The sequence below is a fragment of the Paenibacillus sophorae genome (genome assembly GCF_018966525.1).
Taxonomy (GTDB): Bacteria; Bacillota; Bacilli; order Paenibacillales; family Paenibacillaceae; genus Paenibacillus_AQ; species Paenibacillus_AQ sophorae.
Genome location: NZ_CP076607.1, coordinates 1496862 through 1958234, shown reverse-complemented (window position 1 = coordinate 1958234; position 461373 = coordinate 1496862). Strand labels below are relative to the sequence as shown.

Genomic DNA, 461373 nt, shown 5'->3' with positions numbered 1-461373 from the left:
CTTCATGAGGCCCAGGCTCAGCAAGCCGCCGCCAAATACGGAGGCCAGCACAGGACAAGACCGCCGCTGAACGCGGAGAGGCTTTTGCTTGCCGCAAGCTAAAGCCCCCTCCAGGTACCGCATCGTCCTTTGACAAGCTGTTTGGATAGTATTAAAACGGCAAGAGTAAAATAACTCCGTCAAAGGAGGTAAAGACCATGATGCATAAAAGATTGGCAGCTTTTCTTCTCGCTTCTCTCCTCTCTTTATATGCCCCGCCCCAGATCTTTGCATCAGAATCAGTTAACGCCCCCCAAGAGGACATTCAATTACAGTGCGACGTCCTGAGGGACGCGTTTATCTGGTCTTTGTTCGACCCAATCGGCAAAGTCCTTGCTGGGTACGATGATGACAGACAGTTCATGGTCGACAAATTGGTTGAGATCAAAAGATTGGAACAAGGCCAATATTACTGGGAGGCTACTTTAAAAGTAACGACCTTTGAAGGAGCACATAACCCTCCCTATCACAACTACACTATTACATTTACAAATCTGTTTTCAAAACAACCTAAAGCGGTGAATGTTCAGCGAACGGAACGAACCACGTACCTGCAATAGGCATATTATGTGTTAGTTGCAAAGGGAGGTGGTGATACTATGAGTATTCAAATGGGAGGTCCTCAACAAAAAGTAATATATCAAGCAGACAGCAATCTAATGCAGAACTTAAAATCCATTAGAAGCCATTTGCACAATATATGCAGACAACATACAAATCAATATGTCAGGATTGAAACAATCGACGGTCAAGTGGTCACGGGGAGAATCGTGAATTGTGAGAGGGGCTTCTTGCATTTGGCAGTTCCAAGGCATGGGGGAAATCGTGCTTTCTATAATCCGTATGATGAAGCTATTCTAACCCTTGTTCTTTATGAACTGCTTGTCATCACTTTGTTGTACACATAACCTCTAGTAAGAGCCTACACGGTCAAGTAGGCTCTTACTTTTTAAGCACGTACATCTTAGAATGTCTTCAGAACAATTACCAACAGAATGTAAAGCACTAAGATCACAGTAGCAGAGGTGTATCCTGCATAACCACTCATCGCTATCCCTCCTTCATTTTCTACACTAATATATGCCTTATCTATATCAGCGGAAGTGCTTTCGCCTATTGGTTCTGTCCTTTTGCTTAGGCATAAAAAAACGCACCCGCTAGAATTTCATCGAATTAACCATGAGGGTTATCCGATGCCTATTCTATGGGTGCTCTTGATATGGAAGTAAGACATGCTCTACGTTCAATATTAGCTATAATGGGAGATGAACTGATGCAATTGGCTGGACACCTCTTGTACGCCGCGGCGGAGCTCATTACCGGTCAAGGTAAAGCGGATAAAGCTCTCGTCCGTACCTATCGCTTCTGCCAAGAATCCTCCCAGTCCGCGAGCTCTGCGGTCAATCTGGATATACATCTCCAGATCGTCGCCCTGCGGAAAGAACATCACTTCAAGCTCATCCAGAGCGCCGCGAAACTCGCGGGTCGGCACATACTCGAACTCCTGTACGAAAGGCAAGCCTGCGCCAAGACGGGGAGCATACTCATTGGTCACCTCACGCAGCCTGAAGCCCAGCTTATCCAGCGCGCCGAATATCACCTGCATGTTATCGCTCGGCAGTACCTCTAGATAATCATGGTCGCTTGGGTCCAGCGCCATCTTGATATCCAGCCCCGTCATCAGCCATACCGGTGTATGGCGGTACGATACGGGTGTACGCTCAGGGACGGTAAGTTCAAATGGAATTTCCCGAACTTCCTCTGCCTGCAGCAAGAATCCCTCCGTAATGAGGATCCGTGCTATTTCTGCTTCGCGGGTTACCTTTTTATCATTTTCTTCTTTCTCGTACTGAGTCTTTACATAAATGTAAATCGCGTCAATTTGCTGCTCCACCTGGCCTCCGCGAATGGATACTACCCCGCGCAGCGTACCGCCAGCCACTACTTGCGCCTCCTCCAGCCGAGTGTCTACTTTAGCCGACCCGATGCCGACGCTTGCCAATACCTTTTTGAACATAGACATGTACCCGTTCCACCTCCGCAATAATACATCCTTGTAATCACTTACATGCTATGCATTACGCAGTATCCGGTGGATTCGTTTCAACTAGAAACAATTAATAAGGAGAACTCTGCTCACCTTTAATCACATTATCTGTGTCAATCAACAAATTGATTATTGAACTATTTATGCAACCATGCTAATATACATCTAAACATAACTAGTTATAATCAAACATAACAAAACATAACAAACCTACTTTTTATATAAAGGGGGGGATAGTCCAAAGGATGCCACATCTTCAAGCTGCATGCGAGTGATTCTGAAAACTATGAATTTATAAGGAGTGAAAAGAATTGTTTATTAAACAAAAAAAACTAATTAGTACTTTTATTATCTCTCTATTAATGCTCTGCTTTTTTGCAAGTACCGCTTTTGCTGCTGACCCTACTTTAACCTTTAATGGTGCAAACCTATGTACAATAAGTGGCGACACAGCAACACCTGGTATATCATTAATTAACAATACGAGTGTGCCTTCCGGTTTACAACATATTGAACTTCAATTTAATCATAATGTCGCCGCTAATTTATCCACCAATCAGAATTACATACATCTTAAAAATACAACCACCCAATCCATGATATCGATAAGTGTATATAGACTGGGAGATGGCTCCCCCTTTAGTATTGAAAAACGAAACCTCTTTTTTGATGCAAATCTTGTAAGTGGTAACAGTTATCAAATCATAATGGACCCAGGCTTGGTAGCCTATAATGGCTATACACTAGGTTCCACTCAAACCGTTGATTTTACCGTTCAGTAACAAGAATAAGCCATTTATATTTCTTGAAATCGCCCCTTCCGCCAAATCGGCGGAGGGGCGATTCGCTTTTCGCAAGCAAAAGTCTCCTTAAGGTACCGAGTCGTTCTCTGACCCCAAAAAAACTTGCCGTTACAATCTTTCATTTAATATTACATATCCCTTATATTGGATAAATAGATCATTTCAGGGGGTTTAATATGCTGCAATTATTTCTTGTTCAACTGAAACAACGTAAGCCTATCATTACATTATTACTAGTATTAGCATGTCTAATATCAACTGTTCCCCAATTCTTCCTGCCGGATTTATATGACACCATTTCTGGTCAAGTCCCCGCAATAAGACATTTTTATCTAATTCCACTATCATCTTTCACACATTCGCCGGAAATTTTAATTAATCACTTCATTGGGAACATACTGGTGTTTCTTCTATTTGGAAGCATTACTGAATTATTGATCGGATCCTCCCGGTTCGCTTTTATATCCGTTCTTACATTCATCTCGACTACTCTCATTAATATTTGGCATTCAACAGATGGTGTCGCAGGCCACGGGGCTTCAGGAATATGCTGGGGTTACTTTGTATTTTTCGCTTTCTTTGTAATTATCTTTTATGAGACCAAGGGAAAATTTATTTTTAAAGATATCTTTTTAATTACTCTACTTGTGTTAATGAGTTTCTATTTATGGGGAATTCCTCTGTTGGAGGTTGTCGTCCTGGGCCATAACTTCTTTGAAAACTTTGGCCAGGTTCTGCATTTAATTTCCATGATCGTAGTGGTACCTTTTGTTTTACTCTGGCGCAAAAGCATAGAACACCGTGTTTTACAAATATTGAATGGCGAGGAGATTTATCAAAAAAACGTTCTAAAAAACTTACCTTCGTTGTTGCTTGTTGGTATATTGTTGATCAACGTTTATGGCACTATTGAGACTGTCAGGTTTACAAATAAGTATTCGGCTCCCCTTATTAGTCATATCAATCCACCGAAAGGCACCTCCGTTACAGATATGCCAGAACGTATCATCATCAACTTTAAGTACCCCGTATTAATACATTCGGAAAAATTAATCACCACTTCCATTAACTACGAAACACAAGAACCACCTTCGTTCAGAACAGCATGGATAGATGAGCAAACAATGGAAATCCGCTTTTCTCGGAGGTTTCAAGAGAAGGAGAACCTTATGCTTGGCTACTTAATGACAATAAACACGAAAGAGGGAATTCAATTCAAAGATGTGACCCGAATCGAGTATAAATAAAACTTGCCGTTACTTATGATACGGTTCACCGCGCTGGCGGGCATCTTCTTATTGTGTGGCTATTTACGCATCCCATCAACACGAAATAGCACTTAGCAGGAACCTCTCCTTGCCTAAGGAGAACGGTTCCTATCTTATATTCTTCAACAGGGATTTCATCCACGATTGCGCGTCCCCCCTCCGTATAGGATCTCATCGTATCACAGATACTTTTTCTCACGTCTCTTTGAAAAAATATTTATGCTACAATGGACATACAAACATCCGTTCTACAAATTCAGGAAGGTGCCGTCAAATGAGCGTAACGTTAACCAAAAAATCGATCAAACAATGGTGCGGCCCTTATGCTTATCAAAAAGGCGAACGGTTATGCCGCGCGAATAAGATCCATTTTACACGATTCGATCCCGAAACCAATGAATATTCGGCCGAAGTGAATGGCTCCAGCCATCATGAAATTCAGCTTGCGTTTGACTGGAACGGCAAACCGAATGCACAGTGCACCTGCCCCGACCTGGGCTCATTCGAACCCTTTTGCCACCATATTGCCGCTGTTCTGATCCGTATATATGAGCTGCAGCTAACCGGAGATTCAGCCGCTCCACCGATTGCTGCCAATGAGCAGCCCGGAGAAACTCCCGATCATGTGGAAAATGTCCACCTCGCCGAGCGTATTCTCGGACTGTTCGACGATAAGCCCATACGCCCTATCCACAATCGAACGCTCGTGGAAACGAGAACGCCTCTTGACGTGGAGTTCATTCTTAAGCTCTTGGCCTATAACAAAAGCACCACCCTGTTCGGCATCGAGCTTAAAGTTGGCCCCAAAGCCTTATATATCGTGCAAAATATCGCCTCCTTCCTGGATCAGCTTGTACGGGGGGAGCGCTACCCTTTCTCGCCGAGGTTCAACTACGATCCCGAGCTCCACAGCTTTGCGAAAGAAAACGAGGCCGTCCTTCGAGCTTTAATCGAAATGGTACGAGATCGCGCCGCCTATCGCGAAACCGACCGCTTGCACGCCGCCTATGTCTCGGGCAGAAGCAGCGACCGCATGCTGCTGATTCCGCCACAGGCATGGGCAGGCCTGCTTCCTCTGCTGACACAGGCGCCGAAGGTCACCCTTATGGATGGGAACCTCAAATATGACGGCATTTGCTTATCTGATGAACCCCTGCCTCTTCGCTTCGAGTTCGATGAAGCGGGTTCAGGGGACTACTCTTTGCGGGTCCACGGCCTTGAGCAATTGACGGTTATGGAGCCTTATGGAGCGGCCTTCCTTCAGGGTAAGCTGCTTACGCTTCCGGCGAAACAAGGCAGACGACTTGCAGAACTAAAGGCGATTCTCGAAGAATCGAATACGGACGACATTCCGATTCATAGCGGTCAAATGGAGTCTTTTATTGAAAAAGCCGTACCCGGCTTCATGAAACTGGGCAGCGTCAGCATCGCCCCGGCCATTGCCGAGCAGGTTACGCAATCCCCGCTTCTAGCCAAGCTGTATCTGGACCGGGTGAAGGATCGTCTTCTGGCCGCCGTGGAATTTCAATACAATGAGGTCGTCATTAATCCCCTGGAGGATAGCCGGAAGCAGCAGGACTCCCCTCGTATTCTCATCCGGGACCTTGAGCGGGAGCGGCGGATCATCGAAGTGATCGAACAAAGTTCGTTCACGAAGACAGAGGCCGGATACTTCATGAGCGACGAAGAAGCGGAGTTCGACTTCCTGTATACGGTTGTTCCGCAGCTGGAGAAGCTGATGAAGGTGTACGCAACGACGGCTGTGAAGCTCCGGCTGCACAAATTAGATACACTGCCGAAGGTCAGTGTGCAGGTATCCGCAGCCGAGCAAATGAATTGGCTCGAATTCCGCTTGGACATGGGCTGGATTCCGGAAACGGAAATCCGCAGCCTTGTGAAATCCTTGGAGGAAAAGCGGAGATATTACCGCCTGCCGAACGGTTCCTTACTGCCGCTGGACAGCGCCGAGCTTCAAGAGCTATCGAAGTTCCTTAAGGACACGGGGCTTCTCTATTCGGATATAGCGGGAGCGAAGATTCGTGTCCCCCTGGCCCGCGGCATTCATTTGATCGATCATGAATTCAATGCCTTGAAGCTCGACAGGCCGGTTCGCCAGCTCCTCGATAACCTGCGAAATCCGGACAATCTCGACTTCGAGGTCCCGGCTCCTCTTACGACTGTGCTGCGTGATTATCAAAGAATTGGCTACCAATGGCTGAAGACTCTCGCCCATTACGGGTTCGGCGGCATTTTGGCGGATGACATGGGGCTGGGAAAGACCTTGCAGAGCATCGCCTTTATCGCTTCCTCTGTGCCAGAGATTCGGCGGCGGCGCATCCCTGCTCTCGTCATCTCGCCGGGGTCGCTGGTCTACAATTGGCGTAATGAGCTGCGGAAGTTCGCGCCGAACATCCGCGTGCTGATTGCGGACGGCAGCCAAACCGAGCGAGCGGAGAAAATGCAAAGGCTGGCGGAGGCCGACGTCGTCCTCACGTCGTACCCGCTCTTGCTGCGAGATGTGGAGCTCTATGCCAAGCAACCGTTCCACACCCTCATTCTGGATGAGGCGCAAGCCTTCAAAAACCATGCGACGCAGACGGCTCAGGCGGTCAAATCGATCCAAGCCGGTTACCGGTTTGCCTTGACCGGAACTCCTGTCGAGAACCGCATCGAAGAGCTGTGGTCGATCTTTAGCGTCGTCTTCCCGGCATTGTTCCAGGATCGGAAGGCATTCGGAAACTTAACGCGCAAAGAGGTGTCCAAACGGGCGCGGCCTTTCATGCTGCGCAGATGGAAGAGCGAGGTGCTTCAAGACCTGCCGGACAAAATGGAGTCGATCAAGCCAACCGAGCTTCTGCCGGAACAGAAGAAATTGTATGCCGCTTATTTGGCCAAGCTGCAGCAGGAAACCTTAAAGCATCTAAGCGTAGATGGTTATCACAAGAGCCGGATCAAAATCCTGGCCGGTCTCACCCGGCTTCGGCAAATTTGCTGTCATCCCGCCCTTTTTATCGAAGGATACAAAGGAGGCTCCGCGAAGCTTGCGCAGCTGATGGAGATCGTAGAAGAGTGCCTGGCCAACCGGAAACGCATGCTGATCTTCTCTCAATTCACGGAGATGCTCGGCCTCATCGGCCACGCGCTGAGCGATCAAGGCATTCCATTTTTTTATTTGGACGGGTCTACACGGGCCCGCGAGCGCGTTGAGCTGTGCGACCGGTTTAACGATGGCGAAATGGACGTCTTCCTTATTTCCTTGAAGGCAGGAGGAACCGGTCTGAATTTGACAGGAGCGGATACCGTTGTCCTGTATGATCTGTGGTGGAACCCTGCAGTGGAGCAGCAAGCCGCCGACCGCGCCCATCGTATGGGGCAAAAAAACGTCGTCCAAGTCATCCGCCTGATCACCCAAGGCACGATGGAGGAAAAAATGTACGAACTCCAGCACAAAAAGAAACATCTGATTGACGAAGTGTTGGGACTCGATCAGGAGGCGGTGCCCACGCTTACCGAACAAGAGCTTCGCGAGCTCTTGATGATTTAAATTTCAAGGGAATATGCGGCGGGTGCGTATTCGCGCGTATAACCCGGAATACGAGCATCAATTCCTGCTTTAGTTTTCAGCATATCACTTATGAATACACCAACCCTAGCGCTGCATGAATCCATGGAACTTCATGAAGCGCTTAACTTTAAAACGCTCTGTCTGCCAAGTCTAAACTTATGCAAGGAATCGTGTTTGACCAGGAAGCCATCGACATTCATGAGATGATTACCGGCTACATGATGCAGCGAGGCTTATATCATCCCTACAATATTAACGAGCAAGTTCAGCTGGATCTGCAAAACATTCAGACCGCTCTGAATATTCCGTCCTGAATGCACCAACTGCTCCCTTTAAGCCAATGGGAGCAGTCGGGCCTTATCCGCGGGATCAAACCATCCAAATTTACATCTTTCTTCATTCTAACGCTCAGGCTGAAGGCTTAGGGCGAGTGTGCAATAAACGATTATGAGGTACGCTTTAACGGACGTTTCGTACGGGTTTTGTTAATGGATCGGGCCCGCCGCAGCCTCTTTCTGGCCGGTTTCAGGGCTTTACTCTTCGCTGTACGCCGACGCTTGAGCAGTTTTACCCGCTTACGGGAACGGTATTTCGCACGAATCAATCTGAACTTTTTCAGTCTCAGTCTTAATCTTCGCCGCAGCCGCAATCTCCTTCTCAGTCTCAATCTTCTCCGTAGCCGTACCAATCTGCGGCGTTTCCGTCTGTGCGGTTTTACGGGAACAATCTGCGGTACTTCCTGCTGCGGGACAGAGATTTCAAGAACCGGGGGATCGGGAACCTGAATTTCCGGAGCGGGCGGTTCCGGCGGAGCAATCGACTGTTCTTCCTGCGGCGGAGGCGGCGGGTCTAGCGGGATGATGACCGGCTCCGGCACGGAGACAGGAGCTGGTATAAATCCCTGGGACCAGGGGGTCATGGCAAGATATTTCTGGTAGAGCGGCGCCGCGGGCGAATCTTCATTCCACCATTTGCTGTTTCCGGCGAAATGAACAATTTTATTCTCCAAATCGAGCTCGGGGTGAGCGAATGTATTAAACCGCTGATCCAATTGCAAATAATATAAGCTGTACACCGCATTCAGAATATCCTGGTCAGGCATGGTCATCGACGGAAAAGTGCGCATGAAACCGAGCATTTCTGCATACCAGGTCTGTCTGCTTCGGATATTGTCCAAATGAAACAGAATGACCCCCGAGTTAAAATAAAGCTCCGCGTTAAGCCCCAGCGAAATAAAGTACTCCATCAAGTTCTCGCCCTGATCAAGCACGGCGCCCAAATACCGATCTCCCAGGTCAATGCTCCACAATTCATTAATATCCATATTGACCAGAATGTCGCAGTCCAGATAAATAACCCTGTCAGCCTGAATAATCTGCGGAAGCAGCAAACGGTACATACTTGCCATTGTCCAATAGTCGATTTTATTCACGCCGGCCGCAACTTCAAGAAAATCTCCGGGAACGGTAACAGGATAAAAAAAGATGTTGTGATGAAACGCCTCCACCAACTGAGTGAGCCTTAACTTGTTCTCTTCGCTTAGTGAATCATCATGGACAATGTGGACATTGAGCGTTTGCTGAGTATTGGAGAAAATGGATGCAAGAACAACACCCGCATGCTCTGTGTAGCTTCCGTCCCTATCGTTGATTGTCAAAACCAGCTCAATCATTTTTCCAGGTTCACCTGCCTTAAAGTATACTTTTGCATAGTCACATGATGCATTTGACCCTTTAAGTGTATGTTAAACCCAGAAACTAGTTTGGACTATTCCCCAAGAGGTGCCCGATTTATTTTTATTCATTCTGTGAACCGGCATTAAAGCTTGCAGCTGTTGCCCTGTTTTCCTCCTTCTCCTCTGGCCACATCTGTCGTCTGAGAAGAATTCCCGCTGCACCGACCAGCGCGATCACGAGGCCGAAGCCGGCGAAGATCCGCCGAGGCCCTGCCAGATCGACCAGCGCACCGCCCAGCAGCGGAGCGGCAATCATTACGGCGCTCAGCACCATGCTCTGAATGCCGAACACCCTGCCCGTCATATGGGGAGGCGTTATTTTTTGCAGGCAGTAATTAAAGGCGATCATGAACATCCCGTTACCGGCACCCATCAGCAGACCCAGCAGCAGCACGGGAAGGGGAGAAACACCGGGCGGAAGCAGGCCCAGCCCTCCGATGGCCGCGCCGATCAGCACATAGCCTCCGCCCAGTCTGGACCCATAGCCTGCGCCGCGCCCTACCCGGTTCATGGCCGCAATCGTCAGCACCGCTCCCGCCCCCGCAGCCGACACCAGCCAGCCGAGCAAATATTCCCTATCCGGGGCAAGGGTGTGGAACAGACTGGCGAACTGGAAATCGACCATCTGGATCGACAGGGCGCCCAGCAGGCCGAACAGCATCGTATTGCGCAGCAGCCTACTGCGAAGAATAAAGCCCCAGCCTTCCTTCCACATTTCCCGAGCCGAAAGCGGCTTCCCGCCGGGAGCTTGCTCCTCTGCGTCCATGGCAGCTTGGTCCCCTGCTTTCATCCGTTCATCCATATCCGCACCTGTGCTCTCATTTGCATCAGCGTTCTTTATGGATAGCAGCAGCACATACGAAGACAGCCGCATGCAGGCATTCAGCGCAATGCACCAGGCGGGCGAAAGAACCGCCAGGGCGACTCCGCCCAGCAGGGGACCGGCGATTTTGGAGCCCTGCGTCACGAAACCGTTGAGGGATGCGGCCTGAAGCAGCTGGTCCTCGCGGACGATGCTCCGGGTGAGCGACTGCTGGGCCGGGACATTCAGCGCCGAGACGGCCGACCGCATCGCAAGCAGCGGCAGCAGCCAGAGCATGCCCGGTGCGAGCAGCACCGCAGCGGTAAGCACGGCGGTAAACAGATCGCATAGGCGCATCAGCTTCAGCTTGTTCAGCCGGTCGGCGGCCACTCCCGCCAAGGAGCCCAACACGATTCCCGGCAGCGCCAGGCTGACGGGAATGAGCGCCAGCAGCAGCGGACCGGCCTGCCAGCGGTAGGCGACCAGCACCTGAATCGCCAGCGAGTCGAACCAGCTGCCAAATTCTGCCGCCGCGTATGCCGTATATACGCGTATAAAGATTTTGTTGCCAAGCAGGCCGCGACCAGCCCGCACCTCCATTTTAGTTAAAGGGGCTTCGATACTCATTTTAATATTCCTCCATCCGGCTGTACCCGCCTTTCAATACGCCGAGTATACCGCCGGTTTATCAGAGAAATATCAGAGAGCGGACCGCTCCCCAGCCCGCCTGCACGACATCGCCGTCAGGGCATTTCAGCTTCCCCATCACACTTTAAAAAAGCGTCCAGCGCTGCTTCGATCCGTACCATATTTCCGGGAAGCCCGCAGTGCGCCTGCTCTTCCGTGAATAACGCCTCGTATTTGCGCCGCACCGCTTCCCCGCCCTTGAACACAAACTGCCGACAAAAATGCGTGATCCGGTAAAGTCCAAACAACCGTATAGGCACGAATCCGGATAGATCCAGTACGCCGAGTCCTTCATCCAGCAGCGATTCGCCCATACGTCTTTCATTATTCCTCAGCATCCAAAGCCCTTTGACGATGGTATAGCTACCTATTTCCCGCAAAAAAGGCTTCGCCTTAAGCAGGTCTTCAATCGATTCCGCCATTCTTTGCATATCCCCGTCCGGAGTCCCCATCATCAGGTGGACGAGCATCTCAGCGATGGACACGGGTGTGTCGAAATTTTCGTAGCCCGGTTCCGCAATGACCCGCCGGGTCAGCTTCAGCCGTTCCAGCGCCTTCTCCGGCGCTCCCGTCAGCGCGTACAATTCCAGAATGTTAAGGATTTCCATTTCGCGGTGCTGGGACGGAGGCAGAAGTCCTGCCGCAAGCACTTGCTCGCAATAGTCCAAAGCGTCCTGCGGCTCCCCCGCGAACATAAAGATCAGCAGCAACCAGTATGCGCGCTCGAAACCGGGCGTATCTCCCCCGCTGAGCAGCCACTCCAGATCGCCCTGCACAAAACGCACGTAAACAGAATAAAACGGGTCCAGCTCATAACCCAAAATATCCTGCTGACGGGCAAGCGCCAGCATTGATTTCCCCTGCCCGTACTGATGATATTTGACGAATACCTCCCGCATCTTCTCCCGCAGTTCCCCGTCTTGGGCGGACGGGCTGGCGTCAATGCCCGGCGCCTGCTCCCGCACGGTCAGGCAGTATCCGAATCCCCGGACCGTACGGATAGTCAGGCCTTCAAACGGACCGAGCTTCTTGCGAAGCCGGTAGATATGATCGTCCACCGTGCGTTCCACCGGATATTCGAGCGGCCATACGCTGTCCAGAAGCTGCTCCCGGCTGAAGGCCCGCCCCCGGTTGCGGTACAGGAACCTTAGCAGGGCGAACTCTTTGGCGAACAATTCGACCGTTATTCCATTAGCGGATACCGTATACCCGTTTTCGTTCAATTCTAGAACCATGCCGATCCTCCTACTCCCTGCCGGAACTCTTCCCGCTATTATAACAGGCCCTTACCGGGGGACTCCAGCCAAGAAGAAACGCCTGACGGCCTCCTTGAAGGACGCAACAAAAAGATGACTCCTGATAAATTCAGGAGCCACCTTTGGTCAGCATGACTTTATTTATTTCGATTGTCCAAATTGGAGTACAGTTCAAATCTGGCAGTGAGAGGTATTCATATTAGCGCAGCGTCTTCAGCGCGCCGCTCCAGGCGAGCACTTGATCCAGCATGCCGTTTACGTTCGTGAGATGAAAATCGGACGGCTTGAATACCTGTCCGTTCTCAAAATCGGTGAAGAGAGATAAAGCCACATGGATGCGAACGTCCGCTACAGAAAGTTCACCCAAAATGCCGCGCAGGTGCTCAGCCGCACGGGCGCCGCCTACAGAGCCGTAGCTTACAATCCCCGCTGCTTTATTGTTCCATGCCTCACGTGCATAATCGAGGGCGTTCTTCAGCGCGCCCGTAATGCTGTGATTGTACTCCTGGACGATAAAGACGAAGCCGTCCAAGGATGCCAGCTTTTCATTCCAGGCGGTCGCTTGCGCGGCAGCATCGGCTTCGCCAAGCAATGGAAGCTTGTAGTCGGCGATATCAACAATTTCATAATTGGCGTCGCCGCGCTGGTCGGCGATACGCTTTACCCATTCGCCTACTTGCGGACTTAAACGGCCTTGACGCGTACTTCCCAGAATAATTCCAATATTCAACTTAGACATAAGAGTTCCTCCTCAGGAAATGAATGTATTTTGTAAAACATAGTCAATTTATTTTCTGTCAACCAAGAGCATATCGAGGTCCATCGCTTCAGCGATCCTCTTATTCCCGGCGTCACCCGGATGAAGGTGATCACCTGAATCAAACACCGGCAAAAAACGTGAAGGGTGATCGGGATCTCTCGATAAGGCATCGAGATCGAATACGGCATCGAACTCTCCGCTCCGAATCCATTCGTTTACCTGCTGGCGCAGCTTTTCCTTGACCTCCGTATAATACATTTGGAACGGCGGCAGCGTTCCGCCAATGATTCGGACATTGCGGGCATGAGCGCGTGCAATGAGTTGACGGTAGCCCGCAATAAGCGCATCAGCCGCAGGTAAAGATTCAGTCGGGGCGAAGGCCATGCCTGGCATGCCGATATCGTTGCTCCCTATAATCACAATCACGGTCTTCACATTCGGCTGATTCAGTACATCGCGGTCGAAACGGGCCAATACATTGATTCCCTTTACGTTGTTGAGCAAGCGCCCCCCCGATATTCCCGCATTGAGGACAGATACGTTTTGTGGTACAAGGCGATTGGCCAAGAAGTTCGGCCAACGCGTATTGGCATCGACGGTGGCTGAAGCCCCATCGGTAAGAGAGTCCCCTATCGCCACAACGGTGCCCGCATTCATCGGCGCATCAACGAATATTCTTTTTAAGTACATACTTGCGACAGTAGTGGTATCTGCATCAATGTCTATGTCTGATATATGGTTCCCATTTGCTATATAAGTCGTCTGGCGGGCATCCCAATGGAAGGTTGTTGGCTCTGTTTCTTCGGACAAAAATACACTGATACTCACACTACTGAGCGGATCGATATCCAGTTCGACCGGATCGCTTAAAATCGTTGCTCCAATAGGAATCGCAATGGATCTTTTTCCGCTGAAGGCGAGCTTTCGGTTCGATCCTTGGACAATTTTCGAACCCGTTCCTGTCAGAGCGATAGCTGCCTCGCCGATGACCAGCGGCCGCTTGCCATATTCGTTGGACAGTTCAACCCTTACCCGCTGGCCACCAAGACTGATACGCGCAACCTGACGAATCGTCTGGTTGTTCAGCTTTTCAGGAAGATTCGTTAAGAATGGAAATTCGTCGCCCCAGATGGGCTCCGGACTTGCATACCAGCTTGCAATCCAATCCTCGCCTGCGTGTTTGCTCATATGTTTCACCTCCTCTGCAGTAACATATCAATCAGCGGGCGGTCTGACCGCCATCCAGCGTGAAGGTTTGCCCTGCTGCAAAGCTTGCTGCGGGAGAGGACAAGAAAACGACCATTTCCGCAATCTCTTCAGGTTGGGCCATTCGCGCCGCAGGGACATTTGCCAATACAACTTTCCGGGTTTCGGGATCATCCAGCCAGTTCTTAATCATAGGGGTTTCAGTGAGTCCGGGCGCTACCCCATTTACGCGAATCCCTTGCGAAGCATACTCGATGCCCGCCGCTTTGGTCAGTCCTACCACGCCATGTTTCGCAGCCACGTAAGGAGCCATGAACGGATCTGCGATGAGTCCCGCAATTGACGCCGTATTTACAATCGTACCGCCGCCTGATTTCAACATCATTTCAATCTCATATTTCATCATCAGGAATACACCCTTAAGATCGACTGCAATCGTTCTGTCAAAATCACTCTCATCCATCTCAATAAAAGGTTTGGACGGCGGCAGGACTCCGGCGTTATTAAATGCGTGATCCAGGCGGCCGAACCGATTGACCGTTTGTTCAACCAAAGCCGCGGCTTGCTCCTTATTCGATACATCTGTTTTGTAAAAAACAGCCTCTCCCCCTGCTTCTTTAATCAGCTTGACCGTTTCATTGCTTCTTTCATCTACATCACCGATGGCTATCACTGCCCCGCGTTTCGCAAATGCAAGCGCCGCGGCGCGTCCGATTCCGGTTGCGGCTCCTGTAATGAGCACCACTTTGTTCTCAAAATCCCGTAAAGTTGTCATGCCTGAATCCTCCTTGAAAAAAATTATTTTACTCCGTCAACGATGATCAATACTCTTCCGCTAACTTTTCCGTCTTCAAATTTTTGATGGACTTCCGCCAGTTCGCTAAGTTTTGTTTTTTCCGTAATAACAGGCTTCATTACCCCCGCATCGAGTAATTCAGCGATTTGAGTTAATTGCTCCGCATCGGGGTGAGAGTTTAATCGAACGGCTTTTACTCCCAGTTCTTTCGCCATGTTCTCATCCGCGGGAGATACGGCGGATATGAACGTTCCACCTTCATTTAGCAGCTGCAGAAGGTTGTTTATTTCCTTCTTACCGGCAGGTGAAAGATTGAAGATCACGTCTACCTTGCTTTTCAATGCTTCAACAACGGATTGTTTTTTATAATCAATGATTTCATCGATGCCCAGCTGTTCAAGCATGGAAAAGCTTTTTTCAGACGCCGTACCAATGACGTAAGCACCTTTCCACTTCGCCAATTGCACGGCTAACGTTCCCACACCCCCTGCGGCGGCCGTAATAAGCACCCGCTGACCGGACTGCAGATTGCCGTAGTCGAATAAGGCTTGCCAGGCAGTTAACGCTACGCTTGGTACTGCGGCCGATTCGTGCAAGTCAAATGTCTTGGGTGCATGAGCGATATGAACAGCTTTGCTGACGACGTACTCTGCGGCGGCACCATTCCTTGTCACATCAAGATAAGCGAAAACATTGTCTCCTTCCCGAAACGTTGTAACGGAGTCGCCTACTTTCACAACAGTGCCTGAGACATTTACAGAGGGCGTAAAAGGTAGCTCGATCGGTAGAAACGCCTGAAATGCCCCCGAACGCAATTTTGCATCGAACGGATTAAATGAGGTGGCGGCAACTTTAATCAGCACTTCATCCTCGGTTACTTCCGGAACGGGTGCATCCTCATACCGGATAACATCCGCTCCTCCATATTGGTGAAATCTCGCTGCTTTCATGAATGGATTTGTCGTCATAATAACAACCTCTTTCTTATAGTGGATTTGTACTCACCGATTCGAGATCATTCTCAATTAAATATTCAATACCGCATCCAGCGAATATGCCCCTGCACCGATCAAAGCAATTCCGATGGCTACCGCGATCAAGACAGCGTTATATTCATAGCCATTGGCGGTTACCCACAATCCGTTCTTGCCATGCACCTTAACGATGGCGCCGAGCATGGTCAGCGTAATAAACAAGGCGGCAAGCGGAGTGAATAGTCCGAGAGCAAAAAGAACACCTCCGAGCAGCTCGAGCAGTCCCGCCAGCACTGCCATGAATACGCCCGGTTTAATCCCGATTGAATCCATCCAGCCCCCCGTTCCTTTCGGGCCATAACCACCGAACCAGCCAAACAGCTTTTGAGCGCCATGCCCGATGAACAACAGTCCCACTACCAAACGAACCAACAGTAATCCCAATGCTACCATTTAAATCATCTCCTAATTGTTTTGGTTTAAAAAATCTTTATTCAAAGATATTTGACAAAAATCGATAGAAATCACTTTCTTTTAGGGTAAAGAGGATAACTCACCTTGGAAGGAACCTTGATGAAAATCAGACGCAGCGCGTCTTGATCAGACGAGTTCATTATTTCTACCTCCGTATCGGCTTCCACGGCTTTAATGATGAAATCTTTATGCCGAAAAGGCACAGGCTCCTTCGATGCTCCTGACTCTCCCCATGTTCCTTTCCCGCGAATGGCTAAAGCCGTTAAAGTATAGCCAGCAGGTACTTTTTGTACATACCGGGCACCACCGCCTATTTCAACATCCCACATTTCGCTGTCTGTGACCAATTGAACGGGAGCGCCGGGACCAATAACCGTCTTTACGGTAAATCCAGCTTCGCTCGTTTCCTGCGGAAAATCTTCATGCGCATACTGCCGGTAAGTTGGCGTTCTCCGAAACGCTTCCGTCAAATCCGGCTCGAACCATATTTGAAAAAGCTCCGAATCTGCACTAAGCCTTTCTTGATGACTTACGCCCGAGCCTGTTTGCATGACCTGGGCCCCGCCTGCGCCCACTGTGCTGTCCGTACCTAAGGTATCCCCGTGAAAGGCATTGCCCTCCACTACATATGTCAAAATCTCAAAACCTTGATGGGGGTGCAGACCGATCTTGGCTTCGGTGCTTGAAGTGGCCCATGCCCAATAAAATAAGGGGCCCACCCGATTGATCACCGATCCTTCGCCCGAAAAGCCAATCGGCTTTTGTTCTTTGATTTTCCCGCCGTCAAATTCGCCCTTTCCCTGCAAAGCAGGGGTATACACCATCGTTTGCATAATGCACAGCCTCCTAATTGGATTTTTAAACTATAGAAGCGGTTAGCCTAAACCTTTCGCCTGTTTCCCCAATTTCTTAAGCAGTACAATCGCTTCCTGCTGTTCATCCTGGGAAATCCCCTCCATTAGTGAATGGATTTTATCGGCATGTTCGGGAAAGATCCGATTAAACAAATCATTTCCGGCGTCCGTGATTTCAGCATAGATCACTCTCCGGTCTTCATGGGATGGCACGCGTCTTAACAGATTTTTCTTCTCCAGCTTGTCGATATTGTAGGTAATACTTCCGCTTGTGATTAAAATCTTTTCTCCAATCTGCTGCATGGGAATTTTCCCCTTGGCATACAGCACTTCGAGAATCGCAAATTCGGAAGGTGACAATCCGTACTGCCTGACATCCCTTATAGCTTGATCCGAAATCGCTCTGTAAGCCTTGGATAGAACAACAAACAGCTTAAGGGAAGTCGCTTGAGCGTCGTCCAATTGATTGGGCATTGAATCACCTCCTGCATATATCTTTGACCCAAACATCTTCGTTTATAATTTCTTTAATCCAAATGTCTTTGATTTAAGATAAATATACAGCGTGAATCCTTTATTGTCAACATATAATTCAAAAAAAACAGCCAGGCGGGAAGTCCCTCCTGACTGCTCTTAACTGCCTGAACCTTCGGCCTTGCCCGCCTGCTTACTAACCGGCCATATTGTTAATCGAATCCTGTTCGGAGAAGACGGAAATGTGATCGACTTTACCGGCAGACTTCGGAATCACGAATTTCAATTGGTACTGGGCGCCCGCCTTGTAAATATAGATGCTGTCGTTCCCGCTGGTTTTTATGTCGTCCGGCTTGCCGAGCGTGGCTTGAATCTGCTCCAGTGTCAGCTGCTGCAGCTCGGCGGCGCTGGAACGGACATCGAAAATCAGACTGCCCTTGTTGAACCCGATCACCGCATGCTTGGCATTGTAAGTGGCGTAGATGCCTTTGCCCGCGCTTTCTTCCTTGTCCGGCTCACCCCAAGCCTTCTTCACATCGTCAATGAGATCCGTATGCGCGGCGAACGGAATACCCGGCGCTTTGCCCTGCTTGGCCAGCTCAAGCAGCTCTGTGAGCTGCGCGGCCGAAGGCGTGGCGGAACCGCTCGGACTGCCCGTTGGGGCAACATCACTGGCCGCCGGAGAAGTGGCGGAAGTCGCTGGGGCTGACGATGCGTCAGCCGAAGGCGGTACAGACGGCAAGACGGCCGCCGATGGCGACGGGGACGCTTCTCCGCCTCCGGAACTGCATGCGGCAAGACCCAGCATTCCCGTGAGTATAACGCCTGCCGTCATCATTTTTATATACTTGTTCATATGTGTCATCTCCCTGCTGATCTTGACAGTCTTGGATCTATTCCTCTCCTTAACAGACGAAATACATACGGAAAGGTTGCAGCATTGAGAGCGCCTGTCCTCTTGGTTCATATCCGCATTACCTCCATCTCAAAAATAGAATTTGCCGGCGGCATAAAGGAAAAGCCGCCCTGAGCGTGGAATTATTAAGACGATACTTTTACAGTTTGTTTTGACAATAGGAGGTGCTTGAAATCGCGAATCTATTTAGCGGACTGCTGGGCAATTATTCCGAGGTTTCCATTCCCGAACTGAGCAGTCAGTACGGAATTTACCTGATGCCGGATGAGAAGATCCAGATGGGATTCCGTCTCGTGCGGGATACGTTTATCATTACAGACGAACGGCTGATTTTTATCGACCATCAGGGCGTGACCGGCAAAAAGACCCGGGTTGCTTCCATCTCCCTCGAATCGATTTACGAAGTTACGATGGAAACGGGCGGCACCGGCTTTGATGACAGCGAAATCACTATCCACTTCATTCAATCGCCGTACTTCAAAACCAATAACCCGCAAATCGGCTCGTACAAATTCGAGTTCGGCAAAAAATTCAACGTCCAGCCGATCTACGTCGCGCTGCTCACGCTGGCGCATCAGAACCACAAGCGTCTGAACGCATAATCCGGACTTTTCCTCGAAAAAGAAATGCTGACGAACGCCGCTCCTGATGGGGCGGCATTTTATTTTGAGCCAGGCCCCGGTTCCCATAACCTTTCTACCCTCACCAGCTTCTGCCCCGCAAATTCCAACTTATAAATATCCGGCTTGGTCGTCGACAACAAGAAATCGAATCCGTACGCTTCATCGTAATAGTGCATGATGATCGACATGATATTGCCGTGGGTTCCAATTGCAATTTTGCTCCCCGCATGTTCCCGCAGCAGCCGCTTAATAATCGGGATGGCGCGCTCTTCGGCTTCCTTGTTGCTTTCGCCCTCTTCAAGTTTATAACCTTCGTCTTCAAAAAGAACGGCGGATCGCAGCGAGCAATTCTTCATCCCCAAATTCCCTGCCTATAGTTCCAAACGCTCTTTCCCGCAGCCCTTCATATAAAATAATCTCCTTCCCGGCCTCTTCCGCCAATGGCTGCATGGTAGCAACCGCCCGCGCGTAAGGGCTGGATACAAAATGCCCAATCTCTTCGTTCTTCAAAATCTCCTTCACTCTTCGCGCATCGGCTGCTCCTTGATCTGATAGACCACGGTTTCGTTCCTGTCCGTGCAGATACGGGGAAACGGCATGTCTAATCATGTATAGGCTGGTATTCATCCTCTTGAACTCCCCTTTATGGCCACTATTTTTCCAAAACATTCCTTAATACCATTCGGCAATCCGGCTTCATATCCTTCATTTCCCTTCCCCCTGTAAAAATCAGGATTTACACCGTACCAAAAAGATGATACCATTCAAGTAAACTCATAGTTTACTTTTAGAACTGGAGGTTTAACACTGTTGGACCGTACAACGCGCAAAGAGGCCATCGCCTCGCTTCATCAAGAGAATATTCTCCGTGCGGCAGAGGAACTGTTCGCGGAAAAAGGCTTTGCGGCGACGACGATGGATGACATCGCCAAAAGCGCCGAATACAGCAAACGCACGGTATACATTCAGTTTCCAAGCAAGGAGGAGATTCACGGCCGGATCGTACTAAAAGGATTTATACAGCTTAAAGAGCATATTCTGCGCAGTCTGGATGGCGAGACGGACTTTTTTTACAAGTATCGTGCCCTATGCGACAGTCTGATTACGTTCTATGAGTCCTCTCCCTACCTTTTCGCCGGCATTGTCGATTTCCAGACCCAACCGTTGGACAGCCGGGATTTGCCGGAGGTGAAGAGAGACATTTTCAATGTCGGGGAAGAGATTAACGCCATTCTTGAGGTTATAATCCTTCAGGGAATCGCGGAAGGAGCCGTTAACCCGGACACGCGGATCAAGGAAGCCATTCTGATCTATTGGAGCAGCCTGTCCTCGCTCATTATGGTGGCGCACCGCAAAAGCAGCTATATCTCCGAGACGATGGGCGCAACAACGAATGGGCTGCTGGAATACGGCTGCAATCTGCTGCTGCGCATGATCGCAAAGGAGGTTCAAGATGCCAACGAAACGGCTGCTGGCCATTAAAGGCGGCCCCAGGCCGGACGGAATGACGGCCAAGATGCTGCAAATTGCCGTACAGGCGGCTGCGAAAGCGGGCTGGGAAACAGACATCTGCGATTTATATAAGATGGACATATCCGCCTGCAAAGGTTGCCCGGATTGCCGGGCAAACGGAGTATGCCCTCCCAGCGGCGAGCTTGCCGATTTATGGGTAAAGCTGGCTTTCAGCGACTTGGTTATTCTGTCCGCGCCTACGTATTACGCCAATGTGCCGGGCCAGGTCAAGCTCCTATTCGACAGGCTGGCAGTCAAGGCGATGGACCGCAGCGGCGCTGGGCTTGCTCCGAAACCGACGCTGTCCAAAAGCCAGCAGTACCTGCTGATGACCGCGTGCAATACGCCGTTTCCGCTGAACCGGCTGCTGCGCCAAAGCTCATCCTGCCTCGCCGCCATGAACGAATTCTTCCGCATCTCGGGCATGACCTGCAGAGGCAAGATCGTCTGTCCGGGCGCCAAGAAGCTGACGGAAGTTCCGGCCAGGCTGGCTTCGCAGATCGAAAGCTTTTTCTAATATGATACAGCCTTTAAACTTAGGGAGGTTAAACTGTGAAGAAGAAACTGCTGATAACCGCTGCTCTTATTCTGCTCGTGGGGGCAGGCTGGGGGCTTACTTATCTGTATCAGGTCAACAGCTATCAAGACAAGATTAAGAATCTCACCATATCCAATATCCCCTTCTCCCGTCTTGCCGACGGTACTTACGTGGGAGAATACGATGTGCGCTTTATCGACGCCAAAGTTCAGGTTAGCGTGCAGAACGGCAAAGTGACCAAGATCGACCTGCTGAAGCATAAGAACGGGCATGGCGCTCCCGCCGAAGTCATTCTTAAAGAAATCGTCGCCAAACAGTCGCTGGATGTGGATGCCGTCAGCGGCGCGAGCAATTCCAGCAAGGTCTTGAAAAAGGCGGTGGAGATAGCGCTGGTTCAAGGCGAGAAATAATCCTTTCAAGATTTCTCTAGCCAAGCAGACATACCCGCCTCCTAACAAAAGAAGCTGCCTTCAGCCTAATAACGGCGGGGCAGCTTCTTTGTATCAGTAGCAGCTCAATTTTTACCCCTTCTTCTCCAGCTCCTCAATCCTTCGGCGCAGCCGCTTAATCTCCTCCAGCAGCGCCATGTTCTCATCGTCACTCTCCGGTGTTTCCGCCTGGATGAGCCGCGTCAGCCGCAGCTGCAGTAAGCCAAGCTCATCCTCTGCGGCCCGCTCTTGTTCCGTCATCGTATGCTCCCGGTCTTTGGACAGATACTCCTCATAGGTACCGGGGAACTGCCTCGGGAAGCGCCCGCGCTCCAGCACGACCAGCCGGTTCGCGATATTAGACAGCAAATACCGGTCATGCGTTACGAGCAGCAGCGCGCCGGGATAAGACTTCAAGGCTTCCTCAATAACTTCCCTTGTATCAATATCTAGGTAGTTGGTCGGTTCGTCCAGCACCAGCAGATTCGCCCTGCCGAAGTAGAGCCGCAAGAAAGCGACGCGGCATTTCTCGCCGAGGCTTAAGCTGCCGATTAGCTTGAAGGCATCTTCCCGCGTGAATAAAAAACAGCCCAAAATCGTTCTTGCCTCCGTCACCGTCATTTCCGGGAGCTGAAGCAGACTGTCCAGAATGGTAGAGGAAAGATCGAGCTGCTCCAGCTCCTGGGCAAAATATCCGACCGTGGTCTGCGGGTGAAGAGCGACCGTCCCGCCGGTTGGCGCGCAGATTCCCGCCAGAAGCTTCAGCAGCGTCGACTTGCCGGACCCGTTCGCCCCGATAACGCCGATCCGGTCGAACCGGCGGACCGAAAGGCTGAAGTCCTTCAGCAGAGGACTCCCGCCCGGGTACGCAAACTCCGCATGCTCCGTCCTCAGCAGGGTCCCGGCGGCGAATTCCCCTCCCGTAAGCTGCATGTTCAGCTTGGCGCTCTCCCGGGGCTCCGCCGTGCGCTCCCGGTTCAGCCGATCCAGCGCCGATTCCTTCGCATGCAGCCGGGAGACGTTCTTCTTCGATTTCGACCGCAGAAAATCGTTCTGAGCGGCGGCGCGGTGCGCCTGCTGGAACCATTCCGCATAACGCCGGATGGCCTCCTCCAGCTTTTTCTTTTCCAGCTCCTGTCTTCTATACCGCGCCTCCAGTTCCCTGGCTTCCACAGCCTTCTGCTTGCGGTACTGTGTGTACCCTCCGGCATATCGTCTGCAGCCATCCGGCCTTAGCTCCAGCACGGAGGTCGCCGTGCGGTCGATAAAGCGGCGGTCATGCGAGATGTACAGCACGGTGCCGGAATAGCCGGACACCCACTCCTCCAGCCATTCCATCGTGTCCGCGTCAAGATGGTTGGTCGGCTCATCCAGCAGCAGCAATCGCGGCTGCCGGGCCAGCAGCCGGGAGAGCTGCGCCCGCGTCTTCTGCCCGCCGCTCAAAGACTGGTAAGGCAGATCCCAAACCTCCTGCGGAAGATTCAGCTGCCGCAACGCTTTTTCCGCCTTCGCCTCCCAGCCGTAGCCGTCCAGCCGAAGATAGTCCTCATAGGCTTCGCCGTAATCATCCAGCAAGGCCTTCTCCGCTCCGCAGCCGCTTTGGAGTCTGCCGCCCAGCCGTTCCAGCCGGACCTTAAGCTGTGCCGCCTCGGCGTTCCCTTCCAGCACCAGCCGGCGGGCGGTCATTTCTTCCCCTGGCTCAAGCTGCTGATCCAGCAGCCCCCATTCCTTGACGGGCAGGCCGCGGAACACCATCCCCGACTCAAAAGGCACAGCGCCCAACAGCCCCTTCAGCAGCGTCGTCTTGCCCGCTCCGTTGCGCCCGAAGAGCGCCATCCGCTCTCCCTCGGCCAGTTCAAACGATAGATTCCGGAACAGGGGATTCCCGTTCCATTCCTTGGATATCTCTTTCACATGCAGTATCGGCATTGTCCATCCCTCCGAGTTCATACAAAAATAAAAACCGCAGCTGCCGCTGCGGTCAAAAATATCGTATGAAAGGAAGAAGGATGGCGCGGTTCGTTGCAGCCGATGGCAGGCCTGCTGCTAAGCGGCAGCAGCCATGAACAGGTTCATTGCCGGGCGGAATGCAGCCATTAACAGAGTTAATCACGGCAGATTCCATTTAAGCCCGGGTCGGGGTTTACCCGTACAATCCATACAGCCGGGCTATCCCTGGCAAGCTGTTCTTTGGCCTTTTTGAACGAAGCGTTTACCGATCCCTTGGATCTTCCCGAAGAAATACGTATTCCTGACCGTCCGCCCAATATTGGGCGCACCGCGGCTTGTGCATATCGCTAGTCACAAGTTGGCTGGTCTTATAAGGAAACGTATTAGTTCTTCATCGTAGGGAAGATCCTCCATCAATTGTCCGAATTTGAAATCTATATTAATTATAGGGCAGCGAAGTCCCGGCTGGCAAGACCGGGGGCTTCGGGCAGGAGAGTTTACAGCTCCAGATCTTTAAGGACGGCCCGTTTCTCCGCCGCTTCAAAAATCGTCTCGATCAACCGCAGCACACGATGGACCTCCTCATTCTTGACCAGAGGCTCGCTCTTGCCTTCGATCACGGAGACAAAGTTGTCATAGAAGCTCTGCTTCGTGCTCAGAGCCTTCTCGATCGGCAGGCGCAAAGTGGATTCCTCCGAGGGCGGCGCCATCGTCTTCGTAAGTCCTTGTCCCGCTTGGATCGGCTTCGGCTCGACCTTGGCGACATCCGGATTGTTCACCACGATCTCCCCGCTGAGATCCCAGTCGCGGATAATGGCGGTTCCTTCCGTGCCTTTGACATACCAGCGGGGCAGCTTGATGAAGTTGGTCGTTCCGACCTCGATTACGGCGGTCAGGCCGTCCTTGAACCGGATAAAGCTGGTGAATCCGTCATCCACCTCGGTGCCGAGAATAGTGCTTAATTCGGCGGTAACGCTGTCGATTCTGCTGCCGGTGAGCAGCAGGAGCTGATCAAGCAGATGGACGCCCCAATCCAGCAGCATGCCGCCGCCGTACGCCTTGAGCTGGCGCCAGTCGCCGGGAATACCGTTGGCCCCCTGCACGCGGGACTCCAGATGGAACACCTCACCGATCTTTTTCTTCTCGATCAGGTCCTGGATAATAAGGAAGTCTTCGTCCCAGCGCCGGTTCTGGTGCACCATGAAGACGCGATCCGATTCTTTCGATACTTCCAGAATATCACGCAGGTCCGCGCTGTCTACGGTAACCGGCTTCTCGCAAATAACATGCTTGCCGGCCGTAAGCGCCCGGATCGCGATTTCCTTATGTACATCGTTAGGCGTCGCAATCAGCACAACATCTACCGTTTCATCGGATAACACCGCTTCCAGACTGTCATAAGTCTTAAAGCCCTTGGCTGCCGCGAGTTCCTTCCGGTAATCGACCACATCATAAACACCGGTTACCGCCAGCCGCTCGCTCGGTTCGATCAACTGCACATGATAGCTGCCCATTCCCCCGAAACCGACGATGACAAGACTGTACTTGTTCTGTTCCATAGTTTATCCTTTCCTTTCCGCGTGTGCTGCTGCAAGTAGGCGCAGGTTCAATTTTCATTCCCCTACATTCTACACCGTTTTCATTCATACAGGAATAGCGCTTGTCCGTAAAAAAATACGGATAGCGTTTAGTTTCCCGTCCTTTTAAACTATAAAGAACGATACCAGATTACATAGTGGAAGGGCGTAGGCGTAAATGAACACTATATTATTTGTCACCGATCTATATTACCCAGCCAAAGGGCGAAATTATTATGAAGAAGATTTGTTTCTGACTTCACGGCTAAGAGAAGCATTCGCGCTCACAATTTGCCATCCGCAGGACATTCATGCTTTTGAGAAAAATTATGATCTCATCGTGATCCGAAACGCCGGACCGGTTGCAAATTTCAAGGACGAGTATCTGTCTTTTCGTGAAAGAGTTGCTGCGAACCCATACAAAACCTATAATTCATTTGACGGCAAGGGCGATATGAACGGGAAGGACTATCTGCTACAGCTTACGAAGGAAGGATATCCCGTCATACCAACCATAGATGATGTGAAGTGGATTGAGAAATTGCCGGATGCCGAAGCTTACATCTCCAAACCGAAGGACGGAGCCGACTCCATAGGTCTGGAGCGTGTACCCTCAAATGAGTTAACATCCAAACTTAGTGCCGGTGAAGACCGGAATATCCTGATTCAGCCGTTCATTGATTTTGAATACGAAGTATCGTTTTATTTTATTGACCATGAGTTTCAATACGCGCTGTATGCGCCGGACAAACAGAAGAGATGGATGTTATCGGAGTATGTTCCGACTGCAGAGGATTGGAAATTTGCGAATCGGTTCATCGAGTGGAATAACCTGGCTTGGGGAATCCAGCGCGTCGATGCATGCCGGACCAAACAAGGAGAGCTTCTGCTGGTCGAACTTGAAGATTTGAATCCCTATCTCTCCCTGCTGGAATTACAACCGGACATTCGTCAAATGTTCATTGAAAATCTCAAGCATTCGCTGCGAAAAGCTCTTCAGGCCTGATTCTTTAATCATGAACGACTTTCGTTCCGGCAGCGAAATCGTGAATCGCCCTTTTATCTTTCCGAGCAACCACCATAATAAGGCTGATAAGCAGGGCAATTCCGAGGGTAAGGCCATACAGCAGCGCGCATAGCCCGTTCCGTAGTAACATCGCTCCGATACCGGGCGAAGTTCCGTCCAGTTTTTGGATACGGATTTTACATATTCTTTTACCGATCGTCTGGCCATTCCAGAACACCGGTACTAGCACGGTATAACAGATCATCAAGAAATCAATCACAAGTCGTCCCGAATCATCCCCTTCGTCTCCTCCCGCTATTAGGAAGTAGACAATCGATACCGGAAGCGAGAAGCAGAGACCATCCAAAAGTTGGGCTCCAAATCTAATCCAAAAGCCTGCGTTCCTTGCGTTCAAATAAAAACTCCTCTCTAATGCCTAAATAAAATCAATTTTTCGGAAATAATAGTACCATAGAACCATCCTTGGCGGCAGTAAAACTTATTACGAATCACATTCAAAAAAGCCGGTCCGGCATTTCGGATCGGCTTTTATTGCCCACCTATGGAATTCTATGCTTATTGAATCGTAACGGTGCTGCTCGACCCGGTCCACTTGATCTGTACACCGAACAACAGCGGAACGCTGCTCAGCGGGATCATCAGGGTCCCGTTCTCATTGCGCGACGCTAGCATGGAAACCTTCGCCCCGTTCACGGTGGCGTAGTCGGCCAGCGGCTTGTGCGACGCCGTGCGGCTGCCCATTGTGATCGTCAGCGCTCCTTCGGAATCCAGCCCCAGCTTTGCCCCGAGCACGGATGCGGTCTCTCTCAGCGGAACATACACGCGGGAATTCTCCAGGATGAAGGGCTGGCTCAGCTTCGTCGCCCCGCCGTTAACAACTATTGTTCCGGCAAATGTATTCGTCCCCAGAACATAGCCGAATTTCCGCGCAATGCTTTCCATGTCAAGCGCCGAGGAGGTGATGACCACTGTCGTATTTCTCTTCACCTGCGGAAACAGCCAATGGATGTCGTCGTTATGCATCCGGATGCATCCGGCGCTTACATACTTGCCGATCGAAGACTCTCTGTTGTTGCCGTGAATCGCGTAAGTCGTTCCTCTTGTGCCGTACGCATCCAGCCCGAGCCAGCGGTCGCCAAGCGGATTGGCGGGATCCCCGCCTGGAATATGATCTTTGTAATAAGGCCGGTTTTTAATTTTATTGAAAATCTTGAAGCGGCCTTCCGGTGTCAAGCTCTTCTCCTTGCCGGTAGCCACCGGGAATACCTTAACCAGCTTGCCGCCATCGAAAAAGGCCAGCTTGTTGACCTTTTTGTTTATCACGAGCATTTGTGTGCCAGACGCATCCGCTTCTCCCGCGAACATGCCGGTGCACAGCAGAACAAGCGCAAGCATCAGACTGAGCGTTGTCCGCCAGCCCCTTCCCCTATGAACCTCTCCCATGTTATTTTTCACTAATGTTCCCCTCCAGCCTAAGACTGCTAAATTTGTATCTCTTTATTTAATTAACGGATTCCGGAGGGAAATGTTGCCACTTTTGCGCAAAAAAAATTCCGGCCCCCATCGGAGACCGGATTGCCCGTTATCTATGTGTCAGCCCTTAATAATTCTCAGCATGCGGCCCGTACCTTTTTGAAACTCATAGGGGACCTGTACCTCTTCCGCCGTGCAGCCGTCTTCCCGAATGTGATTCAGCAGGTCATCCATCTGCGCGTACCGTTCACCCGACAGACCGACCAGCGGATAAATACGCAGTTCGTTTCGGGTTACACGCAGCAGCTCCCGCAGCGACTTCAGGTGAAAGTCATAATCCAGCCGGTCGCCGTACATGAACAAAAAATGCGCGGACAGCGTCAGATCGAACCGGCTGTCTTCAAACGGCAGTACCGGAAGTACCGCCGGAACATAACGATCAGGGTAAACTTCCATGTCGGAGGTGCACTCCCGCAGAGCGCGGCTTCTATGAGCCCTTAACTCCTCGATGGAGGCGAAATAGTCCCACTTGAATCCGGCCTGCGCTTTTTCTAATTGGTCCATCGCATGCCCGATATCCTCCAGCCCTTTCTCTTTAAGGGCCCGGGCAGCATAGCCGTAGGCGATATCGGCCGACACCGCCTGCGCTCCAAGGGCATTCGCCCGCGCCGTGAACGCGCATGCGCCGCCCGGACAATCCAGAACGGTCTTTCCGTTCAATTCCCCTTCGGACAGGCCGAACATCGCCATGTACTCCTCAAAGGTTCTTCCGATAAACACAATGCGGCTTAAATCCAGTCTGTTCTCTTCTAGGCTCATTCTCGTCTCTTCCTTTCTCAGCTCATCTCGTCTATAGCGGCGGCTGCCGCTTGTTTAACTTTACCATATGAATGCTATTGAGGCAGCCGAATTCTTATTAATTCTGCGAAATATTCAGCCCCAATTTTCAAAATATTGTCATTAAAATCATAGGCCGGGTTATGAAGCGGGATATTGCCCTTACCGTCCGATGCGCCACCGTTTCCAATAAAAACGAAGCATCCCGGAATATTTTGCAAAAATGCGGAAAAGTCTTCTGAAACCATCACTTGCTGTACGTTGGCATCGACCTTGGCCTCCCCCGCAACATTCAAAGCCGCTTTTACAGCGACATCGACGCACTCCTTCCAGTTCACTGTCGGCGCAAATTCATGGGTATATTCAAACTGGCATTCCGCGCCATGCATGCTGCATATTCCCTCGATTATGGCCTGCATTCTTTCTTCCAGCATCTGTTGAACCTCGGGCGTGTAGCTGCGGGTGTCCCCCTTGATCTCTACATGCGTCGGAATCGCATTCCGGATGCCGTCCGTATGGATCTCGGTACAGGATATTACAGCCGGAACATTCGGGTCCAAATTACGGGAAATGATCGTTTGCAGAGCGAGAATAATCTCGGAGGCGATCACCAAGGGGTCTATGCTCATATGCGGCCGGGCGGCATGGGAACCTTGCCCTTTGATCCGAATGACAAAATTATCCTCACAGGCCATAATTCCACCCGCACGGGTTGCTATCGTCCCTTCAGGCATGCCGGGCATATTATGCATCCCGTAAATTTCATCCATCGGAAACTGCTCCAGCAGCCCTTCCCCGATCATGGCAAGCGCGCCTTTTCCCGGCTCCTCGGCTGGTTGAAAAACAAACCTGACGGTGCCATTGAAATTTTTTCTTTCGGTCAACAATTTAGCCGCGCCCAGCAGGGCGGCCATATGACCATCATGACCGCAGGCATGCATTTTGCCCTTATTTCGGGAAGCATAGGGGCGCTCCCCTTCCTCTGTAAAGTTAAGCGCGTCCATGTCCGCCCTGATTCCAATCATCCCCGTACCGCTTCCGACCTTAAGGCTGGCAACGACTCCCGTGCCGCCAATGCCGGTATGAACCTCGAGCCCCATCGCAGTTAAAGCCTTGGCGATATATTCGGACGTCATTTTCTCTTCAAAAGCCGTCTCAGGAAACCTATGTAGATCATGTCTCCATTCGATGAGTTGTTGTTCGAAGCTTGCCTTATCCAAGCGCTTCCCCTTCTTTCGCAAAATGTAAAAATGAACGAGACATGTCCGGTCCGGTTAAAAAGAAGGATACTTGCCGTTCCATACGATATCCCTGTACCCCTCCGGGTCCGTATCACCTTCTGTGCTTATGATGAGAACTCTCGATTTCTCGTTCAATTGAAGTCGTTCCCCCACTTCCCGCAGCGCTTGTTCTTCCTGAATCAGACTCAGAACTCCCAATCCGACGGCGCCGGATTCACCGGAAATGATCTGAGGATCGCCGGGTAAAGGATTTCCGAGCATTCTCATGGCCTTGGCCGAAACAGCATCCGGACAGGAAATATACATATCCGCATAATCCCTTAAAATCCCCCAGGCTACCGTGCTGGGCTCCCCGCAGGCCAATCCCGCCATAATCGTCGGCAGATCGCCTGTTACCGCATGGGGCTTTCCGTCATTTTCCGTGGCGGATTTATAGATGCATGCCGCTTCACTGGGCTCGACAATGATCGTTGCCGGACGGTCGTCGCCGAATTCCGCTACGTAATAGCCAAGCACGCTTGCCGCAAATGAACCGACGCCCGCCTGAAGAAATACATGGGTCGGAGCATTCTGTCCATCCGCCTTTATTTGCTCCATCGTCTCATTAATCAGCGTGCTGTATCCTTGCATAATCCAGGTAGGGATCTCCTCATAGCCTTCCCATGCGCTGTCCTGAATCAAGACTCCGTTATGCTCGGCAGCATACCGATTGGCCAACCTTACGGTGTCATCATAATTCAGTTCAGTTATTGAGGCTTCCGCCCCTTCCTTTCTTATATTATATAGTCTGGCTGCCGATGAGCCTTTGGGCATGAATACTACGGATTTCTGTCCCAGCCGATTGGCCGCCCAGGCAATCCCCCTGCCGTGATTTCCGTCAGTAGCTGTAACGAAAGTAAGCTCCCCTAGCCGCTCTTTAATCTCCGGCATTTGCAGCTTCTCGAATGTAATCTCCGAGATATCCATATTGAGCCGCTTCGCCAGATATTTTCCGACCGCATAAGAGCCTCCCAGCACTTTAAAAGCGTTAAGTCCAAATCTGTACGATTCGTCCTTGATCCATATAGCGCCCACGTTCAGCTTGCGAGATAAAGCTTTCAGGCTGTGCAGAGGCGTTGGCTCATATTCGGGAAAGCTTTTGTGGAACCTTTTTACTTGTTCTGTCGCTTGACGGTCCATAGACCGCACCTGCGTTTTATCGGGGTTCGCCTTTCGAGCCTGTTCGTTTGCAATATAATGAAAAGCCGCAATATCCATCATCAGAGCTCCTCTCACGCTTATTTTGCATGTAATATATCACATGTTACATTCTATCCGCGAGGCGATATTAAGATTGGAAGAAGGAATGGTACAGGCCAAAGCTAACATTCAGCCGGTGATTATCCAATTGGAACAACAGCTTCCGGCGCCGCTTCGCCGCATTGGAAACGGACGGGTTCACAAATATTTTCTGGAAGATGGATGAATAATTTACATGGAGCCAAAGCATAATAATTTTCGGTTATCAATTAATTCCACAAGGAGGATACAACATTGAATACGAACATTTCCAATCAAATCAACCAAGGTGAGCAGCTTGTTCAACGGCTTATCAACGAAACACAGCAATCCAGCCAAATGTATCAACAACTTCTGCAGCAAGAAGAACAAAACGCAAGACAGCTCGAGGAACTGGCCAACCGTGAGCGTAGAGCTGCTCAATCGATTCAGACCGTTCTGCAAGGCCACCAAACAGCCATTCAACAATTGCAGCAAATTTCCCAAGTGTTCCGTCAAGTGGAGCAGCAATCGGCTCAAATCGGCACATTTGGCTCGGCTTACAACCAACCAGTGTTCCAAAACCCTGCGTCCCGCTCTTTTGGTTCTCCAATAGGGTCTTCTTCGATCGGATCTGCGCCTATCGGGACATCTTTCACCGGATATTCGTCTTTCGGCTCCCCAATCGGAGGATCTTCCATCGGATCTTCGCAGATCGGATCTTCGCAGATCGGGTCATCCTTCACCGGGTCATCTTCCTTTGGCACAGGCCTTCAGGCACCGGGACAATTCTCCACAAACCAAAACCGGAACTTCCAGTAATCGAATCGCAGCCGGCCTAAAGGCCAGGCATCTAACAGGGACTGTCCTCTCGGCTAAACAGCCGGGGCGGTCCCTGTTTTTTTCACTTTATCAGCTTATGCGACTGACCGCCGCTGCCGCAGCCCTGGCAATTAGGATTGGTAACTTCTTCATCCCCCGGTATAATGGGTAGCGTATACAATCATTTCCGATTAGACCGACTGACGGGAGAGGGGACAGCGCTAATGACAACAGGGATTCGTGTAGAACAAATCGGCGCAATAGACGAAGGATTGGAACGGGAGCTGGCCGGGCTGCTGACCGTTGTGGTGGAGGACGGAGCATCCGTCGGTTTTCTGCCACCGCTTTCCGAAGCGGAAGCTGTAGAGTATTGGCGGGGCGTACCGGGTGAGGGCGTTATATTATGGGCCGCTTGGGATGAAGGCGGAATTGCCGGAAGCGTGCAGCTCCATCTTGCCCTGAAGCCGAACGGACTGCACCGCGCGGAGATTGCCAAGCTGATGGTCCATCCTGAGCGCCGCCGCCGGGGCATTGCCCGCCTGCTGATGGAAACGGCAGAAGCGTACGCGTCAGCGGATGGCCGAGCGCTACTTGTGCTTGATACCCGCGAAGGCGATCCGTCCAACCTGCTGTATCAATCGCTCGGCTACGTGGAAGCCGGCAGAATTCCGGGTTATGCCCGGTCGGCGGATGGGGAACTGCATGAGACGGTGTTTTATTACAAGAAGCTCTGATTGCCCGTTTACCATGCAGCACCAAGGCATTTTACCGCTGTCTTTAGGCTGGAATGCCGATTGCTTTAATTTTGAAACATGTTACAATCTAAGGTACAATTACTGTTGATTAGCAACTATATTAAGGAAGGTGATATCATGTCCATTCAGCAACTCCACTCCGCCGAGGATCTGGAGCAGTATATTGCAAAGCCCGGAAAAAAGCTGCTGTTCAAGCACAGTACGACCTGTCCGATCAGCGCAAAAGCGTATGAAGAGTTCCAGTCCTATTTGAAAGACAATGATACCGACGCCGCCATCGTGCTCGTCATCGAGGACCGTCCGGTGTCCAACAAAATCGCCGAAGATTTCGGCATCAAGCATGAGTCTCCGCAAATCTTCCTGCTTGAGGATGGCGATGTGCGCTGGAATACCTCTCACTGGAAAATTACACAATCGAGCATTAAAGAGGCTGTAAGTCAATGAGTTCCCAAGTGATCGTCTACTCCACCGAGGGCTGCGGCGATTGCAGCCGGGTGAAACAAATGCTTCAGAGTGAGGGCGTCCCGTTCGAGGTCAGGGATATTATGGCAAGCGAGGATTATCAGCAGGAAGTAGAACGTCTCGGCTTCATGGGCATTCCGGTTACCGTAGCGGGCGGCAGAGCGGTCAAGGGATTTAACCACGGCGAACTAAGGGAACTGATTGCCGGGGCAGGAATGAAGAAATAAGTTTGAGCGTTCTTCCAAATAATCAAGAGGCTGTCCCAAAAGCGGATATTCCTATGGACAAGAGCGCCTTCTCTATTCAGAATGGCAAAGCAAAGTTAAGCAGCTGGCAGGTCTTTCGGTTATCGAAAGGCTTGCCGGCTTTCGTTGTAGAAATTAGGACAATTTCTCCAGCATTAGGTTGGGGAACGAGATCGGGTTGAGTGTGACTTAGTTCAGCATTCTTGCAAAACAGCTAAAATGCAGCTTTTTTTAATCCAAAGCGTTTATTCACCGGGAAATCCTGCAATTATACAGGGATTTGAGGCTGTTCTGATTGAATTTGAGGCGGAACGGGAAAAAGAGTGTATTTTTGCAGGCACGTTATAGAACAGGTCTTCTCAGGCGACCCAAAGATGCACTATCTCAGGTTTTTGCACTGTCCCGCTTCAACTCGGGTGGGAATGCATCGGGATGTTCTCCGTCCATCATTTCGTAAGCGATTTCCCCGGGTCAGCCTAAATAAAAGGGCGCCCCAGCAGCCATTTCTATGGCTTATGGAACGCCCCTTCGTTTGCCGTCTTAAGGGATGGTTTCGCCCTTTATTTTGAAGAATCCCAAATGGATTTCAAGCCGTATACATGCAAAGAGATGATTTCAATGCTTCCTTCTTGAACATACAGCTCCAGGTTCTGATGCTCGGGGCCTGGAAAAACCTGATCCGTCAGTGCAACACGCCCGTCGCCCGCAAACACTTCAACAGAGGAATGATCGGCAAAAATCCGAAGCTTGAGGATATCGCCGGAGGGCTTCAGGTCCGCTCCGTGCTCGCAGGAGAAATCAGGATGAAAGTCCGATATGCCGGCATTTCTGCGGTCAATGAACACATAGCTGCGGCTCGCATCATAACCGATAACCGTTCCCTGCCCGGCGGAGCCATGAATCCGAAAGCCGAACGCTGACGCGCCCGTAAGCTTGATTTCCGCTTCAATTTCCAGCGCACTTCCATGAATATCTTGCAAAAGATTGCCGTCCCCAGCATTAATCACCGCATGATTGATCCGAAATTCCTTTTCTCTCAGTGCCTCAAGCTCCTTTACCGGCATCTGGCGCAGCCGAACGCCGTCTTCGCACACCGCAAGCCCAAGCTCCCTTGGCAGTGTCATCGCTCCTCTCCACGCTTCCGTCGGCAGCAGATTGGCGTATTTCCAGTTGTTCATCCAGCCGATGAACAGCCTCCGTCCATCCTGCGCGGGGACGTCCGACCAGGTCACCCCAGCATAATTGTCCCTGCCGTGATCCAGCCACAGTACGGTATCCGGCGGGTTGTCGCTCACAAAGGAGACGCCGTCGTATTCGCCTACAAAATACTGGGTCCGCGAACCTTCTGCCAGTTCATCACTCGGGCCGATGCTGACGATAAGCACCCATTTGGATTCACCGCTGCCCCCGTCAACAGGGAGCCTGAACAGATCAGGGCACTCCCAGACCCCGTCATGCGAGCCTTCCGACGCGCCGAATTCGCTTCCGAAAGACCAATGAATCAGATCAGGCGAATGATAGAACAAAATGCGCTGTCCGGCGGCGAGCACCATCGCCCACCGTTCCCGCTCACTGTCCCAGAACACTTTCGGATCACGGTAATCCACGTGCCGCTCATCCTCCAGAACCGGATTGCCTTCATACATCGTCCAGGTTCGGCCCTTGTCTGAGCTGTAAGCGAGGCTCTGACTCTGGCGCGGCACCCCGCTTGGAGTCTGCGTATCATGATGGGTAAATACCGCCACCAGGCCGGAGCCTCCATTAAAAAAACCTGTGGTATCATGCCAGTCCACAACCGCGCTTCCCGAGAAGATCGCCCCGTTATGATCAGGCCAGAGCGCAATGGGGAGCTCTTCCCAGTAGACCAGGTCTTTGCTTACCGCATGACCCCAGTGCATGGGACCCCACACCGTGCTGTGGGGATGATGTTGATAGAACAGGTGATATTCTCCCTCATACCATACCAATCCGTTGGGATCGTTCAACCAATTAGCCTCCGGCGAATAATGAAATTGTGGTCGGAACGTTTCACTGTATGATTTTGTAGACACTCCTGCATCTCCTTTTTCTCTGTATTAATGGGATGGGTAAGCCGGGCCCATCTCCCATACGTCCATATCGATTTGCTCCGCCGGGCCGCCCGACCACAGCAGCAGGCCAAGCGCATCCAGCCGCGACGGATAGGCTCTGGTGGTCAGACTCTTAAGCCCATTGGCGTAGCATTCGATCAGCGACCGGTCGACAAAAATATGCAGCCGCAAGGTTTCCTCGCCAATCGGAAGATCGCCTCCCTGAATTCCCCGTGTCCGTTCCCTCGCGTCGAGCGTCGTGTTTGTCCGGTCAACCTCAAGCCGCTGCTCCAGGCGGTTAAACCGGATGACCGTCTCTTCCGCTCCATCCAGCGAGCGGCGAAGGGAAATGCCGACCTGTTCAGCCTGACACGAATTGAAGCGCAGTATAATTTCCAGCATGTCTCCGCTGACCCCAGCCAATTGCCGGTTGATGTCCTCCAGACTGCTCCCGGCCACGGACAAGAGCCGTCTTCCCCGGAGCAGCGCGGTTTCTTCCACCGGCTCTACGCCAAGCCGTCCATCGGTCCGCAGGAACAGCGATACCGGCATTCCCGCGCCGTGCGCCCAGCCGCAATCATAATCGATTTCCGGCGTCCGTTCGCCCTGCGCAATCGTAAACACGAGCGAGCGTCCGGTCCGCGGATCGACCATGCCGCTGGGTCCCGTGAAATGAAAATCGCCGACGTCAATCAATCCCGGCTCCTCATGATCTGGTTGAAATTTGCAGGTTTCAGGGTCCCAAACTCCAATCCAATAGTTGACCTCAACCTTAGCGCCTTCTCCCCAGGGACTGATGAGCAGGACATGCTTGCCTGATCTCGTACCTTCTTTCCCTTCAAGCGGGAGCGGAAGCAGGACCGGCAGCTCCCAGGCTTTCCCGAGATAAGGGTATTTGCCATAGTCGCTAATATACAAAGGACCCCGGTACTCCCAGTCCAGCATATCGGAGGAGGTATACACCAGAGCCGTCCCGCCCTCTTCCTGCCCGCCCGCGCCCGTTCCGACAAGCATATAATAGATTCCGTCTTCTTTCCAGACAAAAGGATCGCGGAATTCTCCGAACAAGCCCGTTCCCCGCTCCTGCCTAATAATTGGGATTGGATGCTTTATCCAGCTCTTTAAATCGTTATCGCCGTCTTCAGAAAATGAGCTTCTCGCAAGACCAATCGACTGATTGGGAGTCTCATCATTATTTCCAATGGTATAGAACAGCACCGGCAGCCCTTCATGATCATAGGAGGCGCTTCCCGACCAGATTCCGTCCGGGTCAAGCCCGGACTCCGGGCTGAGCGCAGCGGGCAAGTCCCGCCAGTGAACGAGATCCGGGCTAACCGCATGTCCCCAGTGAATATAATGGTAGAACGGGCCCTGGGGATTCTGCTGGTAGAACAAGTGATACTGGCCCTCAAAATAAAGCGGGGCGTGAGGCTCATTCATCCAGTGTCCCGGCGGATTCATATGATACTGCGGACGGTGGCGGTCGGCGGCGAAATACTGCCTGGGAATTTCCATAGCCTTGCGGTCGATAGACGGAATAACGCCGCCATGGCCCCGGAGATCCTGCTCATACCGCTGCTGAATTTCGGCTTCCGTCAGCGCCCGGTCATAAATGGCCAACTCGTCCATCCAGCCGTCAAAGTTGTTCATTACGAAAGCTTCGGCCAAAATCACTCCGTCATTATTGCGCCCGATGAGCAAATCGGCGCTGCCGGGCGTTATCTTCAAGGGTTGATTGAGAGTGGTCTCCGTCGTTTTCCGCCCGTTGAGATACAGCGATATCCGCCCTTCGCTCCCCGCGAAGACGGCGCACACAAAAGACCACCTATGCAAAGGAACCGGCTCGGTAGACCATGTCTCCAGCCATTCGCCGCCCGTTCCCGCCTGGAGCGACCAGGCCCCGTGCTTGAACAAGCCCAAAATATAGCCTTCCTTCCCCTCCCGGTTATGCTGGTTCACAATGGCCGCCAGACGATTCTCCGCCCCGTAATCATACGTCCTCGGAGCAACCCACGCCGTTATGGTCAGATTCTCCGAAGGCTGAGCGGCTAAGGGGGCAGGACGGCGGATGAACGTGGAGTAGCCGTCAAAAGACAAGGCTTTCCCCTTTACCCCCGCAGCCCAGACCGGATCTCTCGGAGCCTGGAAACGTCCTTTGCTAAGTGCGAATTGTACAGTATCGATTTTGCCGGATACGGAGTCTGCCGCTTGATTTCCGCGGCCTTCGTCAAAAGTCCAGTACGCGATCGGCTCGTTCAACATGTTCTCTCCATTCTTTCCGCGTTTTTAACAGGAGACAAGCCAGTGCATTCTGACATTCCGGCTTGCCCTAAGGTGCGGCTTTCTTTACGAAGCTGTTATTTCTGAGCTTGCATGTAGCGGTCGTAGCCGTCCTGATAGACCTTCATCAGATCCTCGATACCCATTTTTTTCAGATCGGCGGTGTATTTATCCCACTCTTCATCCACGCCGCCGTCCATCAGCCACTGGGCGCGCATCTTGTTCGTGTAGGTTTGGATTTCCGGTTTCAAGCGGTCGATCGTCTGCAATTCTTGATCCGTGAAGAAAATAAGCGGAAAATGCTCTTTCTCCATCTGCGGAACGAAAATATTCTTGATATCGTCCATCCGCTGTTTCGCGCGCGGTTCCGGAGCAACTACCTTCTCAAAATCCTCGCCGGTAATGACACCCGCTCCTCCCAAAGCGACCGTCCGCCGGAATTCGCCCGGGTTCTCGATATCTTTCTTCTGAACGAGCAGTCCATTTGCGTCTTTCTCGAACCATGTGCCGATCGGGCCCCAATGGACCTCTGCCGCCGTGACCGAATCATACAGCTTGTCGAGCCACTCGGCGGTCACTTCCGGATTCTTGTTCGCTTCCGTAATCACGGTGCCGCCTCTGCCTATCGCCGAACCGTTATTCCATTTCACTACCAAGTCTTTAAACGGCGGCACGATGGGATAGTGATCATCCCGCTCCCCGCCGACAACGTCGGTATGGTCCCACCAGAGGAAGGAGCCCAGCGTTTCATCTTGCGTCTTGCCTTTTGCCAAGTATTGCGCGTCGTTATGGGTGAAGGATTCGATATCCACTAGACCTTCTTCAAACCAGGTGTGAAAATATTTTACTGCCTCTTTGTAGCCCGGCTGCAGAGCAGCGTAGTATACCTTTCCGTCCTTGACGTTCAGATGCTCGGAGTAGGTGTTATTGCCCGGCTGATATGTTTTGTCGGGTTCGCCGAACGCGCCGAACAGATAGCCGATATCCCCGGTCCAATAGGCGTTGATGAAGGAGAGCGGAATTTCGTCTTTCTTGCCGTTCTTGTTCGGATCTCTATCTTCAAACGCTTTCAAAACGTTGTGGTATTCTTCCAAAGTCTTCGGCATTTCAAGTCCAAGATTCTTCAGCCAGTCTGAATTAATATACAAAAAGTCCGGATTAGCCCCGATATCCTCCTGCCCGCTTCCCAGTTCCTCGCCTACCGGCAGCGAGTAAATGTTGCCGTCGGGAGCCGTAACGAGCGCTTTGATATCCGGGCGTTTTTCAAAAAGGGCCTTCAGGTTGGGCATATGCTTGTCGATCAGATCGTTAAGCGGAATAATGGTGCCGTCCTGGCCGTAATGCAGCAGTTCCGTGTCCGTAAAGGCGGCTCCGTAGAACATATCCGGCAAATCGCCGCTTGCCAGCAGCAGATTCTTCTTCTGGTCGTAATCCGTATCGACGATCGTCGTCCAGTCCACATGGACATTGGTCTCCGACTCCATCCGCTTCGCCAGTTCAAAATCGTTGAAATCGCTCGGCGCGAGCGCGGGACGCTTCGCCACGGCCTTCAGCGTCAGTTTCTCCTTAAGCGGGAAACCTGTGGTGTCACCGCTGCTTGCATCACCCGATGCGGCATTCGTTGCCGCCGGAGTATTGTTTGAAGCGTTGCTGCCGCTGCATGCCGTAAGTACGACGGAAGCGAACAGGAGCGCACTAAGAACTATGGACATTTTTCTATTCATTGCAAATCAAACCTCCCTTATGATGACTTGCCCTATACAGACGCTTGCCACCCTTACAATCGCCAGGCCCCCACCTCCTTTCAGCGCATTCGCAGAACAGCCCCGGCTTCACCTCATCCCTTGACTGAACCGATCATGACGCCTTTGACAAAATAGCGTTGAAGCAGCGGATACAGCGTTAGCAATGGGAGCGCCGCTACGATAATAACTCCGAATTTAATCAGCTCAGTCACCTTTTGCTGGGCTACGAGTGTCGTAATGTCCGTCAGCATATCCCCGGAAGGCTGGTTCTGGATCAGGATGTTCCTCAGAATGAGCTGCAGCGGATACAGGTGGGAGTCATTCACATAAATCAGGGCGTCAAAGAATCCATTCCATTGGCGGACCACGGCGAGCAGCACAAGCACAGCGATGATGGGTTTGGACAGCGGCACGACAACGCTCCAGATGTAGCGCAGATTGGTACACCCGTCGATGGCAGCGGCCTCCCGTAGTTCATCCGGCAAGCTCTGGAAGAACGTCCTGGCGATAATAATGGCGAATGCGTCCACCGCCCCGGGAAGCACAACCGCCCAGATGGTATTGATCATATGAAGATCTTTGACAAGCAGATAGGTCGGGATAATTCCGCCGTTAAAAAAGAGGGTGACGACAAAAATCATCATGAAGACGTTCCGGCCGTAAAGATCTTTGCGCGACAGCGGATAAGCCGCCATAACAGTCAGAACCGAACTGATGACAGCCGCGAGCGCTGCGTAGAATAAGGAGTTCCGGTAACCAATCCAAATGGTGTTATCGCTGAAAATCCGCCGGTAGCCGTCAAAGGTAATCGACTTGGGCCACAGCCATACATTGCCCGCGTAAATTTGGTTCGGATCGCTTATGGAAGCGATTACGATAAAATAAAGCGGATATAAAATCATCAGCGTAAATCCGCCCAGCACGATGAAATTCACCACATCGAAAGCAATATCGCTTTTCAGCTTTCTTTTCACTCGAAACATGCTCAATCTCCCCCTTTCTAAAACAATCCGTTCCCGCTTATTTTTTTGGCTGCCCGGTTTACGATAAGCAGGAGCACCAGATTGATGGCCGCGTTAAACAGTCCGATCGCCGCCGAGAAGCTGTACTGCGCGCGCTGAATACCGATTTTGTATACATAGGTCGAAATGATCTCCGACGCGTCGATATTCAGGTCGGTTTGCAGCAGAAAGGCTTTTTCAAACCCAACGTTCATCAGGTTGCCTACGGCCAGAATAAACAGCACGGTAATGGTGGGAAGTATGCCGGTCAAATCGATATGGCGGATTCGCTGCCATTTGTTTGCTCCGTCCACGACGGCGGCTTCATGAAGATGCGGGTCGATACCGGCCAGAGCGGCCAAATAAATGATGGTGGCGAACCCCGTTTCCTGCCAAACCGTACTCATAATATAAACCGGGCGGAACCAGCCGGCTTCGGACATGAACAGCACCGGTTCCCCTCCGAACGCTCCGATGATATGATTGATCAGCCCGCTGTTCGGCGACAGAAACACAATAATCATGCCGGCCAGCACTACGGTCGAAATAAAATAAGGGGCATAGATTACGGTTTGAACGAACTTCTTCAGCTTCTCCCTGGCCAATTGATTCAGCAGAATGGCGATAATTACAGGAATGGGAAATGAGATCACCAGGTTCAAAAGGCTAAGCAGAACGGTGTTCTTGATGATCGTCCAGAAGTTATAGGATTCAAAAAACTCCCGGAAATACTGAAATCCCACCCAGGGACTTCCCCATATTCCGGCGCGCGGCGTAAAGTCTTTAAAAGCGATCTGCACGCCGTACATGGGGACATACCGAAAAATAATAAAGTAGGCTACAGGCAGAATAAGCAGCAAATACAGTTCCCAATTTTTTCGGGCAGCTTTCAGCTTTCTCATATTTGACTCCCCCTGGCAATTCGATGTACGTAGTCGTTAATGCAACATGTTATACAAGGTTTGTGCATCGTCTGCGCTATTCGTCTTCCGGCCGATCTTTGACAGCGGTATCATTTCAGGCCGCATAAAGAGTGTGAATGTCGCCGCGCCCGCCCCGGGTATCCCAATAGTTATGCCGACTGAATCTCTGCATGTGTAAAGGTCTCATCTCCTCCTCCGTCCTGTTAGATCATCTATGGGTTGGATCTCATGCCGCCTTTTTTGAAACGTTTCCAATTAACACCAGAAGAAACGGCTGTGCCGCCCTTCCTAACTTATGCTCCCGAAGCCAACGATATGAGCATCTCTTGCAGGTGTTCGTTTCTTGCACTTTTGATTGTAAAAAAATCAGGTCGTCTCCCCCGCCCTATATTGTACAGGGATACGGTAGACTTCACGATCCAAGCTTTCCCCTTCCACTTTCTTAAGCAGCAGCCTTACGGCCGTTCTCGCCATCTCCTCCACAGGCTGACGGATCGTGGATAGCAGAGGATGGAAAAAGGGATGGTCCTGGATGCCGTCGTAGCCGATTACCTTCACATCGTCCGGAACGCGAATCCCGGCCTGCTTGGCTTTCTCGATATATTTGGCCGCAGTCATATCCGTAATGGCGAATACGCCGTCAATGTCTTGATGCTGCTGCAGGAACGTGCTGTAGTACATATCCTCATCCCGAAGCGGATCGGGTTCTTCGTACACGGCGTAGGGAATGCCAAGGGCCTGCGCTTCATGCACGAAGCCGTCCCTTCGAAGTACGGTCTCGCTGTATACGGAAGGCACATTGCCAAGGAAAGCGGGTTTCTTCACACCGGCCTTGACCAGCTCTCTGAGCGCAATTCGCCCTCCCTCGAAATTGTCTGAGGTCACGCAGGTAATCTGCTTGTTGAAATGCCGGTCGATGCTGATTATCGGGATATCCGTGCTCACGCTGTTCTCAATATCGTTATAGGTGATCCCGACAATTCCCGCCACCTTGTTCTGCTTCAGCATATCGAAGTAATACAATTCCTTCTCGGGCTTGCCCCCGCTGTTGCATAGCATCAGCTTGAATCCGCCCTGGTCGAGCTCATCTTCAATAAAGTAGGCAAGCTCGGAAAAAAACGGGTGCCAAATGCTTGGCAGCATCAGGGCCACCATCTTCGATTTCTGCATCTTAAAGTTACGCGCGACCTCATCCGGCACATAATTCAACTGCTCGATAGCGGCCTTGACCTTATCGCGGGTTGCCGGTTTAACCGCCCCGGCATTATTAATGACTCTGGAAACGGTACCGACGGCGACACCTGCCAAATTAGCAACATCTTTAATACTGGCCATAAGCTTCCTCCGCTTAAACTTCTTTGATAACCGTATCGTAACACAGTTTTGGAAACGTTTCAATAAAAAAATATAAAGCGTTTTCATTAAATATCCTCATGAATTTTTTTCAATTTTATTGATTGACAGGTCGCAAATTCAGGTTTATATTTTAGTTAAGCGTTTACGTTATCTGGCGTAAGTCATTAAGATTTATAGAAAGCGCTTAACTAAAGCTGCCAGCCGTATTGGAGGGGAAGCGTATGAATCCCACAATTAAAGATGTAGCTAAAAGGGCAAACGTTTCCATCGCCACGGTTTCCCGGGTACTGAACAATTTGGGCGGATATTCAGACAAAACGAAGCAGAAGGTTAATGAGGTCATTCGAGAGCTTGGTTACCAGCCTAACGCGATCGCACGCGGCTTAATCAATAAGCGTACGCATACGATCGGCGTATTGTTTCCGAATGTTTCGAGCGCTTTCTCCTCGGATATTTTGCAGGGAGTTGAAGATTACGCCCATGGCCGAAATTACAGTATTGTGGTCTGCAACACCGACGATGACGGCAAACGCACCCTGAAGTATCTGCAGCTTTTGCGGGAAAAGCAAGTTGACGGAATTATTTTCTCCAGCAGTGTGTTAAAGGAGGAGTACTATGAAGCAATCCAAGCTATGAACGTCCCGGTCGTTCTCGTCTCTTCCGAATCAAATTACGCCACAGTTCCTTACGTGAAGGTCGATGACTGCTTGGCCGCATGCGACGCGGTAGAATACCTCATCGGCAAAGGGCATCGTAAAATCGCAATGATCAGCGGTGGAAAAGAGGATGTATTAGCTGGATCTCCTCGTGTGGACGGATATTTAAGAGCGCTTCAGAAGCACCAAATTCCTTTTGACAGCCGATATCTCGTTTATGGCGATTTCAGATTTGAAAGCGGATGCATTCAGTTTGAAGCCCTACTGCAGACGGTTCCCGATGTAACGGCCGTGTTCGCTGCCAGTGACGAAATGGCAATTGGCGTACTTTCGGCCGCCTATAAACTCGGAATCAGGATTCCCGATGATATTTCGGTCATTGGGTTTGACGGAGTTCAGCTGTCCAACATGGTCGTTCCTCCGTTGACAACGGTTAGCCAGCCGCTTCAAGAAATGGGCAAAATCGCCGCCGAAACACTGATCCGTAGTATCGAAACAGGTGAAACGGCGGAAGGAATCATTGTCTCTCATTCAATTGTAGAAAGACAGACGGTAAGAACGCTTACCTGAGTCTTTTTATCAATATAACGTAAACGTTTAACTGAAAATGCAAGCGTTTGCCTTCCTTTGATTATGATATTAGAAGTGGAAACGGCCACTGCGCAGCTCAAAAGGTTAAACGCTTACGTCACCGCACTCTACTATAAAATTTTAGTTTAGGGGGATTTGACATGAAAAAAGGAATGACAACCGTACTTGCAGGAATGCTCGCTATATCACTACTGGGCGCCTGCGGCAACAGCTCTTCGGATAACAGCGCAAACGGCGGCAGTTCCTCTGGCAAGGTCGAAATTGAATTCTTCCAGAACAAAGCCGAAGCGAAGACTTCCTTTGACAAACTCGTTGCCAAATTCAATGAAGCTAATCCGAATATCGTCGTTAAACAGGTGAACCCGCCCGATGCCGAAACCCTGCTGAAGACACGCGCCGCGAAGAAGGATATTCCGGATGTTGTCGGCATCGGAGCAACCGATACGTTCAAGAGCCTTGCAACCGGCAGCTTGTTCGAGGATCTCTCCAATGATCCCGTTGTGAAAAATGTTCAGCCGGCCTATGCCGACATGCTGAAGAACTATACCGCCAACAGTCAATTGAACGGCGTTCCGTTCGCCGCCAACGCCAACGGTGTTATCTACAACAAAGCTATGTTTACAGAGGTGGGCGCAGAGGTTCCAAAGACCTGGGATGAGTTCATCGCGGTTGCCGAGAAATTCAAAGCAGCAGGCAAGAACGCATTCTACCTGACGCTCAAGGATTCCTGGACTACCCTGCCGGCGTTTAATGCGCTGAGCAGCAGCATCGTCGGCATCGACTTCTACACTCAGCGCCATGCCGGCTCCGCCAAATTCACGGGTACCATTAATGAAGTCGTACAAAAGCAGCTCCAATTGACCGAATATGCACAGAAAGATATTTACGGCAAAACCTACAACGACGGCAACGTGGCTTTCGCCAAGGGCGAAGCAGCAATGTATTTGCAGGGTGTATGGGCCATTCCTGAAATCCAGAAAGCCAACCCTTCGATCGATTTGGGCGTATTCGTACTTCCCGCAACCAATGATCCGTCCAAGAATAAGCTCGTAACCGGTGTGGATACGCTGCTGGCCATTTCCAAAACGACTAAGCACAAAGAAGAAGCGAAGAAGTTTATCGACTTCATGATGCAACCGGAAAATGTTAAGCAATATATCACGGAGCAAAAAGCGTTCCCGACTATTACGGGTGTAACTCAAGACGATAAAACCGTTGAAGGTTTGAAAGAAGCATTCACCGCCGGCAATCTGGTGGACTTCTCCGACCATTACATCCCTGCAGCCATGAAGATCGATACGCTTCTGCAAGAATTCCTGCAAAAGAAAGACGTCGACGCTTTTGTAAGCAAGCTGGACACGGAATGGGACAAAGTTGCCGACCGCAAATAAAGCATAATCACATGAACCGCGGGTACACTCTCAAGTTATATCCTAAGGTTCCAACGGAAATTCTGATAAAAGCTTAAGGCTGCTGGAGGAGAAGATCTCTTCTCTCTCCGGCACTTCTTTAAGGAGGACGGAACAATGGCTAAACGCCGGATCGCATATTATTTGATGACCATACCCGCGCTGTTCCTGTTTTTTGCTTTTCATACCTTCCCCGCCCTTCAAGGCATTTTTTACTCCTTTACCAACTGGGACGGTTTCAGTGACGGATATGCTTTTGTCGGTTTCAAGAACTTCATCAACGTGTTCAAAGACGAGAACGTGCTTAATTCCTACTTTTTTACATTCAAGTACGCCATTGCGGCCACCATTCTTATCAATGTCATCAGTCTCCTGATTGCGCTGGGACTGAACGCCAAGATCAAAGCCAAGAATTTCTTCCGAGGCGTATACTTTCTGCCGAACGTGCTCGGCGTCCTGATTGTCGGCTACATTTTTAATTACCTGTTCTCCAATGCCTTTACGGTATGGGGCGCAAAGCTCGGAAGCGACTTCCTGTCGCAGAATATTCTCGGAAATCCCGACTGGGCATGGGTGGGTATCGTTATTGTCGGCGTCTGGCAGGGCATCGCTTATAACACAATCCTCTATCTTGCCGGCCTGCAGACGATTCCTGCGGATCTGTATGAAGCCTCCAGTCTGGATGGGGCCAGCAAATGGAAAGAATTCTGGAGCATTACCTTCCCGATGCTTGCATCCTTCTTCACCATCAATATGGTTCTGGCCATGAAGGGCGGACTTATGATCTTTGACCAGATCGTCGCTTTGACCGGAGGCGGACCGGGACGCTCCACTCAGTCGATCGCTCTGCTGATTTATCAAGGCGGATTCACAGGCGGAGAATTTGCGTATCAATCGGCGAACGCCGTCATCTATTTTATCGTTATCGTAGCGATTTCTCTGTTTCAGATTAAAGTTCTACAAAGACGGGAGATGGACCTGTAATGAGAAAAAATACCAACTGGCTGGCGACCACACTCATTGCGCTCGGTTCTATCCTGATTCTGTTCCCGCTCTACATGGCTGTCAGCATCGCGCTCAAGAATCCCGAAGAGATGGCACAGTCCATTTTTTCACTGCCGACCGGGCTGCATTTTGAGAATTTCAGCAACGCCATTAAAGCGACCGATTTCTTCCATGCTCTTCAGAACAGCGCAGTCATCACGGTTATTTCGGTTGGATTTATCCTGCTGACCAACTCGCTCGTCTCCTATGCCATAGCAAGAAATATGAACCGGAGATTCTTTAAGCTCCTGTATCTGTATTTCGTCAGCGCCATGTTCATTCCGTTTCAGATCATCATGCTGCCTGTTGTAAAGGTAACGACCGATCTCTCCATGAACAATATTCCCGGTCTCATTCTCCTGTACATCGTATACGGTCTTCCGTTCAACGTGTTCGTCTATGTCGGATATATCCGTTCTATCCCGCTTGAGCTGGAAGAAGCCGCGACGGTCGACGGCACATCGACCTGGGGAACTTTCTGGAAGATTATTTTCCCGCTGCTCGGTCCGATCAGCGCAACGGTCATTATTTTGTCCAGTTTGTCAACCTGGAACGATTTCCTGCTCCCGCTCATTCTGCTTGCCGATCCAAGCCAATATACGCTGCCGCTTGTGCAGTACGTATTCCAGGGGCAATTCAGCACCGACTTCAATCTGGCTTTCGCCTCCTACCTGCTGGCGCTGCTGCCGATGATCGTCGTTTACCTGTCCGCGCAAAAATGGATCATCAGCGGTATTACGCAGGGTGCGATTAAATAAGCAAATACGCTATGGCCATTCATGCAATGGAAGGTCAGGCTTGCAATACGAGAAGAGAGACTGTTCTGCCCAAATCAGCCCAAACAAACAGTCCCATGATCCGCTTTGTGATGTGGATCATGGGACTGTTTTTGAGTTTTATTGTTTTAAGGCTGCCTCAATCAGTTGGCTGTCTTGTTCAACAGATTGGCGATGGTCTGCGCCGCTTCCGCGCGGGTAGCCGTCTGTACCGGAGCAAAGCGGCCGTCCGCCTGACCGGCCATGAGTCCGGTACCGATGACGGATTGCACGGCTGGGAGCGCCCATGCCGCAATATACCCGCGATCCCGGAACGTCAGACCCTGGCCGCTCGCCGCATCGCCTCCACCCGCCCGCTCGAATGCTTTTGCCAGCATGACCGCCATTTCCTGCCGTGTAATGGCTTCGCTTGGCGCGAACCTGCCGGCGCCGCGTCCGGCAATGATTCCGGCTTCATAAGCTGCGGCAACAGCGGATGAATACCAAGCGCCCGCCCTTACATCTTGGAATGGGGCAGGGCCCGTGCTCTGCAAATGGAGCGCTCTAGCCAGCAGCGCGGCGAACTGGGCGCGTGTAACCTTGGCCGACGGAACAAAAGTGTTATCCGTCATTCCGCTAATCACATTCTTCTCCGATAAGGAATAGATGGCGCCATATGCCCAGTGGCTGGAGGTGACATCCGAATAGGACTTGTCGTAAGCAGGCAAGGTAAAACTGTTCAAATGGCTTACATCTGCGCTTACCGTATCCCCCGCGTTGTTCGCTTTGTCGATATAAATCATGGTCCAATACTTTAATGAAGGCAGATCAATCGTGAGACGGGTTCCATTCCATGTGTACTTCAGTTCCGTAGACATGCCATGATTGGAATCCGGGGTGGCGGCATAGACCTTCAGATTCGGCGCATCCTTTTCCGTTAATCCGATATCATAAGTCACTTTAAGGTTATTCTGCAGGACCGGCTCATTTGCGGTGTTTCTCCAGTTATCATCATTGTTCAGCAGATTGATAAGATGCAGCACATCGTAGCGTTCAAACCCGGTATTCGAACGATTCTTCCGTACGGTGGTCCAGATGGTATCCTGGGTCCCATTGCTGCTGGTTGCAAGGCTGCTGCCGCTTGCTTCCACGCCTACCGATGCGTTAGGATCGGCCTTGCTGTCAAACAGCAGATTCTCATAAGCGGCGTTGAACTTGTAGTACTCCTTCATGGATTCCTTCGTGGACTCCAGCATCTTCTTGCTTCGGTTCGGATAGTATTCATGGGCAAGCATATTTGGACCTTCCTCGAAATTCTCGGCGGTGCCGATCTCGATATGCGAAGCTCCCAGAGCCGCGAGTCCGGCGTCCATCAGGCGCAGTGACGGTTCATTGAAGTAACCTAACGTCAGACCTCTGATGTTGATGCTGCCGTTCCCGCTCTCCTCGTCCATTTTGAGTGTTACCTTGTGTTTCCCTGCGTCAAGATGCGGAACGATAAAATACCCGTCCTGGCTGTAGGAGCTGCTGTTATTCGTTGGGGAAAAATAGATTCGGGCAGGCCCCCCGCTCAAATCAGTTGCTCTTTTCCCGTCAATATACACGGCCCGGCTTGTCCCCGTTCCTCCATTGGAATACGTGTAGATCAAGGAAGTTTCCCCCGATTGCGGGACATCCACATCGAACGATACGGTGTCATTCAAATGTCCGAAGTCCAATATTGTATCTTTATCCAGGACCAAAGGCGGCACCGCTTTCGCCTCGGAACCGTTGTATTGAACGCCGGTCGCCTCCTTGTAATTCATATAGCCGGCGATAACCATCGCCTTGCCGCCGTCGGCTTCGCGAGTCTCACCCACAACCTGCTGAAGATCCTTGTACTTGTCCTGATCCTGCCAGATTTCGCTATAATCGAAGTCGGTCTTCGTATTCGGATTCGGCACCGCACTGTAGCCTTTATTGCCTCCTACCATATTTAAGGTTACGTGACTTTTGTTCGCATTGTTCGCCTTAAGAGCGTCTTTGGCCGCATTGATGATTTTATCAAAATCCTTCGAGTAGTAACGCTTCGTTCCGTCGTAGCCAAGCAAATAATCATTGTCGTTGGCACCCCACTGGTCCAGATGAATGCCGTCAAAGCCATAATCGTTGATGGCCCGGACATACTGCTTCGTGATGTAAGACTGCCATTCCGGATTTCCGGGGTCCTGCAGGTAAAGCGCCGTCGGATGCGGCTTCACCCCGTCGAAATTAAAGCCGACCTGATCCTTTTCCGGGGTTCTGGTTTCGGTCGCTGTTTTGTTATACAGTCCCCACTCCGGCTTGACGCCGAAGTCCTGATAATTCTCGCGCGCGGCATAGTTCATTTCGTAAGCCATTGCCGCAGAGCCGTACTTTTGCGCGGCCGACACGGATTGCTTGATGGTCAGTGGGAACAGGAGCCGCCCGAGCAGATCGGTATAGCTCGAATTCTCATCCACCGGTGCTGTAATGAAGCGTCCGTTTGTATCAAGCAGCGGCTTTCCGTTCTCGTCGGTCTTCGAGTAGACGGATACGTCATGCCGCCACATCCAATCATAGAACTGGTAGGCATTGATATAATACTCCTGGGAGAGCTCTTTAAGTTTCGCATCACTCTCTGCTGCCGTCTCCTTCGGAAAATCGGCCACATAGCCGTATCTCAGAAAATGAGTCCAATCACTGGAAACGTCGATCGCTGCGGTCACATAATCATCAGCCGCCGCTCCCTCAATCCAAGCCTTGGCCATATAGCCCTTAAAATCGCCGGCCGGCGGATTCCAATCGATTTTCAGCTCGGCGCTTCCGTCTTTTTGCACTGTCAAATCCTTTTCGCCTTCCGCCACCAAGGTGTTCAATTGATAAATTTGCAGGTGAAGCTTGCCGCTCCAGGCGGCGGATTGATCCAGCGTCAGAATCAGTTCGGCGGATTGACCCGGAGCAAATCGGGCTTTGGAAGGGACCATCTGCGTTATTCTATGTTCTGGCGGTGTGTCCCCGGCTGCAGCCGAAGCCATCCCGACTCGGCCGTAGCCGACTGTAGAGGTCTGGACCAGCATGAGCAGCATACAGAAATACGCTATTGCCTTTTTCGTTCTCACAAGCCATCTCCCTCGTCAGTAGTTTAATTATGTAAAACAAACATGCCTGCCAAAGCGGCTTTATACGCTATAAACATTTGCAATTGATAGAACGACCAGTTATGCAGATTTTTAGCGTTTTTACGACTTGTTCTTGTCGTATGGCGAATATTCGTCAACTTCTCGATCTTGATGACCGATACGTGTTCTTCGATCGCCATATTCACGATCTTTCGGCTGATTTTGTGATTTTGATCTTTGATGTAGCGATGCTCTTTGTTTACTTGCTTGCGGATGGCGGATAGCTTTTTGAGCTTACCCATCTTCCTCCGTCGTTCTTTCTATTTGCGGCGAACGAATTTATTTTGTCTGCCGTTGCCAACGAACTTGGTTTTGCCTGTTGAGGTTACAAGGGCTGCAGGGACTTTTAATCCGAGGTCAATCCCCATCGTTACGTCGCCAGCCGCTGGTTCGGTCTGGGCTTCTATACTGATCTGAACGTACCACTTGCCTGACTTTTCGACAACTTTCAGGAGCCCAAGTTTCCCGCTTGACAGCAAGCCTTGTTCTCGTTCGGTGATACAAGCTGAAACAGTCTGCCGCTGTACATTTCCGTCCACCATGCCGGGAAATGAGACGGTATCCCGTCCAAGCGAATAGTTTTGATTGTTCACATAGTAGGCTCTTCGCTTTAAGATCGGGCGTTTCCCTTGCTTTTTCGTCTTTTTATAAAGGCTTCGCGCATCTCGAATCGCCTGATTTCTAACCGCCGAGGGAAGATTAGCCTTTACATCCTTGGAGGTTAGCTTTGGAAATACGCTCAATGATTCCGCTTGTTCGGTTAGCCGATTGACCGTTTGGATATATTCGTTTCCCATCTCCTTTAATAAAGAAGCATCGCTTGGAAATATGCGTATTTGAACGGTCACGGCTTGCATGGGTTCACCCCCTTGTCTTTTGCTCTTCGACATAGCGCTCTATCGTTTCGCTAGATATGTTCCCTGCGGTACTGACCAAATAAGAACGTGTCCAAAGGCTTTGCAAATGCTTTAAGTGTTTGAACTCTTGACGCAAGTCCCGTGAAGTCGCTCCTTTCAATTTTGCCATAATGTCCGCTGGAGAGTCGGTTGGCAGCACATTCAAAACTAGGTGTACATGATCAGGCATAACTTCCATTGCGACAATGAGCCAATCGTTTTTTAAACAAAGCTCTTGTACAAGCTCTTTAAATCGGGCTTCTACTTGTTTGGCTAATACTTTTCTTCGATAACGCGGACAAAACACAAAATGGTAGTTGATTAACGATACGGTTGTTGCGGTTCTTCTATACTCTTGTCCCATAGCCCTATGGTATCAGTTTAAATAACTAACCGCAACAGATCCTTGTAGATATAGGACAATTAAGCTGTCTAAAGACAGCCCTTGTCCTAAGCCTATTCATCCTATGCCTAAAGGCTAGGGCTTTCTCAGCAAAATTCTGTAAATGAATCTCTAATCCTATTTTGCTCTTCTTCGTTATTCATCCAAACTACCTACTCAGATCTTTGGAGTTGACAAAAATAGTTATCCGGCTTACTATTTAAGTAAGCGTTTACTTTGTGTGATCGACGCCTTTTCACTCCTTCTATGCAAGCGTTTAGTGGTGCACGGGAATTTGGGATTTAATTTTTAACATTTTAACGTAAACGTTTACTTTTTTATTGTCATATCCAATTTTCCAACACTCAATTACTCAGTAAAAGGAGAATGATAATGGAACGCAAATGGTGGAAGGAAAGCGTAGTCTATCAAATTTATCCCCGCAGCTTTAAAGACAGTAACGGCGATGGGATCGGCGATCTGCAGGGAATCATCTCCAAGCTGGATTATCTGAAAACGCTCGGTGTAGATGTCGTATGGCTCTGCCCGGTGTACAAATCGCCCAATGATGACAACGGATACGATATCAGCAATTATCAGGACATTATGGATGAATTCGGCACGATTGCCGATTGGGAAGTTCTCCTTCAGGGCCTGCATGACCGGGGCATGAAGCTGATTATGGATCTCGTGGTGAACCATTCCTCCGACGAGCATGCCTGGTTCGCGGAATCCCGCAAATCCAAGGACAATCCGTACCGCGATTACTATATTTGGCGTCCGGGCAAAGACGGTCATGAACCGAACGACTGGGGCTCCTTCTTCAGCGGCTCGGCCTGGAAATACGACGAAGGGACAGACGAATACTTCCTGCATCTGTTCTCTACGAAGCAGCCCGATCTGAACTGGGAGAACGAAAAGGTACGCCGGGAAGTGTACGACATGATGACCTGGTGGCTTGAAAAAGGCATCGACGGTTTCCGTATGGATGTCATCAATCTGATCTCCAAAGTGCCCGGACTGCCCAGCGTGTCGGAAGAAGCCGGGGAGGGCCGCTCCTTACACTTCGGCGGCAAATATTTCGTCAACGGTCCGCGCGTACACGAATACTTGCAGGAAATGAACCGTGAAGTCTTGTCCAAGTACGACATTATGACTGTCGGAGAAGCGGTTGAAGTTACGCCGGAGGACGCGGCTTTATATGTAGGCGAAGACCGGGGCGAGCTGAACATGGTATTCCATTTCGAGCTGATGGGCGTCGATTCGGGCCCCGGCGGCAAATGGGACTGCAAGCCCTGGAGCCTGAAAGATATTAAAGATATTATCTCCAAATGGCAGATTCACCTTAACGGCAAGGGATGGAACAGTCTGTATTTGAACAATCACGATCAGCCGCGGATGCTCTCCAGATTCGGCAACGATACGGTTTACCATAAAGAGTCGGGCAAAATGCTGGCAACCCTGCTGCATACACTTCAGGGGACCCCCTATATTTACCAAGGTGAAGAAATCGGGATGACGAACGTAAAATTCGCTTCGATCAGCGAATACAAGGATATTGAAATTATAAATATGCATGAGGAATACCTGGCTGCGGGACATACGGAAGAGGCCATCATGAACTCGGTTTACATCAAGGGCCGCGACAACGGCCGCACGCCGATGCAGTGGAGCAGCGAGCCGCAGGCCGGATTCACCACGGGCACGCCTTGGCTGGCGGTAAATCCGAACTATATGGAAATCAACGTGGAGCAGGCTCTGGCCGATCCCGATTCCATCTTCCATTATTACAGACAGCTTATTGAGCTGCGCAAACAGCATGACATTATCGTGTACGGGGATTATACAATTTTAGACAAGGAGAATGAACAGGTATTTGCTTATCTGCGCACGCTCGGCAGCGAAAGGCTGCTCGTGATTCTGAATTTCTTCGGCGAGCCCGTAACCTTCGGGGTTCCAGAGGAGATTGAAACTCACGGAGCTAAACTGCTCATCAGCAACTACGAAGCGGAAAAAGACACGGATCTCCGCAGCCTGAAGCTTCGCCCTTACGAAGCCAGGGTATATAAATTTACGGTTTAAGCCTAACAATAGACATGGGGCTGTCCCGCAAAGTCATCGAAGATGACCGAGGGACAGCCCCGCTCATTATTCAACCCTCTGCCTTCCCGCCCTTGTTTAACCCACTTTCGAGTCCGCATATTCAGCCGTTTCCCCATCTGGCAGCATAATGGAAATATTTACTCCCCGTTAATTCTCCGCAATCAATATAGAGCTATACTCATAGGGTTTACGGCATGGATGTGGAATATTATATTAAGCAGGAATAACGAAGACGGAGGTATGCAGACGTGGCTAAAATATTGAATTTCGCGCACCGCGGCGCTTCAGCGGTATGCCCGGAAAATACGATGGCGGCTTTCCGCCACAGCCTTACTCTTGGAGCGACGGGCATTGAGACTGATGTGCAAATGACCCGGGACGGGGAGCTTGTTCTCATACACGACGAGGAACTAAGCCGCACAACGAACGGCAGCGGCTATGTGAAGGACAAGACACTGGCAGAGCTGGAGGCGCTCGACGCAGGCGCCTGGTTCGGAGACGGCAGCTTCAAAGGCGAGAAAATTCCCCAGCTGGAGGATCTGCTCGAACTGCTGCTGGATCGGGACACGGTCCTCAATATTGAGCTTAAGAACGGAGTCTTTCTCTATCCCGGAATGGAGGAAAAAGTAATTGCCGCCGTCAGGGCTTACGGCATGAGCAGCCGGGTCGTCATCTCCAGTTTCAATCATTATTCACTCGCTTACTTCAAGAAGCTGGCCCCGGATCTGGAGATCGGTATTCTTTACATGGAAGGCCTGTACCGCCCGTGGGAATATGCCGCCACCGTGGGGGCAAAGGCGCTGCATGCGTATCATTTGGCGGTGCTGCCGGAATTTGTGCGGGACGCGGCGCAGAGCGGTGTCGTCTATCATCCGTTTACGGTCAACGATCCGAAACGGATGGAGTTCCTGATTGATGCTGGCGTTGCCGGCATTATTACGGATGTACCTGATGTTCTCGCAGGACTGCTGGCTCGCAAAGGCCTGTAAATCGAAAGTCCGGTCCTCCCACCAGCAAACGGACCGGACTTTCTGCCACATCAATCCCCGCAATGCCAGGCTCGTAGCCGTAGTTCTACTAACAGCGTAGCGGTGCTGAACATTTCCAGCCGAGAATCCGATGTTAAATTAGAGGCGCATCTGCATGCACCGACTAAATAAGCGGCTTTCGCCTAGGCATACGACCGCAACGATAAAGGAGAATTCAATTTCAATGGCAGCAAAAAACAAACCGGCATTCCTGCTACTCCTCATTCTGATTATGGCTGCATCCTGCATCCTTCCCCTCCCCGCCGCGCATTCGGCTGCGGCTTCGCCCAAAAATATCGTCCTGGTGGACAAGAACGGCAGCTCGTTCATCCCGCTTCGTGTTCTGAATGAATTGGATGGCACTAGCGCATCATGGGACGCTTCCCTGAAACGGATTGACATTGCGCAAGGGAATGTATCCCTGACCTTGTTCGCAGGCCAAAACGGAGCTTATGTAAACGAAAAACCGGTCTCGCTCACCGCACTCCCCTTCAGCGACAGCGGAACCGTCTATGCACCGCTGGCCACAGTTAGCGACGCGCTTAAGCTGAAGCTTCAGTGGAACAAGGAGACAGCCTCGGTCACGATTACGGATGCGCAGGGCAAATCCTTCCGGCTTCCCGTATTGACCGGGGCCATGATCCGTCCCGAATCATCCGCCGCGGCGTCTTCACGCCAAACGTTCAAAGTAGGCGGCAGGTCCTTCACCGTTCAGATCGTAACCGTCTCTCTGCTGCATCCGAAGGTCCGGCTGGATGTCGTGCTCGCGGGCGGAAGCGTAGGCAAGGTGGAAGAGCTCCGAAACATGGCGAAGCGCAGCCATGCCATCGCCGCTATTAATGGCACGTTCTTCAACGCTTATACGTCAGCAAGCTATAAAGCCCCTTACGGTTATATCGCCGCCGGCGGCAAGCTGTTGAAGGATAGCCCAGCCGACCGCCGCGCGGTATTTGCCTACGACAGCAACCACTTAGCCGAGCTGGTTCCTGGCGGAAATTTCATGCCCCGCTTTCAGGCAGGTGAATTCGAAGGTGGACTGCAGGCCGGTCCCCGGCTGGTAACAGACGGAAAAGTATCCCTTAATGTCACGGCTGAAGGCTTCCGCGATCCCAAAATTTTAACAGGCGGCGGAGCGCGCAGCGCTCTGGGCCTTACACGAGATCACAAGCTGCTGCTGGTGACCTCCGGCGGCGCGACAATTCCCCAGATGGCCCAGATTATGAAACAGGCGGGAGCCTGGCAGGCGATGAATCTGGATGGCGGCGCTTCAAGCGGTCTTTATTTTAACGGCGGCTATCTGACTACCCCCGGACGCCTAATCAGCAATGCGATCGTCGTCAAATCTCAATGATCGCAAGAATCGGATTTGAACATCCAAGCGCCCTTCATCCTGCTGCAGCAGGATGAAGGGCGCTTTTAGTCAGAATAAGGAATAGATTCCCGGGAATAATACAGCAGTCAAAAGCTGTGCCTTGGAGGGAGCATCTATGAAGCTGAAGTTTCTGTCAAAACGTAAACCCGATTTCAGGCCGGTACAAAACAGCACACTCCCCTTCCATCCGCTGGAGGCCTCTCTGGATGCCAATCTGGCGGAAATCAAGCGGCGCATCGGGCACAGCGCCGATGTCGTGTTCCGTTCATTATCCAACCCGTCCTCCGATTCTCCCGCTATGAATTTCATTTATATTGACGGACTGGTCAATTCGGACTTGGTTTCCCAAGCCGTGATCCAGCCTCTGACGGATAATCCGCTTTTGAAGGAACAGCGGCCGGAGGAAGCTTTTCTTCTGATCAAGGAGCAGATTCTGCCAGTGGGCGGACTCCAAGAATGTAAAACGGTGGAAAGTCTGCTCGGTATGCTGTTCGAAGGAAATGCAATTATCATGCTCGACGGATCCAAGGTCGCGCTGGCGGCCGGCACTTCCTTCTGGGAGAAGCGGAGCGTCAATGAACCGACCTCACAGGGGGTAATCCGCGGTCCCAAAGAAGGCTTCACCGAGAGCCTGCGAACAGGCACCTCCATGCTGCGCCGGAGACTGAAAACCGCCGATCTTCGGGTCGAACAATATAAAATAGGAAGACGCACCCAGACGGGCGTCGCCCTGGTCTATCTCCACGGCATCGCAAGCGAGCAGGTGCTTGCCGAGATTCGTCAACGTCTGGATGCCATTGACACGGACAGCATTCTGGAGAGCAATTACATCGAGGAGTTGATTCAGGACGGCCATCTGACTCCTTTTCCGACAATAATGAGTACAGAGCGGCCCGATGCCATGGCGGGCGGCATTCTGGAAGGGCAGGTCGGCATCATTATTGACGGAACACCTTTTGCACTCCTGGCTCCCGCTACGTTCTTCAGCTTTTTTCAATCCAGCGAAGATTATTACCAGCGGTTTGACATTTCTTCATTCCTGCGCCTGATTCGCTATTCCGCCTTCTTCGTGTCCATGCTTCTGCCTGCGCTGTATATCGCCATCACGACCTTCCACCAGGAGATGCTGCCGACTACACTGCTGATCAGCTTGGCCGCCCAGCGTGAAGGCGTACCCTTTCCAGCTTTTATTGAAGCATTGCTCATGGAACTGACATTCGACGTTCTGCGCGAAGCCGGGGTAAGAATGCCGCGGGCCATCGGACCCGCAATCTCCATCGTGGGCGCACTCGTGCTGGGGCAGGCCGCCGTTCAGGCGGGCCTTGTATCCGCCGCCATGGTCATTGTCGTGTCCTTCACGGCGATTTCAAATTTTGTCATCCCGTCAATGGCTATCTCCAACTCCACCCGGCTTATCCGCTTCATGATGATGCTGTTTGCCGGTACCTTGGGCATGCTCGGGATCATGTCCTTTTTGATGGTGCTTCTAATCCATATGGCCAGCCTCCAGTCATTCGGGGTTCCGTATTTATCCCCCATTGCTCCGATGAATCCGAGTTATCTGAAAGATATTGTTATCCGTGTACCTCTGCGGAACATGAAGATGCGACCAAGCACATACGGAAGCAAAGAAGCGCCAAGGCAGAACTTGCTTCCGAAAGAGCAGCAAGCATCCGGCAGCCAATCCGAAGGGCAGGGGAGTAAGAATTCCTGAAGCGGACTTCTGCTATTAAGGCCGATGAAGAGGCCGGATGCCAAAAGAAAGGAGTGTAGACATGAGCGAAAGCGCACAAACAGGCGATAACATGCGTCATCAAGCGGGGCGGATGTTCCTGCTTATCGTCTCCCTCCTGTCGCTCCTGATCAGCGGCTGCTGGGATGATAGAGAGCTGAACGAGCTTGGCATTGTATCGGGTTCCGCATACGATTGGAAGGATAATCAATGGCAAGCCACCTACCAGGTTATCAACCCTTCATCCGGTGCTAACAACACGGGAGGCACTGGCGGAGGAAATACAAGTTCGCCTCCCTTTTTGATCTATACGGCAAGGGGGAATACGATTATGCAAGCCGTCGAACGCACCAATCTGACCAGCACGCGCGAGTTGTTCTTCTCCCAATCCCGAATCACGGTGCTGGGCGAGGCGCTCGCGAAAAGAGGAATTGGAGAGCTGATCGATCTGTTACTGCGCAAAGCCGATGCCCGCCAAACGGTGTATGTGTTCATTACCGAAGGAGAGGCGGGACGCATACTTAGCCAGTTGATGCAGCTCAACAGAAATCAGGGCGCAGGCGTTCAGCTCATGATTGAACAGGAGGCCAGATTGACTTCCTATTACCCCGGAATACAGATGTTCGAGCTGGCCAGGCAATTGAGCTCTGAATCGGCTAGCGCGGCAGTTCCGGAAATTCTGCTCTCCGGCAATAAGTTAATGGATCGAACGAGTGACATAACCCAGACCGATCTTCCATCCCGGATCGCATTTGGCAGATTGGCCGTTCTGAAAGGAGACCGTTTCGTCGGATGGCTGTCACAGGCCGAAGCGTACGGATTATCCTTCATGACGGACAAGATCAAAATGTCGAACATCTCATTTCCCTCAAAGCCCGAAAAGAGCGACAAAGACGATGCATCGATTACACTGCTGCATTCATCCACCACTGTCCGTCCGATGTGGGAGAACGATCATTACGTCATGGATATTGATATTAAAGCGGGGGGTACATTGAACGAAATCGGCAGCAGCTTGAAGCTGGAAAAGGAATCCACCATCCGCCAACTTGAGAGCAGCACAGAGAGAAATATTCTTGAGATCGTGGAAGCCTCCTGGCGTTCGGTCAAAAAATTGAATGCCGATGTGACCGGCTTTGCCGTATCCATCCATCGCCATCACCCCAAGCAATGGAAGCGGATAAAACAGGAGGACAATTGGGATACCGTATTTCAAAACATTCAAATCCGCCCTCATGTCAAGGTGAAAATCAAACGAATCGGCCTTAACAGCAACTCCTATAATTCATTGGAGAAGTAATAAGGCCGATGTTAGGAGAGCGGTTTGCGGTCATTGTAACTCCACGCCGCCGTATTTTTCCCGGGGTGGGGGCTGCAGGAAGGGGAAGCGGCCTATACGGCTGCTGTTCGGCTGTATACCCGGTAAGGGCCGCCTACGTTAACGTTTCGGGCAATAGCCATGTTTCCCAGCCTGACGGCGGAGCGATTATCAGATGGTCAGGAGGTTAGATCCTTGTCACAGTCAAAAAAACATGCCACGAGCCTGGAAATGACGTTTATTGTCATTTTGTTTGAAATCGGCAGTACCCCAATGTTTGTGCTCGGGAGTAAGGCCAAGCAGGATGCCTGGCTGGCAATGAGCGTCGGAGCCGCAGCCGGTTTCGCTCTCCTTCTTCTCTTCCTGTGGATTCAGCGCCGCCTGCCGGAAATGGAATTGGCCGGAATGCTCCGTTTCGGCTTCGGACGCATCGCCGGCGGATTAATCAGTGCAATATACTGCTGCTATTTTGCTTACGAGTCCATGCGGAACCTGCGGGATTTTGGCGAGCTTACCGCGATAATCCTTCTACCAGCGACTCCTATGTCCATCACGATGCTGGTGTTTCTGATGATTGGGGTCTATGCAATCTGGAAAGGTGTGAAGACGATCTTTCGGCTTCCGGAGATTCTGCTTCCGGGTTTGATCCTCTGTTACTTCGTGCTGATCATTATGTTTCTACTAATGAAGATCGCCGATTTCAGGCGGCTGATGCCTGTGGCGGAGAACGGGCTTCGGCCCATTCTGAATACGGCGCTGCCCGACATCGTCTCCTTTCCGTTCGGTCAAATCATAGTCTTTCTGCTTCTGTGGTCACTTTGGAACCGGCCTGGTGTTCCGGCAAAGCAAACGATTTGGGCTTATATCGGAGTTAGTCTGTTTCTAATATTCATGGAAGCAACAAATATAGCCGTTCTTGGCCCGGACTTGACACACAGCTCCGTCCTTCCTTTGCTTAAAGCGGTCCGAACGCTGTCCGGTTTGAGGTTTATCGAACGGCTGGATATCCTGGTCACATTTATGATATTTATCGGGCTCATGATCAAAATGTTAATATTCTTCTATTGCTCTGTGAGAATGGCTTCGCTCCTGACGAACAAATCCGAAAAGATATGGGTGATTGCCGTTGGAGCGGTTATCTATGCGGCGTCCTTCATCGAGAGAGATTATACGCAGCATATTGCCATCGGCCTCGGACCTTCCCTAAAGATCGATGTCATATTCCAGGTCGCTATCCCGCTGGTTCTGGCGCTGGCAGTAGCACTGCGCGGACACAAAGGCTTCATTCCTCCGGGTCAATGAGATATGATAATAGCGGTACGTAAGCCGCCATCATATCGCATGAAGGAGAATTTCATGGAAACCATTTTGATCATAGAGGATGATGCCAAACTTGCCGTATTGCTGCAAACCTACCTGTCGAAATACGGCTTCCGCACAGCTATTGTGGAAGATTTCAGCTCGGTGCTGGATGCCTTTCTGGATAGCGGAGCGGATCTCGTGCTGCTGGATGTCAATCTCCCCAAATACGACGGATATTATTGGTGCCGCCAGATCCGCAGCCGGTCGCTCTGCCCGATCCTGTTCATCTCCGCCAGAGACAGCGGAATGGATCAGGTGATGGCGCTGGAGAACGGAGCGGACGACTACATCACGAAGCCGTTTCATTACGAGGTCGTTCTCGCCAAGATCCGCAGCCAGCTGCGCCGGGTCTACGGTTCTTACGCGCATCAGCCGGAAGAACGGACCGTACGCTCGGGCTCGCTGACTCTCTATCCCGAACGCTTTGCCATTCAGCATGGAGAGCTTACGGCGGAACTGACTCAGAAGGAGTCCGTCCTGCTGGAAGCCCTGATGCTGAAGGAAGGCCGCGTAGTCAGCCGCGAGCGGCTGCTCGACTTGATGTGGGAAGACCAGCATTTCATCGATGACAACACACTGAATGTCTACATAACGAGGGTGCGCAAAAAGCTTAAGGAACTGAATGCGGACGATGCTGTGGAAACGGTAAGGGGAGCGGGGTACCGGCTGAACATCGCCGAAGCGCCATGAAGCTGTTTCTAAAGGTGCAGCTTCCGCTGCTGCTGTTCTATGCGGTCCAGATGCTGCTCGTTCCGCTTCTCTACTGGCTCACGGGCGAAGGGCGCCCCTTCTCTATTATGCTGTACGGCGCGGCGCTCAGCGGAGCGGTGCTTGCCGTGTATCTCGGATTCCGCTACCTGCGTCATCGAAGACTGTACATAAAGCTTAACGATCCGGAAGCCTCCTTGAACAGCGCCTTCGAGCCGCTTGGAGACGCTCCCCTTCCGGAAGCCGTCGACAAGCTTCTGGAAACCTACGGCCGCCATTACCGGGATCAGCTCGGCGAGGAGGCCCGCCGCGTGGACAGCCATATCACGTTCATGAACCGCTGGGTTCATCAAATGAAGACCCCCTTGTCCATTATTCAGTTGACAGCCGAGGAATTGGACGATGCGGCGGCGGACAGTATCCGCGAGGAAGTCGACCGCCTGCGCAAAGGGCTGGAAATGGTGCTGTACACTTCCCGGCTGGACCGGTTCGAGGATGATTTCAGCATCGTGCCGGTATCTCTGCGGAAGGCGGTCAGCGAGACGGTGGCCGAGAACCGGCGGCTCTTCATCCGCCGGGGCGTGCAGGCGGATATCCGGATTGGCGAGGAGCTCAAGGTGTATACCGACGCCAAGTGGCTGAGGTTTATGCTCGTCCAGATTCTAACTAACGCCGTGAATTATTCAGCCGGCTCCGGAAAGACCGTCACCGCCGCAGCTTTCCAGCGAGGCCGCGAGGTCATTCTGGAAATTCGCGACGAAGGCATCGGAATCGCCCCTGAGGATTTGAAGCGGGTCTTTAATCCTTATTTCACGGGCGAACGCGGACGGGAGTACCGCGAATCGACCGGTATGGGCCTTTATCTTGTCCACGAAATATGCAAGCGGATAGGACACCGGGTGGAGCTTTCCTCGCAGCACGGCGAAGGCACGGCGGTCCGGCTAATTTTTGATTCGGGGATTCCGGCGGATACGAACATAACATTAACCGGACTGTAAGGAAACCGTAAGGTAAATCCATGGCAGCCATCGGGCGTTGTACGGTACAGTGAGAGTGTAACAGGATACTTGCGGGGATAATGCAAACGCCCCAACCCTGGAAAGGAAGGTCTCTCATGAATGTATTGGAAGTCACCGCCCTCAGCAAAGTCTATCCGGGCAAAATCAGCACCCGCGCCCTTACCGATATCCATCTCGGCATCGAGAGCGGAGAATTCGTCGGCATTATGGGTCCGTCGGGCAGCGGCAAAACGACACTGCTCAACATGGTCTCCACCATTGACAGGCCCAGCTCCGGCGAAGTGAAGATCAACGGCAGCAACCCTTTTCTCATGAACAAAAAGGAGCTGGCCCTGTTCCGCCGAAGGCAGCTCGGCTTCGTCTTCCAGGATTTCAATCTGCTCGAAACGCTCACCGTCGGCGAGAATATCGTGCTTCCGCTGACGCTCGACAAGCGCAGGCTCTCCGAGATGAAGACGCTGCTGGAGCAGGCTGCCGACCGCCTGGGTATTACGGATATTCTCGATAAACGGGTCTACGAAATCTCCGGCGGACAGCGCCAGCGGACGGCGATTGCCCGGGCGATTATCTCATCCCCTTCCCTTATCCTGGCCGACGAACCAACAGGTTCACTGGACTCCAACTCCTCGAGGCTCGTGATGGAATCGCTGGAGAATATCAACCGAAGTACGGGAGCCACACTGATGCTGGTCACGCATGATCCGCTCGCCGCCAGCTACTGCAGCCGGATCATCTTTATCAAGGACGGTAAGCTTGCGGCAGAGATCCGCCGGGGCGAGAGCCGCCAGGCCTTTTTCCAAAAAATCATCGACACGCTGTCGTTCTGGGGAGGGAACAGCCATGAGCTTTCCTCAGTTCGCGTTTAACAACATCCGCCGGAACGCCCGGTCTTATATCGCTTTTTTTCTAAGCAGCGCCTTTATGGTCATGGTCTTCTTCGCTTACGCGGTATTCATGTTCCATCCGGACGTGACCTCGATTGAGCTGGGGGAAAACTCGGCCGCTGGCATGAAGATCGCCTCTTACATCGTGTTCATCTTCGCCTTCTTCTTCGTGCTGTACTCCATAAGCGCTTTTCTGAAATCCCGCAATCTCGAGTTCGGCATCCTGACGATTCTGGGCGCTCGGCCGGGACAGATCAATAAGCTGATCTTCATGGAAAATATGCTGATTGGGCTGTTCTCCATCCTGACGGGCATGGCCGGAGGTCTGCTGCTGTCCAAGATGTTTCTGCTGCTCAGCACCAAGATGATCGGCATTGCCAATCTGCCCTTATACTGGCCGGTAAAAGCAATAGTAGTAACCGCAGCCGCGTTCCTCGGCCTGTTCATCGTCATCTCGGCGTTCACCCTGCTGTTTATCCGGAAGAACCGGGTGCTGGAGCTGCTGAAAGGCACGAGCAAGCCGAAAAAGGAACCCAAGGCCTCCCTGCTGCTGTCCGCGCTGTGCATCGCGCTGCTTGCCGCCGGATATTGGGCGATTCGCCAGCCGCTGGACCCTAAATGGCTGCTTACCGCAGCGGTAACAGGCATTGCCGGTACTTACTTTTTCTACACCCAGTTGTCCGTTCTTACGATTAGTCTGCTTAAGCTCAGCCGCAGACGGCTGTGGCGCGGAACCAACCTGCTCTGGATTTCGGAGATGGCTTACAAGCTGAAGGACAATGCCCGCATGCTGTTTCTTGTGACCGTGGTTACGTCGCTCGCCTGCATGGCTTCGAGCTTTCTGCTCTCGATAAACAATGCGAACAAGGACGCGTATGTGAACAGCCCGTTTGCCTTTACCTATACCACCTCCCATTTGTCCGCCGCAGCTGCAGAGAAAGACACGCAATTGATCCGCGACCGCCTTCAGGCGGAAGGCTTAAAGTACACGGAAAATAAAGTCGGGCTGCTGCACGGTACCATTGTGAAAGAAGGCAAGTTCATTCCTTTCAATATCCTGCCCCTGGACCGTTACAACGAGCTGGCGCCGCAGATGGGCAGGGAAGCTGAAGCCGGGCTGTCCGGCAGCGAGATTCTGCTGATCCATTCGAACGATTTCAACATTAAAGATTATGCCAAAGATAACCGCGTAAAGCTGCTGGAGTATCCGGGCCAGACCTTTATTGTGAAAAAGACGCTGGAGCTGCCGACTTCGCCCTTCGGACAATATGCCGCTCCTCTGCTGGTCATATCAGGCGACATGTATAACCAGCTGGCCGTCAAAGGGTCAGCGTTGACAATGTTCCTGTACAAAGTGCCCGCATTGGACGGACAGCTTCCAGCCGCAGGAAGCCGGACCGCGCTCCTCTCCACCGAACTGGCGGACACATACAGAGATCGCGACAATCAATCCCACGGCTTGGGCGGGTATCTGAGCGCCAGGGATTACCTGTATCTAACGACGAAACAGGGAGCTTCGATGCTTGGCTTTATCGGCATATTCATCGCCCTGATCTTCTCCGTCTCGTCGGCGAGCTTTCTCTACTTCCGCCTGCACTCCGAGCTGGCCGCCGACCAAAGAATGTACCGTGCGCTGTCCAAGATCGGACTCAGTCCCGGCGAGATGTCCGGCTCGGCAACCAGGCAGATCGCTCTGCTTTTTTACATCCCCATTCTGGTCGCCTGGGTTCAGACTCTGGTTGTGCTCCGGCCCGTCATGGTTCAAATTCAGGTCTACGAAATCACGGTCCCGGTCCTGATGACGATTGGCGCTTTCCTGGCGGTGCAGACGCTGTATTTCGCCGTTGTAAGATCACGTTATGTACACAGTCTGAAGAGAACAATGGTTTAGAACCAGGGTACCCCCGCGCTGGAGAAGCTTTTCTTGATCGCGGGGGTTTTTGTTAAAATTTAAGTTTCCTTAGGGAAACTTTTTTGTTGCTAGGACAAATTTGGTCGCGTATACTAATATTATGGAACAGCTCAACAGTCGGGTGTATAGGCTAGAAGAAAGGATGATTGTTATGACCGAAACCGGTATTCCGTTATCCGAAGCCGTCAAAGGAAGCGTACTTGAAATCAAAGGCATGAGCATACAGGGCGTAATGAGAAGAAGACTGCTGGATCTCGGCTTTGTCCCCGGCAACACGGTAGAAGTGGTGCGCCGCAGTCCTTTGGGCGACCCTACCGCATTCCGAATAAGCAATACAATGATTGCACTGCGCAGAGAAGAAAGTTCACTCATTTACGGAGAACCGATTGGAGGGGAAACGGAATGAAATCTTATACTGTAGCCTTTGCCGGCAACCCGAATACGGGAAAAAGCACACTGTTCAATCTGCTGACCGGAATGCGGCAGCACACCGGGAACTGGGCCGGCAAGACGGTCATTACCGCCGAAGGAACGTTTACACATAACGGCAAGGAATACCGCGCCGTCGATCTTCCGGGCACCTACTCCCTGTACTCCAACTCGGCCGATGAAGAGGCGGCCCGCGATTACATCATTTTTGAGAAACCGGACGTGACGCTTGTCGTGCTGGACGCCACCTCGCTGGAGCGGAACCTGAATCTAGCCCTGCAGGTGCTGGAAATTACCGGCCGCGCCGTGATTTGCATTAACCTGATCGACGAGGCGCGCAGGCTTGGCATCGACATCGACCTGAAGGCCATATCGAAGCGCCTTGGCGTACCGGTAACCGCCATTTCCGCCAGAAACAGAACCGGAATCCAGGAGCTGCTGAATCAGGTGGAACGGGTCGCGGACGGCACATTCGCCGCAGAACCCTTGCGGATTCAGTACAGTGAGGAAATTGAACGCGGCATCGCCGAGCTCCTCCCCCTCGTGGAGCAGGCTGTAGGCGGCGATTACCCCGCCAGGTGGATTGCGCTGCGGCTGCTGGACGGAGATGAGAGCCTGCTGGCTTCCCTCCGCAAGGCAAGCTTAGGAATACGGGATAGCGTCCCGAAGGAGGTGTCCGGCCATGGAGCAACAGCATGTCATTAAAGGAAGCAGCGCGCTGGATTCCCTGATTGCTGAAGCCGAAAAGCTGACCAGCGGCGGCATTCGTGACGACATTGTCGGCGGCATCTACGGCGTCTCTGCAAGCATCTGCCGGGAGGCTGTCACCTACCGCGACCGCAGCAAATTGAAGAGCACGCATAAGCTTGATCAGATCGTAACCTCAAAAATCTGGGGCTTCCCGATCATGCTCGCCATACTCGGCGCCGTATTCTGGATTACGATCGCCGGGGCGAACTATCCATCCGGCTGGCTGGCCTCCCTGTTCGGCTTCATTGAAGGCTATCTGACCGCCGGATTCCAGGCGGTTAATGCCCCGGCCTGGCTGCACGGCGTGCTTGTGCTCGGCTTATACCGGGGAACGTCCTGGGTCATCAGCGTCATGCTGCCGCCGATGGCGATCTTCTTTCCCGTCTTCGCCCTGCTCGAGAACTTCGGTTATCTCCCGCGCGTCGCCTTCAACATGGACCGCCTGTTCAAGAAGTCGGGCGGCCACGGCAAGCAGGCCCTGACCATGTCGATGGGCTTCGGCTGCAACGCTGCCGCCATCCTCTCCACGCGGATCATCGAGTCGCCGCGCGAACGGATGCTGGCGATTCTGACCAATAATTTCGTCCCGTGCAACGGCCGGTGGCCGACGCTGATCCTGCTGGCGTCCCTGTTCATGGCGGGAGCCGCAACGACTGGAGCGCTGAAATCGCTGACCACCGCTGGTATCCTTATGGGGCTTGTGCTATTGGGCATCGTGGTCACGCTGACCGTCTCCTGGATCATGTCCAAGACGGCGCTGCGCGGCGTGCCCACGCATTACACCCTGGAGCTGCCTCCATACCGGAAGCCGCAGGTCTGGAAGACGATCCTGGTTTCTTCCAAGGATAAGTCCCTGAACGTGCTGACGCGGGCCATCGTGATCGCCGCGCCAGCCGGAATCGCCACCTGGATACTGGGTAATATTGTCATCGGAGGAGACAGCATTCTGAATCATATGGCGTCTTTCTTCGATCCCTTCGCGCATCTGCTCGGACTGGACGGCTATATCATTATGGCGTTTATCCTCGGCCTGCCCGCGAACGAAATAGTGCTGCCGATCCTGATGATGGGCTACATGTCGTCGGGAGCCATGGTCGATGTCGACAGCCTCGGAAATATCAAGGATATCTTTCTCCAGCACGGCTGGACGTGGCTGACGGCGCTTAACATGATGCTGTTCTCACTGCTGCATTATCCGTGCGGCACGACGCTGGTTAACATCTACAAGGAAACGAAAAGCATAAAATGGGCCGTGCTGTCGGCCGTCATCCCGCTCGGCATCGCCATTGCCGTAACCTTCGCGGTGGCGCAGGCGGCATACGCCTTCGGCTGGGTGTAAGGCGGGCGGAAGGAATTCTCCTCTCTGAAACACGACCCGCAGAACGCCAAGGGCCGCTCCCCTGCATATCCATTGCAGCCGGGAAACGGCCCTTTCTCCGTTGTTATTGAATGCAGTCGATAATCAAACCCGCGGTTTCCTCAATGGATTTATCAGACACATCGATTACCTTGCAGCCGATCCGCCTCATCAGTTCCTCGGCGTAAGTGAACTCCTCCACAATGCGGTGAGCCGCCGCGTAGTCCGCGTCAGCATGCAGCCCCAGCGATCTCAGCCGTTCGGCACGGATCTTGAGAATCGCTTCCAGCTCCATCGTCAGCCCGAAAATACGGCGGCTCGGGATCTGAAACAGCTCCTGCGGAGCCCTGACCTCCGGCGTCAATGGATAGTTCGCCACCTTGTAGCCCTTATGGGCCAGGTATATGCTAAGCGGGGTCTTTGAGGTGCGGGAGACTCCGATCAGCACGATCTCGGCAAGGCCGATTCCCCGCGAATCCCGTCCGTCATCATATTTCACGGCAAATTCCACGGCCTCGACCCGGCGAAAATACGCTTCATTCATCCTGCTTTCCAGTCCGGGCCGGGCAAGGGGCTGATTATGGAAGGTCATCGAGATCGCCGAAATGACGGGGCCCATAATATCCACGGCCCTTATGCCGTGAGCAGCAGCCTCACTAATCATCATTTCGCTTAACTCCGGCTGCGCAAAGGTATAGACAATAAACGTGCGCCGCTCGGCGGCTTCACGCACCGCCTCGCGGATTTCCCTCCCGCCGGAAATATGGCTGAAGCGTTTGATCCGGGCGGGCAGGGCCTCAAACTGGCGCAAGGCCGCGCTTACAACGGCATCGGCCGTTTCCCCCACGGCGTCCGAGCAAATGACGATCCAGCGGCCGTGTTCTGCCTCTTCCCCTTCGGTATCTATCATACTCCGGCTGCTCCGATTTTCCATTTCGCCCCCCTCTTCCTGACGCCCTGCGCCCCGTTTAAACGACCTGCTTCTCGGCCGGAATCTGCGGTTTCTCCGCTCTGTCAAGCAGAGCAGCCTGCGCCGCCGCTATGCGCGCGAACGGAATCCGGTACGGGGAGCAGCTGACATATTCAAGCCCCGTGCGGTGGCAAAAAGAAATCGATTCCCGGTCGCCGCCGTGTTCGCCGCATATTCCCGTCTTCAGGAACGACTTCACCGCCTTGCCCCGGGTTACGGCCCACTGGATCAATTGACCGACGCCGTCCTGATCCAGCACTTGGAACGGATTGGCCTTGAGGATATTCCCGTCCAGATAGGAATTCAGGAATTTTCCTTCCGCATCGTCGCGGCTGTATCCGAAAGTCATCTGGGTCAAATCGTTCGTGCCGAAGGAGAAAAAATCGGCATGCTGCGCGATAGTATCCGCCAGCAGCGCGGCTCTGGGCACTTCAATCATCGTCCCCACCCGGTACCCGAGCCCTCTGAACTCCTCGCTGAGCACCTGGCCCCCGATTTCGTCGACCAACGCTCTCATGCGTTTAAGCTCATCCGGATGCCCGACGAGAGGAATCATGATTTCAGGACGCACATCCACTCCCCTGCGGAGCGCCGATTGAGCGGCCTTAAAGATCGCCTCGATCTGCATTTCATAAATTTCCGGAAATAAAATGCCCAGTCTGACGCCCCTGAGGCCAAGCATCGGATTGACCTCCCGCAGGTCATTTACTTTGGAGATCATAATCTTCAGCTTCCGGACTTCTTCTCCGTCCTCCCCGGTCTCCTCAAGCTTGCGGCATTGCTCCCTTAGCTGATCCAGGTTCGGCAAAAACTCATGCAGCGGCGGGTCCAGCAGCCGGACCGTCACCGGCAGGCCGTCCATTGCCCCGAACATATCTTCAAAATCGGCTTGCTGCATCGGCAGCAGCCGGTCCAGATAGAGCATCCTTTCCTCTCTGCCGCCCGCGAGAATCATCGCCTGGACAATAGGAAGGCGGCTGCCCGAGAAAAACATATGCTCCGTCCGGCACAACCCGATCCCCTCCGCGCCGAATTCCCGCGCCTTCAGGGCGTCATGCGGCGTATCGGCGTTCGCATAGATGCGAAGCTTGCGGATCTCATCCGCATAGTCCAGCAGCTTAAGCAGCTCCGGTGTAATTTCCGGATCGCTGAGCGACAGACCTCCCTGGAATACCCGCCCGCCGGAAGCGTCCAGCGAAATTTCTTCGCCTTCCGCCAGTGTAAGCTCCCCTATGCTTACGCTGCGGTCTTCGTAGTCGATGCTCAGCGCCTCGCAGCCGCAGATGCACGGCTTGCCCATGCCTCTCGCCACGACTGCGGCATGGCTGGTCATGCCGCCCCGGCTCGTCAGCACGCCTTCCGCCGCCAAAATGCCGTGAATATCGTCCGGCGAGGTCTCCGTACTGACCAGCACAACCTTGCGGCCGTCCTTGGTCCACCGCTCGGCGGTATCTGCATCCAGCGCAATCAAGCCGACGGCCGCTCCGGGAGAGGCCGGCAGACCTTTCGCAATCGGCGCAAGCTCCGGCGGGATGGCGATGGAGCGGTGCAGCAGCTGATCCAGATGTCCCGGCTCGATCCGGCTGACGGCTTCTTCTTTGGAGAGGATGCCCTCCTCCACCAAGTCCACGGCGATCTTGATGGAGGCCTGCGCCGTCCGTTTGCCGCCTCGGGTCTGCAGCAGGTACAGGCTGCCGTTCTCGACGGTGAACTCGATATCCTGCATATCCCGGTAATGATTTTCCAGAAGTCCGGCAGCACCCGAGAGCTGTTCATAGACGACCGGCAGTTCTTTGCGCAGCTCGCTGACAGGCTTAGGCGTACGCACTCCGGCTACAACGTCTTCGCCTTGGGCGTCTGCCAGATATTCACCGTATAATTCCCGTTCTCCAGTGGAGGGATTGCGGGTAAACAATACGCCGGTTCCGCTGCCGGAGCCGAGATTGCCGAATACCATCGCCTGGATATTGACCGCCGTTCCCTGCTCATCCGGGATCCCGTACACTTTCCGGTATACCTTGGCTCTCATGTTGTTCCAACTGCGGAATACAGCTTCCACCGCCAGCTTCAATTGAACGCGCACATCCTGCGGAAACGGCTTTCCGGTGCGGTCTTCCACAATCCATTTGTATTTGGCGATGAGTTCTTTCCACTCGCCGGCGCTGATCTCCTGATCGCAGGCACGCCCGTGTTCTTTCCTGGATTGCTCCAGCAGCCGTTCGAAATAAATCGAGTGGATACCCAGCACGACGTCGCCGAACATTTGAATAAATCGCCGGTAGCAATCCAAAGCGAATCTTTCGTTGCCTGTCTGCTCCGCAAGCCCCTTGACCGTATCGTCGTTGAGCCCGAGGTTCAGAATCGTATCCATCATGCCCGGCATGGAGGTTACCGACCCCGAACGCACGGATACGAGCAGCGGCCGGCTTACGCCTCCGAATTCCGCGGATTTCCCCGCCTCCAGACCACGCAGCGCATGATGAATCTCCTGCATCAGTCCTTCGGGGAGCTTTCCTCCGGCTGCGTAATAAGCCTGGCAAGCTTCCGTGGTTACCGTAAAACCCGGGGGGATCGGAAGACCAAGAGCCGTCATTTCCGCTAGATTCGCTCCTTTTCCTCCAAGCAGGTTCTTCATCTCCGCATTTCCTTCTTCAAACCTGTACACGCGTTTCAGCATTTGAACAATCCCTCCATTAATGAAAGTATGGTACAAAAATGCCCGACAGACTAAGAAATTGGAGTAGCGCTTAATTAAGGTTGTAGCATAAATGCCGATTATTGGCAATATATATGACGTACTATTTAGATAATTAATTTATTTATGTCGTAATTATTAAAGGCTCCGCGCGATTTCCGCAAGCTTCCTCATCCCCTCGCGTAAGACATCTTCCGGGGTAAACGAATAGCTGAGGCGAATCCACGACTTCATTTCTCCCTGCGGATCGCAGATCTCGCCGGGCACGAACGCAATCGATTGCTCCATGCTTTTACGAAACAGCGTTTCGGGCGGAATATGCTCCGGCAGGTTCACCCAGAGGTTCAGACCGCCCTGAGGAGCCGTCCACCTCCATCCGGTCCCCGCAAGCTCACGCTCTGCTATCTCCTTGTGCACCTGCAGGGCAATGCGGAGCTTGGCCAGATGCCCCTGAAGCCGCGGCGAAGTGAAGTAGTGCAGAAAGATTTTCTGGTTCAGCAGCGGCGTCCCGTTATCCGCCATGAACTTCGCTGCGATCAGCTTGTCCATCAATGGAAACCGGCAGATGACGGCGCAAATGCGAAGGCCCGGCGCCACGTATTTGCTGAAGCTGCCGAGGTACACAACCCAGCCTTCCGTGTCGTAGGAAAAAATCGGCGGCGGCGGTTCGGCGGCAAAATACATATCGCGAAAAGGATCGTCCTCGACGATCAGGCAGCGGTAACGCTCGGCCAGTTCGACAAGCCGTTTGCGCTGCCATACGGGAACGGTATATCCGGTCGGATTATGGTGCGTGGGATTGATGTAGAAGAGCCGGGGTCTGTACTGCTCCATCAACTTCCCGATTTCGTCCAAATTGTAGCCGTCTGGCGTAATATCTACAGCAAGCAAACGCGCCCCCCGCTGGCGGAAAATATCCAGCGCCGCACCGTAGGTCGGCCGCTCCACCATCACGCAGTCCATCGGCATAAGCATGATGCTTGCAATCAGATTGATCGCCTGCTGGGCGCCCGAAGTAATTAGCAGTTCCTCCGGCTCGACCTGAAGCAATCTGCTCACACGGAAATGACCGCTTAAGAATTCACGCAGCTCATAATCGCCCTCTACGCTGGAGTAGGTGCCCATCACCTTCGGGTACCTGTCGAACACCTCTTTGACATAGTCGGACAAATACAGATTCGGCAGCAAATTGGGGTCGATCAGCGCTTGGGAGAACTGGTATTTGACCGGCATGCGCTGAATGTCCGAGAGCCGATTGCAGATCCGGTATCCCAAGTCCGTCCCCGCTTTATCGCATCCCCCGGGCGCCGCCGCAGGCGCCACATAATAGCCGGACTTGTCCCTGACATAGACCTTGCCATCCTCTTTCAGCCGCTGGTAGGCTTTGAAGACGGTCAGCCGGTGAATCCGGAGCTCCTCCGCCAGCAGCCGGACCGACGGCAGCTTGTCATGCACTCTCCACTCGCCGCGTTCGATCCGGGCGGTCATATATTCATAGACCTGCCGGAACAGCGGATGCTGCTCGTTGCCGGATATCTTATTCATTGTTCCATCCCTTCCCGTATAATCCCTGTGCCATTCATTGTATCTCATTTCCCGCCCATCTGTTCTGTCCTGTTTCATCTGTTCTGTCTCCGGCCCGATATGATGGGATGAAAATACATAAGCGATAAAGGAGCATTGAACATGATTATTTTGGCTTACAGCCTCGTATGTCTGATCTTCGGCACGACCTTTCTGGCGATTAAAATCGGCGTGGACGCCGGAGCCCCTCCCTTTTTCTCTGCAGGACTGCGGTTTTTCGCCGCAGGAGCGGCGCTGCTGCTGTGGATGTCGTGGAAACGGAAAGCTTCCTTCTCCCTGCTGCTGCGTAAAGAAACGGCGCTGACGGGACTCGGGCTGACCTTCGGCACATTCGCCGCGCTGTATTGGGCCGAGCAGTACGTCTCCTCCGGTCTTGCCGCCGTACTCTCCGCCACCGGACCGATCATGATTCTGCTGCTTCAGACGTTCCTGCTTCGGCAAAAAGCTTCCTCCCTGTCTCTGGCCGGCTGTCTCATCGGCTTTACGGGTGTGCTTCTGCTGGTCCTGCCCAGTCTGTCTCTCAGCGCCTCCCCGCTCTGGCTTGCCGGCTGCGCCGTCATTCTGATCGGGGAATGGGCCTACGCTTCGGGCACCCTGTATACCCGGACCGTCACCGCCCGTCTTCCGGATGTTCATCCTATCGCGCTGAATGCGGCGCAAATGATTTATGGCGGCGCGCTGATGCTCCTGCTCTCCCTCTTCGCGGAGCGGCCAAGCATCAGCTTTCTTCTCTCCTGGAGGGCTTCAGGCTCCTTTCTCTATCTGACGGTCATCGGTTCCATGGTCGGCCACAGCCTGTACTACTGGCTCGTTGCCAAGACGAACCCTGTCTTCCCGTCCACGTGGCTTTACATCTCGCCGCCGATCGCGGTCGGTGTGGGCATCTTTTTTTATGACGAGACGGTTTCATGGATGACCCTGCTGGGTGTAATAACTATCATAGGCGGGACCATGCTTGTCAATGCGAAAGCCTTGAAGCAGCTGCTCGCCAGATTCGCCCCCGGTTCGGCTCTTAACAGACGGTCCGCAGGGATATCTGCTTTTGGAGATGGCTTCCGTATGCATCAAAAGATTAATAATGAGGATTAATCACAGTTATATACCTCATTTTTCACAATAAATCTAAAATAGTACGTATTATATATTGCAATAAGGATTAATATTATGTATTATATAAGCAACGAAAGGGATTATTCTTCCAACATGACGCATTTGGGAAAGGGGGCATCAACTCTGGCGGCCCTTTTCTTGAGAAGGATCGCTTTCTTGCATCAAGAAAGTGGAGGGATTTGCAATCGAACTAACTTCCCGGCAACTACAAATTATCGACATTGTTAAAAAGAACGCTCCAATCACCGGCGAGCAGATTGCCGAAGCTTTGCGGCTTAGCCGCCCGACCATCCGCGCAGACCTGTCACTGCTGGTCATGCTCGACTACATCGACGCCAAGCCGAAGGTCGGCTATTTCCCGGGAGGGAAATCTTCCAGAGGTCTTGGCAGCGGCTATCTGTTGCAGGAAACGAAGGTCAAGGATATTCAAAGCGTGCCTATTATTATCCGGGAGACCACAACGATTCACGATGCGGTCGTTACCCTGTTCCTCCAGGATGTCGGCACACTCATCATTTGCGACGAAGATGGCAAGCTAACCGGGGTCGCCTCCCGCAAGGATTTCCTGAAAGTCACCCTTGGCAATCCCGGAACTGCATCCATACCGGTCAGCATGGTTATGACACGGCAGCCCAAGCTCATTACGGTCGGACCCGACGACACGGTGCTGGACGCCGCGCACAAAATGATTTTTCACGAGGTAGACAGTTTGCCGGTAGTGGTTCCCTGCGAGGGAGAAGAAGCCATTGGAAAGCTGGACGTGGTAGGGCGGCTGACCAAGACTTCCATCGTAAAGCTTCTCCTCGATACCGAAGCCAAAGGATAACGGAGGAATCAAAAAGAGCATGGATGAGCCTTCACATTTCATTACGATATGCTCAGATTCTTTAGGGGATACGGCGGAAGCTGTCGTTCAGGCCGTCTTACACCAATTCGAGAATCAGCGTGTCACAATCAAACGGTACGGAAATGTAAGACATGAAGATGAGCTGCGAAAGCTGCTAGAGGAAGCCGCCAAGCATAACGGCTTTGTCGCCTATACCCTGGTGCAGCCGGAGCTGCGGGAGACGATCCGCGAGGAAGCGGTCCGGCTGGACCTGCGCATCGTGGACATTATGGGGCCGATGATGCAGGCGTTCATCGATATTTTCAACGATGAGCCCCGGCAAAGGCCAGGCCTGCTGCATCAACTCGATGAGAATTATTTCCGGCGGATCGAGGCGATTGAATTCACCGTCGCCTCCGACGACGGCCGGGATCTTGGTGCCATGCTAAAAGCGGATATTGTGCTGCTAGGCATGTCGCGCACCTCGAAGACGCCGCTTGGCATCTTTCTTGCCCATCGCGGCAAGAAAGTGGTCAATTATCCGATCGTGCCGGAGATCAGCCCGCCGGGCCAGTTGTTCAAGCTTCCACCCCAGCGGATGATCGGACTGACGATGGAGCCGGAGCATATGCTGAAGATCCGGTCGGAGCGTCTTAAGGTGCTGGGACTTCCAGTCGACTCCCAGTATGCGAGCCTGGAACGGATCAAGGAAGAGATCAAGTACGCCGAAGCGCTCTTCGAGCGGCTCGGCTGCCCGGTCATCGACATTACTGACAAGGCGATCGAAGAAACTGCCGGACTTATTATGGGTTACATTTAAAAATCACCCCATAAAGTGAAGTGGAAGCTACGATGTAAATTCCGAGTACTTTATGGGGCCCCCGGGGATTAAAGCCCCACAAAGTGAAGCTAAAAAAAGAAATACAATATATGGATGGAGGGAATTAACTATGGAACGCGAATTGGCTCTTGAGATTGTACGGGTGACGGAACTGGGTGCTTTGGCTTCAGCAAGCTGGATTGGCCGCGGGGATAAGGATGCCGCCGATGATGCGGCGACAACGGCTATTCGTTCCATGTTCGATTCCGTCTCCATCGACGGGACCGTAGTCATTGGCGAAGGCGAAATGGACGACGCCCCCATGCTGTATATCGGCGAGAAAGTCGGCAACAAGCGCGGCCCGCTCGTCGATGTGGCCGTCGATCCGCTGGAAGGCACGGAGGTCGTCGCCGCCGGGCTGCAGAACGCCCAATCGGTCATCGCCATTGCCGATAAAGGCAGCCTGCTGCACGCGCCGGACATCTACATGGAGAAGCTGGCCTGCGGTCCCGAGCTGGTCGGCAAGCTCAGCATTGAAGACCCCGTTGAAATTACGCTGACCAAAGCTGCCCACCATCTTGGCAAGTCACTGTCCGAGATGACCGTCATGGTGCTGGACCGCGAGCGGCATGCGAAGATGATTAACACCCTCCGCCAAGCAGGAGTACGCATCAAGCTGCTCAGCCACGGCGATGTGGCGGGAGCAATCGCAGCCGCTCTGCCGGACAGCGATGTCGACCTGTACCTCGGCTCCGGCGGCGCTCCGGAAGGCGTGCTTGCCGCAGCGGCGCTGAAATGCCTCGGCGGCGAAATGCAGGGCCAACTGCTGCCGCAAGGTCCGTTCGAGCTGCAGCGCTGCATGCGGATGGGCATTGCCAATCCGACGCGCGTGCTGTACATGGACGACATGGTTGGAACGGGCGATGTGATTTTTGCCGCCACCGGGGTAACCTCCGGTGATTTCCTGAATGGCGTCCGCTTCATCGGCAAAGAACGCGCAGAGACGCATTCCGTCATCATGCGGGCGCAAAGCCGGACGATCCGCTACATCCGCAGCATCCATTTCCTTCCGGGCAAGGAAATCCCGCAAGGAGCTGCGGGAAAGAAGGTTGCTTCCCTGTAAATCACTCTTTCTATATTGCAACAAGCGAAGACCGTGCTGCTCTGAGTGAGGGCACGGTCTTCTTCATGCGCAGCCGTCTGCTTGCGTACCGAATTAAACGCCAAGCAGCTCAAATTTATAGCATATTGCGGATTCGACTTGTTCGAAGCCCTCCTGAAAATACAATGCCTTCGCCCGTTCATTTTCCGCGTTGACGCACAGAATGGTTCCCGGATAGCCCTTTTCCTTGGCAAATTGCAGGGCGGCTCGCAGCATAATTCTCCCCAGCCCTTTCCCCTGGTATTCCGGAAGGAGAGCGAGCGGCCCGATATTCATGATCGGCGAGCCTTCATACTCGTCTGCGCTTCCCCTGACAATGCCCACAGGCTTGTCCCCGTCATAAAGGATCATCATTCCGCCGTCAATAAAATCTTCCTCGGCAGCCATCTTCAGCACCATCTCAGGCGTAACGGGCGTTTCGCTTCCCTGAAGCTTGGCGAATCCCGCATTCCGGATTCCGCTCCAAATTTCAGCATCGCTTTCCGGACGAAAAGGACGGATTGCATATCCTTCCGGCATACTGAATGCCGCCGTCTCCCGGCATCCGTTTACCAGCAGGCAGGCATATCGCTCCACTACAAAATGCAGCTCCTCCATAGCCCGCATCAGCTCCGTGTTGACCGACGGCACAAAAACAAATAACTTGTCCAGTCCCTCCGCGTGCTTCATCACAGCCGCTAACAGCATTTTATATGCATTCATGTCTTCCATTTCCGAATGGAATATTCTGAATCGGGCCTTTCGTCCTCTTCGGTTGTAATCATCCACCATAAGCGAAACGGCCGCTGTCAGCTCTCCCTCCCGGTTAACTGCAATGTAGGTGGGATTGTCTGAACCGGGCTGAAAGCCATTCAAATCTTCGTCGTACAGAAACGACTCATCGATTTCACTTCTGTGTTTCTTGCAGTAGGCAATGAACTCCACCAGCCGGTCAGGCTGTAATGCTTCAATTCTCAACTTCATCTTCCCCTTATGTATCATTCGCAGACAAGAGCGGCTCTTCAAGCCCTTTCGGGCTTGAGAGACCGCTCTTCGTTTTTAGGCCTATCTCCACTTTTTCTCTCTGATAATGCCTCTTCACACTTATTATACATAGATATGTCTTCTTCCACACGGGCCGGTTCGGCTGTGAAGCCGTCATACCCGCCTTTAATCAGCGATTTCTTTATGCGGGACCGGCAGATTATCGTGCGGACGCTGCTTGCGTTCCTTGTTCATGCCGGTATCGGTAGGAAGCCTGCCGGAAACGTCCCGCGCTTTACCAGGTGCAGTCACATCCAAATCTTCCCGGACACTTGCCGGATTCGAGTTCATCGTATCCAGCCCGGTGTCATGCTTGCCTTCAAGGCCCGAGCCATTGAATACACCATCAACAGAACCCGCTATCGATCCGCCTTGCCTGTCGTTCACCGGGTTATCGGTTACCGAGGCGTCGGTCATCGTGCTGCGAGGCATCGTATCACCCGCCCCATAATAGTGGCTGTTAAGCGAGTTGTGCGTCCGGAACGTTTCATATACAACACTTTCCTGCGAAGTGTCCGCATCGACCATGACCAGAATGTGGCCTTCATCAACATAACGGTTATAGCTTTCCGCTTCGTCTTCCGGTATGCCAAGGCCGACCAAGCCTCCAACAAGCCCGCCTGTCCCGGCGCCAACCACTGCTCCGGCCAGCGTTGCCGCAATCGGACCGGCTGCAATGATCGGCCCAATGCCCGGGATTGCCAGCGCGCCAATGCCGGCGAGCAGTCCGGTTACTCCGCCGAGCAGGCCGCCCGTCGCCGCTCCGGAAGCCATTCCTTCGGGAGCCTTCGTTCCCGTCTCTTCACTGACTGCATTCATATCTTCTTTATTTCTCGCAATAACGGAGATATCCTCTGTCCGAAAACCGCGACTCTTTAATTCCCCGATCGCCCGAGACGCGTCGTACTCGTTCATAAAGACGCCCACAATCCTCTTGTTCATAGCGATTACCTCCCAAAGTAATTTAAAATTTTAGATTACCTTGCACATAGCTTACTTAACCAAATCAATTTAGTATAAACGGAGAATCGACGGTCGCTAAGATGAATCCTCAAAAATAATTTCTAAACGGAAAATTAACTAAGATCTGATAAAAATTCGTCACAAAATCCATTACAAGTCATAGTTGCGTTATTATATATTACGTAATATGTGAAATAATTTTCGGATTATTGAATCTTTTGGAACACTCACTTCTTTTTCCTTACAAACGATAACAAAAGGACTATACTTCATGCTAAAGGTGTAAATAAAAGCAACACAAACCAAGGAGGAAAAACCATGAACATGCGGCTTAAGGTTTTAAAGAAACATCTGCTGTTTTGTTGCAGCGAGCACTGTAATAACCAGGACGTTGAAGAAGTTATGCAGGCTTTCAAGGAAGAGCTTGTCGAACAGGGGATCAATAAGACGGTTAAGATCAACAAGACCAGCTGTCTTGGCCTTTGCGGCAACGGCCCGTTTCTCATTGTCTATCCGGACGGAATATGGTACTACAATGTGACCACTGATGATGTTCAGCGGATCGTTAAGGAGCATCTGGTCGAGGGCAATCCTGTGGACGAGTTGGTCATGCTGAAAATGGAGGCTTAAGCTTTCCGCTCCTGAATACAAGAATAGGTTTCATAAATCGTTCGCCGGCTCCGTTTGGAAAGCCGGTTTTTATTTTTACATAATATGCTCATTCCAAAAAGCACCCGCACACCTCCCGTCACCTGAATTCGGCGACCGGCTTGGTTGACGGGTGCTTTCACTTTCAGACCTGATTCGTCGCGTTAACTTCAATTTATCAATTTACGTTTGTCTTTGAGGTATAATGAAAAGATAAAGCGATTGACCGCTATACCTTAATTTTAAAACAAGGGGCGCAAAAATATGGCCATCTTTCATTACAACGCGGAGCAGCCATTCGGGGTCTCTCCGGATCTGCATCTCCTATTCTGGGGCCGTGAGCAATGCGCTCCCGGACATACCTTCGGTCCCGGCTTTAGAGAATACTACAAAATCCATTTCGTCCATAAAGGGACCGGCAAGGTTATGGCGGGAGGACAATCCCATATCCTGTACCCGGGCCAGGCCTTTCTGACTTATCCCCGGGTCGTTGCCTCCTACGCCGCCGATGAGAGCGACCCTTGGAACTACTCCTGGATCGCCTTCACGGGAGAAAGGGTGAAGCCGCTTCTCTCCAGAACAACCCTGTCGCCGGAATCCCCCGTATTTCCTATGGACGGCGAGGTGATGAACGGACTTTATGACAGGCTGACGGAGGCCGCCGGAACCAGCGGCGCGCTCGACCTGCCGCTAACGGCGATCTTTTACGAATTCCTGGCGGCTCTACTTCGTACCGTCCCTGCGGCTGCCGCAGCTTCCGCTTTGCAAGGACGCAAGAACGAGCATGTGGAGAAGTGCCTGCATTTTATAGAGTCCCATTACTGCGAGAATATCACTATGGAAATGATGTCCGAAATGCTGCAGCTTAACCGCAAATATGTATCCGCGCTCTTCAAACAGGTTGTCGGCATGCCTCCACGCCAGTACTTGCTGGGCTACCGCATGGCCAAGGCCTGCGAGCTGCTCACCCGGACGGACTGCACCATCGGAGAAATTGCCCGTTCCATCGGTTATGATGACGCGCTCCTGTTCTCACGGATGTTCAAAAAGGTTCAGGGCTGCTCTCCCAAGAGCTACCGGGAAGGGCATGCAAATCTGACATTATGATATATATTCCTCCCTTGCTGACATTCGTTTGCCTCTCCGTTTCCGCTACAATGAAAGCGTAACAATAACAGCTCGCCCGTCAGGGTGAACGCCAATTCATTACAGGAGGGCAATCTACTATGTACACGGCCAATACGGACAGATACGAGAATATGGTTTATAACCGCTGCGGACGCAGCGGCGTGCGCCTGCCGGCGATTTCGCTCGGCCTATGGCATAACTTCGGGGGTATCGACGCGCTCGAGAACGGAAGAGCTATGATCCGAAGAGCGTTCGATCTGGGCATTACGCATTTCGATCTTGCGAATAATTACGGACCGCCCCCAGGCTCCGCCGAGGAGAACTTCGGCGCCATCCTGAAAAAAGATTTCCTTCCTTACCGGGACGAAATGATCATTTCCAGCAAGGCCGGTTTTTATATGTGGCCGGGTCCATACGGAGAATGGGGCTCCAAAAAATATCTCGTCGCCAGCCTTGATCAGAGCTTGAAACGGATGGGCCTGGATTATGTCGATATTTTCTATCACCACCGTCCCGATCCTGATACTCCGCTTGAGGAAACGATGGCCGCACTGGATCTGATCGTCCGCCAAGGCAAGGCGCTGTACGTAGGCATTTCCAATTACCGCGCCGAAGAGGCCCGGGAAGCGTTGCAGATTCTTCGGAGACTCGGCACCCCTTGCCTGATCCATCAGCCGAATTACTCCATGCTGTCCCGCTGGATCGAGGATGGACTTCAAGACGTGCTTGAGGAGGAAGGCGTGGGTACGATCGCTTTTTCGCCCCTTCAAAAAGGCATCCTGACGGACCGCTACCTGAACGGCATCGCGCCGGATTCCCGCGCGGCCGGACCGAGCGCATTCCTGTCCGAGAAGGAACTGACGGAAGATGTGCTGGGCAAGGTCCGCCGCCTTAACGAAGTGGCGGCGGCACGCGGACAGAAAATGTCCCAGCTGGCCTTGTCCTGGGTGCTTCGCGGAGGCAAGGTGACCTCGGCGCTGATCGGTGCAAGCAAGGTCAGCCAGATCGAGGATGCCGCCGCCGCCCTGAGGGCGCCCGAGCTCAGCGCGGAAGAGCTGGAGAAGATTGAGGGAATATTGCGGGGATAGATTGGCCCGAATAGCGGAAATAGCAGAACGGCCATGTATCTTGCGGCAGCCTTCGGGCGGCGGCGGATGCATGGCCGTCTTTTTAAAATATGAATATATTAATTGTTAATTTTCAACACAAAAATACTATTTTACAATAAATTTTTAATTTTGTTTACTGGCACTGCAAAATTAATATTTGCAGCATTCTCGACGCCATTTGTAATTATGCCTATTAAATCACCATTTGTATTTATGACTGCACCACCACTACTGCCAAAGTAAACTGGAGCTGTTATTTGAATAAGATTTTTCTCAAATATTGTTCTATTTTGATTACTAATAATTCCTGTAGAGATTGTATTCATTAGCCCTAAAGGTGCGCTAATTGTTATTATCTCTTGTCCTGATTTTATTTTGGATGAATCACCTAATGAAATGTAGTCTAAGTTAGTCGAACTTACCTTCAATATGGCAATATCATACTCATCATTTTTATTTACTAAAATAGCTGTTAAGGTACTACTATCTGATAGAGTTACTTCGATTTTGTCAGCTTTTTGAATTACATGTAAACTGGTAACTACAAAACCTTTAGGTGATATAATAACTCCACTTCCATTGTCTAATTTATTCCCTTTTTGGTCGTAAGTTTTTACCATGACCATTTTTTTTCCGAGTAAATCTACATCCTCTAGTATATCCTTTTTGAATATATATAATATGTTGTTGGTAGAGTCGAAAATAGATTTAGGGAACATTATCTTAATAGTAGATGTTGCTATAAACAGTCTCCCATTAATCACCTTAGACAAGTCAGGTAAAACAGTTGTTTTTTCATTTAAGATAAGTACATCAGAATTGGCGGTTAGCTTTAATTTAATTTTTTCTTGTATAAAAAATATTTTGTTTTTATTGTCCCAATTGGTTTTATAATTTAAACATTTAAATATATCACTAGCTTTCAAATACACTTGGCCATCAATCTTAATATCACTGTGGGTACAGATTTCACCATCACTAAGCAATACAGCTACATTTGACTTCGTAGAGTGTAAATGACCTTCATGGGCTAAAGAAATTGTTTCAAATGATATAGAAACCAAGAAAAAAAAGGCGAATAAAACAATATACCTTTTCACAAAGATATCCCCCCTTTACTATTTTGATAATGCTTTTTCAGTAATTTTAATTGAACCACTATCAGTTGGATTCTCTATATATGTAATATCACGAGTGTTTGAATTATAGATCCATAAATCACCTTGAGGAGTTACTTCCGTATGAATGTAAGAGGATCCTCCGAGGTCTTTTAAATTTAAGGTGTAATTATCCAAAATATTTTTGTGATCACTCTTATCAAACTTAATAAACAGTGCAATGAGAAAAAACATACATCCAATCTGAATTAATAAAAGTATGATAATAATCAATGGTAACTTATTATCGGAGTTTAGATTTAACATCGCTAACATCTCCTTGTTGTAATAACGCCCCAAATTAATGGGGCGTTACCTTTAAAATTTAATTGGTATCCAATGACCACGAAGTAAAATTTGATTGAGCATCCTGATAGCTTCCAGTCCATGTCGCGTGTAAGTCCCCAGAAATGTTTCCGTACTGGTAAGTTGTGTAATTTCCATAAGTTTTATAGCCTGTTGTATAGTAGGTTCTGGAGTTATACGTTGAAGTTTCCGGTGGTCCGGTCCAAGTTGTCGTGGAGCTATAAGTTTTTGTCGCAGATGCAGACAAGGAACCTTGAACATTTGCACCAGCACCTGAAGGCATGCCTGCTTGAGCAGAATAGCTGCTAGACACAGTAAAAGAATAGTTATAGCCTAGTTGGACAGTTTGTCCTTTGGCAACAGAGATTACAAAATTAGCTGCCGTCGGATTATTCGTTGAAACAACTTGCTTTGAAGTAAAATAAGTTGAACCGGTATCGTACCAATGATAGTTTGCGACCGATAAATCGGCCGAACTAAGGATGTTTAGAGGAACCTCCGATTCAGTAACAACATCCTCAATATAAATATTATATTCTGGCTGGTTCGGATGTAATTCAATTGCCTGATCTAATATTTGTTCAACTTGAATAGTATTAACTTTACCTTTTGCTTTTTCTTTTATTTCCACATGAAAACGCTTGCTGTTTTTAGTAATTTCAAGGGAGTCGGAACTTACAACATCTTTTGGTGCAGCAAATGCTGATGCTGAAAATAAGGAAAAAAGCAGGACAACAAGAACAGAAATCCTTAAATAATTCCTCATAACTATACTATCCCTCCCAAATTTATATATGATAGCTGGCCAGCTTATCATAAGAGTTTAAATATGCCAACATCTGAGATTAAATGGGGAGTCTACCTCTTGCAAAAGCAAGAAGTAGAGGCTACCGGAACCAATACCAGCCGACCGACCAAAGTTACCTGGTATTGATTCTTAAAATTTCATCTTTTTAATTTCTTTTAATATGTTTAGTATAACATCAAATATTTGGTAATGTACATAGGAGATTCTGTCGGTTAGAGTCGATAAATGCCTAAATTTGCACTGAGGCAGTTTGACCGGTACTGTGATCAAGGAATTACCTTCAACTCTGGATTGTGCTCATCACCTTCCGCTTACAAGTTTTGGACAAACCTTTTAAGCATGAAAAAGACACTGATTTCAACGGGAGCTCCCTTAGTAATTTTTTTACCTTCAGTATAATTTTTCCATTAAAGAGAACCGCCGCCAGCAGTGTCCTTAGCGAGATACACTTTATGAGTTTTAATATGTGTTAAAGTAAACATGGACTTCATAGCTGCTATAATTCTTCAAAAGAAGTTTAAGTTGGACATAAGTTTCTTCTTGTATACAGAAACATCTCCACGCCGAAACGCATGCACAGACGCACTTCACTCCTCCTCCCGCTTCCGGAATTCTCGCGGCGTCTGTCCTGTCGCCTTCTTGAACACGCGGCTGAAATACTTCTCGTCTTCATAACCGACCAGTTCGGCAATCCGCGAAAGGCGCATCTCCGAGTTTTGCAGCAGTTCCTTAGCCTTGTCGATCCGCAAATTCGTTAAATAGTCGGACAGATTTTCACCTGTAACCTGCTTGAACTTGCGCGAGACGTTCTCCCGGCTGAGGAAGAAGCGATCGGCAATATGCTGCAGCGTAATCTCCTGCTGGTAATTCTTGTCCAGGTAATCCCGGATTTCCCGCATCATTCGGCTGTCAGAGCTGCGGGAAAGTTTGCTTTCGCCGACCATTGCTAACAGATACGCCTTAAGCCCTTCCCTCCAGCGTTCGATGGAGAAATTGCCGCTCTCATCCATACCGGCCGGGAAAGACGGTCCATCACTTAAAGCCTCCTCGCTGCCAGCCCATTCCTGTCTCCACTTGGTCAGCACATGCTTAAGCCGGTCCTCCCAAGCTTTAAGGCCGCTCATGGTCAGCGTTCCCGTTCCGGCAATCGAGTCGGTCCACTCCTCAAGACTTCGGACGATTTTCTCCGTATCCCCCGACAGCAGCGAGAGCCCAAGCTTCTCCAGCAGCCCAGCGTTCTTAACCCCTCCGTCCGGCGCCGCTTCGGGCCGATCCTTCCGGTACAAATGAATGCGGTTTCCAGTCTCTAGAAGATTACGCTTCGCGAGTCCCTCCCTCGCCTGCGAAAAAGCAACGCACAGCCGTTCCGGAAAGGGAAGGACCGTGCTTAGCCCGATATCGAGCGGAATGCCGTACGCCCGTTTTACCGACTCATTAATCTCTAGCAGCAGGCTCTCCGCCTCATCCACACCGTCCCAGAACAGCACGGCCACATCCGCGCCTTCATGCCAATAACGAAACGCAAAGCCCTGCTTCCGCGGGCTCACGATTTCATTGCAGACATTGGCCAGAACGAAAGATGTCAGCTGAATATCCCCCTGGAACCTTTGCAGCAGCTGTCCTCCCGAGGACTGAAGTGAAATGACGGCTGTCCGGCAGTGCTTGGCGTTCCTCGGAAGCCCGAGTTCCTCGAACAGCGCCTCTTCCAGGTCCTGAAAGGAGATGGTGCCGTTAACCAGATCCGAAAGCGTCTTATCCCAATACAACGGACGGAGAACGTTGAGTTGGATATTTTGACGAAAGGTCCGTTCCCGCTCCAGCTTCTCCTCCTTCCATTTCTGAAAGGCGCGTTCGGCGGCGGCGATCAGCTGCTTGCTGTTCAGCGGCTTAAGCAGATAATCGATTCCCCCGTAAACGATAGCCGGCTTGACGTAGTCAAAATCCTGATAGCCGCTGATTACGATGGTCTTCGTATAAGGAGAGTAGCGGTGCAGCCATTCCAGCAGCTCGGCGCCGTCCATGAGCGGCATCCGCATATCCGTAAACACGACCGCCGGCTGCTGCTCCAGAATGATTTTCATCGCTTCCTGGCCATTCGTGGCTTCGTATATATCGCGAACGTCGTATTTTTCCCATGGTACAAAATAGCGGATGGCTTCGCGCACATGTTTTTCATCGTCTACAATCAGTACTTTCATTCCGCTCTCTCTTCCTTCCTGCCGGCCGTATCATCCAGGGGTATAATTAAGACGACTTCCACTCCGTATTCGCCGGCTTGAATCAGGAGCTGCGACCTTTCGCTGATCTGAAGCCGAAGTCTCGCGAGCACGTTGCGGAGTCCGATCCCATCCTCCCCGCTGTGCTCCGTCCGTTCAAGACATTCCCTCACTTTTTTCAGGCGCACGTCCGGAATGCCCTTGCCGTTATCCCGGACCATGATGATCAGCCGGCCATTCGCATCCAGCTTGCCTGAAATGGTGATCACTCCATCTTTAATCCCGTCGCGGAAACCGTGCTTGAATATGTTCTCGACCAATGGCTGCAGGATCATTTTCGGCACGAAAATGCCGCTTGCTCTTTCCTCAATATCGACATCCATCCGCAAATTCTCCTCGCCGAAGCGCTCCCTTTGCAGAGCTGCATAATTTTGCACATGCTCAATTTCGTCTTGAAGCGTCACCTGATTCCCATCCGTCGTCATGGAATACCGCATCATGCTGCCCAAGGAATAAATGAGATCATATATTTTCGGAGCGTTATACCTCAGGGACAGAGTGGCGATCGACTGCAGCGCGTTGTACAGAAAATGGGGATTGACCTGGGCCTGCAGCATCTTCAGTTGGCTGGTCTTATTGGCGATTTCCAGCCGATATTCCTGAAGGATCAAGTCGTTGATCGTACGAGTCATATCGGTAATCTTGCGGGCCAGCACCCCGAACTCATCCTCGCGCACCAAATCGACGGAAGCGTCAAGCTGTCCGATTTGCACCTTCTGTGTATAAGAAATCAGCTTCTTGATCGGTCTTGTAAAGCCGATGGAGATCAAGATGCCCGCAATTCCCGCGATAATCAGAAAAAGCACGCCGATTCCAGTGTTGATGCGGCTAATGGTACGTGCGTCTCTGTACAGGTCCTCATAGGGCACCAGCTTAATAATATTGCCTTTAAAAATAGCCGAGTCAATATGCCTATACATAATAATACCCTTAAACTCCTTATTATTCCATGAAAAATGGCCGCTGCTTGCTCCCTGCGGAAGCTTGCTCCAGCCTGCTTCAATCGGCTTGCCGATCCATTTGCCGCCCGAAGCATACAGGACCTTTCCCTGCTCATCCACAATATAGAGACGCTCGGTGTCCGAGTTGTACATCGACTTGGCTATTGCTTCCAGCTCAGTCAGACGGAAGTCGAGCGACAGATCGGCAATAACTTCGTGGCTGGGCGTCCGGTAGATTGGATAATGAGCGCTGAACACCGGCGTCGCTCCCGCTTTGAAGTTCGGAAATCCCGACTTCATGCCGTATTGATGATCCATATGCGTCGCTTCCACGAAAGGCCGGACCGAGCCGCCCTGATTAGGAAGAGGCGTATACCGGGGATTGTACTCCCTGCGGAACTGCCCCTGCAGCAGCGTGTTGGATTGTTTGTTAGCCCTTACATAAAGATGGATCTGAAAAATATTCCGGTCGGACAGGAAGAGATTGTACAATTGGGTGGACACGATGTTGCGGTTATCCGGCTGAACGGTCCCTTTTGGAAGCGCATTCGGATTCTTGACTGATAGAATGGAGGTATAGAACGAGCTCTGTACATTGATCCCGCTGTATATGCTCAGCGCACGCTGGTCGATTCCCTGAAAATAATTATCCAGGTTGGCCGCCCCGAGCGCCAGCAGCTTGCGGTTCTGGCCTACGGACTGCTCAGTTACCGATTGCTTCGTGTACAGATACGAGAATATGACCGAGACGCCCGCCGGAATGACGGCGGCCAGCAGCACAAGCGCCATCAGCCGGTTGCGGATGCTGTGTTTGAACATGTGTCTTATTCCCCCTTGGCTCTTCCGCCTTGCCTGCCCAAGCAGCAATATAATCCACCTTAACCGTCATCAAATTGAGTGTTGACGGCTCTCCGGTCTACCTATAATGAAGGTGTAAGGCAATGATACTACGTAAAAAGGAGATCCGCCATGAGAAAAGCGCTGGGCATTCAAAAGGGCTGGGAACAGTCCGTAAATAGGAAATCCGCTGTGAGACACGCTCTGGGTATTCAAAAAGGCTGGGGGCAGCAGATTGTATTTTTAGGTCCATGTCTGATTTTCTTTCTGACGATTGTGATCACCCCTTTCATTCTTGGATTTTACTACTCTTCGACCAACTGGAACGGGCTGGACCTCGACAAAGCGGTATGGACAGGCTCGGCCAACTGGAGCCGCATTCTGCATGACGACAACTTCTGGCACTCGCTGTACTTCACGCTTCGCTTCACCGTCGTTTCTGTTGTAATCGCTAACATTTTAGCGCTTCTGCTGGCCTTTGTGCTGATGGCGTCGCTTAAGACCAAGAAAGTGCTTCGGACCGTCTTCTTTATGCCCAATGTCATCGGCGGCATCCTGCTCGGCTACATTTGGCAGTTCATCTTCACCAAAGGCTTCGCCACGATCGGCGACCTGACGAACATTCCCTTTTTCACCCTTCCATGGCTTGGAACGCCAAATACCGGTTTCTGGGGACTCGTAATCGTATTCGTGTGGCAGACCGCAGGTTATATGATGGTCATCTACATCGCGTCTCTCGCCGGCATTCCGAAGGATTTGATCGAGGCAGCCAAGATTGACGGCGCGCGCCCTTATCAGCTTTTTAAAAGCGTTTACGTGCCCCTTATCATGCCGGCGATCACGATTTGCCTGTTCCTTACGACCTCCAATGCGTTCAAAATGTTCGACCTTAACCTGTCGCTGACCAAAGGCGGACCGGGAACCTCGACGCAGTCGCTGGCTTATAACATTTATTCGGAAGCGCTGATTAATAACCGTTACGGGCTGGGAACCGCCAAAGCGCTGCTGTTCTTCGCCGCCGTTTCGATCATAACGGTTACGCAGGTTATCATTACCAAGCGCAAGGAGGTATCCGCATAATGAACGTTAGCACATACAAGTCCAAAACCTTCATTCTCGAAATTTTCGCTGTCCTGCTCGCGGTCCTGTTTCTAGCGCCCTTCTATCTGGTGCTGACGAACTCGGTGAAGACCCTGAAGGAAATTTTGCTGGACGCCGCCTCGTTCCCCCAGCTTTTTCACTGGAGCAACTACAGTAGTGTGTGGAAAGCGATCGATTTCCCGCAAGCGTTTATGAACTCCCTGCAAATTACGGTGCTCAGCGTAGTATTCATTGTCCTGTTCAGCTCGATGGCCGCCTACCAAATCGTAAGAAGACCTTCGAAGTTCAATTCTTTTGTCTTTCTGCTGCTGGTCTCGGCTATGATCATTCCTTTTCAATCGCTGATGCTCCAGCTTGTAAGGGTTACCAGTCTGCTTGAGCTGCGCGGAGAATTGTATGGGATCGTCGCCTGTTATCTCGGTTTCGGCATGCCGCTGTCGGTCTTCCTCTTCCATGGCTTCATCAAAACCGTACCCCTTGAGCTGGAAGAAGCAGCCCGGGTGGACGGCTCCAATCCGTACGGCGTCTTTTTCCGGATCGTCTTTCCGCTGCTGATGCCGATCATCGTCACCGTTGTTATCCTGAACACGCTGTGGATTTGGAACGACTACCTTCTGCCCGTTCTGATTATCGGAGGCAACAAGGATTTAACCACACTGCCTCTTGCCGTCACCAAATTTTTCGGTCAATATACTAAGAAATGGGATCTCGCCCTGGCAGGTCTGGTTATGGCTATCACCCCGATCCTGCTGTTCTTCCTCAGTCTGCAAAGGTATATCGTAGAGGGGGTAACCGCCGGTTCCGTTAAAGGCTGACATGCCAACAACAATATCCACCTTTTCAGACAAAATATTAAGTGTTGGCCCGCGTCACATTGCATTACGATCATAATGTAAACACTTACAAAACACGGGGAGGCAGTAAAATGAAGAAACGGTTCGCATTTCTAATCGCAATCGTTTGCGTCCTTATTATTGGGGGTTGCGGCAACGGGGGCAACAATAATTCCGCCGCCGAGGGCACGAACAGCGGCACATCAGGGACCGCGGCTCCTGCGGCATCGGAAGCGCCCAAAAAAGATGTAACAATCAAAGTGTTCCAGTTCAAAGTAGAGATCGCCGAGCAAATCAATGCGCTTGCCGAAGAATATCAGAAAGAGACCGGAGTCAAGGTTGAAGTGGAAACCCATGGCGGCGGCGAAGACTACGGCGCGCTGCTGAAAGCTGAAATCGCTTCCGGTTCCGAGCCTGAAATCTTCAACAACGGCGGTTTCGCTGCACTCGTCCCTTACATGGACCGGGCAACCGACCTGTCGGACCAGCCTTGGGTAAGCAGCTTGATTGAAACCTCCAAGATTCCTACAACCGTGGACGGCAAACTGTACGGCCTGCCAATGAACGTGGAAGGCTATGGTCTGATCTACAACAAGGACCTGTTCACTAAAGCAGGCATCACCGAAGAACCGAAGACGCTGCCGCAGCTTAAAGAAGCCGTTGACAAGCTGAAAGCCGCCGGAATCACCCCTTTTGAAGCTACCAATGAATGGTGGTCGCTGGGTATTCACCTTGTGAATGTGGCGATGGCCAACCAGCCCGATCCGGCCGCGTACATCGAGGATTTGAAAGCGGGCAAACAAACGATCAAGGGCAATGAAGTATTCAAGCAATGGCTGGATCTTGTGGATGTTATCTTTAACAACGCCCAAGACAATAAAGTGACTACCGACTATGCAACCCAAGTCGCCGATTTCGCTTCAGGCAAAGCGGCCATGATGCTCCAAGGCAACTGGACGCAAGGCGATATCGACAAGATTGATCCTGCACTGAAGCTTGGTCTGCTGCCGCTTCCGATTAACGACAAGGAAGGTCACATCTACGTCGGCGTGCCGAACAACTGGATAGTGAACAGCAAATCGGCCCACCCGGAAGAAGCCAAAGCGTTTCTTAACTGGATGGTCACCTCGGAAACCGGCAAGAAATATTTGACCAAAGATTTCAAATTCATTCCGGCCCTGTCCGACATTCCGACCACCGCTGAAGATATCGGCCAAGTCGCCGTAGCCGTACAAGATCAATCTAAGACAGCTCTGAGCTGGAACTGGGATAGATTCCCGGATGGCGTAACTCAAGGCTTCGGTGCAGCAATGCAGGAATATATGGGCGGCCAGATCAATCGCGATCAGCTGCTTGATAAGCTGGATAAAGCCGTTCAAGACATCGTAAAACAATAATAAGACCTGTAGGCCTCATCATTAAAAATGGCGAGCCTCCTTGCAGCAGCCGTTCAGGATAAAGATCTGAACAGCCGGCTAAGGAGGCTCGCTTTATAATATGCCGGCTTATCCTGTTTTGCTTAGGCCGGCTTGGGGCTGTACGCATTTTTCGTGTTTCGCAGAAATATGCGAACTCTTCATCCGCGGCTCTTTCTTCCGTATACACCATACAGCGTAATCGCGGACATCACCATCAGGATTACGGAATACACCAGAGTTAACGCCTGAGTGTCGGCCAGCGCCTGCGCATCGGTGCTATTTTTGATTACAACACCCAGGGGCTGGTATAACGGATGATACAGAAATACTGTAAGATCGTAATCTGCAAGAATGCCATTGAAATTGAGAGCCAGGACAGCCAAGGTAGAGGGAAGAATAATCGGCAGCAGCACCCTTCTGAACGAATAGAAGGAACGGGCTCCCAAATTCTTGGCGGCGTCTTCCAGATTGCTGTCAATACTGAAAAAAGATGCCTTCACCATCCTGAGCGTAAATGGAATATGAACGATTACATAGGCGATAAGCAGCAGCCAGAGCGTACCCAGCAGCACAGCATTGCCCAAAATCGGCTTGGGTGTGTCAAAGGTGACAATCAGGCCGATGGCAATCAGCGTAGAGGGCAGCATCCAGGGAATCAGCAATGAATACTCCAGCACACGGCTCCATATATTCCCATACTTATGCAAGATTCGCGATGCCATCAATGACAGCACGACTACGGCCAACGAAGCCGCCGCCGCATAGCAGATGCTGACCAGATACGGCTTGAACGCGGCCATATTTGAAAATACGGTGATGTAATTGTCCAGCGTAAATACGCCGGGAGACAGCGTGGCAGTAGTAATACTCCGAGCATCTGTAAATGAAAACAAAATAATGAGCAAAACAGGGATGGTATAGACGACAAACAGGATATACGCGGCGATGTGAACCAGTATGCTGCCAAGTCTGTTGTTTATTTTTTGTTTCACCAGCGTGGACTTTACTTTGGATACCGACATGAAGTTCCCGTTTTTCTCAAACCGGATCATCAGAGTCAGAAGCAGCAGCGTGGCCACTCCAAGAATAAGAGCCAGAAGAGCCGCCAAATCCTTGGAGGTTACGCTTCTCGCAAAGGTAAGAATCATGGGCGTAATGGTCTGGAATTCCGTCCCTCCCAAAATCAGCGGCGCCGATGTCGCCCCGAGTCCGGTAAGAAAAAGCAAAATGGTCAGCGCAAAAATCGTCGGCTTCAGCACCGGCAACACTACACGCCTAAGTATATAAAAGGTGGAGGCTCCCATATTTTTCGCCGCTTCAACGGTTTGAAAATCCAGCTTTCGGAGCGCATTGGTCAAGAAGATGACATGATTGGATGTGCAGGCAAATGTCATGACAAACAGTACCGCCCCATACCCGTGAAACCAATTGACATCAAAACCGGGGAACAGAAAGGACAGAAGCTTGGTTATGAAGCCGGATTCCCCGTATACAAATTTATACCCGGACACAAGTACGACACCGCTGTAAACCAGCGTAGTGAAATAGCCGAGCTTTAGAACTTTAGCACCCTTAATGTCAAAATACTCCGTAACCAGAACCAAAAAAATGCCGGCTGCATTGACCGTAACGATTAGTGATCCGGCAAGGATGAAGCTGTTATACAAGCTGTTCATCGCCCGTTCGGACGATATTAATTTATGCACCGCATCCAGCGAGAACTTGCCGCCTCCAAAGAAAATCTCGTAATACACGTTAAGATTGGGATAAATCAGAAAAGTGACGATAAACCAGCCAAGAAAAGCAAACATGAGACAGGCCGTAAGATTGACAGACGATAAGGCGGATCTGAGTTTAGGCATATTCATTGATAGTCCTCCTTTCGTCTAATACTGCAAAATATCTTTGACATTGATATTAACCTCAACTTCGTCTCCTACCACGCGGAAGTTAAGGCTGTTTGCGGTTTCCACACATTTGAGCGTTCCGTAACCGGCGGTCTCAATCGTATATTTGGTGTATACTCCGTAGAATTCCTGCTCCACAATTCTTCCTTTAAGCGCAACTGCAGTTTCACTATCCGGAAAAGGCTGCAGGCTGACTTTTTCATTACGGATATAAACTTTCTTGTTCGGATCTACCCAAGGCTTTAACGGCCCTTCGGTAATAACGGGGTCCAAAAGATTGCTGCTCCCAATAAAGTTGCAGACGAACTCGGTCGCCGAATGGTTATAAATCTCCTGCGGCGTCCCTACCTGCTCGGCAGCGCCCTGATGAAACACTGCGATCCGGTCCGAAAGAGTCAGCGCTTCCTCCTGGTCATGAGTAACATAAATCGTGGTGATGCCAAATTTCTTCTGCAGACTCTTCAGTTCGTTGCGCAGTTGCACCCGAAGCTTGGCGTCCAGATTGGACAAAGGCTCGTCCAATACCAGAATGCTGGGTTTAAGCACAAGCGCTCTGGCAATGGCTACCCGCTGCTGTTGTCCGCCGGACAATTCGGACACTTTCTTGAAGAGCTGCTCCTCGCTTAAATCGACTTTTTGCGCAATATCGCGGACTTCTATATCCAGACGGGAGGAGGGGATTTTCTTGACACGCAGCCCGAAGGCGATATTCTCGTATACGTTCAAAGTCGGAAACAGCGCATAGCTCTGAAATACCATGCTGATTCCTCTCTTTTCAATCGGAACATTCGTAATGTCCTGACTTCCCAGCAAAATTTGCCCGCTTGTAGGCTTGATAAATCCGACCAGACTGCGTAGAATCGTTGTCTTTCCGCAGCCGGACGGTCCTAGAAACGTAAAAAATTCGCCTTCTCTAATATGCAGATTCAGCTTTGGAATTACCGAAACGTTACCGAGTTGAATATGAATGTCTTTAAATGTGATCATATAGGCTCCTGCACTTTTGTATTGGTCTTACGTAAACGCAAACTGCGCATCGAATGCTCAAATGCGCAGTTTGCCGAAACTTTGTTTTTGCCGTTATTTTAACACTTGCAGCTCGATTTTCTCGGCCCAGTTGTCAATATTCTCGGCTATAAACGCCCAATCCAGCGTTTGCGTCTTTATGGAGGCATACAGTTTTTTCATATCTTCACTAGCCTGCTCTGCAGCTTTAGTGTTGGCCGGCATCGAGTTAAACTCTTTGGCGAATTCACCCTGCGTTTCGGCGCTTCCCAACCAGTTGATGAAGCGTTCGGCGGTCGCCCGCTTCTTCGTCCCTTTTACAATTGCCGTCTGCTCAACAATGACCGGAACACCGATCTCCGGTGAAGCAATGCCCGACTTAACGCCATATTGCTTCTCTTTGGATGCCAATACCCCTGATACCAAGGCTCCAATGGGCGTTTGGCCGCTGGCCAGCTTGGAGTAGAAGTCTTCGCCTTCCACAGCGGGAACACCATTGTCATAGAACTTCTTGATCTCAGCCCAGCCTTCATCCGAAATACCGTATTCACCGCTTGGGTCCTGGTATCGCGTCAGAATCCCCGATACAACGATCCGCGGAGTAACCTGGCCAAGCAAGGTAGGCGCTTCGTACAAACCGTGGTATTCAGCTTTGTTCCACAGATCAGTCCAATCCTTAGGCGCCGTCTCCGAAGTGAATTTCTCGGGATTATAGGCCAGCAGAATTGCCTGCTTCACCAAACTGTGGTAGTAGCCGTCGGGATCATTCAGCCCCTCTTCGATCTCTCCCGCCCACTCCGGAGTGAAGGGCTCCAGCACATCGTTCTTCGTCAGAATTTCGTACAGCATGGAATTCAATCCAAATACTACGTCGGCGATAGGATTGTTCTTCTCAGCGATCAGGCGATTGGTCAGATCGGCGCCGCCCGCGCCCACAATCTCAATTTCGAATCCGGCCGCTTTTGCCTTCTCAATCAGCCATTCGCCTCTGCCGTCCGAATTGGAATTGGTGTAGACGATCAATTTCTCATTGGCGGCTTCCGGGCTGCTCTGCGCCCCGCTTTGCCCGCCGGTCTCTGCCGGAGCCGGAGAAGCGGCTTCTCCATTCGCCGCTTCACTGGCGGGAGAATTTCCGTTCCCGCAGGCCGCCAGCAACAAACAAAACATAAAGATCAACAACAGGTTAACCGATTTTTTCATAATCCTTATATTCCCCTTTTCTTTCATTGATTTTACTTTGCAGCCAGGATTTCCACCGTAACAGTTACGGGAAAATGATCGGAAGGGTACTTTCTGTCAAAGCTGTCAACAACCGTCCGCAGAGACAAGACATCGGCATGCCGACTAGTCAGGATATAGTCGATCTGCTTCAGTTCATTCCAAGGCATGCTGTAATCAAAATTTGAAAAAGTGCCTGCCGGGCCATAGGGAGCCGTTCTTGAGATCAACCTCGCGTCCCGCAGATTTTCGCATAATTTTTGGTAACAGCGTTCTTCCCGGCCAGCATTAAAGTCGCCTGTTACGATTACCGGAACATCTGAAGCATACGAGCGAATCCAGTCGACAATCAGTTTCGCCCCTTGGAATCTGGCTTCTTCACTGATATGGTCCAGATGGGTATTGATAAATACGATGATCTGCCCGGTTCTAAGGTCGCGTAATTTCGCCCAGGTGCATATGCGGGGGCAATCTGCTCCCCATGATTTAGAGGGCTTGCCAGGAAACAAAGAAAGCCAGAACGTTCCTCCATCTTCCTTCTCAAAAATATCCTTTCGAAAAAAAATCGGACAATGTTCGCCGTCCCCTCCTCCGTCACGCCCCTCCCCCTCATAATGGTATCCGGAGAGACGGGTCAATTCGGTTAGCTGATTTCCACAGACCTCCTGCAGGCCGATGATGTCCCAAGAATAATAATTGAGCATCTCCAGAAGATTCGTCTTGCGGTATTCCCAGCCGTTCACTCCATCCCCGGCATTATCAAAGCGGATATTAAACGAAGCCATACGGTAACGGGCCGGATATTGAGTAGGGATCTGCTCTGATATATCTTTCTCCTCCTTCTTTGTCGAACTTACCACCTAATTTATTTTGGGCTCAGAATATTATTTAAATTGTCGATATTTGTTTTTTAAAGATTAATTCATTGATTTACTCCACAAAAAAGAAGCCTCCCATAAGTTCTTCGAACTCATGAGAGGCTTCATAGATACATATTTTATGGGCATTAGCCGCCCACAGGAGCTTACTAGGCTTGCGGCAAATCCCATTTTCCTTCAATGATGCTTTCGCTTAAAGGCCGCCGGCCGTTCGGCTTCTCAAGGCTGCGGAAATTTTCGTCCAGGGCATCGGCCTCCCCCTGGTATCCAATCGGTATCAGCAGATGCACAACATAATCGTCCGGAACATTCAGGGCTGTGCGGGCCTTCTCCTGATCGAAACTGGCAATGGCGCGGGTGGACAAGCCTAATAGCGAGGCTTGAAGCGCTATCGCCTGCCAGGCGGCGCCGGTGTCAAGCGCATGGAAGGGGTTAGGCTGGCCATCTTCCCACAGCTTGTAGGAAGCAAGACCAATAATGGCGGGGGCCTGATCCGCCCATACCCGGTTGCTTGGGAAGATCAATTCCCGGAAGGTTTGCAGTTGCTCCTCTGTCTTGGCCAGGATAAAACGCCAGGGCTGTCCGTTTCTGGCGGATGGAGCCCAGCGCGCGGCCTCCAGCACAGTCAGCAGATCCTCCTCGCTAACGCTGCGGTCAGAGAACGAGCGGGGCGACCAGCGGTTTACAAACAAGGGATTAATTGAATGATCGGCATTGCGATTGGCCTGTACTTCCTCGGAAAACTTCTCAGTCGGATTAAACGTTTGTTGACTCATTATGGCATCAACCTCTCTCATAGAATAATTTCCTTTATTATTAGTGACCAGCAGCTTCGAGCTTCTTGATAGCTGTTTCTTCGTCTTCCACCACACCGAAATCGATCAGCAGTTGTTCCAGTTCGTCCATTTCGATCGGAGTCGGAATGTTCAGCATTTCGTTGTGCAGGATTTTGTCAGCCAGTTGCTTGTATTCGTTGGCTTGGTTATGCTCAGGGTTGTATTGAGTAACCGTCATTCTTCTCAGCTCGGCATGTTGTACGACGTTGTCGCGAGGTACGAAGTGGATCATTTGCGTGTTCAGACGACGCGCAAGTTCCATGATCAGCTCGTCTTCACGGTCGGTGTTACGGCTGTTACAGATCAGGCCGCCCAGACGAACACTGCCGCTTTGGGCATACTTCAGGATACCGCGTGCGATGTTGTTGGCTGCGTACATAGCCATCATTTCACCGGAACATACGATGTAAATCTCTTGCGCTTTGTTCTCACGGATCGGCATTGCGAAACCGCCGCATACAACGTCACCGAGTACGTCGTAGGAGATGAAGTCCATACCTTCGTATGCGCCTTGCTCTTCAAGGAAGTTGATGGAAGTGATGATACCGCGGCCTGCGCAGCCTACGCCTGGTTCCGGACCGCCGGACTCTACGCAGAGGATGCCGCCAAAGCCGGTTGCTACTACGTCTTCGAGTTCGAGGTCTTCGACCGAACCCAATTCAGCAGCCAGGTGGAGTACCGTTTGTTGAGCTTTCGTGTTCAGGATCAGACGAGTGGAGTCGGCTTTAGGGTCACAGCCTACGATCATGATTTTTTGGCCAAAAGTGGTTGCCAGCTGAGCCAAAGTGTTCTGGGAAGTCGTAGATTTACCGATACCGCCTTTACCGTAAAATGCGATTTGTCTTGGTTTCTTACTCATGATTAATTATCCCTTCGATATATTCATATTTTCAAAATAGGAACCGAACTTCACACTTTCAAGTATAGCTTCCTGTATTCCGCCTTTGCGGACCAGGGGCAGTACGCCTGCTTTGTTTAGCACCGCGCGGGGCGCGTCGCCGATACCGGAGCTGAGGAGAATCCGGCAATCGCTGAGGATGGAGATGATCTCTTGAAGCGTTTCGCCTTTGTCTCCGTTGCAATCGGCTGTGCCGTGGCAGTATGCCTGTATCTTCCGGATACCGATGAGTTTCACTTCGGCGCCGTCGGTATCAAAAATCATGAATTCCGTCGCATGGCCAAAGTGCTGGTTGACCTTGTCCCCGCCTCTGGAAGCAACCGCGACTCTTGTCTTCTTGTTCTCGTCAAGAATGGTTCGGCGGTTCTCCTTCGCGATAAGGCGCTGACGGATTTTGCCGTCGAGCTCCTGCTGGAACTGTTCTCTAGCGTCGAGGTCGATAACAGGATCGGCTTCCATCGTCTCCAGTTGGAAATCCTGGTTACGGTCCTGGCCGAGCAGCCCAACCGCATCGGCGCGGCATTGGCGGCAATGGCGCATCAGCTTGGTTCCGCCCTCGCTCAGCTGCTCTTGCAACTGGTTCAGTTCTTTTGGACGAGGAGCCTTGCGTCCGTCTTTCTCATACTGGCTGCCAGGAGCGATAATCAGCGGCGTTACATTGTGAAGCGTCGCGCCGAGCTCCTTGACTTTCTTTGATACTTCAACCAGATGCTTGTCGTTGATCCCTGGAATCAGAATCGAGTTGACTTTGACGAGAATGCCTCGCTTAGCCAGTTCCTCCACTCCTTGAAGCTGACGGCTGATCAGCAGAGCGGCGGCTTCTCTTCCTTCGTAACGCACTCCTTCATCAAATACCCAAGGATAAATCTCTTTACCGACATCAGGGTCGATGGCGTTGATCGTGATCGTTACATGTCCGATCCCAAGCTCAGTGATCCGATCGATGTGCCGGTATAGCGTAAGACCGTTAGTACTTAGACAGGTCATCACATCGGGCACATGCTTCTTGACTCTCTCAAATGTATCGAAAGTCTTGTCCGCATTTGCAAGCGGATCGCCTGGGCCGGCTATGCCGACCACCGACAGCTGCATGAGCTGTGCTGCCACACCTTTTACTTTCCGCTCCGCTTGTTCCGGAGTGAGCACCTCACTGACAACCCCAGGTCTGCTTTCGTTCACGCAGTCGAATTTACGGTTGCAGTAGTTGCATTGGATGTTGCAGGCGGGAGCAACCGGGATATGCATCCTGGCAAAAAACCGATGGGCTTCCTCGCTGTAGCAAGGGTGGCGACTGATATCGTCCTCTGCTGCACTTGATAAACACGATGTCGTCTGCGGCTTCATTTTTCCCACCTCCTTAAAATAACGACGAAAAAGGCATTCTCCTAAGGAAAATGCCTCCATTCGCATGGTCGGTATATCTCTAATTCCCATCTTAAACAGATAATCCCTATATGTCAACTATGTATTTATCAGAGCGTGCGTTAAAGCCATAAAATACGCCAGAAAAAAAAGCCCTGTATTCGAAAATACAGAACCTTTACGAGGACATCGCTTTTAAGTGAAAACATATTCGCCTTCACCAATCCGAATAGTTTTCCCTTTTAGCTCTACAGAATCCGTTTCAAAAATCACCTGTTTGAATTGGTTCTCGTCCCCTTTTACGAAGTCAAAAAACTTGTCGCCAATCTTAAGGGTGACGGGTTTGTCTTCTGACTCTAGGACGGTCAGTCCGAATAACTTTCCCCAATGCTCAGCGGCAGCTGCTGGATCGGAGACATGGAATACCGCTCTTTTGATTTCGGCATTACCGGCTGGATGAGGGCTAATGATGCCGGATGACGTTAACCGGTCCAATCTTTCCTCATCTGACCCTTTCCATTGAATAATAAACGGATAGACCAGTCCGCCAAAATCACCGTCAATGGTCATCATCCGCCACTCAATTAATCTGCCCTTGTTATCCAGACGCTTGCCATCCATTATAGGAGACAAGCTTAAGCCTGCCGCTTCCAAAGAAGCGGCCATTTCTTCAATATCATCGGTCCGAATAACGACTCTGCTCAAAACTTCATGCTCTGGCAATGTGTCAACCGCATCTTTTACCACACGGTTATGTTCCGTTGCCTTCGCTAATTCAAGATTCTCAATGCCCAGAAACTCGATATAGGTTAACCCAAAATAGCTTAAGCTGTTATAGGTTCCCCATTCCGTATGCGAGCCTCCCTTGAAGGCAACTAAACCATGTTCTCTAAAGATTTCAACCGGTTGGTCCAAATTATTGACATAATGAACAAGATGATCCCAATGTTTGCTAGCCATTGTCTATTTCGCCCCTAACTCGGTTGTTCGCTTTACGGCTGCCAGGACGCTTCTTTGCAGACCGGCCGCAAAATCACTGTTGTTCAGCTCGTATAAGCCATGAATGCCTACACCGCCAGGCGAGTTATTAATGTCAAGCAGTTGTCTTGGATGCAGACCGGTCTGCTTCAGCATGACGACAGCTCCAGTGACATTTTCCAGCGCAACGTTCCACGCTTGTTCCCGCGGCAATCCGGCGAGCACACCGGCATCCGCAAGCGATTCAATAAAATAATAAATGTAATTCGGTCCAGCCACACCATATCCGGTAAAGATATCAATGAGTGATTCGTCCAAATATTGGACTTTTCCGAATCCGTGCAAGAAGCCGTCTACTTGGTCTTGAGTGGCGTAGGCATTCAAGGCAACTCCGCTATAGCCGTAACCCGTATCGGTCAACGTATTTGGAATGACCCTGATAATGGGACGTTCTTCTCCAAAAAAGCCGGCCAGCTTATCCATCGTCACACCCGCCACAATCGAAACGATTGCGGCGGTTGGTGCTGCGAATTGTTGTACAGCTTGTCCTAATGCAGCCAAATTGTCCTGCGGCCGGACAGCAATCACAATCAAGTCTGCTTCGGCCAAAAATTTCTCCTGAGAGCTGTCCGTATTCACTCCATAAGTTTGGCTTAAAAACTGAAGACGTGCCTCATTGATATCCATTACGCTAATTCGATCCGCGGATATCGTTTGATTGGTTACAACGGCGCGGATAATGGCCTCAGCCATTTGTCCGCCGCCGATAAAGTGAATCTGTTTTTCGATCAACCCATCCACTTCCTTACTTAATTGGTTTTCCACGCTTCAGGCAGGATAAATCCGTCGTATTTCTCTATTCCGGTGATATATTCTTCAAACTCCGGCGACTCATAGGCGGCTTTCAAGTCTTTGGCCCATTGGGTATTTTCATCTTTCTTGTTGATGGATACAATGATTCTGTGCTGCATTGGCGTATTTTCTATTTTCAATGCGTCTGTAATCTTTTTGCCGGCGTTTGCAATGTAGTTTCCATTAACGACTCCATAATCCACATCTTCCAGCGATACCAGGATTTGCGCCGGGTCCAGAATTTTAATATCAATTTTATACTTGTCCGGCTCCATGCTGTTAATGTTAAAGTCCTCCACACCTGCTCCTTCTTTAATCTTTACCCATCCAAGTTCTTCCAGAATCCGAAGCGCACGTTCCTGGTTAACCGGATCATTGGGGACAGCAACGGTAGTGCCGTCTTTTACATCATCGAGTGTAGTGTGCTTAACGGAGTATAGACCTTGCGGCGCACCCGGCACATAGGCGATTCCAACCATATCCGCACCAATTTCTTTGTTAATCGCCTCCATATACGCCGTACTTTGGAATATGCTTGCGTCAATGGAGCCTTCCTTCATGGCTGGGTTTACCTGCATGTTTTGAGAGAAGGTTTTAATATCAACCTTGTAGCCTTTTTCCTCTAAAATCGGCAGAATCGATTGTCGAAATTGCTCTTCATACGTCCCAACACCAAATCCAACGGTAATCTCTTTCTTTTCTTCCGGCGCAGCCCCTGAGTTCGAGCCCTTATTCGCATTTTGGCCGCAAGCCGACAACAATGCTACAACCCCAACTAAAATAACGAGCATTAACTTTTTCATACTCTTGTCTCCTTTTCAAAAACAGATTTTTTTAGCTGTTTCAGAGCTTCATCGGTTACGTTAAGCGGGATTGCGCAATTTGGAGCGAGAATAAATGGCTGGTCCTTCATCAGGTCCAAAGCTTCCACGGCCTGCTGCTGAATTTGAGCAATGTCATTTACCGCAAACAAAGCATGATCGACGCCGCCTACCTTGGTTGCCGTTAAAGCCGCATCCAGGTCCGGATTTCCTTCAGCCTTCGTGTCCCAGCTGATCCCGTCGATCCGGTAATCGTTAAATCTTTCAGGCTGGGAATAGGTTCCGCAAGTATGCAGGACATTTTTCCCGTAGCTCGCAGCCTCAAGTACAATGGAATCATAAGGTCTGGAAAATTCATTAAACATCGCTTCACTGAACAACCCCGGATGGGCTGTACCCGTCACCGCATAAAACAGTCCGTCCGATCCCGCTTGCTGCAGCTCTTTTACATAATCAGCCAAGGTTAATGAAATCACATGCAACGCATGATGCGCCGCCGCTCTGTGCTCGGTGAACAACGATTCCAAGGTGACAGGATTCTCAATGCCAAACACCGTTTTGGTCACATAAGCAGATCGGCCCACAATAAAGAGCAGTACAGTTAATGGTGAAAAGACGGTTTGAATTAAAGGGGTATCCGGCAGCCCCTGACGAATTTTTCGTACCGCTTCTAGTTGCTCCAATAACGGCGCTGAATCTGCGGCTTTTTTCACTTCAAGATCCCAAAGATTAGCTGCGGTTGGAACAGCCGTCGTTTCCTGCCTCGGGAATACCGTTTGGTAGTCCTGAAAGTCATACTTATTTCCCCAAGCTTCCGCCAGATAGGTGGCTCTAGGATTAATTTTGACCCAATCCCAATCATATTTCTTTGTAAAAGTAATCGTCGTTTCTGCCAAATCTTCTGCATTTTGTTCTTTGTCGATGAAATGACGCCATCCGCTGACAATCGGACGATCCGCCCTTTCACCGGATAATAATGCGTTAAATCGGTCTTGTTTGCTCCATTCACTCACTTGTCGTCTTCCTCCCCTTTACGTTAATTCCTAATAACGGCGAATCTTTCTCGCCAAAGTGTTGCCTAATGATTGAATACCTTGAACGAAAATAATAAGGATAATTACAGTGGCAACTACTACAACAGTGTCAAATCGCTGGTATCCATATACGATAGCCAAGTCTCCGACTCCGCCGCCGCCAACCGTTCCAGCCATAGCGGTCGCACCAATTAACCCAATGGTCGCAGTCGTCAAGGATAGAACTAACGATCCTACAGCCTCGGGTAATAAAAAGTACCAAACGACTTGAAACGGTGTAGCCCCCATCGCCTCTGCCGCTTCAAGAATTCCCGGATTGACTTCAAGCAAGGAATTCTCTACCAGGCGCCCGATATAAGGTGCGATATAAATAATAAGCGGCACGATCGCTGCGCTTGTCCCAATCGAAGTCTGAACAATCAACCGGGTAAACGGAATAATGGCGACGAGCAATATGATAAATGGCAGGGAGCGGACAACGTTGATCACTGGATTGATAATGGTATACAGTATCTTGCTCTCCAAAACACCGCCAGGACGGGTAACCACAAGTAATATCCCGATAGGTATTCCGATTAAAGACCCCACGAACAAGGACATCCCCACCATATAAAGGGTATCCATGATCGCCTGCATAAATTGATCAGTTGTAACTGTAGTTGACATCATGCTTTTCCACCTCCTCTACACCGACTCCGCTGCTTTTTAAGAAAGACAAGGCTTTATCAACCTCGGCAGTCTCCCCTTTTAACTGAACAATCACTTTTCCCAATGTCGTTTCTTCAATCTCGGTCATATTGGCAAATAGAATATTGACTTGCACAGCATATGAACGAATCATTTTATACATAATGGGTTCCGAAGCGCATTGGCCGACAAATTCCAATTTGTAAATGCCGCTTCCGGGTTCTTTTTTTATCGATTTTTGCACGCTGTTTGTAATACTATTTTGAATAACGGTTTTCACAAAATTTTGCGTGGTCGGATGCTTTGGATGTCCGAATACCTCCAGAACGCTTCCTTGCTCAATAATCCGTCCTTCTTCCATGACCGCCACCTTGTTGCAAATCTCCTGAATGACTGACATTTCATGGGTGATGATCATAACCGTAATATTGTATTCCGCATTTATTTTTTTCAAAAGCTGTAAAATGGAGCGCGTCGTCTGTGGGTCCAGCGCTGACGTCGCTTCATCACAAAGGAGAATGGAGGGGTTCGAGGCAAGCGCTCTTGCAATCCCGACACGCTGCTTCTGTCCGCCTGACAATTCACTCGGATAGCTGCCAGCTTTGTCGCCTAATCCAACAAACTCCAGCAGTTCCAGAACACGCTGGCGAATTTCATTTTTATTCTTTTTCAACAAAATGAGGGGAATGGCCACATTATCAAATACTTTTTTCGATTCCAACAGGTTAAAATGTTGAAAGATCATGCCGATATTTTTTTTGGCGGCACGCAGATCTTTAACGCTGTATTCACCTAAATCATGCCCATCGACAAAAACCTGTCCTTTCGTTGGTCTTTCCAAATAATTGACTAAACGAATCAATGTACTCTTTCCCGCGCCGCTATAGCCGATAACCCCAAATATATCGCCTTTCTCAACCTTTAAATTAATTCCCTTTAAGGCTTCGTTCGAGATCCCTTTGCGAGTGTACGTCTTAGAAACATCCTTTAATTCAATCATATACATTCCTCTCATTTCATTTTCGGATTTAGGACTAACCTTTCTCCTTCAGCTTCACCAGCGCTTGCTCAGCCAATAATGCGAAATAATGGGCAGCTGGCAATAATGCGGCCTCATCTACATCGAAACGCGGATGATGCAGCGCATAAGCGGGACCAGCTCCGATATTTACAAAAGCGCCCGGTATCTTCTGCAAGTACAATGAGAAGTCTTCACCTCCCATTTGCGGCGGGATATCATGCACCTCATAACCAGCCTGTTTGGCGATCTCTTTGGTAAAATCAGCCCAGTAGCCGTCGTTTATGGTTGCGGGCGGGCCTGGATACCAATGCAGCTTGGCCTCCGCTCCGGCTGCCGCGGCAATTCCTTCTATGATTTGAGTCATTTTGTCTGGGATTGTCCGACGAATCTCTTCATTATGAGTTCTAACGGTGCCCTCCAATTCAACCAGCTCCGGCAGCACATTCCAGGTGAACCCTCCATTGATTCGGGTTACACTCAGCACAACCGGCTCTCCTGCCTTGTTCCGGCGGCTTACAATCGTTTGGAGAGCGGTAATGATTTGAGCCGCGGTTACGATGGCATCCACACCATTCTCCGGAGTTGCGGCATGGGCCCCGATGCCCTTTACCGTAATTTCAAACCGGTCAACACCTGCTGTTAAGGCGCCGGTCCTCGTTCCAAACGATCCTGTGGGCAAGTCTGGCGAGTTATGAAGGCCAAATATGGCAGCTACACCTTCAAGCCCTCCCGACGCCAGAACACTTTCAGCCCCGTGACCGGTTTCTTCCGCCGGCTGAAACAATACTCTAACCCTTCCGGGCAGCTCAGCTTCACGGGCTTTTAGCAAGTATGCGGCACCTAAAATGACAGCCGTGTGAAAATCATGACCGCATGCATGCATTTTCCCCGGAACCTCTGACGCAAAAGGCAATCCGGTCTGTTCTTCAATCGGGAGTGCATCGATATCACAGCGAATGGCTACGATTGGCCCTGTTCCTTGTCCGATTTCGGCGATAAGTCCCGTTTTCAAAGGGAGGTTCAATATACGAATATTGGCATCCGTCAGCCATTTCCGCAGTTTTTCTGTCGTTTTAAACTCTTCATAAGATAGTTCAGGCTCCTGGTGAAGGTTTCTGCGAACGTCAATTAATTGACTGCCTAAAGCTTGTTCAATCTCATCCGGCTGCTTAGTAGACATGGACTTCCTCCCTTTTATTTCGTTATTATTTTTTCAGAAGCTGGAAAAAGGACGGTGAGAGCTTGATCGAAATCACTGATAATATCATCAGCATCCTCTAACCCTACCGAAACGCGAATTAATCCATCCGTAATCCCAAATTTCATTCTCTCTTCCTGTGGAATGGAAGCATGAGTCATTGAAGCCGGATGCTGGACTAGGGTTTCCGGATCGCCCAAGCTGAATGAAATCATCGCTAATTTCAGCGAGTTTATTAATTTTTTTCCTTCGATTAAGCCTCCCTTTACTTCAAAAGAAACAATCCCTCCCATACCCTTCATTTGTTCTTTGGCCAGCTCATGTTGAGGATGAGACTTTAAACCTGGATAAAAGACTTTATCAATGAAAGGATGAGACTCGAGATATTCGGCAATTTTCTGGGCATTGCTGCAATGTCTTTCTACCCGTAAGGCCATGGTCTTCATTCCTCTTAAAATCAAGAATGCGTCCCAAGCATTCAAATTTTGTCCCAAATCACCCATCAGTTTCTTTCTCATAAACTGGATGGTGTCTTTTTTTCCAACAATAAATCCTGCCAAGACATCCCCGTGACCATTAATATATTTAGTAGCGCTATGCACCACAACATCGGCCCCAAGCTCCAAAGGCTTCTGCAAGCAAGGGCTCATAAAGGTGTTATCGACAATGACGGGGAGCTGATACGATTTGCAGACTTCCGAGATTTTCCCAATATCAAGAATTGTCAATCTGGGGTTAGAGGGAGTTTCAATATAAACTGCTTTTGTATTTGGCTTGATAGCTTTAATCATTGAATCCAGATCCGTACAATCAACAAAATCAAATTGTATGCCAAATCGGGGCGCCAAAGAAGTCAGGAAACTATAGGTGCCTCCATAAACATCCTTGGTCACCAGAACATGATCGCCATGCTTCAAGAAGCCGAGAAGAGCAATGGAGATGGCCGCCATTCCGCTGGAAACACCCAAAGCATCTTCTCCGCCTTCCAACGCGGCTATCTTTTTTTCCAATGTGCGGGATGTAGGATTTCCGTATCTGCCGTAATAAACGCCTTCTTCCTCGCCTGCTACAACGGCCGCCGCTGTTTCCGCATCTGGGAAAGCATAAGCGACAGCAGGTATGATGCTTTGAGAGATGGCGCCCGTGTGAGGGTCCGGAAACTGGCTTTCATGAATAATCTTCGTGTCCATACTCCAATCTGTCTTCATTAAAACTCAATCCTCTCTGTTTGCTTGAATTCCTTGTATTCTCTCCAATGCGGCGGATAGACTGCTTAATATATGATCCTGCATCGCTTTTTCCGCGCCGTCTTCATTTCTGTCGGCTATCATTTGCAAGATAAAGTTATGTTCTTCATCCGCCTGCGTGTTCCAATCGCCATGCAGAGAAACAAACCGGCAATAGCGAAGCGCGTGATCTCTTAGATGATTCAAGATTTTCACAAAGGTCTTGAGATCACTCATTTCAGATAAATAATCATGGAATTCAAAGCCATATGAAACAAAATCCTGACTCTTGCCAGACTGAAAGGACTGTTTAATATTTTCAATCATAGCCGTTAAATTTTGGATATCTCTATCCGTGGCATTTTTGGCCGCACTCTTGGCAATATACCCTTCCAGCATGCTGCGGATCAGGAATATTTCTTTAACCTCTTCCACTGTTACTGAAGCCACTCTCAACCTGCCATTCGGCTGCCGAACGAGAAACTCCTCGTTCTCCAACCTTTGAATAGCCTCTCTTAATGGAGTGCGGCTTACTCCGAGCAGAGCTGCCAAACTTTCTTCATGTACAATTTCGTCAGGCTTTAATTCGCTATCGATAATTTTTTGTTTTAACGCAAAATAAGTATTATCCTTGGATAACCTGCGTGTTCGCATAACAGAACTGTTCATATATCCATCTCCTAGTCAATAATCTGCTAGTTCCCACCACAGAAGTATAATTGTATAATTGTATACAATTATTAAAATAGTCTCTCCGGGTCCAATTTCCCTTAGTTTGTGGTTGCAAATTAAACCTTACGTCTGGTAGCTCATCTCTTGTAGAATTAGCTATATAATACATACAGAAATCGCGCTTGTCTACAGTTTTGTGTCATTTTTAATCACATTACCATGTTTGTTGTCGAAAAAAGCAGAAATATTATTAAAAACATCACTGCATAATGTTATGTTTCGTAACATTTGATTTACATAGAAAATCAATTGGAGACAAATCAAAACTACTGATTTACTAATAACATGTGATGAATTGGTTAGCTGGAGGACTGCCAGCTGCTTGTTGGAGCCTTACTTTATGTATATTAAACCATAACTATTGGAATAGTACAATTTAATTATAATGAGGCCTCCCAGGGAATTCTGGGAGGCCTCGAAAATATAAAGATGTGGTCAAACGGTGTTTCCTGTTACCGAAACTCTTGATGCATAAGGCTTAACAGCCTGTATTACATCATGCCGCCCATATTTTCCGCACTTTTATTTGACTTTTTTGGTATTGGTTTGGATTCCTTTTTCACCGTTTCATTGGGCTTTTCGATATCATATATCGGACTGACTTTTGTTCGCTTTGAGTGATTTCGTGATTTTTTCTGTGATTTATTATCCCCCTTACGAATGACAATTACAGCAGGGCAAATGCAACTGAAACATCCTGATTACCAGTATACCGATGCAGATATTCTTCTGTCTATCGAGATTGGGGAATCTGGTTATGTCTCAATCCTCACAATATCCCGCATCCAAATCCAATCCCAGTCATCCTCTGACCAGCGAGCTTAATCCTCCGGAGCTGCCGATCCACGCCCAACACGATGTCTTTAGCGATCCGGTCGGTATATGGGTCCCATAGTTTAAGCGTAACCGGTACCTTGTCGCGCTAGAGTAATACAGTGCTTTGTCAATCTCCTCCAGTTGTTGCTCATCCAAGATGGGTTTCTCACGGCGTTGGCTTTCCTTCAGTTCTCGCTCCATCCCCGAGCGGTGTTCGGGTAGAATTAACTTGCTCTCCCACAATCCGCCTTCCAGTTTCTTCACACTCATTCTCCTTATCTTCTCCGGGTCCGCTTCTGCCTGCCCGGCTCCTCCCTCTCCCACGCTTCAAGAATCACAACAGTTTCGGGCGCTGCGCCGGGCTACCACTTGACGTATCGTTCGTCAACCAGTTCCTGCAACGTCGCCCGGATCTGCTCTGGCCGACGACTGGACCTGCGCTGCAGCTGCCACATTGGAGGCATAACACCGAAATGATGGCGGTAAGCATGCATAATTCGCAGCAGTTTGCGCGCGTTATCCGACAGCATGGCTCGTACCTACAGGCTGCCAGGCAAGTATGTTGGCCACCAAAAATACACGCGGCGCGCCGGTGACAAGGCATGTTGCCCGGATGCTGCCGTCTTTGATACCTTTGACCTCGATCTTCCGCTGTGTAATCTTTCCGGACCGGTCCATATATACGATCTCGATGGTTTGACCAACAGTCATCTTCACATTGTCCGCCTCCAAAATAGGGACATTTGTTTGTATTATATGAGAACATTCGTTCTTTATTCAATAAAAAAATCCCGCCATGTTTATTCGAGGCCACTGAAAAAGTCAATTTAATAAGAATCATCGAAAAAACGAGCCTCTAGAATTGCTTCTAAGGCTCGTTTCGCGTTCAGGGAATCATATTTGACCCCCTAAAGTTTTGGTTTTATTGAAGAAGCGATAGTTTTTCAGTGGCCTCTGTTTATTCAGGCGGGTTAATATTACTTGGCATACAAAAACTTTCTTGCCATTCATTTTTATTTACTCACATTTATTGTTTTAGAAGTTTGATCAAACACTACATTAATATCATATACTGAAACAACCGGTTTTAATGGTATTTCTATGCGATTATTAACTAGCAATATTTTTGTGTCAAGATTTATCTTCTCATTATTATAGTAGAAAAAATTATCCCCAACTTTAAACTGCAAGATAGGTGTAGTGTTACTTGCAAAATCATTACTATAAATCTTTAAAGTTTTTGTCTGAGCATTATAAGACATTGCTTTCGGATTCACCAAAAATGGTAAGCAATTCAGAAGTCCTAGAAGGTCAACATAAGTTCGATTATTTATTACTTGTCCAGTGAATGACTTTTCTTCTAATACTGTAGATTTAATCTTTACAGTTCCAATAGATGAAGCGCTGACTGAAATGCTTAGAGACAACATTGAGATTACTAGGATAGTAAGAATGAAAATTTTGGATTTTAAACGCATATTGTCCACTCCTTCATTTTTTTATAATAATTAGACGGTGTAAACAAGAAAAAGTTGTGATTTTTTAAAAAAAATTATCTAGAGAAGAGGAGAGCCCTCTTCTCTAGATACCAACTAATTAATAAATTTTGTATTGTTCGTCTCGATCCGTACCGCTATAAACTGTTTTGATAAAATCGATTGCTCCCCCATGACTCCAAGTACTTTCCGATACTCCACTTACCGCACCTGGATATACTGTGCCGGTTCCATCATTGGTAAGCCACCGGTAATTTCCCCAGTTGGCATACGAACCATAAGATACATGGAATTTACCTGTTGTAGTACTAGGCATTGCGATTGCCGTTACGCGCTTAACAGATTTATTCAACGAGTTATAACCATTGAATTTCACAACATAAATCGTACTGTAGTTTATTTGATAAGTAATCGTAAGTACTGAATCATAAGTATGATAGTACACTTTGTAACCAGTGATAGTTTGTCCCCCGGAATAAGGATTGGCAAAATCATAATAATATTCCGCATAATCATCGCCAGTAGAAGGAGTAGTAATATCATGTGCTGCTCGAGCATGGAAAAGCGCGAACCATCCATTTCCTTGAGTTCCCTTATATGTCCCAAATCCTACTTCCGCTATACCAACACCGCTTTGATCGATACCAGAGTACAAATAAGCAGCTTCTTGATATGTTGTTGCTGTATTAACATCATAGTTAGGAAGTGTAACATCATCGGCTACAGCCCCAGTATAGCTCAAACTTGTGGTACTTGCCGGCGAAATTAATCGATGAAAGGCGCCAGTAGTCGATCCTGCTGGAGCAGGGTAACTATCCGGTAAAATAGACAAAGCGTTAACATCTGTACTTTCTATTTCAGTCTTTTTCCCTTTTTTCTCATCTTTCCCAAATCGAGAAATTACATTTCCTTTCTCAGAACTATCAGCTTCAACCAATTGCCCATTTTCATCAAATGTCATTAAAACAATCTCTGCTTTTTTTAGCTTTTCGACTTTATCTTTCGTTTTTTCGTCGTTAACCTCTTTCTGTAGAAGCTCAGAGTTTAGATCAGTTACAGGACTAAGATTATTCTCTGTCAGTTCTTGGTTTACAACTTCTAGCCTGTGTTTTTCAAACTCATCAATTGTTTTTGGACTTGCATAAGCTGAAGCCGACATAAAAATCAGTGCTGATACCAAAACCCCTGTAAAAGCTAATTTTGTCTTTCTCAAAATAATTTCCCCTTATAATTTATTTTGAATGCTGGCCAGCAATCCAATCAATAGATACAACAATCCAATCTGACTACTACTTTCTCACTATCTTTTCTAGTACTTCCAAATACCAGTGCCTAGAATGTACTACAAAAGTAATAAATTTGTAAATCGCGAATTATGTCGTTTATTGATTTTTTTGAGACAAGAATCTATTTTTGCCACAAAATGTACATCAATGTTTTTATTTGCCATTCTATAATTTTTTATGTATTATTTTAAATAAATGTGTGGCATTAGGAGGAAGAATATTCTTATGGTAAGGCACTCTTTTCAAAAAATAGTTCTTATTTTAGTGGCTGTCATATTATCTCTTTTTTATGGAGAAATCACTTATACCAATGCATCTCATTCTCGAACTATTGTTATAGCAATGCTTGATTCAGGTATTGATCCAACGCACCCCGAACTTGCTAAAAATTTAATAAAAGATTTAGATGGAAATCCAGTAGGTTGGAGTATGCTCGAAGATGATTCATCATTTATTGATAAATATGGTCACGGCACACATTTGGCTGGTATTATCGCACAATTATCTAAAGAAAATGTGAAAATACTCCCCATTCGTGTACTTGATGAAAAGGGAACCGGATCAAAATCAGACCTTATTAAAGGTTTCCATAAGGCTATTGAACAGAAAGTCGACATTATACTTTCAAGTTTGGGAACAAAATCTTATGACAAAGAACTTTCGGCGGTTGTTTCCGAGGCATGGAAGAAAGGTATCTTAATTATTGCAGCAGCAGGAAATGATGGAAGTGATCAAATTGTATACCCAGCAGGAAATCTCTATGCTTTAGGAGTAGGGGCCGTAGTAAATGATAATTCTTTACTATCAAAATGGAAATCAAACTCAGTATTTGAAGTGTACAATCGATCTAACTCGGGAATTCATGTAAGTGTAATGGGACCCGGCAGTAAAATTTGGTCGACTACACCTCAATACTCTGTATATTTAAATAATCATGGAGTTGAATCAGGTCATGCAGAATTGGGAGGTACTTCTCAAGCAGCAGCATATGTAGCAGGAGTAGCATCAAATTATTGGGCAACACATCCCCGTATAACTAACCAGGAGCTATACCAAATTATTGAGCAAAATGCGCTGTCTTCGGAAATTGGTTGGAAAAAATACGGATATGGACTCGTTCCAATTGAACTTAAAACACTTGATTTTTTAAAGCAACCCGGCTGTATATATGGACAAGTACTAAATCCTGAAGAAGTACCTATGGCAGGAATAAGTGTTATTGTTGATAATAAATTTATTAAATATTCGAATTCAGGTGGTTTTTTTCGTTTTTATGTCCCATCCGGGAAACATACAATCAAAATAGTTGGCGGAAAGGAAAAAAATATTGAGGTCCCATCTCATTCCGACGTATTACTTAAATTAACACAATAATTTTGTTGTTTCACATTTTGGCCGACAGCAAGCTACTGCCAGAGATCGGAAAATCCTCGGAGAAGACACTTTGAGATTCCGCTGCGGCAAGATATAGGAAAAAGCTGATATCTGAAATAAGAAAAAATCCTAATGACCTTAAAGGTTACTAGTAACTTGACCACATCAAATTTGAGGATAAAGATGCTTTAATTTACCTCTAGCCTGCTTGGGGATGGCCCCTTGGTTTTCATCCGAAAGTAGGAGTACTAGACAGCGGCGGCGAATGCCAGGGGATGTAGAATCAGCATGGAGAAGTTGTTCAATCCGTTTGCGTTCCTTCGGTTCGAGTCGAACCTCGTATTTTTTGTTCATCTGCAAGCCCTCCATATTTTTCTTATAGGATTAGCTTAAAACTATATAAGTTGAACGAAAGAAGATAGCAATCAAAGCCGAACGCATAGGCGGTCAATAATTACATGAGGATGCTTCATGATTTCATCCATAAACTGCCCGACACGCAGACGGATTTCGGAAACGTTGGAATAGAACACATTGTTGATCACACTGGACTTGAGCCATTTCCAGAGTCCTTCTACGATATTTAACTGCGGGCTGTATGGTGGCAAAAACACGAGCTGAAGCCGATTTTTCTGCTCTTCCAGAAACGGCTGAAGCAGCTTGGCATGATAAATCCGGGCATTATCTAACACAAGAACCAGTTTCCCCGTTGGATAAGCCGCGAGGACCTTCTGAAGAAAGGCAAGAAAAGTTTCGGCGGTATATTCTTCGTCTTCTTGCCAAACGATTCGTCCCGTCTCATAGTCAACCGTCGCGAGTAGCTTGACCCCGCGATGCTTGCCTGTGGTTGGAATGATTCGTTGCTTCCCGCGAAGAAACCAGGTTTTCTGAATCACTTGATAATCCCGAATCATGGACTCATCCTCGAACAGCAAGTGATCGATTTCATCATTCAGTATCTTTTTTTCAAATCGGGAAAGGTCGTTTCGATAAACTGGCGTTGCTTTTCGGGATCTGCTGCCGCGAGCGTGTAGGTTGGTTTCGTATAGCTGAGCCCTAATCGTTCCATTACCTTGGAGATGCCTCGGAGCGAGTAGCGGTGGCCCCATTCTCGTTCCACATACGTGGCAATGAGCTCAAGCGTCCAATTGTGCTTGGCTGTAAAGCCGACCTCGTGGGGGACCGAATAGGCGACGGTCTGTTTCAACTGATCCTGCTGTTCCTTAGTCAACCGAGTAGGAGCACCCGATGAGTGTTTAAGTTTCAAGGCTGCCAATCCACCGTTTTCGTACGTATGAATGTAACTGCTCACCGTCATTCGGTTTCGATTCAGAATGTCAGCGATCGCCGTCATAGATGTGCCTTTCAAATACAAATAGATGGCTTGATAACGTTCATACATGCGCCGCTCTTTGGCTTGTTTCATGGCTTCTGTTACTTTTTCCAGTTCGGTATGCTTATCCATGACGTTCCCCACTTGTCCTTTTCTTGATCTGTTTCTTATTCGACAAATGGTTCATTTTTCCCTTGCCAGGGTTTGCTAAGAACTTTGATTCAACTTATATAGAACCAAAAACGGTCAAGGTAATAGGACTTTCATTTTAATTAAGTTTAGAAATGTGTATGCTTTACTCTCCACTGCTCGAGCTTAATAAAAAGCCAGAAAGAGTAAATTCCGAGCGTGATAACAGAAAGCAGCCACCATTTAACCCAGTTACCGAAAAGCTGAACAGCTGTCCCATCAAATCGAAGCCTTCTTTCATTGATAACGGTGTGTTCGACCTTCCATCTATAAAGGACAACCTGCGCCCAAGGATAGCAGATGCCGAAGGTAATAAGTGTTACAATGATTCCCAAGATACACCAGCCTATGTACTATGGTAAGCGCGTTGGTCACGATGATGCAAAGACCACCCTTAAGGTATACACTCACGTCACCAACAAGATGCGGCGAAACGATGCGGACAAGCTCAAAATACACTTCGCTAACATCTTGAATCCAATAAATCCGCAAGAAAAGTGATTTTTATGTGATTTTACCCAAAAGAAAAACCCTTGAAATGCCCAGATCACCAGGCAAATCAAGGGTTTTGGTATAACATTTACATCATGCCGCCCATACCGCCCATGCCACCCATGTCAGGCGCGCCGGCTTTTTCAGGCTCTGGCTTGTCGGCGATAACGGCTTCGGTGGTCAGGAACAGGCCGGCTACGGATGCAGCATGCTGCAGCGCGTAGCGGGTTACCTTCGCAGGGTCGACGATACCGGCTTCGATCATGTTGACCCATTCGTCGGTAGCGGCGTTGTAGCCTACGCCGATTTCTTCTTTCTTCAGACGCTCAACGATAACGGAGCCTTCTTGACCCGCGTTCGCGGCGATCGTGCGGATCGGCTCTTCCAGGGAGCGGAGCACGATGTTCACGCCAGTCTTTTCGTCGCCTGTCGCTTCAACAGCGGCTACGGCGCCGTATACGTTGATCAGGGCTGTACCGCCACCGGATACGATACCTTCTTCAACCGCAGCGCGGGTAGCGTTCAGGGCGTCTTCAATGCGCAGCTTGCGCTCTTTCAGCTCGGTTTCGGTAGCAGCGCCGACTTTTACTACGGCTACGCCGCCGGACAGCTTCGCCAGACGCTCTTGCAGCTTCTCCTTGTCGAACTCGGAAGTGGTTTCTTCCAGTTGGGAACGGATTTGGCTGACGCGGGCTTGAATGTCTTCCTTCGCGCCGCTTCCGTCAACGATTGTCGTGTTCTCTTTCGTTACGCGCACTTGACGAGCGTTACCCAGCTGCTCGACAGTTGTGCTCTTCAGGTCAAGACCGAGCTTCTCGGTGATGACTTGGCCGCCGGTCAGAGCGGCAATATCCTGCAGCATCGCTTCGCGGCGGTCGCCAAAGCCAGGAGCTTTAACGGCAACGGCGTTGAACGTTCCGCGCAGTTTATTCACGATCAGCATCGCTTGAGCTTCGCCTTCGATGTCTTCGGCGATGATAACAAGCGGTCTGGCTTGTTGTACGATTTTTTCAAGCAGCGGCAGGATTTCTTGCGTACTGCTGATCTTTTTATCGGTGATGAGGATGTAAGGGTTATCCAGCACAGCTTCCATTTTGTCCGTATCGGTAATCATGTACGGGGAGATGTAGCCGCGGTCGAACTGCATGCCTTCCACCACTTCAAGCTCGGTCAGGAAGCCGCGGGATTCTTCAACGGTGATTACACCGTCTTTGCCCACTTTTTCCATAGCTTCGGCGATCAGTTGGCCTACTTCTTCGTCGGCTGCGGAGATAGCCGCAACTTGGGCGATGGATTGTTTGTTTTCAATCGGTTTGGAGATCTTTTGCAGTTCTTCCACTGCGGCGCGAACCGCTTTGTCGATACCTTTGCGCAGACCGATTGGGCTGGCGCCGGCAGTTACGTTCTTCAGACCTTCGCGGATCAGCGCTTGAGCCAGAACAGTGGCAGTCGTCGTACCGTCACCGGCCACGTCGTTCGTTTTGGTAGCGACTTCTTTAACCAGTTGAGCGCCCATGTTCTCGAACGCGTCTTCCAGCTCGATTTCCTTGGCGATTGTTACGCCGTCGTTCGTAATCAGCGGGCTGCCGAATTTCTTCTCCAGCACCACGTTGCGGCCTTTAGGTCCGAGTGTTACCTTTACCGCGTTTGCCAAAGCGTCTACCCCGCGCAGCATCGCGCGGCGGGCGTCTTCACTGAACTTGATATCTTTTGCCATTATCAAAATACCTCCCTATGAATTGTAAGTATCGGTATTGAATTCTTATGAACGCCTACGGGAATTAACCCAGAATCGCGTGAATGTCGCTTTCTTTCATAATCAAATATTCTTTGCCTTCATACTTGATTTCGGTTCCCGCATACTTCGAGAAAATCACGCGGTCGCCTTCCTTTACTTCCAGCGGTACGCGAACTCCGTCTTTCAGAGCGCCGCTGCCTACGGCCACGATTTTGCCTTCCTGCGGCTTCTCCTTGGCAGAGTCCGGAAGCACGATACCGAACGAAGTCGTTTCCTCCTGCTCGATCGGTTCCACCAGTACGCGTTCACCTAAAGGTTTGATCATGAAAAATAGCCTCCTTTGAAAATTATGTTGTTGTACTTGAACACAAGTTTGAAGAATGACGTTCCCGAAAAGCTCGTTCCGGCGCATTCATGGAATATGAGAGTCGGCTGTCCGGCTCAGCATATCCTTTCGCTCTGTTAGCACTCAACAGTCAGTAGTGCTAACAACAATTTTTATATTACTCAACTTGACTGCGGATTTCAAGTCCTTTTGCTCTTTTTTCTAGACGAATTTGGAAAAAAGCTGATCTGCCCGGGTTGTCCAAGCCATACCCTCTTTCATTCTATCCATAGCCAGTAAAAATATGCCTGCTTCCCTCGGCAAACCGCGTATCGGACTGTCCGGCGCATACACCCTCAGGCGTGATCGCCTGCAGTGTACCGGGCTTCCAGCGCCGCATCGGCGGCGAGCTGCTTGCGGTAAACAAACGCGGACAGGAATACACTGAATTCGTAGAGAACCAGCAAAGGTATAGTCACCAAAAAATCCGATATAAAATCGGGCGGCGTGATAACCACCGCAATGAAGATCAGCGCGAAATAGGCGTAGCGCCGTACCTTGCGAAGCCGGAGCGGATTCAGAATCCGAAGTCTGGTCAGGAACATGACGATCAGGGGCAGCTCGAACAGCAGCGCCATCGGCAGCACCAGGCTGAACATGAAATTGAAATACTGCGCAATGCCGTACGTCTCCTCAAGTCCCATATCGCGCGTAACCGAGACGGTGAAGGAAAGAGCCATCGGAAATACGATATAGTAAGCGAAAAGGAGACCCAGCACGAACAGAAGCAGCGCGTACGGCACGTACCGCAGGGCGGTGCTCCGTTCCACCGGCCGCAGGCCGGGACTGACGAATGCCCAGAGCTGATAGATGATGAACGGCAAGGTTACGATTAGCGATACGGCCATGGCAATCTTCATGTACATGCCGATGCCGTCCCAGAACGAGAAGGCGTGCAGCACAAAGCCCCGGGCCGTATCGGCTGCGATCAAGTATTCGTAAACCGGCTTCGCGCAGAACAGTCCGCCCGCCAGTCCGATGACGAACACAACGAGTATGTATATGATTCTTTTGCGCAGCTCCGTAAGATGTTCGACTACCGTCATGGCTCCGGATTGCAAAGGCATGTTCCTCCCCCTTCCCGCCGTGTAAGCAGCATTCCCGGCTTGCGCCCGTTGCTGTAAACTTGCCTGTATGTCATACCCGGATAGTGTGCAGCAGGAGTACTCCCTAAAAAAAGAGGCGCCCCGTAAAGTCCGGGGACTTAAGGGCGCCTCCGCTTGTAGTCTTATCAATTCAAGCTTGCGGATGTTATTCCGGCAAACGCTTCTCCAGGGAAACGGGAGCATTCTGCGCAGCCGCAGATGCAGGAGCTTCGTTCTTGTCCGCCGGCTCGGTGTCGGCAATAATATCACGGGTCCCTTCCTTAAATTCACGGAAGGTTCTTCCGACAGCACGGCCCAACTCGGGCAGCTTATTCGGACCAAAGAGCAGCAAAGCCAGAATGACGAGCAGTATGATCCCCGGCGCCCCAATACCGTTAAACATGTTCATTCCTCCTTGTCGCATGTTCCGTTCATGACACCGTTTTCGACATAACTATAATACCATAATTTATATCACACATGCATCTGTTATCTGTGTCGAAAGTCAAACGGAGACAATTATCTGAAAAGGAAAATTAGGTAAAAGCAAGGACTGCCGCAGATCGTTACTGCCGATATTGTCCGGTCACCATCAGCAACGCCTCTGGCAGTTGATCCATAATGGCGGCCAGATGTTCATGCACGCCCTTCGGAGTGCCCGGGAGATTGACGATCAGCGTCCGGCCGCGAATGCCGCAGATGCCGCGGAACAGCATAGCCGTGCGGTTCTTATGCATCACCGCGCTGCGCATCGCCTCCGGCATCCCCGGTACTTCCCGTTCAATGACCCGGCGCGTCGCTTCCGGCGTAACGTCACGAATCGCCAGTTCGGTCCCGCCTGTCGTCAGCACCAGATCGGCCTGGAAATAATCGGTCAATTCGATGAGCGCCGCAATGATTTCATCCAGTTCGTCGGGTACAATCCGGTACTCGACGATCTCCCCTCCGAGTTCCTCCTCAACCAGTTCGCGGATGACCTGGGCGCTCGTATCCTCCCGCTCGCCCCGGGCCCCCTTGTCGCTGGCCGTCAGGATTGCTGTCTTCCACGCCATAGGTTTCTCCTTCCTCTCTACCCTCGTTATGTAATGATACGCAAAACTACGCTTCTTCGCGGACATAATCGCCGTTCTTACCGCCGGTCTTGGACGCAAGCAGCGTCGGACCGATCACCATGTCTTTCTGCAGCGCCTTGCACATGTCATACACCGTCAGCGCCGCTGCGGAAACAGCGGTCAACGCCTCCATCTCCACCCCTGTCTTGCCGGTGGTCTTAACTGTCGCTTCTATATAAAGTTCATCTGTGTTGTTGTCCGTAAAGTGAATGTCGATGCCCGTCAAAGACAGCGGATGGCACATTGGTATCCAGTCGGCCGTCTTCTTGGCAGCCATGATCCCCGCGACCTGGGCCACGGCAAGCACATCGCCTTTGCCGATTGAGCCGGCCTTGATGGCGCTCAGCGTTTCCGGCGCCATCCGCACCATGCTCTGTGCGGTTGCAGTACGCTTGGTCACTTCTTTGTCGCTTACATCGACCATGCGGGCTCTTCCCTGCCCGTTGAAATGAGTCATCTCCATCATCGTCAATCCCCTTTCTTTCGGCAGTTCAGCATTCCTTCCTCGGTAATCAGCATGTCCATATAAGCGTCATGGACATCCATCGGCACCTCTGGCAGCACCTGCGCGCCATATGCGAGGCCGATCCAGACCGTGTTCTCCGGTGTTCCTGACGCGGAGACCCGGAAGCGGGCCCACAGCCGGTCATAATAACCCCGGCCGTAACCCAGCCTTCCTCCCCTGGCATCGAAAGCCAGGCCCGGGACGAAGACAACCAACGGGCCGGCTTCTTCCCCAATTGCCGGAGAAGTCTCCGCCGGCTCGGGAATGCCGTATGCTCCCTGGGCCAGCTCGTTCCACGACTCCACCCTGTGCAGCGACAGCTCCCCGGTATCGGCATGGACACGGGGGAGAATAACCTTGCGCTCGTTAGCCCAGCACCACTCGATCAGAGGGCGCGTATCCAGCTCGGAGCGGAACGGAACGTAGACCATAAGCGATTTCACACCGGTTTCCTCCAGCCACTCCAATGCATGTCGGCACACGAGTGAGGACCACTCCCCCCTCCGCAGCGGATTTATTTCGTCGCGGACAGCGGCAGCGCGGCTGCGCAGCTCGCGCTTGGAGGCGACAAGCTGCAAATCCCCGTCTGTCACTCTTCTGCCTCCTTTATAATTCTTGCTCTTATCCTTGGCTAACCAAGATATATAAATTTCCGCTGAAAGTCCGTACCCTCACACGGCAAGCAGCGGAATAAATGTCTGACATTGCAAGGTAATTCATTACCTTCAGTTTACCACTCTTACTTCAATTTCGCCAAGATAACCCCGGAACCCTTCGACCTCGCGCAAAAAAGTCTTTTCATGTAAACTATATTTAGGAATAAAGGTCCATAAGCGGCGCTGACCCAGCGCCGATGGCGGCTTAAGGGTGGAGGATTCATCAACATGCTTCTTCAAGCAACAGGTATTACGAAATTATACGGCATCCAGCCCGTGCTGGAAGGCATCAACCTGCAGGTAAACGAGCGGGAACGGGTCGGGCTCGTCGGCGTCAACGGAGCCGGCAAGTCGACCCTGCTGAAAATACTGGCCGGTGAGCTGTCCCATGACGGCGGTCATATTCATAAATCCAAGGAAACGACAGTGGGGTATCTGGCCCAGAACAGCGGGCTGCAATCGGAGCGGACCATTCACGAGGAAATGCTGTCCGTATTCGCTCCGCTCATCGAAGCCGAAGCGGAACTTCGGCAGTTGGAGAAACAGATCGCCGATCCGGCCACTGCGGAGGACGAGAAGCGTTACGGGGAGCTGCTGGAACGTTACGCCTTCCGGTCAGACTGGTTCAAGGACCACGGCGGGTATGAAATGAACACGCGGATACGCAGCGTTCTGCACGGTATGGGCTTTGGGGATTTCCCTCCCGACACGTCAATTTCAACCTTGAGCGGCGGGCAGAAGACCCGCCTGGCGCTTGCACGCATCCTGCTTCAGGCTCCGGATCTTCTGATGCTGGACGAACCGACCAACCATCTGGACATTGAGACGCTGACCTGGCTGGAGGATTATTTGCGGGGATATTCCGGAGGCATACTGGTCGTATCCCATGACCGCTATTTTCTTGACAGACTCGTCACGACCATCGTGGAAATCGAGCGGCATCAATCGCACCGGTACACGGGAAATTACAGCCGCTACGTGGATCTCAAGGCCGCCGAGTATGAGGGCAGACTCAAACAGTACGAGAAGCAGCAGGGCGAAATCGCCAAAATGGAGGAGTTCGTGCAGCGCAATATCGTGCGGGCGTCCACTACCAAGCGGGCGCAGAGCCGGCGCAAGGCGCTGGAAAAAATGGACCGGATCGAACGGCCGCTCGGCGAGCTGAAAAAGGCGAATTTTTCCTTCGAGCCCGATTTCCACTCCGGCAGAGAAGTGCTGCAGGTCAGGGAAGTCGCTGTGGCCTTCGGGGAGAACGCGCCTTTGTTCAAAAATGCCTCCTTCGAGCTGCGCCGAGGAGATACGGCCGCCCTGATCGGTCCTAACGGCATCGGCAAGTCGACGCTGCTGCAATGTCTGACCGGCACCCGGGAGCCTTCCGCGGGAAGCGTAAACTGGGGAGCAAAGGTCAAGATCGGCTACTACGACCAGGAGCAGACCCGGCTGAATCCGCAGAATACCGTACTTGAGGAGCTGTGGAGCGAATATCCGATGCTGGAGGAGGCGCGAATCCGGACAATTCTCGGCAACTTTCTGTTCAGCGGCGAGGATGTGCAGAAGAAAATCGCCGCGCTCAGCGGGGGCGAAAAAGCGCGCGTGTCGCTCTCCAAGCTGATGCTGCGGGGAGCAAATATGCTTATCCTCGACGAACCGACCAACCATCTTGACCTGATCAGCCGCGAGGTGCTCGAATCGGCGCTGATCGATTTTGAAGGCACGCTGCTCTTCATCTCCCATGACCGCTATTTTCTGAATAAGATGGCGGAACGCGTGCTGGAACTTCATCCGGACGGGATCGACCAGTACCTTGGAAATTACGACGACTATATCGCGAAAAAAGGAGAACTGGAGGATCTGGCAAGCGAAGCCGCAGGGAGCGCACCCTCTTCTCCTCCGACCAGCCTTGAAAGGGATTTATCCGCTCCCGAAAAAGGAGGCGCCTCTTCGTACGAGGCCGACAAACAGGCCAAGCGCGAGGAACGGAGCCGCCAGCGGCGGCTGGCCGAACTGGAAGACGCCATAGCTGGACTGGAGGAAGAGATAGCAGTAATTGAAACGGAGATGACGAAGCCGGAGGTCTATCAGGACTATATGGTGCTGCAGGAGCATGAGCGGGATTTAAACGAAAAGAAACAGCGGCTTGCCGGATTTTTTAGTGAATGGGAAGTTCTTGCTGACGAATAATGGAAGAAAAAAGCCTAACATTCTTTTAACAATTTAGGATTTGGTCACACGCCATTATCCACAAGGTTGTCCCCAGATTTCGTGCATAACTGTTATTAAAAAAAGACCCATCGGGTCTTTTTTTGCGCGTCAAACCGCCGTTTGTTGTGTCAAGCCTTTTTTATCCACCAGATTATCCACATTATCCACACTTTTTACACCCGCTTGTGAAAAACTTACCCGCTGTTCCGGGCATTAAAAAAACAGGCTTAAATGCTGCTTTTACACGATTTTTACACAGAACGGGCAGAATATGTGGATAACCTTGTCCACAGCTTGACAAAAAACGTCCCTCTATGCCTTGCCTGCAAAAAAACGCATCACCCCACACGCTTAAGCGGCGGAAAAGATGCGCTTGCGGTTCATTGAATGGCTTGCAGAGAACATCATTCGTCAAGCTACGGATGATAAGTGTGCACGGTGCTCTGACGGGCCAGCACATGAACCACTCTCAACTAATTTACTTATGCCTGGCGGCTAGGCGATTGGTTTATCATCTGCAGCAGCTGATCGTCACTGACGGTTTTCTGGCGGTCGGCCAGCAGCTTGAAGGATTCGTACAGCTCCTCCAGCTCGGCCGGCTGCAGGTTGATGCCATATTGTGCGGCCCGGTCCTTCAGCGCGTGCCGGCCGGAATGCTTGCCCAGGATGATCATGCTGCGCGGAATGCCAAGGCGCTCCGGATCCATGATTTCGTAGGTGCTGCGGTCTTTGAGCAGTCCATCCTGATGAATGCCCGATTCGTGCTGGAACGCGTTCCGACCCACGACCGGCTTGTTGTAGGCGAGCGGAAAATGCATCATGCATCATCTCGCTTACCAGGCGCGAAGTCTCGTAGAGCTTGTTCAGAGCCAGACCGGTCTTGGCATTCAGCGCCTCGCCCCGGGTTTCCAGCGCCATCGCCAGCTCCTCCAATGCACAGTTGCCCGTCCGTTCGCCGATCCCATTAACGGTAACTTCGATCTGTGTCGCGCCGCCATCAATCGCGGCAAGGCTGTTGGCTACCGCCAGGCCCAGATCGTTATGGCAGTGAGCGCTGTAGCTGACCTTGTCGCCGCCCCTTGCGCCCTGCCGCACCCGCCGGAACATCTCGCCGTATTCATAAGGCAGAGCGTAGCCGACCGTATCCGGCAGATTGATGATCGTCGCTCCCTCCTCAATAACGGCTTCAACCATTTCAATCAGATCGTCGATGCCCGTGCGCGCGGCATCCATTGCCGTAAACTCCACCGTATCGCAGAACTTGCGGGCATAAGCGGTCATTTCCCGGGCAGTCGCCACTACCTCGGCCCGGCTCTTGCGCAGCTGATGGCGCAGATGAATGTCGGATGAGGAAATAAACAGATGGATGCGCCGGCACTCGGCGTCCCGGGTCGCCTGAACAGCCGCATCAATATCGCCTCTGACGGCCCTGGCGAAGCCACAGATTTCCACGTTCCGGATTTGGCGGGAAATCGTCTGGACCGCCGCAAAGTCTCCGGGGCTGGATACCGGGAATCCCGGTTCCAGCACATCCACCCCAAGCTCGGCAAGCTTGCCTGCGAGCACGATTTTCTGCTCCGGCGTTAAGCTTGCTCCCGGCGCCTGTTCCCCGTCTCTGAGCGTTGTATCGAAAATGTTTATCTTCCTATTCGGCTGCACTGTCATTGTAAATTCCTCCCGATTTAAAGTTTAGGGTGTTGTCTTCATCTATCGGAGAATGCAAAAACCCGCCGTCTCCTTCAAAGAGACGGCGGGTTTCCCCTCCGCGGTACCACTCTTCTTGACGCGCGCGTGCGGAAATCTTCATTTCCCTCGGCAGCGTCCAGCTCATCTTCCCCGAAGCACGCTCCATTTCAGGCGGCGCCCTGCAGGGAATGTCCGGTAACGGGGACGATCCGTAAGCCGCGTACCCCGCTGCTTGGCGCGCTGCTTGGATATACCGGATCGGCCGTTCCCCGGTTCCAAATTCAGCGCGGCTGCAAGCCGCGGTCTTTCGCCGCTTCCGCTCCCGGGCGAGATTCAAAGGGGGATGACCGCTGCGTCGCACCAACCCGCAGCTCTCTGCTGTGCCATCCTTCCTTCTACTGCTCCCGTTCAACGCGTTATACTGTCTTTCTTGTAAACAAAAAAAGCCCGCCGTCTCATCAAGAGACGACAGGCTGTGCCTTCGCGGTACCACTCTTGTTGATATATCGTTCAGACGCATAGGCGGCCTCTTCGACATATCCACTTTGCTGTCATGCGGTCCGTTAAAGAATAGATCTTCTTCCCTTTCCGAATGACCGTCCTTTCACGGAGACGATCCGTAACGGCGTACTTTCCACCAGCCGTGCACTGCCGGTTGACGCATGTTCTCCATAGCTGGACATGCATCTCTTCCGCTGTTCCGCTCCCGGACGAGTTCAGGATTCCTTCGGCTGCGTCGCACCGACCCGCAGCTCTCTTTATCCCGGAATAACCTTACTATTTCCGATCATCACGTTTATCATTATGATTGCCACGATTATACGCGCGGACAATCGTTGCTGTCAATAGCCCTTTACCGACCAATCTTCCAGGGAAAAGCCGGGATCGGCCACCATATCCAGCGGCGTTCCACCGTCATGGCTCCATTTCACATAAGCGGCTGCGCCGATCATCGCGGCGTTATCCGTGCAGTACACGGCCGGAGGAATGATCAGCTCAATGCCTTCGCTTTCACAGCGGGCCGCCAGCGCTTCGCGCAGCCCCCGGTTCGCGGCCACGCCGCCGCACAGCAGAAGCTGCCGCGCTTCCGTGGCGCGGACGGCGCGGACGGCTTTTTCCACCAGCACCTCGACGACCGATTCCTGAAAGCCGCGGGCGATAGCCGCCACATCGGGCTCAAGCCCTTTCATCCGGCTCTGGTTCACCAGATTCAGCACCGCCGACTTTAGGCCGCTGAGGCTGAAATCGTAGGAATCCGGCTCCAGCCATACCCTCGGCAGCGCCGCCGCTTCCGCCGCTTCATGCGCCAGCTTGTCCACATGCGGACCTCCGGGATAAGGGAAACCAAGCGCCCGGGCCACCTTGTCGTAGGCTTCGCCAACTGCGTCGTCCCGCGTGCGTCCGATAATCCGGAAGCTCCCTTCCGCTTCCAGACTGACCAGCTCCGTATGTCCCCCGGAAGCTACCAGCGCCAGGCACGGATACTTCAGCTCTTGCACCAGCCGGCCCGCATAAATATGTCCTGCGATATGATGCGTCCCGATTAGCGGCTTGTTCCAGGCCAGCGCGAGTGCTTTGGCGGCCACAACGCCGACCAGCAGAGCTCCAACCAGTCCCGGTCCCTGCGTTACCGCCACCGCGTCCAGCATATCCGGAGTGACCTCGGCCCGGGCAAGCGCCTCTTCAACAATAAGCGTAATGACCTCCACATGCTTGCGGGAGGCCACTTCAGGCACCACACCGCCGAAAGCGCGGTGAGTTTCGATCTGGCTGGAGATGATGTTCGACAGCACCTCCCAGCCGTCTCTTACGACAGCCGCCGACGTCTCGTCGCAGCTTGTCTCGATGGCCAATATATAGACAGGCTTTAGAGCGCCCGTTTCGTCCTTCATTCCAGTCCCACTCTTCCTTCCATAACGCCGTAATCCAGATAAGACGGCAGATCCGCCCACATAATCAGCGCATCCTCGCGGTTGTCGGAATAATATCCCTTACGCAGGCCGGCGGGCCGAAAGCCTTTTTTGCGGTACAAATTCTGGGCGACATCGTTGGATACCCGCACTTCCAGCGTGATCGATTTCATCCCGAGATAGGCGGCCGTCTTCATCAGCTCATCCAGCAGCCTTTCGCCCCATTTGCGCCCCCGGTACGCCTCCAGCAGCGCAATATTCGTCACATGCGCCTCGTCCACAATCGCCCACATTCCCGCGTAGCCGATAATGCGGCCATCAAACTCCATAACCATGTATTTGGCAAAATGATTATGTGTAAGCTCATTGCGGAAGGCCTCTCCTGTCCAGGGCATCGTAAAGGCTTCATGTTCGATCACGAGAATATCGGGGATATCTTCCACTTTCATGAGCCGAAAACCAAGACCTTCTTCCCGCCCTTTTGCCGGTTCAGCTTCCGTCATCTCGATTTCATGCCTCCTTTGCCGGCTTTGAGCAGATTCGCTTCCGCTTCCGCAAGCTGCGTATAATTGGGAATCAGGCCGTGTACATCGTCGATATCTCCGGACGCATGACGCGCTTCCCCAAGAAATCCGACCCAGCGGCCTTCCAACTCATAAGGCAAAACGCGCAGCTCGGAAGCGCCCTCCAGCGGCCCCAGTAATTCTCCACTTCCGTGAACCGCCGTCTCGCCGACAAACCAGAGCCGACGGGGACACTCCCCAATCGCCTTCGCCGTATCCAAGCGCTCCGCAAGAGACTGCACCCAATCCGCCATCAGGCGTATCCGGTCCGGCGCCAGACGCTGCGGCGCACTCCCGCCGTCCACGGCGAACAGAGCCGTGTATGCCTGCCCGCGCCGCGCATCGAGCAGTGGAACAATCCAGTCCGGTCCGAAGCCGTCGGAGGACCGTTCTTGCCCGGCGGCGGCTTCGTCCGGGCTTCCTGCGCCGGCGTTCCAGCCGCCCCAGGCCAGCGCCTGCAGCGTGGACACGCCGACGACGGGCAGCTTCCAGCCCCACGCCAGCGACTTGGCCGCCGTGATGGCAATCCGCGTTCCCGTATAGGAACCGGGCCCTACGCCGACGGAAATGCCGTCCAGCATTTCGCTTCCGCCTGAAGCCTGCAGCGCCTCGCCGATAATCGGCAGAAGATGCACGGAATGGTTGCGTTCTCCCGACGCATTAATTTCATGCAGCACCCTGCCGCCCTCGGTCACCGCCACGCCAAGCGTTGCCGTCGCCGTATCCAGCGCCAAAAACCGCTTGCGCGGCTGTTCATTTGCATTCGTCATGCTTGCTATAACCCCACTTCTGTATCAGACCGCGGCAGACGCCCTCATAAGGCTCTCCGGCTGCGGTTACTGTAATCACGCGTTCCTCCGGCCCGGTCGTCTCCAGGCGGATATGCAGATGCCGCTCGGGCATCAGGTCCGAAAGTATACTGCTCCATTCCACCAGGCAAACTCCCTGTCCGTAGAAATATTCGTCCAAACCAAGCTCGTCCGCCTCCGTGACGGACAGACGGTACACATCCATATGGTAAAGCGGAATACGGCCCGCGTATTCCTTAATAATTGTGAACGTAGGACTGCTGACAATGCCCTGGACTCCCAAATGCCGGGCAAAGCTCTGCGAGAACGCCGTCTTGCCTGCGCCCAAATCGCCGTCGAGTCCGATCACCCAGCCCGGCGCGGCCGCGGCGGCCAGTTCCTCCGCCAATGCTTCGGTCTCCCGCAGGCTGCGGGAATGTAAGGTAAATACCGCTTCCGGATTATTTTCCAACTGCAACAACCATCCTTTGACAGAGCGGCGTATCCGCAGCTATCGTCCGAAATTTTGAATATTTTTTATTATATCGGTCCCACAGCCTTACCGCAACACACCCGGCCCCCGCCTCTCACTGCGCCGAAGAAATGCTCTCCCGTTCACTCCGCTTTACCGGGCGCTTCGCGGGCTTGGAATGGGAGAATAAACTGTGCAGGATCATACCCATAATAATGACGGCAATTCCGGTCCAAGAAACCAGCGACGGAGCGGGAGCGGACAGGATAAGCATCTCTCCGAGCAAAGCAAACAGAACCTCCAGCGACTGTGTGGCCTCCACCGCCGCAAGTCCCGTCATACTGTGTCTGACCATATCGGTGGCCCGGAAGAACAGCACCGTCGCCACGATGCCCGATGAGAGCGCGATGATCAGGGATTGGACCATTTGGCTTCCGGAAGGAAGTCCGGAGTCCGCCCAGCCAAACAGCGCGACCAGCAGCCAGAACGGCATACTGGCCAGCGTCATTCCAAGAATCCGCTGAAATACGTCGAGCCGGCCGCCGCAGAGCTCCATTGTCTTGCGGTTGCCGAGCGGATAGGCGAAGGAAGCAATAAGGACGGGCACGATGCCAAGCAGCACCTGCGAGACCGACAGCTTCTGGGCATGTTCCATCTGCAGCAGCGCGACGCCCGCTAGAATGATCAGGGACAGACCGAGCCCGCGAAGCGGAATTTTGCCCCTTTCAGCAACGGTTCCTTGAGGCCCTTGCATCCGGGTTACGAACAGCGGCGCCAGCAGGGAGCCGGAAATAATCGTAATCTGCCACGTTCCGGCCGTAAGCCAGCCTGGGGCGTAAGCCGCCGCAAAGGTAATCGGGGCGTAGAACAGACCGAAACCGACCGTGCCCCACAGCAGCCAGGCCCAAGGCCTATCCGCCATCTCGCGAAGAAGCGGCTTTAGCCTGCGGCGTCCAGCCACTAGGGCCAACAAAAAGGGCAGCGTGAACAAATACCGCAGCGAGGAGCTCCAGGCCCAGCTTCCTCCGGACAACTCCATCCGGCGGTTTAATACGAAGGTGATGGCAAAAAACAGCGCCGAACAGACGCCAAGCAGCAACGGTCTCAAATCATCAGCTCATTTCTTTATGTCTTGTTTGTTCAGTCAGGACAATATAGTTTATCAAAATTATAACAGCATCGACTTCTATGTCCATACCAAAAAGACGCCTCCACCCTGCTTCCGCAGAGGATATGAAGGCGTCATTTTACGTTGCCAGGAGCTGATTTATTCGCTGCTGTCCCGTTGATTTTTGCTGTCACAATCTTTATTCCAAAGGCTGGTCAATCCTAACGTTTCTGCTCTTCCAGCCGGTCCACGCCAACCGTATGCACATCAGTCGGCCGCGAGCCGACCTGAACCGTCGCCATGCCGTTTGCCGCATCCACATGCTCAATCCATACGGGTTTGCCGTCAAGATGTACAGCGATGTTATCTTTGGAAGCGAAAATATCCTGCGCCCGTTGTACGTCCATTCCTTTATTCCTCCCTTGTAAGCTGATCCGGATCCAGATTGTCCGTGCCCGGAATAATTTCCTCTTCCCGCCGCGAGGCTGTAAGCTCTTCCCAGTCCACGGCTGTTGCCGGTATTTCCGGTCCGCCCTCATTTTCCTGCCAACCGTTGTCCATCAGCATTTCCCCCTGCCATCGCCGCGCCAAGAATTACCGTAATCGGACGGTGTTATGTTCCCCAGCCGCGCACAAATCTATGCGAAGGACAGGCGTAACCGAAATTCTTCAAGGTGTAAAATAACACCCGGCGCCCATACTAAGCCAAAGCGGAATTTTTCAGTGAGGACTTATGACTTTAGAAAACGAGGTGTTATTCGATGCATACCGTTTGGAAAGGCGCAATAAGCTTCGGACTTGTGCATGTGCCGGTCAAAATGTTCTCGGCCACCGAAGATAAAGATGTATCGCTGCGTTATATTCACAAAGCATGCGGCAGCCCCTTGTCCTATGTGCGTAAATGCCCTGTCTGCGACAAGGAAGTGGCCTGGGAGGAAATCGGCAAGGGCTATGAGTATGAAAAAGGGAAATTCGTCATCTTCGACAAGGACGAGCTTGACGCGCTGACGGAAGAAAGCACCAAGAATATTACGATTCTTGACTTTGTGGATTTGAAGGATATTGATCCGATTTATTTTCAAAAAACGTATTATCTGTCCCCCGATCAGGCCGGGGCGGGCGCATATCGGCTGCTAATGGAGGCGATGCGCCAGACGGGGAAAATCGGCGTCGCCAAAATATCGATCCGCTCCAAAAGCAGCCTTGCTGCTATTCGGGTGCTGGAGAACTGCCTCTCCATTGAAACCATGTTCTATCCGGACGAGATCCGGCCCATTTCCCAGGTTCCAAGCCTGCCGGAAGCCGGAGCGGTGAACGACAAGGAGCTGGATATGGCCAAGCTGCTCATTTCTCAGCTGTCGACTCCATTCGAACCGGAGAAATATACCGATGATTACCGGAAACGGATGCTTGATCTGATCGCAAGCAAAGTGGCCGGTGAAGAAATCCGCATTGCTCCGGCGCGGCAGGAAACCAATGTCATCGACTTAATGGCTGCGCTTCAGGCCAGCATCGAGGCGGTGCAGCATATTCCGTCTGATCCAGGAACCCCGGCGGCAGCGGCGGCCAAGCCGCGTAAAACAGCGGGCGGACGAAAAAAAGCCGCAGCGAAGGCTTCCGGCGAGTCCGCAGCGGGCGCGGAGACAGACGGAAGCGCCGCTGGAAATGGCGAAGCAGCTCCGCTTACCTCTCCCGCTTCCGCAATTACACCCAAGCCTAAACGCCGCAGCGCGAAGAACAAGCAGACGGTATCGTAGGATCGCCTGATGAAATTTCAGCCCATCATTCCGTTTGAGCCGATCATTGCAGACCGTCTGCCCGCGGGAGAACAGTGGATTGCCCAGATCAAATGGGACGGCGTCCGCATGGTCTCCTATTATGACGGAAATTCCACCGAGCTGATCAACAGGCGGGGAAATAACCGCACGAGACAGTATCCGGAACTGGCCGATGCCGGCCTCTACTGTAAAGCCGGTTCCGCTATTTTGGACGGTGAAGTCATCGCCCTCAGCGGAGGAAAGCCGTCCTTTCATGAGGTCATGCGCCGGGACAGTCTGAAGAAAGATTCAGCCATTGCTTCCATGGTGCGGCAGATTCCAGTTCTGTACATGGTGTTCGACATTGTATATTGCAACGGAGAATGGCTTCTTGACCGGCCGTTATCCGAACGCCAGCATTTGCTAGAAGAAATGCTCCTGCCTCACCCTCATGTGCAGGCCGTGCCTAGCTACAGCGATCCCGAAGCGCTCTTTTCCACCGCCCGGGCTAACGGGCTTGAGGGTATTGTCTGCAAGGAGCTTACGAGTCTCTATACACCGGGCGGAAAAGACAAACGCTGGCTCAAGCGCAAAATCATTTTCGATCTCAATGCCGTCGCTGGAGGCGTCACGTTTCGGGACGGCATCGTTAATGCTCTGCTGCTCGGCTTGTATGACGCTGACGAACGGCTGCATTATATCGGACATGCGGGAACAGGGAGGCTGACCGTGAAGGATTGGCGGGATTTAACCGCTCTCGCGCGCAGCCTTGCCATAGACGATATGCCGTTTGCTTCACTGCCGCAACGGGTCAAGGGCGCGTTCTGGATTAAGCCGGAGCTGGTGTTCAAGATCCATTTTGTTGAATGGAACATCTCCGGTACACTTCGCCAGCCCAGTATTCAGGCAAGAGTCGATGTTTCTCCCGGAGAGTGCCGGCTGCCGGAACGTTTAGCGGGAGTCTGACCCCTTCGCCCATCATTATTTTCTTGGAGGAATGCTGTTATGCCAGCCGCCGTCAAAGGCTCCATCACCATCGAAGGGCAGGAAGTCTCCGTTACCAATCCGGATAAGCCGCTGTGGCCCGAGCAGGGAATAACCAAACGCATCTATCTGGAGAAGCTTGCCGCCCTGTCACCGTACTTGCTGCGCTATCTTAATAAACGGCTGCTTACAGTCATACGCTACCCGCACGGAGTTTCCGGCAAGTCCTTTTACCAGAAAAACGCGCCGGACCCGCTGCCGCCCTATATCCGTACCTTTATGCATGACAGCATTAACTATATTACGCTGGACGGGCTGCCCGGACTGCTCTGGCTCGGCAATTCTGCCGCTCTGGAATTCCACCCCTCGCTTCATTACGCTGGCAGCAGCCTGCCGTGTGAGTGGATGATTGATATTGATCCTTCCCGGGAGGTTGAGCCTCGCATCATGGAGGCGGCGGCCATTGTCGGAGACGTGCTGAAATCGCTCGGACTGGCTTCGGTGCCGAAGACTTCGGGAGCAACAGGCGTGCAGATTATCGTCCCGATCCGATCCGGAGTTACCTTTGACGAGCTTAGGAAGGTCGGACATTTTGTTGGCAAGTATGTAACCGAGAAGCATTCAGGGCTGTTCACGCTGGAGCGGCTCAAAAAACAGCGCGGCGACAAAATCTATTTCGATTACCTCCAGCATTACCGCGGCAAGACGCTGGCCGCCCCCTATACGCCCCGCGCCCGGCCGCTGGCTACCGTGTCCACTCCGCTGACCTGGGACGAGGTCGCAAATAATGTTTCGCCGGAGGATTTTCATCTGCTAAATATCGAGGAACGTCTTCGTTCTAAGGGCGACCTGATCGCGCAGCTGCCTCCCCAGCCGGTAGAGCTTGTTATCGCCGGTCTCAAATAGGCGGTTGTTCCGGGTGACGCAAACGACAAAACCTCCGCTCTACGCAGGCTGCGAAGCGGAGGTTTTGGGTATGCGATAAACTTTAGTGAATCGATTTCTTTTTGAAGCGCCCGCCTTTGACATCGTGGATATTGCCGACAGCAACAAAAGCATCGGAATCCCAATCTTCGACGATCGCCTTCATCTTGGCTTCTTCCAGCCGGGTAATGACAACGAAGATTACCTTCTTGTTATCGCCCGAGAAGCCGCCTTCCCCCTCCAGGTAGGTCACACCCCGGCCAAGACGCTCTGTCAGCGCTTCGCCGATATCGCGGTACTTGTCGCTGATGATCCAGACCGATTTCGACTGGTCCAGACCTTCGAGGGTAACATCGATCATTTTAAAGGCGATGTAGTATGCAATCAATGAGAACATTGCGTTGTTCCAACCGAAGACAAATCCGGCTCCCGTTAAAATAAACAGATTGAAGAACATGACGACCTCGCCTACCGAGAAAGGCAGTCTTTTCGCGATAAGAATCGCCACAATTTCCGTACCATCCAGCGATCCGCCGTAGCGTACCACGAGTCCGACGCCGACGCCGAGAATAACACCGCCAAATACCGCCGCCAGCAGGGGCTCCACGGTAATCGGCTGCACGGGATGCAGCATCTGGGTGCCGATCGACATCACGACGACCGCAAACAGCGTGGACAGTGCGAAGGTTTTGCCGATCTGCTTGTAGCCGACAATAAGAAAAGGAAGATTAAGAAGTGTCAGTAAAATACCGAGGGGAATGTGAAAAATATGCGACAGCATAATGGATATGCCTGTAATGCCGCCATCGACCATCTGGTTTGGAACGAGGAAAATCTCCAGCGCCACGGCCATCATGCTTGCCCCGATCAGCATCATTACGACCCGCTGCGCCAGTTTGGCTGTCTTGATCGTCCCGGTCTTCCGGGGTTTATTAGGTTCTTCTTTAACTAAAGCTTGTGGACTCGTACCCATTAAACTCCCCCTATCCTTATCGAAATTTGTATCTAAGTTCTTATATTATATCATATTGTTATATACGATAATGAATGATCAGTTTGAATGCACCTGTCAAAAAATATCTCCTGTTAGATTTCCTCTCACAGAAGCGGCGACAGCAGGCTGCAAATCTCTTCTGTTGCGCGCGCAAGCTCCCCCCGTTGGCGGAAGACATAGGGGTCAACCGTCTCGCTGTCTTCCAGATCGCGCCGGAACTGATTGGCCAGTTCTTCGATACGCTGCGGCTGAAGCAGCACCGCCGACAGCTCGAAATCGGTATAGAAGCTGCGCATATCCATATTAACGCTGCCTACGGAAGCCAGCAGACCGTCGGCAATCCACACTTTAGCATGCATAAAGCCTTTGCGGTAGCGGTAAAATTTCACGCCGGCATCCAGCAAATTGTCCAAATAGGACAGCGAGGCGTTATATACCAATGCGCTGTCAGGCTTGGATGGGATAATAATCCGTACATCGGCTCCGCGCAGCACTGCATTTTTGAGCGCTCTCAGAATCGCCGGATCGGGAATAAAATAAGGTGACGCGATCCAAATCCGGCTCTCCGCCGCGCAAATCGCAGCAAAAATCATAGCCTGATTGGCGTCGATTTCGCCGTCCGGGCCGCTGCCTATAATTTGCACTCCCTCTGTACCTTCACAGCCATGAACAGGGAACAGACGCGGATGGCTCAGACGTTCTCCGGAAACCAGCTGCCAGTCCTTCAGAAAAACATGCTGCATATAATAGACCGCGTCACCCTCTAGACGCAGATGGGTATCGCGCCAAAATCCCATTTTTGGATCTTTGCCCAAATACTCGTCCCCGATATTGATTCCGCCCGTAAAGCCGACGAGACCGTCCACAATCAGGATTTTACGATGATTGCGGTAGTTGAACCGCCCACCGAACAGGGAAGCAAGGGACGGCAGGAAGAAATGCGTCTCGACCCCGGCGCTCGCCAATGGGCGCAGAAAACGCCGGCCCAGCTTGCGGCTGCCGAGTCCATCGCACAGCAAGCGGACTTTTACACCCTGCCGGGCTTTGCGGATCATGACATCCTGGAATCTCTCCCCGGTGGCGTCATTGCGAAAAATATAAACCTCCAGATGAATATGCTCTGACGCTGATTCCATCGCTTCCAGCATGGATTCATAGGCTTCGCCCGCATTAACCAGAATCCGGCTGGCATTTCTGCCCGTGACCAGACTTTCCGACAGCCCGTCCAATAGGCGCAGCAGCTCCTTGTGGCTGCTTAATTCCGGATTCCCGGTGTCCTCCATGCGGGTTATGAGCTGGCTCCGCTCGGCGGCATAATCATGCAGCACCCGGCGAGTTCCTGCTGCATGGGCTTTAAGCTTACGGCTTTGTCTGTAATCCCTGCCCAAGAAGTAATAGATCAGCAGACCGAGCGGCGGGCAGCAAAAAAGCAGAAACAACCAGGCGACAGCTCTTTGGGGACGGCGATATTCCAGAACCAGGATCACAATGATTTGAAGAATAAATAAGCATAGCGCCGCAGCGAATATTTTCATGCCGTATTAAGTCTCCTTTGCTATCGTCCGCCGTTTTCAGGCAGGGCTGTGTAAGCTTCATAAGTACAAGATTTACCTAACTCTGCCGCTTTATTCAATCAACAAGCATGTCATGATCCCGCCCAGACACGAATACATAGAGTAATAGGAAAAAAGAGAACCATTATAAGTATTCAGACGCGGCTAGCGATCCGGAACAGAAAGGAGACCCTATGAAAAACCAATCGGACAAGATTACCCTGCTCGTCGTCAGGGATGCCGGGAATCCGGTTAGAAAGATCCAAATTTCCAAACCGATGGCCGTGGCCCTGCCGGCCGCAGCCGTACTGTCTCTGTCGAGTCTGATCAGTTCCATGCATTATTATGCCTCCCGCTCCATACAGGAGCTAGAGGCGGAAGCCGCCGCGCTGTCCTCGCAGAATGTTCGGCTGGAACAGGCGGTCGCCGATAAGGAAAAAGCGCTGCAGGTCGTGCAGAACGAAGCCTTGGGGCTTGTGGGAGAAGCGAAAGAAATCAAGGATCAGTTGAAAAGCGCTGACTCGCTGCAGCGGGAATTGCAAAGCTTCGTCAGCAAACCCAAGGGAGCATCTTCTTCCGAGGCGAAATCCGCGTCCCCTTCAGCGATCACCATCCGCATCGGAGCTTTTCACACCGTCATCGAGCATACGCCCGCTTTACAGGTAGAGGGAGAATATATCGCCTCGTACGGCGGCAACCGCGAGGAGGTTTCGGCCGTCCGGGAGACAAAGGATGAGCTTACGGAAATTGGCAGCATGCTCGAAGAGATGGTCCGCAGCCTTTCAGGTACGGTGCTGGAAGCCAAAAAAGCGGATACCGCGCGGCTCCAGAGAGAGGATTTTCTGTGGCCCACTTCATCCCGTATGATTTCCTCAAGCTTCGGCTACCGTACAGATCCCTTCAAAGGAAGCCCCGCTTTTCACGCCGGGATCGACATCGCGGCTCAAGAAGGCGATGTGGTATTTGCCGCTCAAGGCGGCGAAGTCTTTGCCGCGGAACAGTCCGCAGCGCGGGGCAATTATATTGTGATCGACCATGCGAACGGGCTGCAGACATTATATATGCATCTCAACAGCCTGGATGTGTCCGCCGGCGACAATGTTGCCAAAGGCCAAAAAATTGGACGGGTCGGCAGCACCGGACGGAGCACCGCCCCCCATCTGCACTTTCAGGTGGTCAAACAGAATAAGAACGTCAACCCTTTATCTTATGTCAAACAAGATTAAAGCAAGCTATTGCGATTGCGCGGAGGAAAACCGTTGGGATACTTGGAGGAGAGCAGATGCTTAACAGCTCGGTTGAATATAAAAAACCGCCCGCTCTTTGGAGGAGCGAACGGTTCGAACGCAGCAGGGAAGCGGGCCAGGCCCGTTTCCCTATTTATTTTCCGGTCAGCCGGCAACGTCTCTGCGGCTGAACACAATCCAGGACAGCAGCAGAAACACGACATAATAAGCGGCAAGCACCGCAACAGAGAACCCCAGCGTTGCCCCTCCCGGCCCCGTATCCGAGACTAGGTAACTGCTTAGATCCATATGGCTAAATAACAAATAATTCGCCCATTCGTAACGGTCGGGATTGAAGATGGTGATAAAAATATTTTTGACAAATATAATGAACAGCGAAAGGCCGATCGCAAGCCCGCTTGCGCGGAATACGCTGGAAACCATAAAAGCAAGCGCAGCGGTCAGGAACAGCTCCACATACCGGCATAAGACGAACATCGCGCTGTACGTTTCCGGACTCCATCCGCTCCGAGAAAGGGCATCACGTCCGGAAGGAAGCAGAATCAGCGAGGCAGCGTAAGCACAAACTACCAACAGTACAGTCGTAAACACGCTGAACAGCACCATGGAAATGTACTTCGACAGCAGAACTTTCGAGCGGCTCCAGGGCCGGATCAGCAGCAGCTTAATCGTTCCCCAGGAGAATTCCCCCGCCACGGCGTCCGACGCGATAACCACGGTAAATATCGTATTCAGATAAAAGATAACACTCACCGTAATCTGAAAGCCGTCCCACATTCCAGGCCGGCTCTCAGCCGAGCTGCTAACATACATGAGCACAGGCATCAAGACACTGAAAACGGCCAGTAGAAGCAGCATGATCCAGGTACGGGCCCGGCTGTATATTTTTATATTCTCATTATGTACAAGTGCACTAAACTTACTCAATGCCCTCACCTCCCGTCATTTCCAGGAATTGATCCTCAAGTGAGACTACGACCTCTTTGATGCCGTATACCTTGACGCCGCCGCTCACAAGCTTCGCGTTCAGGTCTGGAATATCCTCTCGAACCGTCTGCACGACAAGTCCTCCCACATCCTTCACCGTCCCGCCGATCAGCGCCTGAGCGGTCTGGACATCATCCACGTCGAATACAAACTCCCTGCCCTGCGCCTGAGTACCTTCCGCGCTCTTCAGCTGGCGGACATCGATCAGCTTCCCGTTCTGAATGATTGCCACACTGTCACACATAAGCTCCATTTCGGACAGCAGATGGCTGGAGACGAACACGGTCGTTCCTTCCTCCCGGCACAACCGGCGCAGGTAATCCCGGAGCTCCCGTATTCCTTGAGGATCAAGCCCGTTGGTCGGCTCGTCGAGGATTAACAGCTTCGGCCTATGAAGCAGCGCCTGGGCCACTCCGAGACGCTGGCGCATGCCTAGCGAATAGCTCTTCACCTTGTCGTTGATACGGCTGCCCAGCCCGACAAGCTCGATGACTTCCTGAATACGCTGTTTGTTCACGCCGCTGACCATGCGCGCATACTGCTTCAGATTCTGGTATCCGGTCAAAAACTTGTACATCTCCGGATTCTCTACAATGGCCCCCACCTGGGCAACCGCTTCTTCAAAATTAGTCTTGATGCTTCTGCCGCCGATCACAATATCGCCCCGGCTAATCGAGATCAGTCCAACCATCATCCGAATGGTTGTCGTCTTCCCCGCGCCGTTCGGTCCTAGAAAGCCGAAGACCTGTCCTGCCGGAATATCGAGCGTCAAATCGCCAACCAGCGTTTTTGAACCGATTCTTTTGGTTACACCAAGAAGCCTGGCAACCGGTTCGGTTACTGCCGCATTTACTGTCATTATTGTCCCATCCTTTCCTTACGAACCTTCGGTAAGCAAGCCTATATAAAATGTTAGACGCATCTTTCAGCAAAAAACCTGCAAAAAAATCAAAATAATGTCTAACGCTGCGCAAAACTGTTAATAAACAGGCAAAAAGAAACGCTCCATACAAAAACAGCTCGGCAGGTATTTCCCCCGAAGCTGTTTAAATAGTGAATTTCGTGTTTGAAATGACAGCTCATTTTTCAACAATGAAGTCCTTAAATGTGTTCACATCAAATGTATCACCCTGTATAAGCCAATGCCCATCAACATTAAAAAGTGTCAGTATACCGTCTATAGGAATACGTTTAGTTTCCTTGCCTTCCTGATCCAGAAATAAAAGGTTCAACTTATAGTTTAATAAGATAATATTTTCCTTCTTCTCTCTGAGATCACATTGCAGGTCTACCGGCTTTAAAGAAACCTTCTGTTTATCAGCGACTTTCAAAGGCAAGATGGTATAACGAGTGCTCGACGCCTTTTCGTAAAAATGTTCCGTTAAATACGGTTTAATCGCTTCATTTCGTTTATGCACTGATTCAGCGGACAAAATATCCTCGGAAGCCTTAATTTCATACTCAACCTTTTTGTATGCCTCCGCTGCTTTAACAGCATCGTTTACTTCTGCGGCAGCTTTGACTTCATTCGAAGGATTACTGCTTTCATTTGCTGGAGCCGCGCTTTCCAGCCCAGTATTGGACGCCGATTGATTGCAACCTGTAATTAGCGCAAGTGCAAGAAAAATTGTGCCTAACATCCATCGGAATTGTCGCATAGTCGTCACCTGTTTATCTAAAATGGAAATATCTGATCTGATATTACCATATTTTGCTACACAAATCCATTTGAAGACTGTATTTTATGTGCTCATTAAGTGAACGCCAATTTATTTTTCAAGATATTTCAAAAAAAGCGGCAGACTCGAAGCTTCGCTTCGGCCTGCCGCTCTGTATTTAGATTATGTTGCCCGGTGACTTAACCGCCTACCCGCGCCAGTTCGCGCATATTCGCTTCGAACGCAGCCATCATAGCAGCTTCGCCGGTCAGACCAGTTTCTTCCACCTTGCGGATTTGGTCCATCATCCGTTTGTAATCCTTCGGAATGACACGGACGAATTTCGGCAGATTGTCCTGCCAGCTATCCAGCACACGCTGTCCGAGCGCACTGTTCGTCAGCTCCGTATGACGGACGATCAAGCCGTGCAGCTCTTCGATTTCTTCCTGTTCCTCAACGCGCTCCAGCAGCACCATTTCCAGGTTGCAGCGGTTGATGAACGTATTGTCCGGATCGAATACATAGGCGATGCCGCCCGACATTCCCGCCGCGAAATTGCGTCCGGTTCCGCCCAGGACGACGACGCGTCCGCCGGTCATGTATTCGCAGCCGTGGTCGCCCACGCCTTCGACGACAACCTTGGCGCCGGAGTTGCGGACTGCGAAGCGTTCGCCGGCAATGCCGCTGATGTAGGCTTCGCCGCTGGTCGCTCCGTAGAATCCCGTGTTGCCGACAATGATGTTCTCCTCGGCGGCAAACGTCGCTTTCGGAGACGGCTTAACGATCAGCTTGCCTCCGGAGAGTCCTTTGCCGATGTAGTCATTTGTGTCGCCCTCAACCGTAATCGTAATACCCTTCGGCATGAAAGCTCCAAGACTTTGGCCGGCAGAGCCGGTGAAGTGCAGGCGGATCGTATCCTCCGGCAGTCCGGCGGCGCCGTATTTGCGCGTCACTTCGCTGCCGAGAATCGTGCCGACGGCGCGATTGACGTTCGTAATCGGCAGGGATGCCTCCACAGCCGTTCCATTTTCAATCGTCGCTGCAGCAAGCGGAAGCAACTTGGATACATCCAGCGTCTCTTCCAGCCCGTGATTCTGCTTCTTGCTGTTGAACCGCGTGCTGCCTTCAGGCAGCTGCGGCGTGTGCAGCAATCCGCTGAGGTCGACGCCTTTCTTCTTCCAATGATACGAAGCCTGAACAGCGTCCAGACAGTCGGTGCGTCCGACCATTTCTTCAATGGTGCGGAAGCCCAGGCTGGCCATAATTTCGCGCAGATCCTGCGCGACGAATGTCATAAAGTTAACGACATGCTGCGGATCGCCGGCAAAGTTCTTACGCAGATCCGGATTCTGTGTTGCTACGCCAACCGGACAAGTGTCCATTTGGCAGACACGCATCATGATGCAGCCCACAGCCACCAGCGGCGCTGTAGCGAATCCGAATTCTTCGGCGCCCAGCAGCGCAGCCACAGCCAAGTCGCGGCCGCTCAGCATTTTGCCGTCGGTTTCCAGCACGACCCGGTCGCGCAGATTGTTCAGCATCAAAGTCTGATGCGTCTCGGCAAGACCCAGCTCCCACGGAAGGCCGGCATGGCGGATGGAGTTCATCGGCGACGCGCCGGTGCCCCCGTCGTATCCGCTGATCAGAATAATGTCGGCACGGCCCTTGGCCACACCTGCAGCGATCGTTCCAACACCAACCTCGGATACGAGCTTCACATTGATATTCGCACGCGGATTGGCATTCTTCAGGTCATAGATCAGCTCCGCCAAATCCTCGATGGAGTAAATGTCATGGTGAGGAGGAGGCGAAATCAGACCCACGCCCGCCGTGGAACCGCGGACCTCGGCAACCCAAGGATATACCTTGCGTCCCGGAAGCTGTCCGCCTTCGCCCGGCTTCGCGCCCTGGGCCATCTTGATTTGAATTTCATCGGCGTTCACCAGATAATTCGACGTTACGCCGAACCGTCCGGAGGCGACCTGCTTGATCGCGCTGCGGCGGGAATCCCCGTTGGCATCCGGGATAAAGCGCGCCGGATCCTCTCCGCCTTCGCCTGTATTGCTCTTGCCGCCGATTCGGTTCATCGCAATCGCCAGCGCCTCATGCGCTTCCTTACTGATCGAGCCAAAAGACATGGCGCCGGTCTTGAAGCGTTTCATGATCGATTCCACCGGTTCCACTTCTTCCAGCGGAATAGGCTCGCCTACCTGCTTGAACTCAAGCAGGGAACGAAGCGTCTGATGCTTCTTGCTCTCGCCCTGAACAAGCGCCGAATATTCCTTGTACATATTGTAATCGCCGCTGCGGACGGAATGCTGGAGCAGATGGATCGTCTGCGGGTTGAACAGATGATCCTCCCCGTCGCTGCGCCATTGATATTCGCCGCCGGAATCCAGCACCTTGTCTTTGCCGTCCTTGTCGGAGAAGGCGCGGTTATGATGCGCAAGCGTCTCGGTGACCACTTCCTCCAGGCCGATGCCGCCGATGCGGGAAGGAGTCCAAGTGAAGTAGCGGTCCACGAAATCGGACTTCAGGCCGACTGCTTCAAAGATTTGGGCGCCGCGGTAAGACTGGATCGTGGAGATGCCCATCTTGGACAGGATCTTGACCACGCTCTTCGTTGCGGCTTTGATATAGTTCTTGACGGCCTTCTCGTGCGATACGCCTCTCAGCAGGCCTTGGGAAATCATGTCGTCCAGGCTCTCGAACGCTAAGTAAGGATTCACGGCGCTGACGCCGTAGCCGAGCAGAAGCGCGTAATGATGCACTTCGCGCGGTTCGCCGGATTCCAGCAGAATCGTAACCTTCGTCCGTGTGCCTTGGCGGATCAGATGGTGATGCAGGCTCGATACGGCAAGCAGTGCCGGAATAGCCGCATTCTCACGATCTACTCCACGGTCGGACAAAATAAGAATATTGTGGCCTTTCTCGATCACGCGGTCAGCCGCTTCGTTCAGACGGTCAAGTGCGGTCCGCAGTCCCTCGGCTCCCAATCCTGCCGGAAACAGAGTCGGAATGGTCATCGACTTGAAGCCTGTACGGCGCACATGACGGATCTTGGCGAAATCTTCATTGGACAGAATCGGCGTTTCCAGCGCAATCTGTCTACAGCTTTCCGGTTCCGGTTTCAGCAGGTTGCGCTCCGGCCCGATCGTCGTTGTCGTCGAAGTCACCAGTTCTTCGCGGATTGCGTCAATCGGCGGGTTGGTTACCTGGGCGAACATTTGTTTAAAGTAGTTGTAGAGCCGCTGCGGGCGGTCGGACAGCACCGCAAGCGGAGCGTCATAGCCCATCGAGCCTATCGCTTCGGCGCCGCTGGAAGCCATCGGCTCCAGCACCTTGCGCAGGTCCTCGAACGTGTAGCCGAATGCCTGTTGAAGCTGCTGAACATTGTCATGCTTCGGATTAGGCAGTTCGGGAGCTTCCGGAAGCTCGTTCAGGCTGATCAGATGCTCGTCAAGCCATTCGCGGTACGGATGCTCGGAAGCGATTGCCGCCTTCACTTCCTCGTCGGAAATAATTCGGCCTTCCTTCGTGTCAACCAGCAGCATGCGGCCCGGTCTCAGGCGGTCTTTGTATAGAACGTTCTCCGGCGGGATATCCAGTACGCCCGCTTCAGAGGACAAAATAATCAAATCGTCTTTCGTTACATAATAACGCGAAGGCCGCAGACCGTTACGGTCAAGAATCGCGCCGATCTGCACGCCGTCGGTGAAGCCCATGGCGGCAGGCCCGTCCCACGGCTCCATCAGTGTGCTGTGGTATTCATAGAACGCCTTTTTCTTCTCGTCCATGCTGTCATGATTGCTCCACGGCTCGGGAACCATCATCATGGCCACATGAGGCAGGGAACGGCCGCTCAGGTACAGGAACTCAAACGTGTTGTCGAACATCCCGGTATCGGACCCGTCCGGGTTGATAATCGGCTTGATCTTCTCCAGATCGCTGCCGAACACTTCGCTCTTAAACAGCGACTGGCGGGCGTGCATCCAGTTCACGTTACCGCGCAGCGTATTGATCTCGCCGTTATGGATCATGAAGCGGTACGGATGGGCACGCTCCCAGCTCGGGAACGTATTGGTGCTGAACCGGGAATGGACAAGCGCAATCGCCGATTCCAGTGCTTCGTTCTGCAGATCGAGATAGAACGGACCGACCTGCTCGGTGGTCAGCATTCCTTTATATACAATTTTGCGGCAGGACAAGCTCGGCAGGTAGAAGGACGCGCCTTCTTCCGATCCGCTGTAGCGGATGGCGAGCTCCGCCCGTTTGCGGATAACGTACAGTTTGCGTTCAAAGGCAAGATCGTCTTGAATATCGGCGGAACGGCCGATAAATACTTGACGGACATAAGGCTTGGCGGCTTTCGCCGTCTTGCCCAGCATTTCGTCGTAGGTTGGCACATCGCGGTAACCGAGCACCGTCTGCCCTTCTTCGGTAATAATTTCACTCAGGGTGCGCTCATGCGCGGTGCGGATGTCTTCATTATGAGACAAAAAGAGCATGCCGACACCGTAACGGCCCGCTTCCGGCAGTTCAAAGCCGAGCGCTTTCGCTTCTTCGGAGAAGAAACGGTGCGGAATTTGCAGCATAATGCCCGCGCCGTCGCCGGAATTCGGCTCGCTTCCCTGGCCTCCCCGATGCTCCATATTGGCGAGCATGGTTAAGGCGTTGCTAACAATCTCATGAGATGGCTTGCCTTTGATATGGGCGACAAAGCCCATGCCGCAGGCATCTTTCTCGAACTGGGGATCGTAAAGGCCCTGTTTAGGGGGCAGTTCAGTGTGTCTCATCTTACGCAACCTTTCTATAATAAAGTGGGGCATTATTAATAATTATTCAACGCAGATTGGTTATATTATTTTATCATCGACCTTACATGAGCGCAATTTAAACTTTTTTATTATGCTGATTAACATTAGCTTTTGCGACACAGCTTTACAGGATAAAAGCTTAAAAAATCTCATCCATGAATATTTATGCAATACAAATGAATAAGCACTTATTCATTGCAAACGTTTTATCCATGTAATATTTTTTAATCTCATGTTTTGAAATCGTTTTATTTCCCTGCAATAATCGAGTAGGAGGCTACCCATTAACTGAGTAGCCGACCTCTCACACCACCGTACGTACCGTTCGGTATACGGCGGTTCAACCGTTTAAGTGCAATTGACGTAAACGCTCGTACTGCGCAGGAAAGTCATAATATCCTGCCTGTGCGAGCTTTTCGTTTGTTATGGAACGAGACAGCACCGGGCTTCCGGCGATGCGCCAGTACCCCAGACGGGAGTTCCCCCACTGGTAAGCCTGCCATTCCGGTATCCCCAGCTTGCGCAGGTTCTGTACCTTGGTTCTCGGCTTCTTCCACTGTTTCCAGATGTACATCCGCAGGCGTCTTCGCAGCCATTCGCTCCAGCTTTTCAATATCCGTTTCATGTCGGCTACATAGTAGTAGCCGATCCATCCGCGAATGTAGACTTTCACTTTCTCCATGACTTGGCGAACATTCCTGCCCTGACTGCGGCTCGTTAGTTCTTTCAGCTTCTTCTTTGCTTTTGCGAGGGATTGCCCATGGGCGCGAATATACACCCCATTTCTGTTCTTTCCCAGGGCAAAACCAAGGAATTTGAAATACTTCCGGGCCACTACGCTGACTACCTTGCTTTTCCGCATATTCATCTGGAGTCTCAATTTGTTCTCCAGGTACTTCCGGCAAGACTCCAGAAGCCGCGTCGCTGCCCGTTTGCTTTTGGCTAGCACCACGATGTCATCCGCATACCGGATAACGTTCACTCCCCGTCTGTTCATCTCCTGGTCGAATTCGTTCAGATAGATGTTCGCGAGCAGCGGAGATAAAGGGCCTCCCTGCGGAGAGCCTTCCTCCGTTTTGCAGTGCACCCCATTCTCCATAACCCCACTTTTCAAATATTTCTTAATCAGTTCGGTTACACGCTTGTTCTGAATTTGTTTGCGCAAAAGATTCATCAGCAGTTCATGGTTCAGTGTGTCGAAGTATTTCGAAAGGTCGATTTCTACCGCGTGACCATAGCCTTGCTGCGCGTAATCTTTCACCTTACGGATGGCCTGCTGCGCGCTCCGCCCAGGGCGGTAGCCGTAACTTCCGTCTGAGAAGAGCGGCTCAAACAGCGGCTGCAACTGCTGGGCGATCGCCTGCTGGATCACTCGGTCCACGACTGTGGGTATGCCAAGCTTCCGTACTCCACTTCCATCGGGTTTGGGAATTTCCTTGCGCCGTACCGGGCTTGGCTTGTATCGGCCTTCCCGGATATTTTGCAACAGCTCGTCTCTATGTTCCTGCAGCCATGGCAGCGCATCTTCTACGGTCATTCCGTCGATTCCAGGCGCTCCATGGTTGCGTTTGACCTGCTTGTAGGCTCTGTTCAGATTGTCTCTGTCCAGAATCTGTTCCAGCAAGTCTGTTGCACCGTCTCTTTCTCTACTTTCCCGAATGCCGGCACTCCGCGCTCCCGCATACTCTTCATGTTCCACACGTTCCCTTTGCGGGCAGCCCTTTCGGTATTCTGCTTTCATCGCGCCGACTCTCCTTCCTGTATGTACTCGAGACTTACGATTGTTCGGCCCTTCCCGAGAAAAAAAAACTTCCCGGTACTATGGCCTCTGCTGACTTCTCACAGCAAGCTTTACTCCGTCTTTCGGATTTTTTTTTTTTTTTCCTACCGGGCGTCTGTGAGATCTCCCCGGGTAAGAGCGATAACCTTCCCCTCATCCATCTGCCACATTTACACCCTGGGATTCGGGCAGTATTGGACTTTGCTTTGTAGTGCAAGCTCGTCCGTCCCATGATGCCTTCTATGTGATTTCTGTTCGTCAGACCGAGGGTTTGCCTCCGGCTTCCTTCAGATTCCGCCTCGCGGCGGACACCCTTGCCTTTGGCTAACAGTTCCTACTGCCAAGCCTGTAGCGGACTTTCACCGCCGAGTTATCGCCCATGCCGGGCGCACACCAAAAAGCGCCCTCTAGGGGCGCTCCGGTTAAAAATACTTCATCTGCCTTAAACCGAGATTATACAGACAAAACTTGTTCACTATTTAACTCAGTTTTTTCGTCACGTCCACGGCTAATGAAGTACAACAGCGTGAATACGAGGGACACGGCTCCGTATATGGCAAGCGTGCCTGCGTCGCTCCACATTCTGCCGTAATCGCCAGTGGAGATGACCGATCTGAAGCCCTGCACGCTGTAACTCATCGGAAGCAGCGGATGAAGCGACTGCATCCATTTGGGTATGAGCTCCAGCGGGAATGTGCCTGCGCTTGTCGTCAGCTGGAAGATCAGCAGCACGATCGCCACGAATCTTCCGGGTTGATCCAGCCAGGTTACCAGGGCCTGAATCAGCCACATGAACGATAGGCTGGCGATAAAGGAGAAGACGTAGAATCTTGGCATACTCTGAACCTCAAGCCTCAGTCCGTAGAGCATAATCGACGCTACCACTAGAGACTGCAGAAGGCTCATGCCGGAGAAAATAAGGGTACGGCTCGCAAACCGGTTGAACCGGGAAGCTTCCTCCACCGTAGTGGAACGCAGCGAGATAACGATTGTACACATCAACGATCCGACGAATAGTCCCAGAGACAGAAAATAAGGAGCAAGACCGGTACCGTAATTCGGCACCTCGCTCAGCGTTTCCTGATTCAGTTCGACCGGCTCGGCGAACATGCTGACTGTCTCGTCGGTTGTCTTGACGCCACCCGTCTTATCCGCCGCATCGTTCAGCTTGCCCGCAAGCTCCGACGAACCGGTCTTCAGATCGGCTGTCCCGTCCTTCAAATCTCCAGCGCCATCACTCAATTTCTGAGAGCCTTCCGCAACAGAGCCGATCCCGCCGCCCAGCTTGGCGACACCTGCCGCAAGCGACGAGGCGCCCGCTTCCAGCTTAGCGGTTCCGTCCGCCAGCTTGCTGCCGCCCGCTGCGGCGCTGCCGAGCTTGGCACCGAACTGCTGCATCCCGGCCGCCAGCTTGCCGCCGCCGGTTGCCAGCGAAGCCGCGCCGGAGGCGAGTCGCTGCTGGCCTTCGGCCAACTGAGCGGCGCCGTCGCCGAGCTGCAGGGCGCCGCTGTTCAGCTGGCCTGCGCCGGCTGCGAGCTTCTGCGCGCCGTCATGCACCTGCGTCGCGCCCTGCGCCAGCTGCTCCTGGCCGCTGTGCAAATCGCTCGCACCCTGAGCCAGCTGCGCCTGGCTCTGCTGAAGCTGGGCGCTGCCGTCCGCCACCGCCTTGCTCGCAGCAATCAGCTTCTGCACATCGGCGCTCGCCGCCAGCTGCGGATTGGCCTGCGCCAGCTGCTGCAGTCCATCCGAGACGCTCTTCGCGCCGGCGCTTACCTTCGCGCTGCCTTCAGCGGAGGCCTTAAGCCCGTCTGCCAGCTTCGCGCTGCCGTCCACGGAGGAAGTCAGCCCGGCTTGCAGCTTCGAGCTGCCATCCGCGACAGACTCCGCTCCGCTCTTAAGCCGGGAGCTGCCGTCCGCAACGGCTCCAGCTCCGCCCTTAAGCTGCGCCGCGCCTTGGGCCGACTGCTGCAGCCCGCCGCTTAGCTGCTTGGCGCCGGCTGCCGACTGCGCGGCGCCATCTGTCAGCTGCTTATGGGCAGCGGACAGCTGATTCAGCCCGGAGGCAAGGGAACTGCCCCCCGTTTGCAGTTCGGCGGCGCCGCTCTTGATCGCGGCGGCGCCCTGCTTCAGCGGTTGTACGCCGTTAAGAAGCTTGCCCGTGCCTTCGGTCAGAACGACCAGATTATTTTTCAGCTTGGCCGCGCCATCGTCCAGTTGACCCGCGCCATCTGCGATTTTGGCCGCACCATCGCTGGCTTCGCCAAGGCCGTTAGAGATATCTGTTATGTTATCAAACACAGAATTCGCATAAGCTTCCGTAATTTTAGCTGATACTTTGGCCTTGAGCTCCTTGGCCGCCGAACCTGCGATCGTGCTGGCGGTAAAGTTCTCGCCCTGCTTCGGCTCATATATAAGCTGTGCGGGCTTCGGCTGATCATCCAGTACAGTCGTCGCATTGGCAGAGAAATTCTCCGGCACAATGATCGCTACATAATATTCGTCTTTCTTCAGCCCCTCTTCAGCCTGTTCGCGGCTCACGAAGACCCAGTTGAAATCCTTGCTCTTCTTAAGCTCCTCCACCAGATCTTGGCCGGCGTTTAGCTTAGTTCCCTCGTAATCGGCGCCCTTGTCTTCATTAACGATGGCGACCGGCATCTTATCCAGATTGCCATAAGGGTCCCAAAACGCCTTCAAATACACTCCGCTGTAAAGCGTCGGAATGAACAGCACGGCCAGGATGGTGAGCAGCATCATCGGTTTCTTAAGCGCCGTACCCGCGTCTTTCCTAAAGACAGATAATGATTTCACTCCGGTTCTCTCCTTTTACTCTTTTCTTTCTGTTTACGCAAAATAGCTTGTAATAATAACTGACTATTTTCCCCGGTTGGTCAATTTAAGGAACAAAAAAATGCCTCTCGGCTCTTGCTCTCGGTGAACTCCGGTTGATTTGGCAAACCTCAGTTGAATATGCGCGAAAGACGCCTGCCGCCATTCTCTTACGCCCTTTGCTGTGCCAGACCTTCAGCCAGAATCAGCCGGAAATACGATTTGATCTCTTCCTTGCTCAGGGGCGCTTGCAATTTGTTAAGCTCGGCAGTCAGCGTAATGTAGAGTTTCAGCATAACCACCGATATGACCTTGGGATCACATGGCTTGATTTCATTCTGCCTGATGGCGTGCTCCACCTCCCGTTCCAGATATCCAATGATGGCGCACTCGATCTTATCGAGTCCCTCCTGCGCCTGCGGCGTACCGAATTCGCGCTTTTCCTGGGAAAGCTTGATAATCAGTTCATGCTCGCTCCGGAATTCCAGCAGGGCGTCCAGAACACGCTGCAGGTTATCAAAGAAAGGCTTGTCGCGCCTAATCTCCCGCTCGGCAATGTGTTTCATCTCAATAATAACCGTGTGAAGAATCTCGTCAAACAACTGCTCCTTATTCGAAAAAAAAGTATAGATGGTGCCTTTACCTACGCTCGCGATTTTGGCCACCTGATCCATCGTTGTCGCCTTGTAGCCGAATAATGAAAAAGACTTTGCCGCCGCCTTAATCACCTGCTGCCTTCGATCCACCACTGCCATCTGCGCACTTCCTTTCTACCGCTTAGTAAATGCCGATCAAGCATGATGACTATTTTACGAATTTGGTCATTTTGTCGTTATTTAATTTACCACCTTGGGCGGCAGATTGCAATACGTTCCAACTTGTTTTATTTTTTAGTTCTTGCAGTGTTTTAACTTTCTCTTTACGTCTTATTTGTATAATGTGAAAAGAGTACAGAATTTCTGAGCAAATATGGCGTATAGTGAATGTAACAGACTTTGCAATTCTATCGAAATCGAAAGTAGCGGGTGAAATTATGCGAAAGAAAAGAGTACTGCTGTTTTCGGAAGGCTTCGGCACAGGACATACAGGGGCCGCCTATGCTTTAGCTGAAGGTATTAAGCGCCTCAATCCTGCAGTCCAGTGCCGGGTCATCGAGCTGGGCAGATTCCTGAACCCGACGGTGGCTCCATGGATTCTTTCCGCCTACCGCAAGACCGTCAGCAGCCAGCCCAAGCTGGTTGGAATGCTGTACAAAACGCAATATCACAGATCGCTGAACCGGTTCACCAAACTGGCGCTGCACCGTGTTTTTTATACGCATGCCCGGCAAGTCATCGAGCAGCTTAAACCAGATCTAATTATATGCACACACCCTCTTCCCGCCGCTGTCGTTTCCAGATTGAAGCATCTGGGGCTGAAAGTGCCGCTGTACACGCTGATTACCGACTACGACGCTCACGGCAGTTGGGTTAACGCAGAGGTGAACCGCTACCTCGTCTCTACCTCTCGGGTAAAGGCGATCTTGACGGGACGCGGCATTCCTTCCGATCAAGTAAAGGTAACAGGCATCCCTGTTCACCCCAAATTCTGGGAACGATCCAACAGGGAGGCGCTCCGCCAGGAGCTTGGACTTGCTGATATGCCCACGGTGCTGATTATGGGCGGCGGCTGGGGCCTGATGTTCGGCGAAGGGATCATGAACGCACTGACGGCCAAGATTGATCATATCCAGCTCATCTTCTGTATGGGCAGCAATAATAAACTGGTGGACAAAATGCGCAGCGATCCCCGGTTCCAGCATCCGAATATCACTGTTCTCGGATACAGCAGCGACGTCAACAAGTTAATGGACGCCGCCGATCTGCTGATAACGAAGCCGGGCGGCATGACCTGCACCGAGGCGCTGGCCAAAGGCATCCCTATGCTCTTCTATCAAGCCATTCCCGGGCAAGAAGAGAAGAACTGCCAATATTTTGTCGAGCTCGGTTTGGCCGAAATGCTGGACTCCGAGACGGTGATAGACAAATGGTTCCGGCTGCTGCAGCGCGAGTACGCAGAACTTGAGAAGCAGCGCCGCCTCCGGCTCTCCCCTGACCACTACCAACCGCATCACTGCGCGGTAACGGTGCTGGAGATGCTGATCAAGCAGGAGAAGCTGGCTGGGGAGAACGGCTCCCCGGCGCAGACGCGCGGCGACAAAGCGGTATACTTGGCTCCTTAATTTATTGATTTCACTGATGTACCGCCAAAAGGACGTCCGGCTGTTTGCCGTTCGTCCTTTTTTGTTGCGGCCGCTTCCTAAATCTCCACGCTCTCTCCGGCTTTGAGCGGGAATCCGGTGATGCCCTCCTGCTTCAGCCGGTTGCAGAACTCCGCTCCGTCCTGTTCGATCACCGGGAAAGTATTATAATGCACCGGTATTACCTTGGCCGCCCGCAGCCAGCTCGCCGCCAGCAGCGCATCGTCCGGACCCATCGTCAGCACATCCCCGATTGGAAGCGCGGCGACATCAATAGCATTGCGTTCCCCGATCAGCCTCATATCCCCGAACAGCGCCGTATCGCCGGCATGAAACAGCGTTTTGCCTTCAAGGGTCAGCAGAATCCCCCCAGGCTGGCCTAGATAAATCCAGTAATCGCCCTCCTGTATGGAGGAAGAGTGAAAGGCCGGTGTATACTTAACGGTAAACCCCGAAAAGTTTAGTTTGCCGCCTATGTTCATGTGCTTGACCTTCGCCCCTTTAATCCGACAGTACTCGGCAAGCTCATAGACCGCGAATATCGGGCAGTCGTTGTTCTTCGCAATCTCCACAGCATCTCCGAGATGGTCGGAGTGCCCATGGGTCAGCAGCACCGCATCCACCCGGATCTTCTCCGGAGCGATTCCCGAACCCGGATTTCCCGATAAGAACGGATCAAAGATAACCTTAGCCTCAGGCGATTCAACCAGCAGCGCGGAATGACCGTAGTAAGTAATTTTCATGATTATCCCTCCTCTACATAATAGTAGATTACCCCATTACGAGAAGATGAACTATCGATAAAAGCTATGATTTCCAATTTTTTCGGAAAAAGTCTGGGAATGGTGCACGGTAAGATCCTGGGCAAGCTTAAGCGAAAGGAAATAATAGGTGTCGTCCGTGACTTCCTTGACCCCGGAGAGCGCGGCGCTAACAGCCCTAATCGAGTCCTGATTTGGCTTTACCCGTTTCAGCCGCCCGTTGGCCACCGGGCTAAACTGATGTTTCTGGTATATGACCGCTTTAATAGTATTGGGAAATTGGGCTGACCGCAGCCGGTTTAGAACAACGTTGGCAACTGCCACCTTGCCCTTGTACGGTTCGCCTTCCGCCTCTGCCATTACGATTTTCTGGAGCAGAAGCACTTCTTCTTCGGATACAGCGTAGCTCCGGGTTGTTTGGTCGCGCTCTTCCCGGCTTAATAGCTTATTCCGTGAGAAGTAAAGTATTGCGGGGGGATGTTTCTGGGTTACAGCAGTCTTCTTGTCCTTGGATTGGCCCCGTGCTGTCCCTGCCGCCACCTTCCGTCTCGCTTCACGCGCGTTCTGCGGATGCCGAATTGGTGCGGCTGCGGAGGCCTTGTTCTTAGCAATTACGGACACCGGGGTGCTACTATCCTTCAGAACCCATTGTTTCACGCTCATCCATCCGGAGGCGGGCACAGGCTTCCAGGCGGTCGCAAGTGTCTGGGAGACGGTGGACAGCTCAGGATGGCTCTGCCGGACTATGGCGGCTCTGGCCTTGAGGGCCGGTTCCGCCGCCGGCTTGGTCCTCTCACTCACGTTCACTTTGGTATCGCCAGCCCGCGGCGCAGATAAAAGCAGCGGCGACTGCAAACGGCCCACATAGAGCTTGTCCCGCTCTCCGCTCAATCCGAGCTCTGGCAGCAGCAAAATTATCGCAGAGAAACACACCAGAATTACGCCGAGTAGCGGCAGCATCCAGCGGTTTTGTTTGAATATAGACATTTCAATCCTCCTAGTTTTTCGGCACATTCTTTTATATGTAACCTAAAATGAGAGGTTTGAACACTACTTTTTAGAAATTGTTAATGTTTCGACAATTTCATACATCGGTTTTTTGTGCATTCGCGTAACAAAAAGAACCCATTCCTCAACTCTCCAGGACATGTGAAGAGCATCCGCTTCCTGCTTAAACGCATTAAGATGTCCTGAGTTAAAAACACGCTCTCCCCTATATTTACGGGCCAGCGTCACATGGGGCTTATAAGCGCGCTCCTCGGCGTGAAATCCCAGCGGAAGCGTAGCCGCCACGATCCGGTTATGCAATTCCTGCAGCCGGTCCGTCTCACCCCCCACTCCCGCCCATAGGACGCGCGGAGCAGCCGGAGGCCCGAAGATGCCTGCTTCCCGCAAAGACAAGGTGAACGGCCTGCAGTCCGCTGCCGCCTCCTTCAGCGCCGACACTAACTCCGGAATGGACCGCGGGTCGGTATCGCCCAGAAACTGAAGCGTTATATGATAATCCTCTTCATGCGTCCATTTGGCAAAGGACAGCTCCCGTGACAGAGTGCGGCACATGCCGCCTACGGCCCCGCGAAGCTCAGGTGACAATCTCACCGCGGTGAACAATCTTTCAGAAGCCGTTCCGCCCATACCGACCGTCACTTTATCATTCATCGTCATTTCACCTTTTTCCACAGATTTGATATTCTTTATAGAGTACTTTGTATTGGGAGGGAACATTGTGGCAAAATCCATTGTTTGTCTGCATCCGCTCACAAAGGAACAGCAGGAAGCCATCCGTAAGGCCGCCCCCGGCTATACCTTAGCGCTAACCGATGCCAAGCAGCCGGACCTTGACATCCTTGCCGAAGCAGAGATTGTCATCGGTTGGACGAAAGGGATCTCTGGCCGCCTGCTCCGCGAAGGCACCCCGCTCCGCTGGGTGCAGAGCTGGTCCGCCGGTGTCGAGAAGCTGCCGCTTGACCGGCTGGAGGAACGGGGAATTGTGCTGACCAATGCAAGCGGCGTACACGCTGCACCTATCGCTCAAGTCATCTTCGGATTTATACTGCTCTTCGTGCGTAATCTGCATTCGGCCATCCGCAATCAGGACCGTCATCTCTGGAGTTCGGACGGGAACGAAAGCGAGCTCACGGACAAAACGGCGGTCATTGTCGGCACCGGAGACATCGGCGGCGAAACGGCCAGAATCGCCAAAGCCTTCCGGATGAGAACCATTGGCGTACGCCGGCTTGACGATCCTCTTCCCGGCTTCGATGTGATGTATACGACAAGCCGGTTGAAGGAAGCCGTGAGCGAAGGCGATTTTGTCATTAACACCCTGCCGCTCACCGATAAGACGCGCCGCTTGTTTGACGCCTCCGTGTTCTCTGCTTTTAAGGAGGGCGCCTATTATATTAATATTGGCCGAGGAGGCACCACAGATACGGGTGCATTGGTCGAAGCGCTGAAGAATGGACGGCTTCGCGGCGCGGGACTCGATGTATTCGAGACGGAACCGCTGTCAAAGGATCATCCATTGTGGGACATGAAGCAGGTCATTATCACTCCCCATATCGCCGGCTTAACCGATTATTACGGCGACCGACTTATGGATATTTTCACCGAAAATATGAAATCTTATCTGGCTTGCGGCGCTCCGTCCAAAAATGTGATCGACTACGGCCGACAATACTAATGGCACAGCCAAAGCGTCCGCTTAAAGGACCCTTTGGACACGGTGCAGCCGCCTTTAATCGAAAAACCGGCCGCTGCGATACTCTCCTCTACCGGCTGCGTGGAAATAATAACCGCGCGGCCGGTTAAACGGCGAAGCGCCTCCAGCATCTCCTTTGTATCCGCCGGGGAGAGCACCGAACACAGATTATATGGCATATCGAGCACGGCCGCGTCATAATGCCCGGACAGATCTCTCATGTCGCCGAGCGCGACGATATTCTCCGGGTAGCCGAAATGGCGCAGATTCCCTCTCGCCCCGCGCACGGCGAGCGGATTCAGATCGCATCCGGCCATGACCATGCCCATGGACAGCCCTTCGATCAGCACGCTCCCCATTCCGCAGCAGGGGTCGAGTATCCGCAGGCCTTCCGGACGCGGAGCGGCAATGTTGACGGCTGACCGGGACAGCGCCACGCCGAGTCCCGTCGAATAGTTATGCGGCTTAAGCTTGCGACGCTGCCAGCTCCTGTCGCTCTCGTGGTACTCGCCGAACAGAATCATGCCCTCATGCCTTGCTAGACCAAATACTCGGTCAGGCGATCGCATGTCAGCCGTTCCGATTATCTGCCTGCCGACTTTCCTCTCCAGCTCTCTGCGCTCTTCATAGGTTCCGCCCCCTTCCTTGGGACAGAACAGTTTGAAGGTCTCCCCTTCCCCAAGCCTGATCCCACTGGCGAAATGAGCAATTGCCTCCTCCGAATCCGAAGCGCATAAAATGTCGATTCTCCCCGATAAAAACGGGCTTCGGCTTGGATCAATCTTTTCCCGGGCAATAATCAGTCCAGGAGATAGAACCTCTCCCTGCAATAATATATCCAGCTCCAGAGAACACAGTCCGCTTTCATTCTCATGGCTGCGGTACATATACAAATAAGACGTCAATTTGTAATCCATTCGGTATAAGTCCAGCCTTTCGCGTTCATTTAAGGAACCGCGGGAATTCACTCCCGCTGCCGCATTCTATTATACCTGAAAACGGACCGCCGATTGCCGGGACCAATGCTATGCGGCGTTCTCTATCAAATGCACATAAAAAACGCCCGCTCCATATTCCGACAGATTAGGCGTAAAATTATAAATAATTATGATATTCTCTTATTTAAGCTGTCTTTAATCCAGATCATAGATTGAGCCGACTTTAAGCCCGAACATCTCATTGTAAATCTTCTCGGCAAAAGCATCCGTCATTCCGGCGATATAGTCGATCACCATATGCTCCCAGGTCCAAATCGGTCTTTGCTTCCGCTGGTCTTTCTCAAAACGCTGCAGCCAATCGGTAGGGATGATCGCTTTCGACGTATCGGGGTCCAGGAACGCCCCCCACAGCCTCCGCACAATCCACTCGCTGCGCTTCTGCAGCCGCTGAACACGCAGATCGCGAATCATCGTCACCCAGGCGAAGCTCTTCAGCACGCTTACCGTGCGCAGAAGGTCCTCGTCTTCTTTTCCTTCTTTAATAAAGGTAACCTTCTTCCAGTCACCATCCTGTATGACGCCAAGGCTGGCGACAAAGGTGCTGACCCAGTAGGCTTTGACTTCGCGGCGGGTTCGGGAATAATCGTTCTCACAGGTCGGCATTTTCTCCTTCCAGATACGAAGAAATGAGTTCAGCACTTCTTCTACCTTGGGCCGGATCGCTTCCTCCGTCCATCCATGCCAGAAAGAATCCTCCAGCGTCATGATTTTCTCGACAATCAGCCTTAAAATATAAGGATCATGCATGAAGAATTCATGAACTTCAATCTTCCCGGCCTTAATGCCGTCCTCAAGGTCATGGGCGGAATAAGCGATATCATCGCATAAATCCATCAGTTGGGCTTCGAGCGTCTTCTTCCCTTCCGGAATTCCCCATTCCGAGCGGATATGCGAGATATATTCCCACTCATGCAGGTACATTCCCTTTTTAAGCGTCGTTCCGGGAAACGGATACTTATTGATTCCAAGCAGAACGGCATCCGACAGATTGAGTCCGTCGATGTTCTCGCGCTTCTCCAGAAACATGATAAGCCGGAAATTATGCGCGTTGCCCTCAAAATGTTCATACTTGGTTCTCATCTCGTTGTAAATCTCGAGTTTGCGTGCCGGGTCCGCTCCTGTCGCCGCCGCCTTCTGCGTAGTTTTCTCCTCAATTAAGCGGTCCAAAATGCTGTCGAGCACTTCTTCCCCTTTATGGCCGAATGGAGGATGGCCGAAATCATGGGCAATCGCTGCACATTCAACCACCTCCGGATCAATGACCAGTCCCGGATTACCGGCCTGCTCCATGCCCACTTCCGGATAAGAACGCAGCAGGCTCTTAGCTGCCTCCCGGGCAATTTGAGCGACCTCAAGCGAATGGGTTAACCTCGTCCGGTAATAATCCCCCGTGCCTGCTCCGAATACCTGCGATTTCCCCTGCAGCCTGCGGAATGTCGGCGAATGAATCAGCCGGGAATAATCACGTTCATATACGGCCCTTGACGTCTCCAGACGGGTAATCTCCGGATATTGGCGGTGTTCTCTTAGTTCATTCAGTCTCATGCTCCCCTACCCCTTATATTATGGCTGTCTGTTTTTAATACTACATTATAATGCATTTTCGGCAAAAGTTTCACTAATCCCAGTTATATTTTTACGGCAAGATGAGCAAGTTGATAGGAGAGGCAAAGCGGCCCACTGTGTCGCAGTTTCTTAACATTCAAGTTTTTGACACATATAAATTTTCCATCATTTAACTCTAATGTGATTATACATTTATTAATATTCTGTTATTCACTCGTATTAACCTTTTATCGCCAAAATTACCGATTTTCAGGACACTGCAAAGTTTTTTCGTGAATTTTATCGACATTGCTCAAAATACCTTGATTTTCCAAACATTATATAGTAAGATTTCAATATAAACATTATGATTTAGTTGTATTTTGTTATAACTAGATATAATTAGACATCAAGATTTACATCACATACAACTCTTATTACCCAAAATTGAGAGGAGAATGTACAATGAAAATTAGTGCTAGAAACCAGCTCGAGGGCCGTGTAGTAGCTATAGAGGCAGGACCTATCAATGCAAAGGTTGTTATTGACGCTGGTGGACAAACAATCACTTCCATCATCTCCTTGGATGCTCTTGAGGAACTCGGAATTAAAGAAGGCGCTACAGTTACCGCCCTTTTCAAAGCTTCTTCCGTCCTGTTGATGGCCTAAGGCTTAACCGCTTTCTGAATAGCAGACGCAAAATAGAACCGGACGTACATCACTTTCGTGTACATCCGGTTCTTTTCAGTTGCCCGGCCCCTTCAATAATTGCGTCCGGATAGAAAATAAGGTAGTCTTGTGTTAATGCACCCATAGTGTGCGATGGCTGCTGACGCAGCCTACTTCTTAGGAGGCTTTACTTTATGTCTGACAATACATCCTATACAACCGAAGAGGTTGCTCAGCTGCTTAAAATATCAAAACTGAAGGTCTATGATCTCATTAAGAAAGGCGAACTTTCTTCTTATCGGGTCGGGAAACAAATGCGTGTGGATTCCTCGGACCTTGAACAGTACAAGCAGCAGTCCAGAGAGAGCGGACGCCAGGCATCCATGCTGACCTCTACTAAGCCGGGACTACACGGGATAAGCTCTACCCCTAACATCCCACCCCCGGCGACGTTCCGTTCATCCGCGCGTGAAATTGTCATCACCGGTCAGGATATCAGTCTGGATATACTAGCACAGCATCTGGAGAAATTCTCTCCTTCACTGCGCCCGCTGCGTTCGTATGCAGGAAGCCTTGACAGTCTAATTTCCATGTACCGCGGGGAATCGGATATCGTCAGCACCCATTTGCTTGACGGCGATTCGGGCGAATATAATATTCCTTATATCCGCAAAATGCTCGTAGGAACCAGCTATCTTGTTGTTCGCCTCTTGGGCAGGGCCGCCGGCCTGTATGTACAGAAAGGCAATCCCAAGGGACTGCAAAGCTGGAAGGACTTGGGGCAATCCGGTCTGCGGCTCGTTAACCGGGAGAGAGGATCGGGCGCGCGGGTGCTGCTGGATGAACAACTACGCCTGAACGGAGTGAAGGCACAGAATATCGAAGGCTATGCAACGGAAGAAATCAGCCATGTGACAGTTGCCGGCAGAATCGCCCGCGGCGAGGCCGATGTCGGTGTCGGGAATGAAAAGGCCTCCCGAATAGTCGAAGGCGTGGATTTTATTCCTCTCATTCAAGAAAAGTACGATCTGGTTATGCTGAAACGACCGGATAATCAGGATTGGATCTCGGCTGTGCTCGAAATATGCCGCTCCCAAGCACTTCATAATGAGCTTAACTCGCTATATGGTTACGATCTGTCCGAAACCGGGAAGATTATTTACGAAACATAAATTAATAGCAAACCCTCCCTATCCGCAGGCAACTGACAATGCCGGATCGGGGAGGGTTATTTACTATTCTTTATCAGTCTTTGTCAGGAGTAGCGGTTGACAAACATCAGCATGACCGCCGATATTGCGATAATCGAAATGACCCACAGCCAGGCAAGCGTCATATCCCCTCCATCCACAGCCACATAAATCGCGGTAGGAATCGTCTGCGTCCGGTTGGGAATATTGCCAGCAACCATAATTGTCGCCCCAAACTCGCCAAGGCCGCGGGCAAAGCCGAGAACATAGCCCGCCGCAAGCGTTCGGATCGCCAGCGGAAGCGTAATATAGCGAAGCACTTGAAGCTCTCCCGCCCCCTGAGCGCGCGCCGCATCTTCCAAATCGCGGTCGACTTCTTCAAAGCCTGCCTTTAGCGTACGATAAACGAGCGGAAAAGCGACAACGACAGCGGCAATTACCGCCGATCCCCAGGTGAATAGAATCGTTCCACCGGTTAAATTCTCGTACCATTCACCAAGCCAGCTCCTTCTTCCCAACACGACCAAAAGCACAAAACCTACAACCGTAGGCGGAAGAACCAGAGGCAGCAGCAGTACAGTTTCTATCAGGCTGCGGCCCGGAAACTTCCGGTTCGCCATCGCCTTGGCGACCACCGCCGCCAGGACGAATACAATCACGCTCGTGATAACCGCAATTTTAATCGATAACCACACCGGGGCCATAAAGTCGGTCCAATTGATGTCCATGTATACTCAACCCGCAGTCTTTATTTATTAGTAGAGCAAAAACCCGTAGGATTTGAATACGCTAGTTGCAGCATTAGTTTGGAGGTAGCTGTAGAATGCTTTGGCTTCCGCCTCATGTTTAGTTCCTTTTACAATACCGATCGGATAGTTGATCGGTTTGTGGGCGAAAGAGCCTACAGTAAGAGCGATCTTAACCTTCTTGGAGGTCAAAGCATCGGTTTTGTATACAAAACCTGCATCCGCGTTGCCTGTTTCAACATAGGAGAGCACCGCGCGTACGTCTTTGCCAAAGACCAGCTTGCTTTGCAGTGGGTCCCAAAGCTTCTTGGTAGTCAGGGATTGCTGTGCATATTGTCCCGCCGGCACGGATTCCGGTTGGCCAATGGCTACCTTCTTGAAGGAAGGACCCGTAAGCAGGGAGATCGTATTAAGCTTCGCCTTCGAGTTCGAAGGAACTACGACCACCAGTTGATTCTTCAGCAGTTCTTTATTTGCGGAGATGAGTCCGCCATCAATAAGAGCTTTCATTTGTTTGTCGCCAGCCGAGAAGAAAATATCAGCTGGAGCTCCTTGCTCGATTTGCTTCTGCAATGTGCCTGAAGCTGCATAGTTAAAGACCAGATCGATAGTGGGATGAGCTTTCTCGTATTGAGCTTCGATTTTGTCCAGGCTGTCCTTCAGGCTTGCCGCCGCGGATACCATGATTTTCGTTTTGCCTGCAGCCTCCGCCTTACCGCTTGTTACCAGAGGCGTTGCGGCAAATACTGCCACCGCCATTACTGCCATTGCCAGCTTTTTTAACATCCTTCCATTCCTCCAGTGTATGTATTGATATGATTAGGAGATATTCTAGCACATCTTCGATAAATCTACCATATTTTTTGTTATAATTCATATCATCGTGTTATATTTGAACAAAAAACGTCAAAACAACTCAATTCCTGCGAGGGAAGAAATGCTTACATATAAAAAGAGAATCAGCCGTACTGGATGCTTCCAACAATGCATAAAGCAACAAAAAAACCCTTCAGCCTGCCGGCGCCGGCATAGTTTAAGCCGAAGCGGCGGATCTGAAGGGTATTTAGAGAAAACGGAGTGTGCTAATTCTTCATCCGGGGGTCAAGCACGTCGCGCAGACCATCCCCCATTAGATTAAAGCCTAGCACGGTCAGCATGATGGACAGGCCCGGAAAGACGACCGTCCAGGGCGCCTTCTGGATAAACTGGCGTGAATCCGACAGCATTTTGCCCCATTCAGGCTCCGGAGGCTGGGCGCCAAGTCCGAGAAAGCCAAGAGCAGCCGCTTCGATAATAGCGGTCGCGATGCCAAGCGTACCCTGCACGATAATCGGCGTCAGGCTGTTCGGCAGGATATGGGTCAGCAGAATACGGGTGTTCTTCATGCCGATTGCCCGTGCAGCCGTAATATATTCTTCCGACTTCAGGCTGAGCACCTTCGCGCGTACAAGCCGCCCGTAAGTCGGAATGTTGACGATGGCGATGGCGTAGAGCGCGTTCTGCAGCGACGGCCCGAGAATGGCCACAATGGCGATCGCCAGCAGAATGCTCGGAAACGCGAGCAGGATATCGAACAGACGCGAAATGAGCATATCGATCCATCTGCCGTAAAAGCCGGCAAGCACGCCGAGCAGTGTGCCTACGATAATGGAGCCAATGACGGAGAAAAAGCCCACCCAAAGCGAAATACGCGCGCCGTAGATGATACGGGTGAACATATCTCTACCAAGGTCGTCCGTTCCGAACCAATGGTCCGCGGACGGCGCCTTCAGCCGGTCCATCAGCACTTGCTCCTTGTAATCGTGAGGGGCGATGAGCGGTGCCAACGCCGCGATCAGGATGAAGAAAACGATAATGCCGAGTCCGAGCATCGCCGTTTTATTTTTGCGGAATGCCTTCCATGCGTCGCGCCAAGGGCCGGAGACCTTTTCGGCAGAAGCCGCTTCCGAATTTACGTTCAATGATGCCTGTGACAAAAGGTTCCCTCCTTACTTGTATTGAATGCGCGGATCGATGGTGGCATACAGCAGATCCACAAGCAGATTGATGATAACGAAAATAAAAGCGATGATGAGAATTCCGGACTGAATGACCGGATAATCGCGCGAGCTGATCGCTTCAAATATATACCGTCCCACGCCCGGCCAGGCGAAGATCGTCTCTGTCAGCACAGCGCCGCCGAGCAGAGCTCCCGTCTGCAGACCGACGACGGTCAGAACGGGAATCAGCGAATTTTTCAGGGCGTGCTTGTACACGACGAGGAACTGTGACAGCCCCTTGGCTTTGGCCGTGCGGATATAGTCGGAATTCATAACCTCCAGCATGCTGGAGCGTGTCATCCGGGCGATAATCGCCATCGGAATCGTTCCGAGCGCGATGCTCGGGAGAATCAAATGCTTGATGACGGTCCACAGTTGATCCCAGCGTCCCGCTAAGATGCTGTCGATTACATACAGATTGGTGATGCTCTCCACCGGGTCCCGCTGATTCATCCTTCCGATCGAGGGCAGCCAGTGAAGCTTTAACGCAAAAACCAGTTGTTCCATGAGGCCAAGCCAGAATATCGGCATGGACACACCTATCAGCGCGATAATCATCGCGGTATAGTCAAACCATGAGTTCTGCTTCCATGCGCTCAAAATGCCGGCATTCACGCCGACGAAGGTGGCGAACAACATCGCAGCAGCCGTAAGCTCCAGCGTTGCCGCCAGGTAAGGCATGATTTCTTTGGCAATCGGCGTCTTGGTGCGGATCGAGGTTCCCAAATCGCCTTTCAGCAGATCGCCCATGTAATCAAAGTACTGCGAAATCCAGGGCTTGTCGAGACCGAGCTGTTCCCGCAGCGCCTGTTTGGACTGCTCTGTCGCCTTCTGGCCCAGGATCGTCTCCGCCGGATCACCCGGGATGGCATGTATGATGGAAAATACGATAATCGTCATGCCGATCAGTACGGGAATCAGCACCATGACACGTTTTAATAAATAGGAACTCAAGAACGGATCACCTTCCTTACACGGACTTGCCGCCGTTCTTTAGCGGCGGCAAGATCGTGTGCTATGAAGCTATTCGAAGTAAACTTCGCTGTAATATTCCGTGCCTGTCGGACTCGGAACAAAGCCTTTCAGATTCGCTTTGGCTGCAAGCAGCGGAGTCGTATGCACGAGCGGAATCCAAGGAGCGTCTTCTTTGATGATAACCTGAGCCTGCTTGTACAGGTCGGCGCGTTTGTTTTGATCGGTTTCTTTTTGCGCTGCAACCAGAATCTTGTGCAGGTCTTCGTTTACATAGAAGTTACGGTTGTTGCCGGGAATGGAATCTTTGTCAAGCAAGGTGTAAATGAAGTTGTCAGGGTCGCCATTGTCGCCTGTCCAGCCGAGCATGTAGATGTCATCCTTCTCGCCGGCTTTCGTGTCGTCCAGATAAGTTGCCCACTCCGGAGACTCGATGACGGTCTTCACGCCGATTTTCTCCCAGTCCGCCTGAATCGCTTCGGCGACCTTCTTGCCGTCCGGCATGTAAGGACGGGATACCGGCATGGCATACAGGGTTACCGTATCCGGCAGGCCGTTCGGGTAACCGGCTTCCGCCAGCAGCTGCTTCGCTTTGTCCAAATCGTACTCATAGTCCTTCACCTGATCGTTATAGCCCCACAGGGATGGCGGCATCGGATTAACGGCCGGCTGAGCCTGACCTGCGAAGAACGCGTCGATGATCGCTTGTTTGTTGACCGCATAGTTCAGCGCCTGTCTTACTTTAACGTTGTCGAAAGGCTTCTTCTTGAAGTTGAAGCCAAGGTAAGCGACGTTAAACGGAGGACGTTCGATCTTTTGCAGCTCACTATTGCCTTCCAGCGTTGACAGATCGTCCGGGCTTAAATCTTCCATCAGGTCGATTTCGCCGTTTTGCAGCGCGTTGAAGCGTGCGGAGTTGTCCGGAATGGAACGGACGATTACCTTGTTCAGCTTCGGAAGTCCTTCTTTCCAGTAGCTTGCATTCTTTTCGAGTGTAATGGAATCGTTATGCTTCCATTCCTTAAAGACGAATGGGCCTGTGCCGACCGGCTCGTTCTTGAAGTTTTCTTTCTTTTCTTTAATCGCTGTCGGGCTGGCGATGCCAAAGGACGTCATCGCAAGGTTTTGCAGGAAAGGAGCCTGCGGTTGATTCAGCGTAAACTGCACGGTCAGATCGTCGACAGCCTTGACGTCCTTAATGACACGCGAACCGTCAGGTCCGAACATGGAGTCATAGTAATCGAAGGAATCGCCTTCGAATTTATACTCGCTCTTCGGATCGCTCCAGCGTTGGAAGTTGAATACAACCGCCTCGGCATTGAAGTCCGTGCCGTCATGGAACTTTACGCCCGGATGCAGCTTGAACGTATAGGTCAGGCTGTCCGTCGATACTTCCCAGCTATCGGCCAGAGAAGGCTGGACTTCAGAGGTTCCCGGCTTGTACTCCAGCAGGGAATCGAATACCTGATGGTCGATTTTCAAAGATTCGCCATCGGTAATAATTGCAGGATCCAGCGAAGCGGAGTCGCCGCCGCGTCCCACAACAAGCGTATCCTGAGTCGATGCGCCAGCAGTCGCCGTGCTGGCCGGCGAACTGGTAGCCGCACCGTTATTCGAGCTTGCGTTGTTGCCGCCTCCGCAGCCGCTGAGCACGAGTCCCGCGCCAAGCGTTAGTGTTAAAGCCAGACTGCCCCATTTCTTCATTTTCGTTAAACCCCTTTCTCTCCACAAAATATATATGATGCGTTTATATAGAGCCGCTCTGAAAGGGCGGCCATAAACCACGTCCCTGCGCATAAGGCAGAATTTCCGGTCAAAGCCAGCCAGGATTCCCTCTATTTAGGCCAGCTGCGTTCTGGATTCCCCGTCATATAGATAACAGGCGGTTAAGTGTCCCGCTTCCGTCTCGGCAAGCTGCGGCCGCGAATTGCGGCAAATATCCATCACATGCGGACATCTTGTACCAAAGGCGCAGCCGACCGGCGCGTTCGCCGGACTCGGCACCTCGCCTTGGAGGATAATGCGCTCCTTCCGCAAATCAGGATCAGGCTCGGGAACCGCCGACAGCAGCGCCTGCGTATAAGGATGCTGGGGATGGGAATACAGCTTCTCCTTGTCGGTAATCTCCACGATCCGCCCAAGATACATCACTGCGACCCGGTCGCAAATATGCTTTACAACGCTGAGATCATGCGCGATGAATATGTAGGTTAATCCGAATTCGCGCTGCAAATCCTGCATCAGATTAATGACCTGCGACTGGATGGATACATCCAGTGCGGAGACGGGCTCGTCCGCCACAATCAGCTTCGGCTGGAGAGCAAGCGCCCGGGCGATGCCGATCCGCTGCCGCTGGCCTCCGGAGAACTGATGCGGATAGCGCTGAAGGTGAGCCTTCGACAGGCCGACAACGTCGGCCAGCCGCTGAACGGCAGCCTTGCGCTCCTTGGCGTCACCAACGCCATGCACGATCATCGGCTCCTCCAGAATCCGCTCCACAGTATTGCGCGGGTCCAGCGAGGAGAACGGGTCCTGGAATACGATCTGCATATCCCGGCGCCGCTTGCGTAATTCTTCCATGGACAGCTTTCGTATGTCCTGGCCCTCGAAGATGATTTCCCCGTTCGTCGGCTCAATCAGCCGAAGCAGTGAGCGTCCGGTCGTCGATTTGCCGCAGCCGCTCTCTCCCACCAGGCCGAATGTCTCGCCTCTCCGGACGGTAAACGAAATGTCGTCCACCGCCTTCACGAAGCCCTGCGTTTTATTCAGAAACCCTTTCTTAATCGGATAGTATTTCTTCAGACCTTTTACTTCCAGCAGGTTCTCGCTCATACCGCATCCTCCTGACTATGGTCATGCAGCCAGCATCTGCAGCTGTGCCGATTCTCCTGAAGCGTAAGCTCCGGCAGAGACTGGCGGCATATATCCATCACATGGGAACAGCGCGGTGCAAACCGGCAGCCCTGCATATTTTTGCTCAAAATAGGCACATTGCCCGGAATGGAATACAGGCGCTCGCGGGTCTCGTCCATTCTCGGCACGGAGGCGATGAGTCCCTGGGTGTAAGGATGCAGCGGATTTTTGAAAATATCGTGCACCGAGCCTTCCTCCACAACTTTACCTGCGTACATGACCGCCACCCGGTGGCACATTTCCGCAACGACGCCCAAATCATGGGTAATCATCATAACGGCCGTGCCCTGCTCCTCGTTGAGACGGCGGATCAGATCCAGAATCTGCGCTTGGATCGTCACGTCGAGCGCGGTTGTCGGCTCGTCCGCGATCAACAGCTCCGGACTGCAGGAGATCGACATCGCGATCATCACCCGCTGCCGCATACCTCCCGACAGTTGATGCGGATACTCGTCGATAATGGCCTCCGGCCTTGGGATGCCGACCTTGCGCAGCATTTCCACTGCATGCTCGCGGGCTTCCTTTTTGGACAATCCCCGGTGCAAACGCACCGTTTCGACAATTTGCTGGCCAACGGTGAACAGCGGATTGAGCGAGGTCATCGGCTCCTGGAAAATCATGGATACGGCGTTGCCCCGAATTTTCCGCATATCCTTTTCCTTGAGGGGCACGATGTCCGTACCCTTGAATACAATGCGGCCATCCACAATACGGCCCGGCGGATTAGGCACAAGCTTCAGCACGGACAAGGAGGTGACGCTTTTTCCGCAGCCCGATTCTCCCACCACGCCCAGCACCTCACCGGGATTGATATAAAGATCAACGCCGTCGACCGCAGGCACTTCGCCTTTTTCTGTAAAAAAATGCGTATGCAGATTCTCAATTTGTAAAATGGGTTGGATCAAAGAAACTTACCTCTCTTCCGGCAAATAAATTGAACAAAGGTCAAATTTGAAGCAAATAAAAACTCTCCGGTATAGAGAGATTAATAACCTAACATCACATGAAAGCAATAATCTGACACCACATGAAAGAAATGCTGCTTTAAACCAACAGAGCTGTCATATAAATTGACTTTACTATATATGATCTGCCACGACAAGAATAATTTTCAAAAACACGGGCAGCCTTTTTTTCATTTATATGTACTTGCATGCGCTTTCATGAAAAAAGCACTCAAAAAAAAGACTGCGCTATTTATATAGCGACAGCCATTTCTCTAGTTGATAGCGCAAAACTTCTCTGTAATGGACGGGCTCGATTATTTCCGCTGCTTCTTTAAAGTTCGTCACCCACTCAATGAACTCCCTGTCCCGCTCAAGCGAGACCTCAAAATAGGCGTACTTGCCATGCTGCTCCGTTTTTACAGGGGCAATTCCACTCTTTCCCCTCCTGATTTCCTCCAGCACACCGTCAGAAAACCTGACCTTAAACACCACACGGAGGCTGTCCTCATCCACAGACCACTTTTGTTTCGTGAATGCCTGCAAGTTGAAAGGCTCTTTGGAAAAATTCTTGTCCGTTAGTTTAACATTCGTCAGATCATGGGTGTGAAAGCTTCGGATGGCCTTCAGACGGTGACAATATCCGATAAGATGAAAACGATTTTCCAGAGGAACCAGGTAATACGGATCAATTTCGAGTCCGTTCTCTTCCTGAGCATTGTCGAAGTAATCGGCGCGAATGCTTTTTTGTTTCAGCACGGCACTAAGGATATGGATTAAATGGGATTGTTCCGGCCCGGCGCCGTTTCGTTCCAGCCAAAGAGAACCGACTTCCTTCTTGGCGTTCTCCATTTTTTCTTCCCTGTCCGCCTTCTGCTTGTATTCGGCCGCCATCACTTTTTCATAAGCACTCTCAAAGCCCCTGGGCATCAGAGGCTTAATCATTTCTATAGTGTCGCTGAGCTGCGAAAATGCGGCCGATTCCTCCGATGACCAGTCCAGGGGGTACAACGCAAAATTGCCGATAAAAGCATATCCTTTCCCATGTCCCATGTGGGTAATCGGGATATGCATAGCGCTTAGAGCATCCATATCCCGATAGATCGTTCTCTCGCTGGTACCGCAGCGTTCAGCCAACTCACGCGCCAAAATGCCAGGCTTGGCCTGAACGAGCGTAATAATACGCATCAGACGGATTAATCGGTCTGTCATAATAACTTCTCCTTGCCACAATTAGTAAAATAGACTCATTGAATAAAAAATATATGGATATATGTATCTATTTTATAAAAATTAAAATTCTATATAATAGATTAAGTAGTAGAACTATTTTACTATTTTAACACACTTAGCATTTTCCCTCTTCATTACTCTTCTGGTTTACAAGTGAATATTCTCACAAAATATTGAAGTGAAAACCTTATCCTTCGGCTGCACACGATCTCACACTGCGGATGTTTGCTCCTTTTCAATCTGATGAGACTTCCGTTCGCACTGTATGTAAAGCGACTCGGCTTCACGCAGCAGGACAGGATCTCCGGAACGCGCAGCCATCAGCAGCAGATTATCCGCATGACGCCGCAGTTTCTCCCGGGCAAGCATTTGCTGTCCGTCAGCATATAGTAATAACGCCTCAGCAATAGTCTTCTCTACTTTTAACAGTTCCACATGCTTCTCTACATAAAATGAACTGGCCTTATCGATGTATCCGGTATGGCGGCTGTATTCAAGACTCAGCTTTTGTACGGGCAGCTCCCGCCCACGTTCACCAGGCCGCTGTCTGTATCGCCACTGCAGCCACAGCATTTCATGCCTTCCTGCCGCAAGGGATTCCAGATTAAATTCAAGTGCAATATATTTTCTCTGCCCTGAGCGGATGGCGCCAAGCGAGAACAGGAGTCCCCGATCCCCGCTTTCCGCAGGACGGCAGCCGTGCACCCTGTTCAGGCTCACATAGGGCTCTAGCCATATACGAAGCTCAATGTCGCGTGCAACTAATTTCTGGGACTTCTTCCCGCCTGTACTCGGCTGCGCAGCGCCGCACCATTCGATAAGCAGGACGGCCTTTTGCGATTTTCCGGAAAAAATGTAATCATGGCTCCATGTGTAAGCCGGTTGAACGCTGGCATGCATTATTTCCACCTCTTTCTTTTTTTGGGTTTTCTATTAATGTACCAATGTTGGCGGACAACTCCTTGTCATGGAATATATGTTCGGTTTGATATTATCGACAAAAAAAGAGCCGATTCATAGAAAGTGAACCGCTCTCGAAGAACAACAGCTATAAATGGCATTTTGCAATGAGTTATTTCATTCTTCTTTGGCGCAGTTGGCTTTCGCGATAGGGGCGCGGCGAACGAAAGAAGGATTCCAGCGCCCATTTGGCGCAAAGCAGGGAGAACAGAAAAAATAGTATAGCCCAAAGGATAGCCGGTATCCCGGTAAGACGGGCCAGATTGGCGGCGTCGCCCGCGCGTGATGGCGAATAGGCGGATGCGGTAACCAGATAAAGAGTGCCAACGACGGATTCCTCCAACGTCAAAAAAGCCAGCAGCAGGTAATAAAACTTGCGTATTCCTTTGCCGGTGAGCAGCATGACGATATTGAGCCCGGCAAATCCGGCCAGCCACAGCATGCCAAAGCCGCCCCGCACATAGAGCGCCAGCATGATTAGCGCGATGCCGGACGATAGGATCAATCCCAGCTCCTTGCGGCCTCTGGCATATAAATAGAAAAGAAGAAGCGCAAACAGCGAAGCGGAAGGATACCCGGCGAGCGATACCAGAAAAGGCCGAAATCCTGCCTGAACGGCTGAGTAAGTCACCCCGCTGTGGTCCGCATATAATTCAATCCGCAGCACCTGTCCCGACAGCAGCAGTGTAACGAGCGCATGGCCGAATTCGTGGATCATCGTATCCAGATTGCGAAACAGGCTGGAAAAAGGAATCCATCTTGTCAGCAGAACCGAGCCGACCAGAAATAGAATGGTCTTCAACCAATTGTTCAACTCAAATCAACCCCTTTACAGGTCCAAAGTATACGCTAACTCCCGCACCTCCTCAACAAAACAATGGAGATGAGGCGGCTATTGCCGCAATTTGTCGTACACTGGCGTGTTATAATAAATGATAGGAAAACATACTTACACGTCAGGCGGTGATCAACCTATGAAGTCAAAGATTCTTCCTTCACTGCCGCGTCTGCTGTCCGCTATCCTGCTGACTGGAATCCTCTATACTCTTCCCGCGCCAGCGGCCCATGCGAATATTTTAGGCGACCTGTACCGCGGGCTGGAGCAGTTCTCCGAGCTGCCTGACCAGGTGAATGATCTGCAGGAAAGCTATCATCAGACCGTAAACGAGCTGGAGCAGACAAAGGATGAGCTTGGACAGACTATAGATGAACTGGATAAAACCAAAAATCAGCTGGAAACGTACCGCAGCGAGAACACCTTGCTTCAAGACCAGAATCGGCAGCTTACCGTGATGATCGATGAGCTTAGAGACGAGCGAGCCGCGAGGGAAAGCTATATACACCGTCTTAAAGTGACTGCTATTACAGGTCTCGGACTGATTGCGGGTTATTTTATTCTCACCAGAGTGATCCGCCTTGGCATGCGAAGCCGCTCGGAGCGGGGGGACCGATTGCACTAATATCCAAATCCGGCGGGGAGCGTCCCTGATTATGAGAAAGGAGTGCGGGCGGTGAACGCTGAAGTACAGGACGGAGGAAACGCCTTGAGCGGAGAGGCTTTGACTTTCACGCTGGAGGAGAATGAGGAAGTGCATGTGCTGCATCCGCAGCAGATTATCGCCTATCAGGGGCCGTCCTCTGGTCGGGCTGACAGATTTATGGATGTAAAGGGAATGTACCGCAAGCGCAAGCTGATTCGGGCGGATATGACCGGCCCTTGCCGGTTCACGGCGGCTCTGCCTCCAGGCTACAGGGTCAAGACGGTTATGCTGGACGGCAAGGACGATCTGCTCTATGACTTCAAGCACCTGTTCTATTACAGCAAAGGAATTACCATGCAGACCCGTGTGCTTAGCGTGAAGAACATGATCGTGACCAGGGATGTCGTCAAGGTCAGGTTCTCCGGCAGTGGAAGCATCGGCATCCTGACGGAAGGAACCGTATGCGAAGCCGCTCTGGACCCGGTGCAGCCTTTATATGTCGATGCGGGGAGTGTGATCGCCTACCCCGAGAATGCCCGGCTGGAACTGACGGTCTACGGTAATCATCTGGCCAGCCAGCATATGAACTATCACTGGAAAATGACCGGCAGCGGTCCTGTCCTCTTTCAAGCCGGCCGGCAGAACCGAAGGTTTGAACGGGAGAACGATGAGGACGGCCTTTTCAAACGATTCCTAAGGGAGATCCTCCCCTTCGGCGGCGTATTTATCAAGTAACCGCCGCCGGGAAGGAAATGGGCGGCAAAAATCAAAATGGCCGGTTCCAGTCAGGATCTGACTGGAACCGGCCATTTCGCGTCTCAATTCGCGGGCCGCATGCGGGCAGCCGTTACAGGTTCTTATGCGAGGTAAGCGTTCAGCATCCAGATATGCTTCTCGACACTTGTTCTGATACCGATGAACAGATCGCCTGTAGGTTGATCGCCGGACTCTTCCGCCAGTGTAATACCGGCGCTCAGCTCTTGCGCGAGAATCGTGTAGTCCTTGACCAAAGTCGCCACCATTTCCTTGGCGCTCTCGCCGCCAGTTGCTTCCTGCAGGCTGGACAGAGCCAAATATTCTTTCATCGTGGAAGCGGGTTTGCCGCCGATCGCGAGCAGACGTTCCGCCACAGTATCCACATATTCAGCAGCTTCGTCATAATACTCTTCGAATTGGCTATGCAGCGTGAAGAAATCCGTTCCGGTAACAAACCAGTGGTAATGATGAAGTTTAATTCCCAGCAGTGTCCAGTTGGCAGTTTGACGATTCAATGTGGCATGCAGTTCGGTTTGAGTTTTCAGATCAGTACTCATGATTCATTCCTCCCGGTTTTAAATAATTAATATTTAGACTTAATCTAAATCTATATATAGATTATCATATATCTTACCATTTTGCAATGCTTTCACCTGTGTATAATTGGTGCATATATTATCATGCTCATTGCGGCAGCCGCTATTATTTCTGTCACATTCGTTCATTTCCCCAAAAGCTGGCCCTGTTCCTCCATCCTGTCTTTGCCGCTGCGGAATAGTCCGCGCATCTCTTCCCGCTTCGCCTTCGGGCTCAGCACATACAGCATGTCCCCGGGCTCAATCACCGTACTGCCGTGCGGAGTGACGACCTTGCTCCCGCGGATAATGGCGGTAAATAAAATCTCGTCCGGCATGTTGATCTCTGAAATTATCATGCCGGCAATCGGCATCCGTTCCTCGATACGGATATGATTGAATTCCGTATTGGTCTTGCCCAGCGCCACAAGTTCCATTAGCGAAGGGCCGTCCGCTTGCACCTTGGCAAGCTTCAGCCTCGTTGCCAGCGGGGAGATCGTCGTTCCCTGAATGACGGCTGAGGTCAGCACGACGAAAAAGACGACATTAAAGAACAGCCTTCCATGCTCAAGCCCTGCCAGCAGCGGGTACATGGCGAGAACAATCGGGATGGCGCCCCGCAATCCGGCCCAGGAGATGAGCGTTTTTTCAGGAATGGAGTACTTAAAGAAGACAAGGCTCAGGAACACGCCGACCGGCCTTGCCACCAGCATCAAAATAAAGGACAGCAGCAGTCCTTCCCAGGCGATATTCGCCAATTCCTGAGGAAATACAAGCAGGCCGAGCAGGATGAACATGAAGATCTGCATCATCCAGGCAAAGCCGTGATTGAAGTTCATGATCGTACGGTGGTAGATCAGCTCGGAGTTCCCGAGGACAAGTCCCATCACATATACCGCAAGCAGTCCGCTGCTGTGCAGCAGCGCCGCCGATCCGTAGGTCAGTACGGCGAACCCCACAGCCATCACGGGGTACAGCCCTGCGGAATCCAGGTTGATCCGGTTGATCACCTGAACGGCGATTTTGCCGAACGCCACGCCGACGAACAGGCCGATCCCCATCTCCCATATGAATGACAGCAGCAGTCCCCACAGCGACGTATCCGGATGCTGTATCCATTCGATCAGCGACACGGTAAGAAAGACAGCCATTGGATCATTGCTCCCCGATTCCGCTTCCAGCGTCGACGTGAGGCGTTTGTCGATATTTTTGCCGCCCAGTACGGAGAAGACCGCCGCCGCATCGGTCGATCCGACGATGGCACCGAACAGCAGCCCTTCCGCCCAGGAGACATCCAGAATCCAGGTGGCGAACAAGCCGACTGCGCCGGTCGTGACGAGCACACCCAGAGTAGACAGTGCCAGTGACGGGCCGATTATGGGCCTGATATCCTTGAAATTAGTCTGCATGCCGCCTTCAAACAGGATGATGACAAGCGCAAATATGCCCGCAAACTGCGTCAGGGGCACATTATTATAGTAAACAAAGCGGCTGAGAATCATGCCGGCGGCGATGAACAGTACGAGGGACGGCATGCCGAACCGCGATGAAAATTTGGTCGACAGCACCCCAGTCAGCAGAAGGGCGGCGAGCAGCATAATAATGGAATCGGCCAGATGGGTCATTTTGGCTATCACTCCCTATCCTATGATGACGGAATCAATCGCATGATGAACAACCCGTATCTTCTTAATTAACCCATAAAATACGAAAGAACCCTCTTCTCAGGGTTCTCATGTAGTCGTTGACGGCTTGGACTACTCTCTTGAGTATATTTGCAGTTCATGGATAGACCAGAAATTCCCGCCGGCACCGGTTTGGACGATTCTCACATACCTGGCTTTTCTTTGCGGAAAGGGATACATGTCGACGTCCTTTTTCCCCCTGCCGGCAGCAGCCAGCTCCCAGTTGACCGCATCCTCCGACACGTAGATGGCATAACCTCTGGGAAAATCGTAAGAAGAACGCGAGGTATCCATTTGGACCGCTTCGATCATATGCGAAGTTCCCATATCGATTTGAATGGCCTCACCGGAAGTCATGTTCACGCCGGTATCCCAACGGGTACTCGGATCTCCGTCGATCATGTAGGAAAGCTTCTTTTGGCTCTGGTTAATATTATCCGACGCCTTCCATCCGGTCCTGTCTAAAGGAACAAGGCCCGTAGCCGTAATTTGCGCCTTGTCCGACAGCAGGGCCGTGCCCGTCACCCGCACCGCGTAGGTGTACAGCTCCCCTTCTCTTAGCGCCCGGTCGATATATGATGTGCTACCAACACCCTTGGCTATGGTTTTTAATTCGCCGCCCGTACCCTCTGAACGAAGCACATCATAGCCGGTTCCGGGCGCTTCCAGCCAGTTGAGCTGTACGGAAGTCCCTCTGGCCGCGGTGGCCGTCAGGTCTCGCGGGGCCTCGTCCAGCACCGCAGAAGACGGCTGCAGAATATACTGAACCGCTTCTCCCGGCGCCAGCGTCTCCGTGAAGGTCAGATCAGGTCCCGCATTCAGTCCGGAAACGTAGCGGCGCGCTTCTTCATACGTATCGCCGTTTCCAAAGCGTTCTCCCTCGTACGCCGCTTTCTTGGGCAAGGTAACCTTGACGCTGACGGTTTGCTGCGTATCCTCGAAGTTGACGAGGTTAACCAGCACCTTGTTCGAGGTTGCATTCGTTCCCGGCAGCGGAGCCAGCTTGGATGTATCCACGGCCCGGACATAGACCAGCTTGTCGGCAAGGGCGCTTTTATTCAGGAGACGGTAGGTGAGCGGGGCGCCATGGGTGGCATAAGCCAGGCTCATTCTGCGCATGATGCTGACGCGTGAATCCTCGTTCTCTTTCGTGTAGTAAACTTCCGTCTTGGCCGGATCGTGATTTTTCAGACTAACGTTCTTGAATTGGAACAGACTATAGTTGTAGAAAAAAGCGGCGTGCTGCACGAACATATCCGCATAGCCAATATGGGCTCTCATAATCCGGTCGAATGCGGCTGACGTCCGCTCCTTCGCTCCATAATGATAATCATCCACATGGGTGTCGGAGGTGCCGAACTCTGTGACCAACATTTTTTTGGGGAGCCCGTCATTCGAGCCTTTGAACGTCTTCAGGTTCTCGGTGAAGCTGCCTCCGTTCTTGGCAATGTAAGAATCGCCGTAAGAATGCCCATTGGTGAGATCGGTAACCTTCTCCAGTTCCATCCGCTGCGCGGGATCGCGTTCCCAGCCGTCGGGATCGCCACACTGGCGGACGCCGCCCCGTTGACTTTTTTCACAGGAATCCTCCTTGTACGTCGGCCAGTACGTCCAGCCGGGAGCGACTGTCTGCAGATGGGGCGCAATTTTTTTGCCCTCCTTATTCAGCCATTCGGCTATCGCCAGATTGACGGCTTTGGAGCGATTAAACAATCCGGGCTCATTGTCCACCTCGTAATATTGAATATAAGAGCCGTATTTCTGAAAATATTCGGTTAGCTTCTTCTTCGCGCTTTCCGGCAATGAACCGTCCGCATTTAGCTTGATGTCCCCGGTGTACAAATAAAGCGCGACCGCCTGCATATTGTAATCCTTAAGTACCTTATAGTAATTCTCCAAATCAGAGCGGGAAAAGCTCACATCACTGGCGCCGCCCGTACGCATAATATTGCCGCTGTAGGCCACGCCCAGCCATTTCATAATGTACGGCAGATGAGTGGTGGCGCCGGTATCAAAATAAAACTGCTTGTTGGCGACCATCGTACCCGTAAGCACATAACTGCCGTGAATCGGTTCAGTAATCGGTGAATCCAAAGACAGCAATTTCAGATCGTCCCAAGTCCACCATAAATACTGCTCCTCCGCGCTCGACGCATATAGGGAATGGACCGCCTTCAGCTTAAGCTCGTTGTCACCGACTTGCAGTTGTTCCTTCGGGATATAGAGTTCATACGTTTTGCGGAATTTGTATTCGCTGCCCGTTCCTGCGACGCCCGCGATCTGAATAATTCCCGACAGCTCGCTGTTCGAGAACACCGCCATCTGCGGAACCGACTTATAGGCGTCAAGAATGCTTACCTGAAGCAGAACCCCGTTCACCGGGATTTTGTTCAAACGATAGGATAGATGCAGTTCAGGCGCGCTCCTGCCGTCGAGACCGGAGGGCATTTGTTTTAGCACGGACGCATCCGGTTTCGATGAATTTATACTGACCGTACTTCTGGCGCTTGAAGAATCACTCGGCGCGAACTCGCCGGCCGATTCATCGCGGCTGCCGAGCTGCCAGATTATCGCCCCCGCGGGGGATGCAGATGCTGTCTCATACGCGGAGGAGAACTTGGTCATTCCGCTGTCCTTCCTCTCCGTCTCCTCACTCCCCAAAAACGATACAGACAGCAAGAATAAGATGGTAAGTCCTGCAAGTTTCAGAAGTATAGATAAAGGCCGGGCTTTTCCTTGTTCTCTCATTCCCTGTCCTCGCTTTCTCTAGAAGCCGGGTTTTAAAGATATAATACTCACTTGGAAAGAAACAGCACATTAGGGGGAATGACCTCTTCCTGCTGATCCGGCCCTTTCCAGAGCAGCTTGATATCGGCTTTCCCTTTGTTCTCAAAGTACTCCACTTTGATATTGTAACGGGTATCCCCTTTCAGCTTGATGCTTCCTTCCCGGGCAATATCGTTCTGCGGCATCCAGCTGTCGATAATGAGTTTCCCGCCGATCCACACCCGTACTCCGTCGTCGGACACCGCCTTAATGGTGTAGTTACCCGTGACGGGAGCCTGAATACGGCCTTGCCAGCGCACGGAATAGAAGTTCCTCTCCATGCTTTTATCCGGCGGGGCATCATGCCAGATAAAGTTGAGATTTGCGTCGGTTCTGCTTAAGAGCGGTTTGCCTTCCAGGTTTTTATTGCTAAAATAATCTCCCCTCAGTCCATTTCCGGCGGCTTCGGCCTGCTTGTCCGTCATGCCGATAAAATCGTCTTTGGACAACGTATAGTCCGCGTTCATGAAGCTGCTTATTTTCTGCTGGCTGTTGTTCTCGGTCAGCATTTTGCCCCAAGTCATCATATAGACCCACTTGCTCTGGCTCTTGGCAAGCACCTGGGGATCGGGCAGTTCCCCGCTTTCCCCAATGGCGATCGGCTTCCCGTCCGCCAGCGTCAACAGGTTATCGTAATAAGTCTGCTGAAAGTCGTTATTATAAATGTCTGCCGCCAGAATATCGACTTTATCCGCCCCCGGATAATAAGGTGCATAGGCGTCGGCCCACCCGTTGGGTGCATTCGGATTCCATACCCAGAGCAGATTGTTTAATTTATGTTTACCCACATATCGGTCGTACATAATATTCCAGAGAGCAGAAAAATTATTTTTCTTTCCCCACCAGAACCAATCGCCGTTCATTTCATGGTACGGTCTCCACAATACGGGAACCCCTGCCGCCTGCAGCTGCTTCAAATACACGGCCGTCCTGTCCAGGTCGGCAATCAGCATGTCATACTGGGCTGTGCCGGGTGTCACATAAGCATCAAAATCGCTCTGGCTCAAACTCCTAGACACATTGGACCAGGTCGGAGTTGTGCCGGGAAGGTTCTCATGAAACGTCATGGCTACAATACCGCCGCTCTCATACCAGTTGATGGCGCTCTTCACTACAGCCTCGCGCTGGCGGTCAATCATGCCGGGCGACTGGCCGTTAACCGCACCGAGCTCGTAGCCGTGAAGCACTGCGTCACTTCCGGCAGCTTTCTTCAGCTTGTCAGTAAACTCATCCGGGCTTTCCAGATAATCATGCTGACCGGAGATCAGACCCGTCCCGCTTAAGTTCACCAGATATTCAAGCAAATTCAGCGATTCGGCTGAAGCGTATGGATTAACCGGCGAGACGTTTTTTTTTGCTGGCGAGGGGATGCTGTCGGCGTTTACCCACGGCAGTATGGCGACAAGAAGAATCAAAGGCACTGTCACAACGAACAGCCGATGTTTGCGGAATATGTTCAATGTCATTTTCCTTTCTTAAGCGGATTGTCGCCCCCGAATGTCCGTCCTCCAGATGGCTGAAATGACGGCCATTATCCGAAGCGGGGCTCGATAGCTTAGAAGCCCTGCTGAAAAGCAAGCAGGGCTGTCAAGGCTCTAATGAACTGAATTAGATTGTACTTTCAAAATATCGGCGGCCCACACATGAAACTATTCGTAAAAAATATATCAAAGCGATCCGGAAAGATAAAACGCGCTCGCGGGAACAGTTTCCTTAATTTGGCTAGGGCTTTCCCACATCAGACGAGCTTTGGCGCTCCCCGTATTGTCGTAATATTCTACTTTAATGTCGTACAGTTTACCGGCTTCCAGGTCGATTCTTCCCTTCCGCTCTATTCCGTACTGAGTCGACCAACTGGTAATAACCGCCTGCCCGTTGACCCATAACCGAATACCATCGTCCGAACTTGTATAGAAGGAATAGTTCTCGGTGTAGAGAGCCTTGATTTTACCGCTCCAACGGACTGAAAATTGGTCAGGGCCGACAGAGCTGTCCGGTGTTCCAGCCCCCCAGTTAAAATCGATGGCCGATTCTTCCCGTACCAGCGCAGGCGTTCCGGAAAGCTGCATATTGGCAAAATATTCGCCAATCAGCCCGTTGCGAGCCTGCGAACTATCCTTCGCCCCCAAACCTTCTCCTATCGGCTGATAACTCGGAGCAGGCGTTGGACTCGGTTCCGGCATTGGCGTTGGTGCCGGACTCGGTTCCGGCGTTGGTGCCGGCGTCGGACTCGGCGTTGGTGTTGGACTCGGTTCCGGCGTTGGCGTCGGACTAGGTGACGGTGTTGGCGTCGGACTCGGTTCCGGCGTTGGCGTCGGGCTAGGCGTCGGCGTCGGGCTAGGCGTCGGCGTCGGGCTAGGCGTCGGTGTTGGGCTAGGCGTCGGTGTTGGGCTAGGCGACGGCGTTGCCATCGTAAACGAAGCCATTCCCGTAATTATCTCATCGCGTGTTACCGTAAACCCGTTGTTCAGAAAGCTCTTGATTGTTGTAGTGCTGTTGTTTTCATAAAGCATTTTGCCCCAAGTCATCATAAAGACCCATTTGCTCTGTGATTTGGGCAGCATCGCCGGATCGGGCATTTGGCCGTTCTCGCCAATGGCAATCGGCTTGCCGGCTGCCAGAGTCAACAGGCTGTCGTAATAGTACTGATTGAAATCCTTGTTATAAATGTCCGCCGCCAGAATGTCCACCTTATCCGCACCGGGATAGGTCTTGACGTAAGGATCGGCCCAACTGTTCGGAGCGTTCGGGCTCCATACCCAGAGCAGATTATTAAGTTTATGAACATTAACGAAACGGTCATACATAATATTCCACAGAGCGGCAAAATTGTTCTTCTTGCCCCACCAGAACCAATCGCCGTTCATTTCATGGTACGGGCGCCACAGCACAGGCACCCCGGCATCGCGCAGGGTTTTCAGCGATACCGCCACTTTATCAAGCTCTGTGATCAGGCTGTTGTACTCCGTAGTTCCAGGCGTGACATACTTGTCAAAATCAGCCTGGGACAGCGATTTTTGTACGTTCGCCCAGTCATAAGTCGTACCGGGCAGATTCGCGTGGTACGTCATGGCGACGATGCCGCCGGCATTATACCACTTGATCGCGCTGCTGACGACATTTTGCCGCAGCCATGTCACGGCGCCGTCCGTTTGGCCGTTAATCGCCCCAAGCTCGTATCCATGGAGGGCCGCATATCTGCCGCTCGTTGCTTGAAGCTTGTTATTGAACTCGTCCGGACTTTCCAGATAATCATGCTGGCCGGTAATAATGCGGGTTCCGGAAATGGAGTACAGGTAGCTTAGCAGCTTGACCGCTTCGGGAGAAGCATCAGGATTGACGGGTCTCCCTGGAGCCTCCGCAGCCGAAGCAATCGCCGGGCTTCCTGCACCCGTGGGCGGGACAAATGTCAGGAGCAGACACAGAGATAGCATAGCAAAGAACAGTCGATACGTACGATGAACTTTCAATTCCATCTTCCTTTCGGTAACCAGGCTGCCTCCTTGAATGAAGAGGCCCTATGGCTTTGCGTCCCTACCTCGCGATAGGTTTGCCTTTGTCGTATTGGAAGGCTTAGCCTTCTACCGTACATATCGACGCTATTCAGTTATTCATGAACCCCATTTTTCATAAATCCTTAATAAATGGGTCAAAAGGCCTGTTTATAAAATCGTAAAAATGGTTAATAACTAGTTTTACCTATCCATTCAAACTTTTTCAAGAAATGAACTGCTGCAGCTCAATGTCCTTCCAATCCAGCGTAATGCGGATGTTGTCCTCTTCCACCAGCTCCGATCCGGTCTGCACTTCAATGAACTCCACATCGGTCAGAGCCAGAATGCTGTGCTTCGTTCCTTCCGGTATGCGTACAACGTCTCCCGCTTTTACCTTGTGCATTTTTTCATTAAGGATGATGCTGGCTTCCCCGCTGATGAACGTCCAGATTTCACTGCGCTTGAGATGGTACTGGTAGCTGATATTTTTTCCCTCTGCGATAAAAATCCGCTTCGTCAGCACTTCATTGCTTTCCCGGTATTTGACGTAATCAATCACCCGGTAGTGGCCCCATCGCCGTTCCTCATACATCGGTCTTTGCTCCGTCCCCTTCAGCACCTCCTTGATGCGCGGACTTTCCGATTTGTGAGTGACGAGAATGCCGTCCGGACTCGCGGCGATAATCAGATCCTGAGCACCGATTACCGTGATCGGAATATCAAGCTCGTTGACAAGGCAGCTTGTCGAGGAATCCTCGGTCAGAACGCCCTTGCCCATTTGATTGCTCGCCATCTCTTCTGTTAGCGTATTCCAGGTGCCCAGATCCTTCCAGAACCCATCATACGGCTGAACAACGATTTTGTCTTCCCGTTCAACCACCTCATAGTCGAAGCTGATCGAAGAGAGCAGTTTGTACTGCTTCTGCAGCTCCTCGTAGGTCAGAGGCAGCCCTTTTTGCTGCAAAATATCAAGCAGGTATCCGAGACGGAAGGCGAATACCCCGCAGTTCCACAAAGCGCCATGCCCAATGAGCTCTTCGGCGCGCAGGCGATCCGGCTTTTCGAGGAAACCGCTCACCGGCATGACTCCATTCTCCTGAGCTTCAGCGCTCGAAGGGATAATGTAGCCATATTTTTCCGAAGGATGCTCCGGTACAACACCGATCAGCGCGAGGTTCGCGCCGGTGGCGTCAAGCGCCTGCTCCAGCTGTGAAACCGCGCCGAAGAAGGAGCCTTCCACATAAGGGTCAACCGGCAGAATCGCCACCGTCTCATCCGGGAGCACGCCCTCTACCGAATACAGATAGACGGCCGTGAGCGCAATCGCCGGGAAGGTATCGCGGCGTTCAGGCTCGACGATAATCTTCACATTCCCGCCCAGCTGACTCTGAATCATTTCCACCTGCCCGCGTCCTGTCGCCAGATACGACGATTCCGCGAGTCCCGCTTCTCCCAGCTGCCGCCATACCCGTTGGACCATCGATTCAGGTTCGCCGAGCGGGCTTTCCAGCACCTTCAGGAACTGTTTCGAACGTGAATCATTGGACAGAGGCCATAGCCGTTTTCCCGAACCGCCAGATAAAAGCACCAATTTCATAATGATACCCTCCCTCTAAATGGTCATGATATGGCCGTGGACAACCGGCTGTTTAATGGAACTCCATTGTGTCAATATCGTAGTCTTAAGGCAGTACTTCTGGCAGCAACCGAAGCGCAGCATGCGTTTCCCGTGTTCTTTACAGGGAGGCGATTATACCGCCCCCGCCACACTCGGAGAAAAGCCGCTGAGTCCCCCCATCCGCGGGCGTCCCACCGAATAATATTCCAGTCCGGTTCCTTCGATCTGCTCCTTGGAGTAAACATTGCGGCCGTCGATCAGGATCGGCTTGCGCATGCTCGCGGATAATTGATGCAGATTGATATCCTTGAACACGGCCCAGTCCGTCAGCAGGCAGAGCGCGTCGCTGCCGGACGCCGCTTCCTCCGGTACGGCGCACCAGTGAATCAGCGGGTGATTATACTGCTGCCGGAAATTGTCCGCGGCGATCGGATCGTATACCTTCACATGCGCCCCTTCCTTAACTAGCGCCTCGATGATTTCCCTTGCCGGCGATTCGCGAACATCGTCGGTGTTCGGCTTGAAGGCGAGTCCCCAAATGCCGATGCTCGCGCCTTGCAGGCTGCCGAGCGATTCATGCAGTTTGGCGAGGATCATGAACCGCTGGCCCTGATTGACCTCTACCACCGATTTCAACAGTTTGAATTCGTAGTCGACGTTCCCCGCAATCTGGATGAGCGCCTTCGTATCTTTGGGGAAGCAGGAGCCGCCGTACCCGATGCCGGCCTGCAGGAAGGAGGAGCCGATCCGCCGGTCGAGGCCCATTCCCTCAGCCACCTCGGTCACATCCGCGCCGACCTTTTCGCAAATATTGGCAATCTCATTGATGAATGAGATCTTGGTCGCCAGAAAAGCATTCGACGCGTATTTGATCATCTCCGCACTGCGGATGTCGGTGACGACAATATTGTCAGTAAATCCTTGATGAAGCTCCCGCATTACAGGCTCCAAGGCCGGATTTTCCAGACCGATGATGATCCGGTCGGGATGGAGAGTATCATGGATGGCCGAGCCTTCCCTTAAGAATTCCGGCGCTGACACAATATCGAACGGATAACCGGTGTTGGCGGCAATGATCTGACGGATTTTCTCGTTCGTTCCTACGGGAACGGTCGATTTCGTCATAATAATCTTATAGCCTTCCATCGCCCGGCCGATATCCGCCGCCGCGTTTTCGATATACTGCAAATTCGCTTCGCCGTTCGGAAGAGAAGGCGTTCCTACGGCGAGGATGACAATATCCGAGCGGCGCACCGACTCCTGAAGATCGGAGGAGAAGTGCAATCTTCCTTCTTTCAGGTTCATTTCAATCAGTGTCTCGATTCCCGGCTCGTAGATGGGCGACTTCATCTGTCTCAGTTTGGCTATCTTGTCCTCATCCTTGTCGACGCAAATGACGTGGTTACCCCCAAGTGTAAAGCATACGCCGGATACGAGGCCGACATAGCCGGTGCCGATTACCGCCAGATTCATATCATCATCCTCCTTTTAAAAAGTTCACATACGCCTGTTCGACATACTGCTTGAACTGCACCATAAAGGTTTGTTCATCGAATTTTTGCGCATGCTTCATAATTTTCCCAATATCCCATGCATACGATTCCACCTCGGAAATCGCCTGGAGCAAATCGTCAACTTCCTGCCGTTTGAAGAAGACTCCGTTTACGTATGGCACAATCGTATCGAGCGCTCCGCCCGCTTGGTAGGCGATGACCGGTCTGCCCGCCGCGTTCGCCTCCAGCGGAGTGATGCCGAAATCCTCTTCTCCGGGAAAAATATAAGCCCGGCACTGGGACATGAGCCCGGTGACCTGTTCGTCTTCGAGGCGGCCGAGGAATTTCACATTGCTCTTGGCCAGCCCCTCCAGCCGCTTTCGGTCGGGACCGTCGCCGACAATAAGCAGCTTCAGCCCGTTGCGGTTGAAGGCTTCCACCGCCAGATCGATCCGCTTGTAGGATACCAGCCTGGAAACGATCAGATAATAATCGCCAATCGAGCTTGAACTGGTAAAGCGTGACGTATTAATCGGCGGAAAGATGACATCGGCATCCCGGTGATAGTAGTTCTGAATCCGGCTCTTGACGACGGAAGAGTTGGCCACAAACTGGTTCACATTTTTGGAAGTCCGCTGGTCCCACATTTTGAGCTGCTGGATGTACAGCTTCAGCGCTCTTTTAAAGAGACCTGAGTTCGACTGCCGTTCCATATAAGTGTCATAATCCCAAGCAAATCTCATCGGGGTATGACAGTAACAGAGGTGAAACGTGCGCTTGGGTACCTGAATGCTCTTCATAAACGCACTGCTGGAACTCAGGACGATATCGAACCCGCGGAAGTCCAGATCGCGAATAGCCATGGGATAAAGTGGCAGTACCCTTTTAAAATTGGTCTTCACTCCCGGAATTTTCTGCAGCCAAGAGGCCCGAATGTCCGCATCCTTGAGATTCTCGGTGAGGCGGCCCCCGTTAAAAACCGTCGTGAAGATCGGAGCTTCCGGATACATATGGTGAAAAACCTCTACCACCCTCTCCGCCCCGCCCATTTGGATTAAGTAATCATGCGCTATCGCAATTTTCATGTGAATCATCCTCAACATTTTATGGAGCAATTTTTGTCAAAAGCGGCTGAATTGCGCTTGCTTGCTTCACAGCTGATATCCGCTCCGCGCCAGCCCTTTCAGGTGCCCGCCAGCAAGCCTCTGTAGTAATCGACGATCTCTTTAACCGTATTTTCGATTACGAAATGTTCCCTTACCCGCTTGATTCCGGCTTCCGCCATTTTCTCCCTCTCCTGGGGATGATCCACCATCCAATTAATGGCTTCCGTAAGTATCGCCGGGTCGCCCGGCTGAATGAGCAGCCCGGTCTCGCCCGGCACGACGATCTCCACCGGCCCTCCCTCGTTGGAGGCAATCACCGGCAGACCCGCCGCCATCCCCTCGACGATCACCTGGCCGAACGGCTCCGGCGTAATCGAGGTATGCACGAGCAGATCCGCCTGCTGCATGAGTCCTTGAATATCCTCCACATGTCCGAGGAGCGTTACATTCGTCAGCTGCTCCCGCTCAATCGTTGCAAGCAGCTTCTTCTTGTACTCGTCTTCGCCGAAGAGAGCGTCGCCCGCAAGCCAGAACTTGATTCGTCCGTTATCCTGAAGCTTCTTCGCCGCTTCCAGCAAAATATGCTGTCCCTTCCACTCAGCCAGACGCCCTACCAGCAGAACGTTGAAATCTTTCTGCTCCCTCCGTCCGGTCCCGCCGCCAATCGCTTTGGCGAAAGCGGAATAAACGACCAACGTCTTCTTGGAACGCGGCAGCTCCAGCGCGCTCAGCGTGGACTTCGAGTTGGCGATAACGCCGTTTGGAAGCAGACGCGAGAGCAGCCGGATGGCTTTCGCGACAACCGGCTTCAGATAAGGCGCGCCAATATGGTCGCGGATATGCCAAATGAGTGGTACTCCGGCCATCTTGGCGGCAACCGTTCCGTAAAGCGCAGATTTAAGGGAATTGGTATGCACGCAGGCTACCCTTTCCTTCTTCAAGAGCGGAGCGAGCTTACGGCCGTAGGCCAACAGCTTCATCGCAGCGGCCGGCGCACCCAGATTGACGGTATTGCGCCCGCGGCTGCGGATGCTCTCGTCGAGCGGAATGATCCGGACGTCGATTCCTTTCTCGCGCAGGCGGTCGGCCAGCGCTCCTTCCTCCGCCAAGATAACGAGCGGATCAACCTGTTCTCCGATATGGGTAAGAATGTTGAACAGCGCCACTTCCCCGCCGCTCCATCTAGCCGTGTGATCGATATACGCTACTCTGAGCATTGAGCGTCTCCCCCTTCCCCATAACCTCTCTGAATACCGACTCCACCTGATCCGCGACATGCTCCCAGGTGTACCTTTCCAGCACATGCTCCCTGCATTCCTCCCGGCTGGGAAGCAGCCTACGGTTGCCCAGCATGTGGGAGATCCCTTCGGCCATGTCCGCAGCCGATGCGCTCTTGAACAGCAGCTCCGGACGGAAATTCTGCAGGATTTCCCGGTTGCCGCCAATCGGCGTCGCCATGACCGGCAGCCCGCTCGCGAGCGCCTCGGTGGTAATCAGTCCAAAGCCCTCCAGAGCTTGCGATGGAACGACGAACAGGTCAGCCGCCTGATAGTACGAAGCCAGCTCATGATCGGGGATATAACCGAGCAGCCTGACCTTGCTTGAGAGCCCGTAGTCGGCGATCCGTTCCTCCAGCTCCGCCCGCAAGGGGCCTTTCCCCCCGATTAACAGAATGGAGTTCGGGAAGCGTTCCGACACAGTGCGCCACGCCTCCAGCAGTTGAAGCAGTCCCATCCGGTTCACCAGTCTGCGGACCGTCAGCACCGTGGTCGCCCCTTCCGGCAGATTCAGCATGCGCCGAACAGCGAGCCGGTTATTAGCCGGGGTGAAGCGGTCGATGTTGGCCGCGCCGGGAATGATGACGATCTTGTCAAGCGGAACGCCATGCAGCGAATGCAGAATATCTCGAAAAGTCTCGCTGAGAACGATGAACTTATCCGCCAGCCGATATGCTTTGCGCTCAATCGATTTGGCGATCGCGGTCTTGACCTGATGCTTGATGCCCTGGCCTTCGATTTTCATCTCCTCGTTCCAGGGCCCGTGAAAGGTCATCACGACTGGAATGCCGCGTTTCTTCGCCTCCAGGGCGGGGCCGACACCGTAAGGAGCGAAATGGGAATACAGGATATCAATCCGTTCCTTCCCGGCGTTCATGAGCTCCGATGCCTTTCTCTGAAAGGCATCCTTTCGCCTCCAGATCGATTCTTTCGGGTCGCCGGCATTGTGGATAAAGAGTTCCTCAGGCGTCTGCGGCTTCTCCTTGCTGCAAATTAGCGCATGCACCCGGTTGCGGGAAGAAAGCTGCTCGCAGACGGACTTATAATAAGTATTGAGCCCGCCGGGCTGCACCGTCGGCCAACTTAGGCCGGTTGACATAATATTCAGTCCGTCACTATAGGACATAGCCTTCCTCTCCTTTCTCCCGCTCTTTCTCCATCTGGCCGGCTCTTAGAGCCCGTAATGCACGTAAGGTTTGAAGCCGACCATGAATTCGCACATGATCCGGGAAGTCTTGACTCTTCGCGATCTGCGCTGAAGACTCCCCGCCTCCATCATGGGCGATAGTCTCTTCGGCGAACGGTTGGCAGGGGTACATCGCCCTGTCAAGCCGGATGATGTCATCTCGGAAAGTATTGACCGCTGGAATCGGGCCATCGCCCGGGCCTACAAGCACGCTTGTCATTGAATCCATGCTGGTTTCCTCCTTTTTCTAACCGTTCGCATTCCGTCTCTTCATGTTCATATAGGAATTCATCGTCGTCTTCATCCATAGCAGACTTTCCGCCCCGTGCTTAGCGGGGGGCAGCCCCGGACTGGGTCGCCGCTTGGGGAGTTTCTTTCTTTCTCCCGTCCATTACCTCTCTGGCGCCAAGACCGAGGCCGATCAGCATCCAGATCAGGTAACCCTTAAGTCCGAGAAAACCGTTGTCTGATACAAGCCCGACCACTGCTCCAGTCCATGCCGCAAGGGCCAGCCTCGCATACAGCTGAAGCCCGTTCGGACCCGTGACTTTGGCAATAATCTGCTTAGCCGCCATGCCAAGCGCACCGAAGAACAACAGACCGCCTGGAGCGCCGAAGGTGAGCATCAGGGCAATGAACCCGTTGTCCATAATGCCGTACTCTCCCAGCTCGCCGCCGTTTCCAAGCTTCGTGCTCTGTCCCACGCTGCCGATCCCCTGGCCTACCGGATTCGATTTGATCGCAGGAATCATGCTTCCCAGCAGATTCAACCGGTCATTATACGAGCGGTCCTCCTTGATCGAAGAGAGGGTCTCCATCCGGGCCGTCAGCCCTTCCGCTCCCGGAAGCTTCGGTACGATCCAGAACAGAGTGAGCGCTACGAACAGCACCTGGATCAGTGTCTTCCATTTTCCTTTGGACGACGAGGAAGCAATGTACACAAGAAGCATAACCAGCAGGAGAAGCCATGCCGCCCGGACCAGCGTGGTCAGCAGACATACCACCACCAGCAGGACACCGATCCAACTGAAGGCCCCCCGCCATCTTTTCTCAAGAATCATCGGCACCAGGGCAAATACGAGAAAGGTTGCGGCGGGGCCTGGCGAATTCAGGGTGGAGAACACTCTGACCTCTAGCGGATGCGGCGTGCCGATCGAATTCATCCCTGAGTTCGTCATCCAGAAGGCGTCCCACGCGGGCACCGACAAATACTGGACAATGCCGTATCCGGCAACCAGAACCGCGATATTGGCATAGCCGCCGAGCAGCTTGTCAATATCGCGGGCCGTAAACGGCGTCACCGCAAAGTATGGCAGCAGCAGCAGCGGAACAAGATAGTTCGTCAGATCGTAGAAAGAACCCATCCCATTCTTCGCAAGCCCAATCAAGGTCGCATAGCCGAGCGGAATCGCGAACAGCAGCAGCAGTCTCATAAAGGGACGGCGGATGGCATGAACCTCGCGCATAACCGGGATGGCCATCGTTACGCCCGTGAGCAGAGGCGCCAGGCTCAGCAGCGATACGGAATGGTAGACCCCTTCACTCCAATCGGCTATACGCCGCAGTTCAGGAGCGATGGCCCAGACGAGCAGTGTGTAGATAACGAGCAGCCGAGGCTTCAGCAGCGCGAACAGAAAAGCCGGGAACAGCAGAGCCGATACCATGGCAAACTGCAGGCTGCTCGATGAGCTGAGCTTCGCGCTGACATATCCGATCATCAGCGGCAGAACCGCACAGACCGCGGTAATAATTCCCGCTGTTGCCAAAGCGCGAAGGTTTCCCGGCTGCATAAGACTGGAACTGCCCGGATGACGGCTGATCATCGTTTCACACACCTCCATTTCTTGGGGATAAGCCTTTATTCAAGGCTCCGTCCATTCGCTTTATCCCGTTTGCGCATCTCCTTGAGCAGAAGGAGCAGAAACTGGGCGTCGTCCACCAAATACCGCTTCCACAGCCTTCCCGGTTCCTGGCTTAGCCGCCAGAACCATTCCAGTCCGCTTTTTTGCATGAAATCCGGCGCCCGCTTGACCGATCCGGACAGAAAATCGAAGGTTGCTCCAACACCAATCGAGATCGGCGCCCGGTAGGATAGATAATGGCGGTAGATCCATTTCTCCTGCTTGGGAGCCCCTACGCCAACGAACACGATATCCGGCCGGGTTTCATTCAGCATCCCGATAATCCGCTCGTTCTCTTCCTTGTTATTCTCGAAGCCGTAGGAAGGAGAATAACAGCCGACAATGTTAATATCCGGGTACGCCGCCTTGAGGTTCTTCGTAGCCCGTTCCGGTACGCCCTCCGCGGAGCCAAGAAAGAACAGCCGGTATTTACGCTGCTGGAACGCATGTCCCAATCTGCTGAAGAGGTCGGCGCCGGACACTTTTTGCTTGAGCGGCTTGCCCAGCATCTTGGAAGCCCAAATGAGGGGCATCCCGTCCGCGACCACAGCGCCCGCTTCAGAGTAGACCGTCCGGAATTCCTTATCCTTGCGCAGCTTGATCACGTGATCCACATTGCAGGTCAGAATGTAGGAATGATTCCTTTCCCGGATCGTAGTATCGATATACTCCAGCAGGTCCATGAAATCATAATTGTTAAAGTTGACATCGAACATGTTCACTTGATTCATCGTATCACTTCTTTTTGTGGGGAATCGGTTGGCTGCGAAGCCCGATACAGGCAGTTCAGGTACCAACAGAACGGAATAATAAATTGGACCGTCGACAGCGTATTATCGGAAAACGAGTAGATCAGAAACGCTGCTATAAAGAGCAGGTAATAGGGCTTTACCGGCGGCGCCAAAGCTCTGTAAACCAGAATAAACACAGCCAACAAGGACAGCAGCAGCAGGATCGAGCCGATATACCCCCCGTCGAAGTAAAACCGGATATATTCGTTGTGGGGAACGACAAACCCTTTATACAGCGTGCCATCGTTGGCCACTGTAACGGCGCCAAGACCTCTTCCCGACAATGGGGAACCCGACGCTTTTTCCAAAAAGTAGGTCCAGGCCTCCGAGCGTCCCGACAGGTCGATTCCATCGCTCGTCTGCCTTTCAAACGAACGTTTTTTGATATTGTCCCACTGCATGAATATCGCGCCGGAAATTACCAGCACCGAGCACAGCAGCGGAATCAGATACCGGGTTTTGCCTTTCAAATAGCGCCGGAAAATGTCGTAGAAGTAATACAGCACCACCGGAAGCAGCGCGAGAAGCGGCCCCCGAGTTCCCGTACCGATCAAAGTCACGAAATTCACGGCCAGCACACTGTAATAGAATCGCTCATGGCCCGGATTCCGCCTGAGTTCAATAAACGGGAGGACCGTTCCAATAAAGGCGAGCATCGCCAGATGCGACGGGATGTTCGCTCCTTGGATCCGCACCGCACCCGTGAATTCCACGTTGAGCATCTGGTGAAGATGGGCCACTTGCAGCAGCGCTCCCACCAGCAGGCTTACCGTCGGCAGAAGGCAGATCATGTAGATATGCCGCTGCGCCACTTCTTTTTTCCAGTTGATCAAGAGAAACATAAACGGAAGCGAAAGTCCAATGAACGCCTTGACCGCAATCGACGTTGTCATCTGGGGCAGCCAGATGGAAAAGGTGAACGTCATGAACACCATCACGGCCAGGGCCCACAGCGGGAAGCTGAGCTTGAAGCGCAGTCCGTTAACCAGAATGCACGGCACAAGCAGCGCCAGCATCGCCAGCTTGTAGAGCGACAATATTTCCATTCCGAACAAGCTTCCATCGTACAAAAAGTTAATCGATACCGCCGTCGTCAGCAGTACGAAATAACTGATGTAATCCGGTCTGGACAGGGATACGACGAGCAGAAGGAGCAGTCCGACAGCGGCAACCGCGATAGCCGGCTCGTATATCACTGCCGTGCCTAGAAACAACGCCGACAGGAGAAACAGCATCCCATACGGCAGAGCATACAATTTGGAAGCCCGGTGGCCGCTTATCATCATCCATTCACCCCGTCGCCGATTCCCGATTTCGATTCCGCAGCATGTGAAGCGTTCCGCGGACGCTCTCCAGCCTGCATTTGTTCAGCAGCTTTCTTCCTTCGTTCCGGGATATCGCAGCCAATACGGAGTCGGCAGCAATATACAGAACTTTAGCCGCTGTCTTGCCCCAAAGGGACAGACTGCCCAGTTGGCCGCTGCTTCCAAGGGCATTGGATAAACCTTGGCTGTAGTACCGCTTCATGATCCAGTCCTCGGTCAAACGGCTTGCCGGGACGAAGTGGTCCACAGCCATCTGCGGGTGATAAAGAACGGATTGCCCTTCTTTCCGAATCTTTCCGAACAGCCAGGTTTCCTCGCCGGACAAAAGCGAGTCTCCCTTGCGTCCAAGCTCCAGCGGAAACAAGCTGACGTTAAAGACTTCGCGCCTCATCGCCATGTTGGCGCCGCAGGGGTGGAACTTGCCCGGGTACTCCTTGATCCGGTTGCCCAGATCCATGATCGTGTAAGGGAACTCGAACGGCTTAATCAGCCAGTTCGGCCTGCCGCTTTCAAAAATAGGAGCAACCTTGCCGCCCATGGCCATCACGAGCGGCCTGCTTTCCAAGGTGTTTACAATCGTCGAAATCCATGTACGGACAGGCAGCGCATCATCATCGAGAAACGCTATGAGCGGCGATTTGGCTGCCAGAATGCCCGCATTGCGGGCGGCCGACAGTCCCTGAACCGGCTCCAGAAGATACTTCATATGGATCATACTTTCGTATTTATCCACGAACCGTTTGACGACGGCTGCCGTATCATCGGTCGAGCGGTTATCAACCACAATGACCTCCGCCTCGTCCAGCATTTCGAGCCCGAGCAGGGAATCCAGCGTTTTGGATAACAGCCCGGCCCGATTGTAGGTGCAAATGATGATAGACAGCCGGGGTACGTTTCCGTGCTCAAACATGGGCATTCACCTAATTTCTGAATTAATAAGCATTTTTCGATCCCAGCAGCATAAGTCCCGTCTTTAAGATAATCTTCATGTCAAGCGCTGTACTCCGCATGCGGATATACGTGAGATCCAGTTGAACCATTTCCTCGAAACCGACGCTGTTGCGCGCGTGAACCTGCCAATAGCCCGTGCAGCCCGGCGTTACAGTCAGCCGCTGCTTGTCGTACTCCGAGTACTGCGCCACTTCATCGGGAAGAGGCGGCCGGGGACCGACCAGGCTCATGTTGCCGACCAGCACATTCCAGAGTTGGGGAAGCTCGTCAATGCTTGTCTTGCGCAGAAACTTCCCTATCTTTGTAATGCGGGGATCGTTCTTCATCTTGAACATCGCCCCGCTGACCTCGTTGTAAGCCATGAGATTCTTCTTCAGCTCCTCGGCATTCGAGATCATGGACCTGAACTTGTACATCTCAAACGGCTTCTCGTCCTTGCCGACACGGGTCTGGCGGAAGAACACTTTTCCTTTCGGGTCATCCAGTTTGATCAGTACGGCGATTACAGCGAACAGGGGGAGCAGCAAGAATAGACACAGAGCGGAAAAAAGAATGTCGATTACCCGCTTCACTACCAGGTAGGAATTGGTTTCCTGCGCTTCATCGGCATGCAGCACGTAAAGATTCGACAGAATCGGCTTAGCGTCATCCGGCATTTTTGGCATGCTCATTTCCCTCTCAATCCTCCTTGAAAGAATAGCCCGTAAAATAGATGTTGCACTTCAATCCGTTAGCTGGTGGCTTGTTCCGCCTTGCTAAGCCATGCCGCCATGGCATCCATGAGAGGATAGCGCAAATCCTTGCTCTCTAAAGCGAACTCCAGCGTCGTCAAAATGTAACCAAGCCGTTCTCCGACGTCGTATCTCGTTCCATCGAAATTGTAGGCATAGACCCGTTCGCTCTGATTCAGCTTCTGGATCGCGTCGGTCAGCTGGATTTCGCCTCCGGCGCCCTTTTCCTGCAAATCAAGATATTTAAAGATCTTCGGCGTGAACACGTAGCGGCCCATAATCGCCAGATTGGAAGGTGCGGTTCCAAGCGGCGGCTTCTCAACAAAGTTGTGAACTCGGTACAGACGGCCGTCCTGCAAATCCGGCTCGATAATGCCGTACCGGTTGGTGAATTCGTCCGGAATTTCCTGTACACCGATAACTGAGTTCTGCGTTTCCTCATACTGGTCGATCAGTTGTTTGAGGCATGGCGTCTGTCCGGTAACAATATCGTCCCCGAGCATTACGCCGAACGGCTCGTCGCCGATGAACCGTCTGGCGCACCAGACCGCATGTCCCAATCCTTTGGGTTCTTTTTGGCGGATGTAGTGAATTTCAACTTTGGATGAACGCTGCACCTCCTGCAGCAGTTCGAGCTTGCCATCCTCAAGCAGCCGCGACTCCAGCTCGAAGGCGTTGTCGAAATGATCTTCAATGGCCCGCTTTCCTTTACCGGTTACGATAATAATATCTTCGATACCGGAAGCGATCGCTTCCTCCACAATGTACTGAATAGTAGGCTTGTTGATGATGGGAAGCATTTCCTTCGGCATCGCTTTTGTTGCGGGAAGAAAACGGGTCCCCAGTCCGGCTGCGGGAATAATTACCTTTTTCACTTTTTTCATCATCCATGCCTCCTAAAAGTTTTGTTAGCATACGCTTCTTCGAACAACTCCGTAAATTTGCTTCGAAAGCATATGCTCAGCTCATTGTTTTGAAATCACTTGACTTGATTTATGGCAATACCGAGAATGGTTGTCCCGGATTGTTCCATCAGTGTCTTGACCTTGCGGATCGAATCCCGCTTCGACTTGCCGTAACGGGCAATGATGATAACGCCGTCCGTGAGCGGCGCAAGCACCCGGGCATCGCTGTATTCCACCGCCGGGGGCGTGTCCAGCAGAACGAGATCATGGGTTCCTTTCAGTTCCTCCAGCAGCTCCGTCATCTTGGCGTTTCCCAGCAGATCAGGCGGACTGACGGATGAGGCTCCTGCCGTCACGATGGTTAGATTGGCGAGATTGCCGTACACGCTGATCTTGCCTGCCTCCTTCTGGCCGCTCAGACAGTCAGCCAACCCTTCGCCATTCTCCACTCCGAACACTGTATGAAGGCCGGGGCTGCGCAAGTTGCAATCCACAACTGCGACCTTCTTGCCGTCCTGCACAAAGGATACGGCGAGATTGGCCAGAACGGTCGTCTTTCCCTCCCCCGCCCCGCCGGATGTGAAGAGCAGCGATTTTCCTCCGCCCTGCAGCAGCCCGAGCTGACGGATGTAGGTGCGAAGCGAGCGGAATGATTCAGACACATGCGACTGTGGATTTCGTTCGGCTATGAGGCTGTTACTTAACCGCAGCATACGCTCCCTCCCCTACTCTTGCTTTGTTGTCTCCATCCTTGCCGAGGTCGCGTTTGCGGATGACCGGAATGGTTCCGATGACCGGAAGACCAAACTCGTGCACCGCCTCCTTCTCGGAGCGAAGGGAGCCGTTCAACGTCTCCAGCAGCAGGATAATACCTAGAGCCGCCATCAGCGATACGACAAAGCTGATTATCAGATTCATCGTAAATCCAGCGTTTATCGGCCCAGGAACATCTTTCGGATCCGCAGGAGTGAGGAAGTTGACATTGTTCAGATTCATCAATTCCGGCAGGGTGCGAATGAAAGTCTGCGATACGGCATTGGCGATGCCGGCTGCCTTTGCATAACTTTTATCTTCCACACTGAGATTGATGATCTGGCTTCCCTCCGAAGATCTGATGGTTACCTTGGAGCTAAGCCCGTCGCCCGTAAGCCCGAATTCCGGATGTGCAGCGGCGACACGGTCCATAATGGCCGGCGATTTAATGATTTCCTTGTAACTTCCGATCAAATTGAGACTGAAATTCAGATTATTCAGGTTATTGCCTTCCGGCAGATCAGCGGCGTTGTTCACCAGCAGCTGCGCAGATGCGGAATAGACGGGAACCACGTAATTCTTGCTGACATAATAGGTGGTGCTGCAGGAGATCAGTACGAACAGCACGATGAGCCATAACCTTTTTTTGATCAGATTCAGGTAATCCAAAATCGTCTTTTCCACAGCGATCCTCCTTCCGTTGGATTTTGAAAGACTTCTGAAAGTTTCAGATAACTTGCTTTAATTCTAACAATCCACATTTTTCGGGGCATGGTCCCTACCATTACTTTCGTTTTCACTTTTGAATAAAGAAAATTTCCACTTTAGGGCAATTCATGGTATACTTTAGTACCATAAGGTATGAAGCTGTGCTGACACGCAGCTGCCGAAATTTGCCGAAAAATAAAAAAAGCACGGACAAGTTGTCCGTGCTTGTAAATATGGAATTTCCTTCGCCTGCCGATTATTCGACAGACATCTCGTATTTGGTTAACCCGACCGCGTTCGCGTAAAGCGCGGCCTGGGTTCGGTCCGCAACCTGAAGCTTGGCCAAAATTTGACTGACATGCTTCTTGACCGTGAATTCGCTGATGAAGAGCCGGGAAGCAATCTCCCGGTTGCAGGCGCCCTGCCCCAGCTCGATCAGCACTTCCCGTTCCTTGGGCGTCAATTCATCCGTCGGACCCTTGCCGCTCATTCTCATCTTGTCTTCCATCAGACCGGGATCGTAATACTTCCTGCCCTTGTAGACCAGTTGAATGGCAAACAGCAGCTCCTCCGGCAGCGCCTCTTTTAATACATAGCCATCGACCAGCACTTCCTCCGCTTTCAGGAAATCTTCCCGGCTCGCCGACGATGTCAGTAAGATGAACTTGCTTTCGATTCCGCGTCTGCGCGCCGCCTTGATCACATCAATCCCAGACTCGTCGGCAAGCTTCAAATCGATCAGCACCAAATCAGGGCGCACCTCTTCAAAGACGCGCAGAGCCTCTTCGCCGTTCGTTGCTTCGCCCGCAAATTTTAAATTGGGCTGCATGGAAATAACTGCTGCCAGCCCTCTTCTCACGAGGGGGTGATCATCCACAATGACGATTTCCATAATGCAAAGACCTCCTATCATCCTTTATGCGTTCTTTAATTCAACCACGCCTACCGGAATTGAAATCAGAATCTGGGTACCTGCATTTTCGTTGCTGGATAACTGGAAATCACCGCCAAGGGAACTTGCTAAATGCTGCATATTCTTCATTCCGAGTCCGCTTGTCCCTTCTTCCGAACGGGTCCACAGCAGATCGGTGTCGAAGCCGATGCCATCGTCGCGAATAGCCAGTCCGATCCATCTTGGCTTCAAGGTCAGCTCAACCTCAATATTGCCGGCGCCGCCGTGACGAATGGCATTGCCGGTCGCTTCGGATATAATCCGGAAAAGCGCTTTGTGATAAGGGTAGGGCAGGCTGAAGTCGTCGCCCTTCACTTTGAAATCAATCTCGACATCATTCAATCTCGACAAACTTTTCAGATGCGATCTTACCATACCGAGCCAGGTCGGTCCGCCGCTTTTCTTGGAACTCAAACTGTAAATGGTAATCCTCAGTTCCTTGGCAGCCTTGGTCGCCGAATCATGGATCAGCTCAATCTGCTCCTCCAGCTGGGAGGGCGTCATTTTTCGGCAGGCCTGCTTGAGGGAATGAGCCGCATACACGATGCCGAACAGGCTCTGCGAGACGCTGTCATGCATTTCATCGGCAATCCGATTCTGCTCATTGGTTACAATTAGGCGGTTCTCGGTAACGCTCAGCTCATGGCGCTCCAGCGTAATCGCGCTGAGCTCCGCCAGGAACATCAGCTGCTGGATGTACCATCTCCGGCCCTCCAGTCCCTCATGCGCTTCAAGCTTTACTCCGATGACACCCACAAACCGGGTACTCATCCGAACCGGCATCAGCAGCATGTCGCCGAATCCGGGAATACTTCTGAATATCGGCTCCTTCTGACGCCGCCATTCAGGCTCGTATTTCTTGAGCTCCCCGAATAGAGATTCTTCTTCTTCGGGCAGCCAACCGGTCTGGCGGCTCACAAGCGACGGCCCCCCGCTGCTGCCCGCGAACCAGAACAGCGCTTTGTTAAGCTTCGTCAGCTTGAGGGCATAGTCGGTAATCACCTGTCCGATATTCATAAAATCATGCTCGCTTGAGGTTTCCACGATGTGATACAGCGATTTGATATGCTCAAGCATTTCGTCCGTGCGCGCCTCGGCCTCCTCCCGCTGCCGCCTAAGCTTCAAAAGCAGCTGCATGAAGGTCGCCGTAAGCGCAAGGGCCAGGAACAGATTTCCGTTGTCCAGCAGAATGGAGGCTAATGTGTCGTCCGCCGATTTATAAAAAAAATAGCAAAATCCAAGAAAAATGGCAAAATAGCCAGTCAGCAGGCTCCAGCAAAAATAAAAAGACAAGGAACCCGCCGCAATCAAAATGGGATTAAGCGAATACAGCTTGAACGGGCTGTTGTATCCGCCTGTACCAATGGCCAGCAGAAGGATCAGCAGCATCTCGATGCTAACCGACACCATAACGGCATGCGGCCTGTGCCGGAAACTCCAAAAAAAGGCGGTAAACAGATGAGCCAGCAGGCCCAGCGCCAAGATGATCAAAATTTTATAAACGAGGGCAGGACCCGTGCGCGTTACCAAGAACATCAGCGAAGTAAGTAACAGTGATAAGTACCTGAAAAATGTAATCATACGATCTTCCGCAGATAACCTGATATTCATCCCACCACCCAATTCTCCAAATTTGTGGAAAATGCGAGCTTTTACCTGCCTTTAAACCGCTGTGTTAAATGCATCATACAAAAGAAAGATGACAATAACAAGTTACCTTTCTACCTGATAACGGTTACATGCTTAAAAATTAAGGATATTTTTTTTATTTTTCCCTGTTTAATTCAATCAAAAATGGGGTATAGGAGAATAATTTGGAAATAAAAATTGAATTTTATGTCAGCTAAACTGCCATTGCATTTCCACACTGCATAAGGAGATCCTAACCGGCACATTTGCAGGCACATGATGAAATCCGGGTGCCGGAAGCGGCGCAAAATGTTCAAGCAAATATCCGAGCTCAGTACTCACACATTGCCCCGGCTTTCCTGCGGAGAGATTCCCATGTATTTCTTGAACAGCCTTGAAAAATAAAAGGGATCATTGTAATGCAGCATGCCTGAAATTTCTTGCACCTGCAAAGGGGTGTTGAGCAGCAGATTCTTGGCCTCGGCCATCTTCAGCCGGTGAATATACTCATGAAGGGGATAGCCGCTGCTGCGGCGCACCATCCTGCGAAGCGTCGAATTCCCCGTAAATGCAGGAATGCAGATCCTCGCGGATGAGCTGCATGCTGTCTTCGGCATCGGGGCGGCCGTTCTCTCCCAGACCGCAGCAATCCAGGAGCATCCCTTCCAGCGCCAGTGCCGCCCTGTCGGCATCGCGGGGGTTCCCCCCCTCCATCCACTCCATCACTTCTTCGAATCTCGCCCCGAGATGATGCGTTTCCTCTACCCGAAAGACGGTTCCTTCCACCAAAAGTCCCGCCTCTCTCCATTCCTTTATCCGGCTGCCTGTAAAATTGATATAATACTCGTCCCAGTTCCCATCTGGCGAGGGACCGAAATCATAGATGCACCCCGGCCGGAAAAAGAAGAGACTTCCGTCCCGAACAGGTTGCCGTCTTCCTCCGTTCTCGGCGTAAGTGCCGGCGCCGGCTGCTACATAGACGAAGGCCCAATGAGGAAACGTTACACCCATACGGAACAGCGTTCTTCCCGGGAGATGACCGACCTGGCCCACCCGAATCGATTGGAGCTTCAGCTTGGAGGCCTCCACCTTCGGATCAATGATTCTTATTGGATACGGACTGATCATATAATCCATGAGCTTGGACATGATTTGCATTCCTCCCCTCGTTTAGGAGTGTTATGTTTATTCTAGATATGAACATATTCTACATGATCGTGAGGTGGCACACCATTGTCCAATCCTTACCAGAACCTGCTTCTGCTTCCCGTTCCCAAAGAACTAGTCTTCCTGCCCGGATTCTGCCGGATTTCCCGAGGTGAACGAATCGCGCTTGCCGGACCCGGCGACAAACCGGCCCTGCCGGCGGCCAGAAGATTGCAGGATGCCGTGTCACATGTCCTGGGTCTGAATCTGCCATTGTCCATCGGTGCCTCGCCCGGCTCTTCCTGCGCCTTCATTTTCTCTCTGGATTCCAGCTTGGGAGAGCAGACCTATGAGCTCTCCGTGACTGAAACCGGAGTTCGGGTGACTTACGGCTCTCCGCAAGCAGCTTATTATGCCGTCGCCACGCTGAAGCAGCTGATTGCGCAGACAGGGGGCGATCTTCCTTGCCTGCATATCACCGACGAACCTGACTTTCCGGCAAGAGGGCTGATGATCGACATTAGCAGGAATAAAATCCCAAATCCTCAGACGCTGCGGCGGATTGTGGATCTTATGGCCGATCTGAAACTGAACCAACTGCAGCTATATATAGAAGGAATGCCCTTCAACTACGAATCATTTCCAGGCATCTGTGATTTGGAAACCCCGATTAGCGGCGAGGAGATCCTGGAGCTTGACGAATACTGCCGTGAACGCTGTATCGAGCTCGTGCCTAATCAGAACAGCTTCGGCCACATGGAGGGTTGGCTGTCCCGGCCGGAGTTCAATCATCTGGCGGAAATCCCGGAAGGCTTCGTGCAGCAGGAAGGACTGTACGATGCCGATCTGTTCCCAAGCGGTCTCGCAATGCGGCCGGGAACCTTCTATCCGGAAGCGCCTGAAGTAACTGATCTGCTTGAACAAATGTACGACGATCTGCTGCCTTACTTCAGCTCCGGAATGTTCAACGTAGGCTGCGATGAAACCTATGAGCTCGGCATGGGCCGAAGCAAAGGCGCCGCGGAGTCCCTTGGCAAAGGCAAGCTGTATCTGTCCTTTCTGCTGAGAATCGCGGAGCTCGTCCGAAAGCGCGGCAAGACGATGCAGTTCTGGGGCGACATTATTATCCAGCACCCGGAGCTGATTCCCCATCTGCCGAAGGATATCATCGCCATGGAATGGGGATACAGCGCGGAACATCCGTTTGAAGCCGATACGCAAAAATTCCGCGACGCCGGCATCCCCTTCTATGTATGCCCCGGCACCAGCTCATGGAATTCCGTCACCGGCCGCACCGATAATATGCTGGCCAATCTGAAGAGTGCGGCCATTCATGGCAAGAAGAACGGCGCCATCGGCTACCTGATCACCGATTGGGGCGACAATGGACACTGGCAGCATCTTCCCGTAAGCTATGCCGGATTTGTGTACGGCGGGTCCCTTGCCTGGAGTGCCGAAGCGAGCCTTGAGGCCGATATCGCTGGCTATATGGATCGGTTCCTGTTCTCCGACGCTTCGGGACAGACCGGCAGACTGCTGCTGGATCTCGGCAACTACTACAAGCTGGAATCCGGCATTTCCCGTCCCAATGATACCGAGATGTCCATGCTGCTGCGCAGCGATCTCGACAACATGCGCCTGACGGATAAGCTTCCGGACGAAAATCTGCATAGGCTTGAAGCTTATATGCAAGAAATCGAAGAGCGGCTGGGCAGCCTTTCCCCGCGCTGCGATGATGCCGATCTGGTCCTGGAGGAGCTGCAGGGTGGCGTGCATTTCATCAGGCATGCCATCAGACTTGCCTTCATGAAGCGCCGGCTCGCGGCAGAGGATTCGGTACGGCCTGCAGAGATAAGAGAGCTGAGAAATAATCTCGACCTGCTCCTGCATCATTACAAGCTGTTATGGTGTCAGCGTAACCGGATGGGCGGCCTAGAGCAAAGCGTCTCCAGGCTGGTTCGGCTTCGCAGCCAGTACGAAGAGTTGGAAGCCTCGCTTGCCGCCGGAAGCGCCGGCCCGAGATCACCAGAAGCCCGGGACTAAAAGCTCGGGGCCTAAGCTTCTGCCCATTGAACAAAAGCGCCCTGTCCTTCATGGCCGTAAAGGCTCATATAGGACAGGGCGCTTTTCGTTTCTTATCGGCTGCCTTGGGCAGATGCCCAAGGCTGGGTCTGCGTAGCGACAGGAGCGCCGGTGGCTGCGGCCCGCTGCATCTCCATCGCCAGATAATAGTCTTGACAGCCTTCAGCCAGACTGTAAAAAGAAGGACCGCCCCGCACATAGTCCCCCATTCTCGCCAGACTTTCGGCGACGGCAATTTCATCGTCGGACAGCCGGGCCGGGGCATGGGAATTCACATACAGCCACTCCCCGCAGCCCATAATGCCTTTTAAATGAAAGCCTTCCAGATTCCCGCCATGCCCGGCGTCTACCCGGCGCAGCTTGTCGTAAATCGGAACATCGAAGGTTGGCAGCCATGAGATTTCATCATTCACGATCTCCCCGCGCTCGCCGCGGACAAGAATCCGGCTTCGCCGAATCCATGAGAAATACTGGTCCTCCGTAAAATCCAGCACACCCAGTTTGCTCCCGAAATCCAGTGTGGCGATGATCTGCTTCGACTCCGTCAGTTCCTCTGAGAGCGGCGGACCGCTGCGGCCCGGACTCTTGATAATTGGCGAAGTGAACACCTGCGCGCGGATGACGGCATTCTCAAAACCGATACCCAGCAGCCTGCGGATCAGGCTGATCCCGTGATAGTCATGAGCAGCGGATACCTGAGCCTGACTGACCCCGCCCAGTCTTCCGGAACGCGCAAGCCGAATTCTGGCCGCATGGATCGGCTGGAACGCATACTGCTCGGCAATCTGGATTTGGGCCGAGCCTCCCACCCGCTCCCATAGGCGGAGCAGGCCTTCCGCCCCGTCAGCGGGAGGCGTTTCAGCCAGCACCGGGATACCGGCGTCAGCCAGCTTCTCGATGAATTCCGCATTAGCCGAACGTTTGACGCTGATGACAGCGAAGGAACAGTCATTCCGGCATACAGCGATGAATTCTTCGAGCGAAGTGAACGTCTTAACGCCCCATTGAGCCTGCAGCTTATCCGCCTTCCCCTGGTCTCTCACAAAGACTGCCCTTACGGCAAACCGCTCCGGCAGCGCTTCGGCTATCCGCAGAAAGAATTCCGCCCTCCAGCCTCCGCCGATTAGTCCGAATTCGACTTTGTCCATTTGTACGGCTCCTTCCCATGCCTTCGCTCCTCCCGGAATGCCGAGAGCAGCTCTTCGTATTGATTCTCCAGCATCTCTCTTTCCAAGGCTTCCGCTTCCTCTCGCCCGGCTGCCCATACGCTGCTTTCTTCATCTTCAAAAATACGCCATAAATCGGAGAACAAATAGCCGCGGATCTCCACCAATACACCGTCCCGGCGGCCTCCCGACCAGCACAGGCCCTCCGGCGTTCTAACCAGCGTCCGTCCGTCTGGAGTAGACGCCTTCTGCCCCACCCGGATGTTCATCAGCATTTGGCCGAACGTATGCCATTCCATCCTTGTTCCCCTTTCTAGCAGCATTTCTGAACAAGCGTTCCTCACGGTTTCACAGCAGGCAGTTTGACTCTTACTTCCGTCCCCTTTCCCTTGACGCTCTGAAACTCGATCGTGCCTTTCATCGCTTCAATGAGCCGGAAGGTTACCATCAATCCAAGTCCGGTGCCTTTCGTTTTATTGGAATAGTAAGGCTCCCCCAGCCGGGCGATCTCGCTGGCCGTCATGCCTTCCCCCGTATCCCGAACGCTGATAACGACGTAAGCGCCGTGTTTCCGGGCAGTAATGGTCACCAGCCCGTTGTCCTGGAGGGCTTCGATGCCGTTCTTGATAATATTGATCAGCGCCTGCTTGAACTTGGAAGAATTGAACTTGACGTACAGACCGGCTTCCAGGTGAATCTCGATCCGGCTTCCCTGAATTTGGGCCAGAGGAAGCAGAATGCCCGCGACATGCCTTAATTCTTCTCCAACATCCAGACATTCCACCTTATCCATCGCCGGCTTGGCAAATGTGAGGAAATCGTTAATAATATGCGAAGCCCGGTCCAGCTCCGAAATCGCCAGCTGCAAGTATTCCCTTTCCTTGCTATCCGGCGTTCCGCCGATAATTTGCAGAAAGCCTCTAGTAACCTGGAGCGGGTTGCGGACCTCATGCGCCACAGAGGCAGCCAGCTCGCTAATAATTTCCATTTTCTCGGAACGCTGAAGATCGTTGTTGAACTTTTCCAGCTCTTTGGAATATTCCACCACTTGTTCATGGTTCTTAGCGAATCTCCGCCCTACTATAACAATCAGAGAAACAAGAAAACCGACGATGCCCCATTTCCACCAGTACAGGTGGTACTTCTCGCCGGACATATAGTACAGGGACAGCTCACTGAGCGACGCGAGCGCAAACACGGCAAACCCGGTGGTGAAGATAATCGCCTCCACATTGCCGCGAAGGGAGTAACGGATCGCAAGCCCCAGCAGAAGCAGGAACTGAATGATCATAAGAATTCCCACGACATCAACTGTAAAAGTTCTATACAGACCGTCTAGGCGGTACGACAAGGCAATATTGAGTACGCTAAGTCCCACGCAGAACAGCGAATACCCCATTTGGAGCTTCCTCAGCCGGGTAACGGCTTTAAACTGGCCCGAACCAAATAACTTCTCGAAAAAGTAGGTGAATACCGGCAGGAGTGTGAACAGCGCCGCATCGAAAAACAGCTCCAACCACCTGTATTTATTCTCCATTACAATTGCAAGATAGGGAGAATAGTAGATCATCAGCACTCCGGACGACAGCATGATCAGCATGAGCAAAATCCCGTTGACAAACAGCTCTCTTTTCAAAAATACCGAGCACACGCCCAGGACGAAGGCCATAAAAATGAGCGACCCGCCGATCATGAGATCCAGCAGATCTTCCCTTAAGTAAACGTTCAGCAGCTTACCGTAGCTGCCAACCCTGCTCCCTCCTTCCAGGCCAAGGCTGCTGTCGGTCCCTCCGCTGTAGATGTACAATTCTTTGCCGACTTGCGGCGCTGTTAGCGGAATCAGAAGCTTGCCCCCGCCTCGGCTTCCACTGCCGTTCGAATCGTATACCAGCGTATCGTCCACATAAGCCCTGATATCACTTCCATAAACTTTATTTAACAGCACTGCCGAATTGCTGCCGAGCGTGGGCAAAGAAGCGCGGAGCCATACAGCCTTCATATCTCCCGGCACCTCAGGCAGATCGTCCGAAGGCGAAACGTCAATCCACCCTATTTCCGTGCGAGGAGGATGCTCTCCGTCTCCTTCCGCTGCGTTCACCCATTTTAGCTGCCACCCCCGAAGCTCTTCGCCCTCTTGTTTCCCCCGCTCCATCGTAATTCCAACCTCAATCATGGAGGCCAACAGCAGTATGATAAATACTACAGCCGCTATTTTGTGTAGTGGCAATTTCATTGTGGCACCTCAACTATCTAAAATAGGTATTTCGCACGCTATAATTTTCGACATTTTTCGATTTGTTCCTTTATGCTGCTCCAAAATAACAACAGCGCGATTCGGCAGGCATAGATTTATGTATTTCACGAAAGAATACACTGCAGGGCTTGCGCGGAATCCGCTTCAAGGATTCGTTTTGCTTTAGAAGGGTATACAATTAATATAGACCCTTTTAGACGTCATTCGCCCCATCCAAAAGGAGATGAGTACTATGGCCAATTTCAATAAGACGGAAGCCGATTTTACGTATGAACGTTATGCCAAAATGGGCGGTGTCTCTCCAGAACAGGATATTCCGGCGGACGACATCCGGCTTGTGGGAACAGAAACCACGCAAAGCGTGAGCGAAGAGGCATCAGGCAGCGTTCGCGTTCCTATCGAGTCTCCTTTTACCAGCCACGATCCGGTCAGCGCCGCTTCCATCGCTGAGGGAATCGTATATTCTGACTTCAATGAAACATTGGCCCGTGATCCGAAGCTGGCAGCGGATGTCGGGTTGAACGCTCCCGAACTGAGCCAGGACGGTACGCCCGATAGGGAGGACCGCATTCTTGGAGGGCCTGCTCCACACCGGGATGAGCTGCTGCGTTCCGATGCTTCCCTGGCCGCCGGCGTCGCTGGGCTGATTCAAGGCGTTATCGACTACGCCAATGACGAATGGACTCTAGAGGACGAAATCGATCCACTGGAGGATATTCCGGACGCCGATGATATTCAGGCTGGCAGTCCGGTCGATCCGGCATCCCCTTCACTTGATGTGATGCCGGGCACGGATGTGCTGAACGGCTCAACGGGTGAAGACGAATAAAGAAGATGAAAGCGCCGCCAGGCGACCTGCGTCCGACGGCGCCTTAACGTCGCTGCCGCCCGTTCTCCTTACAAGGAAGAAGGAGTCTCCCCCACCCTGGGTGCGCTAACATGGGCCTCAAGCCGGCGTCTCTTCACAAGCAGCGCCGCAGTCAACAGGATCAGCCCGTTAATTACGAACACCACTGGAATGGGAAGGAAGGCTCCAAGCAGGCCGCCAAGGATAGGTCCGGCCATGGTCGCCAGTTGGGAGACCGATTGGTTGAGGCCGAAAGCGCGTCCCCTAAAGCCCGGCTCCGTTACCTGTACGACCATTGCGTTAATGGAAGGAAGAACACCGGCGTAGAATAGTCCATAGACAAACCGGAGCAGCGCGAACTGAACATAACCTGAAACAAAGAACTGCAGGATATTGCCGATTCCGCCGCCCAGAAGTCCGATAAACAGGATGAATCCGTAGCCTTTACGTTCGCCTATTTTTCCCCACCTGGGAGCCATCAGCACTGTAGCTATGCCTACCGCTGAAAAGACGATCCCCGAAGTTAGCGACGCACTATTCTTCGCAATCCCCATATCCAGCATGTAAATGGGGATTAGCGGCTCCAGAATCATTACGGAAAAGCTGCTGATTCCTGTCAGCGCCATTAGGGAAACGAAGGCGCTGTTATTCCTTGCTTCCCTGATATCATCGCGTACCCTCGATCTCGCAGCCGACCGGTCATAGATCTGCTCTTTCACAAAAAAGGTGGCAATTACCGCTGACACCAGCACGATCGCCGCTGAGAACAGAAAGGCGCTGCGGTTCCCGTAATAATAGCTGATTACCCCGCCGATGAGCGGACCGATGATGCTCCCGGCAGCACCCGAGGTGGACATAATGCCAAGCGCATACCCTGTCTTCTCCTCCGGCGTATTCGTCGCCACCAAAGCGATAGAGGCCGGCACGAACCCGGCCAGAAGTCCTTGAAGGACCCGTACAACAAGAAATACATATGGATCATGGACAAAATAATTAATCAAATAGAGCGCGGCAAGGCTAAAGCCAGAACGAATAAGCATCGGCTTGCGTCCGTATTTGTCTGACAGGGACCCCCAGAAAGGAGAAATCAGCGCGCTGGCCAGAAACGAGATGCCGAATGCGATGCCGGACCATATCTCCAGATGGCTGTCCACCCCCAGATCATCGCTCAGAAAAATGGACATGAACGGAATCGAGAGCGAATACGAGGTGCTGCAAAAAAACACGCCTATCCAAAGCACGATCAGATTCCGCCTCCATGAAAAGTTCCCCATGCGGTACATCCTTTCAATAATCTGCGAAGCATCCTATTATTGTAAACCTCTTTTCGGCTTGTGCCAATCCTGATTGTTCCGGCGAATTTTGCAAAGTATTCCAGCCCGGGGTATGATGGCATATGACGCACGGATTAATGAAGAAAAGGAGAGACGGTAAGTGAAAGTTGTACGCAACCATTCTTTCGCCGTATGGGCGGTTCTGGGCCTTCTGATGCTGGCCTTGGTTTCCGGCTGCGGCAGTAAGCCGGGCAGCGCGAACCCCGGCGCATCCCAGGCCGCGGGGTCGCAGCCGCCGGCAAACGGCACGCCTTCCGAGAATGCCAGCCACCCGCGGGTTACCATCGAAATGGAGGACGGCGGCATCATCAAGGCCGAGCTGTATCCCGAGGTCGCGCCTAATACGGTGAACAATTACATTTCATTAATTCAAAAGGGGTTCTATAACGGTACGATTTTTCACCGTGTTATTCCCGGGTTTATGATTCAGGGAGGGGACCCCGAGGGGACCGGCATGGGAGGACCAGGATACAGCATTTCCGGAGAATTCTCCGAGAACGGCTTCCCTAACTCGCTCCTGCACACAAGAGGCGTATTGTCGATGGCCCGGACCAATGATCCCGATTCGGCGGGATCGCAATTTTTCATTATGACAGATGCCGCGCCGAGTCTGGACGGAAAGTATGCGGCCTTCGGCAAAGTCACCGAAGGGCTTAAAGCCGTCGACGCGATCGTCAATCTCCCGAGAGGCGCCAATGACCGACCTAAAAGTCCGCCTGTAATCAAGAAAGTGTCGGTGGACACCTTGGGTGTCTCCTATCCTGAGCCTGTCAAAGTCCAGTAACGAAAGAAGAAACGGCTCCCCCGTCCTTTTAGGCGCAGGAGCCGTTTCTCGTATTAACTCTATTTGCTGCTTCGTCTAACTTCGGTAAAATCCACCCTCAGAACGCTGTGAATGAGTCATTACTTTCCCCCCAAACGAAAAGCGGCAGCCCCAGACGTAAAAACAAGTCATGAACTGCCGCCGCTTTTATGGAACGAAATTTATCTTCATTAATGAAATACTGGCGATTATGCCCGGTCAGGAAAATCCGTTATGGCCGTCTTCTGCTCAGGTTATGGTGGCCGTCGCGAAGAAAGGTGCTGCGGCTGTTCTTCAGCAGGGCGATCCGTTCCTCTGCCAGATGGTCGGCGGCCGTGTGGGTCGGAATGCCCTTCACACGTGAAATTTCAAGGACCCGGGTGATGCTGTCGTAAATCTTCGACACCTGCTTCAGAGCCCGTTCCTTGTTATAGCCGTTCAACTCGTCGGCAATATTGATAACGCCGCCCGCGTTGATCACATAATCGGGTGCGTAGACGATGCCCTTCTCATGCAGCGCATCGCCATGGCGGGGCTCCTTCAGCTGATTGTTGGCCGCTCCCGCAATCACCTTGGCCTTGATCTGCGGCAGCGTCTGGTCGTTAATGGTCGCACCGAGCGCGCATGGCGCGTAGATATCGCAGGCCACTCCGACGATATCGGTCGGATCGACCGCATTGGCGCCGTAAGCGTCCACGGCCCGCCTAACCGCCTCTTTATTAATGTCGGTGACGATAAGCCGGGCGCCTTCCTCCTGAAGATACCCGCATAACGCAAAGGCGACATTTCCGACGCCCTGAACGGCGATCGTCTTGCCTGCCAGCGAATCCGTGCCGAACGCCTCTCTCGCTGCCGCCTTCATCCCCCGGTATACGCCGAAAGCCGTAACCGGCGAAGGATTCCCCGAAGAGCCGTAAGATTTGGAAATCCCTGTAACATAGTCAGTCTCCTGATGGATGATGTCCATATCATCTTCGGTTGTTCCGACATCCTCGGCCGTAATATAGCGGCCGTTCAGCCCCTGTATGTATCTGCCGAAGGCGCGGAACATCGCTTCGTTCTTGTCTTTTTTCGGATCGCCGATGATTACGGTCTTGCCCCCGCCCAGATTGAGTCCGGACACGGCATTCTTATAAGTCATGCCTTTTGCCAGACGAAGCGCATCGACGATGGCCTCCTCTTCGGAAGCATAGGTCCACATGCGGGTACCGCCCAGGGCAGGCCCAAGCGTTGTGTCGTGAATCGCAATGATGGCCTTCAGGCCGGATGCTTTGTCCTGGCAAAATACCAATTGCTCGTAATCGTCCCGTTCAAGTGCCGAAAATAATTCCATGTTCTCCATTTCTCCTGTCCGTTGTGTGGTGATTCTAAAACCTGAATGTCAATTTGGTTCTTCACTCCCAGTATTGATCGGGACGGTACTCGATTTCCGACTGGGCGGTTACGACCAGACAACCGGAAGCTTCGTCGTATTCAACCGGGTTATCTGCAACGTAATACCAGTGCTTGACAACAGGTCCGCCCTCCGGCTCCTCGAACCGGAACACATTCAGCTCCGCCTTGAGTGCCAAGACCTCGCTTCCCTTGTCCGCCGGAACGCCGCAGATGGTAAGCCGCGTCAGCCCGCCATCCCGGCCTATGGCATATGTTAATCCATCCGTGCTGCTCAGCAGCGTACGCCCGCTCACGGCATGCTTGACCAATACTCTTTCCCTCTGATTCATCTCAAGGACCTCCTCATTTACGCAGCACAGTTATGGCAGATCGATCAGCAGCACAAAGGCGGGTTCGGATGCCGCAAGCTGAACCATGCTCTCTTCTTCAATCCGCGCCGAATCCCCTGAACGTAGCTTACTGCCGCCGACAGAAAGACTTCCTTCAATAATATATATAAAAATACGGCGCCCCGGCTTCTGATCGAACAGAAGGTCCTGCCCGCCGCGCAGCCGCCCCAGATAAATCGTCATATCCTGTCCGATATCGACGATCTCGTCAGACCCTTCGGCGGACACTACCGGCAGCAAAGCTCCATCAAGCTTCTCCGGCAAGTATTTTCCCGCCTTGTACGAAGGCTGTAAGCCGCGTACCGCCGGCATGAACCAGAGCTGAAGCAGCCGCACCGGCTCATCCTTCGATGGATTATGCTCGGTATGGATGACTCCGGTGCCGGCTGACATCCGCTGGATGCCGCCAAAAGAGCTTTCCGCGACATTCCCCAGATTATCTTCATGACGAAGCCTGCCGGAGAGTATGATGGAGACGATCTCCATATCGCTGTGCGGATGGGCCCCAAAGCCTCTTCCCGGAGCGATGATATCGTCATTGCATACACGCATAGGACCAAAAGCGGTATTGTCCGGATCATAATATTCGCCGAACGAAAAAATATGGCTTCCCTCCAGCCAACCGTGGTCAAAGCGGTGGGCCGATTCGGCCGTGTACACCTTTATCATTACTTTCCCCTCCTGTATAAGCGTTTTCGTCGGTTTACGTTTCCAAAAACGGCTCGCTGCCGCCTCTACCCAAGATTGTAGCAGAAAGCGGTGCTTCTCTCCAAGCGCGGAGAACAGGTTCATGAACGTGGAGAACAGGCGCATGAACGCAGCGAACCCCCGCCGGGCTCGGCGGGGGTTCGTATTAACCGATGCCTTCAGGAAGAAAGGATCGGGAATTGTTAATAATATTAGGCTTAGCCCTTGAATTCGTTGTAAGAAGCAACATCTTGCAGCGGCAGGCGCGAGGTCTGGCGGCCCGGGATCGCGGCATGGCCTACGGCAATCAGCATGACAGTTGCATAGCGCTGCGGAATCCGGAACATTTCACGGAATTTCTCGGCATTATAGCCGCCCATCGCAACCGTATCATAGCCTTTCGCCTTAGCGGCGAGCATCAGCTGCATGGACACCAGACCGCCGTCCACCAGCGCAATCTCCTTCTGCTTCTCCCGGCTCAATGCGGAGTAGTTGTTCCAACTGTTCTCCACCATCATATCCCGCACTTCCGGCGTCGCATGACCTGCTTCTACTGCCGAGTCCCAAATCTTGTTCACGTTACGGTAGGCCTCCAGGTCACCGAGTACGGCAATAATGGCGGACGATTCCACAACTTGCTGCTGGTTGTACGCAATCGGCAGCAGTTGTTCCTTAAGTGCCTGATCCGTAATGACGATAAAACGCCAAGGCTGAAGATTGGAAGAAGAAGGCGCCAGAATCGCATCGTTTAACAGGTCATTGATTTCTTCGTTGGACATTTTCCGGGAAGAATCATACTTTCTTACCGAATGGCGTTCGCGTAAGACTTGGCTGAAAGCCGGGTTATTATTAACTTGTGTTTCCATAGCAGGTTAACCTCCCGAAAAAATATTTCCGCCGGCCGGGCCGCACGGTGGATGTTCCTATCCCTTATCTTTGTCTGTGTAGATAACAGCACAGTTAAAACCAAAAAAAAAAGATTCACCTTGCATCAATTCGCCGCGCATATAACTGTTGTTTAATAAGCACAGTATAAAACAATAAAAAACGATCTGTCAATATCCCGCTTTTCGAACGACGTCGGCAACCGTATATTTCATCAGCACCTCGGTGACACTGCGGTCAACCTCTTCCAGAATGCCGCAGAACGCCGTCTTCATCTGCGTGCCGAAATCATTCACGCACATCGTGCCGCTGACCGCCTGATGACGGGCTTCCCCTACCTCCAGCGCGCGGTACACCTCGGCCAGCGTCAGCTGATCGGGCGCCTTGTTCAGCATATACCCGCCGTCCCGCCCTTCACGGGTGACCAGGATGGACTCCTTCGCCAGCTTTGCGAGAATGCGGCGCAGCAGCGTCGGCTCGGATGACATCAGCTTGGCAATCTCGCAGCTGGGACAGGTCCCCCCGTCCTTGGCAATCACCACCAGCGCCTGAAGAGCCAGGCCGAACGATTTGTACTGCAGGGTGCCTATATTGCGTTTAGCCATGAAATTCGCCTCCTGACCTTAAAGTTCTTACTTAAGTCTCCTTAATTAAGTCTCTTAATTGTAGCAATGGACAAACCAACAGGCAATGGATTTTCGCAGCACCTGCATGAGCCCCTACAGCAAAAAGGGAATCCCGCGCCTGTTACGGCCTCCGGAACTCCCCCGTTAAGCAGCCCCGTAAAGCGGCGGCTTGGCAACTACAAATCAGTTGTCAAAATTTACAGCTTGGCTATCGTCTCGGTAAGCACCGGCACGATTTGCGACTTGCGGGAAACAACGCCTTTAAGCAGAGCCTTGTTGTCGTCCAGCTTCACGTTATAAGCCTGTTCTACGGCGCCTGCCGCGCTGCCCAGAGCGACGCCAACGGAATCGCTGTTCAGGATGTCCGTCACGACGAACAGGAACAGATCGAGTCCCTTCTCGTCGATAATGCTTTGCAGGGCAGCCTCAAGCTCGGCTTGGCGGGACAGTACGTCATTCGTATCCACCGCGTTGACCTGGGCGATGATCACTTTCTTGCCGCCCATGCTGAATTCCTTCGCATCCAGATTAAGCAGCGTATCGATGCTCTTGTCGCTGAGGTCCGCTCCGGCTTTCAGCATGCTCAGGCCGTAGCTGTCCGTGTCCACACCGGCGATTTCCGAAAGCTCTTTGGCTGCGGCTACGTCCTCTTCCGTGCAGGTCGGGGATTTGAACAGCAGGGAGTCGGACACGATAGCGGACAGCATAAGTCCCGCAACAGGCTTCGAAATCTCCACTCCGTTCTCCTTGTACAGCTTCTTCAAGATCGTTGCGGTGCAGCCTACCGGCTCGGCGCGGTAATACAGCGGATGTGCCGTTTCAAAGTTGGCGATCCGGTGATGGTCGATAACTTCAACAACGCGCACCTGGTCGATGTCGCTGGCGCTTTGCTGGCGCTCGTTGTGATCAACGAGTATAACTTGCTTCGCTTCGCCCGCTACATTCTCCACAAGACGCGGAACTTCTGCGCCGAAATGGTCCAGCGCATATTGTGTTTCAGAGCCGATTGCGCCAAGGCGGACGGCTTCAACGTCCCAACCCAGCTCTTTTTTGAGCGCGGCGTAGGCGATGGCGGAACAAATCGTATCGGTGTCGGGGTTTTTGTGCCCAAAGATCAATGTTTTTTCCATTTCCAAGCTCCTTACTTTGGTTTTTGTTCAATATAATATACCACACATTGATAGAAAGCCGCTAGAAGCGGGAGCGGGAGTCCAGGATTACATATTATGATATTTTTCACTTTCCAGGGAGCAAATCTTCAGGTAGAATCCCATTGAATTCCATATTTTTCTAAGTAATCAATTCATCGGATTTATGGAGGTGTTCATGAAAGATGAGAAAAAGCTTCCTGCCGCTTTGCGTTCTTATTCTAATGGTTGCACTGGCAACCGCTTGTTCCAAAGTGAACCCGCCGCAGCCTTCACCTGAGCAGCAGAAGGAATGGATACGAAAAGACTTTATTACTGAGAAGGTAACCTATTATACCCGCCAAAACTTCAGATTTGTGGAGAAGCTGGCCGTCTCCAGCCAAAAAGACGGGTACAGCGTCGTTCTTACCTTTATTCCAGAGGTCGGGTCGGCGCCGGTTAAGCAGGATATTTACCGTTCCATGGCCGCTTATGCCTTCGGCATCAACTCTTTTTTTCCGGAGATCAAGGGCTATGAATTTAACGTTCTATGGGATGAACGGACCAAACAAAAGGCCATCCATGCCGTCATCGACGAAGCCGGAGTCAACAGTCTATCCAACCGCTATCATGAATTAATGATCGACAAGAACGGAGGCTTTGAACCCTCGTACCGGTCTCTTTTCTCGGAAGCGACGGAGTCGGAAGCAGCCAAGAAATGGGCCGATTGAACAACGTTTCTTGCAATTGCCTTCCTGCCTGCCGCTAACCGGGGCCGGTTCCCGCTACTCGACTCCTACAATGTTCAGCAGTTCGGACAGTGCCTTGATTTCGTAGGTCGGAATGATCCCAGGGTCTCCGGATTTCCCGCGCGGGTTGAACCAGCAGGTGTCGATGCCATACGAAATGCCGCCCTGGATGTCCGATGTCAGAGTATCGCCGACGATCAGCACACCCGGCTTGTCTTCAGCTGTGAGTCCAAGTTTGGCAAACGCGTGATCAAAAATACCCGGCTCCGGCTTCTGGCTTCCGACTTCCTCTGAAATGATGATATGCACGAACGCATTCCGCAGCGGGGAGTCCTGGATGCGCGAATACTGAACATCTTTAATGCCGTTCGTTATCACCGCAAGACGACAGCCGGATAATTCTCTGCATGTTTCAGCCGCCCCCTCAATCAGGAAGGTTCCGGTTCCCGCTCCCAGATGGAACAGGTATGCCGCGCTGAAAGACTCGGGGTCCAGCTCAAGTTCATGTGCGGCAAACAGCCGGGTAAATCGTTCCACGCGCAGCGCGGAGGAGGAGATTAGCCCGAGCTCCAGATCCCTCCACAGTCCCTTATTGATTTCTTTGTATGTAGATGCGCAGTCTTCGAAGCCTGCCGGCATGCCAAACTGTTTAAAAGCTTCCCTCAGCGCATAGCTTTCCGACTGATCGTAATCGAACAGCGTGTCATCAGCGTCGAACAGAATGACATCATATTTCACTTGTAGCATTACCTCCCGATTATAATTCGATCCCGAAATCCTGATTGTATAGTTCTAATGTTCAACTTCTCCCCTTCTCATTCCTGCCGTGCTGCAAATCATACCCAAGAACCTTTTTTGAACATTTGAAACAGCCTGAGCCCCTGCGAATACAGGACTCAGGCTGCTAATCATTTGCTTTTTAATTGCTGTCGCTTGACAGGGGTCACTTCACTTTAACATGACCTGTTTTTTCATCGAACTTATATCCTTAAAATTAAGAATGCTTGGGGCGGATGTTAACCCGGGAAATCGGATTCCGGGTCCGGCCGTTCCCGGGTGGCCTCATTCAGCCTGCGGTAAATCCCGATGATTTCATCCATCGCCATCCGCACCAGCCCGCTTGACGACGGTGCGACAAATTCGCGCACCCCGTCCACAACCGGGTCCATACCCTCCTGAAAGCCCCAGTTGGCCTTCGTCCTGCGGCTGAATTCCGTGTACACGCCCTTGCCGACGAAACAGGCGATTTGCGGCCGGTACTCCGCTAGCTTGGCGCGCAGCAGCTCGCGTCCTTCCCCGTACTCCTCCCGGGTAATATCCTCGGCGCCCCGAGTGGGACGAGCGACGATATTGGTGAAGCCATAGCCCAGCTTCAGCAGGTCGCCATCCTCGGAAGCGTCGTACAGTCGCGGCGTAAGTCCGCTGCGGTACAGTATTCTCCAGAAATTATTGCGCGGATTCGCATAATGATGGCCGACTTCTCCCGACCGCAGGCTCGGGTTAAAGCCGATAAATACAATTTGCAACCCGTAGTCCATGTGATCCTCCACCGGGTTCATATCTTGTTCACCTCTTTTGTTTAACAGGTTGTCCGGCATCCCGTACAAGGCTCTAAATCATCGCCGTCCCTCGAGCACACGGGTTAGCGGACATGCCGGATCGCCTGTTTTCCGCTTGCCTCAAAAAGAAACGGGTGCGCCATCTCCAAGAGTAGGGCATCCGTTTCTTCTGGCACTTTCTTTTATTTTATAGCGATGATTGTTCCTGTCCAGTATGACCTTCGGGGTGAAGCGTCAAACGCTTTTTAGGGCAGCAGCGCTTTTAGTTCAGGAGTCAGATCCGCTGCGTCCAGCCGGTAATAGTCGCCGTTTCCGTTCTTGTATTTCAGGAATACGACGTACGTTCCGTCATCCGGCGCATAACCCCGCCGTATCTCCAAAATATCGTTAATGCGCGCCTTGTCTTTAATAATGACAGAGCGGCCCTGCTCCTGTGCAAACTTAAGATGCGCGGCCGGGTCGTACGTATGGCCGTCTGGAAGAATTTCGTCCCTACTCTGCTTAGCCAGCTCGGCAGACAGCACATCGTCCGCCTTGATTTTAATCCGGTCCGCATAGCCTTTTCGCTCCAGCCACGCCCCCAATTCATGGTAAGACGGTTTCCAGTCATAGTTCATAAATGAATAAGAGCGGCCTATCGACTCTTCCGGGATGATATTGATATTGGCCAGCGACACCGTGTCGTCCGTCTGGTCTTTAAAGGACAGGTTCAGGATTTCCTTCTTCAACAGCGCCTTGAACTCATTGATCTCAGTTGGATCTGAAATGATAGCCTCCCTGATAATGGAGTGCAATTGAATACTGGCGAGCGGCTTGTCAAGCTGCGGGAGGACGTATTCGGCCCGTTTGAATCCTTCAGATTCCATGACGGCTTTCAGTTCAGGCTCGAAACCGGCCAGCGGTATAAGATATTGTCTGGTCATCGTACGTCCGTTGTTCAGTTTATAGGCAAAGGTATAGAGACGCGTTCTCTGCGAATATTTATACCGGCTCTCCCCCTCGCCCGGCCGAACCTGCACAAGCGCTTCATGCAGCTTTCGGACGGCTGATGCGTAAGCCGGTTCCGAAGTGAAAGGGTCCACTCCCCCGAAGGGACTGGCGAATGTATCGGAACCGAGGGAACTTACGGCTGCGTTTTGCGGATTCACATAACCCCAGTAGTAATTGTCCCCAGCGTATACCCCTGTAATCTTGTCCGCATCAGGGACTCTCGCCTCATAGCCGGTGACGGGCGATACGGGAAGGTACAGCAGAAGCCCGAGAACCAACGCGTACCCCGCAAACCGGGCGGGCAGCTTCCGGTTCAGGATATACCACGATTTACGGATCACCATTTCCGATATGGCGTAACCGATGACGGCTCCAAGAGCATAGCCCGCCAAGGCCCATCCTGTCTGCCCAGAGCGCATACCCGCGAAATACGTGCCGGAGATCAGCATGGCGCACAGCATGAAGCCACCTTTAAATAGCGGATTGAAGTACGTAAAGGCCAACGCCTGGCCGGCCGTTTCCGTCTGCCGCTTGCGGTACAGCAGATAGGACAGCAGAATGAACAGGACGGTCAGAGCCGCGTATATGCCCAGTTCGCTCCAAGTGAAAGGCGAGCCGTTCACGTTCACCATATGAAGAATGGGCGACCAATTGTCTATATGTCTAAAGCCGCTCTGGTCCGGAAAACCGTATAGGTAAGCGCGCAAATGGGACAGCGCCAATTGGGACAGCACTGCGGGCAGCAGCAGCAGAATGTATAAGATAATACCGTGCAGCACAGTCAGACCAATGCAAATCCCGACAAATGCGGTTACAGCGAACAGGAACAGCGTCAAAATACTGACTGCCGCGCCCCAGGCCCATACATCCGCTCCGCTGTATAGGAACCTGTTCCCGTCCCAGGTCCGCACCAGTCCGGCAGCAAGCGCTGTAAGCCATACCGGAACTAGCAAAAGAACAAAGCCGCTGAACAATTGGGTCGTCAGTAAATGTCTGCGGCGCAGCGGAAGGCTGTGCATCGCGTCCGCCGCCCCCTTATGCTGAAGATAGCGGAACAGCAGCAATCCAGCCGCCACGGGCATCGTGAGCGTGAATACCATGGTCAGGTCGCCGCTGGCCCTGAACAGGTTATCCACCGGCTGCGGCGGCGTGTCGGGATTCCCGCCCAAAAACATTTGCAGCGGCAGCCCGAACAGCAGTCCGAGAAAGTAGATGATGGCAATCCAGCAGTGCTGTCTGAGATTTTGCCGGATCATTCCGGAGTTAAAGAAGAATCGGCGCGATGTCATAGCCTGCCCCCTCCATTTCATAAATAAAGATTTCCTCCAGGGTCAGCGGCAGCAGATCCAGCACATACGGGTCGTATATGCGAAAATACTCCTCGATCCGTTTGCGATCTCCTTTGACAATATAAAGGAAGACGCTGCCTCTTTGTTCACGGTGAAGTACTGGCAGTTTGGCCGTCAGCGCGTGCTCATGACGTTCGTCCCGGAAAGCGACCTGCACTTTATGCGTGTCGGATTTCAGCTCGTCAAGCTCCTTGTCGATCAGCAGGGCTCCGCCGTGCATAATGCCGACATGGTCACAGAGGTCTTCGATCTCCCGCAAATTATGCGAGGAAATAACAACGGTAAGGCCGCGTTCGGCAATCTCCTGGAACAGCACATTTTTAATCAGCCGCCGCATCACCGGATCAAGCCCGTCAAGCGGTTCGTCCATAATGAGCACATCCGGCATACAGCTGAGCGCCAGCCAAAAAGCGGCCTGCTGCCGCATTCCTTTGGACAGGCGGTTCAGCTTGCGCTTTGGATCCAGCGGAAACAGCTCGCCCAGTTCCTTGAAGCGCTCCTCGCTCCAGCCCGGATAGACGGATTTATAGAAATCGGCCATCTGCACGATAGTAGCCTGCGGGAAGAAATAAGGAAAATCCGGCATAAATACGATTCGTCCCTTGATACCCGGGTTCTCGAACACCGGTTTGCCGTCTATCCGAACCTCCCCCGACTCCGGCTCATATATCCCCGCAATCGTCTTAAGCAGCGTTGTCTTGCCCGCTCCATTCGAGCCGAGCAGCCCGAATATATTCCCTTTATGTATCGTTAAAGAAATTCCGTCGACCGCCTTCCGGTCCTGAAAAACCTTGCTGACCTCCCGTATCTCGATCATGTCTGATCCCCCTCTCCTTTTTTCTCCAAAGCCTGCTTGAACAGCTCGCCAATTTCCGTTCCCGTAAAACCGAGATACACGGCTTCCACCATCAGCCGCAGCAGCTCCTCGCGCACTTCCGCCCTTTTGACCGCATTTGTTCCCTGCTGCGCCGGGGAGACGAAGCTGCCTTTTCCCGCCCGGGAATAGATATAGCCTTCCCGTTCCAGCTCCCGGTAAGCCTTCTGAATCGTATTGGGATTCACGGTAAGCTGCGCCGACAAAGTCCGCACAGAAGGCAGCTGCTCATCCGGCCGCAAAATACTGTACAAAATCATCTCTTTGATCTTATCCGTCAGCTGTTCGTAAATCGGCTTGCGGCTGCGAACATCCAGTTCAAACACATGCGATTCCCCCTTCCCCGCTCCCGGGCTTATGACTTTCCTGGCAGACTAGGTGTGTCAACTGTATTATTATTAATAATACAGTTATCCAGAATTGTCAATACACTCCATCCAAAGTGAACAAGCCGTTCCCGCTGGAGATTTCTCCATCTCCACGGGAACGGCAACTGTAACAGATGCGAAGGGAATTCCGCTAATTTAGAGAATCGTTCCTTTCTCCGCAGCCGGAATATCTCTTCCGCTGCGCCGAGGGGACCGGTCGCTGATCAGGGCAAAGGCGACGCCGGGTAGCAGCAGAAGGCCGGCGAGCGCAAAGGTGCGGCTGAATCCCTTCACAGCCGCCTCCTTCATCTCGCCGCTGATCTGGCCAACGATCACTTCCGTCTCGCGCATCTGGGCGGGCGCCGAGTGCTCAAGCGCTCCGCGCTGCGCAGGAGCAAGCTTGGAAGCGGCGGCCCGAAGCGGCGAGCCGACCGCTGCCGCAACGCTTTCCGGCGAAGGAAGCGATGCCGTGCCGCCCGCGCCCCCGGAACCGGGGCTTTGCAGCGACGCCGTCAAGGCTTCCTTGACGGGCGGCAGCAGCTGCCCGTCGTCCCGAATCATCTGTACGGCGCTGCTGCGGGCCGCTACGATCTTATCATCGAGATTCTGCTGGAGCGCGGTGACGATAATGGCCACGCCGAGCACGCTTCCAAGCGCCTTGGTCATATTGATGACCCCCGAGGAAATGCCGATCTTCTCCTCGGGCACATTGCGCACCGCCGATGACATGACCGGAGCCATTGTAAGGCCGACGCCGATGCCGGCCGATGCCAGACGCAGCAGAATGCCGCTCACCGGCGAGGACGAGGACAGTCCTCCGAGAGAATAAGTGGCGCCCGCCATCACGATAATTCCCGCCACTGCAAACCACCGGCTTCCGTACTTCCCGGACAGCGGCCCGGAAATCGCTGAGGTCAATGTCGCGCCGACGGCCATCATCGACAGAATCAAACCCGCCTTCAAATCCGTCATGCCCATGATGCGCGTCAGAAAAAAGGAGGTCAGCAGCGAGATATTCATCAGCCCCGCACCGACAATCAACAGGGTCAGAGCCGCTCCGTTGAAGGCTTTGATCTTCATCAGTTCCAGCGGAAGCATCGGTTCCGCTCCTTTGCGCTCCGCATGCAGAAAGAGAAGCAGAAAGAGCAGACCGGCTGCGAAGAGCAGCAGAATGGCGGAAGAAGTCCATCCCCAATCTTCGACCCGGATCAGGCCGTAAACGAGGCAGAACATGCTCCCGGTGATAAACAGCGTGCCCGCAAAGTCCACTCTCCGCCCGGCGGAGGCATCCTTCGATTCTCCGATGAACATTAGCGTCAGAATCACGCTCAGCACGCCGAGCGGCACATTGACAAAAAAGATCCACTGCCAGTTCAGCTTCTCCATCAGCACTCCCCCGAGCGCCGGCCCACTGGCCGCAGCCAGGCCCGAGACAGCTCCCCATATCCCGATAATCGCGCCGTGCATCTCCTTCGGAAACGTCGAGGTCGTCAGCGGAATCGTGACCGGCACGATGATCGCACCTGCCAGGCCCTGTATGATCCGCAGTACGATCAATGCCCCGAGACTCGGCGCAAATCCGGCGAGCAGCGACGAGACGGTGAACAAAGCGATGCCGATGAGAAACACCTTTCTGCGCCCGAATTGGTCCGCAAGCCGGGAAGCCGTCAAAATAAAGACGGCAAAGGCCAAATTATAACCGTTCATTACCCACGAAATTCCCGAGACGCTTCCCCCGAAATGCTTTGTCATTTCCGGCAGGGCGATGTTGACGATCGTCGTATCCAGCAGCGCCATAAAAAATCCCAGAACAATGGCCGTAAACGCAAACACCCTCTTCATTTTTTCGTTCATCCGCAAATCCCTCCCCCTAAAAAATATGAACTTTAGTTCGCATTCAAGATTATATGAACTTCAGTTCATGTTTGTCAACGAGAAACTGAACCAAAGTTCAACTTTGGTTTGACACCCTATTCCGGCTTCCTTAAAATCTTAATTAAGGAGGGTTTGCGCGTGAACGAAACTGAAGAACAAATAGCGGACAAAACAAGAAAACCCCGGCAGGACCGGAGCATCAAGACCAAGGATGCGATTGTTCAAGCGGCAGCCAAGCTCTTTTCCGAAAAAGGCTACCACCGGACGAACACCAAACAGATCGCCGCAGCCGCGGGCGTCTCCACCGGCAGCTTTTATTCTTATTTCACGGATAAGCGTGACGTGTTTCTTGATGTGCTCAAAATTCACAGTGAAGCGATGCAGGCCCATGTTGACGCCACGGTAGCGCAGCTGAACGCCAAGGAGTTGGACAAACGCTTGATCATCTCGCATATGATCGAGAGCCTCATCCAATCCCATACTCCATACATCAGCTTTCATCGGGAGCTCTCCCTTTTGCTGCTCTCTGATGAGGTCGTCAAAGAGGTCATGGAAAGCCAATACGACGTAGGCCGGCGCAAGACGCTGGAGTTTCTGAAGCTAAGCAGCGATGAGCTGCGCGTTGGAAACCTCGAGGCCGCCGCCGTTGTTGTCTTCGAGTCGGTCAGCAGCGTCGTGGACCGCATCGTCTTCTACGGTGAAAGAGTTTCGGCCGATCACCTCAAGACGGAGCTCGTCGACATGCTGGTCCACTATCTATTCGGTGAATAAGAGCAGCTTATACTTCTTATTTTTCAAAAAAAGAGCGTCCCGAGGAACCCCAAACGGTTCCTTGAGACGCTTTTTTTAACGCGTGAACTTCTGGTTTACCGGCAGCGGATTCCCCTGTAACCAGGAGGGCCGCATACGAATCACCGCGTATCATGCCAGAAGTTCAGCGGCTTAAGATCGGACGTTATGATTTCGTATCGATAGCCTTTCTTGTGGAGATAATCCAAAATACGGGGCAGCACCTGGAGCGTCGCTTTCTGGTCATGCATCAGAATGACGGGATTCACGCCGCACTTGTCCAGTTTGTTTACCTGGCTGACCACATTGTTATAGATCGAATCGCTGGCGCTCTTATATTTCCAGTCCAAGGAATCGACGTTCCAGTCCCAAAGGCGGTATCCGCTGCCAAGCACTTTATCTCTAAAAGCTTTCGTAAAATACGGCTTGCTGCCATACGGTGGGCGGATCAGCTTGGTGGACCGTCCGGAGACCGCTTCAAGATCCGCGTTGTCCTGGTTCATTTCCTTCAGAGCCGCCGCGGGAGATGCGTAAAATTTACTCTTCATATGGGTTATACCATGCAGGCCAAGGCCTTGCTCCGATTTGACCATGCGCTTCACCTGGCTAGGGTAGCGCTTGATGTTCGGTCCCAGCATGAAAAAAGTCGCCTTCGCGCCGTGCTTATCCAGTATATCCAGCAGTTGTCCGGTCGTCGCCGACGGCCCGTCGTCGAAGGTCAAATAGACGATTTTCCCGGATGCGCCCGTCTTGGGCGGATTCGGGGCCGGCTTGGAAGATTCAGGCGCAGCCGGGGACGGGCTTGGCGCTGGCTGGGGCGGCCCCTCCGGTTTAAGCTTATCCTTGAACTTCTCGGTAAATGCGCCGTCATCCAGCGTCTGACTGCCGTCCGTAATCCGCAGCAAATACTGATCGGGCTTATAGGACACGGAATAACCGAACTGCATCGCGATTTTCAGAGGAATCATCAGCTTACCGCCGTGAGTAAAGGTAGTCAGACTCATTTCCGTCCCGTCTCCCGCGATGCCTTTGCCCTCTTTCAAAATCCGGAGGCTTCCTCTGTCACCCGAAAGCATCAAATCCTCCAGCGTCCCCCCAAGGCTCAGCTTCAATTCATCCGCAAACTCACGCACCGGCACATAAAAGGTATATTCCACGGACACGGCGCGGATATTCGTAACGCTGTCATTAATCCCAAGTTTCATTTCGCCGCTTTCCTCGGCATGCACAGCCGGTACTGCGCCTAAAGCAAGGAAGCATACAATAACGCATAGCAGTATTTTTTTGATTGACAAGGCCGAAGTCTCCTATCTATTTAGCTTCTATCTCTCTCAACTTATAAGATAGCATAAATAGATAGGGCCGACTTTGAGAGAATGTTACCGGCAGGCAAAAAAGTTGTTACTTGCCGCCTAAAATAGCTGTACATCACGCGATTATATTTGTGACAAACTTAGCAACAATAGTGAAATTATGAACAAAGTTTGAACGTTATAGAATATCCCGAAAACCGCGTAGTGACAGTGATTTATATCACATCTTACGTCTTTTTGTAACAGTTTTTACACAGAAAATTAAATAAATCGCCATTATATAGGATTTATATGGATATAGATCTATATTGTGTATTTTGCATTCCCTTTAAGGAATTTTTAATATAGATAGAGGTTAATGTATTCCGGTTAATGAAATCAGTATTAAAGGAAAGGAGTTCATCATGAACAAAAAAGGGCCGTTATACGCAATATTTTTCAGCCTTTTCCTGCTGCTGCCCGGATGCGGTTCGCTTACCGTTCTGAATCCGCAGGGTCCGGCGGCTAAAACGCTGTCCGACACGATCATCCTGTCCATTCTGGTGATGCTCGGCGTCCTGGCCGTGGTCTACATTCTCTACATTATCATGTTGGTGAAGTACCGCGCAAAAAAAAGCAACGAAGGGTATATTCCTCCGCATGAAGAAGGAAATAAATGGCTGGAAGCAACCTGGATCGCTATTCCGATCATCATTGTCGCCTTCCTGTCGGTAGTAACTGTAAAGACTACGAACGCGGTGGAGAATGTTCCAGCAGACTACAAGGATCAGAAGCCGCTGGTCATTTACGCATCATCCTCCAACTGGAAATGGCATTTCAGCTATCCGGAGGAAGGCATTGAAACGGTAAACTACGTGAACTTCCCCGTGAATCGTCCGGTTGAGTTCAGATTGTACTCTTTCGGACCGATCTCCAGCTTCTGGATTCCACAGCTCGCCGGACAAAAGTACGCGATGAGCGATATGACCACTTATCTGAATCTCGTTGCGGAGACTCAGGGCGATTTTCTCGGAAGAAATACGAACTTCAGCGGCAAAGGCTATGCTCAAATGGAGTTCACGGCAACATCGATGAGCAGCGACGACTATGACAAATGGGTAAAAGACGTCAAGAGTAGCGCTTCTCAGCTTACTGAAGACAAGTTCAAATCGCTGCTGGCTACGGCCCATGTAGGACGCGAAACGTTCTCGTCTACACATCTGACCTTCAGCCCTCCTCCGGGAGAACACAGCGAGCATATGGATATGGATCATAGCAATATGGATCACAGCAGTATGGAAATGAGTAATGATGAACATTCGCACCAGAGCAACTAATTCCAGACTTACTTGAACAACCTGAAAGGAGTCCTCCCAATGAATTTTGATTTGGAAAAATTCAAGGTTCACGGCGAACCCCTGATCTACGGGGCGATGATCAGCATTGCCCTGGCATCGATCGGGATTGTCGTGGGTTTAACCGTTTTTAAAAAATGGGGCTGGCTGTGGCGGGAATGGCTGACCACCGTGGATCACAAACGGATCGGCGTTATGTACATTCTGGCCGCCCTGCTCATGCTCTTCCGCGGAGGCATCGACGCTCTGATGATGCGTCTGCAAACCGCCGCGCCGGATATGAAATTTCTCGACGCGCAGCATTACAATGAGGTCTTTACGACCCACGGTCTAATAATGATTCTGTTCATGGCCATGCCGTTTATTATCGGTCTTATGAATGTCGTCGTGCCGCTGCAAATCGGCGCGCGCGACGTGGCCTTCCCGCGTCTTAACGCGGTCAGCTTCTGGCTCTTCTTCTTCGGAGCCATGCTGCTGAATATTTCGTTCGTCATCGGCGGGTCGCCGGATGCCGGCTGGTCTGCCTACTTCCCACTGGCGAGTCTGGAGTTCAGCCCGACCGTCGGCAATAACTACTACTCGCTGGCGCTGCAGATTTCCGGTATCGGCACGCTGATGACAGGCGTTAACTTTATCGTGACCATTCTGAAGATGCGCGCGCCGGGCATGAAGCTGATGCGCATGCCGATGTTCACCTGGTCCGTACTGATTACGAACGTAATCATCGTCTTCGCGTTTCCGGTGCTGACCGTGGCGCTGGCGCTGATGATGTTCGACCGTCTGTTCGGCTCCCAGTTCTTTACGATGGCTAACGGAGGCATGGATATGCTCTGGGCCAACCTGTTCTGGGTATGGGGCCATCCGGAGGTATATATCGTCATTTTGCCGGCCTTCGGTATTTACAGTGAAATTATCGCGACCTTCTCTAAGAAAAATCTGTACGGCTACACCTCAATGGTCGCCAGTATGCTGATTATCTCCCTGCTGTCCTTTATCGTCTGGGCGCATCACTTCTATACGATGGGTCAAGGCGTAATGGTCAACGGTTTCTTCTCGATTACGACGATGGCGATTGCCGTGCCGACCGGGGTCAAGATATTCAACTGGCTGTTCACCCTGCGAAAAGGCCGGATCAGCTTCACAACGCCAATGCTGTACTCTTTGGCCTTCATTCCGATCTTCACAATCGGCGGCGTTACCGGCGTTATGCTGGCCATGGCCAGCGCCGACTATATGTACCATAATACGATGTTCCTGGTCGCGCATTTCCACTACGTTCTTATTCCTGGCGCCGTATTCGCTGTTATCGCGGGCTTCCACTACTGGTTCCCCAAAGTGTTCGGCTTCCGCCTGAATGAACGTCTGGGCAAGCATGCTTTCTGGTGGATTATTATTTCCTTTAACGTAGCTTTCTTTCCACTGTTCATTCTCGGCCTCAAAGGCATGACCCGCCGGATGTACACGTATTCCGCGGAAACAGGCTTCGGTCCGCTTAACATGATCTCGTTCGCCGGTGCGCTCGGACTGGCGATCGGCTTCGTCATTCTTGTGTATAACATTTACTGGAGCACACGCTATATGCCGCGCGACAAGACCGGCGATCCATGGGATGCCCGCACGCTGGAATGGGCAACCCAAAGTCCGATCCCGGAATACAACTTCGCGGTTGTGCCGAATGTCAAATCGCGCGATCCGCTGTGGGCCATGAAGCACGATAAGCAGCCGCTGTTCGAAGACCAAATTACGAAGATTCATATGCCGAGCAATACGGGCAAACCGTTTGTCCTTGGCGTCGTCTTCTTCTTCCTTGGGTTCTTCCTGGTATTCAGCATGTGGATTCCGGCGATTGTTGCCGGCATTGGCGTTCTGGTTGTCCTGGCGGCGATGTCCTTCGACCGCGACCACGGCTTCTATATTCCGGCTGATAAAGTCATCAAGACAGAAAAGAAACTGGGGGGTGGAACGGTATGAAAGTAGATACCTCCAAACCGCTTGAGTATGGCACGCACGAGAACAGCAACCGCATCTTCGGCTTCTGGGTCTTCCTGGGAGCGGAAATTGCGCTGTTCGCCACACTGTTTACCGTGTTCTTCGTTCTGGTGAACCGTTTTGCGGACGGTCCCAGCGGAAGCGAGCTGTTCGAGATCGGCCCGGTGCTGATTGAGACGTTCCTGCTGCTCACCAGTTCCTTTACGATCGGCCTGGCCGTTCACGCCATGCGCCATCAATACAAGAGAGCCATGCTCGTCTTCTTCGGCATCACGCTGCTGATGGGACTTGGCTTCCTTGGCATCGAAATTTCCGAGTTTGTAACCTATGTGCATGAAGGCGCAACGCTTCAAACCAGCGCGTTCCTGTCCAGTCTGTTCGTACTGCTCGGCACCCACGGCGCCCACGTTACCTTCGGTTTCCTGTGGGGCGCGGCGATTATGATCCAGCTCATGCGGGAAGGCATCAACCCGGCCACGGCCAATAAATCATTCATCTTCTCGCTGTACTGGCACTTCCTGGACGTTGTCTGGATTTTCATCTTCAGCTTCGTCTACCTGAAAGGACTGATGTGACATGATGAAGCAGTTGTTTCCCGTTCGCCATGTAATAGGCTATATAGCCTCCTTGGTCCTTTCCGCCGCAGCGCTGGCTGTCATTTACGGTGACTTCTCCCATGCCGCAAATGTAGCCATTCTGGTCATTACCGCTCTGATTCAGGCTTCCCTGCAGCTGTTCCTGTTCATGCACATCGGGGAATCGGCCGATACGAAAAAAGAGCTGTACATCAACATCGCCTATGCGCTGTTCGTCGGTCTTGTCACCATCTTCGGTACGCTCTTCATCTTCGTGTGGGGCTGGTACAGTTAATTTTTATTTTCTCTCAAAGCGTCTTGGCCGCTGCTGCGGCTGGGGCGCTTTTTGAATAGTATAAAGAGGCGGCGACCGGGCCCGTACAGGACCTGATCGCCGCCTCTTTCATTTAACCCCGCAAACGGTGGACTTACAGCTTGAACTCGGCAAGATTCTTCTGCAATTCCTCCGCAAGCGAAGCCAGATAACGGGCTGAGCTCGACATCTCCTCCATTGCCGACATCTGCTCTTGGCTTGACGCGCTGACATCCTCGACGCCCGCCCCGCCCTTTTGCGAAATTTCGTTCACCATTTCCATAACGGCGACCAAATCTCCGCATTCTTCGGAAACATGTCCTACAACTTTATTAATACTTTCGGTCTGCCGGATGGCATCCTGGATGGAAACTACGATTTCGGAGAATGCCTCGGAAATTTCACCGCTGCCGGCCACACCCTCTGTCGCAAGCCGCGCCCCTTGAGCCATCGATTCTACGGCTTCTCCGGTCTGCTGCTGAATTTGGGTAATAATACCGGTAATATGAAGCGAGCTCTTGGCCGTCTCCTCGGACAGCTTACGGATCTCTCCCGCTACCACGGCAAACCCTCGTCCGACCTCGCCTGCCCTGGCGGCTTCAATGGAAGCATTAAGAGACAGCAGGTTCGTCTGCCCCGCAATTCCATTAATCGTCGTAATAATGTCGCTGATTTCCTCGGACAGTTTGGCCAAAGATGCGATAATCTGCTGCGTTTCGGTCACGTTTGCGTTGATCTGCGTCATTTGCTCCGCAATACGGTTGACCTTTTCCCCTCCGTGATCGGCAGAGTCGGCCGCCTTCGCCATCAGAACCGACATCTGCTCGCTCCCGCTCTCCACCGACAAGATATCCTGCGACATCGCCTGAATGGAAGCGTTCGTCTCGGCTATGCTGTACACCTGCGTTTCAAACCCTGTCGCCAGCTCCGAAGCGGTGGAAGCAATCAGATTGGAAGCCAGCGAGGTCTGCTCGGCGCTGGCGGTCATCTGCTCGGAAGAAGCCGACAAAGTCTCCGCACTCTCCGACACGCTCTGCATCATACGGCGGAGGCTCTTCATCATGCCGTTAAATGAGCCGCTGATTTGACCGATTTCATCCTTGGAGCTATACGCTGCCGCAACCGTCAAGTCTCCCTGCTCCGCTTTCTCCATTGTCTCCCGCAGTTCGGCCAAAGGCTTGGTAATCATGCGGACGATTAAGAAGGTGGCCAACTGGACGAGAAGGGTAAAGGCAATAATCAGGAAAATATTCAGGTTCCGTGTACTCTGGGCTTTTGCCGTTGCTTCCGCGTACTCCTTCTCGGCATCCTGTTGAAGAAAACTGCCAGCATTACCGAGCAGATTTACCATCTTGTCGCGCAGAGTACTGAAATTCCCGGAAAAAAGGGCATAAGCCTCCGCATTGCGGTTAGCCTTGGCCAGAGTAATAATCCGCTCTCTTTGGCTCCGGTATTCGGGAAGCAGTGATTCGTATTCTTTCAGTCTATTTAAGGCTTCGGCCGAACCAAAAGAAACGTTAAGCAGCTTCTTCGACAGGGCATCGTTACTCGCCTTCATCGCTTCGATATCCTCAGCGAGCTTCGTATTGCTTACCACGTCTTCCGTCATCATAAGCTCCAGCATATCGGATTCGATCATACCGTTATTGATTCGGATTTGGGCGGACCACAGAACAGGCAGCAGGTTCTGCTCATACATCACTTTGGAGCGGTCCGCCAACTGCTGGCCGGTAACGATCCCTACTACTCCCACACTGATCAGCGCAAACAGGACGATAAGCATTATAAGTCCCATTTTATACTTTAACTTCAAATTTTTCATTGCAATCCTCACTCTCCGGGTGACTTTTTACATATACCTTTCTTTATCGGCAAACCTCTATGTAAAATAAATAATTTGAAATGAAAATCGACAAATAACAACAAAAAGCCGCGCGGATCACTAATCCGCCGGCTTGTTATGGGCACATCTGCCGTTTTTAACGCAGCAGCCCGTATTTTTTGCGAAAACGTTCAAGCACCTTGATCCAGCCTCCCGCCAAAATGGATAAAAAGACGACGTTGGACAACGCATGCGCCAAATCGAAATAGAAGCTGGCGGCGTATACGGTCACTACTAGTCCCAGGCTGAAAGCGTCGGGCAGGCCGATCAGGTGCCAAATATTCATGATCCACCCGAATAAAAATCCCCATATAAAGCCGAACAGCAGCAGCCCCGGTCTTGTTCTCATCCAGCGCGTGTTCCGCAGCCAGCCGGCGGTAAGCCCGACCATCCCCCAGGCGAACATCTGCCACGGCGTCCACGGCCCCTGACCGAAATAAAGATTCGAGACAAGGGCGGCGACCGCCCCGATCAGAAAGCCCGCTTCCGCCCCGAATACATACGCCGACAAAATAACGATGGCCGATACCGGCTTAACGCTGGGCAGGGCCGCGAACGGAATACGGCTGACGGCGGCAACCGCGGCAAGAACAGCAAGCAGAACCAGCTCGCGAGGCTCCAGCTTGCGGTGTTCCAGCCTTAGAAACAGTGGAAGCAGAGCAGCGCAGAGCAGCACCAGGCTCAGCAGCAGATAGTGACGGTCCTTGAGCGCGGAGGACAGCGCGAGCGCGCCTATAAACAGGCCAAGCGCAATCAGGACCGGGAAACGAATTCGTGCCACTGTGACATCACATCCTCAATGGTTAATGCTTGCGGCAGCCGGTCGCGGACCATCCGGTTAACGGCTGTCGTATAGAAATAATTCGCGCCGAAAAAAGCCTCCGGCGTCCCTTCCGCCGCTATGCTTCCGTCAAACAGCATGGCGCAGCGGGAAGCGTACCGCGCTGCAAATTCGACGTCATGCGTAACGAACGTTACGCTTTTTCCGGACTCGGCCAGCGCTCTCAGCAGTTCCGCCAAATGCTCCTTGGCGGCAGGATCAAGTCCTTTGGTTGGCTCATCCAGCAGGAGAATATCCGGACGCAGCAGCAGCACCATGGCCAGCGCCGCCTTCTGCTGCTCGCCGCCGCTGATGTCATGCGGATGGCTGTCAAGCACAGCTCCAAGTCCGAAGGCAGCCACCAGCGAGGCAATCTCCCGCTCGCCCTCCGAAGCGGACAGTCCGGCGTACTTCGCCATATGCCGCAGTTCTTCCGACACTGTGTCATGGCTGAAATACAACAGTGGATTTTGCGCCAGGTAGCCGGCGGTGACGCCTTCCGGGAGCGCCACCCGGCCCCGCTGCGGCTTAAGCAGCCCGGCCATCAGCTGCAGCAGTGTGGACTTGCCCGCGCCGTTTCCTCCAAGGATAGCGGTTAGCTCTCCCCGATGCAGCGAGAAATCCAGCTTCTTCAATATTTCCGGCCCGTCTTTCTCGTAACGGAATGTTACCTCCCTGCATTCGAGCAGGGCCTCTCCGTCGCGGGATGACTGCTCCCTCCGCGCGAAAGCGCCGGAACCGCTCCGGGAAGATGAAGTTCCGGCGCTGCTGTTCTCCCAGGCCCCCGTATCCTCAAGCATGTTGCCTATACCGCTCCCGCCCGGTCGGGCCACGACCGCCCGGGTTGGATCGGCCGCATTCATTTCCAGGCGACCAGTGCTCAAGGCGGACCCAGCTGCAGAGACCGGCAGCGCCGGTAGCCCTTCCTCGCTCGCTAACTCCAGCCAGCTTTTGCCTTCCCGCACGGTCAGCGGAATAGTATCCGGCTGTACATCGGCAGGCCCGGAAGACAGCGCCAGAAACAGGCGCGAAGCGGCCGGCAGATAGGCGTGATGCCCTTCACCGAGCCCGCTCCCTACTGCTCGCACAATTTCGCGAGGGCTGCCGTCCGCCGCAAGCCTGCCGTTCTCCATCAGCAGCACACGGTCCGCAAGCGGCAGCGCTTCTTCCAGACGGTGCTCGCTTAAAATAACCGTCATCGACAGCTCCTCGTTCAGGCGGCGAAGCAGATATATGAACTCGCGCGCCGCCACGGGGTCAAGCTGGGAGGTCGGCTCGTCCAGCAGCAGCAGCCGGGGATGCAGCAGCAGGACGGACGCCAGATTGACGAGCTGCTTCTGCCCGCCAGACAGCTCGTGCACCGGCTTGTACAGCAGCGGCTCCAGACCGAACAGCCCGGCGATTTCCGCCAGCCTGCCGCGCATGACCGACGGGGAGAGACCCAGATTTTCCATGGAAAAGGCAAGCTCCTGCCATACCGTCTCCATCACGATCTGCGCCTCCGGATTCTGAAAGACCATGCCGATTTCCCCAGCTGCGGTCTCCGGCGGCAGCAGAGACAGTTCCCGGCCTCGGTAAAAAATCGCGCCGCTGCCGTCTCCCACCGGAGTCAGCTCCCGCTTCAAATGCCGCAGCAGCGTCGTTTTGCCGCTGCCAGAGGGGCCGCAGAGAACGACGAACTCGCCCTCTTCTATTGCAAAGGATAGCCCGTCCAGTGAAGCCCTTTCTTCCCCTGGGTAGCGGAAGGACAGTTCGCGCGCGCGGACGATCTCCATAACCATTTCTCCTTTCCTTCCACCCAGAGGGGGAGAGCCGTGAACAGACAGAAGGCGGCGTACATCGCCGCTTCCTGCCAGCTAAATACCGGAGGCTTCATCCGGGGATAGAGCAACAGCAGGCCATATCCTTGAGACCAGCCCCATAAGGTACCCAGCGCTCCGGCTCCCAGCCCCGCCAGGACCCGAATATCCCTCCGGTCAAGTCTATGCACCGCATAGGAGGACCGGCGGCGGATACCGTACCCGCGCGCTTTCATGGAGTCGGCGGTCTGCAGCGCTTCCTCCAGCGACCAGGTGAGCAGCGTCTTCAGCAGCGTCATCCCGTCCGACATGCGGGAACGCAGACTGCCCTCGCGGACCGAAACGCCGCGCGCTCCCTGAATCAGCGCAATCCGGCGCAGCCGCCGCTGAAACAGCGGAACGAAGCGGAGCGTCATGAGCGTAAGCAGGGCGGTTTTGGGAGCGGCGGACGCGAACAGGTACATGAATTTATCCGGCGTTACCGTATAGTTGTATGAAAGAAAGATAACAAACACCGCTATCAGCACAACCATCATCATCAGCCCGTACAGCACGGCTTCCAGCGTAATCGGCTGATCCATGAAATAAAACAGGATAACGGCTCCTCTGTGCGAGAACAGCGGGTTCAGCAGGGCGGCGGGAACAGCGACAATCAGGCAAAAAGCCAAGCTGCCCACTATCCTTCGTCCCTGTCCCTGAAGAAGCAGCAGACCGAGAAGGGCCGCGATTTCGGTCACCAGGAACACCGGATGAAACAGCAGCAGCGTGAACAGCAGCAGACCGGTGTAATATACGACGGCCACCGCCGGATGCATGGACCGGAAGCCGCTCATTTTGAGGCTCCCAGATCCTTGCCCATATCGAGCGTGTACAGCCATTCGACCGTATCCCCCGGCTTCAGCCTATAAGCCCCGGAACTCTCGCTCGGGAACTTGCCGTTTACGCGGTACATCCAGCCGCTCTCGGCGCCCCGGTCCATCTCGTACAGATTGTTGATACCTTCCACGTAACCGGCGGCGCTTGCGCCGCGGTATTCCATCTGGATTTTGTGCTGGCGGGTTACCCGCTTTAGCACATCCAGCGCGCTGTCGCCCTCCTCTACCGCTACTGAGGTCGGCGGCAGAATGGTTCCAAGCTCGTCGTCGCCGACAATGGACATGGTGACGGCGGCGGCTTGCTCGGCGGCGGGCTGGCTGCCGCCGGATGATGACGGCGATGGGCTGGCCGCCGTCGCCTTGAGCTGCGCCGGGGCGGCCGGTTTCACGGCCGCAGGCGGCTTCGGCGCAGCCGAAGCTTGCGGAGCAGCCGCTGTGGCGGGCGGCTGCGCGCTCTTGGCCGCCGGGCCGGGCGAAGCGGCCCCGGCGGTCTGCGCCGCCGCCGATGGCACGGCGGCGGCGCGGTCTCCCGGCGGCTGCGAAGCGCCGGGAGACTGTGGCCGGGCCGCTTCGGCGGAAGGCCCGGCCGAGGCTGGCGCAGCGGCGGATGCAGCCGCTGCTGCACTGCCCGGCGCGGGACTTGCGCCGGGAGTGCCCGTCCCGGCTTCGGGCAGAGCCGAAGCCGGGGCTGCGGTGCCGCCGGCGACCTGGCCGGCGGGGCTTGGCGGCGGGCTCGTTGCCGCCGCCTCGTCACGGGCCGGCGCGCAGCCGGACAGCAGCAGCGCGGCTGCCAGCAGAAGGGGCGCTATGGAGCGAGCGCCCGCTGTTCGGATTGACTTCATACTTGGAACACCTCCGTCTAAAGGGAAAGAACGAGAGCAGCAGAGCGCCCCCGTTCATTGTATTAATGCTTGTATGATTCCATTCGGAATGGGCAGAGCGGAATTTCTCCTGCTTATCCATCAGTAAAAGGGCCACCGGGAAGATCAAACGGGAAAATCTCCATCTAAACCCGGGGGATTAGCCCGAAACAAAGGAAAACCGGCCGATTAACCGGAGTATTTCCAGTTCGATTAACCGTAAACATCCTTTTAGCAAAAATAAAGGGGACATTTTCCTGCTTGTATCATCGGTTTACCTGAGATCGGGCCCTTTTCTAAGGTTGCCGATCGAACGCGAGGCACTGCCCCCGCAGACAATCGCAGCCTCCAGCCGCTCCATCAGCAGCTCCGGCAGACTAAGGCAGGCGGACGGCCACAACGGCCGCCATTTCCCGCGTTACGACGCCGTTTGGATCAAAAGAGCCCCCAAAGCCGGTCATGTATCCCTTCTCCGTTACCGCGTTCACCGCGTCAAGAGCGTAATTGCCGATTGCGGCACCGTCCTTGAAGGATGAATTGGAAGAAGGAGACAGCTTGTAAACCCGTGCAATCATCACCGCCATATCCTGGCGGCTGATCGACTGGTTCGGCTTGAACGAAGCAGCCGTTACTCCGCCGATTACCCCAAGCTCTTTTGCTTTCATCACATATCCATAATACCATGAATTGGATTTTACGTCGTCAAAGCCGGAAACCGCCGGGGAAGCAGCAGGTGTATTGCCGGTTAATCTGACGAGCAGGGCTGCAAACTGCGCCCGGGTAATCGCCGATTTCGGCGCAAACGCAGGATTCGCGCCGCCTACGCCCTCCATCCATTTCTTGTCATAGGCTTCATGGACCGAAGTCAGCGCCCATGCCGAGATTTGATTCTCGTCGGCGAATACTGCATTTGCTGTCGCCGTGGCTACAGATACGCTGTACAGCTTGCCTTTACCGTTCAAGTAAAGATCATACGCCGTCAGAGCAAGCAGCGCCTGCTCGGTCGCAAGTCCGCTGCTGCCGCCAGCCGCCGTATGCGCATAGCCGCCGTCGCTGCGCTTGAAGGTCGCCAGATTGCTAAGCAGGCTTCCCTTCGTTTTGGCAAACCGGGCATCACCCGGTCCTATTCCTGCTGCGGAAAGGGCGATGATAACCTGTGACACGCTTTCGCTGTTCTCTTCTCCCGACAGCTTGTAGCCGCCGTCTTCGAGCTGCTGCGCCGAGAGCCAGGCTACCGCTTTATCGAGAGCTGCCTGTACACCGGCTTCTTCCTTGTGCCCAGACAGCGCGGCAACCGCCATCGCGGTAAGGTCCACGTTGTTCTCGCCGCCCTTAGTCAGCGGGAAGCCTCCGTCCGTGTTCTGTATATCCAATATCCACTGAACGAGCTTGGCTTTGGTCCACGCCGCATTCGCCGGAATGGAATAGTTTCCGCTGTCCAGCGCAAGAAGCGCAAAGATCGGTCCGTTGCTGCCCTGGTTCGTGAGGTTCCCGTTATTATAAATCTTGGCGACCAGGTCATATCCCGCCGCGCTTCTCGGATCTCCTCCGGCGGCAGCCACCGAGAGCGCCAGCCGCTCGTAATCGGTCACCTTGCGGAATTCGCCCTTGCTCTCCGATATTTGTTTCAGCACACCGGCCAGATAGCCTGCCGGGAGCGCATTGCCGGAACGGGCCAAGCCGAAGGCCTGCCAGTCGCTAAGCTCGCCCGCCGACAAGATCCATTTCGCCGCTGCCGAAATATCGGCTGCTACTCCACTTCCGGCAGGCTCCCATTTGCTGCGGTCAACTACGGCGTATTTGGTAAAATGACTCACTTTGCCGGTAATCGTTCCCGTCGACAGATCCAGCACGGCTGGTACCGGAATCCATTGATTGGTGTTTTCATCGAGCCAGGCCAGCGCCAGATTTTGCGGATTGCGCGTCCCTACAGGAATTTGGATGGACAAATCCGTAGGTTTGGCAAATTTCGTTCCATTTGGTGTGAATTCATACAAGCCGGATACCAGTTCCGGCCGGGACGAAGGCTGCTCCTGCACGCCGATGGTAACAGCGGCGCCTTCCACCGCGCCCGCTGGAATTTGCAGCTGCACCTCTCCCGCCGCATCCTTCAAGGCAGTGCCCGCCGAGGTGGCCAGCTGCGCCAAGGATACGCTGTTTGCCGCCAGCGTCTTGGCCAGTTCGGCGGATTTCTCCGCCGTCATCGGAGTGCCGCTGACAGCTGTTGTTGCGCCAACCTGACTCAGCGGCAGCGTATTGGCGGAAGTTATCGCCACACCGGAAGGTCCGGTACCCGCTGTGCTTGAAGCGCCGGCAGCCGCAGTTTCCGATGAAGACGTAACATACTTCCACAGCACCTCGTTTCCGTCCTGAAGCACATAATTATCGGCGCTGACTGACGGTTCGCTTCCATTGACAAAATACTTCCATCCACTCTCGGCGCCCCGGTCAAATTCGGCCAGACCGTCAATCGAATAGACGTATACGCCCCCCGAACTTGTCCGTGCCCCTACTTTGCCGCTGCCAAGCATCCGGAGAAGCAGACTATAAGGAGTATCCCCCGTACCCAGAGTAACGGAAGTTCTTGGAAGAATCGTTCCTTTTACAGTATCGCCAACAACGGAAATAGTTGCCTCGGAAACCGCCTGCGGCGCGGAAATGGCCAGCTGCTGCGTATACCGCACCAAGCTTGGCGCACCGCCTGCCTGATAACCAGTCACTTCGATTGTATAGCTACCGGCCGATAGGCCGCTGAAGGAAGCGATGCCCTGGTCATTCGTTGCCGCCGTCTGTCCGCCAACACTTACCTTCGCGCCGACAGCCGGTGAAGTAACAGGATCAGAACTGAAGGTTGCGTTATTCCACACCCATTGAACTTGAGTGACTCTTACCGTAAAAGCCTGCCCCGGCTGAGGCTGCGAAGGCGAAAGTTCCAAATATTGGACAACCTGGGTCGAGTATCCTCCGTAATAGACCAGCACCTTATCCGTAGCCCTGAGCTCAAAGTCGCTGATGCCGACGCTCGGATAGATCCACTGGCCGCCGCGCTGAACGACAAACGACCACCAGTTGTTCATGTCGCCGCTGATTCCGCCTATGCCGCTGATAAAGCTGCCGAATGACGATTGCGTAATATCCAGCGCAATATGATTGGCATCAGCCAGCCTTTGCAGCGCCTCAAGCGCATTGGACGCGCCTACCGGGCCTTCTGCGAGCGTTCCCTGCGGCCCTTCTACCGATAAAGACACTGGCACTTCCTTCGGCAAAACCGTAACAGACCCGGTGTAGCGCACGACAGTCGGCGCGGCGTTGTCCTGGTAGCCGGTAATTTGGAGTGTCTGGGTTCCAGGCGTCAGATCGGTTCCAAAAGACGCTGTGCCCTGATCGTTCGTAACAGCCGTTTTGCCGCCGATGGAAACGGTAACCCCGGAAGCCGCCGCGACTACGGGATTTCCGTCCCAGTCCCATGTCTTTTTATTAACCGTTACTTCAAGAGGCTTGCCTTCCTTAGGCTGAAGCGGCAAAAATGTTACGGAATCCACCAGTTGAGTGACGCTGTAATCTCCGTAGTAAATATAGAGCCGATCCCCGTCCTGAAGCGCAAAGTCGTTAATGGCGCTGTAACCGCTGACCCACTGAGTACCGCGCTGAACGATGTAGTTCCAGCCGTCATAGCCTCCATACTTCTTCTCTCGGATACCGGCTATCTCGCTAATATAGGTGCCGTATTGGCTTGTTTTGCTGACAACCGCAATTCCCTTGGCTTCCGCCAGCTTGTTCAACGCATCCAAAGCGCTGCCGCCGTACACACTGCCCTCGCCCAAGGACGCCGTCGGCCCTTCGATGGCTACACTCACATGGACAAGCGGATGCACAGCCGGCGGATGATCGATAAAATCATACAGGTTGCTGTCGCCGCCGCTGCTGAATAGGTTGTAGGCGACCAACGCCTGCAGCGCCTGCTCCGTTGCCAGAGCGTTGCTTCCTTCACCCAGCATATGGGCGAAGCTTCCGTCCGCCGCCCTAAAGCTCATCAAGCGGCTGATCAGATTGCCGCCGTTCTTGGTGAAGCCGGAACCGGCCGGATCAACACCATATGATGTCAGCCCGATAATGGCCTGCGATACGCTTTCACTGCTGTCTCCATAGCCTCCGTGGGTCGTATTCTGCTGAGCGGACAGCCACTGTACGGCTCTTTCCCCCGCAGTGGCAGCAGCGGACTCACTCTTGTATGGAGACAGGGCGGCCAAAGCCATTGCCGTGGTATCAGGCCCGCTTGGTCCTCCTGCATTAAGAGGGAATCCTCCATCAACATTTTGTGCGGAAAGAATCTCTTGAACCAGTTTATCTCTGGTCCATTTTGCATCGGAAGGCACCATATAGCTGCCGGAATCCAGTGCGATTAGGCCGTAGATGGGATTGTTCAGGCTTTGCCCGGACATTCCTTCGTTGTTATAAATGGCCGCAATCAGGTTGCTGCCGGCGAAATTCGCCGGGTCCTGGCCGATTGCTTTAACTGCCAGAGCGATTCGGGCGTAATCCGTTACCGAGGAGAAATTCCCCCCTGCGTTCTTTACTCTATTCTGAAGCTCGGCCCCGTAAGAATCCGGCACTTTATACCCGGCCTGGGCCAAGCCGATCGCCTGCCATTCCGAGGCGACGCCCTGCTTCAGAATATACTCCGCCGCAGAATAAACGGCATCCGTTACGCTGACCGACTGTGATGATGAAGCCGCGTCCGCAGCGTTCAAGGCATCCGTTACGCCCTCTTCCTGGTAACCGGCAGCCGCCGTCTCGGCAAGAGCCCGTCCAGCCGGAGCAAACGGCACGCCCAGCAATGAGAAAATCATCAATAAGGACATTCCCAGCGCAAACATTTTGGAAGAAATCCTGCTCTTCATTACTCAACCTCTTTCTCTTGAATTTGTGGGAGTCTCCCAAGTAAGAAGAAACGCCTGACGGCGTCTTTTCAAGACGCAGGTACGTTTCTCGTAAAAATATAAGACCAAACGATAGGCGTGAAGCTTATAAAGTCTTATATTTCAAAAAAAGACCGCCCCAAAGAGGGACGGTCTTTCAGTAAATCGGGCCGGAACCGATGCCTTCAATCATCCTTAGCATCAGCCGCGCGCAAATGTCCGCGTGTCCTCACCCCCCGAAGGACACCCGGGCCTTGACTAGAAAAGGCAGGTCTCCTGGCTCATGCCTCACCGCTCCCTCTCGCCTTCCCGTTCTACGAGAACAGTGGCAGATTTCAGAGGATCGCTCCGCATATACAGTGGCGGGACCGCGCCGGACTCCAACCGGCTTCCCTTTTAAGCGGGCTTTCAAGACCCGCACCTTTTTAAGAATATATTAAATTTTCGACAATCTTTATCATATCGGTTATCGGAGGGGTTGTCCATACATTGCCAGCCATTCAAGCGTAAAAATAAACGGGAAGCTCATCGTTATTCCGCCGCCGGGCTCGCGCTTATGGGAGCCGCCGGAGATGATGCCGGACGCGGATCATCCATCAGGACCAGCGTGTAGTCTTCGGCCTCGATCATGCTTCCGGCAGACAGCTCCGGAGAAGAAACCAGCGTTACCTTCACCTGGTAAGGTGCTGGTCCTGACGGTGCGGGGCCATTATCGGCCGGGACCGGGGATACCGGCGCGCTAGAAGCGGCAAGCGGCTCTCCTGACGGTGAAGGCGAACCGGCTGCTCCGGCCGCATCTTCCATAGAATCCGTTGGAGCAGCCGAAGCCGGCGAAGACGCTCCGCCGGATGCCGTTCCTTCCGGATGGGTCTCTAAGTCCGCCGGATTTCCATCCGTTCCATTCCCGCCCGTTCCACCGTTTCCATCCACCGCCGTTCCCGTAACGCCTGCAGCGCCGGAATCCCCCGCGTCCGCGGTGCCCGAAGGAGCTGGGGATCCCGGAGCCCCACAGCTATGGTCCAGACCGCCAACTTTATATATGACAGCTTCTCCTGTTCCGGAATCCACTTTAATCTCGGCAGGGTTAAACTCTCGGCAGGCGTCAGCAGAGGCGAAGGCGAACATCAGCGAGCTTCCGCCCTTACCGTCGCCAGACTCAAGATAAGCGGCAGCTTCAGGATAACTCACGTTCCCCGTCCCCTGCGAAGGCGAAGGCTGCGGCGAGGCTGCCGGAGCGGCCTCGTCTCCGCTGCCTTTCAGTAAGCTGGCGGCCAGAACTCCGGCAATTACCAGAACGATGACGGCCGCGCCGAAGATCATCAGCCGAGACGGGCTGCGGCGCACCCACCGCGCCAGCGGCGGGGCCAACTGCGACCGGGCTTCGCCGTAGACGCTTTGAAGAGCCGGTCTGGCTGCGGCCATATAATTTTTACGAAAATCGCGGTTCTTGAAAGCTTCACGGTCATGGCCCGCAAAATACTTCAGAATAGCCCGCCGATAGCCCGGATGAAGCTTCTTGGAGGAAATGGAAAATAGCGGACTATCCTGCGACCAGGCCAAAAAGCGGTACACCGCCTCTTTATCGCCATCCGCTTTGCGGCGGACATGCTCCAGCAGCGCGTCGTACTCCAGCGGCCCTCCCTCGCGGGAACGGCTGTGGTAGAAGGCAAGCGGCAGGCGGGCGAATGGCTCTGCCCCCCGGCCCTCCTTCAGCCAGCGCCGTCCGAGCAGCTGCACATCGTCCATCTCCTGCGGGGACAATCCGTCAAAGATATGCTCGTCCGGATTCTCTTCGCCGAACCAACGGTACGCCGCCCGCAGCACATTCGCCTTACGTCTGCTCTGCAGGTCAAGCGGCGGGTCCCACTCGCCCATATCGAGCGAAAACCGGACGAATGACAGCTCCAGCAGCTGCTCCTCGGTAATGTCGGCAAGCGAAAGGCGGTCCAGCAAATACCGGTCCGCCGCTGCGGCCAGCTCCTTCTGAAGCGCCAGCGCTTCGGGGCTGATTCCGGCTCTCTTGCGGCGGTCTTTCTCCGCTAGTTCAATGTAATCGTGGATCGCCGCCACGGCCGCCACAGGATCGCGTTCCCGCTCCAGCTTCTCGGGCAGATAGTCCCTGAGGCCGTCAACGACGGCAGGCTGCCTCAGCGCTTCCGGCATGAACCTGTCCCAATGCACGACAAATTCCAGCAGGTCCGCGGCTCTCGCGGCGGATGCAAGCCTCGATTCCACATAAGGCTGAAACAGCAGCCGGGCAAAGACCGGCGTGGTCAGCAGCTTGCTGAAAAAGGCTGCCGCCAGTTCCCCGCTGCTTTCAATCACGCTGTAAGCCGCCGACAGCGCATCATCGCGGCCCGCATTCTGCGCGTTCAGCATCCCGTTGATGAAATAATCCACAATGCGCGTCCGGTAGTTATGTCCCTTCAGTGAAAAGTAATCCCGGAAGCTCTCCAGCACTGCCTTCTCCGGAATGTTTTTCTGCCGAACGGCATCGAACTCGCGGTCAAAGCGCTCCAGGAACAGATCATTCAGCCGGATTTTCGATTCCAGCGCCCCTTCTCCATCCAGATAGCCTAGCAGACCGCTAAGCACCGCGCTTTTGTTCTCCGTGTATAAAGCTTCATTTCCCTGCTCAATCCGGTAAAAAACAGCCAGTTCGTTATAAGCCCCTAGCGACAGCTTTCGCTCCGCGCTGTTTCCTCCCAGCATGATATCCGCAAACACGGCAAAATCATCTGCGGCCTTGGGTTCGCGCAGCAGCTCCCAGGCCAGCTCAAGGAATGGCTGCGGAGTGGAGGCAAAATCGGCGTTCAGCGTCCGTCCGGCGGCGAAATCGAAGATAAAATCCTTCTCCGTCGCCCGGTCTCCGGGGCGCAGCGAACCTGTCTCCACGAACGTCAGGTGGATGTATTTGCGGCTTTGCGGCTCTTTCGCGTATGTGATGACGCCGAGCCTGCGCCGGAATTCAAAGGGAAGACAGCTCAGCAGCACTTCCGTCAGATCGGCGGCACGCGAGGACAGCTCTTTTACGGGCGCGCTCAGCGATACGTAGATCTTCTTTTTGCCGGACACCGATTGCATGACCGCCTGGAGCAAGCTTTTGAACATTCCTTCGCCAATGCCCAGCGATTTCAGGACGTCAGCCGGCCTTGGGCGGTTTCGGCGAGGTACCGGGATGCCGCTCAGCACCGGCAGGGCTTCCCCCGGTTCTCCACTGAATCCTTTCGCAAAATCCGCATGCAGGTAACCGCCGTAATCCCGTACGATTTCTTCGGCGCGCGAGGCGGGAAGAACATAGTTGTGGGTGAAAAAAGCACTGCGCAGCCCCGTGAAATCCGCAGGCTGGAAGACACTTTGCCCAAGCACCGTTTCCCCGCTCTCGAGATGGAACAGATGCAGCGCGGGCGGATACTGCGACTCGTCCTTCTCGCCTTTTGCGGCCAGCACCGCCGGAGCGTCGTACAGACAGAAGGGGTGCAGTATTTTTTTGACAAAATTATTGTCCAGACTCTCCGACTTCGCCACCGTGTCAAAGCCCTCAGTGGAGCGGTAAACGCCGCGCCGTTCACGCGTATACATCTGCTGGGCGATGCCGGCTTCCGAATGAATACTCACCGCTTAATCGCTCCCCTCGATGAATTTCAGCTTGTGCAGCAGCCACAGGAACGGTTCGTCCACCCGGATGGGACTGACGACGCCTTCGATTTTCTGATCGACGGGATTGCTGCCAAGCGCCGAAACCGCGAAGTAGGCGGTATTGGAGAAATACACATCCATCGTATCCTTGAACGGACGGTCCACCTTTCCGATAAAACGGCTGATCTCGCCGTCGATATTGCCAACCTCATCCATATTCAGCGTCCCGCGGTGAACGTAATTGTTGAACACATTGCTGTTCGCTTTAATGTAATCCCCGTCCTCGTCCTTCAGCGAGTGCAGCATATCGCTTTTGGTCAGCACAACGGCGGTTGGAATTTCCGTTCTGCTCTTCTCCTGATAGGCGATGAAATCGCCGAACATCGTCAGGACCACGTCCCGGGGCTCATCGTACTGCGATACCCATTCGCCGGGGCGGTCACCGATATTGATGCGGATTTTTTCGCGGATGGACCGAATTTGCAGCGGATCGACCATGAACAGGATTCCCGCCGAATTCTTGATATGCTGGCCGTGCAGCCCGAGGTAATCCTGATCAACCATGCCCTCTCCCGCTACATCGAAAAAAACAAGCGTCAACGGAGGCTTCTCCTCATTCTTGAACACGAATTGAAAAATAAACGGCTCCTGCATCTTCTCCTTCTGGGTCGAAGACAGCAGATCGCCGCGCTCGAACAGCGGGTCCTCATACAAACTGCGGAATTTTCGGCTGATTTCGGCGTTCAGCGGCATGCAGGCGGCGCCAAAATGGCCGGCTGTCGTATGCTGGAGCGTGTGGATCAGCGAGGTCATGTAGACCGATTTGCCGACCTGGGAAGCGCCGATAATGGAAATGATGTTGCTCGGCACCTTCCCCGCGGTCACCGGCAGCTCGTTGTGGCAGTATGGGCAGAGACGTCTGCGCGTAAGCATTCCGTAGCGGTCGGTAAGCCCGGTCAGCACATGATCCGTATAATGATGATGCTCCTCCGGAATGTCGGACGGCGGAATGATCGCTTCGAGATCGTCCACCGAGTCGAGTCCGAACAGGTCGCGGTATTTATTGAGCGCATCGTCTTCGCCGAGCGCGTAATCTTCATCGTCCTCCCGGCTGTGCGTGGCCCGAAAGACCACATCCGATGGCGCAAATTTGCTGAAGCAATACGGACATACGATATCATAAAAAAGCGGCCGCGGCTGCGGCTGGTTCTTTTTTAAAAAGCGGCTGAAAAAAGACATATGTTCACCCTCCTAAAATAACCCCACAAAGTGCAGCCATGGCCTCGAAGTTTACTCAGGTACTTTGCGGGGACCCCGAAAAATCATAAGTTCTATGCATAATAGAAGACCGCTCTACAGGACACAGCTTCCATACGGACGGCGCAGACCCCCTGGCCCCGATCATTCCGGCACCAGCTCATAGTAGCGGCCATACTTCGGCCCATCGGTAAAAAAGATACGAATGTGATCGTCCTTGCCGATCTCAATCGGCGGAAGAGCGTTGCGTCCGGGCGCGAAATCCTGCACAAAAGGAAAGAGGATGCCGTCCTCTTTTGACGCCGGATTGCCGCCGCGCTTTTTGACATAGCACAGGACTTCCCTGCCGACGGGAACTTCCGCCGTAATGGTCATATGTACGGTCTGTTCCTTGCGGAACAAGCCCCGCTTGCGGTCAATCGCGTAATAGATCCGGGCCTTGCCCGCGCTGACGGCGGCGCGATTGGCGCCGTCCCTCTGCCGGACCAGGAGGGTTTCCCCGTCCTCCGTCAGACGGGCAAATACGGTGTAGGCCACCGGACCAACTTCCTCCAGCCGGTCATAATAACCGCCGCCCGCTTTGTATTCTTCACGCGTATACAGCTTCAAACCACCGGGCGGGCAGCTGTCCTCTTCCGGATGATCTCCGCCGCCTGGGCCTTTGTGGATATAGACGGCCTGCAGGCCGTCCGGCCAGCGCCACCTGAGCGTGCAGGTCCGGTCCTCCACGTGCGAGGTTATATCCGTGATAGCCGGCAAGTCCGGTGAATGCTCGATGTACCTCATCCCCGCACAGCCCCTTTCCTTGTGATCTTTACCTTGCTGTTAGAAGCCTTTACTGCTCCGCTTACCGCGTGCAGGAAAGCCCTGCGACGATCGCGGCAGCGACTGTGCTTCTCCGCGCCCCTTCCGGGTCAGGCGCCCTTCTCCCACCGGAACGATTGCGGTGAACAGCGCGATTACGCCTGTCAGCAGCAGCACGGCAAGAAGCCTTACCATCGCATTCAGGAAGCCATGGCTGCCCAGGCCGTATTCCAGCGTGAAGCCGGCCAGGAAGCCGGACGCGATCCCTCCCAAGCCGAAACTCTTGGCCAGGTGGCGGTTGTCGAAGACGATGCCGAGCCCGAGCCCGAGCCCGGCGCCGATCAATACAATCGACAGAATCCGCAGGGCCCCGTAGTAAGGGCTGTGCTGCGTGTTGTCCGTCCGCTCCGTAAGCAGCGTCCGGTCGCCGAGACGGTCGTAAATCTGGCGGAAGATGTCGGCCAGCCGGTTCGCGTCGGTCACATCATAATATTGTCCGCCGGTTGTCGCAGCGATTGCCTTAAGCAGAGCAGGGCCGGAAGGATCAGTAATGCTGAGTCCGATCGTGTTGACCGAGATACCTTGGTCCACATACGCCCGGAGTTCTGTAGAGGTATCAAGTCGGCTCACTCCGTCCGACAGCAGAATAACCATCGCTCCCCGGCCGGAGGAACTGTCGCCGTTAATGACATTCAGCGCCTCCGACAGCGCGCCGCTAAGATTCGTTCCGCCCTGGGTCGTCCGCAGAGTGTTAATCGCTCCCGTCACCTGCTCCCGGTTCTCCGCCTTCGCAAGCGAAGTCAGAGGCTGGACGACCGCCGCCTCATCGCTGAAAGTCAGCACCGCGACCTTGTTATCCCCATCCATCCGCATCACGAGGTCCCGGGCTGCCGAGTAGCGGCTGTTGCCGGGATCGCTCTGCTCCATGCTGCCGGAATCGTCAATGACCATCACGATATCCTTGACCGGCCTTAGACCGCCGAAATTAAGTTCATATACGAACTCCATCAATATCCCCACACCCAGCAGGATAACAACGGCTAGCGGGAGCAGCTTCCACGATAAGCCAAGGTAGCGCTGGCGCCACGACCAGCCGTTCAACCTCGGCGAAATCATCTCTGCGAGCAGACAGCCGAGTCCCATGCCAAGCGCCACAATGGCAAAATAAAGGCCAACGACCAGAATGGAAGGCCATTCTCCGAGCAGGCGGCCCAGCAGCAGCTCGCCTAAACAAAAGGCAACCGCTCCGCCAATCAGACTGAACAAGAGGAGTAGCAAATTCAATTTTCGCTGCATTGATTCATCATCCTTTCGGGAAGCCTTCTAGCGCAGGGCTGGAAGCGACTCTTCATCCACGCCGTGCAGCTCGTAACCGTTCTTTAAATAAGTCTCATAATAGATCCGGCCGTTGCGGTAGTATAACAGGTCCTCCAGATGGAACCCGCCCATCAGGTTCAGCTTCTCCACACCGCTGCGCCGCCGCTCATGCACAAAGCCCAGCCGGTAAATCCGCGTCGTCTCATCGGCGGAAAGCGCATAGCGCAAAAATTCCGAGCCGCTGTCGCCGAAGAAATATTTTTCCTCATGGCGGTGCTCCTGCGTGTACTCAAAGAGACGGACATGGATGGCCGCCTCCTCTTCCAGTGAGCGGTACAGACGCCGGAACAGTTCCTCTCTAGATAATACCTCCCGGTTGTCGTACGCCGCCGCGACATTTGCCCGCCGCAGAAGCTCTTCCTCAAAGGAAAGCGCAACTGGCTCCGCCGACAGAATTTCCCGCCCGCATACCTCGATCAACCGATCCAGCACCGCATCAACGCCCCGATCCAGCAGGTCCGGCAGGCTTCCCATATACCGCTCGCCCATCAGGGCGCCGGGACCGCGCCGGGCCTCAATCTCGTCGATCACTTCATCCGTCACGACACGATAATACTCCATAATGTTCCGGCCAATATCGCCTTCGGCCCGGCCGATGCTGTCCAGCGCCGCCGCCTTAAGCTCCTCCTCCAGCCGCTCCATCGCCTTCAGCCGCCTGACGCTTGCCGAATGCAGCGACTCCAGCCCGGCTTCAAGACGGGCGCATAGCGCAAGCTCGCTCTCCAGCAGCAGCAGCTCATATTTTGCACCGTAGCCTTCGGCGAACAGATAATGAATGAAGTTTCGGACCGTCCGCTTATCCATCAGCGGCACCCGTTGAAAGGGCAGGCGGTCCACACTGTCCTCGTACAGCAGCTCCAGTTCTTCCCGTGATGAGGCAATCGCCGCTCTGAGGCCGGCCATGTGCTGGCGGAGCCCGTACAGCACGCTGCCGGCATCGTCCCGGTCGGCGGTCCATTCCGCCAGCTGGAAGAACGTGATTCCCGGATTTGCCCCATCAGGAGCGGCGAGCAGCGGCGACCATTCCCGCAGGGGATCGGCGGTTTCCAGCTGCTTAGCCGCAGGCGAGGCGAAATTGCTGTGGAAGTAGGCCTCGCCGCCGCTGCCGAAGATCATTTGTTCCGCTTCGCGAAGAGACAGCCTTTTAAGCTCATGGTAGGAAGGGCGCCCGTGGCTCATCAGGCCCGTCATCTCAAGAATCCCCTCCTTGTCCGGGAGCAGCCGCCGGACCCGATCCCGCAGACTGTCAGGGCTTAAGCCCAGCAGTTCCAGCCGTTCACGCGGGCTGAGCCGGCTCTCGAGGGACATATCCTCCCTTATTCGCCGGAACGTATGGTACAGCACCGCCAGCGCAATCTGCCGGTTCGGCCGTTTGACGCCGGAGAAGCCGGCAGATGCGTACCCCTGCCGGCCCGTGCTGCCCCTGATTCCGCTTTTGAACGCCATATTGTTATAGCCGACCTGTTCCGAGCCGAAGTTCCCGGAGGGCCGCATCACATTCTTCAGCAGACTGATGTGGGAAATAATTTCGTAATTGTCGGCCATTCCGCCCGCCGGGGACGTGCCGCGCTCATTCTTGTCCGACAGGACGTAGACAAGGTCGAACAGCGGCGAAGGGCCGTGGCTGACCGGAATGGACAGCCCGTCTTCCGTAACGAGCAGCGAAGCGGTGTGTTCGTAATCCGGGGACTGCATTCCCTCCAGCTCACGCAGGAAAGCCATTCCCGCCGAGCTAGAAAGCCCGAAGCTCTCAGCCTGGTCCCGTTCGCTGATCAGCGCGAACAGGTCGGTCTGCACCGATTTGAACGATTGGCCGAGCACGGCGCGGGTCAGCAGCGTGATTTCCGGCAGCAGCACATTAAGCGGGTCGTCGACCCGCGTAATGATGGAGAGATGAATGACATCGAAGGATGAATACAGACGGCCGTAATCCGCTATGCCGCCCGTCAAGCGCCGCAGCGCGGTATTCATCTCCGCCAGATAACGCTGCTCTCCGTGAAATTCCCGGAACAGGTCCCGGCGGACGGTACGGGGATCGCGGCCTGCCGACCGGGGAAGAATCATCGTTCTCAATGGGTCGGCCGGCCAGTCTGTCCGGGCGGACGCCGGAACCCCGCTCCATTCGTAAACGCCGGGAACGGCGCCGCCGTATGCGGCCTCCCCAACTGCAGCGGATGAGGCTTCATCCTTCTGGCCGCCGGACTCCTCCGCATTCCAGCCCTCGGGAACGGCATGCACCGCCAGGACGCCGCCGGCGTTATCCCATTTGCGGCGGCAGGTGTCCAGTACGGGCCCGATTGCAGTCGCCGTCTTCTCTCCTACGAACAGAAACAGAGCAGGGTAGTGAATGCTGCTGCGCCTGTCACCCTGATCCTGCAGCCGGTCTTCCCGGGCGGCATATTCCGCCGCATAACGCATTGCCTGCGATCTGATCATAGGCTTACTTCAGCTTTCTGCGGATGCTGCCGAGCTTTCCGGTCATGCCCTTATAGAAAGCGTACATTTCGTCGCCATCGGCGTGCTCCACCCGCTCGTATTCCAGGCTGTCCCGCGCTTCCAGGAAGGCTTCATACAGGCTATCCAGCTTATCAAGCAGCGGGGCCACATCCTCGGCCGCGGTCATTTCCGCAGCGCGCCGGGCGCTTTTACGCAGCAGCACGCTGCGGCTCTTCTCATCCAGCGAGCGGAAATGGCGGTAGACCGCATATTCCACGTAGCTGCGTTCCTTCATCAGATTGGCGAACGGCTCCCAAGCGTCCTCTTCCTCGTCCTTGTCGTAGACGAACAGTGCGCCTTTTTTCACGATGGCATCGGTGTAGAGGGCCTCCAGGAACTGGTCCATCCATTTTTCCTCGTCCAGAAACTGGTGCAGCACCGCATTCAGTTCCTCCGCTTTGGCCGAGAGCGCCTCATACTTCGCCAGCTCCTCGCGCACTCTTGTTGTAAGCTGCGGCGAGCGGATCAGATTTTCCTGGGCCAGCTCCCGGTTAATGCTTCCGAAGATATCCTTTACGCCCTCGCGCTCCAGCCCGTTCTCACGCAGCCTTCTCAGCTCGTCCGCCGCCTTCTTCACTTCGCCCAGATTTGGCCGGGAAGCATCCAGTTGAAGGTCGTAACCGCGCAGGAACGCTTCAATGTCGAACGGCTTTGTGAACACGACCGAATAGCGGTTGCTGGTGTTTTCGTCCAAGCCTTTTTCAATAATGGCTCCCGCTTCCAGCGCCTTGGCGAAATCTCCGCGCACTCTGGCGTTATGCTCCCGCACCCGTGCGTTGCTGTAGGTGTCCCCCCAGGACTGCTCCGGAATCGGCGATGGAAGATACGTCCAATTGTTCTTCTCCGTCTGCACCAAGTGCCGTCCAATTCCTTCCTTGTCGAGAATGGTCCGCTCGTAGTTCTCTTCATACACCCGCAGCGGAGTATAGACGAACAGCGGCACACCGTTGCGCGTATTCAGCCAGAAAATCCGGTTCTTAACCTCGCTCTCTTTGACCGTAAAATGCGATTTGCCGAGCGCGTTGTTCTGGTAATTGCGAATCCCCTTCAGGATGCCCGGCGCCTTCACAGGCACCGATACGAAGCCCCATGAAGGGAAGTGCAGGCTGCCCGAGCTGTTACTGAGATGGAAGACCGGTACAGCCTCCTCGTCAAGCTTCCCGGCAACCGTGCGTTCCACCAGCTTGTCAAGCGGCTCCTCGCTGCCGTATTTCATCGTCAGAAAATCCTCCATCGACCGGGTGATGAGATCCCCGAACTTGTCGCTGAGGAACTCGGAAATGGAGCGGACGATATCGATCTCCTGCTCTCTGACCCAGCGGCTGGAATTACGCAACATTTCCCGGGAAAAGTCGCGGATCAGATCATTGCCGTCTTTTTGATCCATAATCTTCGAAATCGTCTGCGAAATATCCGGCACGCTTACGATATTCCAGTAATACGTCTTGTTGCCCTTGTGGTCCGTCTGTTCTTCGCCGTTCGTTAAGATATCCCCGTTCTTGGAAAAAATCGAGCTGAGCGCGTTCAAAATCTCTGTAAATACACCGTAAATCCGGCTGTTCTCCTCGTTCAGCAGCTCGTACAGATCCTCGTAGAACTCGATCATGCGCTCGGTGCGCTCCGTATCGGCTTGCAGCCAATATTCATTGATCTTCGCGTCGATATAGGCGTTCTTCTTCTTCTCCTTCGAGACAAAAGCGCTCCGCGCATCGCCCAGTTTGTCCTCTGCCGACTCCCGGGCCGTCTCGATATCACGCGGCAGACGCAGCAGATTCTCGCGCAGCGCTTCAATGTAGGACTGAATCAGCTTGAGGATGCAGAAGCCTTTTTCCGTAAAGATAAGCCGCGACACATAGAACGGCCCCTGCTCGGGATGCAGGAACGTTCGCTCCATCTCCTCGCCGAATCGTCCAACGATTTCACCGGGAAGCTGCTTCCTCACCTTGATGTACTCTTCTCTTGCACGCGACAGGAAGCTCTGCTCCAGCTCGGTATCCATATCGACGACCTGATGCTTGATGACGTTGGAATGGCTCAGGCGCTCACTGTTCTCATAACCTGGCAGCGGCTCCGGCACACGGGCTTCGAACGACTTGATCATGCTTTCCAGATCGATTCCGAGCTTGCGGGCAAGCTTCTCGATGTCCTCTTGGCCCGGCGCCTGGTGGAACATTTTGTCCATTTTGTCAAACAGACGGTAAGCAAGGTACGTGGTCATTTCCTCGATCGGCAGCACGGCGGACGAAGCCCCGATAATGTTGTATTCGTAGTTGGCCGGATAGCTCTTGTGCATCTGCGCGATATTCGTGCGGATGTTGCTGATATAGTCGTGAATGGCGAATTCCTCGCCCGACTGCTTCTCCTCGCTGGCCATGAAGTTCGTAATGTTCTCCGCCGTCACGTTCATGCAGTAGTCATACGCGTTCTCCAGCAGCTTGCCTTCTGTGTTCGTCGCCGAAATGAGGTGGCACAGATTGAATGGGGGCAGCGGGGAATTGACGGTCAAAATATTACCGTACTGCTGGCGAAAACGCTCGCCCCGGCTGTCCACGTTCATCCAGTAGTCCAGCTCTTTCAGCGCCGCATAGCCATTCTTGCGGATGTATTCGCGGGTATGCTCGCTGAGGCTCTTGTTCGACAGGTTCACGTCCGGCGTGAACAGATATCCGAGCGTGCTGACCCGGTCGATCCCGGCAGAGCCGTAATCACGCTCGATGATGCCCCGCACAATGTAGGCGATGTCGAGAAAAGCGCCGCTTCCCGTGCCGCCGGACAAGCCTGTCAGCAGGAAGACCATCAGCTTCTTGTTCGTGCCGACCGACAACGTCTTGATCTTCTTGTCAATCGCGCCAACGACCTGGTTGATCTTCGTGAACAGCAGCAGCCGTCCCGCCTGACGCACGCCGGCGGCGCCGTTCATGCCGTCCGTGATGCTGAGCTCGGGCGACAGCCATTCCGTAATGTAGGGGTCAAGGATGCTTCGATTCTGCAGCAGCCCGCCGATTTCGGCGTTGGCCAGCAGCACGAACTCGTTCTGCGAGTCGAGGCCGATGCCTCTATACTTCTTGCCGCGGTCCTGCTCGTTCGTCTCGAAGGCGAGGAACTCCACATTGTCCGGTTTGTCCCGCTTCTTCTTGGAAATAGGGTCCTCCGGCAGCTTGAAGCGGCGGTTGATCTGGTATTTCAGGCGAAGCAGGGCGTCGATGCCCGTTCCTCCCAGACCGATAATAAGAATCGGATTGTCGATCGTGTCAACTCTGATTTTGTCGCTGACGATACCTCCGCCGAGCGATACGTCCAGCTGCTGAATATGTTCTCTTACGACCGGTTTCATGTTTGGCCCCCTAAAAGTTTTACAGATTCTATACCAAATATTCCAGCATAATCGTCTTATCCACGCTGCTGAGCGGAACCGAGACGCGGTCTCCGCTCTTCAGTTCCAGCCCCCGGGAGGCGTCGACCGCCCGGCCCGATTTCTCGACCGCGATCCCGTCGCCGCCGCGCAGCTGCAGCCGATCGTTATTCACCGGCGTAAAGACCAGCTTCTCACTTTCCCTAAGTTCCGGGGCAAGCTGAAGCAGCTGGTGCAGATTGAATTTGCCCCGGAAGCCCGTCAGCTTCTTGTACTGGGGATACGTCTTCTCCCCGGTGTTCCCGTCAAGCACCTCAATGACCAGTTGGCCGACAAAACCGCGGTTCGCTTTCTTCCACAGCATCCAGATAAAGGCGGCGGCCGCCAGAACCAGCAGGATTCCGGCAATAATTAGAATCAGGGTCCACGACCTGCCGCCATCCTGCTGCTCACTGCCGCTTCCGGCCGTACCTGCGGTAACAGGCGCCTGGGTAGCTGCTCCTCCCGCATTTACCTGCACAACTTGGCTCTCGCGATAGAAGCTGCTCTCTTCCGCCCGGACCTTCAATTCGTAATTGTGGCTGTCTTTAACTTCGAAGCTCCCTTTGAACTCGCCGCCCGAATTGTCCAGCGGAAGCTCATCGGTCTTACCGGTGTCCAGGTCGGTCGCCAGCAGCACCGCCTTCATGTTCCCGTACAGCTCCGCTTCATTCACCTGCGTACCGCCCGTGAACAAATGGGCGGAAATGCCGACGGTGTCGCCTTTCTTGTAGGTCTTGGACGACAAAGCGTCCATTTTAAGCTCAAGATCGTAGTTGAAAATCAGATTGATGTCGATTTTATCCTTCGGAACGCCCTTAATCTGGAGCTTCCAGTCCCCTTCCTTCGGGGACAGCAGCTTCAGCAGACTGTACGTCGATGACCTGGACAGCAGCACATTATTCGAAGGAATCGCCACGCCTGCCCCTGACGGGTCGGTCAGCTTCGCCGTTACCGGCTTCGACGATATGATGGAAATGTTAGCTTCCAGCACGCTGGCGTTCGGGACGGTCACCGTTACCTCTTGATATTCGCCGCTGGCCGTTATCGACTGCACCGGCACCACTTTAAGCTTCAGATGGTCGGCAAAAATCTCGCTCAAAATCTCGGGCAGATCGTCTGCGGTATCCGTCGCGAACGCTTTGCCTCCCGTCTGGTCGGACAGCTTGGCAAGACTGGCTTTGTTGAGCTTGCCGTCTGCATTCAGGCCGATCGTGTAAATCGGATACCCGTTCTTCTTGGCTGTTTCCACCGCCGCGCTCAGCTCCTGGTCCGACTCGCTCTGCGTCCGGCCGGATGCTTCATTCAGATCATTGTTGCCGTCGGCCAGGAGCACGATCATCGGCTCATGGGAAGGATCACTGCCATTCTGCAGCACCTTGACCGCCTCATCTACGCCGACGGCGATATCCGTGTAGGAGCCCTTATCCAAACCGCCGATAAAATCCTTCAAATCCTGCTTATCCGAAGCCGAGTTAATCGTCAGGAGCGCCTTCTCGCGCTGCACCTTGTCGGTGTAGGCGACGACGCCGACCTTGTCCCCCTTCGCGGACAGCATATCTATGAACATCTTCATCGCCTCGCCGGCGATATTGTTCTTATCGCTCGTCTTCATGGAATTGCTGACGTCGAGCACCAGCACGGCGTCAATTTGCGACGAGGCTCCAGGCGGAGCAGACTGGGCCGCATATGCCGGAAACGCCGGAAACGGACCGGCCGCGAGACAGAACGCCAGCAGCAGCGCGGTAAGACGCCGCGTGAACAGAGACAAAAACCTTCTATTTCGGACATCGTTACGAAGCATGACTATAACTCCTCTTATAATTTGATAGGCGGCATCAAAGCTGGACCAGGACAGCTAAATTCTGTCAATAGCATGCCATTATGATATAATTAAACCCTGTAAACTTCAACTTAAGGAACGCTGAGCAGGCAGGGACGGGCGGCATCCGTCAGCCTTTTTCGAACCCTGTTAGGGGCGCGCACCGTTCCCCTGGAAAGGACAGCTCCATGATTTCATACGTTATACTCGGAATTACGTTTCTCTATACCGTCACTCAAATTCTCCGCTATTTCCTTCGGGGACGCAGGCCGGTTGCCCGGGAAGAGATCGACGGGCGGCTGCTGGCCTCGCTGAATGGAGGCGACAGAACCCATGGCTAAGAAAAAACCGGTCGTTCTCCGTCCCTTCAAAGCCCCCCGCTATTCCTTCGGCAAATTACGCGTCTGCAAGCGATGCGGACGGTTCACCGCCCTGTCGGAAAAGCGCTGCCTCTACTGCGGCAGAGCCACCCTTGTCTCCGTGGAGGAGCGGGCGGCTTCGCTTGCCGGACGCCGCATGACGGTATCCCTGCTGATCGCCGCCTTGCTGACTGTGGCCGCGGTCTATTTCGCTGGGGACTCCTTACAGCGGGCGCTGTGCGCGGCGGGCGGGCTCGCCCTGCTGGCGGCGCTCTTCGCCGCACAGCGAAAGGCCCGGCCGACCGAAAATCTGCGTTCGCTGGACGAACTGCTCGGCCGGAACATCGCTGCCGTCAAAGAGGGCCTGGAGATCAACCGGCAGGAAGCCGTTTCCGTGCTGCGTGAGAATGATACGCTTGCCTATGAGAAGCTGCGCGAAATCGCCGTGCTGCTCCGGGGCGACCGCGTCGCCAGGCAGCGCATCGCCCTGCTGCACGGCTTCCGGCTGCGCAAGGACATGGATCTCGAGATGGAGCAGCTGCTGTTAAGAGATTTTGAACCGCTGCTCGCGGAATACATCGGTGAAGTCGCAAGACTCCGGCGCGATTTGATCAAGGACCGTACCCTGCGCTATGTGCAGCGGTATGAAGCCCAAATTCTTGAAATGAAGGACGGCTCCGCGATCCTCGCCGCGGTGGCCGGAGCGGCAGTGCGCATGAAGCGCTACGCCCTGCTCTACTCCAGCTTCATCAGCCGTTACGCCCATTCGCTTCCCCGCGACCGTTTTCTCCGGCTGCATCAATTGATCTCCGCCTACCCGCATGAGTCATGGAACGGCCTCGATGTCCGGGCTCAGGAAATCCGGGAGGCCAAGTACCGCTGGGACCCTGATTTCGGGCAAGCTCAGCCTTAGAGGCATAGAGCCTAAAGAGGCTTATATATATGACGATCAAAACTTCGAGAATCCTGCGGCAAATTGTGATATTTATATGTATCTCTCCCGATTGTCTACCGGGTCGAGAGCTTTCAATATTTAAGAATTTCATGCGGGCAACGTTTTAAACTTAACTGAAAAGGTAGTTCCGGTCGGTCCCGTGACGACGTCGATTTTGGCGCCATGCTTGTTGGCAACGTTGAAGCATACGGCGAGTCCCAGACCGGAGCCGCTTTCTTTGGTTGTATAAAATGGTTTCCATATGTGCTCAATCTGGTCGGAAGGAATCCCTTTGCCGCTGTCTTCAACAGATAGTATAATTGCATCTTCTTCCGTGAAGGTTCTAATGATTAAGCGTCCTTCCGGCGGCATGGCTTCCAGTCCATTTCGAACCATATTCAATATGAGCTGACGGATCATTCGCTCATCCATATACATAGGCGGAATTTGCCCCAGTTCGGCGTTTACCGTCTTCCCCGCAACCGTCGCATCCGCTTGAATCAAAGGAAGGATTTTTGCAATCAGTTCATTTAGTTGGTCGTATTTCATGTCGATTCTTTGATTTTTTGCCAGCCCGAGAAATTCGGAGATAATGGAGTTGGCCCGGTCCAGTTCCTCAATCATGATCTCCAGATAGGACTGTTTTCCGGATTCCTTTTTACTCATGAGCTGCAGAAACCCTCGAACCGTAGTTAACGGATTTCTCACCTCATGACCGATGCCCGCCGCCATTTCACCGATAAGATGAAGCTGATCGAGCCGCACCAATTCCTTTTCATATTCTTTATGCTCCGTAAGGTCGCTGAAGACAGTAAGCATGCAGGGGGTTTGATTGATGTCCACCGTAACGGTTTGGCATAAACAAATCTTGTGCTGGCCCGAAGCGTTCTGAAAAGAAACTTCAATATTACCCTCATACAAAGACTGCAAAGAAACCTCCATTATCCGTTCTAGCAATGAGTTCTCGGTATGCCGTTCAGGCCAGTACCGGTTGACCAGTTCTTCCCCGCTTATGCCCAACATAGATAATAGAGGATCGTTGTATTCAATGATTTGATTATTGTAAAGAGAGACGACAAGCATCGGACTTGGGATTACGGAAAAAATGGCGGACAGCTGCTCTTCCGAGTGTCTGAGTTCTTTATTCTTTTGAGCGAGCTCCCGATTCTTTTTTTTCAGAGCCGATATCAGCAGGATACGGTCCAGAACGATCGATACTTGACTGCATATATTTTGTAAAATATCCAATTCAACAGGAGAAAAAGCGGGGCGGTTACGTAATCCAAATGACAAAGTCCCCACGAATTTTCCATAGGATATCAGAGGATGGCTTACATAAGCCTGCAGTCCAAAATCTTTGATAATCCCGACCTTAGGGTCCGAGGAGCTTTGAATGTCTTCGACGATTATTCTGGAAAGCTTCCGGGCGGCTTCCCCGCACACCGCTTCTCCAAGATCAATCCACTCAATAAGCGCTTGTTCACGCCAGGTAATTCCGTGATAATTCATCAAATGAAGCCGCTGAATCTCTTCGTCAAAAATATAATTAAGATAAAGATCCAGATCCAAATGGGCGGAGAGTTTGTTGAACAGATTATCCAGGAGTTTCTTCGGGTTTTCATTCAAGATGAGCTCCTGTCCCGCTTCAGACAAAACCAAGAGCTTAAAGCTGTTTTCGTCCTTGTTCACCTTGACTTCCCTCCCAAATCTAATTTATCTTATCCCATCGTCCGCTTCCGAATGAAAGCGCCGGCCGCATTCCCGAGCAGCGAGACCATGCCATAAGCAGCCGAATATATAAGAGCCGAGCTATTGACTTCAAAAACTATGAATACCGAAAGTGTAAACAGAAACGCGGGCTGCAGTGCAGACAGCGGTTTGAAGCCAAGCCGAAGTCCGAGCTCTCCCGACAGAATGAGGATAACCGCCGGATTAACCAGGAGCAGCAGCGTTACCAGCGCGCCCAGATCGCTCATCGTGCCCGTGCGGTTCCGAAAGTATAAAGGCAGCAGGAAGAAAAGAATCGCATATATGGCTGTATGCAGCAAAATTCTTTTAGATTCCCGGTTCAAATGATCTCCCCCTGTGAATGGTTCTTTTTCTACATAATACCTTTTGCAGATTGTTTAATATAGTAAAAAAAGTGGTAAATCGTTTACTCGCACCGCAAGGATTGATACAATACCAAAAAATTCCGTTCGGAGCAGCGTGATTCGTGCGGCAAACGTCCGCATGAATGAAAGCGGTAACAAAAAAGAAGATGACGAATGCTCAAAGGCGGCCCCAAACCGGTTTACCATCGGCATAGAATGCCGCCCTGTTTACGTTCGGCAGAAGCGTATTGCCTATATACTCCCCTCTACACCATCTCCGTCAGCGCATATATGCCAATGCCTGCAAACAGTACCGTTACTGCGGGCACGGCAATCAGCCATGTCATTGCGGCCGTCGCCTCGTTCTTTTGAAAGCTGCCCTGGTACCGTCTGCGGAGCACCGTGTAAAGCAGCAGCATAAAGATCAATCCGAGCTCACCGAGAAGCGCAAGCACCAGCAGCTCCAGACTCGATTTGCCAACATACCGGTCCGGTGTTCCCCCGGTGTAATGAATCGGAACCTGATCCGGCATGTGCGGATACAAAAAGTAATATACGAATACCGGAACAATGCCGATGATGCCGCTGAGCGCTATAACCTTTTTCCATTTCGTCACATGAGCCGCCCCTTTCATACAGTCCGTCTCATTGTCTGCCGGGTTCTAAGCATAGCTTCTGTACAAACGGGATATCCGCGGGGGCAAAAATAAAACGTTCCAGCGCATCCGGACTCTCCCAGCGGCAGTCGTCGTGGTCCGTCAGCATGATTTCGCCTCCCCGGTATTCGGCTTTCCAGGCGATCAGCCGGATATGCAGACCGCCACCGTAGCTGTGCTCGTTAACTCCAAAATATTCGTATGGAACGATGTCGATGCCCATCTCCTCGTTCAATTCCCGCTGCAGGCAGGCGCTGGCGTCTTCTCCGTCCTCGATTTTGCCGCCTGGAAATTCCCACAGCCCCGCTTGGGACTTGCCTTCTCTACGGCGCGCAATCAGAACTTTTCCCTCTTTATTATAAATGATAGCCGCCGCTACTTGAATCATTGCAGTCACCTCCGCCAAGGTATAATTGGAATATAACGCTGCAAATTGTGAATATCCAGTGGATTATTTTTTAAATAATATACATTATATCCACAAATGCACAATCAAGGCCAAGTTATCCCATATTATCCACATGATTTTCCACAATCTGGGGATAGACAAATCGAAAGCGGTGCTGGCGCCGGCAGCATGATATAATCAAATGGCGAAAGCTGGGGATAACGCTTCACTTCTCTCTTCCCGGCTGAACCGATACGAATAACGGAGGCTACCCTTATGCTTACTTTTCAACAAAAAATCGAGATTCTTGACTCCTATCCACAGCTTCAGCGCAAAGATGTATCTTTAGGGAGGGTCAACTATCACTACGAAGAAAGCCTGCACGATAAAAAAACCGTCGCTTTTCATCTGCATCCGAACGGAAACGGCTATGTATACGCGGGTCTGCTAACAGGTTATGAGACCGACACCAAGGGATTTGTCAATATCCGCGACTTCTCAGAGGAGGAGCTGCGCTCCCTGCTGGACGCTTCCATCACTTCGCTCTCCGAGCCCCAGGCCAAAGCCGTACCGGCAGGCGGTAAGAAAACCAAGCGACTTGCGGCCGAGACAAGTTGGATCAACGGGGATGGCCAGAAGCTTACGCTTAAAGCCGAAGACGATCTGTGGTATCTCTATTCGGGCCTGAGTTTGGAAATGGCGTTTGAGACACCGGACGAAGCGAAGGAGTATTTGGCGGAGGAAGGCTTTTCACAGGCGCAGGATTAGATTTTCTTGTCCGGCTTGCCTTGGCGACTTCCTGATCCTGGCCGCTGACCGGCAAGCCTTCGAGGGATATGAAGACGATTACATCACAGGAAGAGGCGTGCGAGAATGGCATTTGAAATTGTGGAGACGACCATAGCGAAGATTCAGGCGGCGCTGGACTCCGGTGAGATCACATCCAGGCAGCTGCTTCTGATGTATCTTGAACGCATCGCGGATCATGACAAGAACGGACTAACAGTGGGTTCCGTCATCGAGATCAATCCCGACGCTCTGTTCATCGCAGACGCCATGGATGCGGAGCGCGCGATACTCAGCGCCCGGGGGCCGCTGCATGGCGTGCCCGTGATGCTCAAGGACAACATCAACACGGGGGATAAAATGCATACGAGCGCAGGCTCGCTTGCGCTTGCGGACTCTTTTGCCGGTGAAGACGCCTTCATTGTGTCCCGGCTGCGGGACGCGGGAGCGGTCATCCTGGGCAAGACGAATATGACCGAATTCGCCAACTTCATGACCACGGGCATGCCGTCCGGGTACAGCTCGCGCGGCGGGCAGACGCTGAACCCCTACAATATTTCGAAGCCCACCGGAGGCTCAAGCTCGGGCTCCGCCGTTGCGGTCGCCTGCAATTTCTGCGCGGTCTCCGTCGGAACGGAAACCTCCGGTTCCATTCTCAATCCCGCCAGCCTTGGCTCCGTTGTCGGCATCAAGCCGACGGTCGGGCTGCTCAGCCGCTCCGGCATCCTGCCGCTGTCGAACTCGCAGGATACTGCAGGACCGATAGCGAGAACGGTACGCGACGCGGTGCTGCTGCTGAATGCCATGCTCGGCCCGGATGAAACCGACGCTGCCACGGGCGCTTCGCTCGGGAAAACGCATGGCGATTATACCGGCTTTCTGGACGGGAACGGCCTTCAGGGCGCAAGAATCGGCATTCCGCGCGATTACTATTTCGAGGAGGTCGGCGACGAGCGGCTTGCGCTGTATGAGGTAGCCGTCCGGCTGATGAAGGATCAAGGAGCGGTGATCGTCGATCCCGCAGATGTGCCGACTGCGCGCGACATCCGTTATTCCTCGGTCGTGCTGAACGAGTTCAAAAATTCGCTGAACGCCTATCTGGCGAAGCTGGGTCCGGGAGCGCCCATGCGCACGCTGAAAGACATCATCGCTTTCAACCACGCCCATCCGATGGAAACGCTGCGCTACGGCCAATCGACGCTGCTCGACGCCGAATACCGGACCTCCGGCACTTTGACGGAGCCGCAGTATTTGCGCGACCGGGCAGCCGATCTCAGGCTGTGCAAAGATGAAGGCATCGACGCCGTCATGCGGGAGCACCGGCTGGACGCCCTGCTGTTCCCCGCCGATTTCGGCTCAAGAATTATGGCCCGGGCGGGCTACCCGTCGATTGTCGTTCCCGCCGGTTACACCCCGGACGGCGAGCCCTTTGGCGTGACGTTTGCGGGCATGGCCTTTACCGAGCCGGTGCTGATCCGGCTGGCTTATGCGTTCGAGCGGCACTCCAAGGCACGTAGACCGCCTTCGCTGCGAAGCTTTATCTAGAAGGCAAAGAGGGAGGCCGCAGGCTCCGATCGGACCTGCGCCTCCCTCTTTTGTTCGCTGCGGTTAATTCGCCTGCTGCGGACAGCGCGTCACCCATGTGTCCGCGTTTCTCCTCATTCTGCTCATGGTGTTCAAGCCTTTTTAACGGTGCCGGTGAGATGACCGCGAATCAGATATTTCAGGAGCCGCCTCGCGGCTCCTTTTGTGGTTGGCTCCAAGATGATCGCCGCCGCCCAGCGGACCCGGATTCACTCGTATGACGACAGATGCTCCTCATCCGCCATACTCTGGATATCGTCCATCGAAATCGTCAGCAGCGCATACCCGTTCTCTTCGCTCAGCTTGAGCGCCCGCTCCCTGAGATATTTCGGGCTCCCTTCCTGCGCTTCCGCGTCATACACCAGGAGCAGCCCGTCGCTTTTGCGCATCAGCAACTCATCCCTCGCCTTGAACTGCCAGCTTCCTTCGTAGGGCCGGTTGCTGACCGCTCCGTAATAATCGGCCGCCGCCGCAATCCGGCGGAATTCGTCCTGCTTCTCTTCCTTCCATCTTTCCTCGGGAGCGGCATGGGCCGCGATAATGCCCAGCTTCAGGCCGGGATAGCGTTCTTTTAACTCCAGCGCGGTTTCGCACGCCCATAGGTCAACGCCGTACTGGCCGGGGGTGATGATCCACTCCAGCCCCTCTTCCAGCAGCGGAATCATCCGGGAAGCGAGCGCTTTTTTAATATAGGGAATGCCGGGATGCTTAGGGTCAAAAATGCCCAGCTCATGCGCCCGGTATCCGGTAACGAGCAGTGTTTTCATGCCATGCCTCTTTCCTGGTTTCATTCGGTCTTTCCATTATACCAGCCGCTCCCGGACTCTGCCTGCCGAAGGGGCGAAAGGAGCCGCTTCTCATCGTATTCTTTCATTAGTAGGCAAAAAAAGCGGAGCTCCCGCAAGGTTCCAGGAACCCTGCGGACCGCTCCGCTTCGTACATGATATCAGCTTCAGTCGATCCAGCCGTTTGCCTGAAGCATCCGGTGAATCAAGGCGGCTGCTTCCGCTCTTGTCAGCGTATCCTTTGGTCTAAGCTCGCCGGAGCCGTCTCCCTTGACAATGCCGCTGTCAATAAGGTAGGCCGCCGATTCCGAAGCCCATGGAGACAGCTTGCTCCGATCTGCGAACGAAGACAGGCTGCTGTTCGCCTTCGCAGCTCCGGGTGCGGTGCTGCCCCCTTTGATCAGGCAGACGGCGTTATAAACGACCACCATGGCCTGCTCCCTGCTCACCTCGCCGCTGCCGCCAAAGACGCCGCCGGGATAACCGGACATCAGGCCGAACTGTTGCGCAAGCGCCGCCGGTCCATAGGCCCAGGAGGAGGCGGTCACGTCACTGAAGGCGGCGGAAGGCATCTCTCCTCCCATGAGCCCGAGGCTTCTGACGGTCAACGCCGCCAGTTCGGCGCGCGTAACCGTCCGGTCCGGCGCAAAACGGCCTTCCCCGTCGCCGGTAAGCATCATGCGGTCCGCCAGGTCTGCGGCGATGCCTTGGGACCAGTGGTTTCGGGTATCGGAGAGGGAAGTCCTGCCGCTCAGCAGCGCGTAAGTCCGGTAACCTGCAGCCTCGTGGATAACGGCATACCGGATATGATCCACCGTCTTCAGAGAAGCGGGTACGGCAAACAGCTTTCCTTCATCCTGAACCGAAACTGCGGCAATCCCGCCCTGCATTCCCGCCTGTTCCGTCGGGATCGCCATCAGCAGTTCAACCGGAGCCTTCAAAGGCGCGGATACGCTCTTATCCTTATAACTAAGCGTCAACCTGACGGCCAACGGATCGGCCAACAGCCGATAACCTTGGCTGACGGCTGCCTTCTCCACATTGGATGCCGACGCGCTCCGCTCTATGGACAGGCGCACTCCGATATCCTCCGCCTTCGCGTCTCCGCCCAGCCCTTGGATGGAATCCCCGAGCGAAAGCGCAGGCAGCGGCACGATAAGCTCGGGCGTGCTGACGGTGAGACGGCTGCCTCCTTGAAAGAGCATGTTCCACTCCGCCGCCGACAAGCCGCTCAACACAACGTCTTCCTTGCCGCTAACCTTGATCTGCAGGTCGGCAGCTTTCCCGCCGACCAACGGTTCCAGTGCGGCTTTGTCGAGCTTGATCTCCAGCACCGATCCGTCTCCCCGCTCCGTCTTGGCGGCGGAAAAGAAAGACGCCGAAGCCAGATCAGCGGTTCCCGTTACGCCATTTTCCGGCTGCTGCACCGGCGATGGTGTCGGCGCTGGCGCGGGGGTCGGTTCGGCCGGCGGCGTCACTGATGGCGCCGCCGATCCCCCGGCTGACGGGGCGGCTGACGTTACCGCAGATGGCGCAGCCGATGGCATTACCGATGGCACCGCTGATGGCTTAGCCGACGACGCTGCCGACGGCGTCGGTTCAGGCTGCTCACCGCCGGCCTTCACTTTCACGGCGCGCCATTTTTGAACATCGGAACCATTGGCATCTTCGAGTCCGACCGTCCCGTCCTTCCGGGCTTCCAGCGCTTTGTCCGGCTTGAACTTGGACAGTATCGTAATCGTTCCGTCAGCGTTGTCATGCACCAGCCAACGCTGATTGTCATAGCCAAGATAAGCATATAGTTGGACCGTGTTTGCTCCCGTATCCCAGTCGAGTGATTTGCCGCTTTCCCCCGTGCGGATCGTGTAGGCGTTATTTTGGATCGGATAATAGCTCCAGTATTGATTGACCGACTCCTGCTGCGGCAGCGCTCTAAGTTCGGCCAAGGAACTCTGGCTGTCTGCGGTAAGCGATGCTCCGGTACCCGTGTTAACAAAACGGTAAAGAGTATCGTCGGCCGGCGTTGTCCCGGTCACATTGACGTTCTGGTAATAGGCGTCGCCGCCGAATACATTGACTCCAAATGCGCCCTGGCGGAAGGTATCATCATTCACATCGATAATTTGCCGGCCATCCAGCTCGATTGTAATCCGCATGCCTGCGGCTGTGATTTTGGCATGATGCTTCACTCCCGTGGTCAGAGCCATCGGCACTTTCGCCAGCACCTGCCGGTCCTGGAACTGGCCATCCGCCATATAGAACAACCGTGCCGCCTTCAGATTCGGGTCAAGGTTGAAATAGTACCCGCTCGTTCCGTCGGCATTCGACCTGAACAGGATCGATCCGGCCCCTCCTGTGCGCGGAAGCATAACGTCCGCTTCATAGGTGAAATCGGCCGCACGTTCCCCCGACATATAGTTGGAGTCAGTGTCAAAGGTGCCCCGAATGCCTTCGGTCGTTACGGCCCAGCTGGAATTCGGCTTCCAGTTCTTCAGATTCGTATTGAACGTCCCCACGACCACCGTGATAACAGCGGACACGCTGCCATCCCGCGTCTTTACAGTAACGGCTGCCGTACCGGGCGCCACCGCCTTCAGCACAGCGCTGGCGGAACCGGACGGGTCGGCTGTTACAACCGATTCGTCTCCGGAGGTCCAGACGAGCTCCTGGGCGGACTTATGCGGCAGCACACCTGCGAATATCTCTTTAGATTCCCCGGCCCCCAGCTCTAACAGGCTGCGGTCCAGAATGATCCGACCGGCCGATTCGTCCGGCTGCAAACCTTCGTTCCATATATTTTTAAGCGGATAAACCTTAATCGACTTCACCTTCACCGTGCCGCCCTTGGCGTAGAAGCTCATGCCGCTGCGCGCCTTATCCGGGAACATAACGTCGGAGAATACCGTCCTGCCGTCCTCCGCAAACACCTCGACAGAGGATTCATCCACCAGAATACGAAGCTTCAGCATGGAGTTCTCCGGCTGCACATTGGCTTCGTGTATAGACGAGAACTTGGATGAGAAATCGGTCCGCCCGGAAGCGGAACGGTCAACGAACAGCTTGCCGCTTCCTGTGCGGTAACCGACAACGCTCCGCTGCGCCCCGCCTTCACGCAGACGGAATCCGAATTCAGAAGCGGCTCCCTTCTCAGGCAGTTCAAGCTCGGCCTCAATTTCATAGGCATTGCCGAAGGATGAGGCCAGAATATTTTCCGTATCCGCAGAGACGTCCGTATCGCTGACCACGAATGGCGTACCCCGCAGATCCTGAAGCTCGACAATCGGAGTCTGCGCCAAACGGATGCCTTCCGGCGTCGTCTTGAGCGACAATTCGCGCGGAACCGTCATTTGTCCTTTCCACGGCGAGGTCGGGAAGCTGAACGGATAATCCCAGTTCGCCATCCAGGCCAGCATAATTCTCCGTCCGCCGGGTACGTTCGCAAAGGAAGTCGAAGCATACATCTCCTTGCCAAAGTCGCTCCTCAGCACGGTCCCGTCCGGATTGTCGTTCACAAATTTACCGTCAGGAGTCAAATCGCCAATAAAATACTCGGCGTCCGATCCGTTCGTCTTCGGATTGGCGCCCGTACTGATCATTAGCACCCACTTTTGCTTCGAGGCATCGCCGTCCACCGGCAGAGGGAACAGGTCAGGGCATTCCCACACGCCGCCCCGTATATAACTGCCGTAACCAAAGCTGTCGGTCAGCGTCCAGTCGATCAGATTCTCCGAGGTGTAGAAGCGGATATGATCGCCGCCGGAAACGACCATGATCCAGCGGTTGCCCACTTCGTCGCGCACCACCTTCGGATCGCGGAAATCCTTGCTTCCCGGCTCGTTGTCGCTCGTATAGCCCGGATTTTTGATAATCGCTTTGTCCCCGTAATACTGCCAGGTACGGCCCTTATCCTTGCTGTAAGCGAGCCCAATCTGTTGATTTCCGCCCGTTTTTTCCGGATTAAAGGAGGTGTAGTAAGCAATAAGCCCCTTGCCTCCCGAATCGCCGAACAGCCCCGAAGCGTTATGCTCATCGGCAATTGCAGCCCCGGACCAGACGTGGCCCAGATCATTCCATTTCAGCGCAAGCGGCAGAAGCCGCCAATGGACCAGATCGGTGCTGACCGCGTGGGCCCATTGTCCGCCATCCTGGTGAAAGAGGTGATATTCCCCTTCAAAATAGACCAGCCCGTTCGGATCGCTTGCCGAGCCGCGAGCTGGCGTATAATGATACGCCGGACGGTAAATTTCATTGTAGTAACCGCCGGAAGGCGTCAAATAGACATCCTGAAAATAAGCGCTGCCTCCTGTTACGGCAAGACCGGTCAGGCCCGAGGCATAGGTGCTATCCTCAAGCTGGGCGGCCGCTCCCTTATAGCCGTCCACATAGGCCGAGATTTGTGATCCCGCCGCGTGAATTTCAATATGATGCTTCTTCCCGGGAGCAAGCGGAATATCCGAAGAGGAAGCCAGCACCTCCCGTCCTCCCGAACCCGACTTCACCAGCTTAACTGTCCCTTCATTCGCGTTCAATTGAAGCCAGTAGCCGGAACCGTCTTCGTTTGCCCGGAACAGCAGCGCCGCTTCGGCGGACGGTGAATACACGTCAATCGTAACGTTGCCCTCCAGGACAAAATCCCCCTCTTGCGGGCCGGAAAGATGCAGCGACCACTGCGCTCCTTCCGACGTTCCCTTCAGCCCTTGAAGATCCTTCATCCATCCGCTGGCTTCGTTGTTCAGATCTTCTATATTCGTGAGCAGATCGCTCACCTGGATATTCTGGAACACCGCGGCGCCGCTTGCGCGAAGCCCCAGCCGCCTGTTGCCGGAGTAAAGCTCTGTTTCAGCGCTGATTAGGGGATCGTATTTGCCGTTCCAATAGACTTTTATGCGATTCCCATCCGCCTTGACTTTGACGTGATAGCTGACATCCGGTAGAACGGCGATGCTTTTCTCGATCCACAGTCGATCCAGGTGCGCGCTATTCGCGTCAAGTAATCTGATCTTGCCCGCTCTTCCATCCACCTGAACCAGAAATCCGTTCCGCCCCGCTTCATCCGAACGCAGCAGCAGGGAGCCTGCCGAATCCGCTGACTTCAGCGTTACGTCGCTCTCATAGGTAAAGTCCTGAGCATAGGTGTCCGACATGACCGTAGCCTCGCCCGATGCCGTCAGCTGAAGGCCTTCGGGACCTGAGGAAGCGGTTCCAACACCGTACAGCGACCAGCCCGTAAGATTGCTGCTGACGCCGGCCATCTCTATCGGCTTCGCTTCACCCGGCTGACCCGCATAAATATTCTGGAACACCGCCGCGCTGTTCCAGACATGCATCCCGAAGTACCCGCTCGTGTAGGCGGTATCCTCCGCCTCAAGCAGCGGCTCCGCTCCGCCGTTCCAGTACACCTTCAGCGACGCGCTCTCCGCCGTGACCTTAATGTGGTACAACTCTCCGGGGTTCAGCGTCACGCTCTCCGTCTTCAGCACCCGGTCGCCGTTCGCATCTTTCAGCTTCAAGATATCCGCTCCCGGGTCCAACTGCGCCATATACGAGCCCCAGCCGCTGTCGTTCGAGCGGAAGACAAGCGACACCACGCCGCTGTCTTGAAGCAGGGTTACGTCGGCTTCATAGCTGAAATCCTCACCCTGCCCCGAAGACAGTGCGAAGCCGTTCTCCGCCGAGGACAGCTTCAATCCTTCCGGCGTCTCTTCGGTCGTTCCCTTGTCCTTCGCCGTCCAGCCGCCCAAGTTGCTGTTCACCGTTCCCGGCTTCGTCTCCGTATGAATGACTTCCATGTGTATATTCCGGAACACCGCCGCGCTGTTCCAGACATGCATCCCGAAGTAGCCGCTTGTGTAGGCGGTGTCGAGCGCGGCCAGCAGCGGCTCCGCTCCGCCGTTCCAGTATACCTTCAGCGACGCGCCCTCCGCCGTCACCTTGATATGGTACGTTCCTCCGACGCTGAGCGCCACGCTCTCCGTCTTCAGCACCCGGTCCCCGCTCGCGTCCTTCAGCTTCAGGATATCCGCTCCCGGGTCAAGCTGCGCCATGTAAGAGCCCCAGCCGCTGTCGTTCGAGCGGAAGACAAGCGACACCACTCCGCTGTCCTCCAGCAGGGTTACATCCGCTTCGTAGCTGAAGCTCTCCCCCTGTTCTGCGGACAGCGCGAACCCATTCTCCGCCGAAGACAGCTTCAATCCTTCCGGCGTCTCTTCGACCGTTCCCTTGTCCTTCGCGGTCCAGCCGCTTAGGTTGCTGCTGACGCCAGCAGTTGAAGCGCTTCCAGTATCGCCTGTATCATTTTCGCCTCCGGCCTCCGACGCCGCCGCGTATGAACCTGGAAACATAACGGTCCCAAGCAGCAGAAACGCAACTAACACGTTCAACCAGCGGCTGCCCGGATGCTTCTTCCCTTTTCCCATTTCGCCCACTTCCGTCCCTTTGAAATGTAAGCGTTACCTTGTCATTGCAAGAAGAAACGGCTGCACCGTCCTCAGAGGAGGAGGACATCCGTTTCCAAAACAAAGATACCCTACAGCTTCTTAAGAAAACAACCGGGTTAAGCATCAATTATACTGACCGGCAGGCTGCACTTGCCTTGGAAAAAGCGGCCCAAACTTCAGGCCGCTTCATACCTTTATCCATTCTGCCGGGCCAGAAGCCCTTCAATTTCGTTCAAAGAGGACATTGCCGGGATTGCGCCTTCGCGGGTTGTCGCAAAGGCCCCCATCGCATTTTACTCTACCGTCTTAGCCGGTTGATCCGGCTGCATCCGCCATACATTCAGCGATTCAAGCACTGTGTTCCCATCCCTAGAGAATAGCTTGAGCCCTAAGCTGCTTTCCAGCGGATAAATCCGGTTCGTAATCGTCCGGCGGCCGTCATTCGCAAATAATTCCACCGAAGATCTGTCCAGGAACAGGCGCAGTTTGACCCGTCCGCCCTCCATCGGAACAAGCGACGCCTCATTGACACCGCCCTCGCCAGCTCCGGCGTGATCCCGGTTCATCCGCAGCACGCCTTCGGATGCCTGATAGGAAATTTCCGTATACTGCAAGCCGTCATCCGAGCAGCGCACGCGCAGGCCGAATTCGGCGCCGGATGAAGCATCCGCCAAGAAGACGGCTTCAATTTCCAGCGCGTTTCCTTCCGCTCCCGCCAATGAATATTCTTCGCCGTCTTTAAGCAGGACATTGGCTGCGCCCACATGATCGCCGCGCAGCGTCTTCAATTCTTCGGCAGGATTGGCAAGCAGGCTGCCATCTTCCGCGAGCGTCAGCACGCGCGGCAAGGTGAAGGCTCCCATCCAGCCGTCTTCCTTCTCGGGCATCTCCGCGCCCCAAATGTTCATCCAGCCGAACATGATCCGCCGTCCGGACGCATCCTCGAAGGTCTGCGGAGCGTAGAAATCGAATCCGTAGTCCACCCGGTCCTTATGCTGCTTGCTGAATTCCCCCGTACCGTAGTCGAACTGTCCGGACAGGTAGAGCGTCTTGACAGGCGCAATATTCATTGGAGAGAAGAGGAGCACATGACTGTCCGGAGTTTCCCCAAGCGGGAACATATCAGGGCATTCCCACATATCGCCCATCGTTCCGTCGCTCTCCGCCGCAACTCCCTCGTAGGTCCATTCGTTCAGATCGCTTGAGGTGTAGTGAAGCGCCTTGCCTTTGCCGTCTTTGCCGTAACCGACAACCAGATGCCAGACCTCGCCGTGCTTCCATACCTTCGGATCGCGGAAACCGAAGCATTCCGCGTCTGGAGGACCCGCAATGACGGAAGCTGCCCCTTTTTCAAAATGGATGCCGTCCGTACTGCGCGCGATACACTGCACCTCCACCGGATCGTTGCTCTCCACATGTCCCGTATAAATCAGCGTCAGCACACCGTCATCGTCGACCGCACTGCCCGACCAGCAGCCGTACACCGTGTTCTCCGCATAGTCGTAGGGCATTGAGGGAGTCAGGGCGACCGGGAGATGCTCCCAATGCACGAGGTCTTTGCTCTTCGCATGTCCCCAGTGCATCGGTCCCTGCCAGGGGCCGTAAGGATAATGCTGGTAGAAGGCATGGTATTCGCCTTTATAATAAATAAGTCCGTTGGGATCGTTCATCCAGCCGACGGGGGGCATTAAATGATATTGAAGCCGGTACCTTGAATTGGTAATCGGTATTGCCTCGTTTTCCAGTGTATTGCTCACAGCAGGTCACCATCCTATTCAAAATGATATTTTTCTATCTTCTGTTTATATCCAGACAGGTTTCAGGGGATACACCGTAAATTGGCTGAATGATACGTTTCCGCCATGAGCGAACAATTCGAGTCCGACGCTATCCGGCCGGGGATAGACAAGCGACGTAAACACTTCCTCGCCGTCCCCGATAAACCACTCAATGACCGAATCGTCCACAAAGCCCCGCATGGTCAGCCTGCCCGTTTCGAAGCTTCGCGGCGCCCGGAATACCTTGGCGAAATTCGCCGTTCCTCCGGTACGCTTTGGCAGTTCGCTGAATCCCGATCTGCCCCGGTCGAGGAACAGTTCGCCGCGCAGCGGGCTTACGCCGAGAACGGTGTGCTCGTCACCCGATACCCTGACATGAATACCAAATTCCTCCGCACTGTCCCAGCTGACCTCCGCCTCGAATTCATACGACAGTCCTTTGAATGGAAGGCTGAGGATTTCATCCTTAACCTCCACCGGACCGTAATGGAGCGGTTCTTCGCGCAGCGCAGAAAGCTCCCTTACCGGCTGCTGCACAAGGCGAAGCTCTCCGCTGCCGTTTCTTGCAAGCCCCAGCGTCCTTGGAACCGACATACCGCCTTTCCAAGGCTCTGTTGGAGAATGAAAGGGATACTGCCAGTTGGAGGTCCATGCAAGCCAGATTGTCCGGCCGTCCTCCTGCGGAATATCCGAATACGAAACGGCGGCGTAGAAATCCTGCCCGAAATCGGTCCAGCGAGGGCGGTCGTCCTCATGTTCGCAGACAAAGCGGCAGCCGTCGAAGTGTCCGACGAAATACTGGGCAGTGGAACCGTCCGTAATTTCGTTGTCGCCGACACTGACATGCAGCACCCAGCGGCTCTCGCCGTTCTCACCCAAGACGGGAAGACGGAACAAATCGGGACACTCCCATACGGCGTCCAGGCAACCTAAACCGCCGAAGCTGCTCTCAAACCGCCATTCCCGCAAATTGGGCGAACTGTAGAAATGAATGGCTCTGTCCACGCTGACCGCCATGACCCAGCGTCCCGTCTCCTCATGCCACAGCACCTTCGGATCGCGAAAATCCTGAAGGCCGGGATTCGGGATGACCGGATTGCCCGCATACTTCACCCAGCTTCTTCCCTTGTCCAAGCTATACGCGATGCTTTGGGATTGGAGGCCTTCATTAAAATGGGTAAATATCGCTACCAAACCGCTCCCTCCGCCGAAGAAACCGCTGCTGTCCCGCCAGTCCACCACGGCGCTGCCCGACCAGACGTCGCCCAGTTCGTCGGCTACGAGCGCCAGCGGCAGATGCTCCCAGTGCAGCAGATCACGGCTTACCGCATGGCCCCATCTGCCCGTGAATTGATAGAACTGATGGTATTCCCCTTCGTAGAACACCATCCCGTTCGGATCGCTCATCGGTCCCTCTGGCGGCGTCAAATGAAATTGCGGGCGGTAAAGCTCGCGATACGTTTCAGCCATGTTCCCCCTCCTGTCGCTCGCCTTTCAGATTCACTTTAAACGCGGTTATTCACCTGAACGTCATTTTATTTACATAATACATTACAAATGTAAACTAAAATATTGCAATTGAAGTATAGCGCTTTCAATTCAGGGTGTCAATCCTTTTTTAGGTATTCGTTTTATGAGATACTCTTCCGGGTTTTCGTCTCCATGCCAAGGTCCATTCTTGTTTTCATGGGGTAGATCTCTTGTCCTGTCCGAAAGTCGGGACAAACTATGCAGTACCTGAAAAAAATTATATAATAAGATAGTAAAACATGTTAAATACCATAAAGTGTATGTAATTTATGTGTAATCCGCATATATTAGCTCAATATTCCAAACTTTCTTCTTTACATTAATATTTATATTTGCGCAAATTATTCTCGCATTTTTACGATAAATGTAAAAGCTTATGTAAAACTCATGAGTCAAAAAGGAGCTTGCTGTCTATGGCCGAGAGAGTGACCATTCAAAATATCGCCGATGCTTTGGGATTGTCGCGCAATACCGTATCCAAAGCGCTGAATAATCATCCGCAAATTCCCGATGCGACCAGGGAGAAGATTCTGCAAAAAGCGGCCGAGCTTAAATATAAGAATTTCTCCAGCATGAATATGGGAAACATCGCGCTGCTCACCCGTGGAGATATCAATGCCATCAGCTTCTATGCCGAGACGATTAAAGGAATGGAAACGGGCCTCAGCGCCCAGGGCTTCAATCTGATTCTGATGCTGGTGAAGCCTGATGATATCCGCAGCAATGTGCTGCCGTCCAATATCAATCCGTTCAATATCGATGGAATCGTCTGCATGGAGATTTTTCATGAACCTTATGTCGAAACGATCCTTGGCGCCGGAATCCCGACCGTATTCATCGATTTCCTTCCGCGCACCGTCTTTGGCAGCTACAAGTACGACATTGTTATGGTCGAGAATGAATATTCCGCCTATACCCTCACCAAGACGTTGATCGAAGAGGGGCACGAGAATATCGGCTTCATCGGAGATTTGTACCACTGCCGAAGCTTTTACGAGAGATGGCTTGGTTTCGAGCGCGCGATGAGGGAATTCGGCCAGGGGCCCAACCCCGCATTCAGCATAACGCCGGACGACACACAGCCCTACCTTTCCGTCGAATGGATGGAAGAGAGGCTGAAGGCTCTGGCTAAGCTGCCCACCGCGTTTATTTGTGCCAATGACGATATCGGCATATGCGCGATCCGCGCGCTCAAGGAACTGAAAGTTCAGGTGCCAAGCCAAATTGAAGTGACGGGGTTTGACGATGTCCCGAACGCTAAAATCATCGACCCGCCGCTAACTACGGTTCACACTTACCCCTATGAGCTCGGAACGCGCGTCGTCGAGACGCTTCTTAACCGGATTGAGCAGCCGGACCGCCATAAGGAAATCATCTATTTGGAATCAAGCGTTGTCCTGCGGGGATCGACCAGGCAGGGGGCAGAATCTGCAAGCGGAATCTCAGGCGGCCTATCCTAGGCTGTCCCGCCGCATACGCCGCGCAGACCAGAAGAGCTGATTTTCGCAGGCAACCCAAGGGCGCATGCTCATAATGAAGCGCTATCCCAGAATTTTCAATAAGAAAAAGGCAGGCACCGTCGCTTAAAAGCGAAGAGCCTGCCTTTTTTGCCTTTCTGCGTTATCATCACATTATCTTCCCTCTCCGTATTGCAATGCTGCATTACCGCACGGACACATTTCAGCCCGCGCTCACTGTCTCTGCATTCAGCAATGTCTCCAGGAGCGCGGTACATGATTATCGATTGTCCGGCATATTGAGGGCTTTGCCGCTGTCGGCTTTTCGGGCCGCTGCTTTTTCCAGCACGGCAGCCAACGCTTCATTATCGACTGGTTTTGTCAAATATTCATCCATCCCATTATCCAGGCACTTGCCGCGGTCGTCCCGCAGGGAATTGGCCGTCAACGCCACCATATAAGGCACTTGACCTTGGGCAAGCGTATTTCTGATCACCTGCGCGGCTTCGAGCCCATCCATCACCGGCATTCGGACATCCATCAGAATGATATCGTAAGGTATGCTGACGGCGGACTGGACCGCCTCCCTTCCATTTGCCGCAATGGTCACGGTATGCCCGAGTTTTTCAAGACGTTTTTTTAGGATAAGCTGATTGATCTCATTATCTTCCGCTACAAGCACCCGCATGGAATACGGGAACTTGCCAGGGCCCTCTTCTGCAGCCGCGGTGCGGCTCTCCGTGGGGATTACTCCGAATTCCGCAGTGAATAAAAAAGCCGTACCCGGCTCTTCCGGCACCCGCACCATGATCTCGCCGCCCATCAATTCCACGAGCTTTTTGGAGATGGCCAGACCAAGGCCGGTTCCTTCCACCTTTCGCGTCAAGCCATTATCCACTTGATAGAACGGCTGAAAAAGATTTTTAAGCGCCTCCTCCGGTATTCCGATTCCGGTATCCGTGATTGTGACCTGAAGCTGAATCCTGCTGCCGCTCCGGGCCAGGCTATTGACCGAAATATGAATGCCCCCCTCTTCGGTAAATTTCACAGCATTCTCAATCAGATTCAAGAGCACCTGTCTCAGACGATTGTAGTCGCCTGTAATCCTTTCCGGGATGTCGGGGTCGACGGATACTTTGATGTCCAAGTTTTTCGCCAAAATCTTCAGCAGCAGTACATCCAGCACTTCCTCAATGCAGTCCCTAATCCGAAAAGGCTCGTTCACGGCATAGGCGCGGCCCGATTCAATCTTGGAGAAATCCAGAATGTCGTTAACGATTCGGAGCAGGGATTCTCCGCTTTTGCGGATCGCATCCAAATACTCCGCCTGCTCGTGATCCAGATTCGTTTCGGACAGCAGTTCCGTCATGCCAAGCACGCCATTCATCGGTGTCCGTATCTCATGATTCATCATGGCAATAAATTCATTCTTGATCTTAGTCATTTGTTCAGCCGCTTCCTTCTCGATCAGAAGCTGCTTCTGCTCGTTAAGAAGCTGGCTCTGGACCGAGAGCGAAGGAAAAGTCCCTTCAAACGCTTGAGGACTCTTATACAGGGGGGAAGCGATGAATTCCCTGTCTGTCATCAAATATTCATGCGTCTGAAGCAGAACATTCTGCAGCGATGCGGAGATTTCCCGTGCGTTATAGGCACAGACGGACATAAGACCGTTGCCGATCACGGAACCGTCCGCCTTTCTTTCGAATTCTTCAAGCGTAATGTGAATGTTGTTCCGCTCTCTCTCATTCCACTGGACATGAGCCCAGGTTCTGACCAGGATCTGCCGGTCCAGGAAAGGCATCAGGATTCTCTCAAAATGATTGATAATGCTATCGCAATGGAAATCGCCGTATATACGGTAAAATTCAAAATTATCGACATAATGGACATCCTCCAACTGCTCGGCGGACAGTACTTCCTCAAGCCTGTCAAGCAGTCTGCGGTACGTAACCTCATTGTCAATGAACAAGATCTGGTATCCTTGATGAATACCGGTCGTGACATAGGACACAGCATTGTCGATATAGCTCTCGCAGTCATCGTACGTGTATAAAATATGTCCTACCTTAGCAATCTCAGTGATCGGATTTATCGGTACCGGCTCAGGTCTCTCTCCCATCATAATCAAGCACTCCTCCACTTCTTTCCGGGCTACCCTATCCTGCTGCGTCCAAAAGCTAATACAGATCTACTTATTCATCCATGAGTCTCCCGGTGAAACCCTAAATTCTTTTACCCGTTTCCCTTTACTGCCAACCAATTCAGCTATTTAAAAAAGCAGATAATTCTTAGCCTGCAGCGCAAAAAAGCCGCCTCCTAATGTCAGGGCAGCTTGGGCCGCCCAGAATCATTAGGAAGGGCTGATTTTGTCATACTTGTTATCATAAAAAGGCGCCGCAAATGCCAGATACATGAATCCGACAAAACCGTAGCCGCCAAACACATCCCACTTCGATGAAAAATAGCCGAAACCCATTCCTGTCGCAATAAGCGCGGCATTCTGGCCCAGGGACTGGAACGAATGCATGGTTGCTCTCTTGGAAGAGCCGATCCGGTGATGCAAATATCCGGCGGCAAGCGGTTCGACCACTCCTCATGCAGAGATCCCCTCCCGATTCAGATTGGATAGTTCCAACCGGAATCAAGGCGGACTACGCATGCTGTTTGGTCTCGAAGGTTAACAGGGAGGCCCTGCTTTCGACATGTTCACCGCTCCATTACGAAATAGACACAGGCCCTAAGCCTGTGTCTATTATTTTTCCTATTAATCTCTGGGGCGTGCCTCTCTAGCACTGGACTTGTTCTACTTGAACGCTTGCTTCATTTACTGGCCGCTTATCCCGGATAAAAATAATCAGAGTCAGCGTAAATCCGAACAAAGCGACCGCCCCGTTCAGCAGGAAGATCCCCCCGATATTGACTCTGGAGATGGCAGACGCTACAAGGGGAATGGTAAAAATAGCGATTCCCTCCGCGATCGTGTACAAGCTCGTTACCAGCCCTTTCCCTCGCGAAGATTTCTCGGCCAGCAGCGTAAGTCCGAGCTGAATCAGTCCGCCGCTAGAGAAATAACCCAGCAGCACAGCCCCTACAGTGCAGACCACCGGCACCGGGAACGCCCAAATTACCAGCGAAACGACCGCTGACATAACTGTATAAAGCATCATAAAATAGATCGATTTAATGCCCCGGTTTCCCAGCGCAAAGGTCACTAACACACAACAGATCGCGCCAAGACTTCCGTAGCTAACCAGAAGCCGCGATGAGCCTTCGCTCATATGCACAACCTCCGAGCCGTACTTGGCAATCCATTGTCCCAGGATGTAGAGTAAGGTTTGCGCAACGAATCCGAACATGATCAGGCAAATTTCATTCATACTGAAATGAAAGGTTCTTACCTTTTGCGGCCCCGCTTCTTCACTTTCGTGAGAAACGTCAGCCATAGGCGGGAAGGTGCGTGTAAGGATAAATACAAGATTGACGCAGATAACCGCAATTAGAAAAATAAAGCTCCATCCAAACCACAAGTCCCGTAGTATCAGAAACCCGATAAGATAAGGCAGCATAAACTGCCCGCCTTGGATAAAGGCTTTTATGATGATATTCGCGGGAGCGGACTTCTTGGGAAAGGCCTCCATCAATGCCGGATACGTCCCTGTATCCAGGAAGGAATTTGCCACCCCGGCGGATATGCCGAACATATAAGCAATCACAGCATTCGGGCTGAGCAGAATACCGACAAAGAATAACACATAAAAAAAGATTCCCAGCACTACTGAAGGCTTCCGTCCAAACCGGTCGGAAAGCTTGCCTGAAAAAAAGACGGCTACCAGCTTACCGATGCCTAAAGAAGAAACAACCGCAGCGGCACCAGCATTATCCGTATTCCATTGACTCGATAAAAAATCGATATTTTGAGCAATAATGATCAATGCCATGCCGTGAACGAAATAGTTAATGTACAATCCCAAAGATGCTGACAAATACTTGTTCTTCATACTCTTCCCCCATTGCGTCCGGTTGTGCACCGCCCTGCTGTCATTCAGATTGCAATCCCCTGTGGCTTTTGACAGAGCCCCTTGTGTTCTTTTTCACAAGCTGTGCCGCACCAATTGTTTAAGGAGAAAATGAATGAGTCATGTTGCAGAATTCATACCCGAGAATATTTTCACATTGAAATATCTTCTCTCTTTATTGTAGTAAGCGTGTTTTATAAAAACAAATTGAATATATCCTTATTATCCATAGATTTTATCAATGTTTCCCCGTAATGTCTAGCTCCAATTCTCCCCCTTCTTAAATCTTATCCCTGCCCAGCGCTTCGATTACTTTATCGCACCACTCGATAGAGCTCACTTCATTCCGGATTCCCATCTCAATCACCGCAATCGAGGAGAACAGCGGGTGGCTGCCGGGATAAACAGCCTGCTGCTCGCGGAAGCCTGTGATTTTGCCACGGTAAATCTCCAGCCGTTCCTCGTGCTCCTTGCGCTTCTCCCGCAAAATTCCGATCATTGCTTCCGGCTCCACCAGCCAGGAGTTGTACTGCTTCAGCATGAAATCATCCACCGACCTTGGCTCCTCCGCGTCCATCACCCACGCCTTGAGGACATCCAGTCCTTGGTCCGTAATGCTGTACACCTTCCGCGCGGGACGGTACGATTCGCGCTCATGTGCTTCCAGCCGGACCAGCCCTTCCGCTTCAAGCTTGGCAAGGGTGGGATACAACTGGTTGTTATTGATTTTGTAAAAAAAGCTGACCCGGCCGTTCATGTGCTGCTTCATATCATATCCGCTCAGCGGTTCTCTTGCCAGCAAGCTCAGCAAAGCATGTTTAATCGAACTCATTCTTCTCACTCCAACTTTAAGTTAAATTTAACATAAGTTATTATTGACATATAGATCATTATGTCATAGGTTAATATTAACCTATTATTTAGGCGCGCACAAATCCATTATTCATAAAGGAGCGAAAAATTTATGAAGCTTGTGTTTAATGACGAGAATTTTTCTTTTGAACTGCTGAGGACGGTCAGCTATGCGCCATACGGAGGAGCGGATATCGGCGAATGCCTGCTGACCGCCTCCCGCATTGCCGAAGGCGATTTCGAGAGCTGGCATAGAGAGTGGTTCCGGACCGCCGAACGCGTCCATGCATTGGGCGACGAGGCGCGGGCAGCCGGCAAGCGGATTGGCGCCCGCGAGGCGTATCTCCGCGCTTCCAACTACTACCGCACATCGGAGTTCTACCTTCACGGCAACGCAGAAGATCCGCGCCTGCTCTCCACCTGGAAGCTGAGCCGCGACACCTTCAGACAAGCGGCGAAGCTGATGGACACCAAGGTGGAGCAGGTAAGCATTCCGTATGAAGGAACCACGCTCTCCGGTTACTTCTATACGGCTCCGAACGTGACGGAGCCCCGTCCGATCCTGATTATTCACGGCGGCTACGATTCCACGGGCGAAGAGCTGTATTTCGGCGGAGCGGCGGCCGCTCTCCAGCGGGGCTATCACTGCCTTACGTTTGAGGGTCCCGGCCAGGGCTCCGTCATCCGCGAGGAGCGGATTCCTTTCCGCCACGATTGGGAGAAGGTGATTACGCCTGTCGTCGATTATGTAATAAGCCGTCCCGAAGTTGATCCGAACCGCATCGCGCTGATGGGCATCAGCTTCGGGGGCTATCTCGCGCCCCGGGCGGCAGCCTTCGAGCACCGCCTTGCCGCCTGCATCGCCAACGACGGCGTGCATACCTTCCGCTTCCGGGAAATGGGCCAGAAATTCATGCAGGGTAGAACAGACTCTACCATCGAGGAGTATGAAGAGACCGTAGCCAAGGTTATGCAGCACCACAGCGGCGTGCGGTGGGCGGTTGATAACGGCATGTTCACCTTTCAGGCCAACTCTCTCAGCGAGCTGGTCGAGAAGACGGAGCCCTGCACCATGGATGGAATCGCTGACCTGGTTATCTGCCCAACGCTGGTCTGCGAAGCGGAGGAGGATCACTTCTTTGCCGGACAGCCCGAGAGATTGTATAATGCGCTGACCTGCCCTAAGACCTATCTGAAGCTCACCAAGGAGGACGGAGCAGAAGAACACTGTCATTTCGGCGCGCTGCAGCTGTTCAACCACCGCGTGTTCTCCTGGCTGGACGATGTGCTGATGATCAGTAGCGAACCGGCTCCGGTGCATTGAGACTCCGGCGGCTGCCCGAGACTTTCTCGGGCAGCCTGAAACGGCGCAAGTTGCCCGCAGACATAAAAGATTTAAAAAGCCTTTCGGGGAGCGGAGCATGATGGTTTCATGCCCGCACCCCAAAGGCTTTTTGCGCTTATCCTTCCTGTTAATGTCATTTTCAAATTCATAATTGCATTTCATCTGATTGTATGTTAAATTTCCATTATTCGGAATTTCGATTGCAATCGAACTTTAGAATCATATTCTCGATTTATTTACTGGGGGATCAATTGATGAAGAAGGGAATCATTTACGCCGTCTTGGCCTATTTGACATGGGGGTTTTTGCCGTTATATTGGCGCCTGTTTACAGCAATGCCCGCGTGGGAAATTCTGGCGCAGCGGATTACCTGGTCCTTTGTATTCGTAGCGGTTCTTGTTACGGTGTCCAGGCAGTGGAGGCGGCTAAAGAGTGTGGGTTCAAACCGAAGAAGCGCGGCAGCCATTGTTCTCTGCTCCATTTTTATCAGCCTGAACTGGTTTCTCTTTATTTGGGCGGTTAACAACAATCATGTGATCGAAACAAGCCTGGGGTACTATATGAACCCCCTGATCAGCGTATTGTTCGCCGTCGTTTTCCTGAGAGAACGGCTGTCGCCGGGACAATGGCTGTCTCTCTTTCTGGCGGGCCTCGGCGTTCTGATTATGGCTGTGCAATACGGGCATATTCCGTGGGTGGCTATATCTTTGGCGGTTTCTTTTGCCTTGTACGGCCTTGCCAAAAAGATAGCGAAGCTGGATGTTCTGCTTGGTCTGGCGGGAGAAACGATTGTTGCGCTTCCCGTCGCTCTTGGCTATCTGTTCTATATCCAATCGCAGGGAACGGGAACCTTCACTTCTTTACCGCCTTTCTCGATCATTCTTCTCCTGCTCTCAGGCGCAGCGACAGCGATGCCTTTATTCTGGTTCGCCAAATCCATGCAGCTGCTTCCGCTTTCATTCGTCGGGTTTTTCCAATATATCGCGCCGACTACGAGCTTGCTGCTTGCCATTTTCTTATTTAACGAACCGTTCTCGGAAGGGAATTTGATCAGCTTTTCACTCATTTGGCTGGCTCTGATTATATATTCCTTCGTTACGTTCAAGAAATCCAAAGTGAAGGTCGTGCCGATCAGTCGGGCAGATGCTCTTTGAGGAGGCTTTTTGATGTGAAAATGCTCCATCATCCGGACTGCCAGGATATTCAATTGTCCTCTGTGCTTTACGCCCTAAGCGACCCGATCCGATTATATCTGGTTGATGTTATCCATAAATCAGGAGAGCGGAGATGCGGAGATATCGCTGTCCCCGTCGTCAAATCCACCCTTTCCCATCATTACCGGACACTGAGGGAGGCGGGCATACTTCGCGTCCGTGTGCAAGGCACGCAGCGCTTCTCCAGTATCCGTACGGAGGATCTAGAGACCCGTTTTCCCGGACTGCTTGCATCGATATTGGATGCCTATCATGCCTCAGGGGAAGCAGAGCGGTTAACTGCACCCAACTGACTACCCATCCATTGATCGCGTAAAAAGAGGGTGTACCCTATGCCATGGAAATGGCTGCCGGGACGTTTTTTTGAGGGGGAATTGAACTTCGTAAACGTTAACAGGAGTAATGTATTTCCAGCCCCTGGGGGCATGATAAAGCAAAGTATGCAAAAAACTGAGATTGTGCAGCTTTTGGTTGCCTGAGAACACCTATTGTATAACATGCCTACGAAAATACAGGTTTTTCTCCGCTCAGCCTCAAATTCAGTCAGCACAGCCTCAAATTCCTGTATGATAGCAGGATTTCCTTGTGAATAAGCGTTTTGGGTAAAAAAAGCTGCATCTTAGCTTTTTTGCAAGACGCTGAACTTAAGTCACAACCAACCTAACCTCATCACTTGAGTTTGAAGCGACAAGGAGGCCGCACCCACGCTCGCAGCAATACATATCAACACCCGGGCCGCCTCAAAAATCTTTTTCGAGTCTCCCGAATTCACTTTCTTACTCTGTGAAAACGTTGACGAATAAGAATAACAGAAGCCAGCAAGTCTTTCAAAACCGAAAGACCTGCCGGCTTCTTAACTCCTCTTTGCATTTTCAGATTATCCACTTATGGGACAGCCCCTAATAGACCATCCGTTCCCTATACTACCGTTCAGTTCTCATTGCGATTTACAACGGCAGCCCTTTCCGGTTCGCTCGAACCGAACCGCTGCCTGTAGCCGCATCTGCGGCACAGCTCCTCCACCGCTTCCCTGCGGGAGAAGCCGTAGAACAGATTGTTCGCCCGTTCTCCCTCCACGATCTCGGAGAACGGCGTCTGGTTAATGTTGCCGAGATTAATGACGCCCTCTCCATCCAGACAGCAGGGCACCACCGTCCCGTCGACCAGTACGGCGGCCTGGCTGCGAAGGGCATGGCAGAACCCTTTACCATCGTCTTCGGGCGCGCTAAGACTGGGCCACTCAAACTCATGGTCCTGATTCAGAAAGATCCGCTCGGCGATCTTCACGCTGCTTCCGGGAACGATCTTTTCCTCGATCTGGTAATCCAGCTCGAATGCCGATTCCAGTACGGACAGCGTCTCCCGATTCCGGTTTCTTTGCAGATTCGTCAGATTGTCCGGTGTGAGATTCCAGAGCCGGAAGGAGATAAAGACCCCCTGCGCCGCAGCTTCCTTGGCGAATCCGATAATCTGTGAAAGATACCCTGCGCGGTCCTCGGAGCCCTCATGTCCGTCGAAGCTGTGCAGCGAGAAGTTCATCTGCCGCAGCGCCGGCTTCCCCAGCAGCTTGTGCCCTGCTTTGCGGATCAGCGTGCCGTTGGTCGTAATGTTAACCTTGAAGCCTTTGTCATGCGCGGCATCCAGCAGTTCATGGATTCTCGGATGCAGCAGCGGCTCGCCTTTGACATGCAGATAAATATGCGAGGTATGCGGCTTGATCTCATCCAGAATGACGCTGAACGTTTCAGTATTCATAAACTTGGCCTGCCGCTCCGTTTGCGGGCAAAAGCTGCAGGCCAGATTGCAGACGCTTGTAATCTCGATGTATACCTTTTTAAATGTCTTCAAGCTCCGCTCTCCGTTTCTCCTACCATTGATCCGCGGCGTATCTCAGTCCGATCTGCCGCCGCGCTTCCTCCATAATTTCCGCCGCCGCCAGCGAGCAGGCATGCGAATTGACGGAGCTCTCGCGTTCCCCCGCCTTAAGCAAGCGGATAAATTCCTGAGCTTCGTAGAACATCGACTCGTAGGTCTGCGGCACAGTCAGCTCTTCAACAATTCCGTCTCTGTAACGAATCTTGACCTCATACGGCTGGCTGATTTTATCGATCACCATCGTGCCGTTCTCGCCCTGGATTTCCACCGGCAGATAGGATTCGGTAATCTTGGAATACATCACGGCAGCATCCATATCATCGTAACGCATGACGATGCTGCCCTCGCCGTCAACGCCAGAGGACAGCATAACGCCGGTCGCCTTCACCGTATCCGGCTTGCCGAACAGCACGACCATGGGATAAAGACAATAAATGCCGAGATCCATCAGAGCGCCATTGGAAAATGCCGGATTGAAGGCATTCAGCACCGTTCCCTGAAGGAAAGCGTCATAACGCGAGGAATACTGGCAGTAGCTGGCGAAATAGCGCCGGATCCGGCCGATTTTATACAGATTCTCTTTGATAATCCCGAAGTTCGGAACCAATGTCGATTTCATCGCTTCCATAAACAGCACATTGTTGCGCCGCGCAGCCTCGATTACACGTCTCAGCTCAGCCGCGTTGGACGCGGCGGGTTTCTCGCACAGCACATGCTTGCCGTGACTAATGCAGATAAGCGCATGCTCGGCATGCAGCGAATTAGGGCTCGCAATATAGACGGCGTCGATCTCGTCGCTTGCCGCCATAGCTTCCAGATCGGTGTAGACGGAGGCTCCGGCGTACTTCGCGGCGAACGCCATGCCTTTCTCCTCGCTGCGGGAATACACAGCCGTCAGCAGAAAATCTTCATTTTCCAGTCCCGACTTCAAGAACCGGTCCGTAATCCAGTTGGTTCCGACTACGCCAAATCGAATGGTGGTCATGCAGCTATCTCTCCCTTTAAAAGTTTTCACATCATCCATCCCTATCCGATTTCTGCGGAAAGCGTATAGAAGGTCTCAAGCTGGCTTGCGATCTCTGCCTTGTCATGCTCGGTCACGGTCATGTGCTGCGGCAGCGCAGACAGACCAGCAATCTCCGCCGGAAACTCCTGTTTGATGTTCAGCAGGGAAATCGCTTCGTCGAACTTGGCCGGGTGCGCGGTTGCATACGTGATGCCGATCTCGCCCGGCCCGTTATATTCTTCATAAGCGGCAATACCGCAGGCGGTATGCGGGTCCAGCAAATAGCCGGATTCCTGCTGGTATTTGGCGATTATGTTCAGACACTCCTCATTCTTCACGCCAAGCGCGGCAAATTCGGACTGCACCTGCTCAAGCAGCACCGGATCGACCGTAATGGCCCCTTCACGCTGAAGCTTCGCCATGTAATCTGACACCTTCGCGGAATCCTCACCGGACAGATAATACAGATAGCGTTCGAAGTTGCTTGCCACCTGGATGTCCATCGAAGGGCTGTACGTGCTTTTGAAATCGCCGGGCTTGTACTCTCCGGTCTTGACGAACCGCTCCAGAATGTTGTTCTCGTTCGTGGCAATGATCAGCTTGCTGATTGGCAGACCCATCTTCTTAGCGAGATAGCCGGAGAAAATATTCCCAAAGTTGCCGGATGGCACACTGATGTTGACCGTCTTGCCTTGCGCCGCCTCCGGCAGATGCAGGTAAGCATAGAAATAGTAGACCGTCTGCGCCAAAATCCGCACAAAGTTGATCGAGTTGATCGCGCGCAAATGATACCGGCTCTTGAAGTCCAGATCGGCGAACAGCTCCTTGATAATCTTCTGGCAGTCGTCGAAGTTGCCCTTGACCGACAGGTTGAGCACGTTCGCGTCATTGACCGTCGTCATTTGAAGCTCCTGCACCTTGCTGACTTTATTATGCGGATGCAGAATACAGATCTTGATGCCTTCCTTGCCGCGTACGCCCGCGATGGCCGCCGCTCCGGTATCGCCGGAGGTTGCGCCGAGAATATGAATAATTTCGCCGCGCACTCTGGAAATATAAGAGTACAGCTCGCCCATAAACTGCAGCGCAACGTCCTTGAACGCAAAGGTCGGCCCGTGGAACAGCTCCAGCACATACAGCGAATCATTGATTTCTTTAAGCGGCGTCACTTCCGGATGGCGGAATGAAGCGTAGCTCCGTTCCACCAATTCCTTCAGGTCCCCGTCCGGGATTTCACCGTTTGTATAATAGGAAAAAATCTTCAGGAACAGCTCCTGAAAGCTTAAAGACCGCCATTCTTCGAGCGTCTGTGCAGATACGGTAGGAATAACATCAGGAATCATCAGTCCGCCGTCATCGGCCAGACCCATTAAGACCGTATCAATAAAACCTTTCGGTTCAACTCTGCCTCTTGTGCTAATATATTTCATTTTCTACTCAGCCCCCTGAATTTCGCGCTTTCGAATTTACCATATATATTAACACGTTTATGTGTTAAAGTCCGTTGTATTCTGCATGCTTTCGCCAGTTTTCCGCCATTTTTCGCAATTCCTTTGCTAGTGAGCCGAATTCTGCAATTCTTTCCAGACCGTCTTGTTGCTGTATTTCTTCTCTTCGCTGATATCCAGGCCGAACCAGTCCGGCGCCTCGAAGCTTTGGGCTTCCTCCAAGGAATGAAATTCAACCTCGACGACCGACAGCTTCAGTTGATCATAGATATCGATTTCTACCGTTATGCCGTTCCATTCGCCGGTAATGCGTTCCTTAATCAGCGGCACCGCCCGGACGGCACGAATCATTTGTTCGTACAAGCCCTGCGAGATTTCATATTCGATTTCCTCGCGGCTGATGCCAAGGCCGTTCTTGAACGTATGGGTGTAATGCAGCTCGCCGGAACTGAGGTCTTCAAGCTTGCGGACGCGCAGCTCCTGCGGTCCGTCAATCGCCAAATAAGTCTGTTCGATGCGCTGCCGGCTGTGAATGTTCAGCTTCCCCTCTTCAATCAGCTGCTGCGGAAACTCAGGAAGCAGGAACTTGCGCTCAATCTCCATTGCCATCTATATTTCTCCCCTTTTCACGTATGTCAGGTTAGTAAATTGTAAATTGGCGCTCAAAGGAAGTCAATCCGGGAACAATTTGTTAAAATAGAAGAATCGGTGCGAGAGATCGTATCAGTCTAAGCGTATACGGAGGCAACTTTTGTGGATTATATCATTCTGGACATTGAATTCAACGGCCGCAAGTTTGCCAGCGAGCATCCGATGGAGGTTATCGAGATCGGCGCCGTGCGGCTGGACGCTTCGCTGCGTCCTGTCGACGAGTTCACTTCGCTGATCAGACCCGTCTATTTTGCCACGCTAAATTCGTTCATAAAGAAAAAAACGGGCATCCCGCAGGAAGAAATCGACATCGCCCCCCGCTTTCCCAAAGTCATCTCCGCCTTTCGGCGCTGGCTTGACCTAAGCCCGGACGGCGTGCTGCTGCTGACCTGGGGAGGGGAGGATATGAAGCGCATTATCCAGGATACCCGCATGCATAAGATGGACGACCTCTACTGGATGAAGACGCCTTACTACGATCTGCTGAAAGGTCTCCTGCGCGCCCGGGGACTGAAGAATGATGTCAGCGTAGAAGGCGCTATGGAGCTTCTGGGCCTTGAATCCACGGGCTCTGCCCACCGGGCGCTCGGTGATGCGCGCATGACGTCGGACATTTTCCGCGCACTCTTCGGCGAGCTTGATCTGGATCAGGTGAAATATTACAAAGACACCTTCTCCAACGCCCGGGAGCGCAAGACGGTCAAGATTGCGATCAAAGCGATACTGTCGCAAAAAATCGTCCCCACCTGGGAACTCGTTACGGAACATTATTTTACCGGCAAAGTTCCGCTCGACGATCCGCGCAAGGTCGAGGAGCTTCAGCGCTATTTTGCCGCGGAGCTTGAGAAGATGCCCGCCCCTGGCGCTTTCCCCGCCCGCCCCGCTCCCAATCCGAACACCGAAGGCTGAAGAGAGATCCGTCTTCCCTTCCGGCATAACCCTTGCTCCGGCAAGGGTTTTTCTGCTGACATAAAACGTTTGACATTGACGCAGCGTAAAGGTGTACATTGAGTTTGTGAGGAGGTGCCATCACGGAATACACAGTGCAAAAACTCGCATTACTTGCGGGAATCAGCGCGCGCACGCTGCGTTATTACGATGAGTTCGGGATTTTGAAACCGGCCCGAATTAACTCCTCCGGCTACCGCATCTATGGCCGTCCCGAGGTCGATCTGCTGCAGCAGATTTTATTTTACCGCGAGCTGGGCCTCAGTCTGGAGAACATCAAGGCAATCGTGACCTCGCCCTCGTTCGACGGAACGAAAGCGCTTAAGGAGCATCATGACAGGCTGCTGGAGAAAAGAAAACAACTCGACCTGCTGATCTCGAATGTAGAGAAGACGCTGGCCGACAAGGAAGGAAAGATTTCAATGAGCGATACCGAGAAATTTGCAGGCTTCAAGCAAAAGCTGATTGACGATAATGAGCAGGCCTATGGCAAGGAAGTGCGCGAGAAATACGGCGACGATGCCGTTGACCGGTCCAACAAACAGCTGCTCAACATGACGGAGGAACAATTCAAAGCTATTCAAAAGGTGGAGCAGGAGATGTTCGCTTCGCTTGCGGAAGGCATGAATACCGGCGATCCCGCCGGCGAACCGGCGCAGCATGCCGCTGACCTTCACCGGCAGTGGCTGACGTCGCACTGGGGCACCTATTCTCCGGAAGCCCATGCGGGAGTCACGCAGATGTACGTCGACGACGAACGCTTCACCGCTTACTATGATAAGCATAAACCAGGTCTTGCTCTTTTCCTTAGAGACGCCGTACTCATTTATACAGCAAAGCGAAACTAAAAGAATTTCACCGTGCATGAGAGGCACAGGGGCGCCCTGTGCCTCTCATGCTGTAGATTAATACAGCCGTTCATTCCACCGCCTGCCTCCGCCAATGGTTTGTCACATTATTGTGAACAAATTCACATCATTCAGAATTCCCGTCTACCCTCTATATTCTGGCTATTGCTGTAATTTTCTGTGGACCTTATAATGAATTTATTCATTTAAAGCGGCAGTTTATGCAAAAGTTATCAGCTTCCGTGTTAGTAAGGAGTGGAATGGGCTTGCAAATCAACAATGATATTCCTTTACGGGAAAAGAATATTGTGCTTATCGGCTTTATGGGCGTCGGCAAAACGACAATCGGCCGACATCTCTCCGATAAGCTATACCGCGATTTTATCGATATAGACCAGGAAATCGAGAAGCTTCACGGCATGCCAGTGCCAAAGATCTTTGAATCGATGGGTGAACAAGCTTTCAGACAAATGGAAAAAGAATTCATTACCAAGCTGTGCCGTACAACCCGATTGAAGATTATTTCGCTGGGCGGAGGCTCCTTTCTCCAAGAAGAAATCAAGCAGGTCTGTCTGGCCAACTCCATCGTCTTCTATCTCGACTTAAGCTGGGACTCCTGGAAAGACCGGCTGCAGCTCATCATGGACAGCCGTCCGGTGCTGCAGAACAAGTCGCTGGAGGAGATTGAGAAGTTGTTCTACAGCCGTCAGTCCATTTACGAAGCCAATAACTCCAAAGTCTCTACCGATTCGCTCGACCCCGAAGAAATAGCAGACCATATTATCGATACAATCAAGCTCGGCTGGGAACTGTATGATCCGGCTAGCGATGCTTTCTGAGAAAGTGCAAAGAACCTATCACCTTTTTATGGTAATAGGTTCTTTTCGTGTGCGAGGCTTCCCGTCCTGCCGGATTAGAGGCTGCGGTGCACCAGTTCCAGAGCGGTGCGCAGCTCGGACACCGGAACCTGCCCCGGCGCCGACGCCTTCTTAGCCGATCCGAAGGTCAGAGCGGAGCCGAATACCTCTCCGGCAATCCGGCTGATCATGCCTTTTCCCGCCATCGACATCGTTATAACCGGGCAATCGGGAAACTTTTCCCTCATTGTATAAGTTGCTTCAATCAGAGTTAATACATCCCCGGCGTCAGCCGGCATCAATGCGATCTTAGGCAAGTCTCCGCCAAGCTCCCGACCCTTTTCCAGGCGCGAAATGATCTCCTCTTTAGGCGGCGTCTTATGGAAATCATGATTGGAAATAATGACATAGGCGCCCTGCTGATGCGCATAATCAACCAGCGATTTTACAGTATCATCCCCGGTAAACAGCTCGACGTCGATAATATCGGCCAGACCCGTTTCGGCGGCCGCCCGGTTCAGTTCCGCATAATATTCCGTGCTAATCTCCTTTTCCCCGCCTTCTTTGGCGCTGCGGAACGTAAAGACGAGCGGGAAGTCCGGAATTATATTACAGATATCGGCAAGCGCCGCTTTGACTGCTTCAATATTCTCAACCTGATCGAAGAAATCTACCCGCCATTCCACTACATCGAGATCCAGTGATTTTAGCGCTTCGGCTTCTTCTTTCAATTCCGCAACCGTCGCTCCGACCATCGGAACGCAAATCTTCGGCATGCCCTCTCCTATGGTGACTTGTTTAACCTTAACCGTACCGGTCATTGACTTCACTCCTTACTCATTCTCATAACACTCAAGCTTGAACCCCAGCAGAAACCGGGTTAATAACTCTACGGTACCGCATATTTACGATTATCGCCAGCAGTACGCCGACAAAGGTAACGATTGCGTCAAACAGGATGATATTGCTGATGCTCGTCTTGGACAAAATGCCGGTAATTACCGGGATGGAGAACGTAGCCAGACTGGATGCCGTATAGACGATACCTGTAATTTTCCCCTTGCTGCTCGGAAACAACTCGGACATCGTAGTCAGCGCCAGCTGAAGCACCCCGCCCGCAGCCGAGAACCCGATCACAAAGGCGGAGATAACGCAGACAAGCGGTGTTCTCACCTGCCAGAGCACCAGAAGCGCCACAAAAGAAATGAACGGATACAGCAGCACGAAGGTCACTGGACGAACCAGGCTTTTGACAAGATAAGATGTAACGAATACCGCCAGGAGCGACCCGATACTGTAATAGCTGATTAACTGAAGCGACGACGTCTTGGACATTTGTATGACCTGTTCACCGTATTTGGGAAGCCAGACGGAAATCAGATAAAAAGTAGCCGTGGCGGTGTAACCGATTAAAATCAGGCAGATTCCCTCAATCCAGAAATTCGGTTTGTTTCTGAATTTGCTGTCGCTGCCGCTTTCGGATGAGGCTGCCGGAGCCGCCTGAACTTTATGGTCCGGGAACTTAAGACGAGACAGCACGAGTCCATTCACGATAAAGATCGCGATGCACAGCAGGAACGAATATCCGTAGTATAGATCACCCGAAATCAGCATGCTGATAATCAGCGGCAGCGCGAACTGTCCGGCGGAAATGAAAGCCTTGATGATAACATTGGCTGTGCCCGGCGTTTCGGGAAAAGATTCCATCAGCGCAGGATAGGTTCCGGAATCCAATATCGAGTTGGCCATCCCCGCGAGCAGGGCGAAAATAAAGGCGACAGACACATTCGGAGCTACCAAAATACCGGCGAAGAACAGCGCGTAAATCGCCATTCCGGTAAACACGAACGGCTTACGTCCAAATTTATCGGATAACACGCCGGATACAAAGAGCACGAGCAGCCGGCCAATGCCGAGCGCCGAAATGACATAAGCGACCCCGGTAGTGTCCGTATGAAGCTGTTTGGTTAAGAAATCCATATTTTGGGCCATAATAATGGCACCCATCCCATGCACAAAGTAGTTGATATACAGAGAAATTGCTGTCGGCATATATTTATTTTTCATCTGGTTCCACCCAATCTTTTCTCCCAATAAGGAAAATATTTAAATAGTTAATTTTTTCACAAACTTTTCTATAAAAACCTCTACCCCCCGCATACGCCGCGGATGAATAAATAGATCGGATTTCTAGAACAGCAGCTCTTTGATATAGCCGACAGGCATTTCTTTGCCGGTCCAGATCTCGAAGGCTCTGGCTCCCTGCCACAGCATCATGCCCAGACCGTTGATTGTGCGGCAGCCTCTGGCTTCGGCCATTTCCAGCAGTTTGGTCTTCTTCGGAATATAAACTACATCCGATACCACCAAATCCGGACGCAGCATTGAAAGGTCGGAAATGAGGCATTGATCTTCAAGCGGCTTCATCCCTACCCCGGTAGCGTTGGTAAAAATCACGCTGTCTGCAATTTCCCGACGGAGCGTTTCCTGATCGTCAACATCGAACAGCTGCACTTTACAGTCGGTTTTGGAGCGGATTTTCTCCACGGTCGTTTCGGCGCGGGGATAGAACTTATCCTTCTTGTTGAAGATGGATATCTCCTTTACTCCGTCAAGCGCGGCTTGAATACAGATCGCCGTAGCGGCGCCGCCGCCACCGGCAATCGTCATCTTCTCGCCGATAACATTGATGCCTTCCTCCTTAAGCGCCCGCATGTATCCCGTGCCGTCCGTGATATGGCCGGTCAGAACACCCTCATCGTTAACAACGGTGTTCACCGAGCCTGCCAGCTCAGCGGCTGGAGACAGCTTGTCGAGATAGTCCAGCACCAGCGATTTATTCGGCATGGTAACATTGAAGCCGCGAAGGCCCAATGCCCGGAAGCCCTTGATGACGTCAGGCAACTGTTCGTTGCCGACGCCAAAGGCCATATATACATAGTCAAGTCCAAGTTTAGCAAAAGCTTCGTTGTGCATGGTTGGAGACAGGCTGTGGGCAATCGGAGTTCCCAGCAAACCTATAAGCTGTGTATAACCTGTAATGCGCTCTGCCATTCTTTTATTACTTCCCTTCGTTGTCAATTGATCTATTGTCTAGGAGTGTTCTCTCCTTTAATAGCGCCGCGGATTACAATGCGCCGATTTTTTCCAAGGTCGAAAGAATATTGCGTCCTTCGCGGATGCCGTCGAGAATTTTGCGGGTTCTAAAGCTGTCGCCGATGTTTACAACCTCGACATTCCGCTGCAGAAAATGGTTCTGCAGTTCAGCAAGACCCGGATTCTCCGGTTTCATTCCCAGGCAGACAAAGCCGTAGTCAAACTCGAAATTCTTGTCCTCGCCCTCATAATTGACTTTGAAATGATCTCCCGCCACTTCCACCAGCGCAGTGAGCGTATGAACGGATACATTCTTGTCCTTGATCATCTGCATCATCGACAGCTTGGTGATCAGGTCCAGGTCTCTGCCTAGCTCCGGCAGGCGTTCAACGATCGTAACCTCGGCTTTCCGTTCCGCGAAGAATTCCACAACGTCCAGGCCAACGGCTCCACCGCCGATAACGACGATTTTTTTGCCTTCCAGGTCCATTGCCGAGAATTCGTCGACACGGCGCAGCAGACCGAAAATGGACAGAATGTTCTCGCCTTCCTTGTCGATATGTTCAAGCAGTCCGGCAATCGGCGGCAGGAGCGGCTTCGAACCGGTAGCGTTAATAATAACATCCGGCTTGAAGTTTTCAATAAGCTGCGCGTCGGCTTTCGTGTTGGTAAAGGTAATCAGGTTTTTCAGCTTCTGGCTTCTCTTTTCCAGGTAGTTCGGAAAATCGGCGATTCTTTTCTTGTCCGGGAGCTTGGCGATTTCCCGCGCAAGCCCGCCTACACGTGGTCTTTGCTCGAACAGGAATGTGGTGCAGCCCACCTCGGCAGCCGTGCAGGCCGCTTCAAGGCCGGCGGTGCCGCCGCCGATTACGACAACATTGGTCTGCCGGGTTACCTTGTTCTCTTTGTAATCCTCGCCGTGGATGACTTCAGGATTGATCGTGCAGCGGATCGGACGGTTCAGCGCGATCCGGTGTCCGGCGCAGCCGATGTTACAAGAGATGCATTTGCGAACCATGTCTTCATGTCCGGTCTGCACCTTGCCCACCCAATCCGGGTCGGCGATCAGTCCGCGGCCGATACCGATCAGGTCCGCATCGCCGTCTGCAAGCGTCTTTTCGAGTACGGCCGGATCGCGGAAGTTGCCGGTGGCAATGGTCGGCTTGCCGAACTTGTCTCTGACCGCTTTGGACAGATAAGCGCGCCAGCCGTCCGGCAGATTCATTTGGTCGATCTGATATTGCAGGGAATCGTTCAGCGCCGCAGAAACGTTGAAGATATCGACTTCATCATTCAAAAACTCGAGAATTTGCAGCGTGTCCTCCAGTGTATTGCCGCCTTCGATGAACTCGTCCGCGCTGAAGCGCATCATGATCGGGAAGAAAGGTCCGACTTCCTTTCTGATCCGGTCGATAACCATCCGCGCAAATCTCGCTCTGTTCTCAAAGCTGCCGCCGAACTCGTCGGTCCGCTTGTTATAGACCGGCGACAGGAATTGGCAGAGAAGATACGAATGTCCTGCATGGATTTCAATCGCGTCGAAACCGGCTGCGACCACACGTTTCGCCGCTTTGCCGTATTGCTCGACGATACCCTGAATTTCGTCCTTCTCCAGCGGGCGGGGAACGGCTCCTCCCGTCTTCGAAGGAATGTTCGAGGAAGATACAGGCTGGCCGCCAATCCGTTCAGGCACCGCGGAAGCCCCGGCATGGTTGATTTGCAGCGCTACGCAGGCTCCGTGCTTGTGCAGCTTCTCGGTCAATCTGTACATGCCCGGAATGTAGCGGTCGTGGTCAATGCGAATCTGCGTCGTTCCGTTGGAGCCCATCGGGAACTGAAGACATGCATTTTCCACAATGATGAGTCCAACGCCGCCTTTTGCCCGTCTCTCGTAATATTTCATATGATCCTCGGTAAACTCACCGTTCGGATCACCGTAGTTCGTGCCCATCGGCGGCATTACAATGCGGTTCTTTATCGTCATGCTTTTAACGGTCAGCGGCGAAAAAAGATGTTGATACATGTTGTCCCCTCCATAATAAAAAGCTTATACGCTCAAGTGAAAATCTTCACATGCTTATTATAGAGGACGTGTTATTATAAATCTAATTCATATTTTGAGCATTTTCAATAGAATGTATCTATATATAAAGGAGTGAACCACCATGAACTTACGGCATCTGCAGTATTTCCGGGTAATTGCTGAAACGGAACATATTACACAGGCGGCGATCAAATTATCCATTACCCAACCAAGCCTCAGCCACGCCATATCGGAGCTTGAGAAGGAACTGGGAACTTATCTGTTTGAGAAGCAGGGACGGAATATCCGGCTTACCAAGTACGGCAAGCTCTTCCTTAGTTATGTTAACCGCGCTCTGGACGAACTGGAAAAAGGCGAGAAGAAGGTCCGCGAGCTGACCAGCCCCTCCAGCGGGGTGATCGACCTTGCTTTTATCTACACGCTGGGTGCTCATTTCGTACCCGCGCTGGTGCAGTCTTTTTCCTTACTTGATGAACATAAGAAAATGTCCTTCACTTTTCATCAGGGAAATACGAAAAATATAATCCAAGGCTTGAAGGACGACCAATACGATATCGCCTTCTGCTCTTATATCGACCATGAACCCGAGATCGAGTTTATTCCTTTGGCCGAGCAAGAGCTGGTCGTCATCACGCCCAAGAATCATCCGCTGTCTGCAGCCGGCAGCATCGATCTTAAGGACACGGCTTCCTATCCCATGGTTTATTTCAATCCAAAAAGCGGCCTGCGGCCGATCATCGACAGTTTGTTCGCCAAGGTGGGCGCAAGACCAAACATCGTATGCGAAATTGAAGAGGACACCGCCATGGCGGGTCTTGTATCGGTAGGATACGGCATTGCGGTAATGCCCCGTATTTCCGCCCTTTCCCATTTTGATGTGGATGTGCTCGATATCAAGAACCCGTCTTATGAACGTTTTATTTATGTCGCGAGTGTCCGCAACCGCTATCTATCTCCAGCCGCCACGGAGTTCCGAAATTTCGCTATAAGTTATGGAAAGAATTTTTTTCAAAAAACGCATAAACAGTTCTAACTATACACACGTTGGTGCCGATGTACGGGGCAGCTTCGCAGGTCCAAAATGGCGGATCAATGGCTACTCCTCGGTCCGCCATTTCATTTACGTGGAATCGCTTGCCCGGCTGGGGTTCCTGCTGACATCTCTCACAAAAACGTTGTTACACATGCGGTTGATTTATGTTAAAATATAACTGAAATCGTTTTCAAATGAGCGATTTACATTTTAATGAGTCAAACGTTTGCATCTACGATACAGCCGCAAGAATTCGCTGCAATTCAATCTAATCCGAAGATTAGGGAGGCTTATCCGCTTGAGTGAGAAGAACTTACCGTCAGTCGCTTATTTCAGCATGGAGTACGGGCTGCATTCCGATTTTAAAATGTACGCCGGGGGGCTCGGCATTCTGGCCGGCGATTACATCAAGGGCGCCAAGGATATCAATGTCCCGATCATTCCCATCGGCCTGAAGTGGAAGCAGGGCTATACCGACCAAAGAATCGACGCGAACGGCAATCCGTATGACTCCTATCACAACTATGTTTACGATTTTCTCGAAGATACCGGCGTAAAAGTGACTGTCAAGATCCGCGGCCTAGACGTAATCTGCAAGATTTGGAAAACGGAGCATTTTGGCAATAATCCGCTCTACCTGCTGGACACGGACATACCGGAGAATGCCGATGCATGGATTACAGGCCAGCTATACGGCTGGTTCGGGGAAGAACGGATCGCCCAGGAAATCGTGCTCGGAATCGGTGGGGTGAAAGCCCTGCGGGCGCTGGAAATCCCGGTGGATGTGTATCATTTTAACGAAGGTCATGCCGCGCTGGCGGCGATTGAACTGATCCGTGAAAAAATGGCCGGCGGTGATACCTTTGAAGAAGCCTGGAAGGCGACCCGGCAGGAGATTGTATTTACCACCCATACCCCGATCAAGGAGGGCAATGAATCCCATCCGCTGAGCCGTCTGGAGTATATGGGCGCCTTCAACGGACTGACCCGCAGCCAGATGGAGCGCATCGGCGGAGAACCGTTCAACATGACTGTCGCCGGTCTGCGCCTCTCCCGCATTTCCAATGGGGTAGCCAAGCTTCATGCCGAGACCGCGAACAAAATGTGGAAGGAAGTTCCTGGCCGCTCGCCGATCATTGCCATTACCAATGCCATTCATACGCCTACTTGGGTGGATGAACGCATCACCCGCGCCTACGAAGAGAACGGTGACCTATGGAGTGCCCATGCGGAAATCAAGAACGAGCTGATCGGGTTTATCGAGGAACGTTCCGGCATCCGGCTGAACGAGGACAATCTGTTGATAGGCTTCTCCCGCAGAGCCGCCCCTTATAAACGAAGCGATCTCATTTTCTCACGGCCCGACATCATCGAGCCCTACCTTGAATCAGGCAAGGTGCAAATCGTCTTCTCCGGCAAGGCTCATCCGCTGGACGACACCGGCAAAAGAATCGTCAGCAACCTTGTCTCCATGATGAAAAAGTATCCGAAAAGCGTCGTCTTCCTGGAGAACTACGATATGACGATCGGGGCGATGCTGACACGCGGCTCCGATGTGTGGCTTAACAATCCGCGAAGACCGCTGGAAGCGAGTGGAACCTCCGGGATGAAGGCCGCCATGAACGGCGTACTCAACTGCTCCATCCTCGACGGCTGGTGGCCCGAGGCCTGTATCGACGGCGAGAACGGCTGGCAGATCGGCGACGGCTTCGAGACGACCGACTTCGAGCTGCTGGACCGTCATGACAGCGAAGCGCTGTACGATACACTTCTCGGCCGCGTCCTGCCGACCTATTACGACAACCGCGAAAAATGGACGCAAATGATGCGCAGAAGCATTGAGACGACCCGTACGGAATTCGCGACCAAGCGAATGCTGGAGGAATACTACGGCAAAATGTATATCTCCTCCTGACTCCGTTCCCCTCATCAAACCCGTCCGCGTTTCGGACGGGTTTTTTTAGTTTAAAGAAAAAACAACCGCTAATGAAGGACCGGGCAGCTTCTTCGAAAAGACTCCGGTAGGAGTTTATCTTGTTGATCCGCCGGAGACTTCCCCCCCTCATTTCCGTATTATCACTCTCTTCCAGCTATATCAATTCTAATTTTTCTATTTAAAATATTATTTAAAAAGATTGATTTTCTCATGATTATAGTTATTATAATACTTATACTAAATCTAAATTCTACGAGGTGACATGTGCATGAGTTCAAACCATGACCACTTAACGACCAGTTGGGGCGCTCCGGTAGGAGACAACCAAAATTCGCAGACCGCCGGCTCGCGGGGCCCGACCTTGATCCAAGACGTCCATCTGTTGGAAAAGCTGGCCCACTTCAACAGAGAGCGCATCCCGGAACGCGTCGTTCATGCCAAGGGCGCCGGAGCTCACGGATATTTTGAAGTCACTCAGGATATGTCCCAATATACAAAGGCAGCCTTCCTCTCCCACATCGGCAAACGTACGCCCATGTTCATCCGTTTCTCCACCGTTGCCGGCGAACTGGGCTCGGCCGATACCGTGCGCGATCCGCGCGGCTTTGCCGTCAAGTTCTATACCGAGGAAGGGAACTATGATCTCGTCGGCAATAATACGCCGGTCTTCTTCATCCGCGATGCGATCAAATTTCCGGACTTTATCCATACGCAGAAGCGCCATCCTCAGACCCATCTGAAAAATCCGACAGCGGTTTGGGATTTCTGGTCCCTTTCGCCAGAGTCGCTGCATCAGGTTACCATTCTGATGTCCGACCGCGGCATTCCGGCAACGCTTCGTCATATGCACGGTTTTGGCAGCCATACGTTCAAATGGGTCAACGCTGAGGGACAAGCCGTTTGGGTGAAATACCATTTTAAAACCGAGCAGGGCGTTCAGAACATGGATGTCGATGTGGCAGCCAAAATCGCCGGCGAGCATCCGGATTACCATACGGAGGACTTGTTCAACGCGATCGCAACCGGCGATTTCCCGGCATGGAAGCTGTACGTGCAGATTATGCCGATTGAAGACGCGGATACGTACCGGTTCGATCCGTTCGACGTCACCAAAGTATGGTCGCAAAAAGATTACCCGCTGATTGAAGTCGGCCGCATGGTTCTGGACCGCAATCCGGAGAACTATTTTGCCGAAGTGGAGCAGGCCACCTTCTCCCCGGGTTCCTTCGTTCCAGGCATCGAGGCTTCTCCCGACAAAATGCTGCAGGGCCGTCTGTTCGCCTATGCCGACGCCCACCGCTACCGGGTCGGACCGAATCATAATCAGCTCCCGATCAACCGTCCGCAGTGCCCGGTGCATAACCACCAGCGCGACGGCGCAATGGCCTACGGCGACAACGGCGGCGCCTCCGTATACTACGAGCCGAACAGCTTCGGCGGACCGAAAGAGTCTCCGGAGCACAAGATTGCCCCATATGAAGTCTCCGGGCAGGCCGCCAGCGTCGCCTACGACCATCACGATCATTATACCCAGCCGGGCGATCTGTACCGTCTGCTGAGCGAAGACGAACGCGCCAGACTGGTGCGCAACATCGTCGATGCAATGAGGCCAGTGGAACAGGATGACATTAAGCTCCGCCAAATCGGTCATTTCTACAAAGCCGATCCCGAATTCGGCACACGCATTGCCGAAGGACTCGGGCTGTCAGTAGCGGTTGAGAGCTAAAACCCCATTTTTATAATAAGGAAGCCCCGAACCGCTTGGTTCGGGGCTTTGTGCTGCTGTCTCAAAAGGCTGACGCTTAATTGATTAGAAACTTTTGGAAATTACAAACGTCTAATTGTTGTGTCTGCTCTTTAAATGACAAACAAGCGTTTGAGGAGGTAGTGATTAGTGAAGAGCGTTTATAGAACTAAACCGGCTTTTAAATGGACCGCCGCAGCCCTTCTTGTGTTTCTTCTGGCCGCGATGATTCCCTGGGCCGGAAGAAACGCAGCAGAAGCAGCGCCCGGATCGGCCGGCGGACGGGTCGTTCTGGACCCGGGTTTTGGGTACCGCAGCTTCTGGGAACCGCTTGCGAATGAACTGTATAAGTCCAGTCCCGTGACCGCCTATCTTCCTACCCGCCTGCCCGATTCTGGCTCGTCATATTATGGCATTTCAAGCCGGCTAACGAAGGAGGGTTATGCCATCCAGCTTTACAAGACAGACAAAGCTCCTTCCGCCGCCAGCACGCTGCCCGGCGCGGCATCGCCTGTAAGAAATTCCCGGGACGTCTTGATTGAAACTTCTGCCGGAGCAGCCCAATCGTCATTCCCGCATGGAGATACGGTTCTGCTTGCAAAGAACGGTTGGACTATTTATGCTGATTCCTCCGCAGCGTTCACTGCCAGCCGCAAACGGCAGCTTATTCAGGCCTTCTCCCAGGCCGCGAAGTTCGCAACACCCTTATCTGCCGACGCGAAAGGCATCGTTAACGTATCGGGCACGGGGAACAGTGCTGTTTACTCCGCCTATTGGTCCTTTGACAGCAAGACAGGCTACAAGTTGGTAAGCCATACTTCACTCGCCGATTTCCTGTCGGTGCTTTACAGCTTCAGGCCGGTTATTAATCTGCTGGGTCAGGCGGATGTGGTGCTGCTGCCGATGGATTCGGAACTGAATTGGCGGATCAGCAGTACGACCGTGTTTCATCCCCGGGAGAACAAGCGTACTACACTCAGCAGCGCTCCCCTTCTAATTGACGGAAATCCCTATTTTCCTTTAAAAGATGCAATTGCATTTATTAAGGGCAATATGCAGACCGTCCCGGCGGAGAATGCCATTTATTTCTCGGAGAGCGGATACTACAATCTGCTTAAGCTTCATTTAAAAACAGGTCAAGTGTATAAAGGCAATCAAAAAGTCGCCACCATCAAAGTCCGCAAAGCGAATGGCGTTACATTGGTACCGCTCCGTTTTTTGCATGAGCAGTTGGGTTTAGTATTCAGCTATTCTTCTGCAGCGAAGACGGGAAAAATCCAGCATACCGGCTGGTTCACGAACAACCGTGCACTTCAGGCGTCCGGTGACACGCTCACCTTATCTGTATTCGGTGTCGGGAATTTTTCATACGAGAGCAGCCGGTTCGGTTCCTTCGGTTCGTACAGCTACGAACAAAGCAAACCTCCGCAAGGCTATAACGGACGTAAATACGCCATGTACCGGGTCAGCATTCCTCTTTTGCCCGGGGACAATGAATTCGTATACCGCGACTCCATAACAGGGCGCGTCATCAACACCATTCCCGTCGGTTCCGCGTTAACCGCAGCCGATATTTCTTTCCGTTACAGCGGTAATCCGTCCTACGACTCCCTGGCCATGGCTCTGAAGCTGACCTCAAGCGACGGAACCTCGTGGCCGGCGGGCTACGCGGAGACATCCTCTTATGCCGACTTAAGCGGGGCCATAACAGCCGGAGGTAATGGCTTCTCCTCTCTACGGCTCACACTGCGGCCGGCCCATGAAAGGGAGAGCAAGGCTGTCAGCATTCCAGTAGCCAAGGACGGCAGCTTTACTTACCGAATCAAGCCGGAACAGGGAAAAGGCACCTACACCGCCACGCTGTATAACCCCCCGGAGAGCCTCCCGTTCGATGATTTTGCCGCTATTGTAAGCTTCACGCTTGTCGTGAAATAAGCGGTGAGCACAGCACAGCAGCATTGCCTTTGAAGGCGTTGCTGCTTTTTTGTTTAAGTGAGCAGCCGGAGCGACCCGCTTTCAGACTGCTTATTCCATTGCTTATGAATGGATGATTCATAACAACCAGAAGCTATGAATGCCGCTCATTCCTGATAGCGCTGCGATGAGGAGATATAACCAGCGAAGGCCGCGTAAGCTGAGCATCAGGCAGCCCTTCGATCTGATTGACGGTTCCATGCTTGGCCTGAAGCTCCTCCAAAGGACCGCATTCAATCAACCGCAAAGGACACGAGTTCACACACACCGGCTGCTTGCCTGCCGCGAGCTGATCCTGACACATCTCACATTTTTCCGCCTTGCGCGTAATCGGGTTGTAGTTAGGGGCGCCATAAGGGCAATTGCGGACACATATGCGGCAGCCAATGCACAGCTCGGCATTAATCATCACAATGCCGTCTTCTTCCCGTTTGTAAATCGCTTGAACCGGGCACTTGCTTACGCAAAGCGGGTCCTGACAATGGTTGCAGCTCATCGGCACCCAATACGCGAATACCTCCTGATAGACAGCGCCGCCAATCTGCCGATACCCGCCGCCTGCGAATTCACTGACGCTGCGAAACAATTGTCCTGGCGCAAGGTTATTCTTGTCCTTACAGGCGGTTTGACAGGTGCAGCAGCCGGAGCAGTGCTCCTGATCGATATAAAAAGCCATCTGCTTTCCCATCATGTCTGCTCGGCCTCCCCTTCATCCCTCCGGATTTGTACCAGGTTCGTATGCTGAGGATTGCCAAAAGCAAGAGGCGTCGGATGATACTTCGTCAAAGCATTGATGCAGCCGCGGCGATCGACTCCTTTTTCGTCCGGTGTCCACCAAGCGCCCTGGGGAACCGAAACGACACCCGGCATAATTCTCGGGGTCACCTTGGCCGGCAATGACATTTCTCCCCGTTCGTTATATACCCGAACGTGATCCCCATTTGCGATGCCCCGCGCGTCGGCGTCAGCTGTGTTCATCCACACTTCCTGACGGCCGGCTTCCTCCATCCACTCGCTGTTATCGAAGGAAGAATGGACGCGGCGCTTGTAATGGTGACCGATGCATTGTAGGGGGTAATGCGCTTTGAGCGGGTCTTCCGGCCCCTCCCAAGCCGCGATATATTGGGGTACGGCAGGGATTTCCTTGGGATTGTTTTTCTGCCATAGACGTTCGGAGAAAATTTCGATTTTTCCCGAGGGAGTAGGGAACGGATATCGCTCGGGATCTTCAATCTGCTTTTGGAAGGCAATAAAGGGTTCCGTGTGGTTCCAGCGGTAAACGCCCTGTTCCTTAAACCGCCCGTAATCGGGAAATTCCAGATTGGCTTCCCGGGTCTGCTCTACGATATATTTCAGCCATTGTTCATGCGTTCGGCCTTCGGTAAATTCCTTCTTTAAGCCAAGTCTGTCGGCCAGATCTGTAATCCAATCATAGCCATTGCGGCACTCATAGACCGTTTCAACCACTTTATTCATGTACAATATGTAGCGGCCGTTGTTGTCCGCGACGATGTCATTCCGCTCCATGAAGCTATCGGCCGGCAGAAGAATATCCGCGAACCGCGCGCTTGCCGTCAGAAAATGGTCGCTGACGACAATCAGTTCCACCAGACTTTCATCCGCCAGCATTTTCGCCGTGCCGTTGCAATCCGAATGCTGATTAATCAGGCAATTGCCGCCCAGATTAAAGATCAGCTTGATATTCGAGGATAGCTTCTCTACTCCGGTAACGCCCAGTTCAGGACCCATTTCCGTTCCCCGCATAATCGCATCGGGCCAAGTAAATACCGATATTTGCGCCTTGCACGGATTATGGATTGGAATGGAGCCTACAATGGGCTGAACCGCCGGGTAACCGGCACCGGACGCCCAGCCCCCCTTGACGCCCACGTTGCCGGTTATGGCAGCGAGCACCGTCCCGCTCCGCACAACCTGTTCCCCATAAGCATGGCGCTGCGGGCCATAGCCCTGAATCAGCGCGCCGGGGTGCATCGTGGCATACTCGCGTGCCAAACGGATAATGGTTTCGCGCGGAATGCCGGTTATCGCCTCCGCCCATTCCGGCGTTTTCACCGTCCGGTCCTCACTTTCGCCGAGAATGTAGCTTTTGTACGAATTCCCGGAAGGTATACCTGCGGGCATATGCTCCTCGTCAAATCCCAGGCAATACTTGTCCAGAAAGGATTGGTCATGCAGTCCTTCCGTAATCATCGTATAAGCCATCGCATCCAGCAGCGCGCTATCCGTCGTAGGCCGAATCGGAATCCATTCGTCGGCCAAAGCGACAGCCGTATTGGAATAGATCGGGTCGATTACAACAATTCGGGCGCCTGCTTCTTTGGCGCGCTTCAGGTAATAGGAGGTGTTGGTGCCATGAATGGTCTCAGCCGGGTTCCATCCCAGCATGATGATCAGCTTGGAGTGAACCCAATCCTCCCGGCTGCTGCCGGTCTTCGTTGTTCCAAAAGTGTAAGGCGTGGCAATCTGCGTACAAGCCGTGCTGTAAGTGCCGTAATACGAAAGATAGCCTCCATATAGTCCCATCAATCTGGCCATCCATACCCGCTCCGCTGTCTTACCGGTATTTCCGCTGGCATAATTCAAGTAAATGGACTCCGGTCCATACCTCTGCATCATCTTCTCGGTTTGGGCCGCAATGATATCCAGCGCCTCATCCCAGCCGATCCGCTCAAACTTGCCTTCGCCCCGTTTGCCGACCCGTTTCATCGGATATTTCAGACGGTCCGGATGATATAGACGGTCACGGTAAGAATAGCAGCGTAGACAGCCCCGCAGCTGCGGGGCTGTCTCGGTATCCGGTATATCATCCTCGGTTGTGATGCGCACAATCCGTCCATTGGCAACATACGCCTTCAAGACGCATAAACCACCGCAATTGTGAGAAGCTGCCGTCCTTATAACCTGTTCTTCCACATGCGGCTGCCGCGAACCGGATAAAGGACTTACTCCTTTTCCCCCCATAATCGTCTCCCTCCCCAGCTTTTTATTCCGCATGGAGAAGCTTGGCGTAGTACGAGGTCGTCGTATACAGCGCGGCAACCGGGTTATGACCCATAACGCGATCCTTCGTTACCAACGTTGTTACAGGGGCGTCCGAATATTTCATAAACAACGAATCATGACCGACGCAAAGTCCGACGACCACATTCAGATCGGTTTGTTCCGCATTGAGGATCTTCGCCTGCATAAGCGGATTGCAGAGCGACTCATGACCGCCCTTTTTCACTTTATCCTCTTCAGGGATGCCGATTTCGGTCTTGTCCACGCCTCCGACCTTGCATATGACACTATAGAATTCCATTCCTCGGGCTTTCAAAATTTTCGCAAAAATCTTGCTTTCCTGAATCAATCCGGCGCAGGTTGCAATACCGATTTTCTTTGCGTTCAATTTTTTGGCAAATTCTATAATTTCCTCAACTCGGGTCAGCTTGCCGTAGAACTGTCCCTCAACCTCCGCCGATGCCCGTGCGATTCTCGACACCAGCTCGTCCTTTTTATAGGCATCGAGGGCTTCCTCAAGGAACACCTCATCAGAATTCGTTGTAGGGCATGCTTTCGGAAATTCAGCTTCCCTTGTTGTGCAGTTGTATACGCCGCAGCTTGTGCATGAAAAACTATAGTCCGCCATAATATCCTCCTCCAGTTTGAATCTTCGGTAAAGTGGTCCCTAGCAATCAAAACCAAGAAAGCTCAGCGAAGCCTCCACCAGTATCGCTTTGACAATACCAATCGTCGTGCTGACCAGAATAGGCACAACGACATTCGGAAGGATGGGCCTGAATCAAACTTTCCATATTCGTCCAGCTCAGCAGCCAAAATACAACAACGAGATCTTTAAATGTACAACGGCCGCTCCGACTGGTTGAATAAAAAAAGGTTAAGAATACAAGCGCAGCCCGCAGCATGCCTTGTATCTCAACCTCTTTTCGTAAAGTCGGTTTTTATTTCAGTATCAGCCCGCCAGAAGTCAGCGTTTGAGTGAACTCTAATCGTCTGGACGGATCAATTATCATACTATTCATACTAACTTAGTATGACTTTAATACTTAGCCTTATGATCGTCAATACAAGAAAACGAAGCTCATAAATAAAATCGCTCTAAATGTTACAAAAAAACATCAAAACGGAGCACACGGAATGAAGCTGAGGAAGCGTTAGCCGTCACCTTTGCAACCGAATGTCCCCTACCTCGAATACCGTGCGTATTCTTGGCTAATGGCAGGCATTGGACGCTCCCGTTCGCGACTGCCACCTTGATATAAACGAGGCGGTCAGCCCCGTACTTCAGATGATTTTTCAATTGAAATCTTGGCACAAAGGCAAAGTTCGTCGATGGTTGGCAGTCTGATATTCGTGGGTTGGATATCTTTCGATCCTGCGCTTCTGCTATATGAGTCCGGTTAGTTTCGATTTATTCCTCTAAGATTCCGAAGCCCGGGCTCCGCAACACAACGCTTCCGGCAGATGCTCCTTTAGCTCCTCGATAAATTTATGAAAGGCGCTCGTCATGTACAGATCGCGCCGCCGTACAAAGACCGTCGGAACTTCCCTGTACCTCTCCGGGAAAGGATAGCACCGGATGCCGTCCTTGACATTCAGCTTATTAAAATAAGATACAGGCAGCACTGCAAAGCCGATCCCCGCTTTTACACAGCCCAGCAGCCCTTCCATTGTTCCGAACTGCATGACTTTGGCTAGACGGAAGCCTTCGTCCCTGAACCACTCTTCCAACTGCAGCCGATACATGCAGTCTGGGTTCAAGATCAGCAGTGTCTTGTCCTGAATGGTTCGGAGCCCGCGAAAATCCATCGTTTCCGGTATGATAAGTCCCAAACGCTCGTTAATGATAAGCTCCTGAATAATGTCCGGATGCTCGACCGGCCCATCCACAAAGGCTCCGTTAACGGAATACTGCAGGACGGCATTGATAAGTTGATCGGTTAATCCAATTTCCAGATGGACTTCGACCTCAGGAAATTTGCCGCGATACGCGGATAAAATAGGGGGCAAGCGTATGGCCGCCGTCGTATCGGAGCCCACCGTAATGGAGCCCTTGGGAATGGGCGAATCCAGAACCGCTTTTTCCGCCTCCTCCAGCAGGTTTAAAATCTTCTCCGTATACGTTAAAAGAGTCTGACCCGCCGAAGTCAGCGTGATCCCCCGGCTGTGACGGTAAAAGAGCGGAGTCTTCAGCTCCTGCTCCAGCTGCTGAATTCTTGCCGTCACATTCGATTGTACATAGTTAAGACTTTGGGCTGCTTTTGAAATGCTCCCTTCCTCGGCGACCGCCATAAACACCTTCAGAAGACCAATATCCATCCCGGCACGCTCCTCTCTTTTTAGCTATCAGCCACGGTGATGTCCTCCATCATTTCCCTTCATTATACATGATCGGTCTCTCCCCTTATGATGGAATTACAAAAGAAAACACTTTAAGAGGAGTGCAACTGATGGAAAATAAACGTTGGCGTTTTAAAGTGCCCGGAGCATCGGACAGCAAAGAGATCATCATCGACACCAGGGAAATCAAGAGTGTGTATGACGTTCTGAAGAAGCTGAGAAACGCGGAAGACGCAGTTCCCCTTGAAGAAACAACGGCTCCCCGCCAGGAAACGAACCCAGAATCCCCCGGCAAACCTGAAGCCGTATAGGAACAACTATGGATACGGATCTGTATAACAAAAAAAGACCTCTGCAGCGCAGAAGTCTTTATGATGCAGTAAGCGGGTGATGGGAATCGAACCCACGCTATCAGCTTGGAAGGCTGAAGTTCTACCATTGAACTACACCCGCAAAGGTGAAAATCGGGATGACACGATTCGAACATGCGACCCCCTGGTCCCAAACCAGGTGCTCTACCAAGCTGAGCTACATCCCGTTAGTATTAATGGCGCGCCCTGAGAGATTCGAACTCCCGACCTTTTGATTCGTAGTCAAACGCTCTATCCAGCTGAGCTAAGGGCGCAAAATATGGAGCGGACGACGGGAATCGAACCCGCGACCCTCGCCTTGGCAAGGCGATGCTCTACCGCTGAGCCACGTCCGCAAAAAATATGGTGCGGTCGAGAGGACTCGAACCTCCACGGGGGGTTAGCCCACACGGACCTGAACCGTGCGCGTCTGCCAATTCCGCCACGACCGCAAAAGAATGAAACATGGTGAGCCATGAAGGACTCGAACCTTCGACACCCTGATTAAAAGTCAGGTGCTCTACCAACTGAGCTAATGGCTCGTACAAATGGCTGGGGATATAGGATTCGAACCTATGCATGACGGAGTCAAAGTCCGTTGCCTTACCGCTTGGCTAATCCCCAACAAGATACGAAACGTTTTAAATTAATGGGGCGATCGATGGGACTTGAACCCACGAATGCCGGAGCCACAATCCGGTGCGTTAACCCCTTCGCCACGACCGCCATAATAAAATGATTCGGTGTATGGTTATACAAGAACAGATAAATCAATGGCGGAACCGACGGGATTCGAACCCGCGATCTCCTGCGTGACAGGCAGGCATGTTAGGCCTCTACACCACGGTTCCACGAGGCTTCTTCTCTAAGAAGAATTGGTTGCGGGGGCAGGATTTGAACCTGCGGCCTTCGGGTTATGAGCCCGACGAGCTACCGGGCTGCTCCACCCCGCGTCAGTAATACAAATATTTATTTAGTAGTATCATGGTGGAGGCTGAGGGGATCGAACCCCCGACCCTCTGCTTGTAAGGCAGATGCTCTCCCAGCTGAGCTAAGCCTCCATATTAATATAGTAGTTGGTGACCCGTAGGGGATTCGAACCCCTGTTACCTCCGTGAAAGGGAGGTGTCTTAACCCCTTGACCAACGGGCCATGCTAAAAGTGTACTATCATTATCCCATCCGACGAGAATTCAACGGAGAGAGAGGGATTCGAACCCTCGAGACGCTTTTGACGCCTACACGATTTCCAATCGTGCTCCTTCGGCCAACTCGGACACCTCTCCATGATATGTAAGGTACCCCGGAAAGCACTTATATAAACATTTCTGTCCATCTATGCTTTCCGGAGAGGTAACTCCCCGAACAGGACTCGAACCTGTGACAACTCGATTAACAGTCGAGTGCTCTACCAACTGAGCTATCAGGGACCATGGTGGGCCCTAGTGGACTCGAACCACCGACCTCACCCTTATCAGGGGTGCGCTCTAACCAGCTGAGCTAAGGGCCCTTTTGGATAATATGTAAACGTCGCGGCAAAAAAAATACCACAACGAATATATGTGGTGTCCGCTTGGCGGCGTCCTACTCTCCCAGGACCCTTCGGTCCAAGTACCATCGGCGCTGGAGGGCTTAACGGTCGTGTTCGGGATGGGTACGCGTGGAACCCCTCCGCCATCGCCACCAAACGGGCATTTGCGATGAACAAATGCGTAAATCAGGTGTTCAGCATCGCCAAATGCTGAAAAGCAATTTCTGTTGATCGCAACCGCTAGAGCTGCATCCAACAGAGTTCTTGCTCCCTGAAAACTGGATTCGAAACGAAAGATTGCGTTATTTTTGGATAAGCCCTCGACCGATTAGTATTGGTCAGCTCCATGCATTGCTGCACTTCCACCTCCAACCTATCTACCTCGTCGTCTTCAAGGGGTCTTACTAACTTGGGAAATCTCATCTTGAGGGGGGCTTCACGCTTAGATGCTTTCAGCGCTTATCCCGTCCGTACGTAGCTACCCAGCCATGCTCCTGGCGGAACAACTGGTGCACCAGCGGTACGTCCATCCCGGTCCTCTCGTACTAAGGACAGCTCCTCTCAAATTTCCTGCGCCCACGACAGATAGGGACCGAACTGTCTCACGACGTTCTGAACCCAGCTCGCGTACCGCTTTAATGGGCGAACAGCCCAACCCTTGGGACCTACTTCAGCCCCAGGATGCGATGAGCCGACATCGAGGTGCCAAACCTCCCCGTCGATGTGGACTCTTGGGGGAGATAAGCCTGTTATCCCCAGGGTAGCTTTTATCCGTTGAGCGATGGCCCTTCCATGCGGTACCACCGGATCACTAAGCCCGACTTTCGTCCCTGCTCGACTTGTAGGTCTCGCAGTCAAGCTCCCTTCTGCCTTTGCACTCTTCGAATGATTTCCAACCATTCTGAGGGAACCTTGGGACGCCTCCGTTACTCTTTAGGAGGCGACCGCCCCAGTCAAACTGCCCGCCTGACACGGTCCCCGTACCGGTTTACGGTACCAGGTTAGAACCTAGATACGATCAGGGTGGTATCCCAACGGCGCCTCCACCGAAGCTGGCGCTCCGGCTTCCAAGGCTCCCACCTATCCTGTACAGATCGTACCCAAGTTCAATATCAAGCTGCAGTAAAGCTCCATGGGGTCTTTCCGTCTTGTCGCGGGTAACCTGCATCTTCACAGGTATTAAAATTTCACCGGATCTCTCGTTGAGACAGCGCCCAAGTCGTTACGCCATTCGTGCGGGTCAGAATTTACCTGACAAGGAATTTCGCTACCTTAGGACCGTTATAGTTACGGCCGCCGTTTACTGGGGCTTCGGTTCACAGCTTCGGGTTTAACCCCTAACCGCTCCCCTTAACCTTCCAGCACCGGGCAGGCGTCAGCCCGTATACTTCGCCTTGCGGCTTCGCACAGACCTGTGTTTTTGCTAAACAGTCGCTTGGGCCTTTTCACTGCGGCCCCCTCGGGCTATTCACCCTACCGAGGCACCCCTTCTCCCGAAGTTACGGGGTCATTTTGCCGAGTTCCTTAACGAGAGTTCTTCCGCGCGCCTTAGAATTCTCTTCTCGCCTACCTGTGTCGGTTTGCGGTACGGGCACCTTCTCCTGGCTAGAGGCTTTTCTTGGCAGTGTGAGATCATGACCTTCGCTACTACAATTTTCGCTCCCCATCACAGCCCAGCCTTATGGTGTACGGATTTGCCTATACACCAGCCTCGCTGCTTGGACGGACATCCATCAGTCCGCGTCACTACCCTCCTGCGTCCCCCCATTGCTCATCACGGATTATGGTGGTACAGGAATATCAACCTGTTGTCCTTCGACTACGCCTGTCGGCCTCGCCTTAGGTCCCGACTTACCCTGAGCGGACGAGCCTTCCTCAGGAAACCTTGGGCTTTCGGCGGATCAGATTCTCACTGATCTTTTCGTTACTCATACCGGCATTCTCACTTGTATGCAGTCCAGCTGTCCTTACAGTCAACCTTCAATCCGCATACAACGCTCCCCTACCCCTGATGCAAGCATCAAGCCATAGCTTCGGTGGTGTGTTTAGCCCCGTTACATTTTCGGCGCAGAGTCACTCGACCAGTGAGCTATTACGCACTCTTTCAATGGTGGCTGCTTCTAAGCCAACATCCTGGTTGTCTGTGCAACTCCACATCCTTTCCCACTTAACACACACTTGGGGACCTTAGCTGATGGTCTGGGCTGTTTCCCTTTTGACAATGGATCTTAGCACTCACTGTCTGACTCCCGGACGCAAGTCCATGGCATTCGGAGTTTGACTGAGCTTGGTAACCCTTGCGGGCCCCGCACCCAATCAGTGCTCTACCTCCACGACTTCAAATCCGAGGCTAGCCCTAAAGCTATTTCGGGGAGAACCAGCTATCTCCGAGTTCGATTGGAATTTCTCCGCTACCCCCACCTCATCCCCGCACTTTTCAACGTGCGTGGGTTCGGGCCTCCAGTGCGTGTTACCGCACCTTCACCCTGGACAGGGGTAGATCACACGGTTTCGGGTCTACGCCCACGTACTTCGTCGCCCTATTCAGACTCGCTTTCGCTGCGGCTCCGGCTCCTCGCCTTAACCTTGCACGTTAAACGTAACTCGCCGGTTCATTCTACAAAAGGCACGCCATCACCCCTAAAATGGGCTCTGACTTCTTGTAAGCACACGGTTTCAGGTACTATTTCACTCCCCTTCCGGGGTGCTTTTCACCTTTCCCTCACGGTACTGTTTCACTATCGGTCGCCAGGGAGTATTTAGCCTTGGCAGATGGTCCTGCCGGATTCATACGGGGTTTCACGTGCCCCGCACTACTCGGGATCCGTCTCGGAGGGAACGATTTTTCAGCTACAGGGCTTTTACCTCTTCCAGCGGGCCTTTCCAGACCTCTTCGCTTAAACCGTTCCTTTGTAACTCCATGGGAGACGTCCCACAACCCCGAAGAGCAAGCTCTTCGGTTTAGGCTGTTCCGCGTTCGCTCGCCGCTACTGACGGAATCACTCTTGTTTTCTCTTCCTCAGGGTACTTAGATGTTTCAGTTCCCCTGGTCTGCCTCTACCTACCCTATGAATTCAGGTAGGAGTGACTGTGCATTACCACAGCCGGGTTTCCCCATTCGGACACCCCCGGATCCACGCTTGCTTACAGCTCCCCGAGGCCTTTTCGTTGTTCGCCACGTCCTTCTTCGGCTCCTGGCGCCTAGGCATCCTCCGTGTGCTCTTACTAGCTTAACCAACGCTCCAATTTTCGCCTGATCGCTCCGTCTTGTTTGAAAGGCCGCTTCCGGATTGCTCCGTTCGCTTTCGCCTTTCAAGCCAAAAGTCGCTCTCATTCGAAAATCTTCGCTCTCAGCTAATAACTATTTCAACTTGCTTGGACACAAGTTTCAGCTAAAAGATGTTCTAAAACGCAATTTTCGTTTCGGTATCCAGTTTTCAAGGATCAAGTTCTTGCTTTTGAGAGTTTGAGCTCTCAAAACTGAGCAACGAGTGAGCGTTGCCGGAAGCTAAGCTTCCGATTTGAATGTTTCCGCTGCGGGAAACGATTCTCCATAGAAAGGAGGTGATCCAGCCGCACCTTCCGATACGGCTACCTTGTTACGACTTCACCCCAATCATCTACCCCACCTTCGGCGGCTGGCTCCCTTGCGGGTTACCCCACCGACTTCGGGTGTTGTAAACTCTCGTGGTGTGACGGGCGGTGTGTACAAGACCCGGGAACGTATTCACCGCGGCATGCTGATCCGCGATTACTAGCAATTCCGACTTCATGCAGGCGAGTTGCAGCCTGCAATCCGAACTGAGACCGGCTTTATAAGATTGGCTCCACCTCGCGGCTTCGCTTCCCGTTGTACCGGCCATTGTAGTACGTGTGTAGCCCAGGTCATAAGGGGCATGATGATTTGACGTCATCCCCACCTTCCTCCGGTTTGTCACCGGCAGTCACTCTAGAGTGCCCAGCTTTACCTGCTGGCAACTAAAGTCAAGGGTTGCGCTCGTTGCGGGACTTAACCCAACATCTCACGACACGAGCTGACGACAACCATGCACCACCTGTCTCCTCTGTCCCGAAGGCCGCGCCTATCTCTAGGCGATTCAGAGGGATGTCAAGACCTGGTAAGGTTCTTCGCGTTGCTTCGAATTAAACCACATACTCCACTGCTTGTGCGGGTCCCCGTCAATTCCTTTGAGTTTCAGTCTTGCGACCGTACTCCCCAGGCGGAGTGCTTACTGTGTTAACTTCGGCACCAAGGGTATCGAAACCCCTAACACCTAGCACTCATCGTTTACGGCGTGGACTACCAGGGTATCTAATCCTGTTTGCTCCCCACGCTTTCGCGCCTCAGCGTCAGTTACAGCCCAGAAAGTCGCCTTCGCCACTGGTGTTCCTCCACATCTCTACGCATTTCACCGCTACACGTGGAATTCCACTTTCCTCTTCTGCACTCAAGCTGCCCAGTTTCCAGTGCGACCACAGGTTGAGCCCATGGTTTAAACACCAGACTTAAACAGCCGCCTGCGCGCGCTTTACGCCCAATAATTCCGGACAACGCTTGCCCCCTACGTATTACCGCGGCTGCTGGCACGTAGTTAGCCGGGGCTTTCTTCTCAGGTACCGTCACTCTCTTAGCAGTTACTCTAAGAGACGTTCTTCCCTGGCAACAGAGCTTTACGATCCGAAAACCTTCATCACTCACGCGGCGTTGCTCCGTCAGGCTTTCGCCCATTGCGGAAGATTCCCTACTGCTGCCTCCCGTAGGAGTCTGGGCCGTGTCTCAGTCCCAGTGTGGCCGTTCACCCTCTCAGGTCGGCTACGCATCGTCGCCTTGGTGAGCCGTTACCCCACCAACTAGCTAATGCGCCGCAGGCCCATCCCTTGACAGCAGATTGCTCCGCCTTTCAGCCTCCCAGCAGGTGCCAAGAGGAATTATCCGGTATTAGCTACCGTTTCCGGTAGTTATCCCAGTTCAAGGGGCAGGTTGCCTACGTGTTACTCACCCGTCCGCCGCTAAGTATTTTTGAGAGCAAGCTCTCAAAAATACTCCGCTCGACTTGCATGTATTAGGCACGCCGCCAGCGTTCGTCCTGAGCCAGGATCAAACTCTCCAATAAGGTTTTTTCGTGCGGTTACTCCCTCGAATCACTCCAAGAAAACAACCATCCGAAAAGTTTATCGATAGAGCGATTAGCTCATGTTGAAACATCTGACGAGAATTTGCATTCTCATGATGGCCTTTCCAAAGCGTGAACCACGCTGTGAAATCCATCTCTTTTGGAACTCGCTAGAAGCGAATTCCCACTCACTCGTTGTTCAGTTTTCAAAGATCAAACTTGTTTGCCGTTCAACTTGATGTCTCATCAGCAACTTTTATAATATATCATATCCAACCGTTTTATGCAAGCTCTTTTTTTAATTTCTTTTTCGAAGAAGAACTCGTATTTCTTGGCCGGAATTAGAATATACCATGAATGCAAAAGAAGTGCAAGTATTAATTTGAGAAATTATTAGTTTATTTATTCTCTATTATGAAATACCTCTAATCCTTTCTTATTCAGCAAGCCGAAATTCATACTCCTTCCAGACGCGGTCTTCCAATTCCGCATAATACTCCGCTGACACGACCGGCCGTGCTCCACGCAAAATCTCCCGGAGATAATGTCCCGGCGGGGACATGTCAGATTTTTTGTCCACAACCACGAATGTTACCGCATCCTGTATACTGCCGTCTGCGCATTGAACAGGGACAACTGTAGGTCGATATTTCCCGCTGTGCACACCTTCCCGAAGATATAAATAACCGTCAAGACATTCGGTAGGTATAGAGTACAGCTTTCCCTCCGTCCTGCCCCCGGTCTCGACAAGATCGGCACGGCCGCCGTCCTCGGCCCGATACGTAAATTGAAGATTGAACCCCTCCGCTACTCCGCGTCCTCTCACATCAGCGAACCATTCGGCAGCTCCGGCGAGTGTGATTCTCTCCATATCCATACAGCTTCCATAGGCAAAATAAAGCACATTCGGGTTCTGCCTTTGTAGATGCAGCTTCCAATCTCCATGAGCAATCACATCATATTTCCGCTCCCGGTATACATACACCCACGCTTCCCGTTTTCCGCTGTCGGTCGTCACGTCCGTTCTGATCCGCTCATATTCATTCGCCGGATTACCGAAACCGTGAAAGTCCTCCAATTCGTCCAGCCGGCTCATCATCTCCAGCGTCACTTCGTACAGCTCGCCAGCCACGACACCGGAGCCTTCTGCTGCCATAGCCGGATAGCCGCGCCGCGTATCCATCAAAATCCCCCGAGTCCACGCCATTAGCGCAATCGGCCGGGCATTATCCATTAGATGATGATTTTCTTCTCCCTGCCGTAATGTTCCGTAGACAAAAACAAGTTCCATGTCGTTTGCTCCTTTGGCGCAGCGTGCGTTCTTTATTTTCACTCTACCATACCTCCGAATTAACTCAACAGCATATCGTCTTACCGAATGAGAAAGCGAAGTACATGGTTTACAAGCAATCGGGTTACATTAATACCAAGCTCATAGCCTGAAGGAGGAGAACCATATGGAAAGCACCAATGAATTTGTGGAAAAATTGCATGATACCCAGAAGAAAGACGAAAAAAATAAGCACCACGGCAAAGGGAACGCCGGGTTCAAACTGCAGAACAAGCAGCACAGTACGAATAAATAACATTCCATTCTAACTGACGCCCGCTAACGGCGACCGGAATAATTAGTACACAAAAGCACCCCTGATCACATGATGACAGGGGTACTTTTTCGCTATACCAATATAGACCGCTTAAAAATGATGTTCTCCCAGTAGTGGGCAGCCCATCCGAATTCACCCTGGCGGAGTCGGTTTACTGAGCATCGAACTCCCCGGAAGCGAACTCTTTTTCCGAAATAACTTTGAAGCCTTCCCGTCTGAGCAGCGCTACCGTTACGCCTTCTCCGGGGATTTTATTGCCCGCAAACCGGCCGTCATAAATCATTTGGCTGCCGCAGGAAGGGCTATTTTCTTTTAGAACGATGAGAGAAGCATTGTGCTTCCGCGCTGTTTCGAGAGCTTTATAGGCGCCCTCGATAAAAAGCCCGGTAACCTCCCTGCCGGACCGGTCGATAACCTTGGCGTTTCCGGCTAAGACATCTTCGCCCGTTCCGCCCACAATCTCGGCCGGTTCGCGCGGCGTGGGACACCCGCCCAACACTTCGGGGCAGACCAGCACAGCCTTGTTCTCACGGGCCAATTTCTGTATTTTATCCAGTACATTATGCGACCCGTCGTACCGGCACTCGACACCGGCCAGGCAAGAGCTGACGATGATCATGGTTTTTACTCCTAGCTGATCCCGTTATTTTACCGAAGACCATTTTCTCTCCAGCCACTTGTCGAAGCCTTCGCCTTTTTCGCCTTCATAAGCGTCATACACGTCGATTCTCATCTTCTTCAGCTTCTCTTTGAACTCTTCATACGTATGTTCACGGGGGAGACTTTTCTTGACCCTCAGCAGAATTTTGGAAACGCCTTTGAACAGCTCGGGCTTGTCCTTGGAAGGAGCCGCCACAGTCTCGCCGAACGCTTCAAGCTTCCTGTAAGCCGCTTCCTGCACTGTATATACCGGATCACTTTCCGCAAGCCGCGTCAGGATATCAATGACTTGTCTGTGAGGATATTTCCCCATCTCCTCCACCGCTTCAAGACGAGCTCTCCAATCGGCGGAACGTCCGGCGGCTTTTTTCAATTCCGCATAATTCTCCGGCAGTCCATTGTTCGTTTCTTCGGCGTCTATTTCTTCAACGTTCTTGTCTTCGTTATTCAAACGGCACAATCCCTTCTCTGATCAAACTTGTGATAGGGATATTTTAGCGTAGTCTTGCACGGGACTCAACCTTCTACCGGGCTTATTAGTCGGCAGCACGCATCATGGATGCACGCGAACTCTCCAGCGCTTCGCCTTCCGCAGCAGTCTTTTTTTCAAGATTTGGAATGATTCTCGAAGAAATGAAGGCGACTACGGGCACGGTTAAGACTACGCCGAAGCAGCCGGTCAATCCCAGTAAAGCCTCTATGGTCACCATGCTCATGTTGGTTAATTGGGTAAAAGGAAGCTTCACCGCATAAAGAACCATGAGCGAGGCGAGCGCGGAGCCTGTGAAAGCCAGAATCAGCGTGTTCGCCATCGTCCCCATGATATCGCGGCCGATATTTATCCCGGATTTGAACAACTCTTTCTTGCTGAGAAGGGGGTTATTTAAATAAAGTTCGTGCACGGATGAAGCAATGGAAATACCGATATCCATTATGGCGCCAAGGGAAGACAGCAGAATTCCGGCGAACAGCAGTCCCTTGAGCTGCATCCCGGTCTGATCGGCGACGACAATCAGGACCTCAACCTGATCCGTGTTATACCCTGAAATATGAAGCAAATTGCCGAAAATAAAGGCAAAAACCCCTGAGAGAGCCACTCCAATAGTCGTTCCGACGATCGCCGCGACGGTCTTGGAGCTCCAGCCGTTCAGCAGGAGCAGGGTAACGCAGGTGCTGAGAATCACAACCAATACGGAAGCGAGAACCGGAGAATAGCCTCTGTATAACATGGGGATGAACAAATAAACAATGCAGGCAAAAGTAAAGATAATGCCGAGCACTGATTTCAGGCCTTTTTTTCCGCCGATCCACCACAGCAATCCGAAAAACAGCAGCGCCATCGCATACAGAATCGGAGCTCTGTTATAGCTGTATACCGATATCAAATAGTTATTTTTGTTGGCTGAGTCAATATTTACGATCAAGGTCTGTCCTTGTTTGGCAACCACGTTTAAATAAGCGCTCACGTTGTTGGTGACGTTATGGACTTCGCCCTTATGCTCGCCGGAAAGAATTTTCAGCTCAAGTTCCTGGGAACCGGTCAGTAAATCCCCTCTTTGCGGATCCCTTTGCAAATCCTCGCTGATGATTTTCAGTACTTTAGCCTTCTCATATCTTTGGGAAGACGTCGTCCCTTGATCGTTATATTTGGGCTCGGGAGCTTGATTGAACAAGTAAATAGCTATCGAGATTGCCAGCAGCAGTGCGACAAAAAGCAAGGTGTTCCTGTTCTTGAAAGCAGGCATCTTATTCCCTCCAGCACATGATGTCTATCATTAATTTAAAAAAAGAGCCGCTGCGCCAGCCATATTCCACCGAGAGTAAGCGCGATGCTAGAACCTGCGAATACCGCTCCCCTTGAGAACTTCCAGCGGTGCAGCAGAATAAGCAGCGGGAGCAGCAGGGCGATCAGCGTCACCTGGACGGCCTCGATTCCGAGATTGAAGCTGATTAATGCCGCCGCCAGTTGGCTTTTGGGGAGATTCATTGCTTTCAAAATATCGGCAAAGCCCATCCCGTGTATCAGACCGAATGCAAAAGTGAGTATCCAGCGGCGGCTGACCTCCCTGCGAATCATATTGTCCACCGCGACAAAGCAGATGCTCAGCGCAATCGCCGGCTCGACAATTCCCGAAGGCACGTCGATAATTCCAAGCACGGTCAGGGTTAAGGTAATGCTGTGAGCAACGGTAAAAGCGGTAATCATCGCGGCATACTGCTTGAAGCTCTGCTTGGCGATAAGCAGCGAGAACAGAAAGAGCAGATGGTCATACCCGTTTAAAATATGATTAATGCCTAGCTTGAAAAAAGAGAGCCAGCCCGAGAGGTTCTCCGAAGTCCCGGATGACCCGCTTGGTGTCTCTTCGGCTTGCCCACTCCCGCTATTTTGCGATAATTGACCTTTCTGAGAAACAGCGTCAGCACCCTCCGTTAACTGCATCGTCCACATCCGGTGCTGCCCGGATAATGCCTCCGTAGCTGTGCGGCTGCCGTAATGAACCGTGAGCAGATTGACATAATTGGTTCCTGCATCCTTTAAATATAAATCATCCTTCAGTGTAATCGTTGCCGAGGAAGAAATTGCGGGATAGGAAACTTTCAGCACGGCCTTTTCGGCATTCTCCTGCAGGTCCAGGCCAAAGCCTTGCACCCGGGTCCATTCATGAGGTTCATTATTAATTTGCAATTTAATATTTTCTTTGAGCAAAGCCAGCAGTTGATCTTTTATTCCGTCGAATTCATTCTGCGAGAGAAGCCCGTCTTTATTGGTATCCCCGCCGATCAGCTCGATAACAGACAACTGATCCAGCGCATAGGTCATTTCCGTGGTTGATTGGGTCAAATTTAATGTAGTATAGCCTGCGCTATAGGCATGAGCGTCCGCTCTTCGTTCAAACGGCATCAGAAGCAGCGCCATAACGGATATTAAACAAAGGGTGTAGCGCGACAAAGCATACATTCGGAGCATAATCTTTCCTCCTAAAATATAACGAGAATGCCGTTCGTAAAGAACGGCATTCCCCGTTGCTCATATCTTTATGGATTCAGCAGATTATAAATGGCTACAGCCGCTTCCGCGCGGGTTGTAATACCCCGTGGCTGGAATGTGTTCGCTTCACGTCCGCCAACGAGATTGAGCGACACCGCTTGTCTTACATAGGCCAAGGCCCATGGCGAAATTTTGGATTCATCCTTGAACGAGGCCCCCGGATTGGCAGAGGCTGCGCCGTGCAGCTTCGCATATCCGCGCATAAGCATCGTTACCATTTCCTCACGGGTAATATTGGATTTGCCGCCGAAAGTCGCGGTGCTGCTTCCCTGAACGATCCCAGCTTTCACGGCCGCCGCAACCGAATCGGCATACCAGTCTCCGGCTTTCACATCTTTAAATGCCACATTGCCTGATTCCGTAAGCTGGAGGGCTCTGACCAGCATAGCGGTGAATTCGGCCCGCGTTACGCTGCGTTTAGGTTCAAACGTAGCAGCGCTTGTACCGTTCAGAATCTGCTTCGAGACCAGATCTTGGATAGCCGAAGCCGCCCAATATCCTGCGGGAACGTCCTTAAATGATGGCGTAGCCGCGGTTCCGCCGCTGCTGCCGCCTGCCGCAGGCGCGCTGGAAGCGGATGGAGCGGGCGAAGCGGACGGGGACGGACTCGGTGCTGCAGCGTCACCGCTGCCCGGCACCGTTGTGCCTGTTCCAGCCGTTGTCCCCGGCGAGACACTAGAACCTGCTGGAGTCACCGGAAAATCGGCAGTAACCTCAGCTGTACCATTTTCTATGATGGAAGCCGCTGTTCTGTGTTTATTCTGCGTAGTCAGCACAGAGCTTGTAAGTTGAACGCTCGCGATCACCGAGCTCTGTTTACTGTTTTTAACCTCAAAGGTCAGTTTAAGGACATCCTTATACGTTCCATACACATCGGACCGGATCGGAGCCGCAAGATTTGCGCTTACTTTTACCTCTCCTCCATTATCCGTGTAGTTAAAGGTTCCGTTATCCGGGGTTACCAGTTCCGCCTTTTTAAGGGTGAGCTTCGTGTTGTCGTACTTGAACGTCGTATCCAGTTTTTGCACCGCATTGGCATTTTTGACCGCGTAGTAATATTCAATGCCTGACGCTGTATAGGTCACCTTCGGCTGCTTGGTATAGATTTTTGCGGGTTCGGCTTCCTTAACCAGTCCGTAGCTGTCGAGCTTCTGCAGCGTATCCGAACGGTAGGTGTCTACCGAAATACTGGTAGGTGTCACGTTAATTGTCGAGAAGGTCGGCGTATGAAGCTGGCTTCTGACCTCCGAATAGATTTCGGGAGTTGCCATCAGTTCATAGTATTTGCTTCCGCTCGCCGAGTTGGCGGTTACGTATGTGTTGCCGGTAGGGTTCACGTCTCTTCCCTGCCCGTCCACTAGCTGTCTACCCTGAACGTTATCGCCATTCATCACATAGGTTCTGACATAAGAGTGGTCATGGCCCATGAAGATCATGTCTACATCCAGCTTATCAAAGAAAGGAAACAGAGCTTGTCTGAGGCCCGTAATCTTCACTTCAGTGGAGTGGGGACCGGCACCGTAAATATCATGATGGAAAGTAACGATTCTCCACTTCGTGTTCGGAACCTTTGCCACCGTCTCTTCCATAAACTGACCATGCTCGGCTCCGTTCAAATTGTTGGTGTTCAGTACCATGAACAGAGTGTCGCCGTAAGTATAATAGTAATCTCCACTTGCATTAGTACTGCCAAGAGTCGACTCGTTAGGTACAGTATAATGATATCTGTAGTTCACATTGGTATCGTGGTTGCCGACAACCGTCGCCACCGGCAGATTTCTCAGCACGTCAGGACTTTCAAAGGCGTCATATTCCGTTTCGCTGGTGCTATGCTCGACCTGGTCGCCCGCGGACATGATAAAGCTGAAAGCCGGAAAATTGCCAACTGCCTGATTCAGCGTTTTGGTCCAGCCATAGGTATCATTCGTCACACTGCCGGAGGAACCGATCTGCGGATCGCCGACAAACATCAAGGAGTAATTGTAAGGGTCTTGAGTGGCAAAATCGTAGGCTGGGCTCCAATGTCCGCTGGTTCCATCACCCACACGATATACATATTGAGTCTTCGGAGCAAGGCCCGTAACCGTAACCTTGTTGGAGTAATAGACCACATCCGTAACCGTTGCCGCTGTTGTGGCTGTACCCGTGAAAGACATTACTTTAGGACCTGTAGGGAAGACGCTGCCTATCATATCGGATCTTTTTACCATCTGGACGATACTGGCTGCCGGCTCTCCGGGTGTGTACCATGTAAAATTCAATTGGCTCTCATCCGCCCCAGGATTAAGCGCAATATCTTTGACGGAATAAGGAACTGCAGCCTTGACGACACTTACCGGACTAAGGTTGGCATTAATGCCGGGCAGCTTCGAAGGAAGCACGCTCAGGACCAGCAGCGCCGACAATGTCAAAATGGAGGCAGTGTAAAGCCGCCGCTTCTCCTGACTGAATTTCTTCAACAATTAAAACACCCCTTACCTAGGATTTGTTCACGCTTGTACCAATATAGTCCTCAATTGTTAACGGAGCTGCAGAAAAAGATTATGCATGTATAAATATGTAAACTTCTCTAAACAACGTGTAATAGAGCGAAAGAGACGTCAGGCATAGGCTTTTATTATGAACACAATGAGTCCGAACAAGCCGGCCGCCGCCTGGAGCGCGGGAACCGACCTACCGATTTTGCGCAGAAGCAGAATTGCCGTATACCAAACCGCGGCAGCTATAACCAAACCGGCCCCGATTCCGACAATAAAAGCAGTCCACGAAGCCGCAAAATAGCCATCATCCGCTCGCAGTCCGTACAAGGTTACAGCAAACCCGAATCCGTGCATCAGCCCGAATAATCCGGCAAGCGTGATTAGGAGCTTAAAACTGCTCAGGTTAAGCAATAGAATCAGGGCGGCGCAGATCAGACTCAGCGGAAGAATGGATACGGTAAAAGAGGCCGGCATTTCCGTGATACCCAGAGCGGTCAGAGCCAGAGATAACGATATGGCTGCCGCGAATACGGCAGTCGCCGCAAGACTTTGCTTCAAAGAACGGCACCCTGTCAGGAGGAGCATTATAAACAGAAGAGACTCAATCCCCTTTAACAAACGCCCGATTCCAAGCTGAACAAAATGGCTGGCCGTATCATTCAGACTCGTACCGCCTACTTGAATATCTTTAAGCTCATTCACGATTACGGCCTCTTTCTTTAAGTCGCCCAGCGTGACCGTCACATAATTGATATGCCATTGATCGCTGTCGAAAACGAGATCGTAATGTAAAAAGAAACTCTTTGGAACTCTATCGACCGGATACGTTATTACGGCTTCCGCAAACGGCTGGGGTTCATTTTCTTTTTGAATGATGCGAAGATCGGTCAGCTTTCCCTCCAGCGGCAGAGAATCCGCATATAAGCTCGTATGAGACAGCAGATATTGTTCCACCTCCGTCCGGCTGCCGGTGGCGAACCGTTCCAACACCTCGGGAGTAGACAATCCGATGTCGGGATCATTCGGAGTCGCCGCCGCTCTCAGATCGTACATATCAATTTGCAGCACATACTTAATGAATCCATCGCCCGCCGAAATATCCGAATAGGCCAGACTATTGTTTCCATGGGCCAACGAAACCGGCGCCCCTAATGCAAATATGAAACCCAGCATTGAAAAAAATACAGCCAAGCGCCTGCCCCACTTTATGTTCATTGTTCCGTCCTCCTAAACCGCCGCCTGCCGTTCTTAGCAGCATCAAATACTTCCAGCATAAACCCGGGAAATGATAGGAATGTAAAAAAAGAGGGGGGGTTGTGTAAAACGGGGGGATTAGGTTGGTTGAACTAAGGATATCGTCAAAGAAAAAGGGCGCTCCCTTATTAAACGCCTTGTTTCAGACGTATTGGGGGCACCCTTATAAAGCCGCATATACGGAACAGTCAAACGTCATAGCATTTAAACATCATCCTTGTGCTTAGGTTCCAAACATAACCTTGTGATAGACAGCTATATCCTCCGCCAAATTATCTGTAATCAGCCGAATGTTAAGCCTCGTCGACATCGATCATAGGTATTCATCCTTTTATGAAAAGTTGATAGGTTTCATATAACTCTGTGGTTAGTATAGCATTTTGCACAAGAGGGATGGACTTATGGCTTGGTAGCTTTCTGGGGTGATAACTCGGAATTAGCTAAAGATACCTATCCATACATTCCTACCCACTGGTTAAGCTTCTGCTTCAACGACTCCCGTACATGCAGCGGCTCCAATATCTCGGCATCCGGACCGTACTGCAGTACCCATTTGATAAATTCATCCTCATTGTTTAGCGTCACTTCAAAAATAAGGCTGCCGTCCCCAAGATCCTTCATCCAGGGCCGGACGAACAGTTCCTCTTCCTTTATGTACCGGGCGACACTGGGACTGAAACGGATTTTAAAACGGACATTTTTGTTCCCTCGATTGATGGACCAGGTATTTTTTAGATACTGCCTGATGTTGAAATGACTTTTATCAAATAACTCGTCCGTAATCTCCACCTGCTGGAACCGGCTGATCCGAAAGGTGCGGATTCCCTGAGATTTATGGCAGTAACCGATCAGATAGAACCGCTGCTCCCGCGGAACCAGATAATACGGGTCAATCCGCCGTTCGCTTGTTTCGTCACGGTACTGAGCGTGATAGATCGCCTGTATCGTTTTTTGTTCAAGAATCGCTTCAATGATCGGCTGCAAAAAATTGGGATTCCCCTGGCGGTAAGCCGGTGTACCCATCTGAATGATCTCCGCAATCTCGCCGATGACTCTGCTGTTTTGCTTTCTTTTCTCACGGAAATGTGTGCTCATCACCTTGTCATAGGCAGTCTCAAAGCCTGGGGGAAGCTTCTCCTTGTCCAGTACGGAGGGCAGCAGCGAGAAGACCAACTCCTCCTGCTCGGAAAAATTCAGCGGATACATAAAAAATTTACCCATAAACCGGTATCCCGTTCCCCGCCCTTCATTCGTGACCGGAGCGATCAGGGTGATGATGTCCATATCCCGGTAAATGGTTCGGGTCGTAACCTCGCATTTGTCTGCCAGTTCGGGAGCGGAAATGCCAGGCTTGGCCTGAATGGCGTTAATAATTTTGAAAATACGGATCACTTTGTCGATCATGTCTTATTCTCCTTGTCTAATCTGGTAACACTGCTTTCAGCAAACTTCATGACATACTGTTGTCAAAATGAAATAATGAAATTCCCCGATACGACGTTCGACCTTCCTCTTACTTTCAGGATCTTTATACCTATGTAAATATTCCTATTCCCTTATTTTTACCTGCCAGCGATCTTATGAGCAATTACTTATTTCCTAAACAAAAAAATATAAAAAACCGCTCTCATCAAAGAAAGCGGTCCATTCTATGAATGTTATTTTTAAAACCTACCGCACCTCCACCTTACCCTTCCGATAAATTAACGCCCCGATAGAGAATGCCGCCACGCCCCATAGGGCGAGGATGCCGATTCCGATCCAGAACGAAGAGCTGAACAGGCCGGACCCATACACCATGCCGTCCCGCATGCCTTCGACGAAATAGGTCAGCGGAAGCACCTGGGTCACCGGCTTCAGCCAATCGGGCAGGCTGCTGGTAGCGAAGAAGACGCCGCTGATAAACATCATCAGGAAGCTCGTGATATTCGCCACGCCCATATAGGACTCGATAGATTTGCTAAAGGAAGATATCAGATAGCCCAAAGCGTTAAAGGCCAGAACCCCAACGAAGAAGGCGATGATCAATACAGGGATGTTGAGATCCAGGTTCGCGCCGAAGCCGAAAATGCCGATTACGGAGAGCAGCACGATCTGCACGAAGCTGAGGACGAAGCGGACCATCATGCCGGCGAGGCCGTACAGCCCCATCCGCAGCGGAGTCATGCGCAGCCGCTTCAGCAGGCCGGACCTGCGGATTTCAACCATGTCGACCATCCCGAACAGGCCCGCTTGGGCCACAGACAGAGCGATCATGCCGGTCATCAGAAAGTCGACACTGCTGAGATCCTTGCTGCTGCTGGATACCGACGAGGTCTGCAGCCGGTAGGCCGGCTCGATTCCCGCTGCCGCAAAGCTGGCTCTTTGGACATACTGGTCGAGGATGCCCCGGATCGCCTGAGTGGTGGCGTTGCTTTCGTTCTCGGTATTGACGATTAGCCGGATATCCCCACTGTTCCCGTTCTCCGGAAGGACGATGGCCGCGTCTACATCCTTGTCTTTGACCCAGGTGTCGGCCTGGGCGCTGTCAACGGCCTGCTCCGACTTCCACTCAAAGACCGGAATTTTCCGAAGCCCGGCTTCAAGCGAATCGCTGGAGGCGCTCGGCACAGGATTCACCAGCGCCACCTTCGCCTTGAAGTCGCCGCCGTCTCCTCCGCCGCCGAAAATAACCATGAACAGCACCATCAAAATGATAGGAAAAAATAAATTCCAGAACCAAACCGCCTTCTCACGGAACATAGTCTTGAGTTGAGCAACGAACAATTTCATAACCTGTGCGCCTGTGCTCATATCAGTCCCTCCATTCTTTGCCCGTAAAGGCAATAAAGACATCCTCGAGACTCATTTCACGGATGGATACATGCTCGACCCGGTAACCATGCTCCTTGGTAAATCCGAGAAGACCGTACAGCGCCTGTTCCGGCTCCGGGGACCAGAGTGTCACGTTCGCGCCTTCCCGCTCCATCCGGGCAATATCCGGACGGCCGCGCAGCGCTTCTTCAGTCTGTGCCGCCGCATCTTCCCCATCATAGAAAGACAACCGCACTTCCCGTTCCTTCGTCAGTTTGCCGATCAGAGCGGCTGGCGTATCGAGGCTGATGACCGTACCCTGATCGACGATGCAAACGCGGTCGCTCAACTTCTCCGCCTCTTCCATGTAATGGGTCGTCAAAATGATGGTTGTGCCGAGCTGCTTCAGGCGCAGGATAATATCCCAAATATTACGACGCGCCTGGGGATCTAGTCCGGTGGTCGGTTCGTCGAGAAAAATCACCTGCGGATCGTTGATCATCGCAAGTCCGATGGCGAGGCGCTGCCGCTGTCCTCCAGACAGCGATTTAACCCGCTTGCTCCGGTGCTCGGTCAGATTGATCATCTCCAGCACCTCGGCGGTCGATTTGCGTTTGGGATAAAATGAAGCGAACAAATCCAAATTCTCCTCGGCGGTGAGCAGGTCGAATAAAGCGCTGGATTGCGGCTGAACGCCGATCAGCGTCTTGATTGCGCTATCGTCCTTGCCCCAGGACAAGCCCGCAACGGCGATACTGCCAGCATCCGGCGGCTGCAGCCCTTCGATCATCTCCAGGGTTGTCGTTTTGCCCGCTCCGTTCGGCCCGATAATCGTAAAGACTTCTCCTGCTTCCACGTTGAAGCTGATATCTTGAACAGCCTTGACGTCGCCGAACGATTTCCTCAAATTTTTCACTTCAAGCACCGGCATCGGTATCCCTCCAAATATCCGTTTTTTTCACAACTTGACTTTATAATAAAACGGGGGCTGAAACAGCTTAACCGTCCGCAAGCCGATTTTGCACTCGGTCCAGGGATGTATATGATGGAAACAAGAACCCAATGCCGCAAAAGGCATACAGGGATCACCTGTCGGGGTGGAATTCTGTTTCATTATAGCACATACGTTCGCTTTATGGGACAAAAATAACCGCTCCGGCGACAGGCCGGATGCGGTTTTTCTTGAGCTAAAGGCTATTATAAGCCTTAACTCATTTCGCCTCACTGAATGCTTTTCTCCAGGCCCATAAAAAGGGCCGCAAAGGGAAATAAAGAAAATGCAGCTGCTTCGGCAGCGGCAGCGTCTTCGCGTCCGCCGCATAAGGATAAAGAAAACCGAGCACGTACACAAGCTGCTGCCCTCGTGATAAAATCGTCGGCTGATAATACCGGTAATGCCGTTCCACCTCGGGCGGCAGCGACGGATTATGCAGATTGACCATGCGCTCCACATAGAACATGGCAAGCCGCGCCAGGCGCCGGGCCTTCGGTCTGTCCGTCAAGCCGTACAGCCCGGGATCAACCGGCGCATTCAGCAGACCGGCAGCCAATGTAAGGGCCTGTCCCCCAGCGTCGCCATGATCATACCGATCAAGAAGTCTGGTTAATGCGCCGGGGTCCGGCTGCTGCAGCAGCAATTGCTTTATATCGAGCAGCCATCTCAGTCTGGACCAGCCATGCCTGGCCCCATGGGCCGCCAGAAACAGGAACAGATCCTCCCTGCCCAAGTAATGGACGCTCCGGCCAAAGTGATTGCTTATCCTCCTGCGTTCCCAGAGCTGATCGAAGTCCGGCTCCTTGGATGGAGCAGGGTTCAACCGCCAGTGGACTTCAACCTTAATATTGTTGACAGGATGATGGAATGTCGTATGATGCTGTCTCCATTTCCAATCTCCCAGAATGGTCTCGAATTCCTCTTCTTTCACATATCCAAGACGGATAAGCAGCGCTTCAGCCTGGGCCAGTTCTCCGATCGGCACGATGAAATCGAGATCGCGCGACGTGCGGAGCGATATATCGCCGTATAAATCCTGGGCAAGCACCGGCCCCTTCAGAAACAGAGAGCGTATATTCAAGCGGGCAAGCTCTTCGCTGAGATTTCCCATTTCCCCGCTGAGCTGAAGCATCTGGATCGTATTCCTGCGATATTCATTTTGCAGACAATCTCTGACCCCAGAAGGCACCATTCCTTCACGTATACGGCTAATCTTGGGATATAAGAAGGGATAAACGCGATGATGCATGGCAAGCCGGACAACAAGCTTCCAATCGATATCCGCGAACATCTCCGGCTCCCGCTCCGCCGTCCCGTCCATACTGTCCGCAGCAAGTAACGTAAGAAGAAGCGCTAACTCTCTAGATAAAACTCCTTTGTTAAGCGCATACCGGTCAGTCATAGACACTCTCCTTCATCCCGCGTTATCACCAAGAGAGTAACACCGCTAATTGAAAGATGTCAATTCCTCTGACCGTGCTCATCTATATGTAAAAAAACAACCCGCTCCGGCGTTTAGGCCGAATACGGGTTATATCGTTCGTGAACTCTTGAGCTAAAGACTTATCGACTGCTTTACACCATAATCTTGCAAATGTCATTCGTGAACTCCACCGGATCGCCGACCGGCAGCCCTTCGATGAGCAGAGCCTGGTTATACAGCAGATTCGTATAGAGGGCAAGCTTCTCCGTGTCCTTCTCTTGAGCATTCTTAAGGGACTTGAAGACGTCATGGTTCACGTTGATTTCCAGAACCTTGTCGGCCTGAACATCGGTGCTGTTTGGCATCGCCCGGAGCGTTTTTTCCATCTCGATGGTCAGATCGCCTTCCGAGGACAGGCAGACCGGATGAGACTTCAGCCGTTTGGACGCTTTGACGCTCTTGACCTTGCCGCTGAGTACATCCTTCATCGCTTCAAAGAGGTCTTTATTCTCGGTATCCGCGTTTTCGGCGGCTTTATCCTGCTCTTCCGTGTCGATCCCGAGATCGCCGCTGGAGACGGATTTGAATTCCTTGTCTTTGTAGTTCATCAGCATTTTGATGGCGAACTCGTCGATATCGTCGGTGAAGTACAGAATTTCATAGCCTTTGTCGGCCACCACTTCTGTCTGCGGCAGCTTCTCGATCCGTTCGATGGACTCGCCGGAAGCGTAGTAGATGTATTTTTGATCCTCGGGCATTCTTGATACGTATTCGTCCAGGCTGACCAGCTTCTTCTCCTTGGAGGAGTGGAACAGCAGGAGATCTTGAAGCGTGTCCTTATTGATGCCGTAATCGCTGTACACCCCGAATTTAATCTGTCTGCCGAAGGCATTATAGAACTTCTCGTACTGCTCTCTCTCGTCCTTAAGCAGGCTTTGCAGCGCGCTCTTAATCTTGTTCTTGATGTTCTTGGCGATCAGGCTGAGCTGGCGGTCATGCTGAAGCAGCTCGCGCGAGATGTTGAGCGACAGGTCCTCGGAATCGACCATCCCTTTGACGAAGCTGAAATAGTCGGGCAGCAGGTCGCCGCATTTGTTCATGATGAGGACGCCGTTCGAGTAAAGCTCCAGACCTTTTTCATACTCCTTGGTGTAGTAATCAAAAGGCGTATTCTCCGGAATGAAGAGGATCGCGTTGTACACGACCGCGCCGTCTGCGCTGATATGGATATGCTTCAGCGGCTTGTCGAAGCCGTAACGCTTCTCCTGGTAGAAGTTCTCGTAATCCTCGTCTTTCAGCTCGCTTTTGTTCTTGCGCCAGATCGGGACCATGCTGTTGACGGTCTGCTCTTCGATCGTTTGCTCGTATTCGTTCTCGCTGCCTTCCTTCAGCTTGCTCTGGGCAATGTCCATTTTGATCGGGTAGCGGATAAAATCGGAGTACTTCTTAATAATCGATTTCAGGCGATACTCTTCCAGAAACTCGTCATAATTGTCTTCCTCGGTGTTATCCTTGATCTTCAGGATGATATCGGTGCCGACCGAATCCTTCCCGGTGGGCTCAATCGAATAGCCATCCGCGCCTTCGGACTCCCACTTGAAAGCCGTGTCACTGCCGAGCGGGCGGCTGATTACCGTAACGGTGTCAGCTACCATAAAAGCGGAATAGAAACCGACCCCGAACTGCCCGATAATGTTATGGCCGTCCTTCGCTTCGTTCTCCTTCTTGAAGGCAAGCGAGCCGCTCTTGGCAATGACCCCGAGATTATTCTCCAGCTCTTCCTGGGTCATGCCGATTCCCGTATCCGAGAGAGTCAGTGTACGGTTCTCTTTGTCTGCGGTCAATTTAATGAAGTAATCCTCTTTGTTGAACGTGAGCGACTCATCGGTCAGCGCTTTGTAATATATTTTGTCGATGGCATCGCTGGCATTGGAAATGAGCTCACGGAGGAAAATCTCGCGCTGCGTGTAGATCGAGTTGATCATCATTTCCAGCAATCTTTTCGATTCGGCCTGAAACTGTTTCTTGACCATTGAATATTCCCCTTCCCTAAAAAAAACGATTACCGAGATGGTCTTGCGAAAAAGCATGTCCACCATCTCTTTCGCACAGATTAGCACTCGAATCATTCGAGTGCTAATCCCTATTTTTATATACCATATCCGTACAATCAGGTCAATATGCTGCAGTTGAATACAAAATAACTCCCCGGGATAGTTGACAATAATTTGGTAGAATGATAACTTATATTTATAAATTCATGTTCTTTATAAAGAACATATATTCTCTATTGAATTTCTTTGCTTTTCGGTTATATTTTTACATTTCTTTCGTCACGTTCTTTAGAAAGAACGTTTTTGAGCCCTATCGAAATGATTTATCAGCTTGGGTTATCGCAAGACCAACCACCTGAGATTTCCGGCTAAGGAGATGATTTTTGATGAAAAAAGCAGAGATTTTATCCATAGACACCGTTCTTGTTCAATGTGAAGGCAATATTGTCAGCGATATGGATGGCGAGAAGGTCATGCTCAGCATACAGCAAGGGAAGTATTTCAATTTGGGCCAGGTCGGAGGAGATATTTGGAGCATTATCAGCACTCCCCGATCCGTAAAGGAGATCCTAGAATCCCTTCAGCAAATCTATGAAATCGACGCTGATATTTGCGAGCAGGACGTCATTCCTTTTTTACAGAACCTGCTGAAAGAAGATCTGATACGTGTGGCTGATGCCAAATGAAGATGGCAAGTAAACTCCGGCTGTTGTTCACACTGGACAAGACAACTTTTTTGTTCCATTTGGAAGCCTTTTTATTGCTAGGCTGGGCCCGCACGCTCCTCTTCTACAAGTTCTCCAAAATAGCGCCTTCGCTCGGTGAAAGAGGACAAGAGACGGATCAAGACCACGATGCAAACCATACACCATCCATGAGACATATTGCCAGCTCCATTAATACAGTCAGCAAATACACGCCGTGGGACAGCAAATGTCTGGTAAGAGCCATAGCCGGTATGAAAATGCTGGAGCGAAGGGGAATCGGTAGCACCCTTTATTTGGGAACGGCCAAGGACAACAACGGTAAGCTGATCGCTCATGCCTGGCTTCGCAGCGGCCCTTATTATATTTCCGGCGCGGAAGTGATGGATCAATTTACTATTGTCGATAAGTTTGCCAAAACGGCGAGTCAATAATCGAAATCGATATGTTATGTATCAGTTTCAAGTAATGGAGGTCCGCTATGATCGGTAAAAAGATACAACAGCTTCGCAAGAATAAAAATTACTCCCTTACTGAATTATCCGAGAGAGCGGGAGTAGCCAAATCCTATTTGAGTTCAATAGAGCGCGGGATTCAGCGGAATCCCTCCATTCAGTTCCTGGAGAAAGTAGGCTTGGTGCTGGGTATAACCGTAGAAGAATTCCTGCAGTCGGACAAACAGAAGGAAGGCGCCGAACCGGCCGATATGGAATGGAGCGAGCTCGTCAAGGAAGCAATGAATTCCGGTATCAGCAAAAGAGAGTTTCGCGATTTCCTGGAATACAGCAAATGGAAGCTGGAACGGCGCTAGTCTGCTCTGCACCCCTCCTCTGTTCTATCCTATAGAAAAAAGCCATCTCTTCAGCAATTCGCCTCCGAGACGGCTCTATCGATCACTTCAATGGTTCCAGTTCACTCTCTGCATAGCCTCTGGGATTAGCGGACTGCCAACGCCACGTATCCTCGCACATTTCTTCGATTCCCCGGGCAGCCTGCCAGCCCAGTTCTTCATTCGCCTTGAGCGTATCTGCGTAGCAGACGGCGATATCGCCCGCTCTTCGTTCCGCTATCTGGTAAGGAATCGCTTGACCCGACACCTTCTCGAACGCCCTCACGATCTCCAGCACACTCAGCCCTCGCCCCGTTCCGAGATTGTACACGTCCACCCCGGTACGACTCATAATCCGCTCCAGCGCCTTCAGATGACCCTGCGCCAGATCCACGACATGAATATAATCTCTTACGCCCGTTCCGTCGGCCGTCGGATAGTCATCTCCGAACACACTGAGCTTGGCCAGCTTGCCGACAGCTACCTGGGAGATATAGGGCAGCAGATTGTTCGGAATGCTGTTCGGGTCTTCGCCGATCCGCCCGCTCTTGTGCGCTCCGATTGGATTAAAGTAGCGCAGGATGGAAATTCCCCAGCGGGAATCGGATACGGATACATCACGTAAAATATGTTCAATCATTTCCTTGGTTCGTCCGTATGGATTGGTAGCGCCGATGGGGAAATCTTCCGTAATCGGCACGGACTCCGGAGCGCCGTATACGGTCGCCGAAGAGCTGAACACGATGCGGAATACCTCATGCTTCTTCATGGTCTCGCATAAGCTCAAGGTGCTCATAATGTTGGTGTGGTAGTATTTCAGCGGAATTTGCACCGACTCGCCCACAGCCTTGAGCCCCGCAAAATGAATGACAGCTTCGACAGCGTGTCTGGCAAACACATCGTCCAGCGCCTCCTTGTCGAGCAGATCAAGCTCATAGAAGGCGAAGGGCTTGCCCGTAATTTCGCCGATCCGCTTGATCGCCTCGGGATGGCTGTTGGCAAAATTATCGACAATTACAACTTCATATCCCGCTTCCAGCAGTTCCACCGCGGTATGGCTGCCAATGTAACCGGCGCCTCCGGTGATAAGAATAGCCATCCTAATCAACCTCCGTCTTTTTTAATGGGCCGAACCTTACAGTGACCTTTCCTAGCAGCGTCTTGGCGATTCCTTGCAGGTAGGCAAATTCATCTCTGCGGTGAAAGAGCAGCACATAGATGAGATTGACAATGATGAACGCGACCGCGCCTTTAACCAGGAGAAGCGGAAAGCTGTTCGCATGGATCAGACCGCTCGCTGAATATGCCGCAAAAAAAGCGCCTACCCCTATTATAGTAAAGTATGCATAGAGTCGGTAGTGCTCCGACAAGGGCCGGTGAAATACCTTTTTATACACCAGATAGGGCGTTGTCCAAAAAGGCATGGCCAGAGCGCCGACCAATGAGCCGATGAAGACTCCCGCAATCCCGATCTGCCGCACCAAAATAATGGAAATGCCTAAGCCGACCGCCGCCTGAGCCAACGGAACATACCGGTCTTCTTGAAAAATACCGGCTGTTGTCTTCACGGTCGTGATGGGATTACGCATCCCCCGCTCGAAGAACAGAAGCACCAAAATGGCAAGCACTCCGCTGCTCATCAGGAATTTCTCTCCGATCCACAGCGTGATGAACGGCGCAAGCACGATATATAACAGTGTCGCTAGCAGCGAGTACAGCCAAAAGCTGAGCAGCAGCATGACTTTATATACGCTGTATACTTTCTCCGTACTTTCACTCGACACGAGATTGCCGACGCTGTGATACAAATTGATGAACACCTGGTTGATGAACGTTCTGGCGATATCGATCAGCATTTTATAGTTGGAATACAAGCCGACGGCCTTGAGGCTGACAAAGGTGGAAATGAGGATGCTTTCCGTTTCCAGCACCAGATAGCTGCCGATATTCTGGATAATAATCGCTTTTACATTTTTGACTATTCCGTTTCGGGTTCCGGCATCGAGCCTCCCTATCACTTTTTGCTTCAAATAAGGATATTTCCGGTTCGCGACCACTGTTAACAGGATGGAAGTCGTTACCGTAAGCACGCTGTCCACAATAAGAAAAAGTATGTAGTTCGACGTATAATACAAGATGCCGATCTTCAGAGAGGTGGAGATAATAGAAGTTACCGAGAAGGCCACGGTTACGATGTAGTTCTTCTGATTGACGCTCAGGAATGAATTTTTATAGGAGAAAAAATAGGGCGTTACCGTATTGAGCAGAAAAATCAGGTAAATCAAATGCAGATGCTCCACGCTATGATCCTTGACAATTACGTTCAGAAAAGGCAATACCGACAGTCCGAGCAATGTCACTACAAGCGCGATGACCAGATAGGCTCTGCGGTACAGCCGCATTAACCGGCCGATCTTCTCATAATCATTCTCCGCCACTGGCTTGTACAGGCTGTACATAATACTCGTCCCGATACCCGCCTCGGCGAGCGTCAGCATCGAGAGAATGTTCGTGAACAAGCCGTTTACGCCCAAATACTCGATGCCGAGCCGGTTAATGAAGACGGTTCTAGAGGCAAAGCTCAGCAGGGTGATCACTAATTGATTGCCGATGCCCGCCGTTATATTAATGATGGAGTTTTTTACTCTCATGTACATCCCCTGCCTATTTGCTCATTGAATACATGTATGGCCCGCTCTCTCCCGTATCTGCTATTCCTTCGAGTTTGCCAATCGGATGCAAAAGCCTTGCGTAAACGGCAAGATATTGAACAGGACGGAGTAAACGCCAATGTCCTTGGTATCTCCCTGAGAAAAATCAACGGCGCCGTTCCTTCTGGTTACCTTCATTAAATAGAGAATCGCTGAATCAGCGGCGGCCAGACATTCCCGTGATATTTCTTCGATCTGTGACGCATTCAGCATAAACCAGGCCAGCATCGCGGTCGCCGAGGAATCGGCTCTCGATTCAGGTCTCGTTACCGTCCAGTTCCACTGCCCCTGCTCCCCCTGCACCGCAAGGGCGGAACGGGCGAACCGCACGACGGCTTCCTCCAGCGGCTTCTTGTATTCATGGCTGTCCGGAAGCTCCCGCCAAGCATCAATAAGGCCGATCGCGTACCAGCCAAGCCCTCTTCCCCAGCCGTAAAGACCAAGGGGATACTTTGTTGCGGTGCTGTATGCATGACACGGTAGTGACGTTCCCTGCAGCATTCCGAACCGCTCAAACTCCAGAATTTGTCTCACGGCCAGCTGAATGCATTCCGGCTTCTCATACTGCAGTCCGTACACCACCAGGAAGGGGCAAATAAAACCAATCGTATCTACGTAACGGTAATCCTTCATCGACTTACGATACTGCACCGTCCCGTCTTCGCCGATATGCTCCTGAATCAGCTCCCACATCTGATCCATCGCGGCTTTATGCGCCTCTCTCTGCCCTGCGGAATGCTTCATAACCCCGTAAGCCAAGATGGCGCCATCCACCTGCTGCGGCGGGTGATTCCACTGACCGGCGCCGTTAAATTTGGAAGAGATCAGGGCGTTCACCGCCGCTTCCGCCTTCGGATCGCTGTTGTTGCTTAAATAGCTGTGAAAGCCCAGCAGCAGGGAAGCCTCCTGCCAATGCTGAATGGCCGGTCTGGTATAGTTTCCTCTCAGCATATCCAGCACAATCAACCGGGTATTGTCGGTAAGCTTAATTTTGGGCGTTCTTGTCAGCCATTTCACACCGGTTTCCGTAACGGCTGTCCCCCAGACCCGCTGGTCGCTAAATCTGCCGATGTGTATCCTCCCAAACCAGTCTCCAAAGACAGGCGCCGCGTCAATGATCGCAATGATAAGTACGATTGCGATTACTATGAGGCCAAACGTTAGACCAAATATAGCTCCCACCCCTTAAGCTAGCTTATCCACTGGTACAATTTATGGACTTCGTCCTCAGTTCCCATCTCTTCATGCCCCAGATTGCCGATGAACCGTTCCCTCAATTCTTGATCATCGATCAGCTTCTTAACGCCGGAGTAGATGGAATGGGCGTCTCTGCCCACGATCAGGCCGTTATATCCATCCGTCAATTGATCAAATATGACTTCAAAATCAGTCGAGACGATCGGCTTGTGCAGGATCTTGGCTTCCGTTATCGTCAGGCAGCGGCCCTCAAACAAGGAGGTCTGCACATAAATGTCGCACTGCTTGATGTAAGGATACGGATTCTCCCGAAGCCCCGTAAGGATCAGAATATCCTGCAGCCCCTTTTCCTGGATCAGACGCTCCAGGCTCCCTCTTTCCTCTCCCTCGCCAATGATATACCAACGGATGTCGTACCCTTCGCGGACAAGCAAATCGCAAGCCTCCACGGCCATGTTGAAGCCTTTTTGATAGTTCAGCCTGCCGACAGAGACAATCGTTGTCTGTTCCTGCTTCTGAATCGGGCTTTCATCGGAAGACATCTTGGTAATGGCGGAGGGAGACACGATATTATGCATCAGCGCGATCTTTTCTTTATAGGCGGGAAACCGGTCTTTCAGAATTTGTACACATTCTTCGGATACGGTTGCAATACAGTCCAATTGGCTGAAATACTTGTCATCCAGGTCCGGGTTCATGCCCAGCTTATCGTAGTCATTATGAATGAACCCGATCTTCTTACGAGCCTTCACCACTTTATCCACCACATAGCGAATAGGCGAATTCTCCATATATCCGATTGCGGCATCGTATTCAGCGGATAGCTGCGGAAGCGACTTCGAGCTGTATTTCCACAGCAGCTGCTCCCGTCTGGCCGGATGGCTCTCCTTTTTGAACAGAAATCCCGCCCTGATCCGTGCGTAAGCCAGACCGGGCTTGCCTTCTGCGAGACAGTTCTTCAGCGCTTTTTTGATGGACATATCAAAGTATTTATACCTGGGAGGAGCATCCAGGAGGCGGACTTGATCCGGGATCTTATTCATAAAGAGGCCCTCGTGCTTGAACAGCAGCAGGTCCACATCGCAGCGGGAATAATCAATGGATTGGAGTAATGAAATGAGCGACTTCTCCGCGCCTCCGCAGACGAGACTATTCATGACGAACAGCAGCTTTTTTTTCCCGCTCATAGCACTCACCCTTCTATGCGAGTAAATTGTAAAACTTATAAATCTCATCCTCGGTCCCAAGCTCAAGCTGCCCCAGATTATTCGACAACTGGGCACGCAGGCCCCGATCCGCGATCAGCTGCTCGATTCCCGCCGCGATGGCGGACGGATTCATGTCTACGATCAGCCCGTCGAAGCCGTGGCTGATTTGGTCTCTGGCCGTGCTGAAGTTGGTGACCACGATCGGTTTCTTCAATATTTTCGCCTCATCGATTGCGATGGATTTGCCCTCGAAGCGGGAGGTTTGGGCGTACAGATCGGCCCTCTGGATATAGGGGTACGGATTGGAGCGGAGTCCCAGCAGCCTGAAATGATCCTGAAGTCCGAAATGGCGGATCATAGCGGTCAGCTTTTGCCGTTCCTCACCATCGCCAATGATGCTCCAACGGACGTTGTAGCCTTTATCGACCAGCTCTTTGCAGGCTTCAATGGCAAGCTCGAAGGCTTTTTGCGGGTGCAGCCGGCCTATGGATAGAATGTTAATCACATCCTCATTGCCGCTGAAATCATCGGGCGGATTCTGCATGGCGAGCTGCTTGATCAGCACCGGGGATACAATATTATGAATCACATTGACCTTGTGGTCCTGCTCTGGAAATCTTTTGACCAATATGTTGGCGCATTCTTCCGATACCGTAACTAAATGCTGCAGCTGCTCGAAATAACGCGCGTCAAAGGCGGGGTCCATCCCCAGTTTGTCGTAGTCGATATGAATCCAGCCGATTTTGCTCTTGGCTATTGCCTTCTCAACACAGAAATAGATCGAAGACTTCTCAAGAAAACCGATAGCCGTATCATAGTGTTTGGGTAGAATCTTAAAAAAGGGAGCCAAGTGCTTCCAGTTGTACTGCTCTTTCACGGAGTCGTTCCCTGCACCCCGGTTTTTCAGGCTAAACATGAGGCGGTGATACACCAGTGTAAAATGTCCAGCCAACAGCAGCTTCAACACAGCCTTGGGAAGAGGCAGGACAAAGCGTTTGTAATGTTTGGGAACGGGCAGCACATTCACTTCCGGCGGAATAAATTCCATAAACAGACCTTCATGATTCAACAAGAAAAGGTCAACCTCATAAGCGCTATAGTCGATTTGGCTCAGCAAATTGATCAAACTCCGTTCGCCGCCGCCGGAAGTCAGACTCGGTATAACAAATAGGAGTTTTTTCTTCATGTTCACCTCTAGGCGAGCTCTTTCAAGTAGTCGACCGCTTTATAGGACATTTGCTGAATCCGAGGCACGGATTGCCTCAGCGCTGCCTTGATCTCTTCTTCTTCTACCAGCATTTCACTAAATTTAGCAATCAGATTGCTGCCGCTGGAAATCTCCCCAATACCGAGCACCAGCTTCTCTTCGCCGAACAAATCTTTGGCGATACCCTTGGACTTGACGCTGTATCCAAGCACCATAGTGGGAACAAAATTGGAATATGCCGCAATGGTTGCATGGGTCCGGGCCCCGATGAAGAATCTCATCCGCGCAATATAGCCTTTATATTGAACCGCCGTGAGATGATCGGGAAGCAGGATGACTCTGCCGGTGTCTTTGAATTCCTCATGGAATAACCGTAAAAGCTCATAGTCGTTGTTGCCGTCCACCATCACATGCGGGGTCAGCGCAATCGTCATGTCCGTCGTCTTCAGAATATGCGACAGCAGCTCGCGCACCGCCGAGCCCGCCTGCTTGTTGCGGCTGCTGACGAGCGGGCTAAAGTTAACGCCTATCGTATTTCCGGGCTGCCAGCCGTCAGGAAGCGGAAGCTCCTCCTTCTCCATCGTAAAGGCCGGATCGGCGCACAGCCGGGCATTTAGGAGACCCTGTTCCCGCAGCATATTGTACGTCAGGCTTTCGCGGGCCAGAATCAGATCGAACCGCTTAAGATCCTCAAGCTTCCTGTCCGTCATGTCTTCCTCCCCAATCGAGCAGCCCCACAGTACCAGCTTCTTACCCTGCCGCTTGACTCTGCGGTCGATCTCATACCAGCCCGGCTGCTCGCCATAGCAGTAATTGTCTCCCCCGATGGACAAGCACACATCGACGTCCTTGATCCGGCTGATCGTGTTCCGTTCAATGATCCCGGTGGCATAGGACTCATCCCCCAGAAGCTTGAACCGGACCGCAGACATAATCCAGTTCAGGGAAGGCTTGGCGATCTCCGATTTGGAACCATCGTAAATTCCGTCCAGGCTCGGAATGACCCGGTCGGTATCCGGCTGCTCGGATGCCAAGAATACTCTTGCTCCGCTGATGTTCTCCTTGATCATTTGAGTGGAGGAGCGGACAATCGCCTCGCATCCCCGATTTAAGCTGCCGCCATGCGCGAACATCATAATTTTCATGACTCATCACTCCTAATATTAGGCGTTTCTCAGCCTGCTGTAAGCGGCTATGCCTACGAGGCCCAGTGTCAATCTGGTACGGATCATCATTATGGTCGCCTTCTCGAACCTGCCCAGCTGTCCAAATTCCGTCTCGCAATACACGGGCAGCGCCTCCCTTACGTGAGGGTTGTTGATTAATTGGCTTATGTAGCGATACCTTTGCCGGAATTTCACCGTCTTGGAAGGCTTCAAATAAATATAAATGCAGGCCATGGCCGTCTTGATAAAGCGGATGGCTTTCAAACGCTTAATGAGAAGCTCGGGCAGGATCTCTCTGTAGATTCCCGGCGGTTCCGTATGATAAATCCGGAGTGCCTGGCCGAAATAATCTTTTTCCAGAATATTTCTTGTGGCGCTCCCCTGCACCTCTCTATAGTGATAACCCGTGTAATCGATATATCTCATCGAGGATGCCCGGGCAAAAAAGTGAATATTGAACAGCGCATCCTCGCCCAGGGCAACCTTTTCCGGAAACTGGAGTGAATGCTCCGAAATGACGCTTCGCTTGTAAATTTTATTGACAGACGTATTGAGGTCATCACCCTTCAAAAAACGAGGCAGGATTTCCGTCCGAATGAACTCCCTGTCCAGCAGCCTTCCTTGGTCAAAAGGATAGCGGGTCACGACCGGCCGCCCGTCAATCTCGCTCTCCAGATTGGAGACCGCGGCATCGCAGCCCTCAAGCGCCGCTAGACCGTACAGCGTGCTGTACATATCGCTGTCGATGTAGTCATCAGCATCCACGAACCCGACATATTCCCCGGTGGCTTCCGCCAGACCCCGGTTTCGCGCCATGCTTACTCCCTGATTCTCCTGGTTAATCAGCCGGATACGCGAGTCATCCCTCATCGCGGCTTCGATGATCGCCCGGCTGCCATCCACAGAGCCGTCGTTAACAAAGATAAACTCGCACTCCGTAAGTGTCTGGGCTTGAAGGGACCGGATGCACTCGGCAAGATAAGGCTCCGCGTTAAATACCGGAATAATAACGCTGACATTATACCGCACTAAGAACACCCTCCTTCGCATCGGTCTCGTCCATACAGCGGTACAGCTTCTCCAGTTCAAGGCTATTGCCGTAATCGGTTCGCCGGCAGTGATCGGCCAGCTTCACACGCTCGCCAGGCCGGAGGTAAAGCTCCTCTATGCCATCCGCGATTCCCTCCACCGACAAGGCGGTGATCCTGCCGTCAACTCCGTCCGTCACCTGACTGCGGGACGTCGTATAATCGGTAATCAGCACCGGCTTCCCGAGAATCTTGGCTTCCGTAACCGTAACCGCCTTCCCCTCATAACGCGAGGGCTGAACGTACAGATCCCCGCAGTGGATATACGGATAAGGATTGATCTGCTTGCCCAGGAGAATAAATTGGTCCTGAAGGCCGGACTCAGCGATCAGTTCCCGGACCAAATCCACATCTCCGCCGTAGCCGACCACATACCAGGCGATGTCGTCATATCCCCGGTCCTTTAGCAGCTTGAGGGCTCTGACCGCGTTGTCGATACCTTTGGCATGCGACAATCTCGCCACCGTGACAAGCTTGAAACGGTTGTCCCGCGCCATTTCGCCGGCGGATTCTTTTACGGCCATGGATCGGATAAATTCCGGCGAGGTCATATTCTCGATGACGATCACCTTGCTTTCAAGACTCCCGTATTTCGCTAAAAAAGACTCCTTACAGGCTTCAGATACGGCCACAATACGGTCGAACTTGTCCCACATCTTCAAATCCATGCCCACATTCGTTTCAACCGTGGAGTAATCCGTATGAATCCAGGCGATTTTGGTTCTTGCCGACACTTTGTCAGCGACAAAATAATGCGGCCACAAGTAGCTGATGGCGGCATCATATTCCTGGTCCAGACGGGGAAGAAACGGAAGATTGTATTTCCACATCAACTGCATTTGGCAGTACCCTAACTCCTTGAGTCCTTTCCTTTTCCCCACCGCTGAAGCATGCAGTCTGGACAAGAGCCGTCCCAGTCCGATCAGTAAGTGTCCGCTGCGGAAGACTTCATATATAGACTTGCGGAACGTCGAATAGGGCGGCTGCTCGGGAAGAAGCGTTGCCGCTGACGGCAGCAGTTCCATAAATTCTCCAGTGTGACGATACAGCATGAGGTCAACGGCATAGGACTGGTAGTCAAAATGGTTAAGCATGCCCGCCAGACTGCGTTCCACTCCGCCAACTTCCATATCATATGAGGCGATTAGCAGCTTCTTCATTTCTGCACACCTACCGTTTTTCTCCAAGCCCACAAAAAGGGCCGCAGGGGGAAATATAGAAAATGTAGATTTTTGGGCAGAGGCAGCGTTTCCGCATCCTCCGGATAGGGAAACAGAAAGCTCAGGATGAACTTGAACTTCTGAATCGGCGCAAGCAGCGCAAATTGATGCCGCTTATGATAGGAAGCTACATCATCCGGAACAGGGATGGAATGCAGATTGATCATCCGTTCCAAGTAGAACATCGCTTGCTGCGCCATTGCCCGCGACTTCGGGGCACACTCCATGTTACGGAGCCCGTCGGCAATTTCGGCGTCCAGCAGTCCGCCGGCCAGCGTCAACGCCTGCCCGCCGACATGGTAGTAATGATATTTACGCAGCAGAGCGGTCAATTTTCCGGCATCCGGCTGCTGAAGTAATAGCTGTTTAATATCCACCAGCCACCGCAGCCTCGACCATCCGTGCCGCGCCCCGTGGGAGACGAGAAACAGGAACAGATCCTCCTGCCCCAAATAGGAGATCGGCTGCCGGGTCAGATCGCTAATCCGCCTGCGGCCCCATAGTTCTTCAAAGTCAGGTTCTCTGGAAGGAGCGGGATTAAGCCTCCAGTGTAGCTCCACTTTGATCCCCTTTTTCGGATGGGTAAAGGTCGTATGGTGATGCCTCCACTTCCAATCGTTAAGAACGGTATGAATATAATCGTCCTTAACATAACCCAGACCGGCCAGCAAGGACTCCGCCCCGGCCAGTTCGGTTAGCGGGATCAAGAGATCGAGATCACAGGAGGTTCGCAGGGATATATCCCCATAGAGATCCTTGGCAATGACCGGCCCTTTCAGAAAGAGCGCGCGGATATTCTTTCGGTCCAGCTCTCCTCCAATAAACTCCATTTCACCGCTCAAATGAAGCATCTGAAACGTATTTCGGCTGTAGTAGTTATAAAGACAGCTGATTACTCCAGCCGGCACCACGTCCTCCCCCAGATTTTTCAGCTTGGGATAAAGATTAGGGTACACGCGGTGATGCATAGCCAGCTCGATAAACGCTTCCCAGTCCATCCCGCGGAACAGCTCCGGATGGCGGACAGGCAAATCCTCCCCCTTCTCCGCGGCAAGAAGCGCCAGAAGAAGACGCATTTCGGTTGACAGGACTTCCGTCTTCAGAGCAAATGGATTTCTCATGGGATATCTCCTTACCTCCCGGGAACATAGCTAAGAAGAAACGGCTTCGCCGTCCTCTGGAAGAGGAAGGCATCCGTTTCTCGTAAAAATATCAGGTTAAGGATACGCGCGAAGCTTATACTTTCTGATATTTGAACAAGAAAACCAATTTCGTTCTATTTAACGAACACAAATAAAGCGTAACATTCTTGCCTAAAAGTTGTCAATTGCTAGTTCACAAAAACAATAAATTGATTCGGAACCGGCAGGGATATGCTATATTGAAACAAAGAAAGGGGGATTCTGCTTGAAAAACATCGTTGTATTCGGCGCGGGGGGACATGCCAAAGCGGTAATCGACGCCATTGAGCGGGAAGGACGATACCGAATCTTCGGGCTGCTCGACAGCTACAAAGCTGCCGGCTCCGAAATTTACGGATATCGGGTTCTCGGAAACGAACACATTATCGCTGATCATCGGGAGGAAATTCACGGGTGCATCGTCGCCATCGGGGACAATTGGACCCGGGCTCTTGTCGCCGCCCGCATCGCCTCCCTCTACCCGGGCCTCTCCTTCGTAACGGCTGTCCATCCGGGGGCCTGGATCGCCAGGGGAGCGGAGCTCGGTCAAGGTACGGTCGTGATGGCGGGGGCTGTCGTGAACAGCGATACCGTAATCGGAGAACACTGCGTGTTATATCCGAAGGCTTCGGTCGACCATGACAGCAAGATCGGGGACTATGTCACACTGGCTCCGGGCGCTACGACGGGCGGAAACGTGACGATCGGCGAATACAGCGTTCTCTCCCTGGGAGCGAACGTCATACACTCCGTCAGCGTAGGAGAGCATACCGTAATTGGGGCGGGGGCAACCGTTCTTTCCGATATTGGCGGCTACGCCGTAGCTTATGGGACACCCGCCGTCATCGCAAGATCTCGCACAGTTGGCGAATCGTATCTGTAGTGGAGGGGATGAGCGGTGCAGCCGCACCGCAAGGATCCCGTTGGCGGTCGCACTGCAAGATCCCGTTGGTTACGGATTAGTTTAGGTCTCCTGCTGGAAAACGGCGAAAGTGCAGGTTTTTCCGAGCAGAAACGAGAGTTAGCGGGAAAAACCTGCTATTGGAGTTGGTGCAGGAATTTCAGGTTTTTGCATTATTGGGTTCGTTTGGTTCGTCTGGTTCGTAGCGCCTCACTGCAGCTCGTATCGAACCACATGTTTGCCCGTTCCTCCGGTCACGGCGGTAATCCATGCCTGTTCCCGATTCAGCAAGTTACGGATTCTGCCCGCTAATGATTCAGTCCGTTTCCAAATTCTCAAGTTCCCATTTTCGCAAGTTCCCGATTCCGCAAAGTTACGGATTCGCTAACAGCAGGGACCGTCTGGAAATCCGGGCGCCTAACGGGCAGGGTTCACTACCTTCCCCAGCGAGCGCTGAACACAGTTAATCACTCTTTGCTGCTGCTCCAGAGTCATGCTGGAGCCGGAAGGAAGGCAGATGCCGGACTGGAACAGCTGCTCGGATACGCACAGCGTCTCGCTATGCGGGTAGAAAAGCGCGTTCTCGAAGATCGGCTGAAGATGAAGCGGCTTCCACAAGGGTCTTGCTTCAATATTACCGTCTGCCAGCGCCTTCAGCAGATGGCTTATCTTGACCCCCGTCTCCTCTTCGTCAATCGTAAGCGTAGTCAGCCAACGGTTCGAACGCGTGTCCGGCAATTCCGGCATAAACTCGACGCCCTTCAAGCCTTCGAAAGCCTCACGGTAGTTCTCGAACACCGCTCTTCTGGCCTCAACCCGTTCATCCAGAACCAGAAGCTGGGCTCTGCCCACGCCCGCAAGCAGATTGCTGAGTCTGTAATTATAGCCCATGACGCTATGCTGATAATGCGGCGCTTGATCTCTCGCCTGGGTCGCCAGGAAGCGCGCCTTGGTCAGCGCCTCTTCATCATCGGATACAATCATGCCGCCGCCGGAGGTCGTAATGATCTTGTTGCCGTTGAACGAGTAAATGCCGAACTTGCCAAGGGTACCGCTCGCCCTGCCTTCATAGGTGGAGCCCAGCGATTCCGCGGCATCCTCAATAATTGGCACTTCATACCGGTTGCATAGGGCCAATAGTTCCTTCATCTTGGCGCTCTGCCCGTACAAATGAACGACGATAACCGCCTTGGGCAAACGGCCCTCCAGATCTGCTTCTTCAAGCGCCCGTTCCAGCGCTTCGGGCGACATGTTCCAGGTCTGCGGCTCGGAATCGATGAATACCGGCTCCGCTCCGACATAACACACGGGATTGGCGCTCGCAACGAAGGTAAAGCTTGAGCAAAACACCCGATCTCCTGGCCCTACACCAAGCAGACGGAGCGCAATATGGATGGCGGCCGTGCCCGAGCTCAGGGCAACCGCTCCGCCCGCGCCCGTATATTCGGCAATCTCCCGTTCGAAGGCATCGACATTGGGGCCGAGCGGCGCAATCCAGTTCGTATCAAACGCTTCATCAATATATAGCTGCTCCCGTCCGCTCATATGGGGCGGAGACAGAAAAATCCGTTCATTTGCCATCATCATCAACCTCGACTTCCTTCTTCTTTGTTTACGCCCCCCTGAAATACGGGCATAGTGACGTGATTTCCGCTGCTGACGCCTTCCGGTCTGACGACTTTAAGCAGGGTCAAGGCCAAAATCTTCAGATCCAGAGCGAAGCTGTAATGATCGACATACCACGTATCGAGCTTAAATTTCTCTTCCCAGGAAATCGCGTTTCGCCCGTTCACCTGAGCCCATCCGGTAATTCCCGGCTTGACCAAATGACGCCGGGCCTGCTCTTCCGTATACAACTCCAAATAGCTCATGAGCAGCGGTCTGGGGCCGACTAGACTAATATCGCCTTTAACCACATTCCACAACTGGGGAAGCTCGTCAAGGCTGTATTTTCGAAGGAATTGCCCGAATGGGGTAAGGCGGATATGGTCGGATAGAAGCTGGCCCGAATCGTCCTTCTCATCCGTCATCGTCCTGAATTTATATACATCGAACGGCTTGCCGTGCAGTCCGGGCCTCCGCTGCTTGAACAGAATCGGCGAACCGAGCTTTATCCGCACCAGCCAGGCCGTTCCCGTGATAACTGGCGACAGCACAATCAATAATGCCAGCGATACCGCCAGATCAAATGCCCTTTTCATACGAATCCCCCCTATGAGAACATCTTCCTCATTCTTGCAATATTCTCCGGCCCGACTACCCGGCTGACCGTCCGTTTCACGCCGCTCCTTATTCGGACATGAAGCGGAAGCCAAGACTGCGCAAAATGATGAATCGTATAGCTCTCCCCGCTCAGGTAGCTTCCACCATTGATGTAATCGTAAGGACTAAAATAAGTCCGGGGATAGAAGGCTACTCCGTTCTCCGTCACCTGATACTTTCCGTTAAGCTCCAGACCGTGCCGTATGCAGATTTCGCTGATCACAGCCGTGTTAGTCGTGGTATCCGGCGAGCCGTCCGGCAGGAGAAAGCTCCGGCCCTCGTAATAATCCAGCAGCTCCTTGATCCAGCTGTGGCCGGCCACTGCCCCCATCGTGCCCGATTGCAGAAAATGCCCATCCTCAAACCCAGAGAAAGCCTCCAGTTCCAGAAAGCGATCCAGCGGCCGGATCACTTCAACATCCGTATCCATGTAGATTCCGCCGTGGGTGTATAAAGCGTGCAGCCGAACATAGTCGCTGACAAACGCATATTTTCGGTGTTCATAGGCTTCCTTCACATACCGGTTAACCGTGACGTCGAAGTTGTCCTCGTTCCATTCCACAAATTGATAGCCGGGCAGATGCTTGTGCCAGCTCTTGATGCATTTTTGAAGCTTTCCCGGCTTCTCGCCGCGGCCGAACCAGCAGTAATGGACAACCTTGGGGATCTTCGTCGAAGAATTCATCCGTCAGCCTCCTTAGTTGAACCAGGTGATAAAGTCGCTTCTATAATCGATGCCGAGAGTGATCACATTTTCATAGAAGAAATAGATGAGGTATACGATCAAGAGGGCCAGATACACCAGCTTCTGATCCTTTCTCCGGAACGCCTTCACCATCCATGCCGTAAGCAAAATCTGATAAAGGGTAAAATATATCGCCAGTCTGGCAAAAATCCAGTTCTGGGTAGCGATCAGCATCAATACAAATCCGATCAGCGACATATTGACAATAATATCGATTTCGGGGAACTGCGCGCTCAGCTTCTTCCTGCCAAGATAAGCGATGACCAGCGGTAATCCGAAAAAGGCTACCCGCACGATATTGGCGCCGCCCTCCGATAAAGTCTGGTACACACCATACTGCGTATCCTTGATCGCCGAGAACAAAATTTCTGAAAATTGGCTATATCCAAAGACGATCAGAACGGCGACGCCGAGCAGCATCAGGGTCGAGGTTGTCCAAGCCTTTCTGCGGACGATGAAAAAGATCGGAATCAGGATCAGAGCGCTTTGATGAAACAAAGAAGCGAACAGGACAACCGGGATATACCTCTTCCAGTTCCCTTCAAACAGATATTTTGTCGCGGCGAACACGATCGAAGTCGCCAAATACTGCCGGATTCCGTTCATGGAGACGATAAACGCGCCGGAAGTAATGTAGATATACACGCCCAGTTCGAACAGCCGCGCATATTTATACAGCATCATAATAATGAGCATGTTGGTGACAAACGCCGTAATCACAATCATGTACTGCGGATCGTTCGTGTACAGCTTCAAGAATTTTTGAAAAATATTAAAGCCGATATCGTCGTTGGTCCAGACATACTGCCAAGTGAAATCATCTGTGAGATATGAATGGATATACATCTCCGTATCGCCGATATTATTACGGAGCCCGGAAACGAGACAGAACATAACGGCCGTAGTGAGGAACAGGACGCGATTCGGTCTGACGGTTGCAGGAAGAGATGCGTCCGGCGTGGAAAAGTACCTGGCCGAAAGCGAGAACAGATAGGCAAAAGCCAAGAGAATCCATAATACGTTCATTGGGAGTCACTCTCCTGAACCGGCCTGATCTTGCCCGGCGTTTCTTTCGCGGAAATCGGCGCTGCGCGCTGTGTCCGCCGAATGTACAGGTACAGCAAGCCTCCCAGCGGAAGCGCCAGCACAGTCATTCCCTTCCGGGGGGACTCCGCAATAAACTTCCGGTTGCCCATGATCAAGCTGCTGGACACGTAATGGACCGCTTCGCGAAGCCTTTCCTTGAACGAAGGCGCATACACCATCGCCACTTTCCGAAAAAAAGCGAAGCCCCGCGGGTTTTTGCGGTATTGATTCATCATGTTCAGGCTTGATCCGTCGGTTCTGTATTCTACATGGCAGAGTACCTCGTTCATGACCAATAGCGGAAGCTGCTGATCGATCAGCAGATATTTGTAAGAGAGCGGAACGTATTTCTCTCCCGGAAAAATCGGGTACGGCGGAACGCAGCTTGTCATGGCGGTACGGTACACCAGCTTCTTGTCGCCTTTGACCTTCCACTTGGCATACAGGCCGTTCAGTGTCGACGCTTTCAGCCCCTCCGGCATGCCCGTTCCGATAATCTCCCCGTCCGGCGCGGCGTCCAGGCCCACAATGCCGGCATACTGCTCGCTTCCGTGCTTCTTCCAGAACGAGAGGATTTGATCCACCGCATCATCGGCTAAATAATCATCCGAATCAATGCAGACGTTAAGCTCTGTATCGATCCGTTCATAAGCCGCATTATGCGCGCCGTGCATGCCCCGATTGTCCTGATAGTGATAACGGATGGCCATTCTGCCTTCGTTTATCCAGGCCTCTACCAGTTCCTTGGTCCGGTCTGTGGAGCCGTCGTCGATAATCAGCCAGACAAAATCCTTGCAGGACTGCCTAAGCAGGCTCTCATAGCATAAATGGAGGGTATGCGCTCTATTGTAAGTTGGGGTAAAGACCGTAAGCGAAGGAACCATTGTGCTCACCTCGGGTTAAGAATTGGCCGCCACGCCGAATGGTAGAAGGAGGCCAGCCATTCGGCGGTCTGCGCGGAGTCATATCCGCTTTCGCGCAGCTGCTCCGATGTATCCGCATGCTCATAGGAAGAATCCAGCACCGCCAGCGCCCAGTGGTCAGAGGATTCCTGCAATCCGATAAACCGCACCCTGCCCGTTAAATCCGCCTCTTTGGTAATTGCGCTGGACGCGATACATCTTAGTCCTGCAGCCTGCGCTTCGACGAGAACGACAGGCAGCCCTTCGTACAGGGAAGGGAACAGGAACAGGTCCATGCCCTGCATCAGCCTGGAAATATCCGAACGGACGCCCAGAAAGGCTACATTGCCGCTTAATCCCAGCTTTTCGACTTTACGCCGTATCGCCGGCTCCAGATGTCCCGCTCCAACCAGAACCAGAAGCACATTGCGGTTTCTCCGGTAGACACTGTGAAAGATGTCAATTAGAAACGAGTGGTTCTTCTGCTCGTTAAACCGCCCGACATGGCCGATAACCAAACGTTCACCCGCCTGAAGCTCATCTCTCACCTGTTCGCGTACGGAAAGGTCTAATGCAAACTCCTGAAGATTGATCGCGTTATTCATGACAATCAAATCGTCTGTCTTCTCAATCCCTTTGCCGAACAGCCAGCGACCCGCGTTCTTCGAGCAGGCAAAATACCGGGTTGGATTATCTTTCATGACAGCTTTCGCGTATACGCGGAAAGGGAATTTCAGATCCAGTCTTAAATCGCTTAAGTGGCTGTGCGCGATCCGGCACGGAATTCCGGCCTGCTTCGCCGCACGCAGAACAAAGCTGCTGTTCTCATTGATGTGGGAATGAACGACGCGGTATTCGGAGTGTGTGCCAAAAAACTCCGCCAATTTTTTAAAGTAAAGCCGGTAATTTCCCGGTCTGATCGGCGGCATTCGAAAGATGGTTCCGCCAAGCGATTCGATTTCGTCATCATAGTGGCCTCTTTCCAGCCGGTGAACCATAAAATCAAACTGAATTTTGCCGCGGTCCATCTGACGGTAGTAGTTCATGAGCATAGTCTCCAGTCCGCCCCGATTCATCATGGTGACGACCTGAAGAATTCGAACGGGTTCCATTGTCCACACCTCTCGTATTCTTGATTCGCAATTGGTTAATTACTTTCAGCATCAGATAAATCCCGGCAGCCCATCTCCATTTTCCCAGCAGGAAAAAGACTCTCCAGGCTTTGGTGCAGCACCTCAGCTCAAATCCGGCAAAAGCCGAGACCACTTCCCGCTTTGAAACAAGCGAATGAATATCCTTGATTTTCGCAAAAGGCGATGCCTTGTAATCTTCACTAATAATGTTGAGACCGAGTCCCAGTATATTGATACACACCCGGTTACGGAGCGCCTGAGTATATTCCGCCGGCAGTTCATGCTCTTGTATAAAAGAGTTCATATGACCGTACAGCTTGCTGAATTTACTCTCCAACAAGGGGTTGTAGCGGGAAGTAATGGACGAAGTGTTGGATTTCCAGTAATGATAGAACGGGCGTCCCAGAAAGACGAAGGAGCGGGCATAATGGCATACATGGATGTTGAAGAGTGAATCCTCATTGGTTCCGATAATTTCAAGGTCGGTAAAAGAGGCGGCCGCTCTGTGAATCAGATCCGCACGGTACAGCTTGCCCCACACGGTTCCCCATGCGTCCAAAAAATCAGGCTGCGCCAGTTCCTCTCTCAGCGGACCAAACAGCCGTCTCGTAATATGCTCCTGAACCTCTTCGCCTCGGTATACCCGAACATCCGGCAGCCGGTATACTTTCTCTTTCGCGTGCGTACCGAACTCGCGCAAATACGTGCACATGACGATATCCGCATCCTCGTCCTCCGCCGCTTGGCGCATCGCCATAAACATCTCAAGGTCCACCCAATCATCCGGATCGACAAAGGCGATGTACCTTCCCGCCGCGTGCCCCATGCCTTCATTACGGGCCGAAGATACGCCGCCGTTGCTCCGGTTGATGAGAACCATGCGGTTGTCCCTGCCCGCATATTGTTCGAGAATGGGGAGACTGCCGTCCGTCGAACCGTCGTTAACCGCGATAATCTCCAGATCGCCAAAGCTTTGGCTCAGCAGACTGTCCAGACATCTGGGCAAGTAGGCCTCCATATTATATATGGGCATGATAATGCTGATTTCCGGCTTCATATCCCCCCTCCTCTCTCATATGCCTCGAGTAGATAGATGCAAGCTCCTCTACGACCGATTGCAATTTATAAGCTTCGATAAGCTCCAGGCTTCTCTTGCCCAGCCTGCTCCGTAAATCCATGGATTGGCAAAGGTGAATCATATGCTCGGCGAACGGCTCATCCTGATCCGGCTCAACGATGTATCCGTTCTCCCCGTGCATCACGAGTTCCGCATGACCTCTGTTTCTTGTTGCGATAACGGGAAGGCCGCAGGCCATCGCTTCCATAATATTTACCGGCAGTCCCTCCCGCAGACTTGCCGAAACCGCCGCATCGCACATGGGCAGCAGCCGGTCAATGTCTTTCCGGTAGCCGAGAAAATCCACTTTGTCCGCAACCCCGAGCTCCGATGCCAGCTTGCGGCTTTGTTCCTGCAGCGGGCCTTCTCCCGCGAGCAGAAGCTTGATCCCGGGTTCTTGAGCTTGAGCCCGGGCCAAGGCGCGAATGAGCAGCTGATGATTTTTATTTCCGTTGAATTCCGCGGCATAGAACATCAGGAAATCATCCGGCCCGTAGGGAAAATCCTGCCTGAGTCTTGCCTTCTCCGCCTGTGTTACCGGCTTGAATCTGTCCGTATTGACGCCCACGCCATGCACATGCTCAATTTGCCGCGCTTTGAACCTCCGCCGGGCAGCCAAGCGATAATCCTCGTTGTTAATCGTAATCAGACAATCCGTCAGCCGGGAAAGACCCTTCTCGATCGGGTAATACAGCAGCCAGTTCGTAAGCGAAGACCCTTTGCAGAAATGAAAGCCATGAGCGGTATAGATCACCCGAGTTCCATTGTTACGGGAATTAGCTGCGGCCAACCGGGCCAGAACACCGCCCATCGGCGTGTGGGCATGAATAATCCGGTAGTCATTTTGCCGGATAATTTCCTTCAGCTGACGATAAGCTTCCAAGTTACCCCGGCGAAGCGGCGACCGCTCAATGGAGATATTAAATTTCTTGTCCACATAAGGCAGGTCAAGTTCGCCCCGGGCCGCGACATGAACCTCCCAGCCGCGCTGCTTGAACCATTCAAGCACAGGTAAATGAAAGGCGCTGAAATGGTAATCTACCGTTGCGCAAAACAACACTTTTCGGGACATAAGCCGTTTTCCTTTCCATGGCGTCTAGACGACCGTCGCTTTCATAAGCGGAGCCATTTCAAAACGGTTGTTGGCAATATCAAGCAGCATGCTTCTCAGTTCTTCGATCGATAGCGAATCGTAGACCTTGAGCAGATGATTAATGGACTCAAAGTTCACCTCGTACGACCTGCCGACATAGATCTTGGGATAAACCTGCACTTCGTGAACTTCCGTATCCCTCAGCAGCTCTTCATACAGCTTCTCTCCCGGTCTCATGCCGGTGAACTCAATGCCGATTTCCTCCAGGGAGTAGCCCGACATGCGGATCAGATTTTTGGCCAAATCCACAATCTTGACCGGCTCGCCCATATCCAGCACGAAGATTTCTCCCCCGCGCGCCAGAGCGCCTGCCTGAATGACCAACCGCGACGCCTCGGGGATCGTCATGAAATACCGGACCATATCCGGATGCGTGACGGTTACCGGTCCGCCCTGCTCAATTTGTTTCCGGAACAGCGGGATTACGCTGCCTCGGCTGCCGAGCACATTGCCGAAACGAACAGCGACAAATTTGGTAGAGCTGAACCGGTCCTGGTGCTGGATGATCATCTCGGCAATCCGTTTGGTTGATCCCATAACACTGGTCGGATTGACCGCCTTGTCTGTTGAGATCATGACAAACGTGCCGACTCCCACCAGGCTCGCGGCCCTTGCGACATTCATCGTGCCGATAATATTATTCTTAACCGCTTCCTCGGGATTGCGCTGCATGAGCGGCACATGCTTGTGAGCCGCGGCATGATAGACAACATCCGGATGATGCAGCTCCATTAAGCTGATAATCTTGCTTTCATCCTGTAAATCCGCGATTTCGGTATAGAACTGGATGCCGGAATCCCGGAACTTCGCTTTCAGCTCGATTTCAATCGTATAGATGCTGTTCTCTCCGTGACCGAGCAGCACCAGCTTTTTCGGCCGGAATTTGGAGATTTGCCTGCATACCTCGGAACCGATGGAGCCGCCTGCTCCCGTGACGAGGACAACCTTTCCCGTGACATAGTCGGAAATTCGGTCAAGGTCAAGCTGAACCGCTTCCCGGCCCAGAAGATCTTCGACCTGAATGTCCCTGAATTGGCTGACGGCGACTTTGCCGCTCGCTATATCCTCCAGCATAGGAATGGTTTGTGTCTTGGCGGAGGTCTTGGTGCATTCGTCATAAATGGTTTTTAGCCCGTTTTTGGAAAGCGAAGGAATCGCGATGACAATATGTTCAATTTGAAACCGTTCAGCCAGCTCTACAATATCAGCTGTTCCGCCGACAACGGGAATCCCCATGATATCGAGACCGAGCTTGTTCAAATTGTCATCAATAAAAGCGATAGGTTTCAGCGCCTTGTTCGAACCGGACATGAGCTGTCTTGCAACCATCGTTCCGGCCGCGCCCGCACCGATGATCAGCGTCCGCTTGGCGTTATCCGGCTCGCTCTGTGTCTCCTGCTTGTCATGAGCGGCTCTGATGATCCGCCAGCAAAAACGCGACCCGCCGATCAATATCATATGCAGCAGCCATGTCACCAGCAGCAGACGGTATTGAACGTTGCCTGAGAGAACCAATTGAACGGTAGCCGCGGCAATCATGGAGAACGTGACCACTTTGCTAATGAAGATAATTTCTTCAACGCTGGCATATTCCCAGGCTTTCTTGTACAAATGGTATACAAAGGCAAAGAGATGATGACTCAGGAGCAATGCGACCGAACTGATAATCACCGGATGTGTAAATACATTAAAAGAGGCGTTCACCAGGAAGCTTCCTGCGAAAATAGCCGTCAACACAATAAATGAATCCAATAACATTAAAATAGTTAGCCGATGCTTACGAAACAACGTTCGTCCACTCCCTCCCAAAACAAATCAATCCAGCGGCTGTCACTGTTCCTAACCCCGATTAAGCAAGCTTCCTAATATCCTTACCTTCCCAAAATCCAATAAGCGCTTGGCCTCGAGGGCTTTCTTCTGCTGCGTCTTCCCGCTGCTGACAACCAATACGACCCCATCGCACCGGCCCGCCAGCGCGATAGCATCGGGTGTTTCCAATACCGCGGAGCAGTCAAACAGAATAACGGTGTATTCCTTTCTTGCCCGATCCAGAAATTCCGACATCGCCTGCGAATCAAGCAGATCCGCTGCGCCCGGCAGATGCGACCCGCCGGGAACGATGGACAGTCTCTCAATATCCGTGAGATATACGGATTCCTCAAAATCAATGTTGGAAGCTAATCCATCGGCGAGTCCGGGCCATTGTTTTATGCTGAATACCTGACCCAGAATAGGGTTCCTGACATTGGCGTCCACCAGCAGTACCTTATCTCCCCGCTGAGCGAAGCTGACGGCCAAATTTACGGCGGAGGTCGTCTTCCCTTCTCCCGGCGAAGGAGATGTGATTACGAGGGAGATCTGCTCCTTCTTTCCCGCTGCAATCCGAATGTTATTCCGTATCCTTCTGTATTGCTCGGCAGCAGCCGCTGTGGGACTGTTATGAACAATAAAGCAGCTGTATATCGCCCGTGAATCCAACTTTTTCTCCCTATGAGCCAATGGCTTCACCTCGCACATACTCATTTTTCCGCCTTGAATTGCCGAAAGAATCTTTACGCTGCAATTTAGGAACGACTCCCAGTGAATCTACGCCCAATATCCGTTCAAGATCTCTTTCGGAGCGGAGGGTATCATCCAGTGATTCGAGCAAAAGGGCAAGACCCAAACCAATGACAAGACCGGCTATTATCCCTGCGATCAGCGCACGATTGCTCGGCGGATTGATGGGTGCGGGATTCGGCGATTCTACCGCTTCCGTAAGAACGCTGATTCCGTTAAAGCCCATACGCTTACTCACTTCCTCGGTAAACACGCGCACGACGGCATTGACGATTTGCGGCGCGACGGCAGGGTCCGGGTCAACAACCGAAATGATTGTAATAATGGAATTGTCAACGCTTCCTACACTGATCTGATTGCGCAAGCCTCCAGCCGACCTTCGGATACCCGACTCCTGGATCACGCGTTCCAGAACCACCGGTTCGCGAATGAACACTTTGATTGTGCTCAGCTGTTCCGGAGTAGCTGCGGGAATCATAATTCTTGCCGAAGAAGAGTACAGGGGCACTTCTGGCTGTGAGCTGTACAGACCACCCAGCACGGCGAGAAGGACGGTCGTGAGCAAAATAATCCATAATCTCCTTCTAATAACCGCAGCCCATTCCTTTAGATTAATTTCCTTGACCGGAACTCTGGATGAAGGTGCCTTTTCGTATACCTCGTTCTCATCTTCCACATGTTCACCCACTTTAAAGAATGACTTCAATAAAGAACATTATTCATCAATTTTAGTTCTTTATATAGAACATGTCAACTATTAGTCCTTTCATTCTATGGATATCGTTCGTTTTTATGACCGTTAATCGTTCGTTTACACGCACAAAAAAGAAGCTGCTCCAAAAGCAGTTTTTACTGCTTCAAGAGATAGCCTCTTTTGTTGTTCAATATATAGCGAAACGGATGGTCAGGCCGGAATTATCGTTTGTAAGAAACGCTTAACACCGGAAAGCCCCTCATGCTCCAGTACGTTAAGGAGCTGTGTCCCGATGATCGCGATATCGCATTTGCCCTCTAAAAAGCGCACATCTTGATCGCTTTGGATACCGAATCCTACAGCGATCGGGGTTCTGGCCATGCCGCGGACACGAGTGATAAATGCTTCTGTCTCCTTGCCAAACGAGGTCTTCGTCCCGGTCACTCCCTTTCGCGCCGCACAGTACAGAAAACCGCCGGTTTCTGCCGACAGATAAGCAAGGCGTTCGCTGGTTGTATACGGTGTAACGATCAGAACCGGCTCCACCCTATGCTTACGGCAAGCCTCCATAAATTCATGGCTCTCCTCAGGATAGGCATCCGGCACAATCAGACCCTGAATGCCTATTGCGGCGCACTCTTTAACGAAATCTTCAATTCCATACTGAATGACAACATTATAATAAGTCATGAACAAAAAGGAGAGGCCGGGAAAATCCGTGACCACACGCCCCGCGAATTCCAGGCATTGTTTCGTTGTTGTGCCGCTTGCCAGTGAAGCCTGATTTGCATGTAGAAACACCGGACCATCCGCAATAGGCTCCGAGAAAGGTAATTGAAGCTCGACAAGGTGGACGCCGCTCTCTTGAAACAAACGGATCATTTCGTAATTCGTGTCAAAATCCGGGTAACCGAGAATTTGGTGAGTCATCATTTGTATCGGTTTCCCGGATTGTCTGACCGTTATCCGTTCAGCGAGCCCCATCTTCGAACTGCCGGGCTTTTCTCCGGATAAATGCTTTCCATTCATCATCATTCAATCCCTCCGCTACATTAAAAATATCTTTATCCCCTCGTCCGGACATATTAATTATGAAGATATCAGACCCCGAAGATTCCGTGATATCGTTAAACGCTCCCGCAAAAGCATGCGTGGACTCCAGCGCAGGAATTAGCCCTTCCGTCTTCATGATTATTTCCAGCGCTTCCACTACCTCCGTATCGGTAGCAGCCGTGAACCGCACCCTGCCCCGCTCTGACAAGTCGGCCAAGATCGGAGATACTCCTACATAATCCAGACCTGCGGCAAGGCTGTACGTATCATTCATTTGCCCGTCGTTATTTTGCAGAAAAAGGGTTTTAAAGCCTTGAGCGACGCCGGCTCTGCCCTCACCGTACGCAATCCGGGCCGCATGCCTGCCAGACCCCTTGCCCTGCCCGCCTGCCTCAACCCCCACCAGCTCAACATCATCATGCGGATAGAACGCTTGAAACACACCGAGGGCGTTCGATCCGCCGCCCACACAGGCGTAGACCCGGCTTGGCAGCCTGCCTTCCGCCCGCAAAATCTGTTCCTTGGCTTCTATGCCAATCACGGCCTGAAAGTAAGACACAATGGCGGGGAAAGGATGCGCACCCGATGCGGTTCCCAGAACGTAATGCGTCGTTTCAAAGCTGGAAACCCAGTCTCTCAACGCTTCGTTGATCGCATCCTTCAACGTTCGTGAACCGTAATCGACGGCGATGACTTCAGCCCCCAGCCGTTTCATCCAAAAGACATTGGAATACTGACGTTCCATATCTTCCCGGCCCATATAAATGGTAGCCGAGAGCCCGAGCTTCGCCGCTGCGGTAGCGGTAGCCACTCCATGCTGTCCCGCCCCCGTTTCGGCTATGACGCGCGTTTTCCCCATTTTCTTCGCAAGCATGGCTTGACCGAGCGCGTTATTCAACTTGTGGGCGCCGGTATGATTCAAATCCTCGCGTTTAATATAAATTTTGGCACGGCCGAAATAATCGGTTAGCCGATCCGCATAAGTAAGCGGAGTAGGGCGCCCCGAGTAATCCGCCAGCAGTGAACAATACTCTTTCCAGAACGCTTCATCCTGTTTAATGGCTTCAAAATGCTCCTTGATTTCCGCAAATGCAGGGACAAGGATTTCAGGTATGAACGAGCCTCCGTAATTACCATAGTAACCATTGTCTTCTACAACTGCTTCAGCCGTAGCGGATATCGTTTGAAATATCGTTTTATACTCGGACATTACTATTCTCCTTTCCCGTTTCATTCGATGGATGATGACATGGAAATAACATCTCGCGCCGTCTCCGAATCCGTTACCAGTACATCAATCCATTTACCTTTGAGTGCTGCTGTAATTGCCATGATTTTAGCTGCTCCCCCGGCAATTCCGATGACCGTAGGTATCGCGCGAAGTTCCTGAGCGGTCAAGCCAATCAGCCTGCTGCTGCCCGGGAAGTCGATCACCTGTCCTCTTTCATCCAGAAAGGAAGCGCACAGATTGGCAACAGCCCCCCGCTTTTTCAGAACCGTCATATCCTCCCCGCTAAAGCTCCCCGATTTGACCATGGTCGCCCCTTCACTTACTTCACCGATGCTTACGACCGCTACGCGGCTGCTTCGGGCAAGCTCAAGTACATTTGCAATCTCCGGCTCTCTACGCAACAGCAAACCGGTCTCTTCGTTTGCCACCAATGCAGGCGCATGAAACATCGAGTACTTGGATTTCAGCTTGTTCGCGAAGGCCATAGCATTGGTGCTTGCATGCCAGGCGGCGCCATCCGATCCCCACCCTCCGACCAGGGGGACAAATTGCAGTCCATCCCGTGCGAAGTAATCCGTCTCCTCGGCTGCGCAGCCTATCGTATGTCCTGCCATAACGCCGACTATATCGCCATCCCTCAGTACGGATTCGATCAGAGCGGCGCCGGTTCGGCCCAGCAGGGCAGGAAGCCCGGCAGGTTCTGTCTCAGAAGAATCGACAACCAGCGCGTCTTGAATACCGAAGGCGCCGATGATTGATTTTTCAAGTTCTTGTTCGGCTGAAAACGGGTTATTGATCGAAATACGTACAATCCCTTCATTCTTGGCGACTGTCAGCATCCGGCTTACATGAGGACGGGATATCCCCAGACGTTTGGCGATTTCCATTTGATTCAGGCCTTCCTCGTAATACAGCTGGCAAATCTTCACTAATAACCGGAAGCGATCCTTATTCTTCTCCGTCATAATGCGGGCATGCACATCCCTTCACACTCTATGTACAAATGTTCATATAATGAACAAACGTACTTCACTTCACGAGTATATCGCTTTTTTCCTTATTTTTCAAATCAAAAAGAACCGCCCCATATGTCACTTTAATGACAAATGGAGCAGTTCCTTCGCCCGATCAATATAGACATTACTGCAATATATTATTATTGAATCTATCATTTGCTTTTAGCGAGAGCTTCGCTTTAACAAGAATGTTATCCTCTATCGTATAAGGAGGTGCCCCCACGCCCGCATACTCGGTCGAGATTCCTTTTGCCGGCAGATTGGTTGTAATTTTGTTCTTCCGAATCACCGCGCTCAGCACATCGTATGGATCGTTCCGCTTCCAGTAATCGTTGATTTTGATAAGCTCCGTACTGTTTGAGGCAAGGTTATTGGCATTCACAACATTATTCTCCACAACGGCGCTTCGAGCCGCCTGGATACTGACAGCCTGCGCGCTGCCGGGCAGTTCAAATGTGGAGTTCTTCACCGTCAGATTTAATTGCTTATTCTCTGCGTACAGCAGACCCGCACCTTGGACGTTACCTTTGAAGGTACAGCCGTCAAACACATAATCTCCGGCCAGAACAGCTGAAAGCGTGCCGAACTTCCCTTCCTCGGATGCTTCAAACTGGCAATCTTTATAGGTCCCCGGCGGTAGAGAAAGCCCATATGCGGAGTTATAGCGGGTGATCTTCAGATGATCAAATACGCTTCCGGAAACCGTATTTCCGGTAAAGCTCCGCAGAGCCGGCTCCCCGGTAATCGTGACATTGGACAGGCGCAGAGGGTTCTTGCTGATGCTTAGGCCCGCATCCACTTTTTTCGTAATGTTGATATTGACATTGGAGACCTTGATTCCGTAAGCATCCTTTGCGCTCAAGGCGAGTGTGCCGTTCGTGATCTCCATTCCATCAATGACGATATTCGGCCCTTCGAAATAGGTGATGGAATCATTCAGCTCGTTGTTCCGTAAGGTGACATCGTGATAAGCATAAATGCGCGCACCGTCGAAATGGTTACCGGATACCCAGGCGTTTGTAAATGGCGGGGAGACCGCAAGTCCGATGGCTTCCTTGGAAGCAAAATGATTGCCGTCCACCCATGCGTTCCGGCCGTCATAAAGAATGACATCGTACACGGCGTTGTTATAGAATTGGTTGTTTTTAATCGTGATGTTTGTATTCAGGTAGCCATTCTCCCCATATCCTCCTTCCACATCAATGCCGGATTGCGGCGCTGTTCCCTTTATGTCATGAAATAAACTTCCAGTAATCAGAACGTTGTCTGCTCCGCCGACCGTAATTCCCTGACGCCGGTTGAATGCGGACTCCGAGTTCCGGACGGTAATATTCCGGCTGACGACACGGTTCCATACTTCCAGGTAGCCGCCCTTATACGATGCTTGATTAAATACCAGATGGCAGTAGGCGGCTCCGGTTGGAATAGCCATTTGATCCCGGACCTTGGCCGATATTTTCTTGATAAACTTCCCATTATTTTGGTAGAAATAGACCTCGAATGAAGGCGCCAGTTTTTGGACATTGGAAATTTCAAAGAGCTTCTCCGATTGCAGGATTGGCGCGGTAAGCGGAATCGGCTTTTTGGTGCGCACTTTATTCTTATCGCTCACCGCATTTCCTTTTGCATCGAGCGCTCCGGAAACAAACCATCCCTCATACAGATCCTTAATTAATTTGCCAACGCCGCCAATCGCCATCCCGTCTCCGGTAAAATTAACGGTCTTGACGCCGTCGATCACAACATTTGACGCACCTTCAAGCAAAATGCCGTACCCGTTCTCATGCGTGCCCGCGCTGTGGGGATTATCCTTCTTTGAGAAATCATGCTGCTGCTTATCGCCGCTGTAAGTTCCGCCCTGGAGCGTTACATTGTTGACCCCATAGCCCAAGAACATCGTTTCGTACCGTTCTTTTCCGCTCGCTTCCTTTTGCAGCACGGCGTCATCCGGCATAATAAACATCATATCGCTGACCATGTTGATCCGGCTGTCCTTATCAATCAAGTATGTTCCGGATGGCAGCGTCACCATTTTAACCCCGTCGTTATGCAGACTTCTTAGCGCTTCGTTAATGCCTTTGGTCGTTTCCACGGGATGAGTTCCGTCATTGTAGATATTCCATTTGGCTAAATTAATCGTCGCTTCCGGCGGATTCGGGGAATCCTGGCCATATATCTCCAGCGGCAGCAATCCAAGCAGCACAACGATTATAGGCAGAATGAACTTCCACAATTGTTTGCGCATTCCTGTCCCTTCCTCCTGTTCAAGATTCAATCCGCGCAGCATTCGTTCTTTAAAACGAACTGTCTATTTTAGACTATCATGTTTTTTTTCGAATGGAAAGGCTTAAGTCCTATCTTCAAAAAACGGTCCTTTAGACCCCCCATTTTTCCCTTAATTCGCCCGTTTTTTGTCTTAAAAGCGCAATTGCAAATACCGATAAACTAAATCAGGCAACAATTGCCAATGATAAAATCTCTAAAATTAAGAGAGAGGAATCCTTATGAAGAAGACAGCAGTTCTCCTTATTATGTTTCTTATTGCGGCCATTTTGGCGCCGGCGTCCCCCCAAGCGAAGGCGGCGAGTCCGGCGCTATTCTCCGATATTTCGCCCAAGCACTGGGCCCAGAAAGAAATATCGCGGTTACAAGAGCAGCAGCTTATCGGAGGCTATAATGACGGAACCTTTCGCCCAGACAAGCCGATTACCCGGGCGGAAGCCGTAAAGCTTATTGTGCAGGCAAGCCATATCGAAGTTGACGCGAATGCGGATTCGGACTCGCAGCAGGCTCCTCCCGATGTTCCCTCATCGTATTGGGCTTATCCTTACATCGAGGCTGCGAAGGAGAATAATCTCATTACCGGATATATGGACGGATCGTTCCACCCTGGAGATACGCTGACCCGGGCCGACAGCGCCGTTCTGATCGCACGCGCCTTTAAGCTGGACAGCCAGGGCACAGACACCGCCAGCCGCGTTGCCGATATCGGCAACCACTGGGCCGCCCCTTTCATTTCCAAACTGATCGCAAACGGCATTGCGGTCGGAGACGAGAACGGCAGATTTCAGCCGTCCAAAAAGGTGACCCGCATCGAATTCACCGCTCTGCTCGCGAGAGCGCTCTATCAGGATCTGCGGATCGGCGCCGCTGCCGGCTCGCCGGAGAAATCGGCTGAGCCATCGGCCAGCCCATCCGCAGCAAAGACAGCGGATGTCTCAGCAGGCGGACCGGCTGATGCGGGTTCCGGCTCTCCCGTCGGCGCTGGAGGCGGGGCGCCGATCGGCGGCGGCGGAGGTGCTGCGCCTGCTCCCACTCCTTCGCCATCGCCGCTGCCTTCCGCCTCTCCCGAGCCGGTCACGGGTGCTCCTGCTCCTGAACCGGAGCCCGAGCCGGCGCCGGAGCCCAGCTTGACCCCTGCTCCCGAGCCGACTCCCTCTCCGAGCCAGGCACCCATCCTGCAGGAAGTTTCCGGTTTGAAGCCCTACAACGATGATACCCGGTTGTCATTTACCTGGATCAATCCGTCCTATCCGGGCTTTAAGGCGGTAAACATTTATAAGGAAGGAATCCTGAAGGCAACAACAACCGATGCGTTCTATCAGGAAGCCGGTCTTCTTCCAGGCTCGGTCTACAAGTATGTATTAAAAACCGTGAATATGTCCGGCCTTGAATCCAGCGGCACAGAGCTGCAAGTGACAATGGATCCCGCCAGCCTTCCGTCTCCTCCGGCCGCACTGTCCGCTGCCGCCTCGGATGGCGCTGCGCTGCTGCACTGGACGGAGAATGACGAGAGCGGCATCATTGGCTACAATGTCTATCTGGACGGCCGCCAATATAATACCGCTGCGGTAACTGACGCCACTTACACGCTGGACGGGCTGAACAACGGTCAGAATTATAGTCTGTATGTGACCGCCGTAAACGGCAACGAGCTTGAATCGGAGCCGTCGGTTACGGTAGATGTCACTCCGCAGGCCGTGGACAGCTCGGCTCCCGCTGAAATCAGCCAGGTGAGCGCTGTGGATGATGGCAAATCGGTCACGCTGACCTGGAATAACCCAGCTTCTCCCGACTTTGACCATGTCGATATTTATCTGGATGGCGTACTGATCGGCTCTTCAACAAGCGGAAGCTACAAAGCAGGCGGACTCTTAGGGGAAACGGACTATTCCTTTACTCTCCGAACGGTGGATAGAAGCGGCAATGCATCACAAGGAATTACTCTTTCCATCCGGACAAAGGATATTACTCAACCGGCAGCACCTGTACAGGTATCCGCGGCGGGCGGTCCAAGTAAAGTTTCGGTCTCCTGGGCGGCTAATACGGAGAGCGACTTGGCCGGTTACAATGTGTATGTTAACGGACAGCAAATGAATACAGAGCCTCTCATTCAGAATTTTTACGTGGCCTCAGGCCTGGATTTCGGTACAAAATACAATATCCAAGTGGAGGCCGTGGATACTAGCGGAAACCGTTCGCCCCTTAGCGGCACCGCGTCGGCATCGCCCACGCATTATTTGATTGATCTGGCCCGGTGGGGAATCTATAACGATGGAACACATCCGGTGGAGACGGTTAAAGGCATCAATAATGCACTGGCCTGGGCACATCAGAATGGCATTACGGCAACAACGCTTCCACCTGGAACCTATCTGATCGACAAGGATAGCCGGATCGCCATGGTTGGCAATATGCTGTTTGACCTGCCGATGGATGCGATCCTTCAGAAAGAGACCAACGGCAAGGAAAGATACGATGTCATGTATGTCGGATACGGCGCGAGCAATGTAACGCTTCGCGGCGGAACTTACCTTGGCGACAAGCTGACTCATGACTATTCCCAGAGGGAGCCTCATAATTCAGGCACTCACGAAGGAGGGTACGGCATCTTTGTCGAAGGCGCGGCGAATACAACTATAGATGGAGTTAAAGCGATGTACTTCACCGGAGACGGCCTGGTGCTTGGAGGCTACGGAACGATGTTCAAGGATCTGTATGCCGCCAGCTTCGTATCCGGAGGGATCGACGGCAGCGGTCAACCGCGGAGCGATAGCACAAAAATCCGGACCAAAGAAGGAATTTATTTCACCAATCCCATCTTCAAGACAGAGCGGACCTTTGAAATTTCCAATCTGATAAATCTGCCTGGCGGCTTTACCGTTTATTTCTATCGTGCTGACGGAACTTTCATGATGAGCCAGCCGGCAACAGCCAGACAGACGATGACCATACCCGCCGGTGCCGCCTACTTCCATCTTGTATTCAATAAAGCCTCGTCAACAGGAGCTTACCTGGAAGCCTGGAACCGGACGGTATGCCAAAATACGGTAGTCAAAAACTCTGAGTTCGCATACAACCGCCGTCAAGGAATTACGGTGGGCGGCGCTAACAATGCGCAGATTATTAACAACATTCTGCATGATATGAAAGGAACGGCGCCTCAATCGGGGATTGATGTCGAAGGGGGATTCGGCCAGAACGGAAGCCTGAACACCAGTATTTATATCAAGAACAATGATTTCTATAATAATGCAGCCTATGATGTCATTCTGTACGACGGACATGATGTCACCGTTGAAGGCAACCATATTGCTTCCAAGGGAGCCATCGGTCTTGCCGTCTCCGATTCATTCAGAAATGCCATGGCTGTAAACAACCATTTTGACGGAAGCCGGATTGTCGCTTATCACGACGCCACATTTTTAAATAACCGGTTGAATGATTCCTACACCTACTTCGCAGGGCCCAACGTTATAATCGACGGTATGGAGATCACCAACGGAACACTGTCTGTCAGCGCCAGAACTACCAATGGAGTCAAAGTCTCTAATGTAAATATCAACATTACGAAGAACGTGGATGCGGGCTTTGCTGTCAATGGAAAAGGCATTGAAGCTTCCAATGTTACGATTACCGGAAAAGGAGCGCTCGCCACCTTTAAGGGAAGCACTACGGAGAGCAGCGTGTTCAACAATATCAAGGTGCTGGGCTTTAACTCTGCCTATGGCATGACTTTGCCGCAGGGCACTTACACGAACTCCGTATTTGAAGCGGCGGACGGCAGCAGATTCGGCCAAACGATAGTCGCGAACGGCAAATACAGCTTCGACAATTGCACCTTCACGTCCAACACCACAGGTAACGCGGCGCTTATCGCAAGCCATGCCAATCTGGATCTGAAGATCACGAACTCAAGGTTCAATGTTAAAGGGGATGCTTCAGCGGTTACGGTTGAAACGGCCAATAAAATCGTTCTGGCAAACAACACGGTCACCGCCATGAACCTCACGCGCACCGCCACAGAACTGATCAAGATTAATGATTACTGGAAAAGAAATGATCCGGCGGATGTCCTAAACGCGACGATTACCGGCAATACGATCACTTCCAATATCGCCGCCGTCGGCATTTCCACGATCTATGCGGGGGTAGGAGCACCGCCCTATACCGTAACGAATAATATCCTTAATAAAGCTGTGCTTGCTCTCAAAAGCAATGATGTGCAGAGCGGAAATATTCAGCGGTAAAGCGCGTATCTTCATAATATTTCAAAAAAAGGCGGCCCGGGAATTCTCTCCGGGCCGCTTCTGCTTATCGATAAAGATTGTCCTTTTAAAAATTTTACTTTACAAAATAAACCATAGAATATATTGACAGAATATGAACGTAAATATATACTTTGGTCATTGTATATAATTCCTAGCTATTTAGTATGAAATATTACTGTGACTACTGCCATTACAGATCACCGGGCGTCAAATGGGGTAAGAGAGGATGGATAGCGAATGGGCAAGATCAATTTGAGGTTGACTGAAGTTCAGAATCGCGAGCGGCGGCTCGGCACAATCATCGCTTGGAACGGAACAGCATCGGATCTGCACACGCAATCAGGCTATCAGCAAAGAGGAAGCGGATGTAAAAGCAATAAAGATGGATGCCGGCTGTGTGAAGCCAAAGGTCCTTTCACTCAAGGCTCGGTGTGCAGCGAGCAAATGGTTGAATGTCAGGCAGGCAATGTCAGAGATGCGGTGCTGATCCAGCATTCACCTATCGGCTGCGGCGCCGGACAAGTTCCCTACAATTCAATCTACCGTAATGGATTGGCCATGAGAGGCCATAAAGTCGAGAATATTCGAATTATCAATACAAACCTGCAGGAGACGGATATGGTGTTTGGCGCGCTTGGCAAACTCAAGCAATCCATTGACGATGCATGGGAAAGATATTCGCCCAAAGCCATTTTCATAGGAACCTCTTGCCCTACCGGGATCATTGGCGAAGATATTGAAAGTGTTGCAAGGAAGAAACAAGAGGAGCTGGGGATTCCCGTCATTCCTCTTTTCTGTGAAGGATTCAGATCGAAGCATTGGAGTACCGGCTTTGACGCGACCCAGCATGGCATTTTGCGACAGATTGTGAAAAAAAGCACGAAAAAGCAAGAGGATCTCGTTAATGTCATCAGTCTTTGGGGTTCGGATATCTTTACCCCTATGTTCAAAGAGCTTAATCTAAGAGTCAATTATGTTGTGGATATGGCATCCGTCTCCGATCTCGAGCAATTGTCTGAAGCGGCGGCAACCGTAGGCTTCTGCTATACGCTCTCTTCGTATATGGCAGCGGCGCTGGAGCAGGAATTTGGCGTGCCCGAAGTCAAAGCTCCGATGCCCTACGGATTCGCCGGAACCGATGCATGGCTTCGCGAGCTCGGCAAAGTCACCCATCGGGAAGAGCTTGTAGAGCAGTACATCGCGAAGGAACACGCCAGAGTGAAGCCGAAGATCGCCGAGCTCAAGAAGAAGCTTCAGGGCTTAAAAGGATATGTAGCTACAGGCTCCGCTTACGCCCACGGACTGATTCAAGTACTGAGAGAGCTGGATATTCAGGTAGACGGCTCGCTGGTGTTCCACCATGATCCCGTTTATGACAGCGGCGATGCCAGGGAGGATTCATTGGGGCACCTGATTGAACATTACGGCGAGGTCCCTTCGTTTAATGTGAGCAACAGGCAGCAGTATCAATTTTACGGTTTGCTGCAGGAGGTCAAGCCGGATTTTATCCTGATCAGACATAACGGTCTCGCGCCGCTGGCTTCCAAGCTCGGCATCCCCGCAGCCCCGCTGGGCGATGAACATATCGCGATCGGCTATGAAGGCATCGTTAATCTGGGTGAAGCTATTCTGGACATTCTCGCCCATAAAAAATTTCACGATGATCTGAAAAAGCACGCAAAGCTCCCCTACAAGCAGTGGTGGCTTGAACAAAAAGACCCCTACATTCTCGCCAAGCACCCGGAATTGATCGATGCGTAAACAATGATTTTCATAGAAAAGGAGAACTACCATGGCTGTTACCAAAAATGAGCACGGGCAGACCAATTCAATCAATCAAGTGCGCTACGGCTGTGCCGTTGGAGCCTTGTACAGCGTCGTATCCATTCCGGGCGCCGTTCCCATCGGCCACTGCGGACCGGGCTGCATGGACAAGCAATACACAAGCCTGGCCTTTTACAACGGCTTTCAGGGCAGCGGGTATTCGGGAGGCTCAGTCTCTCCAAGCGTCAATGCCGGTGAGAAAGAAGTGGTGTTCGGCGGCGAGAAGCGCTTGGACGAATTAATTAAATCCACTCTTAAGATCATAGAGGGCGACTTGTTTGTGGTGCTGAACGGGTGCATCGGAGAATTGGTCGGGGATGATGTCGGAGCGGTCGTCAGTAAATATCAGAAGCAGGGAGTCCCCATTGTGTATGCCGAAACCGGCGGCTTTAAGGGCAATAACTTCGTCGGCCATGAGATCATAACGACAGCCATCATTGATCAATACGTTGATAAATTTACGCTTAACAAGGACCACAGGGAAAAGGGGCTGATTAATGTCTGGTCGGAGCTGCCGTATCAGAATACATTCTGGCGCGGGGACTTGTCCGAGCTGAAGCGAATTCTTGAGGGCGCCGGTTTCAGGGTCAATATTTTGTTCGGCGGCAAATCGGCCGGAGTCGAGGAATGGAAGACGATTCCCCATGCCCAGTTTAATCTGGTCGTCTCGCCATGGCTCGGGCTGAAAACGGCCAAGCATCTGGAACAAAAGTACAATCAGCCGTATTTGCACATCCCTGTGTTACCGATCGGAGCGCAGCAAACAGCTGCATTTATTAGACAGGTCGTTGAGTACGCGGGCATTGACCCTGCAACAGCCGAGTCGTTTATCGAGCAGGAAGAAAAAGAATACTATTATTACCTGGAGCATTTCAATGATTTCTACGCCGAATATTGGTGGGGACTGCCGGCAACCTATGCCGTAGTCGGGGACAGCACGTACAATCTGGCCTTAAACAAGTTTCTGGTGAATCAGCTCGGCTTAATTCCAAGGAGACAAATCATCACCGATAATACGCCGGAAAAATATAGAGAAGCCATCGCTCAAGAATATCAAAAGCTCGCTCATGATGTCGCCACCACGGTCGATTTTGTTGAAGATGGCTATATCGTCGGCAAGTTATTGAGAGAGACTGATTTCGGGCATAAGCCCCCGATTATTTTTGGAACAACATGGGAAAGAGACACGGCCAAGGCGCTGAAGGGCAACATCGTCGAAGTCGGATTTCCGGCGTCCTATGAAGTGGTTCTGAACAAAAGCTACATCGGATACAGAGGCGCATTGCAGCTTATTGAGAAAATATTCACTGTCGCTATAAGCGCCAGCGCATAGCTCTTGTCATGGCGCTGCTGATGGAACCAGCCGGGCAATGCTTGCGGAGTGTTCGGTTCTCCCGAAGCCTGCAGAAGGCAGCCGTGCAGAACTTGAAGTAGATGACGATCTTATCTGGATACGTGGAAAAACGGGGATAACCCCCACGTCTCAAAAAGGCGTGGGTTCCCGACAATCTGAGGCGGCCTGGGATTTCTCCCCGGGCCGCCTTTTTTGAGATAGATAAATACTAGTTCAGCCTAATATACCTCAGTAACAATAATACTTCTTCCAAAGCTTATAGGAGTCATGCTTATTGTCCTCCCACCAGTCTTCATCATCGTCATGATCGTCGCCATGATCCTTGCCCTTTAACCAGCCTAACCAATTGTTGGATTCTTTGTCGTCTTTGTAGGATGCGGACCCTCCCCTATCGAACCAGGAGGAAAACACATTGCTCAGTGAAGAGAAAAAAGAGGTTGCATATGAGGCGTTGTGCTTCGCTTCCGCCGAACCTGAGGATGCATAGGCAGAAGCAGGCAGCATCATCACGCTGACTAGCAGCACAATCAGTGTAAGCCGGGCGTATTTCTTCATGCACGTTACCATATCTTCATTATCCTCTCTTTCCAAGAGTCTAATTACCTAAAAAACAGTTCTCTATAAAGAATATAATGGAACTACTATTTTGTAAATACAATCAATGAATTGCAAAATATCATGCTTGATTTTTGATCTATCTTTGATAGACTCACCTTAAGACTACAGACACCCCCAACTAGCAGATGTTGTTTCTTCTAGCGAACTCTCCCGCATCACAGACTTTCCTGCTCACTCTAATACTTGTTCATTAATCCGGCAGATTGGAGATCATTCCATATGAAAAAACTAAGACATCTCTTAAACACCGATATTTACCGATGGCTGAAACAGTGTATGACGGGAAAATGGGGCGCGCTGTCCGTTATCATTATTCTAAATGTAATCATTTCATTAAGCGGCACCGTTCTTGCCATTGTCTCGAAACAGGTGATTGATCATGCCGTACAGAACAGTGTGCGCGTCAGCGGCATATACGCAATCGCTTTTGCCCTGATTCTGATCCTTCAGCTAGCTCTTTCATCATTGCTGACCCTGAGAACCGTGAAGCTGAGAGAGGCTATGAACAATGATTTGCAGCGGAACTTTATGGACCGGCTGTATAGGGCAGAGTGGAGCGCTGCCGGAAAATACCACAGCGGCGATCTGTTGACGCATCTGACCAACGATGTTGCCAATGTCACCGACGGCTTGATTAACACCCTGCCGAGCATCATCTCCCTGATTGCCCAGTTTGCGGCGGCTTTCATCACTTTGCTTTATTTTGACAAGACGCTGGCTCTGTTCGCCTTTCTGCTTGGACCTGTGTCCGTGCTCATCAGCTGGTATATTGGCAGCAGACTGAAGAAGATGCAGCATCAGATTCAGGCCGCTGAAAGCCGCTATCGTTCCCTGCTGCATGAATGCGTCCAAAATCTGCTGATCGTCAAGACGTTCGAGCATGAACAAGACAGCCTGCAAAAAGTACAAGCATCCCAGCAGAACCGGCTGTTCTGGATACTTAAACGCACCCGGTTTAATGTGGCCGCAGATTTGACCATGGGAGTCGGATACCGGCTCGGTTTTTTTCTCGCTTTTATTTGGGGGGCATACCGCATATCTATCGGAGCTGCCAGCTTTGGCATGTTTACCGCTTTTTTGCAGCTTGTGGGACAAATTCAGGGACCGCTTGAAGGTCTGGCCCGTACGTTCCCTGTCCTAATCGCCATGATCACATCGACGGAACGGCTGATTGTCTTTCAAAAATTGGAGTCGGAGAACAAGAGGGAAAGCCTTCCTGCCATTCGGGACGGCATATCCGGTCTGCAAATGGAGCATGTAGTATACGGCTATGAAGCAAATAAGCCGATTCTTACCGGTGTTTCTCTCCGCATTCAGCCCGGCGAGCTGATCGCTCTCATCGGCACCTCGGGCGAAGGCAAAACCACCCTGCTTCGGCTGCTGCTCGCGTTAATCAAACCTCAGACCGGGGATGTCTGCATTATCGGCAAAAATCATGAACGGATCAGCCTTTCCGCTGATACAAGGTCTTATTTTTCCTATGTTCCGCAGGGCAATACTTTATTCTCCGGCACGATTGCGGACAACCTGCGGATCGGTCATCCCTCAGCTACCGAGGAGGAAATAAACGCAGCCACCCAGGCCGCTTGCGCCCGGGGCTTTATCGAGAAGCTTCCCCAAGGCATTCATACGGTTATCGGCGAGCACGGCTCCGGCTTATCCGAAGGCCAGGCCCAACGAATCGCGATCGCCCGCGCGCTGCTGAGGCCGGCGCCGATCCTGCTTCTTGATGAAGCGACATCTGCGCTTGACATGGACACGGAGTGGACCGTCCTGCAAAATATCCGGAATTTTCAGCCTCCGCGAACATGCATCGCCATCACCCACCGTCTATCCGTATTTGATGTGTGCGATCACATCTACCGCTTGTCCAAAGGCCAACTGTTCGAACAAAAGAAGGAGCTTGTTACTCACTGAGAGTAGCAAGCTCCTTCTTTATAATCAAAAAGAGACCTCAAACTGTGAAACCGTCCGAAGTCTCTTTTTTGTTTCGGTCTTAGGAGAAAGAATACCAGGTGTGTACACCATCAGAGTAACTGGCATCAGGTTTGGTTTTAAGCAGATTCCCATACTCCGTGCTGCTCACTTTAAGCTCTTTTACTTCCGGCTTTTCCCAAACTTTCTTGCTCATGCACTTCACCTCCTGATATTGTAAAAATATTGCCGCCGTCCTTAAAATACATGTTAACCATGAAGGAAATTAGCAATATTTTTATCTACAATACACCACTTTTTCCCGGAAATCAAGATTTTTGATCGTTATTACGAACAATTCTTTACTCAAGACTATTGAAAACCGAAAATATAATGAAAATATTGGTTTTTATGGTGTTGAAAGCTGCTTCAATCTATGAATTATGCCCTTGATTTGTTCATCAACTGTAAAACCTTCCGCAGGCCGTTCGATATGGAAAACAGACAGACTCGCAGCAAGCCTGGAACAGCGCATAAAATGTTCTCTCTGTTTTCCCATAAATTCGATTATCTCCGGACGATAGATATTCCGTAACAAGACCATCAATTTCTCCGGGCCCTTTATTTCGGAGACTACCACTTCTGAACCTGGGTGCGTTGTCAGTTCAAAGAGAGCGTCCAGCCTTTTCGGAACCTTAATAAATTCCCCGTCCATCTGCACATGATACTTGTCCCGAACACCCGGAATTCTGTGCAAGGAATCTACGCTGCCAAAGATCTTCTCAGCCGTATCCCGCCACAGCTTCTGCCTTGGAAACGAGGGAACAATCCACGAATCTCCCCTCTCATCTTCTTTGAGCGCCGCAATATCATCAGTCAAAAAAGAACATCCGCGCTTATTCAGCGCCGCTGCCAGCGTCGATTTGCCCGCACCGGATTGTCCGGTAATGATAATATGCTTATCCTCCAGCGCCAGAGCGCTGCCATGAACCGGAAGCAGGCCGCGCTGCATCAAGAGCACTCCAATGCAGGTACCAAGGATGAACAACACATGGGCCTCCGACTCGCAGCTCTCACTTTTCTCCGCGATAATGTGAGTGCCGCCCAAGACCAGAAACGTGCCAATATCTTTAACACGGAAAGCAAAGCCGTCGTTTTCAACGATCGTATACGCATGGGAATCTTGAGGACCGGGCACCTCTACAGGCACTTTTCCCTCTTGGATATAAACTTCAGGCGGCCCTTCCGCCGGGAGCAGGCCTTCAAGCAGAAAGCTTGACGCTATATTAAACCCAAAAGCTTTGTAACGAAACTCGAAGTCATGATCGCTCATTTTACCCCACCTTTAGGCCATGGATATACTATCAAATATTAAGAATACTGCCGCTTGAAATCTTCGATGAATCTGGAGAAAATGACAGCCGTCAAAATGGATCTGACCAGACTGTCCTCTGCCTTGCTCACATCCCCGCTCGCCTTGGCAAGATTCTCCTTGAGCTTATCGACCTCTACGTACGGCTCTAAGCTCCCTTTTTCCAAGGCTTGCTCGGCTTCGGCCAGTACCTCGGGCCAGATCGGGGCGAGCCTGTACATCCAATCCGCACTCTGAAGCCCTTTGGCAATAATGTTCAGCCGGATCGGGTCCGGGAGTACGCCTTTCATCGCCCGGCGCAGCAAATATCTTTCTTGTCCGCTTCGCACAAATTGTCCGGAGGGAATCGCCATGCAGAACTCAAACACGCGCTTATCCCGGGAAGGGTCGCGAATCGTAATTCCATTGGCTAATGACAGTTTGGTTTCCACCGCCCCTATGTGCGTGAACGGCAGCGGACTGGTCCTTGCCTTCCTGTCTTCTTCATAATCCGGAAAACGGCTGATCGGCGTATTGGCCTCAATCTGATCCAGCCTATCGGTTACATTCCATTTGCCAACAAGCGACCTTTTGACGACCACATTAGTAAAACGATCGAACTCCCGCAGCCGCGTCCGGTTCTTCCATAATTTCAAACGGTGCGGCAGCACTACCGGAATCGCACTCTTCAGGACCTTCGTTACCGGCTCATTCACCAATCTGCTGAATCCATAGAGCTCCCTGGCAGCCGAGACGATCCTCCCTTGTCTGGACAGCGTTACCAAATGAACCGCGAAATTGCCGTACGAGATTGTATTGTTGCCTGTCTGTCCATTCAGCATAATGGTACAGTTTCTTGCGGCAGCCATCTTTAAGAACGAATGATACCAGGTCATGTTCTGAAAAATCTTATACGGCTGTTCAAAGATCCGAATCAACTCGTCGATATCGGTCATGCAATTTTTGTCCGCAAAACTGCTGTAAGTTATATCAATGTTAGGATACGCCTCTGCTATGAGCCCCACTTCACGGGATTCGTTATAAATGGTCATTCTGGGCGGCCGCTCATTGAACTCCGGAACCGGAATGGATGTGAAGCCGTACAGCTTCTTGCCCTTTTCAGCCAGCTTGGGAGCCGCAACACAGGCAATCGACCCGGAATCCATCCCGCCGCTCAGGAAAATCCCCGTCTCGCCCGCACTTCTCAGCCGGCAGGCCACCGCTTCGGAGAAGCAGCGGTTGAAAGCTTCCACATATTCTTCATCTGTCTTGAACCGGATCGGCTTGATGTCCCTTAACGGCTCCCAATACTTCTTCTTGGAAAAACCCTCCGCATTTACTATTCCATAGTGCGCAGGCGGCAGCTGGTAAATATCCCGGTATACGGTTTCCTCACATTCCATTTCATGTTGAATTCCGTCTATCGCCAAAAAGTCGGCGATCCATTTTTCATTAAGCTCGGCCTGCTTGTCGAACAGACCCAACAGCGGAGTTTCTATTGTGCAAAACGAAAAAATACCAGCCTCATATGTGTAATATAGCGTTCTTGATCCCATAGCGTCGCGGGCGAGAAAAAGCTCCTCTTTCCCGGCATCCCAAATGGCAAAAGCATAGTCGCCAATCAAATGCTCAGGACATGAATATCCCCACGTCTCGTAGGCCCGGAGAATAAGCTCACTGTCGGTTATAACCGATGATTTCCCAGATTCCAGCTTGAATTTCTCCAGCAAAACAGCACGATTGTCAATGATCGCGTCCGCTGTAATGACCAAAGTTTGGCTTTCGTTGCAGCGCGGTAAATGTTCCATTTTGGACTCAGGCGTGTTATAAATAATTCCGCAGCCCAAATGTACGAACTGATCGGTCCATTCTCCTGTGCGCTGGAAAGAACAGGCTTTCATTTTCCCAAAAATGGACGAGCCGGCCGGGGCAGCATCCTTATCGCTATTAATCATATATATTCCGCTAATTGCACCCATCCTGTCCCCTCCAAATCTCGTCTCCATACAATGAAGATTGCGGTATGTATTTAATTTATCATCTTTATCGTACTTTATAAAGAACAAACTATCATTCCCCGCAAAAAGAGAGTACCCATTTATCCGGCCTTACGAAACGAGCTTTAGCAGGCTTACCGCATTCCGGAATGTTAATATATTCGTAACACTAATAGTACCTGGTACTAAGAGTTCATGCTATAATAGCATCGTAATTGCTACTACCTTTCATATATGGGAGATGGATTAGTTGATGAAAGAGCAATGGATAGCCCCGGAACGTTACAATATAACGTCGGAGATGGAACGCCATCCGTCCGGCAAGCTTGCGCTAAAATGGTTGAGCGATAAAGGGGAATACGAGGAAATTACGTACGGCGAGCTGCTGAAGCGGGCCAACCGGCTGGCCGGAGGCCTGGCAGAGCTTGGACTGAGTCAGGGCGACCGGATTCTCGTTATGGTTCCGCGCCGAATCATCGCCTATGTTATATATCTGGCCTGCTTGAAGCTTGGGCTCGTCATCATTCCTTCTTCGGAAATGCTGCGCGCGAAGGATCTGGATTACCGCCTCCGCCACTCCGAAGCGAGAGCGGTCATATCCTGGTCGGAGGTTACGGGAGAAGTGAATAAGGTCGCGGACGATCTGCCCGCCCTCGATTTCCTCCTCTCGGTTTCCGCCGCCGGCGGTGAAGCCGAATCCGGCTGGCTGGCACTGGAGGGGCTGATGGAAGGCCAGCCGGATACATTTGCTGCGGCTCCCACCACCCGGGACGATATGGCGATTCTCGCTTACACTTCCGGCACCACAGGCAATCCGAAGGCGGTTGTTCACAGCCACGGTTGGGGCTACGCGCATCTGCGCATCACTTCGCAGTGGCTCGACATTCATGAATCGGATACGGTATGGGCAACGGCCGCTCCCGGCTGGCAGAAATGGATATGGAGTCCGTTTCTGTCCGTGCTCGGCAACGGAGCTACCGGCTTTGTCTACAACGGATCTTTTCATCCGAACCGGTATTTGCAGCTGATCCAGGACCGGGAGATTCACGTCATGTGCTGTACGCCAACGGAGTACCGGCTTATGGCCAAAATTGACGGACTCGGCCGCTATGACCTTTCCCGCTTGCGCTGCGCCGTATCCGCCGGGGAGCCTCTAAACCAGGAGGTCATCAATGAATTCAAACGCCATTTCGACATTACCATCCGTGACGGCTACGGGCAGACGGAAAGCACGCTGCTGATCGGTACGCTCAAGGACACGCCGATCCGGATCGGCTCCATGGGCCGTGCGACCGCCCAGGGGATGATCGATGTCGTGGACGAGAACGGCATTCCCCTTCCTCCGGGCGAGGTCGGCGATATTGCCGTTCATGTGAGCATGCCGGCCTTGTTCCAGTCGTACTACAAAGAGCCGGAACGCAAAGCCGGCTCCATTCGCGGTGAATACTTTATTACCGGTGACCGGGCGGCCAAAGACGAGGACGGCTACTTCTGGTTTGAGGGACGCGGCGACGATATTATTATCAGCTCCGGGTATACAATCGGTCCCTTCGAGGTGGAGGAAGCGCTGATGAAGCATCCGCTGGTCAAAGAATGCGCGGTCGTAGCTAGTCCCGATGCAATCCGGGGCCATGTGGTCAAAGCTTTTGTGGTGCTTAAGGACGGAATCACCGGCTCGCCGGAGCTTGCGAAAGAGCTGCAGGCCCATACCAAGGAAATTACGGCTCCCTATAAATACCCGCGTAAAATCGAGTTTATCTCCGACCTCCCGAAGACAAGCTCGGGTAAAATCCGCCGCGTCGAGCTGCGGGCACGGGAGTTTGCGGCTAAAGCATAAGTCCCGCCGATTTCACTCTTAAACATACAGCCCCGTCAGGCATCAGGCCTGGCGGGGTTAACCATTTTATTCTTTTCCTCACAGTCTTTCAAGCATCAGAATACAGCATTTTATACACACTACAGATGTAAGTTGACTGTCATTTCATTCGTATCGATTATTAGACCAATTGCCTTCATTAAATCAAATCCAATAATACCATCAATCTCCATACCATAGTCCACGCTTCCAATCTCGACCTGAAAATGTGAAATCGAGTGACCATCGAAATGGATGGCTTCCAAGAATTTGGTGTATACGTACTCCACTCCACCTACTCCTCGAATGGTATCCACAACATCATTTTCTTCAGGAACAATCCCAATCTCCCGAACCAAATCAGCATTGAAAAGCGTACTTGCCGATCCCGTATCGAGCAGCATCTTATTCAGTTCAAGTTCTTTACCCCTAAAAGCAATCACTATTCTTACAAAGGGCAATCCGTATTCCTCAGTTATATTCATCTCGGCCCTCGAACTCCAACATAACGTTCCCTCGCTATCAGTTCCGGTCGGGAGGTGTGGAAGAAGCAATATTCGCGGTCAGGTTCTTGCCGGTGCAGTTCGCTGTAGCGGCGAAGAGCCTCCGTAGAATCGGCAAACGTATCGATTACAACCACTTCTTCAATATATCGATGACCTCCATCGGAGTGAGCCTTCGTTGCCTCCAAAACAACCCATTCAGCCGGAAACCGTTCCTGTACTTCTTGCCAGCGCATTTCGCCACCTCCAATTTCTATTGCTATTATTGTATCACAATCAAGGCATCAATCCCTCGGATTAACGGATTCATAACGATCGCGTATCTCCCGGTTTTTAGCGTATATATACAAATCCAAGGCTTCGATTCCTCTACGGGCAAGTTTAACGAACAAGACAAACACATAAATCCCCAATCCAATGGATATCAGCCACCCGATAAAAAGCAAAGGGCTAAGCCCGCCCCCATAAAAGATACCTGGTTGTTGATACATGGGATCTTCATCTCCTTTGCGCAAGCAAATTTTCATTAAGTGTACCCGTTGTTGTTAATTCTGTAAATGAATAGAATCTCGGCGAGGAAATGTTTCCTTAACAAAAAAATACCCGCCACAACCGGGCAGGGTTATTTGCGTTTATCTTTCTTTCTGCACATGACCGTTCCTTATTTCAGGATCTGATACGCACTGAAAAGCCAAATCACCTTTCCCATGCAGCCCTATCGCCCATCTTATGGTTTCAGAGGGCCGCTGCTTAGGCGCCGCAGGTCGGACCGCTTGTCTTATTTCTCCTGCCACCCCGAAAAATCCGGCGGTATTCTGCGCGCTGATCCGGTTCGGATCGCCGCCTCAATAACCGCGCCGCGCACGTGCTCCACCACTTTTTCATTAAAAATACTCGGGATAATGTACAGCTCGTTGATTTCATCCGGCTGAACCACCGCCGCGATCGCTCGGGCGGCCGCCAGCTTCATCTCCAGATTGACGGTTCTGGACCGGCAGTCTAGAGCACCCCGGAACAAGCCGGGAAAGCACAGCACATTGTTGATCTGGTTCGGATAATCGCTTCTGCCCGTCGCCATAACACGCACATGAGGCTCTGCCAGCTCCGGCTGTATTTCCGGAATGGGATTCGCCATCGCGAAGACGATGCTGTCTTGAGCCATGCTTTGGACATGCTCGACATTCAGGATGCCGCCTCCGGCAACTCCAATGAACACATCCGCCCCCTTCACCGCTTCTCCCAGCAGACCTTGGATCCCCTCGGGATTGGTAGAGAAGGCAAGAATCCGCCATTCCTCGTTGGTATAGGGCACACCCTTGCAAAGAATGCCTTCCCGGTCGACCGCGCACACATGCCCGGCTCCGGCAGCCAGCAGCAGATTGCAGATGGAGACTCCCGCCGCGCCGATGCCGGCGACGACGATTTTGGCCGTCTCCAGTGTCTTGCCAACCAATGTAAGCGCGTTCAATAGTCCTGCCAAGGCGACGACCGCCGTACCGTGCTGATCGTCATGGAATACGGGAATATCAAGCTCCTCCGCAAGCCTCCGTTCGATGTCAAAGCAGCGCGGTGAGGAGATATCCTCCAGGTTGATGCCGCCAAAGCCGGGTGAGACCGCCTTGACGATTCTGATGATCTCATCCGGATCTTTCGTATCGAGACAAAGCGGAAAAGCGTCGATTCCGGCCAACTGCTTGAACAGCATCGCTTTGCCCTCCATTACCGGCATGGCGGCTTCCGGCCCGATGTCCCCCAGGCCCAGCACCGCCGTTCCATCGGTCACGACCGCTACCGTATTGCGCTTCATCGTCAATGTATACGCTTTCGAGTTATCCTCCGCGATAGCCATACTGACCCTAGCCACCCCGGGCGTGTAGACCTGGGATAAATCCTCGCGGTTTTTGATTGGCAGCTTCGGGATAATCTCGATTTTGCCGCCAAGGTGGGCCAGGAATGTCCGGTCGGATACATTGACCACTTTAATTCCCGGCATATCCGACAATACGCGGATAATTTCTTCATTGCCGGCGTCCAGCACATTCACCGTAATATCCCTGGTCGTTATCTCCCTGCCCGCGCGAATGACGTCTATGGCGACAATATCCCCGCCCGCCGCGGCAATTCCGGAAGCGACATCCCCGAAGGAAGCAACCGACTTCTCGATATCCAGCCGGATAATCATCGTTGTTGCAATCATCATACTAAGCCCCCTTTGTCCTGTGATTCATGCTTTCACTATACCACAGACATTGTCGGTATTGGCTTCTTAATTGAAGATCGCGTCAAATGAAACTGCGAAGATCTATGCTGATTTTTCTATGATTCATTTGAATTTTTTCACTTGATTTTACTTTTTTTGGGAATATAATAGATGTTGGCGTCACGTTTTCTGTATATACATGGAAATAGAGAAAATGAATTGCATTTTCAAAGATTTCAGAGACAAGGAGATGGATAGGATGAGCACGGAAGCAAATTCAAAAATCTCTACAGCAATCGCCGCAACAAATGGTGCCAATCTGGTTGTTGACAGTTTGATATCGCAAGGGGTTCCGTACATTTTCGGAATTCCCGGAGCCAAAATCGATTCCGTATTTGATGTTTTGCGGGAACGGGGACCGGAGCTTATTGTTTGCCGGCATGAGCAGAATGCCGCTTTTATGGCGGCGGCTGTCGGCCGCTTAACCGGAAAGCCGGGGGTATGCCTGGTCACTTCCGGTCCGGGCGCCTCCAATCTGGTCACGGGACTAGCAACGGCCAACTCCGAAAGCGACCCGGTTGTGGCACTCGCAGGAGCCGTCTCCCGGGCAGACCGGTTGAAGCATACGCACCAATCTATGGACAATGCCGGTTTGTTTAAACCGGTTACGAAATACAGCGTGGAAGTTGAACATCCGAACAATGTCGCCGAAGCGATTACGAATGCGTTCCGCGAGGCTTCCACCGCCCAGCCGGGAGCGGCATTTGTCAGCCTGCCGATGGATGTGCTGCTCGACGAAGCGGTACCCTTCAATTTTGGGCCTCTGACTACTCCTCAGCTTGGCGCCGCCCCCTCTGAACTTGTCGAAGCCGTCGCCGCCAATATACGCAAGGCCAAACTTCCGGTTATTCTGCTCGGCATGAAAGCAAGTTCACCGGAAGTAACCTCAGCTATCCGAAATCTAATCCGCGGCACTGATATTCCAGTCGTTGAGACTTTCCAGGCTGCCGGTGTAATCTCACGTGATCTGGAAGAGCATTTTATGGGCAGAGTCGGTCTGTTCAGCAACCAGCCGGGCGATCTTCTGCTGAAAGAAGCCGATGTAGTTCTGACTATTGGCTATGATCCGATCGAGTACGATGCTCATCTTTGGAATCGTGAAGGCGTCCGGCAAGTGTATCATCTGGATAACCGGCAGGCGGACTTTGACCATGATTACCAGCCGCGAATCGAGTTAATCGGCGACATTGTCTTAACCGTCGAAGCGTTAGCTTCGCATTTACAAGGCCTTCTATTCCCCCCCGAATCGCTCTCCTTACTGAAAGAACTCCAGCAGAAGCTGGATCAGGACGAAAATGACGTCCGCTCTCCCCACTCAGAGCTTGTTCACCCGCTGGATTTTATTCTTACCTTGCGAAGGCTGATTGACGATCAGGTGACGGTCACCTGTGACGTCGGTTCACACTATATCTGGATGGCTCGTTATTTCCGCTGCTATGAACCCCGCCGTCTGCTCTTCAGCAACGGCATGCAAACCCTCGGTGTAGCTATGCCTTGGGCCATTGCCGCTTCACTGGTGCGTCCGGGTGAAAAAGCCATCTCCATATCCGGGGACGGCGGGTTTCTGTTTTCCTCCATGGAACTGGAGACGGCGGTCCGCCTTAAGCTTCCAATCGTTCATATTGTATGGAGCGACGGCGCCTATAATATGGTCGCATTCCAGCAAATGGCCAAGTACGGCAGAACCTCGGGTGTAGACTTTGGCAGTATTGATGTTGTCCAATATGCCGAAAGCTTCGGTGCGGTGGGGCTGCGGGTTAATCGGCCGGAGCAGCTGGAAGAAGTACTGCGCTGCGCTCTCGATCAAATAGGCCCTGTGGTGGTCGATATCCCGATTGACTACAGAGACAGCGCCAAGCTCGGGGAAAAGCTGCTGCCTGATAAGGCAAACTGATATTATTATTTCATATCATCCAAAAAAGGGAGCTGCAGACAAATGGATAATCATGTAATCTATCAAGCCTCAACCATGATTGCACTGCTCAGCGGTTTGTACGATGGAACGGTCACTTTTGGAGAATTGAAAAAGCACGGTGATTTCGGCATCGGTACATTTCATCAATTGGACGGCGAAATGATTGCCTTTGACGATCAATTCTTTCACTTATATCCCGACGGAACGGCCAAAAAAGTCAGTCTTGACGAAACCACGCCATTCTCTTCCGTCACCTTTTTTGAACAGCAGCAGACCGCTCCGCTGAATCGGACGGTAACCCGTCAAGAGCTGGAGAAGATGCTGGACGATCTGGTTCCCAGCCCGAATCTGTTTCATGCGATCCGAATCGACGGGCATTTCCGGGAGGTTCACACCCGCACCGTTCCGCATCAGGATAAACCGTATCCGCCTTTTGTAGAGGTCACAAAGTCCCAGCCGTCGTTTCATTTTGCCGATGTGGACGGAGTAATCGCCGGGTTCTGGACTCCCGCTTTCGCACAAGGGATCGCAGTGGCCGGATATCATTTGCATTTTATCAATGAGGCCCGTGACGGAGGAGGACATGTGCTGGATTTTGTGCTGGAGGGGGGTGAAATCGCCATTTGCAGCTGCACCGATTTTCAGCTCGCGCTGCCGCAGGATGACGTTTATCTGAAACAGGATTTATCCGTAGCCGACCTGGAGCGCGACATCATGATCGCCGAAGGTTCTTACTGAGAGCCTGACGCAGCATAACTGCAACTTTCAATTCCGACCATGCTAACACTTAAAGCCATAGCCCGCCTGTTCTTATCTGAAACAGCGGGGCTATGGCCCTTTTTTAATCCACTTTCTTGCCCTTGCCATGCAAAATCTTCAGATTACCGTTCTCATACCCCACCGAATAGCTCATCCGGTAAGTCTGGTATACGGTCCCCGTATCGCGGCGTTCTTCGGCCGTAATATCAACGCTGACCATAGCGCCGCCGTCCTGCTCTTCGGCAGTTAAGGTCCCTATGGAAATATAGCCGGTCTTCAAATAACCGCTGCGGAAATCTTCATAGGAAGTCTTGCTCTGCCAATCGCTGCCGAGCAGGGAATAAGCCGTGACGTAATCGCCGGCGTTCAGACTTTGATAAAAAGAAGCTACAGTACTCTGGCTGTCCGCCAGCGTATCTCTTCCATCGTAATCGTCACTATCGTCACTGCTTACGTCCGGAAGCTCCGACATCGGATGCTCCGACCATGCTTCCGCCTGCTTCAGCACACTGGCAATCGGAATGCTGAATCCGATCCCCGCTTCATCGGTGGCGGATGCGGAGTTAATCCCCAGTACGTCGCCCGTCTCCGCGCTTACCAGCGGACCGCCGCTGTTGCCGGGTGCGATCGGCGCGGAAATCTGGTACAGATTGCTGTAAGTGTAAGGCTCGATATCAAAGCTGCGGCCGAGACCGCTGATGATGCCTGTCGTGACCGTATTCTCCAGTCCGAGGGGACTGCCTAGCGCCAAAATCTCATCGCCAATCTCCGCTTTATTACTGCGGGCAATCTGCAGCGGCTGGGTAGCCTTAAGCTCCGTCACGCGGACGACCGCCACATCCGTATCCGTGCCAATCCCGATAACCTTCCCCTTGTATTCCTTGTGACTCATCGTCCGCACCGTTACGTCCCGGGAACCGGCCACTACATGCGCGTTCGTCAGTAAATCTCCTTTGCCGTTATACAGAAATCCCGAACCGAGCCCTTCCCCGCTTTCAATCGTTACGACCCGCTTCTGGCTGTCTTCAATAATCTCTTTGCGTGTCTTCTTCGCTTTAGCGGCCGCAGGCTGTGCGGCGGTTTGCGTCTGTCCCGCTGCTGCCAGCAGCGGACCCTCATTCAAGTCGCGCTCGGCCGATTGATGAATCCAATATGTACCTCCCGCTCCGGCGCCCGCGATCAGCAGGCAGGCGATCATGCTTATCCATATCCCTTTACTCATTATCCGGCCCTCCTACTCCAAATACCAGGTTGCGTTGACGACAGAGGCTTGGGCTTGGCTGTATACCCCATAATACCAAGTGGTGAAATCGCCCGTCTCTCCCGGCTCCAGATGATACGGAGATACGCCAGCATAGGTATTCCCCAGATACGACCCTGAAGAATCGTAGATGTCGAGATTGATGCTCACCGAATAAATCGGCCGGGTCGCCTTGTTGGTGACCGTTCCGCTGATTTGCAAATCACCGTAATCATCCAGCACCACATGCAGGCCGGATACATCCACCGCGGCCGTCCGGTTATTCAGGTCCTCTTCCGCCGCTTTCTGCTCGGCAAGCTGGATTCGCTCCGCCTCCGCTCGTTCAAACTCCTTCTTGGCATCCGCAATCTGCTTCCGGTATGCAATCAGCTTCTTGTTGTCCGCGGCGTAGAGCAGACCGCTGTCCACCTCTGCCATGGCTCCGACAAAGTCTTTGTCCCGAAGCTTACGCTCAGCCGCCGCATAGCTGATGCCGACGATTTTGCCGATGATCTGCGCTTTTACAGCCGCAGCCTCTTGGCCGGAAAGGCCGCTCACCGTATCCAGCTTCTCGGCCAACGCATCCACCGTGTTCAGCTTGTCCAACTCGCTCTTTACCTTCAGCACCGCCAGCTTCACCTGACCCGCAGCAAGCTGCTTCTTAAGCGGAGCGAACAGCGGCTCTTGCCGTTTGTTTACCATATTGGCGATATGGTTCAGCGCCTTTTCGCCGGCGTCCAGCTTCTGCTCCTTCAGCTGTCCCGAGGCCTTCTCCAGCTGCAGCTGCAGCTCCGCCGCCTTGGCAGTAAGCTCGCGGTCCTGGCGAAGCGCAGTGTAACGGGGCCGTTTCCCCTCGGCCTCTTCCAGTAACTGAACAGCCGACGAATAGTGTCCGGCCAAAGCTTCTTTTTGTGCCCGCTGCTGTAATGCCGTCACCTCACGGTTCAACGACTGCTCATAGTTGTAATACATCGTAAGCGCCAGACCCACACTTCCCGCAAGCAGCAAGGGTATCAGCCAAAGAAACGCGCGCCCTGCTCCCGAAGTCTTCCCTTTTGCCCCTGTCTTGTCGTCCTGGCTCGAAAGCGTTTCCCCCCGCCGATGTGCCGCCATACCCGGCTGCTGAACTGCCTCTGCTCCCGCAGCCACTTCCAGCAGGACCTGCCGTTCTTCTGCCGTCAGCAATCTTGCCCCGCACTTGGCGCATACTTTTTGTTTCGGAGCGTTTTTGGCCCCGCATTGATGACAATACACCCTTCTCCCCCCAAAAATCTCCCAGTTCTTAAGACCCATAATCGCTAATTATTACTATACCATATGCTGGATAGGGCGATATTCATTTTGTCTAAAAAGAGCAGCAAAAAAAGCAGCATTCCTGTTCAGGTTCTGCTGCCGTAACCCGGGCCGAACTTTCTTATGCATTAACTCATCAAAACAAATAATAGAGCTGCCAGCGCAGGAAGTCCCTGAACCAAAAGAATCGATTTTTTAGCGGTCATTCCTCCAAAAATTGCTGCAATAAGGACACAAACGAGAAAAAAAAGTTGAAGTTGGCGAGCCACCGCTGCATCAGGATACAACAAGCTCCAAATCAATCCAGCGGCTAGAAATCCATTATATAGCCCTTGGTTAGCAGCTAAAGATTTTGAAGCTTCGGCAATCTCTTTTGTTGTTCCAAAAGCTTTTAATCCTTTAGGTGTTGTCCACAAAAACATTTCCAAATATAAGATATACAAATGTTCCAAAGCGACAATACCAACTAAAATCGCGCTAATCATTATTCGTTACCCCCTATCTTTTGATAATACAGTCAATGCAATCTGTCGGAACTCAAAGTAATCCTACTATTTCAAAGTATAGACCAATAGGGGTTATTTTCAAAAGCTTCTCGAGTTTCCAGACTTCTACGGTTTCACTTGAACAAGCCTCTCAAGCTAGTGGAGAGTTCCTATCGAAACGATTTTACCGTGGAAGAAATGACCGATCATGTACCCGGTGTGATTACGAAAGGTACAGCAAGAATAGCTCCCATTGATCTGCCGGATTAAACTCTCGTAAACGGTCAGATCTTGTCTCATTCAGAACTATCAATATTACCGGCTCGATATGTGTCCAGTAATCAGAAGTCAACACATAATAATCAGCGAGGAATGCCTAAACCCCTATGTTATGATAATTAATCTTATGAAAATCTAGCCACCTCACGAAAAAGTAAGGGGCGGGCAGTAATAATTGATATTTGATGCTCATTAAATAGCTGCTGCAATATTTCTACTGCCATCGGCAAAGGTGATGAATTCCAGTGAATATCATGCCCATATTTATGATAAATGGCATTCCGTTCCGCCTCGTCCCACCCATATAATCTGTATAAATAAAAATCATCAACATCGCCCGGTGTCAACGATAATCCGGACGCTTGATTATAATATTCCAAATGCGCTGAAGTAGCATCAAGTATGGTGTTATCCAAATCCACTCCAATATGCATTGGTTAACAACTCCTAACTAAACCGGATTTTCCGTTAGCCCATTATACCATATGTTCTTTAAACCCCCATCCCCCATAAGCAGGACGTGCTCGGTTTTGGCGGCCACTTTGATATGCTCCAAGCGGACGAATAGTCAGGCTTAAACACATAAAATAGAGAGGCGGAAGCCCCTCTTTACTATAACCAAATGTGACATTGAAACCTGTCGTGGTGGAAAACCTGCAACGCTACATCTTTTTCCCCGTAAAAGCTTGGCCTTCCCCAAATTCATGCAAAGGTGCAGGCTCTTCGGCCCCAATCATCCGGCATGGCGGTTCAGGCTTGAAATTCCCGCACTTTCGCAGGGATTTCCTCTTCCTTCCCGCCATTCACCGGAAAAGCCTGCGTTATCGCAGGAAGATCTAAACTGCCCTGCTTGGTGTGATATCGTTTAGAATCAGCCGCACATAGCGTTGACTGGCTCCAACCGGAGCATTCCCGCTGCCCAAGAGACTAAAGCGCTTCATAACCTGCCTCCCGCGCCATAGTTAGTGATCAATCAATTACTATCCTCCATTAAAAGAGAGCCATTTTTTCTTTGCAGCGCACGAACCGTAACTGTGATTCCCTCTTCAAAGGCCGTAGACCGTACCGGTCCGATCAACCGCTCGTATTTATCCCCGCTCAAGACAAGCGGCTCTTCGGTAAGATAGAGCATCTCCACTACCTCCTTCATTACCGGCACGGCCATGCCGAGCAAAGATAGCCCAACTCTTCCGAGCGGAATAACTGGTTTGGCGCTTCCGCTTGCCTTCCGGGCTATTCGTACGATCTCCCTGCCCGAGATCAAGCCTGCGCCCGGAATATGCCAGTTCTCGCCATAAGCATCATCCCTGGCAGCGAGCTCCGCAATCATGAACGCCGCGTCCGGCAAGTAGACGAACTCCCTAGGAACACGCATATTGCCAATGAAAAAAGCCATCTTACCGGCAGCGATTGCTTCGAGCGTAGAGCCTAGATAAGACGCCTCGTTCGCCGTGGGGCCGAAATAATCCGGTAAGCGGACGATCATAACCTTGGCCCGGCTCCATCGGCCGCCAAACAGCATCTTCTCGTAGGCGAGCCTAATCTTGCCCTTCCTTGTGTGCGGCTGCTTCGGGTGTTCCTCGGTCACCCGGTCCATCTGTCTTCTTCCATAGGGATAGATGCCGTCGATCACGACTACCTTCAAGCTCAGCCTGTCGGCGGCCTCCATCACTGATTCGCCTAGAGGAATCAGTTTGCTTACCATCTCGTGATACGGAACGTTCGTACAATGGAACAGGACGCTCGCGCCTTCCGAAGCGATAACGATGTCATTCGGACGGAAAGCGTCACCTGTTGCAATCGATAAATTCTGCGGATTACCCAGTCTAGCCCTAAGCTGCTCCAGCTTCTCGCGAGATCGCCCGAAGGCCACCATCTGTATCCCTCGCTTGACCAGCTCCTCCGTAACCGAAGCGCCAGTACCGCCAGTTGCTCCTACGACAATCGCTTTTTCCAATAGAATCACCTCATCCTAATATTGTGATTGATCAATCACTAACTTAAAGTCAATGTATCATGTAGTGATTGATTAGTCAATCACCACTTTTAAAAAGCTCTTGAACTCCTCATATTTCCATCAACTCGGGCATAGCCAGCGCTGCCGAAATGTTGCATAGCATTCCACGGGCCAGGAATAGCATCGTTCGTTCCTCGGCATTGGGAATGCCGGCTGCGTGGAAGGCGTCCAGAACCATTCGTCGGACTTCCCCGAATCCACCTCGCATCGCTTCCCGGATCGCTTCTTCCTGGATCGTCTGAGCCTGCATCTGAAGCAGCACTTCATTCCGATAGGAGTCCAAAATAACCTCATAGGCCCGGATTAGCTCCATCTCCAGTTGTTCCGGCGAGGCGGACTCCACGACCTTGCGGAAGGAATCGATTACTCGCGTCCAGGATACCTCCAGCGCTGTCAACAGCAAAGCTTCTTTAGTCGAGAAAAAACGAAAGATATATGGCTGCGATATTTTGGCTCGTTCCGCGACTTGTGCCGTCGTTGCCCGAAAGTACCCTGTCTCCGCGAATACCTCGATCGCCGCTGAAATGATGTCTGATTTGCGATTAACCGATCTCGTCTCGGATTTTGTCATCGAATTGCCCCCCTTAATCAAGTTAGTGATTCATCAATTAGTCATCCCATTATATACGAATATTAACGTCCAAGCAATTTCGCAGCATTCTCGATTGCAAGTGATTCAGGCCGTTAGTGAATTAATTATCATTCATGATGATTCGCGCACAAACCCTAGTTTACATAATGAATACTATATAGGGAACAAAAAATTATTAATAGAATTACTTCATAAAAAATTTATGAGGATGAGAAAAATGCAGACAAAAAAATCTTTAGACCTGGCGGCTCTCGTGCCCGATCCGGAAACTGGATATCTGATCCCGGACTATTTCGGTACCGCCAACTGGGCCTACAGTCCGCCGCTGAGAAAATTTGTTGATGCAATGCCGGGGCTGGGACCTAGCAGCACAAACGCTTTAGGTCAGTACATCCCGATTGCCGCCCCTGATACAACAACTTATCCAGGTTCTGACTACTACGAAATCGCTGTCGTTGAGTTTAAAGAACAGATGCACTCGGATCTGCCGCCCACCACGCTCAGAGGCTATGTGCAATTGTCTACAACAGCCGTTCCCGGTGCGCATATTGCTTTGACCCATAATGGTGTGCCGATTTTAAAAGGTGATGGGACTCAGGCTTACGGAGTGGATGCACCCCATTATATGGGACCTGCTATTATCGCCACCCGTGACGTACCGGTGCGCATCAAGTTCTATAACTTGCTTCCTACCGGAGCTGATGGCAATCTCTTCATCCCGGTAGATACAACCGTTATGGGGGCGGGGATGGGACCTCAAGGAATGGATGCCGTGCCTATGAATTACACACAAAATCGCGCCAACATCCATCTCCATGGCAACAATACGGCCTGGATTAGCGATGGGACGCCTCATCAGTGGATTACCCCGGCGGGAGAAGACACTCCCTATCCCCAGGGCGTCAGTGTAGTAAACGTCCCTGATATGGAGAATGCAGACGACCCCCGCGATGGTATACAGACCTTGTACTACACCAATGCCCAAAGTGCAAGACTGATGTTCTATCATGATCATTCATATGGCATCACTCGCCTTAATGTCTATGCCGGAGAAGCCGCAGCTTATCTATTGACAGACCAGGTCGAACAGGATCTTATCAACGGCACCAACACAACCGGGGTAAATCCAGGCTTGCAAAAGATTCTTCCCGAACTTGGGATTCCTCTGGTTATCCAAGACAAAACTTTCGTTGATGCCAACACCATCCTTAGTACGGACCCCACTTGGGCATGGGGAACAACGCCAGGTACACCCAATACCGGCGACCTGTGGTATCCTCATGTCTATAGCCCGGCCCAGAATCCCTGGGATCCTAGCGGGGCAAACCCGTTTGGTCGATGGATGTATGGTCCGTGGTTCTGGCCGCCCACAACGAATATACAGCATGGGCCAGTTCCGAACCCTTACTACGATCCCGTAAATGCGCCCGAGCAGCCGCCAATGATGCCTGCGACGCCTAACCCTTCCATGCCGGGTGAAGCGTTTATGGACACCCCACTTGTCAATGGTACGGCCTATCCCTACCTGGAAGTGGAGCCCAAGGCTTACCGGTTCCGCATCCTGAATGCTGCCGATGACCGTTTCTTTAATTTACAAATGTATGTAGCTGATCCTGCTGGCTATATCTCACCTGACACGGGATATGCTACAGAAGTTAAAATGATACCCGCTAGTGGAACACCGGGTATTCCTGCAGACTGGCCAAGTGGCGTGCCTGATCCTGCCTTAAAAGGACCGGATTGGATTCAGATCGGCACCGAAAGCGGTTTCCTTCCGGCACCTGTGGTAATACCCAGCCAGCCGATCACATGGAACCTGAATGCGACAAACTTTAACTTCGGGAATGTCGATCAGCACTCGCTCCTGCTGGGAACCGCAGAACGGGCAGATGTCATCGTTGACTTTTCCCAATATGCCGGTAAGACCCTCATTCTTTACAACGATGCTCCCGCAGCTTTCCCAGCTTCCGATCCGCGCTATGACTATTACACGGGCAACCCGGACCAGACTGCCGAGGGTGGCGCGCCGTCCACGCAGCCTGGCTACGGCCCCAATATCCGCACGATCATGCAGATCAGAGTGGCAGCTTCTGCTCCCACACCTGCGTATGACATTACTGCGCTAGAAGCAGCTTTTTCTAAAACAGATACCAAAAGAGGTGTCTTTGAATCGACCCAAGATCCAATCATTATCCCACAGGCCGCTTACAACTCCGCCTATAACGTTAATAATTTACCTGCCAACGCTTCCAGCGCCTATGTGCAACTTTTTGAGTTCTCCAAAACCTTTAGTCCGATAGACGCGAGCGGAGTTCTTCAGCCACCTGTTACCTTGCAGATCGAACCGAAGGCTTTACAAGATGAAATGGGTGAAGTCTACGACATGGGGTATGGACGAATGAGTGGTATGCTTGGACTAGAATTCCCTGTCACGAGTTCTAACTTCAGTCAATTTGTAGTCTACGGCTATGCCAGTCCACCCGTTGAAATTATCAAAGGCACAGCAAATCTTAATGCGACTCCGATTGGCTCTCTTGATGATGGAACTCAGATCTGGAAGATCACTCACAACGGCGTGGATACCCATACCATTCACACCCACCTGTTTTCTGCACAGCTCATTAACCGGGTTGCCTGGGATGGAGCTATGCTGCCGCCTGATCCTAATGAACTGGGCTGGAAGGAAACCTTCAGAGTAAACCCGCTTGAGCACACAATCATTGCGCTGAGACCCAGTATTCCTTCCCCTGCACAGGTACCATTCGAGGTGCCAAACAGTGTTCGTCTGATCGACCCGACAATGCCCGAGGGCGCTGTACTGACACCGCCGCCGCCTGTAGGATGGTTCGACCCGTTGGGAAATCCAATTAACCAGATTACTAACCATTATGTAAACTTTGGTTGGGAATACGTGTATCACTGCCATATTTTAGCTCACGAAGAGATGGATATGATGCATGCTGTGGCGTTTGCCGTTCCGCCGAAAGCGCCTTCCAGTCTCGCTGCCAATCTTACCGGTTCCTTCTTCAACAAGCGTGTAGTTTTAACCTGGACGGACAATTCCAGTAACGAGACTGGCTTCACTGTCCAGCGGGCAGCCAGCAGTTCTGGCCCTTGGACTACTGTTGCAACACTGCCAGCCGATTCAACTTCATACACCGATCCAATCGGCATCACTATTAACACTTACTACTACCGGGTGTTTGCCTCCAACACTGTGGGCGATACTGCTACTCCCGGCTTCCCGGTGGTGACTGTCGACTCCGACTTTTCCAATGTAGTGAAGGTTGATCCAAATCAAGTTCAGCCGCCGGCGGCTCCAACTAATTTGACTGCAAGACGGCTAACCGGACCACGGGTTCGTCTGACCTGGAGGGACAATTCCAGTAATGAGACTGGTTTCGTGATCGAACGTTCTAATAATGGTGGAGCCTTCTTCCCAGTTGGACTGAGATTTTCGGGCAACGTCAGCTTCACGGATAGAACTGTCATGCGCGGCAATCGCTACACCTACCGGGTAGCGGCCGTAAATGAGGCAGGACTGTCAGCATATTCGAACACGGTAACTGTGAATCTGTAATCATTCTCCATCATTACACCGCAAATCGTTAACAAGTGGCTGGAAAACTGGAGGGGGCTTATGCTCCCTCCTTTTCAGTATTCCTTAACACTGTAATAAACCCGTCAAGTTTTGGTGACTTATTTTGAAGCCTTTATCCAGATAAAATTTCAGCGCGTTATCATTCCCATTTGATACAAAGAATACACTTCCTTTGATGAAATATTGCTATACACGTATCCAACAATTTCATTATCATCTTTAGCTGCCATCTTTAGATTGCTGATAAGCCATTAATTCATTGCACAAATCCTTAATGCAGCTTATATTATCTTCGGAAATAACTTGAAATCAAGAGGAGAAAGATTGGAATGTTATACAAATCAGAAGATATCACAGGCATCGTCAATGATCTTCATGAAAAAGGGATAATTGATCACACCGATAACCTCATTCATAGCACGACTGGAACTACAGAAGGTCTCGTCTATGTTCTTTCGGTAAACAACAGACCACAATACGTTCTAAAGCTGGATCTTCCACAACAAAATATCTTGGTCGAACAATTTCTTCATACATATCGGCATAGCGCTCTGCTACCTAAACTTCTCTATACTGATCCTGCAAAAGCGTTTATTGTATATACATACATTTCTGGCATAACCCATTATAAAAGAGGTTCAAAAATAAACTGGTTGACACTCTTGGTCAATGGGCTCATTAATCATTATGAAAATTATTCTCACACGGATAAGTGGGGCTTTTGGGTGGAAGATCCGTGTCCAACTTGGCGTGATTTTATCGACCAGGACGTGGAGTATGCTCGCATGAATGTGGGCAGCCATTTACCTATTGAGGATTATTATAAAGTGAAATCATTGGTTGGAAACATATCGAAGGGTGAAGAAAAGGAAAGGTTTCTGCTTCACGGAGACTGTGGTGTCCATAATTTTGTGTTTGACCAAAACGAATTAATCGGAGTTATCGATCCTGCACCGATTGTTGGGCCTGTGCTGTATGATTTCATTTATGCGTTCTGCTCCTCTCCTGACGATTTGAACCTGGAAACTTTAATTTCAGCATTCACTCTGCTAAATCATGAGCCTATAGAGAGATCAAGGCTTATCGAAGAAGTAATCATTCAGCTGTACTGCCGAATCGGGATCTGTATCAAACACCATCCACATGATTTAGCGGATTACTTGAAGGCATGGGACTACTGGAAAGCCCTTGTACCTTAATGATTTATAACATTCAAAATATTCCTTTGGCATCAACCGTCAATTCGCTAACACGCTTTAGATAATTAGTCATGTTAACGTCATCCTTGATCTTATATGTATACTGAAAATACTCGGCGACATCTTTGGCTAGAATTTGAAATAATTCGCAGGCTGTGAATACCGAATTCCACATATTAGCATCAGTGCTGTCCGAATAGGTTTCTTTGTACATATCCCAGTAGGATTCGGGGAGATACTTCTTCATATATTTTCCCATTTTTCCTATAGACACTTGAAAATCATATTTTGTGCCCACCCACCATGAAATCATCTCATCCAAACGGCGTCTAATGATGCATTCAAACATTTGTTTCGCATACGGCAATTCATCACGCCAAATTCCTTTGGCAACGTTTTGCAGACACCACCAAAAATCATTGCAGCAGCTCATGAATAGTGGCTCTGTGGGATTTTGTACATGATAGTCAATATCTGTAGGGGGAGGGATGATTGGCAGGCAGTTGTCCTTGTCTAATAAGGGAAGTGTTAGTTTATCGCTAACATACCTGTCAAGCATTGATTCTTTGGTTTCAATATGAAGATCGATACGATTTCCATCTGTAAACAGCATTAGATATCCGTAAGACCGGGAAAAATCCATCTCTATACCTAAAGATCGGTCATTTTTATCCGGCTCTTGCATCATAAGCATATCACCAAAAATATTGGTCCATTGTTCATCATTAATAAAAGAGGCTGTTTCTGTCACTACATAGACAATATCATAATCCTGAAAAATGTCCTTGGGGGCATTAGGGTTGGTACGCGAGCCGTTCATATACACCGCACGAATTCGTTCATCCTTTTGAGCTATTCCTAGTATCAAATCGAACATTTCTTTCTCGCTTCTCATTTTCATCCCCCCAAGTAATTAGCTTTTCTTTTTCAATTTCGCTTCCGCTTTCTCTATGTTGCTTGCAACTCTGTATTTAACGATTCTGCTGATGAGGTCATAGGGGAGCGGCTTATCGAGGGGAAATTGCAATGTCCCTTTCGACTTGTGATATTCCTTTACTTCCTCTTTGAACGCATCGATTCCGCTCGGTGCCGGGTAGAAACCGATGTGCTTTTTAAAAGCCGCAAAATGCACAAGATTTCCGTGGAGCTCGAATGTCGGCATTTGGTAGCTGATCTTTTCCTTCGCGTCCGGCGCCGACTCTTGGATTACTTTCCTTAACGTCTGAAGAATGTCCTGAACCTCGGGCGTAAACGCTGCAATATACTCGTCGATCGACCCGTAAGTGATTTTTTCTTTCATGGGAACCATTCTCCTTTCGCGGGTTTGGCTTTCAATCCCATTATATCTGTTATTTTTATGTGGAGAGGCTTTTATTTTGTGAAAATATCTAATAAACTGGAGGAGGAGATTATTTCATATAGCAGGTAGCGAACAACGATATTGAAAGCGCATACAAAAAATAGTGTTGAACCTTTTTTAAGAGGTGAGCGAGTATGATAGATAAATATAATTACAACAGCTTTTTACATCAATCGGCGGAAATTGAGGATATGATCAGTCAACTAAGTGCGATTCGGGAAGACATGTTGAGCATGGCCAGTGAGTCGGATGGAATTTTATTTGATCGTCATCCAGATTACTTGTCTAGCGCCCAGAATCTGCTGCATTACCTCGTATTGCGAAGTCAAGACATACGCTCGTTGCAAGGTAAGTTGGCTCAGATGGGGCTATCCTCATTGGGAAGATCAGAGCTAACTGTGTTGGCCACTATCGACGCAGTCTTGCGAGTTCTCCACCAGTTGGTACATCGTCCTTGGAGTTCTTTTTCAATAGATTCCTCGATTCTGGATATTAAAACCGGCCAGCAGCTTCTGCAAGAACATACGGAAGCCTTGCTTGGGGCGCCGCCTGCTGACAGAAATGTGCGGATCATGGTAACCATGCCCAGCGAAGCAGCTGACGACTATTGGCTTGTGTATAACCTTTTAATGAGCGGCATGAACTGTATGCGTATCAACTGTGCACATGACAATAAGGAGATTTGGTCAAAGATCATTAAGAACCTTCGCAAAGCCGAGAAGGCAACTAATCTTTCATGCCAAATTATGATGGATTTAGCTGGTCCGAAGCTTCGAACCGGGTCCATTGAGCCAAAACCGGCGGTAATCAAAATACGTCCTCTGAAAAATGATTTTGGCGAAATCATTCGATCTGCCCGGGTGTGGCTATCTGCAAAGGAAACTCCGTTGCCCCCCATCACAGAAGCCGACTTTTTCTTGCCAGTAGAAAGAGATTGGCTGGAGAAACTTGTAAAAGGAGACCGTATCAAATTACAAGATGCGCGTAACGCGAAACGGACTCTGAAGGTGATTGACGTTACGGAAAAAGGATGTTTGGCCGAGGCTAATAAAACTGCCTATATCATACCGGGCACTGAATTAGTCATTCAATCCGAAACCGGTACGGGTACAGAGCTTAAAACGACAATTGGCAGTCTCCCTGCCAAGAAAAACACGATCCACCTGACAATTGGAGATCTCCTTATTTTAGAGCCGGGACTAGAGTACGGGCGGCCTGCAGCTCTGGATAGCGACGGAAATGTTATCAGTCCCGCAGCAATCGGATTTCCCGCTCGGGAAGTTTTCGAGGATGTCAAAGCTGGAGAGGATATCTGGTTTGATGACGGCAAAATCGGCGGAATCGTAGACCGAGCGGAAGCTGACAGATTGCATGTTCGAATAACACATACACGGGAAGGCGGTCATAAGCTAGGCGGGGAAAAAGGCATCAACCTGCCTAACAGTAATCTTCATTTGTCCGCTATGACTGCCAAGGACGTGGAGGATTTGGAGTTTGTTGCCGGTCATGCAGACATTGTGGCTCTATCATTCGCTAATAGTGTTGAGGATGTTCAACTGCTTCGTAAACACCTGTATGAGCTTAATAACCAGGAGCTCGGGATCGTACTGAAAATCGAAACGCAGCGGGGCTTTGAGAACTTGCCTTCTATGCTGTTGGAGATTATGAAGGTCCCCTGCTGCGGAGTGATGATTGCCCGGGGCGACCTTGCCGTGGAATGCGGCTTCGAGAGAATGGCCGAGGTACAGGAGGAAATCCTGTGGATCTGTGAGGCCGCGCATGTTCCTGTCATCTGGGCTACTCAGGTACTGGAGAGCATGGCCAAGGATGGAATTCCATCCCGGGCAGAAATAACCGATGCAGCCATGGGCGAAGGCTCCGAATGCGTTATGCTGAATAAAGGAAAACATATCGTTGATACAGTCAAGGCGCTGGATAATATCCTGAGAAGGATGCAAGAACATCAAAACAAAAAACGCTCCATGATGCGTGAATTGCGCCTTGCCTCCACGTTTAGGGAAAAGTATGCTTTATCGGATCAAGATTGAGAGGAGGTTGCTCAGAAACTCTTGTTCGGTTTCAATACTCTTTTCTGTTCTTATCCCATCTACTGTTAGAATCAATTTGTCATCCTTTAGCGATATCCTGCCGTTCTCCCTTTCAAGGGAGCACAGTCTGTTTTTTCTAAATCTCGAATCTGGGGAGGTTTCAAAATATAAGCATCTTTCCTTGAAGTCGTCCAGACTTCTTTCTTGCAAGGTGAACGAGTATTCCACAGGCAGGTGAAAAAGCAATCCGTTCAGCTCGTAGCAAATTCCGCCTCTTTTTTGCTCCACAATTTTCATCCACATCTTTTTGACATCGAATTCAATTCTTTTGTCGGCTATGATATCAAGGTTTTCAAAGGGGATGTTAAGCAAATGCTGCTTATGAATCCTCCGAAGAGTGCTTATATCAGGAAGTAAATTATCGTGCAGCTTCAATCTTTCCAGGTATGGATGTACAAATACATCTTTTTTCAAATTTATCCCCCGCCATCTAAATCAAGTTATGCATGCAACTGAGAGTCAAGCTTGAAGCTTTTTTACAACTAGTTCCAGTTCAAACAAATCGTCAATAATGAAATCAGCTTGCACTGGAGAAGCCCAATAATCATCTTTTTTCCAAACACCGATCATCCCAACATTTCGAGATGCTTGAACATCGTAAACCGGGTGGTCTCCAACGTAAATGCTCTCTTGCGGATTCACTCCGAGCTTTTCTAATGCCCTCATGAATATTTGTGGGTCCGGTTTCTTTATTCCTTCCTGCTCCGATACGAGAATCGCAGAAAAGTATTGTTCAATACCGAGGGCTTTGATGTTACTCAGCTGCATAGCTGTGAAGCCGTTGGTGATCATCCCCAGTAATATATTTTGGTTATGAAGATGCTCCAATATCTCAACCACGTTAGGAAACGGAACACAGTTCTGATTAAATTGTGTAGAATAATCGTCAAGCAGCTCTTCCCATGTAATACCCCGGATTTCGAACTCATCAATCAATTGTCGATAAACTTCATCCTTCAAAACATAACCACGAGAATCGAGCTCAACAAACCTAGTCTTAAAAACTTCCTGCGGAATATGGCCTAAAAAATTCTGAAATCGGTTATGCTGCGCATCAATCAATCGTTTCAAGGAAGCATCTCTATCTAATAGCGTTCCATCCAAATCGAAAAGTACAGCTTTTATCATTATCGGCCTCACACTCCTGCTATCCAATTGGTTTGTCATTTTTTATCAAGAAATATTATTCCTCTCAAACAATTTCCATACTTGCTCCGCCATAAATTGAGGGGAGTGCGGCATCTGCTTCATAATCCAATGCTCCACCGTTCCAACGAAGGCTGAAGCCGTAAAATCGACAATCAATTCCTGATCCATGCCCTGATTGATGCCCTGCATATCAAGCTTCTCCTGTATGGTGGTTATAAGAATATGCAGCATGCGTTCCCGAAATATGGAAGTTTGCCTGCTGGCGAACATGAAAGAAAAGAACAGAAAATTTTCCTCGAAATAAACAAATAAGAACTTCAGCGCCTCAATTGACTCGTTCAGCCCCAATTTGTTGTGACTAAACTTGGTGAACGTACATGAAAGGATCATTTGGTTCAAATGGTCTTCGATACATTTATTGAGCAGGTCATATTTATCCGTGTAGTGGAGATAAACAGTTCCCCGGTTTACATTGGCTCGTTCCGAAATATCATTGATTGTGATTCGATCGAATTCTTTCTCGTAAAACAGTTCGAGAAACGCCTTATTAATGGCTTCTTTCGTTCTCAGGATTCGTCTATCTGTTTTGGTTCCGGTATCCATTTTAATTTCCCCCTTAAATAATCAACACTTTTAGCAAAGTGTTTCATATCCGACAAAAGCGCGCGTATTAGCGATTGAATTCACCGCTCTTCTCTTTATAATAATAGTCAACGGACGTTAAATATTCAACAAACGTTTAATGATTGCAGTTGCATCAAAAGCTGTCTAAATTTCTTTAAGGGGCGATGACGAATGGAAAACTTGAAATCCAAGGTGATTATTATTACAGGAGCATCCAGCGGAATTGGAGAAGCGGCCGCTAAGTTATTGGCCCAAAACGGAGCAAAACTCGTATTGGCCGCAAGAAGAGAGGACCGTCTTCGGGACATCGTGAACGACATTAAACAGGAAGGCGGCGAGGCGGTCTATATGCAAACCAATGTGACTTCAGCCGAAGACATGCAAAAGCTGGTTCAATTCGCATTGCAGCAGTATGGCCGGATCGATGTTCTTGTAAATAATGCCGGAATTATGCCAAATTCCCCGTTGAATGAACTAAAAATCCAGGAATGGGATCAAATGATCGATGTGAACATCAAAGGCGTTCTGTACGGCATCGCCGCAGTATTGCCGACTATGAGAGAACAGCAATCCGGGCATATTATAAACGTTTCCTCGCTTATGGGACATAAGGTCATTCCGAGTACAGTGGTATATAGCGCTACAAAATTTGCAGTCCGGGCGATCTCGGAAGGGCTGCGCCAAGAAGAATCCCCGGCATCCCATATTCGATCCACAAACATCTCCCCGGGAATGACCGCGACGGATACGGCGATTGGCAGCCTGCCTTCCGAATACCAGGATATGGTGAATCAGAACAGCGGTATGGCTATTTCCCCGTACAGTGTCGCCAGAGCGATTGCATTCGCCATTAATGAACCCGAAGATAGCGGAGTTAACGAGATTACGATCCGGCCGACCTTACAAGCAATTTAAACCTTTATTCTGAAAAGAACCTCCAAAAGACACAGACCGTCCACTCTCATGCCTGGCATGGAGAGGACGGTCTTTTTTCTTACAATACCTAGGCCAAATTCTAAATCTTTAACCGGATACAGCTACCTGTACTCCATTTTCAATCGATGATGTTCGTCATAATGAGAAGAAGGATGATAGGGGATAGAAGGTATTTCTGAAAGATTTTGAAGACGCTTTTTGTAATCTTCCAAGTATCGGATTCGGGCATCTTCATCACGTGCGGGAGTCCAGGAGAAAATCATCGCGATCCGCAACAGCCTTGAAATTCATAGCATACAAGTCGGACACCTTAACCTGATGACCTTCATCTATCAGAGTAGCAACGGCAAGATCCTTCATTGCTCCGTTGAATGACCCCGGTTCCGGATGGGCGTAGACAATGAGTACATTCATTATGTCCATCTCCTTTAGCCTGCTAATGGGTTAGTTCAGACTCGACATTGGATTTACGGAATCCTTGTTTCTTTAATACTTTTTTCAAATCGATCTGGGTAGTTAGCACACTCAACAAAACGAGTCCAGCTCCTACATATCCTTTTATTGTCAGTCTTTCATCTGCAAAAGCAAACGCAAATAATACCGCAAAAACGGGCTCCAATGAAAACAGCAGACCTGTATGGGTTGGAGTCGTATATTTTTGGGCTGCCGTTTGCACAACGAAGCCAATTGCACTGCAAAATATACTTAATTCCAGAACCGAAACCCAAGCCTCCGTTGTACTTGGAAGCTGCGGTTGTTCCAGGAAAGCGGAGAATAGCAGTCCCCATGCTCCAGCGAACCCAAGCTGCAGAACTCCAAGGGTAATGGAATCCACATCCTTTGTTAGTTTACCTGTAACGATGATGTAGATTGCATAAATCAACGCGCCCAAGATGCACAAAAAGTCCCCGGAATTGATGATGAATTGATTTTTCAAAGTTAAGAAGCCTATGCCTGTCAAGGCTAATAATACTCCGAGTATAACTCTATTTTCGGGCATCTTTCTAAAAAAGGCAGCAAGCAGCAGCGGGACAAATACGACCGTTAAACTAACCAAAAATCCAGCATTGGAAGCGGATGTAAATTTTACTCCAAACGTAATAGAGGCAAAGACTGAAAATAAAATGGTGCCCAACCAAAATGCATATTTAATGGTTTTAAAATCGACATGAATAAGACGCCTATGAAATACAGTCCCGGATAAAATAAAAGCCATTCCGAAACGTAAGGCAATCAGGTTAAATTCCTGTACAGCAACAAGCCCCATTTTCATGAATAAATAGGACGAGCCCCAAAAAATGGTGACGATCAATAACATAAAATTAGCTTTTAGCCCAGTGTTCATAATTACTCCATTACTCCCTTTCAGCACGCGATTGCTTACTTCGAAGTATACGTGTAAGTTTTATATAAAGAAAATGAATGTTTTTAATGTCTCAGTTGAAAAAAGATTATGCAATGGAGTGGTGAAAATGTCACTTGCCAAGTTTGAGGTATTTCATACGGTTGTAGAATTAGGTAGCCTCTCCCAGGCTGCGGCAGAACTTGGTTTAACCCAATCTGCTGTGAGTCATGCAATTGCCAGCCTTGAATCGGAATGGGGATTTTCTATACTGAGCAGGGGACGTGCCGGAGTCCATTTGACGAGTAACGGGGAACTTGTCCTGCAATACATCCGTGAGATTTTAAAATGGAACGAACAGTTGAAGCAACAAATTGCATGTATCAATGGGTTGGAAGCCGGAACGGTGCGTATCGGCACCTTTTCAAGCGTGTCCATACAATGGCTGCCTCGAATCATGAGTTACTTTGCCGAACGCCACCCTTCCATAGAAATTAAACTCCTTGAAGGGAGTTATGATGATATTGAACATTGGATATCAAGTGGTGCCGTTGATTTTGGTTTTCTATCTTTGCCCTCATTGAAGTCATTTGAAGTTATTCCATTGAAAAAAGATAGAATGCTGCTGATTGTTCCTGAAAAACACCCTTTTGCTCTACTTAATGAGGTCCGTTTTGAACAAATCAAAGAAGAGATGTTTATCATGCCAAAGAAAAGCTGCGATAACGATGTAAGACGAGTATTAAAAGAAAACAATGTGACCCCTACCATTAAATTCGAGTTGGAAGATGACCAAGCGATTATCTCAATGGTTCAAAATGGAATGGGCATAAGTATCCTTCCTGAAATGGTTTTATACCGAGTCCCAAATAATATTCGCATTCTTGGCCTGGAAGGTGATCATTATCGCTCCATTGGCATTGCTGCTCCATCCTTTAAAAGCATGTCCCCAGCAGCGAAAAAGTTTGTTAAATATATTCAATCGTGGTTGAATGAGTCACAGATTTGAGGTCTATCAGGCTCCACATTTGTGGAGTACTTATTATTGGAAAAATGGAAGGTGGCGGCTTTAGCCCCCAGCAGCAACGTCCGCCATAAACAGTAAATACATATCATTTAAGAAAATCCTCCATGATACTCCACATCTATGCATTTTCAGCCCTTCTTCGATAAACTTCAATCAAGTCAAACTCCTTTCTGTCCTAAACAATTATCATTGAGCTTAGATCTGAATGATGAATTGAATTCAAATTATAGTACGCGATATAATAGGAAAATAGGTTGTGAAGCACACGCCGCTTACATGCAATATCCATCTGAATTGATTTCAGGAGGGCATTGTATTGAAGCGGCTTTTTTGTGGAAATAAATTAACACTCGATTTATGAGTTAAGGGGGAGCATAGCGATGCAGCGATTTGAGCAGCAATACGGGGAATGGTTAAAAAGCAATCTGGAGAATGAGAGCAACCACAGGCGAAAGGAGTTACTTGGCAAAGGGTTAGGCCACGGAACGGTTGAGTTCCTCCGCACGGTATGGTTCCCGGCAATCGGGAATTTGGATCATCTGTTTCCCGAATGGGAAGTACGCGATTTCAATAACGGCTACCGCTATCTGGATTTGGCTTATATGCCTGGAGGTGTGAAAGGCGGGATTGAGATTCAAGGCTATGGACCGCATGCCAGAGATCTGGATGTCAGACGGTTCAAGGATTTATGCCGCCGGCATTGCTTGCTAGCCCTGGATGGTTGGACCTTTCTCCCCATCGCTTATCCTTCGATTGTCGAAGAGCCCAAGCAATGCCAGCAGTTGGTGCTGTCTTTTATAGGTAAATTCATCGCGACGGATGTTTCTTCCACGTTAACTTGGCTGGAAGCGGAGACTCTGCGTTTCGCAAGGCGTCTGCTCAGGGCGTTCACCCCCTTGGAACTTGCGCATCATCTCAAAGTAACCGATAGACACGCCAGACGAATTCTACATCTGTTGGTCGAACAGCAGGTATTGGATGTCGCAAGCGGCGGACAGCAGCGCAATCGTACGTACCAATTGAGAGTGTAACTAGGTAACCGGTGGGTGGGCGACTGACTCATTAGGGAATTGGGTTGGACTAAATTCTTGTAGCCATCGTAATGGTGGAGGATCCGAGTGAATCGCTACGGACCGAGGAGCTCTTATTTCCACCAAAAGCACTTTTCCGTCAAGCTTGTGGACTCAGATGCAGCTATTTTGCTGATATTCGCCCGAAATATGCCTGGTGGATAGGCAATAAGCGCGATACGATCCGTTAGCCCGGTTAAATGTGCCAAATAGAGAAAATAAGGGCTGTGCGGTCCGTGGTAGTCTTAAGTAGGAGATTGGGTGATGGGGACAGTAGGAGATTGAGACAGTAGGAGATTGAGACAGTAGGACGATGAGACAATAGGGAACCGAAAGCTAAACAGCGATAGCATAACTTTGGTCTAGACCTTTAGTTACCTTGCCCCCTGCCTGATCTTGCAGATCCCGCATACAGCAAAAAAACGGCATCTCTGCCGTTTTTTCTGTGATGGACTCACAGGGACTCGAACCCTGGACCAATTGATTAAGAGTCAACTGCTCTACCAACTGAGCTAAGAGTCCATATGATGTTGGTGGACCCTAGGGGGATCGAACACCTGATCTCATCGCTGCCAGCGATGCGCTCTCCCAGCTGAGCTAAGTCGCCTCAAACTTCAACAACATAATATTCAGCGATACTGTCACATCTCAATCATTGCATACCATCAATATTAGATACTCCACATGTGTCGGGTAAGCAGAGTCAACATATAAATAATGGAAGTTTAATTGAGGGTATGCGGAAACAACTCTCCGCGATCCCATACATGATCTGTTGGTAAATTCGCTTTATTTCCGCATATTTTTGCAATTTAGACCTTCTTACTGGTTCCAAGCTATATCAAATCGTCGTGCAGCGCGACTTCAGCCTGCTTCGTTTTCTTGATGAAGAAGGACATCGCCAGCCCGATCACTCCAAAGATAATGACGGCTAAATAAGCATCGTTCATCCCCGCTATAGAGGCCTTCTGCAGCAATTGCGACTGATCGCTAATCACTCCTTCGGCAGCTATCCTAACCGCATGAAACTGTGCACGGTTGGTCAGGATCGTAACCAGAAGTGCTGTGCCGATGGCACCCGACACTTGCTTGACCGTATTGGAAATGGCTGTGCCGTGAGCATTGAGCGCAGCCGGCAGTTGGTTGAGCCCCGCGGTTGTAATCGGCATCATGAACATCGCCATTCCGATTCGTCTGCCGGTGGACATAAGCAGAAGATAAGTATAACTTGTGGAATCCGTTAACGAAATAAAGCCGATGGTTGTAATAATCGTAATGGTGATGCCGATGACCGATAGCCATTTTGCTCCAAACCTGTCGAACAGTCTGCCCGCAACGGGCATAAGTAGGCCCATAAGCAAGGCGCCCGGCAGCATCAAAATTCCGGCATCGAATGCCGTGTAGTGCCTCATATTCTGCAAATAGATCGGAAGCAGCATCATATCCGCATACATGACCACCGTCACAACAACATTAATAAGGGTGGTCAGCGTAAACATGTTGTATTTGAATGCTTTCAATTCCAGCAAGGGTGTTCTGCTCTTAAGCTGGGTTATTGAAAACAGAACCAGCGAGACCACGCCAACGAGCAAGGTTACAATAACTTCGACGGTTGTCCAGCCGATTGCGCCTGCTCTGCTGAATCCGTATAATAAACTGCCGAATCCCACAGTAGACAATATCATGCCGGCAATATCCAGCTTGGGATAGGTTCGCTCGGTTACATTTTTCAAGAAAAAAAGGGCCAGAAGGATAACCAGCGCCGCAAACGGAATAATGACATAGAACAGCGAGCGCCAGACGTAGTGGTCCAGCATATACCCGGCATAGGCTGGACCGATTGCAGGGGCAAAGATAATGGCTACTCCAATAAGCCCCATTGCACCTCCACGCTTCTCCGAAGGATAGATGGCAAGCACAACATTCATCAGGAGCGGCATAATAATGCCTGCTCCCGCGGCCTGCATAAGACGCCCGATGAGCAGCAGTTCAAAGCCAGGAGCTACTCCTGATACAACAGATCCGGCAAGAAACGCAAGCATAGCTGAAAGGAATAATTCCCGGGTCGTAAAACGCTGCATAAGATAGGCTGTGATAGGAATAAATACTCCATTTACCAGCATGTATCCTGTTGTCAGCCATTGAGCCGTTGTGGCTGCGATGTTAAAATCTGTTATTAATTCTGGAATAGCCACACTCATAATCGTCTGATTCAGAACGGCTATGAAAGCGCCCAATATCATGATGAACAACAGAGGTCCTTTATTAATCTTGTTCATTAATTCAGCACTCCTTTTTGTTCCAAAAGATCTGCGGTTGCCCTCCATAGCTTGTTCTGCATTTCGATATCCCCACCTGGGTTAACAGGTTGAATGGAATCCCCGGTACCAACATTAAAATATCCTCCTGTCACCTTCTGGTATTTCGGGTCCACAACCAGCCGGGTGATGATTTCAGCTCCTTTACGCGGATCGCCAATATGGAGTAATTTTAGGATACGTTCAAGTATGGGCGCGAACCAAAGCTCACGTCCAAGTCCTGTAACATTGAACCCGGGGTTCAATGCATTTACACTGATTCCGGTTCCGGTTAACCGGCGGCCCAGTTCAGCTGTGAACATAATATTGAAGAGCTTGGTTTTTCCGTAGATGGCAGATGAGCCTCTGGCTGTAAATGGAGTGGTATCGGTTAAATCATCGGGCAGCTTTAAAGTCCCGTGGTTGCGTGCAGCTTCTGAAGCCACATTTACAATTCTGGCCGTTCCCGCGTTTCTTAAGGATGGTTCCAGCACTTGCGACAATAACCACGGGGCCAAGTAATTCACCGCAATCATTTCAGGAAATCCCTCAGAGGTGATCCGCTGTTCAAAGGCATGGAGCCCCGCATTGTTCACAAGTACATCGATTTTGGGAAAAGCAGTTGAAATTTCCTTGCCGATTCGTTTCACATCCTTCATCAGGGACAAGTCCCCGTAGAAGAAATCTACTTTTGTTGAAGGTGAGCTGTCTTTGATCAATTGTCTGGTTGCCTCAGCCCGCTCCTTGCTTCTGGCCGTCATGACAAGGTGAGCGCCGCGTTTCGCCAAATCCATGGCGACAATTCGCCCCAGCCCGCTTGTTGCTCCAGTGATGACAACGATGGGTTTAGTCATAATAAGTCTCCTCTGTGTGGTATACTTTTTTGTGCAATAATTCCTAAGCTTTAGAAAAAAGGCTATGCTCAACATTTGATTGACATATATCAACTATATTGATTTAATGGATATATGTCAACTACTTACATGGACTTATTCTTTCGATAGAGGATGTGGGCCGAACAGTGGAATATGATCAAGATCATGACCGAGGCAAAAATGTGATAAGAGAGCAATTAGAACTCCAGCTTGGCGAACAGCTTAATGCGCTTATCAGCGCCTCCCATGCGTTAAATGTTAGGGCTGCAGCACGATTCGATCCCTCCATACAGCCTGCGGCCTTCCATATTATTCGTTGGCTCTATTCCTACGGACCAACAAGCGCTGCCGCTCTCGCGGAATCCACAGCCATGGACCGCAGTTCGGTTAGCCGCCTTGTTAAACAGCTTGAGCTTTTGGGTTATGTGAATAGAGAAAATTCGCCCGATGATGGACGAGGGGTCCTTCTGTCTCTCACTGAGTTTGGACAACAAATGACCATTCATGCCCTTAAGGAGAAAGAGAACGCATTTTATGAGCGAATTTCCAATTGGAACAATGATCAGCTTGAAGCGTTCATTACGATGCTTAGAAAATTTAATGGATTTGATCAACCTCACGCATAAAAAGAACCTTCATCTCCACTTAATGGGTGGATTTGAAGGTTCTTTTGCGAATAGAATATCCTGCCCTATCCTTGGATTTCTTCATTATCACCAACAATTCTGGCAAAAGATAAAGAGATCAAGGAGATCACTCCCATTCCCACAAGATATAGGGCAACAGGTACCCAGGAATGAAAGGCGGCAAGTAAAGCTGTTGCGATAAAAGGAGCCGTTCCCCCAGCGATGGCAGCGCCTAATTGGTAACCAATCGAAATCCCTGTGTAGCGAACCCGAGTCGTAAAGATTTCAGAGAATAGCGTCCCGATCGTGGCCGTTAGCGGGGATGAGGCTAATAGCCCTAGAATTGTTGCTGCATAAAGTGCTGTTGTCGTCTTCAATGACATCAAGTAAAAATAAGGGAATGCGTACAACATCACACAAACGGCACCAATAATGTAGAAACGTTTCCGACCTATTTTATCCGACAAAAAACCCATCACAGGGATGGCAAGAGTGATGACAAGCGTGGCTACAGAAACCGCATTCAGAACGGTTGTTTGATTATAGCCTAAATATTTTGTGGCATAGGAAATACTAAAGGTAGCAAAAAGGTAGAATGGCGTTGCTTCAATAAATTTAACTCCTAATGTGATTAGGACTTCACGCCAATGCAGCCGAAGCGTCTCACCAAGCGGAAATTTGGATAGATCTCCTGTTTTCTTGGTTTTTTCAAATTCAGGTGTTTCGTCTATTCCACTTCGAATCCATAAGCCTACGGCAACAAGTAAAGCACTTAAAATAAAAGGAATCCTCCATCCCCATGCAATAAACTGTGTTTGCGGGAGCGTACTCAGCAGAGAAAGTGAGACGGTTCCCATCAGCATCCCGATATAAACCCCTGCCATTGGCACACTGCCAAAGAAACCCTTTTTCCCAGGGCTTGAGTACTCTACCGCCAGAAGCATGGACCCTCCCCATTCTCCGCCAAGACCGATCCCTTGAAGTAAACGAAGGAGAACTAATAGAATAGGAGCGAGAGTGCCTATGGATTGATAGGTTGGCAGCAGACCCATAACGACCGTTGATATCCCCATAATGGACAGGGTTATGATGAGTGTTTTTTTCCTTCCAATCCGATCTCCAATATGGCTGAATACAATTCCTCCAAGCGGTCTGAAAAAGAAAGGAATTCCAAAGGAAGCATACGAGACCAACAAAGCAACAAGAGGACTTAAATTCGGAAAAAATATCTTACTAAATACTAACGGTGCGACAGTCCCATACAGGAAAAAGTCATACCACTCAATCGTACTGCCAATAAGACTGGCCAGAAGGACTTTCGTAGTCTGTTTCATTGGACCTCACTTAAATTCCTGATTAATTTATCAATTTTAATGTGACATATATTCAAATGCTGTTGTTCCATATACACCTTTAAAGTGTTTATTTAAGTGGGTTAAATCGACAAAACCACAATCAGCTACTGCTGAATAAATATCTCCGTTTTGTTCTATTAACTGCTTTGCACGTTCGATCTTGCAGTTAAGAAAGTATTGGTATGGTGAAATTCCAGTATGAGCCTTGAATAACCGGATAAACTGAAATTTCGATAAATCAAGCTCTTTACATATCTCATCAAGTTTAAGTACAGTTTCCAAGTTGGAATGAAGCATATCCTTTGCTTTTCTAATTAGAGCGTTATCCTTCTTATATTCTGTAGATAGATTCGTTTGAATAAGGCTATCTGTGAGGGATAAGAGTAACTCACTGCACAAAGCCTCATCTTTTTCGCTTAATATGGCATTAGAAAGACTTAATATTCTTTGTTCAAGTCCACAATTATACACAATGGGGGTTGAAAAACGTACGATATCCTTTTTCTCAATAACCTCCAAAAGCAATTGCGGCTCAATATATAGCATTACATAATCAAGGCCTGCCTCATCATGCGCCATTCCGTCATGTGCCTGTTCCGGATTAAAAAGCATAACACCATTTTGATAGGATAATTGTAAACTACCATCCAAGTTATACTCTTGAATACCACGCAATGTTACACCTATTGCATACTCCTTGTGAGAGTGCTTTTTATACGTAAAATCAGTAATACTTGCTGACAACGCAGTAATACCTGCCGATTTTTTATAGATAAATTTGTCCACTTCATTCACCTCTTAAGTAGCTTACCTAAATCCATATCATTACTGCAGCATAAGCTAAAAATAAAGCCATCATTACATTAACAGTCTTTGTATGCTTTTGTAAAAACGCCTTGAAGATTGTACCGAAAAGAATCCATGTAATAAAGGCTAAAAATCCAATAAGAGTTATAGCTATAACACTTATTGTCACCGCAGGCATTGCGGTATAGTAGGGCAGAATAAAGCTGGGGATTACAGTCATTGTAAATAGTACGACCTTTGGATTTAAAAACTGCATAAGGAAGCCTGACATAAAGGTACCCGTTTGGTTTACAGTTGGTTTTGATGTATCCATTTTGTAGATTTGATAAGCGAGATGGAACATATAAAAGCTTCCGATGATCTGCATAATAATTAAAATTTTAGGTATTACCGTTATAAGCATAGTATTTAACATAGCAGAAATAACAAGCAATAAACCAAAAGCAATAGTTGCTCCATACGTATATTCCATTGCCTTTTTTGTCCCAAAATTATGCACTGTGGATAATATGACGATATTAGTAGGCCCTGGCGTTATAGTAATGATAATACAGTATAATAAAAAAGATGTAATATTCATGAGAAAACTCCTTTCGAGATACTCTCACGTAACTATACATCTTAAATTTAAATGGCCTATAGTATATTATTGCAGGATCTGACCAAGGACGAGTGTCAACTTAAAATGAGCTTATCCGCGAAGTAGAAAATTAGAGATTCAATTCCTTATAGGCAAAGAGAAAGACATGGATAGCATCCATGCCTTTGAAAAACAAATCTTTAATTTAATCTACCTTAAACATTAATCCAGGAGCACAGCTGGGGGCATAGTTTAATCCTGCCCCCGCCATTTTAGTAACACTGAGCACTCCACATGACTCGTCCGCGGGTAACTGCCCCATTATTGGGCCTTCTGTTATAGCGCCAATAAACCGCGTAGAATAATGCCTTTTGGAGTGTTCGTGTTGAGGATTGCGCGCTAATCGTTATGGCGATTTTTTGCACCAAATTCGCACCAACGGTCGTGCATTATACTTATACGACTATATTCCTTAAATATCCTTCTCATGATATAATCGCAGGAGCAATAGAAAGGCTTATATGGGCGGTCTCGGCTAACCTCTCGGTAAGGGAGGTGATGCTCCGTGGAAGTATACCAAGCTTTGACGCTGATGATTTCATTCGCGACACTGGTTGCGTTGATACTCACCAATAAACGGAAATAGACCGCCCCAGGCTAAGGAAGCGGTCTATTCTGCTACTCCGATTGTCTACAGCCGAACCGCCCTTAAAAGCGGCTATTGCTCGGAGAGTCGTGTTCCCGCACGGCTCTCTTTGCATTGTACGCTGTTTCTGAATTGAGTATACCACAGAGAGTAGCAATTGTTAACTCTCCAGTTAACGCGGTCAACCCGGTTTACTACTCGGTTAACTGGTGCAAGAGTTTGCATTTTTAGATTGAGTTGGTTTTATTCTGACTATAGCGCAACTGCGCCCTTCTAAGACGCCAAAGTCACGTCCGGCAAGAGCCGCTGCGCTACGCTATCTTTGTAAATGGCGCTGCCATTCAGCTAATGAAGTTTAACCATCGTTCTCTCTCCTATCCAAATTGCGAGGTACGAACGGATACTTCTCATGAAAGAAGGATACCGGAACCTTCCACGCTCCACCCAATAACCCTTTGCGGCCAGTTCGGCGTTCATGGACCGAACCAGAGACTGGGCGATGCGCTGGCAGCCGATCCCCAGCATGTCCTGAACCTCTTTGGCTGTATAATAACGTTTCATTGCTTATCTCCTTTTGGGTTGAGTTGTTTGAAGAGCGCTCCTTTTTGCTGTATACATTTTTGAGCTCATTTCTGCACCCTTTCGGCTTCGATATGGTGCGATTATTCCCACAGGTGTGTGCAGTTCTCGACTCGTCGTTAATATGCTGGCCATCCCAGCATTCCCCCGTTCATTCTGCAGATCGAAAGATCAACGCTTTTTCCGCTGTTCTGAAGCCGCAGCTTCTTTCCGAGCTATCCAGCGCTCAAGTCATTTTTGTCGAAAATACAGGTTTCCCCGTTGCTTGAAAAAGGGTACCTCCTTGTCTCGGACCATCCGCCGGAGCGTCGCTTTGGAGATTTTGAGAAAACGGCATGCCTCGACCGTATCAAGGATGTTGCTGTAGAGCGCTCTCTCGATCTCCAGCCGAATTTCCGCCAGGATTTCCTCACGAAGCCCCTGCCGGATGTCCGACGAAGGGCTTCAATAAAATCAGCAGTTTTCAGTTCCATTATGGCTCACTCCAGTAATCTCTTAATAATCAGCACTCTTTCATTTTTGACAGGCCGCGAAAATATAAACAGCCTCGCCGGTGAATCAGCGAGGCTGCGGTGATGCATATGCTATTTCTCCAAAGCGGCGAGCTTCGCCTCCAGATCTGCGAGCTGCTTCTGAATATCGGCCAGTTCGGCCTTGCGCTGCTGCTCCAGAGGGCATTTTCACCCACTGTGTCTATAATTTTCCGCAAGCTGTATCATCGCCAAAACCCTTGATGCAAAAGGGGGCTATCCTGTATCAATCCCTCGCTAACAGAGCTACCGATTCAACATGACTAGAGTATCGGTCACTGTAATTTAAGCCGTAAGAAGAGCGGTGGTAGTAAACTTATAGTGAATGTTTACCGAGCCATCCGCTTGAACTTCAATCTTATCGACAAAACGATGTACCATTTCAGGAGTCATTTCGTCCAACTTCATAAACTGCTTGAGTTCTTTCTTTAATCGAACGATACTTTCCCCTGTACTATTATTATCTTGTAGAGACTGGAAGCCTTTTAACTGGTCTTGTAGGCTATACAGTTCTGCATTGCCACTCTCCGTTGCTTCCTTATATTCAGTCTCAGAAATCGTATATTCGATAGATGTAAGATAAGCGCCTTGAAGAGGGCAAGAAATCCTAGATTTATGACACTTATGACCGTACTATAAACCAAAAATTTGTATTGAATAAATATCCGTTCTGTTGCATAATTATTAATGTCGTTTCAAATAGTTTCCATTTTAGCAGAGGGGGTTTATACATACTGATAAGAAAGGCAGTAATGAGTGATTCAGAGGCGATATATCAATTAATAGAACAGTCCGCAGTTTCAGGGACAGCTATTACATCGTACTCGTGCATCTATTTACGAACACTTACAATGCTTCTATGTGGCAGTTGAAAATACTAAAATCGGAGTGACCAGTTTACATATATTAGATTTTGACTTAGCAGAAATACGTTCATTGGTTGTAAACCCTAATCTAGCACTCCGAGGAATTGGCAAGTTATTAGTAAATAAAATTATTGAAGAAACAAGAAAACTGGAAATAAAAAGATTAATATCATTAACTTATCAAGATGCTTTCTTTCATAAATGTGGATTTTTTATTGTAGATAAAGACAAATTGCCACAAAAAATATGGAAGGATTGTATTAATTGTTCAAAAATCAAGTCATGTGATGAAATTGCAATGCAAATAAACGTTTGAGGGAGGAAAAGAATGGAACTTACATGTGAATCCAGTAACCTAGATGATTATTTAGAAGAAACTGAAGAAGTTGATTATGGTCATTTTTCGATAAAAGATATATCAGCGGAATTATATAGCCAATCGTTAAATGAAATTGAATTTGTTAAATCCGCTTTTGAATTTGTTCGTGATAACATATCTCATTCTTGGGATATCCAAAGTTCACGCATTACGTGTAGAGCATCTGAAGCCCTTTTCTTCCAAGAAGGAATTTGTTATGCAAAATCAAACCTTTTGTGTGCTTTATTGAGGTGCCAAGGAATACCAACTGGTTTCTGTTACCAACGTCTAACTTTAGGAGATACTCCTGATACAGGTTACGTTATCCATGCGTTAAATGGCGTTTATCTTAGGTCAATTGGAAAATGGATTCGCTTAGATGCACGTGGAAATAAAATAGGTGTGGATGCTCAGTTCTCACTAGAAGAAGAGAAATTGGCTTTTCCTATACGTGAAGTATATGAAGAGAAGGATTATCCTGTAATTTATAAGACGCCAAATACAAAAACAACCGCCGTATTACTTCAAAATACAGATTGTATTACGATGTATCGTTATGGTTTACCTTCAGACTTGTAGCCGTTAATTTATATTAAAATAAAGGGATGTTAGGGTAATAATCACGTGACCGCTAATATAAATGGCGGTCATTTTTGTTCAAAATCAACATAGTAGAATAACAATAAAAAAGAGGGGTTCAACACCCCTCTTTACTATATCCGCCAATACATCTCAACTATTAGTATTTCCTAACCAACAGTGAGCAGCACTCCACATGTGTTGAGTTGACAGGGAGTACAGACATTAAAATAGAACTGGAATGGCATTTGCCCTTGTCTTTATATACGCCCCTATCGGGCGTTTTTTCTTTATTCGGTAATAGTATTCCCGGTGACGTACAACGTCATATGCGGCGAATGTGGGCTACTGACAACGAAAGAAGAAGACGGTTCGGCGGGGAACATCGTCCTTTCGCTTCCGATCGAAAAAACAATAAGTTAAGTATAGCCGGGCATGTCACAATATGGAACACGACATTTCGAAAAATTGCGCGTGAATTAAGTACGCCTTTTGTGGCGCCGACATACACCAATTCCCCCGGTGTACCCCTTCGCGATTACTTTTAATTTCAGTTTCAAAAACGAATAGACGCCGATCATTTAGACCGACGCCGAATAATTCTTCAAAAAACGGTAACCCCCCTTTATTTCGTCACGATAAAGTTAGGGAGATTTTTTTCAAGATACTTAATTCTTTCCGAATAATCTTGTTTTGCATGAGTTTCCGAAAGTATATTGTTCGACACTAACAAGTCATAAAATGATTTCAGCATCTGGGCTGATATAGCGGAAGTAATCATCATTCTTTGACCGTCGATCAGAACAGAAGATATTTTTTCAGGCTGTACAAGTTCAATCTGTACGCCGTTCCTGTCGATTATGAAATACATCTCCTTTACATTTTCAAACACTAAATGTTTTACTTCTGCCCCGTTTGCCAAGCGACTCTGAACTTCTTTCATTGAATAGCCCGGAATCGGATCATTTATCAGCAGCCATTTTGCAAAATCTTTTGCATCGATTTCATCTGTATCATATTTTTTCCAAACCGCGCCATTATCTTTGCTTATCTGTATTGTGTTATCCTTCATGACACGAAGATATATTTCGTTGTCCATATAAACTGCTCGATACTTTGAAGCCATAAGGCTGTCTATCAACTTCGGTACATCATATTTCTTGTTGAATGTTAAATCGTGCGGCATTAAATCTGTAGTGGTGGCACCTTGATATAATGCGGGCACAATTTCGGCTATAGGCTCGGAATTAGGATTGTCGACACCCGTAGCAGATTCCGTTTTGTCCAATGCAGAAGTCGCGAAGATGATAACGACACTGGCTACAAGCCCAATAGCGAGCAGCATCGTGGCGATAGTGATATTCTTGGTTTTCATGATCGATATAATCCTTTCTTCGGTTGAGTTTTTGGAAAAGCTACTAATCATCGGCGACAAGCCGATTTTCTTTTCTTCCAAACGTATAAGTGCCCTAGCATAAGTAGGTTTCGTGTTTTCCCCAAATTTTCGTATGACTGTTTCATCACAGAATAGCTCGATATCACGGTTGGCAAGGATATACATAACCCATACAAAAGGGTTGAACCAATGGACGCATACGCTAGTGGCAAGAATCCATTTCTTTAGTGTGTCGAATCGCTTGATGTGCGTAAATTCGTGGGTCAGGATAAGCGCAAGCTGTTTCTCTTCGTCATAGTCTAAATTTTTCGGCAAGAGTACAACAGGCCGAAAAATACCGTATGTAAGCGGAGTTGAAATATTATCTAGTTGCCTGATTTGAACATCTCGCCATAACAAATTTGAATGCTGCCATTTTCTTATAAAATCGTTTCTAATAGGCACAGCCATTTTGTAGATTTTGCGATACCTTAAATGCGGAATGATAAAAAATAAAGCACACAACGTAAAACCAACTAACCACACCCATACAATAGGCGATATTTGTGAAGCCGTCTTCAATGGCATAATCGGCGCGGTCGCATGTTCTGTAATTGGTGGCATGATTACCGTAGTTCCATTAATAAATGTTGAACTTTCTGGCGTGGGAATCAATTTTGCCACTGTAAACATTCTGCTTAAATGTTCCACTGCCGTAAAAATGCTAAATTGCGATTGAACTGAAACAGGTACAAGCAATTGAATTAGTGCAACACCCCAAAGAAACATAAAGGTCATTTTGGGCAGCTTGTGAATAAGCAAGGAACGTAAGAAAATAACTGCAAGAATAAAGACAGAAGTCGAGATACTTATTTGAAGTAACGACATTCCCCCACCTCATTCCAAACTATCGATTAGACGTTTTAAGCGGTTAATTTCTTCCGTCGATAGCCGTTTCTGCCCCAATAATGACGCAATCAGTCTATCGGGGGCGCCATCATACATTTTATTTATTAATTCTGTTGTTTCGTGTTCTTGCGCTTGCTCTCGTGTAACAAGCGCATGGCAAACGAAATTAGGTTCCTGCCGCTCGATCGCCCCTTTATCAAGGCATCTCTTGATGATGGTATACGTTGTCGTTTTACTCCAACCTACTTTTTCTTTTGCAATTTCTGCAATTCTCTTTGCTGGGGTATCGCCTTCTTTCCACAAGATTTCCATAATATTAAGCTCGCTATCGAATAACTTCATAACCAAATGAAAACACCTCGTCCATATATATTCTACTGCTGTAGAATCACATATTAACATTCTACTGTAGTAGAATCTTTTTGTCGATAGAGTCCTGTAATTTTCTTACACCAGTTCCCTCTTCCACATGCAGCCCTTCTTGATTGTCTTTGAATATTAATATTCAAACCGAAAAAGACGCCGATTATTCGACGTCAATCCATCGTTTCAAATCGCTTAAATACGCCCATTCTTCTGTATTTCCATCCGTCCATACAATTAAGGCTTCGCTAATCCGGGCGTCGATCTCGACGACATAGAAGGCGGTATTCTTGCGATTCAATACGGCGGGATACGTTTCCCCTCAACGAAGTTAATCATACGTTATCGCTGCCTTCCTGCGTGTATACGTTGATCTGTGCTTCGTATTCCTTCACGCGTCGATAGAAAGTATCTTTCGTCATGCCCGCCCATTCCATAGCGCGAACGGCGGAAATTTCGCCTTGAACCTTCCATTGTTCGTAAGCCTTAATGAAGTTTTCGGTAATACCTTGGCGCGGTCGTCCGAACCGCTTACCTTCCTTCTTAGCTGCCGCGATTCCTTCGGCTTGTCTAATGCGTATAGAATCGCGTTCCTTCTGCGCCATGTACGAAAGCAATTCCAAGACGATATTCGAAATCAACTTTTCCATTTCGCCCATACCGTTATCCCTCGGGCGCGTATCCAAGACGGGCATATCAATGACGACGATATATGCACCGATCTCTTGTGTGATCTCCTGCCATTCGCTTTTGATTTCATCTGCATTACGCCCGAGACGATCAAGTTCCTTGATATACAGCGTATCGCCCTGGCGTAGCGTCGCCTTTAACGCTTGATACTTCGGACGGTTGAAGTCCTTCCCGGATTGTTTGTCTATGTATACGTCCCGTTCATTGATTCCAAGCGCTTCCATTGCTTCAAGTTGACGGGCTTCGTTCTGGTCTTTGGAACTAACCCGAATATATGCGAATGTTTTATTCATTTCGGTTCCCCCTAGCTGGATATCGGTAATTCCAGTATGGGTAAAATATCGCAAAATGTCAATTTAGTTTTGCGACATATCAAAAGTAACGAAATCAACGTTTTGCGACACGGAAAAGGGGCGCTTATTGAATGCCGCAAAAGGTATACTTTTTGCGAATATTTCAGAATGTCGCATGGACATAAAAAAGATGCCCATTTTGCGAAAATACGACATACCGTCAAACCCAAGTGGGGAGCGGGTTTCATCGTTAATTTCCGTCAAAAGTGAGCTACATTGTATATTTTTAAAAGCCGGACATTTAAGACACTTGTCACAGCTATTTTTATATTTATGCAAATATCACTTAAGATCTAACGTAATGTATATATGTCATTGCCTTCTTTTCAAATATCGTTATGATTGTTAAAACTGTTGCGCTTGCGCTCGGACTAAACAAGACGACGTTCTATGTCGGATTGCTTAGTCCGATACTTTTATTTCTGGAATCTATTTATGAACTTATTCCATTCATCCTCGAACATATCGTCACTATATTTAATCGGAATAACTGGTTCTTCTTGAATTGGTTCTTCTTTAAGATCTTTTAGTTCTTCTTCCTGTCCGCTTCCGTTGCATAGGGTAAAGTCGCCTTTGCTTGCAGGGGTACGCAATTCAAATTGACTATCGCTGTCAAACGTCGCGGACATTACACTGCGTCCCATACGTATACCGCAGGCAAAATTGACACGATACACCGCCCGCTTATTCGTCCCGGTATACTTCCATGATCGTTCGATAATTGGCGTCCCATCGTCAAGAAGTATCTTTAGCAAGCGACCGACCCGCGCATTAGCGGCTTGTCGCGTAACGCCCATAATGTCGGCAAGCGTTTCTTGCGTCGGATAGCATACGCCGTCTTCGTTCATAAAGGAAGCGATAGCCGCAAGCGTCGTAAAGCCGTCCGCGTCTATTCTTTTCAACAATCCGTTCTTGCGAATCGCCAATACGCCGACCTTGAAGAAAATTTCCTGTTCATGGTGCTGTTCGTTTGTCTCGTTCATTCTAATCATCCTCCGCGAATGTAAAATTTCGTTGCGCTATTGCTTTGCGCATCTCACTATGTCGCCGGGAGAATGTGTCGTGTGACGGGTAAAGTCAAAATTAATTGCGCATACCGGACGTCACATTACAAATGATCGCCGCGACATAGACACGCAACCAAACACGACAAGGGGTTGTGTATTATGAAAATCATCGAGAGAACGTTTAACGGAACCGATAAACTTGAAGATGTGTTAGCCGCATTACTTCGGAATCAAATTGACAGCATTCTTTCAACTAATTACGATGAAGAAAGGGCAAATGCCATTCCTTCCAAATCAGAAGGAGCGGCAAAACAATGAAATGCGCAATATACGCACGAATAAGCACTAAGAGAGAAGAACAGAAAAACAGCCTTCAAAACCAAATAGCCTTAGCTGAACATATCGCTAAGGAATACGGTTTTACAGTTGTTGAACGGTACATTGACAACGGAATAAGCGGTTCTGGCTTTAAGAATCGTTCAGAAATTCAACGCCTGTTAGCGGATGCAAAGCGCAAAAAGTTTGACGTTGTAATTGCAAAGTCGGTCTCGCGTCTAGGACGGAATACGCTAAACAGTATGCAACTTGCCGACCAATTGGAACGTATCCCGGTACGCCTAATCCTGCCCGAAGACAGTTACGACACCGACACAAGCAAGAGTAGGTTAATGTTCAACTTGAAGGCTATTCTTGCGGAAGACGAGAACGCCAAATTGTCGGAACGTATCAAGCTGGGTTTACAGGCAAGCGCAAGGGAAGGCAGTCGAAGGGTATCCGTTCCACCTTTCGGCTATATGGTAAATCCAGTGACGAATAAATACGAGGTAGATGAAGTCGCCGCGCCTGTGGTACGCGAGATCTTCCGACTTTACCATCATAGAGGTTGGGGCATGTTCAAAATATGCAACTTCCTTATGCGGAAAGGCGTTCCGACGCCAAGAGCGACGGCAGGTGCTGCGAATGCGGGGACAAGATGGCAACAAAACACCATTAAAGGCATTCTTAACAATCCTGTGTACGTTGGCAAACTTGTATTCCGTAGGGAAGAAACGACGGGAACGTTAGCGGAGTCCGAACTTTACAAAGTAAGACGTAAAATCGAAGCCGACCAACAAATTGTTACTGATGACGCCCATCCTGCGTTAATTGCAGAAGAAGACTTTATAGCCGTCCAAGAACTCATGAAGAAGCGGGGCAAACACAAGAGTAACGGCAAAGAAAGCCTGTTCTCGTATATCGTCAAGTGTTCTGATTGCGGAAGCGGGATGCACTTTAAACCCGACAGGCGTAACGGGGCTTATGTTTGCGGCGGTTACGTAAAGCATACGTCCGCTTTTTGTTCGTCCCACATTATCGAACAGCAGAAGCTTCTTAAAGCCGTAAGAGAAGACTTGCAAGCCATAGCCAAGGATACCGTTAAGGCAGAAACGCTATTCGGTGTCGTCGAAGGCAAGGTCGCGGAATCCCAAGTTGCAGTAACGAAGGAATTGAAGCGGCTTGAAAAGCAAATTAACGAGACTAACGCCCGCTTCGATAGCTTATTGACCTTGCATGTTGACAAGGTAATAACAACAGAGCAGTTTAAGCAACAGAACGAACGTATTACCCAACAGCAAGAAGACCTTGCAAACAAAAAGGCAGAGCTAATATTGGCGTTGGAATCAAAACAGAATTTCGATCAACAGTTACATGCATTCAAAAAAGAAGTAGGACGTTTCATTACGCTTGAACTTCGACGACGAGCAAGTAATGAAACAAGTCCTACAACGGTTAATCCACAAAATCGAAGTGTTTGAAGGCGAAAGGATTAAGATTCACTATAACCTTTCCAATCCTTACGCCACCAACTAAGGTACATTCTATCGGGCTGTATCTTTTCTTTCAAGTGTTACTGTAACCTCCACACGACTCGTCTGCGGGAACATATCCACAGGCTGGACCCACTCGATGGCATAGCCGCCGTCCAGCAGTACCTTGCAATCTTTCGCCAGGGTCGAAGGATTGCAGGAGACATAGACGAACCGGTTCGGCTTGGTTCGCAGCACCGCTTCCAGGAACCGAGGATCAAGTCCGGTCCGGGGCGGGTCGGCGACGATGACGTCCGGGGTTAGGCCGGCCTTGGCCCAGCGCGGCAGCAGCTCCTCGGCTGCTCCGGTATGGAAGCTGACGTTGCTGCGGCCGTTGCGGGCCGCATTCTGCTTCGCATCCTCCACCGCTTCCGGGATCGCTTCGATGCCGCGCACTTCCTTGGCATACGGCGAGAGCCACAGCCCGATCGTACCGGTGCCGCAGTAGGCATCGACCACCGTCTCCCTGCCGGTCAGGCCGGCAGCCGCGCGTACCGATTCGTACAGCTTGACCGTCTGCTGCGGATTGAGCTGGAAGAACGCGCGCGGCGACAGCGAAAATTCCAAATCGCCCAGCGACTCCTCCATCGTGTCTTCGCCCCACAGGGTAATCGTCCGGTCGCCGAAGATGAGCGGGGTCTTCTTCGGATTGACATTTAAGGCGATTCCAATCACATCCGGCAGCGTTAAGCGAAGAAGGCGGACCAGGTCGTTCTGGCGGGGCAGCCTCGGGCTCACGGCGACAAGCGTCACCTGCAGGTGGCCGGACTGGAAGCCGTACCGGACCACGATCGTCCGCACGCCGTCCTTGGCGCCGTTCTCCTTATGCAGCGGAATTTGCAGCTCTTCCAGCACCGATTTTACTTTTTCCACCGCGTCGTTGACCTTCGGATGCTGAATCGGACAGCCGCTGATGTCGACAATATCATGGCTTCCCGCCTCGTACAGACCGGCGATAACTTCATTTCCCTTTCGCTTCAGTTGAAGCTGGGCCTTGTTGCGGTAATTCCACGGATGCTCCATACCGAGCATTGGCTTGATCTTCACGTCTTCCAGACCGGCATAACGGGAAAATGCCTCACGCACAAGCTCCGTCTTAGCCCGCAGCTGGCCTTCGTAGGAAATATGCTGAATCTGACAGCCGCCGCAGATCCCGAACACCGGACAGGGAGGTTCGATTCGGTCGGGAGACCGTTTCTCCACCTCCAGCAGCCGGGCCTTGATGAACTTCGGCTGAAGCTGCGTCACCTCAGCTTTAACGACTTCCTCCGGCAGCGCCCCATCAATAAACACGGCCTTGCGCCGGTAATATCCTATGCCTTCACCGTTAATGCCGAGCCGCTTGACTGTGACAACGATCCGGTCTCCGGTGCGGAGTTCTTCAGCATTCTCCCGGCTCGCTGCTGCCGGTGTCCGGTCTGAGCGCCGTTTATACCCGGAGCCTTTGGCCCCCGGATGTCCGCTATATGATGCGTTTCCCTTGGAGGGACGCTTGTGTTCATTCATGAAGGTTCTCCATTCTCTTTGCTTTTTCGTGTCCACTATACCATGATGCAGGAAGGAAAGCCATCGCCAGCCATACGTAAAAAAGTGTTGCTTCTGACACGTCCCCCTTGCGCACCGCCCCCCGGATAAACGCCTTATGCAAAAAGAAACGGCTGCGCCTCATCCCATGAAGGCAGCCGTTTCTCTTTTACACAACACTCCCGATTCCCTAGCTCAGGATTTGCTGGATATGAATATCTCTGTTTCGGCTTAAATCAAGCAGGGAATCCTCAATCTTAACCAGGGGATGCAGGTCGTCGAGAGAGTTAATGTGAACCACTTCAGCCAAACACCCGTCCGTCAGCACAACTTTTTTCCCGAGCAGCGCATTAATAAATTTATCCAGAAGAAGCGAGACAATTTCCGGATTCAGCTCACCAAACGAGCCTTGACGCATCAGAGTTACGACTTTGTAAAAAGGCATTGGATCCTGATACGGCCGCTTGGACGAAATCGCATGGAACACATCCGCAACCGCAACAATCTGGCTCCATAAATCAATTTCCCCTTTTTTTAGATGCAAGGGATAACCTGTTCCATCTAACCGTTCATGATGCTGCAAAGCGACAAGCATGACACGCGGACTTAAGCCGACTGTTCCTTTGAGTATCTCGTATCCGTATATGGTATGCCGCTTCATTTCATCAAACTCTTCTTTCGTCAGCTTTCCCGGCTTTAGTAGAACCTCTTGCGGGATCCGGACCTTGCCGATATCATGAATGGTGGCCGCCAGCGACAGCAGCGCAAGTTCCGACTCCTCAAGATTCAGCCACTGCCCGATTAGTGTGGACAGTACTCCCACGCCGATATTATGCTGATGAGTGTATTCATCCTTCGCTTTGACGGACTCGAAAAGCTCTAATAGATCGGGATGCCTGGAGATTTGGCGTACAACGGGGATGAGTTGGTTCTTGATTTCGATCAGGGGCACCTTGCGGTCGTATTGAAGCCGGTCATACAAATGTTTGGAATAGTTTGCGGCCTCTTGGATCAGCTTCGAAGGAGAACCCGGCGGCGTATGATCCTCTGCAGCTTGAACGAGAACATCGAAGGGGTTGATCTCATGCTGCTGAAGCAAACGGAGAGTATCCTCATTGAGGACGGAGTCGGCAGGCACTAACACGGCGCCATTTTTATTTACAATATCAAATTTCACTTTTTTACCCGATAAATGTTCAAAAGACATCATCATCAACTCCGTTTTCTGCTATACACGTACATATGACTTGGCCCCGAGGACCGACTTGCTGCTTGCTGGGCAGTGGGTTGCTTGGAACAATTATACATCCTTTTGCAAAAATCCAAGTTCAAAGAATAAAGTATCCTTCTTTAAGATGCGGGCAAAGGCGTTCGGAAAACAATGGAGTAAAATGTATCTGCCCAGAAATCCACGCTGACTATGTGTGCGCCGCAAGCCTCCAGATAAAGCCTCATCGTCTCAAGAGGAATGCGGTGACCGGGCTTCCCGTCTGGGCGGGGGTGCAGCCACTCCACGATTAGACCTCTACCGCCGGGCCTCAGCACCCGAAGCATTTCCTTTATCCCTAGCTGGGGAGCACTCAGAATATGCAGCAGGAGCGACGCGATAGCCAAATCGACAACGCCATCTTTCAGCGGAAGGTGCTCCGCGGTGCCTTCGGCCACTTCGACGTTGGTCTTTGCCGATTCCTTGGCGCGGCCGCGCAGCACATCCAGCATATAGGGCGAGGAATCCACCGCGTACACGCGCCCCTTCGTCCGCTCCGCAGCGGAGAATGTAAAATACCCTCCCCCCGCTCCAATATCCAGTATATCGTCATCATTCCCAAGGCCCGCAACGCTCAGCAGCTTCTCCGGAGGCATTCCGTTTAACCGTTCCTGCGACTCCAGCCGCTCCAGTCCGGCGCGTTCCGGTTGATGATTGTTCATACTCCACCTCTGTTATTTTTGGCTTTTTGAATATGCTCCGATCTGACTTTGGGGTCCGCATATTGATCGAAAGCTCGTCCGAACCGATCTTGCGAAGCTCCGGATCTATGCTGAATCTGCATCTCATGGTGAAGGAAATCATAGAGAAATATTTTGCCGGTTTATGTTCGCCTAAATGAGATTCAAGCGCCTTGATGTGCCCATAATTCTGCCTAATTGGGTTATACATTTTATATCGGTTGCTGACGGTCCAATATTCATCTTTGCGCCCGCCCTTAATTTCACCGTTATAATTCTTGGTCTCGATAACAAATAATCCATAGGGCGAGACAACAAGCTGGTCAATTTGGGAGTACCCTGAGCGGGACTTCGGGTTCGGTATCAAAAGATCGCTTAAGTACTTACATTCTTTTGGCAGCTGATCCAGTTGAGGTGTTATTTTTTGAATGAAAAATCCCCTGGACTGACACGCTGTCAACTTCCGTACTGAACTTAAATTTATAGAACGCGCTCGAACATTCCTTCAATAATGACTTTCGGTTTTCCATAGTAATCTTCGGTAATTTCCTGCAGACTCTTCTCACTCCAATCCGCGAACCGTTCTCTGCAGGAGTCCAGGCTGTAATAATAACGTTCAATCGGATGCCGCTTCGCTGCTTCGGCATCATTTACCGAGTTCAGGCGTACAAGCAATAAACCTCCGGGACCCAGAATACGTCCGATTTCTGCGACGATCCGGGTCATCGATTCCTTTTCAAAGTAGTGCAAGGACAGACTGGCGATAACCGCATCAAAAGACCTGTCCGCAAAAGGAAAAGGCTGCCGCGTGTCATGCAAGACAAGGGTTGCTTCCGGCACCTTTTGCCTGACTATGGAAAGGGCAGTTTCTGAAAAGTCGGTGGCAGTCACATGATAGCCATGCTCCACAAGAACCCGTGTATCGCTTCCTCTTCCGCAGCCGATTTCGAGAACCTGCTTGACTTGCAGCACTTTGAGGTACGGTAGGTACCTCTGAAGCCAGGATGGGGCATTCTGCTTCTCATTGCTTTGTATAAAGAATACATTACTGAAAGATAGTGAGATGTTCAATCTAACTACTGGAAACTACGGACAAATCCGCATGAGAAAAAGACGCCCGGTTACAAATACCGCGCGTCTTTTATGCCGAGTATTCTCCATCGTGCTCACACTACAATCCCGTGCAGTTCATCCAACGCCTCGGCTGCCGTTTTCTTGAACAAGACTTTGTTTCCTTGAGGAGCATTTTGTCACACCCGTGATAACGGGCCGTCACCATTAAATCATGAAATTAGGATCCTTTATGAATACCAAATTAAGGACCTGAACAATAAGCTGTCCAGGTCCTTCCATTATACCTCAGTATTTTAGCTTGATGACTGCTGAATTCAGCTCGCTTCTTGAGCGCTTACATTTTTCACAATAAGCATCTTTTTGCCGGATAATGTAAAGATTGAGATGGCAGTGAACACGAGAGCAATGGAACCAAGCAGCAAGTATGCGCTTTTAAATCCAACGGTATCATACATGTTCCCCGCGATGGTCGACAGGAAGATGGCTCCTACTTGCTTGGAGAACTGGAATCCAATCAGATAAATCGTCGCTGACAATCTCATATCAAAATTCGCCGAGATGTATTTGAAGACGGCCACCAGCAGGATCGGAACTTCCAGGGCATGCATTAATTTTAGCAGGCTGATTGCAACCGCTCCGTCCGCCACACTTGATCCCAAGATCCGGATAGACATAATGAAACCTGCATACAGCAGAGCATTTTTCGCTCCGATTTTATTAATAATGAACGGCGCCAGGATCATTACAATCGCTTCCAAAAAGATTTGCAAGGTTACGAGGTTGCCAAAGACCTGAGTTCCCTTCTCCGGTGTGGCAAAGAAATGGGTGAAATATACGGCAAACTGCTGATCATAAACATCGTATATGCAGCCAACGCCAAGGACGTACAGTACGAACATCCAGAACTTTTTGTTCTTAAAAAGCTCGAGGGTAGATCCTTTGGGGGGCGCCGCTGCTTTGTCTGCATTTACCGCGCTAGGCTCGGAATTCCCCATTTTGGCAAAGGAGAACACCACGGCCAGCAGGAGAGCCATGCCTGTGCCTATCCAGAAGATCAAATCGGGATTCGTATTGAACAAATGCCCAGTAACAAAAGTACTTGCCGCAGCGCCAATGTTCCCGAACACTCTGACCCGCCCGTATTCAAACCCGTTCAAATGACTGACTCTCTCAATATAAGCTTCGATTGCGCCAACGCCTCCATTGAAAATTGCCCCCAGGTAAGCGCCCCCAATTACAGCCGCCAGAATGATATTCGTCTTGAGCAAAGCCGGAAATAAATAAACGAAGAACGGTCCGATAAACACCAATAATCCGATAAACAGCCAGAGTAAATTCTTTTTCAGGCCGAGTTTATCTGACACGATTCCGAAAAAAGGCTGAAAGCAAATGGCTGCAATTGATATAGCAGAGAAAATAACGCCTGTCTTAGTGGAATTAAGGCCGCCTTCTTGGGTCAGCCAGAGAGATAAAAACATCGTGCAAGCAGCCCAAATAAAGAAGTAAAGCATAAAGAATACCCCAAAAATCCAATAATTTCTGTTAAGCGTTCTCATTAATTCTCCTCCTTCAACATGATAAGGCTCGCAAACAGTAAAACGCTTTCTACAACGTAACTAGTTAAATGCCGGTTGTTTTTACTAAAATAAGTATACCAAAGATAACGCATACATTCAATAGAACGTTTGCATTACCTAAAAAATAGTTCTAAAGACAGTAAAACGGCCCCTCCCTAAGGGAAAGGCCGTAAGTTTACCGCACTCTTTTAATTAACTTCAGTAAAATGCCAAACATAACTATGGAAATCCCGCTCGGCTTCTGTAGGAATACTCAAGCCGACATAAGCAAGCTCATCGCCGCCGTATACCTCGTCCGTCCCGGTCAGCCGGTATTTCTTGGTCACATCGATTCCGTTCAATTTCAGGAACTTGAGCGGAGCCGCAGGCTCGGCAAGAACATTGAAATAGAAGGCGATGACTTCTTTCTTGTCTTGATCGGCAAACAGCCAGGCGGTATCATTTCCTTCAAATGGGCTGAGCAGGCGGTAGAAATCTCCGAATTGAATCAAGCTTCTGATCTCCTTGTACTTGGCTACCTGCTGCTTGACCGTCTCTTTCTCCTCATCCGTCAGCTTGGTCAGATCCAGCTCATAGCCCAGGTTGCCGGACATCGCCACGTCGCCCCGCATCTCCATCGAAGTGATCCGGTGAACCTGGTGGTTCGGGACTGCGGATACATGGGAGCCCATTGTAATGATCGGGTACACGAGGCTTGTGCCATACTGGATTTTCAACCGGGAAATGGCGTCGGTGTTGTCGCTGGTCCACGTCTGCGGCATATAGTAGAGAATACCGGGATCGAATCGTCCCCCCCCGCCGGAGCAGCTCTCAAACAGGACTTCGGGAAAAGAGGAGGTGATGGCATCCATGACTTTGTATAACCCGAGCATGTAACGATGCGCCGTCTCCCTCTGTCTGTCAGCAGGCAGGGACGCCGACCCGATCTCCGTCATATGACGGTTCATATCCCATTTCACATAGGAAATCGGAACCGTGCCAAGTATCGCGCTTACCTGTCTGATAATTTCTTCACATACCTCTTCCCTTGAAAAATCAAGAATCAACTGATTGCGGCTCTCGGAACGGGGACGATTCGGCACATGCAGGCACCAATCCGGGTGTTTACGGTATAAATCGCTGTCCACCGAGATCATCTCGGGCTCAAACCACAGTCCGAACTGCAGCCCCATTTCTTTGACACGCTCCGCTACGGTGTCCAGCCCTTCCGGCAGCTTCTCCCGGTCCACGAACCAGTCGCCGAGCGAGGACTTGTCGTCATTTCTTTTTTCAAACCAACCGTCGTCCAGGACAAACAGCTCGATTCCAAGCTCCTTGCCGGCGCTCGCGATATCGAGTATTTTATCGGCATTGAAATCGAAGTACGTCGCTTCCCAGTTGTTCACCAGAATAGGCCGTTCTTTGTCACGGTGGAGTCCTCTCGTCAGCCGTGTGCGATATAGAGCGTGGAAGGTTCTCGACATATCTCCAAGGCCTTCGGATGAGTAAACCATAACCGCTTCGGGCGCCTGGAATTCTTCGCCGGGTTCGAGCTTCCAGCTAAAATCAAAAGGATTAATTCCCATCGTCACTCTTGTGTTGCGGAACTGATCCACCTCGGCCTGGGCCAGGAAATTACCGCTGTATACAAAGTTAAATGCGAATACTTCGCCTGAGGTTTCATTCGCGCCTGTTCTGAGCAGGGCAATGAACGGGTTATGCTGGTGGCTGCTGGCGCCCCGGCTGCTCTCGATGGACTGGATTCCATGTCTGAGCGGCCGTCTTTCGATATGTCTCTCTTTGACATGGGCTCCATACAAGTGAAGGAAATCGAAGTCGGCATCTTGAAAATCCACACTTAGGCTTAAGGCTCTCAGCAGCTTCAGGGACTCGGTCCCCTTATTCGCGAACCGCACCGATCTCGTAATGACATTGAACTGCTCAAACACGGTATAGCTTAAAATAACACGCAGTCCGGACACTTTATCTTCCGTTACGATCTCAAGCGTTTCCGCTTCCTGTTCATTCTCTACATATGTAGCAGGAAGGCCTTCCAAAGCAGGTTTCCCCTTAAAAATGGCATGTGACACGTAGCGCAAATCGGATACCGTCGATCCGTTCTCAAGCTGGACCTGGTAAGCGGGCTTCCGGTAATCCGTATTCCCGTATTGAGGATACTCTTGCGGAAGCGTATCGAGAGAGAAGGCACGGTCTTCCTTATATGGATTTCCGGAAAATCCCCGGTCGAGCAGCTGAATCCGGTTGGAATGATGATACTCATTGATTTTTCTACCCCAATACAGATGCAGCAGGAATTCATCACGAACAATTCCTAGCACATAACTGGTATCCTTTGCTTGCAAATGAAAAAGTCTGTTCTCTGCATCAAATTGAATTCCCATCGATCAAATCACTCCTAAATGGTTTGTGGTGGCTGGCATTGGAAGCAGCGTATGGATATATGGTTTTCATGCTTTATGCCCGGTGCTCTCTCTTACAACAAGTTCGGTAGGCAAAGTTACTCTCAGCGGCACTTCTCTTCCGCTCTTCATACGGTCGGCCAAAAGCTTCACCGCGGTTCTTCCCATTTCCTCCGTGTGGACCTTGACCGTAGACAGCGTCGGATTCAAAAAAGCGGATGCCTCGATATCATCAAAGCTAAAAATGGAAATATCATCGGGAACTTTAATGCCTGCCTCATGCAGCGCTTTCATGGCGCCTATGGCCATAGGGTCGCTGGCAACCACAACCGCACTCGGAAAAGACTTGCTGCCTATGAGCTGCTTCATCAGGGTATATCCGCTCATCGGTCCGAACTCCCCTACCAGAACGTTATCCGCTTGAAAAAGTCCCTCTTCCTTCATGATTCTCTCATAAGTGCTCAGCCGGATATCCTCTTTATCAATCGCTCTTCCATTATGGATGCTGCGGATTAAGCCTTTGCCGCCAATGTAGGCGATCTGACGATGTCCGGCGCCGAACAGGTAGTTTAAAATCTTACGGGTAGCGGTTTCAAAGTCGGAAATCACAGCATCATAATTTTCTTCCTCGGGCAAGAAATCAACGAACACAATATTGCGATTATGGCCATAAGCCTCTTTAAGCTCCTCGCTGTTGACGTCTCCCAGAACAATAAGCCCGTCAAGACCGGCCATTCTGCCCGGAGAAAAATCGCTTTTGCCAATATTGAAGACCGAGGCAATCTTGACCGAATATTGATCACATACACTCTCGACGCCTTGTCTCATGGACATGAAGTAAGGATCAATAGCCTCATCATTCGTCAGAATCAAGCCTATGTTAAAGGCTTCCTTGTCCTGAACGGCTTTGGTTCTCTTTCTTCTTCCGGGCTTATAGTTCAGTTCATTCACAACTTCCAGAACTCTCTTCCTCGTTTCACCCGAGACGGAAAGCGATGGGTCATTGTTCAATATTCTGGATACCGTAGCCGTTGAAACATTTGCGAATTCCGCAACATCCTTAATTCTCGTCATATTGTTCACAACCCCGCTAATTTACTAAGAAATTTACTTAATACTTAGTAAACTTCATATTCCTAATATATCAAAGAAATCGTTTTCAATCAATATTTTATACAAAAATCCCGAGCCTGCCGGTTAAGGCTTGCACGGGATTTATGTTAAAGCGCCGATTTTTCATGATGATACGATGATTACAAATTGATAATCTCAGAGCCTGCGGAACTCAGGTTAGCCCAAACTCATTTTTCAACGTTTGCGTCATAATGTCGATAGGAGCTTCCACTCCTGTCCATAATGTAAAATTAACCGCCCCTTGATTGACCAGCATTCCGAGTCCGTTGATTGTCTTCGCGCCGCGGCGCTCAGCCTCCTGCAAAAAGACGGTGTGGGGATCATTGAAGATAACGTCGCTGACCGTCGTATTCGGCTTGATCGTATCGTAGTTCACATCAGGTTTATCGTTGACATTCGGGTACAGCCCCACCGAAGTGGCATTGACCAAGATATCGGTGTCCGCCGGCACTTCGAGCGCATTGTCCCACGGGATATATTCGGCTTTCGCGCTGGTACGCTCATTGATGAGCAAGGCAAGTTCTGTTCCGCGCGTTCTGCCGCGGTTGGCGATATTCACCTTGGCCGCTCCGGCAAGCGCGCATTCCACGCTGATGGCCCGCGCCGCTCCGCCTGCCCCGAGCACCGTGATTGTCTTTCCCGCAACCGAAATTCCTTCATTCGTAAGCGAAGTCAAGAAGCCTTTGCCGTCGGTATTCTCTCCCCACAGCTTGCCGTCGTTGTTGACGACCATATTGACGGCGCCAATCAATTCCGCCGCTTCCGACAGCTCATCGAGATAGCGAAGAACCTCCACCTTATGGGGAATGGTCAGGTTGATCCCGCGCATATGAAGTACGCGCACCGCCTTCATGGCTGCTTCCAGATCACCCTCATTTACTTTGATCGTCAGATACCGGTAGTCGAGGCCTTTCGCCTTAAATGCCGCCTCTTCCATGACTCCGGTAGGATTCTCATCAATCGGGCAGCCAAAGGCCCCTACAAGCTCCGAACGGTAATTCTTTCCCATCTGCTAATTTCCTCCTTTAATTTAAGGCATATACACGGCAGTCACTTGGCCAATCATGCCGCTCTGTGCTGCTTCATCGGTCGTATATTTCACATCGGCTTCCGACTCGGTCCGCTCTTTGCCGACCGCGATCGTTCCCTCGTACAAGATCCGGTTCTCCCAGCGGGTCGTCCCCTCCACATAGAACCGGTAGGTCCCATCCGGAACGGGGTTGCCGTCTTGATCTTTGCAGTCCCAGGCAAACTTCAACTGACCGCTGGAAAGGGTCGCTCCCGAGACCGCGTCCGCCTCTTCCGGCGAGGCCTGTGCAAGTCCCGAGTGCTCCACCCAAGTCGGAATGGCCTCCGGCCGCAGTTTATACCCTCCGGTAGCGATAAACCGGGTGGCATAAAGCGTGTTGACAAATCGGCCGCTGCCATCCTCTATCCATACGGCGAACTGATTGGTGGCGATTCCGTCCTGGCGGACGAAAGGAAATGAAATTTCCAGCGTTCGGCGTACATCCCCTGGTTGTGCAGAACCTGCGGCCTGACCGTGCTCTCCGGCGGCAGAAGAACCGCCCGGAGAAGCGGCTGGCGATGGGCTGACTGCCGCGCCTGAAAGTGAATTTGCCGGCTGGCTGCTTGTTGCCTCCGGGCCGCCCCCGCCGCAAGCCGCCCCCAGCAGCACAAGCAGAAGCGCCGACAATAACAGTCCGGCGCCCTTGATCTTTTTCATAACTGAGTAACTCCTTTCGTAAGAAGAAACGCCTGACGGCGTCTTTTCAAGACGCAGGTGCATTTCTCGTAAAAATATAAGACGAAACGATAGGCGCGCAGCTTATAAAGTCTTATATTTCAAGATAGCCCGCAAAGTGCGGCTATGCTTCGATGCTTATTCCCTTTTGCCGTCGAAGTCCTCCTTCAGCTTGTCTACGTCCAGAGCAGCCCGGATGTGCAGAATATGCTCTCTCATCGCCAGGTATGCGGCTTCGCCGTCCCGCTGCTCAATGGCACGGACAATGCTTCCGTGATAAGCAACCGATTCTTCAACGTGAAGCGGGTTCACCGTGTATTTTCCATCGAAAATATGACGGCTCTGCCCTGCGTGACGGACAGTATCGATGATCTGCAGAAAGAAGTTGTTATGAGCAGCGGCGGCGATTCCCAAATGAACTTCATTGTCATACTCCAGCACGGTTACGATATCCGCCTCATTCTGTGAATACCGGCGCACCGTCTCTTCGTGCCTGCTCATCGCCTCTTTGATCTTGTCCAAATCCTCATCCGTACGGTTCATGGCGGCCAGCCTGGACGCATCGGCCTCCAGCAAGACCCTCGCCTCAAAAATCTCCTCAATCAGTGAACGATCAAACAAGCGGTAGGTCCGGATAATCTTGCCGATCACGCCCGGATTATACTCGCTGACGAACGTGCCTTCTCCTTGGCGGGCCTCCAGAATTCCCAGCGTCGACAACGCCGAAATCGCTTCTCGCAGCGGAACCCGGCTCACTCCAAGCCTGTCGGACAACTCGCGCTCATTGGTCAGCTTATCGCCGGATTTCAGTTCGCCGTTCTCAATTTTTTGCAAAATATGCTGAATCACGTATTCTCTAATGTTCTGTTTCTCTACCGGCGGCATAGGGCTTGCTCCTCTGCAAAACAAAATGGTTATACCAATACTGGCATAACCATTTTACCGCTGCTCTATTTGTTCGGTCAAGGAAGAAGGGGATTGTTCCATCATTATAAATCCAAATTCCTTTTAAAGCTTAAATATGTCGTTGCAAAATAACTTAAATAGATTCCGACAATCATAATTAGCGAGATGCATATATTAAGTCCAAAGAGTCTGGTTCCTACATAAGTGCTTATTTCGTTATAATTTTTCGTTGAGAATTGATACAAAAATATTCCGAATGCCAACATAGCCGTTATTACCGGAATACTAAAATATATACCGATCTGCTTAAAAATCAACCAGTTGATATCCAGCCTATCCACGCCTATTTTTCCGAGAATCTGGTAAGATCTTCGGTTCTCCAGTGAATCCGATAGCTGCTGCAGAGCAAGTAATGTTAAACAGATAATCAGTAAAATAGTCCCTCCGTACAATCCTATAATCCTTATTAACAGTGAGCTTGAAGTTCCCTCATTGATCTGCTCAGTTTTGGTTCTCGTGACAATAAAATTTTTAAATTCAGGATCATCGGCGTATTTCTGATATAACGCTGAGTAATTTTTTTTAACCAAATTTTCGATTAAAGGGGCTATCGTAGTGGAAAATGCATAGCTCATTTTCTTTTTGGTATTAGCGTAGAAGTTGATATTGGCGGCAAGTAATCCTTTGCAGGCCTTATCAGGCAGAACAAAAGTATAATCGGTATATGAATTATAGACAGCTTCTCCCAATGAATCCGTGTAGGTTTGGTTATAACTTCCCTTAAATGATGCATTTCCCACATGAATCTCTGGATGATTATCCATATATTTTCGGATTACCTCATCGGATGTCTTCCCATCCCATTGCATTGCAAATTCATTATCTTGCAATACGATTGCTTCATATCCGGCCATTTTTCTGAGCTGATTATAATCACTTAATGAAATAGCGAGTACCGGAAAATTAGTTTTACGTCTTTTGTAAAAATCTTGTTCATTCATGAAATACATTTTAAATTGAACATACTCCTTGATTCCAAATTCACTGTTTTGGATGTGGTTGTATACCGGCCCATAATCAATCGCAGGCAGATCTTCAATTTTTGTTATAGAGTTATAGACGCTGTTGATCTGAACATCAAATACACTTCGGTATGCCAAATACCCCTTTGCCCATTCGGATAAAATAGGACTCACAGAAAAACATAAGATAGAACCAAACAATGATAGAGTTACCGTTGCCATCATCATTGAGGTTGTATTAATTTTAGAAAGCAAGCTGCCAAGCAAAAATAAGTTGGTATGTTTGTACTTAAAGTAAATTAAGTTATCTTTTACCAGGACTATGAAATAGGCCAAGGAATAAAATAAAGCATAAGTTCCCAGAATAATTCCGATAATAACTTTGAGCAGAATCTGATTTTTAACAGAAACATCCACAGCTAAAAGATGCTGTACCTGCATGTATCTATGAAGATTGACAAACGCAAAAATAAAACTCAGTACAGATAACACAGCTATTAATATATAGAACCACTTACCCCTTGCAAATTGTATCTCCGTCTTCCTCTCATCATTAAACATGTCAATCAATTTAATTCTTGATAAATTTCTAAGGTTAAACATCCCTATAATCAGAAATATCACTATAAAAAATATAGCCGTCGATAAAACGGTGTCCGGGTACACTCTGAAACCAAAAGAAATACTGCTATCAATCGAAGTCTGAATCAAAACGGTTAGTACCTGTGAAAATAAAGTTCCGAGCAAGATTCCCATAACAATAGACCAAAGAAGTATAATCAGGGTTTCAATGACAAACATATAAGCCACATTACTCTGCCCAATGCCTAATAAAATATAGGTAGCGAACTCTCTCTTACGTCTCCTTATCATATATTTGTTAACTTGGTAGACTAAAAAAACAAGGATTGCTGAAATGAGATAGGCTGCGTATTGGACATATTTATAAAATTGATCAAGGTTATAATTGATCCCAGTCACCAATTCATAACGTGAACTGGATAAGGAACTAAATGCATAGAATAAACTTACTGATAATGTTAAGGTTACAAAATAAATCAAGTAATCTTTTGCAGCTCTTTTGGCGTTACGAAGAGACAGTTTAGCGTACACTCCTAACATCCCCCCCGAGTAAAGCCATTGTGTCTAGAATTTGGTTGAAAAACTGCTTACGCGTTAGCTCTCCTTTTATCAACTCAGTGAAAATCTTTCCATCCTTTATGACTAAAATCCGGTTACAATAACTTGCGGAAAACGCGTCATGAGTCACCATTAATATCGTGGCTTTCATGGTCTGATTTAAATCAGAAATGGCTTCCAGCAGCATTTGAGCGGATTTTGAATCAAGTGAGCCGGTAGGTTCATCAGCTAGAATAAGCTTTGGCTTCGTGATTATGGCTCTGGCGCAAGCGGCACGCTGTTTCTGTCCTCCTGAAACCTCATAAGGATATTTTTTTAGAATTTCTTCAATCCCTAGTTTTGTTGCTATTTTGGTCACCAGTTCGTCTATAGTCTTGGGTGAATATCGGTTGATTGTTAGAGCTAAAGCAATATTCTCCTGGACAGTCAGAGTGTCAAGCAAATTAAAGTCTTGAAAAACAAATCCCAAGTTCTTTCTCCTGAAGGAAGCTATTTCTTTGGGACGCATCTCGGTAATATCCTGTCCGCCAATGTAAATATGACCTGAACTAACATGGTCAATTGTCGCGATCATATTCAAAAGCGTTGTCTTTCCGGAACCGGATGGTCCCATAACACCGATGAACTCTCCTTCTGCAACAGTAAAGCTAAGATCGTCGATGGCCTTGGTTATACTCGATTTTCCGCCATAGTATTTCTCAATGTTTTTTAATTCCAATATAGATTGCATGCGCATCACCTCTGCTTATACTTTATAACTTTCCAGTTCCCGGTGGTATTAAGTAAGCTTACGGCAAACTTACAAATTCGTAAGAAAAAAAGAACCCTCCGCCAGTCGTAATACACTGATCGAAAGGTTCCTTTGTCTGCATACCTTATAGTTTGACAAGACGTCCTTTTGGAAAAAAAATAATGACTTTAGTATACTCGTGTTCTTTAGATTGAATTTCAATAAGCAATCCCAATTTCTCACACATTTTTTTACACAAATATAGTCCTATACCAGTTGATTTTTTAAATTGCCTTCCCTTATTTCCCGTATAGCCTTTATCAAACAGACGGGGCAACTCATGACTGGATATCCCTATTCCGTTATCTTCAATGACCAGCATCACTCCATTTTTTTTATCTTCGGCATAAATATTTATACATGGGGACTGATCACTTCTGTACTTAATGGAGTTCATTAGCAACTCATTTAGAATAAATTCAACCCACTTATGATCGGAATAGACGGTTTTCTCAAGGCCTTTGAGCTCTACTTTGATTTTATTTTTGATAAACATCTGCTTATTTTCAACCAATACAGAGTGAACACTGGTTGCCAAAGAACATTCTTTTATTAAATAATCATTCTCCACATGCTCACTTCTGGCATAAAATAGGGCTTGCTCAACATAATGATCAATACGTTCCAATTCGGAGAGTATCAATCGTGTCACTTCCGACTTATTATTTTCCCCGCTTAGCTTTATGGCTGAAATAGGAGTTTTTATTTCATGCACCCATTGCTCAACATACTCCTTATATTCCTTACGGTCATTTTTAATCATCGTTATTTCTTCAAGCATTGATTTATTGGCCATTTTTAAAAGGGTATAGTAGGTTATAGAGTCCACATAGCGGGGCGGTTCTATAATTTCGGATATCAAATACTTTTTTTCCGAATCACTTGCATTTTTGAGTATATTATCGAAATATTTCCTTCTTGATATGTAATGGACAGAATAAAAAGTAATTAGAATCATATGCCACACTAAAAAAATTAAAATGACGATCTCGGTTGGATTTCCAAGGCTAAATAAAATAATAGCAAGAAATATCGAACAGAATATATTTAATAAAATAGATGAGCTTTTGTCTCGGAGAAATAAATCTAATCTCATACCATGTACCCCTGACCTCGTTTCGTTTGTATATAATTGGTTATCCCCAGGCTTTCAAGCTTATTTCTTATTCGGGTAATATTTACGCTCAGTGTATTATCGTCTACAAACATTTCACTATCCCACAAGTGCTCAATAATATCACTTCTTGAGACAATCGTCCCTTTCTTAATCATTAAATAATGCAGAATCTTTAGCTCATTTTTGGTCAGCTCTATACTTTTTGAATCATACTCCATTCTGCTTGATAACAGATGCAGCTCTACTCCGCCATGTTTTACCACATCTCCTGATGCTGTCTGTGAATAAGCTCTTTTTAGAAGTGCGGCTATTCTTGCTAATAATACAGCGATATTGTAAGGCTTGGTTATAAAGTCATCTCCTCCGAGAGTGATGCTCATCAACTCATCAATCTCAGAATTACGGCTGGTTACAAATATGATCGGAACATTCGAGGATCGGCGAATCTCAGTACAAAGCGTAAACCCATCAACCCCTGGAAGATTAATATCCAGCAATAGTAAGTTTGGCTGTGTTGATAATATTAGCTCAGGCAAGTTAATGAATTCAGTAAGCGCAGTAACCTTGTATCCTTCTTTAATTAACACATTTGAAAGCTCAGTCCGAATTTCTATAGAATCCTCAACAAGCATAATATTGTACATGAATTGAAATCACCGCCTAAAAATATAATTATTTGCCATTCGCTTTTCATTATAATATAATATCATCGTTTGAATAATTTAACATTAATTATATGAAAATCCAATAGTGTATGAGCAAGTAGAATTCAAGTGCTATAATACTTTTTAAAGGTACATAGATCATATATTTTGAATACAAAACATATAAAAGCCATAGACAAAAGCACCTACACTATATTTATGACCAACAACGAAATTTGTTATGCCTCCAAACGATACTTGCAGAAAGTTTTGACCCAACTCCTCCGCTTGAGTAACGCAGATAGATACAACTTGTCGAAGGTATGAAAAACAGTAAACATTTTCCACCCCCCCCCTAAATCCCAAGCAGTAACTTTGTTATCCACTCATAACATCACTATATTTAATTTCAATAATCATATTTAGTGCATATAAATATAAATTAATATAGTTTAGACATATTTAGTTCATTGCTTTATGAATATTGCTCTTATATAATGGTCACTAACATTGTCGAAACATATCAAATTATGTTTCAAACGCTTTTAGAATCAGGGGGAATTGTGATGAAAAACAGGCGAATCTTATTGACTTTATTGCTGTGTACACTTCTGCTGATGCTTCCGCTCTACGGCTGCGGGAATGGAACGAATACGGCGGCGAACAACGCTCAGACCGGGGAGCAGCAGCCCGCTCCATCCGCTAAACCGACCTATACCATTGTCGATCAATTAGGCCGTACGGTTGAAATTCCCAAGAAAGTGGACAGAATCGTTGCCCTGCAGCACCATACATTGGATATTATGCTGGAGCTTCATGCTCAGGACAAGCTGGTAGGCGTGTTGCGCGATTGGGAGAGCTTGCTCGGAAGCTATGCAGCCGATGTATATCCGGGGATACGGAATTTGGAAACTCCGGGGTCGATCTCCGAATTGAATGTTGAGGCTGTCGCCAGTCTGAAGCCGGATGTCGTATTCGTGTCCAACCAGATTCCGAAAGAGACCCTTGCGCAGCTTGAACAGCTTGGCATACCTGTTGTTGGAATCACTTTGTATGTCGCGGATAAAGAACAGGCTTCAACGATAAATCCCAGCCTTGTTAATCCGGATGAGGCTTATACCGAAGGACTCAAACAGGCGATCGACCTGATCGGCCAAATTACGGGAACAGAAAATAAAGCGGCAGAGTTATGGAATTATGTCGTCAGCAACCGGGCCATCGTATCCGAACACTTGAGCGCAGTTCCGGAACAGGACAGAATCAAGGTCTACATGGCTAACGAGAATATGTACACTTACGGTACAGGCAAATATGTCGGTGTGGCCATGGCCAAAGCAGGCGCCCGCAACGTCGCGGAAACGATAAAAGGGTACAAACAGGTCAGTGTTGAACAGGTTACAGCGTGGAATCCGGAAGTGATTTTTGTACAGAGCCGCTATGCATCCGTACTGGATGAAATACGGGGCGATAAAGCATGGGCCGCAATTGATGCTGTTAAGAATGGCAAGCTTATTATCGCGCCGGATTATACCAAGCCTTGGGGCAATCCTACGCCGGAATCTATGGCCCTCGGCGAAATTTGGCTGGCCAAAACTTTATATCCGGATGCATTTAAAGATGTGGACCTGAACGCAATGGTTCAGCATTTCTACCAAACCTTCTACGGCATCGATTATAAAGAATAGTACATTACCGATCACTGCTTCGACATGTTAGCGCATCTCGGGGCAGTGATTTTTTTGGAAAGTCACTAATATAAGGAGCTGAGTAAATAATGCAGGAACGAATTAACAACTATTGGACGGATCGGGCCGATGATTTCAGCGAGCTGCGTCTGCATGACTTTAATAGCGGTCTGCGCGGGAAATATACCGAAGTGATCAAGGAGCATTTGCCGAAATTAGACTCGCCGAGAGTATTGGATCTGGGTACAGGCGCCGGCTTCTTTTCCTTCATTATGAAGGATCTGGGGTGCAGCGTGACCGGCATTGATTATTCAAGCGCGATGCTGGCCAAAGCCGAAGCCAACGCCGCCAATCTGGGGTATACCGGGATCGTGTACAAGCAAATGGATGCCCAGAGCCTCAGATTCCCCGATGAGAGCTTTGATTTCATCATCACCCGCAATGTAACCTGGACGCTGCCCGATCCTTACAAAGCGTACAGCGAAATGTGCCGCGTGCTTGCGCCCGGCGGCGGTATTTTAAATTTTGACGCCAACTATGGCCAAGCCTTCAAAGAAGCCGATGACAAGGGAGAGAATCTGTGCCATCCCACGCAAACCGCTGAACAGCTCAGGGAACGCAATGCCATTGCCAAGTCGTTGTACATATGCGATAAGACGCGCCCGCAGTGGGATGCGGAAGTGCTAATCTCGCTGGGCATGAAATATATCGAGATGGATCTGGATATCATTCGGCGGATCAAAGACGAGGCCAACACCGATTCGAGATACTCCACCATTTCCCAAAGCGTGACCTCCTCGCTGTTCATGGTATATGCGCGAAAATAGTTTGGAACAGCTTCACGGTATCCATCAGTCCAGCATCAAGCTCCGCAGTTTCTCCAGCGTTTCCTCCGTCTCGGGCATGTGCACCGTCACCAACAAATCCGGCGAGTCACTAACCTGGAATGAAAGGTGACCGAGAATAAGTTCGCCCGCTCGGGGATGGTGAAGGACCTTTCTTCCTTCCGGTGTATCCAGGACGTCATGCCGAGGCCACCATTCCCTGAATTCCTCGCTCTCCTTGGATAGTTTATCGATCATTTCAGACCACCAGGGGTCATCGATAAACCTTCCATAGGAGGCGCGAAACTGGGCCAGCCGCCTCTGCCCATGCTCTTCCCAACAATCCAGCAGCTCCCTCGTGTACGATGAAGTGAACGTGCGCCAAACGGAATTGCGCTCAAGCTCCGACATCTCATTATAATCTCCAAAAACCGCGCATGCGGCCCGGTTCCAGGCAATAAAGTCCCATCTGAGATTCGTCACATAAGCCGGACTCGGATTCTGATAGTCAAGAAATTGCTGCACGGATGGACTTACGTAACACTGCTCCTTCTTGTTGTCTAACGGGATGGTCTGCTCCGCCAGCAAGAACAAATGTCTTCTCTCACTGGGACTCAATTGCAGCACCCTCGCCAATTCCTCCAAAACCCGAGACGACACACGTATGTCCCTGCCTTGCTCCAACCAGGTATACCAATCCACGCTCACCCCCGCTAACAGAGCCACTTCTTCACGCCTCAGACCCGCCGTACGCCTTCTTCTTCCCAGTGGTAATCCAACCTTCTCCGGATGCAGTCGGGCCCGTCTTATTTTCAAAAAATCCCCAAGCTGCTTATTACGTGCCAAATCCATATCTATCATACGATCCTCCAATCAAAATAAGGTAGGAGAGCCAATCCCCTGATTCGCCCTTCTCTGGCTACTCTTCTGTTCCTATTATACTATGTTAAAAGTTTCTCCCGCCGCCCGGATACCGACAGTATACATACGTTTTAATCTGTTTTTAATCTTAGGAGGTTATCGCAATGAAAAGAATGCTGTGGACCATTTTGACTATGGCTATTGGAGCTACGCTCTCTTCGCCGCTGTACCCTTTATACCAGGAACGATTTCACCTAAGCAGCCTTGCCATCACGTTATTATTTGCCGTTTATGCCGCGTTTCTCTTGCCTGCGTTATTAATAGCGGGGCCAATTGCGAACGTCTGGGGATTAAAAAAAGTGACGATGACCGGTGTTGTTGCTTCGATGGTATCAGCTTTCCTGTTCATGGCAAACAATCAGGCCTGGACACTTTACCTGGCCAGAATTTGTGAGGGCGTCGGGTTTGGTACATTCATGGGAACCGCTACAACCTTATTGTTACAGCAAACTCCAAAAGCCAAAGCGGCCAAGGCATTGCCTTTATCCAGTATGGCCGTCATGCTCGGATTCGGACTGGGACCAGCGATTAGCGGTTTGCTCATTCAATACGTCCATTTCCAGCCGCTTCGTTTGCCATATATGCTGCTCTCCGTATTGCTAATAAGCGCGGCCGTTGCTCTATGGTCGATATCTGACAATCATTCAGAAAATAAGACAAGCTCAATGAAAATAAGTATTCCCAAAAATATCCGTCCCGTGTTCTGGTTATTTATCGCCTTGTCCGGTTTTATTGTGTTCTCTCTCAATGGCATCGTGTTGTCGTTAATACCCTCCTTTGCCAAAAATATTATTCATACCTCCAATCTTTCCGTTTCAGGATTGTTAATCTTGCTTCTTCTCGGCGGGGGCGGATTAGCGCAGCGAATTTCCTGGCCGAAGCAGCTTGTTACCCGCCTTCGGCTCGGCATCCTTTTTCTATTAATGGGTGCATGGTTGATGATCATTTCCGGGAAGACAACAAACCTTGGGTTCTTATGGACGGGAATATTCATTCAAGCAATCGGCGGCGGGTGGGCATTTCAAGCAAGCCTGCAGTTGGCTGGAACTGCGCCTAAGCCTGAAGATCGTGCAGGCGTCATTTCAACTTATTATTCCGCATCCTACTCAGGGTTCATCATCCCGATTGTTGGAGTGGGGTCGCTGAGCTTGTTTTTTGGCTTATTTCACTCACTTATTATTTTGAATGTAATTGCGACAATAATCGTAATATTTCTTGTTGGTTATTCATTTAAATGCAGAGGCTTATTAGGCGAGGCTGAGTTATGATGTGATCATGTTTAAACCAGATTGTAATGGAAAAAATAGAAGGATACCAACCTATGAAGAGATGTGAGAGTAAGCGTGCAGTCCAGCGGCAAAATATCCGGTTATCAGCTCAGCCTGCTTTTTTTCACCTTTATCGTATCTACTCTGATCTTGTCTGTTCCGGGAATCATGGTAGCCTTCGCCAAGCAAAATGCCTGGCTGTCGATTCTCCCAGCTTCATTAACGGGGATCGTGAACATCTATGTACTGACGGCACTGTCCAGGCGTTACCCCGGTCACTCCATCATGCAGTACACGGCCGCGATTTGCGGGAAATGGGGCGGCAAGCTTGTCGGAGTTTTTTTCACTTACTATTTGTTCTTCTTTATTTCCAGCACCGTAAACGAACACGCGCGATTTCTGAACAACGTTCTCCTGATGAATACGCCTTCGCTCGTATTGATCATATCGCTGCTGTTACTGTGCGGCCTCGCCGTACTGGCCGGGATTGAAACGATTGGCAGATGCAATGAGGTCATTGTACTTATCGTCGTTATGCTGCTGCTCCCCATCTTCATCTTTTCCATCCGGGATGCGGACCCTGCAAGGTTAACTCCTGTGCTCGCGGAGGGGCTCGTTCCGGTCATCAAAGGTTCGGTCGTTCCGTCCGCCTGGATGAGCCAATTCTTCTTCTTGGGATGGTTCCTCCCGCACTTGAACGAGAAGCCGCAGCAGGCCCGCAAAAAATTGCTCACGGCGCTCTGCGGTATCGTTCTGCTGATTATGGCCATCGACGCCCTGACCATCATGGTGTTCGGTCCGATCACGCCGCGGATGAATTTCGCTTTTCTAAATGTCATCAAATACACCGATATAATCGGGCCTTTGGAGAGGCTGGAAGCTATCGCCATTATGATCTGGATTCTCGGTATTTTCATTAAGGTGGCCATGCTGCTGTATATGCTCTGCATAAGCGCAACCCAACTGTTCGGCGCGAAAAATTACCGAAAAACCGTTGTTCCAATCACGGTGTTATCCGCTGTCGGTTCCGTTTGGATTTTCAAAAGTGCCGTAGAATTTCAAGTCTGGATTACGTTCACTTATCCGATTCTGGCTCTCTTCATGCAAAGCTTGCTCCCTTGTCTGCTGCTTGCCATTGATACGATCAAAGCAAAGCTTGTAAACCATTAACGGGACAAAATCGATTTCCCAATCGATTCAAATACGATTTTGTACGGCAGGACAAAGGTCGGGAACTCGATACCCGCGATCAGAAGCGCGCCGGTGACGGTGGACACAGCCATGGATAACCCATAGATCCAAGCTTCCCGCGTCTCGTTCCGGCTCCACAACCGGCGGATTTGAATGAAAGTGAAAGCGCCAAGACAAAGGACATATATAGCCGGCAGTATGAGCATCACTTCATGATCTCCTTGTCTTTAAATTGCAATGGAGGCCCGATTTCACCGGTATTGTTGATGGCGAGATTTACCGTTACAGAAATGTCGGCCTCCGTAAAATAGCGGTCCCACTCCTTCTCCACGGTGCGCCACTTCTTCGGGTTATCTCTTTGCAGCTGCTGGCTGAAGCCGACAATATCCGCATGATATTCAGTTTGGATTTTCCGCAGAAAAGCCTCCATATTTAGGACCACCTGTTTCTCAAGCGCCTTTTTCACTGTTCTGAGGTTGTTCGAGTTGGATACGTCAAGCTTGGAATCGTTCTCAACCAAATCCCCTTTTGCTGTTAGATCAATATGAAATTTGAGCGGATTGCTATTCCAATCGGTCTTGATTTTTGTTTTGCTGGAGGTTACGCTGAAAGCCGCATTTCCCATGCCGTCCGGCAGGCCGGCAGCGATGCCATCCCCCTTTTTATTTCCCTTGAACCAAAGAAATTCGTGCGTTTCCGTATTATTTAAAAACCCGACCAATTTTGACGATTTAAAAATTGCCGTTCCGGTTATACGGAACAGTGGCTTTTCGTCTTTTTTCCCCGAGCTGCGAAAAACGGTCGGCTCCAATACACCGGTTGTCGGGCTCATTCCCTCGCTTGCAGATGCAATCATATAATCGCGCAGCGTAGCAACCGTTCCTTTTCCCTGCAGCATCTCCATTTCCTTCAACGCTTCGGAGGGAGCAAGCTCATAAGGGTATTCAACTTGAAGAAGATCCCCCGCTTTTTTCCCTTTAACGACCAGTATATAGGCTTTCAAACGGTTTCGCGGATTCCGGGTGAACGTATCCAATATATCATCCAGGCCTTTACGGGCCAAAGCTTCCCCGACCAGGATCACGCTGCGGTGCGAAAAAAATAACGTTCTGGACATTTTTTGTTGAAGCTTTTGCTCAATTTCAATCCCGTTTTTTCCAACGTCCGAAATTAAAAAGAAGCGCTCCGTTTCCTTCGAGGCGCCGGACGTTTGCGAGGAAGGAGATGGAACGGCCACCTGAAGGGTTGCCTGCATTTGTCCGTCTTCCGCCAGATCAATCGCAGTTGCCATAACCAAACCGATATCGTTGATTTCTTTCCGGTCCCAACAACCGGTATGGATCAGCGGAATCAACAACAAAATCCCGATCAGCATCACTCGCTTCAAGCTACTCTCCTCCCTCCTGCCGCGGTGCTTTTACAGCTCTTTCGTAGGAGGGGCCGGATAGACCGCCGCCATTGTTTCTGGGCGCCCGGATCCAGACATCCTTGAAGGCTCTGAGCGAAAAGGGAGCTACCGGCGTAAAATAAGGAACCCCAAACGATTTTAAATGGACGACATAGAGCAGAATGCCCAAGAAACCGAGCGCCATCCCGTATAATCCCAGCGATCCCGCCAGAAGGATGATCGGAAACCGCAGCAGGCGGACTCCGTTGGCGAAATTAAACCGTGGAATGAGGAAGGCCGCTATGCCTGTCGTCGATACGACGATAAGGATGGGCGCCGAAATAATGCCCGCCAGCACGGCCGCCTGTCCGATGACAAGACCGCCGACGATGCTTACTGTCTGGCCTATAGCCCTTGGCAAGCGAATACCGGCTTCCCGCAGTGCCTCAAACATAATTTCCATGATTAACGCTTCGATCATGACCGGAAAAGGCACCGGTTCCCGCGCAGAGGCGATGCTCAGCAGCAAGCTGGTGGGGATCATTTCCTGATGATAAGACGTCACCGCAACAAAGAAGGAAGGGGCAAAAATAGCCACAAACAAAAAAATAAACCGGACCCATCTCGTGAAAGTGGCTACGGGGGAGTTAAGATAATAATCTTCGCTTGCCTGCAATCCGGCCCAGAACGTGGTGGGTACGATCATAACGAAGGGAGTGTTATCGACCAGAATAGCGACTCTTCCTTCCAGCAAGCTCCCTGCAACGACGTCCGGCCGTTCCGTTATTTGTACATGGGGAAAAATAGGAAACGGATCGTCTACGATCAGTTCCTCAATGGTGCCGGATTCCAATACGCCGTCGATTTGGATGGAAGCAATTTTGTTTCGTACCTGATCGATGACGGTATCATCGGCAAGTCCTTCGATATAAGCAACCAGCACCTTCGTTTCCGTCAACTCGCCTACGCTATAAGCCTCCATTTTCAGACGCGGAGTACGAAGATAATTGCGCAGCAGCCCAACATTAACGGACTGTCTTTCAATGAACCCTTCTTTGCCGCCTCGAATGACCTGTTCCGACGATGGCTCCTCGATAGATCTTTGGATTATGGCATTCACTGCAAAGCAAACGGCGTGATCTTCGCCTTCGGTGAACACGGCAGCATGCCCGCGCAGGACAAGCCGGATAATTTCCGACCATCTGGACGTCACAACCTTTTTGTCAACCGGCATCGATTCGCCTTCCCACGTTTCCGTTTCAACGGCCCTCCGGTTGTGCTGATCGGCCGTTAACGGCTTAACGAGCTGCTCACTCACTTTCTTGTCATCTGCCAAAGTTTCTAAGTAAACAATGATCTGCCTTAGCGTCCCGTCTAGATGATTAATTTTGCGGATCACCAAATCCGAGCACCTTTGAAACGCTTGCTTCACAAAGGCTTCATTCTGACTGATCTCGGCAGACAACGTTTCTTCTGTGGCAACAGGATCATCCATAGCCGGGGTACTGCTGCTCAGCCGTTTTCGTCGCCAGATCATCATCCGTAGCACCTCCGTACACAACTTTTACTGTAATAGCATGTGTCGTATAGGGGTGATTTATCCAGATTAATGGAATACCATAGCAGTTAAGCAAATAGCTGAAGTGCTGTTTCAATAAATAATTTTACAGCGATTGACGATTCCTCTAACGAGTGAACTGCGATATGAATATCCCGGTATCCCTCCGGATCAATCTCGCGAACGCCGACGTTTGGAGGCAGATTGTATAACGACAGCTCGGACATGATCGCCATTCCCAGTCCTTCTTGCACCATGTTTAAGCCTGTATTGTAGTTAAAGACCACAAATTTTTCCCGAGGATTCATTCCGGCTTTATTGAACCAATCGATAACAGGCGGTTCGAAGCCTGCTCTGCATATAATCATCGGTTCGTCCTGCAAATCCTGTACTCGTATTACGGTCTGTTTAAATAATGGGTGGTCGTCTCTTAGAACGGCGAACATTTTTTCACGGTATAACGGAAACGTCTCAAACTCATTAACCGGCGGAATAAGCAATCCTACATCAATGAACCGGGTTTCCAGCCACTCCTTGATTTCGGCTATGGTCCCTTCAAGGATCGAAAATTCGATATTCGGATATTTTTCAGAAATACAGCGGATAATCTTGGGAATAAAATGGGCGGAGGCTACCGGAAATGCTCCGATTCGAATCGTCCCTATTTCCAGTCCCTTTTCCTTGGCAATCTCCTGATCAACTTTCTCAAACCCCTGCAAAATCTCCCTGAAAATCCGGAGGATACGCTTCCCGATATCCGTAAGCATTGCCCCATTACGACGGTTACGAATGAACAGGACCACCCCAAGCTCAGCTTCGAGTGAGGATATGGCACGGCTTACGGCAGGCTGTGTCATATTCAGTTCCTGTCCGGCTCTAGTAAAGCTTCCCGTATCCGCAATTTTGACGATTAACTGCAATTGTGCATCATTCATACCGATTTTGATATGCCTCCTATGAATAATATTCATTTTATTTATATCTGAATGTATTGTATCATCAGATCAGAGCAAACGACAAGTAGGAAAGAGAAGATAGCGATCGGGGAGGATAAACATGAATTTGATAACTGTAGATCAAGCGAAATGTGCGAAGTGCGGGATTTGTATAAGCGAGTGTCCGGAGCAGGCATTGAAGCTTGGAGAAAATGGTCCGGAAGAAGTTTACCCGCAAAACTGTATTGCCTGCGGCCATTGTGTAGCGGTCTGTCCCAGAGAAGCTATTGATAACAAGAAAACACCGCTTGCTGATCAAACGAGCTCAAGAAAGCTGCCAAAATTAAGCCCGGAGGAGGCGGAAAACTTCCTTCGTACAAGACGTTCCATCCGGTCTTATAAAGCCGCTCCCGTTCCAAGAGAACAGCTAATACAGCTTGTTAATATTGCGCATTATGCCCCTACCGGAAGCAATCTGCAGGGCGTGTCCTATAAAATAATAGACAATAGGGATGTCATTAACCGGGCTGTTGCAATTGCAGTGGAAGGATTGGAAAGTGATGCCCAGCTCAGTCGGGGAAGAGATAACTTTTTCAAACCTTATCATGAGCAAGGTATCGACACTATTTTACGGGGAGCCCCCGCTCTTGTTCTCGCCATTGCTGATGAGGATTTTCCAAGAGGAAGAGAAAACTCCATTCTTTCATTGGCCTATTTGGAGCTATATGCGCCAACGCTTGGATTAGGTTCATGTTGGGCTGGAATATTTGAGAAGATTGCTCTTAAGGATCATTCCCCCATGCTGAAATTATTCAATATTCCTGAAGGGAAGAAAATAACAGGCGCCGTTATGGTAGGCTACGCCAAGTATCGTTATCCAAGATTAGTGGATAGAAACCCGTTAGAAGTTAGTTTTTATGAGTCGGATGCTGGAGATATTCCGCTAGTTCCGTCCGCAAACTAAGCTTTAATGGGACATGCGAAGCCATATGCCGACCTCCCGTTATATGGCTTCGCATCACTCAAAACCATTGGTCAGCTCCGCTTATCGAAGCCAGCGTAATACCTTCGTTTAATTTTCGCTTCAACTCGGTTTCGGCATTCTGGATTTCAATGGCTTTCAGGCCATACTTCATGGCATCGTTCGGATCGATCACGAACACTCCATCGTCATCGGCCGCAATCAGGTCACCCGGACGTACAGCGACTCCGCACACACTGATGACCGTATTGATTTCTCCCTCAAGCCCCAAAATCCGTGTCGTTAAGGGACTTACGCCGAGCGAAAACACGGGAAGCTGCAGTTCGAGAATCTCCTGAACATCATTGACGCAGCCTGCTACAATCACACCGGCCAGCTTCTTGGCCTTGGCGATATAGGAGCAAATTCCTCCCCAGCAGGAACGATCCGTGTCACCGGACATGTCGATCACAAGCACATCGCCCGGCATGACGATATCCAGCGCTTTATGTACGGCGGAAGAATCCATATGGGGAATGCGGACGGTTACCGCATTGCCCACGAAGCGTATAGGCCGAAACAGCGGCTGCAAACCTTTCAAAAAACCGAAATCGGTCATGTGGCCGATGGTCGAAGGCATCACCTGCTCATAAACGGATAACAGGTCCGGGGTGACGCCCTGAACTCTCGGATTTAATCGAAACATTGAACCCGCTCCTTTCAAAATGCTTCAAGCCTGCTCAACACTTCTCCAAAAAATCGTTGAACAGGCTCAAACAGCTTCATCCCTTCATGGGAGACCCCTTGCACTTCATCGTACCGGACCGAAATCCCCTTCTCGACCATACCGTCTCTCAACGTTCGAATCCGCTCCAAGCGGCTGCTTCCCGCAGCATCCACGCCTTCGAGCCAGAACGGATTTTCAGCTCCGGTTTTCAGGACCATGTTATCCTCGCTTCCAATCACCAACTGGACGGGTACCTTACGCAACAGCTCTTCATTGATTTCCTTGCCGAATCGTACAGCGGCTCCCCGTGTCCCTACAAACCAGTCCCTCGTTTCATCCAATAAAGTAACATTGCCTGGAGAAGCGACTGAAACACCATGTAAACGTTCAGGATGAAGATAATAGAACCGGTGAACGAACTGGGCTCCGCCGGAAAATCCGAAGAGCAAAAACTTATCGCAGGCCACACCGTATTTGCCGGAAAACTCCTTGATCATAGCGAGCAAAATCTCATCATATCGAATCTCGTGAGATTCGATAAATTTGTAAGCATTCAATTCTTCCGGGTCGATAATCCCCGCCGGAAATAAAGGAGCCAATATGATGGCTCCGGTTGCCTCGGCAAACTCCTTGAATCCGTCTCTATATTTCTGTGCAGTACGGTCTGTACCGTGTATTAAGACAACAAACGGATGGTTCCCGGGTTGCTCGCCGTCATAACAATCGGGAACGTAAGCGCAATAGGAGAAGCGTTGGTCGAATTGACAAGCGTATAATGTCGTCGCTCCTTTTTGCAGCCAAGGCTGCCTGAATAACGGATTCATGCTGAGTTGTCATCCTCCCCTGCTTTTAATTGTACAAATGACAGGCAACGTAACGTCCATCCACTTGCCTCAATACCGGCTTGTCCGTCTTGCATATCGCCATGCATTCGCTGCATCTTGGGTGGAACGTACAGCCCGCAGGCGGATTGGCCGGACTCGGCACATCCCCTTGCAGCACAATTCTCTCCTTCTTGATTAACGGACTCGGAGTCGGCACAGCCGACAATAAAGCCTGGGTATACGGATGCTTGGGGGAATCGAACAGTTCCCGCTTATCCGCCAGCTCCACCAATCGTCCCAAATACATCACGCCGATCCGATTGCTGATATGCTTCACCACACTCAAATCATGAGCAATAAATAAATAGGTCAAATGAAATTGCTCCTGCAGATCCTGCATAAGATTGATGACCTGGGATTGGATCGACACGTCCAGGGCGGAGACCGGCTCGTCGGCGACAATCAGCATGGGGTTTAACGCCAGCGCCCTGGCAATCCCGATCCGCTGCCGTTGCCCGCCGCTGAATTCATGCACATACCGCTTGGCATGGTAGCTGCTTAAGCCTACAGTATTCAGCAGTTCCTCGACTCGCCGTGTTTTTTCCTTACCTTGGGCAACATTGTGGATCTCCAGCGGCTCGGCGATAATATCGAAGACGGTGAGGCGGGGATCGAGGGAAGCATACGGGTCCTGAAATACCATCTGCATATCCTTGCGGACCTTTCTGAGCTCGGCTGGAGGCAGTCCCACGAGATTTCTCCCCTGATAATAGACCTGTCCCTCTGTCGGATGGAGCAGTTGGAGAAGCGTTCTCCCCGTTGTCGATTTTCCGCAGCCGCTTTCCCCTACTAATCCGAGCGTTTCTCCCTTATAAATCGTAAAATCCAATCCGTCAACCGCTCTTACATGGCCTACAGTCCGGCCCAAGATCCCCTTTTTAATCGGGAAATACTTTTTTAAATTTCTGATCTCAAGCAAAGGCTGCTTCATTGTGATCATTCCTCTCCCTCGGATGCATGGAGCCAGCATCTTGTGAAGTGTCCCTGCCCAATTTCCGTAAGCTCCGGCGCTTGTCTGCGGCAGACATCCATCGCGAATTCGCAGCGGGGAGCAAAATAGCACCCTTCCCGCAAGCTGCCGGGAATCGGTACGCTTCCCTTGATGGAATAGAGCCGCTTCTCCTCCGAGTCCAGCGTCGGCATCGACTTCATCAGCCCTTGCGTATACGGATGTTTCGGCTCGGTAAAGAGCGTAATAACGTCGCTTTCTTCAACGACCTTGCCGCCGTACATGACCACCACGCGGTCACACATTTCCGCCACAACACCAAGGTCATGCGTAATGAGCAGGATCGCCGTACCGTGCGCTGATTTCAGTTCTTTCATCAAATTCAGGATTTGCGCCTGAATCGTTACATCCAGCGCAGTCGTCGGTTCATCGGCAATCAGCAGCTTGGGATTGCACGCCATGGCCATCGCAATCATCACCCTCTGCCTCATCCCTCCGGATAAACGATGGGGATACTCGTCGACGATCTGTTCCGGTCTCGGGATACCGACCAGCTTCAGCATCTCAATGGACCGGGCTCTGGCCTGCTTCTTGCTGTACTTTAAATGAATCCGAACCGCTTCTCCAATCTGCTGCCCGACCGTAAATACCGGATTCAGCGAGGTCATCGGCTCCTGAAAGATCATCGCCATTTCATTGCCCCGGACATCCTGCATTTGCTGCTCGGATAGAGTGAGCAGATCTTTGCCGTCAAACAGAATGGAGCCTTCCATCACTTTACCCGGGGTTAATCGCATCGCCGTTAAGGAGGTGACGCTTTTTCCGGAGCCGGACTCTCCGACAACGCCTACGGTCTGCCCTTCGCGGATGGTGATATCCACACCGTCAACGGCCGGGACCACCCCTTCATCCGTATAAAAATAGGTCTTCAGCCCTTTTATCGTTAGCAGTTCACGTTCCAAAGTTTCCCCTCCCCCAAGTGTACGGCATTTACAGCTTCATTTTCGGATCGAGCGCGTCCCGAATCCCGTCACCCAGCATATTAAAGGCAAGGACCATGAACATAATTGCCAAGCCGGGTATCGTGCTGACATGAGGATCGGATCTTAAATAATCCCTTCCCGAGCTCAGCATCGCCCCCAGCTCAGGCGTCGGCGGCTGGGCGCCCATTCCGAGAAAGCTTAGTCCGGAGGCTGTAAGAATGGCCGTCGCTATACGCATCGTGGACAATACGATAATCGGTGCAATGCTGTTCGGAATCACATGCTTGAATATGATGCGCACATGGCCGGACCCCATCGATTTCGCCGCCTCGATATATTCCTTGTTATTTACGGACATGACCGAGCTGCGGGAAATCCTCGCAAAGGCGGGAATCGAGAAGATGCCGATCGCGATCATCACATTCACCATGCCCGGACCCAATACACTGACAATAGCGAGTGCAAGCAGGAAGCTTGGAAACGCCATAAATACATCCATCACCCGCATAATCAAGATGTCGGCTTTTCCGCCGAAATAACCCGAAATTGTGCCGAGAGCCACACCGAATACGATGGAAATCAGCACCCCGACAACTCCAACCATCAAGGAGATTTGCGCTCCGTAAATGACCCGCGATAAAATGTCCCGGCCGTATTCATCCGTCCCGAACGGATGGCTTAACGAAGGCGGGTTCAATATGATCTGCATATTTTGCGCAATCGGATCATACGGCGCTAACCATCTCGCGAAAATCGCGATACATACAAAGATGATAACCATCCATAATCCTACGATGGCGCGTTTATTTTTTTTGAACCTCTGAATCATCAATGTCCACGGCGAGCGCCGATGATATACCGTGTCCTCTGTTTCTCGGCTCATCAGAAGGATTGAGGTCTTACTCATTGCGTACGCTCCCTTCTACTCATACCTGATTCTGGGGTCTACTGCGCTGTAACACAGGTCAACTAAGAGATTAACAACGACGAAGATCGTAGCGACGAACAAAATGCAGCCCTGAACAGCCGGATAATCCCGAAACTCGATGGATTGGATAATGAACCGGCCAAGTCCGTTCATCGAGAATACCGTCTCCGTCAGAACGGCGCCGCCGAGCAAAGTGCCGAACTCCAGGCCTATGATCGTAATGATCGGAATGAGCGCATTTTTCAATGTGTGCTTGTAGATGACCAGTCTTTCCTTGACCCCCTTGGCGCGCGCGGTACGGATAAAATCTTGATGAATAACCTCCAGAATGCTGGAACGGGTTAACCTCGCCAGAACTCCGGAGGAGGACAAGCCCAAGACGACGGACGGAAGAATGAAATGCTGGAGCCCGCTGCTTCCTCCGGAAGGAAGCAGGGGCAAATAGTAGGAGAACAACAGAATGAGCATCGTTCCGAACCAGAACACCGGCATCGATATGCCGAACAGCGAGAACATCATCGTAACATTATCCCTTATGCTATTCGGCTTCGTAGCGGATAGGATTCCGGCAAACAGACCGACGATAACCATAATGATAACGGAGAACACCGTCAGCAGGATCGTATTAGGAAACCTCGTCATAATTTCCTGCAGGACCGGTCTCTCAGATTGCAGCGACTCGCCCAGATTACCCTGGAGCAAATTGGACACGTAGCTGAAATACTGCTCGTATAACGGCCGGTCCAGACCCAGACGTTCCTTGACGCTCTGCACCTGCTCCTCGGTCGCATCAACTCCCGCAATTAAATGCGCCGGGTCCCCCGGAACCGAATGGATGATGATGAAACAGAGGAGAGATACGCCGAACAAGGTCGGAATCATTTGCAGCACACGCTTTACGACATAGCTTAACAAAAGGATTCCTCCTTACGATTCATTTTCGTTCAATTCTTGACCGCCTTGCGCAAATCATAGATATAAGTTGGGAGGAAGGTGATTCCTTCGACCTTCTTGGACATTCCGTAGCGTGCCATATCCTCATGGAGGAAAATCCATGGCGCATCTTCCTTGACCAGCTCCAGCACCTTCGCGTAGCTCTCCAGACGCTGCGTCTGGTCAAATTGCGCTTGCCCTGCAAGTATCAATTTGTCGACTTCCGGATTGTTGTAATGGGCATAATTTGTAGCGCTGGTCGATAAGAGGGCGTCCCGGAACAAGGGGTCGGCATCGCCGGTAGTCGCAAGCGCCCCTCTAACGAACAAATCGTATTTGCTGGGGTCTTTAAGCGTCTCTAAATAGGTGCCGAGCTCCAGTGTTTGCAGCTCAACATTAAACCCTAATTGCTGCAGACTGTTCTGAACAAATTCGGCGGCCGGTTTGTCTTGAACGACATTTGCGGCCAGAATTAATCTGAACTTGTAATTTCCCGGTACAACTCCCGCGTCTTTCAGCATTTGCTTCGCTTTGTCCATATCAAAAGGATAAGAGCCTACATTGCTGTACCCGATTGTTCTCGACGCGATGGCGGAGGTGGCAACGGTAACCCGGCCGTCATACAGCTTGTTCACCAGCGTTTCTTTATCCATCGCATAGTTCAGCGCCTGACGCACCGCCGGTTGATCAAAAGGCTTGACCGTCGTATTGAACCCGATGTACGCGATCCGGTTGGCCTTGATCGGATTGATGACCAACTCACTGTTCTGACTCAGCCGTTCGATTTCCGTAATCGGAACACCTTCCATCAGGTCGGATTCCCCATTTTCAAGCATAATTACGCGGGAGGCGGTTTCGGGAACATTTTTGAAGGTAACGCTGCTGACTCCGGGCGCTCCGGCCCAATAATCCTTATTGGCTTCAAGCACGACCGCATCTCCGGTCACAAATTCTTTTAATTTGAACGGGCCGGTTCCAACCGGGTTTTTGGCAATTCCCTCTTCGTTCTCTTTAATGGACTTGGGACTGAGAATACTGCTGGCAACGGAAGCCAGGTTCCCAAGGAAGGCTCCCTGCGGGGCTTTTAAATGGAAGACAACCTCCGTCTCCCCGTTCGTAGTAATGTTATCGATAAATGAGCCTACCAGCGAATGCTGACTCAAATTTTTCCCTTCGTCGGCAACCCGTTCGAAGTTGGCTTTTACCGCTTCCGCGTTAAAAGGAGTACCATCGGTAAAGGTGATCCCCGTATTAAGCTCGAAGGTCCAGGTTTTGCCGTCCTCCGAGGTTGTCCAGCTTTTGGCCAATTGAGGAACAACCTCCATCTTCTCATTGAAGGTAACAAGCCTGTCGTAGATTTGATAATTGATAAGGCTGGAAATGGTATCGGTCGTATCTTGAGGATCGAAGCCGACAGGGTCTCCTTTTAACGTGATAACCAGTCCCTTGGCTTCTGTTTCCGTTTTCGTCGCGGTCTCATTCGCCGCCCCTTGATTCGAACCGCACGCAGACAAGAGTAAAGACAACACAATCAACATAAGTCCCACTGCTTTCCCAGCCTGATTCCATCGCATACTTATTTTCCTCCTTAGGTTTGGTCATATGAACAGCAAGACATCCTTGGCCTACATCATGGACAATCTTTCATTTCGCTTCACATCGTACAGATGGGAGGTCATGGCCCGGCTGAAGAGGAGCGTATCAATCGGCGGAACTGTAAAATAATTAGCCCCCCACCCGGAATACCTGTCCACCTCCTCCGCCGTAAACGCCGGAATACCGATGCCAAGCCCGGCCTCGCGGGTCGTTCTGACAATTTCTTCGATGGCCTCCATGACGATGGGATGATCGAATTGCTCTTGGTAGCCAAGCGAGGAAGCCAAGTCCGCAGGACCGACAAAGAGCAAATCCAGTCCGGCGACACTGACAATATCGTCCAGATTGGTTAAAGCCGATTCATCTTCAATCATGCCGATCACGGTGACCCGTTCGTTTTGCCGTTTAATATGCTGCAGGAAAGGGGTTGTGCCATACTGCGCGGTTCTTGAGGAGCCATCGAGTCCCCGGGAGCCGATCGGACGGTATTTTGCCGTGCCGACGATTCGCTCGGCTTGTTCCCGCGTTGTGAGATGAGGAACCATGATGGCGTCGGCTCCCGCTTCGAGCACACGCAGCATGGCGCCATAGTCATTCTGAGGGGTTCGGACCACAGAGGACACCTGAACGCACTCTGCGGCCCGAATCATATGCTCCACCAGCCCGAAGTCCATCGTCGTATGCTCCATATCAATGATGGCAAAATCATACCCGGCATGTCCGAGCATCTCCACGACGGCAGGGTCCTTCAGCGTTACGATCATGCCATAAGCGGACTGTTGATCGTACAGCAGCTTGCTCAGTTTATTCATAGAAGTTGCTCCTTCCGGGATCAAATCATTGCTGCATACAGCTCGGGTCTTCGCTGTTCATACGATGGGAGCTTGGAACGCACACTTCCGATTCGGGACAGGTCAATTTCGCATGCGATAAGCGCCTCCGTCTCCGGACCGGCGGCCATCAGGACGCCCATCGGATCTGCAACAAGACTTTGTCCGCTGTAGAAATCGCTCACCTGGTTGCAGGCAACCATGAACACCGTATTTTCCAATGCCCGAACCGTTATCAAGTGGCTCCAATGATGCTCCTTCATCGGCCCGCGGACCCAGCCGGAAGGGACAATAATGATTTCCGCCCCCCTGGCCGCCTGGTAGCGGGCAATCTCGGGGAAGCGCAGCTCGTAACAGACGAACAATCCTAGCTTTCCAAAAGGGGTTTGAATCGGCTCGAAGAGACTGTCGCCGGGCATAATCGTGTCGGATTCCTTAAGCCCGAACGCATCGTATAGATGGGTCTTTCGGTACGATCCGGCGATCGAGCCGTCGCTTGAAACAATGACCACCGTGTTGTACACCCGGTCCGACTTTCTCTCATCGACCAGTTCCTTCATTCCGAATATCAACCATGTGCCGTTCTCGGCCGCCAGCTTCCTCATGTTAGTGACAAACGGGCCTTCCAATGTCTCGGCGTCATCCACGATGACATGCTTTGGAGTATGCGCGGGGAAGAAGCTCATAAAAACTTCCGGGAAAACGACCATCTGGGCTGAGTAGTCACGAACGGCTTCGCTGACTGCCAATACCGCTTTTTCATAATTCACGTGCTTATCCGATGTCGATTCCAATTGCGCCATGACTACACGAAATTTCATCGCTTCGCCCTCCTGTCGTTTCAAGCGTTACAGCTTCCCTTTTTCCAAATGCTCCACCAAATGTTGAACCGCAGCGGGAATATCCTTTTGAATAATCGCGTTCAAAATGGTTCTGTGCTCTTCTATAAAGGTCTGCAGCACATCCGGCTGATTTTTGAGCCATTTTCCGGCCCGGACCGTGAACTGCCGCTCCCTCGCCTGTCGGTACATCTTGATGAATTGCGAGTTCCCGACGATTTCCAGCAGGTAGTGATGGAACAGCGCATCCTTCTCAACCAGATCGGCAAAATCTCCTGCCCGGTAAGCTTCTTCCTGCATGCCGATGATGCGGGTAAGCTCCTTAATGTCGTTATCATTAATACGATTGGCCGCTTGCTTCAGCGAATACGTCTCAATGGCGATCCTCATATCGATCAACTCGTTGCGTTCCTCTACGGACAACTCCGTGAAGACGATGCCCCGATTCGGCAATATTTTCAGGAAGCCTTCGTACTGAAGCCGGTTTAATGCTTCGCGAATCGGGGTTCGGCTCATGCTTAATTCCTGAACCAGAGTATTTTCCGATGTATATTCTTCATCTCCCCGGATCATTTTTTCTTTGATTTTGTCGTATGCGGTGTCTTTCAAAAGAACTTTCTCACTTTTCTCTATCAACAGAATCTCACCCTTTGCGGCATGCGGGCTTGCATGCGTTACTTGTATACTAAGTTGTATACAGGATTAATATAAAATAAACTCCTTTACTTTTCAATATGGTATTTAAAATTTTATCTATTTGAGCAAGTCAGGCATTCCTTCCAGCTTAGGTACTCTTACACGAACAACCGTCTCTACCGGACACGGCTTACAGCATTGACTCATTTGCACGTCGCCAACCGCCCCCATCAGCAAATAGGCATCCGTCGGCGTCAGCTCCCAGCGCTGAACAATCATGTTCTGCATGTCTTCGCTCGTTTTCCGGATCGCCGCCATGACATCATGATCACTTGAGACGGCATACCAGGAATCCTTCGTTTCGACTACAGGAGCGGCAAGCTGCTCGCCCTTCAGGACGGTTAAGCGAATCTCGACTTCTCCGGCAATTTCGACTCCGGTTCCGCACATTTCTCCGTCGCCCATAGAGGCATGGAGATCGCCAAGCCCGAACAAAGCGCCGGGAACGAATACGGGCAGATACACGCTCGATCCTTCAGCGATGCAGCTCGAGTCCAAATTCCCGCCATGCTGCCCGGGATGCCCGCAGGCGACTTCGCCGCCAGGCGGAGCCACGCCTATGACCCCAACCATCGGGGTGCACTCGAACTGAATCTTTTCGGAGAACTGCACACGCCTTCCTTCTTTGATCTGCACCGTCTTCGACCGGATTTCCGAATGGTGAATTAACGTCCCAATGTCCGGAAGCGTCGTGATAACGCCTTGGGCGTCGAGCGAAATGCGGATAATCTCCGCTCTCAATACGTCTCCCGGCAGCGCGCCTTCCACGAAGATCGGTCCGGTCGCCGGATTGATTTTTCCATAGTCGATGGAAGTCACGAGATCCTGATCACCCCGGATTTGTCCGGAGAAGCAGTCGTTCGTCCGCAAAACAACGCGGTCTCCGCTCTGGACGGTCAACACCGGCGCGTGATTGCTTGAGAAACTGAATACGAATTGGTCACGCTCCACAACATGCATACGCATTCCCCCTCTTTTAGAAAAAGTTCGTGCCGCTCGTTTGACGCTCCAGCATACCCTTGAGCATCGTGCCGATATGCGCCGCCGCCTCCAGCGGAGGTGTCCCGCCCGGATGGATGTTGGAGATGACATTCCGGTCGGATTCGATCGTGCCTTTGCGGGGTTTGTAGCACATATAAGCGCTCATGGATTGGGCGGTTACCAGCCCGGGCCGTTCTCCGATCAGGAGAACCAGCGCATCCGGCTGCAGCACCTCCCCGATGTGGTCCATGCAGGCGACTCTCCCCCCTTTCACATAAAATGAGGTTCCCGGGTTCAGATCATTGACTCTCAAGGAATCGAGCAGGGCAGGATACACATCGAGGATGTTCGCGGTAATCGCATCGGCACTTAAGCCGTCCGACACGACAATCTGGATTTGCGGCTGTTTGACGCATCTCTCGCGAATGACCGCCATGCCCTCGTCTGTAATGATTCGTCCAAGATCCGGGCGTTTCAAATAGGTTTCCTTGTTCCCGTAACAGGTCTCCACTGTAAACAATCCGAGCTGCCGCAGGATCGATTCGTCCACTTCCCCGTAAACAGCATCCACAGCGGCGGCATGATCTCTCCGGAATTGCAGCATCGTATGGGTTAGCGGCCTGGCTCCCGCACGCCCTACCCCAATGCGCGCCGGAGTACTCTTCATTAACGCCTCCAATTTCTCGCGATCTTCCATGCTGCACCTCCGTAAATGTATTTCACCCCATAAAGAGGGTTGGATCGCCGGCCGCATCCGTCAGCTTGCCATTTTCCATAATGCCCATCTTAACAAGCCATTGTTCGAACGCCGGCGCAGGCCGTAAACCAAAGGTTTCCCGCAGGGCAGCGAGATCGTGGAAGCTGAGGGACTGGTAATTGAGCATACAATCATCCGCCATCGCCACTCCGATGAGGAAATTGACGCCCGCCGATGTCAGCAGCACGCCCAGGTTCTCCATATCGTTCTGCTCCGCCTTCATGTGGTTCGTATAGCATACGTCCACACCCATCGGTAGCCCGTGCATTTTTCCCATAAAATGGTCTTCCAATCCGGCACGAATGACCTGCTTGCTGTCGTACAGGTATTCCGGTCCGATAAAACCGACAACCGTGTTAACGAGGAACGGCTTGTATTTTCGGGCCAGCCCGTAGCATCTCGATTCGAGCGTCACTTGATCAATTCTGAAATGAGCGCAGGAGGACAGCTCAGAGCCTTGCCCGGTTTCAAAATACCAGTGATTCGGCCCCTGTGAAGCGCCCTTCAACCGCATCAGCTCATCCGCTTCGTCCAGCAGCCGGATATTTACGCCGAAGCCTTTATTGCCTTGTTCGGTTCCGGCCAAGCTTTGGAATAACAGATCCATAGGAGCCCCTTGTTCGATCGCTCTCATTTGGGTCGTTACATGCGCAAGGACACAATTCTGGGTCGGAATGCTCCACCGGTCCATCACTTCTTTAGTTGCGGACAAAATCGCCCGGACGCTCTCTGCTGAATCGATCACCGGGTTGATCCCAATGACCGCATCTCCGACGCCGTAGCTGAGCGCTTCGTACGTAGCGGCCAAAATGCCGGGAATGCTGTCCGAAGGATGATTCGGCTGCGCCCTTGTGGCCAGCACGCCCCGCTGCCCGATTTCGGTGTTGCACCGGGTAATCGTGCGGATTTTGGAAGCCGCCGTAATCAAATCGAGATTGGACATCACTTTGGCGACGGCAGCAATCATTTCACTGGTCATGCCGGAACCGATTCGCTTCAGATCATCCGGCCCGGCCTTATGGGACAAGATATACTCGCGAAGCTCGGCGATGCTCCAGTTCCGAATCCCGTTATACACCGTCTCGTCGATCGCCTCTTCAATCACCCGCGACACTTCATCTTCTTCGGGCGGCAGCAGCGGATCACTTCTTATTTCACTCAGCGTCAAGTCGGCCAGCACAAACTTGGCGGCGATCCGTTCACGGGCATCCGCTGCTCCGATTCCGGCCAACTGGTCGCCCGACTTCTCCTCATTCGCTTTGGCCAGAATTTCTTTGAGACTGTTAAAATGGTAGGTGTACCCGAGCATTGTCATGCTCTTGATCATCCGGTCACCTCCTTTCCCCATCGGTTATGAAAATGCCAATGTCTTAATCACAACAGGAACGAGAAAGCCGGGCAGCGGTTCCCCGATATCGATGTAGTCGCCGCGCTCCACCCGAATTTGATCGATACATACGATGCCCAGACGCTTCCCGCAGCGGATCGATAAAGCCTGGCCCAGCGCTTTGGCCATGTCATGCTCGCAGACGACGACCATCATTTTCGCGCTGGAAAAATGAGCGGTAAACGTGTCCAGCAGCGTCTGGGCAACCATCTGCATTGCAGCGTACGAATGGATGACTTCTCCGCTTAAAGCGATGGCGCAGGGAGCTTCGGCTTCCGGCAGAGCGTACCGGGAGGCCTCAAGCATGGCCTCATCTGCCGCCCGGCTCCAGTCCTCAATCGGCATCCCGGTGTATTCCAGATGGAGGACCGGGAGATTGCGGAGCGGCAGCACAGACGGATCGATATGTACGGTGGAACCGCTGATTTCCACGCTTTGCATACCGGCTCCGATGACGGTCGCTCGTACGGTTTGATCGGAAGTGACAATCCGGAACGGCCATTTGTCTGCTTGCTGCCGCAGCGAGCAGGCCAGAAGCGGTCCAATGTCTCCGTACCTGGAAATAGCATCCATGGACTCCGGGACTTCCCGATTTGCCATTAAGGTGCTGATCCCGCCGGAAATCATGAGTTCGTCAATTCCCGGCAACGGTCCGGCGGGCGGCAATCCGGCGATCAGGTGCCGAAAAGAAGGATCAACAGGTTCCTTGGCCAAGTATGCCAACATTTCGCTGCACATTGCGGAAGCAATCGCTCTGAACTGATCCGGCGTCGTCTTCCTGCCTGCCGCCAGCGGAATCTGTCGTTCCTGCAGCCATTTCAGCATATGCGGAGAAACCGAATGAACGTGACCCTGCTCATCGAGTCTGATCAACCGCCCCCCGACATGGAAGGTAACGGTGCCGATCGCTCTCCCTGCCCGAAAATAAGCGACATTCGCCGTACCGCCCCCGATATCGACATTCGCCACAACTCCCGGAAAGTCCCTGGATCGTTGTTCGGCACCGGACCCTTTGCCGGCCAGCAGCCCTTCCAGATCCGCTCCGGCGGCAGCTACGACGAAATCCCCGGAACGCTCCGCCAGGTAATGCACGACCCGCCGGGCATTCGTCTTGGTTGCCGTTTCTCCAGTAATGATGACGGCTCCCGACTTCACCTCCGATAAGCTCAAACCGATGTGATCATATTCGCGCCGCAAAATCCGGGCAACTTCATCCATATCGATTTCATCTTGGGACAGCAGCGGCGTAGAGTAAATGGGACTTGCATAATGCAGCTCCCGTTCTACAATTTCATAGCGGGGTAAATGGAACGCCCCCGATACCCGCCCGAGCCGAAGCCTGCTGACAATCAGTTTCGTCGTGCTGGTTCCTATGTCGATGCCGACACTTGTAAACGAAAGCTCATCCATCCATTGCCCCTTCCCCATCTTGAATCCCAACCTGTATACAAGTTCTATGACGTCATTATAAAACAGGAATTTGTATTATTCAATAAAATTTTAATTAATTTTCAGAAAAGATTTCAGAGATCATGATTAGGCATATGTAAAATTTATGCAGCCAAATATGGGGAAATACCGGATCAGGGTTCTATTGACTTAGAGCGCACTCCAAGATGTAATATGGCTCTATGGAAGAAAATTTGAACATTCAAGACATTTCAACCCTTACCGGAATCACCGCACATACCTTGCGTTACTACGAGAAGAACGGTCTGATCCATTCTATAACCAGGGGGTCGAACGGTCACCGCCAATATTCGGCTGCCGATTTGGCATGGATTCGTTTTCTGGTAAGGCTTCGCACCACAGGAATGAGCATTAGGCAAATGCAGCAGATCGCCGAGCTGCGGAGACAAGGACCCGCTTCAACCAAAGAAAGGAGGATTCTGCTGGAAGCCCACAAGAACAGGTTAGCGGAGCAGATTGAGAGGCTTCAAGAGCATTATGAAGTTATTAACGAAAAAATTGAGATTTACCGTCAATGGGAATCAGAAAATTTATAATGGAGGCAACAAAGCGATGAACTCATCATATGAGAACGGAATAAAGCTTTTTCAAGAAACAGATGAAGCAGGTATCCAAGGAGTTATAAATGGTTTAAGTGGTACAGCTCCCCACATCAGCAGATACATTGTTGAATTTTTCGGGCAAGTATTCAGCAGTCCTGTACTCACCTATCAACAAAGGGAAACGATCGTAATCTCAGCATTGACCTCATTAGGCGATACTCCAAATCAACTTAAATGGCACATGAACTTCGGCCTGAAAGTTGGGATCACCCCGAACGAAATTATAGAAATTGCTACCCATTGCATTCCGTTTTGCGGCTTTCCCCGTGCATTAAATGCTGTTCAGGTTGCGAAACAGCTTTTTGCCGAACAAAATATCGAAGTAAACATCGAGGACGAGCTGCTCAATCATATAGACGAACGGCGGGAAAGAGGCTTAGCCAAACTTCAAGAAATCGACGGCGCACATGGCGAAGCAGTTGCTGATTCACTCGCCGATATCGCTCCCTTGTTAGCTGAACAAATCATCGAATTTGCATTTGGTGAAATATACAGCCGTTCGGCACTAAGCTCTAAACAACGCCAGCTTGTCACGTTAGGAGCCTTGACCGCTCAAGGCGGATGCGAACCGCAGCTGCACGTTCATCTCAATGCTGCAATTCGTGTAGGTCTAACGAAACAAGAAGTGATTGAAGCACTGCTGCAATGCTCTCCATACACCGGATTCCCCAAAGTATTGAACGCTATAACCGTTGCGAAAAAAATCTTCATATCGGAATAATTAATCCGGCCCCCTACCCTTGTTTCTGAAATGGACATTCCTTTAAATAATTAAAAAAAGTATGGTAATCTTAAATTGTGAAATACTTTTATTCCTGGGGGGTCCATTAAAATGAAACCATTTGCTTTTCTCTCCGACTTTGACGGCACGCTTTCGCAGCGGGATTTTTACCACTTGATGATTGACCGTTTTTTTCCGGAATGGGGACATCAATTTTACCAGGACTGGAAGAAAACAAAGAAGATTGATGTGGAGTTCCTTAACCATATTTTCGGCAAGCTTAATCTTACCGAAGAGCAGCTACTGGATGAGATCCGTAAAATCCCGCTCACTCCGGGGGCGATTGATTTTGTTCATGAGGTTCAAGCGCGCGGGGGAGATTTTTATATCGTAAGCGCGGGTACGTCATGGTATATCGAGCGGCTTATGCAGGCGCTGGAAATCCCGAATGTAACGGTCATTTCCATGCCGGCCGTACACGAGAACGGCGCGCTGCGGATTGTTCCAGACACCGCAAACCCTTTTTTCTCGAAGGTTTTCGGGCTGGATAAACGCAAGGTGCTTGAGGATATCCGGGGGCGCTATCGAACGGTTTTATTTGCCGGCGACAGCGAACCGGACCTTGAAGCGGCCAAAGCGGCCGACATCGCTTTTGCCCGCGGCGAGCTGCACAATCTGCTAACGCAGGACGGAGTCAGTCATGTGCCGGTTGAAAATTATCATGCCATTTCAGGCTATCTGAACGAAAACGGGTGGCCTGAATGAAGCGCCAAGCCCACGAAGTAGCAATCCCTGTGCTCCTAGAGGTTGGGGACCAGGTTCTTTCCCATTTTGGGGAGCTGCTCAGCAAGGCCGGGTTCTCGCGCATTGTGCTCTGCTTTGGCGAAGGCATTCGCCCTTTATGTGAGCCGCAAATTATTAAATCCTTGACGGAGCAAGCGCAGCTTGAAGTTCTGGACAACCGGGATGTTCTGGACAACAGCCTCGAATCTATTGCCAGTATCGCCTTTACACTTCCTGCTCGTACAGAAGCCATTGTCGGTATCGGGGGAGGAAAGGGTCTGGATATTGCGAAATATATCGCGTTTTTAAACGGTCTGCCGTTTATCAGCGTGCCGACTTCGGTCGCCCATGACGGCTTTGCAAGTTCCGGCTGTTCCCTTTATGTCCAGGGCCGCCGCACGTCGGTTCCCGCCCGGATGCCTTACGGCATTTTGGTCGATCTTGGACTTGTCCGGAATTCGCCTATTCAATTTCTTTACAGCGGACTGGGCGACATCCTCTCCAAAATCCCGGCGATTTTCGACTGGCGGTTTGAGGAATCGCTTGGCGCCACCCGCGTGAACGACTTCGCGGTGATGATGGCCAAAAAATCGGTGAACAGCATTGTGCGCATGCCCTACACCGATATTCGCGAGTTCTTTTTTATTAAAGAGATTGTGGATTCCCTTACGCTTTCCGGGATTGCCATGGAGATTGCCGGAAGCAGCGCGCCCGCAAGCGGCAGCGAGCACCTGATTTCCCATGCCCTGGACCAGATTATGGAGCGCCCGCAGCTTCACGGGATTCAGGTGGGCGTAGCCGCTTACCTGATGTGTCTCGTGCAGGAGCACCGGGTGGAGCGGGTTCGCAAATTCCTCGGCGAAACCGGATTCTTCGATTTCGTCGCGACGCTCGGGATGAAGCGGGAGGATTTCGAACGGGCGATTGACTTGGCCCCATCCATCAAGCCGTCCCGCCGGACCTATCTGCATCTGCCGGAGATGCGGGAGAAGGCACTGCACCTGCTTCGCAGCGATGAAACGCTGGGGCGGATTTTGACTTGATAAAAGATGTATGTCTAAGGTATTTCGACTCCGTCACCCGCCGCTGCCCGCTTGGTTTGCTCTCCACCGCCACAATTCGCGCCGGAGGGGTCGCTCTTTTAGAGCGGAAGCGACGCAAACAGACGCTAGGCTAATCTGCCTCCGAGCGTCTTCTTTTTGTTTGAATTATCGCTATTTACTGGCGTTCAAGCCAAACTTGACCGCATCTTCATAACTTTTAACTCTCTTCACCGTAAAATACTTCATGAATTCTTTCGTCCACATATCCATCTCTTCTTCTATTTCGTTCACTTCATTCATGATGAATGCAACATATTTGCAATCTGTATTTGACATAGCCGGAAGCAGTACAGAAAATCCCCATTCTACATCTTCAGGTTCATCTTCAAATCCGTTTCTCGCATCTACAACAAAATTACTGCCCGGATATTTCTTAAGCAATTCCAAAGCGAATGATGTTGGGGTTCTATAGTCATCATAGCAGCAAAATTTTTTCCATGTAAGAAATACTAAATTGTCTTCCGACACATATTTTACATTACAAAATTCCGAATCAAATTCATTGTTCTCTATATTCATACCCATAACCCCTCTCTGATTTGAATTAATTCCTATCATACCTAACCAGAAGTCATCATGTATATGAATGTTGCCAGAAGTTAAGTTTGAAGTATCATCCATCATAACAGTTCAGGTTCACGCTGCATTGAAATTTGTACTGTGACATTATCAAGGACATACTTCAACATAATTGTGAAATACTTCACAATTAATTAAGGTTGATGGTATACTTAATATGATGAACTAAAGAGGATAACGATGGAGATCGGGGACGTTACCGCGAAATAAGATTTGAAGTCCAGAGAATTAAGGCCACGCTGGCGCTGCTTCACTTCCAATTTCGTCCGTTACCCCCTCCTTTTTTGTTTGGTTCTTTCTTTCATCTGAATAAAGAGATTTAAAACTGGGGGTTAAAACAATGAAAAAGAAAGTATTACCGGCTCTTATTCTCGTTCTCTCGGTCCTGCTCGTTATCGCGGGATGCGGCGGCGGGAACGTGAGCAACAACACGGAGAACAAAGAAGCTGCTGGAGCAACTGCGGGACCAACAGCAGGAGCAACTGCGGAAGCAACTTCGGGAGCGTCCACAACCGAATATACGCCGATCGATCAACTGAAAGATAAATACGACATCATCATTGTCGGTGCAGGCGGTGCTGGTATGTCTACCGCACTTGAGGCAAAAGCCAATGGCATGAACCCGGTTATTTTTGAAAAAATGCCGGTTGCCGGCGGGAATACAACCAAATCCTCTTCGGGGATGAACGCTTCTGAAACGAAATTCCAAAAAGAGCAAGGCATTCAAGACAGCAATGATTTATTTTATGAAGAGACATTAAAAGGCGGTCATGGCACCAACGACAAAGAGATGCTTCGTTTCTTCGTTGACAATTCTGCAAGTGCTATCGATTGGCTGGATTCCATCGGTATTAAATTGAACAATATCACGATTACAGGCGGAATGAACGAAAAGCGCACACACCGTCCTGAAGACGGCTCCGCGATCGGACAGTACCTGGTCAAAGGTTTGGTGAAGAATGTAAGAGAACAAGGGATTCCGCTGTTTGTTAACGCCGACGTGAAGGAGCTTACGCAAGCAGACGGCAAAATTAACGGCGTCAAAGTCCTCTTCAACCAAACAGACGAAAAAACGATTGCTTCAAATGCTGTCGTTGTGACAACCGGCGGTTTCGGGGCCAACAAGGAAATGATTGAAGAAGTCAGACCGGATCTCAAAGGATATGTGACCACTAACCAAGCAGGCAGCACCGGCGACGGCATTAAGATGATTCTCAGCGTTGGCGGTACAACTGTGGATATGGATCAAATCCAAGTTCACCCGACCGTGCAGCAGGAAAAATCCTATCTCATCGGGGAAGCGGTTCGCGGCGAAGGCGCCATCCTCGTTGCCCAAGACGGCAAGCGTTTCGTAAACGAGCTGGATACCCGCGACAATGTCACCGCTGCAATCAATGCCCTTGCCGACAAATCCGCTTATCTGGTGTTTGATTCCGGCGTAAAATCCCGCGCCAAAGCGATTCAACAATATGAAAAAATGGGCTTTGTGAAAACAGCCGACACCATCGAGGCGCTGGCCAAAGAAATCGGTGTTCCGGCGGATCAGCTAAAAACGACACTGGATACATGGAACAACAGTGTGAAAAATAAAAAGGATGCCGAATTCGGCAGAACTACAGGAATGGACAACGACTTGTCCGCAGCGCCATACTACGCGATTAAGATCGGCCCAGGGATCCACTACACCATGGGCGGCGTGAAGATCAACACGAACACCGAAGTGTTGAACAAAGAAGGCAAA

The 461373-nt window shown here is 51.3% G+C and carries 402 protein-coding genes, 17 tRNA genes, 3 rRNA genes, 3 pseudogenes, 2 riboswitches and 1 other annotated feature (1 of these 428 cut by a window edge); of the genes and pseudogenes, 118 read left to right on the top strand and 307 right to left on the bottom strand.

Annotated features, from left to right (window positions below; translation table 11 throughout):
* The first annotated feature begins 197 nt into the window (after positions 1–197).
* Positions 198–599, top strand: a complete 402-nt coding sequence (locus tag KP014_RS09115; RefSeq protein ID WP_036587250.1) for a DUF3888 domain-containing protein — start codon at positions 198–200, stop codon at positions 597–599.
* 39 nt (positions 600–638) lie between these two features.
* Positions 639–947 carry a hypothetical protein gene (locus KP014_RS09110; protein WP_036587252.1) on the top strand — a complete coding sequence of 103 codons (309 nt, stop codon included), beginning with the start codon at positions 639–641 and terminating at the stop codon, positions 945–947.
* A 341-nt stretch (positions 948–1288) separates the two neighbouring features.
* Here KP014_RS09110 and KP014_RS09105 read toward each other — a convergent pair whose 3' ends face one another.
* Positions 1289–2062 (bottom strand): sporulation protein, encoded by a 774-nt coding sequence (locus KP014_RS09105; protein ID WP_090834031.1) that lies wholly within the window; start codon positions 2060–2062, stop codon positions 1289–1291.
* Between the two features lie 335 nt (positions 2063–2397).
* Between KP014_RS09105 and KP014_RS09100 the strand changes: the two genes are divergently transcribed.
* The 4 genes and pseudogenes from KP014_RS09100 to KP014_RS09085 all read left to right on the top strand — a co-directional run bounded on the left by KP014_RS09100 (position 2398) and on the right by KP014_RS09085 (position 8036).
* The gene (locus KP014_RS09100) at positions 2398–2868 is read left to right on the top strand and encodes a hypothetical protein (RefSeq protein WP_036598695.1); all 471 of its coding nucleotides are present in this window, start codon (positions 2398–2400) and stop codon (positions 2866–2868) included.
* A 197-nt stretch (positions 2869–3065) separates the two neighbouring features.
* Positions 3066–4136: a rhomboid family intramembrane serine protease gene (locus KP014_RS09095; protein WP_036598696.1), complete on the top strand. Its 1071-nt coding sequence runs from the start codon at positions 3066–3068 to the stop codon at positions 4134–4136.
* A gap of 295 nt (positions 4137–4431) precedes the next feature.
* On the top strand, positions 4432–7701 hold the full coding sequence (locus KP014_RS09090; protein WP_036598698.1) for a DEAD/DEAH box helicase: 3270 nt from the start codon (positions 4432–4434) through the stop codon (positions 7699–7701).
* Between the two features lie 90 nt (positions 7702–7791).
* Positions 7792–8036: pseudogene (locus KP014_RS09085) on the top strand (hypothetical protein).
* Positions 8037–8167: 131 nt separating this feature from the next.
* Here KP014_RS09085 and KP014_RS09080 read toward each other — a convergent pair.
* The 11 genes from KP014_RS09080 to KP014_RS09030 all read right to left on the bottom strand — a co-directional run bounded on the left by KP014_RS09080 (position 8168) and on the right by KP014_RS09030 (position 18596).
* Positions 8168–9394 carry a glycosyltransferase family 8 protein gene (locus KP014_RS09080; protein WP_036598700.1) on the bottom strand — a complete coding sequence of 409 codons (1227 nt, stop codon included), beginning with the start codon at positions 9392–9394 and terminating at the stop codon, positions 8168–8170.
* A 124-nt stretch (positions 9395–9518) separates the two neighbouring features.
* A complete protein-coding gene (locus KP014_RS09075; protein WP_246590681.1) occupies positions 9519–10886 on the bottom strand; it encodes an MFS transporter in 1368 nt (455 codons plus the stop codon).
* A 116-nt stretch (positions 10887–11002) separates the two neighbouring features.
* The gene (locus tag KP014_RS09070; protein WP_090834032.1) at positions 11003–12181 is read right to left on the bottom strand and encodes a winged helix-turn-helix domain-containing protein; all 1179 of its coding nucleotides are present in this window, start codon (positions 12179–12181) and stop codon (positions 11003–11005) included.
* Positions 12182–12401: 220 nt separating this feature from the next.
* Entirely contained in the window at positions 12402–12941 is a 540-nt protein-coding gene (locus tag KP014_RS09065; RefSeq protein ID WP_036602092.1) for an NADPH-dependent FMN reductase, read from the bottom strand.
* A 48-nt stretch (positions 12942–12989) separates the two neighbouring features.
* A complete protein-coding gene (locus KP014_RS09060; protein WP_051500523.1) occupies positions 12990–14150 on the bottom strand; it encodes an SGNH/GDSL hydrolase family protein in 1161 nt (386 codons plus the stop codon).
* Between the two features lie 31 nt (positions 14151–14181).
* Positions 14182–14943 carry an SDR family NAD(P)-dependent oxidoreductase gene (locus tag KP014_RS09055; protein ID WP_036602095.1) on the bottom strand — a complete coding sequence of 254 codons (762 nt, stop codon included), beginning with the start codon at positions 14941–14943 and terminating at the stop codon, positions 14182–14184.
* 23 nt (positions 14944–14966) lie between these two features.
* Positions 14967–15932 (bottom strand): NADP-dependent oxidoreductase, encoded by a 966-nt coding sequence (locus KP014_RS09050; RefSeq protein ID WP_051500524.1) that lies wholly within the window; start codon positions 15930–15932, stop codon positions 14967–14969.
* Positions 15933–15989: 57 nt separating this feature from the next.
* Complete coding sequence (locus KP014_RS09045; protein ID WP_025333592.1) at positions 15990–16391, bottom strand: DoxX family protein; 402 nt, start codon at positions 16389–16391, stop codon at positions 15990–15992.
* Positions 16392–16462: 71 nt separating this feature from the next.
* On the bottom strand, positions 16463–17245 hold the full coding sequence (locus KP014_RS09040) for a pirin family protein (protein ID WP_036602099.1): 783 nt from the start codon (positions 17243–17245) through the stop codon (positions 16463–16465).
* A 42-nt stretch (positions 17246–17287) separates the two neighbouring features.
* The gene (locus KP014_RS09035; protein WP_036602102.1) at positions 17288–17740 is read right to left on the bottom strand and encodes a MarR family winged helix-turn-helix transcriptional regulator; all 453 of its coding nucleotides are present in this window, start codon (positions 17738–17740) and stop codon (positions 17288–17290) included.
* Between the two features lie 196 nt (positions 17741–17936).
* Complete coding sequence (locus KP014_RS09030) at positions 17937–18596, bottom strand: YjgB family protein (protein ID WP_175491829.1); 660 nt, start codon at positions 18594–18596, stop codon at positions 17937–17939.
* A 224-nt stretch (positions 18597–18820) separates the two neighbouring features.
* On the opposite strand from KP014_RS09030, the gene KP014_RS09025 reads away from it, so the two are divergent.
* Positions 18821–19258 (top strand): PH domain-containing protein, encoded by a 438-nt coding sequence (locus KP014_RS09025; protein ID WP_246590680.1) that lies wholly within the window; start codon positions 18821–18823, stop codon positions 19256–19258.
* 59 nt (positions 19259–19317) lie between these two features.
* On the opposite strand, the gene KP014_RS29055 is transcribed toward KP014_RS09025, so the two are convergent.
* Both KP014_RS29055 and KP014_RS29050 read right to left on the bottom strand, forming a co-directional pair.
* Positions 19318–19635, bottom strand: a complete 318-nt coding sequence (locus tag KP014_RS29055) for a histidine phosphatase family protein (protein WP_051499211.1) — start codon at positions 19633–19635, stop codon at positions 19318–19320.
* Positions 19598–19906 carry a histidine phosphatase family protein gene (locus tag KP014_RS29050; protein WP_051499213.1) on the bottom strand — a complete coding sequence of 103 codons (309 nt, stop codon included), beginning with the start codon at positions 19904–19906 and terminating at the stop codon, positions 19598–19600. Before KP014_RS29050 ends, KP014_RS29055 begins: the two co-directional genes overlap by 38 nt.
* 183 nt (positions 19907–20089) lie before the next feature.
* On the opposite strand from KP014_RS29050, the gene KP014_RS09015 reads away from it, so the two are divergent.
* From KP014_RS09015 to KP014_RS09005, 3 genes are read left to right on the top strand one after another with little or no spacing between them, the layout of a single operon-like run.
* Positions 20090–20761, top strand: coding sequence for a TetR/AcrR family transcriptional regulator (locus KP014_RS09015; protein ID WP_036587206.1), 672 nt, complete (start codon positions 20090–20092; stop codon positions 20759–20761).
* Positions 20733–21308: a flavodoxin family protein gene (locus KP014_RS09010; RefSeq protein ID WP_036587209.1), complete on the top strand. Its 576-nt coding sequence runs from the start codon at positions 20733–20735 to the stop codon at positions 21306–21308. The genes KP014_RS09015 and KP014_RS09010 overlap by 29 nt, the downstream gene beginning before the upstream one ends.
* A gap of 35 nt (positions 21309–21343) precedes the next feature.
* Positions 21344–21739 carry an FMN-binding protein gene (locus KP014_RS09005; RefSeq protein ID WP_036587212.1) on the top strand — a complete coding sequence of 132 codons (396 nt, stop codon included), beginning with the start codon at positions 21344–21346 and terminating at the stop codon, positions 21737–21739.
* Positions 21740–21850: 111 nt separating this feature from the next.
* On the opposite strand, the gene abc-f is transcribed toward KP014_RS09005, so the two are convergent.
* On the bottom strand, positions 21851–23686 hold the full coding sequence (abc-f, locus tag KP014_RS09000) for a ribosomal protection-like ABC-F family protein (protein ID WP_090834034.1): 1836 nt from the start codon (positions 23684–23686) through the stop codon (positions 21851–21853).
* 518 nt (positions 23687–24204) lie between these two features.
* On the bottom strand, positions 24205–25266 hold the full coding sequence (locus tag KP014_RS08995) for a Gfo/Idh/MocA family protein (RefSeq protein WP_036588690.1): 1062 nt from the start codon (positions 25264–25266) through the stop codon (positions 24205–24207).
* A 196-nt stretch (positions 25267–25462) separates the two neighbouring features.
* Here KP014_RS08995 and KP014_RS08990 point away from each other — a divergent pair, with 196 nt between their 5' ends.
* Positions 25463–26290, top strand: a complete 828-nt coding sequence (locus tag KP014_RS08990) for an ATP-grasp domain-containing protein (protein WP_036588692.1) — start codon at positions 25463–25465, stop codon at positions 26288–26290.
* 4 nt (positions 26291–26294) lie between these two features.
* On the opposite strand, the gene KP014_RS08985 is transcribed toward KP014_RS08990, so the two are convergent.
* From KP014_RS08985 to dpaL, 5 genes are all read right to left on the bottom strand, one after another.
* Positions 26295–26705, bottom strand: coding sequence for an RDD family protein (locus KP014_RS08985; RefSeq protein ID WP_036588694.1), 411 nt, complete (start codon positions 26703–26705; stop codon positions 26295–26297).
* Positions 26706–26866: 161 nt separating this feature from the next.
* Positions 26867–27766, bottom strand: a complete 900-nt coding sequence (locus KP014_RS08980) for a L,D-transpeptidase family protein (RefSeq protein WP_343223073.1) — start codon at positions 27764–27766, stop codon at positions 26867–26869.
* Positions 27767–27904: 138 nt separating this feature from the next.
* The gene (locus tag KP014_RS08975) at positions 27905–28603 is read right to left on the bottom strand and encodes an SAM-dependent methyltransferase (protein ID WP_036588697.1); all 699 of its coding nucleotides are present in this window, start codon (positions 28601–28603) and stop codon (positions 27905–27907) included.
* Positions 28604–28677: 74 nt separating this feature from the next.
* Positions 28678–29841, bottom strand: coding sequence for a M20 aminoacylase family protein (locus KP014_RS08970; RefSeq protein WP_036588699.1), 1164 nt, complete (start codon positions 29839–29841; stop codon positions 28678–28680).
* A gap of 54 nt (positions 29842–29895) precedes the next feature.
* Entirely contained in the window at positions 29896–31122 is a 1227-nt protein-coding gene (gene dpaL / locus KP014_RS08965) for a diaminopropionate ammonia-lyase (RefSeq protein WP_036588701.1), read from the bottom strand.
* A gap of 40 nt (positions 31123–31162) precedes the next feature.
* Between dpaL and KP014_RS08960 the strand changes: the two genes are divergently transcribed.
* The 5 genes from KP014_RS08960 to KP014_RS08940 all read left to right on the top strand — a co-directional run bounded on the left by KP014_RS08960 (position 31163) and on the right by KP014_RS08940 (position 33385).
* On the top strand, positions 31163–31327 hold the full coding sequence (locus KP014_RS08960) for a hypothetical protein (RefSeq protein ID WP_216700482.1): 165 nt from the start codon (positions 31163–31165) through the stop codon (positions 31325–31327).
* A gap of 68 nt (positions 31328–31395) precedes the next feature.
* On the top strand, positions 31396–31941 hold the full coding sequence (locus KP014_RS29225; RefSeq protein WP_175491830.1) for a hypothetical protein: 546 nt from the start codon (positions 31396–31398) through the stop codon (positions 31939–31941).
* Between the two features lie 224 nt (positions 31942–32165).
* Positions 32166–32675, top strand: coding sequence for a GNAT family N-acetyltransferase (locus KP014_RS08950; protein ID WP_036588703.1), 510 nt, complete (start codon positions 32166–32168; stop codon positions 32673–32675).
* 138 nt (positions 32676–32813) lie between these two features.
* Complete coding sequence (ytxJ, locus tag KP014_RS08945) at positions 32814–33140, top strand: bacillithiol system redox-active protein YtxJ (RefSeq protein WP_036588706.1); 327 nt, start codon at positions 32814–32816, stop codon at positions 33138–33140.
* Complete coding sequence (locus tag KP014_RS08940) at positions 33137–33385, top strand: glutaredoxin family protein (RefSeq protein ID WP_036588709.1); 249 nt, start codon at positions 33137–33139, stop codon at positions 33383–33385. Before ytxJ ends, KP014_RS08940 begins: the two co-directional genes overlap by 4 nt.
* Before the next feature lie 578 nt (positions 33386–33963).
* Here the strand turns inward: KP014_RS08940 and KP014_RS08935 are convergent.
* From KP014_RS08935 to KP014_RS08910, 6 genes are all read right to left on the bottom strand, one after another.
* Positions 33964–35454 carry a glycoside hydrolase family 32 protein gene (locus KP014_RS08935; RefSeq protein ID WP_036588714.1) on the bottom strand — a complete coding sequence of 497 codons (1491 nt, stop codon included), beginning with the start codon at positions 35452–35454 and terminating at the stop codon, positions 33964–33966.
* Positions 35455–35478: 24 nt separating this feature from the next.
* Complete coding sequence (locus tag KP014_RS08930) at positions 35479–37734, bottom strand: LamG-like jellyroll fold domain-containing protein (RefSeq protein WP_036588716.1); 2256 nt, start codon at positions 37732–37734, stop codon at positions 35479–35481.
* A 95-nt stretch (positions 37735–37829) separates the two neighbouring features.
* Complete coding sequence (locus KP014_RS08925) at positions 37830–39476, bottom strand: type 2 periplasmic-binding domain-containing protein (protein WP_036588718.1); 1647 nt, start codon at positions 39474–39476, stop codon at positions 37830–37832.
* Between the two features lie 113 nt (positions 39477–39589).
* Positions 39590–40480, bottom strand: a complete 891-nt coding sequence (locus KP014_RS08920) for a carbohydrate ABC transporter permease (RefSeq protein ID WP_036588720.1) — start codon at positions 40478–40480, stop codon at positions 39590–39592.
* A 17-nt stretch (positions 40481–40497) separates the two neighbouring features.
* Positions 40498–41400 carry an ABC transporter permease gene (locus tag KP014_RS08915; protein WP_036588723.1) on the bottom strand — a complete coding sequence of 301 codons (903 nt, stop codon included), beginning with the start codon at positions 41398–41400 and terminating at the stop codon, positions 40498–40500.
* 387 nt (positions 41401–41787) lie between these two features.
* Positions 41788–42756 (bottom strand): LacI family DNA-binding transcriptional regulator, encoded by a 969-nt coding sequence (locus tag KP014_RS08910; RefSeq protein WP_036588755.1) that lies wholly within the window; start codon positions 42754–42756, stop codon positions 41788–41790.
* Between the two features lie 242 nt (positions 42757–42998).
* Between KP014_RS08910 and KP014_RS08905 the strand changes: the two genes are divergently transcribed.
* The 4 genes from KP014_RS08905 to KP014_RS08890 all read left to right on the top strand — a co-directional run bounded on the left by KP014_RS08905 (position 42999) and on the right by KP014_RS08890 (position 47235).
* The gene (locus KP014_RS08905; RefSeq protein ID WP_036588725.1) at positions 42999–44003 is read left to right on the top strand and encodes a LacI family DNA-binding transcriptional regulator; all 1005 of its coding nucleotides are present in this window, start codon (positions 42999–43001) and stop codon (positions 44001–44003) included.
* 161 nt (positions 44004–44164) lie between these two features.
* A complete protein-coding gene (locus tag KP014_RS08900) occupies positions 44165–45415 on the top strand; it encodes an ABC transporter substrate-binding protein (RefSeq protein WP_036588728.1) in 1251 nt (416 codons plus the stop codon).
* Positions 45416–45550: 135 nt separating this feature from the next.
* Positions 45551–46417 carry a carbohydrate ABC transporter permease gene (locus KP014_RS08895; protein WP_036588730.1) on the top strand — a complete coding sequence of 289 codons (867 nt, stop codon included), beginning with the start codon at positions 45551–45553 and terminating at the stop codon, positions 46415–46417.
* Positions 46417–47235 (top strand): carbohydrate ABC transporter permease, encoded by an 819-nt coding sequence (locus KP014_RS08890; RefSeq protein WP_036588734.1) that lies wholly within the window; start codon positions 46417–46419, stop codon positions 47233–47235. The genes KP014_RS08895 and KP014_RS08890 overlap by 1 nt, the downstream gene beginning before the upstream one ends.
* A 161-nt stretch (positions 47236–47396) precedes the next feature.
* Here the strand turns inward: KP014_RS08890 and KP014_RS08885 are convergent, their stop codons facing one another.
* From KP014_RS08885 to tnpA, 4 genes are read right to left on the bottom strand one after another with little or no spacing between them, the layout of a single operon-like run.
* Positions 47397–50351 (bottom strand): glycoside hydrolase family 66 protein, encoded by a 2955-nt coding sequence (locus tag KP014_RS08885; protein WP_036588736.1) that lies wholly within the window; start codon positions 50349–50351, stop codon positions 47397–47399.
* A gap of 23 nt (positions 50352–50374) precedes the next feature.
* On the bottom strand, positions 50375–50653 hold the full coding sequence (locus KP014_RS28690; RefSeq protein WP_246590678.1) for an IS200/IS605 family accessory protein TnpB-related protein: 279 nt from the start codon (positions 50651–50653) through the stop codon (positions 50375–50377).
* A gap of 18 nt (positions 50654–50671) precedes the next feature.
* Positions 50672–51268, bottom strand: coding sequence for a hypothetical protein (locus KP014_RS08880; protein ID WP_246590677.1), 597 nt, complete (start codon positions 51266–51268; stop codon positions 50672–50674).
* Between the two features lie 4 nt (positions 51269–51272).
* Positions 51273–51671: an IS200/IS605 family transposase gene (gene tnpA, locus KP014_RS08875; RefSeq protein ID WP_036588739.1), complete on the bottom strand. Its 399-nt coding sequence runs from the start codon at positions 51669–51671 to the stop codon at positions 51273–51275.
* A 411-nt stretch (positions 51672–52082) separates the two neighbouring features.
* Between tnpA and KP014_RS08870 the strand changes: the two genes are divergently transcribed.
* From KP014_RS08870 to KP014_RS08810, 13 genes are all read left to right on the top strand, one after another.
* Positions 52083–53771, top strand: coding sequence for a glycoside hydrolase family 13 protein (locus KP014_RS08870; RefSeq protein ID WP_036588742.1), 1689 nt, complete (start codon positions 52083–52085; stop codon positions 53769–53771).
* Positions 53772–54040: 269 nt separating this feature from the next.
* Positions 54041–54781 (top strand): glycerophosphodiester phosphodiesterase, encoded by a 741-nt coding sequence (locus tag KP014_RS08865; protein WP_036588745.1) that lies wholly within the window; start codon positions 54041–54043, stop codon positions 54779–54781.
* 223 nt (positions 54782–55004) lie between these two features.
* On the top strand, positions 55005–56171 hold the full coding sequence (locus KP014_RS08860; RefSeq protein ID WP_036588747.1) for a phosphodiester glycosidase family protein: 1167 nt from the start codon (positions 55005–55007) through the stop codon (positions 56169–56171).
* Positions 56172–56307: 136 nt separating this feature from the next.
* Positions 56308–57906 (top strand): spore germination protein, encoded by a 1599-nt coding sequence (locus tag KP014_RS08855; RefSeq protein WP_090834035.1) that lies wholly within the window; start codon positions 56308–56310, stop codon positions 57904–57906.
* Positions 57907–57967: 61 nt separating this feature from the next.
* The gene (locus tag KP014_RS08850; protein ID WP_246590676.1) at positions 57968–59224 is read left to right on the top strand and encodes a Ger(x)C family spore germination protein; all 1257 of its coding nucleotides are present in this window, start codon (positions 57968–57970) and stop codon (positions 59222–59224) included.
* Between the two features lie 213 nt (positions 59225–59437).
* Positions 59438–60544, top strand: coding sequence for a GerAB/ArcD/ProY family transporter (locus KP014_RS08845; RefSeq protein WP_246590675.1), 1107 nt, complete (start codon positions 59438–59440; stop codon positions 60542–60544).
* Between the two features lie 54 nt (positions 60545–60598).
* Positions 60599–61294, top strand: coding sequence for a response regulator transcription factor (locus KP014_RS08840; RefSeq protein WP_036596000.1), 696 nt, complete (start codon positions 60599–60601; stop codon positions 61292–61294).
* Entirely contained in the window at positions 61291–62310 is a 1020-nt protein-coding gene (locus KP014_RS08835; RefSeq protein WP_036595998.1) for a sensor histidine kinase, read from the top strand. Before KP014_RS08840 ends, KP014_RS08835 begins: the two co-directional genes overlap by 4 nt.
* A gap of 116 nt (positions 62311–62426) precedes the next feature.
* The gene (locus tag KP014_RS08830) at positions 62427–63197 is read left to right on the top strand and encodes an ABC transporter ATP-binding protein (RefSeq protein WP_036595996.1); all 771 of its coding nucleotides are present in this window, start codon (positions 62427–62429) and stop codon (positions 63195–63197) included.
* Positions 63172–65106 (top strand): FtsX-like permease family protein, encoded by a 1935-nt coding sequence (locus KP014_RS08825; protein ID WP_036595994.1) that lies wholly within the window; start codon positions 63172–63174, stop codon positions 65104–65106. The genes KP014_RS08830 and KP014_RS08825 overlap by 26 nt, the downstream gene beginning before the upstream one ends.
* A 172-nt stretch (positions 65107–65278) precedes the next feature.
* Positions 65279–65533, top strand: coding sequence for a FeoA family protein (locus KP014_RS08820; RefSeq protein ID WP_036595993.1), 255 nt, complete (start codon positions 65279–65281; stop codon positions 65531–65533).
* Positions 65530–66261, top strand: coding sequence for a FeoB small GTPase domain-containing protein (locus KP014_RS08815; RefSeq protein ID WP_036595991.1), 732 nt, complete (start codon positions 65530–65532; stop codon positions 66259–66261). The genes KP014_RS08820 and KP014_RS08815 overlap by 4 nt, the downstream gene beginning before the upstream one ends.
* Positions 66239–67645, top strand: coding sequence for a nucleoside recognition domain-containing protein (locus KP014_RS08810; protein WP_090834037.1), 1407 nt, complete (start codon positions 66239–66241; stop codon positions 67643–67645). The genes KP014_RS08815 and KP014_RS08810 overlap by 23 nt, the downstream gene beginning before the upstream one ends.
* 103 nt (positions 67646–67748) lie before the next feature.
* Here KP014_RS08810 and KP014_RS08805 read toward each other — a convergent pair whose 3' ends face one another.
* The 3 genes from KP014_RS08805 to KP014_RS08795 all read right to left on the bottom strand — a co-directional run bounded on the left by KP014_RS08805 (position 67749) and on the right by KP014_RS08795 (position 72873).
* Positions 67749–68573, bottom strand: a complete 825-nt coding sequence (locus KP014_RS08805) for a pyruvate, water dikinase regulatory protein (RefSeq protein ID WP_051499246.1) — start codon at positions 68571–68573, stop codon at positions 67749–67751.
* 58 nt (positions 68574–68631) lie between these two features.
* Complete coding sequence (ppdK, locus tag KP014_RS08800) at positions 68632–71310, bottom strand: pyruvate, phosphate dikinase (protein WP_090834038.1); 2679 nt, start codon at positions 71308–71310, stop codon at positions 68632–68634.
* Between the two features lie 156 nt (positions 71311–71466).
* Complete coding sequence (locus KP014_RS08795; protein WP_036597145.1) at positions 71467–72873, bottom strand: aminotransferase-like domain-containing protein; 1407 nt, start codon at positions 72871–72873, stop codon at positions 71467–71469.
* A gap of 141 nt (positions 72874–73014) precedes the next feature.
* Here KP014_RS08795 and KP014_RS08790 point away from each other — a divergent pair, with 141 nt between their 5' ends.
* The 4 genes from KP014_RS08790 (at position 73015) to glpX (ending at position 76791) form a co-directional block, all read left to right on the top strand.
* Positions 73015–74001 carry a DMT family transporter gene (locus KP014_RS08790; RefSeq protein ID WP_051500226.1) on the top strand — a complete coding sequence of 329 codons (987 nt, stop codon included), beginning with the start codon at positions 73015–73017 and terminating at the stop codon, positions 73999–74001.
* 190 nt (positions 74002–74191) lie between these two features.
* The gene (locus tag KP014_RS08785; RefSeq protein ID WP_051500225.1) at positions 74192–74848 is read left to right on the top strand and encodes a helix-turn-helix transcriptional regulator; all 657 of its coding nucleotides are present in this window, start codon (positions 74192–74194) and stop codon (positions 74846–74848) included.
* A 19-nt stretch (positions 74849–74867) separates the two neighbouring features.
* Complete coding sequence (locus KP014_RS08780) at positions 74868–75668, top strand: pyruvate, water dikinase regulatory protein (RefSeq protein ID WP_036597144.1); 801 nt, start codon at positions 74868–74870, stop codon at positions 75666–75668.
* A gap of 130 nt (positions 75669–75798) precedes the next feature.
* The gene (gene glpX, locus KP014_RS08775) at positions 75799–76791 is read left to right on the top strand and encodes a class II fructose-bisphosphatase (RefSeq protein ID WP_090834039.1); all 993 of its coding nucleotides are present in this window, start codon (positions 75799–75801) and stop codon (positions 76789–76791) included.
* 93 nt (positions 76792–76884) lie between these two features.
* Here the strand turns inward: glpX and KP014_RS08770 are convergent, their stop codons facing one another.
* Positions 76885–77787, bottom strand: coding sequence for a GNAT family N-acetyltransferase (locus KP014_RS08770; RefSeq protein WP_036595241.1), 903 nt, complete (start codon positions 77785–77787; stop codon positions 76885–76887).
* Between the two features lie 192 nt (positions 77788–77979).
* Positions 77980–78795, bottom strand: coding sequence for a general stress protein (locus KP014_RS29345; protein ID WP_090834041.1), 816 nt, complete (start codon positions 78793–78795; stop codon positions 77980–77982).
* A gap of 339 nt (positions 78796–79134) precedes the next feature.
* Between KP014_RS29345 and KP014_RS08760 the strand changes: the two genes are divergently transcribed.
* The 3 genes from KP014_RS08760 to mgrA all read left to right on the top strand — a co-directional run bounded on the left by KP014_RS08760 (position 79135) and on the right by mgrA (position 81680).
* Positions 79135–79446, top strand: a complete 312-nt coding sequence (locus KP014_RS08760; protein WP_051499492.1) for a (2Fe-2S) ferredoxin domain-containing protein — start codon at positions 79135–79137, stop codon at positions 79444–79446.
* A 282-nt stretch (positions 79447–79728) separates the two neighbouring features.
* Positions 79729–80571 (top strand): AraC family transcriptional regulator, encoded by an 843-nt coding sequence (locus KP014_RS08755; RefSeq protein ID WP_090834042.1) that lies wholly within the window; start codon positions 79729–79731, stop codon positions 80569–80571.
* 119 nt (positions 80572–80690) lie between these two features.
* On the top strand, positions 80691–81680 hold the full coding sequence (mgrA, locus tag KP014_RS08750) for an L-glyceraldehyde 3-phosphate reductase (RefSeq protein WP_036599659.1): 990 nt from the start codon (positions 80691–80693) through the stop codon (positions 81678–81680).
* A gap of 131 nt (positions 81681–81811) precedes the next feature.
* Here mgrA and KP014_RS08745 read toward each other — a convergent pair whose 3' ends face one another.
* The 5 genes from KP014_RS08745 to KP014_RS08725 form a co-directional block, all read right to left on the bottom strand.
* Positions 81812–82801, bottom strand: a complete 990-nt coding sequence (locus KP014_RS08745; protein WP_051500385.1) for a trypsin-like peptidase domain-containing protein — start codon at positions 82799–82801, stop codon at positions 81812–81814.
* Between the two features lie 18 nt (positions 82802–82819).
* Positions 82820–83125 carry a hypothetical protein gene (locus tag KP014_RS08740; protein ID WP_036599642.1) on the bottom strand — a complete coding sequence of 102 codons (306 nt, stop codon included), beginning with the start codon at positions 83123–83125 and terminating at the stop codon, positions 82820–82822.
* Between the two features lie 58 nt (positions 83126–83183).
* Positions 83184–83930 (bottom strand): hypothetical protein, encoded by a 747-nt coding sequence (locus KP014_RS08735; protein ID WP_036599644.1) that lies wholly within the window; start codon positions 83928–83930, stop codon positions 83184–83186.
* A gap of 629 nt (positions 83931–84559) precedes the next feature.
* The gene (locus tag KP014_RS08730) at positions 84560–86170 is read right to left on the bottom strand and encodes a response regulator (protein WP_036599646.1); all 1611 of its coding nucleotides are present in this window, start codon (positions 86168–86170) and stop codon (positions 84560–84562) included.
* Positions 86167–88008, bottom strand: a complete 1842-nt coding sequence (locus KP014_RS08725; protein ID WP_051500386.1) for a cache domain-containing sensor histidine kinase — start codon at positions 88006–88008, stop codon at positions 86167–86169. The genes KP014_RS08730 and KP014_RS08725 overlap by 4 nt, the downstream gene beginning before the upstream one ends.
* A 150-nt stretch (positions 88009–88158) precedes the next feature.
* Here KP014_RS08725 and KP014_RS08720 point away from each other — a divergent pair, with 150 nt between their 5' ends.
* The 3 genes from KP014_RS08720 to KP014_RS08710 all read left to right on the top strand — a co-directional run bounded on the left by KP014_RS08720 (position 88159) and on the right by KP014_RS08710 (position 91357).
* Positions 88159–89106, top strand: a complete 948-nt coding sequence (locus tag KP014_RS08720; RefSeq protein WP_090834043.1) for a carbohydrate ABC transporter permease — start codon at positions 88159–88161, stop codon at positions 89104–89106.
* A complete protein-coding gene (locus KP014_RS08715) occupies positions 89106–89942 on the top strand; it encodes a carbohydrate ABC transporter permease (protein WP_036599648.1) in 837 nt (278 codons plus the stop codon). The genes KP014_RS08720 and KP014_RS08715 overlap by 1 nt, the downstream gene beginning before the upstream one ends.
* A gap of 110 nt (positions 89943–90052) precedes the next feature.
* The gene (locus KP014_RS08710) at positions 90053–91357 is read left to right on the top strand and encodes an ABC transporter substrate-binding protein (protein ID WP_036599650.1); all 1305 of its coding nucleotides are present in this window, start codon (positions 90053–90055) and stop codon (positions 91355–91357) included.
* A gap of 179 nt (positions 91358–91536) precedes the next feature.
* Here the strand turns inward: KP014_RS08710 and KP014_RS08705 are convergent, their stop codons facing one another.
* The 20 genes from KP014_RS08705 to KP014_RS08610 form a co-directional block, all read right to left on the bottom strand.
* Positions 91537–93189, bottom strand: coding sequence for an ABC transporter permease (locus tag KP014_RS08705; RefSeq protein ID WP_425517278.1), 1653 nt, complete (start codon positions 93187–93189; stop codon positions 91537–91539).
* Between the two features lie 75 nt (positions 93190–93264).
* Positions 93265–94272: an ABC transporter ATP-binding protein gene (locus KP014_RS08700; protein WP_036599654.1), complete on the bottom strand. Its 1008-nt coding sequence runs from the start codon at positions 94270–94272 to the stop codon at positions 93265–93267.
* A 93-nt stretch (positions 94273–94365) separates the two neighbouring features.
* Positions 94366–95493: an extracellular solute-binding protein gene (locus KP014_RS08695; protein WP_090834060.1), complete on the bottom strand. Its 1128-nt coding sequence runs from the start codon at positions 95491–95493 to the stop codon at positions 94366–94368.
* A 29-nt stretch (positions 95494–95522) separates the two neighbouring features.
* Positions 95523–96293: an endonuclease/exonuclease/phosphatase family protein gene (locus tag KP014_RS08690; protein WP_036598240.1), complete on the bottom strand. Its 771-nt coding sequence runs from the start codon at positions 96291–96293 to the stop codon at positions 95523–95525.
* A 242-nt stretch (positions 96294–96535) separates the two neighbouring features.
* On the bottom strand, positions 96536–97162 hold the full coding sequence (locus KP014_RS08685; RefSeq protein ID WP_036598242.1) for a nitroreductase family protein: 627 nt from the start codon (positions 97160–97162) through the stop codon (positions 96536–96538).
* A gap of 40 nt (positions 97163–97202) precedes the next feature.
* Positions 97203–98081: a nitrogenase iron protein gene (gene nifH, locus KP014_RS08680; RefSeq protein WP_216700481.1), complete on the bottom strand. Its 879-nt coding sequence runs from the start codon at positions 98079–98081 to the stop codon at positions 97203–97205.
* Positions 98082–98087: 6 nt separating this feature from the next.
* Positions 98088–99464, bottom strand: coding sequence for a nitrogenase cofactor biosynthesis protein NifB (nifB, locus tag KP014_RS08675; protein WP_090834749.1), 1377 nt, complete (start codon positions 99462–99464; stop codon positions 98088–98090).
* Positions 99465–99677: 213 nt separating this feature from the next.
* Positions 99678–100442 (bottom strand): VOC family protein, encoded by a 765-nt coding sequence (locus KP014_RS08670; RefSeq protein ID WP_036599239.1) that lies wholly within the window; start codon positions 100440–100442, stop codon positions 99678–99680.
* A 3-nt stretch (positions 100443–100445) separates the two neighbouring features.
* A complete protein-coding gene (gene proC, locus KP014_RS08665; RefSeq protein ID WP_343223070.1) occupies positions 100446–101252 on the bottom strand; it encodes a pyrroline-5-carboxylate reductase in 807 nt (268 codons plus the stop codon).
* A 17-nt stretch (positions 101253–101269) separates the two neighbouring features.
* Positions 101270–102115, bottom strand: a complete 846-nt coding sequence (locus tag KP014_RS08660; RefSeq protein WP_036599237.1) for a MetQ/NlpA family ABC transporter substrate-binding protein — start codon at positions 102113–102115, stop codon at positions 101270–101272.
* Positions 102112–103146 (bottom strand): uroporphyrinogen decarboxylase family protein, encoded by a 1035-nt coding sequence (locus KP014_RS08655; RefSeq protein WP_036599234.1) that lies wholly within the window; start codon positions 103144–103146, stop codon positions 102112–102114. The genes KP014_RS08660 and KP014_RS08655 overlap by 4 nt, the downstream gene beginning before the upstream one ends.
* Positions 103147–103176: 30 nt before the next feature.
* Complete coding sequence (locus tag KP014_RS08650; protein WP_036599231.1) at positions 103177–103836, bottom strand: methionine ABC transporter permease; 660 nt, start codon at positions 103834–103836, stop codon at positions 103177–103179.
* A complete protein-coding gene (locus KP014_RS08645; RefSeq protein ID WP_036599228.1) occupies positions 103811–104854 on the bottom strand; it encodes a methionine ABC transporter ATP-binding protein in 1044 nt (347 codons plus the stop codon). The genes KP014_RS08650 and KP014_RS08645 overlap by 26 nt, the downstream gene beginning before the upstream one ends.
* A 34-nt stretch (positions 104855–104888) precedes the next feature.
* Entirely contained in the window at positions 104889–106055 is a 1167-nt protein-coding gene (locus tag KP014_RS08640; protein WP_051500362.1) for an amidohydrolase, read from the bottom strand.
* A 14-nt stretch (positions 106056–106069) separates the two neighbouring features.
* Positions 106070–107281: a trans-sulfuration enzyme family protein gene (locus KP014_RS08635; protein ID WP_036599226.1), complete on the bottom strand. Its 1212-nt coding sequence runs from the start codon at positions 107279–107281 to the stop codon at positions 106070–106072.
* A gap of 6 nt (positions 107282–107287) precedes the next feature.
* Positions 107288–107968: a GntR family transcriptional regulator gene (locus tag KP014_RS08630; protein ID WP_246590673.1), complete on the bottom strand. Its 681-nt coding sequence runs from the start codon at positions 107966–107968 to the stop codon at positions 107288–107290.
* Between the two features lie 864 nt (positions 107969–108832).
* On the bottom strand, positions 108833–109111 hold the full coding sequence (locus KP014_RS08625) for a YolD-like family protein (RefSeq protein WP_175491968.1): 279 nt from the start codon (positions 109109–109111) through the stop codon (positions 108833–108835).
* 252 nt (positions 109112–109363) lie between these two features.
* Positions 109364–109558 (bottom strand): hypothetical protein, encoded by a 195-nt coding sequence (locus KP014_RS08620; protein WP_036589814.1) that lies wholly within the window; start codon positions 109556–109558, stop codon positions 109364–109366.
* A gap of 302 nt (positions 109559–109860) precedes the next feature.
* Positions 109861–110325 carry a stalk domain-containing protein gene (locus KP014_RS08615; protein WP_036589812.1) on the bottom strand — a complete coding sequence of 155 codons (465 nt, stop codon included), beginning with the start codon at positions 110323–110325 and terminating at the stop codon, positions 109861–109863.
* Positions 110326–110443: 118 nt separating this feature from the next.
* The gene (locus KP014_RS08610; RefSeq protein WP_051499453.1) at positions 110444–111556 is read right to left on the bottom strand and encodes a hypothetical protein; all 1113 of its coding nucleotides are present in this window, start codon (positions 111554–111556) and stop codon (positions 110444–110446) included.
* 298 nt (positions 111557–111854) lie between these two features.
* On the opposite strand from KP014_RS08610, the gene KP014_RS08605 reads away from it, so the two are divergent.
* Positions 111855–113003, top strand: a complete 1149-nt coding sequence (locus KP014_RS08605; RefSeq protein WP_036589810.1) for a S8 family peptidase — start codon at positions 111855–111857, stop codon at positions 113001–113003.
* 165 nt (positions 113004–113168) lie between these two features.
* On the opposite strand, the gene KP014_RS08600 is transcribed toward KP014_RS08605, so the two are convergent.
* The 10 genes from KP014_RS08600 to KP014_RS08555 form a co-directional block, all read right to left on the bottom strand.
* On the bottom strand, positions 113169–113357 hold the full coding sequence (locus KP014_RS08600; protein WP_090834753.1) for a hypothetical protein: 189 nt from the start codon (positions 113355–113357) through the stop codon (positions 113169–113171).
* Positions 113358–113428: 71 nt separating this feature from the next.
* Positions 113429–114468 (bottom strand): IS630 family transposase gene (locus tag KP014_RS08595; protein WP_254776487.1). Its coding sequence is split into 2 segments (ribosomal slippage): positions 113429–113968 and positions 113971–114468, totalling 1038 coding nucleotides; the frame shifts between segments, so codons are not numbered across the junction.
* Positions 114469–114614: 146 nt separating this feature from the next.
* On the bottom strand, positions 114615–114875 hold the full coding sequence (locus KP014_RS08590; RefSeq protein WP_090834754.1) for a DUF6693 family protein: 261 nt from the start codon (positions 114873–114875) through the stop codon (positions 114615–114617).
* 230 nt (positions 114876–115105) lie between these two features.
* Complete coding sequence (gene groL / locus KP014_RS08585) at positions 115106–116734, bottom strand: chaperonin GroEL (RefSeq protein WP_090834756.1); 1629 nt, start codon at positions 116732–116734, stop codon at positions 115106–115108.
* Positions 116735–116798: 64 nt separating this feature from the next.
* On the bottom strand, positions 116799–117080 hold the full coding sequence (gene groES, locus KP014_RS08580) for a co-chaperone GroES (protein WP_025688079.1): 282 nt from the start codon (positions 117078–117080) through the stop codon (positions 116799–116801).
* Positions 117081–117436: 356 nt separating this feature from the next.
* The gene (gene tatC / locus KP014_RS08575) at positions 117437–118207 is read right to left on the bottom strand and encodes a twin-arginine translocase subunit TatC (protein ID WP_036604800.1); all 771 of its coding nucleotides are present in this window, start codon (positions 118205–118207) and stop codon (positions 117437–117439) included.
* A gap of 184 nt (positions 118208–118391) precedes the next feature.
* Positions 118392–118628, bottom strand: a complete 237-nt coding sequence (gene tatA / locus KP014_RS08570) for a twin-arginine translocase TatA/TatE family subunit (protein WP_036604801.1) — start codon at positions 118626–118628, stop codon at positions 118392–118394.
* A 163-nt stretch (positions 118629–118791) separates the two neighbouring features.
* Positions 118792–119277, bottom strand: coding sequence for a MogA/MoaB family molybdenum cofactor biosynthesis protein (locus tag KP014_RS08565; protein ID WP_036604802.1), 486 nt, complete (start codon positions 119275–119277; stop codon positions 118792–118794).
* Positions 119278–119323: 46 nt separating this feature from the next.
* The gene (gene moaC, locus KP014_RS08560) at positions 119324–119800 is read right to left on the bottom strand and encodes a cyclic pyranopterin monophosphate synthase MoaC (protein ID WP_036604817.1); all 477 of its coding nucleotides are present in this window, start codon (positions 119798–119800) and stop codon (positions 119324–119326) included.
* A 5-nt stretch (positions 119801–119805) separates the two neighbouring features.
* The gene (locus KP014_RS08555) at positions 119806–120435 is read right to left on the bottom strand and encodes a 5-formyltetrahydrofolate cyclo-ligase (protein WP_036604803.1); all 630 of its coding nucleotides are present in this window, start codon (positions 120433–120435) and stop codon (positions 119806–119808) included.
* Positions 120436–120726: 291 nt separating this feature from the next.
* On the opposite strand from KP014_RS08555, the gene KP014_RS08550 reads away from it, so the two are divergent.
* The gene (locus KP014_RS08550) at positions 120727–122679 is read left to right on the top strand and encodes an ABC-F family ATP-binding cassette domain-containing protein (protein WP_036604805.1); all 1953 of its coding nucleotides are present in this window, start codon (positions 120727–120729) and stop codon (positions 122677–122679) included.
* Between the two features lie 509 nt (positions 122680–123188).
* Here the strand turns inward: KP014_RS08550 and KP014_RS08545 are convergent.
* From KP014_RS08545 to KP014_RS08505, 9 genes and pseudogenes are all read right to left on the bottom strand, one after another.
* Positions 123189–124365 (bottom strand): annotated as a pseudogene (locus KP014_RS08545) (2-isopropylmalate synthase); the annotation flags it as partial.
* Positions 124346–124879, bottom strand: a complete 534-nt coding sequence (locus KP014_RS08540) for a hypothetical protein (RefSeq protein WP_216700480.1) — start codon at positions 124877–124879, stop codon at positions 124346–124348. The gene KP014_RS08540 and the pseudogene KP014_RS08545, both read right to left, overlap by 20 nt.
* Positions 124845–125186 (bottom strand) — a binding site (T-box leader). It overlaps the preceding gene by 35 nt.
* Before the next feature lie 42 nt (positions 125187–125228).
* On the bottom strand, positions 125229–126278 hold the full coding sequence (gene tsaD, locus KP014_RS08535) for a tRNA (adenosine(37)-N6)-threonylcarbamoyltransferase complex transferase subunit TsaD (RefSeq protein WP_036604809.1): 1050 nt from the start codon (positions 126276–126278) through the stop codon (positions 125229–125231).
* Positions 126275–126799: a ribosomal protein S18-alanine N-acetyltransferase gene (rimI, locus tag KP014_RS08530; RefSeq protein ID WP_036604811.1), complete on the bottom strand. Its 525-nt coding sequence runs from the start codon at positions 126797–126799 to the stop codon at positions 126275–126277. Before rimI ends, tsaD begins: the two co-directional genes overlap by 4 nt.
* Positions 126796–127629, bottom strand: a complete 834-nt coding sequence (gene tsaB / locus KP014_RS08525) for a tRNA (adenosine(37)-N6)-threonylcarbamoyltransferase complex dimerization subunit type 1 TsaB (protein WP_036604813.1) — start codon at positions 127627–127629, stop codon at positions 126796–126798. Before tsaB ends, rimI begins: the two co-directional genes overlap by 4 nt.
* Positions 127613–128119 carry a tRNA (adenosine(37)-N6)-threonylcarbamoyltransferase complex ATPase subunit type 1 TsaE gene (tsaE, locus tag KP014_RS08520; protein WP_090834763.1) on the bottom strand — a complete coding sequence of 169 codons (507 nt, stop codon included), beginning with the start codon at positions 128117–128119 and terminating at the stop codon, positions 127613–127615. The genes tsaB and tsaE overlap by 17 nt, the downstream gene beginning before the upstream one ends.
* Before the next feature lie 115 nt (positions 128120–128234).
* Entirely contained in the window at positions 128235–129227 is a 993-nt protein-coding gene (locus tag KP014_RS08515; RefSeq protein WP_051499783.1) for a DMT family transporter, read from the bottom strand.
* 221 nt (positions 129228–129448) lie between these two features.
* Positions 129449–129634, bottom strand: coding sequence for an H-type small acid-soluble spore protein (locus KP014_RS08510; protein ID WP_036593056.1), 186 nt, complete (start codon positions 129632–129634; stop codon positions 129449–129451).
* 4 nt (positions 129635–129638) lie between these two features.
* Complete coding sequence (locus tag KP014_RS08505; RefSeq protein ID WP_175491970.1) at positions 129639–129788, bottom strand: hypothetical protein; 150 nt, start codon at positions 129786–129788, stop codon at positions 129639–129641.
* Positions 129789–129988: 200 nt separating this feature from the next.
* Here KP014_RS08505 and ku point away from each other — a divergent pair, with 200 nt between their 5' ends.
* Genes ku through ligD form a run of 3 tightly spaced genes read left to right on the top strand, consistent with a single transcriptional unit; the run spans position 129989 to position 132874 of the window.
* Positions 129989–130984, top strand: coding sequence for a non-homologous end joining protein Ku (gene ku, locus KP014_RS08500; RefSeq protein ID WP_090834764.1), 996 nt, complete (start codon positions 129989–129991; stop codon positions 130982–130984).
* Between the two features lie 9 nt (positions 130985–130993).
* Positions 130994–131950 carry an ATP-dependent DNA ligase gene (locus KP014_RS08495; protein WP_036603306.1) on the top strand — a complete coding sequence of 319 codons (957 nt, stop codon included), beginning with the start codon at positions 130994–130996 and terminating at the stop codon, positions 131948–131950.
* Positions 131951–131989: 39 nt separating this feature from the next.
* A complete protein-coding gene (ligD, locus tag KP014_RS08490) occupies positions 131990–132874 on the top strand; it encodes a non-homologous end-joining DNA ligase (RefSeq protein WP_036603308.1) in 885 nt (294 codons plus the stop codon).
* Between the two features lie 82 nt (positions 132875–132956).
* Here ligD and KP014_RS08485 read toward each other — a convergent pair whose 3' ends face one another.
* Both KP014_RS08485 and cls read right to left on the bottom strand, forming a co-directional pair.
* On the bottom strand, positions 132957–133865 hold the full coding sequence (locus KP014_RS08485; protein ID WP_036603311.1) for a YitT family protein: 909 nt from the start codon (positions 133863–133865) through the stop codon (positions 132957–132959).
* A 125-nt stretch (positions 133866–133990) separates the two neighbouring features.
* The gene (gene cls / locus KP014_RS08480; protein WP_036603312.1) at positions 133991–135421 is read right to left on the bottom strand and encodes a cardiolipin synthase; all 1431 of its coding nucleotides are present in this window, start codon (positions 135419–135421) and stop codon (positions 133991–133993) included.
* A gap of 212 nt (positions 135422–135633) precedes the next feature.
* Here cls and KP014_RS29045 point away from each other — a divergent pair, with 212 nt between their 5' ends.
* Positions 135634–136665 carry a peptidoglycan DD-metalloendopeptidase family protein gene (locus KP014_RS29045; protein ID WP_036603314.1) on the top strand — a complete coding sequence of 344 codons (1032 nt, stop codon included), beginning with the start codon at positions 135634–135636 and terminating at the stop codon, positions 136663–136665.
* A gap of 165 nt (positions 136666–136830) precedes the next feature.
* Here KP014_RS29045 and KP014_RS08470 read toward each other — a convergent pair whose 3' ends face one another.
* From KP014_RS08470 to KP014_RS08440, 7 genes are all read right to left on the bottom strand, one after another.
* Complete coding sequence (locus KP014_RS08470; protein ID WP_036603317.1) at positions 136831–137613, bottom strand: ABC transporter permease; 783 nt, start codon at positions 137611–137613, stop codon at positions 136831–136833.
* Positions 137606–138532: an ABC transporter ATP-binding protein gene (locus KP014_RS08465; protein WP_036603320.1), complete on the bottom strand. Its 927-nt coding sequence runs from the start codon at positions 138530–138532 to the stop codon at positions 137606–137608. Before KP014_RS08465 ends, KP014_RS08470 begins: the two co-directional genes overlap by 8 nt.
* Before the next feature lie 220 nt (positions 138533–138752).
* Positions 138753–139313 carry a hypothetical protein gene (locus tag KP014_RS08460; RefSeq protein WP_139210671.1) on the bottom strand — a complete coding sequence of 187 codons (561 nt, stop codon included), beginning with the start codon at positions 139311–139313 and terminating at the stop codon, positions 138753–138755.
* A gap of 218 nt (positions 139314–139531) precedes the next feature.
* A complete protein-coding gene (gltB, locus tag KP014_RS08455) occupies positions 139532–144127 on the bottom strand; it encodes a glutamate synthase large subunit (RefSeq protein ID WP_216700479.1) in 4596 nt (1531 codons plus the stop codon).
* A 361-nt stretch (positions 144128–144488) separates the two neighbouring features.
* Positions 144489–145889, bottom strand: a complete 1401-nt coding sequence (gene ltrA, locus KP014_RS08450) for a group II intron reverse transcriptase/maturase (RefSeq protein ID WP_036589107.1) — start codon at positions 145887–145889, stop codon at positions 144489–144491.
* 492 nt (positions 145890–146381) lie between these two features.
* Positions 146382–148736 (bottom strand): YhgE/Pip domain-containing protein, encoded by a 2355-nt coding sequence (locus KP014_RS08445; RefSeq protein ID WP_090834515.1) that lies wholly within the window; start codon positions 148734–148736, stop codon positions 146382–146384.
* A gap of 188 nt (positions 148737–148924) precedes the next feature.
* Positions 148925–149509: a TetR/AcrR family transcriptional regulator gene (locus KP014_RS08440; protein ID WP_036592166.1), complete on the bottom strand. Its 585-nt coding sequence runs from the start codon at positions 149507–149509 to the stop codon at positions 148925–148927.
* A gap of 278 nt (positions 149510–149787) precedes the next feature.
* On the opposite strand from KP014_RS08440, the gene KP014_RS08435 reads away from it, so the two are divergent.
* Positions 149788–150975 (top strand): UDP-N-acetylglucosamine--LPS N-acetylglucosamine transferase, encoded by a 1188-nt coding sequence (locus tag KP014_RS08435; protein WP_036592164.1) that lies wholly within the window; start codon positions 149788–149790, stop codon positions 150973–150975.
* A 77-nt stretch (positions 150976–151052) separates the two neighbouring features.
* Here the strand turns inward: KP014_RS08435 and KP014_RS08430 are convergent, their stop codons facing one another.
* From KP014_RS08430 to thpR, 3 genes are all read right to left on the bottom strand, one after another.
* On the bottom strand, positions 151053–151736 hold the full coding sequence (locus KP014_RS08430; RefSeq protein WP_036592162.1) for a metal-dependent hydrolase: 684 nt from the start codon (positions 151734–151736) through the stop codon (positions 151053–151055).
* 51 nt (positions 151737–151787) lie between these two features.
* Positions 151788–152741, bottom strand: a complete 954-nt coding sequence (locus KP014_RS08425) for a cell wall hydrolase (protein ID WP_036592160.1) — start codon at positions 152739–152741, stop codon at positions 151788–151790.
* A 63-nt stretch (positions 152742–152804) separates the two neighbouring features.
* Entirely contained in the window at positions 152805–153413 is a 609-nt protein-coding gene (gene thpR, locus KP014_RS08420; protein WP_246590672.1) for an RNA 2',3'-cyclic phosphodiesterase, read from the bottom strand.
* A gap of 67 nt (positions 153414–153480) precedes the next feature.
* On the opposite strand from thpR, the gene KP014_RS08415 reads away from it, so the two are divergent.
* Positions 153481–154437, top strand: a complete 957-nt coding sequence (locus tag KP014_RS08415; protein ID WP_036592158.1) for a D-2-hydroxyacid dehydrogenase — start codon at positions 153481–153483, stop codon at positions 154435–154437.
* On the opposite strand, the gene KP014_RS08410 is transcribed toward KP014_RS08415, so the two are convergent.
* Positions 154434–155372, bottom strand: a complete 939-nt coding sequence (locus tag KP014_RS08410) for a TRM11 family SAM-dependent methyltransferase (RefSeq protein ID WP_036592171.1) — start codon at positions 155370–155372, stop codon at positions 154434–154436. The two genes, KP014_RS08415 and KP014_RS08410, sit on opposite strands and share 4 nt — an antisense overlap.
* A 216-nt stretch (positions 155373–155588) precedes the next feature.
* The gene (locus KP014_RS08405; RefSeq protein ID WP_036592156.1) at positions 155589–156998 is read right to left on the bottom strand and encodes a deoxyguanosinetriphosphate triphosphohydrolase family protein; all 1410 of its coding nucleotides are present in this window, start codon (positions 156996–156998) and stop codon (positions 155589–155591) included.
* Positions 156999–157463: 465 nt separating this feature from the next.
* On the opposite strand from KP014_RS08405, the gene KP014_RS08400 reads away from it, so the two are divergent.
* Positions 157464–157667: a TOBE domain-containing protein gene (locus KP014_RS08400; protein ID WP_036592154.1), complete on the top strand. Its 204-nt coding sequence runs from the start codon at positions 157464–157466 to the stop codon at positions 157665–157667.
* A gap of 194 nt (positions 157668–157861) precedes the next feature.
* Positions 157862–158839, top strand: coding sequence for a substrate-binding domain-containing protein (locus tag KP014_RS08395; RefSeq protein ID WP_036592152.1), 978 nt, complete (start codon positions 157862–157864; stop codon positions 158837–158839).
* 83 nt (positions 158840–158922) lie between these two features.
* Here KP014_RS08395 and modB read toward each other — a convergent pair whose 3' ends face one another.
* The 10 genes from modB to KP014_RS08345 all read right to left on the bottom strand — a co-directional run bounded on the left by modB (position 158923) and on the right by KP014_RS08345 (position 169478).
* On the bottom strand, positions 158923–159585 hold the full coding sequence (modB, locus tag KP014_RS08390; RefSeq protein ID WP_036592150.1) for a molybdate ABC transporter permease subunit: 663 nt from the start codon (positions 159583–159585) through the stop codon (positions 158923–158925).
* 27 nt (positions 159586–159612) lie between these two features.
* Complete coding sequence (modA, locus tag KP014_RS08385) at positions 159613–160389, bottom strand: molybdate ABC transporter substrate-binding protein (RefSeq protein ID WP_036592148.1); 777 nt, start codon at positions 160387–160389, stop codon at positions 159613–159615.
* 296 nt (positions 160390–160685) lie between these two features.
* Complete coding sequence (nikC, locus tag KP014_RS08380) at positions 160686–161579, bottom strand: nickel transporter permease (RefSeq protein WP_036592146.1); 894 nt, start codon at positions 161577–161579, stop codon at positions 160686–160688.
* Between the two features lie 12 nt (positions 161580–161591).
* Positions 161592–162596 (bottom strand): ABC transporter permease, encoded by a 1005-nt coding sequence (locus KP014_RS08375; RefSeq protein WP_036592144.1) that lies wholly within the window; start codon positions 162594–162596, stop codon positions 161592–161594.
* A 69-nt stretch (positions 162597–162665) separates the two neighbouring features.
* Positions 162666–164318 (bottom strand): ABC transporter substrate-binding protein, encoded by a 1653-nt coding sequence (locus KP014_RS08370; protein ID WP_090834513.1) that lies wholly within the window; start codon positions 164316–164318, stop codon positions 162666–162668.
* A 135-nt stretch (positions 164319–164453) separates the two neighbouring features.
* Complete coding sequence (locus KP014_RS08365) at positions 164454–165446, bottom strand: ABC transporter ATP-binding protein (protein ID WP_090834512.1); 993 nt, start codon at positions 165444–165446, stop codon at positions 164454–164456.
* On the bottom strand, positions 165443–166432 hold the full coding sequence (locus KP014_RS08360) for an ABC transporter ATP-binding protein (RefSeq protein WP_036593547.1): 990 nt from the start codon (positions 166430–166432) through the stop codon (positions 165443–165445). Before KP014_RS08360 ends, KP014_RS08365 begins: the two co-directional genes overlap by 4 nt.
* A 288-nt stretch (positions 166433–166720) precedes the next feature.
* The gene (locus KP014_RS08355) at positions 166721–167683 is read right to left on the bottom strand and encodes a helix-turn-helix transcriptional regulator (protein WP_036593545.1); all 963 of its coding nucleotides are present in this window, start codon (positions 167681–167683) and stop codon (positions 166721–166723) included.
* Between the two features lie 231 nt (positions 167684–167914).
* Positions 167915–168604, bottom strand: a complete 690-nt coding sequence (locus KP014_RS08350) for a hypothetical protein (RefSeq protein ID WP_036593543.1) — start codon at positions 168602–168604, stop codon at positions 167915–167917.
* Between the two features lie 172 nt (positions 168605–168776).
* Positions 168777–169478: a M50 family metallopeptidase gene (locus KP014_RS08345; protein WP_036593541.1), complete on the bottom strand. Its 702-nt coding sequence runs from the start codon at positions 169476–169478 to the stop codon at positions 168777–168779.
* A 160-nt stretch (positions 169479–169638) separates the two neighbouring features.
* Between KP014_RS08345 and KP014_RS08340 the strand changes: the two genes are divergently transcribed.
* Both KP014_RS08340 and KP014_RS08335 read left to right on the top strand, forming a co-directional pair.
* Positions 169639–170124 carry a coiled-coil domain-containing protein gene (locus KP014_RS08340; RefSeq protein WP_051499820.1) on the top strand — a complete coding sequence of 162 codons (486 nt, stop codon included), beginning with the start codon at positions 169639–169641 and terminating at the stop codon, positions 170122–170124.
* 51 nt (positions 170125–170175) lie between these two features.
* Positions 170176–170880: an AIM24 family protein gene (locus tag KP014_RS08335; RefSeq protein ID WP_036593539.1), complete on the top strand. Its 705-nt coding sequence runs from the start codon at positions 170176–170178 to the stop codon at positions 170878–170880.
* 122 nt (positions 170881–171002) lie between these two features.
* Here the strand turns inward: KP014_RS08335 and KP014_RS08330 are convergent, their stop codons facing one another.
* The 23 genes from KP014_RS08330 to KP014_RS08220 form a co-directional block, all read right to left on the bottom strand.
* Positions 171003–171446, bottom strand: coding sequence for a Dps family protein (locus tag KP014_RS08330; protein ID WP_485020577.1), 444 nt, complete (start codon positions 171444–171446; stop codon positions 171003–171005).
* A gap of 176 nt (positions 171447–171622) precedes the next feature.
* On the bottom strand, positions 171623–173101 hold the full coding sequence (locus KP014_RS08325; protein ID WP_036593535.1) for a potassium/proton antiporter: 1479 nt from the start codon (positions 173099–173101) through the stop codon (positions 171623–171625).
* A gap of 132 nt (positions 173102–173233) precedes the next feature.
* A complete protein-coding gene (locus tag KP014_RS08320) occupies positions 173234–175909 on the bottom strand; it encodes a discoidin domain-containing protein (protein ID WP_246590671.1) in 2676 nt (891 codons plus the stop codon).
* Between the two features lie 47 nt (positions 175910–175956).
* Positions 175957–177414, bottom strand: coding sequence for a glycosyl hydrolase (locus KP014_RS08315; RefSeq protein ID WP_246590670.1), 1458 nt, complete (start codon positions 177412–177414; stop codon positions 175957–175959).
* A 240-nt stretch (positions 177415–177654) separates the two neighbouring features.
* Complete coding sequence (locus KP014_RS28680) at positions 177655–179457, bottom strand: glycosyl hydrolase (protein WP_246590669.1); 1803 nt, start codon at positions 179455–179457, stop codon at positions 177655–177657.
* Positions 179458–179469: 12 nt separating this feature from the next.
* Positions 179470–179552, bottom strand: a riboswitch (cyclic di-GMP riboswitch).
* Positions 179553–179704: 152 nt separating this feature from the next.
* Complete coding sequence (locus KP014_RS08305) at positions 179705–181078, bottom strand: sugar phosphate nucleotidyltransferase (protein ID WP_036591699.1); 1374 nt, start codon at positions 181076–181078, stop codon at positions 179705–179707.
* A gap of 153 nt (positions 181079–181231) precedes the next feature.
* Positions 181232–182572: a UDP-glucose dehydrogenase family protein gene (locus KP014_RS08300; RefSeq protein WP_036591696.1), complete on the bottom strand. Its 1341-nt coding sequence runs from the start codon at positions 182570–182572 to the stop codon at positions 181232–181234.
* A 4-nt stretch (positions 182573–182576) separates the two neighbouring features.
* Entirely contained in the window at positions 182577–183677 is a 1101-nt protein-coding gene (locus tag KP014_RS08295; protein WP_036591693.1) for a glycosyltransferase, read from the bottom strand.
* A 98-nt stretch (positions 183678–183775) separates the two neighbouring features.
* Entirely contained in the window at positions 183776–184915 is a 1140-nt protein-coding gene (locus tag KP014_RS08290) for a glycosyltransferase family 4 protein (protein ID WP_036591711.1), read from the bottom strand.
* Entirely contained in the window at positions 184881–186101 is a 1221-nt protein-coding gene (locus KP014_RS08285) for a glycosyltransferase family 4 protein (protein WP_051499645.1), read from the bottom strand. The genes KP014_RS08290 and KP014_RS08285 overlap by 35 nt, the downstream gene beginning before the upstream one ends.
* On the bottom strand, positions 186091–186390 hold the full coding sequence (locus tag KP014_RS08280; RefSeq protein WP_036591691.1) for a hypothetical protein: 300 nt from the start codon (positions 186388–186390) through the stop codon (positions 186091–186093). Before KP014_RS08280 ends, KP014_RS08285 begins: the two co-directional genes overlap by 11 nt.
* 100 nt (positions 186391–186490) lie before the next feature.
* A complete protein-coding gene (locus tag KP014_RS08275) occupies positions 186491–188002 on the bottom strand; it encodes an O-antigen ligase family protein (RefSeq protein WP_246590668.1) in 1512 nt (503 codons plus the stop codon).
* A gap of 17 nt (positions 188003–188019) precedes the next feature.
* Entirely contained in the window at positions 188020–188793 is a 774-nt protein-coding gene (locus KP014_RS08270; protein ID WP_036591689.1) for a WecB/TagA/CpsF family glycosyltransferase, read from the bottom strand.
* Positions 188790–190139 carry an O-antigen ligase family protein gene (locus KP014_RS08265; protein ID WP_246590667.1) on the bottom strand — a complete coding sequence of 450 codons (1350 nt, stop codon included), beginning with the start codon at positions 190137–190139 and terminating at the stop codon, positions 188790–188792. The genes KP014_RS08270 and KP014_RS08265 overlap by 4 nt, the downstream gene beginning before the upstream one ends.
* 4 nt (positions 190140–190143) lie before the next feature.
* The gene (locus KP014_RS08260; protein WP_036591687.1) at positions 190144–191088 is read right to left on the bottom strand and encodes a glycosyltransferase; all 945 of its coding nucleotides are present in this window, start codon (positions 191086–191088) and stop codon (positions 190144–190146) included.
* Between the two features lie 22 nt (positions 191089–191110).
* A complete protein-coding gene (locus KP014_RS08255; protein ID WP_036591684.1) occupies positions 191111–191800 on the bottom strand; it encodes a sugar transferase in 690 nt (229 codons plus the stop codon).
* Between the two features lie 59 nt (positions 191801–191859).
* Positions 191860–192747, bottom strand: a complete 888-nt coding sequence (gene galU, locus KP014_RS08250) for a UTP--glucose-1-phosphate uridylyltransferase GalU (RefSeq protein WP_090834511.1) — start codon at positions 192745–192747, stop codon at positions 191860–191862.
* A 92-nt stretch (positions 192748–192839) separates the two neighbouring features.
* Positions 192840–193478 (bottom strand): CpsD/CapB family tyrosine-protein kinase, encoded by a 639-nt coding sequence (locus KP014_RS08245; RefSeq protein ID WP_036591680.1) that lies wholly within the window; start codon positions 193476–193478, stop codon positions 192840–192842.
* Positions 193462–194202 carry a YveK family protein gene (locus tag KP014_RS08240; RefSeq protein ID WP_051499643.1) on the bottom strand — a complete coding sequence of 247 codons (741 nt, stop codon included), beginning with the start codon at positions 194200–194202 and terminating at the stop codon, positions 193462–193464. The genes KP014_RS08245 and KP014_RS08240 overlap by 17 nt, the downstream gene beginning before the upstream one ends.
* 280 nt (positions 194203–194482) lie before the next feature.
* Positions 194483–195118 (bottom strand): response regulator, encoded by a 636-nt coding sequence (locus KP014_RS08235; protein ID WP_025688279.1) that lies wholly within the window; start codon positions 195116–195118, stop codon positions 194483–194485.
* A 24-nt stretch (positions 195119–195142) separates the two neighbouring features.
* A complete protein-coding gene (locus tag KP014_RS08230) occupies positions 195143–196669 on the bottom strand; it encodes a sensor histidine kinase (protein ID WP_246590666.1) in 1527 nt (508 codons plus the stop codon).
* Between the two features lie 476 nt (positions 196670–197145).
* Positions 197146–197349 carry a helix-turn-helix transcriptional regulator gene (locus KP014_RS08225; RefSeq protein ID WP_175491922.1) on the bottom strand — a complete coding sequence of 68 codons (204 nt, stop codon included), beginning with the start codon at positions 197347–197349 and terminating at the stop codon, positions 197146–197148.
* The gene (locus KP014_RS08220; RefSeq protein ID WP_175491921.1) at positions 197315–197956 is read right to left on the bottom strand and encodes an AraC family ligand binding domain-containing protein; all 642 of its coding nucleotides are present in this window, start codon (positions 197954–197956) and stop codon (positions 197315–197317) included. Before KP014_RS08220 ends, KP014_RS08225 begins: the two co-directional genes overlap by 35 nt.
* A gap of 84 nt (positions 197957–198040) precedes the next feature.
* Here KP014_RS08220 and KP014_RS08215 point away from each other — a divergent pair, with 84 nt between their 5' ends.
* Entirely contained in the window at positions 198041–199996 is a 1956-nt protein-coding gene (locus KP014_RS08215; RefSeq protein WP_090834509.1) for a beta-N-acetylhexosaminidase, read from the top strand.
* A 92-nt stretch (positions 199997–200088) separates the two neighbouring features.
* On the opposite strand, the gene KP014_RS08210 is transcribed toward KP014_RS08215, so the two are convergent.
* From KP014_RS08210 to KP014_RS08200, 3 genes are read right to left on the bottom strand one after another with little or no spacing between them, the layout of a single operon-like run.
* Positions 200089–201183, bottom strand: coding sequence for a Gfo/Idh/MocA family protein (locus tag KP014_RS08210; RefSeq protein WP_036589275.1), 1095 nt, complete (start codon positions 201181–201183; stop codon positions 200089–200091).
* Entirely contained in the window at positions 201159–201500 is a 342-nt protein-coding gene (locus KP014_RS08205) for a hypothetical protein (protein ID WP_051499400.1), read from the bottom strand. The genes KP014_RS08210 and KP014_RS08205 overlap by 25 nt, the downstream gene beginning before the upstream one ends.
* A gap of 41 nt (positions 201501–201541) precedes the next feature.
* A complete protein-coding gene (locus KP014_RS08200; protein WP_036589274.1) occupies positions 201542–203434 on the bottom strand; it encodes a sensor histidine kinase in 1893 nt (630 codons plus the stop codon).
* A 253-nt stretch (positions 203435–203687) separates the two neighbouring features.
* On the opposite strand from KP014_RS08200, the gene KP014_RS08195 reads away from it, so the two are divergent.
* Positions 203688–204284, top strand: coding sequence for a hypothetical protein (locus KP014_RS08195; RefSeq protein ID WP_036589272.1), 597 nt, complete (start codon positions 203688–203690; stop codon positions 204282–204284).
* 68 nt (positions 204285–204352) lie between these two features.
* Here KP014_RS08195 and KP014_RS08190 read toward each other — a convergent pair whose 3' ends face one another.
* The gene (locus tag KP014_RS08190; protein WP_036589270.1) at positions 204353–205576 is read right to left on the bottom strand and encodes an MFS transporter; all 1224 of its coding nucleotides are present in this window, start codon (positions 205574–205576) and stop codon (positions 204353–204355) included.
* Positions 205577–205790: 214 nt separating this feature from the next.
* On the opposite strand from KP014_RS08190, the gene KP014_RS08185 reads away from it, so the two are divergent.
* The gene (locus KP014_RS08185) at positions 205791–206420 is read left to right on the top strand and encodes a peptidylprolyl isomerase (protein WP_051499403.1); all 630 of its coding nucleotides are present in this window, start codon (positions 205791–205793) and stop codon (positions 206418–206420) included.
* A 250-nt stretch (positions 206421–206670) separates the two neighbouring features.
* Here KP014_RS08185 and KP014_RS08180 read toward each other — a convergent pair whose 3' ends face one another.
* The 6 genes from KP014_RS08180 to KP014_RS08155 form a co-directional block, all read right to left on the bottom strand.
* Positions 206671–207771 carry a Glu/Leu/Phe/Val family dehydrogenase gene (locus tag KP014_RS08180; protein ID WP_036589268.1) on the bottom strand — a complete coding sequence of 367 codons (1101 nt, stop codon included), beginning with the start codon at positions 207769–207771 and terminating at the stop codon, positions 206671–206673.
* 61 nt (positions 207772–207832) lie between these two features.
* Entirely contained in the window at positions 207833–208162 is a 330-nt protein-coding gene (locus tag KP014_RS08175) for a hypothetical protein (protein ID WP_036589264.1), read from the bottom strand.
* Positions 208163–208192: 30 nt separating this feature from the next.
* Positions 208193–208891: a pirin family protein gene (locus tag KP014_RS08170; RefSeq protein ID WP_036589262.1), complete on the bottom strand. Its 699-nt coding sequence runs from the start codon at positions 208889–208891 to the stop codon at positions 208193–208195.
* A gap of 236 nt (positions 208892–209127) precedes the next feature.
* Complete coding sequence (locus KP014_RS08165; protein WP_036589260.1) at positions 209128–209775, bottom strand: nitroreductase family protein; 648 nt, start codon at positions 209773–209775, stop codon at positions 209128–209130.
* Positions 209776–209964: 189 nt separating this feature from the next.
* The gene (locus KP014_RS08160) at positions 209965–210399 is read right to left on the bottom strand and encodes an RrF2 family transcriptional regulator (protein WP_036589258.1); all 435 of its coding nucleotides are present in this window, start codon (positions 210397–210399) and stop codon (positions 209965–209967) included.
* Positions 210400–210617: 218 nt separating this feature from the next.
* Complete coding sequence (locus tag KP014_RS08155) at positions 210618–211550, bottom strand: manganese-dependent inorganic pyrophosphatase (protein WP_036589256.1); 933 nt, start codon at positions 211548–211550, stop codon at positions 210618–210620.
* 203 nt (positions 211551–211753) lie between these two features.
* On the opposite strand from KP014_RS08155, the gene KP014_RS08150 reads away from it, so the two are divergent.
* On the top strand, positions 211754–212278 hold the full coding sequence (locus tag KP014_RS08150) for a hypothetical protein (RefSeq protein ID WP_036589253.1): 525 nt from the start codon (positions 211754–211756) through the stop codon (positions 212276–212278).
* A 54-nt stretch (positions 212279–212332) separates the two neighbouring features.
* On the opposite strand, the gene KP014_RS08145 is transcribed toward KP014_RS08150, so the two are convergent.
* From KP014_RS08145 to KP014_RS08120, 6 genes are all read right to left on the bottom strand, one after another.
* Positions 212333–213034: a YjjG family noncanonical pyrimidine nucleotidase gene (locus tag KP014_RS08145; RefSeq protein ID WP_036589280.1), complete on the bottom strand. Its 702-nt coding sequence runs from the start codon at positions 213032–213034 to the stop codon at positions 212333–212335.
* Positions 213035–213312: 278 nt separating this feature from the next.
* A complete protein-coding gene (locus KP014_RS08140; RefSeq protein WP_036589277.1) occupies positions 213313–213855 on the bottom strand; it encodes a mismatch-specific DNA-glycosylase in 543 nt (180 codons plus the stop codon).
* 245 nt (positions 213856–214100) lie between these two features.
* Entirely contained in the window at positions 214101–216134 is a 2034-nt protein-coding gene (locus KP014_RS08135) for a DUF6449 domain-containing protein (protein ID WP_036589250.1), read from the bottom strand.
* Positions 216109–217011 (bottom strand): ABC transporter ATP-binding protein, encoded by a 903-nt coding sequence (locus tag KP014_RS08130; RefSeq protein WP_036589248.1) that lies wholly within the window; start codon positions 217009–217011, stop codon positions 216109–216111. The genes KP014_RS08135 and KP014_RS08130 overlap by 26 nt, the downstream gene beginning before the upstream one ends.
* Positions 217008–217394, bottom strand: coding sequence for a GntR family transcriptional regulator (locus KP014_RS08125; protein ID WP_036589245.1), 387 nt, complete (start codon positions 217392–217394; stop codon positions 217008–217010). Before KP014_RS08125 ends, KP014_RS08130 begins: the two co-directional genes overlap by 4 nt.
* 198 nt (positions 217395–217592) lie before the next feature.
* Complete coding sequence (locus KP014_RS08120; RefSeq protein ID WP_090834508.1) at positions 217593–219290, bottom strand: MFS transporter; 1698 nt, start codon at positions 219288–219290, stop codon at positions 217593–217595.
* 159 nt (positions 219291–219449) lie between these two features.
* On the opposite strand from KP014_RS08120, the gene KP014_RS08115 reads away from it, so the two are divergent.
* Entirely contained in the window at positions 219450–220082 is a 633-nt protein-coding gene (locus tag KP014_RS08115; RefSeq protein ID WP_246590665.1) for a TetR/AcrR family transcriptional regulator, read from the top strand.
* A gap of 140 nt (positions 220083–220222) precedes the next feature.
* Here KP014_RS08115 and KP014_RS08110 read toward each other — a convergent pair whose 3' ends face one another.
* On the bottom strand, positions 220223–221395 hold the full coding sequence (locus KP014_RS08110) for a polysaccharide deacetylase family protein (RefSeq protein ID WP_051500699.1): 1173 nt from the start codon (positions 221393–221395) through the stop codon (positions 220223–220225).
* Between the two features lie 422 nt (positions 221396–221817).
* Here KP014_RS08110 and qoxA point away from each other — a divergent pair, with 422 nt between their 5' ends.
* Genes qoxA through qoxD form a run of 4 tightly spaced genes read left to right on the top strand, consistent with a single transcriptional unit; the run spans position 221818 to position 225606 of the window.
* The gene (gene qoxA / locus KP014_RS08105; RefSeq protein ID WP_036604984.1) at positions 221818–222729 is read left to right on the top strand and encodes a cytochrome aa3 quinol oxidase subunit II; all 912 of its coding nucleotides are present in this window, start codon (positions 221818–221820) and stop codon (positions 222727–222729) included.
* A gap of 39 nt (positions 222730–222768) precedes the next feature.
* A complete protein-coding gene (gene qoxB, locus KP014_RS08100; RefSeq protein ID WP_036604982.1) occupies positions 222769–224718 on the top strand; it encodes a cytochrome aa3 quinol oxidase subunit I in 1950 nt (649 codons plus the stop codon).
* Complete coding sequence (qoxC, locus tag KP014_RS08095) at positions 224715–225311, top strand: cytochrome aa3 quinol oxidase subunit III (protein ID WP_036604981.1); 597 nt, start codon at positions 224715–224717, stop codon at positions 225309–225311. Before qoxB ends, qoxC begins: the two co-directional genes overlap by 4 nt.
* A 1-nt stretch (position 225312) precedes the next feature.
* Positions 225313–225606 carry a cytochrome aa3 quinol oxidase subunit IV gene (gene qoxD / locus KP014_RS08090; protein WP_175491920.1) on the top strand — a complete coding sequence of 98 codons (294 nt, stop codon included), beginning with the start codon at positions 225313–225315 and terminating at the stop codon, positions 225604–225606.
* Between the two features lie 133 nt (positions 225607–225739).
* Here the strand turns inward: qoxD and KP014_RS08085 are convergent, their stop codons facing one another.
* The 5 genes from KP014_RS08085 to KP014_RS08065 all read right to left on the bottom strand — a co-directional run bounded on the left by KP014_RS08085 (position 225740) and on the right by KP014_RS08065 (position 231284).
* Positions 225740–227446, bottom strand: a complete 1707-nt coding sequence (locus KP014_RS08085; protein WP_036604980.1) for a methyl-accepting chemotaxis protein — start codon at positions 227444–227446, stop codon at positions 225740–225742.
* Positions 227447–227603: 157 nt separating this feature from the next.
* A complete protein-coding gene (locus KP014_RS08080) occupies positions 227604–228287 on the bottom strand; it encodes an ECF transporter S component (RefSeq protein ID WP_036604979.1) in 684 nt (227 codons plus the stop codon).
* Positions 228260–230101, bottom strand: a complete 1842-nt coding sequence (locus tag KP014_RS08075) for an ABC transporter ATP-binding protein (RefSeq protein ID WP_175491919.1) — start codon at positions 230099–230101, stop codon at positions 228260–228262. Before KP014_RS08075 ends, KP014_RS08080 begins: the two co-directional genes overlap by 28 nt.
* Positions 230017–230958, bottom strand: coding sequence for an energy-coupling factor transporter transmembrane component T (locus tag KP014_RS08070; protein WP_051499253.1), 942 nt, complete (start codon positions 230956–230958; stop codon positions 230017–230019). The genes KP014_RS08075 and KP014_RS08070 overlap by 85 nt, the downstream gene beginning before the upstream one ends.
* Positions 230955–231284 carry a DUF4430 domain-containing protein gene (locus tag KP014_RS08065; protein ID WP_175491918.1) on the bottom strand — a complete coding sequence of 110 codons (330 nt, stop codon included), beginning with the start codon at positions 231282–231284 and terminating at the stop codon, positions 230955–230957. Before KP014_RS08065 ends, KP014_RS08070 begins: the two co-directional genes overlap by 4 nt.
* On the opposite strand from KP014_RS08065, the gene KP014_RS08060 reads away from it, so the two are divergent.
* Positions 231277–231969, top strand: a complete 693-nt coding sequence (locus KP014_RS08060; protein ID WP_216700476.1) for a hypothetical protein — start codon at positions 231277–231279, stop codon at positions 231967–231969. The two genes, KP014_RS08065 and KP014_RS08060, sit on opposite strands and share 8 nt — an antisense overlap.
* 268 nt (positions 231970–232237) lie before the next feature.
* On the opposite strand, the gene KP014_RS08055 is transcribed toward KP014_RS08060, so the two are convergent.
* From KP014_RS08055 to KP014_RS08020, 8 genes are all read right to left on the bottom strand, one after another.
* On the bottom strand, positions 232238–236761 hold the full coding sequence (locus KP014_RS08055) for an S-layer homology domain-containing protein (protein ID WP_090834504.1): 4524 nt from the start codon (positions 236759–236761) through the stop codon (positions 232238–232240).
* Positions 236762–237028: 267 nt separating this feature from the next.
* Positions 237029–237219: riboswitch (cobalamin riboswitch) on the bottom strand.
* A 91-nt stretch (positions 237220–237310) separates the two neighbouring features.
* Entirely contained in the window at positions 237311–240397 is a 3087-nt protein-coding gene (locus KP014_RS08050; RefSeq protein ID WP_090834503.1) for a GAP1-N2 domain-containing protein, read from the bottom strand.
* A 3-nt stretch (positions 240398–240400) separates the two neighbouring features.
* On the bottom strand, positions 240401–241657 hold the full coding sequence (locus KP014_RS08045; protein WP_036596572.1) for a TRAFAC clade GTPase domain-containing protein: 1257 nt from the start codon (positions 241655–241657) through the stop codon (positions 240401–240403).
* A gap of 162 nt (positions 241658–241819) precedes the next feature.
* A complete protein-coding gene (locus KP014_RS08040) occupies positions 241820–242461 on the bottom strand; it encodes a hypothetical protein (protein ID WP_036596569.1) in 642 nt (213 codons plus the stop codon).
* A gap of 39 nt (positions 242462–242500) precedes the next feature.
* Positions 242501–243775 carry a vWA domain-containing protein gene (locus KP014_RS08035; protein WP_036596568.1) on the bottom strand — a complete coding sequence of 425 codons (1275 nt, stop codon included), beginning with the start codon at positions 243773–243775 and terminating at the stop codon, positions 242501–242503.
* 27 nt (positions 243776–243802) lie between these two features.
* Complete coding sequence (locus KP014_RS08030; RefSeq protein ID WP_090834502.1) at positions 243803–246292, bottom strand: transcription initiation factor TFIID; 2490 nt, start codon at positions 246290–246292, stop codon at positions 243803–243805.
* Between the two features lie 4 nt (positions 246293–246296).
* On the bottom strand, positions 246297–249686 hold the full coding sequence (locus KP014_RS08025; RefSeq protein WP_036596566.1) for a tubulin-like doman-containing protein: 3390 nt from the start codon (positions 249684–249686) through the stop codon (positions 246297–246299).
* A 28-nt stretch (positions 249687–249714) separates the two neighbouring features.
* The gene (locus KP014_RS08020) at positions 249715–251547 is read right to left on the bottom strand and encodes a vWA domain-containing protein (RefSeq protein WP_036596565.1); all 1833 of its coding nucleotides are present in this window, start codon (positions 251545–251547) and stop codon (positions 249715–249717) included.
* A 206-nt stretch (positions 251548–251753) separates the two neighbouring features.
* Between KP014_RS08020 and KP014_RS08015 the strand changes: the two genes are divergently transcribed.
* Positions 251754–251906 (top strand): hypothetical protein, encoded by a 153-nt coding sequence (locus KP014_RS08015; protein WP_175491916.1) that lies wholly within the window; start codon positions 251754–251756, stop codon positions 251904–251906.
* A complete protein-coding gene (locus KP014_RS08010) occupies positions 251899–252837 on the top strand; it encodes a hypothetical protein (protein ID WP_036596564.1) in 939 nt (312 codons plus the stop codon). The genes KP014_RS08015 and KP014_RS08010 overlap by 8 nt, the downstream gene beginning before the upstream one ends.
* Before the next feature lie 129 nt (positions 252838–252966).
* Here the strand turns inward: KP014_RS08010 and KP014_RS08005 are convergent, their stop codons facing one another.
* The 4 genes from KP014_RS08005 to KP014_RS07990 form a co-directional block, all read right to left on the bottom strand.
* Complete coding sequence (locus KP014_RS08005) at positions 252967–254547, bottom strand: ATP-binding protein (protein ID WP_051500187.1); 1581 nt, start codon at positions 254545–254547, stop codon at positions 252967–252969.
* A gap of 29 nt (positions 254548–254576) precedes the next feature.
* Positions 254577–254930, bottom strand: a complete 354-nt coding sequence (locus KP014_RS08000; RefSeq protein ID WP_036596563.1) for a hypothetical protein — start codon at positions 254928–254930, stop codon at positions 254577–254579.
* A gap of 287 nt (positions 254931–255217) precedes the next feature.
* The gene (locus KP014_RS07995) at positions 255218–255568 is read right to left on the bottom strand and encodes a DUF1648 domain-containing protein (RefSeq protein WP_175491915.1); all 351 of its coding nucleotides are present in this window, start codon (positions 255566–255568) and stop codon (positions 255218–255220) included.
* Positions 255569–255596: 28 nt separating this feature from the next.
* Positions 255597–255995, bottom strand: a complete 399-nt coding sequence (locus KP014_RS07990) for a (deoxy)nucleoside triphosphate pyrophosphohydrolase (protein WP_036596561.1) — start codon at positions 255993–255995, stop codon at positions 255597–255599.
* Between the two features lie 276 nt (positions 255996–256271).
* On the opposite strand from KP014_RS07990, the gene KP014_RS07985 reads away from it, so the two are divergent.
* Both KP014_RS07985 and KP014_RS07980 read left to right on the top strand, forming a co-directional pair.
* The gene (locus KP014_RS07985) at positions 256272–256763 is read left to right on the top strand and encodes a hypothetical protein (protein WP_036596559.1); all 492 of its coding nucleotides are present in this window, start codon (positions 256272–256274) and stop codon (positions 256761–256763) included.
* Positions 256764–256868: 105 nt separating this feature from the next.
* On the top strand, positions 256869–258326 hold the full coding sequence (locus tag KP014_RS07980; protein ID WP_036596556.1) for an amidase family protein: 1458 nt from the start codon (positions 256869–256871) through the stop codon (positions 258324–258326).
* Between the two features lie 248 nt (positions 258327–258574).
* Here KP014_RS07980 and KP014_RS07975 read toward each other — a convergent pair whose 3' ends face one another.
* The 4 genes from KP014_RS07975 to KP014_RS07960 form a co-directional block, all read right to left on the bottom strand.
* Positions 258575–259132, bottom strand: coding sequence for an SLOG family protein (locus KP014_RS07975; RefSeq protein ID WP_036596552.1), 558 nt, complete (start codon positions 259130–259132; stop codon positions 258575–258577).
* 185 nt (positions 259133–259317) lie between these two features.
* A complete protein-coding gene (locus tag KP014_RS07970; protein ID WP_090834501.1) occupies positions 259318–265566 on the bottom strand; it encodes a GH32 C-terminal domain-containing protein in 6249 nt (2082 codons plus the stop codon).
* A 314-nt stretch (positions 265567–265880) separates the two neighbouring features.
* Entirely contained in the window at positions 265881–267344 is a 1464-nt protein-coding gene (locus tag KP014_RS07965; RefSeq protein ID WP_036602641.1) for a glycoside hydrolase family 32 protein, read from the bottom strand.
* 45 nt (positions 267345–267389) lie between these two features.
* Entirely contained in the window at positions 267390–268835 is a 1446-nt protein-coding gene (locus tag KP014_RS07960) for a glycoside hydrolase family 32 protein (protein ID WP_051500553.1), read from the bottom strand.
* Between the two features lie 473 nt (positions 268836–269308).
* Between KP014_RS07960 and KP014_RS07955 the strand changes: the two genes are divergently transcribed.
* A complete protein-coding gene (locus tag KP014_RS07955; RefSeq protein WP_036602649.1) occupies positions 269309–270355 on the top strand; it encodes a LacI family DNA-binding transcriptional regulator in 1047 nt (348 codons plus the stop codon).
* Positions 270356–270632: 277 nt separating this feature from the next.
* Here the strand turns inward: KP014_RS07955 and KP014_RS07950 are convergent, their stop codons facing one another.
* From KP014_RS07950 to KP014_RS07935, 4 genes are all read right to left on the bottom strand, one after another.
* Positions 270633–272474 (bottom strand): ATP-binding protein, encoded by a 1842-nt coding sequence (locus KP014_RS07950; protein ID WP_051500552.1) that lies wholly within the window; start codon positions 272472–272474, stop codon positions 270633–270635.
* Positions 272475–272702: 228 nt separating this feature from the next.
* The gene (locus KP014_RS07945; RefSeq protein WP_036602638.1) at positions 272703–272942 is read right to left on the bottom strand and encodes a hypothetical protein; all 240 of its coding nucleotides are present in this window, start codon (positions 272940–272942) and stop codon (positions 272703–272705) included.
* Positions 272943–273138: 196 nt separating this feature from the next.
* Positions 273139–274398 (bottom strand): MFS transporter, encoded by a 1260-nt coding sequence (locus KP014_RS07940; protein ID WP_139210636.1) that lies wholly within the window; start codon positions 274396–274398, stop codon positions 273139–273141.
* A gap of 250 nt (positions 274399–274648) precedes the next feature.
* A complete protein-coding gene (locus KP014_RS07935) occupies positions 274649–275200 on the bottom strand; it encodes a PadR family transcriptional regulator (RefSeq protein ID WP_036602634.1) in 552 nt (183 codons plus the stop codon).
* Between the two features lie 132 nt (positions 275201–275332).
* Here KP014_RS07935 and KP014_RS07930 point away from each other — a divergent pair, with 132 nt between their 5' ends.
* The 3 genes from KP014_RS07930 to KP014_RS07920 all read left to right on the top strand — a co-directional run bounded on the left by KP014_RS07930 (position 275333) and on the right by KP014_RS07920 (position 278072).
* Entirely contained in the window at positions 275333–276544 is a 1212-nt protein-coding gene (locus KP014_RS07930; protein WP_036602633.1) for an alpha/beta hydrolase family protein, read from the top strand.
* Positions 276545–276819: 275 nt separating this feature from the next.
* On the top strand, positions 276820–277719 hold the full coding sequence (gene rarD / locus KP014_RS07925; protein ID WP_036602630.1) for an EamA family transporter RarD: 900 nt from the start codon (positions 276820–276822) through the stop codon (positions 277717–277719).
* A gap of 14 nt (positions 277720–277733) precedes the next feature.
* Positions 277734–278072 carry an ArsR/SmtB family transcription factor gene (locus KP014_RS07920; protein ID WP_036602627.1) on the top strand — a complete coding sequence of 113 codons (339 nt, stop codon included), beginning with the start codon at positions 277734–277736 and terminating at the stop codon, positions 278070–278072.
* 637 nt (positions 278073–278709) lie between these two features.
* Here the strand turns inward: KP014_RS07920 and KP014_RS07915 are convergent.
* The 4 genes from KP014_RS07915 to KP014_RS07900 form a co-directional block, all read right to left on the bottom strand.
* Entirely contained in the window at positions 278710–279627 is a 918-nt protein-coding gene (locus KP014_RS07915; protein ID WP_051500551.1) for a radical SAM/SPASM domain-containing protein, read from the bottom strand.
* A 19-nt stretch (positions 279628–279646) separates the two neighbouring features.
* On the bottom strand, positions 279647–280630 hold the full coding sequence (locus tag KP014_RS07910; protein WP_090834516.1) for a Gfo/Idh/MocA family protein: 984 nt from the start codon (positions 280628–280630) through the stop codon (positions 279647–279649).
* A gap of 50 nt (positions 280631–280680) precedes the next feature.
* The gene (gene thrC, locus KP014_RS07905) at positions 280681–282090 is read right to left on the bottom strand and encodes a threonine synthase (RefSeq protein ID WP_036602621.1); all 1410 of its coding nucleotides are present in this window, start codon (positions 282088–282090) and stop codon (positions 280681–280683) included.
* Between the two features lie 126 nt (positions 282091–282216).
* Entirely contained in the window at positions 282217–282717 is a 501-nt protein-coding gene (locus tag KP014_RS07900) for a CYTH domain-containing protein (RefSeq protein WP_036602618.1), read from the bottom strand.
* 144 nt (positions 282718–282861) lie between these two features.
* On the opposite strand from KP014_RS07900, the gene KP014_RS07895 reads away from it, so the two are divergent.
* The 3 genes from KP014_RS07895 (at position 282862) to KP014_RS07885 (ending at position 285394) form a co-directional block, all read left to right on the top strand.
* Entirely contained in the window at positions 282862–283668 is an 807-nt protein-coding gene (locus tag KP014_RS07895) for a 3'-5' exonuclease (RefSeq protein WP_036602615.1), read from the top strand.
* Between the two features lie 134 nt (positions 283669–283802).
* Positions 283803–284555, top strand: coding sequence for a MerR family transcriptional regulator (locus KP014_RS07890; RefSeq protein ID WP_246590664.1), 753 nt, complete (start codon positions 283803–283805; stop codon positions 284553–284555).
* 266 nt (positions 284556–284821) lie between these two features.
* A complete protein-coding gene (locus tag KP014_RS07885) occupies positions 284822–285394 on the top strand; it encodes a shikimate kinase (protein WP_425517261.1) in 573 nt (190 codons plus the stop codon).
* A 74-nt stretch (positions 285395–285468) separates the two neighbouring features.
* Here the strand turns inward: KP014_RS07885 and aroD are convergent, their stop codons facing one another.
* The 4 genes from aroD to KP014_RS07865 form a co-directional block, all read right to left on the bottom strand.
* The gene (gene aroD, locus KP014_RS07880) at positions 285469–286233 is read right to left on the bottom strand and encodes a type I 3-dehydroquinate dehydratase (protein WP_036602608.1); all 765 of its coding nucleotides are present in this window, start codon (positions 286231–286233) and stop codon (positions 285469–285471) included.
* 31 nt (positions 286234–286264) lie between these two features.
* A complete protein-coding gene (locus KP014_RS07875) occupies positions 286265–287479 on the bottom strand; it encodes an MFS transporter (RefSeq protein WP_036602606.1) in 1215 nt (404 codons plus the stop codon).
* Positions 287480–287602: 123 nt separating this feature from the next.
* Entirely contained in the window at positions 287603–288466 is an 864-nt protein-coding gene (locus KP014_RS07870) for a shikimate dehydrogenase (protein WP_036602605.1), read from the bottom strand.
* A gap of 73 nt (positions 288467–288539) precedes the next feature.
* Positions 288540–290531 (bottom strand): NAD(P)/FAD-dependent oxidoreductase, encoded by a 1992-nt coding sequence (locus KP014_RS07865; protein WP_090834500.1) that lies wholly within the window; start codon positions 290529–290531, stop codon positions 288540–288542.
* Between the two features lie 142 nt (positions 290532–290673).
* Between KP014_RS07865 and KP014_RS07860 the strand changes: the two genes are divergently transcribed.
* The 4 genes from KP014_RS07860 to KP014_RS07845 all read left to right on the top strand — a co-directional run bounded on the left by KP014_RS07860 (position 290674) and on the right by KP014_RS07845 (position 297200).
* Positions 290674–291585, top strand: a complete 912-nt coding sequence (locus KP014_RS07860) for a LysR family transcriptional regulator (protein WP_036598681.1) — start codon at positions 290674–290676, stop codon at positions 291583–291585.
* Between the two features lie 298 nt (positions 291586–291883).
* Positions 291884–293500: an alpha-glucan family phosphorylase gene (gene glgP / locus KP014_RS07855; protein WP_036598680.1), complete on the top strand. Its 1617-nt coding sequence runs from the start codon at positions 291884–291886 to the stop codon at positions 293498–293500.
* Positions 293501–293789: 289 nt separating this feature from the next.
* Positions 293790–295247: a catalase KatA gene (gene katA, locus KP014_RS07850; protein ID WP_036598678.1), complete on the top strand. Its 1458-nt coding sequence runs from the start codon at positions 293790–293792 to the stop codon at positions 295245–295247.
* A 168-nt stretch (positions 295248–295415) separates the two neighbouring features.
* A complete protein-coding gene (locus tag KP014_RS07845; RefSeq protein ID WP_036598676.1) occupies positions 295416–297200 on the top strand; it encodes a stalk domain-containing protein in 1785 nt (594 codons plus the stop codon).
* A 133-nt stretch (positions 297201–297333) separates the two neighbouring features.
* On the opposite strand, the gene KP014_RS07840 is transcribed toward KP014_RS07845, so the two are convergent.
* The 4 genes from KP014_RS07840 to KP014_RS07825 form a co-directional block, all read right to left on the bottom strand.
* Positions 297334–297930 (bottom strand): DMSO/selenate family reductase complex B subunit, encoded by a 597-nt coding sequence (locus KP014_RS07840; RefSeq protein ID WP_216700475.1) that lies wholly within the window; start codon positions 297928–297930, stop codon positions 297334–297336.
* Entirely contained in the window at positions 297927–300221 is a 2295-nt protein-coding gene (locus tag KP014_RS07835; protein WP_051500337.1) for a DMSO/selenate family reductase complex A subunit, read from the bottom strand. The genes KP014_RS07840 and KP014_RS07835 overlap by 4 nt, the downstream gene beginning before the upstream one ends.
* 22 nt (positions 300222–300243) lie before the next feature.
* A complete protein-coding gene (locus tag KP014_RS07830; RefSeq protein ID WP_036598675.1) occupies positions 300244–300888 on the bottom strand; it encodes a DUF1847 domain-containing protein in 645 nt (214 codons plus the stop codon).
* Positions 300889–301679: 791 nt separating this feature from the next.
* Entirely contained in the window at positions 301680–302579 is a 900-nt protein-coding gene (locus KP014_RS07825; RefSeq protein WP_036598670.1) for a LysR family transcriptional regulator, read from the bottom strand.
* Positions 302580–302710: 131 nt separating this feature from the next.
* Here KP014_RS07825 and KP014_RS07820 point away from each other — a divergent pair, with 131 nt between their 5' ends.
* The gene (locus tag KP014_RS07820; RefSeq protein ID WP_036598668.1) at positions 302711–302911 is read left to right on the top strand and encodes a hypothetical protein; all 201 of its coding nucleotides are present in this window, start codon (positions 302711–302713) and stop codon (positions 302909–302911) included.
* Positions 302912–302982: 71 nt separating this feature from the next.
* Here KP014_RS07820 and KP014_RS07815 read toward each other — a convergent pair.
* The 19 genes from KP014_RS07815 to KP014_RS07725 all read right to left on the bottom strand — a co-directional run bounded on the left by KP014_RS07815 (position 302983) and on the right by KP014_RS07725 (position 310927).
* Positions 302983–303053 (bottom strand) — tRNA-Gly (locus tag KP014_RS07815).
* Between the two features lie 11 nt (positions 303054–303064).
* A tRNA-Pro gene (locus KP014_RS07810) sits at positions 303065–303138 on the bottom strand.
* A 10-nt stretch (positions 303139–303148) separates the two neighbouring features.
* A tRNA-Arg gene (locus tag KP014_RS07805) sits at positions 303149–303225 on the bottom strand.
* A 6-nt stretch (positions 303226–303231) separates the two neighbouring features.
* Positions 303232–303306, bottom strand: a tRNA-Gly gene (locus KP014_RS07800).
* Positions 303307–303314: 8 nt separating this feature from the next.
* Positions 303315–303402 (bottom strand) — tRNA-Leu (locus KP014_RS07795).
* Positions 303403–303416: 14 nt separating this feature from the next.
* Positions 303417–303492: transfer RNA gene (locus KP014_RS07790), tRNA-Lys, on the bottom strand.
* 7 nt (positions 303493–303499) lie between these two features.
* Positions 303500–303574: transfer RNA gene (locus KP014_RS07785), tRNA-Gln, on the bottom strand.
* A 26-nt stretch (positions 303575–303600) separates the two neighbouring features.
* Positions 303601–303676: transfer RNA gene (locus tag KP014_RS07780), tRNA-His, on the bottom strand.
* Positions 303677–303724: 48 nt separating this feature from the next.
* Positions 303725–303801: transfer RNA gene (locus KP014_RS07775), tRNA-Asp, on the bottom strand.
* 25 nt (positions 303802–303826) lie between these two features.
* Positions 303827–303903: transfer RNA gene (locus tag KP014_RS07770), tRNA-Met, on the bottom strand.
* A gap of 32 nt (positions 303904–303935) precedes the next feature.
* Positions 303936–304011: transfer RNA gene (locus KP014_RS07765), tRNA-Val, on the bottom strand.
* A gap of 16 nt (positions 304012–304027) precedes the next feature.
* Positions 304028–304102 (bottom strand) — tRNA-Glu (locus KP014_RS07760).
* A 44-nt stretch (positions 304103–304146) separates the two neighbouring features.
* Positions 304147–304235: transfer RNA gene (locus KP014_RS07755), tRNA-Ser, on the bottom strand.
* Between the two features lie 71 nt (positions 304236–304306).
* Positions 304307–304379 (bottom strand) — tRNA-Asn (locus KP014_RS07750).
* A gap of 3 nt (positions 304380–304382) precedes the next feature.
* Positions 304383–304459 (bottom strand) — tRNA-Ile (locus KP014_RS07745).
* A 61-nt stretch (positions 304460–304520) separates the two neighbouring features.
* Positions 304521–304637 (bottom strand): 5S ribosomal RNA (gene rrf / locus KP014_RS07740).
* A gap of 151 nt (positions 304638–304788) precedes the next feature.
* Positions 304789–307716 (bottom strand): 23S ribosomal RNA (locus tag KP014_RS07735).
* Positions 307717–308037: 321 nt separating this feature from the next.
* A 16S ribosomal RNA gene (locus KP014_RS07730) occupies positions 308038–309594 on the bottom strand.
* The 16S, 23S and 5S rRNA genes sit together here with 15 tRNA genes alongside, the layout of an rRNA operon.
* Positions 309595–310030: 436 nt before the next feature.
* Complete coding sequence (locus KP014_RS07725; RefSeq protein ID WP_139210614.1) at positions 310031–310927, bottom strand: gamma-glutamylcyclotransferase family protein; 897 nt, start codon at positions 310925–310927, stop codon at positions 310031–310033.
* 124 nt (positions 310928–311051) lie between these two features.
* Between KP014_RS07725 and KP014_RS07720 the strand changes: the two genes are divergently transcribed.
* Positions 311052–311180 (top strand): DUF4023 domain-containing protein, encoded by a 129-nt coding sequence (locus KP014_RS07720; RefSeq protein ID WP_081754791.1) that lies wholly within the window; start codon positions 311052–311054, stop codon positions 311178–311180.
* A gap of 172 nt (positions 311181–311352) precedes the next feature.
* Here the strand turns inward: KP014_RS07720 and KP014_RS07715 are convergent, their stop codons facing one another.
* From KP014_RS07715 to htpG, 11 genes are all read right to left on the bottom strand, one after another.
* On the bottom strand, positions 311353–311820 hold the full coding sequence (locus KP014_RS07715) for a 2-thiouracil desulfurase family protein (RefSeq protein WP_036605380.1): 468 nt from the start codon (positions 311818–311820) through the stop codon (positions 311353–311355).
* 24 nt (positions 311821–311844) lie between these two features.
* A complete protein-coding gene (locus KP014_RS07710) occupies positions 311845–312282 on the bottom strand; it encodes a HEAT repeat domain-containing protein (protein WP_036605387.1) in 438 nt (145 codons plus the stop codon).
* A 115-nt stretch (positions 312283–312397) separates the two neighbouring features.
* Entirely contained in the window at positions 312398–313606 is a 1209-nt protein-coding gene (locus KP014_RS07705) for a YibE/F family protein (protein ID WP_036605382.1), read from the bottom strand.
* A gap of 35 nt (positions 313607–313641) precedes the next feature.
* Positions 313642–314829 (bottom strand): HupE/UreJ family protein, encoded by a 1188-nt coding sequence (locus KP014_RS07700; RefSeq protein ID WP_036605383.1) that lies wholly within the window; start codon positions 314827–314829, stop codon positions 313642–313644.
* Positions 314830–314897: 68 nt separating this feature from the next.
* Complete coding sequence (locus tag KP014_RS07695) at positions 314898–317369, bottom strand: S-layer homology domain-containing protein (protein WP_175491886.1); 2472 nt, start codon at positions 317367–317369, stop codon at positions 314898–314900.
* Between the two features lie 141 nt (positions 317370–317510).
* Positions 317511–318605 carry a HupE/UreJ family protein gene (locus tag KP014_RS07690; RefSeq protein WP_090834378.1) on the bottom strand — a complete coding sequence of 365 codons (1095 nt, stop codon included), beginning with the start codon at positions 318603–318605 and terminating at the stop codon, positions 317511–317513.
* Between the two features lie 489 nt (positions 318606–319094).
* Positions 319095–320048, bottom strand: coding sequence for a helix-turn-helix transcriptional regulator (locus KP014_RS07685; RefSeq protein ID WP_036591470.1), 954 nt, complete (start codon positions 320046–320048; stop codon positions 319095–319097).
* Positions 320049–320315: 267 nt separating this feature from the next.
* Positions 320316–321437 (bottom strand): ABC transporter permease, encoded by a 1122-nt coding sequence (locus KP014_RS07680; RefSeq protein WP_090834379.1) that lies wholly within the window; start codon positions 321435–321437, stop codon positions 320316–320318.
* Position 321438: 1 nt separating this feature from the next.
* Complete coding sequence (locus KP014_RS07675; RefSeq protein WP_036589508.1) at positions 321439–322368, bottom strand: ABC transporter ATP-binding protein; 930 nt, start codon at positions 322366–322368, stop codon at positions 321439–321441.
* A gap of 280 nt (positions 322369–322648) precedes the next feature.
* The gene (locus KP014_RS07670; protein WP_036589510.1) at positions 322649–323833 is read right to left on the bottom strand and encodes a nucleotidyltransferase domain-containing protein; all 1185 of its coding nucleotides are present in this window, start codon (positions 323831–323833) and stop codon (positions 322649–322651) included.
* Positions 323834–324006: 173 nt separating this feature from the next.
* On the bottom strand, positions 324007–325887 hold the full coding sequence (gene htpG, locus KP014_RS07665) for a molecular chaperone HtpG (RefSeq protein WP_036589529.1): 1881 nt from the start codon (positions 325885–325887) through the stop codon (positions 324007–324009).
* 407 nt (positions 325888–326294) lie between these two features.
* Here htpG and KP014_RS07660 point away from each other — a divergent pair, with 407 nt between their 5' ends.
* Genes KP014_RS07660 through KP014_RS07650 form a run of 3 tightly spaced genes read left to right on the top strand, consistent with a single transcriptional unit; the run spans position 326295 to position 327423 of the window.
* Positions 326295–326594, top strand: a complete 300-nt coding sequence (locus KP014_RS07660; protein WP_036589512.1) for a lasso peptide biosynthesis PqqD family chaperone — start codon at positions 326295–326297, stop codon at positions 326592–326594.
* Positions 326591–327046 carry a lasso peptide biosynthesis B2 protein gene (locus KP014_RS07655; protein WP_036589514.1) on the top strand — a complete coding sequence of 152 codons (456 nt, stop codon included), beginning with the start codon at positions 326591–326593 and terminating at the stop codon, positions 327044–327046. Before KP014_RS07660 ends, KP014_RS07655 begins: the two co-directional genes overlap by 4 nt.
* Positions 327047–327093: 47 nt before the next feature.
* The gene (locus tag KP014_RS07650; RefSeq protein ID WP_036589517.1) at positions 327094–327423 is read left to right on the top strand and encodes a helix-turn-helix domain-containing protein; all 330 of its coding nucleotides are present in this window, start codon (positions 327094–327096) and stop codon (positions 327421–327423) included.
* A gap of 82 nt (positions 327424–327505) precedes the next feature.
* Here the strand turns inward: KP014_RS07650 and galE are convergent, their stop codons facing one another.
* The 9 genes from galE to KP014_RS07605 are packed head-to-tail and all read right to left on the bottom strand — an operon-like array spanning position 327506 to position 338359.
* On the bottom strand, positions 327506–328540 hold the full coding sequence (gene galE, locus KP014_RS07645; protein WP_036589521.1) for a UDP-glucose 4-epimerase GalE: 1035 nt from the start codon (positions 328538–328540) through the stop codon (positions 327506–327508).
* A gap of 1 nt (position 328541) precedes the next feature.
* Positions 328542–330092 carry a lipopolysaccharide biosynthesis protein gene (locus KP014_RS07640; RefSeq protein ID WP_036589523.1) on the bottom strand — a complete coding sequence of 517 codons (1551 nt, stop codon included), beginning with the start codon at positions 330090–330092 and terminating at the stop codon, positions 328542–328544.
* A 60-nt stretch (positions 330093–330152) separates the two neighbouring features.
* The gene (locus KP014_RS07635) at positions 330153–331325 is read right to left on the bottom strand and encodes a glycoside hydrolase family 88 protein (protein ID WP_036589532.1); all 1173 of its coding nucleotides are present in this window, start codon (positions 331323–331325) and stop codon (positions 330153–330155) included.
* A 17-nt stretch (positions 331326–331342) separates the two neighbouring features.
* Complete coding sequence (locus KP014_RS07630; protein WP_036589526.1) at positions 331343–332536, bottom strand: glycosyltransferase; 1194 nt, start codon at positions 332534–332536, stop codon at positions 331343–331345.
* A 13-nt stretch (positions 332537–332549) separates the two neighbouring features.
* Positions 332550–333743, bottom strand: a complete 1194-nt coding sequence (locus KP014_RS07625) for a glycosyltransferase (RefSeq protein WP_090834380.1) — start codon at positions 333741–333743, stop codon at positions 332550–332552.
* Positions 333744–333751: 8 nt separating this feature from the next.
* Complete coding sequence (locus KP014_RS07620; RefSeq protein ID WP_090834381.1) at positions 333752–334909, bottom strand: polysaccharide pyruvyl transferase family protein; 1158 nt, start codon at positions 334907–334909, stop codon at positions 333752–333754.
* 18 nt (positions 334910–334927) lie between these two features.
* Positions 334928–335959 (bottom strand): glycosyltransferase, encoded by a 1032-nt coding sequence (locus KP014_RS07615; protein ID WP_090834382.1) that lies wholly within the window; start codon positions 335957–335959, stop codon positions 334928–334930.
* On the bottom strand, positions 335949–337178 hold the full coding sequence (locus tag KP014_RS07610; RefSeq protein WP_051500149.1) for a glycosyltransferase: 1230 nt from the start codon (positions 337176–337178) through the stop codon (positions 335949–335951). Before KP014_RS07610 ends, KP014_RS07615 begins: the two co-directional genes overlap by 11 nt.
* Entirely contained in the window at positions 337175–338359 is a 1185-nt protein-coding gene (locus tag KP014_RS07605) for a nucleotidyltransferase domain-containing protein (RefSeq protein ID WP_036595966.1), read from the bottom strand. Before KP014_RS07605 ends, KP014_RS07610 begins: the two co-directional genes overlap by 4 nt.
* Positions 338360–338645: 286 nt before the next feature.
* Between KP014_RS07605 and KP014_RS07600 the strand changes: the two genes are divergently transcribed.
* Positions 338646–339302, top strand: a complete 657-nt coding sequence (locus tag KP014_RS07600; protein ID WP_036595965.1) for an acetyltransferase — start codon at positions 338646–338648, stop codon at positions 339300–339302.
* Between the two features lie 228 nt (positions 339303–339530).
* Here the strand turns inward: KP014_RS07600 and KP014_RS29040 are convergent, their stop codons facing one another.
* The 16 genes from KP014_RS29040 to KP014_RS07525 all read right to left on the bottom strand — a co-directional run bounded on the left by KP014_RS29040 (position 339531) and on the right by KP014_RS07525 (position 356516).
* Entirely contained in the window at positions 339531–339659 is a 129-nt protein-coding gene (locus KP014_RS29040; RefSeq protein WP_281426456.1) for a hypothetical protein, read from the bottom strand.
* A gap of 78 nt (positions 339660–339737) precedes the next feature.
* Positions 339738–340901 (bottom strand): aminotransferase class I/II-fold pyridoxal phosphate-dependent enzyme, encoded by a 1164-nt coding sequence (locus KP014_RS07595; protein WP_139210622.1) that lies wholly within the window; start codon positions 340899–340901, stop codon positions 339738–339740.
* A 5-nt stretch (positions 340902–340906) separates the two neighbouring features.
* The gene (locus KP014_RS07590; RefSeq protein ID WP_036595962.1) at positions 340907–341521 is read right to left on the bottom strand and encodes a sugar transferase; all 615 of its coding nucleotides are present in this window, start codon (positions 341519–341521) and stop codon (positions 340907–340909) included.
* Positions 341522–341532: 11 nt separating this feature from the next.
* Positions 341533–342267 (bottom strand): glycosyltransferase family 32 protein, encoded by a 735-nt coding sequence (locus KP014_RS07585; RefSeq protein WP_036595961.1) that lies wholly within the window; start codon positions 342265–342267, stop codon positions 341533–341535.
* 12 nt (positions 342268–342279) lie between these two features.
* Positions 342280–343353: an EpsG family protein gene (locus KP014_RS07580; RefSeq protein WP_036595960.1), complete on the bottom strand. Its 1074-nt coding sequence runs from the start codon at positions 343351–343353 to the stop codon at positions 342280–342282.
* The gene (locus KP014_RS07575) at positions 343350–344297 is read right to left on the bottom strand and encodes a glycosyltransferase family 2 protein (RefSeq protein ID WP_051500148.1); all 948 of its coding nucleotides are present in this window, start codon (positions 344295–344297) and stop codon (positions 343350–343352) included. The genes KP014_RS07580 and KP014_RS07575 overlap by 4 nt, the downstream gene beginning before the upstream one ends.
* A 5-nt stretch (positions 344298–344302) precedes the next feature.
* On the bottom strand, positions 344303–345361 hold the full coding sequence (locus KP014_RS07570; RefSeq protein ID WP_246590662.1) for a glycosyltransferase family 1 protein: 1059 nt from the start codon (positions 345359–345361) through the stop codon (positions 344303–344305).
* Positions 345318–346505: a glycosyltransferase family 2 protein gene (locus KP014_RS07565; RefSeq protein ID WP_063619492.1), complete on the bottom strand. Its 1188-nt coding sequence runs from the start codon at positions 346503–346505 to the stop codon at positions 345318–345320. The genes KP014_RS07570 and KP014_RS07565 overlap by 44 nt, the downstream gene beginning before the upstream one ends.
* Complete coding sequence (locus KP014_RS07560) at positions 346468–347637, bottom strand: glycosyltransferase family 4 protein (RefSeq protein WP_090834383.1); 1170 nt, start codon at positions 347635–347637, stop codon at positions 346468–346470. The genes KP014_RS07565 and KP014_RS07560 overlap by 38 nt, the downstream gene beginning before the upstream one ends.
* Before the next feature lie 24 nt (positions 347638–347661).
* Positions 347662–349476, bottom strand: coding sequence for a polysaccharide biosynthesis protein (locus tag KP014_RS07555; RefSeq protein ID WP_036589942.1), 1815 nt, complete (start codon positions 349474–349476; stop codon positions 347662–347664).
* Between the two features lie 81 nt (positions 349477–349557).
* Positions 349558–350196: a CpsD/CapB family tyrosine-protein kinase gene (locus tag KP014_RS07550; protein ID WP_036589954.1), complete on the bottom strand. Its 639-nt coding sequence runs from the start codon at positions 350194–350196 to the stop codon at positions 349558–349560.
* Between the two features lie 10 nt (positions 350197–350206).
* Positions 350207–350965 carry a YveK family protein gene (locus KP014_RS07545; protein ID WP_216700474.1) on the bottom strand — a complete coding sequence of 253 codons (759 nt, stop codon included), beginning with the start codon at positions 350963–350965 and terminating at the stop codon, positions 350207–350209.
* Between the two features lie 216 nt (positions 350966–351181).
* A complete protein-coding gene (gene trpA, locus KP014_RS07540) occupies positions 351182–352006 on the bottom strand; it encodes a tryptophan synthase subunit alpha (RefSeq protein WP_246590661.1) in 825 nt (274 codons plus the stop codon).
* Positions 351942–353234 carry a tryptophan synthase subunit beta gene (trpB, locus tag KP014_RS07535; protein WP_051499472.1) on the bottom strand — a complete coding sequence of 431 codons (1293 nt, stop codon included), beginning with the start codon at positions 353232–353234 and terminating at the stop codon, positions 351942–351944. The genes trpA and trpB overlap by 65 nt, the downstream gene beginning before the upstream one ends.
* A gap of 20 nt (positions 353235–353254) precedes the next feature.
* Positions 353255–354220, bottom strand: coding sequence for a sugar-binding transcriptional regulator (locus KP014_RS07530; RefSeq protein WP_036589940.1), 966 nt, complete (start codon positions 354218–354220; stop codon positions 353255–353257).
* Between the two features lie 175 nt (positions 354221–354395).
* Positions 354396–356516, bottom strand: coding sequence for a right-handed parallel beta-helix repeat-containing protein (locus KP014_RS07525; RefSeq protein WP_036589939.1), 2121 nt, complete (start codon positions 356514–356516; stop codon positions 354396–354398).
* A 259-nt stretch (positions 356517–356775) separates the two neighbouring features.
* Here KP014_RS07525 and KP014_RS07520 point away from each other — a divergent pair, with 259 nt between their 5' ends.
* The 3 genes from KP014_RS07520 (at position 356776) to KP014_RS07510 (ending at position 363979) form a co-directional block, all read left to right on the top strand.
* Positions 356776–360801 (top strand): S-layer homology domain-containing protein, encoded by a 4026-nt coding sequence (locus tag KP014_RS07520; protein WP_090834388.1) that lies wholly within the window; start codon positions 356776–356778, stop codon positions 360799–360801.
* A gap of 258 nt (positions 360802–361059) precedes the next feature.
* Positions 361060–362583: a nitrogenase component 1 gene (locus tag KP014_RS07515; protein WP_036592630.1), complete on the top strand. Its 1524-nt coding sequence runs from the start codon at positions 361060–361062 to the stop codon at positions 362581–362583.
* 31 nt (positions 362584–362614) lie between these two features.
* Positions 362615–363979, top strand: a complete 1365-nt coding sequence (locus KP014_RS07510) for a nitrogenase component 1 (protein WP_036592631.1) — start codon at positions 362615–362617, stop codon at positions 363977–363979.
* Between the two features lie 249 nt (positions 363980–364228).
* Here KP014_RS07510 and KP014_RS07505 read toward each other — a convergent pair whose 3' ends face one another.
* Positions 364229–364555, bottom strand: a complete 327-nt coding sequence (locus tag KP014_RS07505; RefSeq protein WP_216700472.1) for a hypothetical protein — start codon at positions 364553–364555, stop codon at positions 364229–364231.
* A gap of 282 nt (positions 364556–364837) precedes the next feature.
* Here KP014_RS07505 and KP014_RS07500 point away from each other — a divergent pair, with 282 nt between their 5' ends.
* Positions 364838–366535: an ABC transporter ATP-binding protein gene (locus KP014_RS07500; RefSeq protein ID WP_036592634.1), complete on the top strand. Its 1698-nt coding sequence runs from the start codon at positions 364838–364840 to the stop codon at positions 366533–366535.
* Positions 366536–366614: 79 nt separating this feature from the next.
* On the opposite strand, the gene KP014_RS29035 is transcribed toward KP014_RS07500, so the two are convergent.
* The 3 genes from KP014_RS29035 to KP014_RS07490 all read right to left on the bottom strand — a co-directional run bounded on the left by KP014_RS29035 (position 366615) and on the right by KP014_RS07490 (position 369862).
* On the bottom strand, positions 366615–366749 hold the full coding sequence (locus KP014_RS29035; RefSeq protein WP_267885647.1) for a hypothetical protein: 135 nt from the start codon (positions 366747–366749) through the stop codon (positions 366615–366617).
* A 192-nt stretch (positions 366750–366941) separates the two neighbouring features.
* Positions 366942–367865, bottom strand: coding sequence for a phosphoenolpyruvate carboxykinase (ATP) (locus KP014_RS07495; protein WP_036592636.1), 924 nt, complete (start codon positions 367863–367865; stop codon positions 366942–366944).
* A gap of 38 nt (positions 367866–367903) precedes the next feature.
* A complete protein-coding gene (locus KP014_RS07490) occupies positions 367904–369862 on the bottom strand; it encodes an asparagine synthase-related protein (RefSeq protein WP_036592637.1) in 1959 nt (652 codons plus the stop codon).
* A gap of 271 nt (positions 369863–370133) precedes the next feature.
* Here KP014_RS07490 and KP014_RS07485 point away from each other — a divergent pair, with 271 nt between their 5' ends.
* Positions 370134–371717 carry an acetate--CoA ligase gene (locus KP014_RS07485; protein ID WP_090834390.1) on the top strand — a complete coding sequence of 528 codons (1584 nt, stop codon included), beginning with the start codon at positions 370134–370136 and terminating at the stop codon, positions 371715–371717.
* 119 nt (positions 371718–371836) lie between these two features.
* On the opposite strand, the gene KP014_RS07480 is transcribed toward KP014_RS07485, so the two are convergent.
* The 4 genes from KP014_RS07480 to KP014_RS07465 form a co-directional block, all read right to left on the bottom strand.
* Positions 371837–372220, bottom strand: a complete 384-nt coding sequence (locus tag KP014_RS07480; protein ID WP_036593201.1) for a retropepsin-like aspartic protease — start codon at positions 372218–372220, stop codon at positions 371837–371839.
* The gene (locus tag KP014_RS07475) at positions 372217–372474 is read right to left on the bottom strand and encodes a hypothetical protein (RefSeq protein ID WP_025689163.1); all 258 of its coding nucleotides are present in this window, start codon (positions 372472–372474) and stop codon (positions 372217–372219) included. Before KP014_RS07475 ends, KP014_RS07480 begins: the two co-directional genes overlap by 4 nt.
* Before the next feature lie 48 nt (positions 372475–372522).
* The gene (locus KP014_RS07470; protein ID WP_036593205.1) at positions 372523–372729 is read right to left on the bottom strand and encodes a hypothetical protein; all 207 of its coding nucleotides are present in this window, start codon (positions 372727–372729) and stop codon (positions 372523–372525) included.
* 287 nt (positions 372730–373016) lie between these two features.
* The gene (locus tag KP014_RS07465; protein WP_090834422.1) at positions 373017–374435 is read right to left on the bottom strand and encodes an NAD-dependent malic enzyme; all 1419 of its coding nucleotides are present in this window, start codon (positions 374433–374435) and stop codon (positions 373017–373019) included.
* A gap of 286 nt (positions 374436–374721) precedes the next feature.
* On the opposite strand from KP014_RS07465, the gene alsS reads away from it, so the two are divergent.
* Together alsS and budA are read left to right on the top strand one after the other, a co-directional pair.
* A complete protein-coding gene (alsS, locus tag KP014_RS07460; protein ID WP_425517277.1) occupies positions 374722–376392 on the top strand; it encodes an acetolactate synthase AlsS in 1671 nt (556 codons plus the stop codon).
* Positions 376393–376434: 42 nt separating this feature from the next.
* Positions 376435–377151, top strand: a complete 717-nt coding sequence (gene budA, locus KP014_RS07455) for an acetolactate decarboxylase (protein ID WP_036592824.1) — start codon at positions 376435–376437, stop codon at positions 377149–377151.
* 103 nt (positions 377152–377254) lie between these two features.
* Here budA and KP014_RS07450 read toward each other — a convergent pair whose 3' ends face one another.
* The 3 genes from KP014_RS07450 to KP014_RS07440 form a co-directional block, all read right to left on the bottom strand.
* On the bottom strand, positions 377255–378394 hold the full coding sequence (locus tag KP014_RS07450; protein ID WP_036592822.1) for a S1C family serine protease: 1140 nt from the start codon (positions 378392–378394) through the stop codon (positions 377255–377257).
* A 12-nt stretch (positions 378395–378406) separates the two neighbouring features.
* Positions 378407–379666: an FxLYD domain-containing protein gene (locus KP014_RS07445; RefSeq protein WP_036592821.1), complete on the bottom strand. Its 1260-nt coding sequence runs from the start codon at positions 379664–379666 to the stop codon at positions 378407–378409.
* Between the two features lie 167 nt (positions 379667–379833).
* On the bottom strand, positions 379834–380190 hold the full coding sequence (locus tag KP014_RS07440) for a DUF1304 domain-containing protein (RefSeq protein WP_036592820.1): 357 nt from the start codon (positions 380188–380190) through the stop codon (positions 379834–379836).
* A 138-nt stretch (positions 380191–380328) separates the two neighbouring features.
* On the opposite strand from KP014_RS07440, the gene KP014_RS29030 reads away from it, so the two are divergent.
* Positions 380329–380460, top strand: a complete 132-nt coding sequence (locus KP014_RS29030; RefSeq protein WP_281426455.1) for a hypothetical protein — start codon at positions 380329–380331, stop codon at positions 380458–380460.
* A 134-nt stretch (positions 380461–380594) separates the two neighbouring features.
* On the opposite strand, the gene KP014_RS07435 is transcribed toward KP014_RS29030, so the two are convergent.
* From KP014_RS07435 to KP014_RS07425, 3 genes are all read right to left on the bottom strand, one after another.
* Positions 380595–380903: a 5' nucleotidase, NT5C type gene (locus tag KP014_RS07435; protein WP_036592819.1), complete on the bottom strand. Its 309-nt coding sequence runs from the start codon at positions 380901–380903 to the stop codon at positions 380595–380597.
* Positions 380904–381442: 539 nt separating this feature from the next.
* On the bottom strand, positions 381443–382426 hold the full coding sequence (locus KP014_RS07430) for an NAD(P)H-binding protein (RefSeq protein WP_175491887.1): 984 nt from the start codon (positions 382424–382426) through the stop codon (positions 381443–381445).
* Between the two features lie 109 nt (positions 382427–382535).
* A complete protein-coding gene (locus tag KP014_RS07425; protein WP_090834391.1) occupies positions 382536–383057 on the bottom strand; it encodes a TetR/AcrR family transcriptional regulator in 522 nt (173 codons plus the stop codon).
* Between KP014_RS07425 and KP014_RS07420 the strand changes: the two genes are divergently transcribed.
* Together KP014_RS07420 and KP014_RS07415 are read left to right on the top strand one after the other, a co-directional pair.
* Positions 383011–386658, top strand: coding sequence for a fibronectin type III domain-containing protein (locus KP014_RS07420; protein ID WP_139210616.1), 3648 nt, complete (start codon positions 383011–383013; stop codon positions 386656–386658). The two genes, KP014_RS07425 and KP014_RS07420, sit on opposite strands and share 47 nt — an antisense overlap.
* Positions 386659–387008: 350 nt before the next feature.
* The gene (locus KP014_RS07415; protein WP_036592817.1) at positions 387009–387878 is read left to right on the top strand and encodes a phosphotransferase; all 870 of its coding nucleotides are present in this window, start codon (positions 387009–387011) and stop codon (positions 387876–387878) included.
* Positions 387879–387891: 13 nt separating this feature from the next.
* Here the strand turns inward: KP014_RS07415 and KP014_RS07410 are convergent, their stop codons facing one another.
* Positions 387892–388773 (bottom strand): aminoglycoside 6-adenylyltransferase, encoded by an 882-nt coding sequence (locus KP014_RS07410; RefSeq protein ID WP_036592816.1) that lies wholly within the window; start codon positions 388771–388773, stop codon positions 387892–387894.
* Between the two features lie 18 nt (positions 388774–388791).
* Positions 388792–389178, bottom strand: a complete 387-nt coding sequence (locus tag KP014_RS07405) for an iron chaperone (RefSeq protein ID WP_036592814.1) — start codon at positions 389176–389178, stop codon at positions 388792–388794.
* Between the two features lie 194 nt (positions 389179–389372).
* On the opposite strand from KP014_RS07405, the gene KP014_RS07400 reads away from it, so the two are divergent.
* Positions 389373–391286, top strand: a complete 1914-nt coding sequence (locus tag KP014_RS07400; protein WP_036592812.1) for a pyruvate kinase — start codon at positions 389373–389375, stop codon at positions 391284–391286.
* On the opposite strand, the gene KP014_RS07395 is transcribed toward KP014_RS07400, so the two are convergent.
* From KP014_RS07395 to KP014_RS07385, 3 genes are read right to left on the bottom strand one after another with little or no spacing between them, the layout of a single operon-like run.
* A complete protein-coding gene (locus tag KP014_RS07395; protein WP_036592811.1) occupies positions 391269–391760 on the bottom strand; it encodes an arylamine N-acetyltransferase family protein in 492 nt (163 codons plus the stop codon). The genes KP014_RS07400 and KP014_RS07395 overlap by 18 nt on opposite strands.
* 45 nt (positions 391761–391805) lie before the next feature.
* On the bottom strand, positions 391806–392474 hold the full coding sequence (locus KP014_RS07390) for an HAD family hydrolase (RefSeq protein ID WP_036592810.1): 669 nt from the start codon (positions 392472–392474) through the stop codon (positions 391806–391808).
* A 45-nt stretch (positions 392475–392519) separates the two neighbouring features.
* Complete coding sequence (locus KP014_RS07385; RefSeq protein ID WP_036592809.1) at positions 392520–393098, bottom strand: TetR/AcrR family transcriptional regulator; 579 nt, start codon at positions 393096–393098, stop codon at positions 392520–392522.
* Between the two features lie 192 nt (positions 393099–393290).
* Here KP014_RS07385 and KP014_RS07380 point away from each other — a divergent pair, with 192 nt between their 5' ends.
* Entirely contained in the window at positions 393291–394034 is a 744-nt protein-coding gene (locus KP014_RS07380; RefSeq protein ID WP_036592807.1) for an SDR family oxidoreductase, read from the top strand.
* Between the two features lie 255 nt (positions 394035–394289).
* On the opposite strand, the gene KP014_RS07375 is transcribed toward KP014_RS07380, so the two are convergent.
* Entirely contained in the window at positions 394290–394469 is a 180-nt protein-coding gene (locus KP014_RS07375; protein WP_036589758.1) for an NAD(P)H-dependent oxidoreductase, read from the bottom strand.
* A gap of 22 nt (positions 394470–394491) precedes the next feature.
* Entirely contained in the window at positions 394492–395400 is a 909-nt protein-coding gene (locus tag KP014_RS07370) for a DMT family transporter (RefSeq protein WP_036589760.1), read from the bottom strand.
* 127 nt (positions 395401–395527) lie between these two features.
* On the opposite strand from KP014_RS07370, the gene KP014_RS07365 reads away from it, so the two are divergent.
* Positions 395528–396406 (top strand): LysR family transcriptional regulator, encoded by an 879-nt coding sequence (locus KP014_RS07365; protein ID WP_036589762.1) that lies wholly within the window; start codon positions 395528–395530, stop codon positions 396404–396406.
* A 398-nt stretch (positions 396407–396804) separates the two neighbouring features.
* On the top strand, positions 396805–397455 hold the full coding sequence (locus KP014_RS07360; RefSeq protein WP_036589764.1) for a hypothetical protein: 651 nt from the start codon (positions 396805–396807) through the stop codon (positions 397453–397455).
* A gap of 488 nt (positions 397456–397943) precedes the next feature.
* On the opposite strand, the gene KP014_RS07355 is transcribed toward KP014_RS07360, so the two are convergent.
* The 4 genes from KP014_RS07355 to KP014_RS07340 form a co-directional block, all read right to left on the bottom strand.
* Positions 397944–398016, bottom strand: a tRNA-Lys gene (locus KP014_RS07355).
* Between the two features lie 9 nt (positions 398017–398025).
* Positions 398026–398095: transfer RNA gene (locus tag KP014_RS07350), tRNA-Ala, on the bottom strand.
* Positions 398096–398330: 235 nt separating this feature from the next.
* Positions 398331–399773, bottom strand: coding sequence for a DHA2 family efflux MFS transporter permease subunit (locus tag KP014_RS07345; protein WP_036589766.1), 1443 nt, complete (start codon positions 399771–399773; stop codon positions 398331–398333).
* Complete coding sequence (locus tag KP014_RS07340) at positions 399773–400645, bottom strand: SDR family NAD(P)-dependent oxidoreductase (RefSeq protein ID WP_036589768.1); 873 nt, start codon at positions 400643–400645, stop codon at positions 399773–399775. Before KP014_RS07340 ends, KP014_RS07345 begins: the two co-directional genes overlap by 1 nt.
* A 167-nt stretch (positions 400646–400812) precedes the next feature.
* Between KP014_RS07340 and KP014_RS07335 the strand changes: the two genes are divergently transcribed.
* Positions 400813–401292: a MarR family winged helix-turn-helix transcriptional regulator gene (locus KP014_RS07335; RefSeq protein WP_051499447.1), complete on the top strand. Its 480-nt coding sequence runs from the start codon at positions 400813–400815 to the stop codon at positions 401290–401292.
* A 65-nt stretch (positions 401293–401357) separates the two neighbouring features.
* Here the strand turns inward: KP014_RS07335 and KP014_RS07330 are convergent, their stop codons facing one another.
* The 3 genes from KP014_RS07330 to KP014_RS07320 are packed head-to-tail and all read right to left on the bottom strand — an operon-like array spanning position 401358 to position 404034.
* On the bottom strand, positions 401358–402626 hold the full coding sequence (locus tag KP014_RS07330; protein ID WP_036589770.1) for an MFS transporter: 1269 nt from the start codon (positions 402624–402626) through the stop codon (positions 401358–401360).
* Positions 402627–402662: 36 nt separating this feature from the next.
* Entirely contained in the window at positions 402663–403433 is a 771-nt protein-coding gene (locus KP014_RS07325; RefSeq protein WP_036589772.1) for an AraC family transcriptional regulator, read from the bottom strand.
* Positions 403434–403458: 25 nt separating this feature from the next.
* Entirely contained in the window at positions 403459–404034 is a 576-nt protein-coding gene (locus KP014_RS07320; RefSeq protein WP_036589774.1) for a LysE family translocator, read from the bottom strand.
* A 565-nt stretch (positions 404035–404599) separates the two neighbouring features.
* Between KP014_RS07320 and KP014_RS29340 the strand changes: the two genes are divergently transcribed.
* Positions 404600–404680, top strand: coding sequence for a putative holin-like toxin (locus tag KP014_RS29340; RefSeq protein ID WP_367888867.1), 81 nt, complete (start codon positions 404600–404602; stop codon positions 404678–404680).
* Positions 404681–405025: 345 nt separating this feature from the next.
* Here KP014_RS29340 and KP014_RS07315 read toward each other — a convergent pair whose 3' ends face one another.
* Together KP014_RS07315 and KP014_RS28665 are read right to left on the bottom strand one after the other, a co-directional pair.
* Positions 405026–405241: a hypothetical protein gene (locus tag KP014_RS07315; RefSeq protein WP_246590660.1), complete on the bottom strand. Its 216-nt coding sequence runs from the start codon at positions 405239–405241 to the stop codon at positions 405026–405028.
* A gap of 249 nt (positions 405242–405490) precedes the next feature.
* The gene (locus KP014_RS28665) at positions 405491–405580 is read right to left on the bottom strand and encodes a hypothetical protein (protein ID WP_246590737.1); all 90 of its coding nucleotides are present in this window, start codon (positions 405578–405580) and stop codon (positions 405491–405493) included.
* Positions 405581–405834: 254 nt separating this feature from the next.
* Here KP014_RS28665 and KP014_RS07305 point away from each other — a divergent pair, with 254 nt between their 5' ends.
* Positions 405835–405993: a hypothetical protein gene (locus KP014_RS07305; protein ID WP_175491889.1), complete on the top strand. Its 159-nt coding sequence runs from the start codon at positions 405835–405837 to the stop codon at positions 405991–405993.
* Positions 405994–406074: 81 nt separating this feature from the next.
* Here the strand turns inward: KP014_RS07305 and KP014_RS29025 are convergent, their stop codons facing one another.
* Positions 406075–406197 (bottom strand): DUF4368 domain-containing protein, encoded by a 123-nt coding sequence (locus KP014_RS29025; protein WP_246590659.1) that lies wholly within the window; start codon positions 406195–406197, stop codon positions 406075–406077.
* A gap of 453 nt (positions 406198–406650) precedes the next feature.
* Between KP014_RS29025 and KP014_RS07295 the strand changes: the two genes are divergently transcribed.
* Entirely contained in the window at positions 406651–406971 is a 321-nt protein-coding gene (locus tag KP014_RS07295; protein ID WP_343223062.1) for a GNAT family N-acetyltransferase, read from the top strand.
* 12 nt (positions 406972–406983) lie between these two features.
* Complete coding sequence (locus KP014_RS07290) at positions 406984–407592, top strand: transglutaminase-like domain-containing protein (RefSeq protein WP_036589776.1); 609 nt, start codon at positions 406984–406986, stop codon at positions 407590–407592.
* A gap of 625 nt (positions 407593–408217) precedes the next feature.
* Here the strand turns inward: KP014_RS07290 and KP014_RS07285 are convergent.
* The 5 genes from KP014_RS07285 to KP014_RS07265 all read right to left on the bottom strand — a co-directional run bounded on the left by KP014_RS07285 (position 408218) and on the right by KP014_RS07265 (position 412265).
* Entirely contained in the window at positions 408218–409855 is a 1638-nt protein-coding gene (locus tag KP014_RS07285; RefSeq protein ID WP_051499449.1) for a M56 family metallopeptidase, read from the bottom strand.
* A 9-nt stretch (positions 409856–409864) separates the two neighbouring features.
* On the bottom strand, positions 409865–410218 hold the full coding sequence (locus KP014_RS07280) for a BlaI/MecI/CopY family transcriptional regulator (RefSeq protein ID WP_235949979.1): 354 nt from the start codon (positions 410216–410218) through the stop codon (positions 409865–409867).
* A 184-nt stretch (positions 410219–410402) separates the two neighbouring features.
* The gene (locus tag KP014_RS07275) at positions 410403–410540 is read right to left on the bottom strand and encodes a hypothetical protein (RefSeq protein ID WP_175491890.1); all 138 of its coding nucleotides are present in this window, start codon (positions 410538–410540) and stop codon (positions 410403–410405) included.
* Positions 410541–410574: 34 nt separating this feature from the next.
* The gene (locus KP014_RS07270; RefSeq protein WP_036589778.1) at positions 410575–411222 is read right to left on the bottom strand and encodes a recombinase family protein; all 648 of its coding nucleotides are present in this window, start codon (positions 411220–411222) and stop codon (positions 410575–410577) included.
* Between the two features lie 476 nt (positions 411223–411698).
* Positions 411699–412265 (bottom strand): helix-turn-helix domain-containing protein, encoded by a 567-nt coding sequence (locus KP014_RS07265; RefSeq protein WP_051499451.1) that lies wholly within the window; start codon positions 412263–412265, stop codon positions 411699–411701.
* Between the two features lie 183 nt (positions 412266–412448).
* Between KP014_RS07265 and KP014_RS07260 the strand changes: the two genes are divergently transcribed.
* Positions 412449–412607: a hypothetical protein gene (locus KP014_RS07260; protein ID WP_175491891.1), complete on the top strand. Its 159-nt coding sequence runs from the start codon at positions 412449–412451 to the stop codon at positions 412605–412607.
* Entirely contained in the window at positions 412604–414085 is a 1482-nt protein-coding gene (locus KP014_RS07255) for a recombinase family protein (protein ID WP_246590658.1), read from the top strand. The genes KP014_RS07260 and KP014_RS07255 overlap by 4 nt, the downstream gene beginning before the upstream one ends.
* 63 nt (positions 414086–414148) lie before the next feature.
* On the opposite strand, the gene rlmD is transcribed toward KP014_RS07255, so the two are convergent.
* The 15 genes from rlmD to KP014_RS07180 form a co-directional block, all read right to left on the bottom strand.
* The gene (gene rlmD, locus KP014_RS07250) at positions 414149–415642 is read right to left on the bottom strand and encodes a 23S rRNA (uracil(1939)-C(5))-methyltransferase RlmD (RefSeq protein ID WP_090834393.1); all 1494 of its coding nucleotides are present in this window, start codon (positions 415640–415642) and stop codon (positions 414149–414151) included.
* 208 nt (positions 415643–415850) lie between these two features.
* Positions 415851–416873 carry an HD-GYP domain-containing protein gene (locus tag KP014_RS07245; protein WP_246590657.1) on the bottom strand — a complete coding sequence of 341 codons (1023 nt, stop codon included), beginning with the start codon at positions 416871–416873 and terminating at the stop codon, positions 415851–415853.
* 137 nt (positions 416874–417010) lie between these two features.
* Positions 417011–417589, bottom strand: a complete 579-nt coding sequence (locus KP014_RS07240; RefSeq protein WP_036597836.1) for a class I SAM-dependent methyltransferase — start codon at positions 417587–417589, stop codon at positions 417011–417013.
* Entirely contained in the window at positions 417480–418067 is a 588-nt protein-coding gene (locus KP014_RS07235) for a nuclease-related domain-containing protein (RefSeq protein WP_281426454.1), read from the bottom strand. The genes KP014_RS07240 and KP014_RS07235 overlap by 110 nt, the downstream gene beginning before the upstream one ends.
* A gap of 20 nt (positions 418068–418087) precedes the next feature.
* The gene (locus tag KP014_RS07230; protein ID WP_090834395.1) at positions 418088–418678 is read right to left on the bottom strand and encodes a class I SAM-dependent methyltransferase; all 591 of its coding nucleotides are present in this window, start codon (positions 418676–418678) and stop codon (positions 418088–418090) included.
* A 317-nt stretch (positions 418679–418995) separates the two neighbouring features.
* The gene (locus tag KP014_RS07225; RefSeq protein ID WP_036597837.1) at positions 418996–420237 is read right to left on the bottom strand and encodes an MFS transporter; all 1242 of its coding nucleotides are present in this window, start codon (positions 420235–420237) and stop codon (positions 418996–418998) included.
* 209 nt (positions 420238–420446) lie between these two features.
* The gene (locus KP014_RS07220) at positions 420447–422639 is read right to left on the bottom strand and encodes an alpha-galactosidase (RefSeq protein ID WP_036597839.1); all 2193 of its coding nucleotides are present in this window, start codon (positions 422637–422639) and stop codon (positions 420447–420449) included.
* A gap of 66 nt (positions 422640–422705) precedes the next feature.
* Complete coding sequence (locus tag KP014_RS07215) at positions 422706–423731, bottom strand: LacI family DNA-binding transcriptional regulator (RefSeq protein ID WP_036597841.1); 1026 nt, start codon at positions 423729–423731, stop codon at positions 422706–422708.
* 211 nt (positions 423732–423942) lie between these two features.
* Entirely contained in the window at positions 423943–424800 is an 858-nt protein-coding gene (gene aroE / locus KP014_RS07210; protein WP_036597842.1) for a shikimate dehydrogenase, read from the bottom strand.
* Between the two features lie 21 nt (positions 424801–424821).
* A complete protein-coding gene (locus KP014_RS07205) occupies positions 424822–425517 on the bottom strand; it encodes a DUF2271 domain-containing protein (protein WP_051500272.1) in 696 nt (231 codons plus the stop codon).
* 156 nt (positions 425518–425673) lie between these two features.
* A complete protein-coding gene (locus KP014_RS07200) occupies positions 425674–426420 on the bottom strand; it encodes a FadR/GntR family transcriptional regulator (protein ID WP_036590842.1) in 747 nt (248 codons plus the stop codon).
* 104 nt (positions 426421–426524) lie between these two features.
* Positions 426525–428576, bottom strand: a complete 2052-nt coding sequence (locus KP014_RS07195) for an FtsX-like permease family protein (RefSeq protein WP_036590846.1) — start codon at positions 428574–428576, stop codon at positions 426525–426527.
* Positions 428566–429333 carry an ABC transporter ATP-binding protein gene (locus KP014_RS07190; RefSeq protein WP_036590849.1) on the bottom strand — a complete coding sequence of 256 codons (768 nt, stop codon included), beginning with the start codon at positions 429331–429333 and terminating at the stop codon, positions 428566–428568. The genes KP014_RS07195 and KP014_RS07190 overlap by 11 nt, the downstream gene beginning before the upstream one ends.
* Positions 429334–429478: 145 nt before the next feature.
* Positions 429479–430489 carry a sensor histidine kinase gene (locus KP014_RS07185; protein ID WP_036590852.1) on the bottom strand — a complete coding sequence of 337 codons (1011 nt, stop codon included), beginning with the start codon at positions 430487–430489 and terminating at the stop codon, positions 429479–429481.
* Complete coding sequence (locus tag KP014_RS07180; protein ID WP_036590855.1) at positions 430486–431154, bottom strand: response regulator transcription factor; 669 nt, start codon at positions 431152–431154, stop codon at positions 430486–430488. The genes KP014_RS07185 and KP014_RS07180 overlap by 4 nt, the downstream gene beginning before the upstream one ends.
* A gap of 150 nt (positions 431155–431304) precedes the next feature.
* On the opposite strand from KP014_RS07180, the pseudogene KP014_RS29335 reads away from it, so the two are divergent.
* The 3 genes and pseudogenes from KP014_RS29335 to KP014_RS07165 form a co-directional block, all read left to right on the top strand.
* Positions 431305–431481 (top strand): annotated as a pseudogene (locus KP014_RS29335) (LytTR family DNA-binding domain-containing protein); the annotation flags it as partial.
* 239 nt (positions 431482–431720) lie between these two features.
* The gene (locus tag KP014_RS07170; protein ID WP_036590858.1) at positions 431721–432839 is read left to right on the top strand and encodes an ABC transporter substrate-binding protein; all 1119 of its coding nucleotides are present in this window, start codon (positions 431721–431723) and stop codon (positions 432837–432839) included.
* An 89-nt stretch (positions 432840–432928) separates the two neighbouring features.
* Positions 432929–433666, top strand: a complete 738-nt coding sequence (locus KP014_RS07165; RefSeq protein ID WP_036590861.1) for a class I SAM-dependent methyltransferase — start codon at positions 432929–432931, stop codon at positions 433664–433666.
* A 24-nt stretch (positions 433667–433690) separates the two neighbouring features.
* Here KP014_RS07165 and KP014_RS07160 read toward each other — a convergent pair whose 3' ends face one another.
* Positions 433691–434524: a helix-turn-helix transcriptional regulator gene (locus KP014_RS07160; RefSeq protein WP_036590862.1), complete on the bottom strand. Its 834-nt coding sequence runs from the start codon at positions 434522–434524 to the stop codon at positions 433691–433693.
* A 164-nt stretch (positions 434525–434688) separates the two neighbouring features.
* Between KP014_RS07160 and KP014_RS07155 the strand changes: the two genes are divergently transcribed.
* Entirely contained in the window at positions 434689–435852 is a 1164-nt protein-coding gene (locus KP014_RS07155) for an MFS transporter (RefSeq protein ID WP_036590864.1), read from the top strand.
* 63 nt (positions 435853–435915) lie between these two features.
* Positions 435916–437022: a GerAB/ArcD/ProY family transporter gene (locus KP014_RS07150; RefSeq protein ID WP_090834399.1), complete on the top strand. Its 1107-nt coding sequence runs from the start codon at positions 435916–435918 to the stop codon at positions 437020–437022.
* Here the strand turns inward: KP014_RS07150 and KP014_RS07145 are convergent.
* The 4 genes from KP014_RS07145 to KP014_RS07130 form a co-directional block, all read right to left on the bottom strand.
* Positions 437019–437252: a hypothetical protein gene (locus KP014_RS07145; RefSeq protein WP_139210618.1), complete on the bottom strand. Its 234-nt coding sequence runs from the start codon at positions 437250–437252 to the stop codon at positions 437019–437021. The genes KP014_RS07150 and KP014_RS07145 overlap by 4 nt on opposite strands.
* The gene (locus KP014_RS07140; RefSeq protein ID WP_246590736.1) at positions 437249–438421 is read right to left on the bottom strand and encodes a Ger(x)C family spore germination protein; all 1173 of its coding nucleotides are present in this window, start codon (positions 438419–438421) and stop codon (positions 437249–437251) included. Before KP014_RS07140 ends, KP014_RS07145 begins: the two co-directional genes overlap by 4 nt.
* A 10-nt stretch (positions 438422–438431) precedes the next feature.
* Positions 438432–439970, bottom strand: coding sequence for a spore germination protein (locus KP014_RS07135; protein ID WP_051499554.1), 1539 nt, complete (start codon positions 439968–439970; stop codon positions 438432–438434).
* Between the two features lie 86 nt (positions 439971–440056).
* Positions 440057–440923, bottom strand: coding sequence for a LysR family transcriptional regulator (locus KP014_RS07130; RefSeq protein ID WP_139210619.1), 867 nt, complete (start codon positions 440921–440923; stop codon positions 440057–440059).
* Between the two features lie 121 nt (positions 440924–441044).
* On the opposite strand from KP014_RS07130, the gene KP014_RS07125 reads away from it, so the two are divergent.
* Positions 441045–441887 (top strand): nitroreductase family protein, encoded by an 843-nt coding sequence (locus KP014_RS07125; RefSeq protein WP_051499556.1) that lies wholly within the window; start codon positions 441045–441047, stop codon positions 441885–441887.
* Positions 441888–441945: 58 nt separating this feature from the next.
* On the opposite strand, the gene KP014_RS07120 is transcribed toward KP014_RS07125, so the two are convergent.
* The 14 genes from KP014_RS07120 to KP014_RS07055 form a co-directional block, all read right to left on the bottom strand.
* Positions 441946–442590: an RraA family protein gene (locus tag KP014_RS07120; RefSeq protein ID WP_036590874.1), complete on the bottom strand. Its 645-nt coding sequence runs from the start codon at positions 442588–442590 to the stop codon at positions 441946–441948.
* A gap of 14 nt (positions 442591–442604) precedes the next feature.
* On the bottom strand, positions 442605–443435 hold the full coding sequence (locus KP014_RS07115) for an alpha/beta hydrolase (protein ID WP_036590875.1): 831 nt from the start codon (positions 443433–443435) through the stop codon (positions 442605–442607).
* A gap of 25 nt (positions 443436–443460) precedes the next feature.
* Entirely contained in the window at positions 443461–444426 is a 966-nt protein-coding gene (locus KP014_RS07110) for an ABC transporter ATP-binding protein (protein ID WP_036590910.1), read from the bottom strand.
* Between the two features lie 5 nt (positions 444427–444431).
* Positions 444432–445406, bottom strand: coding sequence for an ABC transporter ATP-binding protein (locus tag KP014_RS07105; RefSeq protein WP_036590876.1), 975 nt, complete (start codon positions 445404–445406; stop codon positions 444432–444434).
* 28 nt (positions 445407–445434) lie between these two features.
* Positions 445435–446310 carry a nickel transporter permease gene (gene nikC / locus KP014_RS07100; protein ID WP_090834423.1) on the bottom strand — a complete coding sequence of 292 codons (876 nt, stop codon included), beginning with the start codon at positions 446308–446310 and terminating at the stop codon, positions 445435–445437.
* 39 nt (positions 446311–446349) lie between these two features.
* On the bottom strand, positions 446350–447270 hold the full coding sequence (nikB, locus tag KP014_RS07095) for a nickel ABC transporter permease (protein WP_036590879.1): 921 nt from the start codon (positions 447268–447270) through the stop codon (positions 446350–446352).
* 29 nt (positions 447271–447299) lie between these two features.
* Positions 447300–448862, bottom strand: coding sequence for an ABC transporter substrate-binding protein (locus KP014_RS07090; RefSeq protein WP_036590880.1), 1563 nt, complete (start codon positions 448860–448862; stop codon positions 447300–447302).
* A 51-nt stretch (positions 448863–448913) separates the two neighbouring features.
* Positions 448914–449696 (bottom strand): HpcH/HpaI aldolase family protein, encoded by a 783-nt coding sequence (locus tag KP014_RS07085; protein WP_051499558.1) that lies wholly within the window; start codon positions 449694–449696, stop codon positions 448914–448916.
* Positions 449697–449716: 20 nt separating this feature from the next.
* The gene (locus KP014_RS07080; RefSeq protein ID WP_036590881.1) at positions 449717–450535 is read right to left on the bottom strand and encodes a carbon-nitrogen hydrolase family protein; all 819 of its coding nucleotides are present in this window, start codon (positions 450533–450535) and stop codon (positions 449717–449719) included.
* A gap of 27 nt (positions 450536–450562) precedes the next feature.
* On the bottom strand, positions 450563–451189 hold the full coding sequence (locus tag KP014_RS07075; RefSeq protein ID WP_051499560.1) for a GntR family transcriptional regulator: 627 nt from the start codon (positions 451187–451189) through the stop codon (positions 450563–450565).
* Between the two features lie 117 nt (positions 451190–451306).
* Entirely contained in the window at positions 451307–452209 is a 903-nt protein-coding gene (locus KP014_RS07070) for an acetamidase/formamidase family protein (RefSeq protein WP_036590882.1), read from the bottom strand.
* 16 nt (positions 452210–452225) lie between these two features.
* The gene (gene eutC, locus KP014_RS07065) at positions 452226–452927 is read right to left on the bottom strand and encodes an ethanolamine ammonia-lyase subunit EutC (protein ID WP_036590884.1); all 702 of its coding nucleotides are present in this window, start codon (positions 452925–452927) and stop codon (positions 452226–452228) included.
* Between the two features lie 22 nt (positions 452928–452949).
* Positions 452950–454314, bottom strand: a complete 1365-nt coding sequence (locus tag KP014_RS07060) for an ethanolamine ammonia-lyase subunit EutB (protein WP_036590887.1) — start codon at positions 454312–454314, stop codon at positions 452950–452952.
* Between the two features lie 24 nt (positions 454315–454338).
* The gene (locus tag KP014_RS07055) at positions 454339–455784 is read right to left on the bottom strand and encodes an ethanolamine ammonia-lyase reactivating factor EutA (RefSeq protein ID WP_036590888.1); all 1446 of its coding nucleotides are present in this window, start codon (positions 455782–455784) and stop codon (positions 454339–454341) included.
* 221 nt (positions 455785–456005) lie between these two features.
* Between KP014_RS07055 and KP014_RS07050 the strand changes: the two genes are divergently transcribed.
* From KP014_RS07050 to KP014_RS07035, 4 genes are all read left to right on the top strand, one after another.
* The gene (locus tag KP014_RS07050; RefSeq protein ID WP_036590890.1) at positions 456006–456380 is read left to right on the top strand and encodes a MerR family transcriptional regulator; all 375 of its coding nucleotides are present in this window, start codon (positions 456006–456008) and stop codon (positions 456378–456380) included.
* A complete protein-coding gene (locus KP014_RS29215) occupies positions 456322–457167 on the top strand; it encodes a carboxymuconolactone decarboxylase family protein (protein ID WP_090834401.1) in 846 nt (281 codons plus the stop codon). Before KP014_RS07050 ends, KP014_RS29215 begins: the two co-directional genes overlap by 59 nt.
* 111 nt (positions 457168–457278) lie before the next feature.
* Entirely contained in the window at positions 457279–457932 is a 654-nt protein-coding gene (locus tag KP014_RS07040; protein WP_036590892.1) for an MtnX-like HAD-IB family phosphatase, read from the top strand.
* Entirely contained in the window at positions 457929–458993 is a 1065-nt protein-coding gene (locus KP014_RS07035; RefSeq protein ID WP_036590894.1) for an iron-containing alcohol dehydrogenase family protein, read from the top strand. Before KP014_RS07040 ends, KP014_RS07035 begins: the two co-directional genes overlap by 4 nt.
* Positions 458994–459164: 171 nt before the next feature.
* Here the strand turns inward: KP014_RS07035 and KP014_RS07030 are convergent, their stop codons facing one another.
* Positions 459165–459677 (bottom strand): hypothetical protein, encoded by a 513-nt coding sequence (locus tag KP014_RS07030; protein ID WP_216700471.1) that lies wholly within the window; start codon positions 459675–459677, stop codon positions 459165–459167.
* A gap of 295 nt (positions 459678–459972) precedes the next feature.
* Between KP014_RS07030 and KP014_RS07025 the strand changes: the two genes are divergently transcribed.
* Positions 459973–461373, top strand: the 5' portion of a protein-coding gene (locus KP014_RS07025) for a flavocytochrome c (protein ID WP_036590899.1). It continues 144 nt past the right edge of the window; the window shows 1401 of its 1545 coding nt (coding positions 1–1401); the start codon lies at positions 459973–459975; its stop codon lies off the right edge, out of view.

Coding starts and splice junctions, on each gene's coding strand:
- KP014_RS09115 (WP_036587250.1), top strand. CDS start 198: ATGATGCATAAAAGATTGGCAGCTTTTCTTCTCGCTTCTCTCCTCTCT.
- KP014_RS09110 (WP_036587252.1), top strand. CDS start 639: ATGAGTATTCAAATGGGAGGTCCTCAACAAAAAGTAATATATCAAGCA.
- KP014_RS09105 (WP_090834031.1), bottom strand. CDS start 2,062: ATGTCTATGTTCAAAAAGGTATTGGCAAGCGTCGGCATCGGGTCGGCT.
- KP014_RS09095 (WP_036598696.1), top strand. CDS start 3,066: ATGCTGCAATTATTTCTTGTTCAACTGAAACAACGTAAGCCTATCATT.
- KP014_RS09090 (WP_036598698.1), top strand. CDS start 4,432: ATGAGCGTAACGTTAACCAAAAAATCGATCAAACAATGGTGCGGCCCT.
- KP014_RS09080 (WP_036598700.1), bottom strand. CDS start 9,394: ATGATTGAGCTGGTTTTGACAATCAACGATAGGGACGGAAGCTACACA.
- KP014_RS09075 (WP_246590681.1), bottom strand. CDS start 10,886: ATGAGTATCGAAGCCCCTTTAACTAAAATGGAGGTGCGGGCTGGTCGC.
- KP014_RS09070 (WP_090834032.1), bottom strand. CDS start 12,181: ATGGTTCTAGAATTGAACGAAAACGGGTATACGGTATCCGCTAATGGA.
- KP014_RS09065 (WP_036602092.1), bottom strand. CDS start 12,941: ATGTCTAAGTTGAATATTGGAATTATTCTGGGAAGTACGCGTCAAGGC.
- KP014_RS09060 (WP_051500523.1), bottom strand. CDS start 14,150: ATGAGCAAACACGCAGGCGAGGATTGGATTGCAAGCTGGTATGCAAGT.
- KP014_RS09055 (WP_036602095.1), bottom strand. CDS start 14,943: ATGACAACTTTACGGGATTTTGAGAACAAAGTGGTGCTCATTACAGGA.
- KP014_RS09050 (WP_051500524.1), bottom strand. CDS start 15,932: ATGACGACAAATCCATTCATGAAAGCAGCGAGATTTCACCAATATGGA.
- KP014_RS09045 (WP_025333592.1), bottom strand. CDS start 16,391: ATGGTAGCATTGGGATTACTGTTGGTTCGTTTGGTAGTGGGACTGTTG.
- KP014_RS09040 (WP_036602099.1), bottom strand. CDS start 17,245: ATGCAAACGATGGTGTATACCCCTGCTTTGCAGGGAAAGGGCGAATTT.
- KP014_RS09035 (WP_036602102.1), bottom strand. CDS start 17,740: ATGCCCAATCAATTGGACGACGCTCAAGCGACTTCCCTTAAGCTGTTT.
- KP014_RS09030 (WP_175491829.1), bottom strand. CDS start 18,596: ATGAACAAGTATATAAAAATGATGACGGCAGGCGTTATACTCACGGGA.
- KP014_RS29055 (WP_051499211.1), bottom strand. CDS start 19,635: ATGAAGAATTGCTCGCTGCGATCCGCCGTTCTTTTTGAAGACGAAGGT.
- KP014_RS29050 (WP_051499213.1), bottom strand. CDS start 19,906: ATGAATACCAGCCTATACATGATTAGACATGCCGTTTCCCCGTATCTG.
- KP014_RS09010 (WP_036587209.1), top strand. CDS start 20,733: ATGCCAACGAAACGGCTGCTGGCCATTAAAGGCGGCCCCAGGCCGGAC.
- abc-f (WP_090834034.1), bottom strand. CDS start 23,686: ATGCCGATACTGCATGTGAAAGAGATATCCAAGGAATGGAACGGGAAT.
- KP014_RS08995 (WP_036588690.1), bottom strand. CDS start 25,266: ATGGAACAGAACAAGTACAGTCTTGTCATCGTCGGTTTCGGGGGAATG.
- KP014_RS08990 (WP_036588692.1), top strand. CDS start 25,463: ATGAACACTATATTATTTGTCACCGATCTATATTACCCAGCCAAAGGG.
- KP014_RS08975 (WP_036588697.1), bottom strand. CDS start 28,603: ATGAGCCTAGAAGAGAACAGACTGGATTTAAGCCGCATTGTGTTTATC.
- dpaL (WP_036588701.1), bottom strand. CDS start 31,122: ATGATGGATATTGCGGCTTTTCATTATATTGCAAACGAACAGGCTCGA.
- KP014_RS08960 (WP_216700482.1), top strand. CDS start 31,163: ATGTTACATTCTATCCGCGAGGCGATATTAAGATTGGAAGAAGGAATG.
- KP014_RS08950 (WP_036588703.1), top strand. CDS start 32,166: ATGACAACAGGGATTCGTGTAGAACAAATCGGCGCAATAGACGAAGGA.
- ytxJ (WP_036588706.1), top strand. CDS start 32,814: ATGTCCATTCAGCAACTCCACTCCGCCGAGGATCTGGAGCAGTATATT.
- KP014_RS08940 (WP_036588709.1), top strand. CDS start 33,137: ATGAGTTCCCAAGTGATCGTCTACTCCACCGAGGGCTGCGGCGATTGC.
- KP014_RS08930 (WP_036588716.1), bottom strand. CDS start 37,734: ATGTTGAACGAGCCGATCGCGTACTGGACTTTTGACGAAGGCCGCGGA.
- KP014_RS08925 (WP_036588718.1), bottom strand. CDS start 39,476: ATGAATAGAAAAATGTCCATAGTTCTTAGTGCGCTCCTGTTCGCTTCC.
- KP014_RS08920 (WP_036588720.1), bottom strand. CDS start 40,480: ATGTTTCGAGTGAAAAGAAAGCTGAAAAGCGATATTGCTTTCGATGTG.
- KP014_RS08915 (WP_036588723.1), bottom strand. CDS start 41,400: ATGAGAAAGCTGAAAGCTGCCCGAAAAAATTGGGAACTGTATTTGCTG.
- KP014_RS08910 (WP_036588755.1), bottom strand. CDS start 42,756: ATGGCCAGTATTAAAGATGTTGCTAATTTGGCAGGTGTCGCCGTCGGT.
- KP014_RS08905 (WP_036588725.1), top strand. CDS start 42,999: ATGAATCCCACAATTAAAGATGTAGCTAAAAGGGCAAACGTTTCCATC.
- KP014_RS08900 (WP_036588728.1), top strand. CDS start 44,165: ATGAAAAAAGGAATGACAACCGTACTTGCAGGAATGCTCGCTATATCA.
- KP014_RS08895 (WP_036588730.1), top strand. CDS start 45,551: ATGGCTAAACGCCGGATCGCATATTATTTGATGACCATACCCGCGCTG.
- KP014_RS08890 (WP_036588734.1), top strand. CDS start 46,417: ATGAGAAAAAATACCAACTGGCTGGCGACCACACTCATTGCGCTCGGT.
- KP014_RS28690 (WP_246590678.1), bottom strand. CDS start 50,653: ATGGGTAAGCTCAAAAAGCTATCCGCCATCCGCAAGCAAGTAAACAAA.
- KP014_RS08880 (WP_246590677.1), bottom strand. CDS start 51,268: ATGCAAGCCGTGACCGTTCAAATACGCATATTTCCAAGCGATGCTTCT.
- tnpA (WP_036588739.1), bottom strand. CDS start 51,671: ATGGGACAAGAGTATAGAAGAACCGCAACAACCGTATCGTTAATCAAC.
- KP014_RS08870 (WP_036588742.1), top strand. CDS start 52,083: ATGGAACGCAAATGGTGGAAGGAAAGCGTAGTCTATCAAATTTATCCC.
- KP014_RS08860 (WP_036588747.1), top strand. CDS start 55,005: ATGGCAGCAAAAAACAAACCGGCATTCCTGCTACTCCTCATTCTGATT.
- KP014_RS08855 (WP_090834035.1), top strand. CDS start 56,308: ATGAAGCTGAAGTTTCTGTCAAAACGTAAACCCGATTTCAGGCCGGTA.
- KP014_RS08850 (WP_246590676.1), top strand. CDS start 57,968: ATGAGCGAAAGCGCACAAACAGGCGATAACATGCGTCATCAAGCGGGG.
- KP014_RS08840 (WP_036596000.1), top strand. CDS start 60,599: ATGGAAACCATTTTGATCATAGAGGATGATGCCAAACTTGCCGTATTG.
- KP014_RS08835 (WP_036595998.1), top strand. CDS start 61,291: ATGAAGCTGTTTCTAAAGGTGCAGCTTCCGCTGCTGCTGTTCTATGCG.
- KP014_RS08830 (WP_036595996.1), top strand. CDS start 62,427: ATGAATGTATTGGAAGTCACCGCCCTCAGCAAAGTCTATCCGGGCAAA.
- KP014_RS08825 (WP_036595994.1), top strand. CDS start 63,172: ATGAGCTTTCCTCAGTTCGCGTTTAACAACATCCGCCGGAACGCCCGG.
- KP014_RS08820 (WP_036595993.1), top strand. CDS start 65,279: ATGACCGAAACCGGTATTCCGTTATCCGAAGCCGTCAAAGGAAGCGTA.
- KP014_RS08815 (WP_036595991.1), top strand. CDS start 65,530: ATGAAATCTTATACTGTAGCCTTTGCCGGCAACCCGAATACGGGAAAA.
- KP014_RS08810 (WP_090834037.1), top strand. CDS start 66,239: ATGGAGCAACAGCATGTCATTAAAGGAAGCAGCGCGCTGGATTCCCTG.
- KP014_RS08805 (WP_051499246.1), bottom strand. CDS start 68,573: ATGATAGATACCGAAGGGGAAGAGGCAGAACACGGCCGCTGGATCGTC.
- ppdK (WP_090834038.1), bottom strand. CDS start 71,310: ATGCTGAAACGCGTGTACAGGTTTGAAGAAGGAAATGCGGAGATGAAG.
- KP014_RS08795 (WP_036597145.1), bottom strand. CDS start 72,873: ATGAATAAGATATCCGGCAACGAGCAGCATCCGCTGTTCCGGCAGGTC.
- KP014_RS08790 (WP_051500226.1), top strand. CDS start 73,015: ATGATTATTTTGGCTTACAGCCTCGTATGTCTGATCTTCGGCACGACC.
- KP014_RS08780 (WP_036597144.1), top strand. CDS start 74,868: ATGGATGAGCCTTCACATTTCATTACGATATGCTCAGATTCTTTAGGG.
- glpX (WP_090834039.1), top strand. CDS start 75,799: ATGGAACGCGAATTGGCTCTTGAGATTGTACGGGTGACGGAACTGGGT.
- KP014_RS29345 (WP_090834041.1), bottom strand. CDS start 78,795: ATGAACAAGAGGATTGTGGGCGTCTTTATGAACGAGTACGACGCGTCT.
- KP014_RS08760 (WP_051499492.1), top strand. CDS start 79,135: ATGAACATGCGGCTTAAGGTTTTAAAGAAACATCTGCTGTTTTGTTGC.
- KP014_RS08755 (WP_090834042.1), top strand. CDS start 79,729: ATGGCCATCTTTCATTACAACGCGGAGCAGCCATTCGGGGTCTCTCCG.
- mgrA (WP_036599659.1), top strand. CDS start 80,691: ATGTACACGGCCAATACGGACAGATACGAGAATATGGTTTATAACCGC.
- KP014_RS08740 (WP_036599642.1), bottom strand. CDS start 83,125: ATGTTAAATCTAAACTCCGATAATAAGTTACCATTGATTATTATCATA.
- KP014_RS08735 (WP_036599644.1), bottom strand. CDS start 83,930: ATGAGGAATTATTTAAGGATTTCTGTTCTTGTTGTCCTGCTTTTTTCC.
- KP014_RS08730 (WP_036599646.1), bottom strand. CDS start 86,170: ATGAAAGTACTGATTGTAGACGATGAAAAACATGTGCGCGAAGCCATC.
- KP014_RS08725 (WP_051500386.1), bottom strand. CDS start 88,008: ATGTTCAAACACAGCATCCGCAACCGGCTGATGGCGCTTGTGCTGCTG.
- KP014_RS08720 (WP_090834043.1), top strand. CDS start 88,159: ATGAGAAAAGCGCTGGGCATTCAAAAGGGCTGGGAACAGTCCGTAAAT.
- KP014_RS08715 (WP_036599648.1), top strand. CDS start 89,106: ATGAACGTTAGCACATACAAGTCCAAAACCTTCATTCTCGAAATTTTC.
- KP014_RS08710 (WP_036599650.1), top strand. CDS start 90,053: ATGAAGAAACGGTTCGCATTTCTAATCGCAATCGTTTGCGTCCTTATT.
- KP014_RS08705 (WP_425517278.1), bottom strand. CDS start 93,189: ATGTTTGCTTTTCTTGGCTGGTTTATCGTCACTTTTCTGATTTATCCC.
- KP014_RS08700 (WP_036599654.1), bottom strand. CDS start 94,272: ATGATCACATTTAAAGACATTCATATTCAACTCGGTAACGTTTCGGTA.
- KP014_RS08690 (WP_036598240.1), bottom strand. CDS start 96,293: ATGGCTTCGTTTAATATCCGCTTTGATAATGCCGGGGATGGAGTGAAC.
- KP014_RS08685 (WP_036598242.1), bottom strand. CDS start 97,162: ATGAGTCAACAAACGTTTAATCCGACTGAGAAGTTTTCCGAGGAAGTA.
- nifH (WP_216700481.1), bottom strand. CDS start 98,081: ATGAGTAAGAAACCAAGACAAATCGCATTTTACGGTAAAGGCGGTATC.
- nifB (WP_090834749.1), bottom strand. CDS start 99,464: ATGAAGCCGCAGACGACATCGTGTTTATCAAGTGCAGCAGAGGACGAT.
- KP014_RS08670 (WP_036599239.1), bottom strand. CDS start 100,442: ATGGCTAGCAAACATTGGGATCATCTTGTTCATTATGTCAATAATTTG.
- KP014_RS08660 (WP_036599237.1), bottom strand. CDS start 102,115: ATGAAAAAGTTAATGCTCGTTATTTTAGTTGGGGTTGTAGCATTGTTG.
- KP014_RS08650 (WP_036599231.1), bottom strand. CDS start 103,836: ATGATGTCAACTACAGTTACAACTGATCAATTTATGCAGGCGATCATG.
- KP014_RS08645 (WP_036599228.1), bottom strand. CDS start 104,854: ATGATTGAATTAAAGGATGTTTCTAAGACGTACACTCGCAAAGGGATC.
- KP014_RS08640 (WP_051500362.1), bottom strand. CDS start 106,055: ATGTCTACTAAGCAGCCGGATGAGATTGAACAAGCTTTAGGCAGTCAA.
- KP014_RS08635 (WP_036599226.1), bottom strand. CDS start 107,281: ATGAAGACAGATTGGAGTATGGACACGAAGATTATTCATGAAAGCCAG.
- KP014_RS08630 (WP_246590673.1), bottom strand. CDS start 107,968: ATGAACAGTTCTGTTATGCGAACACGCAGGTTATCCAAGGATAATACT.
- KP014_RS08620 (WP_036589814.1), bottom strand. CDS start 109,558: ATGACTGTTGGTCAAACCATCGAGATCGTATATATGGACCGGTCCGGA.
- KP014_RS08615 (WP_036589812.1), bottom strand. CDS start 110,325: ATGCGTTTAAAATCCAAAATTTTCATTCTTACTATCCTAGTAATCTCA.
- KP014_RS08605 (WP_036589810.1), top strand. CDS start 111,855: ATGGTAAGGCACTCTTTTCAAAAAATAGTTCTTATTTTAGTGGCTGTC.
- KP014_RS08600 (WP_090834753.1), bottom strand. CDS start 113,357: ATGAACAAAAAATACGAGGTTCGACTCGAACCGAAGGAACGCAAACGG.
- groL (WP_090834756.1), bottom strand. CDS start 116,734: ATGGCAAAAGATATCAAGTTCAGTGAAGACGCCCGCCGCGCGATGCTG.
- groES (WP_025688079.1), bottom strand. CDS start 117,080: ATGATCAAACCTTTAGGTGAACGCGTACTGGTGGAACCGATCGAGCAG.
- tatC (WP_036604800.1), bottom strand. CDS start 118,207: ATGCCTTTGCAATCCGGAGCCATGACGGTAGTCGAACATCTTACGGAG.
- tatA (WP_036604801.1), bottom strand. CDS start 118,628: ATGTTTAACGGTATTGGGGCGCCGGGGATCATACTGCTCGTCATTCTG.
- KP014_RS08565 (WP_036604802.1), bottom strand. CDS start 119,277: ATGGCGTGGAAGACAGCAATCCTGACGGCCAGCGACAAGGGGGCCCGG.
- moaC (WP_036604817.1), bottom strand. CDS start 119,800: ATGGAGATGACTCATTTCAACGGGCAGGGAAGAGCCCGCATGGTCGAT.
- KP014_RS08550 (WP_036604805.1), top strand. CDS start 120,727: ATGCTTCTTCAAGCAACAGGTATTACGAAATTATACGGCATCCAGCCC.
- tsaD (WP_036604809.1), bottom strand. CDS start 126,278: ATGAAGGACGAAACGGGCGCTCTAAAGCCTGTCTATATATTGGCCATC.
- rimI (WP_036604811.1), bottom strand. CDS start 126,799: ATGACGGAAGCTGAACCGGCAAAAGGGCGGGAAGAAGGTCTTGGTTTT.
- tsaB (WP_036604813.1), bottom strand. CDS start 127,629: ATGACGAATGCAAATGAACAGCCGCGCAAGCGGTTTTTGGCGCTGGAT.
- KP014_RS08510 (WP_036593056.1), bottom strand. CDS start 129,634: ATGGACGTACAACGGGCGCAGGATATTTTCGCTTCCAAAGATAACATC.
- KP014_RS08505 (WP_175491970.1), bottom strand. CDS start 129,788: ATGGACAACGGTTGGCAGGAAAATGAGGGCGGACCGGAAATACCGGCA.
- ku (WP_090834764.1), top strand. CDS start 129,989: ATGCATACCGTTTGGAAAGGCGCAATAAGCTTCGGACTTGTGCATGTG.
- KP014_RS08495 (WP_036603306.1), top strand. CDS start 130,994: ATGAAATTTCAGCCCATCATTCCGTTTGAGCCGATCATTGCAGACCGT.
- ligD (WP_036603308.1), top strand. CDS start 131,990: ATGCCAGCCGCCGTCAAAGGCTCCATCACCATCGAAGGGCAGGAAGTC.
- KP014_RS08485 (WP_036603311.1), bottom strand. CDS start 133,865: ATGGGTACGAGTCCACAAGCTTTAGTTAAAGAAGAACCTAATAAACCC.
- cls (WP_036603312.1), bottom strand. CDS start 135,421: ATGAAAATATTCGCTGCGGCGCTATGCTTATTTATTCTTCAAATCATT.
- KP014_RS29045 (WP_036603314.1), top strand. CDS start 135,634: ATGAAAAACCAATCGGACAAGATTACCCTGCTCGTCGTCAGGGATGCC.
- KP014_RS08465 (WP_036603320.1), bottom strand. CDS start 138,532: ATGACAGTAAATGCGGCAGTAACCGAACCGGTTGCCAGGCTTCTTGGT.
- KP014_RS08460 (WP_139210671.1), bottom strand. CDS start 139,313: ATGTTAGGCACAATTTTTCTTGCACTTGCGCTAATTACAGGTTGCAAT.
- gltB (WP_216700479.1), bottom strand. CDS start 144,127: ATGAGACACACTGAACTGCCCCCTAAACAGGGCCTTTACGATCCCCAG.
- ltrA (WP_036589107.1), bottom strand. CDS start 145,889: ATGAAAGCAGAATACCGAAAGGGCTGCCCGCAAAGGGAACGTGTGGAA.
- KP014_RS08440 (WP_036592166.1), bottom strand. CDS start 149,509: ATGGCAGTGGTGGATCGAAGGCAGCAGGTGATTAAGGCGGCGGCAAAG.
- KP014_RS08435 (WP_036592164.1), top strand. CDS start 149,788: ATGCGAAAGAAAAGAGTACTGCTGTTTTCGGAAGGCTTCGGCACAGGA.
- KP014_RS08430 (WP_036592162.1), bottom strand. CDS start 151,736: ATGAAAATTACTTACTACGGTCATTCCGCGCTGCTGGTTGAATCGCCT.
- KP014_RS08425 (WP_036592160.1), bottom strand. CDS start 152,741: ATGTCTATATTCAAACAAAACCGCTGGATGCTGCCGCTACTCGGCGTA.
- thpR (WP_246590672.1), bottom strand. CDS start 153,413: ATGAATGATAAAGTGACGGTCGGTATGGGCGGAACGGCTTCTGAAAGA.
- KP014_RS08410 (WP_036592171.1), bottom strand. CDS start 155,372: ATGGATTACAAATTGACGTCTTATTTGTATATGTACCGCAGCCATGAG.
- KP014_RS08405 (WP_036592156.1), bottom strand. CDS start 156,998: ATGAGACTGAATGAACTAAGAGAACACCGCCAATATCCGGAGATTACC.
- KP014_RS08400 (WP_036592154.1), top strand. CDS start 157,464: ATGAAAATTAGTGCTAGAAACCAGCTCGAGGGCCGTGTAGTAGCTATA.
- KP014_RS08395 (WP_036592152.1), top strand. CDS start 157,862: ATGTCTGACAATACATCCTATACAACCGAAGAGGTTGCTCAGCTGCTT.
- modB (WP_036592150.1), bottom strand. CDS start 159,585: ATGGACATCAATTGGACCGACTTTATGGCCCCGGTGTGGTTATCGATT.
- modA (WP_036592148.1), bottom strand. CDS start 160,389: ATGTTAAAAAAGCTGGCAATGGCAGTAATGGCGGTGGCAGTATTTGCC.
- KP014_RS08370 (WP_090834513.1), bottom strand. CDS start 164,318: ATGAAGAAATGGGGCAGTCTGGCTTTAACACTAACGCTTGGCGCGGGA.
- KP014_RS08365 (WP_090834512.1), bottom strand. CDS start 165,446: ATGAGCGAGAACCTGCTGGAAGTAAAAGGTCTGAAGAAATACTATCCG.
- KP014_RS08355 (WP_036593545.1), bottom strand. CDS start 167,683: ATGACAGACCGATTAATCCGTCTGATGCGTATTATTACGCTCGTTCAG.
- KP014_RS08350 (WP_036593543.1), bottom strand. CDS start 168,604: ATGCATGCCAGCGTTCAACCGGCTTACACATGGAGCCATGATTACATT.
- KP014_RS08340 (WP_051499820.1), top strand. CDS start 169,639: ATGAAGTCAAAGATTCTTCCTTCACTGCCGCGTCTGCTGTCCGCTATC.
- KP014_RS08325 (WP_036593535.1), bottom strand. CDS start 173,101: ATGACCCATCTGGCCGATTCCATTATTATGCTGCTCGCCGCCCTTCTG.
- KP014_RS08320 (WP_246590671.1), bottom strand. CDS start 175,909: ATGAGAGAACAAGGAAAAGCCCGGCCTTTATCTATACTTCTGAAACTT.
- KP014_RS08305 (WP_036591699.1), bottom strand. CDS start 181,078: ATGAAATTGGTGCTTTTATCTGGCGGTTCGGGAAAACGGCTATGGCCT.
- KP014_RS08300 (WP_036591696.1), bottom strand. CDS start 182,572: ATGAATCTGGCGGTAATCGGCACCGGCTATGTCGGCCTCGTATCCGGC.
- KP014_RS08295 (WP_036591693.1), bottom strand. CDS start 183,677: ATGAAAATTGCGATAGCGCATGATTACTTAATCCAAATGGGCGGGGCG.
- KP014_RS08290 (WP_036591711.1), bottom strand. CDS start 184,915: ATGCTCAGAGTAGCGTATATCGATCACACGGCTAGATGGAGCGGCGGG.
- KP014_RS08285 (WP_051499645.1), bottom strand. CDS start 186,101: ATGTCCTATAGTGACGGACTGAATATTATGTCAACCGGCCTAAGTTGG.
- KP014_RS08280 (WP_036591691.1), bottom strand. CDS start 186,390: ATGGATTCAATGACAAGCGTGCTTGTAGGCCCGGGCGATGGCCCGATT.
- KP014_RS08275 (WP_246590668.1), bottom strand. CDS start 188,002: ATGGAGGTGTGTGAAACGATGATCAGCCGTCATCCGGGCAGTTCCAGT.
- KP014_RS08270 (WP_036591689.1), bottom strand. CDS start 188,793: ATGAATCAAGTGAACATGTTCGATGTCAACTTTAACAATTATGATTTC.
- KP014_RS08265 (WP_246590667.1), bottom strand. CDS start 190,139: ATGATGATAAGCGGCCACCGGGCTTCCAAATTGTATGCTCTGCCGTAT.
- KP014_RS08260 (WP_036591687.1), bottom strand. CDS start 191,088: ATGTTTGAGCACGGAAACGTACCCCGGCTGTCTATCATCATTTGCACC.
- KP014_RS08255 (WP_036591684.1), bottom strand. CDS start 191,800: ATGAGCATGCCAAAAATGCCGGATGACGCTAAGCCGATTCTGTCGAAT.
- galU (WP_090834511.1), bottom strand. CDS start 192,747: ATGATGAAAAAAGTGAAAAAGGTAATTATTCCCGCAGCCGGACTGGGG.
- KP014_RS08245 (WP_036591680.1), bottom strand. CDS start 193,478: ATGCTGCGGTTAAGTAACAGCCTCATAGCCGAACGAAATCCACAGTCG.
- KP014_RS08235 (WP_025688279.1), bottom strand. CDS start 195,118: ATGGAAATCGTCATTGTGGATGATCACCCCCTCGTGAGAAGAGGGCTG.
- KP014_RS08225 (WP_175491922.1), bottom strand. CDS start 197,349: ATGGTGCGCCGCAGCAGCGGCTATCCCCTTCATGAGTATATTCACCGG.
- KP014_RS08220 (WP_175491921.1), bottom strand. CDS start 197,956: ATGTCCAAGCTCATGGATTATATGATCAGTCCGTATCCAATAAGAATC.
- KP014_RS08210 (WP_036589275.1), bottom strand. CDS start 201,183: ATGGACAAAGTCGAATTCGGACTAATCGGCGGAGGCTGGAGGGCGGAA.
- KP014_RS08205 (WP_051499400.1), bottom strand. CDS start 201,500: ATGGAATGGCATACGTTCGGCCAAATGCTGATGAACATCCGGGTGGGG.
- KP014_RS08200 (WP_036589274.1), bottom strand. CDS start 203,434: ATGAAATTGCCACTACACAAAATAGCGGCTGTAGTATTTATCATACTG.
- KP014_RS08195 (WP_036589272.1), top strand. CDS start 203,688: ATGGCCAATTTCAATAAGACGGAAGCCGATTTTACGTATGAACGTTAT.
- KP014_RS08190 (WP_036589270.1), bottom strand. CDS start 205,576: ATGGGGAACTTTTCATGGAGGCGGAATCTGATCGTGCTTTGGATAGGC.
- KP014_RS08185 (WP_051499403.1), top strand. CDS start 205,791: ATGCTGGCCTTGGTTTCCGGCTGCGGCAGTAAGCCGGGCAGCGCGAAC.
- KP014_RS08180 (WP_036589268.1), bottom strand. CDS start 207,771: ATGGAATTATTTTCGGCACTTGAACGGGACGATTACGAGCAATTGGTA.
- KP014_RS08175 (WP_036589264.1), bottom strand. CDS start 208,162: ATGAATCAGAGGGAAAGAGTATTGGTCAAGCATGCCGTGAGCGGGCGT.
- KP014_RS08170 (WP_036589262.1), bottom strand. CDS start 208,891: ATGATAAAGGTGTACACGGCCGAATCGGCCCACCGCTTTGACCACGGT.
- KP014_RS08165 (WP_036589260.1), bottom strand. CDS start 209,775: ATGGAAACACAAGTTAATAATAACCCGGCTTTCAGCCAAGTCTTACGC.
- KP014_RS08160 (WP_036589258.1), bottom strand. CDS start 210,399: ATGGCTAAACGCAATATAGGCACCCTGCAGTACAAATCGTTCGGCCTG.
- KP014_RS08155 (WP_036589256.1), bottom strand. CDS start 211,550: ATGGAAAAAACATTGATCTTTGGGCACAAAAACCCCGACACCGATACG.
- KP014_RS08150 (WP_036589253.1), top strand. CDS start 211,754: ATGAGAAAAAGCTTCCTGCCGCTTTGCGTTCTTATTCTAATGGTTGCA.
- KP014_RS08140 (WP_036589277.1), bottom strand. CDS start 213,855: ATGAACCCGGTGGAGGATCACATGGACTACGGGTTGCAAATTGTATTT.
- KP014_RS08135 (WP_036589250.1), bottom strand. CDS start 216,134: ATGACATCGCGCCGATTCTTCTTTAACTCCGGAATGATCCGGCAAAAT.
- KP014_RS08130 (WP_036589248.1), bottom strand. CDS start 217,011: ATGATCGAGATACGGGAGGTCAGCAAGGTTTTTCAGGACCGGAAGGCG.
- KP014_RS08120 (WP_090834508.1), bottom strand. CDS start 219,290: ATGAACGAAAAAATGAAGAGGGTGTTTGCGTTTACGGCCATTGTTCTG.
- qoxA (WP_036604984.1), top strand. CDS start 221,818: ATGAACAAAAAAGGGCCGTTATACGCAATATTTTTCAGCCTTTTCCTG.
- qoxB (WP_036604982.1), top strand. CDS start 222,769: ATGAATTTTGATTTGGAAAAATTCAAGGTTCACGGCGAACCCCTGATC.
- qoxC (WP_036604981.1), top strand. CDS start 224,715: ATGAAAGTAGATACCTCCAAACCGCTTGAGTATGGCACGCACGAGAAC.
- qoxD (WP_175491920.1), top strand. CDS start 225,313: ATGATGAAGCAGTTGTTTCCCGTTCGCCATGTAATAGGCTATATAGCC.
- KP014_RS08085 (WP_036604980.1), bottom strand. CDS start 227,446: ATGAAAAATTTGAAGTTAAAGTATAAAATGGGACTTATAATGCTTATC.
- KP014_RS08075 (WP_175491919.1), bottom strand. CDS start 230,101: ATGGAGATCGTCCGCGCGCGCGAACTGTCCTTCCGCTACCCAGGGGAA.
- KP014_RS08070 (WP_051499253.1), bottom strand. CDS start 230,958: ATGAGCGGCTTCCGGTCCATGCATCCGGCGGTGGCCGTCGTATATTAC.
- KP014_RS08060 (WP_216700476.1), top strand. CDS start 231,277: ATGGACATGGTGACGGCGGCGGCTTGCTCGGCGGCGGGCTGGCTGCCG.
- KP014_RS08065 (WP_175491918.1), bottom strand. CDS start 231,284: ATGTCCATTGTCGGCGACGACGAGCTTGGAACCATTCTGCCGCCGACC.
- KP014_RS08055 (WP_090834504.1), bottom strand. CDS start 236,761: ATGAAGAGCAGGATTTCTTCCAAAATGTTTGCGCTGGGAATGTCCTTA.
- KP014_RS08045 (WP_036596572.1), bottom strand. CDS start 241,657: ATGTCTTTTTTCAGCCGCTTTTTAAAAAAGAACCAGCCGCAGCCGCGG.
- KP014_RS08040 (WP_036596569.1), bottom strand. CDS start 242,461: ATGAGGTACATCGAGCATTCACCGGACTTGCCGGCTATCACGGATATA.
- KP014_RS08035 (WP_036596568.1), bottom strand. CDS start 243,775: ATGCAGCGAAAATTGAATTTGCTACTCCTCTTGTTCAGTCTGATTGGC.
- KP014_RS08030 (WP_090834502.1), bottom strand. CDS start 246,292: ATGATCAGATCGCAGGCAATGCGTTATGCGGCGGAATATGCCGCCCGG.
- KP014_RS08025 (WP_036596566.1), bottom strand. CDS start 249,686: ATGAAACCGGTCGTAAGAGAACATATTCAGCAGCTGGACGTATCGCTC.
- KP014_RS08020 (WP_036596565.1), bottom strand. CDS start 251,547: ATGCTTCGTAACGATGTCCGAAATAGAAGGTTTTTGTCTCTGTTCACG.
- KP014_RS08015 (WP_175491916.1), top strand. CDS start 251,754: ATGATTTCATACGTTATACTCGGAATTACGTTTCTCTATACCGTCACT.
- KP014_RS08010 (WP_036596564.1), top strand. CDS start 251,899: ATGGCTAAGAAAAAACCGGTCGTTCTCCGTCCCTTCAAAGCCCCCCGC.
- KP014_RS07990 (WP_036596561.1), bottom strand. CDS start 255,995: ATGATTCAAGTAGCGGCGGCTATCATTTATAATAAAGAGGGAAAAGTT.
- KP014_RS07985 (WP_036596559.1), top strand. CDS start 256,272: ATGCTTACTTTTCAACAAAAAATCGAGATTCTTGACTCCTATCCACAG.
- KP014_RS07980 (WP_036596556.1), top strand. CDS start 256,869: ATGGCATTTGAAATTGTGGAGACGACCATAGCGAAGATTCAGGCGGCG.
- KP014_RS07975 (WP_036596552.1), bottom strand. CDS start 259,132: ATGAAAACACTGCTCGTTACCGGATACCGGGCGCATGAGCTGGGCATT.
- KP014_RS07970 (WP_090834501.1), bottom strand. CDS start 265,566: ATGGGAAAAGGGAAGAAGCATCCGGGCAGCCGCTGGTTGAACGTGTTA.
- KP014_RS07960 (WP_051500553.1), bottom strand. CDS start 268,835: ATGGCTGAAACGTATCGCGAGCTTTACCGCCCGCAATTTCATTTGACG.
- KP014_RS07955 (WP_036602649.1), top strand. CDS start 269,309: ATGGCCGAGAGAGTGACCATTCAAAATATCGCCGATGCTTTGGGATTG.
- KP014_RS07950 (WP_051500552.1), bottom strand. CDS start 272,474: ATGATGGGAGAGAGACCTGAGCCGGTACCGATAAATCCGATCACTGAG.
- KP014_RS07935 (WP_036602634.1), bottom strand. CDS start 275,200: ATGAGTTCGATTAAACATGCTTTGCTGAGCTTGCTGGCAAGAGAACCG.
- KP014_RS07930 (WP_036602633.1), top strand. CDS start 275,333: ATGAAGCTTGTGTTTAATGACGAGAATTTTTCTTTTGAACTGCTGAGG.
- rarD (WP_036602630.1), top strand. CDS start 276,820: ATGAAGAAGGGAATCATTTACGCCGTCTTGGCCTATTTGACATGGGGG.
- thrC (WP_036602621.1), bottom strand. CDS start 282,090: ATGAAATATATTAGCACAAGAGGCAGAGTTGAACCGAAAGGTTTTATT.
- KP014_RS07900 (WP_036602618.1), bottom strand. CDS start 282,717: ATGGCAATGGAGATTGAGCGCAAGTTCCTGCTTCCTGAGTTTCCGCAG.
- aroD (WP_036602608.1), bottom strand. CDS start 286,233: ATGACCGGTACGGTTAAGGTTAAACAAGTCACCATAGGAGAGGGCATG.
- KP014_RS07875 (WP_036602606.1), bottom strand. CDS start 287,479: ATGAAAAATAAATATATGCCGACAGCAATTTCTCTGTATATCAACTAC.
- KP014_RS07870 (WP_036602605.1), bottom strand. CDS start 288,466: ATGGCAGAGCGCATTACAGGTTATACACAGCTTATAGGTTTGCTGGGA.
- KP014_RS07865 (WP_090834500.1), bottom strand. CDS start 290,531: ATGTATCAACATCTTTTTTCGCCGCTGACCGTTAAAAGCATGACGATA.
- KP014_RS07860 (WP_036598681.1), top strand. CDS start 290,674: ATGAACTTACGGCATCTGCAGTATTTCCGGGTAATTGCTGAAACGGAA.
- katA (WP_036598678.1), top strand. CDS start 293,790: ATGAGTTCAAACCATGACCACTTAACGACCAGTTGGGGCGCTCCGGTA.
- KP014_RS07840 (WP_216700475.1), bottom strand. CDS start 297,930: ATGATGGGAAAGCAGATGGCTTTTTATATCGATCAGGAGCACTGCTCC.
- KP014_RS07835 (WP_051500337.1), bottom strand. CDS start 300,221: ATGGGGGGAAAAGGAGTAAGTCCTTTATCCGGTTCGCGGCAGCCGCAT.
- KP014_RS07830 (WP_036598675.1), bottom strand. CDS start 300,888: ATGGCGGACTATAGTTTTTCATGCACAAGCTGCGGCGTATACAACTGC.
- KP014_RS07825 (WP_036598670.1), bottom strand. CDS start 302,579: ATGGATATTGGTCTTCTGAAGGTGTTTATGGCGGTCGCCGAGGAAGGG.
- KP014_RS07820 (WP_036598668.1), top strand. CDS start 302,711: ATGGAAAATAAACGTTGGCGTTTTAAAGTGCCCGGAGCATCGGACAGC.
- KP014_RS07720 (WP_081754791.1), top strand. CDS start 311,052: ATGGAAAGCACCAATGAATTTGTGGAAAAATTGCATGATACCCAGAAG.
- KP014_RS07715 (WP_036605380.1), bottom strand. CDS start 311,820: ATGATCATCGTCAGCTCTTGCCTGGCCGGTGTCGAGTGCCGGTACGAC.
- KP014_RS07705 (WP_036605382.1), bottom strand. CDS start 313,606: ATGCCTGCTTTCAAGAACAGGAACACCTTGCTTTTTGTCGCACTGCTG.
- KP014_RS07700 (WP_036605383.1), bottom strand. CDS start 314,829: ATGCTCCGAATGTATGCTTTGTCGCGCTACACCCTTTGTTTAATATCC.
- KP014_RS07690 (WP_090834378.1), bottom strand. CDS start 318,605: ATGAACATAAAGTGGGGCAGGCGCTTGGCTGTATTTTTTTCAATGCTG.
- KP014_RS07685 (WP_036591470.1), bottom strand. CDS start 320,048: ATGATCGACAAAGTGATCCGTATTTTCAAAATTATTAACGCCATTCAG.
- KP014_RS07680 (WP_090834379.1), bottom strand. CDS start 321,437: ATGAGCACAGGCGCACAGGTTATGAAATTGTTCGTTGCTCAACTCAAG.
- KP014_RS07675 (WP_036589508.1), bottom strand. CDS start 322,368: ATGCCGGTGCTTGAAGTGAAAAATTTGAGGAAATCGTTCGGCGACGTC.
- KP014_RS07670 (WP_036589510.1), bottom strand. CDS start 323,833: ATGACTGACCGGTATGCGCTTAACAAAGGAGTTTTATCTAGAGAGTTA.
- htpG (WP_036589529.1), bottom strand. CDS start 325,887: ATGGTCAAGAAACAGTTTCAGGCCGAATCGAAAAGATTGCTGGAAATG.
- KP014_RS07660 (WP_036589512.1), top strand. CDS start 326,295: ATGAAAAAAGCAGAGATTTTATCCATAGACACCGTTCTTGTTCAATGT.
- KP014_RS07655 (WP_036589514.1), top strand. CDS start 326,591: ATGAAGATGGCAAGTAAACTCCGGCTGTTGTTCACACTGGACAAGACA.
- KP014_RS07650 (WP_036589517.1), top strand. CDS start 327,094: ATGATCGGTAAAAAGATACAACAGCTTCGCAAGAATAAAAATTACTCC.
- galE (WP_036589521.1), bottom strand. CDS start 328,540: ATGGCTATTCTTATCACCGGAGGCGCCGGTTACATTGGCAGCCATACC.
- KP014_RS07640 (WP_036589523.1), bottom strand. CDS start 330,092: ATGAGAGTAAAAAACTCCATCATTAATATAACGGCGGGCATCGGCAAT.
- KP014_RS07630 (WP_036589526.1), bottom strand. CDS start 332,536: ATGAGCGGGAAAAAAAAGCTGCTGTTCGTCATGAATAGTCTCGTCTGC.
- KP014_RS07625 (WP_090834380.1), bottom strand. CDS start 333,743: ATGAAGAAAAAACTCCTATTTGTTATACCGAGTCTGACTTCCGGCGGC.
- KP014_RS07620 (WP_090834381.1), bottom strand. CDS start 334,909: ATGAAAATTATGATGTTCGCGCATGGCGGCAGCTTAAATCGGGGATGC.
- KP014_RS07610 (WP_051500149.1), bottom strand. CDS start 337,178: ATGAAGAAGCTGCTAATCGCCTCATATGATATGGAAGTTGGCGGAGTG.
- KP014_RS07605 (WP_036595966.1), bottom strand. CDS start 338,359: ATGAGAAATCCATTTGCTCTGAAGACGGAAGTCCTGTCAACCGAAATG.
- KP014_RS07595 (WP_139210622.1), bottom strand. CDS start 340,901: ATGGCAAATGAACGGATTTTTCTGTCTCCGCCCCATATGAGCGGACGG.
- KP014_RS07590 (WP_036595962.1), bottom strand. CDS start 341,521: ATGAAAAGGGCATTTGATCTGGCGGTATCGCTGGCATTATTGATTGTG.
- KP014_RS07585 (WP_036595961.1), bottom strand. CDS start 342,267: ATGAATTCTTCGACGAAGATCCCCAAGGTTGTCCATTACTGCTGGTTC.
- KP014_RS07580 (WP_036595960.1), bottom strand. CDS start 343,353: ATGAACGTATTATGGATTCTCTTGGCTTTTGCCTATCTGTTCTCGCTT.
- KP014_RS07575 (WP_051500148.1), bottom strand. CDS start 344,297: ATGGTTCCTTCGCTTACGGTCTTTACCCCAACTTACAATAGAGCGCAT.
- KP014_RS07570 (WP_246590662.1), bottom strand. CDS start 345,361: ATGAACTACTACCGTCAGATGGACCGCGGCAAAATTCAGTTTGATTTT.
- KP014_RS07565 (WP_063619492.1), bottom strand. CDS start 346,505: ATGAAGCCGGAAATCAGCATTATCATGCCCATATATAATATGGAGGCC.
- KP014_RS07560 (WP_090834383.1), bottom strand. CDS start 347,637: ATGTCCCGAAAAGTGTTGTTTTGCGCAACGGTAGATTACCATTTCAGC.
- KP014_RS07555 (WP_036589942.1), bottom strand. CDS start 349,476: ATGTTATTGGATTCATTTATTGTGTTGACGGCTATTTTCGCAGGAAGC.
- trpA (WP_246590661.1), bottom strand. CDS start 352,006: ATGATGATGAATGGAAAGCATTTATCCGGAGAAAAGCCCGGCAGTTCG.
- trpB (WP_051499472.1), bottom strand. CDS start 353,234: ATGTCCGAGTATAAAACGATATTTCAAACGATATCCGCTACGGCTGAA.
- KP014_RS07530 (WP_036589940.1), bottom strand. CDS start 354,220: ATGACGGAGAAGAATAAGGATCGCTTCCGGTTATTAGTGAAGATTTGC.
- KP014_RS07525 (WP_036589939.1), bottom strand. CDS start 356,516: ATGCGCAAACAATTGTGGAAGTTCATTCTGCCTATAATCGTTGTGCTG.
- KP014_RS07520 (WP_090834388.1), top strand. CDS start 356,776: ATGAAGAAGACAGCAGTTCTCCTTATTATGTTTCTTATTGCGGCCATT.
- KP014_RS07515 (WP_036592630.1), top strand. CDS start 361,060: ATGGGCAAGATCAATTTGAGGTTGACTGAAGTTCAGAATCGCGAGCGG.
- KP014_RS07510 (WP_036592631.1), top strand. CDS start 362,615: ATGGCTGTTACCAAAAATGAGCACGGGCAGACCAATTCAATCAATCAA.
- KP014_RS07505 (WP_216700472.1), bottom strand. CDS start 364,555: ATGAAGAAATACGCCCGGCTTACACTGATTGTGCTGCTAGTCAGCGTG.
- KP014_RS07500 (WP_036592634.1), top strand. CDS start 364,838: ATGAAAAAACTAAGACATCTCTTAAACACCGATATTTACCGATGGCTG.
- KP014_RS29035 (WP_267885647.1), bottom strand. CDS start 366,749: ATGAGCAAGAAAGTTTGGGAAAAGCCGGAAGTAAAAGAGCTTAAAGTG.
- KP014_RS07495 (WP_036592636.1), bottom strand. CDS start 367,865: ATGAGCGATCATGACTTCGAGTTTCGTTACAAAGCTTTTGGGTTTAAT.
- KP014_RS07490 (WP_036592637.1), bottom strand. CDS start 369,862: ATGGGTGCAATTAGCGGAATATATATGATTAATAGCGATAAGGATGCT.
- KP014_RS07485 (WP_090834390.1), top strand. CDS start 370,134: ATGAAAGAGCAATGGATAGCCCCGGAACGTTACAATATAACGTCGGAG.
- KP014_RS07480 (WP_036593201.1), bottom strand. CDS start 372,220: ATGAATATAACTGAGGAATACGGATTGCCCTTTGTAAGAATAGTGATT.
- KP014_RS07475 (WP_025689163.1), bottom strand. CDS start 372,474: ATGCGCTGGCAAGAAGTACAGGAACGGTTTCCGGCTGAATGGGTTGTT.
- KP014_RS07470 (WP_036593205.1), bottom strand. CDS start 372,729: ATGTATCAACAACCAGGTATCTTTTATGGGGGCGGGCTTAGCCCTTTG.
- KP014_RS07465 (WP_090834422.1), bottom strand. CDS start 374,435: ATGATTGCAACAACGATGATTATCCGGCTGGATATCGAGAAGTCGGTT.
- budA (WP_036592824.1), top strand. CDS start 376,435: ATGGATAATCATGTAATCTATCAAGCCTCAACCATGATTGCACTGCTC.
- KP014_RS07450 (WP_036592822.1), bottom strand. CDS start 378,394: ATGAGTAAAGGGATATGGATAAGCATGATCGCCTGCCTGCTGATCGCG.
- KP014_RS07440 (WP_036592820.1), bottom strand. CDS start 380,190: ATGATTAGCGCGATTTTAGTTGGTATTGTCGCTTTGGAACATTTGTAT.
- KP014_RS07435 (WP_036592819.1), bottom strand. CDS start 380,903: ATGCATATTGGAGTGGATTTGGATAACACCATACTTGATGCTACTTCA.
- KP014_RS07420 (WP_139210616.1), top strand. CDS start 383,011: ATGATGTCTGATTTGCGATTAACCGATCTCGTCTCGGATTTTGTCATC.
- KP014_RS07425 (WP_090834391.1), bottom strand. CDS start 383,057: ATGACAAAATCCGAGACGAGATCGGTTAATCGCAAATCAGACATCATT.
- KP014_RS07415 (WP_036592817.1), top strand. CDS start 387,009: ATGTTATACAAATCAGAAGATATCACAGGCATCGTCAATGATCTTCAT.
- KP014_RS07410 (WP_036592816.1), bottom strand. CDS start 388,773: ATGAGAAGCGAGAAAGAAATGTTCGATTTGATACTAGGAATAGCTCAA.
- KP014_RS07405 (WP_036592814.1), bottom strand. CDS start 389,178: ATGAAAGAAAAAATCACTTACGGGTCGATCGACGAGTATATTGCAGCG.
- KP014_RS07400 (WP_036592812.1), top strand. CDS start 389,373: ATGATAGATAAATATAATTACAACAGCTTTTTACATCAATCGGCGGAA.
- KP014_RS07390 (WP_036592810.1), bottom strand. CDS start 392,474: ATGATAAAAGCTGTACTTTTCGATTTGGATGGAACGCTATTAGATAGA.
- KP014_RS07385 (WP_036592809.1), bottom strand. CDS start 393,098: ATGGATACCGGAACCAAAACAGATAGACGAATCCTGAGAACGAAAGAA.
- KP014_RS07380 (WP_036592807.1), top strand. CDS start 393,291: ATGGAAAACTTGAAATCCAAGGTGATTATTATTACAGGAGCATCCAGC.
- KP014_RS07375 (WP_036589758.1), bottom strand. CDS start 394,469: ATGAATGTACTCATTGTCTACGCCCATCCGGAACCGGGGTCATTCAAC.
- KP014_RS07370 (WP_036589760.1), bottom strand. CDS start 395,400: ATGAACACTGGGCTAAAAGCTAATTTTATGTTATTGATCGTCACCATT.
- KP014_RS07365 (WP_036589762.1), top strand. CDS start 395,528: ATGTCACTTGCCAAGTTTGAGGTATTTCATACGGTTGTAGAATTAGGT.
- KP014_RS07360 (WP_036589764.1), top strand. CDS start 396,805: ATGCAGCGATTTGAGCAGCAATACGGGGAATGGTTAAAAAGCAATCTG.
- KP014_RS07345 (WP_036589766.1), bottom strand. CDS start 399,773: ATGAACAAGATTAATAAAGGACCTCTGTTGTTCATCATGATATTGGGC.
- KP014_RS07340 (WP_036589768.1), bottom strand. CDS start 400,645: ATGACTAAACCCATCGTTGTCATCACTGGAGCAACAAGCGGGCTGGGG.
- KP014_RS07330 (WP_036589770.1), bottom strand. CDS start 402,626: ATGAAACAGACTACGAAAGTCCTTCTGGCCAGTCTTATTGGCAGTACG.
- KP014_RS07320 (WP_036589774.1), bottom strand. CDS start 404,034: ATGAATATTACATCTTTTTTATTATACTGTATTATCATTACTATAACG.
- KP014_RS07315 (WP_246590660.1), bottom strand. CDS start 405,241: ATGAAACGTTATTATACAGCCAAAGAGGTTCAGGACATGCTGGGGATC.
- KP014_RS07305 (WP_175491889.1), top strand. CDS start 405,835: ATGCATATGCTATTTCTCCAAAGCGGCGAGCTTCGCCTCCAGATCTGC.
- KP014_RS29025 (WP_246590659.1), bottom strand. CDS start 406,197: ATGAAGTTGGACGAAATGACTCCTGAAATGGTACATCGTTTTGTCGAT.
- KP014_RS07290 (WP_036589776.1), top strand. CDS start 406,984: ATGGAACTTACATGTGAATCCAGTAACCTAGATGATTATTTAGAAGAA.
- KP014_RS07285 (WP_051499449.1), bottom strand. CDS start 409,855: ATGTCGTTACTTCAAATAAGTATCTCGACTTCTGTCTTTATTCTTGCA.
- KP014_RS07280 (WP_235949979.1), bottom strand. CDS start 410,218: ATGAAGTTATTCGATAGCGAGCTTAATATTATGGAAATCTTGTGGAAA.
- KP014_RS07270 (WP_036589778.1), bottom strand. CDS start 411,222: ATGAATAAAACATTCGCATATATTCGGGTTAGTTCCAAAGACCAGAAC.
- KP014_RS07265 (WP_051499451.1), bottom strand. CDS start 412,265: ATGAACGAGACAAACGAACAGCACCATGAACAGGAAATTTTCTTCAAG.
- KP014_RS07260 (WP_175491891.1), top strand. CDS start 412,449: ATGAAAATCATCGAGAGAACGTTTAACGGAACCGATAAACTTGAAGAT.
- KP014_RS07255 (WP_246590658.1), top strand. CDS start 412,604: ATGAAATGCGCAATATACGCACGAATAAGCACTAAGAGAGAAGAACAG.
- rlmD (WP_090834393.1), bottom strand. CDS start 415,642: ATGAATGAACACAAGCGTCCCTCCAAGGGAAACGCATCATATAGCGGA.
- KP014_RS07245 (WP_246590657.1), bottom strand. CDS start 416,873: ATGATGATGTCTTTTGAACATTTATCGGGTAAAAAAGTGAAATTTGAT.
- KP014_RS07240 (WP_036597836.1), bottom strand. CDS start 417,589: ATGAACAATCATCAACCGGAACGCGCCGGACTGGAGCGGCTGGAGTCG.
- KP014_RS07225 (WP_036597837.1), bottom strand. CDS start 420,237: ATGAGAACGCTTAACAGAAATTATTGGATTTTTGGGGTATTCTTTATG.
- KP014_RS07220 (WP_036597839.1), bottom strand. CDS start 422,639: ATGGGAATTCAATTTGATGCAGAGAACAGACTTTTTCATTTGCAAGCA.
- KP014_RS07215 (WP_036597841.1), bottom strand. CDS start 423,731: ATGACGAGAATTAAGGATGTTGCGGAATTCGCAAATGTTTCAACGGCT.
- aroE (WP_036597842.1), bottom strand. CDS start 424,800: ATGGGAAAGAATTACCGTTCGGAGCTTGTAGGGGCCTTTGGCTGCCCG.
- KP014_RS07205 (WP_051500272.1), bottom strand. CDS start 425,517: ATGAAAAAGATCAAGGGCGCCGGACTGTTATTGTCGGCGCTTCTGCTT.
- KP014_RS07200 (WP_036590842.1), bottom strand. CDS start 426,420: ATGCCGCCGGTAGAGAAACAGAACATTAGAGAATACGTGATTCAGCAT.
- KP014_RS07190 (WP_036590849.1), bottom strand. CDS start 429,333: ATGCAATCTATATTGGAATTAAAAAACATTGAGAAATACTATGGCGGA.
- KP014_RS07185 (WP_036590852.1), bottom strand. CDS start 430,489: ATGAGATTAGATTTATTTCTCCGAGACAAAAGCTCATCTATTTTATTA.
- KP014_RS07180 (WP_036590855.1), bottom strand. CDS start 431,154: ATGTACAATATTATGCTTGTTGAGGATTCTATAGAAATTCGGACTGAG.
- KP014_RS07170 (WP_036590858.1), top strand. CDS start 431,721: ATGAAAAACAGGCGAATCTTATTGACTTTATTGCTGTGTACACTTCTG.
- KP014_RS07165 (WP_036590861.1), top strand. CDS start 432,929: ATGCAGGAACGAATTAACAACTATTGGACGGATCGGGCCGATGATTTC.
- KP014_RS07160 (WP_036590862.1), bottom strand. CDS start 434,524: ATGATAGATATGGATTTGGCACGTAATAAGCAGCTTGGGGATTTTTTG.
- KP014_RS07155 (WP_036590864.1), top strand. CDS start 434,689: ATGAAAAGAATGCTGTGGACCATTTTGACTATGGCTATTGGAGCTACG.
- KP014_RS07135 (WP_051499554.1), bottom strand. CDS start 439,970: ATGATGATCTGGCGACGAAAACGGCTGAGCAGCAGTACCCCGGCTATG.
- KP014_RS07130 (WP_139210619.1), bottom strand. CDS start 440,923: ATGAATGATGCACAATTGCAGTTAATCGTCAAAATTGCGGATACGGGA.
- KP014_RS07125 (WP_051499556.1), top strand. CDS start 441,045: ATGAATTTGATAACTGTAGATCAAGCGAAATGTGCGAAGTGCGGGATT.
- KP014_RS07120 (WP_036590874.1), bottom strand. CDS start 442,590: ATGTTTCGATTAAATCCGAGAGTTCAGGGCGTCACCCCGGACCTGTTA.
- KP014_RS07115 (WP_036590875.1), bottom strand. CDS start 443,435: ATGAATCCGTTATTCAGGCAGCCTTGGCTGCAAAAAGGAGCGACGACA.
- KP014_RS07110 (WP_036590910.1), bottom strand. CDS start 444,426: ATGAAGCAGCCTTTGCTTGAGATCAGAAATTTAAAAAAGTATTTCCCG.
- nikC (WP_090834423.1), bottom strand. CDS start 446,310: ATGAGCCGAGAAACAGAGGACACGGTATATCATCGGCGCTCGCCGTGG.
- KP014_RS07090 (WP_036590880.1), bottom strand. CDS start 448,862: ATGCGATGGAATCAGGCTGGGAAAGCAGTGGGACTTATGTTGATTGTG.
- KP014_RS07085 (WP_051499558.1), bottom strand. CDS start 449,696: ATGAATAAACTGAGCAAGCTGCTGTACGATCAACAGTCCGCTTATGGC.
- KP014_RS07080 (WP_036590881.1), bottom strand. CDS start 450,535: ATGAAATTTCGTGTAGTCATGGCGCAATTGGAATCGACATCGGATAAG.
- KP014_RS07070 (WP_036590882.1), bottom strand. CDS start 452,209: ATGCATGTTGTGGAGCGTGACCAATTCGTATTCAGTTTCTCAAGCAAT.
- eutC (WP_036590884.1), bottom strand. CDS start 452,927: ATGGAAGATCGCGAGAAATTGGAGGCGTTAATGAAGAGTACTCCGGCG.
- KP014_RS07060 (WP_036590887.1), bottom strand. CDS start 454,314: ATGATCAAGAGCATGACAATGCTCGGGTACACCTACCATTTTAACAGT.
- KP014_RS07055 (WP_036590888.1), bottom strand. CDS start 455,784: ATGGATGAGCTTTCGTTTACAAGTGTCGGCATCGACATAGGAACCAGC.
- KP014_RS07050 (WP_036590890.1), top strand. CDS start 456,006: ATGGAAGAAAATTTGAACATTCAAGACATTTCAACCCTTACCGGAATC.
- KP014_RS29215 (WP_090834401.1), top strand. CDS start 456,322: ATGAAGTTATTAACGAAAAAATTGAGATTTACCGTCAATGGGAATCAG.
- KP014_RS07040 (WP_036590892.1), top strand. CDS start 457,279: ATGAAACCATTTGCTTTTCTCTCCGACTTTGACGGCACGCTTTCGCAG.
- KP014_RS07035 (WP_036590894.1), top strand. CDS start 457,929: ATGAAGCGCCAAGCCCACGAAGTAGCAATCCCTGTGCTCCTAGAGGTT.
- KP014_RS07030 (WP_216700471.1), bottom strand. CDS start 459,677: ATGATGGATGATACTTCAAACTTAACTTCTGGCAACATTCATATACAT.